This window comes from Erwinia sp. MYb416 (genome assembly GCF_037479575.1).
Taxonomy (GTDB): domain Bacteria; phylum Pseudomonadota; class Gammaproteobacteria; order Enterobacterales; family Enterobacteriaceae; genus Erwinia; species Erwinia rhapontici.
The window spans coordinates 1-461373 of sequence record NZ_JBBGYT010000439.1 but is presented as its reverse complement, the minus strand read 5'-3'; the positions used below and the strand labels follow the sequence as shown (position 1 = coordinate 461373).

At 52.9% G+C, this 461373-nt stretch carries 407 protein-coding genes, 5 tRNA genes, 11 pseudogenes, 1 riboswitch and 1 other annotated feature (1 of these 425 only partly in view); of the genes and pseudogenes, 220 read left to right on the top strand and 203 right to left on the bottom strand.

Annotated features, from left to right (window positions below):
- Window positions 1-327, top strand: the end of a protein-coding gene (gene fruA, locus WH277_RS20920; RefSeq protein WP_339506759.1) for a PTS fructose transporter subunit IIBC. 1362 nt of this gene lie to the left of the window's left edge; the window shows 327 of its 1689 coding nt (coding positions 1363-1689); the start codon falls outside the window, past its left edge; the stop codon is at window positions 325-327.
- Between the two features lie 71 nt (window positions 328-398).
- Here the strand turns inward: fruA and nfo are convergent, their stop codons facing one another.
- A complete protein-coding gene (gene nfo / locus WH277_RS20915; protein ID WP_339506757.1) occupies window positions 399-1241 on the bottom strand; it encodes a deoxyribonuclease IV in 843 nt (280 codons plus the stop codon).
- A 65-nt stretch (window positions 1242-1306) separates the two neighbouring features.
- Window positions 1307-2368: a YeiH family putative sulfate export transporter gene (locus WH277_RS20910; protein WP_339506756.1), complete on the bottom strand. Its 1062-nt coding sequence runs from the start codon at window positions 2366-2368 to the stop codon at window positions 1307-1309.
- A gap of 139 nt (window positions 2369-2507) precedes the next feature.
- Between WH277_RS20910 and yieE the strand changes: the two genes are divergently transcribed.
- The 4 genes from yieE (at window position 2508) to WH277_RS20890 (ending at window position 7051) form a co-directional block, all read left to right on the top strand.
- Complete coding sequence (gene yieE, locus WH277_RS20905) at window positions 2508-3374, top strand: DNA-binding transcriptional regulator YeiE (protein ID WP_133841470.1); 867 nt, start codon at window positions 2508-2510, stop codon at window positions 3372-3374.
- 190 nt (window positions 3375-3564) lie between these two features.
- Window positions 3565-5031 carry an amino acid permease gene (locus tag WH277_RS20900; protein WP_133841471.1) on the top strand — a complete coding sequence of 489 codons (1467 nt, stop codon included), beginning with the start codon at window positions 3565-3567 and terminating at the stop codon, window positions 5029-5031.
- A 152-nt stretch (window positions 5032-5183) separates the two neighbouring features.
- Window positions 5184-6266: a FecCD family ABC transporter permease gene (locus tag WH277_RS20895; RefSeq protein ID WP_133841472.1), complete on the top strand. Its 1083-nt coding sequence runs from the start codon at window positions 5184-5186 to the stop codon at window positions 6264-6266.
- Complete coding sequence (locus WH277_RS20890) at window positions 6266-7051, top strand: ABC transporter ATP-binding protein (RefSeq protein WP_166653681.1); 786 nt, start codon at window positions 6266-6268, stop codon at window positions 7049-7051. The genes WH277_RS20895 and WH277_RS20890 overlap by 1 nt, the downstream gene beginning before the upstream one ends.
- Before the next feature lie 172 nt (window positions 7052-7223).
- Here WH277_RS20890 and fghA read toward each other — a convergent pair whose 3' ends face one another.
- The 3 genes from fghA to ptrR all read right to left on the bottom strand — a co-directional run bounded on the left by fghA (window position 7224) and on the right by ptrR (window position 10149).
- Window positions 7224-8066 carry an S-formylglutathione hydrolase gene (gene fghA, locus WH277_RS20885; protein WP_133841474.1) on the bottom strand — a complete coding sequence of 281 codons (843 nt, stop codon included), beginning with the start codon at window positions 8064-8066 and terminating at the stop codon, window positions 7224-7226.
- Window positions 8067-8077: 11 nt separating this feature from the next.
- On the bottom strand, window positions 8078-9205 hold the full coding sequence (locus WH277_RS20880) for an S-(hydroxymethyl)glutathione dehydrogenase/class III alcohol dehydrogenase (RefSeq protein ID WP_133841475.1): 1128 nt from the start codon (window positions 9203-9205) through the stop codon (window positions 8078-8080).
- Window positions 9206-9270: 65 nt separating this feature from the next.
- Entirely contained in the window at window positions 9271-10149 is an 879-nt protein-coding gene (gene ptrR / locus WH277_RS20875) for a putrescine utilization regulator PtrR (RefSeq protein WP_133841476.1), read from the bottom strand.
- Between the two features lie 102 nt (window positions 10150-10251).
- Here ptrR and WH277_RS20870 point away from each other — a divergent pair, with 102 nt between their 5' ends.
- The 7 genes from WH277_RS20870 (at window position 10252) to mglC (ending at window position 18615) form a co-directional block, all read left to right on the top strand.
- Window positions 10252-11385, top strand: a complete 1134-nt coding sequence (locus WH277_RS20870) for a YbfB/YjiJ family MFS transporter (protein WP_133841477.1) — start codon at window positions 10252-10254, stop codon at window positions 11383-11385.
- A gap of 233 nt (window positions 11386-11618) precedes the next feature.
- Window positions 11619-12284, top strand: a complete 666-nt coding sequence (folE, locus tag WH277_RS20865) for a GTP cyclohydrolase I FolE (RefSeq protein WP_133841478.1) — start codon at window positions 11619-11621, stop codon at window positions 12282-12284.
- 42 nt (window positions 12285-12326) lie between these two features.
- On the top strand, window positions 12327-13496 hold the full coding sequence (gene yeiB, locus WH277_RS20860; protein ID WP_171149116.1) for a DUF418 domain-containing protein YeiB: 1170 nt from the start codon (window positions 12327-12329) through the stop codon (window positions 13494-13496).
- A 135-nt stretch (window positions 13497-13631) separates the two neighbouring features.
- Window positions 13632-14672 (top strand): HTH-type transcriptional regulator GalS, encoded by a 1041-nt coding sequence (galS, locus tag WH277_RS20855; protein WP_133841480.1) that lies wholly within the window; start codon window positions 13632-13634, stop codon window positions 14670-14672.
- Between the two features lie 319 nt (window positions 14673-14991).
- Window positions 14992-15987 (top strand): galactose/glucose ABC transporter substrate-binding protein MglB, encoded by a 996-nt coding sequence (gene mglB, locus WH277_RS20850; RefSeq protein ID WP_133841481.1) that lies wholly within the window; start codon window positions 14992-14994, stop codon window positions 15985-15987.
- A 77-nt stretch (window positions 15988-16064) separates the two neighbouring features.
- Entirely contained in the window at window positions 16065-17585 is a 1521-nt protein-coding gene (gene mglA, locus WH277_RS20845; protein ID WP_133841482.1) for a galactose/methyl galactoside ABC transporter ATP-binding protein MglA, read from the top strand.
- A 19-nt stretch (window positions 17586-17604) separates the two neighbouring features.
- Window positions 17605-18615, top strand: a complete 1011-nt coding sequence (gene mglC, locus WH277_RS20840; RefSeq protein WP_133841483.1) for a galactose/methyl galactoside ABC transporter permease MglC — start codon at window positions 17605-17607, stop codon at window positions 18613-18615.
- 128 nt (window positions 18616-18743) lie between these two features.
- Here mglC and sanA read toward each other — a convergent pair whose 3' ends face one another.
- From sanA to metG, 6 genes and pseudogenes are all read right to left on the bottom strand, one after another.
- On the bottom strand, window positions 18744-19457 hold the full coding sequence (gene sanA / locus WH277_RS20835; RefSeq protein WP_159336312.1) for an outer membrane permeability protein SanA: 714 nt from the start codon (window positions 19455-19457) through the stop codon (window positions 18744-18746).
- Window positions 19458-19610: 153 nt separating this feature from the next.
- A complete protein-coding gene (locus WH277_RS20830) occupies window positions 19611-21308 on the bottom strand; it encodes an NAD-dependent malic enzyme (RefSeq protein ID WP_159336313.1) in 1698 nt (565 codons plus the stop codon).
- A gap of 126 nt (window positions 21309-21434) precedes the next feature.
- Window positions 21435-22325, bottom strand: coding sequence for a cytidine deaminase (gene cdd / locus WH277_RS20825; RefSeq protein ID WP_133841486.1), 891 nt, complete (start codon window positions 22323-22325; stop codon window positions 21435-21437).
- A 126-nt stretch (window positions 22326-22451) separates the two neighbouring features.
- Entirely contained in the window at window positions 22452-23144 is a 693-nt protein-coding gene (locus WH277_RS20820; RefSeq protein ID WP_339506750.1) for a CidB/LrgB family autolysis modulator, read from the bottom strand.
- Window positions 23137-23532 (bottom strand): annotated as a pseudogene (locus WH277_RS20815) (CidA/LrgA family protein). Before WH277_RS20815 ends, WH277_RS20820 begins: the two are co-directional and overlap by 8 nt.
- A 71-nt stretch (window positions 23533-23603) precedes the next feature.
- Complete coding sequence (gene metG, locus WH277_RS20810; RefSeq protein ID WP_259151745.1) at window positions 23604-25685, bottom strand: methionine--tRNA ligase; 2082 nt, start codon at window positions 25683-25685, stop codon at window positions 23604-23606.
- Between the two features lie 133 nt (window positions 25686-25818).
- Between metG and apbC the strand changes: the two genes are divergently transcribed.
- Window positions 25819-26931, top strand: coding sequence for an iron-sulfur cluster carrier protein ApbC (apbC, locus tag WH277_RS20805; protein ID WP_339506748.1), 1113 nt, complete (start codon window positions 25819-25821; stop codon window positions 26929-26931).
- A 43-nt stretch (window positions 26932-26974) separates the two neighbouring features.
- Here apbC and WH277_RS20800 read toward each other — a convergent pair whose 3' ends face one another.
- The 5 genes from WH277_RS20800 to WH277_RS20780 all read right to left on the bottom strand — a co-directional run bounded on the left by WH277_RS20800 (window position 26975) and on the right by WH277_RS20780 (window position 30165).
- Window positions 26975-27223, bottom strand: coding sequence for a hypothetical protein (locus tag WH277_RS20800; protein ID WP_133841491.1), 249 nt, complete (start codon window positions 27221-27223; stop codon window positions 26975-26977).
- A 32-nt stretch (window positions 27224-27255) separates the two neighbouring features.
- Window positions 27256-27873, bottom strand: coding sequence for a trimeric intracellular cation channel family protein (locus WH277_RS20795; RefSeq protein WP_133841492.1), 618 nt, complete (start codon window positions 27871-27873; stop codon window positions 27256-27258).
- Window positions 27874-27984: 111 nt separating this feature from the next.
- The gene (locus tag WH277_RS20790) at window positions 27985-28407 is read right to left on the bottom strand and encodes a GNAT family N-acetyltransferase (protein ID WP_133841493.1); all 423 of its coding nucleotides are present in this window, start codon (window positions 28405-28407) and stop codon (window positions 27985-27987) included.
- A gap of 162 nt (window positions 28408-28569) precedes the next feature.
- Window positions 28570-29166, bottom strand: a complete 597-nt coding sequence (gene wrbA / locus WH277_RS20785) for an NAD(P)H:quinone oxidoreductase (protein ID WP_159336315.1) — start codon at window positions 29164-29166, stop codon at window positions 28570-28572.
- A gap of 114 nt (window positions 29167-29280) precedes the next feature.
- Window positions 29281-30165 carry a pirin family protein gene (locus tag WH277_RS20780; RefSeq protein ID WP_339506745.1) on the bottom strand — a complete coding sequence of 295 codons (885 nt, stop codon included), beginning with the start codon at window positions 30163-30165 and terminating at the stop codon, window positions 29281-29283.
- A gap of 106 nt (window positions 30166-30271) precedes the next feature.
- Here WH277_RS20780 and WH277_RS20775 point away from each other — a divergent pair, with 106 nt between their 5' ends.
- Entirely contained in the window at window positions 30272-31213 is a 942-nt protein-coding gene (locus WH277_RS20775) for a LysR family transcriptional regulator (RefSeq protein ID WP_339506743.1), read from the top strand.
- Window positions 31214-31232: 19 nt separating this feature from the next.
- Here WH277_RS20775 and WH277_RS20770 read toward each other — a convergent pair whose 3' ends face one another.
- Window positions 31233-31556, bottom strand: coding sequence for an AzlD domain-containing protein (locus WH277_RS20770; protein WP_133841496.1), 324 nt, complete (start codon window positions 31554-31556; stop codon window positions 31233-31235).
- On the bottom strand, window positions 31556-32218 hold the full coding sequence (locus WH277_RS20765) for an AzlC family ABC transporter permease (RefSeq protein ID WP_133841497.1): 663 nt from the start codon (window positions 32216-32218) through the stop codon (window positions 31556-31558). The genes WH277_RS20770 and WH277_RS20765 overlap by 1 nt, the downstream gene beginning before the upstream one ends.
- Window positions 32219-32321: 103 nt before the next feature.
- Between WH277_RS20765 and WH277_RS20760 the strand changes: the two genes are divergently transcribed.
- The 5 genes from WH277_RS20760 to fbaB all read left to right on the top strand — a co-directional run bounded on the left by WH277_RS20760 (window position 32322) and on the right by fbaB (window position 36966).
- A complete protein-coding gene (locus WH277_RS20760; protein ID WP_133841498.1) occupies window positions 32322-32870 on the top strand; it encodes a helix-turn-helix domain-containing protein in 549 nt (182 codons plus the stop codon).
- Between the two features lie 277 nt (window positions 32871-33147).
- Window positions 33148-33930 carry a hypothetical protein gene (locus WH277_RS20755; RefSeq protein WP_167863627.1) on the top strand — a complete coding sequence of 261 codons (783 nt, stop codon included), beginning with the start codon at window positions 33148-33150 and terminating at the stop codon, window positions 33928-33930.
- Between the two features lie 111 nt (window positions 33931-34041).
- A riboswitch (TPP riboswitch) is annotated at window positions 34042-34138 on the top strand.
- A gap of 34 nt (window positions 34139-34172) precedes the next feature.
- On the top strand, window positions 34173-34964 hold the full coding sequence (thiM, locus tag WH277_RS20750; RefSeq protein ID WP_339506739.1) for a hydroxyethylthiazole kinase: 792 nt from the start codon (window positions 34173-34175) through the stop codon (window positions 34962-34964).
- The gene (gene thiD / locus WH277_RS20745; RefSeq protein WP_339506737.1) at window positions 34961-35761 is read left to right on the top strand and encodes a bifunctional hydroxymethylpyrimidine kinase/phosphomethylpyrimidine kinase; all 801 of its coding nucleotides are present in this window, start codon (window positions 34961-34963) and stop codon (window positions 35759-35761) included. The genes thiM and thiD overlap by 4 nt, the downstream gene beginning before the upstream one ends.
- A 152-nt stretch (window positions 35762-35913) precedes the next feature.
- Complete coding sequence (gene fbaB, locus WH277_RS20740; protein ID WP_133841502.1) at window positions 35914-36966, top strand: class I fructose-bisphosphate aldolase; 1053 nt, start codon at window positions 35914-35916, stop codon at window positions 36964-36966.
- 59 nt (window positions 36967-37025) lie between these two features.
- On the opposite strand, the gene WH277_RS20735 is transcribed toward fbaB, so the two are convergent.
- The 15 genes from WH277_RS20735 to WH277_RS20665 form a co-directional block, all read right to left on the bottom strand.
- A complete protein-coding gene (locus tag WH277_RS20735) occupies window positions 37026-37712 on the bottom strand; it encodes a GntR family transcriptional regulator (protein WP_133841503.1) in 687 nt (228 codons plus the stop codon).
- Between the two features lie 92 nt (window positions 37713-37804).
- Complete coding sequence (locus WH277_RS20730; protein WP_339506734.1) at window positions 37805-39268, bottom strand: mannitol dehydrogenase family protein; 1464 nt, start codon at window positions 39266-39268, stop codon at window positions 37805-37807.
- Window positions 39269-39315: 47 nt separating this feature from the next.
- On the bottom strand, window positions 39316-40599 hold the full coding sequence (locus WH277_RS20725) for an MFS transporter (RefSeq protein ID WP_339506732.1): 1284 nt from the start codon (window positions 40597-40599) through the stop codon (window positions 39316-39318).
- 71 nt (window positions 40600-40670) lie between these two features.
- Window positions 40671-41681: a Zn-dependent oxidoreductase gene (locus tag WH277_RS20720; protein WP_133841506.1), complete on the bottom strand. Its 1011-nt coding sequence runs from the start codon at window positions 41679-41681 to the stop codon at window positions 40671-40673.
- A gap of 10 nt (window positions 41682-41691) precedes the next feature.
- Window positions 41692-42906, bottom strand: coding sequence for a D-mannonate dehydratase ManD (gene manD, locus WH277_RS20715; protein WP_133841507.1), 1215 nt, complete (start codon window positions 42904-42906; stop codon window positions 41692-41694).
- 156 nt (window positions 42907-43062) lie between these two features.
- The gene (locus WH277_RS20710) at window positions 43063-43236 is read right to left on the bottom strand and encodes a hypothetical protein (RefSeq protein ID WP_159336322.1); all 174 of its coding nucleotides are present in this window, start codon (window positions 43234-43236) and stop codon (window positions 43063-43065) included.
- A complete protein-coding gene (locus tag WH277_RS20705; protein ID WP_167863631.1) occupies window positions 43205-43660 on the bottom strand; it encodes a hypothetical protein in 456 nt (151 codons plus the stop codon). Before WH277_RS20705 ends, WH277_RS20710 begins: the two co-directional genes overlap by 32 nt.
- A gap of 184 nt (window positions 43661-43844) precedes the next feature.
- Window positions 43845-44744: a lipid kinase YegS gene (gene yegS, locus WH277_RS20700; RefSeq protein ID WP_339506729.1), complete on the bottom strand. Its 900-nt coding sequence runs from the start codon at window positions 44742-44744 to the stop codon at window positions 43845-43847.
- A gap of 273 nt (window positions 44745-45017) precedes the next feature.
- Window positions 45018-46400, bottom strand: a complete 1383-nt coding sequence (gene trhP / locus WH277_RS20695; RefSeq protein WP_339506727.1) for a prephenate-dependent tRNA uridine(34) hydroxylase TrhP — start codon at window positions 46398-46400, stop codon at window positions 45018-45020.
- 190 nt (window positions 46401-46590) lie between these two features.
- Window positions 46591-47298 carry a two-component system response regulator BaeR gene (gene baeR / locus WH277_RS20690; RefSeq protein ID WP_159336325.1) on the bottom strand — a complete coding sequence of 236 codons (708 nt, stop codon included), beginning with the start codon at window positions 47296-47298 and terminating at the stop codon, window positions 46591-46593.
- 16 nt (window positions 47299-47314) lie between these two features.
- Window positions 47315-48700 carry a two-component system sensor histidine kinase BaeS gene (gene baeS, locus WH277_RS20685; RefSeq protein WP_133841512.1) on the bottom strand — a complete coding sequence of 462 codons (1386 nt, stop codon included), beginning with the start codon at window positions 48698-48700 and terminating at the stop codon, window positions 47315-47317.
- Window positions 48700-50106, bottom strand: a complete 1407-nt coding sequence (mdtD, locus tag WH277_RS20680) for a multidrug transporter subunit MdtD (RefSeq protein ID WP_339506725.1) — start codon at window positions 50104-50106, stop codon at window positions 48700-48702. Before mdtD ends, baeS begins: the two co-directional genes overlap by 1 nt.
- A gap of 4 nt (window positions 50107-50110) precedes the next feature.
- Window positions 50111-53185 carry a multidrug efflux RND transporter permease subunit MdtC gene (gene mdtC, locus WH277_RS20675; protein ID WP_339506724.1) on the bottom strand — a complete coding sequence of 1025 codons (3075 nt, stop codon included), beginning with the start codon at window positions 53183-53185 and terminating at the stop codon, window positions 50111-50113.
- A complete protein-coding gene (locus tag WH277_RS20670; RefSeq protein WP_133841515.1) occupies window positions 53182-56298 on the bottom strand; it encodes an MdtB/MuxB family multidrug efflux RND transporter permease subunit in 3117 nt (1038 codons plus the stop codon). Before WH277_RS20670 ends, mdtC begins: the two co-directional genes overlap by 4 nt.
- Window positions 56298-57545 carry an MdtA/MuxA family multidrug efflux RND transporter periplasmic adaptor subunit gene (locus WH277_RS20665; protein WP_133841516.1) on the bottom strand — a complete coding sequence of 416 codons (1248 nt, stop codon included), beginning with the start codon at window positions 57543-57545 and terminating at the stop codon, window positions 56298-56300. Before WH277_RS20665 ends, WH277_RS20670 begins: the two co-directional genes overlap by 1 nt.
- Window positions 57546-57800: 255 nt before the next feature.
- Between WH277_RS20665 and WH277_RS20660 the strand changes: the two genes are divergently transcribed.
- The gene (locus tag WH277_RS20660; protein ID WP_339507053.1) at window positions 57801-58763 is read left to right on the top strand and encodes an aldo/keto reductase; all 963 of its coding nucleotides are present in this window, start codon (window positions 57801-57803) and stop codon (window positions 58761-58763) included.
- A 128-nt stretch (window positions 58764-58891) separates the two neighbouring features.
- On the opposite strand, the gene yegD is transcribed toward WH277_RS20660, so the two are convergent.
- The gene (gene yegD, locus WH277_RS20655; RefSeq protein WP_133841517.1) at window positions 58892-60244 is read right to left on the bottom strand and encodes a molecular chaperone; all 1353 of its coding nucleotides are present in this window, start codon (window positions 60242-60244) and stop codon (window positions 58892-58894) included.
- A 188-nt stretch (window positions 60245-60432) separates the two neighbouring features.
- On the opposite strand from yegD, the gene WH277_RS20650 reads away from it, so the two are divergent.
- On the top strand, window positions 60433-61848 hold the full coding sequence (locus tag WH277_RS20650; protein WP_339506721.1) for a hypothetical protein: 1416 nt from the start codon (window positions 60433-60435) through the stop codon (window positions 61846-61848).
- Between the two features lie 22 nt (window positions 61849-61870).
- On the opposite strand, the gene WH277_RS20645 is transcribed toward WH277_RS20650, so the two are convergent.
- A complete protein-coding gene (locus WH277_RS20645) occupies window positions 61871-65209 on the bottom strand; it encodes a diguanylate cyclase (RefSeq protein WP_159336328.1) in 3339 nt (1112 codons plus the stop codon).
- A 160-nt stretch (window positions 65210-65369) separates the two neighbouring features.
- Window positions 65370-65999, bottom strand: a complete 630-nt coding sequence (locus tag WH277_RS20640) for a phosphatase PAP2 family protein (protein WP_227534793.1) — start codon at window positions 65997-65999, stop codon at window positions 65370-65372.
- Between the two features lie 272 nt (window positions 66000-66271).
- Between WH277_RS20640 and udk the strand changes: the two genes are divergently transcribed.
- The 3 genes from udk to asmA all read left to right on the top strand — a co-directional run bounded on the left by udk (window position 66272) and on the right by asmA (window position 69597).
- On the top strand, window positions 66272-66913 hold the full coding sequence (gene udk, locus WH277_RS20635; protein ID WP_133841520.1) for a uridine kinase: 642 nt from the start codon (window positions 66272-66274) through the stop codon (window positions 66911-66913).
- 24 nt (window positions 66914-66937) lie between these two features.
- Window positions 66938-67519: a dCTP deaminase gene (gene dcd / locus WH277_RS20630; RefSeq protein ID WP_133841521.1), complete on the top strand. Its 582-nt coding sequence runs from the start codon at window positions 66938-66940 to the stop codon at window positions 67517-67519.
- 230 nt (window positions 67520-67749) lie between these two features.
- Entirely contained in the window at window positions 67750-69597 is a 1848-nt protein-coding gene (asmA, locus tag WH277_RS20625; protein ID WP_339506720.1) for an outer membrane assembly protein AsmA, read from the top strand.
- Window positions 69598-69645: 48 nt separating this feature from the next.
- On the opposite strand, the pseudogene WH277_RS20620 reads toward asmA, so the two are convergent.
- A pseudogene (locus WH277_RS20620) lies at window positions 69646-71211 on the bottom strand (TerC family protein).
- 813 nt (window positions 71212-72024) lie between these two features.
- Between WH277_RS20620 and wbaP (WH277_RS20615) the strand changes: the two are divergent.
- From wbaP (WH277_RS20615) to WH277_RS20515, 21 genes are all read left to right on the top strand, one after another.
- Window positions 72025-73458, top strand: coding sequence for an undecaprenyl-phosphate galactose phosphotransferase WbaP (gene wbaP / locus WH277_RS20615; protein WP_133841524.1), 1434 nt, complete (start codon window positions 72025-72027; stop codon window positions 73456-73458).
- Between the two features lie 115 nt (window positions 73459-73573).
- The gene (locus tag WH277_RS20610; protein ID WP_133841525.1) at window positions 73574-74707 is read left to right on the top strand and encodes a polysaccharide export protein; all 1134 of its coding nucleotides are present in this window, start codon (window positions 73574-73576) and stop codon (window positions 74705-74707) included.
- Between the two features lie 15 nt (window positions 74708-74722).
- Window positions 74723-75157, top strand: coding sequence for an arsenate reductase/protein-tyrosine-phosphatase family protein (locus tag WH277_RS20605; RefSeq protein WP_133841526.1), 435 nt, complete (start codon window positions 74723-74725; stop codon window positions 75155-75157).
- An 11-nt stretch (window positions 75158-75168) separates the two neighbouring features.
- Window positions 75169-77349, top strand: coding sequence for a tyrosine-protein kinase Wzc (wzc, locus tag WH277_RS20600; RefSeq protein ID WP_133841527.1), 2181 nt, complete (start codon window positions 75169-75171; stop codon window positions 77347-77349).
- A gap of 89 nt (window positions 77350-77438) precedes the next feature.
- The gene (locus tag WH277_RS20595) at window positions 77439-78344 is read left to right on the top strand and encodes a glycosyltransferase family 2 protein (protein WP_339506717.1); all 906 of its coding nucleotides are present in this window, start codon (window positions 77439-77441) and stop codon (window positions 78342-78344) included.
- A 36-nt stretch (window positions 78345-78380) separates the two neighbouring features.
- A complete protein-coding gene (locus tag WH277_RS20590) occupies window positions 78381-79505 on the top strand; it encodes an EpsG family protein (protein ID WP_133841529.1) in 1125 nt (374 codons plus the stop codon).
- Window positions 79506-79788: 283 nt separating this feature from the next.
- Complete coding sequence (locus tag WH277_RS20585) at window positions 79789-80541, top strand: glycosyltransferase family 2 protein (RefSeq protein ID WP_133841530.1); 753 nt, start codon at window positions 79789-79791, stop codon at window positions 80539-80541.
- 18 nt (window positions 80542-80559) lie between these two features.
- Complete coding sequence (locus WH277_RS20580; RefSeq protein WP_339506714.1) at window positions 80560-81594, top strand: glycosyltransferase family 4 protein; 1035 nt, start codon at window positions 80560-80562, stop codon at window positions 81592-81594.
- Window positions 81595-81683: 89 nt separating this feature from the next.
- Entirely contained in the window at window positions 81684-83900 is a 2217-nt protein-coding gene (locus tag WH277_RS20575) for a phage tailspike protein (protein ID WP_339506712.1), read from the top strand.
- Between the two features lie 144 nt (window positions 83901-84044).
- Complete coding sequence (gene wcaK / locus WH277_RS20570; RefSeq protein WP_159336331.1) at window positions 84045-85295, top strand: colanic acid biosynthesis pyruvyl transferase WcaK; 1251 nt, start codon at window positions 84045-84047, stop codon at window positions 85293-85295.
- A 4-nt stretch (window positions 85296-85299) separates the two neighbouring features.
- The gene (locus tag WH277_RS20565; protein WP_159336332.1) at window positions 85300-86523 is read left to right on the top strand and encodes a glycosyltransferase; all 1224 of its coding nucleotides are present in this window, start codon (window positions 85300-85302) and stop codon (window positions 86521-86523) included.
- A complete protein-coding gene (locus WH277_RS20560; protein ID WP_339506710.1) occupies window positions 86520-87860 on the top strand; it encodes a lipopolysaccharide biosynthesis protein in 1341 nt (446 codons plus the stop codon). The genes WH277_RS20565 and WH277_RS20560 overlap by 4 nt, the downstream gene beginning before the upstream one ends.
- A 148-nt stretch (window positions 87861-88008) precedes the next feature.
- Window positions 88009-88905 carry a UTP--glucose-1-phosphate uridylyltransferase GalF gene (gene galF / locus WH277_RS20555; RefSeq protein ID WP_339506708.1) on the top strand — a complete coding sequence of 299 codons (897 nt, stop codon included), beginning with the start codon at window positions 88009-88011 and terminating at the stop codon, window positions 88903-88905.
- A 46-nt stretch (window positions 88906-88951) separates the two neighbouring features.
- Window positions 88952-89965: a UDP-glucose 4-epimerase GalE gene (gene galE, locus WH277_RS20550; RefSeq protein ID WP_339506707.1), complete on the top strand. Its 1014-nt coding sequence runs from the start codon at window positions 88952-88954 to the stop codon at window positions 89963-89965.
- A gap of 590 nt (window positions 89966-90555) precedes the next feature.
- The gene (gene rfbB, locus WH277_RS20545; RefSeq protein ID WP_167863637.1) at window positions 90556-91647 is read left to right on the top strand and encodes a dTDP-glucose 4,6-dehydratase; all 1092 of its coding nucleotides are present in this window, start codon (window positions 90556-90558) and stop codon (window positions 91645-91647) included.
- Window positions 91644-92543 (top strand): dTDP-4-dehydrorhamnose reductase, encoded by a 900-nt coding sequence (gene rfbD, locus WH277_RS20540; protein ID WP_339506705.1) that lies wholly within the window; start codon window positions 91644-91646, stop codon window positions 92541-92543. Before rfbB (WH277_RS20545) ends, rfbD (WH277_RS20540) begins: the two co-directional genes overlap by 4 nt.
- A 33-nt stretch (window positions 92544-92576) precedes the next feature.
- The gene (rfbA, locus tag WH277_RS20535) at window positions 92577-93449 is read left to right on the top strand and encodes a glucose-1-phosphate thymidylyltransferase RfbA (protein WP_133841540.1); all 873 of its coding nucleotides are present in this window, start codon (window positions 92577-92579) and stop codon (window positions 93447-93449) included.
- A gap of 4 nt (window positions 93450-93453) precedes the next feature.
- Entirely contained in the window at window positions 93454-93993 is a 540-nt protein-coding gene (gene rfbC, locus WH277_RS20530) for a dTDP-4-dehydrorhamnose 3,5-epimerase (RefSeq protein WP_133841541.1), read from the top strand.
- Between the two features lie 127 nt (window positions 93994-94120).
- Complete coding sequence (locus tag WH277_RS20525) at window positions 94121-95005, top strand: glycosyltransferase family 2 protein (RefSeq protein ID WP_133841542.1); 885 nt, start codon at window positions 94121-94123, stop codon at window positions 95003-95005.
- Between the two features lie 159 nt (window positions 95006-95164).
- A complete protein-coding gene (locus WH277_RS20520) occupies window positions 95165-95989 on the top strand; it encodes a glycosyltransferase (protein ID WP_212815516.1) in 825 nt (274 codons plus the stop codon).
- Window positions 95986-96777, top strand: a complete 792-nt coding sequence (locus WH277_RS20515; protein ID WP_339506701.1) for a glycosyltransferase domain-containing protein — start codon at window positions 95986-95988, stop codon at window positions 96775-96777. The genes WH277_RS20520 and WH277_RS20515 overlap by 4 nt, the downstream gene beginning before the upstream one ends.
- A gap of 386 nt (window positions 96778-97163) precedes the next feature.
- On the opposite strand, the gene WH277_RS20510 is transcribed toward WH277_RS20515, so the two are convergent.
- Complete coding sequence (locus WH277_RS20510) at window positions 97164-98147, bottom strand: glycosyltransferase family 2 protein (protein ID WP_133841545.1); 984 nt, start codon at window positions 98145-98147, stop codon at window positions 97164-97166.
- On the bottom strand, window positions 98147-99379 hold the full coding sequence (locus WH277_RS20505; protein WP_133841546.1) for an oligosaccharide flippase family protein: 1233 nt from the start codon (window positions 99377-99379) through the stop codon (window positions 98147-98149). The genes WH277_RS20510 and WH277_RS20505 overlap by 1 nt, the downstream gene beginning before the upstream one ends.
- 601 nt (window positions 99380-99980) lie before the next feature.
- On the opposite strand from WH277_RS20505, the gene WH277_RS20500 reads away from it, so the two are divergent.
- The 3 genes from WH277_RS20500 to WH277_RS20490 all read left to right on the top strand — a co-directional run bounded on the left by WH277_RS20500 (window position 99981) and on the right by WH277_RS20490 (window position 103821).
- Window positions 99981-100679, top strand: a complete 699-nt coding sequence (locus WH277_RS20500) for an EpsG family protein (RefSeq protein WP_339506698.1) — start codon at window positions 99981-99983, stop codon at window positions 100677-100679.
- A 575-nt stretch (window positions 100680-101254) separates the two neighbouring features.
- The gene (gene gndA / locus WH277_RS20495) at window positions 101255-102661 is read left to right on the top strand and encodes an NADP-dependent phosphogluconate dehydrogenase (protein WP_339506696.1); all 1407 of its coding nucleotides are present in this window, start codon (window positions 101255-101257) and stop codon (window positions 102659-102661) included.
- 149 nt (window positions 102662-102810) lie between these two features.
- The gene (locus WH277_RS20490) at window positions 102811-103821 is read left to right on the top strand and encodes a Wzz/FepE/Etk N-terminal domain-containing protein (protein ID WP_339506694.1); all 1011 of its coding nucleotides are present in this window, start codon (window positions 102811-102813) and stop codon (window positions 103819-103821) included.
- A 41-nt stretch (window positions 103822-103862) separates the two neighbouring features.
- On the opposite strand, the gene hisIE is transcribed toward WH277_RS20490, so the two are convergent.
- The 9 genes from hisIE to hisL form a co-directional block, all read right to left on the bottom strand.
- Window positions 103863-104474 carry a bifunctional phosphoribosyl-AMP cyclohydrolase/phosphoribosyl-ATP diphosphatase HisIE gene (hisIE, locus tag WH277_RS20485; RefSeq protein WP_339506692.1) on the bottom strand — a complete coding sequence of 204 codons (612 nt, stop codon included), beginning with the start codon at window positions 104472-104474 and terminating at the stop codon, window positions 103863-103865.
- The gene (hisF, locus tag WH277_RS20480; protein ID WP_133841551.1) at window positions 104468-105244 is read right to left on the bottom strand and encodes an imidazole glycerol phosphate synthase subunit HisF; all 777 of its coding nucleotides are present in this window, start codon (window positions 105242-105244) and stop codon (window positions 104468-104470) included. Before hisF ends, hisIE begins: the two co-directional genes overlap by 7 nt.
- On the bottom strand, window positions 105226-105963 hold the full coding sequence (gene hisA / locus WH277_RS20475) for a 1-(5-phosphoribosyl)-5-[(5-phosphoribosylamino)methylideneamino]imidazole-4-carboxamide isomerase (protein WP_159336341.1): 738 nt from the start codon (window positions 105961-105963) through the stop codon (window positions 105226-105228). Before hisA ends, hisF begins: the two co-directional genes overlap by 19 nt.
- 5 nt (window positions 105964-105968) lie before the next feature.
- Window positions 105969-106559 (bottom strand): imidazole glycerol phosphate synthase subunit HisH, encoded by a 591-nt coding sequence (hisH, locus tag WH277_RS20470; protein ID WP_339506689.1) that lies wholly within the window; start codon window positions 106557-106559, stop codon window positions 105969-105971.
- Window positions 106559-107623 carry a bifunctional histidinol-phosphatase/imidazoleglycerol-phosphate dehydratase HisB gene (gene hisB / locus WH277_RS20465; protein ID WP_133841554.1) on the bottom strand — a complete coding sequence of 355 codons (1065 nt, stop codon included), beginning with the start codon at window positions 107621-107623 and terminating at the stop codon, window positions 106559-106561. Before hisB ends, hisH begins: the two co-directional genes overlap by 1 nt.
- Window positions 107620-108711: a histidinol-phosphate transaminase gene (hisC, locus tag WH277_RS20460; protein WP_167863649.1), complete on the bottom strand. Its 1092-nt coding sequence runs from the start codon at window positions 108709-108711 to the stop codon at window positions 107620-107622. Before hisC ends, hisB begins: the two co-directional genes overlap by 4 nt.
- Window positions 108708-110015 (bottom strand): histidinol dehydrogenase, encoded by a 1308-nt coding sequence (gene hisD / locus WH277_RS20455; RefSeq protein ID WP_339506687.1) that lies wholly within the window; start codon window positions 110013-110015, stop codon window positions 108708-108710. Before hisD ends, hisC begins: the two co-directional genes overlap by 4 nt.
- A 4-nt stretch (window positions 110016-110019) precedes the next feature.
- A complete protein-coding gene (hisG, locus tag WH277_RS20450) occupies window positions 110020-110919 on the bottom strand; it encodes an ATP phosphoribosyltransferase (RefSeq protein WP_133841557.1) in 900 nt (299 codons plus the stop codon).
- Window positions 110920-110977: 58 nt separating this feature from the next.
- Window positions 110978-111100: a sequence feature (His leader region), on the bottom strand.
- Complete coding sequence (gene hisL, locus WH277_RS20445; protein WP_100396937.1) at window positions 111076-111123, bottom strand: his operon leader peptide; 48 nt, start codon at window positions 111121-111123, stop codon at window positions 111076-111078. (Overlaps the previous feature by 25 nt.)
- 190 nt (window positions 111124-111313) lie before the next feature.
- On the opposite strand from hisL, the gene WH277_RS20440 reads away from it, so the two are divergent.
- Window positions 111314-112141, top strand: a complete 828-nt coding sequence (locus WH277_RS20440; RefSeq protein WP_133841558.1) for an SDR family oxidoreductase — start codon at window positions 111314-111316, stop codon at window positions 112139-112141.
- Between the two features lie 65 nt (window positions 112142-112206).
- Here the strand turns inward: WH277_RS20440 and WH277_RS20435 are convergent, their stop codons facing one another.
- From WH277_RS20435 to puuD, 3 genes are read right to left on the bottom strand one after another with little or no spacing between them, the layout of a single operon-like run.
- Entirely contained in the window at window positions 112207-113484 is a 1278-nt protein-coding gene (locus WH277_RS20435; RefSeq protein ID WP_259151470.1) for an NAD(P)/FAD-dependent oxidoreductase, read from the bottom strand.
- Between the two features lie 57 nt (window positions 113485-113541).
- Entirely contained in the window at window positions 113542-114099 is a 558-nt protein-coding gene (gene puuR, locus WH277_RS20430) for an HTH-type transcriptional regulator PuuR (protein ID WP_133841560.1), read from the bottom strand.
- The gene (puuD, locus tag WH277_RS20425) at window positions 114096-114860 is read right to left on the bottom strand and encodes a gamma-glutamyl-gamma-aminobutyrate hydrolase (RefSeq protein ID WP_227534777.1); all 765 of its coding nucleotides are present in this window, start codon (window positions 114858-114860) and stop codon (window positions 114096-114098) included. Before puuD ends, puuR begins: the two co-directional genes overlap by 4 nt.
- A 221-nt stretch (window positions 114861-115081) precedes the next feature.
- Between puuD and WH277_RS20420 the strand changes: the two genes are divergently transcribed.
- Together WH277_RS20420 and WH277_RS20415 are read left to right on the top strand one after the other, a co-directional pair.
- On the top strand, window positions 115082-116497 hold the full coding sequence (locus tag WH277_RS20420; RefSeq protein WP_339506683.1) for a glutamine synthetase family protein: 1416 nt from the start codon (window positions 115082-115084) through the stop codon (window positions 116495-116497).
- A gap of 470 nt (window positions 116498-116967) precedes the next feature.
- Window positions 116968-118335: an APC family permease gene (locus tag WH277_RS20415; RefSeq protein WP_339506681.1), complete on the top strand. Its 1368-nt coding sequence runs from the start codon at window positions 116968-116970 to the stop codon at window positions 118333-118335.
- Window positions 118336-118396: 61 nt separating this feature from the next.
- Here WH277_RS20415 and sbcB read toward each other — a convergent pair whose 3' ends face one another.
- Window positions 118397-119824: an exodeoxyribonuclease I gene (gene sbcB, locus WH277_RS20410; protein WP_339507051.1), complete on the bottom strand. Its 1428-nt coding sequence runs from the start codon at window positions 119822-119824 to the stop codon at window positions 118397-118399.
- A gap of 315 nt (window positions 119825-120139) precedes the next feature.
- On the opposite strand from sbcB, the gene dacD reads away from it, so the two are divergent.
- From dacD to WH277_RS20390, 4 genes are all read left to right on the top strand, one after another.
- The gene (gene dacD / locus WH277_RS20405) at window positions 120140-121285 is read left to right on the top strand and encodes a serine-type D-Ala-D-Ala carboxypeptidase DacD (protein ID WP_159336695.1); all 1146 of its coding nucleotides are present in this window, start codon (window positions 120140-120142) and stop codon (window positions 121283-121285) included.
- Between the two features lie 155 nt (window positions 121286-121440).
- Window positions 121441-121911: a DNA gyrase inhibitor SbmC gene (gene sbmC / locus WH277_RS20400; protein WP_339506679.1), complete on the top strand. Its 471-nt coding sequence runs from the start codon at window positions 121441-121443 to the stop codon at window positions 121909-121911.
- Between the two features lie 213 nt (window positions 121912-122124).
- Window positions 122125-123183, top strand: a complete 1059-nt coding sequence (locus WH277_RS20395) for an FUSC family protein (protein WP_159336346.1) — start codon at window positions 122125-122127, stop codon at window positions 123181-123183.
- 161 nt (window positions 123184-123344) lie between these two features.
- Entirely contained in the window at window positions 123345-123662 is a 318-nt protein-coding gene (locus tag WH277_RS20390; protein WP_133841570.1) for a DUF496 family protein, read from the top strand.
- A gap of 56 nt (window positions 123663-123718) precedes the next feature.
- On the opposite strand, the gene WH277_RS20385 is transcribed toward WH277_RS20390, so the two are convergent.
- Entirely contained in the window at window positions 123719-124792 is a 1074-nt protein-coding gene (locus WH277_RS20385) for a LacI family DNA-binding transcriptional regulator (protein WP_133841571.1), read from the bottom strand.
- Between the two features lie 175 nt (window positions 124793-124967).
- On the opposite strand from WH277_RS20385, the gene WH277_RS20380 reads away from it, so the two are divergent.
- From WH277_RS20380 to WH277_RS20360, 5 genes are all read left to right on the top strand, one after another.
- The gene (locus WH277_RS20380) at window positions 124968-125864 is read left to right on the top strand and encodes a Kdo hydroxylase family protein (protein ID WP_133841572.1); all 897 of its coding nucleotides are present in this window, start codon (window positions 124968-124970) and stop codon (window positions 125862-125864) included.
- A gap of 135 nt (window positions 125865-125999) precedes the next feature.
- On the top strand, window positions 126000-127427 hold the full coding sequence (locus WH277_RS20375) for an EmmdR/YeeO family multidrug/toxin efflux MATE transporter (RefSeq protein WP_159336349.1): 1428 nt from the start codon (window positions 126000-126002) through the stop codon (window positions 127425-127427).
- A 115-nt stretch (window positions 127428-127542) separates the two neighbouring features.
- The gene (locus tag WH277_RS20370) at window positions 127543-128346 is read left to right on the top strand and encodes a siderophore-interacting protein (RefSeq protein WP_171149142.1); all 804 of its coding nucleotides are present in this window, start codon (window positions 127543-127545) and stop codon (window positions 128344-128346) included.
- A 1-nt stretch (window position 128347) separates the two neighbouring features.
- Window positions 128348-128875: a PadR family transcriptional regulator gene (locus WH277_RS20365; RefSeq protein ID WP_242462119.1), complete on the top strand. Its 528-nt coding sequence runs from the start codon at window positions 128348-128350 to the stop codon at window positions 128873-128875.
- A 272-nt stretch (window positions 128876-129147) separates the two neighbouring features.
- Window positions 129148-131499, top strand: a complete 2352-nt coding sequence (locus WH277_RS20360) for a TonB-dependent receptor domain-containing protein (RefSeq protein WP_167863659.1) — start codon at window positions 129148-129150, stop codon at window positions 131497-131499.
- Between the two features lie 64 nt (window positions 131500-131563).
- On the opposite strand, the gene WH277_RS20355 is transcribed toward WH277_RS20360, so the two are convergent.
- Entirely contained in the window at window positions 131564-132664 is a 1101-nt protein-coding gene (locus tag WH277_RS20355; protein WP_133841575.1) for an NADH:flavin oxidoreductase/NADH oxidase, read from the bottom strand.
- 87 nt (window positions 132665-132751) lie between these two features.
- Window positions 132752-133651 carry a LysR family transcriptional regulator gene (locus WH277_RS20350; RefSeq protein WP_339506674.1) on the bottom strand — a complete coding sequence of 300 codons (900 nt, stop codon included), beginning with the start codon at window positions 133649-133651 and terminating at the stop codon, window positions 132752-132754.
- 123 nt (window positions 133652-133774) lie between these two features.
- Here WH277_RS20350 and WH277_RS20345 point away from each other — a divergent pair, with 123 nt between their 5' ends.
- Complete coding sequence (locus WH277_RS20345; protein ID WP_133841577.1) at window positions 133775-134287, top strand: SRPBCC domain-containing protein; 513 nt, start codon at window positions 133775-133777, stop codon at window positions 134285-134287.
- A gap of 111 nt (window positions 134288-134398) precedes the next feature.
- Complete coding sequence (locus WH277_RS20340) at window positions 134399-135337, top strand: 2-hydroxyacid dehydrogenase (RefSeq protein ID WP_133841578.1); 939 nt, start codon at window positions 134399-134401, stop codon at window positions 135335-135337.
- Window positions 135338-136025: 688 nt separating this feature from the next.
- Here the strand turns inward: WH277_RS20340 and WH277_RS20335 are convergent.
- Window positions 136026-136718 (bottom strand): RraA family protein, encoded by a 693-nt coding sequence (locus WH277_RS20335; RefSeq protein WP_133841579.1) that lies wholly within the window; start codon window positions 136716-136718, stop codon window positions 136026-136028.
- A gap of 12 nt (window positions 136719-136730) precedes the next feature.
- Window positions 136731-137939, bottom strand: a complete 1209-nt coding sequence (locus WH277_RS20330; protein WP_167863662.1) for an aspartate transaminase — start codon at window positions 137937-137939, stop codon at window positions 136731-136733.
- 320 nt (window positions 137940-138259) lie between these two features.
- Between WH277_RS20330 and nac the strand changes: the two genes are divergently transcribed.
- From nac to licT, 13 genes are all read left to right on the top strand, one after another.
- The gene (gene nac / locus WH277_RS20325; RefSeq protein ID WP_171149156.1) at window positions 138260-139183 is read left to right on the top strand and encodes a nitrogen assimilation transcriptional regulator NAC; all 924 of its coding nucleotides are present in this window, start codon (window positions 138260-138262) and stop codon (window positions 139181-139183) included.
- Window positions 139184-139403: 220 nt separating this feature from the next.
- Complete coding sequence (gene pxpB, locus WH277_RS20320) at window positions 139404-140075, top strand: 5-oxoprolinase subunit PxpB (protein ID WP_133841582.1); 672 nt, start codon at window positions 139404-139406, stop codon at window positions 140073-140075.
- On the top strand, window positions 140072-141040 hold the full coding sequence (locus WH277_RS20315; protein WP_171149158.1) for a 5-oxoprolinase subunit C family protein: 969 nt from the start codon (window positions 140072-140074) through the stop codon (window positions 141038-141040). Before pxpB ends, WH277_RS20315 begins: the two co-directional genes overlap by 4 nt.
- A gap of 19 nt (window positions 141041-141059) precedes the next feature.
- Window positions 141060-141515 (top strand): acetyl-CoA carboxylase biotin carboxyl carrier protein, encoded by a 456-nt coding sequence (locus WH277_RS20310; RefSeq protein WP_339506669.1) that lies wholly within the window; start codon window positions 141060-141062, stop codon window positions 141513-141515.
- On the top strand, window positions 141496-142269 hold the full coding sequence (locus WH277_RS20305; RefSeq protein WP_133841585.1) for a LamB/YcsF family protein: 774 nt from the start codon (window positions 141496-141498) through the stop codon (window positions 142267-142269). Before WH277_RS20310 ends, WH277_RS20305 begins: the two co-directional genes overlap by 20 nt.
- A gap of 105 nt (window positions 142270-142374) precedes the next feature.
- Window positions 142375-143127, top strand: coding sequence for an SDR family oxidoreductase (locus WH277_RS20300; RefSeq protein ID WP_133841586.1), 753 nt, complete (start codon window positions 142375-142377; stop codon window positions 143125-143127).
- 28 nt (window positions 143128-143155) lie between these two features.
- Window positions 143156-143857 carry an amino acid ABC transporter permease gene (locus tag WH277_RS20295; RefSeq protein ID WP_133841587.1) on the top strand — a complete coding sequence of 234 codons (702 nt, stop codon included), beginning with the start codon at window positions 143156-143158 and terminating at the stop codon, window positions 143855-143857.
- A gap of 6 nt (window positions 143858-143863) precedes the next feature.
- Window positions 143864-144622, top strand: coding sequence for an amino acid ABC transporter permease (locus WH277_RS20290; protein WP_133841588.1), 759 nt, complete (start codon window positions 143864-143866; stop codon window positions 144620-144622).
- A 3-nt stretch (window positions 144623-144625) separates the two neighbouring features.
- On the top strand, window positions 144626-145363 hold the full coding sequence (locus WH277_RS20285; RefSeq protein WP_133841589.1) for an amino acid ABC transporter ATP-binding protein: 738 nt from the start codon (window positions 144626-144628) through the stop codon (window positions 145361-145363).
- Between the two features lie 32 nt (window positions 145364-145395).
- Window positions 145396-146238: an ABC transporter substrate-binding protein gene (locus WH277_RS20280; RefSeq protein ID WP_200643493.1), complete on the top strand. Its 843-nt coding sequence runs from the start codon at window positions 145396-145398 to the stop codon at window positions 146236-146238.
- An 802-nt stretch (window positions 146239-147040) separates the two neighbouring features.
- Window positions 147041-148930, top strand: coding sequence for a beta-glucoside-specific PTS transporter subunit IIABC (locus WH277_RS20275; RefSeq protein WP_339506667.1), 1890 nt, complete (start codon window positions 147041-147043; stop codon window positions 148928-148930).
- Window positions 148927-150339, top strand: coding sequence for a glycoside hydrolase family 1 protein (locus WH277_RS20270; RefSeq protein WP_133841592.1), 1413 nt, complete (start codon window positions 148927-148929; stop codon window positions 150337-150339). The genes WH277_RS20275 and WH277_RS20270 overlap by 4 nt, the downstream gene beginning before the upstream one ends.
- Before the next feature lie 53 nt (window positions 150340-150392).
- Window positions 150393-151250, top strand: coding sequence for a BglG family transcription antiterminator LicT (gene licT / locus WH277_RS20265; protein ID WP_171149208.1), 858 nt, complete (start codon window positions 150393-150395; stop codon window positions 151248-151250).
- 18 nt (window positions 151251-151268) lie between these two features.
- Here the strand turns inward: licT and WH277_RS20260 are convergent, their stop codons facing one another.
- The 6 genes from WH277_RS20260 to WH277_RS20235 all read right to left on the bottom strand — a co-directional run bounded on the left by WH277_RS20260 (window position 151269) and on the right by WH277_RS20235 (window position 158210).
- The gene (locus WH277_RS20260; RefSeq protein ID WP_133841593.1) at window positions 151269-152129 is read right to left on the bottom strand and encodes a MurR/RpiR family transcriptional regulator; all 861 of its coding nucleotides are present in this window, start codon (window positions 152127-152129) and stop codon (window positions 151269-151271) included.
- 135 nt (window positions 152130-152264) lie between these two features.
- Complete coding sequence (locus WH277_RS20255) at window positions 152265-153305, bottom strand: ABC transporter permease (RefSeq protein ID WP_339506664.1); 1041 nt, start codon at window positions 153303-153305, stop codon at window positions 152265-152267.
- Window positions 153302-154303 carry an ABC transporter permease gene (locus tag WH277_RS20250; protein WP_167863670.1) on the bottom strand — a complete coding sequence of 334 codons (1002 nt, stop codon included), beginning with the start codon at window positions 154301-154303 and terminating at the stop codon, window positions 153302-153304. The genes WH277_RS20255 and WH277_RS20250 overlap by 4 nt, the downstream gene beginning before the upstream one ends.
- Window positions 154296-155780: a sugar ABC transporter ATP-binding protein gene (locus WH277_RS20245; RefSeq protein ID WP_339506662.1), complete on the bottom strand. Its 1485-nt coding sequence runs from the start codon at window positions 155778-155780 to the stop codon at window positions 154296-154298. Before WH277_RS20245 ends, WH277_RS20250 begins: the two co-directional genes overlap by 8 nt.
- Before the next feature lie 88 nt (window positions 155781-155868).
- Window positions 155869-156852 (bottom strand): substrate-binding domain-containing protein, encoded by a 984-nt coding sequence (locus tag WH277_RS20240; RefSeq protein WP_234472508.1) that lies wholly within the window; start codon window positions 156850-156852, stop codon window positions 155869-155871.
- Between the two features lie 272 nt (window positions 156853-157124).
- Window positions 157125-158210, bottom strand: a complete 1086-nt coding sequence (locus tag WH277_RS20235) for an aldose 1-epimerase family protein (RefSeq protein WP_339506659.1) — start codon at window positions 158208-158210, stop codon at window positions 157125-157127.
- A gap of 319 nt (window positions 158211-158529) precedes the next feature.
- Between WH277_RS20235 and WH277_RS20230 the strand changes: the two genes are divergently transcribed.
- Genes WH277_RS20230 through WH277_RS20205 form a run of 6 tightly spaced genes read left to right on the top strand, consistent with a single transcriptional unit; the run spans window position 158530 to window position 164824 of the window.
- Window positions 158530-159510, top strand: coding sequence for a TIM barrel protein (locus tag WH277_RS20230; RefSeq protein WP_133841599.1), 981 nt, complete (start codon window positions 158530-158532; stop codon window positions 159508-159510).
- 47 nt (window positions 159511-159557) lie between these two features.
- Window positions 159558-160598, top strand: a complete 1041-nt coding sequence (locus WH277_RS20225) for a sugar ABC transporter substrate-binding protein (RefSeq protein ID WP_133841600.1) — start codon at window positions 159558-159560, stop codon at window positions 160596-160598.
- Window positions 160599-160615: 17 nt separating this feature from the next.
- Window positions 160616-162109 (top strand): sugar ABC transporter ATP-binding protein, encoded by a 1494-nt coding sequence (locus WH277_RS20220; RefSeq protein ID WP_133841601.1) that lies wholly within the window; start codon window positions 160616-160618, stop codon window positions 162107-162109.
- A 21-nt stretch (window positions 162110-162130) separates the two neighbouring features.
- Entirely contained in the window at window positions 162131-163102 is a 972-nt protein-coding gene (locus WH277_RS20215; RefSeq protein ID WP_339506657.1) for an ABC transporter permease, read from the top strand.
- The gene (locus WH277_RS20210; RefSeq protein ID WP_133841603.1) at window positions 163102-163959 is read left to right on the top strand and encodes a MurR/RpiR family transcriptional regulator; all 858 of its coding nucleotides are present in this window, start codon (window positions 163102-163104) and stop codon (window positions 163957-163959) included. Before WH277_RS20215 ends, WH277_RS20210 begins: the two co-directional genes overlap by 1 nt.
- A gap of 1 nt (window position 163960) precedes the next feature.
- Window positions 163961-164824, top strand: coding sequence for a ribokinase (locus WH277_RS20205; RefSeq protein WP_339506655.1), 864 nt, complete (start codon window positions 163961-163963; stop codon window positions 164822-164824).
- A gap of 60 nt (window positions 164825-164884) precedes the next feature.
- Here the strand turns inward: WH277_RS20205 and WH277_RS20200 are convergent, their stop codons facing one another.
- Together WH277_RS20200 and WH277_RS20195 are read right to left on the bottom strand one after the other, a co-directional pair.
- Window positions 164885-165493, bottom strand: coding sequence for a glutathione S-transferase (locus tag WH277_RS20200; RefSeq protein WP_171149165.1), 609 nt, complete (start codon window positions 165491-165493; stop codon window positions 164885-164887).
- 20 nt (window positions 165494-165513) lie between these two features.
- Window positions 165514-167019, bottom strand: a complete 1506-nt coding sequence (locus WH277_RS20195; RefSeq protein WP_339506652.1) for a hypothetical protein — start codon at window positions 167017-167019, stop codon at window positions 165514-165516.
- A gap of 163 nt (window positions 167020-167182) precedes the next feature.
- On the opposite strand from WH277_RS20195, the gene WH277_RS20190 reads away from it, so the two are divergent.
- A complete protein-coding gene (locus WH277_RS20190) occupies window positions 167183-167617 on the top strand; it encodes a putative T6SS immunity periplasmic lipoprotein (RefSeq protein ID WP_339506650.1) in 435 nt (144 codons plus the stop codon).
- 328 nt (window positions 167618-167945) lie between these two features.
- On the opposite strand, the gene WH277_RS20185 is transcribed toward WH277_RS20190, so the two are convergent.
- Entirely contained in the window at window positions 167946-168614 is a 669-nt protein-coding gene (locus WH277_RS20185; RefSeq protein ID WP_339506648.1) for a hypothetical protein, read from the bottom strand.
- The gene (locus WH277_RS20180; protein ID WP_339506646.1) at window positions 168584-169678 is read right to left on the bottom strand and encodes an SgrR family transcriptional regulator; all 1095 of its coding nucleotides are present in this window, start codon (window positions 169676-169678) and stop codon (window positions 168584-168586) included. The genes WH277_RS20185 and WH277_RS20180 overlap by 31 nt, the downstream gene beginning before the upstream one ends.
- Window positions 169679-169957: 279 nt before the next feature.
- On the opposite strand from WH277_RS20180, the gene WH277_RS20175 reads away from it, so the two are divergent.
- Together WH277_RS20175 and WH277_RS20170 are read left to right on the top strand one after the other, a co-directional pair.
- Window positions 169958-170920, top strand: coding sequence for a Gfo/Idh/MocA family protein (locus WH277_RS20175; RefSeq protein ID WP_133841609.1), 963 nt, complete (start codon window positions 169958-169960; stop codon window positions 170918-170920).
- A 122-nt stretch (window positions 170921-171042) separates the two neighbouring features.
- Window positions 171043-171252, top strand: coding sequence for a DUF6434 domain-containing protein (locus tag WH277_RS20170; protein WP_339507049.1), 210 nt, complete (start codon window positions 171043-171045; stop codon window positions 171250-171252).
- Between the two features lie 257 nt (window positions 171253-171509).
- Here WH277_RS20170 and WH277_RS20165 read toward each other — a convergent pair whose 3' ends face one another.
- The 3 genes from WH277_RS20165 to WH277_RS20155 are packed head-to-tail and all read right to left on the bottom strand — an operon-like array spanning window position 171510 to window position 174313.
- The gene (locus WH277_RS20165) at window positions 171510-172370 is read right to left on the bottom strand and encodes an SMP-30/gluconolactonase/LRE family protein (protein WP_339506644.1); all 861 of its coding nucleotides are present in this window, start codon (window positions 172368-172370) and stop codon (window positions 171510-171512) included.
- 57 nt (window positions 172371-172427) lie between these two features.
- Complete coding sequence (locus tag WH277_RS20160) at window positions 172428-172901, bottom strand: DMT family transporter (RefSeq protein ID WP_167863682.1); 474 nt, start codon at window positions 172899-172901, stop codon at window positions 172428-172430.
- Between the two features lie 14 nt (window positions 172902-172915).
- Window positions 172916-174313, bottom strand: coding sequence for an amidohydrolase family protein (locus WH277_RS20155; protein ID WP_339506642.1), 1398 nt, complete (start codon window positions 174311-174313; stop codon window positions 172916-172918).
- A 130-nt stretch (window positions 174314-174443) separates the two neighbouring features.
- On the opposite strand from WH277_RS20155, the gene WH277_RS20150 reads away from it, so the two are divergent.
- Entirely contained in the window at window positions 174444-175361 is a 918-nt protein-coding gene (locus WH277_RS20150; protein ID WP_167863843.1) for a LysR family transcriptional regulator, read from the top strand.
- 94 nt (window positions 175362-175455) lie between these two features.
- Here WH277_RS20150 and WH277_RS20145 read toward each other — a convergent pair whose 3' ends face one another.
- Window positions 175456-176646, bottom strand: coding sequence for an MFS transporter (locus WH277_RS20145; protein ID WP_339506640.1), 1191 nt, complete (start codon window positions 176644-176646; stop codon window positions 175456-175458).
- Window positions 176647-176733: 87 nt separating this feature from the next.
- Between WH277_RS20145 and WH277_RS20140 the strand changes: the two genes are divergently transcribed.
- The 3 genes from WH277_RS20140 to WH277_RS20130 all read left to right on the top strand — a co-directional run bounded on the left by WH277_RS20140 (window position 176734) and on the right by WH277_RS20130 (window position 179581).
- Window positions 176734-177531, top strand: a complete 798-nt coding sequence (locus WH277_RS20140; protein WP_339506638.1) for an AraC family transcriptional regulator — start codon at window positions 176734-176736, stop codon at window positions 177529-177531.
- A gap of 336 nt (window positions 177532-177867) precedes the next feature.
- Entirely contained in the window at window positions 177868-179088 is a 1221-nt protein-coding gene (locus WH277_RS20135; protein WP_159336385.1) for an MFS transporter, read from the top strand.
- 10 nt (window positions 179089-179098) lie between these two features.
- Window positions 179099-179581, top strand: coding sequence for a glutathione peroxidase (locus tag WH277_RS20130; protein WP_171149175.1), 483 nt, complete (start codon window positions 179099-179101; stop codon window positions 179579-179581).
- An 82-nt stretch (window positions 179582-179663) separates the two neighbouring features.
- On the opposite strand, the gene WH277_RS20125 is transcribed toward WH277_RS20130, so the two are convergent.
- The gene (locus tag WH277_RS20125; RefSeq protein WP_133841614.1) at window positions 179664-180497 is read right to left on the bottom strand and encodes a hypothetical protein; all 834 of its coding nucleotides are present in this window, start codon (window positions 180495-180497) and stop codon (window positions 179664-179666) included.
- Window positions 180498-180720: 223 nt separating this feature from the next.
- Here WH277_RS20125 and WH277_RS20120 point away from each other — a divergent pair, with 223 nt between their 5' ends.
- The 3 genes from WH277_RS20120 (at window position 180721) to WH277_RS20110 (ending at window position 182352) form a co-directional block, all read left to right on the top strand.
- Entirely contained in the window at window positions 180721-181191 is a 471-nt protein-coding gene (locus WH277_RS20120; RefSeq protein ID WP_339507047.1) for a DUF1203 domain-containing protein, read from the top strand.
- Window positions 181192-181434: 243 nt separating this feature from the next.
- Window positions 181435-181971: a hypothetical protein gene (locus WH277_RS20115; RefSeq protein ID WP_212813000.1), complete on the top strand. Its 537-nt coding sequence runs from the start codon at window positions 181435-181437 to the stop codon at window positions 181969-181971.
- Window positions 181972-182019: 48 nt separating this feature from the next.
- Complete coding sequence (locus WH277_RS20110) at window positions 182020-182352, top strand: hypothetical protein (RefSeq protein WP_171149178.1); 333 nt, start codon at window positions 182020-182022, stop codon at window positions 182350-182352.
- A gap of 297 nt (window positions 182353-182649) precedes the next feature.
- Here the strand turns inward: WH277_RS20110 and WH277_RS20105 are convergent, their stop codons facing one another.
- A complete protein-coding gene (locus tag WH277_RS20105; protein ID WP_133841617.1) occupies window positions 182650-183516 on the bottom strand; it encodes a LysR family transcriptional regulator in 867 nt (288 codons plus the stop codon).
- Window positions 183517-183625: 109 nt separating this feature from the next.
- Between WH277_RS20105 and WH277_RS20100 the strand changes: the two genes are divergently transcribed.
- Window positions 183626-184600, top strand: coding sequence for a quinone oxidoreductase family protein (locus WH277_RS20100; RefSeq protein ID WP_339506631.1), 975 nt, complete (start codon window positions 183626-183628; stop codon window positions 184598-184600).
- A 149-nt stretch (window positions 184601-184749) separates the two neighbouring features.
- Here the strand turns inward: WH277_RS20100 and WH277_RS20095 are convergent, their stop codons facing one another.
- Complete coding sequence (locus WH277_RS20095; protein WP_339506629.1) at window positions 184750-185985, bottom strand: MFS transporter; 1236 nt, start codon at window positions 185983-185985, stop codon at window positions 184750-184752.
- Window positions 185986-186092: 107 nt separating this feature from the next.
- Between WH277_RS20095 and WH277_RS20090 the strand changes: the two genes are divergently transcribed.
- Window positions 186093-187043, top strand: a complete 951-nt coding sequence (locus tag WH277_RS20090) for an AraC family transcriptional regulator (RefSeq protein WP_339506627.1) — start codon at window positions 186093-186095, stop codon at window positions 187041-187043.
- Between the two features lie 7 nt (window positions 187044-187050).
- Here WH277_RS20090 and WH277_RS20085 read toward each other — a convergent pair whose 3' ends face one another.
- The 4 genes from WH277_RS20085 to WH277_RS20070 all read right to left on the bottom strand — a co-directional run bounded on the left by WH277_RS20085 (window position 187051) and on the right by WH277_RS20070 (window position 190155).
- Window positions 187051-187488, bottom strand: coding sequence for a GNAT family N-acetyltransferase (locus WH277_RS20085; protein WP_133841621.1), 438 nt, complete (start codon window positions 187486-187488; stop codon window positions 187051-187053).
- 92 nt (window positions 187489-187580) lie between these two features.
- Window positions 187581-187928, bottom strand: coding sequence for an HNH nuclease YajD (gene yajD / locus WH277_RS20080; RefSeq protein ID WP_133841622.1), 348 nt, complete (start codon window positions 187926-187928; stop codon window positions 187581-187583).
- Between the two features lie 187 nt (window positions 187929-188115).
- The gene (locus tag WH277_RS20075) at window positions 188116-189147 is read right to left on the bottom strand and encodes a methionine synthase (protein ID WP_133841623.1); all 1032 of its coding nucleotides are present in this window, start codon (window positions 189145-189147) and stop codon (window positions 188116-188118) included.
- Window positions 189148-189171: 24 nt separating this feature from the next.
- Window positions 189172-190155 carry a DUF1852 domain-containing protein gene (locus tag WH277_RS20070; RefSeq protein WP_133841624.1) on the bottom strand — a complete coding sequence of 328 codons (984 nt, stop codon included), beginning with the start codon at window positions 190153-190155 and terminating at the stop codon, window positions 189172-189174.
- Window positions 190156-190577: 422 nt separating this feature from the next.
- Between WH277_RS20070 and WH277_RS20065 the strand changes: the two genes are divergently transcribed.
- Window positions 190578-191060, top strand: coding sequence for a cold-shock protein (locus WH277_RS20065; RefSeq protein WP_339506624.1), 483 nt, complete (start codon window positions 190578-190580; stop codon window positions 191058-191060).
- 180 nt (window positions 191061-191240) lie between these two features.
- Here the strand turns inward: WH277_RS20065 and WH277_RS20060 are convergent.
- Window positions 191241-191316, bottom strand: a tRNA-Asn gene (locus WH277_RS20060).
- Between the two features lie 306 nt (window positions 191317-191622).
- On the opposite strand from WH277_RS20060, the gene WH277_RS20055 reads away from it, so the two are divergent.
- The gene (locus WH277_RS20055) at window positions 191623-192744 is read left to right on the top strand and encodes a Gfo/Idh/MocA family protein (RefSeq protein WP_133841626.1); all 1122 of its coding nucleotides are present in this window, start codon (window positions 191623-191625) and stop codon (window positions 192742-192744) included.
- 139 nt (window positions 192745-192883) lie between these two features.
- Window positions 192884-193930 (top strand): Fe2+-enterobactin ABC transporter substrate-binding protein, encoded by a 1047-nt coding sequence (gene fepB, locus WH277_RS20050; RefSeq protein WP_133841627.1) that lies wholly within the window; start codon window positions 192884-192886, stop codon window positions 193928-193930.
- A gap of 247 nt (window positions 193931-194177) precedes the next feature.
- On the opposite strand, the gene WH277_RS20045 is transcribed toward fepB, so the two are convergent.
- The 3 genes from WH277_RS20045 to WH277_RS20035 all read right to left on the bottom strand — a co-directional run bounded on the left by WH277_RS20045 (window position 194178) and on the right by WH277_RS20035 (window position 195781).
- Window positions 194178-194633: a putative T6SS immunity periplasmic lipoprotein gene (locus WH277_RS20045; protein WP_339506622.1), complete on the bottom strand. Its 456-nt coding sequence runs from the start codon at window positions 194631-194633 to the stop codon at window positions 194178-194180.
- Window positions 194634-194792: 159 nt separating this feature from the next.
- Window positions 194793-195248 (bottom strand): putative T6SS immunity periplasmic lipoprotein, encoded by a 456-nt coding sequence (locus tag WH277_RS20040; RefSeq protein WP_212812992.1) that lies wholly within the window; start codon window positions 195246-195248, stop codon window positions 194793-194795.
- Window positions 195248-195781, bottom strand: coding sequence for a type IV secretion protein Rhs (locus WH277_RS20035; protein WP_339506620.1), 534 nt, complete (start codon window positions 195779-195781; stop codon window positions 195248-195250). The genes WH277_RS20040 and WH277_RS20035 overlap by 1 nt, the downstream gene beginning before the upstream one ends.
- Window positions 195782-195983: 202 nt before the next feature.
- Between WH277_RS20035 and WH277_RS20030 the strand changes: the two genes are divergently transcribed.
- The 4 genes from WH277_RS20030 to WH277_RS20015 all read left to right on the top strand — a co-directional run bounded on the left by WH277_RS20030 (window position 195984) and on the right by WH277_RS20015 (window position 200419).
- Window positions 195984-197195 (top strand): multidrug effflux MFS transporter, encoded by a 1212-nt coding sequence (locus WH277_RS20030; RefSeq protein WP_339506618.1) that lies wholly within the window; start codon window positions 195984-195986, stop codon window positions 197193-197195.
- A gap of 118 nt (window positions 197196-197313) precedes the next feature.
- Complete coding sequence (locus WH277_RS20025) at window positions 197314-198924, top strand: FAD-NAD(P)-binding protein (RefSeq protein WP_339506616.1); 1611 nt, start codon at window positions 197314-197316, stop codon at window positions 198922-198924.
- 82 nt (window positions 198925-199006) lie between these two features.
- On the top strand, window positions 199007-199765 hold the full coding sequence (locus tag WH277_RS20020; protein WP_339506615.1) for a hypothetical protein: 759 nt from the start codon (window positions 199007-199009) through the stop codon (window positions 199763-199765).
- Window positions 199766-199882: 117 nt separating this feature from the next.
- Window positions 199883-200419, top strand: a complete 537-nt coding sequence (locus WH277_RS20015) for a DUF2058 domain-containing protein (RefSeq protein ID WP_133841633.1) — start codon at window positions 199883-199885, stop codon at window positions 200417-200419.
- 1 nt (window position 200420) lies between these two features.
- Here WH277_RS20015 and WH277_RS20010 read toward each other — a convergent pair whose 3' ends face one another.
- Window positions 200421-201119 (bottom strand): RluA family pseudouridine synthase, encoded by a 699-nt coding sequence (locus tag WH277_RS20010; protein WP_133841634.1) that lies wholly within the window; start codon window positions 201117-201119, stop codon window positions 200421-200423.
- Window positions 201120-201358: 239 nt separating this feature from the next.
- On the opposite strand from WH277_RS20010, the gene WH277_RS20005 reads away from it, so the two are divergent.
- The 7 genes from WH277_RS20005 to WH277_RS19975 all read left to right on the top strand — a co-directional run bounded on the left by WH277_RS20005 (window position 201359) and on the right by WH277_RS19975 (window position 210589).
- Window positions 201359-202978, top strand: a complete 1620-nt coding sequence (locus WH277_RS20005; RefSeq protein WP_241008277.1) for an ABC transporter substrate-binding protein — start codon at window positions 201359-201361, stop codon at window positions 202976-202978.
- Between the two features lie 72 nt (window positions 202979-203050).
- On the top strand, window positions 203051-204016 hold the full coding sequence (locus WH277_RS20000) for an ABC transporter permease (RefSeq protein ID WP_133841635.1): 966 nt from the start codon (window positions 203051-203053) through the stop codon (window positions 204014-204016).
- Window positions 204013-204939: an oligopeptide ABC transporter permease gene (gene opp4C / locus WH277_RS19995; protein ID WP_205945486.1), complete on the top strand. Its 927-nt coding sequence runs from the start codon at window positions 204013-204015 to the stop codon at window positions 204937-204939. The genes WH277_RS20000 and opp4C overlap by 4 nt, the downstream gene beginning before the upstream one ends.
- On the top strand, window positions 204936-206477 hold the full coding sequence (locus WH277_RS19990; protein ID WP_339506610.1) for a Sapep family Mn(2+)-dependent dipeptidase: 1542 nt from the start codon (window positions 204936-204938) through the stop codon (window positions 206475-206477). The genes opp4C and WH277_RS19990 overlap by 4 nt, the downstream gene beginning before the upstream one ends.
- Complete coding sequence (locus tag WH277_RS19985) at window positions 206467-208131, top strand: ABC transporter ATP-binding protein (RefSeq protein WP_339506608.1); 1665 nt, start codon at window positions 206467-206469, stop codon at window positions 208129-208131. Before WH277_RS19990 ends, WH277_RS19985 begins: the two co-directional genes overlap by 11 nt.
- Window positions 208132-208244: 113 nt before the next feature.
- On the top strand, window positions 208245-208376 hold the full coding sequence (locus WH277_RS19980) for a hypothetical protein (RefSeq protein WP_339506606.1): 132 nt from the start codon (window positions 208245-208247) through the stop codon (window positions 208374-208376).
- 530 nt (window positions 208377-208906) lie between these two features.
- Complete coding sequence (locus WH277_RS19975; protein ID WP_374760142.1) at window positions 208907-210589, top strand: Hsp70 family protein; 1683 nt, start codon at window positions 208907-208909, stop codon at window positions 210587-210589.
- A 52-nt stretch (window positions 210590-210641) separates the two neighbouring features.
- On the opposite strand, the gene WH277_RS19970 is transcribed toward WH277_RS19975, so the two are convergent.
- The 4 genes from WH277_RS19970 to WH277_RS19955 all read right to left on the bottom strand — a co-directional run bounded on the left by WH277_RS19970 (window position 210642) and on the right by WH277_RS19955 (window position 215716).
- Window positions 210642-213305, bottom strand: a complete 2664-nt coding sequence (locus WH277_RS19970) for a hypothetical protein (RefSeq protein ID WP_339506604.1) — start codon at window positions 213303-213305, stop codon at window positions 210642-210644.
- Window positions 213302-214009 (bottom strand): DUF1266 domain-containing protein, encoded by a 708-nt coding sequence (locus tag WH277_RS19965; protein WP_244290440.1) that lies wholly within the window; start codon window positions 214007-214009, stop codon window positions 213302-213304. The genes WH277_RS19970 and WH277_RS19965 overlap by 4 nt, the downstream gene beginning before the upstream one ends.
- 142 nt (window positions 214010-214151) lie before the next feature.
- The gene (locus tag WH277_RS19960) at window positions 214152-214955 is read right to left on the bottom strand and encodes a carboxymuconolactone decarboxylase family protein (protein ID WP_159336405.1); all 804 of its coding nucleotides are present in this window, start codon (window positions 214953-214955) and stop codon (window positions 214152-214154) included.
- A 41-nt stretch (window positions 214956-214996) separates the two neighbouring features.
- Window positions 214997-215716: a putative quinol monooxygenase gene (locus tag WH277_RS19955; RefSeq protein ID WP_339506602.1), complete on the bottom strand. Its 720-nt coding sequence runs from the start codon at window positions 215714-215716 to the stop codon at window positions 214997-214999.
- A 401-nt stretch (window positions 215717-216117) separates the two neighbouring features.
- Between WH277_RS19955 and WH277_RS19950 the strand changes: the two genes are divergently transcribed.
- Window positions 216118-217017, top strand: a complete 900-nt coding sequence (locus WH277_RS19950) for a LysR substrate-binding domain-containing protein (protein ID WP_339506601.1) — start codon at window positions 216118-216120, stop codon at window positions 217015-217017.
- Window positions 217018-217167: 150 nt separating this feature from the next.
- Here WH277_RS19950 and WH277_RS19945 read toward each other — a convergent pair whose 3' ends face one another.
- The gene (locus tag WH277_RS19945) at window positions 217168-218625 is read right to left on the bottom strand and encodes an efflux transporter outer membrane subunit (protein ID WP_339506599.1); all 1458 of its coding nucleotides are present in this window, start codon (window positions 218623-218625) and stop codon (window positions 217168-217170) included.
- An 89-nt stretch (window positions 218626-218714) separates the two neighbouring features.
- Between WH277_RS19945 and WH277_RS19940 the strand changes: the two genes are divergently transcribed.
- The 3 genes and pseudogenes from WH277_RS19940 (at window position 218715) to WH277_RS19930 (ending at window position 223596) form a co-directional block, all read left to right on the top strand.
- Window positions 218715-219329, top strand: coding sequence for a TetR/AcrR family transcriptional regulator (locus WH277_RS19940; RefSeq protein ID WP_133841643.1), 615 nt, complete (start codon window positions 218715-218717; stop codon window positions 219327-219329).
- A 76-nt stretch (window positions 219330-219405) separates the two neighbouring features.
- A complete protein-coding gene (locus WH277_RS19935) occupies window positions 219406-220515 on the top strand; it encodes an efflux RND transporter periplasmic adaptor subunit (protein WP_339506597.1) in 1110 nt (369 codons plus the stop codon).
- Window positions 220512-223596, top strand: a pseudogene (locus WH277_RS19930) (efflux RND transporter permease subunit). Before WH277_RS19935 ends, WH277_RS19930 begins: the two are co-directional and overlap by 4 nt.
- A gap of 228 nt (window positions 223597-223824) precedes the next feature.
- Here WH277_RS19930 and WH277_RS19925 read toward each other — a convergent pair.
- The 4 genes from WH277_RS19925 to WH277_RS19910 form a co-directional block, all read right to left on the bottom strand.
- On the bottom strand, window positions 223825-224736 hold the full coding sequence (locus tag WH277_RS19925) for an alpha/beta fold hydrolase (RefSeq protein WP_133841646.1): 912 nt from the start codon (window positions 224734-224736) through the stop codon (window positions 223825-223827).
- A 251-nt stretch (window positions 224737-224987) separates the two neighbouring features.
- Window positions 224988-225638, bottom strand: coding sequence for a LysE family translocator (locus WH277_RS19920; RefSeq protein ID WP_339507045.1), 651 nt, complete (start codon window positions 225636-225638; stop codon window positions 224988-224990).
- An 82-nt stretch (window positions 225639-225720) separates the two neighbouring features.
- Window positions 225721-226599 carry an AraC family transcriptional regulator gene (locus WH277_RS19915; protein WP_339506594.1) on the bottom strand — a complete coding sequence of 293 codons (879 nt, stop codon included), beginning with the start codon at window positions 226597-226599 and terminating at the stop codon, window positions 225721-225723.
- A 126-nt stretch (window positions 226600-226725) separates the two neighbouring features.
- Window positions 226726-227823, bottom strand: a complete 1098-nt coding sequence (locus tag WH277_RS19910) for an alkene reductase (RefSeq protein ID WP_133841647.1) — start codon at window positions 227821-227823, stop codon at window positions 226726-226728.
- Between the two features lie 119 nt (window positions 227824-227942).
- On the opposite strand from WH277_RS19910, the gene WH277_RS19905 reads away from it, so the two are divergent.
- Window positions 227943-228878: a LysR family transcriptional regulator gene (locus WH277_RS19905; protein WP_133841648.1), complete on the top strand. Its 936-nt coding sequence runs from the start codon at window positions 227943-227945 to the stop codon at window positions 228876-228878.
- Here the strand turns inward: WH277_RS19905 and WH277_RS19900 are convergent.
- The gene (locus tag WH277_RS19900) at window positions 228875-229825 is read right to left on the bottom strand and encodes an alpha/beta hydrolase (protein WP_133841649.1); all 951 of its coding nucleotides are present in this window, start codon (window positions 229823-229825) and stop codon (window positions 228875-228877) included. The genes WH277_RS19905 and WH277_RS19900 overlap by 4 nt on opposite strands.
- A gap of 121 nt (window positions 229826-229946) precedes the next feature.
- Here WH277_RS19900 and WH277_RS19895 point away from each other — a divergent pair, with 121 nt between their 5' ends.
- Window positions 229947-230855, top strand: a complete 909-nt coding sequence (locus tag WH277_RS19895) for a LysR family transcriptional regulator (RefSeq protein ID WP_133841650.1) — start codon at window positions 229947-229949, stop codon at window positions 230853-230855.
- Here WH277_RS19895 and WH277_RS19890 read toward each other — a convergent pair.
- Entirely contained in the window at window positions 230806-231378 is a 573-nt protein-coding gene (locus WH277_RS19890; RefSeq protein WP_167863708.1) for a TetR/AcrR family transcriptional regulator, read from the bottom strand. The genes WH277_RS19895 and WH277_RS19890 overlap by 50 nt on opposite strands.
- Before the next feature lie 133 nt (window positions 231379-231511).
- On the opposite strand from WH277_RS19890, the gene WH277_RS19885 reads away from it, so the two are divergent.
- From WH277_RS19885 to WH277_RS19870, 4 genes are all read left to right on the top strand, one after another.
- Window positions 231512-232603: an alkene reductase gene (locus WH277_RS19885; protein WP_227534697.1), complete on the top strand. Its 1092-nt coding sequence runs from the start codon at window positions 231512-231514 to the stop codon at window positions 232601-232603.
- Window positions 232604-232677: 74 nt separating this feature from the next.
- Window positions 232678-233460: an SDR family NAD(P)-dependent oxidoreductase gene (locus tag WH277_RS19880; protein WP_133841653.1), complete on the top strand. Its 783-nt coding sequence runs from the start codon at window positions 232678-232680 to the stop codon at window positions 233458-233460.
- Between the two features lie 19 nt (window positions 233461-233479).
- Entirely contained in the window at window positions 233480-234298 is an 819-nt protein-coding gene (locus tag WH277_RS19875) for an oxidoreductase (protein ID WP_133841654.1), read from the top strand.
- Between the two features lie 412 nt (window positions 234299-234710).
- Window positions 234711-235625, top strand: coding sequence for a GGDEF domain-containing protein (locus WH277_RS19870; RefSeq protein WP_171149197.1), 915 nt, complete (start codon window positions 234711-234713; stop codon window positions 235623-235625).
- A 67-nt stretch (window positions 235626-235692) separates the two neighbouring features.
- On the opposite strand, the gene WH277_RS19865 is transcribed toward WH277_RS19870, so the two are convergent.
- Window positions 235693-237495 carry a glycoside hydrolase family 13 protein gene (locus WH277_RS19865; protein ID WP_339506587.1) on the bottom strand — a complete coding sequence of 601 codons (1803 nt, stop codon included), beginning with the start codon at window positions 237493-237495 and terminating at the stop codon, window positions 235693-235695.
- Between the two features lie 442 nt (window positions 237496-237937).
- On the opposite strand from WH277_RS19865, the gene WH277_RS19860 reads away from it, so the two are divergent.
- Complete coding sequence (locus WH277_RS19860; RefSeq protein WP_200643320.1) at window positions 237938-238210, top strand: PTS transporter subunit EIIB; 273 nt, start codon at window positions 237938-237940, stop codon at window positions 238208-238210.
- Here the strand turns inward: WH277_RS19860 and WH277_RS19855 are convergent.
- The gene (locus tag WH277_RS19855) at window positions 238207-239142 is read right to left on the bottom strand and encodes a LysR family transcriptional regulator (RefSeq protein WP_133841658.1); all 936 of its coding nucleotides are present in this window, start codon (window positions 239140-239142) and stop codon (window positions 238207-238209) included. The two genes, WH277_RS19860 and WH277_RS19855, sit on opposite strands and share 4 nt — an antisense overlap.
- Window positions 239143-239265: 123 nt before the next feature.
- On the opposite strand from WH277_RS19855, the gene WH277_RS19850 reads away from it, so the two are divergent.
- The 7 genes from WH277_RS19850 (at window position 239266) to WH277_RS19820 (ending at window position 248288) form a co-directional block, all read left to right on the top strand.
- Window positions 239266-240531: an ABC transporter substrate-binding protein gene (locus WH277_RS19850; protein WP_259151346.1), complete on the top strand. Its 1266-nt coding sequence runs from the start codon at window positions 239266-239268 to the stop codon at window positions 240529-240531.
- Window positions 240532-240566: 35 nt separating this feature from the next.
- Window positions 240567-241544: a carbohydrate ABC transporter permease gene (locus WH277_RS19845; protein WP_133841660.1), complete on the top strand. Its 978-nt coding sequence runs from the start codon at window positions 240567-240569 to the stop codon at window positions 241542-241544.
- Window positions 241541-242386: a carbohydrate ABC transporter permease gene (locus tag WH277_RS19840; protein ID WP_133841661.1), complete on the top strand. Its 846-nt coding sequence runs from the start codon at window positions 241541-241543 to the stop codon at window positions 242384-242386. Before WH277_RS19845 ends, WH277_RS19840 begins: the two co-directional genes overlap by 4 nt.
- Before the next feature lie 32 nt (window positions 242387-242418).
- On the top strand, window positions 242419-243780 hold the full coding sequence (locus tag WH277_RS19835) for a family 4 glycosyl hydrolase (RefSeq protein ID WP_133841662.1): 1362 nt from the start codon (window positions 242419-242421) through the stop codon (window positions 243778-243780).
- A 61-nt stretch (window positions 243781-243841) separates the two neighbouring features.
- Entirely contained in the window at window positions 243842-244951 is a 1110-nt protein-coding gene (locus WH277_RS19830) for an ABC transporter ATP-binding protein (RefSeq protein WP_133841663.1), read from the top strand.
- Window positions 244952-244983: 32 nt separating this feature from the next.
- Window positions 244984-246630: a glycoside hydrolase family 13 protein gene (locus WH277_RS19825; protein WP_339507043.1), complete on the top strand. Its 1647-nt coding sequence runs from the start codon at window positions 244984-244986 to the stop codon at window positions 246628-246630.
- Window positions 246630-248288, top strand: coding sequence for a glycoside hydrolase family 13 protein (locus WH277_RS19820; RefSeq protein ID WP_339506582.1), 1659 nt, complete (start codon window positions 246630-246632; stop codon window positions 248286-248288). Before WH277_RS19825 ends, WH277_RS19820 begins: the two co-directional genes overlap by 1 nt.
- Before the next feature lie 32 nt (window positions 248289-248320).
- On the opposite strand, the gene WH277_RS19815 is transcribed toward WH277_RS19820, so the two are convergent.
- Window positions 248321-249391, bottom strand: a complete 1071-nt coding sequence (locus WH277_RS19815; protein WP_339506580.1) for a LacI family DNA-binding transcriptional regulator — start codon at window positions 249389-249391, stop codon at window positions 248321-248323.
- A gap of 205 nt (window positions 249392-249596) precedes the next feature.
- Between WH277_RS19815 and WH277_RS19810 the strand changes: the two genes are divergently transcribed.
- A complete protein-coding gene (locus WH277_RS19810) occupies window positions 249597-252704 on the top strand; it encodes a beta-galactosidase (RefSeq protein ID WP_339506578.1) in 3108 nt (1035 codons plus the stop codon).
- A 53-nt stretch (window positions 252705-252757) separates the two neighbouring features.
- Complete coding sequence (locus tag WH277_RS19805; RefSeq protein ID WP_339506576.1) at window positions 252758-254023, top strand: MFS transporter; 1266 nt, start codon at window positions 252758-252760, stop codon at window positions 254021-254023.
- Between the two features lie 140 nt (window positions 254024-254163).
- Here the strand turns inward: WH277_RS19805 and WH277_RS19800 are convergent, their stop codons facing one another.
- Window positions 254164-255000 (bottom strand): MipA/OmpV family protein, encoded by an 837-nt coding sequence (locus WH277_RS19800; RefSeq protein ID WP_339506574.1) that lies wholly within the window; start codon window positions 254998-255000, stop codon window positions 254164-254166.
- 204 nt (window positions 255001-255204) lie between these two features.
- Between WH277_RS19800 and WH277_RS19795 the strand changes: the two genes are divergently transcribed.
- From WH277_RS19795 to WH277_RS19785, 3 genes are read left to right on the top strand one after another with little or no spacing between them, the layout of a single operon-like run.
- Entirely contained in the window at window positions 255205-255882 is a 678-nt protein-coding gene (locus tag WH277_RS19795; protein ID WP_339506572.1) for a response regulator transcription factor, read from the top strand.
- The gene (locus WH277_RS19790; protein ID WP_339506570.1) at window positions 255882-257270 is read left to right on the top strand and encodes a sensor histidine kinase; all 1389 of its coding nucleotides are present in this window, start codon (window positions 255882-255884) and stop codon (window positions 257268-257270) included. Before WH277_RS19795 ends, WH277_RS19790 begins: the two co-directional genes overlap by 1 nt.
- A gap of 50 nt (window positions 257271-257320) precedes the next feature.
- Window positions 257321-257758, top strand: a complete 438-nt coding sequence (locus tag WH277_RS19785) for a hypothetical protein (RefSeq protein WP_212812957.1) — start codon at window positions 257321-257323, stop codon at window positions 257756-257758.
- Window positions 257759-257914: 156 nt separating this feature from the next.
- Here the strand turns inward: WH277_RS19785 and ccdB are convergent, their stop codons facing one another.
- The gene (gene ccdB / locus WH277_RS19780; RefSeq protein WP_133841673.1) at window positions 257915-258220 is read right to left on the bottom strand and encodes a type II toxin-antitoxin system toxin CcdB; all 306 of its coding nucleotides are present in this window, start codon (window positions 258218-258220) and stop codon (window positions 257915-257917) included.
- Window positions 258221-258222: 2 nt separating this feature from the next.
- A complete protein-coding gene (ccdA, locus tag WH277_RS19775; protein WP_339506566.1) occupies window positions 258223-258441 on the bottom strand; it encodes a type II toxin-antitoxin system antitoxin CcdA in 219 nt (72 codons plus the stop codon).
- A gap of 137 nt (window positions 258442-258578) precedes the next feature.
- On the opposite strand from ccdA, the gene WH277_RS19770 reads away from it, so the two are divergent.
- Window positions 258579-258830, top strand: a complete 252-nt coding sequence (locus WH277_RS19770) for a hypothetical protein (RefSeq protein WP_159336428.1) — start codon at window positions 258579-258581, stop codon at window positions 258828-258830.
- Window positions 258831-259092: 262 nt separating this feature from the next.
- Here WH277_RS19770 and WH277_RS19765 read toward each other — a convergent pair.
- The 5 genes and pseudogenes from WH277_RS19765 to WH277_RS19745 form a co-directional block, all read right to left on the bottom strand.
- Window positions 259093-259278, bottom strand: a pseudogene (locus tag WH277_RS19765) (hypothetical protein).
- A gap of 40 nt (window positions 259279-259318) precedes the next feature.
- Window positions 259319-259744 carry a hypothetical protein gene (locus WH277_RS19760; protein WP_339506564.1) on the bottom strand — a complete coding sequence of 142 codons (426 nt, stop codon included), beginning with the start codon at window positions 259742-259744 and terminating at the stop codon, window positions 259319-259321.
- Window positions 259745-259799: 55 nt separating this feature from the next.
- Window positions 259800-260171 carry a hypothetical protein gene (locus tag WH277_RS19755; protein WP_339506562.1) on the bottom strand — a complete coding sequence of 124 codons (372 nt, stop codon included), beginning with the start codon at window positions 260169-260171 and terminating at the stop codon, window positions 259800-259802.
- Between the two features lie 225 nt (window positions 260172-260396).
- A pseudogene (locus WH277_RS19750) lies at window positions 260397-260756 on the bottom strand (integrase core domain-containing protein); the annotation flags it as partial.
- Window positions 260732-260875: pseudogene (locus WH277_RS19745) on the bottom strand (transposase); the annotation flags it as partial. The pseudogenes WH277_RS19750 and WH277_RS19745, both read right to left, overlap by 25 nt.
- A gap of 391 nt (window positions 260876-261266) precedes the next feature.
- Between WH277_RS19745 and WH277_RS19740 the strand changes: the two are divergent.
- Genes WH277_RS19740 through WH277_RS19720 form a run of 5 tightly spaced genes read left to right on the top strand, consistent with a single transcriptional unit; the run spans window position 261267 to window position 265170 of the window.
- On the top strand, window positions 261267-261995 hold the full coding sequence (locus tag WH277_RS19740) for a hypothetical protein (protein WP_167863723.1): 729 nt from the start codon (window positions 261267-261269) through the stop codon (window positions 261993-261995).
- Window positions 261995-262606: a TIR domain-containing protein gene (locus WH277_RS19735; RefSeq protein WP_167863724.1), complete on the top strand. Its 612-nt coding sequence runs from the start codon at window positions 261995-261997 to the stop codon at window positions 262604-262606. The genes WH277_RS19740 and WH277_RS19735 overlap by 1 nt, the downstream gene beginning before the upstream one ends.
- A gap of 41 nt (window positions 262607-262647) precedes the next feature.
- On the top strand, window positions 262648-263160 hold the full coding sequence (locus WH277_RS19730) for a TIR domain-containing protein (protein WP_339506559.1): 513 nt from the start codon (window positions 262648-262650) through the stop codon (window positions 263158-263160).
- 1 nt (window position 263161) lies between these two features.
- Window positions 263162-264355 carry a toll/interleukin-1 receptor domain-containing protein gene (locus tag WH277_RS19725; protein WP_167863726.1) on the top strand — a complete coding sequence of 398 codons (1194 nt, stop codon included), beginning with the start codon at window positions 263162-263164 and terminating at the stop codon, window positions 264353-264355.
- The gene (locus WH277_RS19720; RefSeq protein WP_167863727.1) at window positions 264352-265170 is read left to right on the top strand and encodes a hypothetical protein; all 819 of its coding nucleotides are present in this window, start codon (window positions 264352-264354) and stop codon (window positions 265168-265170) included. Before WH277_RS19725 ends, WH277_RS19720 begins: the two co-directional genes overlap by 4 nt.
- A gap of 249 nt (window positions 265171-265419) precedes the next feature.
- Here the strand turns inward: WH277_RS19720 and WH277_RS19715 are convergent, their stop codons facing one another.
- From WH277_RS19715 to WH277_RS19690, 6 genes are all read right to left on the bottom strand, one after another.
- Window positions 265420-267207, bottom strand: coding sequence for an ATP-binding protein (locus WH277_RS19715; RefSeq protein ID WP_339506552.1), 1788 nt, complete (start codon window positions 267205-267207; stop codon window positions 265420-265422).
- A gap of 352 nt (window positions 267208-267559) precedes the next feature.
- The gene (locus tag WH277_RS19710) at window positions 267560-268222 is read right to left on the bottom strand and encodes an Nmad2 family putative nucleotide modification protein (protein ID WP_339506550.1); all 663 of its coding nucleotides are present in this window, start codon (window positions 268220-268222) and stop codon (window positions 267560-267562) included.
- Window positions 268216-268707: a TIR domain-containing protein gene (locus WH277_RS19705; RefSeq protein ID WP_167863730.1), complete on the bottom strand. Its 492-nt coding sequence runs from the start codon at window positions 268705-268707 to the stop codon at window positions 268216-268218. Before WH277_RS19705 ends, WH277_RS19710 begins: the two co-directional genes overlap by 7 nt.
- A gap of 21 nt (window positions 268708-268728) precedes the next feature.
- Window positions 268729-269760, bottom strand: a complete 1032-nt coding sequence (locus tag WH277_RS19700; RefSeq protein ID WP_339506548.1) for a nucleotide kinase domain-containing protein — start codon at window positions 269758-269760, stop codon at window positions 268729-268731.
- Window positions 269753-270307 carry an adenylate kinase gene (locus WH277_RS19695; protein ID WP_339506547.1) on the bottom strand — a complete coding sequence of 185 codons (555 nt, stop codon included), beginning with the start codon at window positions 270305-270307 and terminating at the stop codon, window positions 269753-269755. Before WH277_RS19695 ends, WH277_RS19700 begins: the two co-directional genes overlap by 8 nt.
- Window positions 270304-271350, bottom strand: a complete 1047-nt coding sequence (locus tag WH277_RS19690) for a thymidylate synthase (protein ID WP_197931262.1) — start codon at window positions 271348-271350, stop codon at window positions 270304-270306. The genes WH277_RS19695 and WH277_RS19690 overlap by 4 nt, the downstream gene beginning before the upstream one ends.
- Before the next feature lie 953 nt (window positions 271351-272303).
- Between WH277_RS19690 and WH277_RS19685 the strand changes: the two genes are divergently transcribed.
- On the top strand, window positions 272304-273236 hold the full coding sequence (locus tag WH277_RS19685; RefSeq protein ID WP_167863734.1) for an ArdC family protein: 933 nt from the start codon (window positions 272304-272306) through the stop codon (window positions 273234-273236).
- 85 nt (window positions 273237-273321) lie between these two features.
- On the opposite strand, the gene WH277_RS19680 is transcribed toward WH277_RS19685, so the two are convergent.
- Window positions 273322-273397: transfer RNA gene (locus WH277_RS19680), tRNA-Asn, on the bottom strand.
- A gap of 362 nt (window positions 273398-273759) precedes the next feature.
- On the opposite strand from WH277_RS19680, the gene WH277_RS19675 reads away from it, so the two are divergent.
- Entirely contained in the window at window positions 273760-275196 is a 1437-nt protein-coding gene (locus WH277_RS19675) for a glycoside hydrolase family 1 protein (protein WP_339506544.1), read from the top strand.
- Window positions 275197-275240: 44 nt separating this feature from the next.
- Here WH277_RS19675 and WH277_RS19670 read toward each other — a convergent pair whose 3' ends face one another.
- From WH277_RS19670 to WH277_RS19655, 4 genes are read right to left on the bottom strand one after another with little or no spacing between them, the layout of a single operon-like run.
- On the bottom strand, window positions 275241-276032 hold the full coding sequence (locus tag WH277_RS19670; protein ID WP_339506542.1) for a metal ABC transporter permease: 792 nt from the start codon (window positions 276030-276032) through the stop codon (window positions 275241-275243).
- A gap of 44 nt (window positions 276033-276076) precedes the next feature.
- Window positions 276077-276931, bottom strand: coding sequence for an iron/manganese ABC transporter permease subunit SitC (gene sitC, locus WH277_RS19665; protein WP_133841677.1), 855 nt, complete (start codon window positions 276929-276931; stop codon window positions 276077-276079).
- Window positions 276931-277734: a manganese/iron ABC transporter ATP-binding protein gene (locus WH277_RS19660; protein WP_212812947.1), complete on the bottom strand. Its 804-nt coding sequence runs from the start codon at window positions 277732-277734 to the stop codon at window positions 276931-276933. The genes sitC and WH277_RS19660 overlap by 1 nt, the downstream gene beginning before the upstream one ends.
- The gene (locus WH277_RS19655; protein ID WP_339506540.1) at window positions 277731-278642 is read right to left on the bottom strand and encodes a metal ABC transporter substrate-binding protein; all 912 of its coding nucleotides are present in this window, start codon (window positions 278640-278642) and stop codon (window positions 277731-277733) included. The genes WH277_RS19660 and WH277_RS19655 overlap by 4 nt, the downstream gene beginning before the upstream one ends.
- 947 nt (window positions 278643-279589) lie before the next feature.
- Between WH277_RS19655 and WH277_RS19650 the strand changes: the two genes are divergently transcribed.
- The gene (locus WH277_RS19650; protein ID WP_339506538.1) at window positions 279590-281050 is read left to right on the top strand and encodes a methyl-accepting chemotaxis protein; all 1461 of its coding nucleotides are present in this window, start codon (window positions 279590-279592) and stop codon (window positions 281048-281050) included.
- 127 nt (window positions 281051-281177) lie between these two features.
- Here WH277_RS19650 and WH277_RS19645 read toward each other — a convergent pair whose 3' ends face one another.
- Together WH277_RS19645 and WH277_RS19640 are read right to left on the bottom strand one after the other, a co-directional pair.
- Window positions 281178-281444, bottom strand: a complete 267-nt coding sequence (locus tag WH277_RS19645; RefSeq protein WP_171149797.1) for a hypothetical protein — start codon at window positions 281442-281444, stop codon at window positions 281178-281180.
- Window positions 281445-281467: 23 nt separating this feature from the next.
- Window positions 281468-281869, bottom strand: a complete 402-nt coding sequence (locus WH277_RS19640) for a hypothetical protein (RefSeq protein ID WP_339506536.1) — start codon at window positions 281867-281869, stop codon at window positions 281468-281470.
- A gap of 272 nt (window positions 281870-282141) precedes the next feature.
- Here WH277_RS19640 and WH277_RS19635 point away from each other — a divergent pair, with 272 nt between their 5' ends.
- The 4 genes from WH277_RS19635 (at window position 282142) to WH277_RS19620 (ending at window position 285935) form a co-directional block, all read left to right on the top strand.
- Window positions 282142-283764 carry a hypothetical protein gene (locus tag WH277_RS19635; protein ID WP_171149799.1) on the top strand — a complete coding sequence of 541 codons (1623 nt, stop codon included), beginning with the start codon at window positions 282142-282144 and terminating at the stop codon, window positions 283762-283764.
- A gap of 286 nt (window positions 283765-284050) precedes the next feature.
- Window positions 284051-284821, top strand: a complete 771-nt coding sequence (locus WH277_RS19630; RefSeq protein ID WP_133841687.1) for a VOC family protein — start codon at window positions 284051-284053, stop codon at window positions 284819-284821.
- A gap of 125 nt (window positions 284822-284946) precedes the next feature.
- Window positions 284947-285543: a hypothetical protein gene (locus WH277_RS19625; protein ID WP_171149800.1), complete on the top strand. Its 597-nt coding sequence runs from the start codon at window positions 284947-284949 to the stop codon at window positions 285541-285543.
- Between the two features lie 146 nt (window positions 285544-285689).
- Entirely contained in the window at window positions 285690-285935 is a 246-nt protein-coding gene (locus tag WH277_RS19620) for a YmjA family protein (protein WP_133841689.1), read from the top strand.
- Window positions 285936-286007: 72 nt separating this feature from the next.
- Here the strand turns inward: WH277_RS19620 and WH277_RS19615 are convergent.
- Window positions 286008-286115, bottom strand: a pseudogene (locus WH277_RS19615) (SDR family oxidoreductase); the annotation flags it as partial.
- A 148-nt stretch (window positions 286116-286263) separates the two neighbouring features.
- Here WH277_RS19615 and WH277_RS19610 point away from each other — a divergent pair.
- Entirely contained in the window at window positions 286264-287154 is an 891-nt protein-coding gene (locus tag WH277_RS19610) for a LysR family transcriptional regulator (protein ID WP_339506533.1), read from the top strand.
- 37 nt (window positions 287155-287191) lie between these two features.
- Here the strand turns inward: WH277_RS19610 and WH277_RS19605 are convergent, their stop codons facing one another.
- From WH277_RS19605 to WH277_RS19565, 9 genes are all read right to left on the bottom strand, one after another.
- Window positions 287192-288181, bottom strand: a complete 990-nt coding sequence (locus tag WH277_RS19605) for an aldo/keto reductase (RefSeq protein ID WP_133841691.1) — start codon at window positions 288179-288181, stop codon at window positions 287192-287194.
- Window positions 288182-288207: 26 nt separating this feature from the next.
- Window positions 288208-289059 carry an aldo/keto reductase gene (locus WH277_RS19600; protein WP_133841692.1) on the bottom strand — a complete coding sequence of 284 codons (852 nt, stop codon included), beginning with the start codon at window positions 289057-289059 and terminating at the stop codon, window positions 288208-288210.
- 238 nt (window positions 289060-289297) lie between these two features.
- A complete protein-coding gene (locus tag WH277_RS19595) occupies window positions 289298-290362 on the bottom strand; it encodes an alpha/beta hydrolase (protein ID WP_171149803.1) in 1065 nt (354 codons plus the stop codon).
- A 108-nt stretch (window positions 290363-290470) separates the two neighbouring features.
- A complete protein-coding gene (locus WH277_RS19590) occupies window positions 290471-291055 on the bottom strand; it encodes a flavodoxin (protein WP_133841694.1) in 585 nt (194 codons plus the stop codon).
- A gap of 9 nt (window positions 291056-291064) precedes the next feature.
- The gene (locus WH277_RS19585) at window positions 291065-291826 is read right to left on the bottom strand and encodes a carboxymuconolactone decarboxylase family protein (protein ID WP_171149804.1); all 762 of its coding nucleotides are present in this window, start codon (window positions 291824-291826) and stop codon (window positions 291065-291067) included.
- Window positions 291804-292283 carry a (R)-mandelonitrile lyase gene (locus WH277_RS19580; protein ID WP_339506528.1) on the bottom strand — a complete coding sequence of 160 codons (480 nt, stop codon included), beginning with the start codon at window positions 292281-292283 and terminating at the stop codon, window positions 291804-291806. Before WH277_RS19580 ends, WH277_RS19585 begins: the two co-directional genes overlap by 23 nt.
- 64 nt (window positions 292284-292347) lie before the next feature.
- Window positions 292348-293805: a heavy metal sensor histidine kinase gene (locus WH277_RS19575; protein ID WP_171149805.1), complete on the bottom strand. Its 1458-nt coding sequence runs from the start codon at window positions 293803-293805 to the stop codon at window positions 292348-292350.
- A gap of 13 nt (window positions 293806-293818) precedes the next feature.
- Window positions 293819-294499, bottom strand: coding sequence for a heavy metal response regulator transcription factor (locus WH277_RS19570; protein ID WP_133841698.1), 681 nt, complete (start codon window positions 294497-294499; stop codon window positions 293819-293821).
- Window positions 294500-294514: 15 nt separating this feature from the next.
- Window positions 294515-295681: an aldo/keto reductase gene (locus WH277_RS19565; protein WP_171149806.1), complete on the bottom strand. Its 1167-nt coding sequence runs from the start codon at window positions 295679-295681 to the stop codon at window positions 294515-294517.
- Between the two features lie 248 nt (window positions 295682-295929).
- Here WH277_RS19565 and WH277_RS19560 point away from each other — a divergent pair, with 248 nt between their 5' ends.
- Window positions 295930-296979, top strand: coding sequence for an alpha/beta hydrolase (locus tag WH277_RS19560; RefSeq protein ID WP_212812927.1), 1050 nt, complete (start codon window positions 295930-295932; stop codon window positions 296977-296979).
- A 425-nt stretch (window positions 296980-297404) separates the two neighbouring features.
- On the opposite strand, the gene WH277_RS19555 is transcribed toward WH277_RS19560, so the two are convergent.
- From WH277_RS19555 to WH277_RS19545, 3 genes are all read right to left on the bottom strand, one after another.
- A tRNA-Asn gene (locus WH277_RS19555) sits at window positions 297405-297480 on the bottom strand.
- Between the two features lie 99 nt (window positions 297481-297579).
- Window positions 297580-298374 carry a DgsA anti-repressor MtfA gene (gene mtfA / locus WH277_RS19550; protein WP_133841700.1) on the bottom strand — a complete coding sequence of 265 codons (795 nt, stop codon included), beginning with the start codon at window positions 298372-298374 and terminating at the stop codon, window positions 297580-297582.
- Between the two features lie 136 nt (window positions 298375-298510).
- Window positions 298511-299167 (bottom strand): hypothetical protein, encoded by a 657-nt coding sequence (locus WH277_RS19545; RefSeq protein ID WP_133841701.1) that lies wholly within the window; start codon window positions 299165-299167, stop codon window positions 298511-298513.
- Between the two features lie 593 nt (window positions 299168-299760).
- On the opposite strand from WH277_RS19545, the gene WH277_RS19540 reads away from it, so the two are divergent.
- Complete coding sequence (locus tag WH277_RS19540) at window positions 299761-300474, top strand: phosphohydrolase (protein ID WP_133841702.1); 714 nt, start codon at window positions 299761-299763, stop codon at window positions 300472-300474.
- Between the two features lie 63 nt (window positions 300475-300537).
- Window positions 300538-300786: a hypothetical protein gene (locus WH277_RS19535; protein WP_133841703.1), complete on the top strand. Its 249-nt coding sequence runs from the start codon at window positions 300538-300540 to the stop codon at window positions 300784-300786.
- A gap of 49 nt (window positions 300787-300835) precedes the next feature.
- Here the strand turns inward: WH277_RS19535 and WH277_RS19530 are convergent, their stop codons facing one another.
- A complete protein-coding gene (locus tag WH277_RS19530) occupies window positions 300836-302437 on the bottom strand; it encodes a methyl-accepting chemotaxis protein (RefSeq protein ID WP_339506523.1) in 1602 nt (533 codons plus the stop codon).
- A 126-nt stretch (window positions 302438-302563) separates the two neighbouring features.
- Window positions 302564-303220 (bottom strand): epoxyqueuosine reductase QueH, encoded by a 657-nt coding sequence (locus WH277_RS19525; RefSeq protein WP_339506521.1) that lies wholly within the window; start codon window positions 303218-303220, stop codon window positions 302564-302566.
- 156 nt (window positions 303221-303376) lie between these two features.
- Between WH277_RS19525 and WH277_RS19520 the strand changes: the two genes are divergently transcribed.
- Together WH277_RS19520 and WH277_RS19515 are read left to right on the top strand one after the other, a co-directional pair.
- Window positions 303377-304786 carry a DNA cytosine methyltransferase gene (locus WH277_RS19520; protein ID WP_339506519.1) on the top strand — a complete coding sequence of 470 codons (1410 nt, stop codon included), beginning with the start codon at window positions 303377-303379 and terminating at the stop codon, window positions 304784-304786.
- 72 nt (window positions 304787-304858) lie between these two features.
- On the top strand, window positions 304859-305329 hold the full coding sequence (locus WH277_RS19515; RefSeq protein WP_133841707.1) for a very short patch repair endonuclease: 471 nt from the start codon (window positions 304859-304861) through the stop codon (window positions 305327-305329).
- Between the two features lie 191 nt (window positions 305330-305520).
- On the opposite strand, the gene yedA is transcribed toward WH277_RS19515, so the two are convergent.
- Entirely contained in the window at window positions 305521-306441 is a 921-nt protein-coding gene (yedA, locus tag WH277_RS19510; RefSeq protein WP_133841708.1) for a drug/metabolite exporter YedA, read from the bottom strand.
- A gap of 166 nt (window positions 306442-306607) precedes the next feature.
- Between yedA and WH277_RS19505 the strand changes: the two genes are divergently transcribed.
- From WH277_RS19505 to WH277_RS19490, 4 genes are all read left to right on the top strand, one after another.
- A complete protein-coding gene (locus tag WH277_RS19505) occupies window positions 306608-306883 on the top strand; it encodes a hypothetical protein (protein WP_133841709.1) in 276 nt (91 codons plus the stop codon).
- A gap of 11 nt (window positions 306884-306894) precedes the next feature.
- Window positions 306895-307806, top strand: a complete 912-nt coding sequence (locus WH277_RS19500) for a DUF808 family protein (RefSeq protein ID WP_339506517.1) — start codon at window positions 306895-306897, stop codon at window positions 307804-307806.
- 34 nt (window positions 307807-307840) lie between these two features.
- Entirely contained in the window at window positions 307841-307975 is a 135-nt protein-coding gene (locus WH277_RS19495) for a hypothetical protein (RefSeq protein WP_259151748.1), read from the top strand.
- A 192-nt stretch (window positions 307976-308167) separates the two neighbouring features.
- Window positions 308168-308347: a YodC family protein gene (locus WH277_RS19490; RefSeq protein ID WP_133841711.1), complete on the top strand. Its 180-nt coding sequence runs from the start codon at window positions 308168-308170 to the stop codon at window positions 308345-308347.
- A gap of 92 nt (window positions 308348-308439) precedes the next feature.
- On the opposite strand, the gene WH277_RS19485 is transcribed toward WH277_RS19490, so the two are convergent.
- The 3 genes from WH277_RS19485 to WH277_RS19475 all read right to left on the bottom strand — a co-directional run bounded on the left by WH277_RS19485 (window position 308440) and on the right by WH277_RS19475 (window position 311744).
- Window positions 308440-308763 (bottom strand): DUF6388 family protein, encoded by a 324-nt coding sequence (locus WH277_RS19485; protein WP_133841712.1) that lies wholly within the window; start codon window positions 308761-308763, stop codon window positions 308440-308442.
- A gap of 100 nt (window positions 308764-308863) precedes the next feature.
- The gene (locus tag WH277_RS19480; RefSeq protein WP_339506515.1) at window positions 308864-310165 is read right to left on the bottom strand and encodes an ABC transporter substrate-binding protein; all 1302 of its coding nucleotides are present in this window, start codon (window positions 310163-310165) and stop codon (window positions 308864-308866) included.
- A 13-nt stretch (window positions 310166-310178) separates the two neighbouring features.
- Window positions 310179-311744, bottom strand: coding sequence for a methyl-accepting chemotaxis protein (locus tag WH277_RS19475; RefSeq protein ID WP_227534645.1), 1566 nt, complete (start codon window positions 311742-311744; stop codon window positions 310179-310181).
- A gap of 254 nt (window positions 311745-311998) precedes the next feature.
- On the opposite strand from WH277_RS19475, the gene yedD reads away from it, so the two are divergent.
- On the top strand, window positions 311999-312484 hold the full coding sequence (yedD, locus tag WH277_RS19470) for a lipoprotein YedD (RefSeq protein ID WP_133841714.1): 486 nt from the start codon (window positions 311999-312001) through the stop codon (window positions 312482-312484).
- A gap of 35 nt (window positions 312485-312519) precedes the next feature.
- On the opposite strand, the gene amyA is transcribed toward yedD, so the two are convergent.
- The 4 genes from amyA to fliD form a co-directional block, all read right to left on the bottom strand.
- Window positions 312520-313998, bottom strand: a complete 1479-nt coding sequence (amyA, locus tag WH277_RS19465) for an alpha-amylase (RefSeq protein WP_339506513.1) — start codon at window positions 313996-313998, stop codon at window positions 312520-312522.
- A 139-nt stretch (window positions 313999-314137) separates the two neighbouring features.
- Window positions 314138-314503 (bottom strand): flagella biosynthesis regulatory protein FliT, encoded by a 366-nt coding sequence (fliT, locus tag WH277_RS19460; protein ID WP_133841717.1) that lies wholly within the window; start codon window positions 314501-314503, stop codon window positions 314138-314140.
- Between the two features lie 13 nt (window positions 314504-314516).
- Window positions 314517-314915 carry a flagellar export chaperone FliS gene (gene fliS, locus WH277_RS19455; protein WP_133841718.1) on the bottom strand — a complete coding sequence of 133 codons (399 nt, stop codon included), beginning with the start codon at window positions 314913-314915 and terminating at the stop codon, window positions 314517-314519.
- Between the two features lie 9 nt (window positions 314916-314924).
- Complete coding sequence (gene fliD, locus WH277_RS19450; RefSeq protein ID WP_159336458.1) at window positions 314925-316331, bottom strand: flagellar filament capping protein FliD; 1407 nt, start codon at window positions 316329-316331, stop codon at window positions 314925-314927.
- A gap of 279 nt (window positions 316332-316610) precedes the next feature.
- Between fliD and WH277_RS19445 the strand changes: the two genes are divergently transcribed.
- From WH277_RS19445 to WH277_RS19415, 7 genes are all read left to right on the top strand, one after another.
- Window positions 316611-317909: a FliC/FljB family flagellin gene (locus WH277_RS19445; RefSeq protein WP_133841720.1), complete on the top strand. Its 1299-nt coding sequence runs from the start codon at window positions 316611-316613 to the stop codon at window positions 317907-317909.
- Window positions 317910-317981: 72 nt separating this feature from the next.
- Window positions 317982-318950 (top strand): HNH endonuclease signature motif containing protein, encoded by a 969-nt coding sequence (locus WH277_RS19440; protein WP_159336459.1) that lies wholly within the window; start codon window positions 317982-317984, stop codon window positions 318948-318950.
- Window positions 318951-319117: 167 nt separating this feature from the next.
- The gene (locus tag WH277_RS19435) at window positions 319118-319840 is read left to right on the top strand and encodes an RNA polymerase sigma factor FliA (protein WP_062742546.1); all 723 of its coding nucleotides are present in this window, start codon (window positions 319118-319120) and stop codon (window positions 319838-319840) included.
- A 43-nt stretch (window positions 319841-319883) separates the two neighbouring features.
- Complete coding sequence (gene fliZ, locus WH277_RS19430) at window positions 319884-320387, top strand: flagella biosynthesis regulatory protein FliZ (RefSeq protein WP_062742545.1); 504 nt, start codon at window positions 319884-319886, stop codon at window positions 320385-320387.
- Between the two features lie 84 nt (window positions 320388-320471).
- Entirely contained in the window at window positions 320472-321452 is a 981-nt protein-coding gene (locus tag WH277_RS19425; protein ID WP_167863748.1) for a D-cysteine desulfhydrase, read from the top strand.
- A gap of 186 nt (window positions 321453-321638) precedes the next feature.
- Window positions 321639-322733: an acyltransferase family protein gene (locus WH277_RS19420; protein ID WP_212814475.1), complete on the top strand. Its 1095-nt coding sequence runs from the start codon at window positions 321639-321641 to the stop codon at window positions 322731-322733.
- 163 nt (window positions 322734-322896) lie between these two features.
- The gene (locus WH277_RS19415) at window positions 322897-323970 is read left to right on the top strand and encodes an acyltransferase family protein (protein ID WP_159336460.1); all 1074 of its coding nucleotides are present in this window, start codon (window positions 322897-322899) and stop codon (window positions 323968-323970) included.
- A gap of 52 nt (window positions 323971-324022) precedes the next feature.
- Here WH277_RS19415 and putA read toward each other — a convergent pair whose 3' ends face one another.
- A complete protein-coding gene (gene putA / locus WH277_RS19410) occupies window positions 324023-327970 on the bottom strand; it encodes a trifunctional transcriptional regulator/proline dehydrogenase/L-glutamate gamma-semialdehyde dehydrogenase (protein WP_339506507.1) in 3948 nt (1315 codons plus the stop codon).
- Between the two features lie 442 nt (window positions 327971-328412).
- Here putA and putP point away from each other — a divergent pair, with 442 nt between their 5' ends.
- From putP to phoH, 5 genes are all read left to right on the top strand, one after another.
- Window positions 328413-329897, top strand: a complete 1485-nt coding sequence (gene putP / locus WH277_RS19405) for a sodium/proline symporter PutP (protein ID WP_133841725.1) — start codon at window positions 328413-328415, stop codon at window positions 329895-329897.
- Between the two features lie 283 nt (window positions 329898-330180).
- The gene (efeU, locus tag WH277_RS19400) at window positions 330181-331014 is read left to right on the top strand and encodes an iron uptake transporter permease EfeU (RefSeq protein ID WP_133841726.1); all 834 of its coding nucleotides are present in this window, start codon (window positions 330181-330183) and stop codon (window positions 331012-331014) included.
- A 56-nt stretch (window positions 331015-331070) separates the two neighbouring features.
- Window positions 331071-332198 (top strand): iron uptake system protein EfeO, encoded by a 1128-nt coding sequence (efeO, locus tag WH277_RS19395; RefSeq protein ID WP_339506504.1) that lies wholly within the window; start codon window positions 331071-331073, stop codon window positions 332196-332198.
- 6 nt (window positions 332199-332204) lie between these two features.
- Complete coding sequence (gene efeB / locus WH277_RS19390) at window positions 332205-333488, top strand: iron uptake transporter deferrochelatase/peroxidase subunit (protein WP_339506502.1); 1284 nt, start codon at window positions 332205-332207, stop codon at window positions 333486-333488.
- A 548-nt stretch (window positions 333489-334036) separates the two neighbouring features.
- The gene (phoH, locus tag WH277_RS19385; RefSeq protein ID WP_133841729.1) at window positions 334037-334825 is read left to right on the top strand and encodes a phosphate starvation-inducible protein PhoH; all 789 of its coding nucleotides are present in this window, start codon (window positions 334037-334039) and stop codon (window positions 334823-334825) included.
- A gap of 73 nt (window positions 334826-334898) precedes the next feature.
- On the opposite strand, the gene WH277_RS19380 is transcribed toward phoH, so the two are convergent.
- Together WH277_RS19380 and WH277_RS19375 are read right to left on the bottom strand one after the other, a co-directional pair.
- Window positions 334899-335639: an NADPH-dependent oxidoreductase gene (locus tag WH277_RS19380; RefSeq protein ID WP_133841730.1), complete on the bottom strand. Its 741-nt coding sequence runs from the start codon at window positions 335637-335639 to the stop codon at window positions 334899-334901.
- Between the two features lie 488 nt (window positions 335640-336127).
- Window positions 336128-336215: transfer RNA gene (locus tag WH277_RS19375), tRNA-Ser, on the bottom strand.
- A gap of 247 nt (window positions 336216-336462) precedes the next feature.
- Here WH277_RS19375 and phoA point away from each other — a divergent pair.
- Entirely contained in the window at window positions 336463-337866 is a 1404-nt protein-coding gene (gene phoA / locus WH277_RS19370; protein ID WP_133841731.1) for an alkaline phosphatase, read from the top strand.
- A 48-nt stretch (window positions 337867-337914) separates the two neighbouring features.
- On the opposite strand, the gene WH277_RS19365 is transcribed toward phoA, so the two are convergent.
- Entirely contained in the window at window positions 337915-338907 is a 993-nt protein-coding gene (locus WH277_RS19365) for a phospholipase D-like domain-containing protein (protein WP_159336464.1), read from the bottom strand.
- A gap of 113 nt (window positions 338908-339020) precedes the next feature.
- Here WH277_RS19365 and WH277_RS19360 point away from each other — a divergent pair, with 113 nt between their 5' ends.
- Window positions 339021-340175 (top strand): low temperature requirement protein A, encoded by a 1155-nt coding sequence (locus tag WH277_RS19360; RefSeq protein WP_167863753.1) that lies wholly within the window; start codon window positions 339021-339023, stop codon window positions 340173-340175.
- 338 nt (window positions 340176-340513) lie between these two features.
- On the opposite strand, the gene WH277_RS19355 is transcribed toward WH277_RS19360, so the two are convergent.
- Window positions 340514-340601 (bottom strand) — tRNA-Ser (locus WH277_RS19355).
- A gap of 282 nt (window positions 340602-340883) precedes the next feature.
- Between WH277_RS19355 and ghrA the strand changes: the two genes are divergently transcribed.
- The 3 genes from ghrA to WH277_RS19340 are packed head-to-tail and all read left to right on the top strand — an operon-like array spanning window position 340884 to window position 343165.
- On the top strand, window positions 340884-341822 hold the full coding sequence (ghrA, locus tag WH277_RS19350; RefSeq protein ID WP_339506498.1) for a glyoxylate/hydroxypyruvate reductase GhrA: 939 nt from the start codon (window positions 340884-340886) through the stop codon (window positions 341820-341822).
- 17 nt (window positions 341823-341839) lie between these two features.
- On the top strand, window positions 341840-342577 hold the full coding sequence (locus tag WH277_RS19345) for a phosphatase (protein WP_133841735.1): 738 nt from the start codon (window positions 341840-341842) through the stop codon (window positions 342575-342577).
- A 36-nt stretch (window positions 342578-342613) separates the two neighbouring features.
- Window positions 342614-343165: a TorD/DmsD family molecular chaperone gene (locus tag WH277_RS19340; RefSeq protein ID WP_133841736.1), complete on the top strand. Its 552-nt coding sequence runs from the start codon at window positions 342614-342616 to the stop codon at window positions 343163-343165.
- 193 nt (window positions 343166-343358) lie between these two features.
- On the opposite strand, the gene WH277_RS19335 is transcribed toward WH277_RS19340, so the two are convergent.
- Both WH277_RS19335 and WH277_RS19330 read right to left on the bottom strand, forming a co-directional pair.
- Entirely contained in the window at window positions 343359-344759 is a 1401-nt protein-coding gene (locus WH277_RS19335; RefSeq protein ID WP_339506495.1) for a CoA transferase, read from the bottom strand.
- Between the two features lie 20 nt (window positions 344760-344779).
- Complete coding sequence (locus WH277_RS19330) at window positions 344780-345691, bottom strand: DMT family transporter (RefSeq protein ID WP_339506493.1); 912 nt, start codon at window positions 345689-345691, stop codon at window positions 344780-344782.
- Between the two features lie 238 nt (window positions 345692-345929).
- Here WH277_RS19330 and WH277_RS19325 point away from each other — a divergent pair, with 238 nt between their 5' ends.
- Together WH277_RS19325 and exaC are read left to right on the top strand one after the other, a co-directional pair.
- Window positions 345930-346652: a glutamine amidotransferase gene (locus WH277_RS19325; protein WP_133841739.1), complete on the top strand. Its 723-nt coding sequence runs from the start codon at window positions 345930-345932 to the stop codon at window positions 346650-346652.
- Between the two features lie 238 nt (window positions 346653-346890).
- Complete coding sequence (gene exaC, locus WH277_RS19320; protein WP_167863853.1) at window positions 346891-348411, top strand: acetaldehyde dehydrogenase ExaC; 1521 nt, start codon at window positions 346891-346893, stop codon at window positions 348409-348411.
- A gap of 57 nt (window positions 348412-348468) precedes the next feature.
- On the opposite strand, the gene WH277_RS19315 is transcribed toward exaC, so the two are convergent.
- A complete protein-coding gene (locus WH277_RS19315; protein ID WP_242462125.1) occupies window positions 348469-350649 on the bottom strand; it encodes a putative bifunctional diguanylate cyclase/phosphodiesterase in 2181 nt (726 codons plus the stop codon).
- Between the two features lie 940 nt (window positions 350650-351589).
- Here WH277_RS19315 and WH277_RS19310 point away from each other — a divergent pair.
- Both WH277_RS19310 and WH277_RS19305 read left to right on the top strand, forming a co-directional pair.
- Window positions 351590-352561, top strand: coding sequence for a glycosyltransferase family 2 protein (locus WH277_RS19310; RefSeq protein WP_159336709.1), 972 nt, complete (start codon window positions 351590-351592; stop codon window positions 352559-352561).
- Between the two features lie 28 nt (window positions 352562-352589).
- Complete coding sequence (locus WH277_RS19305; RefSeq protein ID WP_133841741.1) at window positions 352590-353888, top strand: flippase; 1299 nt, start codon at window positions 352590-352592, stop codon at window positions 353886-353888.
- A gap of 8 nt (window positions 353889-353896) precedes the next feature.
- On the opposite strand, the gene WH277_RS19300 is transcribed toward WH277_RS19305, so the two are convergent.
- On the bottom strand, window positions 353897-355231 hold the full coding sequence (locus WH277_RS19300; protein ID WP_339506490.1) for a cation:proton antiporter: 1335 nt from the start codon (window positions 355229-355231) through the stop codon (window positions 353897-353899).
- 109 nt (window positions 355232-355340) lie between these two features.
- A complete protein-coding gene (locus WH277_RS19295; RefSeq protein ID WP_133842135.1) occupies window positions 355341-355901 on the bottom strand; it encodes an NADPH-dependent FMN reductase in 561 nt (186 codons plus the stop codon).
- Window positions 355902-356126: 225 nt separating this feature from the next.
- On the opposite strand from WH277_RS19295, the gene hemB reads away from it, so the two are divergent.
- Window positions 356127-357107: a porphobilinogen synthase gene (gene hemB / locus WH277_RS19290; protein WP_159336470.1), complete on the top strand. Its 981-nt coding sequence runs from the start codon at window positions 356127-356129 to the stop codon at window positions 357105-357107.
- A 40-nt stretch (window positions 357108-357147) separates the two neighbouring features.
- Here the strand turns inward: hemB and WH277_RS19285 are convergent, their stop codons facing one another.
- The gene (locus tag WH277_RS19285; RefSeq protein WP_133841744.1) at window positions 357148-357450 is read right to left on the bottom strand and encodes an EthD family reductase; all 303 of its coding nucleotides are present in this window, start codon (window positions 357448-357450) and stop codon (window positions 357148-357150) included.
- 73 nt (window positions 357451-357523) lie between these two features.
- Window positions 357524-358348 carry a helix-turn-helix domain-containing protein gene (locus WH277_RS19280; RefSeq protein ID WP_133841745.1) on the bottom strand — a complete coding sequence of 275 codons (825 nt, stop codon included), beginning with the start codon at window positions 358346-358348 and terminating at the stop codon, window positions 357524-357526.
- Window positions 358349-358554: 206 nt separating this feature from the next.
- Here WH277_RS19280 and WH277_RS19275 point away from each other — a divergent pair, with 206 nt between their 5' ends.
- From WH277_RS19275 to WH277_RS19265, 3 genes are read left to right on the top strand one after another with little or no spacing between them, the layout of a single operon-like run.
- Entirely contained in the window at window positions 358555-360129 is a 1575-nt protein-coding gene (locus WH277_RS19275) for an alpha-L-rhamnosidase-related protein (RefSeq protein WP_445235340.1), read from the top strand.
- 34 nt (window positions 360130-360163) lie between these two features.
- Window positions 360164-361558: an MFS transporter gene (locus WH277_RS19270; RefSeq protein WP_339506488.1), complete on the top strand. Its 1395-nt coding sequence runs from the start codon at window positions 360164-360166 to the stop codon at window positions 361556-361558.
- A 23-nt stretch (window positions 361559-361581) separates the two neighbouring features.
- Entirely contained in the window at window positions 361582-363168 is a 1587-nt protein-coding gene (locus WH277_RS19265; protein WP_339506486.1) for a carbohydrate porin, read from the top strand.
- Between the two features lie 40 nt (window positions 363169-363208).
- Here WH277_RS19265 and WH277_RS19260 read toward each other — a convergent pair whose 3' ends face one another.
- From WH277_RS19260 to WH277_RS19245, 4 genes are all read right to left on the bottom strand, one after another.
- On the bottom strand, window positions 363209-364684 hold the full coding sequence (locus tag WH277_RS19260) for a sugar porter family MFS transporter (protein WP_133841748.1): 1476 nt from the start codon (window positions 364682-364684) through the stop codon (window positions 363209-363211).
- Window positions 364685-365212: 528 nt separating this feature from the next.
- Window positions 365213-366229 carry a Mal regulon transcriptional regulator MalI gene (malI, locus tag WH277_RS19255; protein ID WP_133841749.1) on the bottom strand — a complete coding sequence of 339 codons (1017 nt, stop codon included), beginning with the start codon at window positions 366227-366229 and terminating at the stop codon, window positions 365213-365215.
- Between the two features lie 59 nt (window positions 366230-366288).
- Complete coding sequence (locus WH277_RS19250; protein ID WP_133841750.1) at window positions 366289-367788, bottom strand: PTS transporter subunit EIIC; 1500 nt, start codon at window positions 367786-367788, stop codon at window positions 366289-366291.
- A gap of 218 nt (window positions 367789-368006) precedes the next feature.
- On the bottom strand, window positions 368007-368738 hold the full coding sequence (locus WH277_RS19245) for a YoaK family protein (protein ID WP_133841751.1): 732 nt from the start codon (window positions 368736-368738) through the stop codon (window positions 368007-368009).
- Window positions 368739-369108: 370 nt separating this feature from the next.
- Between WH277_RS19245 and WH277_RS19240 the strand changes: the two genes are divergently transcribed.
- From WH277_RS19240 to WH277_RS19195, 10 genes are all read left to right on the top strand, one after another.
- Window positions 369109-370332, top strand: coding sequence for an HD-GYP domain-containing protein (locus WH277_RS19240; RefSeq protein ID WP_133841752.1), 1224 nt, complete (start codon window positions 369109-369111; stop codon window positions 370330-370332).
- A gap of 185 nt (window positions 370333-370517) precedes the next feature.
- Window positions 370518-371297, top strand: coding sequence for a trehalose-phosphatase (otsB, locus tag WH277_RS19235; protein WP_167863758.1), 780 nt, complete (start codon window positions 370518-370520; stop codon window positions 371295-371297).
- Between the two features lie 4 nt (window positions 371298-371301).
- The gene (gene otsA / locus WH277_RS19230; RefSeq protein WP_133841754.1) at window positions 371302-372732 is read left to right on the top strand and encodes an alpha,alpha-trehalose-phosphate synthase; all 1431 of its coding nucleotides are present in this window, start codon (window positions 371302-371304) and stop codon (window positions 372730-372732) included.
- Between the two features lie 964 nt (window positions 372733-373696).
- Entirely contained in the window at window positions 373697-374050 is a 354-nt protein-coding gene (gene flhD, locus WH277_RS19225; RefSeq protein WP_133841755.1) for a flagellar transcriptional regulator FlhD, read from the top strand.
- Entirely contained in the window at window positions 374050-374628 is a 579-nt protein-coding gene (flhC, locus tag WH277_RS19220) for a flagellar transcriptional regulator FlhC (RefSeq protein ID WP_133841756.1), read from the top strand. Before flhD ends, flhC begins: the two co-directional genes overlap by 1 nt.
- 130 nt (window positions 374629-374758) lie before the next feature.
- A complete protein-coding gene (gene motA, locus WH277_RS19215; RefSeq protein ID WP_133841757.1) occupies window positions 374759-375643 on the top strand; it encodes a flagellar motor stator protein MotA in 885 nt (294 codons plus the stop codon).
- Window positions 375640-376671 carry a flagellar motor protein MotB gene (motB, locus tag WH277_RS19210; RefSeq protein ID WP_133841758.1) on the top strand — a complete coding sequence of 344 codons (1032 nt, stop codon included), beginning with the start codon at window positions 375640-375642 and terminating at the stop codon, window positions 376669-376671. The genes motA and motB overlap by 4 nt, the downstream gene beginning before the upstream one ends.
- A 10-nt stretch (window positions 376672-376681) precedes the next feature.
- On the top strand, window positions 376682-378688 hold the full coding sequence (gene cheA / locus WH277_RS19205; protein ID WP_133842137.1) for a chemotaxis protein CheA: 2007 nt from the start codon (window positions 376682-376684) through the stop codon (window positions 378686-378688).
- 24 nt (window positions 378689-378712) lie between these two features.
- Window positions 378713-379210 (top strand): chemotaxis protein CheW, encoded by a 498-nt coding sequence (gene cheW / locus WH277_RS19200; protein WP_133841759.1) that lies wholly within the window; start codon window positions 378713-378715, stop codon window positions 379208-379210.
- Window positions 379211-379353: 143 nt separating this feature from the next.
- Window positions 379354-381024 carry a methyl-accepting chemotaxis protein gene (locus tag WH277_RS19195; protein WP_133841760.1) on the top strand — a complete coding sequence of 557 codons (1671 nt, stop codon included), beginning with the start codon at window positions 379354-379356 and terminating at the stop codon, window positions 381022-381024.
- Window positions 381025-381094: 70 nt separating this feature from the next.
- Here WH277_RS19195 and WH277_RS19190 read toward each other — a convergent pair.
- From WH277_RS19190 to WH277_RS19115, 16 genes and pseudogenes are all read right to left on the bottom strand, one after another.
- A pseudogene (locus WH277_RS19190) lies at window positions 381095-381244 on the bottom strand (IS5/IS1182 family transposase); the annotation flags it as partial.
- Between the two features lie 39 nt (window positions 381245-381283).
- A complete protein-coding gene (locus tag WH277_RS19185) occupies window positions 381284-381799 on the bottom strand; it encodes a hypothetical protein (protein WP_159336473.1) in 516 nt (171 codons plus the stop codon).
- A gap of 83 nt (window positions 381800-381882) precedes the next feature.
- The gene (wbaP, locus tag WH277_RS19180) at window positions 381883-383340 is read right to left on the bottom strand and encodes an undecaprenyl-phosphate galactose phosphotransferase WbaP (RefSeq protein WP_339506478.1); all 1458 of its coding nucleotides are present in this window, start codon (window positions 383338-383340) and stop codon (window positions 381883-381885) included.
- A gap of 65 nt (window positions 383341-383405) precedes the next feature.
- The gene (locus tag WH277_RS19175; RefSeq protein ID WP_339506477.1) at window positions 383406-384887 is read right to left on the bottom strand and encodes a lipopolysaccharide biosynthesis protein; all 1482 of its coding nucleotides are present in this window, start codon (window positions 384885-384887) and stop codon (window positions 383406-383408) included.
- Complete coding sequence (rfbD, locus tag WH277_RS19170) at window positions 384884-385732, bottom strand: dTDP-4-dehydrorhamnose reductase (RefSeq protein WP_339506475.1); 849 nt, start codon at window positions 385730-385732, stop codon at window positions 384884-384886. The genes WH277_RS19175 and rfbD (WH277_RS19170) overlap by 4 nt, the downstream gene beginning before the upstream one ends.
- Window positions 385729-386265, bottom strand: coding sequence for a dTDP-4-dehydrorhamnose 3,5-epimerase (gene rfbC, locus WH277_RS19165; protein WP_159336477.1), 537 nt, complete (start codon window positions 386263-386265; stop codon window positions 385729-385731). The genes rfbD (WH277_RS19170) and rfbC (WH277_RS19165) overlap by 4 nt, the downstream gene beginning before the upstream one ends.
- On the bottom strand, window positions 386252-387133 hold the full coding sequence (gene rfbA / locus WH277_RS19160) for a glucose-1-phosphate thymidylyltransferase RfbA (RefSeq protein WP_167863762.1): 882 nt from the start codon (window positions 387131-387133) through the stop codon (window positions 386252-386254). The genes rfbC (WH277_RS19165) and rfbA (WH277_RS19160) overlap by 14 nt, the downstream gene beginning before the upstream one ends.
- Window positions 387134-387171: 38 nt before the next feature.
- Complete coding sequence (rfbB, locus tag WH277_RS19155) at window positions 387172-388206, bottom strand: dTDP-glucose 4,6-dehydratase (RefSeq protein WP_159336711.1); 1035 nt, start codon at window positions 388204-388206, stop codon at window positions 387172-387174.
- Window positions 388207-388250: 44 nt separating this feature from the next.
- Window positions 388251-389108 (bottom strand): hypothetical protein, encoded by an 858-nt coding sequence (locus WH277_RS19150; RefSeq protein ID WP_339506472.1) that lies wholly within the window; start codon window positions 389106-389108, stop codon window positions 388251-388253.
- A 19-nt stretch (window positions 389109-389127) separates the two neighbouring features.
- Window positions 389128-390111, bottom strand: a complete 984-nt coding sequence (locus tag WH277_RS19145; RefSeq protein WP_339506470.1) for a cellulase family glycosylhydrolase — start codon at window positions 390109-390111, stop codon at window positions 389128-389130.
- Between the two features lie 32 nt (window positions 390112-390143).
- Window positions 390144-391019, bottom strand: coding sequence for a glycosyltransferase (locus tag WH277_RS19140; RefSeq protein ID WP_339506468.1), 876 nt, complete (start codon window positions 391017-391019; stop codon window positions 390144-390146).
- Between the two features lie 3 nt (window positions 391020-391022).
- Complete coding sequence (locus WH277_RS19135) at window positions 391023-392129, bottom strand: glycosyltransferase (protein WP_339506466.1); 1107 nt, start codon at window positions 392127-392129, stop codon at window positions 391023-391025.
- 74 nt (window positions 392130-392203) lie between these two features.
- Complete coding sequence (locus WH277_RS19130) at window positions 392204-393250, bottom strand: EpsG family protein (protein WP_339506464.1); 1047 nt, start codon at window positions 393248-393250, stop codon at window positions 392204-392206.
- Window positions 393251-393360: 110 nt separating this feature from the next.
- Window positions 393361-395517: a polysaccharide biosynthesis tyrosine autokinase gene (locus WH277_RS19125; protein ID WP_159336483.1), complete on the bottom strand. Its 2157-nt coding sequence runs from the start codon at window positions 395515-395517 to the stop codon at window positions 393361-393363.
- 108 nt (window positions 395518-395625) lie between these two features.
- Entirely contained in the window at window positions 395626-396756 is a 1131-nt protein-coding gene (locus WH277_RS19120; RefSeq protein WP_339507036.1) for a polysaccharide export protein, read from the bottom strand.
- A 91-nt stretch (window positions 396757-396847) separates the two neighbouring features.
- On the bottom strand, window positions 396848-397339 hold the full coding sequence (locus WH277_RS19115; RefSeq protein ID WP_159336484.1) for a LuxR C-terminal-related transcriptional regulator: 492 nt from the start codon (window positions 397337-397339) through the stop codon (window positions 396848-396850).
- A gap of 1829 nt (window positions 397340-399168) precedes the next feature.
- Between WH277_RS19115 and WH277_RS28790 the strand changes: the two are divergent.
- The 11 genes and pseudogenes from WH277_RS28790 to flhE all read left to right on the top strand — a co-directional run.
- Window positions 399169-399330: pseudogene (locus tag WH277_RS28790) on the top strand (IS5/IS1182 family transposase); the annotation flags it as partial.
- Between the two features lie 293 nt (window positions 399331-399623).
- Window positions 399624-401291, top strand: a complete 1668-nt coding sequence (locus WH277_RS19105) for a methyl-accepting chemotaxis protein (RefSeq protein WP_159336486.1) — start codon at window positions 399624-399626, stop codon at window positions 401289-401291.
- Window positions 401292-401496: 205 nt separating this feature from the next.
- Window positions 401497-403176 carry a methyl-accepting chemotaxis protein gene (locus WH277_RS19100; RefSeq protein WP_133841761.1) on the top strand — a complete coding sequence of 560 codons (1680 nt, stop codon included), beginning with the start codon at window positions 401497-401499 and terminating at the stop codon, window positions 403174-403176.
- A 107-nt stretch (window positions 403177-403283) separates the two neighbouring features.
- The gene (locus tag WH277_RS19095; protein WP_133841762.1) at window positions 403284-404840 is read left to right on the top strand and encodes a methyl-accepting chemotaxis protein; all 1557 of its coding nucleotides are present in this window, start codon (window positions 403284-403286) and stop codon (window positions 404838-404840) included.
- An 80-nt stretch (window positions 404841-404920) separates the two neighbouring features.
- Window positions 404921-405793: a protein-glutamate O-methyltransferase CheR gene (cheR, locus tag WH277_RS19090; protein ID WP_133841763.1), complete on the top strand. Its 873-nt coding sequence runs from the start codon at window positions 404921-404923 to the stop codon at window positions 405791-405793.
- Entirely contained in the window at window positions 405793-406842 is a 1050-nt protein-coding gene (locus WH277_RS19085; protein WP_062746328.1) for a protein-glutamate methylesterase/protein-glutamine glutaminase, read from the top strand. The genes cheR and WH277_RS19085 overlap by 1 nt, the downstream gene beginning before the upstream one ends.
- 36 nt (window positions 406843-406878) lie before the next feature.
- Entirely contained in the window at window positions 406879-407268 is a 390-nt protein-coding gene (gene cheY / locus WH277_RS19080) for a chemotaxis response regulator CheY (RefSeq protein WP_133841764.1), read from the top strand.
- A gap of 9 nt (window positions 407269-407277) precedes the next feature.
- Entirely contained in the window at window positions 407278-407922 is a 645-nt protein-coding gene (cheZ, locus tag WH277_RS19075) for a protein phosphatase CheZ (protein WP_133841765.1), read from the top strand.
- Window positions 407923-408098: 176 nt separating this feature from the next.
- Window positions 408099-409250, top strand: a complete 1152-nt coding sequence (flhB, locus tag WH277_RS19070) for a flagellar biosynthesis protein FlhB (RefSeq protein ID WP_133841766.1) — start codon at window positions 408099-408101, stop codon at window positions 409248-409250.
- Window positions 409243-411333: a flagellar biosynthesis protein FlhA gene (flhA, locus tag WH277_RS19065; protein WP_339506460.1), complete on the top strand. Its 2091-nt coding sequence runs from the start codon at window positions 409243-409245 to the stop codon at window positions 411331-411333. Before flhB ends, flhA begins: the two co-directional genes overlap by 8 nt.
- Window positions 411333-411725, top strand: coding sequence for a flagellar protein FlhE (gene flhE, locus WH277_RS19060; protein ID WP_133841768.1), 393 nt, complete (start codon window positions 411333-411335; stop codon window positions 411723-411725). The genes flhA and flhE overlap by 1 nt, the downstream gene beginning before the upstream one ends.
- A gap of 106 nt (window positions 411726-411831) precedes the next feature.
- Here flhE and argS read toward each other — a convergent pair whose 3' ends face one another.
- Window positions 411832-413562, bottom strand: a complete 1731-nt coding sequence (gene argS / locus WH277_RS19055) for an arginine--tRNA ligase (protein WP_133841769.1) — start codon at window positions 413560-413562, stop codon at window positions 411832-411834.
- Between the two features lie 662 nt (window positions 413563-414224).
- On the opposite strand from argS, the gene WH277_RS19050 reads away from it, so the two are divergent.
- On the top strand, window positions 414225-414791 hold the full coding sequence (locus tag WH277_RS19050; protein WP_133841770.1) for a VOC family protein: 567 nt from the start codon (window positions 414225-414227) through the stop codon (window positions 414789-414791).
- Between the two features lie 2 nt (window positions 414792-414793).
- Here the strand turns inward: WH277_RS19050 and WH277_RS19045 are convergent, their stop codons facing one another.
- The gene (locus tag WH277_RS19045) at window positions 414794-415939 is read right to left on the bottom strand and encodes a MalY/PatB family protein (protein ID WP_133841771.1); all 1146 of its coding nucleotides are present in this window, start codon (window positions 415937-415939) and stop codon (window positions 414794-414796) included.
- 99 nt (window positions 415940-416038) lie between these two features.
- Between WH277_RS19045 and cutC the strand changes: the two genes are divergently transcribed.
- Together cutC and WH277_RS19035 are read left to right on the top strand one after the other, a co-directional pair.
- On the top strand, window positions 416039-416794 hold the full coding sequence (cutC, locus tag WH277_RS19040; protein WP_133841772.1) for a copper homeostasis protein CutC: 756 nt from the start codon (window positions 416039-416041) through the stop codon (window positions 416792-416794).
- A 192-nt stretch (window positions 416795-416986) separates the two neighbouring features.
- Window positions 416987-417823 (top strand): hypothetical protein, encoded by an 837-nt coding sequence (locus tag WH277_RS19035; RefSeq protein ID WP_133841773.1) that lies wholly within the window; start codon window positions 416987-416989, stop codon window positions 417821-417823.
- Window positions 417824-417877: 54 nt separating this feature from the next.
- On the opposite strand, the gene WH277_RS19030 is transcribed toward WH277_RS19035, so the two are convergent.
- From WH277_RS19030 to WH277_RS19005, 6 genes are all read right to left on the bottom strand, one after another.
- Window positions 417878-418975, bottom strand: coding sequence for a glycerol dehydrogenase (locus tag WH277_RS19030; RefSeq protein WP_339506456.1), 1098 nt, complete (start codon window positions 418973-418975; stop codon window positions 417878-417880).
- A 205-nt stretch (window positions 418976-419180) separates the two neighbouring features.
- Window positions 419181-420149 (bottom strand): tRNA 5-methoxyuridine(34)/uridine 5-oxyacetic acid(34) synthase CmoB, encoded by a 969-nt coding sequence (gene cmoB, locus WH277_RS19025; protein ID WP_339507033.1) that lies wholly within the window; start codon window positions 420147-420149, stop codon window positions 419181-419183.
- Window positions 420146-420886, bottom strand: a complete 741-nt coding sequence (gene cmoA, locus WH277_RS19020; protein ID WP_133841776.1) for a carboxy-S-adenosyl-L-methionine synthase CmoA — start codon at window positions 420884-420886, stop codon at window positions 420146-420148. Before cmoA ends, cmoB begins: the two co-directional genes overlap by 4 nt.
- A gap of 84 nt (window positions 420887-420970) precedes the next feature.
- Complete coding sequence (locus WH277_RS19015) at window positions 420971-421366, bottom strand: MAPEG family protein (protein ID WP_133841777.1); 396 nt, start codon at window positions 421364-421366, stop codon at window positions 420971-420973.
- Between the two features lie 86 nt (window positions 421367-421452).
- Window positions 421453-422277, bottom strand: coding sequence for a DUF72 domain-containing protein (locus WH277_RS19010; RefSeq protein ID WP_133841778.1), 825 nt, complete (start codon window positions 422275-422277; stop codon window positions 421453-421455).
- Between the two features lie 106 nt (window positions 422278-422383).
- Entirely contained in the window at window positions 422384-422953 is a 570-nt protein-coding gene (locus tag WH277_RS19005) for a hydrolase (RefSeq protein WP_133841779.1), read from the bottom strand.
- A 311-nt stretch (window positions 422954-423264) separates the two neighbouring features.
- Here WH277_RS19005 and aspS point away from each other — a divergent pair, with 311 nt between their 5' ends.
- The 6 genes from aspS to ruvB all read left to right on the top strand — a co-directional run bounded on the left by aspS (window position 423265) and on the right by ruvB (window position 428704).
- A complete protein-coding gene (gene aspS, locus WH277_RS19000; RefSeq protein WP_167863767.1) occupies window positions 423265-425052 on the top strand; it encodes an aspartate--tRNA ligase in 1788 nt (595 codons plus the stop codon).
- Window positions 425052-425486, top strand: a complete 435-nt coding sequence (gene nudB, locus WH277_RS18995) for a dihydroneopterin triphosphate diphosphatase (protein WP_133841781.1) — start codon at window positions 425052-425054, stop codon at window positions 425484-425486. The genes aspS and nudB overlap by 1 nt, the downstream gene beginning before the upstream one ends.
- A gap of 186 nt (window positions 425487-425672) precedes the next feature.
- Window positions 425673-426416 carry a YebC/PmpR family DNA-binding transcriptional regulator gene (locus WH277_RS18990; protein ID WP_133841782.1) on the top strand — a complete coding sequence of 248 codons (744 nt, stop codon included), beginning with the start codon at window positions 425673-425675 and terminating at the stop codon, window positions 426414-426416.
- A 31-nt stretch (window positions 426417-426447) separates the two neighbouring features.
- Window positions 426448-426969 carry a crossover junction endodeoxyribonuclease RuvC gene (gene ruvC, locus WH277_RS18985; protein WP_133841783.1) on the top strand — a complete coding sequence of 174 codons (522 nt, stop codon included), beginning with the start codon at window positions 426448-426450 and terminating at the stop codon, window positions 426967-426969.
- A gap of 96 nt (window positions 426970-427065) precedes the next feature.
- Window positions 427066-427680 carry a Holliday junction branch migration protein RuvA gene (gene ruvA, locus WH277_RS18980; RefSeq protein WP_133841784.1) on the top strand — a complete coding sequence of 205 codons (615 nt, stop codon included), beginning with the start codon at window positions 427066-427068 and terminating at the stop codon, window positions 427678-427680.
- 13 nt (window positions 427681-427693) lie between these two features.
- Complete coding sequence (gene ruvB / locus WH277_RS18975; protein ID WP_133841785.1) at window positions 427694-428704, top strand: Holliday junction branch migration DNA helicase RuvB; 1011 nt, start codon at window positions 427694-427696, stop codon at window positions 428702-428704.
- 43 nt (window positions 428705-428747) lie between these two features.
- On the opposite strand, the gene znuB is transcribed toward ruvB, so the two are convergent.
- Window positions 428748-429491 carry a zinc ABC transporter permease subunit ZnuB gene (znuB, locus tag WH277_RS18970; protein WP_339507031.1) on the bottom strand — a complete coding sequence of 248 codons (744 nt, stop codon included), beginning with the start codon at window positions 429489-429491 and terminating at the stop codon, window positions 428748-428750.
- A 40-nt stretch (window positions 429492-429531) separates the two neighbouring features.
- Window positions 429532-430284, bottom strand: a pseudogene (znuC, locus tag WH277_RS18965) (zinc ABC transporter ATP-binding protein ZnuC); the annotation flags it as partial.
- 77 nt (window positions 430285-430361) lie between these two features.
- On the opposite strand from znuC, the gene znuA reads away from it, so the two are divergent.
- From znuA to lpxM, 3 genes are all read left to right on the top strand, one after another.
- Window positions 430362-431321: a zinc ABC transporter substrate-binding protein ZnuA gene (znuA, locus tag WH277_RS18960; RefSeq protein ID WP_133841788.1), complete on the top strand. Its 960-nt coding sequence runs from the start codon at window positions 430362-430364 to the stop codon at window positions 431319-431321.
- 12 nt (window positions 431322-431333) lie between these two features.
- Window positions 431334-432659 (top strand): murein DD-endopeptidase MepM, encoded by a 1326-nt coding sequence (mepM, locus tag WH277_RS18955; protein WP_133841789.1) that lies wholly within the window; start codon window positions 431334-431336, stop codon window positions 432657-432659.
- Between the two features lie 135 nt (window positions 432660-432794).
- Window positions 432795-433766 carry a lauroyl-Kdo(2)-lipid IV(A) myristoyltransferase gene (lpxM, locus tag WH277_RS18950; protein ID WP_133841790.1) on the top strand — a complete coding sequence of 324 codons (972 nt, stop codon included), beginning with the start codon at window positions 432795-432797 and terminating at the stop codon, window positions 433764-433766.
- A gap of 43 nt (window positions 433767-433809) precedes the next feature.
- Here the strand turns inward: lpxM and WH277_RS18945 are convergent, their stop codons facing one another.
- The 4 genes from WH277_RS18945 to WH277_RS18930 all read right to left on the bottom strand — a co-directional run bounded on the left by WH277_RS18945 (window position 433810) and on the right by WH277_RS18930 (window position 440452).
- A complete protein-coding gene (locus tag WH277_RS18945) occupies window positions 433810-435036 on the bottom strand; it encodes an MFS transporter (RefSeq protein ID WP_133841791.1) in 1227 nt (408 codons plus the stop codon).
- A 238-nt stretch (window positions 435037-435274) separates the two neighbouring features.
- Window positions 435275-436717, bottom strand: coding sequence for a pyruvate kinase (gene pyk / locus WH277_RS18940; RefSeq protein WP_133841792.1), 1443 nt, complete (start codon window positions 436715-436717; stop codon window positions 435275-435277).
- 302 nt (window positions 436718-437019) lie between these two features.
- Window positions 437020-438963, bottom strand: a complete 1944-nt coding sequence (locus WH277_RS18935; RefSeq protein WP_133841793.1) for a methyl-accepting chemotaxis protein — start codon at window positions 438961-438963, stop codon at window positions 437020-437022.
- A 616-nt stretch (window positions 438964-439579) separates the two neighbouring features.
- The gene (locus tag WH277_RS18930) at window positions 439580-440452 is read right to left on the bottom strand and encodes a MurR/RpiR family transcriptional regulator (RefSeq protein WP_159336495.1); all 873 of its coding nucleotides are present in this window, start codon (window positions 440450-440452) and stop codon (window positions 439580-439582) included.
- Between the two features lie 386 nt (window positions 440453-440838).
- Between WH277_RS18930 and zwf the strand changes: the two genes are divergently transcribed.
- Both zwf and WH277_RS18920 read left to right on the top strand, forming a co-directional pair.
- Window positions 440839-442314, top strand: coding sequence for a glucose-6-phosphate dehydrogenase (zwf, locus tag WH277_RS18925; protein ID WP_133841795.1), 1476 nt, complete (start codon window positions 440839-440841; stop codon window positions 442312-442314).
- 223 nt (window positions 442315-442537) lie between these two features.
- Window positions 442538-443176 (top strand): bifunctional 4-hydroxy-2-oxoglutarate aldolase/2-dehydro-3-deoxy-phosphogluconate aldolase, encoded by a 639-nt coding sequence (locus WH277_RS18920; RefSeq protein WP_133841796.1) that lies wholly within the window; start codon window positions 442538-442540, stop codon window positions 443174-443176.
- Between the two features lie 46 nt (window positions 443177-443222).
- Here WH277_RS18920 and purT read toward each other — a convergent pair whose 3' ends face one another.
- Entirely contained in the window at window positions 443223-444401 is a 1179-nt protein-coding gene (gene purT / locus WH277_RS18915) for a formate-dependent phosphoribosylglycinamide formyltransferase (RefSeq protein WP_133841797.1), read from the bottom strand.
- Between the two features lie 138 nt (window positions 444402-444539).
- Between purT and WH277_RS18910 the strand changes: the two genes are divergently transcribed.
- Window positions 444540-444836 carry a YebG family protein gene (locus WH277_RS18910; protein ID WP_133841798.1) on the top strand — a complete coding sequence of 99 codons (297 nt, stop codon included), beginning with the start codon at window positions 444540-444542 and terminating at the stop codon, window positions 444834-444836.
- A 48-nt stretch (window positions 444837-444884) separates the two neighbouring features.
- Here WH277_RS18910 and WH277_RS18905 read toward each other — a convergent pair whose 3' ends face one another.
- Complete coding sequence (locus tag WH277_RS18905) at window positions 444885-445703, bottom strand: sugar phosphate isomerase/epimerase family protein (protein ID WP_339506448.1); 819 nt, start codon at window positions 445701-445703, stop codon at window positions 444885-444887.
- Between the two features lie 200 nt (window positions 445704-445903).
- On the opposite strand from WH277_RS18905, the gene WH277_RS18900 reads away from it, so the two are divergent.
- Together WH277_RS18900 and WH277_RS18895 are read left to right on the top strand one after the other, a co-directional pair.
- Window positions 445904-446557 (top strand): tellurite resistance TerB family protein, encoded by a 654-nt coding sequence (locus tag WH277_RS18900; RefSeq protein ID WP_159336498.1) that lies wholly within the window; start codon window positions 445904-445906, stop codon window positions 446555-446557.
- A 144-nt stretch (window positions 446558-446701) separates the two neighbouring features.
- Window positions 446702-448762, top strand: coding sequence for a S9 family peptidase (locus WH277_RS18895; RefSeq protein ID WP_339506446.1), 2061 nt, complete (start codon window positions 446702-446704; stop codon window positions 448760-448762).
- Here WH277_RS18895 and exoX read toward each other — a convergent pair.
- The 3 genes from exoX to WH277_RS18880 form a co-directional block, all read right to left on the bottom strand.
- Window positions 448759-449424, bottom strand: a complete 666-nt coding sequence (gene exoX / locus WH277_RS18890; RefSeq protein ID WP_133841802.1) for an exodeoxyribonuclease X — start codon at window positions 449422-449424, stop codon at window positions 448759-448761. The two genes, WH277_RS18895 and exoX, sit on opposite strands and share 4 nt — an antisense overlap.
- A gap of 12 nt (window positions 449425-449436) precedes the next feature.
- The gene (locus WH277_RS18885; protein WP_159336500.1) at window positions 449437-450195 is read right to left on the bottom strand and encodes a carbon-nitrogen hydrolase family protein; all 759 of its coding nucleotides are present in this window, start codon (window positions 450193-450195) and stop codon (window positions 449437-449439) included.
- A 68-nt stretch (window positions 450196-450263) separates the two neighbouring features.
- Window positions 450264-450494: a DNA polymerase III subunit theta gene (locus tag WH277_RS18880; RefSeq protein WP_133841804.1), complete on the bottom strand. Its 231-nt coding sequence runs from the start codon at window positions 450492-450494 to the stop codon at window positions 450264-450266.
- A 166-nt stretch (window positions 450495-450660) separates the two neighbouring features.
- Here WH277_RS18880 and copC point away from each other — a divergent pair, with 166 nt between their 5' ends.
- From copC to WH277_RS18865, 3 genes are all read left to right on the top strand, one after another.
- A complete protein-coding gene (gene copC / locus WH277_RS18875; protein ID WP_227534612.1) occupies window positions 450661-451023 on the top strand; it encodes a copper homeostasis periplasmic binding protein CopC in 363 nt (120 codons plus the stop codon).
- A 1-nt stretch (window position 451024) separates the two neighbouring features.
- Window positions 451025-451915 carry a copper homeostasis membrane protein CopD gene (gene copD, locus WH277_RS18870; protein WP_227534611.1) on the top strand — a complete coding sequence of 297 codons (891 nt, stop codon included), beginning with the start codon at window positions 451025-451027 and terminating at the stop codon, window positions 451913-451915.
- A 62-nt stretch (window positions 451916-451977) separates the two neighbouring features.
- Window positions 451978-452316, top strand: a complete 339-nt coding sequence (locus WH277_RS18865; protein ID WP_133841807.1) for a YebY family protein — start codon at window positions 451978-451980, stop codon at window positions 452314-452316.
- 327 nt (window positions 452317-452643) lie between these two features.
- Here WH277_RS18865 and WH277_RS18860 read toward each other — a convergent pair whose 3' ends face one another.
- The 11 genes and pseudogenes from WH277_RS18860 to WH277_RS18810 form a co-directional block, all read right to left on the bottom strand.
- Complete coding sequence (locus WH277_RS18860) at window positions 452644-453720, bottom strand: phage integrase (RefSeq protein WP_339506443.1); 1077 nt, start codon at window positions 453718-453720, stop codon at window positions 452644-452646.
- A 103-nt stretch (window positions 453721-453823) separates the two neighbouring features.
- Window positions 453824-454042, bottom strand: coding sequence for an ogr/Delta-like zinc finger family protein (locus WH277_RS18855; RefSeq protein ID WP_159336713.1), 219 nt, complete (start codon window positions 454040-454042; stop codon window positions 453824-453826).
- Window positions 454043-454144: 102 nt separating this feature from the next.
- A pseudogene (locus WH277_RS18850) lies at window positions 454145-455296 on the bottom strand (phage late control D family protein).
- A complete protein-coding gene (locus tag WH277_RS18845) occupies window positions 455293-455820 on the bottom strand; it encodes a phage tail protein (protein ID WP_339506441.1) in 528 nt (175 codons plus the stop codon). The pseudogene WH277_RS18850 and the gene WH277_RS18845 overlap by 4 nt, the downstream one beginning before the upstream one ends.
- Before the next feature lie 7 nt (window positions 455821-455827).
- Window positions 455828-458287: a phage tail tape measure protein gene (locus WH277_RS18840; RefSeq protein WP_339506440.1), complete on the bottom strand. Its 2460-nt coding sequence runs from the start codon at window positions 458285-458287 to the stop codon at window positions 455828-455830.
- A complete protein-coding gene (locus WH277_RS18835; RefSeq protein WP_339506439.1) occupies window positions 458280-458402 on the bottom strand; it encodes a GpE family phage tail protein in 123 nt (40 codons plus the stop codon). Before WH277_RS18835 ends, WH277_RS18840 begins: the two co-directional genes overlap by 8 nt.
- 32 nt (window positions 458403-458434) lie before the next feature.
- Window positions 458435-458713, bottom strand: a complete 279-nt coding sequence (locus WH277_RS18830; protein WP_339506438.1) for a phage tail assembly protein — start codon at window positions 458711-458713, stop codon at window positions 458435-458437.
- A gap of 55 nt (window positions 458714-458768) precedes the next feature.
- The gene (locus tag WH277_RS18825) at window positions 458769-459278 is read right to left on the bottom strand and encodes a phage major tail tube protein (RefSeq protein WP_339506437.1); all 510 of its coding nucleotides are present in this window, start codon (window positions 459276-459278) and stop codon (window positions 458769-458771) included.
- Between the two features lie 12 nt (window positions 459279-459290).
- Window positions 459291-460460: a phage tail sheath protein gene (locus WH277_RS18820; protein ID WP_339506436.1), complete on the bottom strand. Its 1170-nt coding sequence runs from the start codon at window positions 460458-460460 to the stop codon at window positions 459291-459293.
- 107 nt (window positions 460461-460567) lie between these two features.
- On the bottom strand, window positions 460568-461125 hold the full coding sequence (locus WH277_RS18815) for a recombinase family protein (protein ID WP_339506435.1): 558 nt from the start codon (window positions 461123-461125) through the stop codon (window positions 460568-460570).
- A 54-nt stretch (window positions 461126-461179) separates the two neighbouring features.
- Window positions 461180-461373 (bottom strand): hypothetical protein (locus tag WH277_RS18810; RefSeq protein ID WP_339506434.1); only part of this gene is annotated, 194 nt, incomplete at its 5' end.

Below are 461373 nucleotides of genomic sequence, written 5' to 3'. Positions count from 1 at the left end.
AAGTTCAACAAAGGTCAGCAGGAAGGGGGCAAAGCGGCGCTGGTACTGGGTCTGTGCTTTATCTCTGAAGGTGCGATTCCGTTTGCTGCCCGTGACCCGATGCGCGTTCTGCCTTGCTGCATCATCGGCGGTGCCGTAACCGGCGCAATGTCGATGGCGATTGGTGCCAAACTGATGGCGCCACACGGCGGTCTGTTTGTCCTGTTAATCCCTGGCGCAATCACTCCGGTCGTCGGTTACCTGGCGGCGATTATCGTGGGTACGCTGGTGGCAGGTCTCTCTTACGCGGTGTTGAAACGCCCGGAAGCAGAAGCGCTGAAAGTATAATCTTATCCCCGTAGGGGCGAGGCACGCCTCGCCCGTTTCACAGGGTCAGGCATGCCTGACCCCTACGGGTTTTATTTCTGATCTGACTTCAACCACGCAATTTCATCTTTCCAGATATCCGGATTGACCGTTTCAAGAATCATCGGGATCCCATCAAAGCGTTTATCCTTCATCAACCAGCTAAATACCGTCTTACCGATATTCCCCTCACCCAGGCTGTGGTGACGATCGACACGGCTGTTAAACTCGCTTTTCGCATCATTGAGGTGCATACCGCGCAGATACTGAAAGCCCACGATGCGTTCGAAATCGGCAAACGTCTTCACGCACTCTTCTTCACTGCGCAGGTCGTAACCCCCGGCAAAGGCATGGCAGGTATCAATGCAGACACCGACGCGGGATTTATCTTCCACGCCATCAATGATCGCCGCCAGATGTTCAAAGCGGAACCCCAGGTTACTGCCCTGACCGGCGGTATTCTCGATCACCGCCGTCACGCCTTCCGTTTTATCCAGCACGATGTTGATCGACTCAGCAATGCGCTGAAGGCAGTCGTCTTCGCTGATTTGATGCAGGTGGCTACCGGGGTGGAAATTCAACAACGTCAGCCCCAATTGCTGGCAGCGTGTCACTTCATCGAGGAAAGCTTCGCGTGATTTTTCCAGGGCCTCCTCTACCGGGTGGCCGAGGTTGATCAGATAGCTGTCGTGGGGCAGGATTTGCCCGGGAGTGTAGTGATACTTTTCACAGGCAGTGCGAAAGGCCGAAATCACTTCATCAGTCAGCGGAGCCGCGCGCCACTGACGCTGATTTTTCGTAAAGAGCGCGAAAGCAGTGGCTTCCAGTTCGTATGCGCGTTCAACCGCTTTATCCACACCGCCAGCTGCGCTGACGTGGGCACCGATATATTTCATGCCGTTCTCCTGTTAATGGCCTGCCTAATGGCAGTCAGGGCATCATAACCGGAAAAGTGCGGAAACTATGCCATCAAATGTTGAACCAACAGGTTGATAGCACCACCGCCCACTATCAGCCAGATAAACAGCGTCAGGCCCAGAAGAATCGGGCGCATCCCGGCGCGCTTCAGTTGGCTGACCTGCGTCGTGACGCCGAGCGCTGCCATGGCCATCGCCAGAAAGACATTATCCAGCTGGTTAATGGCGTTGACGACGGACTGTGGGAACAGATGCAGAGAGTTAAACAGCGCGACAACAATAAACAGCAGAGCGAACCATGGGAAAGAGAGTGCGCTTTTGCTCTGGGTTTCAGTGGCTGGCCGCATGCGCTTCATCTGCCAGTTGAGGATCACCAGGAAGGGGGCCAGCATCATCACGCGCAGCATTTTACTGATCACCGCCGCGTTCTCTGTTTCCGGGGCGATAGCATGTCCTGCCGCGACCACTTGCGCGACTTCATGCATCGTAGAGCCCGTGTAAATACCATAGCTTTCAGGTGTCACCGACGGAAACATCTGTAAGACATGCGGATATAACAGCGGATAAAGGAAAATCGCGATAGTGCCAAAGATCACAACCGTAGCCACGGCCACCGCGACTTTTGAGGCTTCGGCTTTCAGCACGGGTTCTGTTGCCAGCACGGCCGCGGCACCACAGATACTGCTGCCGGCGCCAATCAACCAGGCCGTGTCGCGATCCAGCCCGAAGACTTTACTCCCCAGCCAGCAGGCAATAAAGAACGTGGAGCTCAGGGTCATGATATCGATGATCACGCCACTGATGCCGACGTTGGCTATTTGCTGGAAGGTTAACCGAAAGCCATAGAGAATAATGCCCAGCCGTAGCAGCTTCTGCTTTGCCAGCAGAATACCGCTATCGCAAGACGGATAAATAAGGGGATACAGCGTATTGCCAGCGACGATGCCAAATACAATCGCCAGGGTCAGTGCGCCCAGCCCCAGTCCGGCAACCCAGGGGATATTGCCCGCCCAGATAGCCAGCGCGGCAATCCCGCCTGCCAGCGCGAGGCCTGGAATAAAGTGCTGTATCGAGTGATGATGATTTTTGAGAGCGATGTCAGCCAAAATATCTTCCTCCATAAGATGATGGCGATATGATGATGGCAACTTACTTAAAAGAGAAATTGATTATATACTTATAATCAACCACTCTAAGTGTTAAGCAGTCTACTTGTAAGCCACTTTTTTTGTGAAAGGAATGACGATGCATATCACCCTGCGCCAACTGGAAGTCTTCACCGAAGTCCTGAAAAGCGGTTCAACCACTCAGGCCTCTCAGGTGCTGGCACTTTCCCAGTCAGCGGTCAGTGCCGCATTGGCCGATCTTGAAGGCCAACTGAGTGTCCAGTTGTTTGACCGGGTCGGCAAACGCCTGGTCATTAACGAACATGGCCGCCTGTTATATCCACGTGCCGTTGGGCTGCTTGAGCAGGCGCAGGATATTGAGCAGCTATTCCGTGAAGACAACGGGGCGTTGCGCGTCTCGGCCAGCAGCACCATCGGCAACTATCTGTTACCCGGTATGATCGCCCACTACCGCCGCGATTTCCCGATGCTGCCTTTAGAGCTGAGTGTCGGTAACAGCCAGGATGTGATTACCGATGTGGCAGATTTTCGCGTGGATATAGGTCTGATTGAAGGGCCATGTCATATGGCCGAGTTGATCACGGAGCCCTGGCTGGAAGATGAGCTGGTGGTTTTTGCGGCCCCGAATGCCGATATTCTCAACCAGCCAGTGACGTTACAGAGCCTGGCCGCTGCGCCCTGGATCCTGCGCGAACATGGCTCCGGCACGCGTGAAATCGTCGACTATCTGCTGTTGTCACATCTGCCGCAGTTCGATCTGGCGCTGGAGCTGGGTAACTCTGAGGCGATTAAAAATGCGGTGCGTCACGGCATGGGGATCAGTTGCCTGTCGCGGAGGGTGATTGCCGAGCAACTGGAGATGGGGACGCTGGTCGAAGTGACCATTCCGTTGCCAAAACTCAAACGCACGCTGTACCGGATTCATCATCGGCAGAAACACCTCTCGAAGGCGCTGAACCGTTTTCTGAGCTATTGCACGGAATAAAACCCGGGTCGGGCATGCCCGACCCCTGCGAAATCATGCGCTCTGACAGGGGAGAGCACGCCTCTCCCGTGTTACGCTAATAATTTCCCGCCGATCATGAAGCTAACTTATAACGTGGCGTAATCGCTATACGACCCCCGCCAGGTTGCTATAATCGCGCCTTATTTTTTGCAAGGCGCAGCGTTAAAACATGGATCATGACACAACAACAACACAACCCACTGGATTAAGACGTGAACTGAAAGCACGTCACTTAACCATGATCGCCATTGGCGGTTCGATTGGCACAGGCTTATTTGTCGCCTCAGGTGCCACTATTTCTCAGGCGGGTCCAGGCGGGGCATTACTGTCCTATATGCTGATTGGCCTGATGGTTTACTTCCTGATGACCAGCCTCGGTGAGCTGGCGGCCTTTATGCCGGTTTCAGGCTCATTTTCTACCTACGGCGCCAAATACGTCGAAGAAGGCTTCGGTTTCGCGCTGGGCTGGAACTATTGGTACAACTGGGCGGTCACCATCGCCGTTGACCTCGTTGCTTCACAGCTGGTGATGACCTGGTGGTTCCCGGACACCCCGGGCTGGATCTGGAGCGCACTGTTCCTCTGCCTGATCTTCCTGCTGAACTACATCTCCGTAAAAGGCTTTGGTGAAGCGGAATACTGGTTCTCGCTGATCAAAGTGGTCACCGTCATCATCTTTATTATCGTGGGTGTAGCGATGATCGTGGGCATTCTGCGCGGCGGTGAAAGTGCAGGCTGGCATAACTGGCAGATTGGTGATGCGCCGTTTTCCGGTGGCTTTGCCGCGATGATTGGCGTGGCGATGATCGTTGGCTTCTCGTTCCAGGGCACCGAATTAATTGGTATTGCCGCCGGTGAGTCGGAAGACCCGGCGAAGAACATTCCGCGTGCCGTTCGTCAGGTATTCTGGCGCATCCTGCTGTTCTATGTGTTTGCGATTCTGGTGATCAGCCTGATTATCCCTTACACCGACCCGAGCCTGCTGCGTAACAATGTGACCGATATCAGCGTCAGCCCGTTCACGCTGGTATTCCAGCATGCCGGCCTGCTGTCGGCAGCGGCAGTCATGAATGCGGTGATCCTGACGGCGGTGCTGTCAGCGGGGAACTCCGGGATGTATGCCTCCACGCGTATGCTCTATACCCTGGCTTCAGAGGGTAAAGCACCGCGTATCTTCGCCAAACTGTCCAAAGGCGGTGTGCCGCGTAATGCGCTGTATGCCACAACAGTGGTGGCGGGGTTGTGCTTCCTGACCTCGATGTTTGGCAATCAGACGGTGTACCTGTGGCTGCTGAACACCTCCGGGATGACGGGCTTTATTGCCTGGCTGGGTATTGCTATCAGTCATTATCGTTTCCGTAAAGGGTATGTGGCTCAGGGCCGGGATCTGGCCGATCTGCCGTACCGTTCTGGTTTCTTCCCGCTGGGGCCGATCTTTGCGTTTGTGCTGTGTCTGATTATTACCCTGGGCCAGAACTATCAGGCGTTCCTGTCGGATACCATTGACTGGGGCGGCGTAGCGGCCACCTATATTGGCATCCCGCTGTTCCTGATTATCTGGTTTGGCTTCAAGCTGACGCGCAAAACGCGTTTTGTGAAGTACAGTGAGATGGAATTCCCTAAGTTCGAAAAGTAATGGCGATGGGATAACAGAAGAAGGCGCGGATCCCGCGCCTTTTTTTATCTGAATCATTTATGTCAATAAAACAGACTAAAAATATTACTGATTAGTATTCGCATTTGCTTTATTTTAAGCGGCATTAAATACATTTCTAGCAGGTATTGAGAATGAGTCTGACCCAGGAACCCGTGCAGCACGCGGGCAACATCCCGCCTGAAGGTGTCATGGGGCGTTACCACCAGCTGCTGCGCCACCGACTGTTAATTATGGCCGTACTGGTGCTGGCGATCGCCGCTTCGCTGGTGCTGGACTTCACGCTTGGCCCGTCCGGCCTGTCGTTACAGGTATTATGGCAAACGCTGCTGTCACCGGAGACGGTTGATGCCGGTACCCGGGTGATCGTCTGGGACATACGCCTGCCGTATGCGTTGATGGCTGTGGTGGTGGGCTTAGGACTGGGCCTTGCCGGGGCTGAGATGCAGACCATCCTGAATAACCCGCTGGCCAGCCCGTTTACCCTTGGGGTGTCGTCTGCCGCCGCCTTTGGTGCTGCACTGGCCATTGTGCTGGGCATTGGTATCCCGGGCATCCCGGACCAGTGGTTTATCTCCGCCAATGCATTTGTCTTTGCGCTGCTGGCTGCACTGATGCTGGACGCGGTTACGCGCTGGACGCAGGTGTCCACCTCCGGTGTGGTGCTGTTTGGTATCGCGCTGGTGTTTACCTTCAATGCACTGGTCTCGATGATGCAGTTTATTGCCAGCGAAGATACTTTGCAGGGGCTGGTATTCTGGACGATGGGCAGCCTGGCGCGCGCCTCGTGGGAAAAGCTGGCGGTGCTCTGCGTGGCGCTGCTGATCCTGGTGCCGTTCTCGATGTTAAGCGCGTGGAAACTGACGGCGCTGCGTCTGGGTGAAGATAGGGCCGTGAGTTTCGGTATTGATGTGCGCCGCCTGCGTCTGGTTACGCTGCTGCGCATCAGCGTGATCTCGGCACTGGCGGTGGCGTTTGTCGGCCCGATTGGCTTTATCGGCCTGGTAGCACCGCATATTGCCCGCATGATTTTTGGTGAGGATCACCGCTTCTATTTGCCCGCCAGTGCGCTGACGGGGGCACTGGTGCTGTCGATGGCATCGGTAGTATCGAAGAACCTGATCTCTGGCGTCATCATTCCTGTAGGGATTGTCACCTCACTGGTGGGCGTGCCGTTCTTCCTGAGTATTATTCTGCGCCATCGGGGGAGTGTCTGATGCAGGGGCTGAAAATTAGCGGTTTCCATGCCGGTTATCCAAAACGTCAGGTGATCAGCAATCTCAATGTTCCGCTGCTGCCACGTGGCAAAATTACCGTGCTGTTGGGGCCTAACGGCTGCGGCAAGTCAACGCTCCTGCGCTCGCTGGCCGGGCTGAACCGCGCCAAAGGTGAACTGTGGCTGAACGGTGAAGACCTGATGGCACTGCCGTTTGCCCGCCGTGCCTCACGCGTGGTGTATCTGCCGCAGTCGCTGCCGGCTGGGGTGCATCTGCATGTGCTGGAGTCGATTATTGTGGCGCAGCGAGCCAGCGGCGGGCGCAGTAATGCCAGCAGCGAAGCCGAAGTGATGGCGCTGCTGGAGCAACTGGGTATCGCGCATCTGGCGCTGAGTTATCTTGACCAGCTGTCCGGCGGTCAGAAACAGTTAGTCGGGCTGGCGCAGTCGCTAATCCGCCGCCCGGAGCTGTTGCTGCTGGACGAGCCGTTAAGTGCACTCGACCTCAATTACCAGTTCCACGTGATGGATTTAGTGCGGCGGGAAACCCGCCTGCGCAACATCGTGACCGTCGTGGTGGTGCATGATATTAATATCGCGCTGCGTCACAGCGAGCACGTATTGATGCTGCAAAACGGTGAGTTGATTGCCGATGGTTTACCGGAAGCGGTGATTACGCCGGAAAGTCTGGCACGGGTGTATGGTGTAAAAGGGCGCATTGAGCGCTGCTCGCAGGGTGTGCCGCAGGTGTTGATTGATGGTTTAGTGGCAGAGGCCATCAGCTAGCGCGGGCCTGCCGCAGAAGGGTCGGGCATGCCCGACCCCTACGTTCAGGGTGGCTACGGTGATATTGGGCAGGGTCGGGCCTGCCCGACCCCTACGTTCAGGAGGGGGGAGTGATCTTGGGTAGGGGCGAGGCATGCCTCGCCCTGGATAAGAGATGCCAACCGTGCGCGATTTACACCAGCAGATGCTGCGCATGGAAGCGCAGGTGATCTTCCACAAAGCTGGCGATAAAGAAGTAGCTATGGTCGTAACCGGGCTGTTCCCGCACGGTTAACGGATAGTTCAGCTCCAGCGCGATGGCCTCCAGCCGTTGCGGCCTCAGCTGATCGGCGAGGAACTGATCGTTATCGCCCTGATCGACCAGCATCGGCAGCACGGCACCACCGTTACGCATCAGCCAGCAGCTGTCGTACTGCTTCCACGTGTTGATATCATCCCCCAGATAGGTGCGGAAGGCCTTCTGCCCCCATGCCACTTCCAGCGGGTTCACAATCGGTGCGAACGCCGACGCCGAACTGAATTTACCCGGGTTACGCAGTGCAATCATCAGTGCACCGTGGCCGCCCATCGAATGCCCCATAATCGCCTGACGATCGCTGACATTGAAATTACCGGCAATCAATGCAGGTAATTCAGTGTTGATGTAATCGTACATGTGAAAATGGTCTGCCCAGGGCGCTTCGGTGGCATTGAGGTAGAAACCGGCACCCTGACCGAGGTCGTAACCGTCGTCGTTGGCAACGCCTTCGCCGCGCGGGCTGGTATCCGGCATCACCAGCACCAGGCCCAGTTCGGCCGCCACGCGCTGCGCACCGGATTTCACGCTAAAGTTCTCGTCGCTACAGGTCAGTCCCGCCAGAAAGTAGACCACGGGTGGCGGTGAACTGCTTTTCGGTCCCGGTAAAAAGACGCTGAAGGTCATCGCGCAGTTCAGCGTCTCAGACTGATGCTGGTAGCGCTGCTGCCAGCCGCCAAACAGGCGATGTTCTTCCAGAAGTTCCAGAGTCGATGGCATCCTTTCCTCTCTTATTTTTTGGCGAAATGCACCACAGAACGAATCGATTTCCCTTCGTGCATCAGGTCGAATGCGTCGTTGATCTCTTCCAGCGGCATGGTGTGGGTAATAAAGTCATTCAGCTGGAAGTCACCCGCCATATAACGATCCACGATGCCCGGCAGCTGCGAGCGGCCTTTTACGCCACCGAAGGCAGAACCGCGCCAAACGCGCCCGGTCACCAGCTGGAAGGGACGGGTAGAAATCTCTTCACCGGCACCGGCTACACCGATGATCACGGACTCGCCCCAGCCTTTATGACAACACTCAAGAGCTGAACGCATCACGTTGACGTTACCAATACACTCGAAGGAGTAGTCAACCCCGCCGTCGGTCATTTCAACGATCACATCCTGAATCGGCTTGTCGAAATCTTTCGGGTTGATCAGATCGGTCGCGCCCAGTTTGCGTGCCAGATCGTATTTGCTGGTATTGATATCAATCCCGATGATGCGTCCGGCCTTCGCCATTTTCGCGCCAATAATCGCCGACAGGCCAATGCCGCCGAGGCCGAAAATCGCCACGGTATCGCCTTCTTTCACTTTCGCGGTATTGGTCACGGCACCCATGCCGGTGGTGACGCCGCAGCCCAGCAGGCACACTTCTTCCAGCGGCGCTTCTTTACTGATTTTCGCCAGGGAGATTTCCGGAATCACGGTGTATTCAGAGAACGTTGAGGTGCCCATATAATGGAAAATCGGCTGACCGTCTTTGAAGAAGCGAGTGGTGCCGTCTGGCATCAGGCCTTTGCCCTGGGTGGAGCGGATCGCCTGACACAGGTTGGTTTTACCGGACAGACAGAATTTACATTTGCCACACTCCGGGGTGTACAGCGGGATCACATGGTCGCCCACGGCCACGCTGGTAACGCCTTCACCCACGGCTTCCACCACGCCGCCGCCCTCATGGCCCAGCACCGCCGGGAACACACCCTCCGGATCTTTACCGGACAGCGTGTAAGCATCGGTGTGGCAGACGCCAGTGGCAACGATACGGACCAGCACTTCGCCTTTTTGCGGTGGCATCAGATCCAGTTCTTCAATTTTCAGTGGTTCACCGGCGGCCCATGCTACGGCGGCACGCGTTTTAATCATCTGCATATGTTGCTCCTGTCTTTCTTTCAAAGGGGTGTAATAAGCGTAACCAGAGTTGAAGGAAACAGCGGTTAATCGCTGGACTTCTCATCAAATTGTTCAATAATCAGATACTTCAGCGCCTCAACGTTGGGCGTGAAGGCATCACGGCGCCACACCAGTCGGGTCTCGGTTTCGCGCATTTCAGGTGGCAGCGGGTGCTGGCGCACGCGTTCGTGGCCCGGCATCTGCGCCAGCACGGCGGCAGGCAGCAATGCCAGCCCGCCGCCGCTGGCAACGCAGGCCAGCATCGCGTGATACGACTGAATCTCCATCACATTGCCTGGCTGGACGCCAGCATCGCGGAACCAGTTCTCTAAGCGAATGCGATAGGAGCAGCCCGGACGAAAGGCAAACAGCGTGCTGCCTGCGGCATCGGCGGGCGTTATGATCCCGGCATGATCCAGACTGGAAATCAGCACCATCTGCTCGGGAAATGCCACACAGCTGTTGAGTTCATCCGCATTGACCGGGCCATCCGCCAGCGCGGCGGCCAGAGTGCCAACGCGCACTTTTTCGATAATCTCAGAAGAGGTACCGGTACTCAGCGCCAGGTTTACGGCGGGATAACGCTGATGAAACTCTGCCAGCAGTGAGGGCAGCCGCGTCGCGGCCGTGCTCTCCATCGATCCGAGGGCAAAATTGCCCGCCGGTTTGCCACCGTGAGCCATGTTCAGCGCCTCTTCGCTCAGCGCAAGGATACGCTGAGCATAACAGAGGAAGTTATGGCCCATCGGCGACAGGCGCAGGCGCTGCTTCTCGCGGATAAACAGGTCGGTGCCCAGCTCTTCTTCCAGCTGGCGCAGGCGCGTAGTGAGGTTTGACGGCACCCGATGTAACTGCTCCGCTGCCCGCACGACGGAACCGCTGTCAGCCACCGCGCAGAACATTTTAAGTTGGGTCAGGTCCATTCGTTCTCTTATCGTCAGCAACTTAGTTAGTATTATTCACTTTTCGTGATTTTAACCATCACTCATGCTGATGGCAACTGAAAATCGGCTCGGGAGTCAAAAATGGCAGTACGTGTTGCGCTATGTGCTTTTCTGACGTTGGTGGTGGCGATGGGGATAGGGCGCTTTGCCTTTACCCCACAGGTGCCTTTAATGATAGGCGAAAATCAGCTATCGCTGACGAGTGCGGCGGTGGTGGCGGCGCTGAACTATCTGGGGTATCTGTGCGGTTCGTTTGATGCCATGCGTGCTACGCGGCGCGTGGAATGGCGCTTACAGGCGGGGGTCTGGGGAGCCGTCGTGCTGACGCTGATTTCCGCCCTGGTTTCCGGCCCGTGGCAGCACGGCGTGGTGCGCTTCCTGATTGGCTGGGCCAGCGGCTGGGCCATGGTGCTGATTGCAGCCTGGAGCAATGAGCAGTTGCACCGTTATCAGCGTCCGGGGCTGAGTGCCGCCGTGTTCGCCGGGCCGGGAACCGGGATTTTGATCAGCGGACTGCTGGCGGTGTGGCTGCACAGCCAGCAGGTCAGCGCGGCCTGGGCCTGGGGCGCTTATGGCGTGCTGGCGCTGGCCCTGGTGGCGCTGATTGCCCGCACCTTACCGCGTACCGGTCAGTTGCATCGCCCGGAAACCGCCCCGGAGCCGCTGCGCCTGACACCTGGGCTGAAGCGGCTGGTATGGAGCTACAGTCTGGCCGGATTTGGCTATATTCTGCCCGCAACCTTTCTGTCACAGATGGCGACCACACGTTTTCCCGGCCTGATCAGCCAGTTTGTCTGGCCGGTGTTTGGTGGGGCTGCCGTGGTGGGGATCGCTATCGGTATTCTGACCCGTCACCTGGGTGACAGTAACCGTCGCCTGGCGCTGGTGCTGTGGGTGCAGGCGCTGGGGGTTTTTGCAGCGGATCTGATCCCCGGATTGGGCGGATTGGCGCTGGGATCGGCGCTGATTGGTGGCGGCTTTCTTTGTGTAGTACAGCTTTCTCTGCAATATGCCCGTGAACTGGCCCCGCTGCACACGCGCTATCTCGCCGGATTACTGACCACCGGTTACGCAGTCGGGCAACTGGTGGGGCCGATGTTATCGGCCATCTCTACGGCGCTGACGCACCGTCTTGAACCCGCGTTGTATGTGGCCGGGGCGGCGCTGCTGGTGGCGGGAGTGCTGGTGTGGCATCGCGAGGCGGCAGCTGAATGAAACTGTTTCATCGACAATTAAATTGATTCACTGGATCAGACTCCAAATGTGTTCCAAAATAGCGCCTCAGAAATCCTCTTCATCTTTCACGCTGCAGGTGCGTTGTCTGCCCTTACTCACCCCGGTCACTTACTTGTTGTAAGCTCCCGGGGATGCGTTCGGTTGCTGCCTTCCTGCATCATGAAATCTATTGAGGATTGGATTTTGTCAGACCTGCTGGAGAAAAGAGACAAATGGCGACGTTAAGTCAGGAAGCCACACTGGTTCATGAGGCGCTGGTTGCCCGCGGCCTGGAAACCCCGCTGCGTTCACCTGTGCGTGAAATGGATGACGATACGCGTAAGCAGCTGATCGCCGGTCATATGACCGAAATTATGCAGTTGCTCAATCTTGATCTGGAAGATGACAGCCTGGCTGAAACACCGCAGCGTATTGCCAAAATGTACGTTAATGAAGTGTTCTCCGGCCTGGACTATGCCAACTTCCCGAAAATCACCGTTATCGAAAACAAGATGAAAGTGGATGAAATGGTGACCGTGCGTGATATTACGCTGACCAGCACCTGTGAACATCACTTTGTGATTATCGATGGTCAGGCGACCGTGGCCTATATCCCGAAAGAGAAGGTGATTGGTCTGTCGAAAATCAACCGTATCGTGCAGTTCTTCTCCTCGCGGCCGCAGGTGCAGGAACGGTTGACGCAGCAGATTCTGGTCGCACTGCAAACACTGCTGGGCACCAGCAACGTCGCGGTGTCCATTGATGCCGTGCACTATTGTGTGAAAGCGCGCGGTATTCGCGATGCCACCAGCGCCACCACAACGACCTCGTTGGGTGGGCTGTTCAAGTCCAGCCAGAACACGCGCCAGGAGTTCCTGCGCTCGGTACGCCATCGCTAATGTTCAGGGCCAGGCATGCCTGGCCCCTACAGGATTGCCTCCATGTCCCGTATTCTTCCTCTCGATTTTATTCGTGGACTGGCCATTCTTGGCATTCTTCTGCTGAATATCACCGCCTTTGGTTTGCCGAAGGCGGCTTATCTGAATCCAGCCTGGCAAGGATTGCCATCGACCCGCGATTTTCTGGTATGGGCTGCGATGGATCTGTTTGCCCAGGCAAAATTCCTCACGCTATTTGCCATCCTGTTCGGTGCCGGGCTGCAACTGCTGTTGCCGCGCGGTAAGCGCTGGATACAGTCACGCCTCTCCTGGCTGGTGATCTTCGGTTTCCTGCACGCCTTACTGCTATGGGAGGGCGATATCCTGCTGGCTTACGGGCTGACCGGGCTGGTGACCTGGCGCATGATCCGCGATGTGCCCGGTACAAAGCAGCTGTTCAATACCGGGTTAATGCTTTACCTGATTGGCAGTGCGGTGCTGGTGGTGCTCGGCATGGCATCCGGGCCAAATCCGAACAGTTCATGGCTGGCAGGCGCGGCCGACGTGCAGTATGAAACCTTCTGGCGCACGCAGGGTGGCTGGGAGGCGATGGTCAATCGCCTGGATATGCTGGGGTCGGCGCTGATGGCGCTGGCGGCGCAGTATGGCTGGCAGCTGGCGGGCCTGATGATGGTGGGTGCCGCATTGATGCGCAGCGGCTGGCTGCGCGGCACCTGGAGCCTGAAACATTATCGCCGTACGGGCGCGATGCTGGTGCTGGCCGGCATGCTGATTGAAGCACTGTCGATTGCGTTACAATGGCACGTCAAATGGGAGTTTCGCTGGGCGGGCTTCTTCCTGCAGGTGCCGCGTGAAATCAGTGCCCCCTTGCAGTCGCTGGGCTACGCCGCGCTGTGCTTTGGCTGGTGGCCGCAGCTCCAACGTTTTCGCCTGACGCTGATGGTGAGTGCGGTGGGCAGAATGGCACTCTCCAATTATCTGTTACAGACGCTGATTTGTACCACGCTGTTTAACCACTTTGCATTGTTCAATCACTTCGATCGCCTGCAATTGCTGCTGATTGTTCCGCTGGTCTGGGTCGTTAACCTGTTGTTTTCCCACTTTTGGCTGCGGATATTCCGTCAGGGCCCCGTCGAGTGGTTATGGCGCCAGCTGACCGGGGTGGGGGTAGAGAAAAAACCGTTGGAAGATGATGTTCATCACAAAGGTTAAAAAATTGTATGTAACCGTTTTCAAGCCTGTGACGGATTTCACGTAGCCCGGGTCTTTCACCTGACAGAATAGACGTCAGAATGCGTCTGGGTCAGGAAGAACTATGCAAATAACAGGCTTCAGTGGTAATCGCTCATGATTACCATACGTGATGTTGCCCGCGAGGCGGGCGTTTCGGTCGCTACGGTCTCCCGGGTGCTGAATAACAGTGCGGCGGTGACCGGAGACACCCGCGAGGTGGTGCTGAAAACGGTTGCACGCCTCGGTTATCGTCCCAATGCGAACGCCCAGGCGCTGGCCACGCAGGTCAGCGACACCATTGGTGTGGTGGTGATGGACGTGTCCGATCCCTTCTTTGGCGCGCTGGTGAAAGCGGTTGATACCGTGGCCCAGCGTCTGCACAAACATGTATTAATCAACAACTCCTATCATCAGGCGGATAAAGAGCGTCACGCGATTGAAGTATTGATTCGCCAGCGCTGTAACGCCTTGATCGTCCATGCGAAAGCCTTACCAGACGCCGAGCTTGCCTCTCTGATGCAGCAGGTGCCGGGTATGGTACTGGTTAACCGCATTGTGCCTGGTTTTGCCCATCGCTGTGTTTGCCTCGACAACGTCAGCGGGGCGCTGATGGCGATGCGTATGTTGCAACAGCACGGTCACCAGCGCATTGGCTACTTAGGTTCCGTACATCCGATTGAAGACAACGATCAGCGCCGTGAGGGCTGGTCTCAGGCGCTGAGCGAGCAGGGCGTGACGCCCGTTGAAAGCTGGTGTGCCAGCGGTGAGCCTGATTTACAGGGCGGTGAGGCGGCGATGGTGGAGCTGCTGGGGCGTAACCTGCAGCTGACGGCAGTGTTTGCCTACAACGACAGTATGGCTGCCGGGGCGCTGGCCGCCCTGAAAGATAATGGTATTGCGGTGCCGCAGCAGCTTTCTGTCGTTGGGTTTGATGATATTCCCATTTCGCGTTACACCGACCCGCAGCTCAGTACCGTGCGCTACCCGATTGTTTCTATGGCAAAACTGGCCACTGAGCTGGCGCTCAAAGGCGCCGCCGGGGAGCTGGACAGCAGCGCCCAGCACTGCTTTATGCCGACCCTGGTGCGACGCCATTCAGTGGCAACACGACAAAATGTGGCGGCCGTCACTAACTCAGGCGAATCTACGATGTAACCGTTTCCAATCTGTGAGTAAATTCACAGTTAATTAACAAGGCCTTCTCTATGATGGCAGCGTCCTGCAGGGTTTGAAACATTATGTAACGGCAGAACGTCCCATTGTGACGCTCATTTGCCCTCCCTGCGAAACAGTTTCACACACAGCATTCAGGAAGCATTCCGTACAGGGAAGTCGGGTTTGATGTTAGCAATATGTCGGTGCCGCAGATCGTAGATGTAACATTTCGCGCCGCCGCCAACAAACTGATCGCCCCGTGCCTCATCATTGACTGGCACGTGGCGTTGAGTACTACCCTACAAAAACCGGAGATACCATGAATAAGAAGGTTTTCACTCTCAGCGCCCTGGTGGCCACCATGCTGTTTGGCGCAACTGCTCAGGCAGCAGATACCCGTATTGGCGTCACCATTTATAAATACGACGACAACTTTATGTCCGTCGTGCGCAAGGATATTGAGAAAGAAGCCAAGCTCAACCCGGGCGTGCAGCTGCTGATGAATGACTCGCAGAACAGCCAGTCTACTCAGAACGATCAGGTTGACGTACTGGTTGCTAAGGGCGTAAAAGCGCTGGCCATTAACCTGGTTGACCCGGCTGCTGCTGCCGTTGTGATCAGCAAAGCAAAAGCTAACGATATCCCGGTTGTGTTCTTCAATAAAGAACCGACCGCGAAAGCACTGGCCAGCTATGACAAAGCTTACTACGTCGGTACTGACTCTAAAGAGTCTGGCGTGAAGCAGGGTGAGCTGATTGAGAAACACTGGAAAGCGAATGCCAACTGGGATCTGAACAAAGATGGTCAGATTCAGTTCGTGCTGTTAAAAGGCGAGCCAGGTCACCCGGATGCGGAAGCCCGTACCAAATACGTGATCGATACGCTGAACAAAGATGGCGTGAAAACGCAGCAGCTGCATCTGGACACCGCGATGTGGGATACCGCACAGGCGAAAGATAAGATGGATGCGTGGTTGTCTGGCCCGAACGGCAACAAAATTGAAGTGGTTATCGCCAATAACGATGCGATGGCAATGGGTGCAGTAGAAGCACTGAAAGCACACAACAAGTCCTCTGTACCGGTCTTTGGTGTGGATGCGCTGCCAGAAGCTCTGGCGATGGTGAAATCTGGCGCAATGGCCGGCACCGTGCTGAATGATGCGAAAAACCAGGCGAAAGCGACCATTGATATGGCGATTAACCTGGCGGCGGGTAAACCTGCCACCGAAGGTACTGATTACAAACTGGATGGCAAAGTGGTTCGTGTTGCCTATGTCCCGGTCGACAAAGACAACCTGGCCGACCTGCCTAAATAAGTACAATCTGATACGGATGCTGGTTCCAGCATCCGTTTTTCAGGCGTTGAATAAAAAACCTTCAGCCGGGTAGAAATATGGGCAGCGATAACGTGCAAACACAGCGCGAGTTTTTACTGGAGATGACTGACGTCAGTAAGTCATTCCCCGGTGTTAAAGCGCTCGATAATGTTAATTTAAAAGTCCGTCCACATTCGATTCACGCCTTGATGGGGGAGAATGGTGCCGGTAAGTCAACACTCTTAAAATGCCTTTTTGGTATTTACAGTAAAGATACGGGGAGCATTCTTTTTCAGGGCGAGGAAATTAATTACAAAAGCTCCAAAGAGGCGCTGGAAAATGGCGTGTCGATGGTGCATCAGGAATTAAACCTGGTTCTGCAACGTACGGTTATGGATAACATGTGGCTGGGTCGTTATCCAAAAAAAGGCTTTTTCGTCGATCAGGATAAAATGTATCGCGATACCAAAGCGATTTTCGACGAGCTGGATATTGATATTGACCCGCGTGACAAAGTGGTTTCACTGTCTGTTTCTCAAATGCAGATGATTGAGATTGCGAAAGCATTTTCCTATAACGCAAAAATCGTCATTATGGATGAGCCCACCTCATCGTTGACGGAAAAAGAAGTTAATCACCTGTTTACGATTATTCGTAAGCTGAAAGATCGTGGCTGCGGCATTATCTATATCTCTCACAAGATGGAAGAGATCTTTCAGCTGTGTGATGAAATTACCATCCTGCGCGACGGACAGTGGATTGCTACTCAGCCGCTGGAAGGGCTGGATATGGATAAGATTATTGCCATGATGGTTGGGCGGTCGCTGAATCAGCGCTTCCCGGATAAGACCAACGTGCCGGGTGAAACCATCCTGGAAGTGCGTAATCTGACCTCACTGCGTCAGCCGTCGATTCGCGACATCTCCTTTGATTTGCGCAAAGGGGAGATCCTCGGGATTGCCGGTCTGGTCGGCGCGAAACGTACTGACATTGTTGAAACACTGTTTGGTATTCGCGAAAAATCAGGCGGTACGATTAAGCTGCATGGTAAGGCCATTAATAACAACAGCGCCAATGAAGCCATTAATCATGGTTTTGCTTTGGTGACTGAAGAACGTCGTTCTACCGGGATTTACGCTTACCTTGATATTGGTTTTAATTCACTGATTTCAAATATCGGTAAATATAAAAACAGTATTGGTTTGCTGGATAACACCCGAATGAAGAGTGATACCCAATGGGTGATTGACTCTATGCGGGTGAAAACGCCCGGACATCATACCTCGATTGGTTCATTGTCCGGTGGTAACCAGCAGAAGGTGATTATTGGTCGTTGGTTATTAACGCAACCAGAAATACTGATGCTCGATGAACCCACACGTGGTATTGACGTTGGGGCGAAATTCGAAATCTATCAGCTGATTTCTGAACTGGCGAAAAAAGGAAAGGGGATTATTATCATCTCTTCCGAAATGCCAGAGTTGTTGGGCGTTACCGATCGTATTCTGGTAATGAGTAATGGCCTGGCCGCAGGCATTGTCGAAACGAAGACTACCACGCAAAACGAAATATTGCGTTTGGCATCGTTGCACCTTTAATGATGTAAGGGCTGTTACTATGAAAGCAGTGAATAAGAAAAGTTTGCTCACCTGGCTGAAAGAAGGTGGGATTTATGTGGTGCTGCTGGTATTACTGGCCATCATTATTATCCAGGATCCAACGTTCTTAAGTTTAATGAACCTGAGTAATATCCTGACCCAGTCTTCGGTGCGTGTGATTATCGCACTGGGTGTGGCGGGTCTGATTGTTACCCAGGGGACCGACCTGTCAGCAGGACGTCAGGTGGGTCTGGCTGCGGTTGTGGCCGCAACGCTGTTACAGGCAATGGATAACGCCAATAAGGTGTTCCCGCATCTGGAAACCCTGCCGATTGCTGTTGTTATCGGGATTGTCTGTGCGATTGGCGCCGTAATTGGTCTGATTAATGGTCTGATCATTGCTTACCTGAAAGTGACGCCATTTATCACCACGCTGGGCACCATGATTATTGTTTACGGTGTTAACTCACTGTATTACGACTTCGTTGGGGCATCTCCGGTCGCGGGCTTTGACGAGAAATTCTCTACCTTTGCTCAGGGATTCCTGCGTTTCGGTGATTTCAAACTGTCATACATTACCTTCTACGCGATTATCGCCATCTTTGTGGTGTGGATCCTGTGGAACAAAACCCGCTTCGGTAAAAACATTTTCGCCATCGGTGGTAACCCGGAAGCGGCACGCGTCTCTGGTGTTAACGTTCCCTTCAACCTGATTCTGGTCTATGCACTGTCCGGTGTGTTCTATGCCTTTGGCGGGATGCTGGAAGCGGGTCGTATCGGTTCTGCTACCAACAACCTCGGCTTTATGTATGAGCTGGATGCGATCGCTGCCTGTGTGGTCGGTGGGGTGTCATTTGCAGGGGGCGTGGGTACGGTTGCGGGTGTTGTGACCGGGGTGATTATCTTTACGGTGATCAACTACGGTCTGACCTATATCGGGGTTAACCCTTACTGGCAGTACATCATCAAGGGCGGCATTATTATCTTCGCCGTTGCGCTGGACTCCCTGAAGTACGCACGTAAGAAATAGCGGCGAGGCGAGCTCGACGGGTTTCGGGACGGGCATGCCCGTCCCCTACGATAAGCGCTCACTCGACGATACGTAGAGGCGAGGCACGCCTCGCCTGAAGGGCTGACCTTTTCTGGTCAGCCCTTTTGTTATTTCTTCTTCTGTATCTCCAGTAACTGCTCCGGGGTCACCGCTGGATAACTCTGGGCGTCTTCCGGTACTTCATGCCGCGCCGGGATGGGCACCAGCGGCCCGAGGAAGCGCGGCTCACGCTTCATCAGATACAGATCGGCCAGCGCACCCAAACGTGCACCGACTTCACGCGTTCTCACGCTCCACATATTTTTCGGCGAGGGAACGGCATAACACTGAGCCTGAATCCCCATATGCAGGGCGATAAACAGCGCACGCTCACAGTGGAAACGCTGAGTGATAATAATAAAATCGTTGGTATCGAACACTTTACGGGTGCGCACAATCGAATCGAGGGTGCGGAAACCGGCATAATCCAGCACGATATCTGAGGGGGCCACGCCTGCGGCAATCAGGTCGCGGCGCATGGTCATCGGTTCGTTATAGCTTTGCTGCGCATTGTCGCCACTCAGCAGCAGATAACTGACTTTGCCACTGTTATACGCGTTAATCGCTCCCTGTATGCGGTACAGATAATACTGGTTGATAACCCCGGTCCGGTAATATTTGGCGGTACCCAGAACCACGCCAACCTGCCGGTGCGGCAGTGCTTTCAGATCGTCATAGACGTAAGGTGCGGTTTTCCAGCTCATCCAGCGATCGAGGCCAAGCGCGGTCAGTACCACCAAGGCAATGATGATAATCAGACCATAAATCAGGCGTTTCAACATGCGGAACGGCGCTCAGGTTGGCGGTGGAATATGGATTCAAGGCTACTTGAGGCGGAGAGGTGAAGCAAGTCACACCGTATCGGATGGGGCTTTTTCGCGCAATAACCCCTCCCAGGCGGAGAGTATGACCCGCCTGGAAGGGAAATCGCGCTATCAGATTGAGGTGCGGCGATAATTACGGTACTGCGGCAGCCAGAAGTTGGCCGCGATAGCCTTCGACAGCACATCTTCGGAGGTCACCACCGCCACGCCTGATAGCTGTGCGGCTTTCCCCACTGCCATGGCGATCAGTTTTGACACGCCCTGAATATCTTTCACTTCAGGCAGGACCGGGCCAGAACCCTCGTTGACCAGCGGAGAACACTCTGCCAGCGCCCGGCTTGCCGCCATCAGCATGCCGTCCGTGACGCGCGTTGCACCCGACGCAATCACGCCAAGGCCAATCCCCGGGAAGATATACGAGTTATTACACTGGGCAATTGGGTAGATCTTATCCTTCCAGGTGACCGGGGAGAACGGACTGCCCGTCGCCACTAAAGCATTACCGTCGGTCCACGCCATAATATCCTGCGGTGTCGCTTCTACACGAGAGGTCGGGTTAGACAGCGGCATGATGATGGGACGCGCACAGTGTTTGTGCATTTCGCGCACAATCTCTTCGCTGAACAGGCCTGGCTGGCCGGACACGCCAATCATAATGTTTGGCTGCGCGTTACGCACCACATCGAGCAGTGACAGCGAGTCGCTGCTGCTGTCCCAGGCGGTCAGGTTTTCGCTTTTCTGCACCAGTTTGCTCTGGAAGTTAAGCAGGTTGGGCAGCTTATCGGTCAACAAACCGAAACGATCGACCATAAAGACGCGCCCACGGGCCTCTTCATCGCTGAGGCCTTCAGACTTCATCTGCGCGATGATCTGCTCGGCAATACCACAACCGGCTGAGCCCGCCCCCAGGAACACCACTTTCTGTTCACATAGCTTGCTGCCTGCTGCACGGCTGGCGGCAATCAGCGTACCCAGCGTCACTGCCGCGGTGCCCTGAATATCATCATTGAAGCAGCAGACTTCATCACGATAGCGCTCAAGCAGCGGCATCGCATTTTTCTGTGCGAAATCTTCGAACTGCAACAGCACGTTAGGCCAGCGGCTTTTCACGGCATGAATAAAGTCGTTCACGAAGCTTTCGTACTCTTCACCCGTAATACGCGGATGACGCCAGCCCATATACAGCGGGTCATTCAGCAACTGCTGGTTGTTGGTCCCCACATCCAGCACCACCGGGAGGGTATAGGCCGGGCTGATCCCGCCACAGGCGGTGTAGAGGGAGAGTTTACCGATAGGAATACCCATCCCGCCAATGCCCTGGTCACCCAGGCCGAGGATACGCTCACCGTCGGTGACCACAATCACCTTCACATTCTGCTTGGTGGCGTTTTGCAGCATATCTTCAATGTTGGCACGGTTCGGGTAAGAGATGAACAAACCGCGTGCACGACGATAAATCTCAGAGAAGTGCTCGCAGGCAGCGCCCACCGTTGGGGTGTAAATGATCGGCATCATCTCTTCCAGATGATTATCGAGCAGGCGGTAGAACAACGTTTCGTTGGTGTCCTGGATATTGCGCAGATAGACGTGTTTATCGTTATTGTTCTTAAAGTCCTGGAACTGACGCCATGCGCGCTCTGCCTGCTCCTCAATGCTTTCCACTGTTTCTGGCAGCAGGCCATTCAGGTTGAAGTCATTACGCTCTTCAATTGAGAACGCACTGCCTTTGTTCAGAAGGGGGAATTCCAGCAAGATAGGGCCAGCATAAGGGATGTATAGCGGTCGTTTACTTTCGTATTCGAGTTCCATGCAATTCATACTCTATTAGGATCGGGATGTTGTGGCGCCAATCCTAAAATAATTCATCTGAAAGTACAGCTTTTGTTAACATGCAATAACAAAAGCTGCGATCTTTCTCGAATTATAAAGACTCTTTTACGATTTTTTCAGCACAACCGTAGTCAAACGCATGCAACCCAGCGCGGCCAGCGTGGCTGCTGTGGCGCTCTGTTGGCTTAATGCGGCATCCGGGGCTTCGGCCAGAACGGCCTGGTGAATATCGCTCAGGCTATGTCCGCTAAGGCTGAGTAAATTCAGTGCGCCCTGCAACGGAGGCAGGCTGGGATTAAACGCCGCGTTTTCTGCATAACGCCCGGCAAAGATCGCGCCGCTGACGGTTTGTAAGGCGACACCGCTCCAGGCCTTGCTGTAAGGCGCATGACTGTGGCTGGCGGCGTTAATGGCGGCTTGCGTCAGTGCATCGCCCGCCGCGATAAAGCCGTGGTCAATATCGTCCATCAGCAGGGTGGTGATGGCCAGGTCGTGCGGGCCAAAGGAATCCGGCAGATAGTCCCCCAGCGTGGCCGCAGCACGGCCAGGCAGTTCAATCGTCAGCCCGCTGCCGCTGTTCAGCTCATTCATAAACTGTCGGCAGTGGCCGCATGGCGTGTAGTTGACGGTGATGCACGCCAGTGCACTTTCTCCCCGCAGCCAGGCATGCGTCACCGCACTCTGCTCGGCATGAACGGTCTGCTGCATCGTGGTACCGGCAAACTCCATATTGGCACCAAAGAACAGCGTGCCGCTTTTACCACGTGCAATGGCACCCACTTTAAAATCAGACAAGGTGGCTACCGCGCAGGCGGCCGCCAGCGGCAGCAGGGCAAAGGCCAGTTCACTGTCGTTAAATCCGCAGTGCTTTTTCAGTTCACCCGCCTGGCTGGCCGTGATAAATCCGGCGAAGTCATCCGCGGCCAGGATCGGCTGAAGTGCGCTTTGTAACAGGGTAGGAAGCGTGGCAAATGCCTGCTGGTAACGTGGGTGCATAGTGGGGCCTCTTTCGCTGAATGCAGCCCATGTTAGCGGGCCGGCAGCCAGTTATATGTGATCTAAGTCTCTCTATCAATGTAATAAATGAAATTGATCAACAAAATGCGAGACTTATCGCAAGTTTTAACCCCACAGCATCATTAATAGCGGAAAAATAAACGGTGCCAGAAGCGAAGTGATAATGCCGCACAGCACCAGTGCCAGTGAGCTGAACGCCCCCTCCTGGTAATCGATCTCGGCAGCCCGTGCTGTCCCCAGTGCGTGCGAAGCATTTCCGATAGCCAGACCGCGTGAGGATTTACTGCGCACCTGCAGCATGTTGAGCAGCATATGGCCGAAGACAGCCCCCAGCACGCCCGCCAGCAGCACGCAGATAGCACTAATAGCCGGGATGCCACCCAGCGTGCCGGAGATGGCCATCGCAATCGGCGTGGTGACCGATTTGGGTAACAGCGTGGCGGCAATCTGTGGCGTCGCGCCTAACCACAGCGCAATCGCCGTACCGGACACCATTGCCGTGATGCTTCCGACAAAGCAGACGCTTATAATCGACTTCCAGCGCGAACGGATTTGATGCATCTGCTCATACAGCGGCAGCGCCAGCGCCACGACGGCCGGTTGCAGCAGGTCATTGAGTAGGGCGCTGCCCTGGAAATAGCGCGTGTAGGGCAGTTGCAGCAGCAGCAGCAGCGGAATAATCACCGCAATCGCAATCAGCAGCGGGTTAACGATCGACATTTTGACTTTTGCCGCCAGCTTGCGTGCGGCAAGAAAGACCAGCACGGTCAGCGGCAGCGACCACCAGATATCACTCATCGCTTGCTCCCGTGCGTCGCTGATGGCGGTCATTAAGGCGCTGTGACATCAACCCAATGGTGACCAGCACAATCAGCGTACTCACCACGCAGGAGATCACAATCGGGCCGAACTGAGCGGTCAGAATATCCATATCGTTCATGACGCCAACGCTGATGGGGACGAACAACAGGGCCATATAACGGATCAGCAGATGGCAGCCGGGTTTTACCCAGTGGATCGGAAGCAGTTGCGAAGCCAGCAGCTAAAACAGCACCAGCATACCGATAATACTGCCAGGAATGACAACAGGCAGCAGGGCTGAAAGACCGCGACCGGCATAGAGGCAGAGGTAGATAATGATGAAAGCGCGAAGATATTGCCATAAAACCAGGAGAGCGCTGCGCATGGTCAGATCCCAGAGTGCATAGGGGCGGGGCAGGCCCCGCCTGGGTCAGGCAGGCCTGACCCCCTACGAATTTACTTAACTTGTTGGCCTGGCTGAGCGCCGCTATCCGGGCTGAGCAGGAAGATATCTTTCCCGCCAGGACCCGCCGCCATCACCATACCTTCTGAGATGCCGAAACGCATTTTGCGCGGCGCGAGGTTTGCCACCATCACCGTTAGACGGCCAACCAGTACCGCCGGGTCCGGGTAGGCCGCACGGATGCCGGAGAACACGTTGCGCTTCTCTCCACCCACATCCAGTGACAGACGCAGCAGCTTATCGGAGCCTTCAACAAATTCCGCGTTTTCGATTAGCGCAATACGCATATCGACTTTGGCAAAATCATCGAAGCTGATGGTGTCCTGAATCGGATCCTCCGCCAGCGGACCGGTCACAGGTGCCTTCGCTGCGGCGGCATCTTCTTTTGATGCCTCAATCAAACCGTTCACTTTGTCCATCTCAATGCGGCCATAAAGAGCTTTAAATGGCGCAATGCTGTGGCTCAGAAGAGGTTGCTGAATACCATCCCAGCTCAGCTCCTGATTCAGGAACGCTTCGGTGCGGGCGGTCAGCGATGGCAGCACAGGCTTCAGCCAGGTCATCAGCACGCGGAACAGGTTGATACCCATAGAGCAGATAGCCTGCAGGTCGGCATCACGTCCTTCCTGTTTCGCCACCACCCACGGAGCCTGCTCGTCAACATAGCGGTTAGCCACGTCGGCCAACGCCATAATTTCGCGCACAGCACGGCTGAATTCACGGCTGGCCCAGGCTTCACCAATGCTGGCTGACGCATCCGTGAAGGTTTTGTACAGCGCCGGATCTGCCAGTTCAGCAGAAAGCTGCCCGTCAAAACGTTTGGCGATAAAGCCGGCATTACGTGATGCCAGGTTAACCACCTTGTTGACGATATCGGCATTCACACGCTGCACGAAATCTTCCAGATTGAGGTCGATATCGTCGATGCGTGATGAAAGCTTCGCTGCGTAGTAGTAACGCAGGCTGTCGGCATCCAGATGTTGCAGCCAGGTGCTGGCTTTAATAAATGTGCCGCGTGATTTAGACATTTTCGCGCCGTTAACCGTGACATAGCCATGCACAAACAGGTTGGTCGGTTTACGGAAGTTGCTGCCTTCCAGCATGGCTGGCCAGAACAGGCTGTGGAAGTAGACGATATCTTTACCGATAAAGTGGTAGAGATCGGCATCCGAATCTTTTTGCCAGAACGCATCGAAGTCGATATCACCGCGCTTATCGCACAGGTTTTTGAAGGAACCCATGTAACCGATAGGTGCATCCAGCCAGACGTAGAAGTATTTGCCTGGGGCATCAGGAATTTCGAAGCCGAAGTACGGCGCATCGCGGGAGATATCCCACTGCTGCAAGCCGGAGTCGAACCACTCCTGCATTTTGTTCGCCACCTGCTCCTGCAACGCACCGGAACGGGTCCAGGCCTGTAACATGGCGCTGAATTCCGGCAGATCGAAGAAGAAATGCTCAGAATCACGCATCACAGGTGTTGCGCCAGAGACGACGGATTTCGGATCAATCAGTTCAGTCGGGCTATAGGTGGCCGAACAGACTTCGCAGTTGTCGCCATACTGATCCGGCGCCTTACATTTCGGGCAGGTGCCTTTCACAAAACGATCGGGCAGGAACATGCCTTTTTCCGGATCGTAAAGCTGAGAAATGGTACGGTTCTTAATAAAACCGTTCTCTTTCAGTCGGGTATAGATCAGTGCAGACAGCTCACGGTTCTCTTCGCTGTGCGTAGAGTGGTAGTTGTCGTAGCTGATATCAAAACCGGCAAAGTCGGTCTGATGTTCCTGACTCATCTCGGCAATCATCTGCTCCGGCGCGATGCCCATCTGCTGAGCTTTCAGCATAATTGGCGTGCCATGTGCGTCATCGGCACAGATGAAGTAAACCTGATTGCCGCGCATTCGCTGGTAACGGACCCAAATATCTGCCTGGATATGCTCGAGCATGTGGCCGAGATGAATGGAACCATTTGCGTACGGCAGTGCGCACGTTACCAAAATTTTTTTCGCGACTTGAGTCATATTAAGACTTAGCTCATACCTGTTGAAAAAGGGGTTTAGATGGTAACCGATTGCCTGACCCTGCGTAAACAAGGGGTTCAACTCCCTGCGGTTTTTTCCGGCTGGTTACGTCAGTTCGGGCCAGATCTGATATGCTTAATGACATAAATGCAGGCAGAACAACCAGCAATATCAAGGAACACAGATGACTTCACAATCCCAGGGGCATCATTCCCCCGAAGCGCTACGCGCGATCGTGATGGGCGTGCTGACCACGTTTGAACACCCCACGTTGAACCGTAATCTCACCGTACTGAAGGCGCTGCGCCACTGTGCGCTGCTCGATAACACTCTGCATATTGAACTGAATATGCCGTTTGTCTGGCAGGGGCCGTTTGAAAGCCTGAAAGCGACGGTCAGTGCTGACCTGCTGCGTCTGACTGGCGCGGTAGCGATTTCATGGCGCTTAACGCTGAATGTGGCGACGTTACAACGGGTCAAAAATCGCCCTGGCGTCAACGGCGTAAAAAACATTATTGCCATCAGCTCTGGTAAAGGGGGCGTCGGCAAATCGACCACGGCGGTCAACCTCGCGCTGGCGCTGGCCGCAGAGGGAGCGAAAGTCGGACTGCTGGATGCCGATATTTACGGACCGTCGATCCCGGATATGCTCGGTGTTGAAGATCAGCGGCCAACCTCACCGGACGGCACACATATGGCACCGATTATGGCCCATGGCCTGGCCACCAACTCAATTGGTTATCTGGTGACCGAGGATAACGCCATGGTGTGGCGTGGTCCGATGGCCAGCAAAGCGCTGATGCAGTTGCTTAACGAAACGTTATGGCCGGAACTGGATTACCTGGTGCTGGATATGCCGCCTGGCACAGGGGACATTCAGTTAACCCTCGCACAGAACGTGCCGGTGACCGGTGCCGTGGTCGTGACCACGCCGCAGGATATTGCGCTGATCGATGCGCGCAAAGGCATTGTGATGTTTGAAAAAGTGAATGTCCCGGTGCTGGGCGTAGTGGAAAACATGAGTATGCATGTTTGCAGCCAGTGTGGTCATCATGAAGCGATATTTGGTACGGGGGGGGCCGAAAAGCTGGCGGAACAGTATCACACTCGTCTGCTGAGCCAGCTTCCGCTGCATATCAGCTTGCGCGAAGACCTGGATAATGGCGAGCCCACCGTTGTGCGTCGTCCCGACAGCGAGTTCACCGCACTGTACCGTCAGCTGGCGACACAGGTGGCCGCGCAACTTTACTGGCAGGGTGAGGTTATCCCGGAAGATATCGCGTTCCGCGCGGTGTAGTGAGACGGGCCGGCCTTTTTCCGGTCGGCCCGTGATGAATCCGTTACACCAGTCTGACGTGCCGCTGCTGAAATCCATCCACCATTGAATAATCGAAATCAATTTTCCCACCGTCGAAAAGCTGAGTAATCAACGTGAAATCATTGTCCGGTGTGACATTGCAACGATGGTTAAGCAGGGTGTCCTGAATAGTAAACGAACGGTCACCGCGCGCGATACGCTTCAGATATTGCAGCATGTCGTATGCACGTACACTTACGCCTGCCTGTTCATGAGGGGGTCTGCTTGTCATTTGCTACGGCCATTTTCAGTGCTAAAACGTCATTATAATCCGTTGTGTTTAATCGACGGCAAGCCGATTTTGTATTTTAGTGAAATCAGACGGAGCAACGTACAGCTAATAATCGCGAACCAGGCGCTGTAGATCTGCGGGATCAGCCCGGCTGAGCCGGTCAGCTCAATCGCGGCGCCAATGAGCGCCGCGCTGGCATAAATATCCTGGCTGAAAATCGCCGGAGTTTTTCCAGTTAACACGTCGCGCAGGCAGCCGCCACCGACGGCGCTGATGCAGCCCAGTATCAGGGAAAGCTCAATATTGTGGCTGTGCTCCCAGGTTTTATTGGCACCGAAGGCAGCAAAGAAACCCAAACCCAGCGCATCAAAAAACAGGGTGGCTTTTTCAAAAGAGAGGATGAGTTTTTGAAAAAAGGCAACGCAGATGACGGCTGTCATGATTACCACCAGATAGGCTGAACTGACCAGCCCGGCGGGGGGAAGGCTGGCAATACAGATATCTCTGATCACGCCACCGCCAATCGCGGTGGTCGCCGTCAGTACAAACACCCCGAAGAGATCAAAATCCTCGCGTACTCCGGCGGTCGCGCCACTTAACGCAAAGGCCAGCGTGCCAGCTAAATCAAGCAGATGAAAAACATTCAACATGTCACACATCCCTGATGAGCGTGAAAAATGATTTTCCAACGCCTGTAAAGAGAGTGACAGATAACCCTGCCTCTGCGCTGTCGTCGTGAGCAGAGGGTGCGGTAGGGGGGGTTACAGCACGTAGTGCATCAGCAGGTACTCGCCCTGATCGCTTTCCCCTTCGGCCACCACCCGCCAGCCGTGCTTTTTATAAAACAGCTGAGCCTGCAGGTTTTCCGCCAGACATTTGAGCGCGCCAGTGGAGGTAAAGCTTTTTTGCACGGCCTGCAATAATGCACTGCCCGCGCCGCTGCCCTGCCAGGCCGGGTCGATAAACAGGCTGTGCAGAAAATTATCGTTATCCAGTACGGCGGCAAATCCGATGCGGTGGCCGTCTTCTTCGGCCACCAGCACCCGCTCGCCCCGCGTCACCCGATCGAAATCCTCTAACTGCCATTGACTGTCATCCAGCCAGGTCCAGTTGGTTTTACGCGAGGCAAGAAACAGTGTGCGTAGGAATGGCCGATCCGCTTCGGTGAAAGGACGTATATTCATGTAAAAACTCCTGCAACATAAACGCCGGGTGGCAACGGCGCAGAGTGTAGCGTAAAAGCGCGTCGGTAGCAGCGAAAGGCATCAGGCAGGAGGAACGCATGAGAGAAGGGCGCAAAAAAAAGAGATGATGGGCTCATCTCTTTGCAGGGGACAGTGCGTTTTTTACTTCAATTTTGCCGCGATCGCCGCCACGTGTTGCCCCTGGTGTTTTGCTATAGCCAGTTCACGTTCGCTGGGTTGTCGCGACCCATCGCCACCCGCCAGTGTGGACGCGCCATAGGGTGTGCCGCCACGCACTTCTGAAATATCAAACAGTTCGGGGGTGCTGTATCCGATGGGGACAATAATCATCCCGTGATGCGCGAGGGTGGTCCAGGTCGAGGTAATGGTCATTTCCTGCCCACCGCCGGTGCCGGTAGAGGTAAACACACTGGCCACTTTGCCTACCAGAGCCCCCTTGGCCCACAGGCCGCCGGTCTGATCGAGGAAATTACGCATCTGCGCTGACATGTTGCCAAAGCGGGTGGGCGTGCCAAAAATAATCGCATCATAGTCAGCCAGTTCTGTCGGGCTGGCAATCTCGGCGGTCTGATCGGCTTTACCGCCGTACGCTTTGAACGCCTCGCTATCCATGGTCTCCGGCACGCGTTTGACGGTGACCTCGGTGCCCGGCACGCTGGCTGCCCCTTCCGCAACGTGCTGCGCCATGGTTTCAATATGCCCATACATTGAATGGTAAAGAACTAAAATCTTTGACATTTTACTTTCCTTATTGGGATGGATGGCATTTTCTTTTGGTGCTAATAAACGTGAAATAAAACGACGTAATACAGACACTGATATCACCCCTGGTGAAGGCGTTGATAAGCCACATTATTTAAAAATAGGCATGGAGGTGGGCTGAGGTTGGCCCTCCATTTCCTCACGCAGGCGACGACCGATGTCGTTAATTCTAGCTTCGCCTGCGCGTAATGCCGCATCACTGGTGTGCACAGAATAATTCCCCAGTGAGAGGGACCACGGATGAGCAACAGCGGAACCGATCACGAAGCGCGTTTCGGCATCTCCGGCGTGAAGGGTGACGGGTTGAGAACCGGCTGCGAAGATGACCATTTCACCTGTAGCGATCTTTTCAGGTGAAACCAGCGTGCCGCGACTGATACTGAGCCACAGGCTGGAATGATTTTCCGGCGGAATATACTGCCAGGATGAGTGTGCGGGCAGGGTCACCAGCAGATAATTGATGCCGTCATGCGAGCGAACCGGGCTTTTTACGCCCTGATATTCACCCAGAATGACGTATGCCGGGCCGGTTTGCGGCATCGACCGCGCTTCAAGATACTGACTGTCAACGGGGCCATTTTCCAGTTCAGGTGGCAACGCCAGCCAGAGCTGAAATCCCTCAACATACTCAGAATCACCTGCCGACATTTCTTTGCCGTGCCAGACGCCGCCGCCTGCGCGCATCCATTCCACCCCGCCATAGCCAATCATGCCTTTACCCGAATCCGGATCGTCAAAGCGCAGATTGCCTTCCGTGATTACGGTGACAGTGGCAATACCAGAGTGCGGATGAAGCGGCATACGATCAATCATCGTGCGATCGCCGGTGAAGCGATCGAGGAAAACGAAAGGTCTGACGATCGTGCCATAGTCTGACGGGCTCATCAGACGGATAATGGGCCCCGTTCCTCTGCCGCGTGTCCGGTGTTCGATGTGGCGGGAAACGGGGTGTTCCTCGGGCGCTAACGGTGACATTTGACTTCCTCTGGTAAGCGGTGAACGCAAGGTTATTCCGCTGGAGTACATGATAGTGTTGTATCTTAACCATTCGAACACTGCTTGATTAGAGGGCGTAATATCATTGGACTCATCCATTTTTGGACGTAATAAGATGCTCGATCTGAACGACGTCGCGATCTTTATCCATATCGTTGAAACGGGAAGTTTCGCCGCTGCTGCGCGACGGCTGGGAGTGCCACCGAATACACTGAGTCGACGGATTAAGCTGCTGGAAGCGAGTCTGGCGGTGCGGTTATTTCATCGTTCCACCCGCAAACTGACCCTGACCGGTGCCGGTGAGCAGCTGTATGACCACAGTGCACAAAAAATCAGTGAGTTAAACGCCATCAGTACGCAGCTGGTCAGTGAGAATCAGGTGCCGATGGGACGGATAAAAGTCGCCGCGCCTGCTGACTTCTTCGATCTGTTTTTAATGGAGTGGGTGGCCGATTTTCTGGCGTTATATCCGCAGCTGCAGCTGGATTTTATTCTCAGTGATACACATGCGGATATGATCGGCGAGGGCATTGATGTCGCGTTTCGTGGTGGACGCTTAAAGGATTCCAGTCTGGTTGCCCGAAAAATCAGTACTGGCCGCCGTCTGATGGCCGCCAGCCAGCATTATCTGGATACCTTTGGTGTGCCTGACAGCATCGACGCGCTGCAGCATCATGCCTGCATCGGCCAGTCTGCATCCTCTTCACCGGCTATCTGGCATCTGGTGGGGCCACAAGGTGCGGTGCAGGTTGAGGTGACTGGCCGTTTCTCGGCCAATACCGCGCAGGCCCAGCTTAAAGCGGCTCTCAGCGGGCTGGGCATCTGTTTTTTACCTGAATCCCTGTTATACGACAGCCTGACCCGCCAACAGCTGGTCGCTGTGTTGCCTGATTATGGCCAGCTGAATAACGATTTGTCGATTGTCTATCCCAGCCGTCATTACATTCCGTTGGCGGTATCGACTTTTGTCGAACACACGGTGGCGCTGCTCAAGAAAACCATCGCTGATAAGCACAGCCGTTCATGATGTGATGCGGCTGCGAAGGCTATTGAACACCGGCGAGGCGCAGCAGGGCGGTGACTGCCGCTGCCGCCAGGATCACCCCAATCAGCGGCACTTTGCGCCAGGCCAGCAGCACGGCCACCGCCACCCCGGCGACACGTGCCGTCCCGGCAAAGTGGTCACCTGCATAAAATGTGCTGCCCAGCGCCACCGCAAACAGCAGCGTAGTGGCCGCATCAGACAGCAACTTACGCGCGTTTTCAGACAGGGTCATGCGGTTACCCAGCGTGGCACCGGCAAAGCGCATCAGCCAGGTTCCCACGGCCAGAATCACGATCCCGCAGATAATCAGTGCGTTGTCTGCCATTATTTCCTCCTCGCCAGCAGTCCGGCCATTGAGAGCAATACCGGCAGCCCGATAGGCGTAAAGGGCACGGCCAGCAGTGAGATTACCGCCCCGCAGGCGGCGCGGATCAGCGTGGTGCGGGATTTCAGGGCGGGGATCACCAGCGCCAGTAAAATGGCCGGAAATACCGCATCCAGCCCAATCACCTGGGTATCAGGCAGCAGTGTGCCAATCACACTGCCCAGCATGGCCCCCAACGGCCAGACCACGGCGACGCCGAGGCCACACAGCCAGAAGGCGGCTTTACGCTGCGCGTGCGTGGGCTGCGACAGGCCAAACACCACGCTTTCGTCATTCATAATATGGCAACCGAGCACGGCAGAGAGACGCGAACCTACCAGGTCACGTACGGCAATGCCAAAGGGGAAGTGGCGCGCATTGACCAGCAGCCCGGCCAGCGCAGCGGCCAGCGGATTGCCCCCGCCAGCGACGATGGCAATAAACATAAACTCTGAGGCACCGGCCAGCACAAACAGGCTGGAGAACAGCGGAACCCATAGCGGGAATCCATAAGCGGTGGCCAGCGAACCGTAGGAGATGCCCACAACGCCGACCGCCAGGCAGATCAGATAAATCGCTTTACGCGTGTCCGGGCTGAGTGATGAAAAATGCCGACTGAACATTATTTGTTTTCCATAACGAACGAAGTTGTCATTATAATGAACGCAGGTGCTTCTAAGATCAACACGAACGTTTCGTTCATTTTGGCGAACGATAAGGCGAAAGATGACACAGCCCATAGCGGTAATTGCGGAAAGTTTGATTCGGGAACGCACACAGGCCGGGCTTTCACTCGCCGAAGTGGCCCGAAGGGCGGGAATTGCAAAGTCGACGCTGTCGCAGCTGGAGGCGGGCAACGGTAACCCCAGCCTGGAGACGTTGTGGGCGCTGTGTGTGGCACTGAATATTCCCTTTGCCAAACTGCTGGAACCTGAAGGCAACAAAACCCAGATCATCCGGCGTGGCGAAGGGGCGAAAGTGGTGGCCGGAGAAGCGAACTATCAGGCCATTTTGCTGGCCAGCTGCCCACCGGGTGCGCGGCGCGATATCTATCTGTTAATGACCCAGCCGGGTGCTGACCGTCTGTCACAGCCGCATCCTGTTGGATCGGTTGAGCACATTATCGTCACCCAGGGGCGGGCGCTGGTCGGGCTTAAGGATGCCCCGGAAGAGCTAGCGCCAGGCGATTACATCTGCTATCCCGCCGATCGTGAGCATATCTTTAAAGCGCTGGAACCCGACACCCTGGCACTGCTGGTGGCAGAGCAGGGATAAAGGGAGGATGGGGACGGAAAACCGTCCCGTAATCGGGTTTTTATACCGTGTCGCTGAATAGCGGTTGACGGGGAGTTATGATTCTATCGAACCGATTTTTTGTTGAGACTATTCTTATCGTTAGCTAGAATGCGGCCTGAAAAAGTGAAGGTGTATTATCATTTCTACATAAAATGTGTATTTGCTTTTAATAAAGCAATCTGGGATTTAAATCAAAATCGGTCAGGCTGACGTTCAGAATGTTCTGGCCGAAATAAATTATAAAATGGAGTTAAGAATGAAAGGCATCAGTAAACTGGTCTGGGCAGGTCTCGCGCTGAATATCTGCTATCTCGGCGCGGTAGTCTATCTCACTACCCAGATAGAGGATGGTGAGTTAACTATTTTTGCACGCAATGCGATTGCTTTTTTACAGTACTTCTCCATCCCATTTTTAGTTTCTATTTTATTGCAGATCATCAGTTTGCCCCTGTTATTCAAAAGCCCAAAGTGGGGGCTGGCGCTGGCTATCATTGGCTCGCTTATTATCCTGCCATTAAGTATGATTTTCCTCGCCGGTTATATGTTTAGCTATGAAAAGCATTGCAACAAGGGCCTGGAAGTATTTTCGCCAGGTGATAAAAACACACTTTCACAGGCTTTAACATTTAAAACATCGATGTTCTATGTGCAGGGCGGGATTTCCCTTGCTATCGGATTGTTTATTCTGGCCGATGGTGTGAGCGTTGGCGGATTATTAGTCTGTACCGGGATCATTTTTATCTCAAATGCGATGCGTTTAAAGCAACGCGTGATGATTGGGGTGTCAGGCGATAAATTGATCCTGACCCCGGCGCTGTATGCTGAAACCTGTCTGATCCCGCTAACCGATGTCACGTTAATCAAAGAAAATAAAAATGTATTCAAACTGCATATCCACTCTGCTGGTGTTGACAGGAAATGTAGCTTTAGTAAAAAAATGATCGCCGGAGAGAATGCTCAGGCAGACCTTGCGGAGATTTTGTCAACATTGCCGAAAGCGGACAGCGAGGCTGTGGCGGTGAGTGACAAGCCTGAATAACCTCCAGCCCGGGCGGCGGGAGACGTAAAAGCTTGTTTCTCTGCCATCTAACTGGCATGATTCTGAAGGGTGATTATCGCAATGGTAATTACAACACATTGATTTTACTATTTAAATGACTCGGGGTGCCCTTCTTCGTGAAGGCTGAGAAATACCCGTACCACCTGATCTGGATAATGCCAGCGTAGGGAAGTCAGATGCCCGACCGGCATCGCCTTCTTGATCGCCGGTTGGGAGCATATATGATCCAACCTGAACGCCTGAGCCACGCCGATGTGGCCCATTCCCTGACGCTGTTTCAACAGCAATCTCCCCTGATTCACTGTATGACCAATGATGTGGTGCAAACCTTTACCGCCAACGTGCTGCTGGCGCTGAGGGCTTCCCCGGCGATGGTGATCGATCAGGACGAAGCCGCGCAGTTCAGCGCCATTGCTGATGCCCTGCTGGTAAACGTTGGTACGCTGACCCATTCCCGCAGTGAAGCGATGCGGGCAGCGATCCATGCGGCCAGCGCTGCCGGACGACACTGGACATTAGATCCGGTGGCGGTAGGGGCGCTGGATTTCCGTACCACTTTCTGTCACCAACTCCTGTTACTCAAGCCCGCTGCGATCCGCGGCAATGCTTCGGAAATTATGGCACTGGCAAAACAGGCGGTCAGCGGACGGGGCGTAGACACTCAGCATGCGTCAACGGCGGCATTACAGGCAGCCGTTGCGTTGGCGACGGAAACGGGGGCGGTGGTGGCGGTTACCGGAGAAGTGGATTTTGTCACCGACGGTGTGCGCACCCTCAGCGTCAGCGGCGGTTCCCCACTGATGACGCGCGTGGTTGGCACCGGCTGTGCGTTGTCCGCCGTGGTCGCCGGATTTACCGCGCTGCCCGGCGATCGTCTGGTGCATGTCGCCAGCGCCTGCCACGTGGGGGCGCTGGCGGGAGAGCGAGCAGCGGCAGCGGCGCAGGGGCCGGGCAGCTTTATCCCCGCGTTCCTCGATGCACTGTATCAACTGAACCCGGAGGCACTGGTATGAAACGGATTAACGCCATGACCATTGCCGGAACTGACCCGAGCGGTGGCGCCGGGATCCAGGCCGATCTGAAAGCTTTCTCTGCACTGGGCGCCTATGGCACCAGCGTGATCACCGCGCTGGTGGCGCAGAACACCACGGGCGTGCAGTCGGTCTATCGCATTGACCCGGCATTCGTGGGCGCGCAGCTGGATTCGGTCCTGTCGGATGTGCGTATCGACACGATAAAGATTGGCATGCTGGCAGAAAGCGCCATCGTTGAGGTGGTTGCCGAACGGCTGAAAGAGACCCCGGTGCCCTGGGTGGTACTGGATACGGTGATGCTGGCAAAAAGCGGCGATCCGCTGCTCTCTGCTGAGGCGGTTGCCACCTTACGCGAGCGTCTGTTACCGCAGGTCTCCCTGATTACGCCCAATCTGCCAGAAGCCGCCGCGCTGCTGGCCTGCGATCCGGCACGCGATGAGGCCGAGATGCGTGAACAGGGCAGGGCGCTGCTGGCGCTGGGCTGTCAGGCGGTACTGATGAAGGGCGGCCATCTTAGCGAATCGGAAAGCCCGGACTGGCTGTTTACCCACCAACTTGAACAGCGGTTTACCGCGCCTCGCATTATGACGCGCAATACGCACGGTACGGGCTGTTCGCTGTCGGCGGCGCTGGCGGCACTCCGTCCGCGACACGATGATTGGGTTGCCACCGTACAAGCGGCTAAATACTGGTTGCAGGGGGCGCTTGAGCAGGCAGACTCGCTGGAGGTCGGCCACGGGCATGGTCCGGTGCATCATTTTCATCAGTGGTGGTGACCACGATGGTCCGCGTTTTTTTGTGCGGATCGTTCTGAAAAATGGAGTCAGCAATTTGCCTTAATAACAGTTTTGGGTCCACCCTGTTGGGGTCAGGAAAACTGACCCGCGGGCCATCAAAATGGCCCTCACACATTTTAACAGGAGTTATCATGACGGACATCGTACAGTTATTGGGCAAAGAAGCGGATTCTCTTTTGCAACATCGCTGCATGACTATTCCAGCGGACAACCTCTATCTTCCAGGGGCGGATTATGTGGATCGGGTGATGGTCGATAACAATCGTCCCCCGGCAGTTTTACGCAATATGCAAACACTGTACAACACCGGACGTTTAGCCGGGACAGGTTACCTCTCTATCCTCCCCGTAGACCAGGGCGTCGAGCATTCGGCGGGCGCCTCTTTTGCTGCGAACCCGCTCTACTTCGATCCGAAAAATATTGTGGAGCTGGCGATTGAAGCGGGCTGTAACTGTGTGGCTTCCACGTATGGCGTACTGGCTTCTGTCTCACGGCGTTACGCACACCGCATCCCGTTTATGGTTAAGCTCAACCATAACGAGACGCTGAGCTATCCCACCCAGTATGACCAGACGCTGTATGCCAGCGTTGAGCAGGCGTTTAACCTCGGTGCTGTCGCCGTCGGGGCCACCATCTATTTCGGTTCAGAGCAGTCACGGCGTCAGATTGAAGAGATCTCTGCAGCCTTTGAACGCGCCCATGAACTGGGGATGGTCACCGTACTGTGGGCGTATCTGCGCAATAATGATTTTAAAAAAGACGGGGTGGATTACCATGCCAGCGCTGATTTGACAGGCCAGGCAAACCATCTGGCGGCCACCATTGGCGCGGATATTGTGAAACAGAAAATGGCGGAGAATAACGGCGGTTATAAAGCAGTGAAATTCGGCCATACCGATGAGCGCGTCTACAGCACACTGACTACAGATAACCCTATCGACCTGGTACGTTATCAACTGGCGAACTGCTATATGGGGCGCGCCGGGATGATCAACTCCGGCGGTGCGGCAGCAGGGGATACGGATATTGCTGAATCCGTACGTACGGCGGTGATCAATAAACGTGCAGGCGGCATGGGGCTGATTTTAGGGCGCAAGGCCTTTAAGAAATCGATGAAGGACGGCGTGGCGCTGATTAATTCAGTGCAGGATGTCTACCTCGCGAAAAACGTCACCATCGCCTGATTTATCGTAGGGGTCAGGCATGCCTGACCCTGTATCAACCGTGCCTTGTCCCGCCGGTTTCAGAATGGCTCAAACCACTCGCTGTTCTGCTCGGCAATCGGGGTAATAGAGAAAATCATCTCCTGCAAATGGCGGCGCAGCGCCTGTTCAGCGGCATCGGCATCTTTCGCACACAAGGCCAGGTAAATCTGGTGGTGCTGCTCGATCAGGCTCTCTGGCGGTGACACTTTACTTAACGTCAGAAAACGCACGCGGTCCATGGTGGCTTTAATATTTTCCACCGTCTCCCACGCCAGTTCACAGGCAATACTTTGCGCGATCAATCGGTGAAACTCATCGTCCAGCAAGAGAAACGATTGGCTGTCGTGGCGATCGGCGGCCAGCTTTTGTAATTGCAGATTATGCTCCAGCGCCGCCAGCCCGACAGGTGTGGCTTCTGCAGCTGCACGGCGTACCACTGCAACTTCAACAGCTTCACGTATAAAGCGACCATCGGCAACGCGCTGTGCGGAGATTTTACGCACGAAGGTGCCGCGCTGCGGAAGGACCTGCACCAGGCCCGCTTCTGCCAGTTTGATAAAGGCTTCACGAACCGGCTGACGCGATACGTTAAAGCGCGTGGACACCTCTTTTTCCGACAGCAGTGAGCCGGGATGGATCGCACAGGTGACGATATCCTGACGCAGGAATCGATAAATCTGCTGGTTGACCGGCTCACTGGCGGTGATGGTATAAACTGTCGACATTCGGCAACGTCCCTTTAGCGGCGGGTCAACAGCCTGCCCGCCTATGGCGTGAAAGCCTTCAGTCTAATCAGGCAGGCGCATCAGCGCCAGAGTTAAACGCGGGCAACCAGTTGATGCACCGTTTGTTTCGCTCCCTGGCTCAACAGCAGACGGTAAAAATGGTTAACCTGGTGGACAAACTGCGGGTTACCGGACAAATCCTCACCAAAGACATGTTTCAGACCCAGCAAGGCGGCCACGCGGGGTTCTCCTTCGGCACTTTCCGCGACCCTTTTTGCCAGCTCGGCACTAAGGGGATCGTTGATCACCATCGGCTGACCCTGCTCATCGTAACCGCTGACATAGCGGATCCATCCTGCCACGCCAAGTGCCAGTAAATCGAAATTGCTGTCATGCGCGAGGTGCCAGCGGATGCTGTCCAGCCAGCGCTGGGGCAGTTTCTGGCTGCCATCATTGGCGATCTGCGCGGTGCGGTGCCTGATAGCACGGTTGCTGTAACGCGCAATCAGCGAGTCGGCGTAGGCCGTCAGATCAACGTCCGTTGTGCGTAGCGTCGGAGCCTGCTGTTCGAGCATCAGCTGGCGCGCCGCCTGTTTGAAATGAACATCTGTCATACAGTCGCTGATGTGCTGATACCCGGCGAGGTTACCCAGGTAGGCAAGGAACGAGTGGCTGCCATTCAGCATACGCAGCTTCATCTCTTCAAAGGGCAGCACGTCAGCCACCAGTTCCGCTCCGGCCAGTTCCCACGCCGGACGGCCGCTGACAAAGTTATCTTCGATAACCCACTGGAAGAACGGCTCACAGGCCACCGCCACCGGATCCTCACAGCCCAGTTTTTCACGCAAGGCGCGGTGGGTTTCATCGGTCATCGCCGGAACAATACGGTCTACCATGGTGGAAGGGAAGGTCAGCGTTTTTGCGATCCAGTCGGCCAGTTCCGGCGCCTGCTGGCGTGCCAGCGCGGTGATTACGTTGCGGGTGACATGGCCGTTTTCCGGCATATTATAGCAGGACATCACGCTGAAAGGTGCCAGCCCTCGCTCACGGCGTCGACGAATGGCCGCGAGAATAATGCCCGGCAGCGACTGTGGCACATCGGGATGTTCGAGATCATGACGGATCGCCGGATGGTCAAGATTTAATTCACCACTGGCGGGATAGTGGCAGTAGCCTTTTTCCGTGACCGTCATGGAGACAATCGCGACGTCGGGCTGGCTCAGCGCGTCCAGCACCGCCTCAATACCGTCGGACTGGCCGTGCAGGGCGGCAGTCACCACGCCTACTACGCGCAGATTGAGCTGGTCATCGGCCATTTCGGCCACGGTGTAGCAGAGTTGCTGCTGGCGCAGGGCGGTAATCAGTTCGCCGCTGTTAAGATTGATTTCGCAATATCCCCAGTCGCTGCCCTGTTCAGCGGCGAGCCGATCGCTACAGACGGCCTGGTGAGCACGATGGAAAGCACCAAAGCCAATATGGACCATGCGGGTCCGTAGCGCGTGACGGTTGTACTGGGGGCGTTCTACATCGGGCGGGAGGGTATCAAGAGACAACATAACGCATCCTTACAGATAAACGGGTGGGGCAAGCCCACCCGCGCTAATCAAATGGACACCGGAGTATCCAGTTTCTTCGGTGGTTTAATCACAAACAGCACCAGGGACGCGCCCAGCGCGGCCACCACGCCCGCCAGCACAAAGGCGCTGTCGAACTTACCGGTGTGCTGCACGATATAGCCGGTGACAATCGGCCCGACAATCCCGGAAAGGCTGCCGATCAGGTGAATAAATCCGCTGATACTGCCGACGCGGCTTTTATGCACCACATCCTGAATAATCGCCCAGTAAATTGCCCCGGTGATGTAGAGGAAGAAGATAGAGACAGACATCAGACCGACGGCGGATGTGACTTCTTTTACCGTACCTGCAAAGCCGACACAAATTGCAGCAGCCATTAACGAGACCACCAGCACGATTTTGCGTGAAAGCAGCAGCTTGCCGGTCACTTTGAAAATTTTGTCCGAAATAATCCCCCCGAGCGCCAGACCGACGAAGCCGACGATCCATGGGATCATGGTGGTAATGCTCATCGCTTTAATATCCAGCCCGTGCGCCTGGACCAGATAGGCCGGGAACCAGCTGAGGAAAAAGAACAAGATGTAGTTGTAGCAGAAGAAAGCGAATGCCGTGACCAGAATAATCGGCTGACGCAGATAGTAGCCTAAGCCGTGCTGTGACTGTGACAGTTCCTCTTCAGGACTGAGCTGCTCGTCTTTCATCTGCGCAATCAGTGCACGTTCACGTTCGCTGATTAATTTGCTTTTCAGTGGATTGTCAGCGGCAATAAAGAACCACACGACCATCCAGATGATGCCAATCGAGCAGATAATGGCGAAGGCCGGACGCCAGCCGAAGGCAAGGGCCAGGTAGCCGATGATCGGCCCGGCGACTGCGCCGCCAAGGGGCGAACCGGCGCTTAGCAAGCCCATCGCCGTGGCGGCCTGTTTTTTCGGGAACCAGCCGTTAATCGCTTTATTCGCCGAGGCACAGATCGGCCCCTCTGCCATGCCGAACAGCACGCGCAGGATTAACATTGACCAGAAACCGGTGGCCAGGGCGGTAAAGCCGCAGAACAGTGACCACATCCCGACGGCAACGCCGAGGGTGATCGTCGGGCCGAACTTATCGGTCGCGAGGCCACCGACAAAGTTGAAGATGGCATAGCCGAAGAAGAAGCTGCCGAAAATCAGGCCAAACTCTTCCGCATTCAGCATCAGATCTTTTTCAATCATTGGCACGGTCAGGGACAGCGCCACCCGGTCAAGGTAGTTAATCATGTAAACAAGGAACAGCAGTAATACGATGGTCCAGCGCAGGTTCTTAAACATGGTAATAACTCCGCGTTCTATTTGTCATTGTAGGGTAGAGGTGATGGCCGGGCGTCACCCCGGCTTTAGGGTTAATGCATGCTGATGATCACCTTGCAGCAGCTGCGCGGGTCCTTCTCGAACAGTGTCATGGCCTGTTCAATCTGGCTCAGGGGCAAGGTATGGGTCACCAGTTTTTCTGGCTGAATCAGCCCCTGCTCCATCCACGCGATAACCTGGGGGAAGCGGTGACTGTTCAGCCGTGATGTAAACAACGACAGCTCTTTGCTGGTCAGGCTTTGCTGCGTCAGGGTGCAGGGGTCGCCAGAGAAGCCCAGCAGGCCAATGCGCCCGGCCGGAGAGGCCAGTGCGGCGGCTTCGGACAGAATTGTCGGATGGCAGGCCGCATCAATAATCAGCGTGGGCTGTACGCCGTTAAGCTGTTCTGCCAGCGGCGTGGTGCTGTTGTTCAGTGCCTGGTCCGCACCATTTTCCCGTGCCATCGTCAGGCGCTCTTCCAGACGGTCAGCAACAATCACCGTCTTGACCTTGTAGACGCCTTTCAGCACCTGAATCGCGGTCAGCCCCATTGGCCCGGCGCCGTAAATCAGTGCCACATCATCGGGAACCGGCTTGAGGAACGCGCTGATATTGGCCGCAATGGTAAACGGCTCGACCAGGCTGGCCAGCGTGTCCGGTATCGCCTCCGGCAGCACATAAGCATTCGCCGCTGGCGCAATCGCATACTCACTGAAACCGCCATCGCGATGCACGCCGATGACCTGCAATTCGCTACAGACATTCGGTCGACCGATTGAGCAGGGATAGCAGTGGCCACAGCTGACAACCGGATCGACCGCCACGCGCTCACCGACGCGCGCACTGTCCACACCGCTGCCAGTGGCATCAATCAGACCGAAAAACTCATGACCGATCACACGCGGATAGCGAGCGAACGGGTTGTGGCCGTGCCAGATATGCACATCCGACCCACAGATACTGGCGTACTTCACTTTAACCCGTACTTCACCGGCAGCCGGTTCCGGCAGGGGACGATCCTGCAACTGCAACTCGCCCGGACGTTCAATCACCACGCTTTTCATGTTGTGCTCCTTACCAGTTCCACAAGGTGCCGTCTTCCAGGCGGGCCACAGGCAGATAGGCGGGTTCATAGGGGTATTTCGCGGCCAGTTTTTCGTCGAACTCAATACCCAGTCCTGGTTTATCGCCCGGATGCATATAACCGTTATCGAAGCGCCAGCTGTTCGGGAAGACTTCCAGCATTTGCTCGGAGTAGCCCATGTATTCCTGCACGCCGAAGTTCGGCACCCACAGGTCAAAGTGCAGCGCTGCCGCCATGCAAATCGGTGACAGATCGGACGGCCCGTGCGATCCGGTTCGTACCTGATACAGCGAGGCGAAATCTGCGATGCGGCGCATACCGGTAATGCCACCTGCGTGGGTGATGGTGGTGCGGATATAATCGATAAGCTGCTCTTCGATCAGCTGTTTGCAGTCCCAGATACTGTTGAACACTTCGCCCACGGCAATCGGCGTTACGGTGTGCTGACGGATCAGGCGGAAGCTTTCCTGATTTTCAGCCGGTGTTGGGTCTTCCATCCAGAACAGGCGATAGTCTTCGATGCTTTTGCCGAAGCGGGCCGCTTCGATAGGGGTCAGGCGGTGGTGCATGTCGTGCAGCAGGTGCTCATCAAAGCCGAATTTATCGCGAATGGCCTCAAACAGTTTCGGGGTGAAATCGAGGTACTTCTCGGTTGACCACAGCTGCTCTTCCGGGCGTGCGCCTTTGGTCGCGGGTTCGTAAGCTTCACCTTTGCCTTTAGCCATTCCGTAGGTGGTTTTCATTCCCGGTACGCCGCACTGAGCGCGAATGGCTTTGAAGCCCAGCTCTTTATGCTTCGCATAGTCGTCCATCACTTCGTCAATGCTGTGCCCGGTGGTGTGACAGTAGACCATCACGCCCGTGCGCGAAGCGCCACCCAGCAGTTGATAGACCGGCATATTGGCCGCTTTGCCTTTAATGTCCCATAGCGCCTGGTCTACGGCGGAGATGGCCGACATGGTAACCGGGCCACGACGCCAGTAGGCACCCTTGTAGAAGAACTGCCAGATATCTTCGATCTGATGGGCATCGCGGCCAATCAGCTGCGGGCAAACGTGATCTTTCAGGTAAGACGCCACCGGCAGCTCGCGGCCGTTCAGCGTGGCATCACCAATACCGGTCAGTCCCTGGTCGGTGGTGATTTTTACGGTGACAAAGTTTCTGCCCGGGCAGGTGACAAACACTTCTGCGTTAACAATTTTCATTCTGAACCGCCTTGTACGTCAACAATGGTGAAAAAATACGCTTATAACGTACTACCATACAAGTTATGCGTGTGGGATTCGCGAGAGGGATCACATTTCGTCGGTGGAGCAGGAGGGGGGAAAAAGCGCCCAGGGGCGCTTTTAGTGAGTGTGGTATTAACGCACAGGCGACGATTCAGCCTGAGTGGTGGCCTGTTTTCTCTCAACAGCTTTTATCGCATCTACCGCCTCTCCGACTTCGCGCATTCTCTGACCCAGTTTATCCACTGCTTTTTGTAGAGCGATTTGCTGTTCTTGTTCATAGATAGCATCGCGGCGTTCGTATGACATATCCCCTCCTGTTGGGTTGAAAACCTGACTCAAGTGTATTTCCTGATACAAAATGCTTTTTGACGATACGCTGATATATTTTGCATAGCTTGTCATTAACAGCAAGAAAGAGATACATACCAGCATGGTACTGAATATAGTGTTCAATAAGTGCTCTTTCGACATGGCGGATAACATGTATAGACGAAATATTTCCACGCGGAGGATGAAAGCATGTTGAGTTTTTTACGCGATTATCACGAGTATCAAAAGAAACTTCATAAGCGCCATTGTGGCTCAAGGTAAAGCCTGCTTGTAAGTGGATACCTGAATCACTTTGTTGAGTAATCTGCTGAATAACCAACTCATATTCTACATCTTTTGATGTAAAATCATTAAAGTAGGTAACTCTGTTGGTGTAAAGATAGAATGGCCTGAATTCCATTTCCGTCATCTCCTTATTTATCCGCAACAAAAATAAAGACATCTGTTATTACAGGGGATAATAACGATAACGTTTAATGGTTTCCTCTAATCAGGTCTGCTTATTCATTATTCTGGAGCTGCGCCGCAAAAATTCACCCTGACGTTAATAACGACAGGGTGAGCAGAACATTGCGCAGAGAATATTACATCAGTAATTCACAGGAGGGTGGCAGGCGGCATTCCAGTGCATCCGGCATCACCTCAATGCGAAATTCTGTCCCGCTCAGGGGTTCGCCATCGAGATTAAAGGTCATCTCATTCGGCGCACGAATGGTCAGCCATGGCAGTGAGGCGGTGATCAGATTAGGATTTTCTTCGTTACTGGTTAACTTATGCACCAGCGTGGGCAACAGCTCCTGCGAGGTGGCGATACTCAACTCCAGTTTGCCATCGTTAATCAGCGCCGTTGGGCACAGACGCTGACCGCCACCCGCCTGACGACCATTCCCAATACCAATCACCAGCGCATCGCCCTGCCAGTGAAAATCCGGGCCTTCCAGCGTACAACTGTCGGCTTTCAGGGTATCCATGCGCATCAGCCCATGAATAAAGTAGGACACGCCCCCCAGGGCAGATTTCAGTTTTTCCGGGGTTTCGGTGGTAATCCGCGTTCCGAACCCGCCAGTGGCCATATTGATGAAGTAGTGATCATCATTCACCCGCGCGAGGTCAATGGCCGTGGCTTTCCCGAGAATCGCCAGACGCAGTGCGTTTTCCATCTCCAGCGAGATACCTGCGCTGGTGGCAAAGTCATTGGCGGTGCCCAGCGGCACCAGGCCCAGCACCGGACGGCGCTCAGGCGATAATCCGGCGAGCGCAGTCGCCACTTCATTAATGGTGCCATCGCCGCCAGCGGCAATGACGGTTTCAGCCTGCAATGCTACCGCTTCGCGCACGTAGCGCTCGCCGTCACCGTGCTCCCAGGTCACCCGCACTTCCAGCGGGAATCCCTCATTGCGCAGTGTCGCTATGGCCTCACGCAGCGCTTCATTGCCTGCGCTTTTACCATTTAAGATTGCCAGCGTAAGTGAATGTTTTTCCATTTTTAATCCCTGAAGGCATTTGCGGTTTGCATCAACATATAGCATACCCTGCCACAGAGGGTTACCTCAGTTCGAAAAAGCGCGGAGTTTTCTGAAAAAACGCGGGGGCTGAAAAAAGAAATGGCCCGCACGGGGGAGCCGTGTGGGCCGAATAAGGTGGTTCTGGACACCAGGGTCCAGATAACATGCTATTTGGATTTGTTCGTTAGGAGCGGGAGCATCATAACGATGATTGCCATGCGGTAATGTGATCGCATTCTAAGATCAGTAACATCATGTAACTTCTTTCGCAGTTTCCACCGCATGAGGATTGCGGGTGGTGGTGCCTGCGAGATTACGCATCAGCAGGGCATACTGAAGATCCATTTCCTCCGGCAGCGGCAGCCACACCAGATGGCCGTTGCCCGGTGCCACATCAATCGGCTGTGCTTTGCCATTTTCCATCTGCGTCAGGGTGAAGTTGATATTTCCCGCCGGGGACATCAGTTCCAGACTGTCGCCCACGCTAAATTTGTTCTTCACATCCACTTGCGCCAGGGCGCCACGGCGCTCTCCTGTGAATTCACCGACAAACTGCTGACGGTCTGAGACCGAGTAGCCAGCATCATAGCTCTGATAGCTGTCATGCGTATGGCGGCGCAGGAAGCCTTCGGTATAACCACGATGTGCCAGCCCTTCCAGGGTTTCCAGCAGAGCAGGGTCAAAGGGCTTCCCGGCGGCAGCATCGTCAATAGCGCGCCGATATACCTGAGCGGTGCGTGCGCAGTAATAAAAGGATTTGGTGCGTCCTTCGATTTTCAGCGAGTGGATGCCCATCTGCGTCAGACGCTCAACGTGTGCCACGGCGCGCAGATCTTTCGAATTCATAATGTAGGTGCCGTGTTCATCTTCGAAGGCGGTCATATACTCACCCGGGCGCATGGCCTCTTCGATCATAAACACTTTATCCGTTGGCTGCCCGGTGCCCAGCGTGGGCTCGACATTCTGTACGGCAATCGGCTCCTGGCGATGCACGATATTGCCAATCGCATCCTCTTTGCCTTCCTGGACGTTATATTCCCAGCGGCAGGCATTGGTGCAGGTGCCCTGATTCGGGTCGCGGTTGTTGATGTTGCCGGAAAGCAGGCAGCGACCGGAGTAGGCCATGCAGAGTGCGCCGTGGACGAAAATTTCCAGCTCCATCTCTGGCACCTGCTGACGAATCTCACCGATCTCTTCCAGAGACAGCTCGCGTGACAGAATCACCCTTGTCAGCCCCATCTGTTGCCAGAATTTCACCGTCGCCCAGTTGACGGCGTTCGCCTGCACTGACAGATGAATATCCATCTGTGGAAACGCTTCGCGCACCAGCATGATCAGCCCGGGATCGGACATGATCAGCGCATCTGGCTGCATATCAATCACCGGTTTCAGGTCACGAATAAAGGTTTTCAGCTTGGCGTTATGCGGGGCAATATTCACCACCACGTAGAATTTTTTGCCAAGCGCATGGGCTTCATTAATGCCCGTGGCCAGATTCTCATGGTTGAATTCGTTATTGCGCACGCGCAGGCTGTAACGAGGCTGACCGGCATACACGGCATCTGCGCCATACGCAAAAGCGTAACGCATATTTTTCAGTGTCCCGGCCGGAGAAAGCAGTTCCGGTTTTTTCATAATGTCTCAGTCTGATGTCAGGTCAGATATTGCGATGATGATATTTAGGTGCGGCGCGGGTCAGGCATGCCTGGCCCCTGGGGAGGAGCGAGACGGTCAAACCCGGAGATCAACGTAGGGGCGCGGCATGCCTCGCCCGGTGTTTTGCCCGGCGGGGATTGTAAGGCGGTGATTGTTTGGGGAAATTGATCTACATCAAACGACAGATATCTGCTTCCCAGCGATATCCCATGCCATAGACTGCACGGATAAATGGCTGGTCGGCATCCAGCAATTCCAGTTTGCGGCGCAGGTTCTTAATATGGCTGTCGATAGTACGGTCAGTGACCACGCGATAGTCGTCATAGAGATGATTCAGCAACTGCTCGCGTGAGAACACTTTGCCCGGCTCCTGAGCCAGGGTTTTCAACAGACGGAACTCCGCGGGCGTCAGATCGAGGGGTTTATCGTCCCAGCTTGCCTGGAAACGGTTTTCATCCACCTTCAGCAGCGACACCTGACGGGCTTCTTCCGGGGTGCGCTGACAGCGTTTAAGAATGGTTTTGACACGCGCCACCACTTCACGCGGGCTGAAAGGCTTACAGATGTAGTCATCGGCGCCAATTTCCAGACCGAGCAGGCGGTCAATCTCTTCAATCTTTGCCGTCACCATCACCACGGGCAGGTCGGAGAAACCGCGCAGTTCGCGGCACACCGATAAACCGTCCAGCCCCGGCAGCATCAGATCCAGCAGTACCAGGTCCGGTGAATGCTGTTTTACCCATCCCAGCACTTCATCACCGCGCAGCAGATGATGGGTACGAAAGTTAGCGGCCTGCAGGTAATCGATCATCAGTTGGCCGAGTTTGGGTTCGTCTTCAACGATTAAAATCAGCGGAGCGGGCGTGTCGAGCGTCATAGTATGGTCGCCATGGTCAGTGAGTCTTATACGGCAAGTGTACCGTAATTCGCACGCCACCGGCATCGGAGTGCTCCGCAACAATGGTGCCGTCATGCGCTTCGACAATATTATGGCAGATAGCCAGCCCCAATCCTGAGCCCCCGCTGGCCCGGTTACGTGAACCTTCAGCACGGAAGAAACGCTCAAAAATCTGCGTCCGCTGTTCATCGCTGATACCGGGGGCGCTGTCATCGAAGTGCAGCACATTGGCATTGGCACGTTGTTGCAGCGTGATATGAAGACTGCCGCCGGGATCGGTATAGCGCAGGCTGTTTTCCATCAGGTTGGTGAACAGTTGCATCAGACGATCCGGGTCGCCAAACTGAGGTGCCTGGTCGGGTAACGTCAGCGTCAGATTCAGCGGATGCTGTTCAAAACGATGGCGGAAATTGCCGGAGACCAGTTCGAGCAGCGGGACGAGATCGGTCTGGCTTTTACGATAGGCCAGAGCCCCTTCATCTGACAGTGATAACTGATGAACATCGTCCACCAGCTTGGTCAGCGTGGCGACCTCGCCCTGTAAGGACACAATCGATTCCGGGGTCAGTTTCCGCACCCCGTCCTGAATCGCTTCCAGTTCACCGCGCAGGATAGCCAGCGGCGTGCGCAGCTCGTGGGAGATATCGGCCATAAACGCACGGCGCATTTTTTCGTTTTTCTCCAGCGTGTTGGCGAGGCGGTTAAAGTCCTGCGCCAGCCTGCCCAGCTCATCGCGGCTGGAGGCCTGCACCCGGCTGGTAAAATTCCCTGTCGCGAGGTGATGGGTGCCTTCCACCAGACGTTTTACCGGCGCCAGCAGCCCCCGTGACAGCAGCCAGGTAACGGCTGCGGCCAGCAGCATCGTCAGGCCGACGATCATCCAACTGGTACGATTCTGCTGCCGATCGAAATTAATGTCGGCGCTGCGCGTCAGGCGTTCAGAGGGGGAGCCAATCACCCAGCCGACCACTTTACCATTGCTGGTGGTAATACTGCGGCGGGAGCCTTCCTGCGGTACCGGTGCGCGTGGGCCAATCATCACATGATACTGCTGGTCGATAATCCAGAACTGTGTACGCCAGCCGTGAGGCGGAAGCTGATTGTTGGCATCCGGGTTCTGCTCCAGCGAGCGCAGAATATTGAACACCAGCTTGTTGTTATTACGCAGGAAATCCCAGTTGCCATGCTGCTCATACTGGTCTGCCAGCGCATCGCTGAGCAGCGTGAGCCGCTGCTCATTGCCACGTTTGATATAGTCGATAAAACCGTGTTCGAAGCTCAGACGAACGCCCCAGTGCATGGTGATCAACACCAGCATGCAGGTGGAGAAGATTGCCGCGAAAAGCTTGGCAGTGATGCCGATACGTAATTTTGCCAGCATTAAGGCTTTCTCCTGCGCGCCGGAAGCGTATTAGGGGACGTCTCTTTGGGGACACGCCAGAAAACAAAGACCGGCAGGGCAATGATCAGTGCCATACACAGCCAGGTATAGATAAACGTCTCTGCGATTTGCGGGCTGCCGCTCGCGGCCTCGTGGCCGAAGGTGCCCAACAGCAGCCCGGCCACGGTCACGCCGATACTCATCGACAGCTGCATCACCATCGACAGCAGGCTGTTACCGCTGCTGGCAAGCTCGTCAGGCAGCTCTTTCAGCGTCAGTGTATTCATGGCAGAGAAGCGAATGGCGTTGACCATCCCTTGTAAAAACAGCACCACGGGCAGCAGGGCATGCCAGCCCATCAGCGCCACGGCAGGGAACAAGAGCACCACCAGCGCCAGTGCCAGCGTTGACCCCATCAGCACATGGCGGTAGCCAAAGCGGTTAACGATTTGCACCACAATGCGCTTCATTCCCATATTGCCCAGCACCATCGGGATCATCATTAATCCGGCGTGCAGCGGACTGTAACCCATGCCGATTTGCAGAAAAATGGGCGTCATAAACGGCAGCATGCCACTGCCGATACGTCCGGTCAGGCTGCCAATCAGGCCAATAGAATAGATGCGATTGTCGAACAGTTTCAGGCTGAACAGCGCGCCATCGTTGTGACGGGCATGCAGCAGATAAAACAGCAGGCTGAAGACGCCGCAGAGGATCAGCAGACACAGCAGCAGGGGGGAGAGACCGGAGCCGCGCTGGCCGTCCAGCGCCAGCGTGAGCGTGGCCATACCGGCTGCCAGCAGCAGATAGCCGGTAAAATCGAAGCGTCGGGTTTGCAGGGTAAAGTTTGACATCAATGTCAGCGTGGCAATCGCCCCGATAATCCCCACCGGGATGTTGATCAGGAAAATCCAGTGCCAGCTGACGTACTCGACCAGCACACCGCCCAACGCCGGGCCGAGCAGCGGGCCAATTTGTCCCGGCAGGGTGACGAAGGTCATTGCGGCCATATAGTCGGCACGCGGCACCAGCTTCATCACCGTTAAGCGGCCCACCGGTACCATCATTGCCCCTCCGATGCCCTGTAACACGCGTGAGAGAATCAGCTGGTCCAGCGTGGTGGAGAGCGCACAGCACAGCGAGCCGGCACTGAACAGCACAATGGCGCTGAAGAACACATTTCGCACCCCGAAGCGGTCTGCCAGCCAGCCGCTGATCGGCAGCATCACCGCCACCGTCAGCACGTAGGAGACAATCACCGAATGCATATTCAGCGGGCTTTGATGCAGGCTGGCCGCCATCGAGGGCAGCGCCGTATTGACGATGGTGGTATCCAGCGTCTGCATAAAGAAGCCGAAGGCCACTATCCACAATTGCCAGCGTACGGAGGCAGGAGGTGCGTTCATGGCATCAGCTTTCCCCGGTGACGGCATCAAAGCGCGGTTTACGCCGCAGTTTGTCCATATACAGATAGACTACCGGCGTTGTGTACAACGTCAGTAGCTGGCTCATCACCAGCCCGCCGACGATGGTGATCCCCAGCGGCTGGCGCAGTTCGGCACCGTCACCGCTGGTCAGCACCAGAGGTAGCGCACCAAACAGCGCGGCCAGGGTGGTCATCATAATTGGGCGGAAGCGCAGCAGACTGGCCTGGAATATTGCGTCACGCGCCGTCATTCCGCCGTTGCGCTGGGCGTCCAGCGCGAAGTCGACCATCATAATGGCGTTTTTCTTCACGATGCCGATCAGCAACAGGATGCCGATCAGCGCGATCAGGCTGAACGGAGCACTAAACAGCTCCAGTGCCAGCAGGGCGCCGACCCCCGCTGACGGCAGGGTGGAGAGGATAGTCAGGGGGTGAACGTAGCTCTCATACAGGATCCCCAGCACGATATACACGGTGGCAATCGCCGCTACAATCAGCCACAGCTGGCTGCTTTGGGTTTGCTCAAACACCGCCGCCGTGCCGGAAAAACTGCCGCGCACGCTGGATGGCACGCCCAGCGAGGTGACGCTGCGGTCGATGGCCGCTGAGGCCTGCGACAGCGATACCCCTTCGGGCAGGTTAAACGAGACGGTGGAGGCGGCAGACAGCCCCTGATGATTCACCGACAGCGGTGAGTTCGCCGGCTGCCATTTTGCAAACCAGGAGAGCGGGATGGATTTCCCCTCGCTGTTAATCACATACATCTGGTTAAGGGCGCTGATATCCTGGGTGTAGCGCGGATCGACCTCCATCACCACTTTGTACTGATTCAGCGGTTGATAAATGGTGGAGATCTGCCGCTGACCAAAGGCGTTATTGAGCAGGTTATTGACATCGGCGACATCAATGCCGAGCCGGGCCATGCTGGCGCGATCGTAAGTCAGTGCCATCTCAGCGCCTTTGTCTTCCTGATCGGAGTTCACATCGGCCAGCTCGGGCAGGGCAGCAAAGGCGCGGCGGATTTTAGGCTCCCACTCACGTAAATCATCCAGGCTGTCTGAGAGCAGCGTGTACTGATATCCGGCGTTGGACTCGCGCCCGCCGACGCGAATATCCTGCACCGCCATCAGAAACAGGTTGGCGCCCGGTTCTTTTGCCAGCTTGCCGCGCAGTCGGGCGATCACCTGTTGGGCGTTTTCGCTGCGCTCACTGAGCGGCTTCAGTGAGATAAACATCGAGCCGCTATTGGTGCGAGAACCTCCGGTAAAGCCCACCACACTTTCGACGGCCGGATCGGCGTGGACGATACGCATAAAGTCTTCCAGCTTGCCGCGCATCGACTGGAACGAGATGCTCTGGTCGGCCTGAATAAAGCCCATCAGCCGCCCGGTGTCCTGCTCCGGCATAAAGGTTTTCGGGATGGAAACGTACAGATAGAGGGTCAGCCCGATGGTGGCGAGAAACACCAGCAGCGTCCAGCGCGCATGGTCCATCACCCGGTGCAGGGTGCGGCCATAGCCCTGTTGTACCGCCAGCAGCACGCGGCCAAAACCGCGAATGCGCGACTGCTCATGTTGGGGTTTATTACGCAGCAGCCACGCACACATCATCGGCGTCAGGGTAATGGATATCACCAGCGAGATGGCGATGGCCACCGAGAGTGTGACGGCAAACTCTCTGAAAAAGCGACCAATAATGCCGCCGAGCATCAGCAGCGGAATAAACACCGCCACCAGCGAGATACTCATCGACACCACGGTGAATCCGACCTCGCGTACCCCCTGCAATGATGCCTGCAGCGGCTTCATGCCAGCCTCAACATGGCGTGAGATATTCTCCAGCACCACAATGGCATCGTCGACGACAAAACCGGTCGCCACCGTCAGCGCCATTAGCGACAGGTTGTTCAGACTGAAGCCACAGAGATACATCGCGGCAAAGGTGCCGATCAGCGACACCGGTACGGCCACGGCCGGGATCAGCGTGGCGCGGCCGGAGCGCAGGAAGGCAAACACCACCAGGATCACCAGGCCGACAGAGATCGCCAGCGACTGTTCCACCTCGTGCAGTGAAGCACGAATGGTCGGAGAACGGTCCTGCGCCACTTCCAGCTGAATCGAGGCGGGAATAATCTGGCTCAGCTCAGGGATTTTTCCCCGGATCCGATCGACGGTATCAATGATATTGGCTTCCGGCGCTTTACGGATTAGCACCAGGATCGCCGGGCGGGCGTTTGACATCCCTGCGTTGCGCACATCCTCGACCGAGTCAGTCACCGTGGCAACGTCCTGCAAACGTACCGCCGCCCCATTGTTGTAATGCACCACTAACGGCTGGTATTCGGCGGCGGTTTGCAATTCATCGTTGGTTTTCAGCCACCAGCGCTGGTGATGATCTTCAACGGCACCCTGAGGCTTACGCACGTTGGCGCTGGCGATGGCCGTGCGTACCGCGTCGAGCGACACGCCCTGATGGAACAGAGCTTGTGGATTGAGTGCAACACGCACCGCAGGCAGTGAACTGCCGCCGATGGTGACATCTCCCACCCCGTCGATTTGCGACAGCTTCTGCGCCAGCTGTGTCGAGGCGTAGTCATACAACTGACCCGGAGACCAACTGTCTGAGGTGAGCGTCATGATCATAATCGGCGCGTCAGACGGGTTCGCTTTGCGGTAGGTCGGTCGGCTGGGCATCCCGGTCGGCAGCAGGCTCTGCGCGGCGTTGATTGCCCCCTGTACATCGCGCGCCGCGCCGTTGATATCGCGTTCGAAATCAAATACCAGGATAATCCGCGTGCTGCCAAGCGAACTGGTGGAGGTCATTTCAGTGATGCCGGCCACCCGGCCCAGCGCGCGTTCCAGCGGCGTGGCAACGGAGGACGCCATGGTTTCCGGCGAGGCGCCAGGCAGCGATGCGCTGACCATGATCACCGGGAAATCCACCTGTGGCAGCGGGGAGACCGGTAGCAGACGGAAACCGAGGATCCCGGCCAGCAGGATCGCCACGGTCAGCAGGCTGGTGGCGATCGGACGATGAATAAACAGGGCGAAAAATTTCACTCTGCCTCCCGGCGTGCCAGGCGGCGGGTCGCGCGCGACAGACGATCAAACAGCAGGTAGATCACCGGCGTGGTAAACAGCGTCAGTACCTGGCTGACAATCAGTCCACCCACCATCGCGGTTCCCAACGGACGACGCAGTTCCGCACCGACACCAGTACTCAGCATCAGCGGCAGCGCACCAAACAGGGCGGCCAGGGTGGTCATCAGGATCGGACGGAAACGCAGCAGACAGGCCTGGTAGATGGCCTCATACGGCGTCATACCCTGTTCACGTTCTGCCGCCAGTGCGAAATCGATCATCATGATGGCGTTCTTCTTGACGATGCCAATCAGCAAAATAATGCCAATGATGGCAATCACATCCAGCTCGCTACCGCTCAGCAACAGTGCCAGCAGCGCACCGACTCCCGCCGTTGGCAGGGTGGAAAGAATGGTTACCGGGTGGATCAGGCTCTCATACAGCACGCCAAGCACGATATACATTGCGACAACCGCCGCCACAATCAGCCATACGGTACTGGATAGCGCGGCCTGGAAGGCGAGGGTACTGCCCTGGAACTGCGTCATGATTTCTGACGGCATCGAGAGATCTTTTTCCGCCTGGGTAATGGCATTCACCGCCTGCTCCAGCGAATAGCCATCGCTGACGTTAAACGAGAAGGTGGTGGACGGGAACTGGTCGAGGTGATTGATGCTCAACGCACCATGACGCTGCTCTACGCTGGCAATCGCGCTGAGTGGCACGCTGCCGCCATCGGTACTGTTCAGGCGAATGGATTGCAGCGCTGCCAGGCCTGGCGTGGCCGCCGTGTCATGCTCCAGCACCACGCGGTACTGATTAGCCTGGGTATAAATGGTCGATATCAGTCGCTGACCAAAGGCGTTATACAGCGCGTTATCCACATCGGCCAGGGAGATGCCCAGGCGGCTGGCGCTGTCACGGTCAACGCGGATATACGCTTCCAGCCCCTGGTCCTGCCAGTCACTGCTCACCTCTTTGAGTTCAGGCAGTGTGGCCAGCCTGGCCTGTAACTTCGGTACCCAAAGGCTCAGTGAGTCCAGCGATCCGGCCTGCAGGGTAAACTGATACTGCGTGCGGCTGGCCTGGGTATCAATGGTCAGGTCTTGCACCGGTTGCAGCCAGAGGTTAATGCCAGGGATTTTCGCGATCTGCTGTTGCAGACGGGCCATCACCACCGGGATACGATCGTCACGTTCATCCAGCGGTTTCAGGTTGATTTGCAACCTGCCGCTGTTGAGTGCGGCGTTGGTGCCGTCCACCCCCACGAAGGACGTCAGGCTTTGTACCGCCGGGTCCTTCATGATCACCGAAGCCACTTCCTGCTGGCGCTGCGCCATATTGCTGTAGGAGACCGACTGCGGAGCCTGAAGGGTTCCCTGAATAATGCCGTTATCCTGCAGCGGGAAGAAGCCTTTGGGGATCACCATCCACAGCAGCACGGTCAGCGCCATGGTGCCGAAGGCGACACCGAGTGTCAGCCACTGATGTTTCAGTACCTTCTGCAACAGGCGGCCATAGCGGGCAATAATCCGTTCGAACAGGGCTTCACTGGCACGCGAAAAACGGTTCTGTTTGCGCAAAGACTCAACGCTTAACATGCGTGCGCACATCATCGGCGTCAGCGTGAGCGACACAATGGCCGAGATGAGGATCGCTACCGCCAGGGTAATGGCAAATTCGCGGAACAGGCGGCCAACGATATCCCCCATAAACAGCAGCGGGATCAGCACCGCAATCAGCGAGAAGGTCAGGGAAATAATGGTAAAGCCAATTTCACCCGCCCCTTTCAGCGCTGCCGTCAGCGGTTTTTCCCCTTTCTCGATATAGCGTGAAATGTTTTCGATCACCACAATGGCATCATCGACCACGAAGCCGGTGGCGATCGTCAGCGCCATCAGCGTCAGGTTGTTGACCGAAAAACCGAAGAAATACATCACCGCAAAGGTGCCCACCAGAGAGAGTGGCACCGCCACGGCGGGAATAATGGTCGCCGCGACGTTACGCAGGAACAGATAAATAATCATCACCACCAGCGCCAGCGCCAGTAGCAGTTCAAACTGCACGTCGTGGACCGAGGCACGGATATTGGTGGTTCGGTCAGTCAGCAGCTTCACGTCTACGGACTTGGGCAGTGAGGCGGTGAGGGCGGGCAGCATTTGACGAATATTGTCGGCGGTGGCGATGATATTGGCCCCCGGCTGACGCTGGATATTCAGCACAATCGCGGGCTGGCGGTTAGCCCAGGCCCCGAGCCAGCTATTTTCGGCCCCTTGCTCTACGGTAGCCACATCCCCGAGCCGCACCGGCGCCCCGTTCTGGAAACTGACAATCAGCTGGCGATAGCCTTCAGCCGTTTTGATCTGGTCGTTGGCCGAGAGCGTAATCGAGCGTTCCGGGCCATCCAGGCTGCCTTTCGCTGAGTTGACATTGGCATTGCTGATGGCGGTACGCACCGTCTCACTGGTGATATTCATCGCCGCCAGCGCCTGAGCGTTCAGTTTCACTCGTACAGCCGGACGCTGACCGCCGGCGATCGTCACCAGCCCCACACCGGAAACCTGCGATATCTTCTGTGCCACACGGGTTTCCACCATGTCGGCAACCTGGGTCATTGGCAGGCTGGTGGTGGTGACGGCAAGGGTCATGATCGGGGGATCGGCCGGATTGACCTTGCTGTAAACCGGCGGGTTAGGCAGGTCGGAGGGCAGCAGGTTGGTGGCGGCGTTGACCGCGGCCTGCACTTCCTGCTCGGCCACATCCAGCGGCAGCGTCAGTTGGAACTGAAGGGTGACAACCGAAGCCCCGCCGGAACTTTGTGACGCCATCTGTTTCAGACCGGACATCTGGCCAAACTGGCGTTCCAGCGGTGCGGTAATGGCTGAGGTCACCACGTCCGGGCTGGCACCGGGATACAGCGTGACCACCTGAATTGTCGGATAGTCGACCTCTGGCAGCGCCGAAACCGGCAGGGCGCGATAGCCGATAATCCCCGCCAGCAAAATAGCGATCATCAGCAGCGTGGTGGCGACCGGGCGCAGAATAAACTGGCGGGATGGACCACCGCCTGGCGTTGGGGGCATAACTTGCATCAGTCGCTGGCTCCCTTCGCCGGTTGGGCGGTTTTACCGGATGTCAGCGGTGTGGCCTGCGGGGCGACCACTTCCACCGTTGCCCCGTCTGTCAGACGATCGATACCGTCTGTCACCACTTTTTCACCGGCTTCCAGCCCGGCCTTGATCACCACTTTTTCGCTGTCCTGGAATTCAATGGTGACGATTTTCTTACTCACTTTGTTGTCGCTGTTGACCACCCAGACAAAGCTGCCCTCATTACCCATTTGTAATGCGGCTGCCGGGATGACAATCGCATCCTGCAAGGTGCTGACCTTCAGACGGGCGTTAACAAACTGATTGGGGAACAGGCGGTCGTCCTGATTCTCGAAACGCGCTTTCAGCTTGACGGTGCCGGTCGTGGTATCAATCTGGTTATCCAGGCTCAGCAGCGCCCCGGTGGTCAGCAGCGTTTTATTGCTGCGATCCCAGGCTTCTACCGGCACTGCACCCTGTTTTTGCGCACTGAGGATGGCGGAAATATCATTTTCCGGCAGGCTGAAAATCAGGTCGATGGGATGCGTTTGCGTGATCACCACAATGCCAGTGGTGTCGCCGCTGCTGACATAGTTACCAATATCGACCTGCTTCAGGCCCACGCGTCCGTCGATCGGTGACGTCACGCGGCTGTAGGTGAGGTTGAGCCGGGCGCTGGCCACGCTGCCTTCATCGGCTTTGATGGTGCCCTGGGTTTCACTGACCAGCGAACGCTGGGTATCCAGCTCCTGCTGTGAGACCAGGCTGGTTTTCGCCAGCTTTTCATAGCGTGCCAGGTCGCGCTTTGCATTGGCCAGCGTGGCGTTGCTTTTTGCCAGCTGCCCTTCGGCCTGGATCAGCGCCACCTGATAGGGACGCGGGTCGATCTCCGCCAGCAGTTGCCCGGCTTTCACTTCCTGGCCTTCGTTAAAATGGAGGGCGATAAGGTCGCCGTCGACGCGGCTGCGCAGCGTAACGGTGTTTGCCGCCGTTACGGTCCCCAGCCCGGTAAGGTATTGAGGCACGCTCTGACGTATGGCGTCGGCAGCCTGCACCGGGGCCATCGCCGCACCCATTGCACCCCCGTTCCGCCCACCGCCGCGATGACCTTTGCCACGGGATTGCTCTGCGCCTTCGGCAGGCTGTGCCTGGGAAGCGCTACTGTGGCTGTACCACCAATAGCCGCCGCCTGCGATCAGCGCAACAGCGATAACCAGGGGGATGACAGGGAAACGACGCGGTGTTTTCATGTTTTTTGCTCTCAGTAAATCTGGTGAATACCCAGACGGGACAAAAAGGTGCCCCGAATCTTAAAAGAATAGCGAACTTCAACCGCTGAAAAATGAAGGAATTAAGAATAACGGGTTAGCGATACGCTGTCGCGTGAGCATGAAATGATTTTAATCACTTCTCGCAAATTCATTACCATTATTGAACCAAGCGTGCTCCAGGTTCTTTGTTAGACTTAGGGACTGCTTTATTGACATCCAATCAGGAGAATCATGATGAGTACTTTAGAACATCGCCAGCTGGGCCGTTCCGGCATTCAGGTTCCGGTGCTGACGTTTGGCGGCAATGTGTTTGGCTGGACCATTGACGAAAAGACCTCGTTTTCTCTGCTCGACGCACTGGTGGAGAAAGGGCTGTATTTTATTGATACCGCTGATGTGTATTCTCGCTGGGCACCGGGTAACAAAGGTGGCGAATCGGAAGTCATTATCGGTAACTGGCTGAAAAAAAGCGGTAAGCGCGATAAGGTCGTGCTGGCGACCAAAGTGGGGATGGATCTGGGTGACGGGAAAACCGGCCTGGCACCGAACTATATTCGTCAGGCGGTAGACGCCTCGCTGGCGCGTCTGCAAACGGATTATATTGACCTGTATCAGGCGCATCGCGACGATGCGGATACGCCATTGCAGGAGACGCTGGCGACATTTGACGCGTTGATTAAAGAAGGTAAGGTCCGTGCCATCGGTGCCTCTAATTATTCTGATGACCGCCTGAACGAGGCGCTGAAAATCAGTGCTGAAAATGGGCTGGCGCGTTATGAAACCCTGCAACCCGAGTACAACCTCTACGATCGTCAGGGTTATGAGAGCGGTCTTGAGCCGGTCGCCAAAGAGCACGGTCTGGGGGTGATTAACTACTATTCTCTGGCCAGCGGCTTCCTCAGCGGTAAATACCGCAGTAAAGCGGATGCCGCCAAAAGCGCGCGCGGTCAGGGTGTGGTCGAGAAGTATCTGAACGATCGGGGTCTGAAGATTGTGGATGCGCTGGTGCAGGTGGCAGAAGCACACCATGCTTCGCCTGCGCAGGTTGCGCTGGCGTGGCAGATTGCCCGTCCGTCGATCACCGCGCCGATTGTTAGCGCCACCTCACTGGCACAGATTGATGAGCTGGCGAAAGCGGCGGTATTGAGGCTGAAGGACGACGATCTGCGTCTGCTGTCGGAAGTGAGTAGTTATTAATTATTGCCAACGGTGAACAGGGGTCGGGCATGCCCGACCCCTACAGCACGACCGCGCAGGGGTGAGCCAGGCTCAATCCCTGCGACAGTATCTCGTAGGGGCCAAGCATGCCTGGCCGGGTTGTTTCGTTACCGGAACATCACCTGCGCCCAGCGCGCCAGGCCCGCCGTTACGGAACCGAAGTCATCTCCGCTTGCCAGCGGAATATCCGGTAATTGCTGTTGCAGTGCCGCACGCAGTACTGGCGAGCGGGCGCTGCCACCCGTCAGATAAATCACGTCAGGACGTGTGCCACTGGTGTTCAGCGCCAGCGTCACCTGCTCCTGGATACGTTCCAGCGGCTGACTGATCGCCGCCTGAAGGCCCGCCACACTGATTTCGGTTTCCAGCCCATTATCAATAAAGTGCATGGCCGTCATCACCTCATCACGATCTGACAGCGCAATTTTGCTCTCTTCCGCTGCCCGCACCAGACGATAGCTCAGACGTTGTTGCCACACTTTCAGCAGGCGCTGCACTTTTTCTGGTTCGGCCGCGTCACGGATCAGATCCTGCAACTGCTTACGCGATGCTGTGGCATAGAAGTCGCTCTGTGCCGGAACGTCGTTGATGGCAACGGCATTCCACCACGGCAGGGCCGGAAGTCCGGTACCTTTCACGGTTTCGCCACCCAGACCGAGCAGTGGCATCAGTTCTTTAAAGGCCAGCATGATATCCAGATCGTTCCCGCCGACGCGGCAGCCACTGTGGCCCAGCAGGCTGTCGCCACGATCGGCTTTATCGTGCCACTGCGGCCCCATCAGCAGCATAGAGCAGTCGGTGGTTCCCCCGCCGATATCCACGACCAGCACACGCGTTTCTTTTGTCAGCGTGGCTTCAAAGTCCAGACCCGCGGCGACTGGTTCAAACTGGAAGATCACATCCTGGAAGCCGGCACGGCTGGCCGCGCGCGCCAGGATGCCTTCAGCCTGTTGGTTGGCCTCATCGCCGCCCAGTCCCTGGAAGTTAACCGGACGGCCAATCACCGCCTGGGTGACGCTGTCATTCAGGGTGCTTTCTGCTGTTTGACGGATATGCAGCATGGTGGCGCACACCAGGTCTTCAAAGAAGGCGACCTGCTGTGGTTTTAGTCCACTGGCTCCGAGGAAAGATTTGGGTGATTTCACAAACCACACGTCTTCCGGGTCATCCATATACTGTGCCAGTGAGGCAAGGCCAAATTTGACGCTGGCAGGCAGAACCTCAATATCTTCTTCGCGGTTAAAAGCCAGCGCGCGACGTAACAGCGCCTGGTTTTCTGCCTGCGGGGTCGGTACCTGGTGATGACGGAACAGCCATTCGCTGACCGCATCACGGGTTGGCGCACACAGCATTGAGGGTAAATAAGGCGAGCTCTGCTCTAACGGCAGCAGCTTAGGTGCGCCGTTTTCCATGATGGCAATAGAGCAGTTTGCCGTACCGTAGTCGAAACCGATAAACATCGTTTCCTCCGCTGAGTGTGAAAAAAGGGGGCGACTTTAGCTTGAGAGCGTTGGCGGTGCAAGCGACAAGATGAGGCCGCACGCGGGGACTCGAATTATTTTGGGTATATTTGCCTGCTTTGTATAGAATCACGCCCTTCACATGGAATCACCGCCTTGCCGTTTGGCCGGGGGGCAGGGAGAAATAAATGGACTGGTCTGTACTGATATTATTACTGGCATTGATGCTTGCACCACTGATGCTTGCCGTTACGGCCATCTTTACCGTGGTGTTATCACAGCGAGCCCAGTCACGATGGGTATTACTGGGCGCGTTGTTGCCTCAATCCCTGATGATTGCCTTGATACTCTGGCCGGGTGGCCTGAAGGTGGTGGAGTTCTCCAGCGAAATTCTCATGTGGCTGGTCACGCTGATAACCTGGCTGACGCTATTTCTGGCACGCTGGCAGCGCCGGGGCACACCGCCCATCCCTGCGCTGGTGACCAGCTGGCTGCTGTTTATTGTCCTGGCTGCCGCCTTCTATTTTAATCCCTCCAATCAAAGCACGATGGCCTGGAAACGCCACGAACAGCAGATGCAGCATAATTTGGTACTTCTGGAGCAGGGGGCTCGTTCGCAGCTGGACAGGCTTTCGGATGAGAGTGCGCGCGAGCTGTTCTATCGGGCTGCGGCAAAAGAGTATCCTGAACAGACGCTGCGCTATTTTATCCGTCGTGGCCTCTCACCGCTGGATAAAGGTGAAAATGGCTATAGCGCGTTAAGCAATGCCATCGAAAGCCATAATACGGTGGCGCTGAAGCTGTTCCTGTCGGTGCTCACCCCGGCGCAGATTCAGTCATTATCCTTCGATTACGACCCGCTGCGCGATCTGCGCCAGGACCCGCCAGCGGGTGACGCAGAACAGCAGCAGTTTTATGACAGCATGGCGCTGTTACTGGCGGCACGCCCGGACTGGATTCACCCGCGTGACAAGCGCGCCGCCTCTTACCTGACCCGTGCGATTTTTAACGGCAACGGTCAGAGCGCAAATTTCTTACTGAAGTATCTGCCCGCGCCGGAAGGGCTCTGGCGGCTGGCACTGCTGGCGCTCAATGAGGACACGCAAACGCTGATGGCCGCACTGCGTGAGCAGCCGACACAGCTGGAACAAACATTGTCTGATGGGGAAGGGCGTCACCTGAACCTGATGGCGTGGATGATCAAATATGCCCCGCCAGCCACCCGCACCGCGCTGCTGAACAGCAAATTAATCGTCTGGGATCATTACCAGGAACCCTCTCCCCGTGACGGGAAGGGCGCAATGACCAATACGTTGATTGATGAATCCCGTGGCAACTGGCGTTTCCGTGAAGAGTCACCCAGCGTGTTACAGCAGGTGCTGGCCAGTGCGATCGCCCAGGGGGTGACCTTATCGCCTCAACAGATGCTGGCGGTTTTTCGTTATGAAGATGGGCCCGAGACGCTGGCCGTTATGCGCAAGGCAGGATTGCCCTGTGGCCCGTTGATGTCGGCCAGCGCAGAGCTGTTAACTGATTCGGTGCAGGACAGCCTGGTCCGGCGCTGGGTCAGTGAGTCCTGCCTGCGTCAGCCCGGCGGTCAATAACACCTGCATGGTGGTGAGGGGGTTATTTTATCGCGAAGTAGCTGTTGAGCAGCAGTGTCGACAGCGGCTGGCGTGGCGCAATCACCTCACCCCAGACGACATCAATCCCAATGTTCGACAGCGTATTCAGTGCCACCGGCAGTTCTACTGGCCCGGCGAGGGTGCTGATCCCCAGACGCTGGGCGTGGCCGTGAATGATCGACACCATCATTTCGTCCATCAGGTTGCAGTGAACGTTGGCGACCAGCTCACTGGCGAGGATCAGATAGTCGATCTCCTCGGCCGGTAGCTGGTTAAACGCATCAAGATTACGGCCAAAATTGCGCAGTACAATACGGCTTCCCGTGGCGCGCAGACGGGCAATATTCTGGTGCAGTACGACATCATGCTGGCTCAGTACATCGGCGTTGATCGCGAACCAGATAAGGTTGGCCGGAACGTCGTAGCGTGCAAACTGTGCGAGTGTCTCGTTGATAAAGTGCGGATCACGTAAACCAAAACCTGAAACCGGTAGCGCCAGCGTTAACCCTTTGCTCAGCGCACCCTGCGCATAATGCTGGAAAAACTCTCTAATCAGTTTACGGTCAAGGGCCACAAACAGATCACCATCCTGTAACCCGGCGCGGAAGCTGGCCTCATCAATCTCTTGTCCCTCCGGTGTAAACAATTGCATCTCCGCCAGATAGAAGCTGGTGGCATGAATTTTCCCAGGCGGTGCGGCGGCCCAGACGTGCAGCCGCATCGGCTGCTGAGCGATGATTTGTTCGTTTTCAATGCGACTCATTACGGGTTTCAGGCGCTTCAGCAGGTGGCTTTCATACACGGAAAGCTGGCCGCGTCCGTTATTTTTGGCGTGATAGCAGGCGAGATCGGCCTGTGCCATCAGTTCACTGGCGCTGGCATTCTCCGGGCTGATAAGCGTCAGACCTGCGCTGGCACCAACATGATGCAAACGGCCCTCCCACAGGAAACCATAATCGTTCACGGCGTGAACAATACGGTCGATTACCTCACTGGCCTGTTCCAGTGAGCAATCTGGCAATAATGCACCGAATTCGTCACCCCCCAGGCGGGCCAGGAAATCGCTAGCGCGCAGATGCTGCTGCATCACGCCAGAGACTTCACGTAACAATGCGTCACCCGCTGCATGGCCCGCGGTATCGTTGACCGCTTTAAAACGGTCGAGGTCAATAAAGACCAGCACATGTTGCTGCTGTTCTGTGCAAGAGAGGATAAGACGTTTTAACTGATGTTCGAAACTGACGCGATTGGGAAGGCGGGTCAGCATATCGTGAGAGGCGCTGTAGCTCAGACGCTTAAGCATCGCACGTGATTCGCTGACGTCCTGAATGACCATCACGCTACCGATATTTTCTCCGGTCAGCGTTTTCAGTGGCGACAGACTGTAATGTATGGCGAACTGTTCGCCGGAACGGTTATGCAGCACCAGTTCGGCATCAAGATCGCCCGGTATTTTTTGCTGGGGTAAGTCGCACAGCAGCAGATTTTCACGCTCGGGACCCTGGCTGCCGTGAGTGATATGCAGAATATTGCTGATATGTTGACCCGATGCCTGATGTTGCAGCCATCCGCTCATTTTTTCCGCCACCGGGTTCATAAAGATAACGCGCATCTCTTCATCGGTGCTGATCACGGCTTCACCGATAGCATCGAGAGTAATATGCATGCGTTCTTTCTCTTCATAGAGCGCATCGGTTAACTGGCGCAGCGGGGTCATATCCTGATTGATGCCCAGCATACGTTCGACGTTGCCTTTTTCATCCAGCACGATACTGCACTGCGCGCGGATATGGCGGATGCCGATGTCGGTCTCAATGCGAAATTCAATATCGACGGGCGTGGCATTCTTAATCGCGTTGTCGAAAGTGGTGATGGCCTCATCGCGGTCGGCAGGGTGCAGGCTGTTTGCCCAGGTCAGATAGGTCGCCTGCGCATGGGTGGGGAGTTGGTAAATCTGGAACATGCGCTTATCCCAGTTCATGGTTCCGCTTTGCAGGTCCCACTCCCACACGCCGATACCGCCAGCTTCATTCGCCAGGGTGATGCGTTCCATCAACTGCTGATTGACCTTCGCGGTTTTCTTCAACTCGGTAATATCTTCAATTTGCGCAATAAAGTAGAGCGGCTGCTGCTCATTATCACGAACCAGCGAGACGGCCAGCAGTGCCCAAAGGGTTTGCCCGTTCTTACTGAAATAGCGCTTCTCCATGCTGTAACTTTGAATATCACCTGCCAACAGGGTATGTAACTGAACCAGGTCTGCATCAAGATCGTCAGGATGCGTCAACTGCTGGAAGGTCATCGCATAGAGTTCCTCGGGCGTATACCCCAGCAGTTGGCACAGGGCTTTATTGGCCTGCATCCACTGACCACGGGTAGAGACCAGTGCCATACCGATAGCTGAATATTCCATCGCGTGACGGAAACGGGTCTCGCTCTCAGAAATATGTTTGCGCTCCTCGCGAAACGAATGCATCACCAGCGTCATCATATGGCTGGGGATCAGCGCCAGCAGAAAAGGCACCCATGGCATGGAGGAGAGCAGCTGTGCACTGGTGTTGTCCGTTGGGATGAGGTGAAGCGCCAGCATCAGCGACATCATGGAAATGGTCGCGAGATAGATAACAAAGGCTTCAAAGCGGGGCAGTCGCACCGCACTGTAGAACAGGATCACAATCACAAAAGTGAACGGCCAGGGGGCATAGCGCAGCGTTACCCAGCACAGGAACAATGTGATGACCAGAGTCAGCAGCGTTTCGAACAAGACATTCTGGCGTAAGTGACGGCGAACATAATCAGGCTGCCACAGCAGACAAACCGGCCCCAGAGCCAGCATGCCGATCACCTCGGAAATCGTCCACGTGGTAAAAAAACGAAATGAGGCATGGCCGTTGATATCCAATATCCAGGTGGCTAACAACCCGCCTGCCAGTGGCGTAAATATGCCGATGGAAACGACCATCTTGCACCAGCTGTACAGGGAGTTGAGCGGCGCACGTCGGTCAAGCAGCTGGCGAAGCAGTATTCCCCCCATCAATGCCTGTAGCAGGTTAACCAGGGGGAATTTTAGATTGGAGAACGACAGACCCAGCACCGTGGCATTAGCGCAGGTGACCCCCAACACGCAACCGAACAGAAGCACAGGCAGATCGCGCGAAGGATTGCGGAAAACCACCATGGTCATCAGGGCGGTGGAAAACCACAGCGGGGAAATTTGCCCGCTGACTTTAATCAGCTCAAGGCAGAAAAAGGTGACGACAAAACTCAATAATCCCAATAGCAGCCCGTTGACCCAACGTGGGCGGGAGAGGGCTATTCGTTGTAACGTTTCTGTCGTCATTACATATCCAGCGCAGCGCCGATATAGGCGTAATCTCAATAACTAATGCCATGCTAGCATAAGGAATAGACGATGCAGCGGCAAATGCACAATCAAAAGATCGTCTTATTCGGACGATTGAAAGGGGGGCAATATCGCGTCAGGGGGAGGTTTTGCGCCATTACTGGCGCAATTTGAGCAATTCTTCACGGGTCCAGGCATGGTCGATACCGGCGATCTGTACGGACAGGCGTTGCAGGAACTGCTGGGTGGTGGCGATGCGGCCATGCCCAATCAGCAGCAGCGGCACCAGAAGGGCAATGCTCAGTTGCCACAGGGAAAATCCGCGCGGGCGGGTGTGACGCTGGCCGATCAGGAATGCGCTGCTCAGTGTAAAGCCGAGGATTAATCCACAGACCACTTCACTGACGGAGTGATAATGTAGTACCAGGCGTGAGATGCCGACCATCAGCGGGATCAGATAGCCGATAGCGATGGCTGAAATACGCCAGATTGCCGGCAGACGCGCACTCAACAGCCAGAGCATCACCGGCCAGAGGGTGGCAGACATCGCGCTGTGGCCGCTGAAGCCGGTGAAATTGAAACGTGCGCTGCCAATACCAAACCCCAGGAAGGCGATTTTTGACAGGCTGACCACCGCGCCTGCGGTGCAGAAGGCCAGCAGCCAGTACCAGGCCGTGCGTTTATTGTCACTTTTCCGGTGGAGTAATAACGCCATAATGGCAGCGGTGGGGATCAGCAACATGCTGTCGCCAAAATAGGTCAAAATATGGACGATATGCCAGGACACACGGTTTCCTTTTTACTGTTTTTCTGTCCATCAGTTTAACGATGAAACTGATTGTCGCCTAACGGGAAAGTCTGAAAAAGTTGCAGGCGCTTTTTACTGGCATCAACAGGGGTAACTCCCTATAATTGCGCCCGCTATGCCCTTCATTTTTCAAGCCGCAGGCGTTTTTATTGGCGTTTTTTGTCTGCGCTAACATCAGACCCTAAGAGGGGGCTCGAAATCTGCCGGGTTATGCTTACCCTTATATTGTCTCAGAACCAGGTCTTTAATATATGACTGACAAGTCGCATCAGTGCGTCATCGTAGGTATCGCAGGCGCTTCAGCCTCGGGAAAAAGTCTTATTGCCAGTACGTTGTATCGTGAAGTACGCGATCGCGTGGGCGATGAAAATATTGGTGTCATCCCCGAGGATGCCTACTACAAAGACCAGAGCCACCTCACTATGGAGGAGCGGGTCAAGACGAACTACGACCACCCCAGCGCTATGGACCACAATCTGCTGCTACAACATCTGCAGATGCTGAAAGCCGGGCAGGCGATTGAGCTCCCCGTCTACAGTTATGTGGAACATACTCGCACCCAGCAAACCATCTGCCTTAAGCCGAAGAAAGTGATCATCCTTGAAGGGATTTTGCTGCTGACGGATGCGCGACTGCGTCAGGAGATGAACTTCTCTATCTTCGTTGATACCCCGCTGGACATCTGTTTGATGCGTCGTATGAAACGTGATGTGAACGAGCGCGGGCGCTCAATGGACTCGGTGATGGCACAGTATCAGAAGACGGTGCGCCCGATGTTCCTGCAATTTATCGAACCTTCAAAACAATACGCTGACATTATTGTGCCGCGTGGCGGCAAAAACCGTATTGCCATTGATATCCTGAAAGCGAAAATTAATCAGTTCTTCGAGTAATCGAAGCGTCTGTTGGAGTGCACCATGAGATTATGTGACCGCGATATAGAAGCCTGGCTTGATAATGGCAAACTGGGCATTGATCCCCGCCCGCCGGTTGAACGTATCAATGGTGCCACCGTTGATGTCCGCCTGGGCAATCAGTTCCGCACTTTTCGCGGTCATACTGCTCCTTTTATTGATTTAAGTGGACCGAAAGACGAAGTCAGCGCGGCGCTGGAACGCGTGATGAGCGATGAAATTGTGCTGCCGGAAGGCGATGCCTTCTATCTGCACCCTGGTGAACTGGCGCTGGCGGTGACGCTGGAGTCGGTGACGATCCCCGACGATCTGGTGGGCTGGCTGGACGGTCGCTCTTCACTGGCGCGTCTTGGGCTGATGGTTCACGTGACCGCTCATCGTATTGACCCGGGCTGGCAGGGCCGGATTGTGCTGGAGTTCTATAATTCAGGTAAACTGCCATTAGCGCTGCGCCCTGGCATGCTGATTGGCGCACTCAGCTTTGAGCCGCTGTCGGGGCCGGCAGCGCGTCCTTATAACAGCCGCCAGGATGCCAAGTACAAAGGGCAGCAGGGGGCGGATGCCAGCCGCATCGATAAAGACTGATTACCCGGCATCATTCAAGCTGAGCTTACACTATCAGTCAGTGACTGGGATGAGGGACGGCAGCCAACACCGCTGTGAGCGGAAAGAAGAGTGATGAAACCCTTTAGATTTCAGCTTGCAGCAAGGCGGCAACTGAGCGAATCCCCAGGAGCTTACATCAGTCAGTGACTGGGGTGAGGGAAGGCAGCCAACACCGCTGTGAGCGGAAAGATGAAGGGTTAAGGAGAGGCATGAAAAGATTTATAACGACCCTCGCCATTCTACTGGTGGTGATGGTGGCGGGTATGACCGCGCTGGTCGTGCTGGTTAATCCTAATGATTTTCGCGCCTATATGATTCGCCAGGTGGAGCAGCGTAACGGCTACCAACTGGCGCTCAATGGCGATTTGCGCTGGCATGTCTGGCCGCAGCTCAGCATCCTTTCCGGGCCGGTGACCCTGACCGCGCCGGGTGCCGCACAGCCCGTTGTCAGTGCGCAAAATATGCGGCTTGACGTCGATCTGTTGCCGCTACTTTCCCATCAGCTTTCCGTCAAGCAGGTGATGCTGAAAGGTGCCGTTGTGCGCCTGACGCAGGACAGCGAAAGCCAGCGTCCTGCCGATGCACCTATCGGTCCCGTCGATAAAGGTAACACTGCTTCCGTCAGTGACGTAACGCATGGCTGGAAGTTCGATATTTCCCATCTGCGCATTGCTGACAGCCTGCTGGTTTGGCAGCAAGCTAATGGTGAACAACTGAACGTGCGTGATTTTAATCTGGCGCTGGATCAGACGCAGCCTCGCCGTGCACACATCACGCTGAGCAGCCGGATAAACCGTGACCAGCGCGAGTTGCAGGTGAGCATGGACAGCGATCTGGATATTACCGATTATCCACGACACATCGGCGCGGTCATCAATCAGTTCGATTACCAACTCAAAGGGGCTAATCTTCCTCAGGACGGCGTGAAAGGCAGCGCCCGGATGAAAGCCCAATGGACGTCACCAACCCGTCAGTTCAGTCTTGAAGGTATCAGCCTCAGTGCCAATGACAGTCAGCTCACTGGCAAGGTGTCAGGTTCCCTGGGGACGCGCCCCCAGGTGGTTGCCAGTCTGCACGCGGCCAGTCTCGATCTGGATGCCTTACTGGGCCTGAACCCCGTTTCTGCGGGGGGCGCCTCTGGGGCTGAACAGCGTACCGGCCCTGCACCGGTGATTGCTGCGTTACCAGAGTATGATAATGCCGATTCCCCTCTCAATGCGATGGATGGTCAGCTCTCCCTGGTGGCCGACAAACTCAACTGGCGCGGGCTGCAGATGAACAATGTGCAGCTGGACGCTGCCAGTGAAGAAGGCTTACTGACGGTGAACACCTTCACTGGCCAGGCTGCTGACGGCAGTTTCTCTCTGCCGGGTACGATTGATGTGCGTAGCGCACAGACCAAAGTGGCACTCCAGCCAGACCTGAAGCATTTTGCACTGACGCCGTTGTTGAAAGGGTTTGAATTGCCAAACAACGTCAGTGGTGCACTTTCGCTCAAAGGGGACTTTCACGGTGAGGGGCTGACTGTCGACGCTGTTAAGCGACAGTGGCAGGGCAGTGCGGACCTGAGTATTCGGGACGCGCAGTTTGCCGGTCTTAACTTCCAGCAATTGATCCAGCGAGCGGTGGAGAATAACAGCACCAAAGTACGCGGCCAGAATGAGGAGAACCAACCCAACCTGCAACAAATCCAGGGGCGGCTGGCACTCAATAATGGCGTGTTTAATTTTGGTCGCCTGGATGCCCGTTCCGATCAGTTGAACTATACCGGCGCTGGCATCATTGATGTGGTGAAAAGAACGCTGGATATTCGCTTTGGCGTGACGGTGACGCAAGGGTGGGTTGGTGACAGTACGCTGGTGCAACGTCTGCAACAAACGCCAGTGCCGTTACACATCTTTGGTCCGTGGTCGGCGATTAACTACAATCTGAGAGTGGATCAGGTTCTGCGTGACCAGTTACGTGACGAAGCCCGTCAGCGTCTGAAGCAGTGGATTGAACGTAACCCGGATAGCAACAACAAAGACGATATGAATAGATTGCTGAAAGGTTTGTAATGTTGTCGGGGTCGATGGGAACAGGATCGACCCCGACATTGGCTGACATTATCCGGCCTCATTCTGCGGGATAATCAGCACCTTCTGTACCCGATGACTCTCAACCTGTAACGTCCGGAACAGATAATCTCCCACCTGAACCTCTTCCCCTTCCTGCGGTATGCGCTGCAAATGTTCCATCAGTAATCCTGCCAGCGTGAGGTATTCGCGCTTCTCATCCAGTACCAGCGGCAGATGCATGGCCAGATCGTCGAGTGGCATATGGCCATTTGCCGTCCAGCTGCCGTCAGCATTCTGTTGAATGTCGTAGCGCGGATCAATCTTCTCCCCTTCATTTGGCAGGTTGCCGGCGATGGTTTCCATCACATCACTCAGCGTCACAATGCCTTCAACCGATCCAAACTCGTCGACGACAAACGCAAAATGGGTACGGGCGGTACGGAATTGTTCTAGCGCGGGCAGCAGGGCAAGTTGCTCAGGGAAAACCAATGGCTGGCGGATTAGCGCGCGCAGATCAAGGTCATTGCCATGCAGGGCCTGCTTCAACAGATCAATAACGTGTACCACACCGAGCGGTTCATCGCTGTTTTCGGTAATGATCAGTCGTGTGTGCTGATTATTGTCCAGCAGCGCCATGATTTTTTACGGCGACTCGGCCAGGTCAATATGCTCAATATAATGACGTGAGGTCATGATGCTGCGAACGCTGCGCTGGCCCATGGCCAGCACGCGAGCAATCATCATGCGCTCCTGCTTGTTGAAGATGGCTTTGCGCCCGGCATTATCGGCAATCAGTGATGAGGTTTCCGCATCCAGTTCAGCCTGCTCGTGGTGGCCGCGCAGTAGTCTCAGTACCGCTTCTGCGGTGCGTTTACGCAGCGGCGATTTTGCAGAGAGGAAACGACGGCGATTAAACTGCGCCAGCTGGTTCAGGGCTTCAATAATCACTGAGAAACCGATGGCAGCGTACAGGTACCCTTTAGGAATATGGTAGCCAAAACCATCGGCTATCAGGCTGAAGCCGATCATCAGCAGGAAGCTGAGGCAGAGAATGATAATGGTCGGGTGACCGTTAACGAAACGGGTTAGAGGCTTACTGGCCAGCAGCATCAGGAAGATGGCAATAATCACCGCTGCCATCATCACAGCGAGGTGGTCAACCATACCTACCGCGGTGATCACTGAATCCAGCGAGAACACCGCATCCAGCACCACAATCTGTGCCACCACAGGCCAAAAGCGTGCGCCACGTTTTTGCGGGCCTTCTTCTCCATCCTTACCTTCCAGACGCTCGTTCAACTCCATTGTGGCTTTAAACAGCAGGAAGACGCCGCCGACCAGCATGATCAGATCGCGTGCACTAAAACCGTGACCGTTGACGCTAAACAGGGCATCGGTCAGTGATGACAGCCAGGAGATCGAAGCCAACAGGCCAAGGCGCATCAGCAGAGCCAGCATCAGGCCGGTGACGCGAGCACGGTCGCGCAGTGCGGGGGGAAGCTTTTCAGCCAGGATGGCTATAAACACCAGGTTATCAATACCCAGGACCAGTTCCAGCAGGACTAGCGTGACCAGGCCGGCCCAGATTGACGGGTCGGCGATCCATTCGAACATTGTTTTCACCTGAACAGCATATGAGATCATCAATGATGAGTCGGAATCGCCACCATTTCAACCTGTAATCCGGGCGTATTGTCTTTATGGCTTCGGGGATGGACCATAAATCAACCTTATCGGCGGATTAATAACCATCGGTTACCGAAATTCTTAAACTGTTTCTTTTCAGGATTAATCGTATAGGGCCAGATTGATTAAAGAGTAATACTTATAACCTGAATACACGGAAGTAGGATTATTCTTAGTTTTCGACAGGGAATTAATCTTAATTTTACTGTGAGAGGAGTAGGGCAATGAGTGGTACTGACGCAGCAGCAACGTAGTCTTATTCCTAAAAGAAGGTACGGGCGAGGGGAGCCTCTTGTAAACAGGCCAGTTATAACTAGTATAGCAACGTGTTACTGAATGTCTGCGTGGATGTTGTATTTAGCGCAGTACTGACGGATTAAATGTTGATTTATGTGAATGATGACGCATTTCCGTCGATAAAAACGCTAAAACCTGACGCTTAAAATGGCAGGTGAACAACATGAAATGGCAACATTACAGCGCATTGGCAGCTACAAGCCAGGGGCGGTAGCGTGTCCTGACGAGTCTTGAGACTGTTCAGGAAGCGCCGCGGAACAGTAAACGTTCATGTTGATTTTCTTGCCAAAATCTCTAGCCGCTATGCCAGCTACGATGACCTTTTTGTCAGACTCCCTAAATAAGTTTCCTGTGTAATAACTGATGTGTTGATTAAATACTCATCTCACCAGGTCAGAGACCAATAAAACACAGGCTTCCTAAGATAAAAATTACGAGTTAACTATGCGCGATATTGAATTTACCTTTAAAGGGTTGTTAATAAAACTGTCATTGGCTCTCTCAGATCTCATCTGTTTTAATGCGGCACTGGCTGTGGCCATTCTGCTCATTAATAGTTTTCCAGGTGATATTCTGTCGGATATACCTGCCATCGATTTCAAATTGACTATTGTTACACATATTCTCCTTTCTGTTGTTTGTGTGGGATGGTTCTGGGTGAGATTACGCCATTACACTTACCGCAAACCCTTCTGGTTTGAGTTAAAAGAAGTCTTCAGAACCGTCTTAGTATTTTCGATTATTGCACTTTCAATCAGCGCATTATCTAAATGGGAATTGTCCCGTTGGATTTGGGTATTAACCTGGTTGCTGGCGATGGTGATGATCCCGGTGGGTCGTGCCGTTGTGAAACGCGTGCTTAATCGAAACAATCTGTGGAAAAAGCAGTCGATTATTTTAGGCAGTGGTAAAAATGCCGAAGAAGCGTATCAGGCGCTGCAAAGCGAAGAAGTGATGGGCTTTGATGTGGTGGCTTTCTTTGATGTCGATGGCAGCCAGCCCGCTCATGAACTCTTCGGTATCCCGGTTGTGAAAGACGAGCAGACGCTGTGGGCAATGGTGAACAGCGAAACGCAGTTTATCGTGGCAGTGGAATATGAGCAGAGCCAGTCACGCGATCTGTGGCTGAAGAATCTGGCCAAACATAACTGCCGTTCAGTATCCGTCATCCCTTCACTGCGTGGTGTGCCACTTTATGGCACAGATATGGCATACATCTTTAGCCATGAAGTGATGATTCTGCGCGTGAACAACAATCTCGCCAAGCGCACCTCGCGCTTCCTGAAACGCACCTTCGATATCGTTGGCGCGCTGGGGATTATCACTATGCTGTTGCCTGCATTAGCGGCGCTGATATTTATGGTTTCCCGCGACGGTGGTGCCCCTATTTATGGTCATGAACGCGTTGGCTTCAAAGGCCGCAAATTTAAATGTCTGAAGTTCCGCTCCATGGTGGTGAATTCGAAAGAGGTGCTCGAAGAGGTGCTGCGCACTGACCCGGCAGCGCGTGAAGAGTGGGATAAAGACTTTAAGCTGAAAAATGACCCGCGCATTACCCGCGTTGGACATTTTATCCGTAAAACCAGCCTTGATGAATTACCGCAGTTATGGAATGTCGTGCGCGGTGAAATGAGTCTGGTGGGGCCACGTCCGGTGATTGAAGCCGAACTGGAACGCTATGCGGGTGATGTGGATTACTACTATATGGCTAAACCAGGCATGACCGGATTGTGGCAGGTGAGCGGACGTAATGATGTTGATTACGAAACGCGCGTCTACTTCGACTCCTGGTACGTGAAAAACTGGTCACTGTGGAACGATATCGCCATCTTGTTCAAAACCGTCGGTGTGGTTCTGAAACGGGATGGGGCTTATTAAAACAAAGCAGGGGGCCTTACAAATAAGTACCTGATTTGCAGTATTAGCAACTTTTAGACGCTACACAGCGGCGGTCTCGCCATTCACATTCAAATTACTGATAGCGATAAACCAGATGATTAAAATCAAAACTAAATTGATACCCCTGCTGGTCTCAGCAGCGTTCCTTTCCGGCTGTACCATCGAGCCGGGCAGCCACCTTTCCACCACGGGTAAAGATGTTGTCAAGCAACAGGACAGTGATTTTGACATCGACAAATACGTTAATGTCTTCCCGCTGACGCCGGGCCTGGTTGAACGCATGCGACCAAAACCGGTTGTGGCACAGGCGAATGAAGCGCTGCAGCGCGAGTTGCAGGCTTATGAGTATCGTATCGGGGTCGGTGATGTTCTGACGGTGACCGTCTGGGATCACCCGGAACTGACAACCCCATCTGGTCAGTATCGTAGCGCCAGCGACACCGGTAACTGGGTCCATTCCGATGGCACGATCTTCTATCCGTATATCGGAAAAGTGCGTGTAGCGGGTCGCACGGTGCAGGAAATCCGTGATGAGATCGCCCGCCGCCTGTCCCAGTACATTGAAAGCCCGCAGGTCGATGTCAGCATTGCCTCATTTAAATCACAGAAAACCTATGTGACCGGTGAAGTGACGACGTCTGGCCAGCAGCCGATCACCAACGTGCCGTTGACCATTCTTGATGCCGTCAACGCCGCGGGCGGGTTAACCGCCAACGCCGACTGGCGAAACGTAGTGCTGACGCACAACGGCCGCGAGCAGCCTATTTCATTACAGGCGCTGATGAAGAACGGTGACCTGTCGCAAAACCATTTGTTGTACCCTGGCGACATTCTTTATGTGCCGCGTAATGACGACCTCAAAGTGTTCGTTATGGGTGAAGTGAAACAGCAGGCCACACTGAAAATGGACCGCAGCGGCATGACGCTGTCGGAAGCGCTGGGTAATGCTCAGGGCATGGATCAGGCCGCTGCTGATGCAACGGGTGTCTTCGTGATTCGTCCAACTAAAGGACCTAACCGCAGCAAAATCGCCAACATCTATCAGCTCAATACTAAAGATGCCGCCGCGATGGTAATGGGTACCGAGTTCCAGTTAGAACCTTATGACATCGTTTATGTCACTTCTACGCCGCTCACCCGTTGGAACCGCGTGATTTCACAGCTCGTTCCGACCATCAGCGGTGTTTACGATGCGACACGTACCGTGCAGACGCTTCATAACTGGTAACCGCCGGGAAACATTATGATTAATTCAATCTTAGTTGTTTGTATCGGAAATATCTGCCGTTCCCCCACCGGGGAACGACTGCTGAAATCCGCACTACCTGAGAAGAATATCGCATCCGCGGGATTGGGGGCCATGGTCGGCCACGCTGCTGACGACACTGCCAGCAGCGTGGCCGGTGAAAATGGTGTGTCACTGCAAGGGCATGTGGCACAGCAACTCACGTCGGGCATGTGCCGGGATTACGATTTGATCCTGGTGATGGAAAAAAAACATGTCGACCAGGTCTGCCGCATCAACCCTTCCGTACGTGGCAAAACCATGCTGTTTGGACACTGGATCAATCAGCAGGAAATCGCCGACCCGTATAAGAAAAGCCGCGATGCCTTTGAGGCCGTGTACGGAATCCTTGAAAACGCTGCCCAGAAATGGGTCAACGCATTAAGCCGATAGTTGGGACTTCCATGAAAATAAAAAGTAAGGCACCGTCAGCGCCTCAAGACGATTCAAACGGGTTCGATCTGGCGCATCTTGTGGGACAGTTCATTGACCATCGCTGGATAATCGTTGCGGTTACGGCGTTATTTATGTTGATGGGCACGCTTTACAGCCTGTTCGCCACGCCGATTTACAGCGCGGATGCCATGGTGCAGGTTGAGCAGAAAAATGCCAACACCGTGTTGAATGACCTGTCGCAGATGATGCCCAATGCACAACCTGCGTCAGCGACTGAAGTGCAAATTGTTACCTCACGTATGGTGCTGGGGAAAACGGTGGCAGATCTCGGCCTTGATGTGCTGGTGCAGGAGGATTATTTCCCGGTGATCGGTAAAGGCCTGTCACGCATGATGGGCAATAAGCCGCAGCAGATAGCCATTTCTCGCTTGAAAGTGCCGGCTATCTGGGATAAACGCCAGCTAACGGTCGAAGTCGATGGGCCGGACAGCTACACCGTCAGCAAAGACGGCGATGAGCTGTTTAAAGGTAAAGTCGGCCAGTTTGAACAGCACGGCGATGTCACCATGCTGGTCAGCGACATTCAGGCAGAAGAAGGCACCAGCTTCACCGTGTCTAAACTGAGTGACCTGCAGGCCATCAAACTGATCTACAACAACCTGACCGTTGCGGATATGGGCAAGGACACCGGCGTGCTGGGCCTGACCTATACCGGTGAAGATCCAGTATTGATCAGCCAGGTGCTGAACCAGGTGATTAATAACTATCTGTATCAGAACGTTGAGCGCAAATCTGAAGAAGCCGAGAAGAGTCTGGCCTTCCTGAAGAACCAGCTGCCTGATGTTCGCAGCAAACTGGATGTCGCAGAAGACAAGCTGAATACCTTCCGTCGCCAGAATGACTCCGTCGATGTGTCGCTGGAAGCGAAGTCTGCGCTCGACTCTTCTGTCAGCATTCAGACACAGCTGAACGAACTGACTTTCCGTGAAGCGGAAGTGTCACAGTTGTTCAAGAAAGATCACCCGACCTACCGCGCCCTGCTGGAAAAACGCGCCACGCTGGAAGGTGAGCAGAAAAAGCTGAACGGCAAAATCAGCCAGATGCCGCAGACTCAGCAGGAAATTGTGCGTTTAACGCGTGATGTGCAGGCAGGGCAGGAAATCTACATGCAACTGCTGAATCGTCAGCAGGAACTGAGCATCAGTAAGGCCAGCACCGTAGGTGATGTTCGCATCATCGACCATGCGGAAACCGCTGGTACGCCGGTCGCACCGAAAAAACTGTTACTGATTCTGGCCAGTCTGGTGGCAGGCCTGGTGGTATCGGTGGGTCTGGTGCTGCTGAAAGCCCTGTTCCATCATGGCATTGATAACCCTGAACAGCTGGAAGAGCTGGGCCTGAGCGTGTATGCCAGCGTACCGCTTTCCGAATGGCAGCGTAAGAAAGATGCCGAAGCACTGGCGAAACGTAACCTGAAAGGTAAAACAGACCCGCACAACACGCTGCTGGCACTGGGCAATCCAACGGATCTCTCCATCGAAGCAATCCGCAGCCTGCGCACCAGCCTGCACTTCGCCATGATGGAAGCGAAAAACAACATTCTGATGATTACCGGTGCCAGCCCGGGAATAGGTAAAACCTTTATCTGTTCTAACCTGGCAACGCTGGTGGCGAAAGCCGGTCAGAAAGTGTTGTTTATCGATGGCGATATGCGTCGCGGTTACACCCATGATTTGCTGGGTGCTGACAGTAAAACGGGTCTGTCGAACATTCTGTCCGGTAAGACACCCTTTACCCCGGATCTGATCCAGCGCGGTGATTACGGTTTTGATTTTATTGCGCGTGGTCAGGTGCCGCCTAACCCGTCTGAGCTACTGATGCACAGCCGCATGAATGAGCTGCTTGACTGGGCCAGTCAGCACTATGACCTGGTGTTAATTGATACCCCACCGATTCTGGCTGTGACCGATGCGTCTATTATCGGCAAGCTGGCGGGAACCTCCCTGATGGTGGCGCGTTTCGAAACCAACACCCTTAAGGAAGTGGAAATCAGCTACAAACGTTTCGCCCAGAACGGTATCGATATTAAAGGGGTGATCCTCAACGCCGTAGTACGTAAGTCAGCTAATGCCTATGGTTACGGCTATGACTATTACGACTACAGCTATAAGCAGGATGCAAAGAGCTAATATCCCTGAGGAACCTTTATACCGAAAGGGTAAAGGTTCCTTTTTTTCTGGTGAGTGTTTGTTTGTAACCGTTTAAAAGGTGCCTGGTAATGAAGGATATTTTCTTTTCGATCGTCATTCCTGCATATAATGCATCCGAATCTATTGTAACCACGCTGGATTGTGTGGCGGCGCAGAGTTACCAGAATTTCGAAGTGATCATCGTTTATTATAAATCGGCTGACGCCTATAAGCTGGCCGAACTGGTGCAGTCAGAGCGTTACCGCCAGCTTAAGATTAATCTGGTGCTGTCGCAGGAAAAACTGAACGGCTCCGGTGCGCGTAACAAAGGTATCGAACTGGCAACGGGCGATTACATCAGCTTCCTTGATGCGGATGATGAGTGGCACAAAGACAAGCTGACTGAGACCCTGAAGCTGATTCATCAGTTGGAAGGGCAGGGCAAGCAGAAGTTCGTGATTTACAGCCAGGTCAATATTATTCAGGATGGGCAGTTCCTGAAGGTGTTGCCATTGCAGCAGGTGGGGCGCCATGAAACCGTGGCCGAGTATCTGTTTGGCTGCTATGGCTTTATCCAGACCAGCACCATTGTGCTGAAACGTGAATACGCGCAGGATATCCGCTTTGATCAGAAGTATATCCGTCACCAGGACTACGACTTCTGCATCCGTGCTGACAAACTCGGCTACGAGTTTGTGATGATTGACCAGCCGCTAGCCAACTACCATCTGGTCACCAAATTTGGTTCTAAACATAAAGGCGAGTCGGTGAAGTATTCCTTCTTCTGGCTCGACAACATGAAGCCGTATCTCACCCGGCGTGATGTTCACACCTATAAAGCGTACAAACTGCCGCTGCGTTATAAGATGGACGGTAAGTCGTTCCAGGCCAGCCTCAGCTTTGCCCGCTACTTTTTCTTAACCAATAAAGATAACCGCACTTACTTCCTCAATCGTGTGAAAGACAAACTTCGGGCAAAACTCGGAGGGAAGTAACGTGAGCAGAAGAATAATAATTGGGTGGGAAACACTATGGCAATATATTGGATAGTCAGTTACAGCATTCTGATTTTATGTTTCTTTGAACTGGCGACGATTAACCAGGCGAATGAGCCAAAAATGAAGCGCGTGACCACCTACTTCTTCTTTATCGCGGTGGTGGCGTTGATTATGTTTGCGGGCTTCAGGGGCCCCAACTCCGGTATTGATGACTGGCAGTATCTGGGTTTCTTCTACGATTTTTCCCGTCAGTCGAGTATCAGTGGTTATGAAACCGTGGCGGATATTTACCGTTACGAAAACCTGTTTATGTTACTGGCATGGATATTGTCGTGGTTCACCCATGAAAGCTACTTTTTCCTGCTGTTCATCAGTTTTATTGCCGTATCAACCAATGCCTGGATTTTTAAGAAGTATTCACCGTTGATCCTCTGTTCGCTGTGCCTTTACTCAGCGCACCTGTTCATCAACAAGGATATGAACCAGATTCGTTTCGGGCTTTCCAGCGCCTTCGCAGTGGCCTGCATCTGTTCGGCCGCCGGGCGTAAATATTTTCTGGCGTTCGTTTTTCTCGCGTTCAGCACCCAGTCACACTCAACCGGTTATGCGGTACTGATGGTGTTACCGTTCCTGTTCCTGCGTGAGCGTAAATACTTTGGTATTGCGATGGTACTGGCGGCGATCCCGCTGGGGCTGATCGGCGGGAAAAAGCTGTTCCTGGACTCACTGGGGATTGTTCCGGTGATCGGGGACCGAGCGATGGGCTACAGCGGGACGGTATTTGATGCCGCCTCACCGGTCTTTGGTCTGGCGAACTTAAAAAACATCGCCTTTATTGCCTTCTTTACCGTGGTTTATTTTAACCGTCCGATTAAAGAAGAAGACCGTATTGCCTACATTCTGTTTATCGCTTACTCGGCCGGTGCCGCCGTGCGTATCATTTTCTCGGACTTCTCCATTATCGGTGGACGAGTCGGGAACCTGTTCCTGCACTGTGAACCGTTATTGCTGGCGTTTTTGATGATGCGTATCCGTCACACGCTGCTTAACTTTGGGCTGCTGTTTGCCATGACCTCTTATTATCTGGCGTACAACACCATTCTGTCAGTGCAGTCCATCAATGGTTACAGCATTGCACCGTTATTCCGTCTTTTTTAACGCCAGCGGGCGAGGCGTGCCTCGCCCCTACGTTTCCCCAGATATATTTCGTAGGGGTCAGGCATGCCTGACCCGTAATCTTCGACAGATGTATTTCGTAGGGGGCAGGCCTGCCTGGTCCGTAATCTTCGACAGATGTATTTCGTAGGGGGCAGGCCTGCCTGGTCCGTAATCTTCGACAGATATATTTCGTAGGGGTCAGGCCTGCCTGGTCCGTAATCTTCGACAGATATATTTCGTAGGGGTCAGGCATGCCTGACCCGTAATAAAAATAGGGTATCAGATGAATAATCAAATCGGCACGGTAGGGATTATTATCCCGATGTACAATGCGCGCGCGACCGTTTTGCGTGCGGTGCAGTCGGTGATTGATCAAACGTATACCGACTGGCGGATCTATCTGATTAATGATAAATCCACCGATGACTCACTGGAATTTGTGCAGCAGCATTGTACTGACCCGCGGATTACTCTTCTCAGCAATGACGTCAACCTCGGTGCAGCAGAAACACGCAACGTGGGATTAAAAGCCGCGACGGAGCCGTTTATTGCCTTCCTCGACAGTGACGATGAGTGGGCCAGCGATAAGCTGATGTTGCAAACCGCCTGCCTGGCGGCCGGTGATGACCTGGTGATCAGTCATTATCACTATCAGTCACGCACGAAATCCTACGAGGTCCGTTACGGTAACCCTGTGTTGCTGAAGGATAACTTCGTTAAAAAGCAGTTCCGTATCTGCTTCTCTTCTGTCTGCTATCGTCGCCCGGCGCGTCAGGTGCTGTTTAAGAAGAAAGGGCATGAAGACTTTCTCTTCCTCTATGAGCTGTTCGAGCAGTACAAGCAGGCGCGGGTGATTGATAAAAATCTGGTGACCTATTATGAAATGGGGGACTCCCTGTCGCGTAATAAAAATAAAGCAGCGAAATGGCACCTCGATTTACTCAAGTACATTTATAAAAATAACCCGCTGAAGGTTTATTACTACTACGTCTGGTACATGGTTAATGGCGTGTTGTTTACCTTAAAACATCGCTGATCTGAGGTGGCTGAAATAATGAAAAGAATCGTACTGGTCATCAAGGATGCGTATTCCTATGCCGGAACTGAGAATATCTGTAACTTCATGTCAGAGTGCTTCGGTGAGCAGCATGAGGTGACCATCTATTCACTGGAAGGGTCGGGAGAACCGTTTTATCCTTTCAGCCAGGTACAGCAGATCGTCAGCTTCGCTGGCGAAAAAAATCCGCTTAAGGCCGCCGTGAAGCAGATTCAGCAGCAGCAGTTTGACGCGGTGTTTCTGATCAGCATGGGGCGCCTGAGCGTGATGTTTGCGCTCTACAGCATGATGACCCTCAAAAACAAAACCGCCCGCGTCTATGCCTGTGAACATGTGGCGATTAACTCCTTCAGTAAACCGATCAAACTCCTCAAGTACCTGATGCTGCGTTATTACGACCGCGTGATCGTACTGACCGATAAAGATCATCAGGTGTTCAACGGCTGGAATATCGCCAGCAAAACCATCCCCAATCCTGTGGTGTACAAAAATCTTCAGCGCACAACGCGGCACTATCAGGCGCTGGCGGTCGGACGTCTGGATCATCAAAAAGGTTTCGACCTGTTGCTGGATGTCTGGCAGGGCTTTGTTGCCAGCAATCCTGACTGGACGCTGGTGATTGCCGGTGACGGTGAGCTGAAAGATGAACTGATCGCGCAGGCAGCAAAGCTGAACATCAGCGACAGCGTTAATTTCGTTGGCCGGGTGAGTAATATCAACGACTACTACCGCGACAGCGATATGGCGCTGATGACGTCGCGCTATGAAGGTCTGCCATTGGTGTTGCTGGAAGCCAAGTCCTGGTCACTGCCTGTTGTCGCGTACGATTGCCCGACCGGGCCGCAGGAAATTATTAATCATCAGCAGGATGGTTTCCTGGTGGCGATGAACGACAAAGCCCATTTCATTGCCAGTATGAACCAGCTCGCTCATGACGATGACCTGTTCTATGCGATGAGCGCCAGTACCCAAACCACGGCCCTTAAATTTGACGGCCGCGTGATTAAAGAGAGCTGGCTGTCCCTGGTGTAAGGGCGCTTCAGGTTCCAATTGAGTATCTCTGGACATCCGTTTCCTGCCTGCTTTGCAGGCTCCAAAAAATTGACCATGGGATAACACCAATGAAAAGAAGAGAATTACTCACGGCGTTCTCGTCGATTCTTGCCGGACTCTCTGTCAGCTCTATTTCCAGTGCGGCGGCGGCGAAAAGCGATCCTTCTCTGGCGTTAAAAGGGATTACACCCGGTGAGCTGCCGAAAGGCGATGTGCCGATTCTGACGCCAGAGAATGTCTACACCATGCCAGACCAGTTCTGGAAGAATTTCAACGGTAAACTGTTTATCGGTAAAGCGGGTACGGACCCGACCCAATCCGGCAATCTGATTAATCTCTATCTGCGCGATGCCTCGGGCAAACTGTCACAGGTACAGCAGCCCGTTGCCTTGAATAAGGGCAACTTTGAGCAGTTTATCGCTGACAATGCAGCACTGATTGCCGATCCTTCGCACTCTATGGCGGTGGTCGATGATGCCGGAAACACGCTGTTTAATATTCCGGATGTAACCCGTGGCGCGAATAATTTTAGCCAGCGTCTGGCGCAACCTGCCGGGTATCAGCTGATTGGTGAAATTCCTTCGGTTGACGATCTGCGTAAAACGCGCCCGCTGTTTAGTGGTGCAAAAATTAAGCTGAAAAGCTGGCATGAGGGGCTGGAAGTGGGCGGCGGTGAGTTCGTTGGCACACTGGAAGCCGCCAAAGACGACGGAGGGGTAACGATCTCCTCCGGTGCGGATTACCACTGGCGCCGCGTGGTGGAGGACTTCAACCGTCTGACCTTGTTTGACTTCGGTGCGATTGCCGATGGTAAAACGGACAGTGCTCCGGCGATCAAAGCGATGTATCAGTGGGCGCAGGATGCGAACCAGCAGATCTGCCTGCAATTCCCGGCGGGCACCTTCTTCGTCAGCGCCTGTGATTTCTCGCAGCAGCAGACGCGTTTCTTCCGCGTCTCCGGTGCGATGGTGAACTTTGGCTATTTCCCGGCCACCACCATCGTCTCCAACGGCGATTCTGACTTCATTTTCAAGGTCAACACCCGCTGGGTGGAAGTCAGCAACCTGCAATTTAACGGTCGCACCGACACCCAGCCGAACAAGCAGGGCTTCTTCGATAACCAATGCGAAGGCGGCCAGTATTTCCGTGGCGCCTGCCTGCGGTTTGTTCGCGTTGGCGGCACGGCGATTAGCCTGATGGATACCCTCGACTGCAAAATTGATCAGTGGTATGCGCTGCGCTGTAGCGGCGACGTGATCAAGTCTGTCTGGTCCAATGCACCTAAGGGTAAGTGGGATCACAGCACGGCCATCGAGCTGTCTAACTTTAATGCACAATACTGCACCGACGGTAAGGTGCTGAACCTGCAACGCTGCGGTCAGTCGCTGATCCACAACGGCTGGATTGAACACACCGAATTCCCCGGTGATATCTCGAACGGGCAGTGGATCATTGATGCGCTGAGCCTGGAAACCTGTAAAAACCCGCTGATTGCGCACAACTCGCGTCTCAATATGCGTCAGACCAATCTTCAGGCCGGTAGCTGGATTGATAATTCGCTGGCGGAAGGCGAGTGGCTGGGCGCCTGGGAACGCGGTTCCACGCGCGTGGAGTCTTACGGCGTGGCGGTTGATGGCAGTATGAAATACAACTATCTGACCTCACGGTTCCGCATCGAAAACAACAGCGACCAGCAGAAGTGGGTGGAGCTGGGCAATATCTATACCCCGGATGTCGGCGATGCCTGGGAGATTGAAATCTTCGGCCAGTCCTCCTTCAGCAACGGCAGCGGCAATGCGCCGCTCAACAAAGTAGTGGGTGACAAAACTACCGGCGGTAGGGCGATTGTCAGCCTGCAACGTAAAACCCACAAGTTTGAAGCGTCCTGGCATGCCGAAGGGGCCAGCCCGGTGCTTGATGTGATGATTGTGACGCCGCACGACACCGATGTGCGGGTGTTTGTCAAAATCGATGGCTGGGTCGCGTCGGCCGGTGTGTTGATCAAAACCACCGCAAAAGACCGCTTTAAGACCGGCCGCTGCGCACGTTTCGACAGCAAAATGGCATTTGGCAACGCCCCCTCGGGCAAGGATGTCAGCCGCGCAAGTCAGCGTTTCAGCTTGCATAACGGCAAGGCCGGAATCGGCGCGAATGAGGCGGGGGATTTGCTGATGGCTTCCCGTCCACTCACCGCCGACCAGGTCAATACGGATCACCCGGAAGGCTTTGTTTCTATCGTGCTGAATGGCCGCCAGGTCGCCATCCCGTACTTTTCACTGAAATAAGTGTCGGTTTTCCGTTAAGACCAGGCAATTTCAGAGTTATCAGGCTGTTTTTCCTCGGGCAGGACAGGCAGCCTGTTTTAAACGATTCAGCTGCATTGATGGGCGTTAGCCTGTAAAAATTACAAAAATTTTTCTGGAGTAGTTATGAAGATTTTATTAGTTGGCAATCATACATGTGGAAATCGTGGTGATGGCGCTATTTTACGCGGGATTATTGATTCGTTGAACCTGGCAAGGAACGATATTGATATCGACATTATTAGCCGTTATCCAACCAGTTCTGGTTACCTGCTCCAGCAAGACATTCTGCCTGATGCGCTCTTTTTGCAGACCAAAAAGGGCAAAAACAAGATCGTCGATAAGATCAAACGCCGCCTGATGCCAAAAATTATGATGGCGCATATCGCGAATAAGGGCGTGTTCAAGCTGTTTCCGGTGCCGCAGTATTTACAGGAATTCAGCGACAACCTGAAGCAGTACGATGCGATTATCCAGGTTGGCGGTTCGTTCTTTGTGGATCTGTACGGTCCGTTGCAGTTTGAGCATTCACTGTGTGCGCTGCTGGCGAAGAAACCGATCCATATGATCGGCCACAGCGTGGGCCCGTTCCAGAAGCCGCGTTTCAATGAAATTGCGAACTTCGTGTTCGACCGCGTCGATAGTCTGGTGCTGCGCGAAAGCGTCAGCCTGGAGATGATGAAGCAGGGCGGTATCACCACCGGGAAAGTGGTAAAAGGTGCTGATACCGCCTTCCTGGTCCGTGCACGTGAGGTGGAAGAACCGGGTCATAACCTGGTGCACTGGCAGCAGGTCATTGGCCAGCAAAAAACGATCGCCATTACCGTGCGTGAACTGGCACCTTTCGATAAGCGCCTTGGGGTGACCCAGCAGCAGTACGAAGCGGCGTTTGGACGTGTGATCAACGCGATGATTGCACGTGGTTATCAGGTGGTCGCCTTCTCCACCTGTACCGGCATCGACAGCTACAACAAAGATGACCGTATGGTGGCAATGACACTGAGCGATCATATTGAGCAGAAAGATAAGTACCACGTGATCATGGATGAATTTAACGACCTTGAGCTGGGTATCCTGCTGGGTCAGTGCCATCTCACGATTGGCACCCGTTTACACTCCGCAATTATCTCAATGAACTTTGGGACACCAGCGGTGGCGATTAACTACGAGCACAAATCTCTGGGCGTGATGAACCAACTTGGGCTGCCAGACATGGCCAGCGATGTGAAGAGTCTGATGGACGGCAGCATTATCACGCGGGTGAATAATGTGCTGGATAACTATGAGGCGGTGAAGCAGCAGGTTGATACGGCTGTGGAACAGGAACGGATCCTGGGTAACCGTATCACTGACGACGTGGTCAAACGCTTAGGGTGAACCAATGAAACTGACATTTTTCACGATGCGATTTCCGGTTTCCTCGGAAACCTTCGTACTGAACCAGGTGACGCATTTTATTGATATCGGCTACGACGTTGAGATCATTTCGGTTTTTCCGGGCGACCTGGTGAATCGACACGGTGCGTTTGACCGTTATCATCTGGCAGAGAAGACCCACTATCTGCTGCCAGAAGAGAAGGTCAGTAATGCGGATAAATTGAAACAGCGTCTGCAAATTGTGCTGCCAAAAATCCTCAATACCGCCACGTTAAAATCCTTCAATATCGGGCGCTATGGCGCCCAATCCAGCAAGCTGCTGCTGCCGGCAATTGTGGCCGCCAACAAAACCCCGTTCGTTGCCGATGTGTTTTTAGTGCACTTCGGTTATGCCGGGGCGCTCGCCAATAAACTGCGTGAACTGAATGTTCTGCAGGGCAAGCAGGCGACCGTCTTCCACGGTGCCGATATTTCACGCCGCCATATCCTCGACGAGCATAAAGATGACTATGCACGCCTGTTTACCCAGACCGATTTGCTGCTGCCTATCAGCCACCTGTGGGAGAACAAGCTGATTAGCATGGGCTGCCCGGCAGAGAAGATTCATGTAACGCGCATGGGCATCGAGCCGGAGAAATTTAATCTCAAAATCAGGGATTCTCTCCATCAGCCGCTGCGCATTCTTTCCGTGGCGCGCCTTACCGAGAAGAAAGGGCTGGGCGTGGCAATTGATGCCTGCAAAATCCTTAAAGCGCAGGGCGGACAGTTTGAATACACCATTGTCGGCAACGGTGACCTCGAAGAGGAACTGCGTGCCACCATTGCGGCGGCCGATCTGGCTGACTGCGTGAAAATGGTCGGCTTTAAGCCGCAGGAAGAGATCAAACGCTATCTCGATGAAGCCGATATCTTCCTGCTTCCGTCGCTGACCGCAGCGGATGGAGACATGGAAGGGATACCGGTGGCGTTGATGGAAGCGATGGCCGTCGGGCTGCCGGTGGTGTCCAGCGAGCACAGTGGTATTCCTGAACTGATTGAACACAATGTGTCCGGCTGGCTGGCACCGGAAGGCGATGCGAGCGCTCTCGCCGCCATTCTGCTGAAACTGTCACAGGGTGAGGCCGATATCGCACCGGTGGTGGTGGCCGCACGGCACAAGGTAGAAACCGAATTTAACCAGCATATCGCCTACCGCGAACTGGCAGAGATTCTGGAGCAATTAGCGTGAGTAGTTTAAAAAATCAGGCCGTATGGCTGTTTGGTGGTACCTGTTTCGCCGCCGTGTTACAGGTGATACAGCTTGGGGTGCTGGCGCGTAAGCTGGAGACCCACGAGCTGGGTATTCTGGCGATTATTAACGCCATTCTGGCCGTGGCGATGGTGTTGCAGGATATGGGGATGAGCAGCTACATCGTCCATCGCCAGAACATCACCCGCAAGGAGCAGAGCACCATCTACTGGGTGAACGTTTTACTCAGTCTGATGACCGGATTGCTGTTGATCGCCATTGCCTGGCCGATCGCGCATTTCTACCACATTCCGGAACTCACCGGGCTGATCATGCTAACCAGCATTAACTTCCTGGTACTGGGATCGCTGTCGCAGTATCAGGCCCATTTCGTTAAAGCCAAACGCATGGTGCTGCTGGCGAAGATCGAAATGGTCACCAAGTTTCTTGCCTTTGCACTGACGGTGGGGCTGCTTTACTACTCGCCGCTCAATGTCTCTGCGGTGATCCTCGGCCTGTTTGCCAATGCCGCGATGCGCATTCTGTGCATGATCTGGTTTGGTGAGAAGTCCTGGCGGCCGACCTTCGAGTTTGATAAGTCGACGTTCTTCAGTTCGATGAAGTACGGTGTGTATCAGCTGGGCTCACAGACGATTAACCAGTTACGTACCCAGGCCGACTCCCTGATCGTCGGTAAAGTGATGGGCGCTGAAATGCTCGGGGTGTACTCACTGGCGAAAGAGCTGGTGCTGCAACCGCTGAAACTGGTAACGCCGGTGATTAATCGCCTGGCTCTGCCACGCTTTGCTGAGAAACAGCACGAACCTGCGCAGTTGCAGAAGTTATTCCTGAAAGGCACCTTCGTGATCATGCTGTTCAGCAGCCTGATGTATCTGGCGATAGGTATCCTCTCCCCGGTGATAGTGCGTGTCCTTTACGGCCCGGCGCATGAGGCGGTTGCGCCGCTGATCCCTCTGATGCTGCTGTTCGGTATGCTGCGTCCGATGGGCGGGCTGACCGGTGCGATATCTCAGGCTAACGGCCGTACCAACGTCGAGTTCTGGTGGAATGTGGTGGCAAGCATCATCGTGGTGCTGGTACTGGCAACCACCTGGATCTGGCCGAACGTCTGGTATGTGGCGCTGACGCTGTCGATTTCTCAGGTGCTCATCTCTGCCTTTGCCCATCCGTTCTTTATCAAACCGGTGATTGGCATTCCGTTTATCCCCTATGCTCGTCAGTGGATGTCGGTGGCGGTGGTGTTTGTCGGGATCATGGCGCTGGTGAGTTATTTCAATCTGTTTATCAGGCCGGAATGGTTCACTCACTGGCTGTAACCCGGTAATAAATATAAGGTCACCGTGATGGTGGCCTTTTTTATTGCTGGCCCTGGCTGCTTATTTTTCAGATTAAGATTATACTTGTGAATCATCTCTTTAATGCATAATCAATGGACGTTTTTTACTTCATTTATATGGAAACACTATGACCAAGCTTAAAGCAGTTATCCCGGTTGCGGGTCTCGGTATGCATATGCTCCCTGCTACAAAAGCCATTCCTAAAGAGATGTTGCCTGTTGTCGACAAGCCGATGATTCAGTACATCATCGATGAGTGTGTGGCAGCGGGTATCAAGGAAATTGTCCTGGTCACTCATGCATCCAAGAATGCGGTTGAAAACCACTTTGATACGTCCTATGAGCTTGAAGCCCTGCTTGAAGCGCGTGTGAAACGTCAGCTCCTGAGTGAAGTGCAGTCTATCTGCCCGCCGGGTGTGACGATCATGAACGTGCGTCAGCCGCAGCCACTGGGCCTGGCAAACTCCCTGTTATGTGCCCGCCCGATGCTGCATGATGATGCCTTCGTGGTGGTCCTGCCGGACGTATTGCTGGATAACGCCAGTGCCGATCCGCTGCGTTACAACCTTGCCGCGATGGTGGCACGCTTTGAAGAGACAGGTCGTAGCCAGGTACTCGCCCACCATATGCCTGACGCGGATCTGTCTGAATACTCCGTGATCACCACCGAGGAGCCGCTGGACTTCCCTGGCAAGGTCAGTTCTATTGTCGAGTTCGTGGAAAAACCAGAGCAACCACAGACCCTGAATTCTGATCTGGCTGCGGTTGGCCGCTATGTATTGTCTGCGGATATCTGGCCAGAACTGGAAAACCTTGAGCCGGGTGCCTGGGGCCGCTATCAACTGACCGATGCGATTGCCAACCTTAACAAAAAACAGCCGGTTGATGCACACCTGCTGAGTGGCGACAGCTTCGACTGCGGTCGTAAACTGGGCTATATGAAAGCGTTTGTGACCTGGGGCCTGCGTAACCACGCTCAGGGCCGCGAGTTCCGTGAAGAAATTCAAAAAATTCTGGCTAAGTAATCTTATTTGATTATGGCCGCGCCGGGCGTGGTCTGAAGGAGTCAACATGGCAATTTTAGTAACGGGCGGGGCGGGCTATATCGGTTCCCATACCGTGTTATCGCTGCTGCAACGTGGTGATGATGTTGTCGTACTGGATAACCTGAGCAATGCCTCACGCGAATCGATTAACCGCGTAGAGAAGCTGACGGGTAAAACGGCCACCTTCTGCGAAGGGGATATCCTCGACCGTGCGTGCCTGCGCGATATTTTTACCAGTAACCGCATCGATGCCGTGATTCACTTTGCCGGCCTGAAAGCCGTGGGCGAATCCACCCGCAAACCGCTGGAGTATTACCAGAATAACGTTACTGGTACGCTGGTGCTGCTGGAAGAGATGCGTGCTGCGGGTGTGAATCAGTTTATCTTCAGCTCTTCAGCAACCGTCTACGGTGCCGATGCGCCGGTTCCTTATGTGGAAACCACGCCAATTGGCGGCACAACCAGCCCGTATGGTACCTCAAAGCTGATGGTTGAGCAGATTCTGCGTGACTATGCCAAAGCGAACCCGGAATTCAAAACCATCGCGCTGCGTTATTTCAACCCGGTGGGGGCGCATGAGTCTGGCCAGATCGGCGAAGACCCGAACGGCATCCCGAACAACCTGCTGCCGTACATTGCTCAGGTGGCCATTGGCCGTCTGGAGAAACTGGGCATCTTTGGCGGAGATTACCCAACGAAAGATGGCACCGGCGAACGCGACTACATTCACGTGATGGATCTGGCTGAAGGCCATCTTAAAGCGCTGGACCATATTGCTGCGGTTGATGGCTACAAAGCTTACAACCTCGGTGCCGGGGTAGGGTACTCGGTGCTGGAGATGGTGAAAGCCTTTGAGAAAGCCGCAGGTAAGCCTGTGCCTTACCAGATCTCACCGCGCCGTGATGGCGATCTTCCTGCGTTCTGGGCGGATGCCTCGCTGGCGGACAAAGAGCTGGACTGGCGTGTGTCACGCGGTATCGATGAGATGATGCGTGATACGTGGAACTGGCAGTCGAAGAATCCTAATGGGTATCGTTGAATAAAACGTGAAATCCCTTGTGTATAAAACTCCCTGATCTGGGAGTTTTTTTGTTTGTGGGCTGTGGCAATGGTATATTTTAACCCTCTATATTTCCAATAGTTACTGTAGGTAGAGCGTGCGTAAGAGAGCACTTGCTAAGGTGAGTTAGAAAATAACCTATCAGTGTTGCTTAATTGTCCATTAAATGTCGAAAGCGTCAAACCCACAAAAAAATAGAGATTAGGCTTGTATGGTCCAGTACTTAGTATAAAAATTGGCGCTGGATTTTGTGAGGCTTTATGTCTGATTATTTCCAGGACTAATCTGGTTATGAAAAGCACGTCGAGTGACAGGGTCAGGCTATGCTTGTGTAACGAGGTAAGAGACAGCTATCTGGTGGCTACAGCCAGTGGCGGTAGCGTGGCCAGGCGAAACAGTATGCACATTTGATAACAACAATTCTGGTCATCACCGTATACCTGTTGATGTTATACGCCATAAAAGTACGGCAAAAAATGACTGTGACTTCACCACGCTGTTTGACGGCCCAATGACCATCAGCGAGCATTCTTAGCATTATTGATATTAGCCAAAGAGAGAACGACGGCGTGAAAATTCTAGTGACCGGCGGCGCCGGATTTATTGGTTCAGCAGTAGTTCGCCATATTATTACGCAGACTACAGACAGTGTCGTGAACGTTGATAAACTCACGTATGCGGGCAATCCTGAGTCCGTAGTTGGTGTCAGCAATGATGCGCGTTATGCTTTTGTACAGGCCGACATCTGTGACAAAGATGCCATTAGTGCGATTTTCAATGAACATCAACCTGATGTGGTAATGCATCTGGCGGCTGAAAGCCACGTAGACCGCTCCATCAGCGGCCCGGCTGATTTTATTGAAACCAACATTGTCGGCACTTATATCATGCTGGAGGCAGCGCGCAGTTACTGGAGCGGGCTGGATTCTACGCGCAAAACGGCTTTCCGTTTCCACCATATTTCCACCGACGAAGTCTACGGAGATTTACCTCATCCGGACGAGATGAATGATGACTCAGCTGCGCTGCCATTATTTACCGAAACCACCGCCTATGCACCCAGCAGCCCGTATTCGGCATCAAAAGCCTCCAGTGACCATTTAGTCCGTGCCTGGCTTCGTACCTACGGTTTGCCAACGATAATTACCAACTGCTCAAACAATTACGGCCCTTATCACTTCCCGGAAAAACTGATCCCTTTAGTGATCCTGAATGCACTCGACGGTAAGCCTTTGCCGGTTTACGGACGTGGCGATCAGATCCGCGACTGGTTGTATGTGGAAGACCATGCGCGCGCACTTTATACGGTGGTAACAAAGGGTAAGATAGGTGAAACCTACAATATCGGCGGCCATAACGAAAAGCAGAATTTAGAGGTGGTAGAAACCATCTGTGATCTGTTGGATGAGATGGTGCCGAAAGCCACTCGCTACCGTGAGCAGATTACCTATGTTGCCGACCGCCCGGGGCACGACCGTCGCTATGCGATTGATGCCTCTAAAATCAGTCAAGAACTTAACTGGCAACCACAGGAAACATTTGATAGCGGGATCCGCAAGACGGTGCAGTGGTATCTGGACAATACCGAGTGGGTGAGTAACGTCAAAAGCGGCGCCTATCAGTCATGGATTGAACAGAACTACAGTGAACGTCAGCCATGAATATTCTGCTGTTCGGTAAAAATGGCCAGGTCGGCTGGGAATTGCAGCGTGCGCTGGCTCCACTGGGGAACGTTACCGCGCTGGCTACATCATCAACAGAATATTGCGGTGACTTTGCTGATACCAAGGGAATTATCGCTACGATCCGCAGCATCCGCCCTGATGTGATTGTGAATGCTGCGGCATACACTGCCGTTGATAAAGCCGAGAGTGAGCCTGAGCAGGCGCTTCGTGTCAATGCATTGACCGTAGAAGCTATTGCTAAAGAGGCCGAATCGCTGAGTGCCTGGCTGGTTCACTATTCGACTGACTACGTGTTTCCGGGACAGGGTGCGCAGGCCTGGCAAGAAGACGATTCCACTGGGCCGCTTAATGTGTATGGTGCCAGCAAACTGGCCGGTGAGTTGGCCATTCAGCAGTATTGTTCCCGGCATCTGATTTTCCGCACCAGTTGGGTGTATGCCACCAAAGGTAATAATTTTGCCAAAACGATGCTTCGTCTGGCGAAGCAGCGTGATGAACTGTCAGTGATTAACGATCAGCATGGCGCACCAACCGGGGCTGATCTGATCGCGGATTGTACGGCTCATGCTATTACTGCTGCGATGCGCGATCCGTCGGTGGCGGGGTTATATCACCTTGCCGCAGCGGGCACTACGACCTGGTATGATTACGCTAACGTCGTGTTTGCCGAAGCAAAAGACGCAGGTGTTGAGTTAGTCTTGAAGACGGTACATCCGTTGAACACCAGCCACTATCCAACGCCCGCGCAGCGTCCGCTTAACTCCCGGCTGGATACACGTAAATTTCAAAACACGTTTGGTCTGACCTTGCCCGACTGGCAACGCGGGGTTCAGCGGATGATGGCTGAGTTAGCCGCGTTTAATGCGCTCTGACCTCATTAACCCGATATAAATTAGAGATATCTCATGCGTAAAGGAATTATTTTGGCAGGGGGGTCTGGAACCCGCCTGTATCCGGTCACTATGGCCGTCAGCAAGCAACTGCTGCCCATCTACGATAAACCCATGATCTACTACCCTCTCAGCACGCTGATGCTGGCAGGCATTCGCGATATTCTGATTATCAGTACCCCGCAAGATACGCCGCGTTTTGAACAGCTGCTGGGCGATGGCAGCCAGTGGGGGCTTAACCTGCAATACATTGTACAGGAGAGCCCCGATGGCCTGGCACAGGCCTTTATTCTGGGTGAAGAGTTCATTGGTGAAGATAGCTGTGCACTGGTGTTAGGCGACAATATCTTCTACGGCCACGACCTGCCGAAAGAGCTGCAAGCGGCAGTAAGCCAGACCTCCGGCGCGACGGTATTTGCTTACCATGTTAATGATCCTGAGCGTTATGGCGTGGTGGAGTTTGATAAAGACGGCATTGCGGTCTCTCTGGAAGAGAAACCGCTGGAGCCCAAGAGTAACTATGCGGTTACCGGGCTCTATTTCTACGACAATAGCGTAGTGGAAATGGCGAAAAGCCTGAAACCGTCACATCGCGGCGAGTTGGAAATTACCGACATCAACCGCCTGTATATGGATCAGGGCAACCTGTCGGTGGCGATGATGGGGCGTGGCTATGCGTGGCTGGATACCGGTACGCACCACAGTCTGATTGAGGCGAGCAACTTTATTCAGACCATTGAGCAACGTCAGGGCCTGAAAGTCTCATGTCCGGAAGAGATTGCCTATCGCAAAGGGTTTATCGACGCTGAGCAGGTGAAGAAACTGGCTGCCCCATTAGCCAAGAATGAATACGGGCAGTATCTGCTCAAGATGGTGAAAGGTTACTGATGTCATGAAAGTGATTAAAACAGATATTCCGGATGTGTTGATTTTTGAGCCTAAAGTTTTCGGCGATGAGCGCGGTTTCTTTTTTGAGAGTTTCAGCCAGAAAGTGTTTGAAGAAGCAGTAGGCCGCAAAGTCGAATTTGTACAAGACAACCATTCGAAGTCCTCTAAAGGTGTTCTTCGCGGTTTGCACTATCAGGTTGCGCCGCATGCGCAGGGGAAGCTGGTACGCTGTGTTGTTGGTGATATTTTCGATGTTGCGGTAGATATACGTTCTGATTCTCCAACTTATGGGCAATGGGTGGGTGTTAAGTTATCCGCAGAGAATAAAAAACAGCTTTGGATACCAGAAGGTTTTGCCCATGGCTTTATTGCACTTACAGAAGGTGTGGAAATTCTATATAAAACCAACAACCTTTATAACAAAGAATCTGAACGTTCAATTAAATGGGATGATCCCGATTTAAATATTGGATGGCCAGTTAACGCCTCTTGCATTTCTGAGAAAGATCAACAAGCTTCAGCGTTCAAAGATATATTAATGTAAAAATAAAACACCATCCAGTATTGAAAGTAAACTTAGACTTTATGATTGTTATGCTGTTACAGTGAATTAGTTAAGTTGATGTTCATTTAATGACAAGTAGAACATTGTTGTAACCGGGATTTTAGTAATGAATAAGATTATCACTATTTTAGTAACTTATAATCCAGATGTTGAACTTCTTGTTGAAAGCGTGAATAATTTATTATCTCAGACTGATGGTGTTATTATTTGTAATAACTCATTAGAGCCGCTTACTACAGATCTGTTTGAGAATTCGGATTGTATTTTTATCGAAAATTTTGGTGAAAATATTGGTATTGCCGCAGCACAATCTATTGGAATGGATTTGGCATTTAATAGTCATCATGCTGATTTTATTCTTCAGATGGACCAGGATAGTCTTGCGAATACTGATATGGTCGAGAGATTGTTGAGTTGCTATATTGAATTAAAAAATACAGGCTTGAATGTTGGTTTGGTTGGCGCTCAAGATTATGATCGATATACAAATGAAGTGAATGTTGCAAAGGTTATGAAAGGAACCCCTTTACTTCATAACCATTTCATGAAAGTGAGTTGTATATTAAGTTCAGGTAGTTTAATTCCCAAAATAGCTTACGAGAAAGTAGGTGGTATGGCCAATGAGCTATTCATTGATGCAGTTGATCATGAATACTGCTGGCGCCTGCAACGTTCCGGATTTATTGTGGTTCGTAATGCTGAAGCATTGCTGGGACATCGCCTCGGTGATGGTAAATTCAAAATATTGAATATACTCAGTGTTGGAATGCCATCTCCTTTCAGACATTACTATGCAGTGCGAAATGCTTTCATCCTAATGCGGCGGGATTATGTTCCTGTTTATTGGAAATTGAGTAGCTTAGCAAAAATTTCCTTTAAGTTTATATTCTATCCAGTCTTTCTCCCTGAAGGAAAAAAAAGGTTATTTTTCATTAGTCAGGGAATTTTGGATGGATTAAAAAACCGCACTGGAAAGTACAAAACAAAATAATAGTATAGAGAATATTGTTGTTTTTTCTTTTCACATAAAAAGTACTTGTTGTTTTTCGATGTGATCATAGTGATTATTACATTAACTGGTTACAGTTTTGTGATTAATAACCTATAAAAATGTCTAAGCATTCCTTTGAATTTCGTTTTTTTAAGGTTAATGATGAGTAATGAAGCAGTCGCTGTCGTGATGAGCGTCTATAAAAATGATATATCATCTCAACTCAAAAGTGCAATAGAGAGTATACTCAATCAGACGCTAGAATCGATAAGCTTATATATTATGATAGATGGTGTCATTGATAATGAATTGAGTAAGTTGCTTGACTATTATGCTGTCGATGAAAGAGTGTTCATCATATCATCACCTACAAACAGAGGGCTTGCAGTTTCATTAAATCATCTTGTCGATATAGTTATCGCAGAAGGTAAATTTGAGTATATTGCACGCATGGATAGTGATGATATTTCGCTTCCTGAACGCTTGATGGTACAGGTTGAATATTTAAAACAAAATCCGGATGTTGATGTTCTCGGAGGATATTGCCATGAATTCGGTGCCAGTTTTGCATTAAATGTTAAAAAAGTGCCACTCACGCATGATGAATTGGTAAAATATAGTCTTTATAAATGTCCATTCATACATCCAACGGTTATGTTCAGAAAACGTGTTTTTCAAGATGGAAATCGTTACCCACTAGATACCTGCTTTAGTGAGGATCTTGCATTGTGGTTTTTGCTTTTGGTGCGTGGTTACAAATTTTCAAATGTAGACAAAGTCCTCATAAATTACAGAATAAATTCTGATACATTACATCGTCGTTCAGGGTTGAATAAAGCATTAAGCGAAGTAAAACTCAGGATTAAATATTCACTCTTGTTAAAAAACAGGTCATTAAAAATATATTCTCTAATCGTAGCGAGAGGTTTTTTCTCGCTAATGCCTCATCCAATTAAAAAAATGATGTATTCAAAATTACGATGAATAAAAGAGTTGTTTATACCGCAATATTTGGTGATTACGATGATCTTCTCGAACCTGATTACGTGGATTCGAGCATAGATTATATTTGTTTCACAAATAATAAATCCTTAAAGTCCAGTCATTGGATTGTGAAATACGTAGATAATTTCAATGGTGTAACAGATAATGCAAGATTGAATAGAATTTATAAGTTTATGCCACATAGATTTTTATCAGATTATGATGAAAGTCTTTATATTGATGGGAATATAAAAATAGCAGGTAAAAACCTGTCAAACGCTTTTGATTTTGCATTAAAGAATAAAATGATATCGATACCTCCGCATGCTGAAAGAGAATGTATCTATGAAGAGTCTTTAGCATGTCTAAGGCTAGGAAAGGGAGAGCCTGACCGGATAAAGAAACAAATGCAGTTCTACAAGAACGAAGGTTTTCCTGAAAAGTATGGCCTTTATGAAAATAATATAATTTTTAGAAAGCATGGCTGCGAAAAAATAAAAACCATCATGGAAGAATGGTTGGAGATGATAACTAAATTTTCATCAAGGGACCAGTTAAGTTTGTGCTACTTGTTTTGGAAAAGTAATATTCCTTGTGAAGCCTTTTTATGGGGGCCAAAGTTTAGCGGTAAATTTTTTAAAATAAAATTCCATAATACTGAGAAAAAGTTACCTTTATTAAAGAAAATAATATTATATTTACTAATTAATGAAAAGAGAAATATTTTCTACAGTTCATTATGTTCTGTGTTGATTTTTATGATCAAGATTAAGAAACATTTTCAGTAATCAAAGGATCTGTTAAAAATAGACATGCATATGTTTTAATTATTATTTAATGCGTCGAGCAACATTTTTAATCGGGTTCTGGATGATAATTTAATTATTTATTGATATTACAACCCCTTTAATATTAATTAAACACACAGTGATTTTAATGACCACATTGCTGCGCTATAATATGTTATAAATGTTTAGTTTAAAACCTTTGATAAATTTAAATTTTAACTAAATTAATAATATAACCCTTTATTTTCCCTGTTGGTAATTATCCTATTAAGGCTGTTCTTAATTGAATCGCAATGCAAGAAAATATGTTTTAAATATCAATATTTTCAGTGACATAGAGGGTGTTTATGTTACGCGAGGATTCATAATAGGTCCTCGCAATGTATCTATTTAAATTTCCAACCCTCAATGATGGATTCTACGATCATGGGTATTTTTTTAATATTTCCGGATAAGATGGCTTTAATAAACAATATAAAGATAAATCCGGAGATGTTCATTAAATATACAGTGTCAGAGTTGTTGTTATATTTTCTCTCAAAAAAAACTCTATTTCTGAATGTATTTTTAACTTTATATTCTGGAGCTTCAAAAAGAGGTAGTGAAAACCTTGCTGGTTTGACTTCTGTCCATGACTGGTCAATATCTATTAGTTCACAAGTTGGTAATATCCATAGTCTGCAACCTGAGCGACCTAGTCTCATTGTAAACTCTGTATCGTCAAAATATAAAAACATTTCAACCTTCGGTCTGATTCCTTTTTTTAAAACACTTACATTTATAAGCATGCCGCCATAAGGTCCACATGGTGTCTCTACTCTCTCTATATCTGAAAGGTTCAAATGAAAGTGTGGATCTTTATTTTTTGAGAATATTTTAAGAGTCTTTGATAGATATCCTAAAATAGTGAATTGCATGAAGGAATTTTTCTTTCCTAATAACGTTTCCGGTTTTCTTGTTCTGATGTAATCAACATAGTGTTGTCTGTCTTTCCTATAAAGAAAGTAAACAGAATTATTTTCATTTGATGTGGCGATATTATATGACCGTTTAATTGAATCATTTACAGAAACATTATCATCGTCTAAGAATAGCACCCACGAATCACTTGCCGCTATATCGCATGAGAGGTCCATTGCCTGGTTAAAAGCAAATGCTGATCCCATGTTAGCTTCATTGTTAATCATAAATAATTCTATTTCAGCATGCCGAGAGTGCATCTCCTTTATCAATGTAAGACTTTGAGAAGAACTTCCATTATCTACAATAATGAATTTTTTTGCGCCTGACATAATTGCGCTTTCAATAGTTTTTACGACTAATTCTCCTCTATTAGCATAAGTGACTGTGGCAATATACAACTCATCCATTATAAAACCCCTGTTTTTTTTGCTCTGGATGAAACCAGTATTAGCAATATAAGTTCACTCAACACCAGTGAAGCTGAAGCTCCGATAAAACCTAGCCATATACTCATTAGTGTCGCAATGAATACATTTATAACCCCTGTCATTACAACACATTTTGCGAAATCCTTTGAATAACCTGATGAGGCTAATCCAAGTATTGCGATAATGTAGTTTAATCCACCAAAAAGAAAAACCAAACTCATTATTCTCAAACATTCGTTAACAATTTCCCATGATTCTTTTGCCATCAACTTTGATATAGAAGGTGACATAAAGAAAATGGCGGATGCCCCTAAGCTATATGATATAACAATCGCAGGTAAATATTTATAAAAATTGTATTTGAAGAAGTCAGTTGAGGTGTGCTTTCTTTTCGAAAAAATCGGATACAAAACATCGCCTGCAACGTTCTGTATTGTTTGTACACTGCGAACTATTCTCTCAGCGATAGAGTATGCACCTACATAGACTGTAGTAGTAAATACACCCAAAATAATAACGTTGAAATTTTTATAAAGACCTGAAGCCAATCTTGCACAGAATATTTCAAATCCATCCTTTAATTCTCTTTTTATATTTGGCAAAGATATTTTGAATTTAAAATTGAATTTTGTTATTAAAAAAAACATGCTAATGCATAGAGATAAAAATGTTCCCACGAAAGCCAGGGCCTGAACTTTCCATGTATCTTCAGGAGACTTAACAATCAGAAAAATAAGAGTGAATGCTAAAAGTTTTGGAAATGCATTAGACAATGTGATGAAATGCATTTTCTCCGCAGCTTGAAAATGCCATGAAGGAAAAAGCGACTGTGATATTATAATTAAAAAAGTGAAAAGTATAATAAGTGAATTGTTTTGAACGTAATCATTGAAATAATAAATTATCAAAATAGGAAGGGAGAATAGTAATGAAAATAATAACTTTATAATTAAAACTGAACTTGTTATCTCAGAAGCATCATTATGCTCATAGCCGTTGTGACAAATATTTCTGGTTGCTGTTAACGAGAAACCATAGTCAATAACTAATTGTACATACGCAAATACAGCTGAAATAGTTGCGATGACCCCAACATTAGACAGGCCAATCTTAGAGACAAGAAAAGGAATCATTAGTATTGGCAGTAAGTAGTTAAGACCTTGCATGATACCTAATGATAAGAAGTTACCAAAAAATTTTCTTTTAATCATAATAATTACTCAGTGGCCAGTAAAATATAGTCACAAAAGATTAAAGAACTACAGTGTGTTTTTTTATTAACTATTTTCATTGCGCGGCATCCTTTTTGGGATGGAGAGCTGATGATTACTAATGATATAGAATGAATATTTAGACTGCGGTTTCGATGTATCATAATTGACATGTGTTTAACAAGTAAATAAAGAGGCTGTGAGTGATATGTGATTGTCGCGATGAATAACTTAGCGCAATTGTACTGTTTTTATTTTTATTTATCAACATACATTACACCCTCATTAATTATAATTATATTGTAACATGTTTAGGTTGATTTATGAAGCTTCACATCTTTTATGATTTGGAATGTAGTGTTTTTATCGGTTTATCATTCAGGTGTTTGATGTCGATTCAATAAAACTGTTGTAGTTTTAATTTTCGGTTCTGATATTATGATTGTTAGTTATGATATAACTGTAGGTTAATTATTAATTGTTGTAAGGAAAGTTTGACTCGCATTCAGTAAACCTCCAAAGGCCTGCTGTATTGAACTGCTATTTATGCGGTCAAATGCGGTTGTGTTAACAGATGTTGTGAAAATTTTTTAGGAAAAACATGGCAATATATTTAACCGGGTATCTGACAATATGTTTTTTTTCTTGGTTATCTCTTGATGTATCAGTTTCAAGCAATGTTAAGAAATGGATGTTCTTTTTTGTAGCCACTTTATTGCTTTTTTTCTGTGCTGCCCGGGGTGTTATTGATAGGGATCATCAGAGTTATTTGAATATTTATAAACATATTATCGATGGTGTCGATTTACTTATAGAACCAACCTTTTATTTTTTTAGTTATATTTCATCGTGGTTGACCGATGGCCCTCAGTTGATTTTTATTATTTATGCATTGCTAGGGTTGAGTTTAAAGTTCTATTCTATTAGAAAGTTTAGTGTTTTCCCGCTGGTATCTGTTCTTATATATTTCAGTAATTACTATTTCTTGCATGAAATGACTCAGATAAGAGTTGGGGTATCGGTTTCTTTAGCTTTAATCGCCATCACTAACTGGTTTGGTGGTAACAAAAAAAACTTTTTTATAATAATCTTCCTTTCGCTCTTGTTCCACTACTCAGCTCTCATTTTTCTTATGGTGCCTCTTGTTTCTAAGGAGAGAGTTCATAAGAAGGAAATGTTTTTTTATACCTGTCTCATTGTTTTTTTATATGCCCTGTATGTCGTTAATTTTGGTTTTGCACGTGTTTTTTCATATATTCCAATAGGATATGTTCAGGAGAAGTTTAGCATTTATTACTAAAAAACAAGGCTGGGGGAAGTCGATGCTGTAAATGCTTTTAGTGTTATGCAGTTAATCAGATTAATTGTTATCTATCTCGTATGCTTTTTTTGTCCCAAAGAATGTTATGCAGATAAATTTTTCAACGTAATGCTGAGGTTTTATATTTTCTCGGCAATATGTTGGGTGATGTTTTTCGATATACCGGTGTTCGCAGTGCGTCTTTCAGAGATTTTGGGTGTGGCCGAGATATTTGTAATTCCCTACATTATTTATGTCTCACGTAAAAAATACATAGGGTTGATTGTTATTTCACTGATAACAGCAATGATGTTCTTTGTTAATATATATTATAGTAAGTTGATGCTTCCTTATGTTCCTTTTTGGGCGGAATCATTTTATTACTCATGAGAGGTTTGAGGCGCCTTTAACTATGAAGTTATTGGGGATGTTATCCACAATTTTAGACTGCTTATTTGCGTTGTTAAGAACTATCGCACCAATCACTACCATCCCTCCCTAATCCTGAGTTAACATGTCTGGAACATTGACCGCAGTCACAGAACTGCGGGTTTTCCACCCAGACAGGAGTAGGTATGTCCAAGCAACAGATCGGCGTTGTAGGTATGGCTGTAATGGGCCGTAATCTGGCACTCAACATCGAGAGCCGTGGCTACACAGTTTCTATCTTCAACCGCTCGCGTGAAAAAACCGATGAAGTCGTGGCAGAGAATCCAGGCAAGAAACTGGTTCCACACTACAGCATCGAAGAGTTTGTTGACTCTCTGGAAAAACCTCGTCGTATTCTTTTGATGGTGCAGGCCGGTGAAGCGACCGACAAAACCAACGCCTCCCAGACGCCGCACCTCGATAAAGGCGATATCCTGATCGATGGCGGTAACACCTTCTATAAAGACACCATTCGCCGTAACCGCGAACTGTCTGAGCAGGGCTTCAACTTCATCGGTACCGGTGTTTCCGGTGGTGAAGAGGGCGCACTGAAAGGCCCATCCATCATGCCTGGCGGCCAGAAAGAAGCCTATGAGCTGGTTGCGCCAATCCTGACCGAGATCGCGGCTGTCGCTGAAGGCGAAGCCTGTGTGGCCTATATGGGTCCGGACGGTGCGGGTCACTATGTGAAGATGGTTCACAACGGCATTGAATACGGCGACATGCAGTTAATCGCTGAAGCCTATTCCCTGCTGAAAGGTGCGCTGAATCTGAGCAACGACGATCTGGCTAAGACCTTTAGCGAGTGGAACGAAGGCGAGCTGAGCAGCTACCTGATCGACATCACCAAAGATATCTTCACCAAGAAAGATCCCGAGGGTAACTACCTGGTTGATGTGATTCTGGATGAAGCCGCGAACAAAGGTACAGGTAAGTGGACCAGCCAGAGTTCTCTGGACCTCGGTGAGCCACTGTCACTGATCACTGAATCGGTGTTTGCCCGCTACCTGTCCTCACTGAAAACCCAGCGTGTTGCAGCCTCTAAAGTACTGAGCGGTCCTAAAGTTCAGACAGTGAGCGGTGATAAAGCTGAGTTCATTGAGAAAGTGCGCCGTGCATTGTACCTGGGTAAGATTGTCTCTTACGCACAGGGCTTCTCTCAGCTGAAAGCCGCGTCTACAGAGAACAACTGGGACTTGCACTACGGTGAAATCGCTAAGATTTTCCGTGCAGGCTGCATCATCCGCGCTCAGTTCCTGCAGAAAATTACCGATGCTTATGCTGTTGATGCCGACATCGCTAACCTGCTGCTGGCTCCATACTTCAAGAACATCGCTGACGAGTACCAGCAGGCGCTGCGTGACGTTGTTGCTTATGCTGTGCAGAACGGTATTCCAACGCCAACCTTCTCTGCGGCTATCGCATACTACGACAGCTACCGTTCAGCGGTACTGCCTGCGAACCTGATTCAGGCGCAGCGTGACTACTTTGGTGCGCATACTTACAAACGTACTGATAAAGACGGTGTGTTCCACACCGAATGGCTGGACTAAGTCACCTCTTAACCCCCCGTTTTCGGGGGGTTATTTCGCTTTCTCCCCCCGCTTTTAAGACTATCCTTCTGGCGCCCTGCCAACCGCTCGACTATCTTTGACTCACATAACCATAAAAACCGTACCAGTTTTTCTTTATAAGTTGAGTCATGATGAGCCAAACAAATAAAACGAATATTGAGCAGTTTGAGTCACGAAAGGATGATGAACTCGATCTGCTGGATGTTTTTTTTCAGTTATGGAAGGGCAAATGGATCGTCATTGCAATGATTGCTATCACCCTGGCTGGCGCAGGAATATATCTTGTTTCGGTTAAATCTAAATGGACGTCAACCGCCATCCTGACGCAACCGGACGCCGGACAGATGGTCTATTACAGTGGTATTTTGAATCAACTTTATGCATTAAATGACAATGAGAATAATGCTAACAGTAATCAAAGCAAACCCGGGCAGTTCTCTTCGGGCATTCTTCAGCAAAGCCTCTTTAGTCGCTTTAGTGCTTCACTGGCCGCTTCAAGTTCGTTCGATATAAAAGTTAAAGACAAAACGCTCAACTATCCCCTGAGCATCTCAGCTACGGCTGATTCTGCCAGCCACGCGCAGGCGCAACTCTCAAACTATATTGAGAAGGTGAATGCCTCTTTGATAAATGATTATGTTTCTGAAATCAATACGAACCTGATTGCGAAACAACGCGAACTGATCGCCTCTCTTGAGGCGCAGAAAAATATCGCATTACAGCGTCATGAACATCGCGTTGAAGTTTTTCGCTATGCGTTGAAAATTGCAGAGGCATCCGATATTTCCAACTCGCAGCTTAATCAGGCAGATAACCTTTCGGATGATACCTTATATCTGTTGGGCACCCATGCGCTTAGCGCCATGATTGCCAATGAAGCTAATAAACCCCCGGTACTCAATAAACAGTATTACGATACACAAACTCAGCTTTTGGCACTCTCACAGTTGAAACCGGATGCGGAAAAGTTACAGCCATTCACGTATATCACGCAACCCGATTTACCTGCGGCGCCCGCCAGCCCGAAAAAATCGCTGGTATTACTGCTGGCCGCCATTTTGGGCGCAGTTGCGGGTTCCGCTATTGTTATCGGGCGCAATGCAGTCGCAAGTTATCGTCAGAGACAGAGAGAAGAATAAAGGATGCAGGCCGGGTTAATCCGGCCTGATTAAGGGTGGACTTACTTATGACGCTGACGCAGGTTCTCAATTACCGTTGACAGGTTCAGCTCCTGATCCTGCAACAGGACCAGCAGGTGATAGATCAGGTCAGAGGCTTCATTGGTCAGCTCGTAGCGGTCGTTGACGGTCGCTGCCAGTGCCACTTCCACGCCTTCCTCACCGACTTTTTGTGCAATGCGCTTCGTACCGCTGGCATAGAGACTGGCGGTATAGGAACTTTTCGGGTCAGCGTGTTTACGCTCGGCCAGGATCTGCTCCAGCTGATAGAGGAAGGTCCAGTCTGTTGCCGCCGGTGAGAAGCAGCTTGTGGTGCCACGATGGCAGGTTGGGCCGACCGGGTGGACCAGCACCAGCAGCGTATCGTTATCGCAGTCTGGCGTGATGCTGACCACATTCAGAAAGTGCTCAGAGGATTCACCTTTGGTCCACAGGCGCTGTTTGGTGCGTGACCAGAAGGTCACTTTGCCAATCTCCAGCGTCTTCGCCAGTGCTTCCTGATTCATATACCCATGCATCAGCACTTCACCAGACACCGCGTGCTGGACGATAGCGGGCATCATGCCGTCGGTTTTCACCCAGTCAAGCTGGGACAGTTGTTGTTCTGTTAACACGCGCGAATCTCCACACCTTTTTCAATCAGGTAGCTTTTCAGCTCACCGATATTAATAATCTGTTTATGGAACACTGAAGCTGCCAGTGCGCCGTCAACGTCAGCATCGCGGAAGGCCTCATGGAAATGCTCCATGGTGCCCGCGCCGCCGGAAGCAATCAGCGGTACTTTACAGCGTGCACGTACTTTTTGCAGTTGTACCAGGTCGTAACCATTGCGCACGCCATCCTGGTTCATCATGTTCAGCACAATCTCACCCGCACCACGCTTCTGCACTTCTTCCACCCAGTCGAGGGTTTCCCACGTGGTGACTTTGGTCCGGCTTTCATCGCCGGTGTACTGATTCACATGGTACTTGCCGCTTTCGCTGTCAAACCAGGTATCGATGCCCACCACAATGCACTGCACGCCAAAGCGATCGGCCAGGCGGGTGATAAGGGAAGGATCGGCAAGCGCCGGGGAATTAATCGAAATCTTATCCGCGCCGAACGAGAGCAGCAGGGCGGCATCTTCAACCGACTTAATGCCCCCAGCCACGCAGAAAGGAATATCAATCACTTCTGCCACGCGTGAGATCCAGCTTTTATCCACCACACGGCCATCACTGGATGCGGTGATATCATAAAACACCAGTTCGTCGGCCCCTTCCTGCGCATAGCGCTGCGCCAGCGGCACGATATCGCCGATGATTTCGTGGTTGCGGAACTGCACGCCTTTCACGACCTGGCCGTCACGTACGTCCAGGCAAGGGATTATCCGTTTTGCCAGCATGAAATAGCCTCCGATGCGGTGAATTTATCTTCCAGCAGAGCGCGACCCACGATCACGCCCCGAGCGCCACAGCCGCGCAGGGCGGCAATATCGTCCAGAGAGCCGATGCCGCCGGAGGACTGGAAAGCAATGCTCGGGTAGCGGGCAGACACTTCGCGATACAGTTCAACGTTAGAGCCACTGAGTGTGCCATCGCGTGAAATATCCGTGCACAGCACGTGTTTCAGGCCGAAAGGCAAAAACTGCTCAATCACTTCTTCCAGCGTGATGCCGCTGGCTTCCTGCCAGCCGCTGATCGCCACTTCTTTACGGTTACTGGCATCAATGCGTACGTCCAGCGCCAGCACAATCGCTTCCGCGCCGTATTGTTTAAACCACTGCTGCACTTCTTCCGGCTGTTTCACCGCCGTAGACCCCACCACTACGCGTGTGGCACCCGCCTTTAACAGTGCGTCCACATCCTCTTTAGTGCGGATACCACCGCCCACCTGGACCGGAACGGTGACGCCTGCCAGCAGTTTGGTCAGCAGGGGGATCTGACGTGCGGCCGGATCTTTTGCGCCGGTCAGATCGACCAGATGCAGCACCTGCGCACCCTGTGCTTCATAATCCTGTAAGCGCGGCAGCGGGTCGCTGCCGTAGTCGCGTTGCTGGCCGTAATCGCCCTGATGCAGACGCACCACCTTGCCATCAATTAAATCTAATGCCGGGATAATCATGCCGGTTACATCTCCAGGAAGTTTTTCAGCAGCTGCGCGCCAGCGGCACCGGAACGCTCCGGGTGGAACTGCACGCCAAAGAAATTATCTTTCTGCACGGCGGCGGTAAAGGCTTCGCCATAATTGCACTGGGCAATGGTGTATTCATTGACCGGCATGGCGTAGCCGTGCACGAAGTAGAAATAGGCACCGTCTTCAATACCGCGAAACAGGTGGTTACCCGCTTGCGAGGTGATCTGATTCCATCCCATATGTGGCAGCGGCAGGCCGTGATCTTTCATGCGCTGCACAGGCTGGTCGATGATATTCAGCGTGGGTACGCCGCCGCTCTCGTCGCTACCGCTGCCCAGCAGTTGCATACCGAGGCAGATACCCAGTACCGGTTGGGTACAGGCTTTAATCAGCGCGATCAGTTCGCGTTCACGCAGCTGATCCATCGCGGCCTGGGCGGTGCCCACGCCGGGCAGAAACAGTTTGTCGGCGTTCAGCACGATATCCGCTTCTTTACTGACTACCGGACCATAGCCAAGACGCTGTACCGCCCACTTAACGGAGGACAGGTTGGCGCAGCCGGTATCGAGGATCACCACATCCATCACAGCACTCCTTTCGAACTTGGCAGGGTATTTCCCTCCACGCGGATCGCCTGACGCAGCGTGCGGCCGAAGGCTTTAAACAAGCTTTCAACGCGGTGATGGTCATTTTTGCCTTTGGTGCGCAGGTGCAGGGTGCTGGCCATAGTGTAAGAGAGTGAGCTGAAGAAGTGTTCCACCATCTCGGTGCTCAGATCGCCAACGCGCTGATAGCTGAACTCCGCTTTATATTCGAGGTGCGGACGACCGGAGATATCCAGTGCGCAGCGTGCCAGGCATTCGTCCATTGGCAGCACGAAACCGAAACGACCGATGCCACGTTTGTCACCCAGCGCTTTCAGCAGGGCTTCACCCAGCGCCAGCCCGGTATCTTCCACGGTGTGGTGATCGTCAATATAGAGATCGCCTTTCACGTCGATGTTCATGCGGAAGCCGCCGTGGGTAGAGATCTGATCGAGCATATGGTCAAAGAAACCCACGCCGGTATTAATTTTGCTGTCGCCTTCGCGATCCAGCCACACTTCGACTTTAATCTGCGTCTCTTTGGTGTTGCGTTGCACCAGCGCATAACGGTCACGCTTCGTCAGCTGCTGTTCAATCGCGTTCCAGTTCAGGTCTTTGCTGTACAGCAGACCGGTGATGCCCATGTTCTGCGCCAGCTGCACGTCAGTTGCACGGTCACCAATCACATAGCTGTTGGCGATATCCAGTGCGCCTTCCGCCAGCCAGGCTTCCACCATTTTTGTTTTTGGCTTACGGCAGTCGCAGTGATCTTCCGGCTTATGTGGGCAAATCAGAATGTCGCTAAAGTTCACGCCCTGCGAACGGAGGATTTGCATCATCAGATTATGCGGACCGTCGAAATCGTCCTGCGGGAAGCTGCTGGTCCCCAGGCCATCCTGATTGGTGATCATCACCAGCTGATAGCCCGCTTTCTGTAACGACAGCAGGGCAGGGATGACGTCAGGCTCGAAGGCCAGTTTATCCATGCGGTCTACCTGAAAATCTTCTGGCGGCTCAGAAATGAGGGTGCCATCGCGATCGATAAAAAGGACTTTCTGACTCATGCTTGCTCCTGAGATACGGATGAACCGGGTAATAATGTTAGTGCGGCCACTGCGCGTTCACACTCTTCGCGGGTGCCAATAGAGATGCGCAGACAGCCCGCCAGACCAGGCTGTTTGTTCTGATCGCGCAAAATAATGCCCTGATCCCACAAGGTCTTAAATACCTGACTTGAGGCGGAGAAGCGCGCCAGAATATAGTTGGTATCGCTCTCAAACACCTGCTCAACGCAGTCTAACGTACGCAGATCGGCAATCAGCTTTTCCCGGGTGGCGACCAGCTCGCTCACATGCTGGCGCATCAGTGCAATGCCCTGCTCGCTCAGTGCCTGACCCGCAATATCCGCCACAGGCGTAGAGAGCGGGTAAGGGGCGATCACTTTCATCAGCAGCGCAATGACATCGGCGTTGGCGAGAGTGAAACCACAGCGCAGCCCTGCCAGCGCAAACGCTTTAGACAGCGTACGCAGCACCACCAGGTGCGGGTAATCCTTCAGCCAGCCAGCGAGTGAGGCTGAAGGGCAGAACTCAATATAGGCTTCGTCGGCGACGACCAGCGCTTTGCCACGCGTCATCTCCAGCAGCTGGCGAATATCATCCGGGTTAATCAGATTTCCGGTCGGGTTGTTCGGGCTGCACACATACACCAGTTTCACATTGTCTAACTGGTCAGCGATGGCGGGCAAGTTCAGCTGCCAGTCTTCGCGTGCTTCTACCGTGCGGTATTCAATGCCGATGGTTTCAGCGCTGACGCTGTACATGCCGTAGGTTGGCGGGCAGAACAACACCGCGTCTTTACCCGGTTCACAAAAGGCGCGCATTAACAGTTCGATGCCTTCATCAGCACCGCGGCTCACCAGCACCTGCTCCGGCGTCAGTCCCGCATAGGCCGCGTAACGCTCAATTACTAACTTAGGCTGACATTCCGGGTAGCGATTCAGGGTCTGCTGGCTGAGCTCAAACGGCACCGCCAGCGGGTATTCATTGGCGTTCAGCCAGACATCACCGTTGCCCCCCAGACGGCGTGCCGACTGGTAGGGCGTCAGGGCGCGCACATTAGCACGGGCCAGATCTTCAATCTTGCTGCTCATGGCTTCTCCTTCAGTGCGGCTACGCGCAGGGTCACGGCATTTTTGTGGGCAGTCAGTTGCTCGGCAGCGGCGAGAGTTTCAATGGTGGCCGCCAGCCCCATAAAGCCCTGCTTTGTCAGTTCCTGCACGGTCATACGCTTCTGGAAATCCGCCAGCCCCAGGCTGGAGCAGGTGGCGGTATAACCGTAGGTTGGCAGGACGTGGTTGGTTCCCGAGGCATAGTCACCGGCGGATTCCGGTGACCAGTCACCGAGAAACACGGAGCCGGCACTGGTGATGCTGTCGACCAGGTCGCGTGCCTGGCGTGTCTGAATGATCAGGTGCTCAGGCCCGTAACGGTTGCTGACTTCAACGCACTGTTGCAGATCGCGCATCACAATCAGGCGACTGCTTTCCAGGGCTTTTGCGGCCGGGGCCGCACGAGGCAGTTCAGCGAGCTGGCGTTCAACGGCTTCGGCGACCGCCACGGCCATGGTTTGCGAAGGCGTCAGCAGGATCACCTGCGAATCCGGGCCGTGTTCCGCCTGTGACAGCAGATCAGAGGCCACGAAGTCCGGCGTGGCCCCTTCATCGGCAATCACCAGCACTTCAGACGGGCCAGCAGGCATATCAATCGCCGCGCCGTCCATGCGCTGGCTCACCTGACGTTTGGCCTCGGTGACATACGCATTGCCTGGACCAAAAATTTTATCCACCTTAGGCACGGATTCTGTCCCGAAGGCGAGGGCGGCAATCGCCTGCGCCCCGCCAACCTGGAACACTTCCTGCACGCCACACAGCCTTGCAGCATAAAGGATTTCATCGGCAATCGGGGGTGGAGAGCAGAGCGCCACTCGGCCACAGCCTGCGATACGCGCCGGGGTAGCCAGCATCAGTACCGTGGAGAACAGCGGAGCCGTGCCACCCGGAATATAGAGGCCGACTGACGCTATCGGGCGCGTGACCTGCTGGCAGCGCACGCCGGGTTGTGTTTCGATATCCACCGGCGGCAGCTGCTGCGCCTGATGGAAGGTATCAATATTGGCGACCGCAACAGCCATCGCCTGCTTGATCTCATCACCCAATCGCGCACAGGCATCGGTGATCTGCTGTTCGCTGACGCGCAGTGCATCAACCTGAGTTTTATCGAAGGTGGCGCTGTAATAACGCAACGCATCGTCACCTTCACTCGAAACCTTGTCGAGAATGCCGCGCACGGTGGCACTGATGCTGTCAGAGGCGCCAAGCGCCGGGCGAAGCAGCAGGGCCTGCTGCTGTTTGGCACTGCAATCCTGCCAGGCAATGGGGGTCATCAGGGTCGCCATCGAATTACTCCATCATCTTCTCAATGGGCAGTACCAGAATGGAACTGGCACCCAGGGCTTTCAGTTTTTCCATCGTTTCCCAGAACAGGGTTTCAGTGCTGACCATGTGCATCGCTACGCGGCTCTTATCACCGGCCAGCGGCAGCAGGGTTGGGCGCTCAGCACCCGGTAGCAGGGCGATGATATCGTCCAGGCGTTCGCTCGGTGCGTGCAGCATGATGTATTTGGATTCACGCGCCTGAATCACACCCTGGATACGGGTCATCAGTTTGTCGATCAGCTCCTGTTTGGCGGCAGGCATCTCGCCATCGCGCTGGATCAGGCAGGCTTTAGAGCGGTAGATCACTTCCACTTCACGCAGGCCGTTGGCTTCCAGCGTGGCGCCGGTCGAGACCAGGTCGCAGATCGCATCGGCCAGGCCGGCGCGCGGGGCGACTTCGACGGAACCGTTCAGCAGGCAGGATTTGAAGTTGACGCCCTGCTTGTCCAGGTACTTTTTCAGCAAGTGCGGATAAGAGGTGGCAATGCGGGTGTTTTGTAAACACTGTGGACCGGTATATTCGTCATCAACGGACATCGCCAGTGACAGGCGACAGCCACCGAAGTCGAGGCGGCGCAGCGTGAAGTAACGGGGATCTTCGCCCTGAGCACGGCGGGTCAGCAGCTCTTCCTCCAGCACGTTCTCACCGATAATCCCCAGATCGACCACGCCATCCATCACCAGGCCCGGAATATCGTCATCGCGCACCCGCAGAATATCAATCGGCATGTTTTCGGCGAAGGCGATCAGGCGCTGCTGCTGGAGGTTGATTTTAATACCGCAGCGCGCGAGCAATTCGCGTGATTCATCGCTTAAACGGCCAGATTTCTGCATAGCTATGCGTAAACGGGTGTTATCTAACATGGGTTCTTATCCTTTTCCTGTCTGTATGGTGTATCCGCGTTCTTCTGATCTCAGGGCATAAAAAAAGCCCCCGGAAGGCGATCTTCCGGGGGCTGAGTTTGCGTTCTGCACCACTGGAAGATCCTGATCGTCTTCCAGCACACATCGCCTGAAAGACTAGTCAGGGTGATGGTGATGATGGTGATTGAACTGAACGCGTGTCATAAAATTCTCTTGGATGAATGGATATTCATTACGTGACAAATAACCTAACGAGAATGGACGCGTGGCGCAACACTTTTTTGTAAATGTTGAAAAATTCTCTTATCAACTGTCGGTTGTCACTGACTGAGCGCTGGCGTAGCCTGATAAGATAGCGGTCTGCACGATCGGCATTAACAACAGGAGTTGAGGGATGAAACGAGTCGCAATTGTCGGCCTGGGATGGTTAGGTATGCCACTGGCCATGTCGCTGGCGGGCGCGGGCTGGCAGGTCACCGGCACCAAAACCACGCCTGATGGCGTTAATGCTGCGCGAGGAAGCGGCATTGACTGTTATCTTCTTGAATTGACACCGGAACTGAACTGCGATGCAGACGATCTTGAGGCGCTACTCAGCGTGGATGCGCTGGTGGTGACACTACCGGCCAGCCGGACGGCGGCCGGGGGCGAAAATTATCTGCTGTCTGTACAGCAACTGGTAGACAGTGCGCTGGCGTTTAACGTGCCACGGATTATCTTTACCAGTTCAACCTCGGTTTACGGCGATCATAGCGGTATCACTAAAGAGAGCAGCGAGCTGGACCCGGTCAGCGTGGCCGGACAGACGCTACAGACGCTGGAGAACTGGCTGCATAATCTGCCGAACACCTCAGTGGATATCTTACGTCTTGCCGGACTGGTTGGCCCACATCGCCATCCCGGACGTTTTCTCGCCGGAAAAACCGATATCGCCAATGGTAACCAGGGGGTCAACCTTGTGCACCTGGACGATGTGATTGCGGCGATTAGCCTGCTGTTGCAGACGCCGAAAGGCGGGCATATCTATAATCTCAGTGCCCCGCAGCACCCGGCGCGTAATCAGTTTTACCCGCAGGTTGCGCGGCAGTTAGGGCTGACGCCGCCAACCTTCCTGGCGGACCATGATAAAAACAGTGGCAAGCTGATCGATGGCAGTAAAATCTGTCGCGAGCTGGGGTTCGAGTACCGTTATCCCGATCCTGCCAGGATGCCATTGTCATAATCAACAAGGGGTTGTCGCAGTGGGGGACCCTTTTTCCGGTCGCCCCGTGCTGATGCCGGGCCCGGTTACACGCCCAGTCGGTCTCGTAATGCATACCACGCCGCACCAATGGCGGTTAACGGCACGCGAAGGCGACGACCGCCAGGGAAGGGCAGGTGCGGTAGTCGGGCAAACGCATCGAAGCGCTCGGCATCTCCGCGCATTGCCTCAGCAATTAACTTTCCAGCCAGATGGGTGCAGGTCACCCCGTGTCCGCTGTCACCCTGCATGTAGTAAACGCCGTTCTCCAGGCGCCCAAACTGTGGCATCCGTGACAGGGTCAGCAGGAAATTACCGCTCCACGCATAGTCAAACTTCACGCCAGCCAGCTGCGGGAAGGTCTTCAGTAGTTTCGGGCGGATAAGAGCATCGATATCACCTGGATCGCGCGCCCCGTAGATCACGCCGCCCCCGTACAACAGGCGGTTATCCGCTGTCAGGCGGAAGTAATCCAGCAGATAGTTACAGTCCTCCACGCAGCGATGGTTGGGCAGCAGCGACAGGGCCTGATCCGCGGACAGGGGTTCGGTGGCAATAATTTGCGAACCACAGGGCAGGCTTTTTTTCGCCAGCCGCGGTTCAAGATGCGGCGCGAGATAGGCATTACCGGCAAAGATGACAAAACGTGCGCTGACCTCACCGCGCCCGGTACGCACCCGATGCGGGGTGCCATATTGTACGGCGGTCACGGCAGAGTTTTCATAAATACGCCCGCCGTGGCGGCGGATGGCCTCGGCCTCACCCAACGCCAGATTCAGCGGGTGAATATGGCCGCCACGTTTATCCAGCAGCCCGCCGATATAGCGTTCAGTGCCCACTTCTCGTCGGATGCCACTCTGGTCCAGCAGTTCGACGTCGTGATTGCCATAGCGCTGCCATAGCTGGTGTTGCGATGTCAGATGCTGCATCTGGCGGTTATTCAACGCGGCGAAAATACTGCCCGGACGATAATCACAGCGAATCGCATAGCGATCGATGCGATCGCGAATGATCGTTGCTCCTTCAAACATCATGCTGCCGAGCAGACGTGCCGTCTCTTTGCCGTAACGTTGTTCAATAACATCAACATCACGGCTGTAAGAGTTAACCACCTGGCCGCCATTGCGCCCGCTGGCACCGAAGCCCACCCGGGCCGCCTCCAGCAGTACGACATCGTAGCCCGCCTCGGTAAGGAACAGAGCAGACGACAGCCCGGTAAAGCCCCCGCCAATGATGCAGACATCGCACTGGATATCCCCTTCCAGCACTGGCCAGGGATCATGTGGGTTTGTGGTGGCGGCATAATAGCTGTTGATATGTTCCATACCTTCTCCCTTAATCACTGGCTCAGAGGCGACCGGAAACAGCATCGCCTCTGGCCGTCAGAATGTGGCCGGAGTATGTGCACTGATAATACGGCAGGGCCGCGTGGATGAATTGGTAAAGCTGTGCGGTTTGCCGGTATCGATCACATAGCTCTGCCCGGCGTGAAGTGCGTAGTGCTGGCCGCTGATCGTCAGGATGATTTCGCCTTCCAGCAGCGTGCCGGTCTCTTCTCCCTGATGGCGGATTTTTTCGCCGGTGGTGGCACCGGGTTCGTAGGTTTCCAGCAGCATTGCCAGCGTACGCTGAGGATTGCCGTTGTGGATCAGACGCAGCGATACGCCCTGACTGCCGATATCGATCAGCTCATGGGCATCGATCACCACCTTTGGCGGTTCATCCTGCACTTTTTCGGCAAAAAACTCGGACAGCGACAGGCCGTATACCTTGAGAAGTTTTTGCAGCGTGCTGACGGCCGGGCTGACTTTATCCTGTTCAATCGTACTGATGGCGCTGTGCGTCAGCCCGGAAAGCTCCGCCACGCGACGCTGGGACAATCCCATCTGTTGCCGGATTTCGGATAAACGCCGTCCGGGCGCCAGCGTGGTTTCACTCATTGCTGTGCGTCCTTTTTTGATGCCACGCAGGCGGCGAGGAAGCCCTCAAACAGCTGACGTGAAAGCGCCGAGCTGTCGCTGTGCCATTCAGGATGCCACTGGACCGCCAGGGCAAACGGGTGCTGGCGATGGCTGACAGCCTCGATCAGCCCGTCTCCGGCACGCGCCTCAATGCGCAAGGCATCACCCGGCGAACGAATACCCTGCTGGTGCAGGGAGTTGACCCAAAATTTTTCACAATGATTCACCAGCGGTGCCAGCAAGCCTCCCGGTTCCACCCAGACTTCATGCGCCGGGGCATATTGCTGGTCCAGTGACAGTTCCTCGTCCTCACGATGCTCCTGAAGGCCCTCAACCTGATGTAACCGACGGTGCAGCGTACCGCCGGTGGCCACCACCAGCTCCTGTAAGCCGCGACAAATCGCCAGCAACGGCATCTGGTGGTCCAGTGCATAGCGGATCAGGGCAAAGGAGAGCGTATCGCGGCCGGGATCGGCGAGAACTTCTTTGCCGCTCTCGCCGTAGTGGTGGGGTTCAATATTGCTGGGGCTGCCGGTCAGCAGAATGCCATCCAGAACGGCCATTGCATTCTCTAACCGCTGAGGAGCGGCCATCAGTCCGTGGGGCAGGGCGAGCGGGATACCGCCTTGAGAGAAGATGGCATCGAGGTATTTGTTATGCACCATCTGCGTCGGGTGGCCGCCAATATCGGTTTGGCACATCACCACGCCAATCAACGGCTTGTCAAAAATAATGCCCATCAATCCCTCCTCATGCTGGTCAATATATCAACCATTCGAGCCAGAAATGGCCGAAATCTGTGCAATATATTTTCAATCTAGCAATCAGGTGCTTAATATTCAAACGCAATAAGCGCAAATATAAAGCGGATAGTTACATTTGCACACTTTTTGTGTTGGCGCTATGTTAAGAGGGTGGCTGTTATTTTGAGCAGTATTCAACAACCTGAAAAGGTGATGCGATGACCAATATTGTCGAAGTTGAAGACTTCACGCGGCACAGTGAAGAAAAACGAACCAGCGCGTTCCAGAATGAAGTGAAAGCTTATCTGGAACGCCATCCTGAAACGCAGTATGCCGATATTCTTCTTAATGATTTAAATGGGGTGTTTCGCGGTAAACGTATCCCCATCGCCAGTCTGACAAAACTTGATAAGGGTTGCTACTTCCCGGCATCGGTCTTCGCCATGGATATTCTGGGCAATACCGTTGAAGAGGCTGGACTCGGCCAGGCGCTGGGCGAACCCGATAACCTTTGCATGCCGGTTGAAGGCACCTTAACCCCCTCTGCGGCGGACCCGCACCATCTGGCACAGGTTCTGCTGACTATGTGTAATCAAGATGGCACTCCCTTTGACGTTGAACCCCGAAACGTACTCAATCACCTCTGGCAGCGACTGCGCAATCGAGGTTTGTTTCCGGTGGTAGCGGTAGAGCTGGAGTTCTATCTGGTCGACAAGCAGCGTGACGCGGAAGGCGATATTCAGCCACCGTGTGCGCCGGGCAGCGACGAACGCAGCATGCAGAGCCAGGTCTATTCTGTCGATAATCTTGACCGTTTCTCAGCGGTACTGGGTGATATCGATTCCCTGGCGCATTTACAAGGGATACCGGCTGACGGTGCGCTGGCGGAAGCATCGCCGGGGCAGTTTGAAATCAACTTGCATCACACCCGCCATGTGCTCAATGCCTGCGATCATGCTGTACAGCTAAAACGCCTGGTGCGCCAGGTTGCCGAGCAGCACGGGATGAATGCCACCTTTATGGCAAAACCTTACGAGGCCTATGCGGGCAGTGGCATGCACGTGCATATCAGCATGCTGGATGCGGCCGATCATAATGCTTTTGCCAATGACGATGGCAGCGATTCGCCGCTGCTGAAGCGCGCGCTGGCGGGCATGATTGACCTGATGCCTGCATCAATGGCGCTGCTGGCCCCAAATGTGAACGCTTATCGCCGTTTTCTGCCGGAGGCGTTCGTTCCGCTTCAGGCATCGTGGGGCCATAACAACCGCACCGTGGCCCTGCGCATCCCCTGTGGCGATCAGCAAAACCATCGCGTGGAATATCGTGTCGCCGGGGCGGACGCTAATCCTTATCTGGTGATGGCGGCCATTCTGGCAGGCATATTACATGGGCTGGACAATCAATTACCTTTACCTCCTGCGGTCAAAGGTAACGGACACGAAGCGGAAGGGAACCCGCTGCCGATCCGCCAAAGCGATGCGCTGAATGCCTTTGAGCAAAGCCATCAGATACAGGCATTATTGGGCACGCGTTTTGGTTTTGTCTGGCATCAGTGTAAGCACCATGAACTGATGCAGTTTGAACGGTTGATCACCACCACGGAGATTGACTGGATGCTGAAAAATGCCTGAAAATCCCTGTACCGGGTGTGACTGTCACGCCCGGCTTACTCTCTTTGTTTCAATAAATTGTAACTGAAACTCTTAGGGGCTTGTCATTGCGCCTTACTTTGGTGCAGAATGTGCGCCCTGCAAAATGATACCTGTAAACCGACGCTTAATTTCCTGGCGGCGGTATTTTTTTATCTGTCGGTCAGCAGGCAACACTACTTTCGCATTTTAAAGAGGCCGGTCCAGAACCGGATAGATATTCGCTTTTAAATACACTTTGACGTGTTTTATCGAGGAAACAAACATGGGGCTTCACCATCTTACTCCAGCGTCTGCTGGGATCCGCCAGCGCGATGACTACGGCGCCACAGCAGGTGATACCTTCACGCCTGCCTGTTCTTCCCAGTATCCTCTTTCGAAAAGCTATCGCACGACGCATAGCTCCCCTGTGGTTCAACCCAGAACGGTTGATTCTGTGGGGAGGCTAAATCATGTCGTTTGATACGCACACTCCAGCCGCCCAGCCGCGTGCAAAACTGAAAAAAACGCTGACGTTACTGCCTGTTGTGATGATGGGTCTGGCTTATATGCAGCCAATGACTTTATTTGATACGTTTGGCATTGTTTCTGGCCTGACAGATGGCCACGTCGCGACCGCGTACGCCTTTGCGCTGATTGCTATTCTGTTTACCGCACTGAGCTACGGCCAGTTGGTTCGTCGTTTCCCGTCTGCGGGATCGGCCTATACCTATGCGCAGAAAGCGATCAGCCCGCACGTCGGCTTTATGGTCGGCTGGTCTTCGCTACTTGATTATCTGTTTATGCCGATGATCAATATCCTGCTGGCGAAAATATACTGGGAAGCACTGGTCCCTGGCATTCCATCGTGGATCTTTGTGATCCTGCTGGTGGGCTTTATGACCCTCTCCAACCTCAAAGGTATTAAAACCGTTGCCAACTTTAACAGCGTGATTGTCGTGCTGCAGGTGGTGGTGATGGTGGCGATCATGGCGATGGTTGTCTGGGGTGTGGCGCACGGTGAAGGCGCAGGCACGCTGGTCAGCAGCAAACCGTTCTGGTCAGAAAACGCCAATGTGGTGCCGATGATCACTGGCGCGACGATACTCTGTTTCTCCTTCCTTGGCTTTGACGGTATTAGTTCACTGTCGGAAGAGACCAAAGATGCAGAGCGTGTTATCCCGAAAGCGATCTTCCTCACCGCGCTGATCGGCGGCGTCATCTTTATTGTGGTGTCGTATTTCCTGCAGCTGTACTTCCCGGATATCTCGCGCTTTAAAGATCCGGACGCGTCGCAGCCGGAAATTATGCTGTATGTGGCAGGTAAAGCCTTCCAGTTCGGTATCCTGATCTTCTCCTGCGTGACGGTACTGGCTTCTGGTATGGCGGCGCATGCGGGCGTGTCACGTCTGATGTATGTGATGGGCCGTGATGGGGTATTCCCGGTGCGTTTCTTCGGTTATATCCATCCGAAATGGCGTACGCCGGCACTGAACGTGCTGCTGGTGGGGGTGATCGCACTCTCTTCAATCACCTTCGATCTGGTGACGGCAACGGCGCTGATTAACTTTGGGGCGCTGGTGGCGTTTACCTTCGTTAACCTGTCGGTGATTTCTCAGTTCTGGATCCGTGAGAAGCGTAACAAGACCTTGAAAGATAACTTCAAGTTCCTTGTATTGCCGCTGATGGGGGCACTGACCGTGGGGGCTCTGTGGGTGAATCTGGAAGAGAGCTCCATGGTGCTGGGCCTGGTCTGGGCCGCGATTGGTCTGCTGTATCTGGCCTTTGTCACCCGCAGCTTCCGTAATCCGGTGCCGCAGTGCAGTGAAGATTTGATGTAAACCCTCGTGGGTGCATCATTATCTGTGAGGGCGGACCGCTGTTGGGTCCGCCCTTTTCATATCAGGACACCAGTTCCCGCGCGTACTCAAACAGCGCTTTCAGCTGATCCAGCTTCGCCTGCTCCCCTTCATACTGATTAAACAGCATTTCCAGTTCCTGAACATAGTTCTGCACTCGCTCAGGATGCAGCACCTCGCGACGATGCTGCAGCCAGCGTTTCTGCTCGGCGTCATCCAGCGTGCCAGGGAAGTTACGTGCGCGATAGCGGAACAGCAGTTTCTCAATGCGTGCATCATTGAACGCTAAATCCAGCGCCGGAAGATTCTCCGGCACGGTCTGACGAATGATATTCATCGCATTGCGGTCAGCATCGCTAAAGAAACCGTTATAAATCTGGGCATCCACATCTTCGGAGGCTTTGAACGGTTCGGCATCGGCATACAGCGCTACTACTTTCTCGCGTACCTCAGGGTGTTGACGCAGCAGGGTGAGGTTATCCAGGCAGCGCTGACGGTCAATCCCAATGCGTTCCGCATCTTCCGGACGAAGGGTATTCGCCGGGGCAACTACCGGGCACTTGTTAATATGTACCAGTTTCAGCGGTACCGGGGCAACATCACCCAGCTCACTGCGCGGGGTATACAACCGCTCACGCAGTTCATCGGCGCTCAGGGTGAGTAGGGGGGTCATATCACCACCCAGATCGCAGGTGATTAGGGCATTGCGATTATCGGGATGCCAGGCCAGCGGGGCAATCCAGCTGGTGTTACCGCGAGCCGCGCCAAACATGCCGGAAATATGCACCAGCGGTTTCATCTGCGGAATATCAACCAGCGCGCTGATTTTTTGCTTATTACGGTGGCTGAACAGGAAGTCATACAGGCGTGGCTGCTTCTCCTTGACCAGTTTTGCCATCGCAATGGTGGCATAAACATCCGACATCGCATCGTGGGCGTTTTCATGGGCAACACCGTTGGCTTTGGTCAGGTGTTCAAGGCGGAAGCTGGGGAAGCCGTCCTCGTTTTCAGGCCATTCGATACCTTCCGGGCGCAGGGCATAGCAGGCACGCATCACATCCAGCAGGTCCCAGCGGCTGTTGCCGTACTGCCAGCTCCAGGCGTAGGGATCGTAAAAGTTACGATAGAACAGATTGCGGCTGACTTCATCGTCAAAGCGCACATTGTTATAGCCCACCACACAGGTGTTGGGTTCGCTGAACAACTGATGAATACGGCGGGTAAATTCCGCTTCACTGACACCGCGAGCACGCGCAATTTGCGGCGTGATGCCGGTGATCATCACGGCTTCCGGCTGTGGCAGATAGTCATCCGCAGGCTGACAGTAAAATACCTCGGGCTCGCCCAGGATGTTGAAATCCATATCGGTACGGATGCCCGCGAACTGCGCAGGGCGGTCCAGCGAGGGGCTTTTACCGAAGGTTTCGTAATCGTGGAAAAGGAAGGTGGGTTGGTTGGCTTTGTCTTTCACTGTTTCGCTGTCCACTTCTGTTTGTTAACTTTCTAAAAACGCAGTGCCTGATCCTTGATGTGAACCTTCCCGCATTGGCTTATGTCCCATAGTAAACCATATCCAGACAGGCATGAAGTGGCAGGGCGTCCATTGCCGCTGTGCAAATCGGCTTTTCACAGAGTATATTTTTAATTCCCTGATTTATTCATATTTTCTTGCAATTTAGTCACGCAAAGACATCACGGATCCCGTACAATATGCGCAGTTTTTTATTGTGTCTATGTTGAGGATTGAGCGTTGAAAAAGCATCAGCTTGCAAGTTTCTGTGTGGTTATGGCCCTGAGTACCGCCGTCTGTGCCGAAGGCCAGCCTGCCGGGGATGCACTGGCATTCCCGATGACCGCTCCGGCGATTGATGCCGCCTCCTGGGTGCTGATGGATGCCACCACCGGACAAATCCTCACTTCCGGGAATCCGGACGAACGCCGCAACCCGGCCAGCCTCACCAAGCTGATGACCGGCTATGTGGTGGATCGCGCCATTGATAAAAAGCGCATCACCCGTGACGACATGGTGACCGTGGGTAACGATGCCTGGGGAGCCGGTAACCCGGTATTTAAAGGATCGTCACTAATGTTCATTAAACCGGGAGAGAAAATCTCAGTACGCGACCTCAGCCGGGGTGTGATTATTGATTCCGGTAACGATGCCTGTGTTGCACTGGCTGACTATGTGGCCGGCAGTCAGGCGAATTTCGTCACCATGATGAATCAGTACGTGGATAAACTGGGGCTGAGCAATACCCACTTTGAAACTGTGCATGGACTGGATGCACCAGGGCAGTTCACCACGGCACGCGATCTGGCCACGCTATCGCGCGCCATCATTAGCGGTGAGCAGGACTTCTACCAGATGTACAGTGAGAAATCGCTCACCTGGAATGGCATTACTCAGCAGAACCGCAACGGCCTGCTGTGGGATAAAACACTGCATGTTGATGGGCTGAAAACCGGTCATACCGAAAGCGCGGGTTTCAATATTATCGCCTCCAGTGTTGACGGGCAGCGCCGCCTGATTGCCGTGATCATGGGCGGAAAAAGTTCTAAAGGGCGGGAAGAGCAGGCGCGTAAACTGCTGACCTGGGGCCAGAGCCAGTTCGATACCATCCAGCTGTTCCACGCCGGCAAAGAGATTGGCCATGAAAACGTCTGGTACGGTAACCCGCACCGCGTTTCTCTGGGCAGCGAGAAAGATGTATTCCTGGCACTGCCGCGTGATCAAGTGCAGAAAGTGAAAGCCCGGTATGTGATTGACCGCAAAGACCTGGAAGCCCCGATTAAACTGCATGAACAGGTGGGCACTATCCAACTGGTCGAAGGGGACAAAACGCTGGCCAGCTACCCGCTGGTGGCGTTGCAACCGATTGAGCAGGCGGGGCTTATCACCCGCATCAGCGACTACATCAAACAGAAGTTATAATCTCACTCTGTGCGGGCCGGGCATAAAGATATGACCCGGCCATCCCTCCACTCTGTGCAGCGCCTCACAAATCATTTCTCTTCAACGAAAGATGCCTGGTAAAAATCGCTTTTAATGGTTATTTATACAGTAGTTAATTCATTGAGGAGAGAACCATGCAGGTCGATATTAAGCATCTTGAGGCGAAAAATGTAGCCGCCTTTCGTCTGGTCGGTCCCTGGCAGGACACCGCGCCGCAAGGCTTTGCCCGTTTGAGCGAATGGGTGGAACGTCATCAGTTGGCAGGAGACTGGCTGGCGATCTATTACGATAACCCCGAGATCGTCCCCCCCGAACAGTTGCGTATTGATACCGGTATCAGTGTGCCTGATGGCTACGTTTTGCCGCTGGGCAGTGAAGGGGTTGAACTGCGTTCTCTTCCCGGTGGCACCTATGGCGTGGCGAAAGTCACCGTCAACGACGGCGATTTTTCAACCCCCTGGCTGGCCTTTTACGACGAGTGGTTGCCGAACAGTGGCTATCAGCGTGCAGAAGGGCCCTGTTTTGATCACTATCTGAATGACGGATCGCAAAGCGGTATTTGGGAGTTCCTGATCTGCGTTCCGCTGGTTAAACGCAGCCTTTAGCACACTCTGTTTTGTTGTCGAAATGTGAATGACATCCGCAAGAAGAAAATGGCCGATTAACGGGTTGTATCAGTGCGGTAATCTCAGTGTTTTCTGCTGCTTAATGCAGTGAAATGAGCGAGAAAACGGGGGAAAACATCCCTCGTTCGCCTGTTACCTGAGCCTGCTTCAGGTATGATGTCCCGCTGATTCTTTCTTCTTTCGGAGCTACCTTTGCGACCGGACAAGCCGCTGTCGGCCTTTGAGTTCAGCCTGTACCGTAATTACCGCATCGTCCACGGTGTGCGTATCGCTCTGGCATTTATCCTGACGTTCCTGCTGGTGCGCATAATGGAGATCCCGGAAGGCAGCTGGCCGCTTATCACGCTGGTGGTGGTGATGGGGCCGATCTCCTCGTGGGGCAACGTCTTCCCCCGTGCGGTTCAGCGTATTGGCGGTACCATCTTTGGTTCAATCTCCGGGCTGATTGCGCTCAAACTGGAACTGATCTCTATGCCGGTCATGCTGGTGTGGTGTGCGGCGGTGATGTTTATCAGTGGTTTTCTGACGCTGGGTAAGCACCCTTATATGGCGTTGCTGATCGGCATCACTCTGGCCGTGATCTGTGGCGGCATTCCGGGCGATATGACCACCGCGCTGTGGCGTGGGGGAGATGTGATCCTCGGTTCGCTGCTGGCGCTACTGTTTACCAGTATCTATCCGCAGAAAGCCTATACTCACTGGCGCATTCAGCTTTCCGATTTGCTGCTGGAGACCGCGCGGGTGTATCACGCTGGCTTTTCCTCCAACCTCGTCGAGAAGCCGCGTCTGTCACGCCCGTTACAGCGTCTGTTAACTAACGTGATTAAAATGCGTGCGTTGATCGAACCCTCCAGCAAGGAAACACGTACGCCGCGTTCGGTGTTTGAAGGTATCCAGACGCTGAACCGTAATCTGGTTTGCACGCTGGAACTCCAGCTCAATGCCTGGTGGGCTTCCCGTCAGAGTCATCTGATTATGCTCAACGCGCCGGCGCTGCGGCGTACCCAGCAAATGACCGAAAATACCCTGCGAGCACTGTCAAAGGTGATTGTCGAAGGGGATACCGGGAAAATTGCCGCCAACAGCGAAGAGCTGGCGGAAATCACCCGGGAACTGCGGCAGCTGATTGCCGAGTCAGACAGCGACGAACTGGTGGAAACGCCTATTCACGGTTATGTCTGGCTCAGTCTGGAAATGGCCAGTCAGTTGGAAAGACTGACCGAACTTATCCGACTCGCGTTGCGAAAATAGAATGATTCAGCAACAACTTACTGCGAGCTGACTCGGTTCAGGGTAAGATGGGGACAGCGCAGTTCTGTAAGTTTAAAATTGCCATCGGCAGCGGCCCGCCGTTAAGCTGATAGCCACGACAATGATGCCTGTTTGCACAGGCCCAAATGAAAGGTGTCTTCATGGAAAATGCAAAGCAATCATTTCAGGACGTACTGGAGTTCGTGCGTATGTTCCGTCGTAAGAACAAGCTGCAACGTGAAATTCACGATAATGAAAAGAAAATCCGTGATAACCAGAAGCGTGTGCTGTTGCTCGATAACCTCGGTGAGTACATCAAGCCAGGGATGAGCGTCGAAGCCATTCAGGAAATTATCGCCAGCATGCGTAGCGACTACGAAGATCGCGTTGATGACTACATCATCAAAAATGCCGACCTGTCGAAAGAACGTCGCGATCTGTCGAAAAAATTGAAATCACTGGGCGAACCAAAAGCGTAATAGCCTGTGGTGACATCAGTGAATAGAGTGAGCCGGGCAGAGATGCCCGGCTTTTTTTATGGTACGTCATTATCCAACTGTTGTGCCAGACGGCGTAACTCCTCTGCCACCGGATGAGGCGTACGCTGCGCGTAACGGGGGGCAGCAGTGCTGGCTCGCACCACGAGGGACGTTGCAAACGGGGGTAATCCTGTTTCACTGCCGGGCTGCTCCAGTTGGCGGGTCAGCCACTGTACGCTGTGTTCGCCCAACTGACGCATATCCTGACGCACCGTGGTTAACGGTGGCTGATACCAGGCACTGTCTGCCGTATCATCATAACCGACCACCGACATCTCTGCGGGCACAGCTACGCCCATCTGATGCAGTGCCTGCATTGCGCCCAGTGCCATCTGATCGTTAGCGACCAACAGAGCAGAGGGCATCTCCTGCCCGGCCAGTTGCATCACAGCCTTAAATCCTGATTGAGCACTCCAGTCGCCCTCTAACTGGTTGCAGGGTGCCAGCTGATGCTCTTGCAAGACCTCAATCCAGACCGCGCGGCGTGCGCGTGCCGCGACCGAATCTGCCGGGCCGTTAAGCAGGGCAATATGGCGGTGCCCCAGTTGCAGCAGATGTTCTGCACCCTGACGTGCACCGGTATGCGCGCTGAAGGTGCAGGCGGCAACATCGGCATCTTCCGCCACATCTAAGAACAGGCAGGGCAGGGAGGCTGCCATGCGTTCAATCTGTTGCGCGGCCTGCGCCTCAAGCGGCACATTGATAAGCAGCGCATCGACTCGCTGGGATAACAGATCGCTGACCGCCTGCTGCGCGCCGCCGCTGCCCGCCATCGCGATCACCAGATGATAACCCAGCTGGCTGGTACGCTGCTGGATCGCCGAGGCAATCTGTGCCGGTGCCAGCAGCGCGAGATCGCTGGTGGCAAGGCCGAGTGTACGGGTATTTTTCCCCGCCAGCTGCTGCGCCACCCGGTTAGGCACATAATTCAGCGCCTGCATCGCCGCTTCCACCCGCATACGGGTCTGCTCTGCCACCTGGCTCGAATGATTCAGCACCCGGGAGACGGTCTGATAAGACACACCGGCAGCACTGGCGACGTCTTCCAGCGTTACGGAACGGGCTCTCATAGTTCACTCCTGTTTTTGAATCCGCAGTGTAGCAATAAAACGCAGCCGCATCTTTCGCTCTGCACCCTCCTTTCACACTGCCTTATGGTTTAGCCCGTGTTTAATTAAAATTGATGTCGCAGAATATAATGGTCGCCGAACTGACCTCATTTTTGACAGACAATAAGGATATAACATGTCTGAACACACGTTATCCCGGGATCGGGTGATCCACACACTTCCGCTGACCGGCTGGAATCAACCACAGCACGATAGCAATGCTCTCGAGTCACTTGAGCAGGGCAATGTCCTGTTTATGCCTCACCTGACCTTTACGCTGCTGCCGGAAGAGCTGGCTTTATTGACGCCAGCGCTGGTGGACCCCAAACGTAAAAATATCAGCTTTAATCCGCAAAAAAGTCAGGTGCGGGGCATTGCGCAGCAGGATAAAGCTCCTGAGGTGACCGCGTTACTGTCGCGCTATTATCAGCATTGCCTGCAACTGCTCGACGCGCTGCTGCCGGAGTACCGCCACGCGGTGCACTCCCCGTCAAATACTCTGCGCCTGCATCCGGTCACCGCCTGGCGTGATGCCAGTTCCTGGCGTAAAGATGACAGTCGCCTGCATGTGGATGCGTTCCCTTCACGTCCCATCCAGGGCGAGCGTATTCTGCGTATTTTCACCAATATTAATCCGCATGGTGAAAGCCGTGAGTGGCGTGTGGGCGAACCTTTTCCGGTGCTGGCACAGCGATTTATGTCACATTTGAAAGGGTATTCCCCGCTGGGAAGCTGGCTACAGCATCGCCTGGGCATGACCAAATCCCGACGCACCGGATACGACCATATGATGCTCAGACTGCATGATGCGATGAAAGCGGACAGGCATTATCAGGAGCAGGGGCCACAGGTAGCGCTGACGCTGCCGCCGGGCAGCAGTTGGGTCTGTTTTGCTGACCAGACGCCCCACGCGGCAATGAGCGGCCAGTTTATGCTGGAGCAGACCTTTTTACTGCCGATTTCCGGAATGAAAAACCCGCAAAATGCGCCGCTGTCGGTGCTGGAAAAACTGTTGCAGCAACCGCTGTTGTAACGTTAAAGAGATGCCTCATGCAGGCATCTCTTTGTTTCTGCAATTTGAAACATAAAAAGACTTTGCATAATGTCATGTCTTTTACCATCATCTGGTTAGCGTATATTTCTTTCCCAGAGAAAAGCGGAAACAATCTTGCAAAACCTTCGTGTTTCATTGCAGCAAGCGATACAACGTACGGACTGGTATCCTAAAAGACGTTCCTTCCGCGTACTCTTCTGGCGTGAAATCACCCCGTTAGCGGTGCCGATCTTTTTTGAGAATTTATGCGTCTTGCTGATGGGGGTGCTGAGTACTTTCCTGGTCAGCTGGCTGGGCAAAGAGGCGATGGCCGGGGTCGGGCTGGCCGACAGTTTTAATATTGTCGTGATCTCCTTTTTCGCCGCTATCGACCTCGGCACAACGGTGGTGGTGGCGTTCAGCCTCGGTAAGCTGAACCGGGAACGAGCGGTGGCCGCCGCGCGTCAGTCGCTGATCATCATGACGATTTTTGCCGTTCTGCTGGCGCTGGCGATCGAGTTTGTTGGCCCGCAGATCATCGATCTGATTGCGGGTAAAGCAGAGCCGGAAGTCAAAGCGTTGGCGCTCTCCTACCTGCAAGTCACCGCCTGGAGTTACCCGGCGGCAGCCATCGCCCTGATTGGCTGCGGGGCGTTACGTGGTGCCGGAAACACCAAAATCCCGATGTTGATCAACGGCGGGATGAACATCCTCAATATCATCATCAGTAGTGTACTGATCTACGGCTGTTTCTCCTGGCATGGGCTGGGGTTTGTCGGGGCCGGTCTGGGACTGACGATCTCGCGCTATATCGGTGCGGCAGCGGTGATTTACGTGCTGGTGATAGGTTTTGTTCCGGCGTTGAAAATTTCACTAAGAAGCTATTTCACCCGTCTGAATATGAGTATTCTGCGCGAAGTGCTCGGCATTGGCGTTCCGGCCAGCATTGAATCGGTTCTGTTTAACGGCGGCAAGCTGTTAACCCAGATTTTTGTCGCCGGAATGGGGACCGATGTCATCGCCGGTAACTTTATCGCCTTCTCCATTGTGTCACTGATTAACCTGCCAGGTAATGCGCTTGGCTCCGCGTCGACCATCATTGTCGGTACCCGTCTGGGGCGCGGTCAACTGGGCCAGCCGGAGCGCCTGCTGCGCTTTATTTTCGGGCTGTCGAGTATTGGTCTGTGCCTGCTGGCGCTGCTGACGGTGCCTTTTGCCGGGCTGCTGGCACAGTTTTACACCCAGGACCCGGAAGTTATCCATGTGGTGAAAATGCTGGTCTGGCTCAATGCGGCGTTTATGCCGTTCTGGGCGGCATCATGGGTGCTGCCCGCGGGATTGAAAGGGGCACGCGATGCGCGTTACACCATGTGGGTGTCTCTGTTGAGCATGTGGGGCGGACGTATCGTGGCTGGATACCTGCTGGGCATTGTGCTGGGCTTCGGCGTCGTGGGGATCTGGCTGGGCATGGTGCTGGACTGGATGATCCGTGGGGGGTTCTTCTACCATCGAATGAACAGCGGCCGCTGGTTGTGGAAGTATCGCCCACAGCCAGAGCAATAATAGCGCACAAATTGCCTCTTTTTTTACGCATTATGAGGTCAGTCTATGTTGCGCTTAAGATATATCATAGATATATTTTACCTCGAATGAGAATGATTCCTGATTTCATATCCTAATGAGGACAAGCACGTTGACTGACTCTCCTAAAGCAAACCGTGCGCCACAGCGCGTACGTAATGAACTGCGTTTCCGCCAGCTGACGGTCACCGCGAAAACCAACGTGGCCGACAGTTTCTGGCGTATCGAATTTAGCGGTGAAGATCTCGCGGGCTTTATCTCTCCGGGCTTCGATGACCACATCAAAGTTTTTTTCCCCGATGCCAGCAGCGGTACGCTACATCTACCGGAAGTGACCGAAGACGGCGTGGTGTGGAAAGAGGGCGCACGGCCCGTTTCCCGCGACTACACACCGCTGTTCTTTGATGGCGTAGCCAAAACGCTGACCCTCGATTTCTATATTCATGACGGCGGCGTGGCCAGTGACTGGGCCGCCCAGGCACAGCCCGGTGATGCCTTAGCGATTGGCGGGCCGCGTGGTTCTCTGGTGGTGCCGGAAGACTATGCCTTCCAGCTGTATGTCTGCGATGAAAGCGGGTTGCCAGCATTTAAACGCCGTAAGGAAACCCTTCGCGGTCAGCGGCTCAGTCTGTTCGCCTATGTGGATGAGGTCGTCGGGCAGACCTATCTGGACGGTCTGAACGGCGTGGATGCAACCTGGGTCGGCAGCGGTGCCATGAAAACAGAGAATCTGGCTGCACTGATTGAGACATTCAACGGCATTCAGCTTCCGACAGAGGATTACTTTATCTGGCTGACCGGCGAAGCGGAGTTTGTGAAAAAGCTGAGTGATTACTTTATCGAACAGCGTGGCTGTGACGCGACCTTCGTGCGCGCCGTTGCTTACTGGCATCAGAAGTAACGTGAAAACGGAGCCGCCCGTGTGGCATCCCGATGGCGCAGCACGTGCCGGCCACCGCAGAAAACGTCGGGAAAAAATACTCGATGCCAGCGATATCCGGCTGCTTCTGCTGCATTTCCTCAGCCACAACGCCGCGCATGGTTATGAGTTAATCAAAGCCGTTGAGGAGCTGTCGAAAGGGGAGTACAGCCCCAGTCCGGGCATTATTTACCCCAATCTCCAGCTGCTGGAGGAGATGGAGTGCATCGCGGTAGTGGATGGTCAGGCGACACGTAAAGCCTATCGTCTGGAAGAGAAAGGGACCGAGCAGTTGCAGCAGCACGCTGCGGCACTGGTCAGCATCATTCAGCGACTGTCCACGCTGGCAGTGCTGGTGAACAACCGCAGTCTGCCGGATGTGGAACGTGCCATCCATAATATGAAAACGGCGCTCAATGTTCGCCTGTCGCAGGACGGGATCTCGCAGCAGTCGCTGTTCGCGATTATTGATGCGCTGGATGATGCAGCGAAAAAGATTGAACGTAGTTAGAATAATTGTGAGTGAATTGTGTAGAGAGTGAAAGTATTGCGCAAAGACTTCTTTATTTAATTTCGTGTCTTAACACTATTCTGCGTTAATATTTAACGCAGAATATAAACGTCTTATTCACCCCGATAACTTCTTGATTAAATATTTTATCCAACCTACTATCTCTCGCTTTTAAAATAATAACAATTAGCGGAGCCTGGTGAACAAGGCCTGCATTTTTTCTATTGAAGCAACCCGTGAGCAAATACTAATAACATAGTAAGGGTTATCTAATGCTCACATATTCAACATTCCAGGGGATCACCGCGCCCGCGATGAAATGGGCCGTGCTGGCTACGGCCATCCATTGTGCCTGTAGCTTCGCACAGACCACCACGGCACCTTCAGACAATAGCACGGATACTCAGGGTGAAATGACCGTCATTTCACCACGGGTGCCATTGCAGGCGGGCAGTAAAACCAGCGTCACGGTTGAGCAGATGCAGAGAAATGGGACCACCGATTTTGGTTCGGTGATGCGCTATCAGCCATTGATCAGCGCCACCGGCGTCAGTGGAGGGTCCAGCGCCGGTAAAAGCGGTTTTGACCGCAGCGGTTATACCGGTTTCAATATTCGCGGGCTGGAAAGTAACCGTGTCGGTCTTGATGTTGACGGTAGTCCGTTGCCAGATGCCACAGGTCGCAGTTACGTCAGCCGTGCCGGATTAAATACCTTCGGTATTGGTCGCGACTATATTGATCCTTATATGTATGGCCGTGTTGATATTCAGGCAGGTGCCTCTGCCGTTGAGCAGTCAAATACCAGTATTGGCGGTACGGTTTCTTTCCGTAATAAAAGTGCGGATGATTATCTGCGTCCGGATAAAGAGAGCTACTTTGGTTACCAGAGTGATTACGACTCCTCTAACCGTGGCTGGCACAATGGCATCACCGCTGCGGCAGGAGACAGTACCCTGCGCGGTGTGGTGGTGATCAGCCGCCGTGATGGGCAGGAAACCCGCAATAACAGCGGGACAGTCGATGCTTACCCGGCAAACTGGCATTCGACGGCGGTGATGATGTCGGGGATCTGGCAGCCAAACGATGAACACAAGTTCACCGCCACGCTGGATGACTATCATAAAACCAACCATACCCATTACGATACCTGGTCAAACGACAGCATCATTGGCGACACCCAACAGCAGAGCGATACGCGCCGCTGGGGGATTGCTCTGGGTGACGAGTACACGCCGGATAATGGGTGGGTCGACAGCCTGACCACGCGCCTGGATTATCAGCATACGGAAGCGCATGACACCAGCCTGATACCGTCAACCAGCAGCCAGAGCATTGTCTATTCCGACTACAACGTTGAAACATGGGGACTGGATACCCGCGTCACGAAAACGCTGGGCCGTCATGATCTCAGCGCCGGGCTGAATGCACGTATGACTGACAGCGAACGTCCGTTCCGTCAGTCTCCGGCCCCCAGTGTCTACAGCGTGATCATGCAGCCGCAGGCCGACAGCCGTACCTATATTCTCGGCGGATATCTCCAGGACAAAATCAATTTCGACGTGGAGGGCAGCAAGTTCGCCGTGATCCCGGCGGTGCGTCTGGCTTATCAAAACACCAGGCCGCAGAACCTCAGTAGCCTGACCACGGGCAGTACGGTGCTGACGGAGTCAGAGCTGGAAACGCTGTACGGCAAAGCCAACAGCGATAGCCAGGTTCTGCCCTCGCTGACCTTACAGTATGAGTTAACGCCGTCACTGCTGACTTACGTGCAGTACAAGCGCGGCGCGCAGTTCCCGAACGCCAGTCAGCTTTATGGTTCGTGGAACCTCGGATCGTCCTATGCCGGTACGGCGCAGTATGCGCTGATCGGCAATACCGATCTGGAAACCGAAACCAGTAACAACGTCGAGTGGGGCCTGAAGGGCAACGTGACTGAAGGCGTCAACTTCAGCGCGGCGATGTTCTATAACTCTTATAAGAACTTTATCGCCAATACCCGCTACACCCGATCGGGTAATCCGGAAAAATTCACCAACGTACCGTCAAATATTTACACCGTTTATCAGGCTGAGAACCGTGATAAAGCCTATATCTGGGGCGGTGAGATGAGTACCAAAGTGAACGTCGGCACCTGGTTTAACGCGCTCAATGGCCTGAGTACAACTCTGGCTGTGGGCTACAGCGAAGGGAAATCGAAGTCCAGCTACAGCGGCGATAGCTATGTTGATCTCGACAGCGTGGCACCGATGAAAGCGGTAGTGGGTATGGCCTGGGATGATCCTGCACAGCGTTATGGTGCGGCGGTCACCGCGACCTTTGTGAAAGGCAAAAAAGCCGAGTCCACCAGCCGTGAAAGCTATAGCAACACCGGGACCGCGCTGGCCAGTGGCAGCGATGACTACACCCGCATCCCGGGTTACGGCATGGTGGATATGACGGCGTACTGGCGTGTGGCGAAAAACATGAAGTTAAGCGGGGGCATCTATAACCTGACTGACCGCAAATACTGGGATTACCTCAGCAGCCGTCAGCTGACAAGCACCAGCACACAGGATGCGTATGAGCAGGCGCTGGCCGTCATGCCGGGCCGTACCTTCCAGTTGGGTGTCAATGTTGATTTCTGATAAAGCGATTGAGGCATAAAAAAACGGCGCAGCCTCATCAGGCTGCGCCGTTTTTATTGAGCGGTTACTCGCCTAAACGATAGCGTTCCAGCCAGTGCGCGTAAGGCGCAGGCAGTACCCAGGATGGGCGCTCAACGTTTAGTTTCTTCGCCAGATAGTACGGATAATGCGGGTTGGCGAGGTGTGCGCGACCAATCATCACCAGATCCATCTGCTGTTCGGCAATCACCCGCTCAGCCACGTCCGGCGCTTCAATGCCCCAGGATGATGCCACCGGTAAACCGGCTTCACGGCGCACGCGTTCTGCCACCGGTGCCAGGAAGGCCGATCCCCACGGGATCTCGGTTTCAGCAATCGTGAAGCCCACGCTGACATTCAGCAAATCCAGACCGCCATCACGCATCAGTCGCGTCAGTTCGATCGATTCCGCCAGCGTCTGCTCATCACGTCCGTCATATTCGATTACGCCAAAACGTGCCGTCAGCGGCAGATTTTCTGGCCATACTTCGCGAACAGCGGCCAGGGTTTCCAGCAGGAAGCGGCTGCGCCCGGCGAAGTCTCCGCCGTACTGGTCGTTACGCTGGTTAGCGTGGACTGAGAAGAAGCTCTGGGCCAGATAGCCGTGCGCGAAGTGCAGCTCCAGCCATTCAAAACCGGCATCCCGTGCACGACGTGCGGCCGCGACAAAATCGCTTTTCACCCGGGTAATATCATCCAGCGTCATGGCCTTCGGCACCTGTGGGAGATGGTGCCCAAAGGCGACTGCAGACGGAGCGAGGGTTGCCCAGCCACGACTGTCCCCGGCGGCGATATGATCATCACCTTCCCACGGACGGTTGGCGCTGGCTTTACGTCCTGCATGGCCGATCTGAATACCCGGCACGGCCCCGGCGGCTTTAATCGATGCGGCAATTTTTGCCATTCCTTCAGCCTGCTGATCATTCCACAGCCCGGTACATGCCGGAGTGATACGGCCTTCCGGTGACACCGCCGTGGCTTCGACAATGACCAGCCCGGCACCACCGCGCGCCAGCGCCGGGTAGTGCACCTGATGCCAGTCAGTGGTCAGGCCCTCTTCGGCGCTGTACTGACACATGGGTGGGATGGCGATGCGGTTACGTAACGTGACGTCTTTCAGTGTGAAAGGAGTAAACAGTGCAGACATAATCAACCTGTAAAGTGAGAAAATACGGGAAACAGTGCGCCACACTAAGGCACGTGATACGGCGGACGATAAGCTGTGAGTGCTGTATCAGTGGGTTAGCATCTTTAACAACAGTGTACGCAGCCAGCGATGCCCGGGATCGCGATGGCTGCGTTCATGCCAGACCACGCTTTTACTGAACCCGACGATCGTCAAAGGCGGCGCGAGCTGGATCAAACCGTGGGTATGAAGCGCCAGTCGCTGCGGTACAACGGCGATCAGATCGCTGCTGCGCAGGATCTCAGGCAGTACCAGAAAACTGTTCACTGCCAGCGTCACCCGACGCTCGCGACCCAATGTGGCCAGAGCCTCGTCAGTCACACCACGAAACTGTGTGCCGCTGTGTGACACCAGCGCATGGTCGAGTGCGCAGAAGCGGTCAAGTGAGAGCGCACCCGATGCTGCATCCGGATGCCCGGTGCGCAACAGGCAAACATACTGCTCCTCAAACAGCGGGTGGGCATGCAGGTCAGGTGGCGTGGTCTCCGGCGTGACCAGCGCCATATCCACCTCTCCTTGTGCCATCTGTGCGGCCAGCTGTTCGTTGACCACCGGCTGCACGCTGACCCGCACTCCCGGTGCCTGCTGGCGCAGCGCCGTAATAAACGGCACCACTACGGCACTGAGCGCGTAATCGGTGGCGGCAATCCGCAGCGACATCTGCGCACGGGCAGCATCGAAGACCTTCGGTTGCAGGAGCAGGCTGACTTCAGCCAGGATTTGCTTCACCGGAGCGGCCAGCTCCAGCGCACGCAGAGTCGGCGTAATGCCGTGACGGTTACGGATAAACAGCGGGTCGTTAAAACATTCGCGCAGCCGGGTCAGCATGCCACTGACGGCGGGTTGCGTCAGGGCCAGACGCTGAGCAGCACGTGTCACACTGCATTCATCCAGCAGGGCATCCAGGGTTTTCAGCAGGTTAAGATCAAGGGTTCGGAGATCGGCCATGGTGCAGACTCACTGATTAAGATATTAGAATATAGAATATCTTAAATAAAAAATGACGATTGGTTTTATGTCTCAGGCCGGTGCAGCATAGCGGTGAATTCAATCTTAATGAAGGCACTCCCGATGAACAGCATTAACTGGCCACAAGGCTATATTCCCGGTTTTAGCGATAACTTTGCCTCCAATGAAATGGTCATCACCGGGGTCAGCGTCGCCGCCCTGTGGGACAAGCTGACCGATACGGCGGCATGGCCGGATTACTACAGCAATGCCAGTGATATACATTTCCACGATGGCACTGGCCCACGACTGACGGATGGCGCACGCTTCCGCTTTACCACTTTTGGTTTCCTGGTCGAGGCCGAAGTGAACGAATTTGAGCCACCGCTGGCGGGCAGCGCAGGACGCATTGCCTGGCATGGCTGGTGCGGTGACGACAGCGAAAGCCGCCTGGATGTGCATCATGCCTGGCTGATTGAAGCGCTGCCGGGCGGCCGCGTCCGCTTGCTGACGCAGGAAACACAGAACGGTAAACCTGCCCGCGATCTGGCGTCTGCCCGCCCCAATCCGATGATCAATGGTCATCAGGCGTGGCTGGACGGCATGATTGCAGCAGCCCGCACCGCGCAGCAATAAGTTCACCTTATCAGGTAATAAGTAGAATGTTGCTGGAGGGAGAGTGAAAGTCTGCCAGGTTATTAACGTGTTTTTCCTCTTACCCTGACGTTAATAATAAAGGTACCCGCAATGAAACAGGACATTCTGATTATTCAGCCACTGATGCCGGAACTGAGCGAGGTTCTGCACCAGCACTATCACTGTCATCGTCTGTATGAACAGACGGACATGGCTGCCTTTCTTGAGGAACATGCAGGCAAGATCAAAGCGGTTGCCACCCGGGGAGATGTCGGATTGGCGGCTGATTTGATGGCTGCGCTGCCTGCGTTGGAACTGATCGCTGTTTTTGGTGTTGGCACCGATGGTATCGATCTGTCGGCTGCCCGCGATCGCGATATCACGGTGACCATCACCTCCGGCATTCTGACGGATGACGTGGCGGATCTGGCACTGGCGCTGATGCTTGGTGTGTCACGACAGATCGTGGCGCAGGATGCGTTTCTGCGCAGCGGGGCCTGGCAGGAACGCCCGCCGCAGTTGGGTTATAAGCTGTGCGGTAAACGCGTGGGGATTATGGGGCTGGGTAAGATTGGTGCCGCTATTGCCCGGCGCTGTGCGGGCTTTGATATGCAGGTCGGTTACTGCAACAGTCGCCAGAGCAGTGAGCCAGGATGGCAGCGTTTTGGCGATTTGCATCAGCTGGCGCAGTTCAGTGATTTCCTGGTGCTGGCCGTGCCGGGAGATGAACGTAATCGCAAGATGGTGGATGCGGATATCCTCAGCGCGCTGGGGAAAGAGGGCATTTTGATTAACGTTGCCCGTGGGGCGGTAGTGAATGAGGATGATCTGATCGAAGCACTACAAAATCATGCCATTCGCGGGGCAGGACTGGATGTGTTTGACAATGAACCGACGATTGATACACGTTTTGCGGCGCTGACCAACACGGTTCTGATGCCGCATATTGCCAGTGCAACGGTCGAGACGCGTCAGGCGATGGCACAAAATGTGGTGGATAATCTGGCGGGATGGTTTGCAGGGAAGGGGGCGGTCACGCCCGTGGAGTAGAAATATCCCCACAAAATAAGTCAGCGATTATTTGTAGTGGTCGACCTCTGAGGGATCCCCAGGCATTTTTTATCGCGGATAGTTTGGCTTCCGGTCTGAGGCCAGTTTGAGCACGCCGGATCGGCAACTGCCGCATCCCTGCGGGCCTCGGCACGCGGCGTCCCTGCCGCGTGACGTCCGGCTTACCTCAATCTGGCCCCATCCCCGCAAGAGAATGCTCGCTGTGGGTTTTAAAACAGCGACGACGTAACTGACTCTGCTGATTGATTTGGTTTTTTGACCTGGGTTTGGATTTTGACGTTGAGGCGGCATTCAGCAGCGCTGAGGAAGCACAGTGAACCAGGACGAACCGCCAGGACGGCGGTGAGAGGGAGAGCCGGCACAGGGATGTGCCGTCACGACCGCTCCGTCGGTGAACGACGCTTGCGAAGGCACCCGCTGAAAGCGGGCGATGCGCCTGCCGCAAGCCCGGATTCCAAAGGGCGGGGCGACTGCCGCCCTTTGGTCGCTCAGCCCGCGCAGCGGGAAAGCGAAACGCCCTTGACGTTGACGTTGACGTTGACGTTGACGTTGACGTTGACGTTGACGTTGACGTTGACGTTGACGTTGACGTTGACGTTGACGTTGACGTTGACGTTGACCTGGACAATCGTGCAGATCAGCAGAGCCTGCGACAGATCGCAAAAGCTTAATACTGCCCGTCAATCACTTCTACGCCCTTACCAGCCAGCCAGGGGTCGATCCACTCCCGCTCCAGCTCCCCGCGCTTCGCCAGTTCAAAATTGCGCTCATCAACAATCAGATAAGCCTGCGCGGCTTCCAGAATCTGCGCGGCATCTGCTTTGGGGATCACTATCACGCCATCGTGATCGCCGAGAATGATATCGCCCGGCGAGACATGAATATTCCCACAGGCAATCGGCACATTGATCTCACCAGGGCCATCTTTGAACGGCCCGCCGGGCGTGACGCCGGCAGCGTACAGGTGATAATCCATCTTGCTGATGCCCTCAATATCACGGATCGCGCCGTCCAGTACCAGTCCTTCAATATTGCGCTGGCGTGCCCAGGTGGTCATCACTTCCCCCATCAGCGCCTGGCTGCGATCGCCCTCGTTCGACACCACGATGACATCACCCGCACCTGCCATATCCATCGCTTTATGCAGCATCAGATTACAACCGGAACGGGCTTTGACCGTGACCGCCAGACCGCACATGGTGGAATGGGACGGATTGCTCATCAGCCGAATATCGCAGGCCAGTGCAGGCAGACGGCTCATGCAGTCTGCAACTACAGCCGCAGGCAGGGTGCGGAACGCCTCAACCCAGGGCGCGGCCTGTAAATCACGTTGTAAGAAAATACGGTTACCAACAGTCATAACAATCCTCGTTTAGTTCAGGCTGGCAACGGCAGCGGCAATCAGATCCGCGCCCTGTTGCAAGGCAGGTAAATCGGTAGCAATCGACAGGCGAAAATAAGGCGACAGGCCGTAAGCAGCCCCGGCCACCACCGCAACGCCAGCGGTATCCAGCAACCACAGCACCACGTCGTTATCCGTGGACAGACGTTGCCCTTCCGCCGTGGTTTTCCCCAGCAGCCCCCCGCAGTTGACGTAAAGATAAAAGGCGCCTTCCGGCAGACGGCAGCTCAGCCCGGGAATAGCATTCAGACGTGCGGCCATATCGTCACGGCGCTGGCGGTAAACCTCCAGGCTGTGGGTGATAAATTCGGTACCGCTGTTCAGCGCCGCCAGTGCCGCAGCCTGGCTGACGGAGCTGGCGTTGCTGGTGGACTGCGATTGCAGCGTGCCCATCGCCGCGATCAATGCTTTAGGCCCGGTGGCATAACCGATACGCCAGCCGGTCATAGCGTAGGTTTTCGACACGCCGTTGACGATTAGGGTACGGTCAGCAAGGCGCGGCTCCACCTCCAGCAGATGCACATTCGGCGCATTGTCATAGCGGATATGCTCGTAGATATCGTCGGTCATGATCGCCAGATGCGGGTAATCCAGCAGCACATCGGCCAGCGCGCGCAGCTCGGCACGCGTATAGCTGGCACCGCTCGGGTTGGAAGGGGAGTTAATCAGCAGCCAGCGGCAGCGGCTGGTAATCGACGCACGCAGATTTTCCGGCGTCAGTTTGAACCCGTCCTGCTCGCTACAGGTGACAATCACCGGGCGGCCGTCGCAGGCCAGCACCATATCCGGATAGGAAACCCAGAAAGGTGCCGGGATCAGCACTTCATCGCCGGTTTCCAGCGTAGCGGCAAAGGCGTTAAAAATGGCGCTCTTGGCCCCGTTGGTGACAATCACATCATCGGCATTTACCGTCAGGCGGTTCTCACGCAGGAACTTCTCTGCGATCGCCGCACGCAGTGCCGGGGTACCGTTATTCTGTGTATAGCGCGTTTCACCGCGCTCAATCGCGGCGCTGGCGGCCTGGCGGATCACCGCGGGCGTGTCAAAGTCCGGCTCACCCACCACCAGATTAACAATCGATTTTCCGGCACGTTTTAGCGCATTAGCGCGGTCGGAAGCGGTACTGCTCGGCGAGGGTTTAATGCGGGTAACGCGATTAGCAATATGGATGGCACTCATGGCAACACTCCGGTCGGTGGCGTAATAGCCTTAAGTTACGAACACCGGCGCGCTTCGGCTAAGAGGAGTTTGTTCTGATTCAAGAGCGAAAGCTTATGGATGGGGCAGAGCCATAAGCAAAAGCCATTTATTGGTGCAGCGCTGCATCACAGAACGGAGAAAAAGGATGTTAAAAAACGGTTAAAATAGCGATCTATCTCACTGTTTTACATATTAACTTTCTTGATGTGTCGGCGCTCACCCTTAGAGTGGTCTGGATCTTGCTATATTCCCCTTCACCCGATTGTTACCGCAGCGCAGTGCAGAAGAGGAAGGTCACGATGAATCTCAGGCGGCTCAAATACTTTATCAAAATTGTCGATGTCGGCAGTTTGACTCAGGCAGCTGATATTCTGCACATCGCGCAGCCTGCACTCAGCCAGCAGCTCGCATCGCTGGAAGGCGAAGTCAAACAGCAACTGCTGATCCGCACCAAACGCGGCGTCACGCCCACCGAGGCGGGCAATATTCTTTATGCGCACGCCCAGGCGATCCTGCGCCAGTGCGAACAGGCACAGAGTGCCATTGATGGTGCCGGGCAGGCACTGAGTGGGCAGGTGTCGGTCGGGCTGGCGCCCGGTACGGCGGCCTCGCTGCTGGCCCTGCCGCTGATGGAAGAAGTGCGTAAACAGCACCCGGGCATTTTGCTCTATTTTAATGAAAGCTTCGGCACCACCCTCAGTGAACTGATCATGAGCGGGCGTATGGATATGGCGGTGCTGTATGGCAACCGTCAGGTGCACGGGCTGGCGTTTATCCCGCTGATGAAAGAGGACCTGTATCTGGTGACGCCGCAGGCCACCGCCAGCTTTGGTAAAACCGTTACCCTGCAAGAGATTGCACATCTGGAGCTGTTCCTGCCGCGTCCTTACAACATTATGCGCAAACTGGTCGATGAAGCCTTCGTGCAGAAAAACCTCTCTTACAGCGTAAAATGTGAAATTGAGTCAGCTTCTACGCTGGCACTGGCGCTGGATAATAACCTCGGTGCCACTATTCTGCCGGAGTCCATTGCGCGCAACATGGTGGCACAGGCCCATGCACGCATGGCGAAGATTGTCGACCCGGGCATTCAGGCGCCACTCTCATTTTGTACCTCAGATCACCTGCCGCTTTCACAGCCTGCCGAGGCGGTGAAAAAAATCCTGCTGGCGCTGATGGCCGAACGCACCCAGGACAATCGCCCACTGACGCTGGTAGGGTAAGGTCATCTTCTGAAGGAGGCGGCGATACTCTGTAGGGGTCGATCATCTTTTTCGATCGACCCGTGCTGATGGTATGCACCTCATGCACGCAAAATCTTAAGAGTAATAAGTCTGTCTTATCCCCCTAAAGCGAAACCCTCTTACAGACTGGCAGAACGACCGGGCTACAGTGGCCTTATGTCGGGCTTTCCGTTGACGGATATGATGTTGAGGATGAGGAATGGATCCAGCAGGTCAGTTACAGGCACCGCAAATCAGCTGGCTGGGCACCCACGCGCTGCTGTTTGAAGCGCCGGGGGCACTTTCACTAGTGAACCAGCAGCGCATCTGGGCGCTGGCAGACTACAGCGCCAGGCTGAACAGTATTCGCGGCGTGGTTCCGGGGATGAACAACCTGATGCTGGTGTTCGGGCCACAGTGGTGCGGGGCCGAATCGCTGCCGGAACAGCTGCTGCGCCAGTGGGAGCGGGGGGAGAGTAAAACCTTCTCCGGGCGCATCATCGAACTGAACGTCATCTACGGTGGCGAACCGGGGCCGCATATCTGCGATGTGGCGGAACACACCGGTATGACGATTCAGGAAATCGTTCAGCGTCACAGCGAACCCCTCTATCCGGTTTATGCCCTCGGTAGCCATCCGGGTTACTGCTATCTCGGCAATATGGACCCGCAGATCGCCACGCCACGTCGCAGTACCCCGGTGCAGAGCATTCCCGGTGGTTCAGTGTCGATTGGCGGTGTGCAGACGGGCGTTTCCGCCTCCGCCGGACCGAGCGGCTGGAACACCATCGGCCGCACGGATTTTATCTTCTTTGATGCCCACGCTGAACCGCCGGTGCGTTTGCAGCCCGGTGACAGCATTCGTTTTCGCGTGGAAAAGGTGCTGGCATGATCGAAATTGAACGCACCACACCGCTCACCAGCGTGCAGGATAATGGTCGCTTCGGCGCGCTGCATTACGGCGTCGGTACGGCGGGGGTGATGGACCCTCTGGCGCTGCGCCTCGGTAATGCGCTGCTGGGTAATCACCCGGACGACGCAGTGATTGAAGTCCCGCTGTTTCCTTTCCGTGTCCGTTTTCATAGCGATGGCCTGTTTGCGCTCAGCGGCGGTGACAGCCAGGCCTCGCTGGACGGCAAGCCGGTTCCCGCATGGTGGGTGGCACACGCCCGCGCAGGCCAAGTGCTGACGCTCAATGCCTCGCGTTTTTCCGCCCGCAGCTATCTGCACCTGCCGGGTGGGGTGGATGTTCCCCGGGTGCTCGGTTCGCGCAGCACGCAGTTACGCGGTGAATTTGGCGGCTGGCAGGGACGCGGCCTCAGCGCAGGCGACCGGCTGAACGCCCGCACCCCTGACTATCGTGGTGCCTCTGACTTCGGTATTCCCTCACCACGACTGACGTTGCAAGCAGGCTCATTGCAGGTGCCGCACATCCGCGTGCTGCCCGCGGCCGAATACACCCGCTTCACGGCGGAATCTGTCCAGCGCTTTTGGCAGCAGTCGTGGCGTATCACACCGCAAAGCAACCGCTACGGCTACCGGTTGGAAGGCGAAGGGCTGGTGGCAAAAGTGCCGCTGGAGATGCGTTCTCACGGCATCATCCCTGGCGTTATCCAGGTCACCCATAGCGGCCAGCCGATTATTCAGATGCGTGATGCGCAACCCAGCGGAGGCTATCCGAAACTGGGGACGGTGATAGACGCCGACATGTGGCTGTTGGGACAGGTGCCGGTGGGCAGCCAGGTACGTTTTGTGGAAGTGGATCTGCTTCAGGCTCAGCAGGCACAGCAGGAGCAGGACCGCTGGCTGGATAACCTGTGTCATCAGATTGAACGTTACCGCCGCAGCGCGGGCTGACCCGATAAAAGGAGAACGAATGTTAGCATTTCGAGAGTTACAGGGCCTGGTCAATCAGATGCAGCGTAGCGGCCTGACCAGCCTGCAAATTAACAGCGCGGACTATGCCATTCGCATGACCTGTCAGCCGGGAAGTCAGCGGCCCGTCGCTGCCCCCGAACCGGTTGCTGCCATAACGGTGCCCGTCATGCCGGTTGGCGTCACGGCACCGATGCCGGGCCGCCTCTGGTTACAGGACCCGTTGAGCGGTAAAAACGTCGGCCCCGTTTCCGGGCCGGTGGAAGCAGGCTGTCTGTTGGCGCTGGTTCAGGCCGGGCCGCTTTGCCTGCCGGTCCGTGCGCCGCAGGACGGCATCCTGACTAGCATTGAGGCGACACAAGGTCAGGCAGTGGAGTACGCCCAGGCGCTGATGCAATTGCTGCCGCAGGAAAAACCACAGACAGAGGAACAGAGCCATGCGCAGCATCGATCTTAACGCCGATCTCGGCGAAGGCTTTGGCGACTACACCCTCGGGGATGATGCCGGACTGATGGCACTGATCAGCTCGGCGAACGTGGCCTGCGGATTTCATGCGGGCGACGCCACCATTATGGCTCGCAGCGTTGCGCTGGCGAAACAGCACGGTGTTGACCTGGGTGCCCACGTTGGTTTCCCGGATTTACAGGGGTTTGGTCGCCGCCGGATGCAGATCGATCCGGCCCGGCTTGCGCACGATGTCACCTATCAACTGGGGGCGTTATCCGGCTTTGCCCGTGCTGCCCACTATCCGCTGACGCACATGAGTTTTCACGGCGCACTGGGCAATATGGCGGCAGAAGAGGAGGCGCTGGCACGGCCGCTGTTACAGGCGGTACGGGCTTTTGATCCCGCGCTGATTATCAGCACCACGCCGGGCAATGCCGTTGAACGCTGCGCACGCGAGCTGGGGCTGCATGTCGCCTGCACCTTCCTTGCCGACCGGGCTTTTCAGGCCAATGGCCTGCTGGTGCCACGGGGGTCTCCGGGGGCCGTTATTCATGATGTGGAAGAGGTGAGCCGCCGGGTGATCGACCTGCTGACCTCCGGATCCATCACGGCCATCGACGGCACACGGCTGCCGATGAATGTGTCCTCCATTTTGTTGCACGGTGACACGCCGGGGGCGCTGGCACTGATTGCGCGTCTGCGCCGGGATATCCAGGCAAATGGCGGAGAAATCAGATCGCTGTCACAACAAAAAGCCCGTTAAGCCCGGTTATAAGAGTGGCTTATTGCCACAAAGGCTTTACCTCTTACCCCCTGGTAAGCCCAGGGGGATAGAGTCAAAACACCAGAAGAATAACAGGAGTGCATTATGCCTTTTTCAGATTACAAAACGGCCCTGGTCACCGGCGCATCCGCCGGCATGGGGGAAGCCATCGTCGAGCGCCTGTGCAAAGAGGGCATTGTGGTGCATGCGCTGGCACGCCGCAGTGATGAGCTGGAGCGCCTGGCCGCCCGGACCGGTTGTATTCCCCACGTAGTGGATGTTGCGGATGTTAACGCACTGACCGAGGTCTGCCGCGACCTGCCGATCGATATTCTGGTCAACAACGCCGGTGTTTCACATCCTGGCTCCATTCTTAGTGCCGAAGAACAGCATGTAGACACCCAGGTGGATGTGAACCTGCGTGCGGTGCTGCATCTCTGCCGCCTGCTGGTGCCGGGCATGATGGAGCGCGACTGCGGGCATGTGATCAACATTACGTCGATTGCGGCGATCTACAACTTCGGTGGCAACTCGATTTACCACGCCACCAAAGCGGGTGTGCATGCGCTCTCGCGTCAGCTGCGCGTCGACTGTTATGGCAAACGTGTGCGTATCACCGAAATCTGTCCTGGCCGGGTGGCGACCGATATCTTCGGTAACGTGTCCGGTGATAAAGAGGGGGCGCGCCGTCAGTTTATCGACGGCTTCGAACTGCCGCAGGCCAAAGATATCGCCGATACCGTTGCCTTCGCGCTGGCCGCCCCGGTGGCGGTGAATATCGGTCATATCGAGATCACGCCGACGCTCCAGGTGCCGGGTGGGTTGTCAACCATGCGTCCTGGTGATGCCATCCGCTGACAAGCCGATTAACTGAGGGCAAGCGACAATGAACGGTTCACTTGATTTTAGCGTCATTCTGCATGGCCAGTACGGGCAGATGATCATCGACGGCATGCTGCTGACGCTGCAACTGGCGCTGGGTTCCTGGCTGCTGGCGATGGTACTGGCGATGCTGCTGGTGGTGATCCGCCTCAGTAACCTGCGCGTATTGCAGTGGCTGGTGGCCGCTTATGTCTCGTATCACCGCAATGTGCCCACGCTGATCCAGCTGATGATGTGGTATTTCGCCATTCCCACGCTGCTGCCGGAATCGGTGCAGATGTGGCTGAATGATTTCAACGCCGAATTTGTCTTCTCACTGGTGGCGCTGGGGTTGTGCCAGGCGGCGTATTTTTCCGAGGACATCCGCAGCGGCCTGCGTGCCACGCCGGAGGGGCAGACGGAAGCCGCCCGCGCCCTCGGCATGGGATATATGCAGTCGATGCATCTGATCATTCTGCCGCAGGGCATTCGTAATGCGTTACCTGCGCTGATTAACCACACGGTACTGCTGTTTAAAAACACCAGTCTGGCGATGGTGATTGGCGTGGCAGACCTGACCTACGTGACGCGGGAAATCGAAAACTACACCTTCCGTACCTTTGAAGCATACCTGGTGTCGACGCTCTGTTACCTGTTCTTCTCTCTGTTGTTGATGGGCGCGGGTGCGCTGCTGGCGCAACGTTTCCAACGTGTCTATGCGAGGTAACGTCTGATGACGGAAATGCTGACGATTTTACAGCAGAACGGCATGTTGTTCCTGATGGGACAGTATCCGAACGGCCCGCTGGGCGGGGTGCTCTGTACCTTACTGGTGTCAGTACTGGCGATTGTGTTTGCGCTGCCGCTCGGCGTACTGCTGAGCGTGGCACGTGTTTCACCTTACCGCTGGCTGCGCTGGCCAGCGACCGCCTGGGTGTACGTGCTGCGCGGCATCCCGCTGCTGATGGTGGTGTTCTGGACCTACTTTTGTCTGCCGCTGTTACTGGGGCACACCCTGAGCGGCTTCGGCACCATGCTGATCACCCTGGTGATCTATGAAAGTGCCTATATCGCGGAGATCGTCCGTGCCGGTATCCAGGCACTGCCGCCGGGGCAGTACGAGGCATCACGTGCGCTGGGCATGAGCTACACCCGCACCTTCCGTCTGGTGATCCTGCCGCAGGCGCTCTACAACATGTTACCAAGCCTGGTCAGCCAGCTGGTCTCGATTATTAAAGACAGCACGCTGGGCTATGTGATCAACGTTCCTGAGCTGACCTTTGCGGCCAACCAGGTCAACAACCAGCTGCTGACTAAACCTTTCCAGGTGTTTGCCATTGTGGCACTGAGCTATTACATCATCTGTTTCAGTCTGACGTGGCTGGCGAACTGGCTGGAGCGGCGCATTGCGCAGAAACGTAATCGCAGCCATCCGGTGGCCTCTTCACAGTCCGGCACGTTGCTGGTGACCAAACCCGTTATTGAGGAGTAAGGCATGCATCCGATTATCCGGTTTAATCAGGTTAATAAGTGGTATGGCGCGTATCACGCTCTGGCCGACCTCAACGCGGAAGTGAACAGCGGTGAGGTGGTGGTGGTGTGTGGCCCGTCCGGTTCTGGCAAATCTACCCTGATCCGCACCGTCAACCGCCTGGAGCCGATCCAGGAGGGGCAGATCGTGTTCGATGGTCATGATATTCACGGCAGCGGCATGCAGCAGAACAAGCTGCGGGCGCGCATTGGCTTTGTGTTCCAGAGTTTTAACCTGTTCCCGCATCTGTCGGTGGTCGACAACGTGATGCTTTCACCCGTGAAAGTGCTGGGGATGAAGCGCAGTGAAGCGAAGCAACAGGCGCTGGCTTTACTCGACCGCGTGGGTCTTGCACACAAAGCCAATGCCTGGCCCGCTCAGCTCTCCGGTGGGCAACAGCAGCGCGTGGCGATTGCCCGGGCGCTGGCAATGAAGCCCCCGGTGATGCTGTTTGATGAACCGACATCGGCGCTTGACCCGGAAATGGTCGGGGAAGTGCTGAACGTGATGCGCGGTCTGGCACGGGATGGCATGACCATGATGTGCGTGACACACGAAATGAATTTTGCCCGCGAAGTGGCGGACACGGTCTGGTTTATGGATGAAGGAAAGATCCTCGAAAAAGCCCGACCTGAAGACTTTTTTACCCGGCCCGCACATGAGCGCGCCCAGCGTTTCCTGACCGATCTGCGTCAGCACTGATCTCACCTGCACATTAACGGAGTCTGTCGATGATGAATAAGAAACTTCCGCTGTCGTGGGCGATCTGCCTGCCCTTACTGCTGAGTGCCACCCTGTCTGCGCAGGCTGATACGCTGTCTGATATTGCCAGCCGTGGTCAGCTTAACTGTGGCGTTTACGCTGATGTCCCGCCGTTCTCCTCACCGGATCCGAAAACCCGTCAGCTGGTGGGGATGGATGTTGACCTGTGTCAGGCGCTGGCGGGTCAACTGGGAGTCAAGGTGAACCTGATGCCGGTTTCCGTTGAAGCCCGTATCGCGGTGCTGACGACCGGGCGCGTGGATGTGCTGATCGCCAACCTCGCTTACACCAAAAGCCGTGCTGCGCAGATCCAGTTCAGCGATCCGTACTACATTGCGAAAGAGGTGCTGGTGGTGAAAAGCCCCAATGCCGATAAAACCCCGGCAGACTTCAAAGGCAAGCGCCTGAGTTCAACGAAAGGTTCCACCTCAGAACAATCCATTCGCATGGCGCAGGCTAAGCCGGTGACGTTCCAGGATACCGCATCGGCCTACTTAGCACTGCAACAGAATAAATCCGTGGGTTTTGTCACCAACGGTATGACCGCCACCCAGCTGGTTAACCGCGCTGCGGCTGACAATATCAAGCTGGCGATGATCAAAGAGCCGATGGCGCTGGAACCGGTCGCCGTTGGGATGAAAAAAGGCGATGAGGCGCTGCTGACCAAAGTGAATGCCGGATTGATGGCGATGGAGCAGGGGGGGGAAATTGACCGCATCTGGAACCGCTGGCTGGGGCCGGACACCGAATACAAAATGGTGCGTGAAGAGAAAGTGCAGCCGCTGAGTGAGCTGAAGTTCGTGCCGCTGGAGTAGCCCGGGAGGGACTTTCCCTGACCCGGGGGGATGGTCTGCACGACGGTCAACGTCAAGGTCAAGATCAACGTTAAGGTCAACGTCAAGGGCGTTTCGCTTTCCCGCTGCGCGGGCTGAGCGACCCAAGGCGGCCAGTCGCCGCCGCCCTGGGGACCCGGGCTTGCGGCAGGCGCATCGCCCGCTTTCAGCGGGTGCCATCGTCAGCTCCGCTCACCGACGGACTGGTCGTGACGGCACATCCCTGTGCCGGCTCTCCCTTTCACCGCCGTCCTGGCGGTTCGTCCTGGTTCACATCGCTTCCTCAGCGCTGCTTAATTGCCGCCTCAACGTCAAAACCCAGGTCAACATCCAAACCAATGCACAGAGAGCGCCATGTTGTTGCGGTTTTAAAACCCACAGCGAGCAACGGTTCTGCGGGGATGGGGCCAGATTGAGGTAAGCCGGACGTCACGCGACAGGACGTCGCGTGCCGAGGCCCGCAGGGAGGCGGATTTTGCCGATCCGGCGTGCTCAAACTGGCCCCGAACCTGAAGCCAGACTGCCCGCGACGACGTATATTCAGTAGCGACCGGATTTATCCGCATAAAGATGAGAGCCAGATCCCATTTTGTTATGGGAGTCATTGCCAGTTAATGCCGGAAATGATGATAATCGCGGCGCAACGGCTTTACAGGTTGCCCCCATTTTTTATTGCGGCATGTCACTGGTAAAGCAGGCAAGACCAAAATAAAAATGCATGACCTCTTTATTGAGGCGCATTTTTATTTTGGTCTTTTTTTTTGGTTTTTTTTGAGGGAATACCGTGGATTATAAAAAACTCGGCCATGAGATTTTAGCTCTCAGCGGCGGCAAAAATAACATCAGCAGGCTCACTCACTGTGCGACACGTCTGCGTCTTGAGTTCAGCGACCGCAGCCGGGTACAGGAGACGGAAATTGAAAAACTTCCGGGTGTGATCGGCGTGGTGGAAAGCGGCGGCCAGTTCCAGATTGTTGTGGGAAACCAGGTGCAGCAGACCTACCGTACGATGCTGGATGCTATTGGCAATGCCGCGCCAGGCGGCAAACCTGCGGCGGCAAAAGGCGGAATTTTCAGCCAGATTATCAGCGTGATTTCCACCACGTTCACCCCGGTCATCCCGGCAATCACCGGTGCCGGGATGATCAAAGCCCTGCTGGCGATTCTGAAACTGTGCGGGCTGATCAGCGTCAGCAGCACCACCTATCAGCTACTGGATACCATTGCTGATGCCGCCTTCTTCTTCCTGCCAGTGCTGCTGGCATACGGTGCGGCGATTAAGTTTTCCTGCAACCCCATCCTTGCCATGACGATTGCCGGGGCGATGCTGCACCCCAACCTGGCGCAAATGCTGGCGAAAGGCGGGGAGATCACCTTTATCGGGATCGACGTTCGTCTGGCCGATTATGCCGGCTCCGTGCTGCCCATCATCTTTACCGTGTGGATCATGTCGTGGGTGGAACGTTTCGCTGAACGCGTGTCGCCGTCGATGATCACTTTCTTTATCAAACCGATGATTGTGCTGCTGGTGACGGCACCGCTGGCGCTGGTGGCGATAGGTCCGTTTGGGATTTTACTCAATGACCTGGTGGCGAGCGGCGCGGCGGCGATTAACGGCAAGGCCAGCTGGCTGATTCCAATGCTGATGGGCGGGCTGCAACCCTTCCTGGTGATCACAGGCACCGCCTGGGCGATGACCCCCATCGCCACCATGCAGCTGACCCGCCAGGGATTTGAGACGATTAACGGCCCCGGTATGCTGGCCTCCAATATTGCCCAGGGGGCGGCGACGCTCTGTGTTGCACTGAAAACCAAAAATAAAGATCTGAAACAGCTGGCATCGTCCTCCGGTTTTACCGCGCTGCTGGGGATTACTGAACCGTCGTTATACGGGGTGACGCTGAAGTTAAAACGCCCGCTGATTGCCGCGATGATCGGCGGCGGCTGTGCCGGAATCTATGCCGGGTTAAGTGGGCTGGTGCGCTACGCCTTCGTCTCACCGGGCCTGGCGGCGTTGCCAGCGTTTATTGGTGAAAACCCGATGAATATTGTGCATGCGCTGGTGACCTGCCTGATCGCGGTGGTCGTCGCCTTTGCGCTGACCTGGATACTGGGTTTTGATGATCCCAAAGCCGCGGATGAAGCGACTGCCGAACCTGTGCCGGTGCAGGCAGCAGGTGCCTCGCCATCGACTCAGGTGAGTGAAACCCTGCACAGCCCTCTGAGCGGGCGTGTGCTGCCGCTGTCGGCAGTACCGGACGACGGTTTTTCTCAGGGGCTGTTAGGCCAGGGCGTGGCCATTGTGCCGGATCGCGGTGAACTGCTCTCGCCGGTTAATGGGGTGGTCGTGACCTTTCTGCCGTCGAAGCATGCCGTGGGAATTTTGTCGGACAGTGGCGCAGAGGTGTTGATCCACGTCGGAATCGATACCGTCAATCTGAACGGCACGTATTTCACCTCTTCATTACAGGTGGGCGATCGTGTCCAGACGGGGGATGTGCTGGTGACCTTTGATTGCGCAGCCATTACCGCCGCGGGATATGAACTGATTACGCCGGTGCTGGTGGTCAACAGTGATGACTATCAGATCGTGCAGAATCTGGCTACAGACCAGGTCAATGGCGGCTCAGCGTTGCTGGCCCTGACCCCAAAACAACAAGCGAGCGTATCATGATTTATCAACAATCCCAGCCTTTCCCGGACGGCTTCTTGTGGGGGGCATCCACCTCTGCCTATCAGGTGGAAGGGGCATGGAATGAAGACGGCAAAAGCCCGTCGATTATCGATATGTGCCAGCACCCGCAGGAGACGGCAGATTTTACCGTTGCCAGCGACCACTATCATCGCTGCATCGAAGATGTACAGCTTTTCGCCGAACTCGGACTGAAAGCCTATCGCTTCTCCATCGCCTGGACGCGCATCATTCCCGGCGGCGTCGGTGAGGTGAATGCGCCGGGGCTGGCGTTCTATGAGCGACTGATTGATGAACTAAACCGTCACGGCATTGAGCCGATTGCCACGCTTTATCACTTTGACCTGCCCTGGTGCCTGGAGGAACAGGGCGGGTGGGAGAACCGCGCAACGATAGCGGCATTTGTTGAGTATGCGCGTACGCTGTTCAGTCATTTTGGCGGCAAAGTGAAACACTGGCTGACTATCAATGAACAGAACACCATGATCCTGCATCCGGGTGCCATTGGCCTGCCACCCGGTGGTGAGCTGCCGTCGCCAGCGTCCCTCTGGCAGCAAAATCATCATATGATGCTGGCCCAGGCACAGGTGATGGCGCTGTGTCATCAGATGTTGCCCGACAGCAAAATTGGCCCGGCGATCAATACCACGTCAATGTATCAGGCCACATGCCGCCCGGAAGATGCTATCGCCGCGCATAACTGGGAAACCCTGCGCTGCTGGAGTTTTCTTGATGTGGCGGTGCACGGGCGCTATAACGCGCTGGCCTGGTGTTATCTGCAGGATCGCGGTCTTGCCCCACAGATGGCCGCCGGGGATGCTGAGATTTTACGCCAGGGTAAACCGGATTTTATTGCGATTAACTACTACTCGACCGCCACCATCGCCGCCAGTCAGGGTGATGCGTCGGATATCAGCGCACGTGCCGGTGACCAGCAAATCATGCTGGGCGAACCGGGTGTATATCGGGCAGCCGAAAATCCCTGGGTGGAGAAAACACCGTATGGCTGGGTGGTTGATCCGGTCGGGCTGCGTCTGACGTTGCGTAAAACCTGGGAACGCTATCATTTGCCGATTCTGATCACAGAAAACGGGATGGGCGCGCCGGATGTGCTGGAGGAAGGCGATATCATTGCCGATGATTATCGTATCGATTTTTTGCGTCAGCACATCGCGCAAATGCAGCTGGCGATAGCGGATGGCGTGCCGCTGATGGGGTATTGCCCGTGGTCAGCCATTGATGTGGTCAGTACGCATCAGGGCTATGGTAAACGCTACGGCTTTATATATGTGGATCGCGGCGAGCATGACGTGAAAGATCTACGGCGTATCCGCAAGGCCAGCTTCGGCTGGTATCAGCGGGTGATTGCCAGCAACGGCGCGACCCGGTAAAACAGAGCGCACAATCAGCAGCACAGGGGCCGGATGGCAGCACGATGGATAAAATGACCGTAGCAAAGGTGCTGAATAACAGTCTGGTGCTCTCCAGCACCGCTGACCATGACGAAGTCATCGTGATGGGGAAGGGCATCGGCTTTAACAGTAAGGTGGGTGATACGCTGGATGCGTCACAGATTGAGAAGATCTTTATCGTGCAGGGAAGCCAGACCCGCCGCGACTATCTGCGGGTGATTGAAAACGCGCCGGAGTCTTTGCTGCCGCTGGTGCAGGAGCTGCTCGATCGTGCCAGCGCCCAGTTAAACAGCCGGCTGAGTGAGCAGCTGTTTTTTACGCTGGTGGACCATATCAGCTTTGCTGTTGAGCGTTTTACAAAAGGGATTGCCATCCAGAACCGGCTGTTGTTTGAGGTAAAACGTTTTTATCCGCGTGAATTTGCCGTGGCGCAACAGGCGGTGCGGCAGCTTAACCAGCAGTTGAACATTGACCTGCCGGAAGAGGAGGCCGGGAATATTGCCTTCCATCTGGTTAACGGGCAAACCGATGTGCAAAACATGGAAACCACGCTGCTGTCGGTGAAGATGCTGAAAGATATTTTCAATATCATCAAGTATCACTTTCGCGTGGAGATCAACCGGGACTCCCTGAACTACCAGCGCTTCCTGACCCACCTGCAATTTTTTATTCAACGGATGGTGGAGGGGCGGCAGATCGCCAATAAAGACGATTTTATTTTCACCCAGGTCAAGGCTGAATATCCCGATCACTATCGCGCCAGTCAGCTGATTGGCGAGTATGTGTTTAACCTGTTGCAGGTGTCATTAACCAACGATGAGTTGCTGTATCTGATTATTCATCTGGTGCGCATTGTGACGCCGGATGAGGATCTGCCGCACACAGAATAAGTCCGGCTAGCGGCCGGATTATTTTCTTTTGTGGGCGACGGACATCATCGTGCGGTTGAGCTGTTGCTCGGCATGAGCATAATCGCTTTGCGCCACCACCACGAACAGGGCATCCAGAATGTTGAGCTGGGCGACGCGTGCGGCGGCGTTTTCACCGGTGAGCGGAGATCCCCGTGCCGTGGAGCACAATACCGTATCGGCCAGATTGGCCAGCGGCGAGCCGGAATAATTAGTAATAGCGATCACCGGCACCTGGTTGGCCTGTGCGGCTTTAACGGCTTCGAGAATATCTTTGGTCTGGCCGGAATGCGAAATCGCCAGCACCACATCATTTTTACCCAGTAATGAGGCTGACATCAGCATCATATGGGGATCATCCCAGGCGGTGGCGCGCGCACCAATACGCAGAAATTTATGCACCGCATCGCGGGCGATTTGTGCTGACCCTCCGAAGCCATAAAAATCACGCTGTTGCGCTTTCGCCAGCAGTTCGGCAGCACGTTCAAAGGCTTTCATATCGAGGATCGCCAGGGTTTCTTCCAGCGCCTGCGCCGAAGTGCGAAACACCTTGGTGACAATTTCCGCTGCCGTATCCGTTGGGGAGACTTCCTGATGCATTTCGGTGATCGGCAGGCGATTATATTCCGCCGCTTTACTGCGCAATTCTCTGAAGCCACTGAAGCCCAGTTTTTTTGCTGTTTTGACCACCATGGCTTCAGACATGTCGCACTGGCTGGCCACGTCTTTCAGGGCAACCCGTTCATGAAAGTCGTTTGAGAGCACCGCGTTGACCAGTTTCGTTTCCAGCGGGGTCAGCAGCGACACCATCATGCGTAACCGGGGGCCAATCGAACTTGCATCATCGGCAGAGTTGACCATGAGACACCTTATTTCCTTACTCAGTGTGTTAACGCGTAAACATATCATGACCCATAGAGTGGGGCTAATGTAATGATTTCCCACATTGATCGGGTGACGATCAATGTGGGTCATCTGTACGTCCATGAGGGGGCGTCAGACCTTATAAGCCCGTGTCGCCGTCTTCGCTTTCGCGCGTTCAGACATCCACTCTTTCAGCACCAGACCGCCGGAGGCCAGCAGCAGGATCGCCCCCCACAGCGCCAGCGTAATAAACTGGCTGAGATCGAGCAGTATGGATGCTGTCGACATCAGTTGCAGGATCAGCAGCGACAGGATCACGCCGCTCACTCTGCCAAATCCCCCTAAGGGATCTACACCACCCAGCACCACTGCGAGGATCGCCACCAGCAGGTAGCTTTCACCATAGGCCGCATTAGCCGAATCGAAGCGTGCCATCATGATGATCCCTGCGATACCGGCTAACAGGGAAGCGATCAGATAGACCCAGACCAGACTGCGTCGTGTATTGATGCCGGAATACTGTGCTGCCCGCTCGTTGGAACCTATCATCGCAATAGCATTACCCAGCGGGGTTTTATTGACGAATATGCTTAACGGGACGATGACGGCGGCAAAGATAAGCAGCGCCACAGGAATGCCGAGCAGCGTGCCATTACCGATAAAGACAATCGGCTCAGGGAAACCGGAAATCACATTGCCATGGCTGATACCAATCGCCAGCCCTTTTGCCGCGGTCATGGTGCCGAGGGTGGCCAGCATCGGTGGCACTCGCACGTACGCCACCAGTATGCCGTTGAGCAAACCTACCAGCGCGGCGACCACCAGCCCGGCACCGATCGCCGCAAACTGGACCATGCCCCAGGCCACACCCTGAGTTTCAGGGATCAGAGCGGCCAGCATATAGGCCACCGTCAGCGCGCACAGGTTAGCCGTGGCGATAATCGACAGGTCGATACCGCCAGACAGCATCGGGATCATCATAGCCAGCGCCAGGAATCCCAGCTCGGGGAGCTGAAAGCCCATCGACTGCAGCCCGGCGATGCCAAACAGTTTGTTGCCTTCCAGCAGGCCAAGGCCGATGACCATCAGGGCCAGCATCACCAGCAGGCGGGCATTGGTCGCCCCCACGCGGTGATGCAGGTTATCTAACAGGCCGTTGTTATGATTTTTCATGATGCCACTCCGGGTTCTGCCTGCTTGTGACGTTTGCGCGTTTCTCTCGCCATCATGATCATCGCGGTGATGATCACCAGACCGGTACTGAACAGCGACCAGTACGACGACACGCCGAGCAGGATTAGCCCATTTTGCAGAATCGCGATCAGCGCCAGCCCGAGTACGGTACCCAGCACCGTACCGGAACCGCCGGTCAGACTGGCACCGCCAATGACCACGGCCGCCACCACATCCAGTTCGCGCCCGACCAGCGCGGTAGGCGATACGGATTGCACCAGCTGCGCCTGCACCAGTGATGCAATACCTGCCAGCGCCCCCATATAGCCGTAGACCAGCATATTCAATCGGTAAACGTTAAACCCCACGCGCTGCGCCGCATCAGGATTGCCGCCCATGGCGTAGATTTGACGGCCTACATTGCTGCGGTTAAGCAGCAGCCACGTCAGCAGGAAGGCCAGGAACATGGCGATAATCTGGAAGTTCACGGCGTAAGGAATGCCGTCAGCATCGGTATGAAAAACAAATTCAAAGCCCGCCGTAAACCAGTCCGGCAGGGCGAAGATGTCAGCACCGCCGGTGACGGTCAGTAAAATGCCAAAGAACACGTTCAGCGTGGCGATGGTGATAATCAGCGCCGAGGTTCTGAGCGAATTCACCAGCAGGCCGTTAATCAGCCCAAGTGCGACCCCGAGCCCGACAGCGATGGCGAAAACCCCCACCCAGCCGATGCCGTAGTGGTTGGCCACCGTCAGTGCGGCAAACTGAGTAATCGAGGCCGTGGCCGCAAAGGAGATATCAATGCCTCCCGTGATGATCACCACCAGCAGGCCGACGGCGAGGATACCGATAAATGACGTTGCCCCAAGGACATCCACCAGATTTTGCAGCGAGGCAAACTCCGGGGTGAACAGGGTGAGGAAGATCACCATCAGCGTGATAACAATCAGCAACCGGCACTCGTGGGTATGGATGAAACGCTGGAAAAAATCACGCATTGACCGCCTCCTTCAATTCTTCTTCCGAGCAGCGACCTGGAATATATTCGCCGTTAAGCCGCCCGGCACGCATTACCAGCACGCGATCGCTGTGATAGTAAATTTCCGGGATTTCATCCGAAATCATGATGATGGCAATGCCCTGTGCGGCAAGGTTTCTGATTACGGCGTAAATTCCGTCTTTGGCGTGGATGTCCACGCCGACGGTCGGGCTGTCGAGGATCAGCAGGCTGGGATTTGTCGCCAGCCATTTGGCGAGCACCACGCGCTGCTGGTTTCCGCCGGAAAGCGTTTTCACTTTGTTCTCAGGATTGCCTGCTTTGATGGTCAGGGCGTCGATGCCGTGACGCACGGTGTCTGCATAGAGATCATCACGAATAAAACCGATTTTGTTGACCAGTTTTTCAATCACCGACAGGGTGATATTGGTGCTGATGGACTGTTCCAGCACCAGCCCGAGTGCCAGGCGATCTTCTGACAGATAAGCGATGCCGCGTTGAATGGCATCCCTGTTGGATCGCATTACTGCGACTTCACCATTCACGATAATCTCACCCTGTTCAGGGCGGGTGAGGCCAAACAGCGACAGCGCCAGCTCAGTGCGCCCGGAGCCGAGTAACCCGGTCAGACCAAGGATTTCGCCCCGGCGGACATCAAGGGTAATGTCGTGATATTCATCTTTGCGAGACAGCCCGCGAACCTCCAGCACGGTGTCGGTTTCCGGGCGATCTTTGGCAGCACACTGGTAGCTGAACTCTTTACCGGTCATCAGGGTGGCCAGCTTGCGGTCGGACATGTCTCTGGCATCATAAGTGCCGAGCATTTTGCCATCGCGCATCACGGTAACCCGGTCGGCAATTTCCAGCACTTCATCCAGACGGTGACTGACGAAAACGATGGTGATACCGCGTTCTTTCAGTTGCAGTGTCAGCTTCAGCAGGGCATCCACTTCGTGACGCGTCAGCGAGGAGGTGGGTTCATCCATAATCACCAGCCGCGCATCGGCAGCCATTGCCCGGCAGATAGCGACCAGCTGGCGTTGCGCGATAGAAATATCGGCCACTTTGTCGCCGAGTGGCAGCGAAACGCCGATGCGCTGCATGGCATCGCGGGCGAGCTGATGAACCTGTTTCCAGTTCACCTGGCGCAGGCCCCCCGCGTGCAGACCAATGGCAATGTTCTCGGCCACGGTCAGGTTGGGAAACAGTGACAGATCCTGATAAATCACCTGAACGCCAAGGCGGGTGCTTTCTACCGGCGTCAGGTGACTGATGCGATCCCCGGCAATGGTAATGTGCCCGCCGGGTTCAGGTTGATGCACCCCGGACATGATTTTAATGAGCGTGGATTTACCGCAGCCATTCTGCCCGCACAGGCAGTGTACCTCGCCTTTTTCTAGCGTGAGATTGACGTTCGACAGGGCATGAACCCCGCCAAATATTTTTGATATTCCATTCAGCTGTAAAAAAACGGACATCAGGCTACCCCTTTCATTAATTTAGGGTACAAGGAATCGGCAAAGGGGGCCCTGGCGCCCGATGCCTGTCAATAATTAACGGTGTGTTTTAGAGTCCGAGCTTGATCAGGTCCGCGATGTTATCTTTGGTGATCATCAGAATTCGATCCACCATCACCACGTTGTTTTCGGTATCGACCGTGGCTTTACCCAGGCCCGGGATAGTCATACCGGTTTCAAATTTTGTATTATCCAGCGCCAGTCGTGCCACGGATGTCATCGCCAGCCCGGCTTCTTTCGGGTTCCAGAGGAAGCCTTCGCGGATCACGCCCGACAGAATGTAGGCCCGTGCCTGGGAAGGGATAGTGGTTCCCACCAGCGCGATTTTCTTCTCTAAATGGCGTTTTTTCAGCACGTTACCTGCACCGATCGGCCCGTTGGACCCCATCGACATAATGCCGGTGACTTTAGGATAGGCTTTCAAAATATCCTGGGTGACGCGCTCAGACTCATCGATAAAGTCAGCCCCCGGGAAACGGTCGGCGGCCAGACGCATATCAGGGTAGTGCGCTTTCTGATAAGCGATGGCGGCATCAGCCCACTGGTTATGGCCGGTGGTGGTCAGCGTGCCGACCAGCACGACATAATCCCCTTTTTCACCCATTTCACGTGCCAGCGCTTTCATCTGTGCTTCACCATAGGCCTGGGCGCTCATCAGCTCCACATCCCAGGTTTTCCCCGGCTGGTTTGGCCCTTCCTGGGTGATCACCATGATCCCGGCATCTCGTGCGCGTTTTACCACCTGCGCGGTCACTTTCGTATCCAGCGGGACCAGCCCTATTACGTCCACTTTCTTGGCGATCAGGTCCTCAATCAGTTTGACCTGCTGTGCCGGGTCGGCACGGGTCGGGCCGACCATGGAGGTTTTGAGGTTGAACTGTTTGCCGCCTTCCTCCAGCCCCTGGTTGAGGATGTTGAACCACGGAACGCCCACGGTCTTCACGACGGTAACCATGGTTTTTGTCTCGGCAGCGGCAGCGATGCCTGACCAGCCAATCCCTGCGGTCATGGATATCAGGACAGATAAACTCATTAATTTAACAAGGATGCGACGATTCATTTTTAACCCACTTATTTATTGTTGATATCGGCAAAAATTAACCTTTCAGGACGAGTTGTGCGCGTCGTTAGCGTGTAGGGCAAAAACGAACACGTCTTCTCTTTGTGCCAGGAACAAACCGCATTAAATGTCCGTCTGACGACATCGACTTTACTGAAAAAACTTTCAAAGTAAATTTATTGCTCTACCAAAGTGTCCTTATTTGATTCAGCTCACACCTCCGTTTTGCAATTTCGGCAAAAACGCTAACGCGAAGTGCGGATGATCGCGTCTTTCATCTTCGCCTCAGCGACATTCAGATAGCCCAGCTGTACGTGGAAACGGGCGTGCTCACCCCCGGCCAGCGATCGGACATTACCCTGCTGTTGTTCTGCGAAGTGACCTTCAACGCCGCAGGTGGCCGGCATGGCAAAGGCGCACACTTTTTGCTTGTTGTTAGCCAGAATCCAGCGCACCAGATGCGAGAATTCATCCGGGGAGTAACTCACGGTGAATGCATCACCTGCTGGTCTGCGCAGCATTACGTGCACCTTTCCGTCCTGCGCTGTCTTCAGGTTTTTCAGATAAAAAACCAGCTCAGGGTCCACGCCGAGAGCCGTGCTGATCACCGCTGTCTCAGAGGGGTCTTCCTGCATTTTTGCTAACTGCTGAAGGTAGTTGTCATCAGACTTGACGATGGCGGGCACCGAGGTGCGCACCACCAGATCCTCACGACTGAATCCGGTGGGTTGCACGATCTGGCCTCCTTCAACAAAGGCAAAGTTGGCGTGGCACATGTACATCAAATCCATCGTATCCTGACCGAGATTTTCCACCGCCATATGAATCCCAAAGGTGGCATCGTCAGGCCGGATCACCACACGCGGACGTGCCATATAGTGGTCGCCAAAGCCCATCAGGTATTCACGCTCACCGGCCAGCGCCATCCACGGGCCGTCTTGATCTTCGCCGGTTTCAATACTGGCGCTATCCATCGGGGCCAGCGGCATCTCGCCGTGCAGGGCGTGGCTGTCATGCTCGCCGGGGTTGCCGTTACGGAGCAGGCCTGAGTGATACATAAAACACCCGTAGGTGCCAACGACATCCGTTGCCGGGCGTGGCTCGCGAAAGCGACTCTCCATCGTGAGGTCGACGCCATCGAACACCGCCTGCCAGATCATCTGCCCGTACCAGGGCAGGATAATCAGGTGCCCGCGCCGGTTGCTGAGGCGCACGGCTTCAATAGCGGAAGGGAAGGTGAACAGTTCGGCACGGCAGCCATCGGTGCTGACGATGTCCACCGGAGTGGTGCTGAAAAAGGATTTCCTGAGGGTGATTTTGGATTGCTGCATTGACGTCTCCATCCTGTGCGGGTGCGCTGATAATTTACTGTCATTAACTGAACAGTAAATCTTTCGTTTGCATCACACAACGGGAAGGGGGCCGCTCACTCTGTGTTAATTGCGCAAAATGCGACCTGTCACACAGTTGCGAGACTTTTTTGTTCTCCCTGCCGCGCCAGTCAAAATTTCGTGAATTGCGTCTCAAATTGCTGATTAAAACCGCACGCTGTGTTGCGGCAAATTATCGTTAATGATAGAAGTGCACTTATTCACAAATAAATGTGAAGTTGTAAAGTAATTTACGAGCCAACGACCAGGGACATCAACTATGTCAGAACTTAAATTTGCCACACGCCTTAACTCCTTTGCTTCCGGCGCTTTTCGCTACTGGCCTGAACTGAAAGGCAAGCCTTCCGTGCTGCAAATGATCGAGCGCGCTGCCACAGCGAAAGGCCTGACCCATCTGGATCTGAACTACCCTCAGCACATCACCGACGACGTGAAAACCATGCGTCAGAAAATTGAAGATGTCGGCCTGGCGGTAAACGGCATGCAGATGCGCTGGGATGCACCGGAATTCAAAATCGGTGCTTACACCAACCCGGATGCCAAAATCCGCCGCCAGGCGATTGAGCTGACCAAACGCGGCATTGATGCCGGTCGTGAATTTGGTGCCAGCATCATGACGCTGTGGATGGGGCAGGACGGGTTTGATTACAGCTTCCAGGCTGACTACAAAAAAATCTGGGAAGATGCGGTAAGCGCAGTGCGTGAAGTGGCGGAATACGCCGGGGATATGGATGTCAGCATCGAATACAAACCCAATGAGCCGCGTGCATTTGCCATTTTCCCAAACGTGACCACCTGTCTGCTGGCGGTGGAAGAAGCGGATTGCCCGAACCTGGGGATTACCCTCGACTTCGCACATGTGCTCTACGCCAATGAAATCCCGGCTTACGCTGCCGCGATGGTTGCCCGCCGTTCCCGCCTGCTGGGCCTGGACCTGAATGATGGCTGGGGCAAGCGCGATGACGGCCTGATGGTCGCTGCGGTGAATCCGCGTGCCACGCTGGAGTTCCTCTGGCAGATGAAGCGTGACGGCTACAACGGCGCCTATTACTTCGACACCTTCCCGGATGCCAGCGGCCTTGACCCGGTACGTGAAGCCGAAACCAACATCGCCACTGTGACCCGTTTACTGAAACTGTGCGACAAGCTCGACAATAATCCTGCTTTGCTGGACGCCATCAGCCGTCAGGATGCCGTCACCTCCCAGCAGATTGTTAACGACATTATGCTGGCGCAATAAACGTCTCTCCCCGGGTGTTAAACCCTATAAAAATAACAGGATAGATTATGAAAAAACACTTGCTCTCTGTACTCACCGCTACGCTGTTCTGCTCAACCGTTTATGCCGCTGATCTGCCGCCGTTGCAGTCGGATACTGAACCCGACCGCACCGACTGGACGCAGCTCACGGCAAAGTACGGCCCACTGCCGGCACCGGACAAAGCCCTGAAAATTGGCGGCGTATCAAAAACGCTGACCAACGAATACTGGCGTTCGCTGGGTGAGGGCTACAAAACCGCCGCGGCGAAATACGGTTTCACCGTGGAGTATCAGGCGGCCGCTAACGAGGACGATCAACTGGGGCAACTGTCAATCGCGGAAACCCTGATCTCTCAGGGCTTCAATGGCCTGCTGGTATCCCCGCAAACGGACGCCAACATGCAACCCGCCTATGAAGTGGCGAAAAGCAAAGGCATTCCGGTGGTCAACGTTAATGATGCCGTGATGCCAAACGTGGCGAACTACGTCGGTAACGTGCAGAAAGACAACGGCGTACGCGTGGCGAACTGGTTTATCCAGCACTATCCGAAGGGCGGCAAAGTGGCGGTGATTGAAGGCCAGCCTGGGGTTTACGCCGCCGCGCAGCGTACCAAAGGATTCCGTGAAACCATCGCGAAAAACAGCAAATTCAGCCTGGTAGCCAGCGTTCCGGCCAACTGGAGCCGCGAAAATGCCTACAACGCAGCCTCAACCATTCTGCAACAGCACCCGGACCTGATTGGCTTCTACGCTAACAATGACGGCATGGCGCTGGGCGTGGTGGAAGCCGTGCGTTCACAGGGCAAATCGGCGCAGACTGCGGTGTTTGGCACCGACGGGATTTCAGATGCCTATGCCTCTATCAAACGCGGCGAGCTGACCGGCACCGTCGACAGCTTCCCGGTTCTGACGGGGGAAGTGGCGATGGAAGTGATGCTGCGTCTGATTAATGGTCAGAAGCTGTCACGCGTGGTCTCCACTCCGCAGGCGCTGATCACCAAAGATAATGCCGATGCCTTCTCGACAAAAGATAACGACAAGCTGCGCCAGCTGTTAGCTCAGCAGTAATCAAGGCAGGAGGGTGTATGGAACAGTTTTGCCTGACGATGCGCGGCATCAATAAAACCTACGGCAGTGCGGCCGCTCTACAGGGTGTGGATTTTTCCGTCAGACCCGGAGAAGTTCACGCATTAATCGGTGAGAACGGCGCGGGGAAATCCACGCTGCTGAATATCCTCTCCGGCGTGCGCTCCGCTGATTCCGGGGAGATCAGCGTCAACGGCGTGGTGGTGCAGATGAAGAATCCACTGTCCGCGCGGCAGGCCGGGATTGCCATGATCCACCAGGAGTTGCAGCATGTTCCTGAGCTCTCCGTTGCCCAAAATATGTTTCTCGGCAGGCCGCTGACGCGTTTCAAAGGCTGCTTTGTTGACCGTAAGGCGCAGCGTAAGCGGGCGATCGCCATTCTGCGCCGCCTTGATCCGAGCATCGACCCGGACGAGCCGATTAAGAATCTGAAGGTATCGCAGCAGCAGATTGTCGAGATCGCCCGTGCCTTACTGGATGAAGCCAAAATCATTGCGATGGATGAGCCGACGTCCAGCCTGACACCGCGTGAGTTTGACCGGCTGGCCGAACTGATTTCTGATTTGAAGTCGATGAACGTGGCGCTGATTTACGTTTCACACAAGATGAACGAGATTTTTAAGGTTTGCGACCGCGCCACCATTCTGCGTGACGGCAGGCAGGTCGGCGTGGTGAACATCTCTGATGAAACGGAAGAGACCATTGTTACCAAGATGGTCGGCCGCAAAATTGAGAAGGTGCATCATCAGTCGCATATCACCGATAAAGAGGTGCTGCGGGTGGAGGGGCTGGGGCGCGACCGTGCGGTTCAGCCTGCCAGCTTCAGCGTAAATGCCGGTGAAGTGCTGGGGATTGCCGGGTTGGTCGGGGCAGGGCGAACCGAACTGCTGAAGCTGATTGCCGGGATTGATACCCGTACCAGCGGCAGTGTGCTGGTTGACGGTGTGGCAGTGAAAAATCTCAATGTCAGTAGCGCCATTAAGGCCGGCATCGGTCTGGTGCCGGAAGATCGTAAAAAAGAGGGCATCATTAAGCAGCGCGCAGTGAAAATGAATATGGCGCTGCCATCGATGATGAAATTTACCCGCGCGGGAATATTGCGACAGCGTCAACTCGATAAAGTCGCGCTGGAGGTGATGACCGACCTCAACCTGCGCCCCCTGAATATTGAAAAGCCTATTGGCACATTGAGCGGCGGTAATCAGCAGAAAGTGATTATCGGACGCTGGGTGGCCGCAGATAATAAAGTGTTTCTTTTTGATGAGCCAACACGGGGAATTGATATAGGTGCCAAATCAGAAATTTATAATCTGATTGAAAAATTAGCCCGCCAGGGAAAAGCCATTGTGGTGGTGTCTTCTGAAATGCCAGAAATTATGCGTATTTCGGATCGGGTACTGGTTATGCGTGAAGGGAAAATCACCAGAGAACTGAGCGGTGAGGCTATCACCGAAGAAAACATCGCCCGTTATGCGATTAACGATCTGGCTTAAGAACGAATGAAGGTAATCAAGATGATGACGCAAGATAAAACGCAACCTAACGTGCCGTCAGCGGCGCTGTTTAAATTTAATCTGCGCGATGCGGGAACACTGATTGGTTTATTTATTATTGTGGTGACGTTTTCACTGCTGTCACCGGTATTCTGGACGCTGCCTAACCTGCTTAATATTCTTCAGCAGTCTTCCATCAATGCCATTATTGCCCTTGGTATGACGCTGGTGATTATTTCCGGCGGGATTGACCTCTCCGTGGGGCCGACGGCGGCACTTTCAGCCGTACTGGGTGCCACGCTGATGGTGGCCGGGGTGCCGGTTCCGCTGGCGGTGATGGCCACGCTGGGCGTTGGTGCACTGTGCGGTGTGTTCAGCGGTACGCTGGTGGCCTATGCCGGATTACAGCCGTTTATCGTGACGCTGGGCGGGCTGTCCCTGTTCCGTGCTTTAGCCCTGATCTTCACCAACGGCAACCCGATCTTTGGGATTCCGATGGAGTTCCGTAATCTGATCAACAGTACTGTATTTGGCGTGCCCACGCCGATTGTGGTGGTGGTGGTGATTGCCGTTTTCCTGTGGGTGATGATGAACAAAACCCCGCTGGGTGAATATATTCTGGCGGTGGGCGGCAATGAAGAAGCGGCGCGTGTGGCCGGGGTGCCCGTTAAACGCACCAAAGTGACTGTGTTTGTGATTTCTGGCGTGCTGGCCTCGCTGGCTGCACTGATCCTGATTGCCCGCCTGGGGGCCGCAGAACCGACCATCGGAAACCTGTGGGAACTGGATGCGATTGCCGCTGCGGCCATTGGCGGGGCGTCGCTGATGGGCGGAAAGGGCAGTATTATCGGTACGTTGATCGGGGCGGTCATTCTCGGTGCATTACGTAACGGTCTGACGCTTCTCAATATTCAGGCGTTTTATCAATTGCTTGCTACAGGCCTTATTATTATCATAGCCATGTTGATTGACAGAGCGACACGAGGCAAGTAATGAAGCAAGACCCGCGAGCCATAGGCGCTCAAATACGCATGCGTTTACCCAGCCTGACGCCACTGGAAAGGAAAGTCGTGGATTCCGTTACGTCGAAAACAGATTTAACTGAGCAAACATCGATTAAAGAAATTGCCCAGATAAATAATGTTTCCGAAGCCATGGTGGTGAAAATAGCCAAGAAATTAAACTTCTCGGGGTTCAGAGATTTCAGAAGTAGTCTGATTTATTATAACTATTCTGAAGTCGCCGGGATGCATGCGGAAATTGAAGCGGATGACTCGTCGGAGCAATTACTGGCAAAAGTTTTCAGAACCTCCATTCAGGCAATAGAAGAAACACGCTCTATTCTTGATGTGTCTGAATTCAACCGGGCGGCTGATATTATTTTTAAGGCGCGACATATCGATTTATATGCCGTCGGCGGCTCTGCCGCCGTTGCACGGGATTTATCCCATAAGATGTTGAAGATTGGGATTAAAACCACAGTGTACGATGATGCGCATATTATGCTGATGTCAGCGGCAGTGTTATCGGATGACGACGTAGTGATCGCCATCAGTCATTCCGGCGCCACGCGTGCGGTGAATGACCCGATAAAACTGGCCGCACGTAACGGAGCCAAAGTGATTGCGATTACGAACTATGCCGAGTCGCCCATTGCGCGCAGCGCGCATGTGGTGCTCAATTCAACCTCTCAGGGCTCGCATTTGTTGGGGGAAAACGCCGCGTCACGCATTGCCCAGTTAAATATTCTGGATGCACTGTTTGTGGCGATAGCGCAGAAGGATCTGAAGACGGCGGAGAAGAACCTGAAGAAAACCCAGCAGGCAGTCCAGGATCTCAGAGAATACTAATATGAGTCACATCTTAGTCATCGGCAGTCTCCATTACGACATTATGCTGGCGGCACACCATCGCCCGGAAAAAGGTGAAACGGTGATTGGCAGCAGTTGTGCCTATAAATTTGGCGGCAAAGGCGGTAATCAGGCCGTGTCGGCGGCGCTGGCAGGCGCGAAGGTGCGTTTTGCCGGGGCCGTGGGGGATGATGCGCAAGGGCAGTTTTTGCTGACGTATCTCCAGCAACATGGCGTGAACACGGCGGATGTGGCGGTGAAAGCGGGTGTGCCGTCCGGGATGAGCGTGGCGATTCAGGATGCAGAGGGCGACTATGGCGCGGTGGTAGTGTCTAACGCTAATAACCTGATTGCTCCCAATGCCCTCAGCGATGACCGTTTGTGGCAACAGGTGAGTATGTTGCTGCTGCAAAATGAAGTGCCGGACGCCGTTAATCATCAGGCCGCTGCCGAAGCGAAGAAGCGCGGCATTCTGGTGTGCTATAACGCTGCCCCGGCGCGCGAGGTCAGCGAACAGATGCTTGCAAGCGTTGATCTGCTGGTGGTGAACGCGGTTGAAGCGCGCGACCTGAGCCAGATTGCGGTGCCGAATCTGTCTGCGGCGTGCCTTGCTGCCGAAAGCCTGGGGCAGAGCTTCCCAGCCGTGGTGGTAACCGCTGGCGAACATGGCGTGGCGTTCTGCGAGAAAGGCGGTGCCAGCCAGTCCTTGCCGGCAGAGAAAGTGACGCTGGTCAGTACCCACGGTGCAGGAGACTGTTTTATGGGCATGCTGTGCACCACGTTATTACAGGGCGCGACGCTGGCGACTGCCGTCAGCAAGGCTAACCGTGCGGCGGCCGAGCACGTCTCACGCCCTGCGTTGTAAAGGTAGTGCCCCGCAGAATGAGTGCTCGCTGTTGGTTTTAACACCACCACGACGATGGCATCATTTCTGCGGGTATTGTCTGAACGCGTCCAGCGCTTCCCACTTCTCTGCATAGGCGGCAATCGCCTTGAACGCATCTGCTTTCACCACATCAGGTATCATCAGCTGAATAAAGCTCCATACGACGGCGCTGGTGATCGCCACCTGGTCGGGTTTTTCCTGCGCTGTGGAGCGGGTGCTCAGCGCGGCTTCCCACTTGCGACAGGCCGCCAGCAACTGCCCGGTAACACGATCGGTCCAGGGCTGATGTTGTTTCTCCGCCGGGCGCAGGTTGTGCTCATAGACGTGCTGCACGGCTTTCTCACTGGCAGCCAGGATCACACCCAGCAGCGCTAAATCGGTTGCCAGCGCGGCAGGTGCTGAGGGAAGTAGCTGATGTTGTGCGTCAGCCTGTGCCTCGAAATAGCTGAGGATCAGTGACGAATCCATCAACTGCGTGCCATCGTCGAGAATCAACGTGGGGGCTTTCACCACCGGATTAAGCTGGGCAAACGCGTCAAACGTGCTGAAAACCGACAGCTGCTGGTTTTCAAACACCACGCCGTAATACGCCAGTGAAACCGCTACACGCCGCACATACGGCGAATCCAGCATACCGATCAGCTTCATTTCAACTCCTCATCGTCAGGTTAAAAATCACGTAACTCATCGAACAAATTCATCATCGGGTCTTTATCAAACGGTTCTGACGCCCCTGCGGTTTGCTGCTCAATCAGGGATAACAGACCATAAAGCACCTCACCAATTTCTTCACGCTCTATCGTTTCAATGATGTTGCTGCGGCGATCCATGGCATTAAACGCCTCGGTGTAACTGCGCACCATGGCTTCAGCGAGGGCGGTAACACTGGCCGCTTCGCTGGAGGCATCAATAGTGCGCAGCGAGGCCAGCATTTTTTTATACAGCGTGGCGGCCTTTTTCGCGTTGGCGGCACTGATATGTTCACGGCCATCCCAGTCCCGGAACGGGTTATTCAGGTTTTCTGCCAGCCATGCCGGTTTACGCGCCTGTTTGATCGCCAGATCCACACCCGATAACGCGGCTTTCTTCCAGGCTTTTTTAATGGCACTCGCCGCGTCAGCAGGCAAACTGTTCATCCACAGTAGCGACAGATGCGGTAACTGCGGCGGCGAGGGAAACGCCTCCGGGCCGAAGCCAAACAGATCAACGGTGGTGAACATTTGCAAATCCGCGAGGCGTGACAGGCTGTCCATATTGCTCACCATGCCCGGCTTACCCCACAGGCGCAGGGTGTTTAACGTCGGGTAACGATCGGCAATTATCGCGATATCGACGTCTGCCACCTCGGTTAAATGCAACCCGCCCAGCGCTTCCAGCCCCTGGAGTTCAGCCAGCGTTTGCCTGTGCTGAACGGTCAGGTCACGGCCAAGATAGCGGCTGTTGATTTGCAATTCCGCAGCCGGGGGGCGGGTGAAAGAGAGCAGCTTAAGATTGTCGTTGAGCGACAGGGATACCAGCCCCGTAGGGTCAACGATCAGGCGTTGCAGCTTGCTGCCGCTGAGATCGAGCGTTGTCACGCTGGAGGATGACCAGTGGAGTTCATAGATAAAGGCATGCTGATTAACGTACTCCGCCAGCCTGGCGTTGCCCTCCGTCGTGTCGAGTGAGGTGAGGCAAGGCAGCCGGTCCAGTTCAGCATAATCCGTGATGCCCTGCAGGAAATTATCGCTGATTTTCGTCGCATTCTCAGGCAGCACGCCGCCGGGCAGGGTGACCTGACGCTCGCGGGACGCGGCTTTAAAACGTGCGCGCTTTTCCGCGTCAATCCGATCCCAGCAGCGCTGCTGATACAGGCTGCTGCCGACATTCCAGCCGCCGCCGTAGCTGTTCACCTCTTCATTCACCAGAGGCGGAATATTCCCGACCCGAGTGTAATGGGATGGGACACTGTCGGAGAGAAAGGTGTGATCGTAGCGGCCCCGCCAGAAAAAGAAATCACAGACCAGCGGCTGCATCGCGGCCAGCGCAGCCTCATCGGGTAAGGCATCGCCTGACCAGTCGAGATCCAGCACCGCGACCAGGTTGCCCTCTTTTAGCGCAGTGATCTGGCAGGCTACGTACTGCTGAAGCTTGGGATAAAAAACACAATAGATATCGCCTGGCGTGGGTTTCATTCCCTGTCTTTCCCTGAGGTTAGGTGGTTGTTGCTGTGAAGGGGGTGTGATTTCAGTATGCCGGGGAGGGGCGTGACAGACAATACGTTTTCCCACTACTATCCGCTGAGGATCAACGACACCAGCGGTCAGGATAAATAGGGATCATTCCCAGGGAGTTTTCATGATAATCAGAAAAATGCTGCTTTTGACTCTTTTTAGCTCACTTCTCACCAGTTGCGGATTGATGGGCGACTATATTCCCTCGGATGAAATGGCACCGGTTTCCAGGACTGATGATGGATTTTGTTTCCCGATTAAAAAACCTGGTGATTATTACGCTTATTACCTCTCGATCAGAGATCGTAATGCGCCCGAGAGGTCTGGATTCAACAAGTTGCACCCTGCGATAAAGATTGACGACAGCCAGTTCTGTATCCCTGAGACTTATTATTCATTCCCGGACTCCGGTGAGGTACGCGTCGATATTGCTTTACGTTCACCAACGCAAAAGATGAAACGCCGCGATATTGTGTCTGAATTCAGAATGGTGAAGGGCGTGCCGCAGCCCTTCACTGCGGATGAGTATACAGTGCCGACTTACGATTCTGAGGATTAGCGATCGGGATAAGAGGGGGGTTGACGTTGATGCTGAAACCACTCAGGTGTCTTAACGATAGCCAGCTCTGTCGTAGCAGACTGAAATCATCCAGGAGAGAGTCTTCGTTGTGAGGCGAGGCTTATCAGAACTGCTGGCTGGTCACGCAGCAGATGGTTGCGGGCAATCTTATCCGATGGCATGAAAGATTCATCACCCGGGATGAAAAGATAAGCGCAGTGTTTCCCGGAAAACCAAAAATTACCTCCGTAAGAATTTTAACGGTTTTTTACAGGCTAAGAAATGCAGGCATTCCGGGGCAGTTGCCATTCAGGCGCGTCCTTTCCCGTCAGGAGCTGTCTTCTGCGGGAGAAACCCATGCTTCACAGAAGTCGAACCAGCCGTAGGCCGTCATGCGAATATTGTTAACCTGACTGACCGAACTTAACTGATAGCGGTAATTGAACAGCGGTGTCAGGTATGCCCTCTGCATCAGCCATGAAAAGAGCTGTCGGATAATGGCATTGCGCGATTCCGGTTCCTGCTCAGCCCTGGCATCGCACAGGCGGGCTTCCGCACATTCCATATCACGTGGCGTCAGAAAAGCCGGCCAGCACGGATCCCGGTGCAGCCACATTTCGAGCGTTGCTTCCGCCGCATCGCCAATCAGACAGTCACCCAGCAGGATATCAGCGTCTTCCAGCTGCGCATGCCCCGTACCCGGACCGGCCTCCCTGATCAGCAACTCACATCCGCAGGAACGGAGTTCTTCCGCCAGCCGCTCAGCCATCAGAACCAGCTCGGGCTGTTTCCTGTAAAGCAGTTTCAGGCGTGTCGGAAGTGGGGCCTCTCGCTCGGGGTTCATAAAGTCGGGCCAGCCTGGGAGCAGCGCGCTGGTTTCCGTTATCAGATCATCCTCAACCGGCAGACGCTCAATGATTCCAGAACGGTGAACATATCCTTTAAGCCATTGCGCCTGCTCTCTTGTCAGCCACTTTCTTTTAAGATTAACCGCCATGAAGCAAAGCCTGCGCTGTTTTGTTTTTCGACCGGCATGGCTGGCAGCTGCTGCTGGGGTTTCCCGATCAGTACGTGAGATACCAGCCCCCTCTTCTCTGCCGCAGGGCTCCGCCCCAACGGGTCTGCCCAGCATTCAATCTGCTCGATGTAGGGATGGCGAAGATGATAAAAACGGTGCTTCTCCAGGCGGATAAATTGCTGGTTAAAAAAATCCATCCTGAAGGGGCCGGCCCCCACATCGGCGTTCTCAGGATGTGGCAACAGGCACTGCAACGTGGCCAGCCGGTAAGGCAGCCAGAAGTCCGCGTCGTTCAGCGTAAAGCGGATACAGAGGGCATGCGGTGCCGTTATGGACGTGACATTCCTGAAGTGGAATGCGCTGACCGGATGTGCCCGGAGTTTCAGAAGCTGGGTGAGGATTTGCTTTGTTGTCACCGCTCTCCCGTCATGCCAGTGCAGCCCGGCGTGCAGCATGAAATCCCACTGGCGTCCCATCCGCGTATGGAACCAGTGATGTGCCATATCCGGCTGGGGAAAGGCATTACCGGTTTCAAACCGGGTAAGGCCGGCGTGAATATTGCGACAGAAGTGCTCTTCCGTGCGCCCCGTAATTCTGAGCGGCTGCAGCGTTGAAAGCGCCCGGTAAAAAGGAATACGCAGCACTGGCTTACTGGCCTGCCACTGGCCACCGGCGTAGGGTGCCAGCAACGCATTAAGCTGGTCTTCCTTCGGAAAAGCCAGCCGCAGCGCCGTTAGTGAAATGCCGGCTTCAAGCATTTCACGAATGACGTCTTTTTTTATCTCTGCCGGGGCGTGTAAACACTGTAAAAGCGATTTATTACCGCGACCTGGAGAAGGTTCCCATCTGATCCAGCCTCTTTCACGGAAGTGATTAATAAGCGTCCGGACGTGCCTCTCGCTGCAGCTGAACACCGTGGCCAGCTTCTCGGCATTGATGTAGCAGGGCTCTGCGAGAAAGCGCGCATAAAGTTTTTCATACTGCTTCAAACGGTGAACAATCCGCATATTAAAAACCTGAACAGTTTTTTTTAAATTGTTCATGTATTCCTGCCCGTCTGCAAGCAGATACTGCGTCCGATCCTCTTCGTAACCTGTACAGTCGGAAAACAGCATGTCTGAGCGTCGCGTGGCTGTTATCGGCGTCGGAATTGAGGGTACGAATAACCGACTTTATGGACTGCCTGATCAACAACAGACCTTTCATCGCCACCGCGCGGGATGGGCTTGAAGCTGAACTCATTGCGGATGCAATGCACCGCAGCATTGCACTCAGTCAGGCAGTAAAAATTAAACAGCAGTAAAGCAGGAGAAGATGAACTGATGAAAAAGAACTATGGCATTCTGAGCACGGCTTCAATTGTCCCGCGTTTTGTCAACGCGGTCCGCGCCAGCGGTGACGGTACGGTGCTGGCAATAGCCTCACGCTCTGCGGACAAGGCAAGGGAGAAAGCTGATGCGCTCGGTATTGAACGCGCATATGGATCTTATCAGGCGCTCATGGACGATAAGGACGTTAATATCGTTTATATCGCCACCATTAACAGCGAACATTACGCTAACTGTCTGATGGCGCTGGAACACGGTAAGCATGTCATTTGCGAAAAACCTTTTGTGCTGAAAAAGCAGGAAGCAGAGCACCTCTTCGCACTGGCCGCTGAGCGCGGTCTCTTCATCATGGAAGCCCAGAAGGTGGTGTTCCTTCCCGTAATGGAAGCGATAAAAAACATCCTGCAAAGTGGCCACCTCGGCCAGGTACGGCTCGTCGACATGACCAGCTCCTGCGAGGCAACCTATAACAACTGGCTGGGCCTGCCTGAAGCCGGCGGGGGCTGCCTGTACGGAAACGCCAGCTATACCATTCAGATGCTCACCTGTCTGTTTGATGAAATGCCGGAGTATATTGCGGGCGCAGCTATCCGTTCGCCGTCAGGTACTGACGCGCAGTGCGTCATTAATCTCACCACCCAGGCCGGTGTCCTTATCGTCAGCAAAATCTCCCAGCAGGTTAATGCCATTAACAAGGCGTTTATCTATGGGGAGAAAGGTTACATTGAAATAGCCGATTACTGGAAAGCCAGAAAGGCAACCGTCCATTACGCCAGCGGTGATAAAGAGGAGTTAAATTTCCCCTGCGATCACGAGCTTGTCTATGAAGTCCGGCATATCCACGATTGCCTGAATAAGCATGCGATAACCAGTCCAGTGATGAGTCCTGAGATGACCATCAATACGATTTCCATGCTGGAATTGATTCACCAGCGCTGGGCTGAGCAGGAACAGTAGTCCGTGAAATCTCTGTTTTGCGTCATCGTCCGCTTCACGGTTGTGAGTTCAACCGATGAAGTCGACATTCAGACCATTCCGGGTAAGAACAAATGCAAAAAAAATCATTACAGGGGGGTAAATTGAAAATAGATTGGCATAGCTCATTGCTTACACGCGCTACGAATGTGGATAAAAACTATAAAAACACTCAAAACGTCCGTCGTTTCATGATTAAGGAGTGTGGAGACGACTTTCGATTTAATCGAGAATTTATGGCCTGGATACGTAATGATGTTCCAAAAACTTTAGGTGATGTCGTCGATGAGTGGAAACGCAGACAGTCATTGTAGGTCTGCTCCCCGCTCAAAGCTGCCTGTCATGCCTGCCCTGGAAATAGGCTTATAGTAGGATGTTTCCATTTTTCCTAGGAAAGTCAGCCCCGTATTGTCGACTCAGTGATCATCCTTACGGACGTCAATCAGACTTCCTTTCGCCACACAAACAATGCGACGACGGTTCCATCCTTTATAGCTGTGATGGGCAGTCAGCCCACGCTGAACAATCAGCTGGATCGCAAATTCTCACAGTGCTGCTAGTATCCAAATCGTTACACTGTATTTGCTGCAAACCGGCTTTCTGATAAGCCGGCATTCACTTCGGACTCAGCCTTCAGCAAGGCCCCATCATAAATTGATGGCGAAGAAAGACCCACAGAAGCCGTGGTGCAATAGAGGCGGGTGAAACCCTCACCGGCCAGTGTCGGGCAGGTGCTCTGAATTCCATTGGATGACAGGATAGCGTCTGTGGTTCCATCCGGACGGTAACGGACAACACGACTCCCTCCCCATTCAGCATTCCATAGATAGCCCATGCCATCCACGCAGGAGCCGTCGGGCGCCCCGTTGCCTTCGATTTCGGTGAACACGCGCCGGTTTTGCAGTGAGGGGTAATCGCAGCAGAAGATTTTGCCCTGCATTGAGTCGCTGTAGTAGATCGTGCCACCATCGGGGCTGAAACACAGGCTGTTCGGGATAGCGACATCGGGCAGTGCAAGCGTCTCAACAGTCAGTGTTGCTGCATTAAGTCGATGAAATTTGCCGATAACTTTTACGGGATAACCGTCATCCATTGTCCCAAAGACAAAATTACCGGCACGGTCGCACCGTCCATCACCTATGCGGGTGCCTGATTCTCCCGGTGAGGTGGCCACCTGGGTAAGTAACCCGGTATTGAGATCATAAAAAGCCAGCCTGGATGCGAGCCCCATCAGCAGAATGTGGCTTTGTCCGCTCAGAGCAAAGGAGCCAAGGCGTTCTGGTAGCGACCAGCGCATAACCGCGTCATTGTCTTCTCCTAAGGCGAGCAGCTCACTGCCTTCGATGTCAGTCCAGTAGAGCCTGCGGGTTCTTTCACACCACAGCGGGCACTCTCCCAGTGTATTCCTGACCTCAGCTGCAATTGAAAACATGATAATCCTCCGGATATAAAAGGTCGTAATGCACGATGGCAAAAGTGGATAACGCCGTTACTGCAGAAAACGAGCAGAGAGCCGATCGCCAAAAAGCATGACGGCAAGTCCGATCAGCATGACAACCATTCCCCCCAGCCGAAGTAACGAAACCGGCCGTCGCACGGCACCCAGCAAGCCAAAATGGTCAATCATCTGAGACGAGAGTAGCTGTCCGACAATCGCCAGCCCGAGCAGGGCTGAAAACCCGATTTTAGGCGCGAGCACCACATAGCTGAACAGTGCACATGCGCCTATCATTCCGCCCGCCAGACTCCAGGCGGGTTGGGATGGTATTGCCGCCAGCGATGTCATCAATCCACCCCGCAACAGCGCGTAAATCGCCAGGCTGAACGCACCCGCCGTAAAGGAAAACAGGGCAGCGGTGACCGGGTCGCCGCCCAGTCCGCGTGCCAGCTGGCTGTTCAGTGTCGTCTGCAGGGTGATCCCAAGACCTGCGGCAAAAGCGATTACGTAATAGATCATGCCCATGCTTTTCATCCTGGTCAGTCCGCCTGCATCAGCGGCAGGAAGGTGTCAGCAAAAATGTCAGGCTGGTAGCCAGAGGCTGCAAAAAGGTGCTCACGCGACTCATCAATCGCCGCACGTAGTCGCGCGCTGTCTACGCCCAGCACTTTACCGTTCTGTTTAACGATGCGTCCGCCGATCATGACGGTGTCGATGTTGCTGCGCTCGGCGGCATGAACCACCGTGCCAAAGGCATTTCCCGATGGGTAAAGATTGAGATCACTGGCATTAATCAGCACCAGGTCTGCCTGTTTGCCCGGCGTCAGGCTGCCGACTTTATCCTGCAGCCCTGCACAGGCAGCGCCATCAAGGGTCGCTGCTTTAAGGAGCTGCGCCGCCGGAAGCGTTTTCAGCGCATGTTCAGAGTCGCAGCACTGCTGCTGATGCATACCCATCACGCGCTGCAGGTAAAAGGCCACGCGCATCTCCATAAACATGTCAGTGCTGTATGACGTTTCATTATCAACGCTCAGGCCAGGGTTGATGCCATGACGCTGCGCGGCCTCTATGGCGAACATTCCGCTTTCGATGCCATAGTGCGAATCTGAGCGCGGGCAGACGTTCACCCGGACACCGGCTTCCCGCAGAATTTCCCATCCCCGGTCAGGCAGCGCCGTACAGTGATTGAAAATATTGTCCGGACCCAGCAGCCCCTGCTGATGCAGCGACTCAAGTTCGGCCCCCATCTCAGCGCCAAAGAACTCAGTGACAATCGACAGTCCCAGCCTGCGGGCCTCGGCCCACAACTCTGGCTCCAGCTGGGCCATGACCGCGAGAGAGACCAGGCTTTCAGGATTGTCGGTGAAATACTTATCCTGCAGACGCTGCCAGTTTCCCGGCCAGTGCGCCTTATCCCATTCGCCGGCTACCGGTGCGCCGGAAGCATGAATAGCGCGAATGCCGGTATCAAGCAGGGCCTCGACGGCGGCATCGGAATGCGCTGCGGTTCGGCTGTTGTGCGAGTTATCGATCATCGTAGTGATACCTGCGTCAATAGCGCCCAACGCCGTCAGCAGGTTACCGACATAGATATCGGCAGGCCGGTAATATTTAGCGAACGAGAAGTGCGTGGCGTTGCTGTAGTCGTCCAGGCAGGTGGCGTTAGGGTTAATGCGGCGTAGCTGTCCTTCCCATGCATGGCGATGAGAATCGACCATTCCCGGCATGGCGATCATGTTGCTGGCATCAATGACATGTGCACCCGGCAAATCAAGGTTCTGGCCGACGGCGGTAATCGTTGAGCCGTTGATGAGAATATCGCCGCGCTCAATGTTACCGACGTTCTCGTCCATGCTCAGTATCGTTGCGCCACGAATCAACGTAGCCCGTGAAGTGACATTCTGATTGTTAACAATATTTCGGATGTAGTCGGTCATTAAACCTGCCTCTTTCCTGATTAATGAGGAAACGATACTCCACGCCATTATCCTGAAAAAGATGCTTAAACCGTTTTCATAATTCATAATTCGCGAATAATCAGACTCACTTTTACCCAGGAGCAGGATGATGGATCGGATTCAGGCTATGCAGGTTTTTATAAGGGTTGCTGAAGCTGGAAGCTTTGTGCGCGCGGCAGAGACGCTGTCACTGCCAGCTTCCACCGTCACCAGCACGATTAAAAATCTGGAGAAATACCTGCAGGTGCGTCTGCTTAACCGGACGACGAGGCGGGTCAGACTCACTCCTGAAGGCCTGCAGTATCTTGCGCAGTGCCGGGAAATCCTTTCACTGATTGAACACACGGAATCCAGCCTGACCGATTCCGTCAGGCGGCCCCAGGGGCGACTGCGGATAGATATGCCCGGTGGGATCGCCCATTTTATCGTCATGCCGAATCTGAAAGATTTTTACCGGCTCTATCCGGATATTTATCTGATGATTGGCGTCAGCGACCGGCAGGTTGATCTTGTTCAGGAAGGTGTGGATTGCGTCATCAGAACCGGGGAATTAACCGACTCCACGCTGGTTGCTCGTCCCCTTGGCCGGTTTCGCTGGGTGACCTGTGCCTCGCCGGACTATCTCAGGGAGTACGGTATCCCTGAGACGCCGGAAGCGTTGTCGCAGCATCGGGCAATCCATTACTTTTCCGGTTCGGGAAGACGGACCAATGAACTGCGTTTTACGCGTGGCACTGAGATGCTTTCCGTTCCGGTAGAAGGAGATGCAGCCGTTAACGAAACGGGACTCTATATCAGACTGTGTCTTGAGGGTTTTGGGCTGGCGCAGCTTGCTGAGAATGTGATTTCGGAGAATCTGCAGCAAGGCAAGCTGGTCGAGGTTCTGGCAGACTGGCAGCCACCTTCAGTGCCGGTGACGATGCTCTATCCGCATCAGCGTTTTCTCTCTCCCGCAGTGCGTGCTTTTGCTGACTGGGTCGCCGGGCTTTTCAACGATGGCACAGGTCAAAAACGGTCTTCTCTGTAAAAGGTCAGCTTAAGTAGCAGGGATATTTATCGGAACGATAATGGAGAGTATCCGCAGCAGGAGAACAGAGCGCTCTCCTGTTGTATCGGCAAATTCAGCCCGGCTGCTGTACCGGTTCCAGGTGTGCATTTCGTCCGGCAGCCATTCCTGTGCAGGCACCAGCGACCGCGATTGCTGCGGTCATCAGTAATGGCAATGTCCAGCCTCCGGACAACTCCTGTACTTTGCCCAGCAGCAGCGGACCCATCGCCGCCATCAGATAACCGACGCTCTGCGCCATGCCTGACAGCGCGGCGGCGTCACCGGCATTTTTGGTACGCAGCCCGATGAAGGTCAGGCCCAGCATCATACTGGCACCCGAGCCGAAGCCGAGAAGAGCGGCCCACAGCATCGCCAGATTCGGCAGGTACAGGATGCCGATAAAGGACGCAGCGGTTAACAGGCTGACGCCGGCAGCGGCTGCTTTCTGATCGTTGAGGCGACGCAGCGTGGCCGCCAGAATCAGGCCGGGAATGGCGGTGGTCAGCTGAAGAATGCCGTGTACTTCACCGGCCTGGGCTGAGGAGAGTCCACTGTCCGTTAGAATGGCTGGCAGCCAGCCGACAGCAACATAAAACGGCATCGCATTCAGGCCCATAAATAAGGTGACCTGCCATGCCAGAGGCGAGCGCCAGACCGCGACGGGCGCCGTTTTTTTCTCACCCGATGCTGGCAGCTGATGCTTTTTCTTTAACTGGGGCAGCCATAAAAGCAGCGCAAGCAGAGGCGAAATTACCAGCATCGCCAGTGCGATGTTCCAGCCCCAGCTCAGCGCAAGAGGAATGACAATGACAGAGCCAACTGCGCCAGCGGCGCCCATCGTGATGGAATACGCCCCCGTCACGGAGGCCATATTGCCGGAAAAATCACGTTTGATAAGGCCAGGCAGCAGGACATTGCCCAGGGCAATCCCGATACCGATGAAAATTGTTCCGCCATAAAGCGCCCAGATACTGCCTGTGGAGCGAAGCAGGATGCCTGCAGAAATCACTGCCAGGGCACCAAAAAGGGTGCGTTCCAGACCGAACTTCCGGGAGATAGATGCGCTCAGAGGAGAAAAGGCGGCAAAGGCCAGTAAGGGCAGCGAGTTAAGCAACCCAACGGCAGTCATACTCAGCCCAAAATCATGGCGAATGTGTTCTAAAACGGGAGCGATAGCGGTAAAGGGAACGCGCAGGTTAATGGCAATAAAAAGGATACCGGTTACAAGTATGATTGAAGGCCACTTGTTCGAAGTGTGAGGCATAAATTTGACTTTCTCTGGAAAAAAGAAAGACTTTAAAGTACGCATGAGTTACAGAATATAGATAACCTGACAACATATAGCTAAATCATGCCACTTAATAAGAAAAAACCGGTGACTTCACCTGAAGATTTTGATGCTGATGCTTTCAGTCAGGCTGCTATCGCCCTCCATGTATCATCATCAGGCGAGTATGCCGGGCAGAGTCCGCATGCTCACCGTAAGGGACAACTTATTATCTCTTTGCGTGGTGCAGTGAGTTGTGAGGTTCAGGATGCGCTGTGGCTTGTTCCACCGGGACATGCTGTCTGGGTGCCGGGTGAAACCCCACACAACTGCCGGGTCACGCAGAATGCGGATACCTGCTTTCTGTTTATCGAACCCGGCGCGGCAGCGATGCCGGAAATCTGCTGTACCCTGGCGATTACTTCTCTGGTCCGCGAGCTTGTTCTGTATCTGGCCGGGCAGGAACATGATTATTCTCCTGACAGTAAAACGGCCAGGCTCGCAGCGGTGCTGCTGGAGCATATTCCGGATGTGCCGGTTGAAGCGCTCCATCTTCCCGTATCCGATCATCCTAAAATCCGGAATATGGCGGAGGCACTTTTTAATGAGCCTGATGATCGGCGAACGTTAAAGCAGTGGGCTGCACATCTGGTCACCAGCGAAAGATCGCTGGCCAGGCTGATAAAAGAGGCGACAGGAATGAGCTTTGGGCGCTGGCGTCAGCAACTGCATTTGATGATTGCCCTGAGCCATCTGGCTGAAGGTCAGTCCGTGCAGCGCGTAGCCGGGACTCTGGGGTATGATTCGGTCAGCGCGTTTATTACGATGTTCAGAAAAGCGCTGGGTAAATCACCGACGCAATATTTTTCGTCTCTAAACTAGTGCAAAACAACACAAACTGGATTTTTACAAAGAACGCCAAGGTCCGCTCTTCACTCAAAGCTGGCCTTTAGTTCTCCTCTCCATCGGCGGAATGCACCCTGTTCCGATGACATTCCCCATGCCCCCTTGACCCTTAACGCCATTTCCCCCATCTTCTCGTCGTCCCATGGTGGCAATGACGTTGACGGGGCCGGAGATGAGCACTATTTTTGAGCCGGGTTCACGCGTATAAACAGCAAGGTTCTTCAAGTACTGAACAATCAAAAGCCAGGCAAATTAACCCGGACCATCGTGCCGGTGTTTTCGTGATGACGATTCTTTCTGGGGCGAATGTTGATGAGATTACGTTCACTGCAAGTTCTCTGTTTGCTCAACTTTTTTATCGCGGATGTCCGCGATGGGCTGGGGCCGTTTTTAGGTATATTTCTGGTGTCCCATCACTGGCGGGCAGAAGAAATTGGTCTGGTGATGACGGTGGGGGGCCTGGCCGGATTGTTAGCCACGTTCCCCTCAGGGATGATCGTCGATGCCACGCGTTACAAACGTCTGTTAATTATCACTTCATCCCTGCTCATTACCTTGAGCGCGCTTGCCCTCTGGTATTTTCCGACTTCCGTCGTGGTGATTTTATCGCAAATCATTACCGGTATCGCGGCCGCTATCGTCGCGCCAGCCATTGCCGGCATCACCTTAGGCATCGCCGGTCAGAAAGGTTTTTTGTCGCAGATGGGCCGAAATGAAGCCTTCAACCATAGCGGGAATATGGCGGTGGCGGTGCTGGCAGCGATAACCTGCTGGGTCTGGGGCACGGGTTCCGTGTTTTTACTGATGACCACGATGGCGGTATGCGCCGTGATGTGTACATTAGCGATTAATAAAAACGATATTGACCATGATGTCGCGAGAGGGGTGGAAAAACACGAAGGTCCGACGGTTTCGGTCTCTGTTCTGGCGTTACTAAAGCGACCTGAACTGGCGGTAACGGGGGTGACACTGCTCCTCTTCCACCTGGCCAATGCGGCACAACTGCCGATGTTAAGCATGCAGGTCGCCTCCTCTCCCTCGGGTTCCCTGTTTACGCCTGGCACCTATGCCGCCCTGACGGTCGCGATTTCTCAGGCGGTGATGATTCCCGTTGCATTGCTCACGGCAAGATATGCCGCACAGTATGGCTACGCGAGGCTTATCGTCATTGCGTTGATCGTATTACCTGTTCGTGCCGCGATTGCGTCTTTCTGGGGCAATGAATTTGTTATATTTCCAGTCCAGGCGTTAGACGGTGTCGGTGCGGGAATTTTGGGCGTGGCCGTACCCGGACTTATCGCCTCATTGTTTAATGGCTCAGGACATATCAACGCAGCGCTTGGGCTGGTTATGTTGCTCCAGGGGCTGGGTGCCTCATTCAGTCCGGCGTTGGCTGGCGTCATCGTAAGCCATACGTCATGGAGCTTCGCCTATATGATTTTGGCAGGCATTGCGCTCTGTGCTCTTTTCATCTGGCTGATGTTTAGCCGGTACGTTTTTAATTCACGTCAGCCTGAACAAGAGACGATCTGAGGATCCCGATATGACCGCCTTTCACCAACTTACCGCCACCAGTCTGGGTGGCGAGCTCATCCCGATGGCCGACTACGCTGGCAAGCTGGTTGTGGTGGTGAATACCGCCAGCCATTGCGGCTTCACGCCACAATACGCAGGCCTTGAGGCGCTCTACAAGAAGTATGCTGCACAGGGGCTGGTGGTGCTGGGTTTCCCCTGCAACCAGTTCGGTAAGCAGGAACCCGGCGGTGCCGACGACATCGCGCAGACCTGTCATATCAACTACGGCGTGAGCTTTCCGATGTTCGGGAAAGTGGAGGTCAACGGAAACGCTACGCACCCGCTGTTTCGTTATCTGAAAGACGCCTTGCCCGGCGTGCTGGGTGGGCGGATCAAGTGGAACTTCACTAAGTTTCTGATCGGATGCGACGGCAAACCGCTAAAGCGTTTTGCCCCGTTCACCCCCCCCGAGAAAATGGAAGCCGCTATCCTGGCTGCACTTGAAAGCTAAGGGCTCCTGTTATCTGCTGGTCGTCTAAAACGCCGACGACCCCGATTTTCATCGTTCATCCGTTAACGCGACAGAGCCTGAATCAGCGATACAACCATTCCCCAAAGTAGAGGCGAACAGCCTCCCTGTCATATTTGTCCTCGCCGCGCCATGCTGCGGCCGCCGCTGACCAGTCGCTCTTGCCGTGAATCGGGCGTTCAAAGGATGCAGGCCTGAGCACGTCCAGGTGGGCAAGGATGTCGATGATTGTACGTCGCTCGTCCTTCGACGATTTAACGGCGGCAGCCAGTCGCTTTTCTAGCGCACCCGCATGGTCGGTCGGTTGGCTTGATTCGATGGTCGAGAGGATGCTCTGGAGGATCACGATGTCCTCCTCCGTCGGCTCTGGAATATCGGCGCGTTCCAACTCTTGCAGATCAAACCACGTATAGATCAGCTGGCCGTGACGGACGCCGCCCCACTTAATGCGTTCGAAATTGAGGACGTTGAGATCCTCATTCTCATAGCGCTCAGCGCCAATCGTGAGGCCGGGTACGACATCCCGGCAAACGCTGCAGGTATGGCTCGTGCTCTCTATGGAACCGTCCGGCCGAAAACTTTGCCCGCTGATAACCGGCGCGTATTGATGTGGAACCATTTGACGGGCGAGGTTGTATGAGGCGATGCCTGACCGCCAGTCGAGCCTTTTTGCCGACAGGCTGGCCAGAAAGGCGTGTGCCGCTTTGGTTGGCGACATCCGTTTCGCCATCGCCAGGACTTTCTCCAGACATTCGTCGTGGGTCACGTTGACCGGATCGAACATCATCCCCTGGGATTTGGCATAAGCGAAGTCGTCGGGGGCGGTCTTTTGTTCAGAGAGCCAGCCGCTGCTGCTCCAATATGTTTTGAACAGTATGTTCTTTGCTTTCTTGTCCATGATGGCTTCCGAAAAGTCTGTCGTTGGGCCTGTGCCAGTCGCTCACAATGATGTCATCCAAAAATTTGAGTACATCATTGATGAGTGAAAGCGTAGGGCAGGGACGGTAAGAAGGGGATGTCCGCGCCTCGGTTAAAGCTAAGTGATAATTTCCCTGACCGATAACAGCGAGTTCCTCCTGCAAATAACCGCTAATGTCATGCTGAAAACCACAGGAGACATGATGAAATACAGAATTTCTGGCCTGAGAGCCGAGCAGTTTACCCATCTTTTTGGACAGAGCGATACCTATCTAAAAAGATACGGTGCCATCAGAAAAACGGTAGTGAGCTACCCCGGCTATCCCGACAGAATCTCGTTGTGCGATATCCCTGCTGGCGAAACCGCGCTTCTGATCAACCACATCTACCAGCCTGCAGATACCCCTTATTTCGGCTCTCATGCCATCTATATATGGGAGGGATGTACCCAACAAGGCATTTACCTCAATGAATTACCTGAGGTGATGAAAACCAGAGTGCTGTCATTGCGGGCCTATGATGAAAATCACTTTTTAAGACGGGCAGATATCTGTGAGGGACAATTTTCTGAAAATCTTATTGGCCTTTTTTTTTCCGATCCGCTGATTAGTTATATCCAGATACACAATGCGAAACAGGGATGCTATGCCTGTTGCGCTGAGCGTTCTGAATGAACCTTCAGACCTCTGCCACCAGATTGAAACGCCGCATCTGTCGGTTCAGTGAAGCTTACGAGTCTGACGGTAAGTGTCAGAAACCCACAAATTCTAACCACGACGTCCAGAACTCCTGCTTAAAACCAGTTTAATGGCTTGCTCCAAGATACTTTCACATGCATTTATATACTTTTTATTGCATTATGTTGACTATCTATTTTTATGTATATAGTTGACTAATACTTTACTAAGGAGATGTATATGAGCGATTCAGCTCTGGTTGTATTCACTGCCCGTGGTCTTGATCGTCTGATAAGTGATGGAGGATCTAGCGCCTGGGTTCTCAGTGAAAAACGTGCATCGCGTTGTAAATACGTGGTTTGTGTACAGAACAGAGACCCTGCTGATAATCATAATGACGACTGGGGAACCGTAACCGCCCCGCACAAATACGCCTTTTTTATTGGCATGATATCGGACGTCCTACTTTCCCCTGAATGGGATGGAAAGCATCCTAAAAGATGGCTAGTCAAAGTCAGCCAGTACGCTGAAGTAGCATACCCGGACATGTGGGATGGCGCTCGAAACCCCGTTGCTTACTCATCACTTTTTGAATTGGGTATTGAGGAAAATAAACTAAAATTCAAAAAGATGCCTGAAGTGACGATTGAGCCACCTAAGGCTGTACTTGAGGAAGATCCTTTCCCAGAAGGGATAACAATTCAGCAAGCGAAGATACTGTTATCTAAAAAGTATGAGGTTTCAGTCGATAGTATTGAAGTTATCATTCGCGCCTGACGACATTGCTGCAAATGCGGCGCATTAATCTGAGTTTTAGGAGGCTGTATGGATAAGTCATGGGACGGTAATTTTAAGGATATCCCTTTAGATCATTTCGAAAAGATGAAGTCGGCTGCACGCGATCTTGCGGAACGACGCAGAAAATCTGAAGATCCGAAAGTAAATGACAAGAATATCTGTATACGTATCGGTATGTCAGGAACAGGCGTCAGGCCTAACTATCAGGTTGAACTTCCTAATGGTCGAATTATTGCCATAAATGGTATTAATCATGAAGAATTCGGCGTTGAGCAGTTCGACAGTGACTGGATTTCCCGGCCTTATAGCATCGATCAGCTCAATACTATGCGCATGTTCGGAGGCACTCTTGAGTCATAACCTGAGAGAGTTAACAGAGCTGCGCATCTAAGCTCTGTGCCCTTGCCATAAGACCCCTCCGCAGAGGCCCGAAACGCCTCTTCTGATGGTTCGGCGATGCTGGTTAAAGAAGTTGGGCTGATGGCCCGTCCGGGCAGGGAGTTGGGAGGATATTGTTATTAATGTCTCAAATGTTATGTGAGTTCAACGGTTTATTGTGTTGGATCCATCGGTTGAATTCACAGCCAACATCGCGATACGTTAATAACCCGGGGGCTGGTCAATATACTCCATGGAAGAAGTCACCCACATCACGGTTCAGGGCGTTCTGTCAGGCGGACATGCCTTGCCAATAACATCAGCCAGAAATTCCATGACCATCACCGCGAAGGGATCGCGTCTGTACTCTGGATAGGCAACCAGCCACATGCTCCTGCCTGGGGGGCGCGAACTGACAGGCAGTTTTATCAGCGAGCTGTCATTGTCCCCCATAAAGCAGGGTAACGTCACCACGCCCAGCCCACTCCTTGCAGCCTGCTGCTGTGCCATCAGATCGCTGGCCCTGAATATAATCCGCCTTCCGTCCAGCAGGGATTCCAGCCATTGCTGCTGCGTCACATGATCCAGCGAGTTCTCGTAGGCAATGAATACCCAACTGTCGGGCGGCTTATCCAGCCAGCAAGGTGAAGCATACAGACCGAAACGCATCGTCCCGATACGGCGCGTCAGCAAATCGGGATCATCCGGTCTTGTCAGACGGACCGCGATATCAGCCTCGCCTTTGTTCAGTTGAACATGATGGGATACGCCTGATAATGAGAGTGAGATAGTCGGGTGACGCTGCGTAAACTCAGCCACGGCCGGTGCAATCAGCTGTGCAGCCACCGCGGGGGATGCGCTGATCCTGACAGCCGCCGCTGGCGCAGCAGACAGCGACTTCGCCTGTATACCCACCCGGTCGGCAATCCTGTTCATTTCATCAGCCAAAGAGGCGATGACTTTGCCTTGTTCCGTCAGCGCGGTACGCCGGGGCAATCGTTCAGTAAGACGAAGGCCGAGCGAAGTTTCGAGGGCGGCGATGCGGCGGCTTACGGTGGCATGGTCAACGTGAAGCTCTTTTGCCGCAGCGGACATGGAACCCCAGCGGGCCAGAGCAAGAAAGTAATGTAAATCCTGCCAGTCCATTCACTCTTTCCTTGTGCATTTTTACACATACATGGTTCTTTTATACCCGTATTTTTCCTGACATAAACGACTTTATAATTTTTCTCACGTAAACAGTGAGGACAGCAATATGTCAGTAGCCATCGTTATCAGTCAGCCGGGCGGTCCCGACGTCCTTAAAGCCATTGAAATGACGCAGAATGAACCGGGCCCCGATGAAGTTCAGATTCAGCATGAGGTGATCGGCGTCAACTTTGTGGATATTTACTTCCGTTCAGGGCTTTACCCTTTGTCCTCTTCCCCGACAGTGCCCGGCTTTGAAGGGGGCGGAGTGGTAACGGCCGTGGGGCATAACGTTCGCGCATTTATCCCCGGGGACCGCGTTGCTTATACCGGGAACCCGATGGGAGCCTATACAGCACTCAGGAATATCCCTGCCAGTCGGCTCATTAAAATACCCGATGGGGTAACGATTCGGACCGCCGGAAGCTCGATGCTGAGGGGGCTTACCGCACATATGTTGCTTCACAAGGTACGGGAGGTTAAAGCGGGTGACTGGCTGCTGGTTCATTCTGCCGCGGGCGGTCTGGGCCAGATTGTCACCCGCTGGGCAACCATGAAAGGTGCCAGGGTGATTGGGACAACGGGGTCCGCTGCTAAAGTGAACATTGTGCAGAATGCAGGGGCCGCTGAAGTGCTGCTTCATACCGATGCGGCATGGGCGGAAACCGTGCGCGAAATTACGGAGGGTCGCGGGGTGCATCTTGCCATTGATGGGATTGGAGGAAACATGCTTGCTGCAACGCTCGGCGTGGTGCGTCCTTTTGGCATCGTCGCAAGCCTGGGTCAGCCTGCCGGGCCTATTCCACCGGTGCGTGTAGAGGATCTTGGCTTCGCCCGCTCAATCGCACTGATGCGGCCAAGTTCCATTGCCTATGCTGACGACGCCGATCTCTACAGACAGGGGGCCAGCGACCTCATGGCGGCCCTGCAGAATGGACTGGAAAATCCCGTCGGAGCGGAATATTCCCTGACGCAGGCGGCGAAAGCACATGCTGACCTCGAAGCCGGACGCACAACAGGAAGTGTGATACTGACCGTGTAGATTCCGTTGTTACAAGGGTAAAAGCAGAACCCGCCTCTTCTGCTTTTACCCATTACATTAAAAGATGTCTGTGATTTTCCGCATTGATAACGGCTTGTGGGCTGCTCCGCTAGCTGAACGGAGGCGATGTCCCCGGCGTGGTTAACGTGTCAGTGAAATGTCCTGCTTTGTGTTTCTGTCGGTGATGAAGAGACTCTGACCCGGAAGGCAATAATCAGCGCGGCACTGAACATGATGCATGCCGCTGTGATAAATACCCCCGTCACGCCGTTGATGCCATATATCAGGCCACCGATGGCCGCACCGGCAGCAATGGAGGATTGAACGGCGGCGACCACCATACCTCCCGCACTCTCTGCTTCATCTGGAAGCGTCCGTGCGACCCAGTTTGACCACGCCACCGGTACGCCGCCAAATGCCAGGCCCCACAGCATCACCAGCATCGTGAGCCCCACTATCGATAGTGGCATGATGATCATGCCCAGTGCGGCTGCACCCACCAGAGCGGGCATCATGATGAGCGTCAAACGCAAGCTGCGTTCCATCAGCCATCCCGCCGACAGCGTCCCGCAAAAGTTAGCCAGTCCAAATCCGAGCAACAGTAACGCCAGCCCTTCGGCATTCACCTGTGCGAGACCTTCCAGCGCAGGCCGTATATAGGTAAAAAGCGCGTACTGGCCGGTGTGTGCCAGCACGCACCCCATCATACCGATGCTAACACCAGGCCGTCGCAGCAGAGAAAAGACCGATGCCGTTTTACTCCGAATCAGCGGTGGCATTCCGGGCAGCGTGAAATACTGGAAAAGCAAAGTGACGACACCCACCGCGGCAGCGGCAATAAAGGCGCTACGCCAGCCCCAAATCCCCCCCAGATAGCTTCCCAGCGGCACGGCAACCACCGTACCTACCGCGATACCACTAAAAATGATCGACAGGGCGCGCGGCACCAGCCTTTCTGGCACCAGGCGCATCGCCACCGCCGCAGCCATGCTCCAGAATCCACCCAGTGCGATACCCAGCAAGACGCGCATTGCCAGCAGCATGACAATGCCTGAAGAGAGCGCCACGAGCAGGTTTGAAAAGACCATCAACGCAGTGAAGCTCAACAGTACGGCGCGCTTGTCAAACGCACGCGTAAATCGCGGGACCAGTAATCCGGCAAATAACGCAATGACCGCCGTCGCCGTGACGGCCTGTCCGGCAAGAGATTCGGACACACCAAAATCCTGAGCCATCGGGGTTAATAAACTGGCCGGCAGGTATTCAGCGGTGAGTAGGCCAAAAACGCCCATGGTTAACGAAAACACCGCCCGCCAGGCGGGCCGGATTGGCTCATCGGTGGTTAATACGGCTTTGTGCTGCCTGATAGAGGCTTCATTGGTCATGACTGAGTTTCCAGGTAAAGGGGTTAAAGGATGAAGTCTATTCAGGTGTCGCTGGATGAGCTATGCTCTAAAAGCCTCCTTTATTACCCGAAAACCCGAATATGGTTATGACTTCACCTTTTGCCCTCTCATCTGAACTGATCAGTGAACTGCTTTCTGGACTGCGACTTAACGGTGTGCGGTATCAGCGTATTCAAACGGGCAATACGTTTGGATTGAATTTCCCCTGCCGCCCCGGCCATGCTTACCTGCACTATGTCGCGGTGGGGGATGCGGTGCTTCAGACTGCAAACGGCGATTGTTTCTCGCTTTCAGCCGGGGAAGCCCTGTTTATTCCCCACGGCGGAGAGCACCAGCTAATGTCGGCAACAGCCGCTGACGTGATGGATATCGATGATTTTGAAACGGTACCCCTGGATGAAAACGTGAGTGGCATTGATACCTGTCCCAGCACCCAGGAAACGCCAGGTGCCGTGCTGTTCTTTGGCTGCATGGAAATTGATTTGGGAAGCATGCAACGACTGGCAGGCGTGATGCCTGAGGTTATGCGTGCTGATGCGAAGGGGGCTAACTGGCCGGGACTGATGCATATCCTGGATGCGATGAAGCGTGAGATATGCTCCGGACGCGTGGGCTATGCCGGGATTCTTGCCAGGCTGGCCGATGTGGTTGCGGCGATGTTTATCAGAGGGTGGGTCGAAGGCGGTTGCGGCACCAGCCAGGGGCTCGCTGCAGCACTGCGCGATCCGCGTCTGGCTCGGGCCATCCTGGCGATTCACCGCGAACCGGGCCGCGACTGGAGCGTGGCAGAACTCGCCGCTGAATCGCATATATCCCGATCCGCCTTCGCCGAAAGGTTTCAGACCACGATCGGAATCCCACCGTTGCGGTATGCCACGGAAGTGCGGATGCACCTTGCTGTCCGCTGGTTATCGTCAGAAAAAATCACCGTCGACCTGGTATCCCAGCGGCTGGGCTACTCCTCACAGGCCGCTTTCAGCCGGGCTTTTAAGCGTGTAACAGGCAAGTCTCCCGGCGCAATGCGTATCCTTAACTGACAGAGCGTTATCCTCTGGCCTTTTCTAAACGGATATCAGTGTCATTAATATCCGTTTTATTACCCCAGCCGAGATGCAGATAAACGTTCGCAGCACGGCTGTTCTTATCGGTTTCCAGCCAGGCGATACCATGGTGTTTGAATAATTCCTGCTCAGCGGCCATCACCAGTCTGCGTCCCGCTCCCTTGCCTTCATATTCCGGGAGAACAAATGCCGCAAACAGGCAGCCTTCATCCGGCAAAATCATGGAGAAACCGATGATTTTTTCGCTTTCAACCGCAACCCAGGCGCAAGGGCTGTTCTGAATCATATCGGCCACCAGGCTTTCAGTGATCCCCATCTGGCGCATTTCTTCACGACTCAGATGATTTTCAATAACCGAGGTTCTGACGTCGAAAATACGCTCTACATCAGAAACTCGCGCTGATCGGATAGTGATATTCATTATCATTATTCATCCGGTGAAATGATCGGACTGCTCGCTCACATTGAATATGCTGGCAGTCCGTAGGGTTCCAAAAGCTAACGGGTCAGCTGTTACTTCTTCTTATTCAGCATCGACTGTAAATCCGCAAAAGGATTATAGGTGGCAGCACCCACGTCTTTTTGCGCATCTTCTCCCGCCACAACGGTGGTGCCGTACTGGTCAGCTTCGGTGTACTTCGAGTGTTCGTGGTCATGGCAATACAGGCACAACAACTCCCAGTTACTGCCATCTTCCGGGTTATTGGTGTGATCATGATCCATATGGTGAACCGTTAATTCGCGCAGGTTGGAATAAACGAACTCGCGCGCGCAGCGCCCGCAGACCCACGGATAGATTTTGAGTGCTTTCTCACGGTAGCCGCTTTCCAGCCGTGCGTAGTTTTTGGGGATCAGAGCCATTGCCGATATTACCTGTTCTAAAGGGAGCATTTAACGAGAATGCCTTCAATATATCCCATAATCGAACATAAGGAGAAATCAAACAGGGAAGTGCAGGGAGGCGCTGGGGGGGGGAGGGCACAGTCCGGATTGATCAGATCGCCCAATCCGGACTGCGTTGTTTCAAATGATCGACGGCCTGACGCCGTTATTTCGCCAGCAGTTCTTTACGCACGATTTCTGCGCCTGCACTTAATGCATCCAGCTTGCCGCGTGCAACGCCACGCGGTAACGGGATCATGCCGCAGTTGGTGCAAGGATAGAGCTTGTCGGCATCAACATACTGCAGGGCTTTGCGCAGCGTCGCGGCGACTTCTTCAGGCGTCTCAATGTTATTGGTTGCCACATCAATGGCACCAACCATCACTTTCTTACCGCGAATGAGTTCCATCAGCTCCATAGGAACATGCGAGTTCATACATTCGAGTGAGATAATATCGATATTAGATTTTTGCAATTTCGGGAAAATCTGTTCGTATTGTCTCCACTCGGTGCCCAGCGTCTTTTTCCAGTCGGTATTGGCTTTGATGCCGTAGCCGTAGCAAATATGGACAGCGGTTTCGCATTTAAGCCCTTCGATAGCGCGTTCCAGGGTGGCAATACCCCAGTCATTCACTTCATCGAAGAAAACATTAAATGCAGGCTCATCAAACTGGATAATATCAACGCCGACAGCCTCTAACTCTTTGGCTTCTTCGTTGAGAATTTTGGCAAATTCCCAGGCGAGTTTTTCGCGGCTTTTATAGTGGTTATCATATAGCGTATCGATCATGGTCATCGGGCCCGGCAAGGCCCATTTGATCGGCTTATCGGTTTGCTGACGTAAAAACTTAGCGTCTTCCACAAACACCGACTTCTTGCGGCTGACAGGGCCGACAACGGTTGGCACACTTGCATCATAGCGATCGCGAATTTTAACGATCTCACGTTTCTCAAAATCAACACCCTCAAGGTGCTCAATAAACGTGGTAACAAAATGCTGGCGTGTTTGCTCACCGTCGCTGACGATATCAATACCGGCCTGCTGTTGATCGTCCAGGCACAAACGCAGCGCATCTTTTTTGCCGTCGGCTAATTCCTGATCCTGCAATTTCCACGGGGACCAGAGTTGCTCAGGTTGTGCAATCCATGAAGGCTTAGGTAAGCTGCCAGCCGTGGACGTGGGCAATAACTTTTTCATAATAGAAACCTTGTATTTGTTTAATCAAAGAACGGGATCAGCAGACCATTGTTCAAGAAGAGTTTGATATGGTTTGATGAACTTCTCTTCAGTGAACTTTCCTTGTTCAACAGCCAGCTGGCTACGTTCTTCGCGATCGTAAGTAATGAGCGTTAATGAATGGTCCCGCTGCGTCAGGTTGGGTTGATAATGCTTTCCTGCTGCAGAATTGGCATTGTAAATCTCTGGTCGGTAGATCTTCTGGAACGTCTCCATCGTACTGATGGTGGCGATAAGCTCCAGATCGGTGTAATCATTCACCAGATCCCCTACGAAATAAAAAGCTAACGGCGCAACACTGTTTGCAGGCATGAAATAGCGCGCCTGTAAGCCCATTTTATTGAAATAGTGATCGGTCAGGGACAGTTCATTCTGCTGGTATTCGATGCCCAGAGCAGGATGCTGATAACCCGTCTGATGATAGGTGTTTTTGCTTGAGACGCTCAGGCAAATCACCGGCGCTTTGGAGAAGTTTTCTTTGTAGATATCTGAATCCACAAAGCGTTTAAAGATATTGCCATGCAGGTCGCCAAAGTTAGCGGGGATGCTAAATTCGGGTTGGTTTTTATTATGCTCTGGCAATACCACACTGAAATCATAATCCCGCACGTAAGAGGAAAAGTTATTTCCTACGATACCTTCAATGCGTTCATCTGTTTTCTTATCAATAATATTGGTTTTTAAAATCTCAATCACCGGGAAGCTATCGTTATTGCCTTCGACAGCAATATTCATCTCAACGGAGATGATTTCCAGTTCGACAGCGTAACGATCCCCTTTGGGATTATCCCCATGCGCCAGGGAATTAAAGCGATTGTTCATCATCACTAAGGCGTTGCGCAGGTTTTCCTGGCGTTTTGAACCTCTGGCCAGATTAGCAAAGTTGGTTGTGATACGCGTATTTTCGGATGGATTATAATTCTCATCGAAACAGATTTTTTTTATGGTAAACGCAAAGTTATTATTCATCGTAATCTGGTATCCTAATTTCCGCTACAAACCTGAGCTTACTTCTTGCACTTTTCATGAAGCTGCAATTTTCTTTTCAGGTTCCAACATTCAGCCGTCTGCACACATTCTATAGTGCATATTTTATGCCAGAGTCACTGGGTGAGGGGAAGTGATATAATTTCACAGCAACATGAGCGATTTTCATGATCGCGGGTAGAAGAAGGAAAGAGGTGAGCGGAAGTTCATCATACTCTCCAACCGCTCCGGGTTCACTCACATTCCACGTCCCACTTTGCCTCTTATCCGCCGTCACCTGCCTGCCGTTCCTCGCGTACCCGTAATTTATCGTCCAGACTTACCGCAAAGGCATAGTCTGCGCAGGCATTGTGTTTTACACTGCGCGCTGAAAATTGAGTAGATTAACGATTAAGTAGGCGACAATGGCGATGAACGGCACGATCACAACCTGGTTTAAAGATAAAGGCTTTGTATTTATCAAAGATGAAAACGGCGATAACCGTTATGTCCATGTGATTAAAATCGCCAATCCTGAGCTGATTAAGAAAGATGCGGCGGTGACTTTCGAGCCCACCACCAACAGCAAAGGGCTGTCAGCTTATGATGTGAAAGTGATACCCGAAAGTTCCTACATCTATATCGCGGGGGAGCGCCTGAAGCTCACCTCGATCAAGTCTTACCTGGTGTACAGCGAAGAAGTCCCTGCGGAAACCCGCATTGATAAAGAAAATACGGTGCTATCTGTGGGCATACTGATGAACAGCATCCGGCCAAAATCAGCCACTCAGCCGGGTGAAATGCGTACGGTAAAAAAACTGGCGATCACCACTTTCCAGGGAACAACCCTGATCTTCTCGGAAGATGAGATCGACATCGACAGCACGGTGAAGTTGCTTAAGGTCTGACACCATCCGGACTGATCCCTGTGCCGAAATCCTGCGCCATTGAGCGGAAGGATTTCGGCATCGCTGACGGCCTTTGAGAACGTCCCCTTCACACATTTCCCCACTGCCTGTCATCCGGCGGCACGAAATCATTAACAACAAAAAGCCCGCTCAGGTTTCCCTGAGCGGGCTTCTTAAATTTGGCTCCTCTGACTGGACTCGAACCAGTGACATACGGATTAACAGTCCGCCGTTCTACCGACTGAACTACAGAGGAATTGTTGGAACGGGGCGCATGATATCCAGCAGGGCAGGGGATGTCAAAGGCTGTTTTCACGCTTTAGGTTCAACTGCTGAATAAAGCAGCATACTGAACAAGCCTATGTGATTTTTACCACAAAAATCGTGCTTTTGCGTATTGCGTTGCAGGATGCGGTGGGACTTGCAGCGGCGTTACATTCATTTTCGCCAGGGCGATCACGTTTGTTTCATTTTGACGTTGAATCACAGTGTTGCGAAATATACATTTCATCAATATTGAATTTTTGTTCCATTTCCTGTTCCCTACATCTAAGGATTTATCATGAAAAAAGTCAGAATTGGCCTGATCGGTACCGGTTATATCGGACGCTGCCACGCGATTGCCTACTCTCAGGCGCCGACCGTGTTCAACCTGAAAGGGGAATTGGTTCGTGAGATGCTGGCGGAAGTGAACCCGGAACTGGCCAGCGCGCAGGCGGCCACACTCGGCTTCAATCGTTCAACCGGAGACTGGCGTGAACTGGTTGCGGATGAAAATATCGACGTTGTTGATATCTGTGCCCCTAACTTCCTGCATAAAGAGATGGCGCTGGAAGCCATTCGCCACGGCAAACACGTCTACTCCGAAAAACCCCTTGCGCTGGATGTCGCCGATGCTGAAGAGATGGTGCGTGCAGCCGAAAAAGCCGGGGTGAAAACGCTGGTGGGTTTCAACTATATGAAAAACCCGACCAGCCAGCTGGCGAAAGAGATTATTGCCCGTGGCGAAATCGGCGAGGTGGTGCACTTCTACGGCACGCACAATGAAGATTACCTGGCGAATCCGAACACCCCGCTGGACTGGCATTGTCAGAAAGCGCTGGCGGGCCTCGGCGCACTGGGCGACCTGGCCGCGCATATTGTCAACATGGCGCACTATCTGGTGGGCAACATTGATGAGGTTAGCGGCGATATGATGACGGTCATCAAGCAGCGCCCGGACCCGAAAAATCTGTCCCAGCTGCGTGATGTGGAAAACGAAGATCAGGCCAGCGCACTGCTGCGTTTTGCTAACGGCGCACACGGCGTGATTGAAACCTCGCGTATCGCCTGCGGCAGCAAAATGGGCCTGACCTACGTGGTGACCGGCACCAAAGGCAGCATCCGTTACACCCAGGAGCGCATGGCGGAGCTGGAGCTGTATATCCATGATGACCCGGCCGGTCGCCAGGGCTTTAAAACCATTCTGACTGGCCCGGCGCACCCGGATTATGCGGCGTTCTGTATTTCTGCCGGGCACGGTATTGGCTTTAACGATCAGAAAACGGTGGAAGTGCGCGATTTGATTAACGGGATTGCCGCCGATGACCGTATGTGGCCAGACTTTGCTGAAGGTTTGCAGGTATCGAAAGTGCTGGAGGCGATTGCCCTCTCTGCCGCCGAAGGGCGTTGGATGAAAGTGTAAATTTTTACTCAGGCCGGGCTTGCCCGGCCTTTTTAGCGTAAGCCATTTTTTCCCGCCTCTTCTCCGTTGTCATAAGCGATTTAAATTCCCCGCCATTAAATGTATGATAATAAGACTCATTTTCAATGAAATGGCTAAGATGAAAAAACTGTTCTCCTTCCCGGTGCTGTGTGCACTGCTGGTGGCTGCCGCACTGATCTTTGTTGTATCCGTCCGCAGCTGTTCAACTCAGTATTCAGAGTCGCAACCCGCCTCGCCACCGGCTGCGGCCGCAGCTGTTGCGCCAACAGGCGCACAGCAGGGCTGGCCGCGTACGCTGCAAACCCCTAAAGGGCCACTGACTCTGACTAAGGCCCCGGAACGTATTGTCTCCACCAGCGTGACCATTACCGGAACGCTGCTGGCAATCAATGCGCCGCTGGTCGGTTCCGGCGGCACCAGTCGTAACAGCACGGTGTCGGATGACCAGGGTTTTTTTAAACAATGGAGTGCAGTGGCGAAGCAAGTCAATCTGCAACCCCTCTACATTTCTGAACCGAACGCCGAGGCGATTGCCGCTGCGGCGCCGGACCTGATTGTGATTGCCGCCACGGGCGGTGATTCAGCGTTAAAGCTCTACGATCAGCTGTCGGCTATCGCCCCGACGCTGGTGATCGACTACGGTGATAAAAGCTGGCAACAGCTGGCTGTGCAGTTAGGGGAGATCACCGGGCATGAGAAAGACGCCAGCACCGTGATTGACCGTTTCGAGCAACGGGTGCAGGCGGTGAAGCAGGCGATCACGCTGCCACCCCAGCCGGTTTCCGCGCTGGTTTATTATGAAGATGGCCGCGGTGTGAATTTGTGGACCCTGGCATCAGCGCAGGGCAAGCTGCTGTCGGAACTGGGCTTTACGCTGGCGATGCCACCCGCGGAAGTGCAGGGCGGCACCAGCATGGGTAAGCGTAACGATATTATTCAGCTGTCAGGTGAGAATATGGCGGCCGGTCTCACCGGGAAGAGTATGTTGCTGTTCTCAGCAGATGACGAGACGGTGGGGCGCGTACGGGCCAATCCCTTCCTTGAGCATCTGGAGCCGGTAACGGCTGAGCGGGTCTATGCAATGGGCCCGGATACGTTCCGTCTGGATTATTACAGTGCCAGCAATATGCTGGACAGTATTGAGCGGCATTTTAAGTCCCACTAAGGTGGGATGTCCTCACCCAAATAAACCGCAGAGATCGCCATATTGTGGCAGTTTTAAAACTAACAGCGAGCAACGGTGCTGCGGGGATGGGGCCAGTTTGAGGTAAGCCGGACGTCACGCGACAGGACGTCGCGTGCCGAGGCCCGCAGGGATGCGGCAGTTGCCGATCCGGCGTGCTCAAACTGGCCTCAGACCTGAAGCCGAATGATCAGCCACTCATTTTTGTGGGGATTCATCAGGGGCCTGGTCAGCCGTCGTTGTTTTCACTCTCCCGGCAATAATCCTCTGTTATCACTGAATAATCCCGCGGCGCGAAGGGATGCGGTACACCTTTTATCATCATGAACTCAGAAACAATAATGCGGCGCATCATCCTTCTCTCGGTGGGTGAACGTAATGAGATCTCCACGTTTAACTCACCGGACTCCGGAAATTGATAGTAAGTGTCTGGGATGCATAGCTGATTATTAGCAATTTTTAAAGCAGGGAAATCCCTGTTGAAACCCGACCTCGGCGGTGCATCTCTGTCTCTGATAGAAAGGTAATGTGCGTAATAGTCGCCGGCATTGTTAATCTGGAAACAGAATCCGGCATCCGTTCTGGAAACCTGTCCGATCTCAAGCGAGGGGAAGTGATCTCCCAACCAGCAGCCAGTCAGTAACAAAGAGAGAAGAGCGGGCAGGAGGGGATTATTGATTTTCATATGGCATACATATCCCTGAGTTCATCCATAAGTCATCACTGATGACCGACCGTAACGGCAGGTCGGCCACTACGGTCGGTGGCCGGGCACCAGGATACGTTGCAGGGTTCGACCTTCAGTTCCTGTGGAAACGGTCCGACGGCTTGCACAACGGTGTGGTCAGTCGCTGTTTTTTTCCCTCTCCCGGATATAATCAACCGTTAGCACGGAATAATCCCTCGGTGCGAAGGGATGCGGTACACCCTTTATCGTCCTGAACTCAGATATAATGATGCGGCGTATCATTCTTCTTTCGGTGGGAGAACGTAATGATATATCCACGTTAATTTCACCGTAGTCCGGAAATTGATAGTAAGTGTCTGGGATGCATAGCTGATTATTAGCAACTTTTAAAGCAGGTAACTTGCGGTTGAAACCTGATCTTTCAGGTGCATGTCTGTCTCTGATGGAAAGATAATGTACGTAATAGTCGCCGGCATTGTTAATCTGGAAACAGAATCCGGCGTCCGTTCTGGAAACCTGCCCGACTTCATACGGCGGGAAGTGATCCCCCAACCAGCAGCCAGTCAGCAATAAAGAGAGAAGGGTGGGCAGGAGGGGATTATTGATTTTCATTACAGACTCCATGGGAATGATCGAAGCGTGTATTTATACTGGCTCAATAATTCTTCATCGGATAAATCATCACAGTTAGTACATAAGGTATTTGACTCCCAGTCACCACGTCGGTCAGGCTGTGTAAGGATATAATAATCCGCGATAATCTGGGCTTGTTGCTCCATACCATAAGTGCTAAGCGGCCAGCTGTCTAAAGCATATTCATACTTTGCAGCCCAGCTAGCGAGCCCCCTTAACTTCACTTTCATGCCGTTCTGATATTGCCATACGTGCGAACGCTCATGAATAAAAGTTTGTTGGCGAGTTATATCCGCTCTTGAGAAGTCAGGTCTATAATCCTCCCGAAAATACATTTCTCCATTGGGTGACATCGAGACCCGTTGCAGTTGTAAGCCTAAAGGCAAGTAACTTCCTTTATGGACCCACACTTTGCCGTAGTTTATGGTGTCGCGAAAAATATCTTTCGCCATCTTAATCTCACCCAATGTCATCAGGCGCAGACTTCCATCCTTAGTTTCCTTAAATGGCATACATATCCTTAATTTCATCCATAAGTCATCACTGATGCTCAAGCATAACAACGGCGTATTTTATTGGAAATTCGTTGATGTGCGATTTTCCGCTATCGCCATTTATGAATTCAGCTCATAACGACGGCCTGATTACCGGACATTATCTTCTGATGGCAAACCGCTACTCTACCGTTCTCCCTTTCTGTCCCGATGGATTGTCATGACTGACTCTCAGGCGCATACGCCGTTAGCCACCCCAAAAACCACCGGCTTTACCTTTGTACTGATCCTCAGTGCACTAATGGCCATTACCTCGTTATCGACCGATATTTATCTGCCCGCCATGCCCGTGATGGCGAAGGATTTACAGGGCGATGCGGAGCTGACCATCACCGGCTTTTTAATCGGTTTTTGCATAGCTCAACTGGTCTGGGGACCGATCAGTGACCACTTCGGTCGGCGTTTGCCGATGTGCATCGGTATGGTGCTGTTTGTAATGGGGTCGGTGGGCTGTGCCTTATCCACTGATATCGTGCATATCGTCTTCTGGCGGGTATTTCAGGCGCTGGGTGCCTGTACCGGGCCGATGCTGGCCAGGACGATGATCCGCGATCTCTATAGCCGCAGCCGTGCGGCGCAGATGATGTCCACGCTGATGATCGTCATGGCCATTGCCCCGATAGCCGGGCCGCTGCTGGGGGGGCAGATGATTCACATCGCCTCCTGGCATGCCATTTTCTGGCTGCTGGCGATAATCGGTGCCGTGATGCTGCTGGCAATCGCCTGGCTGCCTGAAACTCTGCCTGAATCAAAACGGGTGAAAGCCTCCCTGTCCGGTGCCTTTCGCAATTATTACCGCTTACTGACGCATGCCACCTTTATGCGCTTCACGCTTTGCGTGACGTTTTATTATGTCGCGGCCTATGCGTTTATTACCGGCTCACCCTTTGTTTACATCTCGTATTTTGGTGTTGAACCCGCGCATTACGGCTGGCTGTTTGCCGTGAATATTGTCGGATTAATGGCGGTCAGCATGGTGAACCGACGGCTGGTACATCGCTATCCGCTGGAAACCCTGCTTAAGTGTGCCGCCTCCGTTGCTGCACTTGCCGCACTGCTATTAGCGGTGGCGACCGGGTCTGGCATGGGCGGGATAGGCCTGATTATCGCGGCGGTATTCGTTTTCTTCTCCATGAACGGCATTATCGCGGCAACATCGACCGCAGCTGCGCTGGATGCTGCGCCGGAGATGGCGGGTTCGGCATCGGCACTGGTGGGATCGTTGCAGTACGGCAGCGGCATTATCTCATCGCTGCTACTGGCGCTGTTTAGCGATGGCACGCCCTGGACCATGGGCTGGATTATCGCACTCTTTACCCTGGCCAGTGCCGTAATGGCACTGACCACGCGCACAACGAAAATAGTCATATAGACTTGATCTACCGGCTGATGAGCGTTGTTCAGGAAAGGGGGGGAATGGCGTTCATTCAGAAAAGAGGTATTCCCGGAAAATAGCTGGATTTAACAACAATAATAAGGCGGGAGCAGCAATGAAAAAGATAGCCATCATCGGGGCGGGACCAACAGGCATTTATACGTTTTACGCACTGCTGGGCAATCCGCAACCGCTGTCTGTCTCTGTCTATGAGCAGGCCGCCGAGGCGGGCGTCGGCATGCCCTACAGCGATGAAGATAACTCGCGGATGATGCTGGCCAATATCGCCAGTATTGAAATTCCGCCTGTTTTTATCACCTATATTGCGTGGCTGCGCACCCTGAGTGACAGCCATCTGGCCCGCTATGGCGTCGAGGCTTCTTCCCTGCATGTGCGGCAGTTCCTGCCGCGGATCCTGCTGGGTGAATATTTCCGCCACCAGTTTCTGGAAATCGTCGCTCAGGCTAAACGTCAGGGTTTTGAAGTCAATATCCACGAAGCGTGCCAGGTGACCGATCTGGAAGCCACCTCCCAGGGCGTGCATATCTGGGCGCAGGGTGAACGCATCCCGGCGCTGTTTGATCTTGCGGTGATTGCCACAGGGCATGTCTGGCCTGATGACAGCAAGGCGACCCGCACCTTTTTCCCCAGCCCCTGGTCCGGGCTTATGGACGCCCGTATTCCCCCCTGTGAAGTCGGCATTATGGGCACGTCGCTGAGTGGCATTGATGCGGCAATGGCAGTGGTGGCTCAGCATGGGACATTTAAAGAAGGCGATGACGAACAGATAACCTTCAGACTGAATAAGGGAAGTGAGCGGCTGAACATCACGCTGATGTCGCGCACAGGCATCCTGCCGGAGGCCGATTTTTATTGCCCGATCCCTTATGAACCGTTGAGCATCGTCACGCCAGAGGCCATCGAAAACGCCATTGCGGAGGGAGCGGACGGCCTGCTTGACCGGGTGTTCGGGCTGATGGTTGAGGAGATGGCACAAAGCGATCCGGCCTGGAGCCAACATATCTCGCTGCGGACGCTGGACGTCGACGGTTTTTCCGCAGCCTGGTTCGCCGATCGGCATCAGCATGACCCTTTTCACTGGGCCTGCGCCAATCTTAATGAAGTCGAGCGCAATAAGCGCGAAAAACACACGGTGGCCTGGCGTTATACCGTGCTGCGTTTACACGAAGCCGTTGAAGAAATCGTCCCTTTTCTCAATGACAAAGACGCGAAAAGATTCAACGGTGGTCTGGCCCGTGTGTTTATCGATAATTATGCCGCTATTCCATCACAGTCGATCCGTCGACTGCTGGCGCTGCGCGAGGCCGGGATCATCAGCATCCAGGCCCTCGGGCAGGATTATCATCTGCACGAAGATGACAACCAGACCGTGATTTCCGCTGAAGGGCAAACGCGGGTGTTTGATGTCTTTATTGATGCCCGCGGGCAAAAACCGCTGAAGACCCGTGACCTGCCATTTCCGACGTTGCGCGCCCAGTTGCAGTCCTGTGGCGATGATATTCCTGACGTCGGTAACGATTACACATTGCTGTCACCGGAGAATGCTCGGGGGCGCATTGCATTCGGTGCCTTGCCTTATTTAATGCACGATCGGCCGTTTGTGCAGGGTATTACTGTCAGTGCGGACATTGGTGCGGCGATAGCGAAGGCGGCCCTGGAGCCGCCCTCACGCACGCGCAGGCGACTGCGTTATATCGACATCTGACGCGCCTGCGTTGATTACTGCTTTGCATTGCCTGGCGTATTCTTCATAATCCCTTGATACGCCATCATTATTTGAGAGCACTATGATCAGGTTTTGGGTTCCGTTTCTGGCCGTGGCATCGGCATCCGTCCTGGCGGCTGAGGTGCCACCTTCCATCAGGCCGCTGGCATTGACGGCGGTGAAAAGCGGCAGCGATCAGTACAACAGTTTGTGTGCCGCTTTAAAAGATCGCTGTAACGCCGGGAAAGAAACCACCTTATGGAAGAGCAAGGCCGATGCGAACACCGTCTATTTAATCAATTCCTCCCCCGAGTTGATGAAGATTGAGAAAACGGGCAGCACCTGGCGCGTGAAAGGAACGTGGGATTTTAGCCCGTATCATCACAGTCACAGTGATAAGAACGAGGGTGATGATGAGCTGTCTGCAAACGGTGTCACACTCTACCCCGCGTTATATCCCCTGAGTAAAAGCCAGCAGGCGGTGGCCCTGGTGTCGCAATGGTCGACGGGGTATTCGGGCGGCGGGCGTGAAGAAAATTACGCCGACTTTATGCAGTTGAATGATGACGGAAGTTACAACGCCGCCTTCAAAGATATTCTGTTTTCCTCCCGTGAAATGATCCGGGCCTGTTTCTCTGAACAGGATTATGCCCGCAAGTCCCATTGTCACGATGAGAGCTGGCGTGTTTTGCAGTTGAAAATACTGGACCAGGGGAAGGCGTACTATGCCTGGGAGTTCATCAACAAATCTTCCGACTGGCCGTCGTTTACCGATAAGTCTGAGATAATCACCACCGTCAGTCGGGAAGTGAAAGTGCCGTTTGCAGAGAGTGCGCAGTAGCAGAGTAAACAGCCTGTGGGGCCATCCGGCAAGGCTGGCTATTTTGGCGCAACCTGGTACAGCCCTAAAAATTAAAGGTATAATCCCCCGCATTATTCAACGGATTTAGAAGCGAACATGACAAAACTCACCTTGCAAGAGCAGATGCTGAAAGCGGGATTAGTCAGCAGCAAAAAAATGGCCAAAGTTCAGAGAACGGTCAAAAAATCTAAGGCTCAGGCCCGTGAGGCCAGAGAAGCGGTAGAAGAGAATAAAAAAGCGCAGATCGAGCGGGATAAGCTGCTCAGTGAACAGCAGAAGCAGGCGGCGTTATCGAAAGAGTATAAAGCGCAGGTGAAGCAGCTGATTGAGATGAACAAAGTCGACATTGCCAAAGGCAACATTGATTTTAATTTCACCGATAACAACCTGATTAAGAAAATCGCCGTCGATAAGGCCACGCAAGCTCAGCTTATCAGCGGTCGCCTCGCCATTGCACGTTTGCTCGGCAACAGCGGCGAAAGCGAATACGTCATCATTCCCGCCGTGGTCGCCGATAAGATTGCGCAGCGCGATGCAGGCAGCATTGTGTTAAATAGCGCCCTGAGCCTGGAAGAGCAAAACGAAGACGATCCGTATGCTGATTTCAAAGTACCTGATGATTTGATGTGGTAAATCAGAACGGCGAGGCATTGCAGGCGTTGATCGGCACTTCGCTGATCGGATGAACAAAATGTAATTCACTGGCGTGCAGCATCATCCGCGGCGTCAGTTCGGTGCCTGGCAACAGGCGACCGCCATACAGATCGCAGCCCAGAATCGGGTGGCCCAGCTGCTGGCAGTGAATGCGTAGCTGGTGGGTGCGCCCGGTCTCCGGGGTGAGCTGTACCCGCGTCACAGGCAGTAACGTCCCGTCTTCCTGCTCCTGAACAATGCGCTCAACGACCCGATAGCGGGAGCGGGCGGGTTTACCGTGGATGGCACAAATCGACATCAGCGGGAACAGCGCCGGATCGCGGGCAATCGCCGCATCAATGATCCCTTCATCATTATCCAGATGCCCGCACAACAGTGCACTGTACACCTTGGTTACCGTACGCTGGCTGAACTGCTGGCAAAGGGCGGCATTGATCGCCTTATTGCGCGCAATCACCATCAGCCCGGAAGTGCCGAAATCAAGCCGGTGGATCAGGGTGCAGCCGGGGAAAAGCTGTACCAGCCGGTGATGCACTGAATCGAGATTGAGCGGATTTTTCCCCGAGAGGCTGAGCAGCCCGGCGGGTTTATTGATCAGCACCAGGTGATCGTCCTGATACAGGACTTCAATCTTGTCATGGCAGGGTGGGGCAATAAAGGTATCGAAAATCACAGACATCAGACTGCCCCGGTAGCGAGTGGGGGCGGATAATAACGAATTTTCAGCCAGCTGGCGAATCTGGCTGTGCGCCCGTGGGCGTCAGCGTGCCGTCACCTCACTTGCAACATAATCAGATAACCATTACCAATCATTCTATTTGCTTGTGTTTGTTTCAAACAGTAACGTTGTTAAAAATAGCGTATTAACGATGGGCTTATTATTAATTTACCTCTGGAAGTAAAATGACGGGGTGAATTATGACAACTTTATCTGGGGTGGGAATGAAGGGATTTTCAAAAGCCATTGCTTTTGCGGCAATGAGCCTGACGGCGTTTAACGTTGCAGCGGCAGAGAATAACAACAGTAATAATATTATTCGCTACGCAATATGGAGCAATCCCAGCGGTAACTTCCATCCCACGCTTTATTTTACTGACTACGATCGCGCGGTTATATTCACTCTGTTTGGCCGCTTGTTTACCCTCGATGAACAGCAAAACCCAAAACCGTCTCTCGCTGAAAAATATGACTACTCGGCTGACGGAAAAACACTGACGCTGCATTTAAAACCGGGCGTGAAATGGCATGATGGCACCGCGTTTACCGCGGAAGATGTCTATTTTACCTATGCCACCGAAGCCGATGCGGGCTTCCCGAAAGACACCCCTGGCTTTGTCAAACACCTGGTGGGTTACGAGGATTACCATATGGGTAAAACGGACCGTTTAGCGGGCATCAAGGTGATTGACGCGCAAACCCTGAGCTTCACCTTTGTAGCCCCGTATGCTGCGGCCTTCTCTCACTTTGCCGACCGTCCGGTGCTGGCCCAACATATCTGGAGCAAAGTCCCGGTTAAAGAGTGGAATAAAGCGACTGACCTGCTGCGCAACCCGGTCGGCACCGGCCCTTACAAGTTTGTCGAGTTTCTCCCGGATCAGTACGTCAAGCTGGAACGCAACGACGACTATTACGGCGGAAAACCGAAAACCAAAACGCTGATATTTAAAGTCTCTAACGCACAGACGGTACAGAATGAGCTGATCAATGGCGACGTTGATATTGCTGAACTCTCATCATGGAATGGCCGCGATTTACAGACGTATAAAAATGCCGGCATTCAGATTATTGAGCAGCCGGGCGTAGGTGCACAGTATTTATCACTGGATACGCGCAATAAAAATCTGTCCGATCGCCGGGTCAGACAGGCGCTGGTCTATGGCATTGACCGACAGGCGATTATCGATAAATTACTCTACGGTCACGCTCAGATATTCAATACCAAAGATAATCCGCACAGCCCTTACTACCCTAAAGCGTTAAATAATTATGCCTATAACCCTGAAAAGGCGAAGGCGTTATTAAAAGAAGCCGGTTGGGCAGACACCAACGGTGATGGCGTTGTCGATAAAGACGGCAAAGATTTCACCCTAACCATTAACTACCCGACAGGGAACCGCACCCGCGAACTCACCGCACCCGTTATTCAGCAAAACCTGAAAAAAATCGGCATCAACGTGGTGCTTAACGTCGCCGACTTCAACGCCACGCTCTCTATTTTGCAGGACAAAGCGCAAGTCTACGATGGCGTGTTGATGGGAGGGACTTTCAGGCCTGGCGAATATGATAACAACTTCTGGTGGGAACGATTCTCCACCCCACAGCTGGACGCTTTCGCCAGTCAGTTTAATGCCACCATCGACCGTGACGCCCTCAAGACCAGCGTTGGCGGGTGGTTAACCGGGATTAATGAAGAAGTGCCGCACGTCTGGCTCTACATCCCCAATATCGGCTACGCCCTGAGTAAGCGAATAACAAGCTATCACTCTTACCCTTATGAACCTTTCGCCGATGTCGCTGGCTGGAGCGTAAAACAGTAACGCATTGCACGGTACAGGGTTTTACAGAGCACCTCTTCTGTAAAACCCGTTCACTTCAGCACGGGATTTTTTATGTTCAGGGTTATTTTTCACAGGTTACTGATCGCTGTTCCGGTGCTTATCGGCATCTCGCTGCTGGTCTTCTTCTTAATACAGTTACAGCCCGGCGATCCGCTGGTCGGCATGATCTCGCCCGAAACAACGCCAGAGCAGAAACAGGAAATGCTGCGTCAGGCTGGCTACCTGGACCCGATATGGCTGCAATACTTGCGCTGGGCTTCGCGAGCGATGGTGGGTGACTTCGGTTACTCCTTACAGAGTGGGGCACCGGTACTCACGCTTATCGGTGAACGGGTCTTCAACACGCTATTGCTGGCGGGCAGTTCGCTGTTGATCACCTTAATCGTGGCGCTGCCGCTGGGGATTTATCTCGGTCTGCGCCGTGGTGCTACGGCGGATATCGCGGTCTCGCTGTTGTCTTTTGTCATCCTCTCCATTCCGGTATTTTTTATTGCCATTTTACTGGTGAAAGTCTTTGCCATGAATCTGCGCTGGTTTCCCGTTTCGGGCGTCTCTACGCTGGGCAGTCACCTTACCGGTTTTGATCATATTGTCGATGTGGCTAAACACCTTGTTTTGCCCGCAGTCACGCTGGCGTTAGGCAACATCGCTATTTTTAGCCGTTACCTGCGTTCCAGCATCAGCGAGTTAATTAACCAGAACTTTATCAAGGCGCTGTTCGCCAGGGGAATGAGGCGATCGGGCGTGATCTATCCGCATTTGCTGAAAAATGCCGCCAAACCGCTGATTACCGTGGTGGGGATGGAGATCCCGGCGCTGCTCTCGGCAACGCTGCTGACCGAGATTATCTTTAACTGGCCGGGCATCGGACGTCTGAGTTTTGATGCTATCCAGTCACGCGATTTTCCCCTGTTGATGGGCATTGTGCTCTTTCTGGCGGTGATCACTTTAGCCATCAATATCCTCGCGGATATTCTCTATGCACTCGCCGACCCGCGAGTAAGGCTGACCCGATGATGCTGAACCATGATGACGCGGCTCTGCGGCCGCGAACCCGGCTGCATCCCCTGCTGAAGGATCACTATTTCGTCAGTGGATTGATTCTACTGACGCTGCTTGCTGCTTTTTCCCTCTTCGCGCCCTGGCTGACACCCTACAACCCCGATGATATGGATCTCTACAATATTGAGGCACCGCCCGGCAGCGAACACTGGCTGGGTACCGATGAGATTGGCCGCGATGTATTCTCGCGGCTGCTCTACGGCGGCCGCGTATCCATCATGGTCGCGCTGGCCGCGGTGCTCTTTCAGGCGGCGATCGGCATCGTACTCGGCAGCATCGCGGGCTATAAAAGCGGTGTGGCCGATATGATCATTATGCGCATCACCGACATCATCATGTGTTTTCCCTTTTACGCGATGGCGATAACTCTCGCCGCCCTGCTGGGTGCCAGCGTCTGGAACGTGATTCTGATCATCGGCGTGCTTCACTGGACGGGCATCGCCCGGCTGGTGCGCGCTGAACTGCTGTCGCTGCGCGAAAGCGGCTATGTTCAGGCCGCAAAATCCATGGGCGTGAGCAGCTTCACGATTGTCTGGCGGCATTTGCTGAGGAATGCCTGCGCGCCCATCGTCGTAAATCTTACCCTCGCGGTGGCGAATGCGATTCTTGCCGAAGCCGCGCTGAGCTTTATTGGGCTGGGCGTCAAACAGCCGCAGCCGTCATGGGGCAACATGCTGTCGGCGGCGCAAAGTATCAGAGTCATTGATGACGAATGGTGGCTGTGGATCCCCCCCGGCTTAACCATTGTGTTGATGGTATTGGCGATCAACTTTATCGGCGAGGGGCTTGCCCGGGTGTTAAATCCACGGCCTGCGGTCCCGGTGAAAGATATCCACCTTCACTCGCTGAAACTCTCCCAAAAAAGGAAAAGCGCATGAGTCAGTCACTGCAGGAAAAAGGCTTTACCGGAAATCTCTCCGCAGAGGAGACCGCTTTTTCGGAAAAAATTGAACAGTGGTTTGAGCAACACCGTGAAGAATTCATTCAGGACCTGCTGCAATGGGTGGCTTATCCGAGCATTGCCGATGAGAAATTAGCGCAGGACGGCAAACCCTATGGTAACGAGGTGGAAGCGATTTTCCAGCACGTTAAAGCGCAGGCGGAGAAGCTGGGCTTTGCCACCGAAGCGCATCAGGGGCACGCGCTGTCTGTGCTGGCGGATAACCGCAACGCGACCCAGGATTTGGGGCTGATCTCGCATCTTGATGTTGTGCCACCTGGCGATAACTGGACCTTTGCGCCGTTCGAACCGTTCCACAAACAGGGTTTCGTTATTGGCCGCGGGGCATCGGATAACAAAGGCCCGGCGCTGCTGGACCTCTACCTGCTGCGTGCCTTCCGCGATCTCGGCGTCTCCCTGCATCACAAGCTGCGCGTGATCTACGGGGGCGCAGAAGAAATTGGTATGGGCGACATGAAATACTTCGCGAAAAACGGGCCGGTTCCGCGCTTTTCCGTGATCACCGATGGCGCATTCCCCGTCAACTATGCGCAAAAAGGCGGTCTGAACCTGATTTTACAGATCCCGACCGGCCCGGTGTTATCCCGTCTGTCGGCGGGCGTGGCGGAAAATGCCGTTCCGGCCAGTGCGACACTGCGTTTGACCGCGACGGACATTGCCACCGTTGACAGCGCGCTTGCCCGATTACCGGCCGGGCTGCGCGAATCGCTGTCGATTACGCCTGACGGCAGCGATGTGCTGCTGGTATCGCATGGCAAATCCGGGCACGCCGCCTTTCCTGAAAACACGCAAAATGCCATCCCGCTGCTGCTGAATGCCGCCGTGGGTGCCGGGCTGCTGGTTGATGCAGATCTCAATGCGGCAACGCTGATTGCGCAGCTGCTGGCCGATCCCTGGGGGCACGGAGCGGGTATTGCCTTTGAAGATGAGCAGACCGGTAAGCTGACGTTGAACGGGGGATTAGCGATCCCGAATGCGCACGGTGTGGCGATCTATCTGGATATTCGCTATCCGATTTTTACCGATAAAGACGGTTTGCTGGCGACGCTGAAACAGACCATTGCGCCGCTGAACGGCAGCTTAACGATCCTGCGTGACGACGTGCCGATGCATGTGTATAAAGACAGCCTGCTGGTGCAGCGCTTGCAGCAAACCTATGACGCGATAGCGGACGCCAAAACCGACCCTTACACCATGGGCGGCGGCACCCATGCGCGGGTATTGCCGAACGCCATCACCTTTGGCCCGGGATTTGGCCGGGGTGCATCGGCGTTGTTTAACGGTGAAAACGTCAGCGAGCGCCCTGACTTTATCCCTGACGGGCATGGCTCTCCGCACGGCCCTGACGAGTTTGTGTCGATTGAAAACCTGAAGCGCGCGTTTAAAGTCTATGCGATCGCCATTCCGCGGTTAGACAGCTGGCTGGCGCAGGGATTAATCGACAATGCCGGATAACACACCGTTACTCCGCATTGAAGGGCTGTCCGTGTGCTATCCGGGGCAGGACGCAGGCGTGACCGCAGTGGATCAGGTCAGCCTGAGTCTCGCTGCCGGAGAAATACTGGCCGTCATCGGCGAGTCGGGGGCTGGAAAATCGGCCATTGCGCAGGCGATCCCGGGATTATTACCGGCGAATGCCATCGTTTCCGGCAAGATCCTGTTTCAGGGTATCGATCTGCTGAGGTTAAATCGTACTGAACTTTCCACCCTCAGAGGGCGGGAGATCGCGATGGTATTTCAGGACCCGACGTCATCGCTCGACCCGGTTTTCTCCGTCGGCACCCAGCTGGATGAGTCGATTGCCCTGTGCGATCCGTCACTCAAGGCTGCACAGCGCAAGGCGCGTGCCATTGAGCTGCTGTCGCAGGTGGGCATTCCGCAGGCGGATAAACGCCTGAAGAACTACCCTCATCAATTCTCAGGTGGCCAGATCCAGCGCATCATGATCGCGATGGCGCTGGCCGGACGCCCGAAGATGCTGATTGCCGATGAGCCGACCACTGCGCTGGACGTGACCACTCAGCAGGAAATACTCGACCTGCTGTTCAGCCTGAACCAGCAGTCCGGTATGGCGCTGCTGCTGATCACCCACGACATGGGCGTGGTCGCTGATATTGCACAGCGGGTGATTGTAATGCGGCACGGAAAAATAGAGGAAAACAGTGCGGCAAAAACCCTGTTCCGCGCGCCTGAAAGTGCCTATACCCGCCAGCTGCTGGCGGCGATCCCATCATCCACATCAACACCGGTCGCCGTTGAGGAAACGTTTGAGGCACTGGTGCGGGTGGATGACGTGCACATCAGTTATCCGGCAGGGTTTGGCAAGCGCCATAATATTGTTAATGGCGTCTCTTTTAACATCGGCAAAGGCGAGTTCCTCGGCCTGCTGGGGGAGTCCGGATCGGGGAAGACCACCCTGGGTCGCAGCCTGCTGGGCATCATTAAACCGCACCAGGGAACGCTGACGCTGGCGGGCGAGGCGATTTATCATCCCAGCCGCACGCGCAGCAAAGCGATTAAATCGCAGGTTGGGGCTATTTTCCAGAACCCGCTTAGCTCGCTGAATCCCCGCATGACGCTCGGCCAGTCGATTGCTGAACCCTTGCGCACGCACACCACGTTAAAAGAGGCGGCGATCCTCAAGCGGGTGACGTCATTAATCACGGAGGTTGGGCTTCCCGCCGAATGGCAGCAGAAATATCCGTATGAGATTTCAGGCGGGCAGTGCCAGCGCATTGCGATTGCCCGTGCGCTGGCGCTGAACCCGCAGCTATTAATTGCTGACGAACCCACCTCGGCACTGGATGTCTCTATCCAGGAAAGCATCCTCACACTGCTGCGCAATCTGCAAAAGGAGTATCAGTTTGCCTGCTTGTTTATCAGCCACGACCTGGCGGTGGTGCGCAGCCTGTGCCAGTCGGTGCTGGTATTGAAAGACGGTCATGTGGTTGAGCAGGGGCGGGTCAGTGAGTTGTTCTCCCGGCCTGCCAGTGACTATACGCGATCGCTGATCGACAGCATTCCTTTTGCCGATCCGCAGCATCAGAAAAAAAAACGCCGCCAGCGAGCGCCGTGGCTTTTTGCTCACCCCTGGGAACTTGTGACCTGACAGTGCCGTGTCAGTGTTTTTATGAAAAAGAGGATGGCGCACAGGATAATATTTACCGCGTCCTCCCACTTATTTACCCTCAGCCCTGGATTGTTTAATAACAGGGAAATGTGATGGAAAACGGTTTTTGTATTGCCATGACCCCGGTGCAACTGGCCGCAGTCATGGAGAATGAATCGGTAATGAAGAAACAACGATATAATAATAAACACTACTACATAGCAACAGCTTACCCGGTGCTTTAAAAATTAAAAAAATTCACAACTATCAGTACCTTTTTTATCTTTTTTTTTGGACAGGATAGCGATGAATATGGCGAAACTTATCAAGAGATTGTCGATTCTGCTTTTAAGATTTATGTTGAAGATGGTGGTCATTATCTCGATAACCTGATTACCAATATTGACGACTTCCGCCAATGTTACCCGGATAATGAATCCGCAGTTGTTGCCCTGAATGAACTTACCGACGGCTCTGTGGGGGATACGAGATATCACACACCAACACTTCTTGGCTTCCTGGAATGGCTTTCCTCTACTCTGAAACAAAAGCGTGATGAGCATAACGCCAGATAAACTTCAACGGTCCACGTTCTTGTGGGCCACTGTTACCCTGTCCCCCCTGAACCTGGCAGCAGTCTGTCAGCAGGCGCCTGCAATTTCACTCGGCTTGATACAGTATGGTGACTCTGCTGTGTGACAAAGGCTTCTATAATTCAATATGATTGAATAAAATCGATGGAACACATCATTGATGAGAAAGAATCATGACGGAACTGAAGATGGCTGTCCCGGCGATCGGTATTGATTTAGGCACCACCAACAGTTTGATCAGCGTCTGGCAGGACGGCCAGGCACGGCTGATCCCCAATGCGCTGAATGAATATTTAACACCGTCGGTGGTGAGCCTGGATGACGATGGACAAATGCTGATTGGCCGCCCGGCACTGTCGCGTCTGACCACCCATCCGCAGCGCTCAGCGGCGCTGTTTAAGCGCTTTATGGGCAGTAAGAAACAGTTTCGGCTTGAGACACAAACCTTTGATGCGCCCGAGTTATCGGCGCTGGTGCTGAAATCCCTGAAAGCGGATGCTCAGGCTTACCTTGGTCATGACATTTCCGACGTGGTGATCTCGGTGCCTGCCTATTTCAGCGACGAACAACGCAAACAGACCCGCTTTGCCGCAGAACTGGCAGGGCTCAATGCTGTCAGGCTGATTAACGAACCGACCGCCGCCTCCATGGCCTACGGGTTGCATACCCAAAATACCGGCCGCACGCTGGTCTTTGATCTCGGCGGGGGAACCTTTGACGTCACGGTGCTGGAATACGATCTGCCGCTGATCGAGGTGCATGGTTCGGCTGGCGACAATTATCTGGGCGGTGAAGATTTTACCCAGGCGATGATTGATGCCTGTCTCCGTGAGTGGAAGCTCAACGCGGAGACAATCCCCGCGACCGAACTGGCGCGCCTCTCCGATTGTGCTGAACAGCTAAAATGCCAGCTCGGTCAGCATAATGCCCCGAATCAGTTGAGCTGGCAGTGGCAGGATAAGGCGTGGACGCTCTTGTTTGATGAAGAGAAACTTGAACAGATCTGGTTGCCGCTGATGACGCGTCTGCGAGCCCCGATAGAACAGGCGCTGCACGATGCCCGTCTGCGGCCGGAGCAGCTTGATCATCTGGTCCTGGTCGGCGGTGCATCGCGTATGCCGGTGATTCAGAAGCTGGTGGTGAAACTGTTCGGGAAGTTGCCTCACCAGCATCTGGACCCTGCCACCATTGTTGCGCTCGGTGCCGCCGCACAGGCCGCCTGTCGCTTGCGTAATGAAGATATTGAAGAGGTGATCCTCACCGATGTCTGCCCTTATACGCTCGGTATTGCCACCGCCAGCGAGCAAAGGAGCGGGATATTTTCCCCGATCCTTGAGCGTAATACCGTTGTACCGGCGTCACGGGTGGAGACGTTCACGACCCGTCACGTCGAACAGACGTTTATCCGCATTGCTATCTATCAGGGTGAGAATCCCCTGGTCGCCAACAACATTTTTATCGATGAATTACAGGTGCCGGTCAAACCCAACGGCGCGTTACAGAATATCGACGTGCGCTTCAGTTATGACATTAACGGATTGCTGGAAGTGGATGTGCATTTGCCCGAAAGCGGTGAGTCACTAAGTAAAGTGATCGACCACAGCCCGATTGGCCTCAGCCCGGAACAGCAGCAGCGCAGCCGTGAACGGTTAACAGCGGTGAAAATTCATCCCCGCGACACGCTGGTGAACCGCAACTTGCTGGCGCGTCTGGAGAAATCCTGGGCGCAATCGCTGGGCGATACCCGTGGACAGATTGGCCTGTGGTTAGAAGAGTTTGAAATGGCGTTAGCCAGCCAACAGGAAAGCCGTATCGCGCCATTGCGTCAGCAACTGGAAGGCATGCTCAAGGACATGACGCTGTAAAACCAAAAAAATATGCCGCCCGTGAACCAGGGCGGCATACACATCTTTCCGACTATTTCTTTCGCCGCCAGCCGGGCGGAGGGCCAAAGCGGTTTGGCTCAGGCATCCCGCGTTTGAACAGATACATCCCCAGCAGTTTCAGCACCGGAATTTTAATCTCTTTCAGTTTATCCGCAGAGGCCAGGCCCAAATCCCGTCCACGGCGCACGATCGCGCTGTAAACGTTCATCACCACCAGCAGCGCTGACAGCGCGGTATTCGCCAGCTGCCCTTCAGCGACAATCGCGTTTACCAGCAGGATAGCGAGCTCGCTCCCCAGCACAATCTGCAATATCAACCCCACCCGACCCAGGCGTGAATTAACCCGCCAGAACTGCCAGAAATAACTGCGGCGCTGCGGGTACTGCTCGAACGCATTCTGACGGCGGGTATTGACTTGCAGCATCGTCGCTGCCGCTAAGCGCAACGCAATATCCATTGCGGGATCGTCAGCACAGTGCCCGGCAGCGGCACTCAGTTTGGCGTCCAGCAAATATTCCGGATTGCTGCCAAGCTGATGGATCCCCAGGGCGATCGCCGACGCGTTGCTTGCCCCGCTGGCAACCGTGTCGTCTGTCGGGAATACCGGCAACTGGCGTAACAGCAATTGCTGCTTAAACGCGGCTTCTTCTGGCGAGCTGGCGGTGAGGGCCTCCAGAGCATCCAGATTTTCCTGTGCATACTGCGCATTGTCATGCGACAGGAAAACCGCGTGGTACAGGGCCTGATATGCGAAGGGGGATTGCGCCAGCCGTGGTTGCCACTCGGCTTGATACCGATAGAAGTAGTGGGCCGAGTTGGAGGAGATCTCTTCACGCCGCGCAATATACTCTTCGATACTGACGGGTAGCCGGGTCCAGCAGTTGAAATGCAGCGAGTTGTTCAGGTCCAGATGGCTTTTGAGCTGGCCAACTTCATCACCCTGAGCCGGGTCAATTTGGGTAAATACCTGATACATCGACCAGAAGGGGTGCTGTTCATCCAGCGGGAAATTCTTCAGCTGGCTGAGCAGGGAAATGTTGCCGATATCCAGTTCGAGCATTGTCTCCAGCAGCATCACCTGACGCAGCGCATCGTGCGGCGGCGTCTGGTCCTCTTCCGGCAAGGCAATATTGGCATGACCGAGGAGATAGCACAGCCAGCTGGTATGCGCTGGCAACACGCTCTCGCCATACGCCGGATGTTGCGCCATCCTGGACAGGCTGTGAGGGGGAAGCGGGCGCCAGTGCCACAACCAGGCGATGCTCTGTTTCCAGGCGGCACCCTCGCTGTCGGCGAAAATCTCAGGCAGCGGCGTCTCTTCTGGCGCAGATAACCACGCGCTGAAAGCCGCCAGCACCGGTGAATCCTGAAGCCACGCCAGGCGCAGTGCGGCCTGGCGCTGCAGACCGCGTAAGATCAGCGCTTCCAGCGGTGCCGTGGGAAGCGGCTGGTCAAGGATCGCCTGTAATAAGGCTTCATTGCCCATCGTTAACATGCTGGCCTGCCAGTAGAGGTGCAGCAGTGTATCCGAGCCATCGACCTGCAAAAGATGCGGGAACATCACCTGCGCGCGATAGCGGCCTGATTTCCAGCTGATGAAGTCAGTGGTGACAGGGGACACATCCACAGGTATCGTTTCGGCCCAGCGCACCAGCGTTTGAGGTGATTGTGCCTGCGGCCGATAAGCAGTTTCCTCCTCGTCGGTGGCGGAGGCCGCCGGTGGAACATCCGGGCGGTCAAAGGCCTGAATCAGCAGGGGCAGGTAATCCGGAGAATGGCTGGCACACCACGCCAGCAGCCATTGTTCGGCTTCGGCATGCTGGTACTGTTCATGCAGGATGAGCCACAGCGGGAAGGCTGTGTCATGATCCCCCATCATACTGCAGTGGCTGGCGCTCAGATAAAGCCACTCAGGGTCATCCGGATGGCGTTCCTGTTGCCGCAGGCAGTAGTCACGCACCTCCGCGTTAGAATCTGCCGCGACATTAAACCAGCGTGCTACCTGTTTCATCAGGCGTGGACACGATGGCCAGTAAATCACACGCGGTTCTCTCAGCAGATGCCGCAACCAGCCCGTCGGTTGTTCCCAGTAAAAGTGCCGAATCTGATGGAAATAACCCAGCGTTTCGTCCTGTGCTGCCAGACTGAGAGGGGCCAGCGTCGAAAGATCGAAAATGTCGCCGCCCTCGGCAAAGTTCAGTAAGTCGTCCGCCCGTGCGCCCATGTCCTGATCAAGTTCCTGCAGACGCATGCGCCATTGCAGGCGGTTAGCCAGCAGTAGCAGGCAGTCGGCCGAGACAAAATTCACCTGCAAAACGGCCTCCAGTAACGGCCAGCGGAGCTGGTCGATGGTGGCGACGGGGTGAGCGTCGAGCTGGCTGATAAACCGCAGCCAGTTGATCGGCAGATAACGCTCAGCGGGGGAGGCGATCAGTTGGCTGAAGGCATCAAGCAGGCCCGTGGGATCGGCTGAGGGGGTTTCTGGCGGGGGGGCTGGTGGCGCAAACGGCATCAGGGTGGCGGGTTCATCCACGCCTTTACGCGCCTGTTCATAGGCATCACGCAGACGCTTAAACCCTTCCGGATTGCTTTCCGGGTGGCAGGTGGGCAGCAGGTCGCGGTAGGCCTGGCGAATCACCTGCTGATCCTGCGTCGGTTCAATGCCCAGGGTTTCCCAACATGACGGGTTACTCATAGATCCATCTCCGGCAATGATGCGGGTTTCTCAATTTCATTCATCGCGATGTGCCACGGCAGTTGGGATACCGGGCTATCCGGATGCGTGTAAAGCTGGCGCATTAATTCAATATTGGTGGTGCTACCGGCATCGGCACTGAAGGCATAACGCCGGGCATCGGCGTCGGAGGCATTGAGTGACTGCCAGTAGAGCCTTCCGATGATAAAACCGGCGTTATAGCGCTGCCAGCTGGTGTAGTAGTAACGAGCTCGCGCTGCCAGACGGCTGTGCAGCCACAGGTTTTCATGCGGCGTAATCCAGCCGTTAAGCAGCGCGATACGGCAAAGAAAGCCCATTCTTGCCAAATCCCAGGCGCGGATCCCGCCGTCACCGCACATCACCGCGCTGTCAGCCACCAGTGCCAGCAGGGGCTGTACGTCCGGCGCCTGATGTGCCGCATAATCCTGCCACTCTGTCAGGGGCAGACGGTGCCAGAGCCTGAAGTAATGGGCCAGATCGTCCGCGTGGCCGTTGTCGCTCATCCTGACAATCATCTCAAACAGCTCTTCACGGGAATCAATGCCCCAGCTGTCACTCAGGTCCACGCCGGTATCAAACGGATAAAACTGATCGCAGTCGTAGGCGGCACCCGCTCCGGCATTTATCGCCACCATCGGGGCTGAAAGCGCGAGCAACCAGCGCCGTGCAGAATCATCAATCACTGAGCATTTCTCCGGTAGGGGGGTATCCGCTATCCATTTGAAAAAAGTGCGCTTAGGTTACATGAAATGTTTCTGACGGTTAATTTTTAGTTGAGTCAATTCATTGTTGTACTAAAACCCTCCACCCCTCATGTAAGGCGTATTAATCCTCTTTGGGCAGCCGCGTACGTAATACTTCACCCACCACCGGCGCCGCAGAAAAAGCATTTGGCCAGCCCGCATAGAAAGCTGCCTGAGTGATAATTTCACCGGCTTCTGCAGCCGTCAGACCATTATCCATCGCCCGATGAAGGTGATAGCTAATTTGCGCACTCTGTCCCGAAGCGATTAACGCGCTGACCGTCACCAGACTTCTGTCACGGGGCTTCAGCGCAGGTCTCTGCCAGAGATCGAGGAAGAGAGGGGTGGCGGTGAATTTGACCAGCCCCGGAGAAAGGGGACCCACATTTTTTTCCACCGTTTCCGAACGCTGGTTTTCTGCCTGCTGATTGAGCGGTAACAGTTCCGGTGAGGCGTCAGGCAGATCTTCAGCCTTGACCCCACGCTCCTGAAAAACAGTTTTCGTGACACTAATCGCCGACATGGCATTTGGCCAGCCGGAATAGAAGGCAAGGTGAGTGATCATTTCCGAAACTTCGGCCGCTGTGACGCCGCTGTCTAGCGCGACCTCGAGGTAATACTTCAACTCAGTGGGGTGGTTTCTGGCAATGAGGATGGCGACGGTAATCATGCTGCGGTCCCGTGGAGAAAGCGCATTGCGCTGCCAGAGATCCTCTGTAATGGCTTCGCGACCATACCGGGCAAGTGCCGGAGAGACAGACAGAATATCGGCCTCGGAAAGGCCTGATGGTTCAGTTTTCAACATAGCTTCACCTCTTTTTTCATTTGCATTCGTCACATCTGCAAGCACAAGCGACATTGCCGCTGCCGCAATGACCTTTTTCATGTTAGCGCCTCACCTGTTGTCTGAACGGCTAAGCTGAAGCCTCACTCAACAAACCGTATTTCGCCTTTATTTCGCAGAGAGAGCGGGGCGACAGGGAGGGATTCTTTGCTGACGGCCATGTGTGCTGTCTGCGCGATGTAGTCCCGAAAGTGCGGCGTCTGCCTGTGTTGCTGATAAGCCGCCTCGCTGGCGTAAATTTCATAAAAATACCAGCGGTACTTATTGTTCACATCCGTTGCGGCATACATAGCAAGAACGCCTTGCTCAATTCTGATGGACTCCGCCATTTCAGGAAGAACAATACGTTTAAATGCCTCCTGAAATTCAGGTTTCACATCGACAACCACCAGATTATTGATCGTTCCTGAATTTTGTATCACGGGCTTATCGCTGAGAAATTGTGGTGTTAACTTTATCTGATGCTTCTGGTTGATTATTTCAGGGGCATGGGCAATAAATTTCTTATATTGCGCAGAATTAAGGTGATGGTGATAAGCCTCTTTGTTTTTATATATTTCAACCATGTAAGCCTGTTGCGGATGATCCTTATGCTTGAGGGCGTACATCGCCAGCGTCCCCGCTTCCTCGTCGAGTGACGTGGAAATCGTATCCCTTGCCATTTCATCATATTGCGGGTTTTTATCGGGTTTCACGCTGAGCTCAAAAATGCTCATTACCGGGCTGTGCGGAGAATTCGTTGCTTTCGCGATGACGGAACTGCTCATCATCAGACTGAGGGTCATTACGCCAATGTTTTTCACAGATAACCTTTATCATCGAGGGTTAATATTCATATAACGGAAAATCACTTTTTCAGTCGTGCGATAAACTGCCTACCTGGCAGCAGCCACTTCTCGCAGAATGGTTGCATTACCGATGGATGAACTCAGGTCAGGATGGCTGGAAATGATCAGAATATTATTCATTCGCTTTTGTACACCTCACCGATAATGCGTTGCGCATCCTGGTTGTCACGATAATCCCACATATCAGCCCCCAATTATCCAAACATAGAACTTGCATTTCAGTCTCCCGAACTGACTCTCAGATTGAACAGATGAGAAGTATAAGTTCACTTTTTCGGGAAGATTAGGCCATCATTGACTTAAGGATATTTAGTCTGTATCTAACAATCAGGTGGCTATTGTTTGAGGATGACGCTATGAATAACGCCATTTATAACCAGATACGTATTTTTCAAAGTATTGCCCGGGAAGGCAGTATCTCAGCGGCCGCTCGTAAGCATGAAATTACCCCTCCCTCAGTGAGCCATGCCCTGAAGTTGCTGGAGCAACACATTGGGCATCCGCTTTTTGTACGAACCACGCGGCGCATTGAGCTGACCGATATCGGGCAGCAGTTGCTTGAGCGAACCGCAGTAGCGATGGATTCGCTTGAGCAATCGTTGCAAAGCATCCGCGATCAGAATCAGGAACCGTCAGGTCTGGTGAGGATTACCCTCTCTCGCTTCGCGTATTTGCTGATACTCAAACCCGTGATGGCCGCGTTTTGTCAGCAGTATCCGGGTATCCAGCTAGAGATTTCAGTTTACGACGGCACTGTGAATATCATTGACGATCGCTTCGACCTGGGGATCCGCTTTGGCGATATTTTGGATGGCGGCGTAGTGGCACGCCCGTTAATGAAGCCCTTCAGGGAAGGGCTGTATGCCTCATCTGCCTATCTTGCCGAGTACGGTACGCCTGAGGCACCCGCCGATCTCTATCAGCACAAGCTTATCGGGTATCGCTTTATCACCAACAACCGAATTCTGCCCCTGATCCTGGATGACCACGGGGAGCTGTTGACCGTTGAGATGCCCGGCCAGTTAATCAGCAATGATATTGAGGTGATGGCTGACGGAATACGTAACGGGCTGGGGATTGGAAGGTTATTTGAACCCATTCACCGCTTACAACCGGATCGGGAAAAACTGATCCCCGTGATGGAGCGCTACTGGAAAACATACCCACCGGTTTATGTCTATTACCCGAAAAGCGCGGGTAAAACGAAACGAGTAAAGACATTGATTGATTTCCTCATCACAACCACCGGCGGGTAAACGTGCTCAGATCCGTTCTTCGGTTAACGTATTAACGCCAGGAGTACCTGTTTTTTTCATCCATACCACCGGTTATCAGTACGGTTACCTGATGCTATCCGCGGTAGAAGGTTCGTCATGTCTTTGCCCGTGTGTCCCCGGACACGCGATTTATGAACGCTTTGGGGCCGCTTCCGGGGGCTGCCAACCCCCTCCGAGCGCCCTGAACGTAGCGACAGCGGCGCGTGCGGATTCTGTCTGGACCTGTACTCTGGCATCGGAAGCCTGCAACAGGGTTTCATCGTTATGCAGGACGTCAATCAGGCTGGCTGTTCCCTGCTGGAAGGCAATGAATGACGATTCGCGCGCGCTGGCCAGCGCGGTTTCACCTCGTGTCAGCGTGGCTGCCTGTGTTTCGCGATTGATCAGAGCGGAGAAGGCATTTTCGACGTCTTCAGTAGCGCGTAATACCGACAGACGATAAGCGGCGAGCGCCTCCTGTTCCTGGCCCTTTGCCTGGTTTATCTGGGCGTTGATACGACCGAAATCGAAGATCCGCCAGCGCAGTCCCAGCACGCCTGCCGACTGGCTGGCTCCGCCGGAGAACAGGTTATTCCCCGACACGGCGGTTGCGCTGCCGAGTAGTGCACTGAGTGAAAACTTCGGATAATACTCACTGATGGCCACGCCGATGCGTGCACTTGAGGCGGCGAGACGACGTTCCGCCACGATAATGTCAGGCCTGCGGCGCAGCAGGTCGGCAGGTGTGCCCGTTGAGACGATTTGCGGAGCCTGCGGAATGGTCCCCGGCAACGCTAACTCAGCGCGATGGGTGCCGGGCGGCGTGCCAAGCATAACGTCTAATGCATTTATGGCCGCATCAAGCCCCGTACGGAGAACCGGTACGGTTGCCTGAACCTGCGCCAGTTCCCCTTCGGTCTGGCGAACCTGATACCCGGGCGCCAGTCCTTTAGCGTTCAGGAGTTGTACCTTTTCCAGCAGTTCCTGCTGCGTACTGACCTGTTTCTCCGCAATGGACAGCCGTGTCTGTAATCCGCGCAGGGTAATATAGATATCGGCAGTCTGCGCCGCGACGGCAAGACGGGTTGCGGCAACGCCCGCTTCGGAAGCCTGATAGTCTGCGAGTGCAGCCTGTCGCCCACGTCGCAGCCCCCCAAATACGTCAATCTCCCAGCTTGCGTTGAGATTGGTTTCATCGCTACTGCCGTAGCGATTATAATCCTGCGTGGCGCTGAGAACCTGACCCAGCGGGGTTTCGGCCGACTGATACGCGCGTGCCGCTTGCCCGCTGATGTTACCAGAGGGCAACAGCGCTGCTGTGGCTGCGCCCAGTCCGGCACGGGCCTGGGCCATGCGGGCAGTGGCCTGGGCGAGGTCGAGATTTTGCGCGAGGGCATCCGCAACGAACTGACTTAACAGGGGATCGTCGAAGCCGTCCCACCACTCAGCAAAAGTGGCGGGCCGGGATGCGCTTCTCTGCTGGACGGCCGACTGCGCCTGATAGCGTTCCGCAAGTGGCGCATCCGGGCGATGATAATCCGGCCCGACGGCGCAACCCGCCAGTAAGCCGGCGCTCACCACCAGTGCAAGAGTACGGAGGGGGAACATTGATATTCCTTGAGTCAATTTTGAGGAGTGACTACATTACCAAATGGTCACTCGTTGTCAATCAGGGCTCATTGAGCTAAGCTGGAAAAATGACTAAACATATAAATGTACATGCCCCAAGGGGGCCATCGGATCACGGTGTTCGCGATCAGGTTGTGGACGCGGCCACAGAGCATTTCGGGCATTTTGGCTATGAAAAAACCACCGTCTCCGATTTGGCAAAAGCGATAGGTTTTTCAAAAGCTTATATCTATAAATTTTTTGATTCCAAGCAGGCGATCGGCGAGGTGATCTGCACCAACCGGCTGGCGATGATCATGGCGATTGTCAATTCAGCGATTGCTGATGCGCCGTCAGCTTCCGAAAAATTGCGGCGTTTATTCAGAGCACTGACTGAAGCCGGCAGTGATCTGTTTTTTCACGATCGCAAGCTTTACGACATTGCTGCCGTCGCGGCGCGGGACAAGTGGCCGTCAGCAGAGGCTCATGAAGAACGGTTGCGAAAACTGATTGAGCAAATCATTGTTGAAGGGCGGCAGGCGGGAGAATTTGAACGTAAAACCCCGCTGGACGAGGCGGCTCATGCGATATATCTGGTCATGCGGCCTTACATCAGTCCTGTCCAGTTACAATACAATCTGGAAACAGCACCGGCTGCGGCTACGCTCCTGTCCTCACTGATCCTGAGAAGTTTGTCACCCTGAAAAGGTGACTATTGACATTATTGGTCACTGGTCTGAGAATGCGGTTACTCTCCTGTTAACGTAATGAAGGGAACCCATGCTCAGGCTTAATCCTGCCACCTTTGCCGTTTGCCTGTTGCCACTTGCCCTTGTGGCCTGCGGTGACACTTCCGTCACCGACGACCCTCGTACTCAGCCTCCTCTGGTCAGGTCTGCGACCGTGGTGAGTGCTGCCGATGTCTCCCGATCATTTACCGGCGTTGTTGTCGCCCGGATTCAAAGCGATCTCGGTTTCAGAGTGCAAGGCAAAATCCTTGAACGTCTGGTCGATACCGGCCAGACCGTTAAACGCGGCCAGCCATTGATGCGTCTGGATCCGGTTGACCTGAGCCTGCAGGCGCAGGCTCAGCAACAGGCCGTCGCGGCGGCACGGGCTCGTGCAAAACAAACGTCTGCTGACGAGGCGCGTTACCGCGGGCTGGTTGCGGGCGGTGCCGTATCGGCATCGGCCTACGATCAGATCAAGGCCGTTGCCGATACGGCGAAAGCCGAACTCAGTGCGGCCCAGGCACAGGCGAATGTGGCGCAAAACGCGACGGGCTACGCCGTGCTGCTGGCGGATGCCGACGGCGTGGTCATGGATACGCTGGCTGAACCCGGTCAGGTTGTCAGTGCCGGTCAGCCGGTGGTTCGTCTGGCCAGAGCAGGGCAGCGCGAGGCCATCGTGCAGTTGCCCGAGACGCTACGCCCGGCTGCCGGAAGCGAGGCAGGGGCAACGTTGTACGGTACCGGTAAACAGTCCGTCCCTGCGAAACTGCGGCTCCTTTCCGATGCGGCAGATCCACTCACACGTACCTTCGAGGCAAGATATGTGCTTGAGGGGGCACTGGCGAGCGCGCCTCTGGGATCCACCGTTACCCTTCATATTGCAGACGATAAATTACCGGGCCAGGTGATGCAGGTGCCTTTAGCGGCCATCTATGATCCGGGCAAAGGGCCGGGGGTCTGGGAGATTTCGGGTAAGCCCGCCAAAGTGTCATGGCGGCCTGTACAGGTGCAGGGATTGGGTGACGATGCGGCGAGGGTGACCGGTTCCCTTAAGCCGGGAGAGCAGGTGGTCGCCCTGGGAGCGCATCTGCTGCATGACGGTGATGCCGTACGCATGGCCGAACAAAGCGATGCCCGCGTCGCCGGGAGCCAGCCATGAGCGGGGGGCGATTCAATCTTTCAGCGCTCGCCGTGCGTGAGCGCTCAATCACGCTGTTCCTGATTATCCTGATTACTGTGGCCGGTATTCTTTCATTTTTTGAACTGGGACGGGCTGAAGACCCGCCGTTTACGGTCAAGCAGATGACCATTATTTCTGCCTGGCCGGGCGCCACCGCGCAGGAGATGCAGGATCAGGTGGCTGAACCGCTGGAAAAGCGGATGCAGGAGCTGAAGTGGTATGACCGCAGCGAAACGTATACGCGTCCCGGTCTGGCTTTTACCATGCTTTCGCTGAAGGACAGCACACCGCCTTCACAGGTGCAGGAAGCGTTTTATCAGGCACGTAAGAAGCTGGGGGATGAGACCAAAAACCTGCCGGCAGGCGTCATCGGGCCGATGGTCAATGATGAATTCTCCGACGTGACCTTTGCGCTCTTTGCGCTGAAGGCCAAAGGCGAGCCACAGCGGCTGCTGGTGCGCGATGCGGAAGCGTTGCGCCAGCAAATTCTGCATGTGCCGGGGGTCAAGAAGGTCAATATCATTGGCGAACAGGCCGAACGCATCTTTGTCTCGTTCTCACATGACCGGCTGGCCACGCTGGGCGTTTCTCCTCAGGATATTTTTTCCGCCCTCAACAGCCAGAACGTCCTGACGCCCGCGGGTTCGATTGATACCAAAGGGCCGCAGGTCTTTATCCGCCTGGATGGTGCCTTCGACACACTGGAAAAAATCCGCAAAACGCCCGTCGTTGTGCAGGGCAGGACCCTGCAGCTTTCTGACGTAGCCACCGTTGAGCGTGGCTATGAAGACCCTGCAACCTTTAAGATCCGCAATCAGGGTGAACCGGCGCTGCTGCTGGGCGTCATCATGCGCGACGGCTGGAACGGTCTGGAGTTGGGTAAGGCGCTGGATACGGAAATGGTCAACATCAATGAGGGCATGCCGCTGGGCATGACCCTGACCAAGGTCACGGATCAGTCAGTCAACATCAGCTCCGCCGTTGACGAGTTTATGATTAAATTCTTTGTCGCGCTGCTGGTGGTGATGGTGGTGTGCTTCGTCAGTATGGGATGGCGCGTGGGCGTGGTGGTGGCCGCAGCGGTGCCGTTAACGCTGGCGATCGTCTTCGTGGTGATGGAGGCTTCCGGCAAAAACTTTGACCGCATTACCCTGGGCTCGTTGATCCTGGCTCTCGGGTTACTGGTCGATGATGCCATTATCGCCATCGAGATGATGGTGGTGAAAATGGAAGAGGGCTACGACCGCGTCAAAGCGTCGGCCTATGCCTGGAGCCACACGGCGGCCCCGATGCTGGCGGGCACGCTGGTCACTGCCGTCGGTTTCATGCCCAATGGTTTTGCCCAGTCCACCGCCGGCGAATACACCAGCAACATGTTCTGGATTGTCGGTATCGCCCTGATTGCCTCCTGGGTCGTGGCGGTCGTGGTTTAGGCCTTATCTGGGCGTGAAAATGCTGCCCGACATCAAAAAGGTTGAAGGGGGACACGCTGCTATCTACAACACCCGCCATTACAACCGTTTTCGCCGTGTACTGACCCGCGTGATCGCGCGCAAGTGGATAGTGGCTGGCACCGTTATTGCCGTCTTTACGGTAGCGATTCTCGGTATGGGACTGGTGAAAAAACAGTTTTTCCCTACCTCCGATCGTCCGGAGGTGCTGGTCGAAGTGCAGATGCCTTATGGCACTGCGATTGAACAGACCAGCGCCACGACGGCGAAAATCGAAGCCTGGCTGGAAAAGCAAAAAGAGGCAAAAATCGTCACATCTTACATCGGCCAGGGATCGCCACGTTTTTATCTGGCGATGGCACCCGAGCTGCCCGATCCGTCGTTCGCGAAAATTGTCGTGCTGACGGACAGCCAGGAAGCGCGCGAAGCGCTCAAGTTCAGACTGCGTGAGGCAGCGGCCAGCGGCCTGGCGCCTGAGGCGCACGTGCGCGTGACGCAGTTGGTGTTTGGTCCGTATTCACCGTATCCGGTGGCTTACCGTGTTATGGGGCCGGATCCGACTCAACTGCGCGAAATTGCAGGCAAAGTCGAAAAGGTGATGCAGGCCAGCCCGATGATGAGGACCGTCAACACCGACTGGGGGCCGCGTGTACCGGCGCTGCATTTCACCCTCAATCAGGACCGCCTGCAGGCGGTGGGGCTGACATCGAATGCGGTCGCGCAGCAGCTTCAGTTCCTGCTTTCTGGGGTTCCTGTTACCGCTGTGCGTGAAGATATTCGTTCGGTGCAGGTCATGGGGCGGGCGGCAGGAGATATCCGGCTCGACCCGGCCAAAATAGCGGGCTTTACCTTAGTGGGCTCTTCCGGCCAGCGCATTCCGCTGTCGCAGATCGGGGAGGTTGAGGTGCAAATGGAAGATCCTGTTCTGCGCCGTCGCGATCGTACGCCGACCATTACCGTGCGGGGGGACATTGCCGAAAACCTGCAGCCGCCGGATGTTTCGACGGCAATGATGACAGCATTGCAGCCGGTCATCGATACGCTTCCGGCCGGATACCGCATCGAGCAGGCGGGTTCTATTGAAGAATCCGGCAAAGCCACCCAGGCGATGGCACCGCTGTTCCCGGTCATGATCGCCATGACGCTGTTGATTATTATCCTGCAGGTGCGGTCGATGTCGGCGATGGTGATGGTCTTCCTCACCGCGCCACTGGGGCTGATTGGCGTAGTGCCCACGCTGCTGCTGTTCAATCAGCCGTTTGGCATCAATGCGCTGGTCGGACTCATTGCGCTATCGGGCATCCTGATGCGTAACACCCTGATCCTGATAGGGCAGATCCATCACAACGAACAGGAAGGGCTGGCACCCTTCCATGCGGTGGTGGAGGCAACGGTGCAGCGAGCCCGGCCGGTGCTGCTCACGGCAATGGCCGCCATTCTGGCGTTTATCCCACTGACGCACTCGGTGTTCTGGGGCACGCTGGCTTATACCCTGATTGGCGGAACCTTTGGCGGCACCATCATCACGCTGGTCTTCCTGCCTGCCATGTATGCCATCTGGTTCAGGATACGGCCCGATAAGGGGGAGTTTACCGAAAACAAAGCCTGACATGATGCCAGCAGACGGGCATGACACCATGATGCTTTAATCACGATGCTAAGCAGGGATCCGGTCAGCGAGTGTGACCGGTTTACCATCAAAAAAACCTCATGCCGCGATGCCTTTCACTTAAGCGGAGCGGCAAGTGGGTTCACCGGATCGCTGTTTTTGGCAGCTATATCTGCTGGCCGGACTTAGCTGCAGCTCCAACGTCAACTTGATGTGTAGCAGCATCCTTTATTGATTTAAGAATGACTCAACCGCGCTGGAAAAACGTTCTGGCTGATCAAGCATGACAAAGTGAAAACTGTCATCGATACGCGTGAAATGGATATCAGATGCAGATGCATAGGCTTTACGGTACATCGCATCCACGCTGGCTGCAGGAACCCCGAATAAGGCGTCATACGCGTACACGACCTCAATCGGCGCTCTAATGCGTCCAAGCTCGGGGCGCAAATCGGTAATCATCAATTCATACACGGTATCCGCAACGGTTTTGCGATCAGAATGGATCCCCGCAGCCACCAGAGCAGGCCTCACAGCCTCGGTCTTAGCTAAACGGGCGATAGATGTATTCTGAGACTCTTTGATTTGTTCCGGCGACTGCCCCAGTAGCCAATCCCGCGTGGCTGTGGCATGCCGGGCAGCGGTTTTGGTGGTCGCCGCAGGGTCAATCATCAACGTATAGAACGGCAAGGCATCGACGATCATCAAACGACCGACCAGGTCGGGATGACGGGCCCCCAGCATCAATGCAATCTCCCCTCCAAGAGAATGGCCAATGATCACCGGTGCTTTTATGTGCTGGGTGTGAATGTAATCAGCAATGGCGTCAACTGCCGGAGCGATGACCTTTCCCTCAGGATTGGAAATGGCAGGCGTACTTGCAAAGCCCGCAAGTTCAACAAGATGAATACGGTGGCTCCTGCGTAAAGTTGATGCTAATTCGGCCCAAACTTCGCGAGACGACGCCAGCCCCGGAATCAATATGACATCCGTTCCTGAACCTTCCGTCTGTACAGAGATACGCTGCGAGTTCGGATGTTCAGAAGGTACGGACAAAGACTGAGTTGCGGACGCTGAGACCACGACTGACATCAATAAAAGAGCCCCTCCGATCGTGGCTCGAATATTTACGGTAAGCATGCGTTTAGTCCTTGTTATTTTATCCCTGATAAACCAGGTCAAGCTGACAGAAGGGTTTATCATAGATGATAAAATCATTAAGGAATGGATACAAAGGCTTTGGAATGTGCCGGTTACAGCTCCGAACGGATAGGATAGACCTTAGTCCGCTTATCGCAGACCTGCTACCGGCCTCGATCTGCGCCGTGCCAACAGCAGACGTGGATGCTGCGAAATAATACGGATGTCGGAAGCGGGGAGTACGCTGCTTTTCAAGCCAGTGCCATGACATTGACCACGGGGACACTCAGCGCCAGCCCAATCAGCATGACTCCGGAGATACGTTCCAGCCAGGGTAATAACTGCGAAAAGGATTGTAATACCAGACGATTACCAATGAAGATGGCTATCAGTAAATCCCACAGCAGCACAATACTAAACATCCACACACCATAGAAGACCTTCAAATTTGTCTCGGTATGAGATCCCTCAATCAGCGTGGCCAGGCTGACGTAAAACAGCGCATTTTTTGGATTGAGAATACCCGATAAAAAGCCCATGCCGAATACACGCCAGTGACTCAATACATCGGCAGATGCGGTGACACGCCCGGGTGCTTTGACATGATGCTCGGCGATAGTGCTCGTGCCTGCAAAACGGATGAAAAGTATACCGATGTACAGTAAGTAGGCACAGCCTGCAAGCTGAATGGCAATAAAGCTCATGCTGCCAGGGCGAAGAAGCGTAAGACCACTGAAAGCCGCGAAGATAAAAACACCGTTAGCGATCGCGATTCCCAGACAAGCCTTCGCTGCGTGACGCCAGCCAGCTTTAATTGAGGTTCGGGCAACCAGAAAAAAATCCGGGCCTGGCGACAGCAACGCCAAAAAATGCGCTGCGGCCACGATAAGAAATTGTTGCATCACGGTATCACCCTTTTAGAAAATATTTTTTAATAGGGTGCAGCCTTGAGGCAGGATTGTATTGAATAAAATTGCATTTTACTCAGGCTCGATAGCAACCCGGCGTTACGCCAGCATAAGCCTTGAATACGCGCTGAAAATGGCTTTGATCGGCAAAACCCAGTCGATAAGCAATTTCTGTTATTTCATGGCCTGACTGTAGCCAGCGGCGTGCCTGATTAATACGCACATTGAGTTGGTAAGCATGTGGTGTCATTCCGGTGGCCGCGCGAAACTCCCTGATGAGTTGATAGCGACTCATGCCTGCAATATTTGCCAACGCGGCTAATGCCCACGGCTGCCGGTCAGTTTGCTGCAACACATCGATAACGTTTTTCAGCGCCAGCCTGACACCCGCTGATAACCCAGGAAATGTGTCTACCAGATTGATGCCACAGTCACAGTCGCCAATAAACTCTATTAACGCCGTATTTTTGTCTTCTGCACTGGCGTCTGAAAACAGGGTGGCATTCATTTCACAAAAGCGGCCATAGACCGCTTCATTATCAATGATTCGAATGTCTTTTTTACTGATGAATCCCCCTGAAATAGGGCTTATTTCAGCCATGGCTTCATTTAACCATGCAGCATCCAGATACAGCATCTGATAGCTCCAGGACTGATCGGGTAATGGATTACAGGCATGAACGCAGTTAGCGGGAATGAAAACCATCATTCCTGGCCGAAGAGCGCAAGGGCCCCCGGACGCTCCTGTAAATGTGCTACCGCCTGCATCCACTGCCCCTATTGAAAAGGTGGGGTGACTGTGTGGCTTATAACATGCACGGCTGTTACAGGCGCGACGACTTTCCACATAACCCGTAGTCGAATCACGCCAGAATTGTGCCTGGCTGGGGGGACTGACGTTATTGTAACCACAGTCGGGCAAATCCACAGAGAGTGGAGCGGGCCTGATGAGCATGTCTGATTTCATCCTGATGAACATTGACGTAAGCATGGCGTAAAGCCAGACACGTTGTCATCAATTAAAAAGAGAACCTGCGCGGGTGAGCCCTCATCTGGCACAGAGATATTACTGCGGGTTTACCTAATCCACGTGATACGAGGGATAATCTATATAACCTGCATCTCGCCCGGTGTAGAACGTATTCTTGTCAGGAACAGCCAACGGCCACTCGTTCTTCATGCGTGTAACGAGATCGGGATTGGCGATAAAAGGGCGTCCAAATGCGATCAAGTCGGCAAAACCTTCCCTGAGTGCCCGTTTTGCGCGCTCCGGTGTATAGCTGCCCGCGACGATGAGAGTTCCCTCGTAGGTCTCGCGAAACGTTGTCAGGAAGCCGGCAGGGAGGGCCTGAGCTCCCAGAGATTCCTGATCGCTCAAATGCACATAAGCAAGATGACGACGACGCAGTTCGATACCCAAGGCTAGCCAGGTCTCCTGCTCATCATCAAAGCCATGCATATCCTGCAGGCGACCAAAAGGTGCAATACGGATACCCGTCCGATGACTCCCGATGGCAGCAGAGACCGCATCCACCGTTTCCAGCGTGAATCGCAGGCGATTAGCAATATTACCGCCATAGCGGTCTGTTCTGTCGTTAAGTCCGCCATTGATAAATTGCTCAAAGAGGTAGCCGTTAGCAGCGTGGATCTCTACACCGTCAAATCCCGCCTCAATGGCATTTTTAGCCGCCTGAACGAAATCCTGCGTCACCCGCGGTACTTCATCCGTTGTTAATGCCCGAGGCTGGCTGTGAAATGCACGTACAGACTGATCGTTTTCCCCGGGAATGTGAGTTGTACAGCCTTCTGCAATACGTGAGACGGAACTGACCGGTGCCTGTCCATCAGGTTGGTGAGCAATGTGGGAAGAACGTCCCACGTGCCAAAGCTGAATGAATATTTTCCCGCCTTCCGCATGTACTGCCTCAGTGACCTTTTTCCAGCCCTCTATCTGTTCGTGAGTGTATATTCCCGGTGTGTAAGCTTGTCCACGACCTTCCATTGAAACAGGTGAACCTTCGGAAACAATCAAACCTGCTGTGGCGCGCTGACGATAGTAGGTGACCATACTGTCAGTGGGGACAAGATTGTAAGCCCGGGATCGGGTCATTGGTGCCATAACGACGCGATTACGAAGACTTATTCCATTCATTGTATAGATATTCAATAACTCGCTCATTCTGTCTCCTGAATGAATTTCATGGTAAAAAACTAGTGTCGAGGATCTTACCTTGATTTACAGGCCCTGATTACCTGGTCAAAAAAACCCTCAGTGTTGACATAAAGGAACCAATATCTGTGACGGCACAACTCAATGGCGTACAGGAATTTACTGAAGTCGTCAGAAAAGGCAGTTTCATCGCTGCAGCTGACGGTTTAGGCGTGACGCGTTCGGCACTCAGCAAAAGCATCAAGCGTCTGGAAACACGTCTGGGGGTTCGCTTACTCAACCGCAGTACGCGGAGCCTGTCGCTGACACCGGAAGGGGAGATCTATTTCAATAGCTGCAATGCTGCTCTGGAGATGATTTCAGATGCCGAAAGCAAAATCGAGGCGGGGACAGTGGAACCTTCCGGGCTGATGCGCCTGACGGTACCGGTGGCCTTTGGGCATCTTTTTATGATGCCTTTACTCAATATCATGGCGTTAAAATACCGCGCCCTGAATATCGAAGTTGATTTCAGCGATCGTGTTCGCGACCCGGCGACAGACGGCTTTGATCTGGCTCTGAGGCTTGGCCCTCTGCCTGACTCAGGCGACCTGGTAGCCACCCGACTGGGCGAGCAAAGGCTTATTATTTGCGCCTCTCCGGTCTATCTGGAACGAGCAGGCACCCCCATTGATCTTCATGGGCTTTCATCACACAACTGCATTTCAGGGTTGCCTTCAGATGGGCAAACTTACTGGTTAATCAGGGGTAAAGAGGGGCACGTTGTAAGGCATGTCGTATCCTCTGCTTATCGTTTCAATAATGGTCATGCCATGCTGGAGGCCGCCATTGCCGGATGTGGGGTGACGCAGTTGCCTGACTGGTTGTGCGGGGATGCCATTAAAAAGGGGCAGCTTCAAACAATTTTACCCGCATATCAGGCACCACCCACCCCCATTTCTGCAATGTGGCCCAGGACTCATGCGGTGCTTCCCAAAGTGAGAGTCTTACTTGAGGAACTCAAAAAAGAGTTGCCGACACGGTTAGCTAGCGCGCAGCGTTCATCTGCTGCGCCCGTTATTTAGTCAATCATCAATAATGATGACTTCGCTGCATCCCGCAAAGCCTGTTCAATAAAAGCGACTGAACTCTCAAGCGCCTGTACCGCTTCAGGCTGTAGCGTGGAGAAGAAATGCCAGGCGTGGAACATACCCGGCCAGACTTCCAGGTTTACGCGAACGCGGTTATCACCCAGATGAGTTGCAAGACGCATAGCGTCGCTCAGCATCAGTTCGTTCTCGCCAATCTGAATGAGCACCGGCGGCAGGCCCGTTACATCAGCAAATACCGGTGATGCCATTGGATGATTAGGCAATGCCTCGCCGAGGAACGTTCGCGCAAGAAAATCAAGACCCGCTTTGGTATTCAGAGGATCAAGGCCTTCTCTATTGGTCATAGAGAAGCCAGTGTGCTCAAGGTTAGCCCAGGGTGAAATAGAAACACCGCCGGCTGGGAGTGGCAGACCCTTGTTGCGAGCAGCAACCATCACGGTGATAACCATCGCGCCGCCCGCAGACTCGCCGGCCAGCACGATTTTGCTGGCGTCAAAGCCTTGTTCAATCAACCACTCATACGCACGAACTGTATCGGTAACGGGCGTCGGGAAAGGATACTCTGGTGCCAGTCGGTAATCCGGCATGAACACCCGTGCTCCCAGCATGCTGGCGTAGTTGCCACCAATACCGTGATAGCCAGCCGGTTCGCCGACAATATAGGCCCCGCCGTGGATGTACATAACGATGGCCTCTGTTTTAAGAGTATCGGGAGTCACCAGTGTTCCCGGAACGCCCCCCATGTCGATCTCAGTAAAGCTGACACCGGCAGGTGCAGGATTTTTAGCCAGCATACGGGTATAGGCTTCACGCACCTCACTCATCGGCGTTACGGTATCCTCACCCGTAATAATTGGACCCAGACCGGCCAGGCTTTCTGACCACTCTTTTACGGCTTGCCTGGTTTGTTGATTCAACATTTTTATTCCTGTTTGTATTTGCGTTAAAAAAGAACAGGAACCTATAATATATAAACATTTGGGGAATGTGTTTCCCATATCAGGGTACGTTAACGCCCGTATTGGATGAGATAAATAAAGCATGGAGATCAACAGCATTGGTGATATCGCAGCGTTTGTCGCTGCGGTAAAAGCCGGGAGTTATACCCACGCAGCGAGTTCCCTTGGGCTTACTCGTTCTGCCATTGGCAAAAGTGTTGTCAGGCTCGAAACGCGTATGGGGGTGCGTTTACTGAACCGTACTACCCGAAGTCTGAGTCTCACCGATGAAGGGAGGGTCATGTTTGATCGTTGCCGACAGATACTGGATGACCTGGAGGAGGTCGATGCCACCATGGCCATGCGCAGGGTTAAGCCAACGGGGACTCTCAGGCTGAGTGCGCCGCTCTCTTTTGGGCAGCGACATATCCTTCCTGTTCTGGATATTTATCTGAAAAAGTGGCCAGAACTTCGTGCAGAAGTCTCCTTTAGCGACAGGTTTGTTGACCTGATAGAAGAGGGTTTTGATATTGCTATTCGCATAGGTGAACCTCGCGACGACTCACGCATTCTTACCCGAACGATTGCTTCGCAACATATTGTCACTTGTGCATCACCCGAGTACTTATCCTCACGAGGCGTTCCAGAAACACCCGCAGACTTAACCGGGCATGACACTATCTTTCTTCTGAGTGCAGAAAAGAGACGCAGCTGGCGGTTTGCGACTCCGGAAGGCACGTTTGTCTATGAAGGACCCGGTCGGCTGAACCTCGACAGTTCGGAAGCCATGCGGGCATCGGCTATTGCTGGATTTGGTCTCGTTCACTTGCCCATCTACTTGCTCGGAGAAGATTTGCGTAGCGGTAAGTTAATCCCTGTGCTTGAGGAGTATCCTTTCCCCCCGGAACCCATTCGGATCATTTATCCCAGCAAACGCCATTTATCACCGCGAATCAGAGCCTTTATTGACCTGCTTGTGGAACGCTGGGAGCCAGGTTTACCCTGGGAATGAGAAGGCGAGTGCGGCATACATCCAGAATTTCATCAGCCAGAGCGGAATCATCCGGGCAGGCACGGGACAGCACCAGGGCGCCGACAAGATGCGCAATGGTGTCTATCAGCTCAGCGCGCGATCCGTTTTCATTGCCTAAAACGGCCAGCTGACGTTCAATCCCGGCCGCAAATGTCGCCTTGATGGATTCAGACTGACGGGCCGTATCGGTGCCCAGTGCCGACATCACACATCCCTTTCCCATCTCATCGCGATGTTGTCGGGAGAGGTAGTATTCAATAAATTTTTCCCGGTTCACACCTGCCGTGCTTTCTGCCGATCGCGTGAAACCGCAGCTCATTGCCTCCGCCATCAGATCAGCCTTGGAACCAAAGTGCTTGTAGAACCCTCCGTGGGTGAAGCCTGCCGCTGACATCAATTCCGCGACGCCCACGCCATCGTAACCGCGCTCACGAAAAAGTTCTGAGGCCGTTTCAACAATGCGTATTCGGTTTTCCCGAACCTGCTCTTTCGACACTTTCATGCTTTCTGCCCGTTTCAAAAATAGGAGGTAAGTATACATTGATGATGACCATAATCAAACCAGTTGACTTTATAGATTACGATCATCATCATTACATCGACACGTTGACCATCCACTGAGCAGGCGATTAAACATGACAAACCAGACATTATTTCAACCCTACGAGCTGGGGACCATCACCCTGGCCAACCATCTCGTGATGGCACCCCTGACGCGTAACCGGGCAGGAGCAGGATTGGTACCCAGCGAACTGGCAGCGACTTACTACGCCCAGCGTGCCACCGCAGGATTACTGATTACCGAAGCCACGCAGATCTCAGCACAGGCACAGGGCTATCAGGATACGCCGGGGATCTATACGCAAGCGCAAATCGAAGGCTGGCGCAAAGTGACTGACGCGGTTCATGCCAAAGGTGGGCGAATTTTTGTACAGCTATGGCACGTAGGACGCATCTCGCATGTCGATTTACAGCCGGGTGGCGCTGCGCCGGTCGCACCGTCTGCTCTTCGTGCCGAGACGAAGACCTTTGTGAACAACGGTTTTGCTGATGTCTCTGAGCCACGTGCGCTCGAGTTACCAGAAATACAGGGGATTATCGACGATTTCAGAAAAGCATCGGCCAATGCCATTGCCGCCGGGTTTGATGGCGTAGAGATCCATGGCGCAAATGGTTATCTGCTGGAACAGTTCCTGAAAGACGGCGCTAATCAGCGTACCGATGAGTACGGCGGCTCTGTCGAGAATCGTGCGCGTCTGCTGTTAGAAGTGACGGCGGCCGTGAAAGAGGAGATCGGCGCTGATCGCACCGGCGTACGCATTTCACCGGTTTCACCTGCGAATGCGATTTCATGCAGCGATCCGCAGCCGCAATATGACTACGTTGCCGATCAACTCAATGCATTAGGCATCGTGTACCTCCATGTGGTTGAAGGCGCGACGGGCGGCCCGCGTGATGTATCGCCGTTCGATTACGGCTCCCTGCGCCGCCGCTTTAAAAACACCTGGATCGGCAACAACGGCTACGACCTGGCGCTGGCGTCCGCTCAACTTACGCAAGGCAAAGCCGATCTGTTCGCGTTTGGCCGCCCATTCATTTCTAACCCCGATCTGGTCGACAGGCTGAAAACGGGCGCACCTCTGGCCTCACTTAACCCTGACACGCTGTATGGCGGTGGCGCAGCGGGATATACCGATTACCCGTCGCTTGCTGAAACCAGCAAGTAAAGCGCCGATGTCCAGGTTCTACCCGGACCGCACATTGCGGATTCTGATTACACATTAATAAAGAAGATCACCTTATGACTAAAAATTCAGTTCTTATTACAGGCGCTTCGACGGGTATTGGTGCTGTTTATGCTGAGCGGTTCGCCCGCCGGGGACACAACCTTGTTCTGGTTGCACGCGACAAAGCAAGGTTAGAGACACTTGCCGATCGCCTGCGACAGGAAAATGGCATTTCTGTCGATGTGTTACCTGCGGACCTCACGCAAACGCGTGATTTAGCCGTGGTCGAAGCCCGCCTGCGTGAAGACACGCAGATTGGCATTCTGATCAATAACGCGGGTATCGCGCAGTCCGGCAGTTTTACAGAGCAGACGCCTGATTCGATAGAACGCCTTATCGCGCTTAACGTTACCGCCCTGACGAGACTGGCCAGTGCCGTGACACCACGGTTTGTGCAAGCGGGTGAAGGATCGATCGTCAACATCAGTTCTATCGTAGGCCTGGCCCCTGAATTTTCTATGTCGGTTTACGGCGCAACCAAAGCTTTTGTTCTTTTCCTGTCTCAGGGAATGAATGTCGAGCTGTCATCTCAGGGCATTTATGTCCAGGCGGTGCTCCCTGCCGGCACTTACACGGAAATCTGGGATCGTGCGGGGATCGACATCACTAATGCGTCAAAATTCATGGAAGTGGGCGAGTTAGTGGATGCCGCACTGGTGGGCTTTGATCGCCGTGAACTCGTCACCATCCCACCACTGCATCATGCTGCACGCTGGGACACCCTCGATGCCTCGCGTCAGGCTCTGCTTTCGGACATCAAACAAGATGAAGCCGCAGAGCGATATAAAACGCTTTAGTGAATAAGGTCCTGTCAGCATGACAAAAAAACGTGTAGCACTGGTGACCGGCGCTTCCTCAGGTATCGGCGAAGCGTCGGCTCATAAACTGTTAGCCGCGGGTTATACGGTCTATGGCACGAGTCGGCGTGGCTCCCAGGCGGGAACGCATCCGTTTCCGTTATTAACGCTGGATGTGACGGACGACGCTTCTGTCGAGGCTGCCATTGAGGAATTGCTGCGTCTGGAGGGGCGGATTGATATTCTGGTGAACAATGCGGGCTTCGGGATTGCCCCGGCGGCGGCGGAAGAAAGTTCTGTCGAACAGGCCAGGCGCATTTTCGACACTAACTTTCTGGGCATCGTCAGGGTGACGCGGGCAGTGATCCCTCACATGCGCCGTCAGGGCAGTGGGCGGATCATTAACATCGGTTCAATACTGGGGATCGTTCCGTTGCCCTACGTGGCTCTGTATGCGGCCAGTAAGCATGCGGTCGAAGGGTATACGGGAGCACTGGATCATGAACTGCGCACGCAGGGTATAAGAGTGTCCGTCATCGAACCGGCCTATACGAAAACGCAGTTTGAAGCCAATAACATTGAGCCGGATGCGAAGCGTGAAGAGTATGATCTGATCCGGGCTAAACTTGCGAAAGTGGTGAGCAAAGCAATGGACGCAGCGGAAGGCCCGGAGGTTGTGGCTGACGTGGTGGTGAAGGCGGCTCAGGCGTTACGCCCGAAGGTGCGTTACACGGCGGGCGCGCTGGCAGGACAGTTGAATTTTATTCTCAGATTCGCCCCTGCGTCATTGCTGGATAAGGTCGTGCGCAAAAATCTTCAGCTCGATGCGAAAGAATAAAAATGAAATTTTCTCAACGGGCTATTCTGACCTTTTTACCGGTAAGGCCAGCGTAGGGATGTTTTTCCCGCTCACCCAGATGCATTAAAATCATACAAAGGTTCGTGCAAAGTTATGAAAAACAAAAAGCCCGCTCAGGATTTCCTGAGCGGGCTTTTCTCATTCTTCCTCCGTTCAGGAGCGTGTTTATCATGCCGGAATTCTGTTGCTGAGTGCGGCAGGATTTTGGTACAGGGTAAAATTCAGGTAGCCAGTTGTTATGTTCCGAGAAGATCAGCACAATGTTTTCACGCAAACCAAAACAAGGAGATGACATGTTGTTATAACCGCCAGGGATAGGTAAATAATGAAATATTCAGGCATAAAATTTATATGAGAATGATTTTCATTTCAATATTTATCAGGGGTTAGTATGCCATTTGTGAAATATGAAGACGGACTTTTTACAAAAAATGAATCACTAAAAAATCTTTACATACCAATGCTATCCTCTCTGGTGTTATGTTTTTTTGTGGTGATTATTAATCTGGCCAGCTTTCCGGAAAAGAAAATTGGACATTCATGGATGGAAAATTCCGGCTGGATAGTGGACATCATTCAGTGGCTAATACTTAACTTTATCTTATGGAGTTTTAACCGTTTAACGGTTAACGCCAGCCTGCGCAGAGGCATTAACCTGGGCCTGCATATCTGGATCATCTCTGCTGCGTTTGATGTGATGGATGAATTTATCCAGCAGCCACGGTGGGTGGGGTATTATATTGAAGATGTCTTCAAGCTGGCAGGGATGCTCTGTGTTTCGATTGGCATCTATTTTATTGTGAGATATGTCAATGGCAAATATGCCGATATCAGCATTGATTCTTATCGTGACGAATTGACGAGCTTGCCAAACAGACGGTATTTCAGAAACATTCTTCTGGAGTTAAAAAACACAGATAATTATGTTTTTATCATTGATATCGACTTTTTTAAAAACATCAATGATAAATATGGACACGATATGGGTGATGAAGTCCTTAGGGAGTTCGGTAATCTGTTGAGTAGCCTGCATGACGGTAATGTTACCGCGTCAAGAATCGGCGGTGAAGAATTTGCCGTTATAGTGAAATTGCCATCACAACAGGACGCCAGCGTTGTGGCGGAAAAGATATTATCCCGAACCCGGGACTTAATCATCCGGGATGAAATACGCTTTACTGTCAGTATCGGCGCCGGCCACAAAAAAGAAGACGAAACGGTAGAGAATTTACTTAAACGCGTGGATGTCGCCCTGTATGAAGCGAAAAACCGGGGCAAGAACCGAATCGAATGGGCAGCAGAGTAAACCGGGTCGCCAGGCCTTTTTTGAGCCTGGAAGGGGCTACAAACGCTTGTAGCCCCACGAGGATCTTCTACGGATTAAGTTTATAAATGCCCGACTGCCAGGGTTCAAGACGGAGTTGCCTGTCATTTTTATTCACAATAGTGTGACTGTTGTTTTCAGTAATCACCTTATTGATGGATAAATCCCCAGGCAGGGTGTAGTGCATCACTTCTTCTTTAAAATTAATGACCACAAGATATTTTTCAGCGCCGAGCGTTCGGGTGTAAGCATAGACTGAATTGTTGTCAGGATCTAAATCAATATAACTGCCGTAGGTTAAGGCAGGGATGTCGTGGCGAATGTTAATCAGCTTTCTATAATAGTTAAATACGGAATTTGGATTGTTAATCTGATCTGCGCTGTTGATTTCTTTATAATTGGGATTGATTTTTAACCAGGGGGTTCCAGTGGTAAAGCCCGCGTTTTTGCTTGCATCCCACTGGAAGGGGGTTCTGCTGTTATCACGGCTGGTTTGGCGTACGTTTTGAAGGAATTCCTCAGCTTTCACTTTGCCTGTTTCAACGTAGTCTTGCCAAAAACCTTTCACCTCTACATCATCGAAATCATCGATTTTTTTAAAGGGATAATTGGTCATGCCGAGTTCTGAACCCTGGTAGATAAAAGGCGTTGCACGCTGGGTCAGCGTCAATGTTGCCAGTGCTTTCGCCGCATGCTCGCGCCATTGTGGTCGATCATCACCAAAGTGAGAAACCGCGCGGGGATTGTCATGATTGTCTAAGAAAAAGGCATTCCACCCATACTCTCCTGCCGTTTGGTCAACCTTATCGACAATTTTTCGGAACTGAGAAAGGGTCCAGTCTTTTCGCCGCCATCTTTCATCAGCATCACGATCGAGCCTGATCAGATCAAACGTAAACGCTATATTTAATTCATTTCTACGGCGATCGAAAAACTTAATCGATTTATCCAGAGGAACCCCAAATATTTCCCCCGCAGTGGCGATATCATAGTGGGATAATACTTCTCTGTTCATTTCATTCACGTAGTCGTGAATTTTAGGACCTTTAGTATATTCCTCGGCGAAATTTTTTAACTGCTGTTGGCTAAGGTCAGGGAAGTTCGGGATTTTCGAGTAGGTGGCAACGGTATCAAAGCGTAAACCAGAAACGCCTTTATCTAACCAGAAGCGGAGCATGTCATACAGGTCTTGACGGACTTTGGGATTGTCCCAGTTGAGGTCGGGTTGCTGTTTGGCAAAGTAATGGAGGTAGTACTGGCCTGATTTATCGTCTTTTTCCCAGGCTGAGCCACCGAAGAAGGAGGGATAGTTATTGGGGGCATGGCCATCCTTACCGTCACGCCAGAAATAATAGTCCCTGTAGGGGTTGTTCTTACCCGATTTGCTCTGAACAAACCAGGCATGCTGATCGCTGGTGTGGTTGATAACAATATCAATCATCAAACGCATATTGCGTTTCTTCATTTCTGAAATAAGACGGTCAAAGTCTTCCATCGTACCGTATTCTTTCATTATCTTACGGTAATCCCGGATGTCATAACCATTATCCGTATTAGGCGAATCGTAATGTGGATTGATCCAAATCGCATCAATACCCAGTTTCTTCAGATAGTCTAAATTCTCAATAATACCGTTTAAATCCCCAATGCCATCCCCATTCGTATCTTTAAATGAGCGTGGATATACCTGATAAAAAACAGCCTGCTTCCACCATGTGGGCAGGGCATTTGATTGCTGAACGGTGAGTGAGGGGGCGGTATCTGGCACGGCACTGCAGGCCTGATAGGATGTGGCAGAAAAAGTGGTTGCAAGAAAAAGAGCGACAGCCGTTTTCAATCCTTGAGAGGACATAACATAATTCTCCTATGATTAATCCTAAAAAATAGAGAGATGATGAGTTATCACTTTAATATGCGTGGGGTAAAGTATTGAGATGGTAATGTCAAAAATAGACTCTTTGACTAATTTTTTATTAATTATTTCGGGTGTTTTTGTTTTTTTAATTATGCGACTCTTGAGTGATCAAGTAAATGTGAAATAAAATTTACGTCGCTAAAAGGAATCATGTTCTCTATTTTTATTCAGAATAAGTGATATTAAGCTGAATCGATTTAGTTTCTTTTGCTCTCTGGGGGATAGTTCTGTTTTTTTTCATTGAAAAATATCCACCGCGCTATGCTGTTGAAGCGAGTTATAGATGGACTCTATATCTCTCGGCAATAAATCAATTTCACTTCGCCTGATGCCAACCCTATGCTACAGCGGAAAATATGAAAGGCTCTCAGGAGGAAATGTGGAAAAACAACAGCTCGCGGCGGGTGTGCTGAAGGCATTAGGGGGGGCGGATAATCTCATTAAGCTGAGTTACTGCGCCAGTCGCATCAGGGTGACCATTCGTGACAACGCGTGCTTCGACAGGCACGCGTTAGAAGCGTTAGACGCGATTAAATCCGTGCTGGAAGTCGACACGGCTCAGCACAGCACTGAGTATCACCTGGTTGTCGGCCCGGGTAACTCCCGTTCGTTGTATGAGGCGCTGACGGGGTTAACCGATCACCGTCGTTAAACCAGCAGGTGGCGGATCGGCTCAAGATGCTGTTGCATCAGTTCCTGCATTTGCACCACGTGAGCCGTGTCCCTCTTCTCACGCATCAAATAAAAGCCGACGTTATAGCGTGGACTGGGTTGCGTGGTTTGCAAGGGAACAATCTTATGGCGAGAAAAGTAGTCAGCCATGCATAACGGATAGCTCAACATCACGGCGTCCGACTCGTTGATCATATCGACTGCCGCCATCATGGAGTTAGTTGACCAGATCACCCTCTCTTCTAAATGCATGCGGTTTCTTGCCTGCCTTTTCGGTTGCATATCTTCCATCATATGCTGAAAGCGACCCTCATCCGGCGTCAGCTCCACACAAGGATAGTCCTGCAGTTCAACCGGTTCGATAACTCTGTTGCTCAGCGGATGACCCTGCCGGACAAACAGGCTGTCAGTGACGCTAAACAGCGGCACAAAGCTGATCCCCGCCTTCGAATTCAGACCCTGAATTTCATGCCCGACAAACAGATCGATATCCCCCCCCAGTAACAGATCCATCAACCTGAGATGGTTTCCCTGGTCGATGTGAATATTGACGGTAGGGTGCAGCGTTCGGTAAGCGGTGAAGCTGTCGCGGATAAACAGATGCCACCAGGCATGCCCCGTGCCCATGCGCAGGCTTTGCACCTGACGTGCTTTGATAAACGCCAGTTTTGTCAGCGTATTTTCATAAATCCGCTGCATCATTTGCGCCTGCTCCAGCAAAAGGTCGCCATATTCGGTGGTCTTCACGCCCGTTGACGTGCGCTCCAGCAGCTGCACGCCCAGACTCTCTTCTAACTTCTTCATATTATGGGTAACGGTGGGCTGGCTAAGGCAAAGTTTGTTTGCAGCATGACTCACATTTTTGAACATCGCGACTTCAATAAACTGACGAAGAATTTTATCCACGATCACATATTCCCTTCATGCTATAGATTTTTTCTATAGCTTAGCGGTGAAAATCAATTTCCGTCAATGTCATGGTTTCGCTATTTTTTTTCCTATGACGATATTCTCGCCCCCACCTGAGAACAAGCTATGAGAAGAGTGATCCCGGAACTGGTGCTTGCCGTACTGACCCTGACATCGGGTCTGGCTGCTGCAGATACCCTGCGCATGGAGTGCCCGCCAAGCAAGGAAGGCCGTCAATTTTGTCACTATATTAAGCTGAAGTTTGAGGCTCAAACGGGCCATACCCTGAAATTTATCGATCTTCCTCCTGCCTCTAATGAAAAACTGTCGTTGTTTCAGCAGCTGTTTGCCGCGAAAGATTCCGATGCCATTGATCTGTTTCAGGCGGATACCGTATGGATTGGCGTGCTGGACAAACATCTTCTCGATTTGACGGACAGCGTTAGCGATATCCGCCATGACTTTTTCCCCACCGCGATGCAAAACGATGTGGTCAATGGACGCGTGAAAGCGATTCCCGCCTATATGGATGCGGGAGCGTTGTTTTACCGCAAAGACTTACTGGCTAAATACGGCGAAAAGCCCCCGGTGACCTGGACAGAACTGACCCGCATTGCCACGCGCATTCAGCAGAGTGAACGCGAATCAGGGCATAAAAATTTCTGGGGAATGGTGTTTCAGGGCAAAGCCTATGAAGGGCTGACCTGTAACGCGCTGGAGTGGGTGGAGTCACAGAACGGCGGCAGTGTGATTGATTCTCAAGGCAATATTACCATCAACAACGCGCGCGCTGCACAAGCGCTGGATAGGGCCGCAGGGTGGATCGGTAAAATCGTCCCGCCCGGGGCGCTGGGCTATATGGAAGAGGAGTCGCGTTCGGTATTCCAAAACGGTGATGCCCTGTTTATGCGCAACTGGCCTTACGCCTATACGCTGGCAGAAGACCGCAGCAGCGCCATTCGTGGCAAGGTCGGCGTTATGCCGTTACCCGCCAGCGACGATGGCACATCGGTCAGCGCCATGGGCGGCTGGCACTGGGCGATCAGTGCGTATACCAAAAATCCACAGGCAGCCATTGCCCTGCTCAACATCGTCAGCAGTGCCGAATCACAGAAGAAAACCCTGGCGCTGATGGGGTGGACTCCGTCACGCACCGCGCTGTATGACGATCCTGAGGTCCTGGCGCAGGCACCTTATCTGTCTGACTTCAAAAACATCTTCTTGCTGGCCAAACCGCGCCCCGCCACGCAGACCCGGCGGCAGTACGCGCAGGTCTCTAAAGCGATCTATAACGCCACCTACAACGTGTTGCGCGGTGACATTGATGGGGCAACCGCGGTGGCCGGATTACAGCAGCGGCTGGAGAGAATTAAAGCCAGAGGATGGCGTTGAACCCAATGCCCCATTAACGGTCCGGAGTACGATGTATGAAGCAAGAAACGCCTTCCCTGTCCCTTCCTGACAACACCGCCAGCGCACCGGTGGCGAAGCGCAGCTATCAATTGCGCCGCAGCCGTATTGCCTGGCTGCTGGTGGCGCCTGCGCTACTGTTATTGGCCGCCGTCGCTGGCTGGCCTCTCTTTCGTACGCTGTTTTACAGCTTCACTGATGCCATGCTGGATGCGCCTGACGATTACCACTTTGTCGGCTTTTCCAATTATTTTGACGTTGCTGCGGGTGGCCATCATTACGGCGTGCTGGCGGACCCGCTGTGGTGGATGGCCGTGGGTAACACGCTGCGTTTCAGCATGATGTCGGTATCGCTTGAGCTGGTCTTCGGCATGCTGCTGGCGCTGCTGATGAACGAGAAGTTTCGCGGGCAGGGGCTGGTGCGCACCGCAATCCTCGTGCCCTGGGCGATCCCGACGATTGTGTCAGCCAGAATGTGGAGCTGGATGTTCCACGATCAGTACGGCGTGGTGAACGACCTGCTGCTCAAAATGGGCGTGATCAACACGCCGCTGGCGTGGGTAGCGGACCCGGTGCTCTCAATGTGGGCGGTAGTGATCGTTGACGTGTGGAAAACCACGCCGTTTATGGCACTGATGCTGTTGGCCGCGCTGCAGCTGATCCCCCGCGACTTGTACGAAGCGGCACGTATTGATGGTGCCAACGCGTGGCAGCGTTTTCGTCGCATCACGCTGCCCTTAATTATGCCGGCGATGATCGTGGCGCTGATTTTCCGCGTCATGGATGCGCTGCGCGTCTTTGATCTGATTTATATCCTGACCTCCAACAGTGAGGCGACGGTGTCGGTGTCAGGTTACGCACGCGATCAGTTAGTGAGTTATCAGGAAATGGGGTCCGGTTCCGCTGCGTCGGTACTGGTATTCATGATGGTGGCCGGGATTGCAGCCTGCTTTGTGATGCTGGGCCGCCGCAGCAATGGAGAGGCAAAATCATGAGGCTGAACCGTCAACAACAACAGCTTGCCCGGCGTTTAATGATTCTGACCGCAGCGACACTCGCCTGTCTGATCTGCCTGTTCCCGTTTTATTACGCCATTATCACGTCCCTGCGTTCAGGGCAGAATCTCTTCAACGTGGAGTGGTTACCCAATGAAATGAACTGGGGAAATTATGTCACGGCGCTGATGGATAACGGCATCGCCCGCAGCCTTTTCAACTCGGCAGTGGTGGCAACGCTGACCGTGGGGCTGTGCCTTCTGGTGTCGATTACCGCCGCTTTTGCTTTGTCGCGCATTCAGTTTACAGGCCGCAAGTATTTGCTGTTCACCATTCTCTGCGTGTCGATGTTCCCACAGGTGGCCGTGCTCTCCGGCATGTTTGAGCTGGTGCGTTTTATGGGGTTGTATGACTCGCTTGGCGCGCTGGTGCTCTCTTACACCACCTTTTCATTACCGTTCACCATCTGGGTGCTGACCACCTTTATGAAGGCTATCCCAACGGAGCTGGAAGAGGCGGCCATCGTCGACGGTGCCAGTACCTGGACCATCATCCGTCGCATTTTCGTGCCGATCATGGGGCCGTCGCTGGTGACAACAGGACTGCTGGCATTTATCGGCGCGTGGAATGAATTCATGTTCGCCCTGACGTTTGTCATTTCCGGTGATAAACGCACCGTGCCTGTCGCGATCGGCATGATGCAGGGATCTTCTCAATTTGAACTTCCCTGGGGAGCCATCATGGCGTCCTCGGTGATCGTGACGCTTCCCATTGTGGCGCTGGTGCTGATCTTCCAGCGACGCATCGTCAGTGGATTAACCAACGGTGCAGTTAAGGGCTAATGCCCACATTATCCTCGTCAGGAGACGTAAACATGGCTACAAAAATCGTTTTAGTGGGTGCAGGCAGTGCACAGTTTGGCTACGGCACCCTGGGTGACATCTTTCAGAGCCGTGCGCTGTACGGCAGTGAAATCATCCTGCATGACATCAATCCTGTTGCACTGGCGGTGACCGAAAAGACAGCGAAAGACTTTCTGGCAAAAGAAGATTTGCCGTTCATCGTCAGTGCCACCACCGACCGTCGCACGGCACTGCGCGGGGCCGAATTTGTCATCATTTCGATTGAGGTGGGCGACCGTTTTGCCCTGTGGGACCTTGACTGGCAGATCCCGCAGCAGTACGGCATTCAGCAGGTTTATGGTGAGAATGGGGGGCCGGGGGGGTTATTCCATTCGCTGCGTATTATTCCACCGATCCTCGATATTTGTGCCGATGTGGCTGACATCTGCCCTGATGCCTGGATTTTTAACTATTCGAACCCCATGAGCCGCATTTGCACCACCGTTCATCGCCGCTTCCCGGAACTCAATTTTGTTGGCATGTGCCACGAAATTGCCTCACTGGAGCGCTATCTGCCTGAAATGCTCAACACCTCGTTCGATAACCTGAGCCTGCGTGCAGGTGGCCTTAACCACTTCAGCGTGCTGCTGGACGCGCGTTACAAAGACAGTGGCAAAGATGCCTATGCCGATGTCCGCGCCAAAGCGCCTGACTATTTCGCCAGCCTGCCGGGTTACAGCGACATCCTGGCGTATACCCGTCAGCACGGCAAACTGGTGGATACCGAGGGCAGTACTGAGCGTCATGCGCTGGGCGGCAAAGACAGTTCGTATCCGTGGGCAGACCGCACCCTGTTCAAAGAGATCCTGGAGAAGTTCCACTGCATGCCTATCACCGTGGATAGCCACTTTGGCGAATACATCAGCTGGGCGGGTGAGGTGAGTGACCATCGTGGCATTCTCGACTTTTACACCTTCTACCGTAACTACCTTGGCGGGGTGCAGCCGAAGATCGAGCTTAAATTAAAGGAAAGAGTGGTGTCGATTATGGAGGGCATCCTGACCGACTCCGGCTATGAGGAGGCCGCCGTCAACATTCCTAATCGCGGGTTTATTAAACAACTGCCCGAATTTATCGCGGTAGAAGTGCCGGCAATCATTGACCGTAAAGGCGTGCACGGCATTCAGGTAGACATCCCACCGGGTATTGGTGGGCTGCTCAGTAATCAGATTGCCATTCACGATCTTACGGCCGAGGCCATTATTGCCGGCTCGCGCGATCTGGTGATTCAGGCGCTGCTTGTGGACTCTGTGAATAACCAATGCCGTGCGATCCCCGAGCTGGTCGATGTGATGATCTCTCGTCAACAGCCCTGGCTCAACTATCTGAAATAGCGTCATTTCATTCATGCCGGTGGCTGGCCGGCATCATTTTATCGAGAACCGGGAGGGGAATATGGCGCAGTTGACGCTGGATAAGATTCAAAAACGCTATGGCGCGAAGGCGGAGGTCATCCGTTCGCTGAATTTGCAGATTAAAAGCGGAGAGTTTGTGGTGATTGTCGGGCCTTCTGGCTGCGGCAAGTCAACGCTGCTGCGTATGATTGCCGGGCTGGAGGAGATCAGCGGTGGGGGCATGTACATCGATGGTCACTACGCCAATGACGACAGCCCGGCCGAACGCGGTATCGGCATGGTCTTCCAGTCATATGCACTGTATCCGCATATGAGTGTTTATCAGAATATGGCATTCGCGCTGGAGCTTGCGCACTGTTCAAAGGCGGAGATTGATCAGCGGGTGAGGGAGTGTGCACGCATTTTACAGCTGGAGCCGTTGCTGGAACGACGGCCAAAAGATTTGTCGGGTGGCCAGCGTCAGCGCGTGGCGATCGGGCGTGCCATTGTGCGCGAACCGCGCTTGTTCCTGTTCGATGAACCGCTATCCAACCTTGATGCCTCGCTGCGGGTGCAGATGCGTATGGAAGTCTCTGCCCTGCATAAACGTCTGGGTGTCACCATTATTTATGTGACGCACGATCAGGTCGAGGCGATGACGCTGGCTGACCGGATCGTGGTGCTCAATCAGGGCAATATCGAACAGGTGGGAACGCCGCTTGAGCTGTACGACCAGCCCGCCAATGAATTTGTCGCCCAGTTTATCGGTTCACCGAAGATGAATCTGATCCCGGCCACGCTGCGCCGGTCGGGCGAACAGCAAAGCGTGGTGGAACTGGACAATGGCAAAACGCTGGTGTTATCCATCGCCACCCCGGCCGAGGCGGAGGGCCGCAGCGTGAACATCGGTATTCGTCCAGAACATATTCGCAGTGGCAATGTGGAACAGTGCGAATACCAGGGCGAGGTGATGTTTGTGGAACAGATGGGCAATGAAACCCTGCTGTATCTGGACAACGGCAATGCGGGCGAACCCTGGGTCGTGCGGCATGCCGAGCGTTCCGCCATCCATGTTGGCCAAACCGTTGGGGTACGGCTTCCGGTGGAATGCTGTTACCTGTTCGACAGTCACGGCCAGGCGTTCCAACGTCATCTGGCAAAAGTACACTAATTCGTCTGGGGGAAAATCACGTGATCAATGATATGCGCAGCACACCGCACTGGAAAGAGGCCGTGGTTTATCAGGTCTATCCGCGCAGCTTTATGGACAGTAACGGCGACGGTACCGGCGATCTCAACGGTATTATCAGCAAGCTCGATTACCTGCAACAGCTCGGCATCACGCTGTTGTGGCTGTCGCCCGTATACCGTTCGCCGATGGACGATAACGGCTATGACATCTCTGATTACGAAGAGATTGCCGACATTTTTGGTTCGATGAGCGACATGGAGCGCCTGATTGCAGAAGCTAAAGCGCGTGATATCGGGATCCTGATGGATCTGGTGGTCAACCATACCTCTGACGAACATCCCTGGTTTATCGACGCACTGAGCTCAAAAAACAGTGCTTACCGTGACTTTTATATCTGGCGAGCACCGGCGGCAGACGGCGGGCCGCCTGATGACTCTCGTTCGAACTTTGGTGGCAGTGCCTGGACGCTTGATGAGGCCAGCGGTGAATACTACCTGCATCAGTTTTCCACGCGCCAGCCCGATCTCAACTGGGAAAACCCGCGCGTTCGCGAAGCCATCCACGCCATGATGAACCGCTGGCTGGATAAGGGCATCGGGGGATTTCGAATGGACGTTATCGACCTGATCGGGAAAGAAGTGGATCAACAGATCATGGCGAATGGCCGTCATCTTCACCTGTATCTTCAGCAGATGAACCGGGCGACCTTTGGCCCGCGCGGCAGCGTAACGGTAGGGGAGACGTGGAGCGCAACGCCGGAAGACGCCCTGCTCTACAGTGCCGAAGAGCGGCAAGAACTGACGATGGTCTTTCAGTTTGAGCACATCAAACTTTTCTGGGATGAACAGTACGGGAAGTGGTGCAACCAGCCGTTTGATCTGTTGCGCTTTAAGGCCGTGATTGACAAGTGGCAGACGGCACTGGCTGACCATGGCTGGAACTCGTTGTTCTGGAGCAACCATGATTTGCCTCGCGCGGTCTCCAAATTTGGTGATGATGGTGAGTATCGCGTGGTGTCAGCAAAAATGCTCGCCACCGCGCTTCACTGCCTTAAAGGCACACCTTACATTTATCAGGGTGAAGAGATTGGCATGACCAACGTGAGTTTTGCTGATATTGGCGACTATCGGGATATTGAAAGCCTGAATCTTTATCAGGAGCGGATCGCCGAAGGGATGAGCCATGAAGCGATGATGCACGGTATCCACGCCAACGGGCGCGATAATGCGCGAACGCCGATGCAGTGGGACAGCAGTCCACATGCCGGGTTTACCACCGGTCAGCCCTGGATTGAGGCTAATCCCAACTTCAGAACAGTGAATGTTGCGGCTGCGCTTGACGATCCTGACTCTGTTTTTTACCACTACCAGAAGCTGGTGGCATTGCGTAAGCAGCTGCCGCTGCTGGTGCACGGCGACTTCAGGCAGATCGTTGTCGACCATCCGCAGGTGTTTGCCTGGCTGCGCACGCTGGGGGAGCAGACGCTGGTGGTGATCAATAACTTCACGCGAGACGCTGTGATGCTGGCGATCCCCGACAATCTGCAGAGCCAGCAGGGCCGTTGTCTCATCAACAATTACGCGCCACGGGAGCGGCTGGAGCCGATTATGGAACTGCAACCTTATGAATCCTTTGCATTACTTATTGAGAGGCTGTGATGGCAAACTGGTGGAAAGAGGCCGTGGCGTATCAGATATACCCGCGCAGCTTCAACGACAGCAATAACGATGGCATTGGTGACCTGAATGGCATCACGGAAAAACTCGATTACCTGGAAGATTTGGGCATCGATCTGATTTGGATCTGCCCCATGTATCAGTCCCCCAATGATGACAACGGCTATGACATCAGCGATTACCAGAAAATCATGGCTGAGTTTGGCACGATGGACGATTTTGACCGTCTGCTTGAACAGGTGCATGCGCGCGGTATGCGCCTGATTATTGATTTAGTGGTGAACCATACTTCTGATGAGCATCCGTGGTTTTTAGCGTCCAGCGCATCACGGGATAACCCGAAACGCGACTGGTACATCTGGCGCGACGGTAAAGCGGGCGCTGAGCCGAACAACTGGGAAAGCATCTTCAACGGTTCTGCCTGGAAATACAGCGCGGCGACCGGGCAGTATTTCCTGCATTTGTTCTCCGAAAAGCAGCCAGATTTGAACTGGGAAAACCCCGAGGTGCGTTCGGCGGTGTATGCCATGATGCGTTGGTGGCTTGACAAAGGGGTAGATGGTTTTCGCATTGATGCCATCTGCCATATGAAAAAAGAGCCGACTTTCAGCGATATGCCTAATCCCCTGGCGCTGCCTTACGTACCGTCATTCGAGCGCCACCTCAACTACGACGGCCTGCTTGATTACGTCGATGACATGTGTGAACAGGTGTTCAGTCACTATGACATTGTGACCATCGGCGAAATGAACGGTGCCTCCGCTGAACAGGGTGAAGAGTGGGTCGGCGAGCAGCGGGGCAGGCTGAATATGATCTTTCAGTTTGAGCACGTGAAGCTGTGGCAGGATGGGCAAAAGGACACCCTGGAGGCCAGTCTCGATTTACCCGGCTTAAAAGAGATTTTCACGCGCTGGCAGACACTGCTGGAAAACAAAGGCTGGAACGCGTTATACGTAGAAAATCATGATCTTCCCCGTGTGGTATCGGGCTGGGGCGACGATAAAAATTATCAACGTGAAAGCGCGACCGCCATTGCGGCGATGTTCTTCCTGATGAAAGGTACGCCGTTTATTTATCAGGGGCAGGAACTTGGCATGACCAATACGCATTTCGCCAGCCTGGAGGATTTTGACGACGTTGCCGCGAAGAAACTCGCCGTTGAAATGCGCCGACAGGGCAGGGAAGAGCCCGAGATCCTCGCCTTCCTCAGCCGCACCGGGCGCGATAACTCGCGCACCCCGATGCAGTGGGATCAGAGTACCCACGGCGGTTTCAGCAATGCCACCCCCTGGTTCCCTGCGAACAGTAATTACCCTGAGATCAACGTGGCGGACCAACGCGCTGACAGCGGTTCCGTGCTGAACTTCTATCGTGCGCTCATTCGCCTGCGGCGGAAGATGCCGGTACTGATTGAAGGGGCTTATCAACTCCTGCTGCCGACACATCCGCAGATCTATGCTTATACCCGTAGTCTGAATGAGCAGCAGGTGTTGGTGATCGTCAATTTCAGTGCCCATCAGCAGGAGATAGATCCGCAACAGCTGTTACTGGACGGCTGGCAACCGCTGCTGAGCAATTATCAGGAGCAGGGGAAACGGCAAAGCTTACGGGCTTATGAGGCACAAATTTATCAGCGGTAAACCTCGGCCTGTCGGGGAGGATTTGATAATTTTCACAGCTTTTCTACCAGTGATTTTAATTGTGCAATGACAGATTTTTTCTCATCCTCTTCTTCTCCACCGTAAGGACAGGTTGACTGGCGGATAATCAAATGTGTCGGCAGCAATTCACGGATGTGAATCTGAGGGGCGGCCATCTGCTGGATTAACAGCTCGACGGCCCGCTTACCCAGCTTGTTGAAATCCTGCGCAACGGTGGTGAGCGGTGGCTGGAAATAGAGGCTGTCCGCCGTATCATCATAACCGGTGACGGAAACCATCCTGCTGCCGGTGCGATTCAGTTGCGCGAGGGCGCTCAAAACCCCTAGCGCCATTTGATCGTTCGCGACGACGATCGCGCTAATCCGCGGATACTGATGTAACAGCTCAAGGGCCTTATTCCGGCCACTGGCGGCACTCCAGTCACCAAAGACCGTAACCGCATTACTCACTCCAAGCCGGTGCAATGTCTCACGCCAGCTACTCAATCGCATACGCGCCGAAACGGAACTCTCTGGCCCTGCAAGCAGGCCGAACTCACGATGCCCCAGTTCCCAGAGATGACGGATGCATGCTCCGCAGCCATCAAGGTGATCAAACCTTACGCAGCAGACATCCGTTTCCGGCGAAACATCTAAAAACAGACAGCAAATATCCGGGTTCTCATTCACCATTTTTTCCGCAATGTGATCCTCAAGGGGCAGATTAATCACCGCGCCCCGGATATTTTGTGCGCGAAATTCATTCAGCCGCGCCTGAAGTGAGGCATAGTCAGCCATCACCGGCATCGCGATAGCAACCTCCAGTTGATGTGTACCTGCGTGACTTTTTATCGCAGCAGCGATTTGCGAGGGCGCGTGCAGGGTCAACGACGCGGTAATCAACCCTATAGACGGTGCCGACTTCCCCGCCAGCAATTGTGCTGAGCGGTTCGGTACATAGTGCAGTGCCTGCATTGCACGAATGACGTTATCGCGGGTACGCTCAGCCACCACATCAGGTTTATTCAGCACGCGTGAGACCGTCTGCTGGGATACACCGGCTTCGCGAGCCACATCTTCTAAGGTTGCCGTACGGCGCTCCATCGTTTTCTCCTTTACCCTTTAACAATAATGTCGTTCGCTAACATTTTATGTCAGAAAGACGACAATAAATTGTTGCTTTAGCCTTGTTTCGTGATCGTCCGTGAGTTTCAACTTCAACATGATTGCCGCTTTGAACAAAATATCTGATAACTCATTCTATCTTGTCTGGCGAATGACATTTTACATTGATTCTACAGGTATACCTATGCGACATCACGATTGTCACCTCTCCGGTGGTCCTCTTTTTCATGACGTACTTGCCCGTGAAGACTGGCAAAACCAGACCATTACCCACCTGAACCGTTTACCGGCCCATCCGACCTTTGCCAGCTGGCGCGATCTTCGCTCGGCAAGGGAAAATCAGCTCTCTGCGCACCGACGCCTGCTGGATGGTCAGTGGCAATTTTCTTATGCCCGCAGCCCGTTTGCGGTGGACGCCAGCTGGCTGGAAAACGATTTGGCGGGCAGTCGCAGTACACCGGTCCCCTCGAACTGGCAAATGGAGGGGTATGACGCGCCAATCTATACCAACGTGCGTTACCCCATCGATACTACGCCGCCACGCGTACCAGACGAAAACCCGACCGGCTGCTATTCACTCTCGTTTAGCGTGGAGAAAGACTGGCTGGCTGAGGGCCAGACGCAGATTATCTTCGATGGCGTGAACTCCGCATTCCACTTGTGGTGCAACGGCGAATGGGTCGGTTACTCGCAGGACAGTCGCCTGCCCGCGGCCTTCGATCTCAGTGCGTTCCTACAGGCGGGCGAGAACCGCCTCTGCGTCATGGTGATGCGCTGGAGCGCAGGCACCTGGCTTGAAGATCAGGATATGTGGCGTATGAGCGGGATCTTCCGTTCCGTCTGGCTGCTGAATAAACCGACGCTGCACCTGAACGATGTCCACCTCACTCCGCAACTCGATGCGCTTTATCGCGATGCCGAACTGGAGGTCAATGCCACCGTCGCCGCCCCGACACCGTTGCTGGAAAAACTGACGGTGGCCGTTGAACTGTGGAATGACACGCAACGGGTCGCCAGACATCAGCAGTCGCTCGGCTCACCCGTCACGGATGAACGCGGCAATTATGCTGAACGCACCGTGATACGTTTCCCTGTGGAACGTCCGGCACTGTGGAGCGCGGAAACACCGAACTGCTACCGGGCAGTCGTCTCACTGTGGCGCGGCGATGAACTGATTGAAGCCGAAGCCTGGGATATCGGGTTTCGCCGGGTTGAAATCGATAATGGCCTGTTGAAGTTGAATGGTAAACCGCTGTTGATCCGGGGGGTAAACCGTCATGAGCACCATCATCAGCGCGGTCAGGTTGTTACCGAAGACGATATGGTGCAGGACATTCTGCTGATGAAGCAGAATAACTTTAACGCGGCTCGCTGCTCTCACTATCCTAACGCGCCACGCTGGTACGAACTCTGTAACCACTATGGCCTGTACGTGGTCGATGAGGCTAATATCGAGACCCACGGCATGGTGCCAATGAGCCGTCTTTCCGACGATCCGTCCTGGTTAGCGGCCTGGAGCGCCCGCGTCACACGGATGGTGCAAAACAATCGCAACCATCCGTCGATTATTATCTGGTCGCTGGGCAATGAGTCCGGCGTGGGTGGCAATCACGAAGCTATGTACCACTGGCTCAAGCGTAACGACCCGTCACGTCCGGTGCAGTATGAAGGCGGCGGCGCTAACAGCACGACCACCGATATTCTTTGCCCGATGTATGCCCGCGTAGACAGCGATCAGCTTATCCCTGCGGTACCGAAATGGGGGATTAAAAAGTGGATCAGCCTGCCTGGCGAGCAGCGCCCGTTAATCCTTTGCGAATACGCTCACGCCATGGGCAACAGCCTGGGAAATTTTGCCGATTACTGGCAGGCATTCCGTGATTATCCGCGCCTGCAGGGGGGCTTTATCTGGGACTGGGCCGATCAGGCCATCACTAAAACGTTCGATGATGGCAGCGTCGGCTGGGCATATGGCGGTGATTTTGGCGATAAACCCAACGATCGCCAGTTCTGTATGAACGGTCTTGTCTTCCCCGACCGTAGCCCTCATCCGTCATTAATTGAAGCCAAACATGCACAGCAATACTTCCAGTTTACCCTGCTGTCGCAAACTCCGCTTTGCATTAGCATCACCAGTGAGTACCTGTTTCGCACAACGGATAACGAGGAGTTGCACTGGCAGGTCCAGGCTGCGGGAGAAACGGTTGCCAGCGGCAGCTTAACACTTGAGCTTGGCCCTGAAGGACAGCGCGAGCTGACGCTGTCGGGGACATTAACACTGCCTGCCGGGGCCAAAGAGGTATGGCTCACGCTGGAGGTTATCCAGCCGCAGGCCACGAAATGGTCCGATGCCGGGCATCGCGTCGCCTGGCAGCAGTTTGCCCTCGCAGCACCGCTGGTGCTTCGGGCGCCTTTGTCAGCAGGAAATGCGCCTGAGCTTGAGGTCAGTGACAGTGCATGGGCGGTGCGCAGCGGCTCGCAGCAGTGGGTGATCGACCGTCAAAGCGGACTGTTGACACACTGGCAGGTGGACGGCGTGGAGCAACTGCTGACCCCGTTGCGCGACCAGTTTGTACGCGCACCACTGGATAATGATATTGGTGTGAGTGAAGTGGAGCGCATCGATCCCAACGCCTGGGTTGAACGCTGGAAAAGTGCTGGCCTGTACAACCTCACTACCCGCTGCGTGCAGTGTGACGCGCAGCGTCTGAACAGCAGCGTTGTGGTAGATAGCCGCTGGCATTACCTGAACGGGGACGAGGTTATGATCGTCAGCCACTGGCAGATGACCTTTGACGCGCAGGGCAAATTGCACCTGGCCATTGACGGCGAACGTGCTGGCACCCTGCCGCCGCTGCCACGCATCGGGCTGAATTTCCAGGTGCTGGATCAGAACAAACCGGTCTCATGGCTGGGGTTCGGCCCGCATGAGAACTACCCGGATCGTCGCACCAGCGCCTGTTTCTCCCGCTGGGAGCTGCCGCTGGACCAGATGACGACACCGTACATATTCCCCACCGAGAATGGCCTGCGTTGTGATAACAAAGCACTGGACTGGGGGCGCTGGCACGTGGCGGGCGATTTCCACTTTTCCCTACAGCCTTACGGCACCGAGCAATTAATGAAGACTGACCACTGGCACTGGATGCAGCCGGAAAGTGGCGTCTGGATAACCCTTGATGGGCAGCACATGGGCGTCGGCGGTGATGACTCCTGGACGCCCAGCGTACTGCAGCAATGGCTATTGCTTGAAACACAATGGAAATATCAGTTAACGATTCATTTCCAATAATAATCGAAGCGTGAGCCCCGGGCTTACCGGCATAACCAGATGGAACAGTCAAAATGAAACTCTCTGAACTCGCACCAAGAGAACGACATAACTTCATTTACTTTATGTTGTTCTTTTTCTTCTATTATTTCATTATGTCGGCCTACTTTCCTTTCTTTCCGGTCTGGCTGGCAGAAGTTAACCACTTAACCAAAACAGAAACAGGGATTGTGTTTTCATCTATCTCGCTGTTTGCAATTATTTTCCAGCCGGTGTTTGGTCTGCTCTCCGATAAACTGGGATTACGCAAACACTTGCTCTGGATTATCACGGTCTTACTGATTTTATTTGCGCCATTCTTTATTTTTGTTCTGTCCCCTCTACTGCAGATGAATATTTTTGCTGGTGCACTGGCTGGCGGGATCTATCTGGGCGTCGTCTTCTCCAGTGGCTCCGGAGCGGTAGAAGCCTATATTGAACGCGTAAGTCGGGCTAACCGTTTTGAGTACGGCAAGGTTCGCGTTTCCGGCTGTATTGGCTGGGCGTTATGTGCATCAATCACCGGTATTTTATTTAGCATCGACCCTAATATTACATTCTGGATTGCCTCCGGTTTTGCCCTGGCGCTTGCCGTACTGTTATGGATGTCTCGCCCGGAAGGGAGCAACAGCGAGCGGGTTATCGATGCGCTTGGTGCCAACCGCCAGGCTTTTTCTATGCGCACCGCCGCCGAGCTATTGCGGATGCCACGCTTCTGGGGATTTATTATTTACGTTGTAGGTGTCGCCAGTGTCTATGACGTATTCGACCAGCAGTTTGCTAACTTCTTCAAAGGTTTTTTCTCCAGCCCACAACGCGGGACCGAAGTGTTTGGCTTTGTCACTACCGGTGGGGAAATGCTCAATGCAACGATTATGTTTTTTGCCCCTGCCATCGTTAACCGCATTGGTGCGAAGAACGCCCTCCTGGCCGCAGGCGTCATTATGTCGGCGCGTATTTTGGGTTCTTCTTTTGCCTCTTCAGCCACAGAAGTGGTTATCTTAAAAATGCTCCATATGTTTGAACTGCCGTTCCTCCTGGTCGGCACCTTTAAATATATCTCCTCCGCATTTAACCCAAAACTTTCGGCAACCTTATTCCTGATTGGTTTTAATTTATCAAAGCAACTTTCGGGCGTCGTACTGTCGACATGGGTAGGCCGGATGTATGACACCGTAGGCTTCCATCAGGCTTATCTTGTTTTAGGCTGTATCACACTGAGCTTTACCCTTATTTCAGTATTTACCTTGAAAGGAAGTAAAACACTGCTCTCGACATCCGAATATAACAACGCAACCTGATACGAAAGGCCCGTCTCACATAACGGGCACTTAAGCGGGATATTTACAAGCGCCCCATCATCTGAAATAGGGTGGGGCGAATGTGTCTTTATTGACAGAGCATAGCCACAAGCTACCGGGAAGCACACGTCGAACAACGATCAGAAGCTATATGTCACCTTCAGGCTGCCAGTGGGCGATGTTTTTCGTTGAACAATTGGGCTGTTGCGTGCATCACCAGCCAGCTGCGTAAAACCTGCTGCGGCAACTACGCTCCAGTCTTGGTTAAGCTTGTGCGTCCAGTCCATATTCAGTGAATAGGCATAAATTCCCGATCTGGCTTCATATCGAGTAAACCCCGATGCGGCCGACTGTGATGCACTTACCCCGTAGTAAGTCTGCATGTACTTGCTGGTCCCCCAACTACTGGTCAGCGCCAGCGTCACAGCGTTTTTCGATGACGTATAGAGCGGGCTGACAATGCTGAAATGCAGGGCCTCACCATTGCTTCGCTGAGAAATCGGCACCTCAGCCTGCAATTGCAAATTAAGCCAGTCGGTCACCTTGTATCCCAGGCCAGGCACAACGATAGCTGAGCCTTTAACGTCACCCATACCTCGCAAGTCGTCGCTACCGTAGCTGAGCGAGTCGCTGTCCACGTCACGATCCTTTCTGCCTGCGCGATAACTCAGCGCAGCGCTGTAATCAAAATTACCGATGTTGTTACCGTAACCGATACCACGCGTGGAGCTGATGAAGAAACCATTTAGCATAGAGTAATCAATCACCAGGGCCGTCGTGACTCGGCTTTCATCCGAACCAGAATAACGTGGCGCAACATCCACACCTCCTCCCAGGGTCAACTCGTTGCCCTGTTTCTGTTCTGCTGCCAGTATTGGGGTTGCCAGTAACGCGAGGACAAATCCTGACAACAATTTTCCCAGGGGTTGCCCCGAGAGTGAAGGGAGGAACTTATGACTCAGTTCGATGTTTCTCATTAAGGAAGTCCTTGTGGGTTCAACTGACTACGATGCAAGCGGTTTTAAACGCCAGAACGCTCAGTTTGAATGCTGACCCTGAAGTTCTCATGAGCCCAAAATGAAGAAATACTGAAGTAAGTACCCGTTCTGCAAACCTGATAGATTTACGGATACCGTTTTTTCTTCAGACGTTCTTCATTAACTGTTGATAAAGTCACTATTGTGAAAATTCTCCTAATTGAAGACGACATCGATCTCGGCAACGGCGTACGTATTGCCCTTACAGACCAGGGATTAGATGTCATATGGGTTCGCCGAAAAGTGGATGCTTTGCATCAACTTGATGTATGCGTGCCAGAACTTGTCTTGCTCGACCTCGGCCTGCCCGACGGTGATGGCATGAGCCTGATGGCGCGTCTGCGTCAGCAATTCAAGGGGATCCCCGTCATCATCCTGACTGCCCGGGGCACTCTGCAAGATCGCTTGACGGGGCTGGATGCCGGTGCAGACGACTATCTCGTCAAACCTTTTGTTCTCGCCGAGTTATTGGCCAGGGTGAGGGCACTTGTGCGGCGCAGTTACGGTTTTCAGAATCAGGTGATAGAGATTCGAGGGCTATCGCTCCATGTGCCGACTCGTCGCGTGACCGTGAGCGAAAGGCATGTTGATTTGACGGCAAGTGAATACGCGCTGCTTGAAACATTAATGTTGCGTGCTGACCGTGTTATGACACGTAGTTTTCTGGAAGAAAAGATCTTCGGTGCAAAAGAAAATATGAGTAATGCACTCGATGTACATATGGGAAATTTACGTCGCAAAATCGGTGACGGCTATGTGCGAACGGTGAGAGGAGTGGGGTTTGTCATTGATACCGTCCCCATTCAGAAGGGGGCCGGTTGATGCGTAATTTTTGGCGCTATCTGAGAATCCCAACGCTCGTACGGCGAATGATGATCGCCCAGATGCTATTACTGACGCTGCTTTGGTGTATTTTTCTGACCTACATTTTATGGGATAACTTACGTAACCCTCCCATGCTATCAGGCAGCAAAACCTATGAAACCATTCTGACATTGGTGGATCGTATGGTGGATCGTCCGCACGATCTCACCGATGTGCTGGAAAAATTCAGCAAGGCATTGCGGGAAGGCTATGGCGGAGGTGAAGACCCCAAAATGTCAATCAGCCTAATCGTTCGGAAGAATAAAGAGATAATTTACTCATCTGATGGCGCTCCGGCAGGAGTGACAAACACCGGTTATGGGATGATTCAGAGTATTCAGAGTAACGGTCGCACCTGGACGAGCCGAACTCTGAAGTCCGGGAACTCCGACACAGAGGTAACACTGCTCACTCCTGCTGGCGGTTGGAACTTCTTCATATACCTGAACTCGCGCGGATACTACATATTACCGCTGCTGGTATGCATTCCTTTTCTTTTGTTTCCTGCGTGGCTGTCAATCCGCATTGCCATGCGTCCCTGGAACAAGGTGGCAAATGAAGTTTCCTTACGAACACCAGAAGATCTTTCTCCCTTAAAAGCAGTTCCAAAGCACAAGGAGCTGCGCCAAATAGTGGACGCGATTAATATATTCCTTGCCAGGGTACGAGAGAGCACTGAAAGGGAACGGACGTTCATTGCCGATGCCGCTCACGAGTTGCGTACTCCGCTGGCTGCAATGCGCGTCAATGTTGAGGCTTTGCAGTCCGATGTCAGCAACGTTCGTCAACAGGAATTGCTTGCAGGGATTATTCGTAGCAATAGCCGTGCTGCTCGACTCGTCAATCAGTTGCTGCTGCTGATGCACAGTGAAGCGCGTATTGATACTGTTATGGAGCCTGTGCCGCTGACGACGCTCATACAAGAGCGAATGGCTGAGTTATCACCGCTAGCGGCTGAGAGCCAAATTGAGCTTGAATTCTACTTTCATGATGAAGTCTGGATTACAGGGGTCAGGGAACGCCTGATGTCGCTAATCGACAACTTAATTGAAAATGCTGTGAAGTACAGTCCTGAGGGCGGGCGGGTTGAGGTAGAAGTACGATTGTTAGATAAATCCACTCAATTGCGTATCTCAGATGCAGGGCCCGGAATCATGGTTGAATTGAGGGAGCGGGTATTCGACAGATTTTTTCGTGATCCCAATCAGATACAAAGCGGGAGTGGATTGGGGCTGGCGATAGTCAAAGCGGTTGCGCAGCAACACAACAGCAGTGTTTTTCTAAGTACCTCAGCAGAAGGCGGGCTCATGGTTATTGTTGATATCCCAAATCACAATTCCGTCTGAAAGAGAACGCAATTTTAGTCCCCATCCTGCCCAGGACATTTACCAGAATAATGGAGCATAAATTGAAATATTTGGCCCTGGCTACAGTATTATTTTCTATATCACTGAGCGGATGTGCCATAACCGTCAGCGACTTAAAAAACAGCGAATCCTCCTTAGACGGCAGTTTCATTAGCAAGACGGGGTCCTCCGATACTTATCGAACCCTAAGGCACATTGCAAGGCAGTGTCTGGAATATGAGTCATATTCAGGAAATCCGGTCATCGTATTTAGCGAGTTTGACGGTGAGCGTAAAGAAGGTGAGATCACTCAAAAACTGGTTTCAGAGGGACTGTTGATCAACAACACACTCATTGAGATAGAAAGTCATGATGGTGACAAAGCTAAGATCAGCCTGTACACAACCAAGAATATTTTGAGTACGGGCATCAGGTCGCCAAATATAAGTGATATCAAGCGATGGACTGACGGCGATAGAGCCTGCTAGTGTGACACTTAGCCATACTGACGTTCCCCCAGGATTAGATAATCCCCATGCCAGCATCGTGATGCTGCTGCGGGTGTTAGAACCGACAGCCAGCACAGTGTTGTGGGGAGGGGCCAGTTTGGGGTGAGCCGTACGGCACGCACCGTGAATGCTTTTTCAAATACCCCAAAACATGAGGTTGATGGCATTTTTGATATCATCCTGACACCGGGTGATATCCACTACTGCATCACCGATAACCTCGACAGGGACACTAGAAAGTTCCGTGGTCATCAATCGGTGATTTTTTCCCTCGATGAGGATCAGCGGGAACAAGGTTTTATTCACTTTCTCAGAAAGATGGTGCGATTCAATGAGCGGGATAACCATGCGTCGCCCAGGGGTATCGACAATATCACTTTGCACATCGACAAAAATTTTGTAATGGCTGGTGCGTTTATATTGATAAACAATAAATTGCATAATCACCAGTTCCTGTTTTCATCGGCGAAAGAGCCATTCTTTGCGATAAAGCTGGCGACTTCCTCCATCCCTTCACGGTTCTGGTCTTTCCACTCATCTGCCTTTATACGACGAGCTTCCTTGCCGATGACATCATTCACCAGACCATAAATATTGACGCCCGCAGCATTCAGAACCAGATAGTTCTCTTTGTCTACAGTCACGCTGACTCTGTGTTTCATGGACGTGCTCCTCTTGTGTGCATACCTGAAGTATATACTTTGCGTAATTATTCATCAATCAATCCTGCAACAGGTGTAAGGATTCGTAGCCTGCTGCACAAAAACAGCGCTCTCGAGTTGGTTGGTCGAGTCTGTTAGTGATGGATACTTACAGCGACAGCTATAGTGAAATTGTCGATACAGCAACAACGCTTCTTTCTGGTTTGGTGGATGACCTTGTTGATGAACTTTCTATTTTCATTGAAGAGTATCCAGACAATGAATCTGCGGCTTGCTCTCTGAATGACATAACCAGGATGGAAGTTGGCGATCTGTCTTTTCTCCATCCATCAGCGATTGAATTTTTGCAATGGTTGTTAGGATATTTGAAACAAAAGCAGAATGGTTAAAACGTCAGGTAAACCCCCATGCCAGATCGTGATGCTGTTGCGGGTGTTAGAACCGACAGCGAGCACTATTCTTGCGGGCAGGGGGCCAGTTCGGGGTAAGCCGGACGTCACGCGACAGGACGTCGCGTGCCGAGGCCCGCAGGGAAGCGGATTTTGCCGATCCGGGGGGCCCCTCACTGGCCCCCCGGGCCTGTCACCAACCTTTCAGCCGCTTCGAGTGAAAAGTTAGCACCTGTGCCTGCGGGCTGACCGGAAAAAATGGTCAGCCCCTAGGCCAAACCTGCCGCCCAGTTTCATCCAGCAAAAAACAAAAAGCCCGCTCAGGTTTCCCTGAGCGGGCTTCTCTAAATTTGGCTCCTCTGACTGGGATCGCCTTTGCCATTAATTGGCTGAATATTAAGCTAAATCAGAAATTCAGTCTTGTCAAGACCACCAAAATGACCACCATTTAGATTGTATATCTAGAATGGTGCGAATCATCACGCCTATTATAGAGGATGTGAAATCTTGAGCTCATTTGATCTACTGGCGCTAATTTGACGCTCCATCAATTGTGCTTCATGTAAAGCTGCGGCACTAAAACTTTTACCAGTTAGAAGAGTGTCAATCGCTTTAAATAATGACGAATCAAACTGGTTATGAAGCCATTGATATCTCCCCCAACGGAGTTTTTTAAACTCAGAAAAACACTCTTTACCAAATGCAACTAAAATTAAATTTTCAATATTGGAATCGCAATGCCATGCCACTTTGGATGGCTCCTCTTTTCCTGCCTTTAATAAATAAATGGAACGCATCAGAATAGTACAGTAAGTAGAGTAGAGCGCCCACACAAACTCACCAATATGTGGCCTTACCAACTTAACGTCTTCAGAACTTGCATTGATTAAATGGGTCAGATCAAATTGCTCCAATTCATGTTAATATTTATATAATCGTGCATCAGTATAAAATTTTTTCATTTCTTCATCAGTGAGAATGTCCGTAAAAAGACACAACTCCAGGAAATTTTTTGCGAAAGTCGATTATCCCCTTCCAAAGAATATCGACTGCATCAATTTTTCTTGAAATTGTTGCTTTTTGTACCTCAGAGAAAGACGAAGCAGCGATTTTTAATATGTTTGATTGTCGCTCTAATTCTGCCTTCATATCTGTAAGATGAGCATCGCCTTCTGTTTTAAGTTCAGCTTTAAGCCTCTCTAATTTATTATCATATTCATTTTTAATGCTTAAATGAATTCGGTTTCCAATCCAGGCTCTAAAAAGCCATCCAACGCCAGCCAGAAATACTAGGCTGAAAGCGGTGGACGTAATCGTTTGTAAAAGTAAATTTCCCAACATCTCAATTTTTAATCCCCGTTTTTTGTTTATAGCTGTGAGAAAGTATCGTAATTTAATGCGGAAAATCCTACCATTTTATACTGAAAAGTACTATAACCTAATGAATTTATGGGTGTAATTTATTTTGTGAGGTATCTATTTATTCTCTTGCTTTTGTCTTGCAAGTATCCGAGTAATGTATTTGAATATTAAGAACATAAAAGTTCAAATGTAAGCATACCCGTTTTAGTTCCACACACTTTTTGAGATTTCCGGTTTCTCAGCCATCAGCTGGTATTCTTCCGGCGTCAGGTTATTCAGAGATTCATGGGGACGCTCGCTGTTGTATTCTGTCAGCTAGCGTGCCGTTATTTCCCGTGCTTCATTCAGCATTCTGAACAGGTAAAAATCTAGTACTTCTGTCCGGTATGTCCGGTATGTCCGGTTAAAACGTTCAATAAACGCATTATGAGTGGGTTTACCCGACCTGATAAATCCCAGCACCACACTGTGGACTTCGGCACATTGCGCCAGAGCCAGAGATACGAGTTCCGGCCCGTTATCCATCCGCATTTTCAGCGGATACCGCCAAACTTCTCTTTCCAATTGTAATAGCTGGCTTCTGAAATACCCGCTTCGCGGCAGACATCCTTAACGGTGCGTCCGGCTTCGACGGACTTCAAAACGGCAATGATCTGATGCTCAGTGAATCGGGTTTTGCGTATGGCGATCTCCTTCAGGGGCATAATCAGTATGTCGGAAGATCTCTAAAAGTGAACGGTTCCTTTTGCAGGGATACCTACAATTATGTTTTAGTGATCTGCTACAGTCCTGCATTGCAACAAACAGCTAGCTGATGAAGATATCCACTGCTTGTCTAGAGAAAACTCCAATGCAATCCACCAGATATATCTAAATTTTTAGTCGGGCTGTAAAAAGTGAAATTGGTATCCTAAAGGATTTCGGATAAATCCGAATCAGGGTATAGTAGTCTCTGAGTATTAATGAATAGTTGTGTTATGAAGTTGTAACTCATTGATAATAAAGAATAATATTTTTTATAAGTTTGTTGACAAAAATGCAACTTGATTGAAATTTTTTCATAAGGATTCGCTTATGGCTAGGGGATTGTTACTAGTTGGAATTATTTTAATAGCAATTATTTTAATGGGGTGCTTCTCTTTTCTACCGGCCTCACAATGGTGGTTTATCAAAAATATCATATCAAATTTTGATTTTGTAAAAGCGCTCCTTTCAATTCTAATATTAACATTGATTACTATATTTTTGTTTTTCGGTATTTTAGAGAAAAAATATTCATTAAAGTTAGAAAAACTAACTTTCGGTGGGTTAAATATTTTATTTGATAGTTCTGACTTGCTATATAAAAGATCTGTTCGAAATTTTCTTGATACTAAAAGGAGTGTATTCAAAATTGATCCACATTCTGACTCATTTGAAGAGGTTTTTAACTCTTTATATGATATCTATAATTTCATTCGTATTGAAATAAGAGTGCTGGATGTTAAGCGGAAAAGAGATATAGAGTTGTATCTTATATCTAATAAAATACTAAAAAAACTGAATCAATTGCTAACCAAACATCAGAATAATTACAGGCGTTGGCATAAGTACATCTCAACAAACGATATTGTATTGACGAGGGATAAAGATTCTAATGGTGAAAATGTTTCTTTAATTTATCATTTAACACCAATTGGAATAATCCAGACTCATTACTATCATTTCAGCCAATTGATGGCTGATTTTGAATGCATTAATAAATTTTTCTGTGAGGAAATTAGTGTTATTTTTGACATCGATATTGCTAAGTGGGAGGAGTAATGCATAAAACTTTTCTGAGTTATCATCATGCAAACGAACAAGATTTGAAGGACGGAATCATTGAAGCATTTGGTGGTGCGTCATTTATTGACAAGTCCGTAAGTGACGGGGATATCAGCACTAATGTCAGTGAAGATTACATTATGAGGAAAATTCGGGAGGACTATCTTGGTGACTCTACCGTAACAGTAGTACTCATAGGTACAGAAACTGCCAACAGACCTTTCGTTAACTCAGAAATTCAGGCATCTTTATGGGGGGCAAATCCTGCTGGATTAATCGGTGTAATTAGAGATGAAATATATTCGAGCGTATTTAGCTCTGGTGTGTGTAGTGATATTTTTTGCAATTGCGGCATTGGACTTAGAACCATTGATTGGGGTTATGAACATTATCTCCCTTGGTTAATTAAAAAAAACCATAGCTTTTCAAAAGTCGTCCCTCACTATGAGGATATGGATGTTTACTGCTCACTAGTTAACTATTCAGATTTTATAGGGAATAGTGAATTTTATATTAACCAGGCATTTGATAAAAGAAATGTTATGGAACCAGCAGCAAAGAAAAATCCCGCGGACGTCCCGGCTATAAGAACTAATTTACTATGGTGATGAGATTGTTTTTACGCTAAGATAAATTTAAGAGATCAGATATGTATAATAGCAAAGTAATTAAAAGAAAGGTTTTTTTAAGTTACCACCATGATGGTGACCAATATTACTATAATGAATTCTCAAAAAAATTTCATGATGAATATGAGGCTGTAACGGATAATTCCCTTAATCGTCGAGTTGATAGTGAGGATATTGACTATGTCAAGCGACGTATTCGTGAGTATTATATCACAGGGACTTCATGTTCTATTGTCTTGGTCGGTAATGAATCATGGGGGAGTAAATATATTGACTGGGAAATTAACGCGACGCTTGATAAACAACATGGACTTATTGGTGTCCAGTTGCCAACATTGTTATCAAATTCTTCTGGACGAGTGAATGTGCCCGCTCGACTCAGTGATAATATTGATTCTGGATATGCACTGTGGGTAAGTTGGGTTAATTTTACAGCTAATATTTCGTCGTGTAGGGGATATATCGAACAAGCCAATTGCCGTAGTAATACTCTGATAAGAAATACTCGTGAACGCCGCTTAAGGAATGCATAATATGCTTGAGACGAATTTAGCAAAACCATTTCTTGTTGTTTATATCATTTGGCACCCGGATTTCGCCGGTGGTGCTGGACTGGCTGAAATATTGCGGGGACACTTTCGTCGGGAACTCTATCAGAACGTTGCTGGAGGAACCGGTTTAAGTGTTATTTTTCGTTCTGAGCCTCTACCTGAAACGCGGAAGCCATTGCCGATCAATTTTTCAGAATCAGAGACCACCGCAGTCCTTATACTTGCAGAATCATGTATGGCAAATGATCCTGAATGGGGGACTTACCTTCGGGAGCTATCAATACAGTCGGAAATAGCTGGACTGGGTACACATCTTTTCCCCATTGCTATTGAAGGAGAAGGATTAAATCTTGGACTGGAAGAACAGGCATTGCGCTGGGACCAATGGATACAGGATGGGAGCAACAATACAGCAAATCTTCATATACGATTGATTAGTGAGCTTACATACGAATTTTGTAGGATGCTGCGCCATTACCTGGAGCATCTGAAACAACCAGAAAAAGATGAAGATGATTTGCTTAATTATCTCAAGAAGGTTCAGATATTCCTTAGCCATTCTAAACATGATGAAGATGGAGAGCGGATTGCTCGTTTGATACGTGAGAAATTACATAGTGGACATGGGTTAAGTTCATTCTTTGATGTCCATGATATCCCTGCCGGGCTTCGGTTTCATCAGGTGCTATTGAAACAGCTGGCGCAAAGCGCAGTTGTTGCCATACATACCGACTCTTATTCTTCGCGTGAATGGTGTCGCCGAGAGATTATAGAAGCTAAACGTAATAGTGTACCTTTAGTTGTTGCCAACTGTATTAGCGAATTGGATGAAAGGGGATTTCCTTATATGGGAAATGTCCCCATAGTGAGAATGGATCCCCAGCAGACTGAACGAATTAATATCATTATTGCACGCCTGCTTGATGAGGTTCTGAAAGATTTTCTGTGGCGTTGTCGTATACAATTGATTAATACTGAACAAAGTGCAGTGCAGTTTGTTCCACGTGCGCCGGAGTTAATTTCACTTGCTGGTTTAAAGTTCCCCGGTATTGGGCAGCCTACAATTGTATATCCTGACCCCCCCTTAAGTTCCGAAGAGGAGCGATTATTTGAAGAAGTTAAACCCGGTATCAGGCTTAGAAGTTTTACCGAATGGCTGGCAGAGGGAACATCATGACTTATCGTGAAATGCTTAGTCAGCATGTTATTGCAATATCTACATCAGATAGCCCAGATATGCCTGTATTGGGGTTAAGTAAACAGCATTTATATGACGCGATGACAGAAATTGCGCGTCATTTATTAGCCTTGGGAGCCCGGATTGTTTATGGCGGAGATCTACGTGCAAATGGTTTTACTGAACTGTTATTTGAGTTAGTAGCACGCCATAGAAGAGATGCCGATGAGGGGGATGAACGTTCCAGTATATTGAACTATCTTGCATGGCCGGTGCATATGCAAAAAGATGCCAGTGACTTGGAAAGGCTCAGTGCGGACCTGAAAGGAATGGCAAGACTTGTTTTGTTCAATCGGGATGGCGAGCAGTTGCCAATGGCAGAACGAGCCCATTACATAGCAACTATTCCTTCTGATGAAGATTGGGCAATAGGTTTGACAGCAATGCGACATGCTATGTTACAAGACACACATGCCCGTATTATTCTTGGCGGGCAGGTTGATAAGTATAAGGGGGCAATGCCCGGTATAGCAGAAGAGGCTGTATTATCACTTCGTGCTAAACAACCCCTTTTTATTATGGGAGGCTTTGGTGGATGTGCAAAAGATATCACGGAGTGTCTGAATATTGTGGAATCTGATGGAATGCAGCAACGCAACTGGGGAGGGCGGGAAGAATTTGTTGGTTTCTCTTTCCAGGATCTTAATAACGGCCTCACTGAGGAAGAAAATACTGTGCTAGCACAGACTCCGCATGTGGACCAAGCTATCGCTATGATTTTGAGAGGGCTTTTTCGATTAGTAAAACGTAGCTGAAAAAAGACTTTAAATTCCATTATCATTATATGTATTAGCTTAGACTTCCTTTGGCACTCTTGCGGCACGGAGCTAAACCTAATCTAATATGTAGTTCTGTGCTAGTGGCGACAAGCCAGTACACATAGTAGCCTTTTAATTTGTATAAGTAACAGAAGTGCCGAAGGATAAGCCAACATTGTGAGACGATGACGATATGCAGAGCAATCATTATAATATTAAGGAAGAGCCGCAATCGCGGCCCAAATGTTATAATCTCGTATATATAGCATTGAACCATGTTAATATCTCGCCTTTTGCATCACATGCAGTGAGCATTTGATAACTCATTTTTGCTGTAGCAAATGTATTAATCTTCTTCTTCGCTTTACTTTCATTATAACGTGTTAAAGTGGATACTGCTGTCGAGACATCTGTCGTATCATCTATGGTTATTTTTACACCAAACACCGCCTGAATAGCATCAGGGTGTAAATAATTTTCCATTTCCCTTTTTACAGTCATGAATGCGATGGAACCATCATTTCTTGCATTTACTGAATTACATTCCTTTTCATACTGAGGAGGGATGGCAACATCTCTATCATAGATGTGAACCTCTGGTTTACTTAGAATTTTTAAGTAATTATTATTAACCCAATCTTTAAGAGTATGCCCGCCCATTGGAATGAAAACTATACGTGGATCATTTATCATATCAGGAACATTTGGAACACCATGGTCGAGATAAATTTTACCGATGTTCTTTAAAAAGTTTATATCATTAGGGCCTTCAACGCATACAAGAACAGATGCCCTACTATCAGGGTATACGCCAAGATCATTCGCTATGTTCTTTAGCACATCATCATCACCATTTTTAACTTCCAAACCATTATCGAGTGTTCGGGTTATATGGCGTAGAGACTCTGTAGGTATCTTTTCCACAAGTGCAGGTACGTGGGTGGTAATTAACACCTGGCATTTATCAGCATTTGCTAATTCTTGAAATGCATCAATAAGTAGTCTTTGATTAGATGGGTGTTGAGAAGTTTCAGGTTCTTCTATTGCATAAATAACTCCTTTATCCGGGAATTCTTTTTGCAATCTTTCTGCTTCTGCTTTAAAGAAACTAATCAGAACTAAGCGTCTAACACCACTACCACGTTTATTGATAGCTATTCCTCTATCATCTTCTAATGTTAGCTTGAAAATATTTTCCCACTTAGGTTCCACTTTAAATTTTGGGATTAACCCGGCAGCAAGATTAGGAGATATATCATGTAAATGTTTAATTGTATTTTCAGCCACTTCAACTGCATGTTCTTTTATGCTTTCTTTAATTGATTCAAGTTGAATATCAATCTTCTGCAATGCTGTTTGGACCGCTGACTTCATAGGGTCCTGTACTTCTGATTCTTCATCGGTACTCGGTCTATCTGCGCGAAATAATGCAAAGTGGGGGAGTTTGTCATATATTTTTTCACAAATAACCTTGCCCTCCTCAGCATTTAATTTAACGAAGATTTCTTTAAGCTTCAAATCTCCAACTTTCCTGTAAATTTCTTGTCTTAAACTAACATTTGATCTTTTATCCGCCCCATCCACGCCAATAGATTCGGCAATTACTTTAAGTTCATCATTTTTTTTGGCAAGTAAAGATTTCGCACTTTTTACTGAGGGAGCCATACATTTAGCTTGAACGCTGCCAGATCCCTTACCTTTTGCAAAAACTCTATATATCTCCAGCTTTCCATTACTATTTAATAAATATTCTTCTCTAAGGTTAGTTATAGACGTGGCATCCAAAACTATAGGTATATCAGCCCCTGAAAAGATACAACCAATTGACACGTCTTCATTTTCCATGCTATCGACACACTTATCGGTAGCATCATATTTACATAGTTTATGTTCAAAGAAGATACCAAGTGCGTCTAGGATAGTTGTTTTACCAACATCATTACGACCAACTAATGCAGTTAATGAGTTAATGTCAATGCTATGTTGTCCATGATAGCCACGGAAGTTCCTTAAGATTAGTTTTTCAAGTTTCATTAAAATCTCCATTTTTAAACATTAAAATTATATTTTAAAAAAAATTAATGCATTCAAAAAATCGTTTAAAAATAATTGATTTTTGTTGTGGTAGAAGTAATAATCACATTTTACAAAATTAATTCAATCAAAGTATTGGATAAGACGATTTTTCTCTTTAATAAAACGGATCACTACGAATTGAGCAATAGATACTTTATGAAATACGCGGAAAAATAGTAATGTTTTGCTCATTCTAGACCTGATGCTCCTTCAGATTAGCAAGTTCGAAAGATAAGAGAAAATTGCGATAGTCTAACAAAATTATTTCACTTCTACTTTTAAAAACATGGAACAAAAATATATGTACTTATTAATAAAGTTCTCCAGTTCCCTGATCTACACGTTTATAGAAATCGGAAAAATTACATGGGTCAGATATAATTAAATTTTTATCACTACGACAATCAAATTCTATTTTATTTATAAGGTTAATGGCTGGTATAGTATAATTTAAAGAGATCTTTTTATAGTTTCTAATTCTATGATATTCAATTGAGTCTAAGTCTACTTCAATCGCTTTATTACCGAAATAATAAAAATGATCTGAAATAAGCACGTTATTAGAACTAGTGTCTCGTTCAAGATTTGTCATATTAAATGAACCATCAGCATTGCTATGATGAGAATCTTCTTGTATCCATTCATTTTTTTCATTTTGATGATAGATATTATCGCCCAGAATTTGTACATGACTACCATTTCTAGCCGGCTTTTTGATAGAGAACCTTGTGTCCTCCCAATAACCATTGAAACTAATTTTTTCTGAAACTTTCATTAATAGGATACATTTTTTTTTAGCTAATTTTAAATTAGCTCCACCAACTCCGAGTATCCAATCACCCACTTTAGCCGACTTTCTAATTCCAGGTTTGCATGTTGCCAAGGTGCAAACTCCATGAAATGGATTGGGTGCAAAACCAAAGTCTCTCGTTATTGCATAGACATAAAGGTGAGAGTTAGGCTCAATTAGCATACGACATTCCCACCTTGAGCTTTATCACGATCCGTACCATCAGGTTTTTCAAAGGAAGTTTTACCTTCAAGTGCGTTGATAATGGCGTCACTTCTCCAGGCCACTATAGAGGTTGAATACTTTTCGAGATTCTCTGGTAGTTTTACATCGCCTTTTAAACCATTTTCATATACACCTATAATTGGTTTTCCAAGTTGATGAGCTACTTGAATTTCCCAGTTTACCCAAGGTCTGGTATGTGTTTCTTTCCCGATAACAACTATAACTTGACTAGCCCACCTCATTTTCATTCTAAGTAAACGTGCAATCGTTCTATCACTAAGTTTTTTTTCCTCAACTCGTCGCTGGTTTTCAGGTTTCATTCTGATAGAACTATTACGTAAATGATAACCTTTTGCAGCAGCTAAACGAGAAACTCCATCAACACTAGCGTCATCTTTATGATGATGGCTAACAAAAACATTTTTCTTAATTTCTTTAACCATTTTAAAATCCTTTGTAATTTGCTAATTATAAAATAATTCTATATTATTACTCTGATAATGATACTTTTGTTTAGGTCTTTTATTGTTAAATTTAGTTCGGCATCTTTTATCTATTTCGCATGCACCACTATTTTCCATATCCATTAAGGTGTAAACTCTTTCTTCTTTAGGCATGAAATGGAATATTTCATCCATGTTCCAGTTTTCATTGTATTTTTCTGCTATGTTATTTTGGTTAATAGTAAACCAGAACAAACACTCTTCGCTATTCATTCCATCTCTATTAGAAAAAATCCAATTTATTCCTCTTTCACAACCAGGGCCTGAAATAACAAAATTCAACTCTGTAAACGGAAAATTGGCTATGTATGTCAGATCTATGAAAATTTGATATGCTAGAAAATCCCCAATCCCTGAAAATGATTTTAAATGTTCAAAAACTTCAAACTGATTTCTTGATGATTTTACACCATTAACGATTTTATCTTGGTTATAATAAACAAATTTTATCATTCTAATTACCATGTCATTTTCCGTTGCGCCCTCGATATTCTCTAAGTATTTCCCGAAATTAAATTTCGGACCTCCTAAAATGTAGGCTGCACTAAAAAATACATAGCCTGGTTTTTTTGTGGATATATTGAGAATCTTTTCCCTGATCTTTTCATTAATATCACGAGTCGTGATTTTTTTGAAATAAAAGGGCGCATCAATTTCATTTAACGTATCGCTTTTATTGACCACTCTAAATAAAAATGAATTGAGTATTTTATTTTCATAACTCAATTCATTATTGCTTGTTATGTTTTTTAATAACCATTTGGTTTCTTTGTCCCATGTTCTTTTAGTATTTACAAATTTATAGTTTCTCAATATTTTGTCTTCTGTCCAATATGGCGGAAGGTTAAGTATCTCTTTCTTGTAATATATAGAGGTTCTCTCTCGTTGATGATAAAACCATTCCCTGATAACATCTTCATTTAAGATGGGTTTGGCGGTTTTAATTTTCATTTCTCTGACATTACAAAAAAGTTGATCGTTTTTACTATTCACTAAATAATACCTTTTCGAAGAATTTTTTAAAACTATCAATTCCGTTCACACTATTGTTAAAATGATAGTCTGATTTTGTTTTATTTTCATTAACATACTTGTCAATTTCGTATTTTTTATAATTATTATTTTCCCGTTCTATATGTACTATTGTGAACTGATTGTTCTTACACCATAATAATTCTTCATTTGATCTTATGTCAGTAATTATTATGTTTTTATTCACCCCTTCATTTTTCTCTAAAACTTTCAACTCTTCTGATAGCATTCTAATAAATATTTTTTCTTCAATTTCCCTTAGTTTGTCTAAGCTCAGCCATATATCTCTTGGTGAATGGTTGATAAAGTCGCCGGTAGGTAAGGTTATATTGAGTGGTAACATTTTCTTTTCAGGGCTATAATCCTTTTCCATCCAAGGGTAGATATAATTGGCCAATTTTTTTAGTTGATCGCTAAATGATAATCTAACAAATTCATAGTTGGATATTAGATAATTGGCAAGAAAATCTTTTCCACTACCAGATATTCCCATGAGTGCAATTTTCATAGGCGATCCTTATTAGAGTTATTAAAGTGATTGGAAGTTACGCTTAGATTGAAATCATTGCTTAACTTAGCTGTTAACTCTATCGGTTGGTTAAACCTTTCCTGAAAAATATATGATAAAGCTGCTTCTGCATATCCCCAAAGTAAATTTCTTTCAGTTTCTACAAAATGTTCAATAAATATTTTTTTTAGTTTTTCAGTTTCCTTGTCTATTGTGTCTATTTTATGTGCATTTTCTGTTATTATTCTTTGAAGGAATAAAACTATATCACAGAACAATGATTTTATATTTTGGAGTGATGGAGGGAATGATATTTCATCACCGTTAATCAAATCTGTCATTTGCTCTTCTTTTCTTTTGTATATTTCATTGGCTTGTCCTATTCTATCATCATATATATGAAGATTAGTTACAGACTGATGTAAGTATCCCAGTTTAATCTCGCTATCAACTTCCCTCTGTAACATTGAAAGTACTATCTCTTGAAGTAAACTAAACTCGAAAATATTTATATTGCTCACTCCAAATATTAGATCGCCACTTCTTTGGACTACTTTAATGTTTAAATTTTTATCAGGAGTGATAAAAAAATGAATTAAGTTATTACAAGGTATATCGACACTATGTTCTATGTTGTATAACTTTATGAGACTTTCACTTGTATCTCTGTCAGGCATGTATAAGCTAATAACCGCTCTTCTTGTAAATATTCCTTCGTTTTTGAATTGTTGGACGACATTTTCAAGTTGCCCGTGAGCGTATAGTCTTTCTCCATAAGCTGCTCGCCAAGTGACACCATCATCTGAGTATTTAGGCGCTCTTGGTAAAAAAAAAGTTAGATATGGTTTAATTCGGTTATCGCCAGAAAATACCCATATAGCTTCAGCAAATGTGGAGAAGATGTTATTTTTTCGACCTGCTAAACTTAAATGCCTTGATCTAGGGTTTCGCAAGATCATACTAACATCATAAATAGTTATAGCATCCCCATTCCTTGTCGAAACACGAACTCCTTCATTAAGCACTTTTTCTAGGAGTTTCATTATTACATCGTTAATAGTTTCTCCGTAAATGACGTGCATAAACAAACCCTCATGCTATAAAAATATTTTTCTGGTTGATATAGTTTATTGGACCTAATCCAGAATTTGGTCCAGCCATACTTTGGACTAACCGGATAGCACGTTTCAATCTCTTGCTGCTAAGAACAGGCTCGAACGTGATAGCCAATTGGCTTCCAAAGTAGAAAGTGAGACCTCGGCCCACGCTACCGCCCTCAGCTGCATAGGCACTGCACTTGTATGAATATTTACAAATGTTACTCATGTTATGGATTTGGTCAATCTGGCAATCAGATAATTACGAAACTTTAGGCTTATTACTTAAGTGGGAGAGCGAGTCGCTAGCGAGTAAGACCGCCTCTTATATGTACCAGAATCACAACTGACGATGCTGGTTACTATCAAAACCATAGTCACACTTGCGTAGCAAGCTGGGGCCGCTTGCTAAGCCCGGTTGCCCCGGTTACGACGTTGTGGGCTGCTTAAGAAATCTCTCACCCCGGATCCGGGTGGTGGTGGACAGACTGTACGATGCGTTCAATACAGAGACAGCCCGAAACAGGTAGTAATTGATGCTGGAACGAGACTATTTAAGAACAAACCGCCCCCGGTTAGCAGGATCGCCACTTCCGGCAGGAAAGCATGCTAACACCTACATGAAGTTCCTGTCAGTGCCGGTCCTAGACTCAACACCACCAATCTACTTTTCACCACTGCGGAGTAAGGGGCGCTACGCCCGGCTATGCAGGGGCAGTTTTTTCTCCTGTGCGCTTTTCGTTCCTGTATCGGCTTTCGGTTAATCGTTTCCCAACACAACCCGTCCTGCAAGGATAAATGGCACGCATTCTGCGTCCTTGCGTGCCGGAACGATGTCGGGAAAGCGAACCGTCAGGCGATACGAAGACGAAAATCACACCACTGACGGAGAAAAAATCATGACGATTTCCCTGCATACCCAGACTAGCGCCCCTAACACCGCAGCGGCGACCAGCGTATCCCCGCTGGAGCAGTCAGGCTCCTCAAAAACGAAATTTTCTAAAACCAGGACGGATATTTATCAGACAGTTACCGAGAGCATCATCACAGCGCTTGAAGCCGGTGTAAAACCGTGGTCCTGCCCGTGGCAGCGGGTACCGGGCACGTCAGGATTACCTACAAATTACTCAACTGGAGCGGCCTACAGTGGAATGAATATCATGTTGTTGTGGAGCAGTGCGTCCGAGCAGGGATTCAGCGATTCCCGCTGGATGACTTACAAACAGGCGCAAGCGGAAGGCGGGCAGGTGCGTAAAGGGGAACACGGCACTACCGCCATTTTCTATACCACACTGGAAAAGGAAAATGACGACGGAGAAACTGACTTTATCCCGATGCTGAAGACGTTCACCGTGTTTAATGTTGAGCAAATTGATGGTTTGCCTCTGAGTGACGAAGCCGTTTTCCCGGCAGAGACCTTTGAGCCGTTACCGCAGGTGGAAGCGCTTTTCCGTAACAGTGGTGCAACCATCATTGAGAAGGGACAAAACGCCTTTTTTGCACCGTCAACTGATGAAATCCGTTTACCTGAACGTTGTCTTTTTACCGATGCGGCCAATTTCTACGCCACCGGACTGCATGAGCTGGTTCACTGGAGCGGGGCAAAAAGCCGGCTGAACCGTGAAATGAAAGGAAAGTTTGGCAGTGAGAATTATGCTTTTGAGGAGCTGATCGCCGAGCTGGGAAGCGCGTTCCTGATGGCGGATCTGGGGATTGTCGGAGAGGTCCAGCATGAAAGCTATATCGCTTCCTGGCTGAAAGCACTGAAGAACGACAAACGCTATATTTTTTCAAAGCCACCAAGCGCAGCATCGAAAGCACATCGCTTTTGATGAATGACATCTGATCCCGCCACGATTGATACGCGCCAAAAACAAAAAGCCCGCTCAGGTTTCCCTGAGCGGGCTTCTCTAAATTTGGCTCCTCTGACTGGACTCGAACCAGTGACATACGGATTAACAGTCCGCCGTTCTACCGACTGAACTACAGAGGAATCGTGTGAACGAGGCGCATATTAATGATCCCGACCCTGGGTGTCAACGGCAAAAGTTACGATGGGCAACCAACTGCTGATGTTTGCAGCAACCTGATGATTTACTCAACATTTATCGTGTTTTATCGTCAGTAACCTCAGCCACAGGGCATGCTGCGAAAGTTATTCGTGCCAAAGCGCAGTGGGCGGGAGAGGGTAAGTTTTATCGCATGGTTCATTTCTGCAATCGGTTTCATGGTGCTGTTCACTCCACCGATTTTGCTCTACTATTTCTGCCGTTCAGGCGGTGCTGACGTCGGGTCAGGGCAGTGCGTTCGCGCTGCGGCGCCGCTAACTCTCCGTATCATTTAAGGAAAAGTGGCATGAAAGACAGGTTTCCGCAGGGCTTTATGTGGGGCGGCGCAACGGCTGCTAATCAGGTTGAAGGAGCATACGACGTCGACGACAAAGGCCTGTCGATTGTCGATGCCATCCCGGGCGGCAAACAGCGCCTGAGCATTGTGGCCGCACCAGAGTTCGACTTTACGCTGGATGAAACCCGCTACACCTATCCCAACCACAAAGGCATCGACCACTATCATCGCTTCCGCGAAGATATCGCGCTGTTTGCTGAGATGGGTTTCAAATGCTATCGCTTCTCGATTGCCTGGACGCGCATCTACCCTAACGGTATTGAACAGCAGCCGAACGAGGCGGGCCTCAGCCATTACGACCAGGTAATTGATGCCTGTATTGCACACGGCATTGAGCCGGTGATTACGATCTCCCACTACGAAATGCCGCTGCACCTGGCGACCGTGTTCGGTGGCTGGAAAAACCGTGAGGTGATCGGCCACTTTGAGCGCTTTGCCCGCACGGTGCTGGAGCGATTCGGCGACAAAGTGAAGTACTGGATGACCTTTAACGAGATCAACAGCGCCGCGCACTTCCCGATGATGAGCCAGGGGCTGACGGTGAAAACCGGCGCGCTGGAAGCGCAGGCGAAATTCCAGGGCTGGCATAACCAGTTTGTCGCCAGCAGCCTGGCGGTAAAAATTGCCCACGAAACCAACGCGCAGATCCAGATGGGCTGCATGATCCTGTTTGCCACCAACTACGCGTACGACTGTAATCCGCTCAACCAGCTGGCCTCGCTGAAAGAAACCCAGGCGTTTAACTTCTACTGTGCTGATGTGCAGGCGGGCGGGAAATATCCGTACTACGCCAAAAAACTGTGGCAGTCGCTGGGCGTGACGCTGGATATCCAGCCGGGCGATCTGGAACTGATCAAGCAGCACACCGTCGACTATATCGGTTTCAGCTACTACATGTCCTCCACCACTTATGCCACCGACCCGGATGCGGCAGCCGCCAGCGGCAACCTGCTCGGCGGGGCGCGTAACCCGTTCCTCGAAGCCAGTGCCTGGGGCTGGGAGATTGATCCGGTTGGCCTGCGCATTGCGCTGAACCAGCTGTACGACCGCTATGAGAAGCCGCTGTTTATTGTTGAAAACGGCCTGGGCGCGGTGGATGAGCCAGACGCTAACTTCAACATTGCCGATGACTACCGCATTAACTACCTGCGTAAGCACATTGATGCGATGGCGGAAGCGATTGACGATGGCGTTGAGCTGATGGGTTACACCCCGTGGGGGTGCATCGATCTGGTGAGCATGTCGACGGGGGAGATGAGCAAGCGTTACGGCTTTATCTATGTTGATCTGGACGACAAGATCAGCGGCACCGGCAACCGCTACAAGAAGAAATCCTTCCACTGGTATCAGAAAGTGATCGCCACCAACGGCCAGGATATCAGCTAAACCGACAGAAACGGCGTCCTGTGCAGACGCCGTTTTTTTACCTGTCAGGAGAGTACGACCATACGCTCGCGGCGCACCGACCAGATAAAGGCCGCGATAAACAGCAGGGCGAACAGCACGACAATGGTCGGGCCGGGGGCGCTGTCGAGGAAGAAAGAAAGATAGGTTCCACTAAAGCACACCACCACCGACAACAGCACCGCGCAGATCATCACGCTGGAGAAGCGACGCATCAGCAGAATGGCAATCGCACCCGGTGCAATCAGCAGGGCAATCGACAGCACAATCCCCACCGCTTTTAACGTCGCCACAATCGTCAGGGCAATCATACTCAGCAGGCCGTAGTGCAGCAGGGTGGTGTTCAGCCCGCTGGCTTTCGCCTGATGCGGGTCAAACGCATGCAGCACCAGGTCGCGCCATTTCACCCCGATAATCACCGCAATCACGCAGGCAATGCCGCCGCTTTGCAGCAGATCGCTGGTGGAGATCCCCAGCATATCGCCAAACAGAATATGGTCGAGATGCACCTCGGACTGGATCGAGATGTAGAGGATCAACCCTGCGGCAAACATCCCGGAGAAGACAATCCCCATCACCGTATCCTGCTTGATGCGGCTGTTCTCTTTCAGATAACCGGTGGCCAGCGCACAGAACAGTCCGGCGCAAAAGGCCCCGATGGCGAGCGGAATGCCGACAATCCAGGCGATCACCACACCGGGGAACACCGCATGGCTCATGGCATCGCCCATCAGCGACCAGCCTTTGATCACCATAAAGCTGGAGAGCAGGGCGCAGGGGATGGCGACAATCACCGAGATGGTCAGCGCCGTGTTCATAAAATCAAATTAAAACGGGCTTAACAGCAGTTCTGTCAGGTTCATCATGCCTCCTGCTGCGGGGCGGCTGCGCGACGGCGGCGGGCCAGCAGTCCGTGTTTAGGGGCAAACACAAAGGCGGTGAGAAACACCAGCGTCTGTGCCACGACAATAATGCCGCCCGTGGCGCCATCCAGGTAGTAGCTGATCCACGCACCGAAGAAGCTGGTAGTGCTGCCGATAGCGACGGCAATCATCAGCAGGCGCGGGAAACGGTCGGTGAGCAGATAGGCGGTAGCACCCGGCGTGACCACCAGGCAGATGACCAGGAATGCCCCCACGGTCTGCAACGCGGCAATGGTACAGGCGGCCAGCAGGGTGAAAAACAGCAGTTTCAGCCGCGTGGGGTTGAGCCCGACGGAGCGCGCATGGTTCTCGTCAAAGAAGGTCACCATCAGATCCTTCCATTTGATCAGCAGGATCAGCAGCGAGATAAAGCCAATCAGCGCCAGCTGAATGATATCTTCCGGGGCAATCGCCAGGATGTTGCCCAGCACGATGGTCTGAATGTTCACCGACGTGGGGTTGAGCGACACCATAAACAGCCCAAGGCCAAAGAAGGAGGAGAAGATCAGCCCGATAATCGCGTCCTCTTTCAGCCGGGTGCGCTGATTTAAAAACAGCATACTGCCCGCCGCCAGCCCGCCGGAGAGAAACGCGCCCAGGGCGAAAGGCAGCCCGAGCATATACGCCCCGGCCACGCCCGGTACGATGGAGTGTGACAGCGCATCACCAATCAGGGACCAGCCCTTGAGCATCAGATAGCAGGAGAGAAACGCACACACGCCGCCCACCAGCGCCGATACCCACATGGCATTCAGCATATATTGATAGTGGAACGGTTCCGCCAGCCACGCCATTAGCGATCCCCCTGCACCATGGAAAGCGCAGGACGCGCATCGCCGTCGCCGAACACCACGTCGCGCAGTGCGCCGCTAAAGGCGTTTTCCAGATTGGCACGGGTAAAGGTGGTGGCCGTCGGGCCGCAGGCCAGCACGGTGCCTTTCACAATCACCGTGTGGTCGCAGTATTCACTGACCGAGGCCAGATTATGGGTGGAGACCAGCAGGGTGCGGCCTTCCTCGCGCAGCTCATGCAGCAGGCTGATGATCTGGCGTTCGGTGTTGACGTCGACGCCGGTAAAGGGTTCATCCAGCAGGATCACCTGGCCGCGCTGGGCGATGGCACGCGCCAGGAATACGCGTTTCTTCTGCCCGCCGGAAAGCTCGCCAATCTGACGCTGACGAAACTCCGCCATGCCGACGCGCTCCAGGGCTTCTGTCACCAGGCGTTTATCTTCCGCACGCGCAATGCGCAGCATCCCCATATGGCCGTAGCGGCCCATCATCACCACATCTTCCACCAGTACCGGGAAGGACCAGTCAACCTCTTCAGACTGCGGCACATAAGAGACCATATTCTGCTTCAGTGCCTTGTGCGCAGGCTGGCCCAACAGGGTAATTGATCCACGTGAGAGCGGCACAAAGCCCATAATGGCTTTAAACAGCGTGGACTTACCCGAACCGTTAATCCCCACCAGGGCGGCGATGCTGCTGCCGGGTACCTGTAAGGTGGCATCGCGCAGGGCGGTATGCCCGTTACGATAGGTGACCGTCAGATCGTTAACCCGAATGCCGTCGGGTGCCGCCTGGGTAGTGTTCATTTTGCCAGCCCCTGCTGAATGCCTTTAACGATGGTGTCGCTGGTGACGCGCAGTAAATCGAGATAGGTCGGCACCGGCCCATCGGCGGCGCTGAGGGAGTCAACGTACAGCACGCCGCCGTAATGACTGCCGGTTTCACGCGCCACCTGGCGGGCGGCTTTATCGGAAACCGTGCTTTCGCTGAACACCGCCGGGATCTTCTCCTGCTTCACTTTATCGATCACTTTACGCACCTGCTGTGGGGTGCCCTGCTGGTCGGCGTTGATCGGCCACAGGTACAGCTCTTTCATCCCGAAATCACGCGTCAGATAGGAGAAGGCGCCTTCACTGGTCACCAGCCAGCGCTTATCGGCCGGGATACTCGCCAGAGCCTGCTGCACCGGGGCCACCGTGGCGCTGATTTTTTGTTTGTAAGCGGCGGCATTTTTACGATAGATATCGGCATTGGCCGGATCGTGTTTCACCAGCGCATCGCGGATGTTATCAACGTAGATCAGGGCATTTTTGGGTGACATCCAGGCATGAGGATTGGGTTTACCGCTGTAAGGCCCCTCGCTGATGCCCATAGGCACAATGCCGTCAGACACCACCACTTCCGGCACGCCGGAAAGGTGTTGATAAAAACGCTGGAACCACAGCTCCAGGTTCAGACCATTGGCGAGGATCAGCTGTGCGCCCTGGGCGCGTTTGATATCCCCCGGCGTGGGTTGATATTCGTGGATTTCTGCACCGGCTTTGGTGATGGAGGCCACGTCCGCGGCGTCACCCGCCACGTTTTTGGCCATATCGGCAATCACTGTGAAGGTGGTGATGACCTTGAATTTTTCCTGTGCCAGCGCGGGTGCCAGCGGCAAGGTGGCGAGCAGAGTGGCGCAGATCCACCTTTTTAACCGGAACTGAAAACGCATAGAAATCTCCCAGAAAGCGCTTAAAAATACGACGTAATTAGCAGTTGCTATAAGGTATAGCACAGGCTATATCTCCGTGTGAATGTTTTTTGTGTGGGATTACACTCTTTGACAATTAAAGGGGGGAGCCTGGCGGCGAGCCGAAGGGGGCGACCCTTTTTCCGGTCGACCCTTGGGGGATGGTTTGCACGATGGTTCAGGGCCAGGGCCAGGGCCAGGTCAACGTCAACGTCAAGGGCGTTTCGCTTTCCCGCTGCGCGGGCTGAGCGACCCAGGGTGGGCAGTCGCCCCCACCCTGGGGACCCGGGCTTGCGGCAGGCGCTGCGTCCACTGCGTGGATGCCTTCGCAAGCGTCGTTCACCGACGGACTGGTCGTGACGGCACATCCTTGTGCCGGCTCTCCCTCTCACCGCCGTCCTGGCGGTTCGTCCTGGTTCACTGTGCTTCCTCAGCGCTGCTGAATGCCGCCTCAACGTCAAAACCCAGGTCAAAACCCAAATCAATCAGCAAAGTCAGTCACGTCGTAGCGTTTTAAAACCCACAGCGAGCGCTATCTTGCGGGGAGGGGGCCAGATTGAGGTAAGCCGGACGTCACGCGACAGGACGTCGCGTGCCGAGGCCCGCAGGGATGCGGATTTTGCCGCTCCGGCGTGCTCAAACTGGCCCCGGACCTGAATCCGGACGGGAAGCCATTAATTTTTGTGGGGATCCCTCAGGGGGCGATCATCTTTTCCGAACGAGCCGTGCTGATGGAGTGTTCCAGGGATCAGGTCAGCTTTGCTGGCTGACCGGAACAGATGGTCAGCCACTACGGGTGAATGCCTCTCTTCTTTTATATTTAACTGCCTGAAAAATAGAAACACTATAAAGATCGGCGCCAACATGCCGTAACTGATCAGGTCATCTTAAATAAAAATCCCACTCATGCTGTCTCACGGAGGATGTTGATGCTGCAACTGCTCAGGAACATGAAGGTTGGCCGAAAACTGACGGCAGGTTTCGGTGTATTACTTTTTTTTGTCGCCGCCATTTGTTACTGCGGCTTTAGTGGTTTCAGCACGGCGGAAGATTCATCGGCACGTTTATCGGTGGTCGGCGCACTGTATGATAATGCCGGTGCCGTCAAGGATGGCTTGCAGGAGAACCCTGCCGTCGCGATGACGAAGCTGGCTGCGGTCAGCACCGAACTCGACAAAATCCACTCACTGATCCGCGAAGGCGACTGGCCAGCCCAGTACGCGCCCTTAGCCGACACCATACAGCAAGATATCGACGGCCTCCGTACCGATCTGCAAAGCACCGCTGCCCGCAATGATAAGTCCACCCAGGTGCGGATCTCGGGCCTGCTGGAAGACATCAATAAAATCTACGGGGCTGAAGAGTCGCACTCCGCTGAGCTGCTGGCCTGGAATCGCTGGCTGCTGGGTGTTCTCGGTATTGTCGCGATGCTGGTCGGCGTGATCGTTGCCGTCAGTATTCACCGGCAGATCGTTCCACCGCTGAATGAAGCCCTACAGGAGGCCAACCGTATTACTCATGGTGACCTGACAGGCACGCTGAATAGCGATCGTCAGGATGAAATCGGCCAGTTATTGCAGAGCATGGCGGGCATGAAGGCGCAGCTTAACCAGATTGTTCACCGCATCCAGGTGCGCACCAGTGAAATCGTCAATGCTGCGGATGAAATCTCCTCCGGCAACAGCAACCTGTCGGCGCGAACCGAAGAGCAGTCGGCCAGCGTTGAGCAAACGGCAGCCACGCTCAGCCAGTTGACCAGCACGCTCAGCCAGACGGCCGGGCATACCGGGCAGGCACATCAGCTGGCGACCAAAGCGGGCGGGATTGTCAGGCATAACGGGGAGTTGATGCGCTCCGTCACTCACCGTATGCAGGGCATCCATGATTCGTCTTCCCGGATGGCCGATATTATTCAGGTGATCGACAGCATCGCTTTTCAGACCAACATTCTGGCGCTGAATGCCGCCGTCGAAGCAGCCCGTGCCGGAGAATCCGGGCGCGGTTTTGCGGTGGTGGCGGGCGAAGTGCGCACGCTGGCAGGGCGCAGTGCCACCGCCGCGAAGGAGATCCGTGAGCTGATTGATCGTTCTGTTGGCCAGATTGACGAAGGTCGTGAGCTGGTGGGGAAAGCCGATGTAGCGATGCAGGATATGGTGCAGAACATTACCAGTATGGCGAGCCTGATGAGTGATATTGCGGGATCAAGCCATGAGCAGAGCGATGGTCTGGCGCAGATCAACAACACCATGAATCACATTGATGATGCAACCCAGCAAAATGCCGCCTTAGTGGAGCAGTCTGCCGCTGCCGCCGCATCGATGCAGGAACAGGCGCGCGATCTGATGGTGATGGTGGATGTGTTCCGGGTTGACCCTGTTTCATCAGCTTGATCGCTGAATAAAAAAGGCCCGCTCAGAAAAGCTGAGTGGGCCTTTGAGTTAGCGTGCAGTAGGTAGTGAATTGATCCCTGAACCTATCTGCTTCGTTACTGCGGGGTAACCCGCAATATCGGCACAATTACAACACTGGGGCATTAGGGTCCGGATCATCAATCAGCGCGCGAACCTTCGGTTCTGTTATTAATGAGCGCTCGCCAGCCAGATGGGAAATTTTTTTATATGACCCAATGTCTTTTGCGGTCAACAACGGACCCGCCTCAATGTTTCGCTCTTTAAGATCGTCATTAATCGCGCTCGCAATGGTACGGTCGCTCAAACCCGCTTTTGTCAGTCGTGCGATTTTCTGGAAGTTCCATTCACGTAAACCTGCAGCAATAATACCCATGATTTGCTTCTCCAAAAAGTGAGTTAGGTGTTATAAAAAAGTGACGACATGCTGCCAGAAGTGCTGCCACCGACTAACGCTCCTACGGTAGTGACAACCACTTTACCACCCGCCATTCCTAACCCTCCTGAGGCCAGACTACCTCCGCCTAATGCAGCAAGCCCTGCAGATGAGGCTGCTGCACCGCTTAGCGTACCACCTGCCATGCCGAGCCCTGCTGCACTTGCTACCGCGCCAATCGCGGGTGCCATGACTGCAGCGGCACCACCGGTAGCCACTGTTGCAGCGGCAATTGCGAGAGATTTTATGGGGTTTTCACTAATATAATCAAAGATATAACCAAGCATAACTGTCACCATTTTCTGCAGTAAGAGGCACCATGCCTCGTTGAGATAATGATAAACACGGGCCAGTAAAAAGGTCAAATTGCCATAAATAGATATTAATTTGATTTTTATTCATGTTTTTAGTAAAAACTAACTTAAATAAAAAATAAAATGACTTTTTTATATGAGTTTGAGTTGTTTTTTATGTGAGTATTTTGTTTTAATGATTTTTAAAGTGATTTCTTGATGGGTTTGATGCAAAAGGGGCGTATAGGCTGCTCGTAATAGGCTACATGTCCAAAATGTCCGAAGGGAAAACCTTAACAAGTATTGTCAAATTATGTGATTAAGATCACAACTATGGAGTCGTTATGCCACTTTCCGAGTACCAAAAGCAGCGATTCCGGACTGTTCTGTCCGGCACAGAATCCCCTTTCCCTAACATATACGACGCAGTCAGCGAGCAACTGCTGCTGCTTATTTTTAAAGCACGACAGCTTAATCAGGTTCCTGAGTACAGTGACTGGTTCGCGGAGCAGCACGAGGTACTCGTTAGACTACGTACGCAGCACAATAAAATTAAAGAAATTTACTCACGGGATACTTATGCTGTTGGGTTTGAAGAGAAGCCGCAGAATAGCCTCAATAGTGCGCTTTTTTTTATGTACTCGCTGTATGAAGGATTTGATCAGGGTAATGTTAGCCTGAAGACTTGGGGAGAAATGAACCGCCAACCAGCAGGTTGGGATGGTCGTTTCCAACAGCAAAAAAAGCGCGAGGATGATTTTATTCGGGGCGATCTCTTCACCATTTTAACGGAGAGCAAAACACGCTGCATACCACTTCCTACGCAGGCGCGCGGAGGATATTGCCATCAGGATCTCTCCATCGCCCATTCGTGCAGCGACCTCCTGCTTGAACGGTTAGATGATTATCATAAAATCGATTCATTACAGATCATTGCTGAAACTGTATGCGATCTTATCAATGATTTTCGTCATAAACACATCGCGCTCCCTGCCTGGCTTCTTCAATTTGATGAAGCGTGCCAGGGCTCAATTTTCGGTAAAATGCGCAGCAGTCATCAATTCGGGAAAATTGTTGAGTTGCTTGAAGGAGATGGCCGGCAACAGTTTATTGAGGGAATTATCACCCAGGGCACAGAACATGATGCCCAGCGTATTTTCAATCGATACATCGGGATTTATGCGACTGATATCTATCAATGGATTGGCGATATCCAGTGTTATTTAAAAGCGCAGCAATCCACCCCCTATCGCTGGAAATTCACAACGGTTAAGCAGACGACAAACCAGGCAAAGGAAGAGGCTCAGAGCAAGGGAACGACTGCGTGGGATAGCGACTATTGTCAGGTTTCAATCAGCCGGGATAACCTGCTGGCACTTATTCAGACGAATACGCTATATGACGCCACCGCTACGCTAGCGGACCGTTTAGTGTATATCTACCAGGAAGCCGCTGCACAAGGGGCTAAAGATAAAGATATCCCGCCGGAAATTACCGAGAGAGAATGCGAAGTACACGATTCAAACAGTTGGAAATTTCCAGGATCAACCTGGCGCTCCTCTGAGGAGAAGGTGGGCATCGTTAAATCATTTGAAAACTGGTATGAAAACAACAAAGTACTGTTGATTAGCGCCAAAGATAAACGCATCGAGAAAATCAGCGTTGCGGTGCGACTGGCGGGATTGAAGTGCTACGACCTGAAAATGGGGATCCCTGATGGCAACAGAATGCGCATCAAAGATGGTGTCTACAGTAAGATGAAAAATGACAGTAGCCTGCGCTTACCTGTTCCTATCAGTGATATTTCACTTCAGCGATATCATTCAAAAGTAAAAGCCATTATCACATCCGAAATTGATTTGGTACTGCAGGACCAGCGAAATAAAAATGCGCAATTTCCTTACAGTGGATCACTGCATATGATTAAACCACTTTGGGGGAAGTGCGTATACGCTGAAGATCAATAGTGACGGGTGTATGATGCCATATTGTTGATGCGTCGCTATGAAATAATTTCTCTTTAGCAACGAAAAGCAACTTAAGTAACAATAATCAGTTATTGGTTTTATCCTTCATGAGGGAAGCGATTTTTACGACTTTGGATAGATTATTTTATTGTTTGTTTTTGCCCTCGTCGCGGCAATATAGTTGCCACCAGAACCCTGTATAGCGGTGCGATACAGGTAAAAGAGGCATTATTCGGCCAAAAGATAATGATGCCATCCATCTTTACCAACAGATTCAGGAGGCAGGATGGCAACACTAAAGTGGGATCATGCGGTTCAGTTTGTCAATCATCCCGAAGAGGCGATTCAGATTTTCGCCGCACAGCAGCTGAACGCCATACCGGGCGGGCGCCATCCGGGGTGGGGCACCCGGAATGCGCTGAGTTACTTCGGCCTGACCTATATCGAGTTTCTCGCGATTGCTGACCAGGCAGAGCTGGAGACTGCCGCACAGAGGTTCCTGCTGTCGCGCGATGCGGCGCAGTTACTGCCGGAAAACCAGGCACTGTATCGGGTGGCCCTGCGCAGCGACGATATTGTGCAGACGCACGAGGACCTGCACCGCAAAGGCTTACAGGTGTCGGCGATTGCGGACGGCCAGCGCAACGATCCGCAGGGCAACGTGATCAGCTGGCGTATTTTTACCATTGATGGCGACGTTAACGGTTTGCCTTATCCCTTTGTTCTGCAATGGGGGGAAGATGATGATGCCCGCCTGGCGCGGTTACGGGCACAGGGGCTGGACAGCCCGCATCCTGCCGGAGAGGTGGCGCTGACGCGTGCGGTGTTTGACGTGCAGGACCCGCAGGCGGTGCGCGCTCACTGGCAGGCGCTGTTTGGCTTTGCCCCATTAGCGGATGCCACGCAGGAAGGGCTGGATCTGGGTGACCAGCAGTTTATTTTCCGCCCCGGTGCGGACAACCGACTGGTGGAACTGGTGTTGACGGCCGGGGAGCCTGCGTTACACGGCAAGCGCTGGTCGGTGGGGCATGGCGAGTATGTTTTCGCGCAGGGATAACCGGCGATAACACAGGATCATGTTATCGGCGCCGGGCAGAGAGGAGAGGGCAGAACGGCAGATCTGCCCTGTCAAATTTCACATCGTGCTAGAATTATCGCTCAAGGGGTATATTTGGATAAAGTATGACGAATATCGACACAGTCAGGGGTGTAGTGGGCAAAAGAGGGTACAAGGATAACCCTGTGTATCGTGAGGCCATGATACAGATGCGTTTTGAGACCTTCACGGATGACGATGTGGCTTTTTTTGAGGCGCACTACCTCACATCAAAAGATGTTTTCAGCCGTAATCAGATATTGTATGCATTGGTCTTAACTTGTCCGGACAGGGACCTGAAAGATTTTTTCCTGGCGGCATTCAAAAAAGAACGTCATGTCGATATGCGATTAGTCGCCCTGCGCGGTTATACGCACTATGCCTCTGAAGAAGAGGTGATTCCGCTGATGACTAAACTTTCCGATATCATCAAAAAGCTCCCCGCGCATACACGCTATCCTTACCAGGAATATGAGATGTTACGATCTCAATTTGGGCTGCCTTATTTAGTGGCGCACTATGGCTATGCCTGTTTTATACAGGCATCAGAACAGCTCAATGCGCAATATGATGCGATGCCGGATGAGTGCAAAGGCTTTTTTACGCTGGATGCTCAGGGGCTGCATATTCAGTTACTGCCTCCCGCTGAGGCAAAAGAACGGCTGGGGAAACTGTTCGGTTAAACAGGGTACAGCCTGCCAAATTACAGGTATAATCCCCCGCATTATCCACTGGTTGACAAGCGGGATATATCAGGCCGATATCAGATGCTAAGCCTGATTAACCTGCACCCGCTGAAAAAACTGGCACTACCTTCAGGAAACGACTGATGAGCAATGACATCCCCCTTAAGTATTATGACTTCGTAGATGAGTATGCGACGGAAGCCGCACAGCCGGTAACCGAATCAGAGCGCAGCCCTCTGGCGCGTTATTTCGAGTTGCTGATGACGCATTTAACCAATAACGAAGAAATCAGCGAAGAACAGCAGAAAGAGATGGCCACTGAAGCTGGTATCCACGCGTTGCGTATTGATGATATCGCGACGTTTCTGAATCAATGGGGCAATGAGTAACACCCTCTGATAGGTTTTTGATGCCCGGGCACGTTTTCTACCGGGTATCCTGTCCCTCAAAAAACACGAAAATTTGCGCTTATTTCTGATCGGCACTACGGGGTGATGGCCCATTTCAATAGCGGTATTCACGACATGAAGACCAATACTTCCTGTCGCCCCTGCAACGACTATTTTCATGATAATCCTTCTGATAATTCAGCCTTATTTTCGATAGAGTCAGGATATCCATTATCATTATTGTCAGTAATGGGGCTAAAATGGTTATGTCTATGAACACCCTTCATGAGTATGTGATGAAGGGAATGCCTCCATAAGGAAATCGCCGATGCTTAAAGAAAACTTCAACGAACTGCAACTCTTTCTTGTAGTGGCAAGGGAGCGAAGTTTTACCAAAGCAGCGGGAAAACTGGGAGTTTCTCAGTCTGCACTCAGCCACGCGATCAAGGCACTAGAGAACAGGCTGAATATCCGCCTTTTGACCCGTACGACCCGAAGCGTAGCCCCTACAGAGGCCGGTGAGAGAATTATTGCCTGCCTTGAACCGCGTATTGCCGATCTTGAGCAGGAACTTGAATCGCTTGTTCAGCTGAACGGCACTGCCTCCGGCAATATCCGTTTATCTGCCGGGGAGCATGCCGCGCGAAGTCTGGTATGGCCGAAGTTAAAACCCTTCCTCAGGGAATATTCGGAAATTAATCTCGAACTGGTGGTTGATAACGGTTTTGTCGATATTGTTGAGGGGCGTTTTGATGCCGGGATCCGACTGGGCGAAAGCGTAGATAAGGACATGATTGCTGTAAGAATTGGGCCGGACATGAGAATGGCCGTAGTAGGAGCACCGTCTTATTTCGCTGCAAATCCTGCACCTGAAACGCCGCACGAGCTACAAAATCACCGGTGCATTAATATGCGCCTGCCAACAGCCGGTGGACTTTACCACTGGGAGTTTGAGAAGGATGGGAAACCGTTACGGGTCAGAGTGGAAGGGCAGGTAACGTTTAATCTGCAGGCGGAAAGGATTGATGCGGCATTATCTGGTTTTGGCATCGCCTGTATACCTGAAGACAGGGTTAAGGATTATATAAAGTCAGGAGAGCTTATTCAGGTTCTGCAGGACTGGTGCTCGTCTTTCCCCGGATATTACCTCTACTACCCAAGCCGTAAGCAGCATCCGCCCGCTTTTGCGCTGATGATCGATGCCCTTCGCTACCAGTAATAACGGGTCCGCCATTCGCTGCGGACCCGTCCGGGTATTAACGGCCCACGCGAGCCTGGTGCTCAGGAGAGTAACGTTCGCCGACGACTTTAATCGTTTCAAGCGCCTGGGTTATCTGGCGTGAGTCATCCTGCGAGAGAATGATGTCGGCAGCCCCCAGGTTTTCTTCCAGCCGGTGTAGTTTCGTGGTACCAGGGATAGGAACAATCCACGGCTTTTGTGCCAGTAACCATGCCAGCGCGATTTGTGCAGACGTCACACCTTTCTCTGCCGCCAGTTCACCCAGCAATGAGACCAGCTTTTCATTGGCTTCAATCGCCTGCCCGGCGAAACGCGGCACTGTGCTACGGTAATCATCCTTGCCAAAAGTGGTTCCTGGCTTAATCGATCCCGTCAGGAAGCCTTTGCCTAATGGGCTGAAGGGAACGAAACCAATGCCCAGCTCTTCCAGCAACGGCAGGATCTCCTGCTCAGGCTCGCGCCACCACATGGAGTATTCGCTTTGCAGGGCTGTGACAGGTTGTACGGCATGCGCACGACGAATGGTTTGTGCACCTGCTTCGGACAGACCGAAATGTTTAACTTTTCCTTCAGCTATCAGGTCTTTTACAGTACCTGCAACATCTTCAATCGGGACATCCGGGTCGACACGATGTTGATACAGTAGATCAATAGCGTCTGTTTTAAGACGGCGTAATGATCCTTCCACAGCTTCACGGATATGCTCTGGACGGCTGTTTAAAATCTGCTGCTTATTGTCCGTACCAAAGGTAAAACCAAATTTGGTGGCGATAACCACACGGTCACGAAACGGTTTTAAGGCAACGCCTACAACCTCTTCATTAAGGAAGGGGCCATACAATTCAGCTGTATCGAAAAAAGTAACTCCACGTTCAACTGCTGTACGAATAAGTTCTATAGCCTGACGGGTATCGGTCGCCGGGCCGTAGCCGTGGCTTAAGCCCATGCAACCGAGCCCAAGCGCGGAGACTTCGAGTCCAGATTGACCCAGATAACGTTTTTGCATTGAATAAATACCTCTTTTATCGCGACTTAAACATCAAGTTTGCGGCCAGTCAGCCATTCCACCATCGCTGGGTCGCGGTGAGAGAAGAAGGCGCTGGTTGCGGTGTCGAGCGCGGTAATTTGCAGCATATCTTCAGAGCTGAGTTCAAAATCGAGAATGTTGATGTTCTCTTCCATGCGTTCTTTGCGCACCGATTTCGCCAGCGAAACGATGCCTCGCTGCAAGATCCACCGCAGTACCACCTGGCCCACACTTTTGCCGTACTTCTGACCAATTGCCGTTAATACGGGATGCTGGAACAAACCATTTCTACCCTCAGCAAACGGTGCCCAGGCTTCCGGCTGAATGCCACGGCTCTGATTCCATGGAACGGCATGCAGTTGCTGGTTAAAGGGGTTAACTTCAATCTGGTTTACCGCAGGGGCAACGTTGTTGAAGGCGATAAGGTCGGCCAGTCTGTCAGGATGGAAGTTACTCACACCAATGGCGCGAATTTTGCCTGCCTGTTGCAGTTCTTCCATGGCACGCCAGGCCCCATGGACATCACCGTAAGGCTGGTGAATCAGGTACAAGTCAACGTAATCAAGTTGCAGTCGATTCAGAGAGCGCTCGAACTGTGCTTTCGCGCCTTCATAATTTGTATCCTGTAACCACAGCTTGGTGGTTACAAACAGTTCGTCACGGACGATACCGCTTTTTTTCAGTGCGTTCCCGACCTGGGTTTCATTCTGATAAGACGCAGCGGTATCGATCAGGCGGTATCCTGTATCGATAGCATCAATAACGGCTCTTTCGCATTCTGTGGCATCCGTCATCTGGAAGACACCAAAGCCCAGCAGGGGCATTTCAATACCGTTGTTCAGTTTTACAGTTTGCATGGCGTTATCCTTCAGCTTTTGTGTAGGAAAAGCATAACGCAAAGGGATTTATTTGATTAGACGGGGGAATGAGCTAGGGTTTATTAGATGTGTTCATTAATTTAGAGGGGGGGCGGCTTTGTGCGCGAAGCAGACCGTCACATTTAACGCTTTTCCGCCATGATTTAGCCACTTTATTTTTTATAAAGATGATGTTTGTATTGAGCCTTCAATAATGAAGGCTCGCTATTATCTCTTCCTACTGTAGTTTTTTTTCTTTAAGGAATTGACTCACCAAATCAGCAATCTGCACATTATTTAAATCAGAGAACGGGAAGTGGGTATTCCCTTTGATTCCCACTTCAGGCAGATGCGTGACAGTGACATCCCCGCCATGCTTGTTCACCACGTCACGCCACTCACGAGCCATCGCCAGACGTACGCGCCAGCTGTCCTGTGCGGGCATGGCGACAGGCTTATCCGGTATGTTATCGCCGTAAATAATCAGAATCGGGATTTTAGTCAGTGCCATAAACTGCTCCATCGGAACAGGCTCACCCTTAAGCGTGTCAAACGCGCTTGGCATAGGGGCAGGGAGTTCTTTCTCCGGGAAGACAAAGCTGCTGCCTGGCTCAAAGGCGACAATGGCTTTGACCTTGTCGTTTTTCATCGCCGTATACCAGCCTGGCCCGCCACCCTGAGAGTGGGTGAAGAGGATAGCCGGGCCGGATTTGTCCACCACGGCCGACATCGCATCAGAGATAACATTGATATCAAACGGCCCGGTATTCGGGGTCATCTGACGGAAATACTGATTCAGCGCTTCTTTATCGTGAGAGAACTGAACGCCCTTAAAATACTCTGGCCACACGCCAACGCGGAACTGGTTGAACCACATCTGCTCATCCGGTTTAGGCGTAACAGTCCCCTCTACAGTCGTGCGACCGGCGCTGCCCCGGCGTGGCTGATCGACAAGATAGGTTGAGAATCCACGACGCAGGAATATGTTCTGGAACCCTTCGCGACCATCCGGGGTGCTTTCCCAGGTTCGGGAGAACTGACCTGCGCCGTGCAGCATGACGATAGGGTATTTATGCGGATTCTCCGGGATTTGGTAGAACACAGACGCATGATCGCCATGCCAGGTTTGGCCAGCAGAATCCAGCGGCTTTTTCGCATCAAATGTTCCTGGGGCGGTGATGAGGGTGCCGCCAGCAGAAAAGCTTCCTTGTTCCTGAATGACCAGCGGCTCGGCATATACCGACTGAGCCATCAGACCTCCCGCCATGACGCAGCTGGCCAGCGTTTTTAAGATTGTCTTCAAGATTACATCCTCTGTTATGTTCGCCGTTCAATCATATCTGAGTTGTCAGCGTTAATTATTTAGCACCCCTGATTGCCCTTAACTTGGCAGGTTCATGAATGCGGACGATTAACTGCGTATAGTCTCTAACCAACGGGTGACCGCTTCAGTAGTTCTTCGTTCCTGGTCGCATTCAATGACCAGCGGTTTTTCCCGACGCGCAGTTGGGGCGAGACTGGCAAGAATGTCGTCGCTGTCTCCTTTACCGTAGCCACCGTGAGTAATAAAGGGGATCAGTAATTTGCCCGCAAGGTTGTGGCTGCTGAGAAATGCTTGCACTACAGGGGGCACGCTGGTCCCCCAGATGGGAAAGCCTAAATACACGGTCTCATAGCGTGAGATATCTGCGACGCTATTTTTCAATGCGGGTTTGACTCCCCGCTCACGCTCATTTTTTGCCTGTTCAACGGTCTGGAAATAGTCTTCCGGATAAGGCGTTGCCGGTTCGATTTCAAACAGATCGGTATTCAGGCTGCGGTGAATGACGCCCGCAATCACCCGTGTATTTCCGCTGCGGGAGAAGTACGCCACCAGAATTCGGCCTTTACCCTGCACGTTTGCGGTTCCGGTCGCAGCTGATGCCAGGGAGATGTTCGCCAGCGTGAGCCCGGCAAGCGCGGTAATTAACATTCTGCGGTTGGGATCATGCTCCATAACCCACTCCTAATTTTTTGCGAGCGCCTGCTGCAGCGCCTTTTCAGCTCGCGTTGCTGCATCATTTTCGCCATGTTCACGCAGAACCTGTGCCAGCTGGCGCAGCTGCGCTGCCGTCAGGCCGACCCGCATGCTGGCTCGTGTATGCGATAACAGCTGGGCTTCAACGCCTGGTGTGGCCGCTAATGCGCCAACCGTTGCCAGTTCGCGGCTTTGCCAGTCGAGGTTATCGCGGGCGAAAATGTCGCCGAAAAGATGCGTTTGCAGGAACTGGTTAATCACCGGGGCAAAATCAAACAGCGGACCCTGGACGGGAGCGCCTGAGATTTTTGTCTGGTTTGCGGTACCGACGCGGCGAAGCTCATCCCCGACAGGGAGCGGGGCAACCGGCTTTTTACCCTCAATGTCTTTGATACCACGTTGTTTACGTGCTTCGACGACCTTCATCAGTTCGCTAAGTGCATTCAGGCTACGGGGAAAGCCTGTGTAGGCATAAAGCTGGACGAGAATCTCTTTGGTTTCGTTTATCGTGAGTCCTGCGTCAAGACCCTGATTCAGAACTGCATTCAGCTTATCCATCTGACTGCTGGCCATCGATGCCGCAATCAACGGGATGGCCTGTTGACTGGCTGACAGCGTATCTGAAACCTTTTGTTTGTGGTTCATTTCTGAGGCTCCTTTATTGACGGGCGCAGCATGTGCCGCGAGACCCAAACCAAAGGTCAGCAGTACCGCTGCCGCTAATGCTTTAATGGGCGTGGTATTGTTCATCTGTCACTTTCTCCATCCATTTAACGCTTTTGCCATCTACAATCCCGGTTATCGCCAGGTGCGTCATCGCGCTGCCAGGCGCCGCTCCGTGCCAGTGTTTGACCCCCGCCGGGCAAGAAACAACGTCGCCAGCGCGGATGACCTGCACTGGCTGGCCTTCCTGTTGGGAGAGCCCAACACCCGAGGTCACAATCAGCCGTTGGCCTGCGGGATGTGTATGCCAGGCTGAACGGGCACCAGGCTCAAGGGTGACATAAGCCCCGGAAACACTGATATCATTGTCGGGTTTGAAGAGAGGATCAACCCGGACGCGACCGGTAAAATTCTCGGCTGGCCCGTACACCGCGTTCTGACTTCCTGCGGGGGCGATATGGGTAGCGGGATTGTGTTCCGCTGCCCAGGATGAAAACGTAAAGAGGGGCAGTAACAGCCCGAGGTAACGTAAATGTCCGATCATGCAAAGCGTCCTTATCAATGAAGAGGGGATTGCCTGCGATCATTTTATCGAGGGGGTGATGACGTCAGGCTGACGCCCCCCTGACAATTCTGTCAGTTAACCCTGGTCCCGGCTCAGTGCCGGATTGAGCATTGCCCGCCGCTTTATCCGTTTGCATAGCAAAGGTGAGGCCAAATGTATTGATGCCACCTTCACTACGCGCAAAGACATCTCCCCGGTGCATAATGGCGACGGCACGGACTATCGATAATCCCAGCCCATGATGGGTATCACTCCTGGCTCGTGAGGTGTCAACGCGATAGAACCGCTCGAAAAGCCGGTGTAAGTGCTCTGGTGCTATCGGATCGCCAGGGTTAGAAACTTCAACACAGGCTTGATGACCTTTTTCGCTTAAGCGCACCGTAACCGTGCTGTTGGAGGGGGAGTGTCTTGCGCTATTTTCCAGTAAATTAGCCAGTGAGCGGTGGAACAGTCGCCGGTCGATGTGCACGGTGACGTCACCTTGAACATCCAGAGAGAGGTGTTTTTCAGCAAAAGAGGGTTCAACATACTCCGCTGTTTTCAGGGATTCTTCCCGCAGGGACACCCGGGTAAGCTGGGATGCATGCTCACCCGCGTGAGCATGAGACAGGAACAGCATGTCGTTAACTATGGATGTCATGCGTTCAAGTTCTTCCAGATTAGAACCCAATAACTCTTCCCGTTCATCCTGCGAGCGTCGGCGTGATAGCCCTAACTGCGTCTGGCCAATCAGGTTAGTCAGCGGTGTACGGAGTTCATGCGCAACATCGGCGTTAAAGCTTTCGAGCTGACGCCAGGCGATTTCCTGACGCTCTAACACACCGTTAAATGATGACGCTAGTTGCTGCAGTTCTTCGGGTAAATCGCGGGTGTTCAGACGCTGTCCATGGTCACTGGGAGCGAGTTGCTGGGCCTGTTTACTGAGAGCCCTAACTGGACGCAGACCAATTCTTGAAACCATATAGCCCAGCAGAGCCACAATAAGCACACCCAGCCCGGTAATAATCAGCAGGGTGTGCGTGAATGCATCAAGTGTGCCCATGTACGGCGTGGAGTCGATGGCAACCACATAGCGCAGCTCAGGCCTTTCGCCGTTTGCGGGGAGCGATTTCACTAACAGAAAGAGCGAGCATGCACCTTCCGATGCGCCGGGCACTTTATTAAAGCCTTCCCGCAAAGCAGACCATTGAACACCCACTGGCGGCGTTCCCCCCATGCTAAAGCGTGGGTTATCGCTCACTATCCAGTAGCGGACGCGCTCACCTTCGGAATTAGTTAACACAGTGAATTTATTGGCCAGCGTCGACCAGCCGTCAGCCGAGGTTCGTGCGGTGATCCACGGACTCATTAATGATTCCCGGAACAACAGCTCATTGTGCATCTGCTTTTGCAGAGAATCATGCAAAGAGCTTCGCAGAAGAATACCGATAACGGACACAATCAGCAGCGCGGATAAGGCAAACATCAGCGCCAGGTGAACGGAAATGGAACGCTTAATCATGCTTATCCTCTTTTTATTCTGGCCGGACTTCGAGGACGTATCCCATGCCACGAACGGTATGTAACAGTTTGACGTCAAACGGGGCATCGACTTTGGCTCTCAGACGTTTAATGGCGACTTCAACCACGTTGGCATCGCTGTCAAAATTCATGTCCCATATCTGCTCAGCAATCATCATCTTTGACAGAATTCCACTTTGATGCCGGGCCAGAAGGCTCAACAGGGAAAACTCTTTTGCGGTTAGCTCCAGCCTCGTCCCCCCACGAAATACCCGGCGAGCCAGTAAGTCGAGATGCAGATCGTGAATTTGCAACTGAGTGATATCTGCGCCATCCGTAGAGCGGCGGCGCACCAGTGCTTGAATACGTGCCACCAGTTCAATAAGCGAAAAGGGCTTGGGCAGATAATCATCCGCGCCAAGACGCAGCCCTTGAACGCGCTCGTCGACCGATCCACGAGCCGAGAGCATCAGCACCGGCGTCTGTTTGGCTGCCCGCACACCCTCAAGTACCCGGTAGCCATCCATCCCTGGCAACATCACATCCAGTATTATCGCGTCGTAGTCGAACTCCAGCGCGTAATGAAGACCTTCAGCGCCATCTGCAGAGACATCTACCGTAAACCCGGATTCACCCAGCGCACGGGAGAGATAGGTTGACGTTTTTTCTTCATCTTCGACTAACAACAGGCGCATAGGGGGGACTTCCTCTTAACTTTTCAACGGTGCTTCAACATCGGAATAAACCTGCACGGCATCCGGCAGACGTTGACCCTGGATAGTGATGGCATCCAGTGAGCGGGTGAGCTCGGTCATCTCTGCCGCAGTCAGCGATACGCCGGTAGCCGCTGTGTTTTGCAGCATATGGTCTTTATTGGTGGTGCCAGGGATGGGAACTATCCAGGGTTTACGGGCCAGGAGCCATGCCAGCGCAATCTGACCCGGTGCGGCATTTTTTCTCATTGCCCAGGTTTTCAGCAGCTCTACCAGCTGTAAGTTGTGTGGAAGGTTGTCAGGCGAGAAGCGCGTTTCTGTCGCGCGGAAATCTCCGGGAGCGAACCGGGTATTTTCATCAATCCAGCCCGTTAAAAACTGCACGCCGAGTGGACTCCATGGCACAAAGCCAATGCCCAGCGCTTCACACACCGGAAGCACCTGCTTTTCAGGGCCACGCCAGAGCATGGAGTATTCACTTTGTACGGCGGAAACAGGTAATGCCGCATGGGCGCGTCTCAGCGTGTTGATGCCCATTTCAGACAGACCCCAGTGCAGGACTTTCCCTTGATCCATTAAATCTTTAACCACACCGGCGACATCTTCAATCGGGATCTGCGGATCAACCCGGTGCTGATACAGTAAATCGATACGATCGGTACGCAGGCGTTTGAGCATATTTTCGACGACCTGCCTGATGTGCTCCGGCCTGCTGTTAAGCCCCGGCAGGCGCTTGCCTGTCTGTTGATCAATGTTCCAGCCAAACTTAGTGGCGATGACGATTTTGTCCCTGAACGGGGCGACGCCTTCACCGAGAATTTTTTCGACTTCAAGGGGGCCGTAGGCTTCAGCTGCATCGAAAAATGTCACCCCTTCTTCAAATGCCTGGCGGATAACATTGACCATCTCGGGACGCCAGGGAACAGAGGTGTCGTATTTGCGACTCATGTTCTGCACGCCCAGACCAACGGCAGAGACTTCAAGCTTCCCAAGTTTACGTTTACCCGGTGCAGCAGTGCGCTGGCTGGTTTTTCTGGATGAATCGACCAGAGAGGACTGGCTTGCCGCCGATACGTGGGGAATCAGCGAGGCGGCTGCAATGCCTGCTCCGGCGACTAATAGCTTACGTCGCTCTGGCATTGTTGGGTTGTTTTGGCTTGTCATTGATCGCTCCTTTTCTCAAAAAATTGAATATAAATCTCATAAATCGAGATCATTCTGCCTCCTGATTGCCAACATAAAGCTGACGGTTACCTGACAGCGTTGTCAGAAACGCTTCCCATCTCAGTCCCTTTCCTGACAAAAATGTTATTTCTCTGTCAAGCTGCTGACAGCCTTCTTCCCCTAATCTGAGCCTGCAAATTTGATTCCGCGAGCCTGGATAACCAGGCCGACACTCATCGGGAGAGACCATGAAATTTACGCTTATCAGTGCAATGCTAATCACGGCAATGGCTGGAGTGACCTCAGTCAATGCGGCTGATTACAAAAAAAATCCGTTCACACTCGTCTATGACGGTGCCATTACTGAGAACGTCAAAGGCAAGGTCAATATTCATCCGGTGAAATACGATCTGCATGGCATCCAGATTGCGGCGAATGTTTATACCCCTGCTAACTACGATCCCGCCAAAAAATATCCTGCGGTGGTGGTTGCACATCCTAATGGTGGCGTAAAAGAGCAGGTCGCTGGGTTGTATGCCCAGCGTCTCGCCGAACAGGGCTACATCACGATTACCGCCGATGCGGCTTATCAGGGCGCTAGCGGTGGGATGCCTCGCAGCGTGGATAAACCCGCTAATCGTATTGAGGATATCCACGGCATGGCTGACTACATCAGCCAGTATCCTGGTGTAGATACCGCCCGCCTTGGTCTGCTGGGTATTTGCGGAGGCGGCGGGTATTCACTGGTTGCCGCCGAAACAGACAAACGGTTCAAATCGATTGCAACCATCAGTATGTTTAACTCCGGGCTTGTACGTCGCAATGGTATGCAGGATTCACAGCTGAATACTATCCAGCAGCGTCTTCAGCAGGCTTCTGACGCCCGCGCTCAGGAAGCATCTGGAGGCGAAGTGCTTTACTCCGGTGATGCCAATCTGACTGATGAACAGATCGCTAAGCTACCTTTTGCCTTATACCGGCAGGGCTACGAGTACTACTGGAAAACCCACGCACACCCGAACTCAACGTTTAAATACACCACTAGCAGTCTGTTAGACTTGATGAACTTTGACGTGACGGACCATATCAATCTCATCAATAAACCGCTGCTGATGATTGCCGGTACAAAAGCGGATACGCGCTATATGACTGAAGATGCGTTCGCGAAAGCCACCGGTACGAAGGACAAAGAACTCTTCCTGATCGAGGGTGCCACCCATATCGAGACGTATTGGGTGCCCAAATACGTTGACAAGGCTTTGCAAAAGTTAGACGTCTTCTTCGATAAGAATATTTAGTCATCCCCGGTGATGCCCCGGTCGGGCAGGCTGGGGCACGTCCATGAGCTGTAGCCACTTTCCGCAACATTTCACAGCGCTTACTCCTGTTATAAACCCAGATTATCGAAGTTGTGGTGAAAGATAATTACGCTACTTAAATAGGCGCTATGAATGGAATTCATAGACCTGATCTGGGACAGGGAATGATAATGATAAGCCTGACGTGAGAGAAACAGAGAGCCGGGTTAATTCTTTTCCTTGATGATAGCCATCAAGGCGATTCAACCGTTGGGGTATTCATTCAAGGGGAAGGGCGGTGTAGTGTCGGACTCTGGGAAGGTTTTTCACGCTAATTCGTTGAACCTAAATCATATAAATAATCGCAACGATGCAAGAAAAGCAAAAAGCCCGCTTAAGTTTCCTTAAGCGGGCTTTTCTCAATTTGGCTCCTCTGACTGGACTCGAACCAGTGACATACGGATTAACAGTCCGCCGTTCTACCGACTGAACTACAGAGGAATTGTGGAACGAGGCGAATAGTAGCGATACGCCCTCAGACTGTCAACAGCAAAAAACATTTTAGCTTTCAACTGGCTGCGTTTGAATCAACCCGCCCGATTAGTGAACAATTCCACCCGCATTATGGTGTAACTGCTGCTGCTCCAGGCGCTGATGGGGATCCTGGCGATAAAACTGGCGGAACCGTTGATAAAGCGCCGGAAAACGGGCGATCAGCAGCTCAGGCGCACTGAAAAAATACTCTGACAATACCGCGAAGCATTCCGCGGGTTCGCTGGCGGCGTAGGCATCAATGCTGGTGGCGTTTTCACCCACCTGGTCAATTTCATCCTGTATTGCACTCATTGCCGCACGCAGATCGCGCTCCCAGCCCACCACTTCGCGCAGGGGAATGGCCGGTACACCGTTAGCTTCACCGCTGCCGCGCGCATCAAGTTTGTGCGCGACCTCATGGATCACCAGGTTATAACCGGAGAGATCGAATGAGTCCTGCACATCCAGCCAGTTCAGGACAATCGGACCCTGCTGCCAGCTTTGCCCGGCGTGCACCATTTGTTCACGATGCACCAGGCCGAACTCATCCTGCCATTCATCATCGACCATAAACGGGGAAGGATAGATCAGCACTTCATGAAAACCGTCCAGCCAGTCGTAGCCGAGGCTGAGAACCGGCAGGCAAAACAGCAGAGCCAGTCGGCAGCTTTTCACATCGTCCAGTTCGAAGCCTTGTAAAGGCACCAGACGTTTCTGGCGCAGAAAACGGGTCGCAAGCTGACAGATCGTCTGTTGTTCAGCAGCCGTTAAGCTTGCCAGCAGCGGGATCTCCAGCGCCTGTTGCCATGGCAGCCCACTTTCCACTGCGTCATCACCGCCTTTCCACGGCCATTTGATCATGCTGTTGTCACTCCTGCCTGATGATGGCGTTAATGCCGCTGAATAAGGGGAAGATTCAATCAGTTATAATGCAGATTGTCTGTGACGAAACGCAAACGGCGCTGAAAAAAGTCAGCGCCGCGTCGATTTGCGAGGGTCAGATACGCGCGAATTCAATCACCCAGACCCAGGGGTTCACTTCCCAGCTGGTGCCACCGTATTGAATGGCCCACTGCTTGCGATAAGCATCTTTAGCGGAAACGGCTTCGCTATGCAGGGTGAAAAAGTTATTGAGAAAATGAGAGTCTACCTGCACGCCTTCAGCCAGCACGTCATCGTCACTGATATCCTGGATGCGCTCGACCCGGATAGCCGTGATGGTCAGGTCGATACGGCTCGCCCAGCGCGGCATATGAATACCGGCCTGCCAGCCAAAGTTGGTCTCTTCTTCGTCAGAGGTATAGATGCTGGAGTCGGCACGGTACTGACAGTAGTCAATATTTTTAAACTGTGCAGGAGAGGTCTGATATTTCGTCATCTCTTCTGCGGGCACCACAGGGCCGCGCCAGGTTTCGCGCACCCACAAGCGATCGCCCGGCTGGCCGTAAGGGCAGTGATAACTCAGGTTTTCCATGCCCAGAACACGGTTACCTTGCAAATTGTTGCTCAGGACATCAATGCCGTAACAACCTTCATGATTGTCCTGGCCTGGCCCAAACAGTTGGGATTTCATGATGCGCCGTGTCTGTTTTTGTTGGCCTGAGAGCAGGGCGCGCACCCGTTGATCGCTAAATAGAATCGGGCGTTCTTTCATGGTTTAACCTCTAGTATGACTTTCTTGACCAGTTCCTGGTTCATAAGCAAAGTAGAAACACAATACAGATAATTCCTAACCTTAGCTCAAAAAAACGTTTCAGCACGTTTATTTTACTAAACTTCAGAAAAACCAATAAAAAAATGACTTGGGGCAAATTTGCACATCTGCCGGACGCAATCGTCTGGTGCGTCCCGCGTCGTCATCACGGGGTCGTCATGCCGTAACCAAATTGACATTTTACCATATTACAATGTGTTAGTGTGACGAATGCTTACCGACGATGCCCTCTAACCGTGGCGATCGCCTGTTCCTCATGATCACTGACAGACCGGGCATGTACAGCACCTGTGTTGTTGTTTGAGGGGCCATTACCCGCATCTGATCATAACTATTGTTTATCATTTAGATCAAAAAACAGCCAGTTAAAAGTGAGCCGGAAAAAACTGAAAATGGGAAAAATGCTGTCACCAGCGCGTAACAGCCGCTATAAGTTTGATGTGGATCTCATTTTTAAGCAGAAATGGTTAACCCGTTGCAGTGGGTGACCACCACTGACATCTCAAAAAGTTCAAACAATTAAGGAGAAGTCTATGACTCTGACTGACTGGCAATTACGTTTTGAAAAGTGGCTGCACGACACCTGGCAACATGATGATAAAGCCCATGATGTGGCGCACCTGACGCGCGTCTGGCAGTCTGCACAGCGCATTATGGTGGGCACCGGGGCCGATGAGCTGGTGGTGCTGGCCGGGTGCTACTTCCATGACATTGTCAACCTGCCTAAAAATCACCCTGAGCGCCATCTGGCTTCCGCGCAGGCAGCTGACGAGACCCGGCGCGCGTTACAACAGGTCTTTACGGATTTCCCCAGCGATAAAATTGAAGCAGTGGCCCACGCGGTTCACGCGCACAGCTTCAGTGCTGGCGTAACGGCAGAAACCCTTGAAGCTAAGATCGTGCAGGACGCCGACCGTCTGGAATCACTGGGCGCTATTGGTCTGGCGCGGGTGTTTTATGTCTCTGGCGCATTAGGGCGTTCTCTGTTTGACAGTCGCGATCCGCTGGGGCGCGAACGCCCTCTGGATGATGCTGAATGGGCGCTGGACCATTTCCAGAAAAAGTTACTGAAATTGCCTGAAACGATGCAAACGGCAGAAGGGCGACGCCTGGCTGAATTTAATGCCCGCTTTCTCGTGACCTATATGGCGAAGCTGTGCGCTGAATTGAAGGGGGATTTTTGCGCGTTGGATCAAACCGTACTGGAAGAATTCAGCCCGGGATCGTCAAATATTAAATTTTTATGACAGTATGGTTAAATCGTACGTTACAGGTTACGTTGTTGGGACAATTCTCAGGAGAATCAGGCAATGACCGACAAAGTTAGCTTAACAATAAAGATCGATCCCGCCTTAAAAGAAACGATTAAAACACTCGCTCTGGATAGTGAGATTTCCCTTAGCGAATTGGTTACCCAGCATCTGGTAAAGAGTTTTTCTGCTCAGGCACCTGATGCGGTAGATAGTACCCATACAGAAGAAGAGACGGCCGAACAATTGAGCCAGGCAGAACTGAAACAAGTTCGCGCACTGCTGAAAAAGTCGAAGAAGAAAAAGTAAGCCCGTCTTATCCAGCGTCTCTCGTTCTGAGAGACGCTTTCAACCCCTCTTACATAACAAACTGACTCACGCTGTGCGAGAGCCGTTGCGCATGATCCACCAACGCTTCCGATGTCCCTGCGCTGCGACGTGTCAGTTGCTCGCTCTCTTTGACCTGCTGATTCAGGCGAGTAATCTCCAGCGCTATCGCATTGACCCTTTTACTCTGCGCATCCGCATTGTGTTGCAACTCGCTCAGTAGGGTAACCACGCCGGATACGGCATGCGTAATTTCCCGATACAATCCCTCCAGCGTCTGTACCTGACTAAAGCCGCTATCAATATGTTGATGAGTTGAGCCGATCAGCCCGTCAATCAACCGCGTCGAGGCACTGCTCTTCTCCGACAGCAGGCCGATCTCTTTTGCCACAATGGAGAAGCTGCGCCCATAAACGCCGGCATGGGCTGATTCGATAGCGGCATTCAGTGCCACCAGCCGTGTTTGCAGCGAAATGCCCTCCAGAAGGGTAACAATCCCGGCGATCTGACCGGAAGCGTCAACAATCTGGCGCATCTGCGCATCAACAGCGGTCACCACGGTGCCGCAGCGGCGGGTCAGTTCATCGGCGGCCTGTACCTGCTGCGTCGCATGATGGGTAAACGTCACGCTGTGGCCCACTTCCTCTGCCACCCGGTTCAGACGCTGGCTGATGTGCTCAAACGCGCTGCTTTGCTGCTGATTGTGGGCACTAAACTCATCATTTTGTTGTGCCATGCGGTCTGCGCTGCCACGCACCGCACCGGAGATGGCGTTAATCTCGCCGACGATATGCCGTAAACCTTGCTGCATCCCGTCCACATTCTGTATCAGCTGGCTGATCTCCGTTGACTGGTAACGGCTCTGATACGCCTGCTGCGAGATATCGCCCGTTGCGATCTGTGCCAGCCAGCGCGACACGCGTTCCATCGGCTGGATCACCCCCATCAGCAGTAACCCGCCGCTCAGTAACAGCAGTCCGCCCAGCAGGGCAGAGATACCCAGGGAAAGATTGCGGCTGGTGGTCAGCGATGAGAGCGTAGAGAGGTTGAGATCGTCGGCCTGGTGATTGGCCTGCGTCAGCACCTGATAGTAGGTGTCATTAAACTGCTGCTGAAAGGCCTGCATTGGCACCATAAAAAAGGCATCAATATCTTTCGCATTCAGCCCTTTTAACTGCTCCTGCAATCCGTCGGCCAGCATATCGAAGTTCTGCTTCAGCGGACTGTCCTGCGCCACCGGATACTGTCCAAACAGTTTTCGCGCATTTTGCAGTGAGGTCTGAGCCGTTTCGGCCAGGCTTTTCCAGCTGTCGACGGAGCCGGTCTGGTTATCCTGCATCAGGTAGATCCCGGCGCGGTGGCTGTTGTCGCTGGCGGTGAGCAGTTCCATACGGGCTTTATCCAACAGCGCCTGGCGGCCAGACAGGGTATGGATCTCGGAAATATTGTCACCCGTGCTGGAAACGAGGCGGGTCAGTAGCAACACGCTGGCACACTGCAGCAGCGAGAAGACCAGCAGAAACAGGATGAAGCCACCCCGCAGGCTGCGTAGCCAGCCCCAACCGGTCATCAACGAGGCAAAACGTGGACGGCGCAGCATAGTGCGTAAGGGTAAAATCGTGAGCAGTGACATAAGCTTCCCTTAAAATAAAAGGGAGTATTCGCCGCTTTTATGTCACTTGTGTTACCGCGATAAAATAGAAAAAGGAAACAGGGGATTATCCGCTGATAAGGCAAATTACCCCGCTGTTTTTCAGCGTTATTGTTCTTCATCACCGTAATAGAGGACGCCGAGCTTGATTAATGGCCGGCCCTGACTTTTGCGATGCAAATTGCTGTCGCGCAACGAATACACGCAGCCGCAATATTCCTGCTGATAGAAACGCTCACGTTTGCTGATCTCAATCATGCGCGCCGACCCGCCTTTTTTGCGCCAGTTATAATCCCAGTACTGGATGCCGGGGTAGGGCGCGGCCGCCCGATCGCCACAGTCGTTAATCTGCTGCATATTCTTCCAGCGCGAAATACCCAAAGAGCTGGAAATCACCGGAAAGTCATTTTCATAGGCATACAGTGCGGTGCGTTCAAAGCGCATATCAAAGCACATGGTGCAGCGCACGCCACGCTCTGGCTCCCACTCCATGCCCTTCGCGCGGGCAAACCAGTTATCGGTATCGTAGTCAGCATCGACAAACGGGATGCCGTGCTGTTCCGCAAAGCGGATATTCTCTTCTTTACGCAGCAGATACTCTTTCTGCGGGTGAATATTTGGATTGTAGAAGAAAATGGTGTAATCAATGCCTGATGCCTGCAAGGCTTCCATCACTTCGCCGGAGCAGGGGGCGCAGCAGGAGTGCAGCAGCAGTTTTTTAGCGCCATCGGGAAGGCTAAACAGCTCGCGTTGGGTGGCGTTCATCGGTAATAGCTCCATTGTTAACAGTAAAACCGCATCAGTGTAGAGGCAGCATGACGCGCTGTCATTAATTGCCCTCGCTGCGGCCAATTTCCTCCTGGCGCTGGGTCAACTAAGTGATAGACTGACACCCGTTTATCCCCTGTTAACTGAGTAAATATGAGCGATTTTGACCGCGTGGCCGCAGAACTGGCTGAACAGGCACGAGAAGATGCCCGGCATAAAGAACAGCAGGATCGTGAGCTGCTGCTGCGGGTGCTGGAGATTTATGACCAGAAAACGGTCGCGGCGACCCTGCGAAAGGTCAGTCAGCAGGAGTGGACGCGGGAGTCTGTTAATCGCTGGGTGAAGGGCAACAGCCGCAAAACGCTGAATGAAGCCGAAGTCAGTTTGCTGCACAGTATGCTGCCTGCGCCTCCGGCACATCATCCCGATTATGCTTTTCGTTTTATTGACCTTTTTGCGGGTATTGGCGGCATCCGCAGCGGCTTTGAAGCGATTGGCGGCCAGTGCGTGTTTACCAGTGAGTGGAACAAACATGCGGTGCGCACCTATAAAGCCAACTGGTACTGTGATGAGCAGCAGCACCGCTTTAATCAGGATATCCGCGATGTCACGCTGAGTGGCGATCCCCTAGTGGACGAAGAGCAGGCGTATCAGCATATTCGCCAGCAGGTGCCGGACCATGATGTGCTGCTGGCGGGATTCCCTTGTCAGCCTTTCTCACTGGCGGGTGTGTCGAAGAAAAATGCCCTGGGCCGTAAACATGGTTTTGAAGATGAAGCGCAGGGGACGCTGTTCTTTGATGTGGCACGCATCATCACGGCCAGAAAACCGGCGATCTTTGTCCTCGAAAACGTCAAAAACCTGAAAAGCCACGATAAGGGCAATACTTTCCGCATTATTATGTCGACACTGGACGAGCTGGGCTATGACGTGGCGGATGCGGCGGTCACCGGTTCGCCGGACCCGAAAATTATCGACGGCAAGCATTTCCTGCCGCAGCACCGTGAACGCATTGTGCTGGTAGGGTTCCGTCGCGATCTGGCGCTGCCCGCTTTCAGCCTGAGCGCGTTATCTGCGCTCTACCCGCCGCAGCGCACGCCACTCAAAGCCTTACTCGACCCGGTCGTTGATGCGAAATATATTTTGACGCCAACGCTATGGAAGTATCTCTACCTCTATGCGAAGAAGCACCAGGCTCGCGGTAACGGCTTTGGCTACGGGCTGGTTGATCCGGCGCTTGAGCAGGGAGTGGTTCGGACGTTGTCGGCACGCTATTACAAAGATGGTTCGGAGATCCTGATCGATCGCGGCTGGGACAAAGCGCTGGGTGAGGAGGACTTCGATAACGCGGACAATCAGCAGAACCGACCGCGTCGTCTGACGCCACGCGAGTGCGCCCGACTGATGGGCTTTGAACAGCCCGGCCAGGAGGCGTTCCATATTCCGGTATCGGATACCCAGGCCTATCGCCAGTTTGGTAACTCGGTGGTGGTGCCTGCCTTCGCGGCGGTTGCCAAACTCCTGCGCCCCTGGATCCTACAGGCGGTACAACAGCGCCAGTGAAATGTGGCCCGGTGCCATCACGGCAGGGCCGCTTTTAGCTACACTTAAGGTCTTCGTTAAAGGAATATCAAGATGGCCGACGTTCACTCTTCCGACGTGCGCAGTAAGAATATGCGCGCTATTCGTACCCGCGATACGGCAATCGAAAAGCGGCTGGCAGAACTGCTGGTTGAACTGGGCCTGAGTTACCGGGTGCAGGATAAATCGTTGCCCGGTCGTCCCGACTTTGTTCTGGCAGACTATCAGGCCATTATCTTTGTTCACGGCTGTTTCTGGCATCGCCATCACTGTCATCTGTTCAAGATGCCGGCGACACGCACGGCGTTCTGGCAGGGCAAAATAGACAGTAATGTGGCGCGTGATAAACGTTATGTCGAGGAGCTGACGGCCAGCGGCTGGCGTGTGTTGCTGGTATGGGAATGTGCGCTACGCGGGAAAACGCGACTGGAGGAAGAGGCATTGCGCACGCGGCTGGAGGAGTGGATTTGCGCCGCGGAAACCAACGGCGAGATCGATGAACAAGGGATTCGCGTACTACCGTAAACCCTCTGTCAGCGACGCTGGCCAGGTCAACGTCAAGGGCGTTTCGCTTTCCCGCTGCGCGTGCCGAGGCCCGCAGGGATGCGTCTTTTGCCGCTCCGGCGTGCTCAAACTGGCCCCGGACCTGACGCCAGACGGGAAGCCATTCATTTTTGTGGGTATACCTTAGAGGTCATGCTGCACACGCTGAGGATTTAATCAGTCGGCGAGCAGGGTTTCACCACCGGTTTTGCCGGGAAGAGGTATTTACCCAGCGTGACCAGCACCACCGCCAGCACAATAATGCCCAGCGCCAGCCATTCACGTCCTGACAGGCTTTCACCGGCAAAAGCGATGCCCAGCAGCACGGCAACCACCGGATTGACATAGGCGTAGCTGGTGGCGATAGCGGGTGTGACGTTGCGGATCAGGAACATATAGGCATTGATGGCAATCACCGAACCAAACAGGCTGAGATAACCCAGCGAGAAGAAGCCCGCCAGTGAGGGTTTCTGAACCAGATGTTCACCCGTCAACTGGCTGGCGGTCAGCAACACCACCCCGGCGGCCAGCATCTCGACAGCTCCGGCCATCATGCCGTGCGGTAGCGCAATACGTGACCCCCATACCGAGCCAAAGGCCCAGGTCAGCGATCCGCCCAAAATCATCAGGGCACCCCACGGATTCCCTGCCAGATGGCCGCCGCTGTTAAGTAAAATAATCCCCACCAGGCCGACGCCAATGCCCAGCCACTCAATCCAGCGCGTGGTAATGCCGAACATACGGCTAAAGCACATGGCAAACAGGGGGACGGTCGCTACCATCACGGCAGCCAGCCCGGAAGGCACATGCTGATGTTCTGCAACGGTGACTGCACCATTACCCATTGCCAGCAGCAGGACACCGATGATCGCCGCGTTACCGGCTTCACGCCAGGAAGGCAATTTTTCCCCTCGCATCAGGAGGAATGCCAGCAGCACCACGCCCGCGAGTAAGAAGCGCAACCCGGCCAGCATCATCGGCGGCCAGCTTTCCACACCAATACGGATCACCAGGTAGGTGGAACCCCAGATAAAGTAGAGAGAAAAGAGCGCGGCCAGCAGGGGCAGCAGGGCGGGGGCACGGCGTAACGTCATGTCAGAGACTCTTCCTAAAGTTATATCAGGTTGTGAAAATGTTATAAGGACCCGATTCTGCCACTAATTTTCCCCGGCGGGCGTTATTTTTTTACAAAATTTGCACTCCATGCCCATAATTGCTTAGATCTGTTCCCTCTTTAATACAGCCAGCCAGGGGTGAGCCATGGCCAGTGTCAAACTGACGGTAAGACGTCTGTATAAACTCAGCGGCGAGCGCATGGTCAATACTCAGGCGACGGCGCGTATTTTCGTGGGCGATCGCCTGATTGCCACGGAAGAGATCAGCGGGATGACCGAAAGCCCGGTGAGTAAGTATCTGCACCATGCGGAAACGCAGGGGCAGCCAGTGCGCGTTGAGTGGGACTGTGATGGCATTGCCGATATGGCGGTGACCGAAATGGAGCTGTGCCCCTGTTGTCAACATGATGGACATGAATAAGGAATCTGATTTTGGCCGGAAGTAGTTTACTGACCTTACTGGACGATATTGCCACACTGCTGGATGACGTCGCCGTGATGGGCAAAGTGGCGGCAAAGAAAACCGCCGGTGTATTGGGCGACGATTTGTCGCTGAATGCGCAGCAGGTCAGCGGGGTAAAAGCCAACCGTGAACTGCCGGTGGTGTGGAGCGTGGCGAAAGGGTCGTTCCTTAACAAACTGATTCTGGTGCCGCTGGCGCTGCTGATCAGCGCGTTTGCCCCCTGGGCGATCACCCCGCTGCTGATGGTGGGGGGTGCATACCTGTGCTTTGAGGGCGTGGAGAAAGTACTGCACAGTCTGCATAAAGATAAAAGCCAGGAAACGCCGCAGGCTCGTGAAGCGCGTTTGCTGAAAGCGGCCGAGCAGAACCCAGCGGAGTTTGAGCAGAAAAAAGTAAAAGGGGCGGTACGCACGGACTTTATTCTCTCGGCGGAGATTGTGGCGATTACCCTGGGTATCGTGTCTGAAGCACCGCTGCTGAATCAGGTGATCGTTCTGGCTGGCGTGGCGATTGCGGTCACCGTTGGTGTGTACGGGATTGTTGCGGGTATCGTGAAGATTGACGATCTCGGCCTGTGGCTGCAGCAGAAATCTTCGGCGGCAGCGAAAGCGGTGGGCGGCGTGCTGCTGGTGGCCGCACCGTGGCTGATGAAAATCCTGACGGTGGTGGGCACCCTGGCGATGTTCCTGGTCGGCGGTGGGATTATCGTGCACGGCGTGCCATTACTGCACCATCTTATTGAAGGCGTTAGCGCAGGCCTGCATGGTCTGCTGGCGATGCTGTTGAGCAATGTTGCTAACCTCATGATCGGCTTTATTGTGGGGTCGATTGTGCTGTGCGCGGTAAATTTGATTGCCAAAATGCGCCCGTCATCAGTATAAAGACGGGCTGAAATCAGTAAATATCCAGGGGTTAATGATGAACGACGATATGTTTGAATTTGATATTGATGCTCAACTTGAGCAGGCAGAAGCCAATGCCCAGAAGAAAGCGGCCGAAGTACCGGCTGACTTAGGCGATGAAGCCGACTGCGAAGGCTGCAAAATCTAATCGCAAAATGCGACGAGTTTCACATAAAAAGCGTGTAGTAAAACTACACGCTTTTTTTATATTTAGTGTTTTTAACTGCTTATTTGAATTTAACAAATACTTTACCTGGCGTTAACAGCACGGTTTATATTCAGATGCTATAACTATTTGACGTTTCATAACCAGTGATAACCAGATAGGGAGGTACTTTGTATGAGCTTTATTGTCAGTGATGAAGTGCAACATAAGGATGGTGGCCCCGCAATGATTGTGACGGGAGTGGCCAGCGGTATGGTCGAGTGTCGTTGGTACGATGGTTTCAGTGTGAAGCGCGAGGCGTTTCGCGAAGAAGAGCTGTCATCATTATCGTCCGCAGCGCGATTAGCGGGGTAGTTCCACTGTTTTATGTGACGGGGTGGGCCGATAAAGAGGTTTGCCCTGTGCCCATGGGCCGATCATTTTTCCCGATCGGCCCGTGAATACGATTACAACTCGTTTTTAATACAAAACTCTTCCCAGCTCATCCCCAGCGCTTCGGCATGGGTGTGCAGATACGCTTCAATCGCATTCACCATCACCGCTTTATCCGGCTCAGCCAGTTGAATGGCAAACAGCATGCCGTCCAGTTTCTTTTCACGTACATACGCGGCATAGGCGCGATCTTTCTGCATGGATTGCAGCTGCTCCACCGTCATTCCGAGCGTGGCGGCCTGGTCTGCCGTCAGATTTTCAATACCGGCTTTCAGCGTCGGGTGGGCCTCAAGAAACAGATCTTTGGCGATGGCGTAATATTCTTCAACGGTTTTCATAACGATAATGCCCGGATTCATGCAGGAAAATTGACTGGCGCTAGTGTACACGGCTGGATTGGTCGGGGAAAGCCGGGCAGCAGCGCTGCCCGCCACCCGTTTATGGATGGGTCTTTGTGTAAATCTCGGTCACGACCTGCTGGTTTCGCGTCAGGGTTTCGTCCAGCGTCAGTTTGCCCTGTAACAGCGCGGCGATATTCTCACCCACGGCATTGCCCATCTGGTCGAAGCCGGGAATGCTGACGTACTGCACGCCCTGATACGGCACCGGGCCGAGGGTCGGCTGTTCCACCGTGGCGCTTTCCATGGCGGCCTGTACCCGTTTTGCATAGGGTGCCAGGCGCTGATAGCTCGCCTGCTGGTAGGTTGAGTAGCGGCTGCCTGGCGGCACGGCCCCCCAGCCGACCGTTTGCGCTACCTGCTGAATGTAGGCGGGTGAGGTTGCCCAGCTTATAAATTCCTGTGCGGCCGCTTTGTTCGCCGCACTGGTGGGGACGGCCAGTGCCCAGGACCACAGCCAGTTCGAGCCATTGCGCGTCAGTTCACCGGGGGCCGGGGCAAAATCAATTTTGTCGGCCACACGGGAGATCTGCGGGTTAATCAGCAGACCGGCAGCCACGGTGCTGTCGACCCACATAGCGCACTTGCCTTCGGCAAACAGCTTAAGGATTTGACCAAAACTGTTCTCTGCACTGTCCGGCGGGCCGTAGTCGTGCACCATCTGCACATAGTCGCTGAGCACTTCCCGCCACTCCGGGCTGTCCAGCGTGGGTTTCCAGTCGAGATCGAACCACTGTGCACCGTAGCCGTTGGCCATGGTGGTGACAAACGCCACGTTATCCCCCCAGCCCGGACGGCCGCGCAGGCACAGGCCATAAACGCCGTTCGCTTTGTCCGTCAGCTTCGCCGCCAGGCGTTTAATATCACTCCAGTTGACCTCTTCAGGCATCGTCAGACCACGGGCAGCAAACAGATCTTTACGGTAATAGGTCATGCTGCTTTCGCCGTAAAACGGCAGGGCATAGAGTTTATCCTGCCAGGAGAGGGCTTTACGCACGGGCTTCAGCAGGTCATCCACCTGATAATCAGCGGGCAGGGCATCCAGCGGGGTTAACCAGCCGCGCTTGCCCCACAGCGGTGCTTCATAGGTGCCGACGGTAATCACATCAAAAGTCGGCTGGCCGCTGTTCATCGCCGCCAGCACCTGTTTACGCAGTTCTGCATCATCCATCACCTGCCAGCGCAGGTGAATGCCGGGGTGCGCCTGCTCAAAGGTGCCGGAAAGCTGCTGCATAATGGTCATGTCACCGTTGGCGATGGTGGCAATGGTCAGAGTGGTGTCAGCCCGGGCAGCGCCCGCAGCCAGCATCAGCAGCAGGGCGGCGGTCAGTTTGCTACGCATAGTCGCTCCTGATTTACAGCGAAGGGGAACGGGGGCGGTCACCGCGAAAACGGAAGAAGGCCATTTTTTCAACCAGCAACCCGGCATGCTGATTCACCGTCTGGCTGGCGCTACTCGCCTGCTGGACCAGTGCGGCATTTTGTTGGGTGGCGCTGTCCATCTGGATCACCGCCAGGTTGACCTGCTCAATGCCGCTGGATTGCTGACGGCTGGCCACGGCGATTTCACCGACGATAGCCACCACTCGCGCCACGCCACCGTTGATCTCCTGCAGCATCTCGCCAGAGCGCATCACCAGCGAGCTGCCGGTATCGACTTTACTGACGCTGGCCTGGATCAGGGTTTTAATCTGCTGGGCTGCCTGCGCCGAACGCTGGGCCAGCTGACGAACTTCTGACGCCACCACCGCAAAGCCACGGCCCATTTCGCCCGCACGCGCGGCTTCCACTGCCGCATTCAGGGCCAGCAGGTTGGTCTGGAAAGCAATCTCATCGATCACCCGGTTAATATCGCCAATCTGCTTGCTGGAACTTTCGATTTCCCGCATCGCACCGACGGCATCCTCCAGCACCTTGCTGCCGCGCAGCGCCTGTTCACGCACCGTCATCGCCAGTTCGTTCGCCTGTGCGGCGTTATCCGCGTTGTGTTTAACGGTGGCGGTCATCTGTTCCATGCTGGCGGCCGTTTGCTCCAGCGAGCTGGCCTGGGCATGGGTGCGACCGGAGAGATCCTGATTGCCTTCTGCCATCTGGTGGGCGGCATCATTCAATGCCACGGCGCTGTCGCCCACTTCACGCACGATGCCGGAGAGGCGATGGTCCATACTGGCCAGCGCACGCATCAGTTCGCCCAGTTCATCAGGGGCGAAACGTTCGATATGGTGATCGAGCTTGCCGTTGGCGATCGCTTCAGCCAGCCGACGGGCTTTACCCACCGAATGGCTGATGGAGCGCACCAGCATTATCCCCGCCACCAGTGCCAGCAGCAGGCCAACCGTCAGAATGCCGATCAGGCTGTTACGTGCCAGTTGGTAAGATTGCGCACTCTGCTGGTAGTTACGTTCTGCATGTTCGCGCATCAGGCGATCAAGCTGGTCAATGCCCTGTTGCAGTGCGAGGCTGCCGGTGCGCAGGCGGGTTTCGATGATCACCAACGCCGCAGAAGGATTGCCGGTTTTCAGCAGCGCACCCGCGTCTTTCAACGCTTGCTGCCACTGAGTGAGGTCTGCGACAAATTGTTTACTGAGGTTTTCGGTTCCGGGGATCTGTGCCAGGCTCTGGTACTGTCCGCGAACCTGTTCAATCTGGCTGGCATACTGTTGGATAATGGCAAGACGTTTATCCACTTCTCCGGCGTCGGTCCAGTAACGCAGCGCTTCAAACAGCGTGGCGGATTGCAGCTGGGCCAGGCGATAAAGGCGGGAAGAACTTTGTAACGGGAGCAATTCGGTTTGGTAGGTGGCGGCGGCGCGCTGGTCAGCAGCACGAAGCCCGATAATTCCCCATACTGCGGCGATAATCAGCAGTATGCACAGCAGGCCCACGATCCCGATTAAGCGGGCGCGAATGGTTAATCGCATAGCAGTTGTTTCCCCTGAATTGACAATTCAATAGTCCGGGAGGGTGGTTGTTCTCTGTGCGGCGGGTTCCCTCATTAAACTGCTATCGGCAGCACATAAGGCAAACTTTAACGATTTGCTTAATTATGCTGCAAAGTAACTATCAGAAAAGACATGAAAAATCAGAAAGCACAGCGGCAGGGCGCGCCGGGCTTGCGGCGGGGCAGGGAAAAATTATAACGTATCGCCTAATTGAGAAAATCAGGATGAGAAAAATGAAAAAGTGGATTGTTGCCGCCGCAGCGGTGGTGACCTTAAGTGGTTGTGCGCAGTTAACCGATTACGCCAGTGCGGTGAAAACGCCGCCACCGGCCGCGCTGGTAGGAAACTGGCAAACCTTCGGCCCACAGAAAGGCCTGATTAGTAAGGAGGCTAAAGCCAGCCTGATAATCACCGCCGAAGGCGATACGCTGGACTGCCGTCAGTGGCAGCGCGTGATTGCCAAGCCGGGTAAAGTGACGCATTTTGACGGCGAGTGGGTGAATGTAAACAACGAGGTGCGCGTGATGCCGCTGGAGCTGGAAGGCACCGAGCTGCACTACGATAAACTGACGCTGCAGAAAGTGTCGCAACCCACCGTGGAGTGCCAGAAGGCGCTGGCCGATCAGGCGAAACCCCAGGAAACGAAGGGTGAACAGCCTGCCAGCGCCGCCACAGAGCAGCCCAAAAAACACAATAAGATGATCTACACCGAGAAGTAATCAGGTTGTCGTGGCCATCGTGGCCACGATCCTCCTTAGTTCAGCACCCAGACGCTGACGCTGCCCGCCGGACAACGAAACACCGCGTTGCCCTGTTCGTCGCTCCCGACCTCTTCACTGATGTGCCCCAGCAGATCGTGCCAGCGCTTCCCGGCGTAGTTCTCCCCTAAATCCAGCGTTTTCTCACCGGCTTCACCGTTTGACATGATCACCACGCAGCCTGGCATCTCTTCCGTCCCACTGCGTGCAAAGGCAATGCAGTTAGGGTGATCAAACCACTCACGTTGTTCTCCGTGGGCGTACTGCTGGCGGGCACGTACCAGGGTTTCCAGCTCGGCGATGACCGGGATCTCAATGTCATACTGTTCGCCGTCACCGCCTTCATCTTGATAGCGCGCGCCGAACAGGTCCGGGTAGAACAGCACCGGCACGCCGTTTTCACGCAGCAGGATCAGCGCGTAGGCCAGCGGTTTGAACCAGGGTTCCACCGGGGCTTCCAGCGCTTGTAGCGGCTGTGTGTCATGGTTAGCCACAAGGGTGACCGCATGCCAGGGATCGGCAGCCACCAGGGTACCGGTGAAGATCTGGCTGAGGTCGTACCCCGCACCCTGTTTGGACGCATTGTGGAAGTTCATTTGCAGCGGGGCGTCAAACAGCAGGCTTTTGCCATCGACCTGGTGGATGTACTGTTGCAGCTTATCCACTTCGTGCGACCAGTATTCCGCCACAATAAACAGGGGTTCGGGTGCCACTTCCTGTACGTGTTCAATCCACTCTTTATAGAACCAGGCGGGAATATGCTTCACCGCATCCAGACGAAAACCGCGGCAATGCACTTCATCCATGACCCAGCGCGCCCAGTATTTCAGCTCTTCGGTCACCGCGTGGTTACGGAAATCGATATTGGCACCCATCAGATAGTCAAAATTGCCCAGCTCGTCATCCACCTGGTCGTTCCAGCCATCCCCGGTGTAGTCGTTAACGATTTTGAATACGCCGTTTTCATCGGGATTTTCGATATGGTCGACGCCGCTGAAGCATTTGTAGTCCCAGACGAACTGCGAGTACTGCCCGGCACGCACCGGGAAGGTAAAGCGCGTCCAGGCTTCTGCGGTGAGCACTTCCGGGTCGATCTCATCGCGGTTGTCCGGATTAACGCGGTTGACCTGCACCTGTTCTTTTTCGTCGGCACCCATTTTATGGTTGAGCACCACGTCGAGGATCACCCCCACGCCGTGCGATTTTAACGCTTCAACGGCGGCCAGCAGCTGCTCTTTGTCACCGTATTTAGTGGCACGCGAGCCTTTCTGGTCAAATTCACCGAGGTCAAACAGATCGTAGCTGTCGTAGCCAACCGAATAGCCGCCGGATTCTCCTTTATAAACCGGGGGCAGCCAGACGTCAGTAATGCCCGCCTCTGCCAGCCACTGCGCACGTTCTGCCGCTTCTGGCCAGAGTTTGCCGCCTGTGGGGTAATACCAGTGAAAAAACTGCAACAGTGTGGGATTGCGCATGTAGTGGGTCCATTTTCGCCAGACGGGAAAATGAAGTATGAGCGAGGCGGCAGAAAAAGTGCGGGCCAGAAGGGAATTATTTATTCCACTCTGGCCCACAGGAGAATGTGTGAGGGGTCATGCGAATTAACTGTCTGGTTTATCCGTTGGCTCCCGAGGGAAACAACACCACGCCGGATACTTTGGTATAGGCACTGTTGACTGATTTTTGACGCCCCGCCTGCTGGATCAGGCCAGAAATTTCATCCTGCCGAGCTTTCAGCAATTTTTTCAGTTCCGCCTCATTATCAAGGATGTGGCGCAGTATCGGACGCAACTGTTCCTGAGTATGTGTGGGAACCGGCTCGTTCTGGGTCACTTTCGCCAGTTTTTCCACGGCGCTGAGGTAATTAACTTCCATATCAATCAGTTCGTCCCACTGTCCTTCGCAAGCCAGACGCAGCATGGACTGACTGTGAGTCAAAATTTCCTGATAAATCGCGAGCAGATGTGGGGCAATGTTCATTGTCTACAGAGTCCTAAACCAGAGCGGTTGTGCCAGAAACCTCTTTCCAGGCATCGGCGATATTGCGCAACAGCGCTTCGACTTCTTCGATCCCATCAGGGTCGTTATCAATGTTAGCGCGCAGCAGACGATGCACCATATAACGATACAGCGAGGCCAGATTGCGCGTTAACTCGTCTTCACTGGTCTCATCCAGACCCAATTTCAGACCGTTTTCGATAATGTTAATAGCCTTGGAGAGCGACTCTCCTTTCTTGACCGTATTGCCATCCTGCAAAAACAGGCGTGCGCGAACCAGGGCACTGAGTGCCCCATCAAACAGTAAAGTGATCAGCTGATCATTGCTGGCACTCATCACTGCACTTTCCACGCCGACTTTTGCATAGGCTTGAGTACCGCTTGCGCTATACATTATGGCTCCTTACTTGGTAGTACTACTGGTTGATGTTTCAAACTGCGTCGTCAGATAGCTGCTGGTGTTATTCAGCTTACTGATCATCACGTCCAGCGCGGTAAACTGGGTTTTCAGGCGAGCGATAGTGGAATCGATGCGGTCGCTCACCTTGTTGTACTGGTCGGTCAGGCTGTTCAGGGTCTTACTGACACCGTCTTTTGCGGCCTGAATAACGCCGGTGGAGGATAACCAGCTGGTCAGGTTAGTCGCCAGCTTAGTGGTGATCCCGGTGGTTTTACCGTCACCCATAAACATCGCTTTAATGCCGTCAGGATCTTTCGCCAGTGCGGCATCCAGTGCAGTCTGATCGGTTTTCAACTGACCGGTGGTTGGGTCAGTGGTGATGCCAATCTGCGACAGACTCTTAAAGGTTGAGGTGCTGGCGGTGTTGGTCAGCATATTTTTCATCTGTGACTGAATGGAACGCAGGGTGCTGTCACCGAGCAGCGCGCCGTTGCTGCTGTCCTGGGCATCAGTATTGCTCTCCACAGCCGTGTATTTGGTCATCGCATTTAACGAATCTTGCAGGGTGTTATAGGCGGTGGCCCAGTCGGCAATAGTCTTAGATGCGCTGCTGGTATCTTTGGTAATGGTCAGCGTCTGGGTGCCGGTGGTTTCGGCGGTCAGATTCAGCGTGATCCCTTCCAGTGCATCACTGATGGTGTTGCTGCTGTTTTCAATATCAACGTTGTTCACTTTCAGCAGGGCATTCTGTGCGGTCACACTTTGAGTGACATTACCGCTACCGCTGCCGTCATAGGTCAGCAGACTCTGCATCGCGCTGTCGCCAGTCACGCTGATAGTGGCCGCATTATCTTCACCGGTCTCATTTGATGAGAGGGACAGACGATAGCTGCCGTCACCGGTTTTAATAATGCTGGCGGTCATACCGGTATCGGCTTTATTGATCGCATCACGAATACCGGTCAGTGAGGAGTCCGCTGCGCTGACGCTCACTTCTACCGCTTTGTCACTGCCGGCCAGTTTAATCGAAATCTTACTGTCGGCGGTGGCCAGTGCGGTGCTGTTACTGGTCTGCACGGCGGTGGTCAGGGTCTGCGCTGTTGCCAGCTGGGAAACCGCGATGGTGTATTTACCCGCCACGGCGCCGGTGCTGGTGGTCGCACTGAATGCCGTTGAGCTGCTGACGGTTTTCGTCGCGCTAAACAAGTCAGCGCTGTTCAATTTGGTATTCGCTGTCTGGAAGGTTTCCAGTGCGCTCTTCATGGTGCTGTAGGCACTAAGTTTGGCAGTGTAAGCCGTCTGCTGCGTAGAGATAGGTGTTAAGGCTGCCTTCTCTGCCGTCTGCATACTGTCAAGAATAGTACTTAAATCGAGGCCGGAGCCGATACCTAAGGTAGAGATACTAGCCATGATGTTTCCTTTATTTAATCAGGACGGAGTATGAATACCGAGGTTATCGGCGATTGATGCATAAAGTTTACGATTATTTGCGCAACAGCAATAAAACGAATAGCGGTAATAAAGAGGGGTATTTCGGCCAGTAGGGCAAAACGAAAAAAAATGGGGGAGAGGGTAAAAAAATTCTAAAGGTTATTGGGGGACAGACGATAACAACTTTGACGGCGATGAAGCCGGGGGGCAAACAAGCCCAACCACTTAACCCGAAATGATTTAACAGGAAACTTTATCATGGCACAAGTAATCAATACCAACAGCCTCTCGCTGATCACTCAGAACAACATCAACAAGAACCAGTCTGCTCTGTCTACTTCTATTGAGCGCCTGTCTTCTGGCCTGCGTATCAACAGCGCGAAAGACGATGCTGCTGGTCAGGCAATTGCCAACCGCTTCACCTCTAACATTAAAGGTCTGACTCAGGCTGCTCGTAACGCCAACGACGGCATCTCACTGGCGCAGACCACTGAAGGCGCACTGTCAGAAATCAACAACAACTTACAGCGTGTTCGTGAACTGACTGTACAGGCACAGAACGGAACTAACTCTGATTCAGACCTGACTTCAATCCAGGACGAAATCACTTCCCGTCTGTCTGAAATTGACCGTGTATCGGGTCAGACTCAGTTCAACGGCGTGAACGTGCTGTCCAGCAACAACTCCCTGAAAATTCAGGTTGGCGCTAACGATGGCCAGACTATCTCCATCGACCTGCAGAAAATTGACTCTTCTACTCTGGGCCTGGGCGGCTACTCAGTAGGCGGCAACGCAGTGAAAACCGGTGCTTCACTGACTGAAATCGGCGACGGCACTGCAGCTCCACAGACTGTTGACCTGACTGCTGCTGCAACTTCACTGAGCACCGCGACTGGCAAAACCATCAGCGCTGACAGCCTGACTTTGCACAACCTGCAGGACAGCACTGGTGCAGCAACCGCTAACTACGTTGTTAAATCTGGTAGCGACTACTATGCCGCTTCTGTAGATGCGACCACGGGTGACGTGACACTGAACACCGTAGACGTAACTTACGATGATGACGACAAAGGTGTTGCTGCTGCAACTCAGACGGGTTCACTGATCAAAGTGGGTACCACTGCAGCTGGCGTGAACACGGCTTACACTGTTGTTGACGGTAAAAACTACGAAGCCACTGGCGGCCTGGCAAACAGCGGTACTGCAACTGCAACTTCAGTGACTGCAACTGTAGAACTGAGCGGCGCTGCTGCAACAGCTACCTTCGCTGGCGCAGCTTCTGCTGACCCACTGGCGCTGCTGGACAAAGCGATTGCACAGGTTGATACCTTCCGTTCAAGCCTGGGTGCGGTACAGAACCGTCTGGATTCAGCGGTAACTAACCTGAACAACACCACCACCAACCTGTCTTCAGCACAGTCCCGTATCCAGGATGCTGACTACGCGGTTGAAGTGTCTAACCTGTCTAAAGCTCAGATCGTTCAGCAGGCAGGTAACTCAGTGTTGGCTAAAGCTAACCAGGTTCCACAGCAGGTTCTGTCTCTGCTGCAGGGCTAATCGGCGACTTAACGCCACGTTGAACCCTTTAAAACCCCGCTTTTGCGGGGTTTTTTTTCTCTGGAGTGTGCTATGCGCTTCAATTATGACTTGTTACCTGGGGAACTGCTGCCGTTTGAGGAGATAAACGACCGCTACAGCAGAAAGTACCCCGACGATAAATCGTTGACGACCAGAGGGTTGCTGAGCCCGTCAACCTCCAGCAAAAACTGGACTATTCGCGCCATCTTTGCCAGCAAAGACAGCCATATTCCGCTGGAAGATCTGCTGTTTATTACCAACGATAACGAACGTAAAAACTACCTGCAGCGCTTCGAGCATTATTTGCAGCGCCAGGAGAGTTTTCTCTATTTCCGTCGCCCGCTGGAACCCACACCGTGGAATACCTGGAAGGTGATGGGGGAGAGCAAAGTGCTGGCGATGCTGGATCCGGCATCGATCATGGCGCAAAGCCTGTTACAGCAGCGGGGTTACACCCTGACGCTGTTACGCAGCGATGAAGATGACGAATACTGGCAGCTGTATGACCGCCAGTCGCAGCCATGCTTTGAGTATTCGCGTCAGCTGCAGTTTATCGTGGTGCTGACCTCACCGCTGTTGCCGCCGCCAGCCGGTGTCATCCAGGGTACGCAGGTCGGGCGACGCGTGAAAGCCCGGCTGTGGCATCGGGCCAGCCATCATGAGTTCAGCCATGCGGTACGCGAGCGCTATGGTGCCTGTGTCATCACCGGTACGCTGCTTACCGACGAACATGCCTGGCCGTGGGTGGAGGCCTGCCACATCGATATACGTGAGAACGAACAGGGCTTCCTGCTGGATAACAGCGCAGATAACGGCCTGTTCCTGCGAAGCGATCTGCAACGTCTGTTTACCAGCCGCAGAATGACTATCGACCCGTTAAACGGCACGGTGCATTTTCGCCGCACGTTACAGGAAGATCAGACCCTGTTGCCGTTTTATCAGGAGCTGGAAGGGAAGGTCTGTGCGCTGTGGCAGCAGGTGCCGGAGAACACGCGGCAGCGTTTGCTGCGCAAAGTTTGACCTGTTCTATGCTGAGGGATCCCCGCGTCGAAAAATCGCGTCGCCGGGATCGTTCAGGTCCACAAAAATGAAATAACCCGCCTTTTTAACCGCTATTCCCCCAATCAATCTGCCCTACAGAAACAGATAATCGTGCCGATAACTTAATTACAGCAGGGTAGGTCAGAGTGAACGATCTATATACCGCCGATGGCGTGATGGACAAACATTCTCTGTGGCAGCGATACATACCGCTGGTTCGCCATGAAGCGTTGCGCTTGCAGGTACGTCTGCCCGCCAGCGTTGAACTGGATGACCTGTTACAAGCGGGAGGCATCGGGCTACTGAATGCAGTAGAGCGTTACGACGCGCTACAAGGCACTGCGTTCACGACATACGCCGTACAGCGTATCCGTGGGGCGATGCTCGATGAACTTCGCAGCCGCGACTGGGCACCACGCAGCGTGCGCCGCAATGCGCGCGAAGTAGCGGGGGCCATGCATCAGGTGGAGCAGGCGTTGGGGCGCTCAGCCACCGAGCAGGAAGTGGCTTCGCAGTTGGATGTCTCGCTGGAGGAGTACCGGCAGATCCTGCTGGATACCAATAATAGCCAGTTGTTCTCCTACGATGAGTATCGTGAAGAGCACGGTGACAGCGCAGAGCTGGTGACGGACGGCCATGAAGAAGCCAATCCGCTGCACCAGTTAATGGAAGGCAGTCTGCGCGAGCGTGTCATTGAAGCAATTGAGGCTTTGCCCGATCGCGAAAAAATGGTGCTGACATTGTATTACCAGGAAGAGCTGAATTTGAAAGAGATTGGCGCAGTGCTTGAGGTGGGCGAGTCCCGTGTCAGCCAACTGCACAGTCAGGCGATAAAACGCCTGCGCGCCCGGTTAACGGGGGCGCGCTGACGAAGTCAGTTTTGCACTCTCAACACCAACCGGGGAATCTCGAATGGGATCCAAAACTAAAATGAGGCCGTTGAGCCGTTATTTGAAAGACTACAAACACAGCCAGAGCAACTGCTCACATTGCGGAAAAGTATTAGACCGCATGGCACTGGTTTTTCGTGGTCAGATCATTAACAAAGAGGCCATCGCCCGGATGGATCAGCTGATCGACGATCAGGTCTGGTTAAAATTACAGAATGAGCTTACGGCGTTGTGCCGTTTTTGTAGCGACATTTATTGCAACACACATCCGACTTACTTTGACATCATGGCGTTCAAACAGTACCTGTTCGAGCAGACTGAAATGAGCCACAGTACCATTCGCGAATATGTTGTTCGCCTGCGTCGTCTTGACGATATGCTCTCAGCACGAGGCTTCCCGGCAGAGCGCCTGAGTGGCCCAAGCTGGCATGAATGCCTCGAAAATGATTTACCGGATGCGGGAAATAACAATTACCGCATTGCGTTGCGTAAGTATGATCAGTTCCTCGGCTGGCAACGTAATTAATGGTACCGATGATAAGAAGATGACCATCAGGTCATCTTCTGCAACACTGTAAGGATAACCTGAACGCCTGCTATGGAGGCCGCGTTGTCCTTACACAATATTGCTAATTTTCCCCGTCTTGAACTGCTGGGTTCGCCCACGCCTTTAGAGCATCTCCCCCGTCTGTCTGATTATCTCGGCCGCGATATTTTTATCAAACGTGACGATGTCACGCCGGTGGCCCTGGGGGGTAACAAACTCAGAAAGCTGGAGTTTCTCGCCGCTGATGCGCTGCGTGCCGGGGCTGACGTTCTGCTGACAGCGGGGGCGATTCAGTCCAATCATGTACGCCAGACGGCGGCGGTCGCCGCGAAGCTGGGCCTGAAGTGTGTGGCACTGCTGGAGAATCCAATTGGCACCACCGCTGAAAACTACCTGAGCAACGGTAACCGCCTGCTGCTGGAGCTGATGAGCACCGAGATTGTGATGGTCGATGCGCTGCACGCCCCGGATGCACAGCTTGAAGAGCAGGCCACGCTGCTGGAGGCGCAGGGTTTTCGCCCTTATATCGTCCCGGTGGGCGGCTCCAATGCGCTGGGTGCGCTGGGCTACGTTGACTGCGCGCAGGAAATTGCCCACCAGAGTGAAGGCGTGGTCGACTTTGCTGCGGTGGTGGTGGCTTCGGGCAGTGCGGGTACACATGCCGGGCTGGCAGTGGGCCTGGAACATCTGCTGCCGGAGACGGAGCTGGTGGGGGTCACCGTTTCACGTAAGGTGGCCGATCAATTACCCAAGGTCGAGAAAATCCGTCAGGAACTGGCCCGGTCGCTGGAGATGGTGAGTACAGCCCCCATCACGTTATGGGATGACTACTTTGCTCCGCGCTACGGCGAGCCGAATGAAGAGGGCATGGAAGCGGTTAAACTGCTGGCACGACTGGAAGGGATCTTCCTCGATCCGGTGTATACCGGCAAGGCGATGGCGGGCCTGATCGACGGGATTACCCGGCAGCGTTTTCGTCGTGAAGGGCCGATTGTGTTTATTCACACCGGGGGTTCACCCGCGCTGTTTGCCTATCACCCCTAAACTTTAATAAGGTTATTCTTAAAGTAAAATGTTACCTGCCTGAAATCAGAGCATATTGCGGATGAGGGCAGGAAAAACATTAAGGATTTGAAAGCATTCGGAACGCTTTCAGACGATCCTCATAGTGATCCGTAGAGTATCAAGGGATACTTTCGGGATATTATGATGAGATTGGGTTTTATTATTATGTCTGTCGCTGGCAAGCAAGAAGTCCTGTGGATTAATACCCTCAAGGGCGGGTGCATATTACTGGTGGTCCTGCATCACACCATTATTACCACCTTCATTCCCTCTTTGCAGTATCTCACGGCCGGAATGATACCGGCTGACATGTGGGTTGTGTTTAATAAATACCTCTCGCCGCTGCGTATGCCGGCCTTCTTTTTCGTCTCAGGTCTGCTGGCAGCCAGTGCCATCAGTAAAAAGAGCTGGAGCGAGGTATTTACTAAGAAATTCACCAATATTCTCTACCTCTATATTCTCTGGGGGGTGATTCAGTGGGCAAGTATCTACAATATTTCCGCCAATTTGATTGGACAGAAACTCTCCACCGCCGTCAATGCCGCTTATGCCAGTTCGCCGCTGGAGTTCGTTAAGCTGCTAACGCTGTCGATGACCAGCCTGTGGTATTTGTATGCGCTGGCGGGCTATTTTATCGCGGCGAAATTGTTCCATCGTCAAAAAGTTGCGCTGCTGGTGGGCGCGGTGCTGCTGAACTATGCCACGCAGTTTCATCTGGTGCCTGGCTGGGGCCCGAATGGCGTGGTGCAGAACTTCGTCTACTTTGTCCTGGGGGCCTTCTTCAGCCACACGCTGGTGGAGATCAGCCAGCTGTCGCGCCGTCATCTGGCTCTGTTAGGGGCGATGGTGCTGGTTGGGGTGGCGCATCATGCTGCCGGGATGATGAAAAACCCGTTCTACTGCATCGTCGCGATTGTCGCGGGTATTGTGCTGTGCCGGGCGCTGAATAACCGCTTCAATATGGGATGGCTGAACTGGATTGGCCGCAACACGCTGCAAATCTACGTACTGCACCGCATCTTTATCGAACTGCTGGGCCTGACCATGCTGACGCTGGCGGTGAAATACAGCCTGTTCGACAATCAGGGATTCTCGCTGGCCTGGGCGCTGCTGCTGCCGATTTTCGCGGTAAGCATCACCACCTGTATCTCGTTGATCGCCTGGAATCTGCTGAATCGCGGGCCGGGCAAAGCACTCTTTATGTACCCAAGGCTGCTGCGTAAACCGCGGCCTGTGGAGAATGTCGCTAACAACGGCTAATTTTTTCATACCTGGCCGATAAACTCGGCCATTTTTATACCCGCCATGCAGATCAGTATGACGGGTATATTTTTATCGATACCCATAAAAAATATAAAAAGACCGTGACGGAGGATGCCTTTCCCTTTTATCAACATCAGATGCTCACAGCAGGAGTATTGTCATGAATATGACGACCAAAAAAGATATCGCCTGGGTTAATACCCTGAAAGGCGGCTGTATTTTACTTGTGGTGCTTTATCACGTGGTTCTTCCTGGTTATGCCGATATTGCCCCTTTACTGACCGCCGGGCAGTTACCGGCCAAACTCTGGCTGGCGTTTAATAACCAACTTTCCCCGTTACGTATGCCGGCATTTTTCTTTGTTTCAGGCCTGCTGGCGGCCAATGCTATTCTGAATCGTCCCTGGAAACAGGTATTCACCAGTCGCGTAACGAACCTGTTCTACCTCTATTTTCTCTGGGGTTTGATACAGTGGCTGATGATTAATGGCGTGTCGGTCGGCATGATGGGTGAGCATCTCTCCGGTAATATTAATGCCGCCTGGGCCGACTCGCCGTGGCAGTTTCTCAAGCTGATGTTGCTGGCGATGAGTTCCTCCTGGTATCTCTACGCACTGGCGCTGTTCTTCGTGTTTGCCCGGCTGTGTCGTCAACAGAAACCGCTGATCATGCTGCTGGCGGTGGGGCTGAACTATGCGGCGGTGACCGGCATCATCCCCGGCTGGGGGCCGGAAAGCCTGTCGCAATACTTTGTCTTCTTCCTGTTTGGCGCATTTTACAGCGAGATACTGATCCGTTGGAGCGAATGGCGACGCGATAACCTGCTGCCCTGGACGCTGCTGTTGCTGCTGACAATCGCGCACAGCCTGCTTGGCCTGGAACAGAGCCTGTTCCTGTGCGTGATGGCCATCCTCGGCAGTATTGCGTTCTGCCGCGCACTGAACCGAATGTTTTCGATGCACTGGCTCAACTGGGTGGGGAAGAACACATTGCAGATCTACGTGCTGCACCGCATCTTTATTGAGTTCTTCGGTCTGTCTGCGATCCTGTATGCCGTGGGTCATCAGCTGTTTGCCAGCCAGGCATTTTCGCTGCTGTGGGCCGTGGGTTTCCCGCCGCTGATGGTGTTGCTGTGCGTAGGGTGTTCGGTCGGCGTGTGGACGCTGCTGAATCGCGGCTGGGGTCAGTCGCTGTTTATCTACCCGAAGCTACTGCGGATGAAGTTTGAGGGGTGAGAAGAGAGGGGCGGCCATTTTTTCCGGTCGCCCCGTGTCATGAGATGAGGCGTTAACCGATGGTCATCAGGCTGGCATTCCCCCCGGCCGCTGCCGTATTCACACTCAGCGAACGCTCCAGCAGCAGGCGCTCCAGCAGCAGATTGGTTTCCCCACGGGCAAAGCCCTGTACGGTAATAATCGCACCGTCGCGGGCTGCCACGGCCTGGCACAGGTCACGTAACTGGTCGGCATCACCGTGGTAAATCACCGCATCAATGGTTTTGCTCTCCAGTGGCTGTGCCGCAAAATCAATGCGTTGCTGTACCGTGGGTGGCAGCTGCTGCCACAGGCTACGATGGAGGTCATCTTCCGTCCACAGCGCACGGCTGCCCACGGCTGTCACGGCCGCCAGTTGCACCAGCGCATCTTGCTCGTTGTCTGCCAGACACAGCACCTGCTCACGCGGCAGTAACGCAAAGGTATTGCGTTCACCCGTAGGTCCTGGCAGCAGGCGGATCGTTCCGCCCTGGCCCAGCTCGGCAAAGCGTGCGCAGCAGGCCGCCAGAGGGGGGCGGTCGGCTGCCCATTTACTCAGTGCGTCATGGGCCGCCAGCAGTGCCGGACGCAGTGCGGCATCCACCGGGCGCTCTTTGTCCTGACGATTGAGGGTGACGGACAGCGCATCATCCGGGCGGGAGGAGAGCAGACGATAAAGGTAGAGCGGACCACCGGCTTTCGGCCCGGTGCCGGACAGGCCTTCGCCACCAAAGGGTTGCACACCCACCACCGCACCGACCATATTACGGTTAACGTAGAGGTTGCCCACATGCGCCTTCTGCACCACCTGATGGATCGTCTCATCGATGCGCGTATGTACACCCAGCGTCAGCCCGTAACCCGAGGCATTGATCTGCTCAATCACCTGCGGCAGGGTGCTGCGCGCATAACGCACCACGTGCAGTACCGGACCGAAGATCTCGCGGGTCAGGTCTTCTACCTTGTTTAATTCAATCAGCGTAGGCATCACGAAGGTGCCGGTCTGCCACTCGCGGCGGCCCGGTGCCTGCGGTTGTGCCGCCTGGAACACGGTAAAACCTTTGCTGCGCATTGCCTCAATATGTTGCTCAATGCCCGCTTTTGCATCGGCATCAATCACCGGACCAATGTCGGTGGAGAAACGTTCCGGGTTGCCCATACGGCATTCAGCCATCGCGCCCCGGAGCATGGTTAACGTATGTTCTGCTACATCGTCCTGCACGCACAGCAGGCGCAGGGCGGAGCAACGCTGTCCTGCGCTGTCGAAGGCAGAAGCGACGATATCGGTCACTACCTGCTCGGTCAGGGCTGAGGAGTCGACGATCATCGCATTCATCCCACCGGTTTCCGCCACCAGCGGCGTCGGGCGGCCCTGCTGATCCAGACGTCCGGCCAGATTACGCTGTAGCAGAGTGGCAACGGCGGTCGAGCCGGTAAACATCACGCCGCGTACACGGTCGTCCTGCACCAGCTGCGCCCCCACGGTTTCACCGCTGCCGGGCAGCAGTTGTAATGCACCCGGTGGTACGCCAGCTTCATGCAGAATGGCAACGGCCTGAGCTGCAATCAGAGGCGTCTGCTCTGCCGGTTTGGCCAGCACGCTGTTACCGGCGGCCAGTGCGGCGGCAATCTGGCCGCTGAAGATCGCCAGCGGGAAGTTCCACGGGCTGATGCAGACCACCGGGCCAAGCGGGCGGTGGGTTTCATTATCGAAATCGTCGCGCACCTGACCTGCGTAATAGTGCAGGAAGTCCACGGCTTCACGCACTTCGGCAATGGCATTATTGAAGGTTTTACCCGCTTCACGCACCAGAATGCCGATCAGGCGCTGCATCTGGCCCTCCATCATGACGGCGGCGCGTTCCAGAATGGCGGCGCGTTCCTGCGGCGGAGTGGCGAACCAGATAGGCCCAACGCGGGTGGCGGCATCCAGCGCGGCGGAAACGTCTTCCGGGGTCGCACTGCGCACATAGCCCACCACATCCAGCGGTTCTGCCGGGTTGATCACCGGAATACTGTCGCCAGCGGCCAGCGGGCCATCAATCAGCGGTTGCACCTGCCAGGTCTGGCTGGCGCTGTTCAGCAGTGCGCTCGACAGTGACGCCAGACGATGTTCGTTGGCGAGGTCCAGCCCGGATGAGTTTTGACGGTGTTCGCCATACAGCTCGCGCGGTAACGGGATTTTCGGGTGGGGCAGACCGACCGCACCTTCGCTACGTGCCAGAGTTTCCACGGCAGACACCGGGTCGGCCACCAGTTCGTCCAGCGGCAGGGTGGCATCGGCAATACGGTTAACGAAGGAGGTATTCGCGCCGTTTTCCAGCAGGCGGCGCACCAGGTAGGCGAGCAGCGTTTCGTGTGTCCCGACCGGGGCATAAATGCGGCAAGGGCGGTTGAGTTTGCCATCGGCAACTTTCCCCACGACCTGCTCGTACAGCGGTTCTCCCATGCCATGCAGACACTGGAATTCATACTGGCCGGGATAGTAGTTGTTGCCTGCCAGCTGATAGATTGCCGCCAGCGTATGGGCGTTGTGGGTGGCGAACTGCGGGTAAATCAGGTTCGGCACCGCCAGCAGTTTGCGGGCACAGGCAAGGTAGGAGATATCGGTATACACCTTGCGCGTGTAGACCGGGTAGCCTTCCAGTCCGTCCGTCTGGGCGCGTTTGATTTCGCTGTCCCAGTAGGCCCCTTTTACCAGACGGATCATCAGACGGCGACGGCTGCGTTGCGCCAGGTCGGTCAGATAGTCGATCACCATCGGACAGCGTTTCATATAGGCCTGGATCACAAAACCAATGCCGTTCCAGCCCTCCAGCTCCGGTTCAAAGCAGAGTTTTTCCAACAGATCGAGCGACAGCTCAAGGCGGTCGGCTTCTTCAGCATCGATATTGATACCGATATCGTAGCTGCGTGCCAGCAGCGTCAGTGATTTCAGGATCGGGTACAGCTCTTCCATCACGCGTTCATATTGCGCGCGGCTGTAACGTGGGTGCAGCGCAGAAAGCTTGATGGAGATCCCCGGGCCTTCATAAATGCCACGACCATTGGACGCTTTGCCGATGGCATGGATCGCCTGCTGATAGGAGAGCAGATAAGCTTTGGCGTCCTGCGCCGTCAGCGCTGCTTCACCCAGCATATCGTAGGAGTAGCGGAAACCGGTCTCTTCCAGCTTACGGGCATTGGCCAGCGCTTCGGCGATGGTTTCCCCGGTGACGAACTGTTCGCCCATCAGGCGCATCGCCATATCAACCCCTTTACGAATCAAGGGCTCACCGCTTTTACCAATAATCCGGTTGAGCGAACGCGAGAGATTGGCTTCGTTATGAGTCGAGACCAGGCGGCCCGTAAACAGCAGCCCCCAGGTGGCGGCATTGACGAACATCGACGGGCTGCGCCCCAGGTGAGAATGCCAGTTACCGTTGCTGATTTTATCGCGGATGAGGGCATCACGGGTCGGCTTGTCAGGAATACGCAGTAAGGCTTCGGCCAGGCACATCAACGCCACACCTTCCTGGGAGGAAAGTGAGAACTCCTGGAGCAGACTTTGCACCATTCCGGCGCGTCCGCCTGCCCCTTTTTGGTGCCGGAGCTTGTCCGCCAGCTGATAAGCCAGGCGATGGGTGGACTCTGCCAGAGGCTGCGGTAAACGTGCCTGTTCCAGCAGCATGGGCACTGCTTCGGTTTCCGGGCGGCGCCAGGCAGAAGTGATGGCGGCACGGGCGACCGACTGCGGCAGGATCTGCTCGGCAAAATCCAGGAAGGGCTGGTGCGTTTCTTCCGACGGGCGTACATCACTCTCTACAGCGAGGGTGCTGGTGGGGAGCTCGGCCAGCGTGGTGCCTTGTTCGATCTGTTGCAGATAGTTGAAAATGGCCTGCTTGATCAGCCAGTGCGGCGTACGGTCAATCTGCAGCGCGGCCTGTTTAATCCGGTCGCGTGTTGCATCGTCCAGTTTCACACCCATGGTAGTTGTGCCCATGCCTTACAGCTCCTGAATCAGTAGATAACAAATGATAGGGTGCAATATCACTGATGTTGCAACTTTGTGCAACCTCGTTAAATGTGACCCTCTCCTCAAACTTAAAAATGGGCTTTTTGTTAACGTACAAAAAGCGGCATGGATATTGCTGCAAGAAACTCGCCAGGTTGGTAAAAGCGCCGTTAAGCCTGGTTTTTATGGGGTTGCTGTGCGGGTGAAACCCGGTGAAGTGTGATGGAGTGCAACCTGCTGGCATTTAATAGTAACAACCTGGTGAAATGGATGTACGAGCTGTGTTAAATCGTTTGTGCCACACAGCCGTTTACGGCAGGATACCGCCCCCCGGCTGGATGCCCCCCCCGTGCGCCGGTCTGCTTCGTTCCGGCAGATGACGCATATGCAGCCTCCCGCTGTGGAAACGAATAATAAGTGGAGAACTTAAATGACTGTAAGTACACCCATGATGGTGACATTTTGTGTTTATATTCTTGGCATGGTGCTGATTGGTTTCATCGCATACCGTTCAACGAAAAACTTTGATGACTATATTCTCGGTGGTCGTAGTTTAGGTGCTGTTGTGACGGCACTCTCTGCCGGTGCGTCCGATATGAGCGGCTGGCTGCTGATGGGCCTGCCGGGCGCTATCTTCCTTGCCGGGATTTCAAAAAGCTGGATCGCCATTGGCCTGACCCTGGGGGCGTATCTGAACTGGAAAATTGTCGCGGGCCGTTTGCGCGTGCAGACTGAGCATCACGGCAATGCCCTGACGCTGCCGGACTACTTCTCCAGCCGTTTTGAAGACACCAGCAAGCTGTTGCGCGTGATCTCCGCCGTGGTCATCCTGATCTTCTTCACCATCTACTGCGCTTCTGGCGTGGTGGCGGGTGCGCGACTGTTCGAAAGCACCTTCGGCATGAGTTACCAGACAGCCCTGTGGGCCGGTGCCGCTGCCACTATCGTTTATACGTTCGTTGGCGGTTTCCTCGCAGTCAGCTGGACCGACACGGTGCAGGCCAGCCTGATGATTTTTGCCCTGATCCTGACGCCGGTGATGGTCATTCTTGCGGTCGGTGGTCTGGACGATGCGATGGTCGTGATCAAAGCCAAGAGCCTTGCCAATGTCGATATGCTGAAAAATCTCAACTTTGTGGCGATTATCTCCCTGCTGGGCTGGGGGCTGGGCTACTTCGGCCAGCCGCATATTCTGGCGCGTTTTATGGCGGCGGATTCTCACCGTTCTATTCGTACCGCACGTCGTATCGGGATGATCTGGATGATTCTGTGCCTGGCGGGTGCTGTCGCCGTGGGCTTCTTTGGTATCGCCTACTTCCAGAACAACCCTGCACTGGCGGGCGAGGTTTCGCAGAATAGTGAGCGTATCTTTATTGAACTGGCGCGCATTTTGTTTAACCCATGGATTGCCGGGATCCTGCTGTCCGCGATTCTGGCGGCGGTGATGTCAACGCTCAGTTGCCAGCTGCTGGTGTGCTCCAGCGCACTGACGGAAGATCTGTATAAGAACTTCCTGCGTAAAGGGGCCAGCCAGCGTGAGCTGGTGTGGGTGGGGCGCTTGATGGTGCTGCTGGTGGCGGCAATTGCTATTGCGCTGGCCGCGAATCCGGACAACCGTGTACTGGGTCTGGTGAGCTATGCCTGGGCTGGCTTCGGTGCGGCATTTGGTCCGGTGGTTCTGCTCTCTCTTGTCTGGAGACGTATGACGCGTAACGGTGCACTGGCCGGGATGATCGTCGGTGCGGCGACCGTGCTGGTATGGAAACAATACGAATGGTTTGACCTCTATGAGATTATTCCAGGCTTCCTGTTCGGCAGTATCGCGATTGTGGTCTTCAGCCTGCTGGGCAAAGGGCCATCTGCCGCTGCTGAGCAGCGTTTTGATGCCGCTGAAGCCGAATATCAGGCCGACTAAGCTCTCCTCTTCGCTGGTGCCGCCCGGTACCAGCGAATCTTCCCCCTCTGCAATTCAGCCCGCTTTCCCGTTTTATGCCCTCGCTCCTGTCTGTCCGTCGGGAACGAGCGGGAGAAAGCCCTGTCGTCATCGTTACATTTGCTTAATTTTTCCCATCTCGCAAAACACGAAAATATAGTTCCGCCATCTTGTAATTAGTCGCCCGATAATGATAATCAATATCGTTTTTATTTTACTTATCTTTACTGGTTTTGACCTAATTTCACGCTTTGAGGTGTATGGCATGTTTGTCCCGTTTCTTATTATGTTACGCGAAGGATTGGAAGCGGCGCTGATTGTCAGCCTGATCGCCAGTTACCTGAAACGCACCCAGCGCAGTCAGTGGTTTGGTGCCATGTGGATTGGGGTGTTTGTTGCTGCCGCACTGTGCCTTGCACTCGGCTGGTTTATCAATGAAACCACGGGCGAGTTCCCGCAGAAAGAGCAGGAGCTGTTTGAAGGCCTGGTTGCCGCCGTTGCCGTGGTGATCCTCACCTGGATGGTGTTCTGGATGCGTAAAGTCTCACGTAACGTAAAGGCACAGCTGGAAGAGGCTGTTGATAGCGCGTTACAGAAGGGCAACAGCAGCGGCTGGGCGCTGATCATGATGGTGTTCCTTGCCGTGGCGCGTGAAGGGCTGGAATCCGTCTTTTTCCTGCTGGCCGCGTTCCAGCAGGATGTGGGCTATGCGCCACCGCTGGGTGCGATGCTCGGCCTTGGCACTGCGGTAGTGCTGGGTATGCTGATTTACTGGGGTGGGGTGCGCCTTAACCTGGCCAGCTTCTTTAAATGGACCAGCCTGTTCATTATTTTCGTCGCTGCCGGACTGGCCGCAGGGGCGATCCGCGCCTTTCATGAAGCCGGGTTATGGAATCACTTCCAGGACGTGGCGTTTGATTTGAGTAACACCCTGACCACCCACAGCGTTGTTGGCACCTTACTGGAGGGCCTGCTGGGCTATCAGGAAGCGCCAAGCGTCAGTGAAGTCGCGGTGTGGTTTATCTATCTGATTCCTGCGTTGCTGCTGTTTGCACTGCCTGCGCGCTCTGTATCGACCTCTGCGCGTACCACGCGCTGAATCTGTCTGGCAGGCTGATGGTCTGCCGTTAACAACACTTTGACTGGGATGACTCAATGACCACACACTTTCGCCGCCACGCACTGAATGCTGCCCTGCTGGCCGCCCTGACTTCATCCGGCGCAGCGCTGGCTGCCGATATCCCACAGGTTAACGTCAGCGTGACCGATAAACAGTGTGAACCGATGACACTGACCGTGGATGCAGGCAAAACGCAGTTCATCATTAAGAACAACAGCCAGAAAGCGCTGGAGTGGGAGATTCTGAAAGGCGTAATGGTGGTGGAAGAGCGTGAAAATATCGCGCCATCCTTCACCCAGAAGCTGACCGCGAATCTGGAAGCGGGTGAGTACGATATTACCTGCGGCCTGCTGAGCAACCCGAAAGGCAAGCTGATCGTGAAAGCGAACGGCAGTAAAGTGAACGACGGCAAGCCGGATGTACTGCAACTGGTTGGGCCGATTGCTGATTATAAGCTGTATGTCACTCAGGAAGTGGCCCAGCTGGTCACCGGCACCAAAGCTTTCACTGATGCCGTGAAAGCGGGCGATCTGGCGAAAGCGAAAGCCCTGTTTGCGCCAACCCGTCAGCACTACGAGCGTATTGAGCCGATTGCTGAGCTGTTCTCCGATCTTGATGGCCGGATTGATGCCCGCGAAGATGATTTCGAGAAGAAAGCAGAGGACCCTAATTTCACCGGCTTCCACCGTCTGGAAAAAGTGTTATTTGCCGATAACACCACCAAAGGTATGGATAAATTCGCCGACCAGCTGTACAAAGATGTGCTGGATCTGCAGACCCGTATCAGTGAACTGGCTTTCCCTCCGGGCAAAGTGGTTGGCGGTGCTGCGGGTCTGATTGAGGAAGTCGCTTCCAGCAAAATTTCGGGTGAAGAAGACCGCTACAGCCGTACTGACCTGTGGGATTTCCAGGCCAACGTTGATGGCGCGCAGAAGATCGTCAACCTGCTGCGTCCGCTGGTGCAGAAATCTGACCCTGAACTGCTGGCGAAAGTGGACGGTAACTTCAAAAAAGTCGATGCCATTCTGGCGAAGTACCGTACCAAAGACGGCTATGAATCTTACGAGAAATTGACTGATGCCGATCGCACGGCACTGAAAGGTCCTATTACGGCGCTGGCCGAAGACCTTTCCCTGCTGCGTGGTACGCTCGGTCTGGATTAATCAGAAATGGCAAAACCTGTTGACGGTGTGGCGTTAGCGTCACGTCGTCGTTTACTGAAAGGAATGGGCATCCTCAGTGGTGCCCTGGTAGTGGCGGGCGGTTGTCCGGTTCATGCGGCCACTGACGAGAAAACCTCATCACCCGGAACGCTGTCACCTGGCGCCCGCCAGGAACATCAGCCGTTCTATGGTGCGCATCAGGCGGGGATCACCACGCCACAGCAGGCGGCCATGATGCTGGTGGCGTTTGATGTGCTGGCCACGGACAAAGCCGATCTGGTGCGTCTGTTCAGGCTGTTAACCGACCGTATTGCGTTTCTGACCACCGGCGGTAAAGCCCCGCTGGTGACCAACCCGCAGCTGCCACCGATGGACTCCGGCATTCTGGGGGAGGATATCTACCCGGATAACCTCACCATTACCGTTTCTGTTGGCACATCCCTGTTTGACGAGCGTTTTGGCCTGCAAGCGTTAAAACCGCTGAAATTACAGCGGATGACGCGCTTCCCTAACGATTCGCTTGATGCCAGCCTGTGCCACGGCGATGTGCTGTTGCAGATTTGCGCCAATACCAATGATACGGTCATCCACGCGCTGCGCGATATTATCAAGCATTCGCCGGATCTGCTGAGCGTACGCTGGCGGCGTGAAGGGTTTATCTCCGACCACGCAGCGCGCAGCAAAGGCAAAGAGACGCCGATTAATCTGCTGGGCTTCAAAGACGGTACGGCGAATCCGGACAGCACCGATAACAGTCTGATGGATAATATTCTGTGGGTCAGCAAAGCGCAGGGCGAACCGGCGTGGACGCTGGGCGGCAGCTATCAGGCGGCACGTATTATTCAGTTCCATGTGGAGTTCTGGGACCGTACGCCGTTACGTGAACAGCAAACCATCTTTGGTCGCGAGAAGCACAGCGGTGCGCCACTGGGGATGCACAAAGAGCACGATGTGCCGGACTACGTCAGCGATCCTAACGGAGATGTTATCCCAATGGATGCCCATATCCGTCTGGCGAACCCGCGTACGCCGGAAACGCAAAGCAGCCTGATGCTGCGCCGTGGTTACAGCTATTCTCTGGGTGTCTCTAACGCCGGACAGTTGGAAATGGGGCTGTTATTTGTTTGTTATCAGCACGATTTAGAAAAAGGTTTTCTGTCCGTGCAAAAACGACTTAATGGCGAAGCGCTGGAAGAATATATAAAACCGATCGGCGGGGGGTATTTCTTCGTTCTTCCCGGCGTTGCCGATGCCCAGCACTATCTGGCACAGGGATTGCTGGAGGCTTAATCTTAATTAGTGGATTAATCTTAATCCGCTAATTCTAAGCTCGTTATGCTGGGATGATTCTTAGCATCAATAAAATCAAACTGATTAAAAATCACACAACCCATCTTCGCCACCTCGCCATTGTTAATAAACATATAATTATAACTTCATGATTTTAAATGCATTCATCTGAATGTCATAATAACGTTAAAAAAAGTGTTGCATTTCTTCGCTAATATGAAGAATATGAAATTGCTGTTGATTTTCGCATATAGTTTTCCACTCTGGAGATAGCGAATGCAGAAGTCCTTTACCGGGCCAGTCGTCAAAAAGTCTCATATCGCGAATATTTGCGAGGAAAACATTTCCTCTTCAGCTTTCTCTTCTTTCACAACTCAACGGCTACTCAATTCCTTTAACCCTTACCGGTGCATGGCGGGCATGATTTCTGCTGTGCATTTGTTTCAACGGCCAGACAAGGCTTAAAAGGAAGCCACGACCTCTAAAGCGTTCACGTAATCGCATCGATATACCGATGCGGGAAATGAAACCAACTGTAAGGTGCCACTATGGGAAGACAGAAAGCAGTGATCAAAGCGCGTCGTGAAGCAAAACGTGTGCTTCGTAGCGATTCACGCAGTCATCGTCAGCGTGAAGAAGAATCGGTCACCTCGCTGGTGCAGATGGGTGGGCTGGATTCCATTGGTATGGCTCGCGATACCCGCGACCATTCACCGATTGAAGCCAGAAATGAAGCTCAGGCGCACTATCTCCACGCCATAGAAAACAAAAAGCTGATCTTTGCCACCGGTGAAGCCGGATGCGGTAAAACCTGGATCAGCGCTGCGAAAGCAGCCGAGGCCCTGATACATAAGGATGTCGACAGGATCATAGTGACTCGTCCGGTCCTTCAGGCAGATGAGGATTTGGGATTCCTGCCCGGAGATATCTCCGAGAAATTTGCCCCGTACTTCCGGCCAGTATATGACGTTCTGGTTAAACGTCTGGGATCGTCCTTTATGCAGTACTGCCTGCGCCCCGAAATAGGCAAAGTGGAAATTGCGCCTTTTGCCTATATGCGCGGTCGTACCTTCGAGAACGCGGTGGTTATTTTGGATGAGGCGCAGAATGTCACCGCAGCCCAAATGAAAATGTTCTTAACTCGCCTTGGAGAAAACGTCACGGTCATCGTTAACGGTGATATCACCCAGTGTGACTTGCCGGCTCATGTGAAGTCTGGCCTCAGCGACGCGATGGCGCGCTTCGAGGAAGACGAGATGATTGGCGTGGTACGTTTTGATAAAGAGGACTGTGTGCGTTCAGAGCTTTGCCAACGAGCACTGCTTGCTTACAGTTAATCAGAGATGAAAGCGGGGCGGTCTGCGATCGCCCTGTACGAATCAAAGCCCGGCAGTGCCGGGCTTTTTTTGTTTATTTATTGATGCCGAAACCCTGTTTCAGGATAGCCGGCTGAACGTTCGGGAAATAGATATTCTGATAATAGCTGGCGGTGTTGTTGCCCCAGTTATCACCATCGGTACGCCCGGTACTGTTCCAGTGTGCCACCAGAACTTCGTTGTAAGCTTTAATCACGTCTGGCAATGAGGTGCTGTCATAACGTTCTTCGTGACGGAAGCCTGCCAGCGACATGCGGGGCTTCTGCACGGCGGGTTCATCGACATAGCCCAGCACCACGCCCGCCACCGGGAAGGTCAGTTCAGGCAGATTCAGCAGCTCAATCATGGCTTCTGGTTCACGGCGGATCCCGCCAATCGGCACGACGCCCAGCCCGTGTGAACGGGCCGCCGTCATCACCGCACCCAGCGCGATACCAATATCAGTCGATCCAGAGATCAGGCTTTCCAGGCTTTCATGCGCAATCTGCGTTTTACCTTCTGCGGCAATACCCTGCTGGCTTTTGTACATATCCAGCACGAAGGTGATAAATACCGGTGCTTTTGCGATCCACGGTTGGCCACCGGCGATTTCGGCAATGCGGGCGCGGGTAGCGGCATCGCGTACAACAACCAGTGATACCTGCTGCGAGTTGACGGAGGTCGGTGCAAGCCACGCTGCTTCAACAATGTCATCAATAATGCTGTCGGCGACAGGTTTATCAAGGTAGCTACGATCGCTGCGATGGCTTTTCAGCAGTTGGGTAATATCATTCATGGGATACCTGGCTGTTATAAGAGGTGAGAATAAAGGGGGTCAAGATAATAAATGTGGAGGATATTCGAGTAGTCCGTTTGTGCGGCAGATCACATTTATTGTTTTGACGGGGTCATCCCTGATACCTCGTCCCGGGTCGGGCATGCCCGACCCCTACGTACAGGCATTATTCTTGAATAGGGCGAGACTCGTACCTTCCCTGATGTAGGGGCGAGGCATGCCTCGTCCAGGTCGGGCATGCCCGACCCCTACGTACAGGCAAAAAAAATGCCTGAACTTTCGTTCAGGCATTCTCTCAGAATATGGTGGTGAGAGAGGGGGATCACTCGCGCCATCCCTGGCGCTCGCCCTGCGGGCAGCCTGCGGCTGTGCAAAACGGCTATCCTGCCGTTTTGTCGAACCCTGGCGAGGGTTCTTCACTCCCTCTCTCCACGGAATGACAGGCAAAAAAAATGCCTGAACTTTCGTTCAGGCATTCTCTTAGAATATGGTGGTGAGAGAGGGGTTCGAACCCTCGATACGTTGCCGTATACACACTTTCCAGGCGTGCTCCTTCAGCCACTCGGACACCTCACCATATTTTACTGCCGTCACCCACAGGGGGTAACGGGGCGGTACTATAGGCAGTCGCCGTTAATGGGTCAAGTAGTATTTTTCCCTATGGTTCTATTCGCTTAACTCATGAGCAGTCGCAAAATTCTCTCATCAGCACACCCGGCGATGAAATCTCCCTGTCACGTGGCTGACACGAAAATGAAATAGTTGTATCGCAGACTGTGGCGCAGAAACATTAAGTTAAATTTATTCATGGAGATCGCCAACAATGAAACACAAAGCCTTTGCTCTTTCCCTGCTGACCTCGCTGATTTGCTCCTCTGCCGTGGCGGATATTGCCACCTGGAATCGTGCCGCACAGGGGGATATCACCCAGCCCGGTGGTGCACGCCGCCTGACCGGTGATCAGACCGAGGCAATTAAAGCCTCGTTAAACAATACCACGGCGAAAAATGTCATTTTGCTGATCGGCGATGGCATGGGTGACTCTGAAATCACGGCAGCGCGTAACTATGCAGAAGGTGCGGGCGGTTTCTTTAAAGGTATTGATGCACTGCCGCTGACCGGTCAGTACACCCATTACTCGCTGGATAAAAAAAGCCATAAACCCGACTACGTCACCGATTCTGCGGCTTCTGCCACCGCCTGGGCCACCGGGGTAAAATCCTATAATGGCGCCATCGGCGTGGATGTGAACGGTAAAGATTATCCTTCACTGCTGGAACTGGCTAAAGCCGCCGGTAAAGCCACGGGTAACGTATCTACCGCCGAACTGGAAGATGCCACCCCGGCCGCGCAGATTGCCCATGTTACCTCACGTAAATGCTATGGCCCGGTGAAAACCAGCGAACTCTGTGCCACCAACGCGCTGGAAAAGGGCGGTAAAGGTTCCATCGCTGAGCAATTGCTGAATGCCCGCGCGGACGTCACTTTCGGCGGCGGTGGGAAAACCTTCAGTGAGACGGCGAAAGCGGGCGAATGGCAGGGCAAAACTCTGCAAGAGCAGGCGAAGCTGCGCGGCTATCAGCTGGTGAGCGATCTCGAGGGGATGAACGGCCTGAGCGAAGCGGGCGACGATAAGCCGGTACTGGGGCTGTTTGCTGACGGCAATATGCCGGTGCGCTGGAAAGGGCCGAAAGCCACTTATCACGGTAACCTGGACGGGAAACCGATCACCTGTGAAGTGAATGCGGAACGTCCGGCATCAACGCCAACCCTGGCCCAGATGACCGATAAAGCCATCTCACTGCTAAGCAGCAAGCCGCAGGGCTTCTTCCTTCAGGTGGAAGGGGCATCTATTGATAAGCAGGATCATGCGGCTAATCCGTGCGGCCAGATTGGTGAAACGGTCGATCTGGATGAAGCGGTACAAAAGGCGCTGGAATTTGCGCGTAAGGACGGCAACACACTGGTGATTGTCACCGCTGACCATGCGCACTCCAGCCAGATCATTGCCAATGACAGCAAGGCACCGGGCCTGACGCAGACGCTGATCACTAAAGATGGCAGCCCGATGACCATCAGCTACGGCAATTCGGAAGAAGATTCTCAGGGCCACACCGGCACGCAACTGCGCATTGCGGCATATGGTCCTCATGCGGCGAATGTGGTCGGTCTGACCGATCAAACCGATCTGTTCTATACCATCAAGGCTGCTCTGGCGATCAAGTAACGATAAGGTGGGGCGACGAACTGTGCGTCGTCCCCATCCTGATGCTGGTTAACGTGACTGCTGGCAGATGTGGAGTACCTCTGAAAAAGGGATGCACACAGAGCGACTCTTCTCTGAACCTGTAGCGTGTTGCAGGATTTTCTTTATAAAAGGCCGGATTTGCTTCACGAACAATCTGGCCTCTTTATCATCAAACAGATAACCCATGACCTTGTCTTCCTGAACGCACAACGCCAGATGGCCCGCACTGCCATCGGAATAGGTGAAATTGATATCCTGCAGGGTACGCGTAAAAATGCCCGCGCACTCCATCTTCCTCCCTTCCTCGTAATACAGGTCTATCAGCAAGGCATTCGTTGGCAAATCTGGCCAGCCTTCATACAGGGGCGGTAACACAGTGATATCCGTTTGTGGCTGACAGGTCCGTTTTTTCTGCTCTTCCTGGAAGGCCTTTTCACCGTCCTGCGACATCGCCTCATTATAAATCACCAGGTAGATTTCCCTGTCTTCAGCATCGGTGGGGCGCAGGCGTTCAAATGCGTGAATCGGTGCCGATGCGGTTCGGCTGGCTCGCCGCTGTGACCATCGCAGCTGGGCCAGTTGCAGGTCTTTATCGCTAATGTCGCGTGATGCTTCCCACTGCGCGGCAAACCATTGATGGATAGCTGCGATCTGCCCGGGGTCCTCGGTTAACAGTCCGGCTTCATCCCACCAGGACTGCTCGCTGCCTTCAAGATTTAATCCGTTAGCGGAAAAATTGGCCGAACCGACCAGCGCCTGTTTCGCCCCGGCGATGACTTTGGCATGCAGTTTGTCCGACTGGCGTATTGTCACGCCCGGCTTATCACGCAGCGCTTTGATCACCTGGGGATTGGTGGCGCCGCTGTCTACATTACAAATCAGCCTGGCGCGCTGACCGACGCGTGGGCAGATCATCGTGTCTGCCCCTTTTCCCCAAAATGCCACTGCCGCAAGCAGTTCTTCTTCGTCTGCTGCCAGCGATGTAACCGCCTGTTGATAATCTGAAGATGTTAAAAACATCGTATTCCCTCTTTATCATGCCAATAAGGCGCTGCCCGACATCAATAAAACATGTTCCTGTTTCGGGCGTCTCGCTATTATCAATGTAATGCCCCCTTTTCAGGAACATTTCCATGGCGCTAACTCTGCTTCGCGTACGTGATGGCCACGGCGCAACGGTGTCATTTTCTGAACTTCTTTTCGACCTGATTTACGTTTTCGCGGTCACTCAACTTTCCCATTATCTTCTGCATCATTTGACGCTCACTGGCGCACTGGAAACCCTGCTGCTGTGGTTTGCCGTCTGGCTCGCCTGGCAGTATACCGCGTGGGTCACCAACTGGTTCGATCCTGAAACCCGACAAATTCGCCTGCTGCTGTTTGGTGTGATGCTGTTGGGCCTGTTTGCCTCTTCAGCACTGCCGCAGGCATTCGGTGAACGCGGCTGGATATTTGCACTGTTTTACGTTGCGATGCAGGTTGGGCGCAGCGCTGTCACATTATGGTTACTGCCCGCGGGGCATTTGCTGCGGCGTAATTTCCAGCGCATCCTCGGCTGGATGTGTATTTCTGGGGTGTTCTGGCTGTGGGGTGGCATTGCAGAAGGGCCGGAACGCCTGATCCTGTGGGGGATAGCGGTGGCCTGCACCTACTTCTCACCGATGTTCGGTTTCCCGCTGCCGGGCCTGGGCCGTTCAGACAGCAGCAGTGAATGGACCATAGAAGGGCACCATCTGGCGGAGCGTTGCCAGCTGTTTGTTATTGTCGCACTGGGTGAAACCATTCTGATTACCGGTGCAACGCTGAGTGAAACCGACGTGTGGGATGCGCCGATTATTATTGCCTCGCTGGTGGCTTTTATCGGCAGCCTGGCAATGTGGTGGGTCTATTTCGATACCAGCAGCAAGGCAGGCAGTCATGCTATACAACATGCGGATAATCCGGGACAGATGGGTGCCTGCTTCCATTATGTTCATGTGGTGCTGGTCGGCGCGATTATTGTCTGCGCCGTAGCCAATGAGCTGGTGATCGCCCATCCTGATGGACATATCGACATGGCCGCCGCCGCCGTTTTGCTGCTCGGCCCGGCGGTCTATCTGCTGGCCAATGCGATTTATAAACTGATGGTCTACGGCCGGTTTCCGCTGTCGCATATTGTCGGGCTGGTGGCGCTGGCCGGATTAATTCCTGTGGTGTTTATCACCGACAGGTTGATGGTGAATGGTCTCACCACGGTGATTATGATCGTGGTCGCCGGATGGGAGAGCGTTTCACGGCGGTCGGGTTAGTGGCATGGGCGTGGTCTGCAAATCATGTCGCTCGTTTGCATGGAAGAGCACATTTATTGTTTTGACGGGATCATTCCTGATGCCTTGTTGCGGGTCGGGCATGCCCGCCCCCTACGTACAGGCATTATTCTTGAATAGGGTGAGACTCGTACCCTCTCTGATGCAGGGGCGAGGCATGCTTCGTCCCGGGTCGGGCATGCCCGACCCCTACGTACAGGCATTATTCTTGAATAGGGTGAGACTCGTATCCTCCCTGATGTAGGGGCGAGGCATGCCTCGCCCGGGTCGGACAGGCAAAAAAAATGCCTGAACTTTCGCTCAGGCATTCTCTTAGAATATGGTGGTGAGAGAGGGGTTCGAACCCTCGATACGTTGCCGTATACACACTTTCCAGGCGTGCTCCTTCAGCCACTCGGACACCTCACCATATTGTTGTCACAACCGGGTTGCTGACGGGCGCTAATGTAGGGAAAACTGCGGTTGCGGTCAACACTGATTCCCGAAATATGCGTGCGTTTAGTCAGTTTTAAATCACTTTGCTGCTTAAAACGGCAGTGGGAAGACTTCATCCGCTGTTAAGCGGGTTACGCGCGGATCATGGCCTGATAATTTCACACTGTGCAGGCCACCGGACGGACGCCCGGCTAAAGTTTCACTTGCCAGCCGTCGCATTTTCCACGAGCTTAAGCAAAAAACAGGAGAAAAAACGTGGATATCATTTTTTATCACCCCTTTTTCAAGGCAGAGACCTGGATCAACGGTTTGCAGCAACGTCTGCCTCATGCCCGCATTCGTCAATGGCAGGTGGGAGACAACGGCCCGGCCGACTATGCGCTGGTGCGCCAGCCACCCGTTGAAATGCTTCAGGGGCGCGAGCTGAAGGGGGCGTTTGCGCTGGGCGCGGGCGTTGACGATATCCTGGGGCAGCTGCGTGAGCACCCTGAGATGCTGGCCCCGGGCGTGCCGCTGTTCCGCCTGGAAGATACCGGAATGGGGCGTCAGATGCAGGAGTACGCGGTGTATCACGTGCTCGGCTGGTTCCGCCGTTTTCCTGAATATCAGAAACAGAAAACCGAAACGCTCTGGCATCACCTGCGTAACCGTAAGCGCGATGAGTTCTCTGTCGGCATCCTCGGTGCTGGCGTATTGGGCCGCAGCGTCGCGCAAAGCCTGCTGGCATGGGATTTTCCGGTCAGTTGCTGGAGCCGCTCACCGAAACAGATCGACGGGGTTAGCAGTTTCCATGGCGAGCAGCAGTTAGGCGACTTCCTCTCTTCTACGCAGGTACTGATCAATCTGCTGCCCAATACGCCACAGACCGAAGGGATCCTCAATCGCCAGTTGCTCAGCCAGCTCAAACCCGGCGCGTTTTTGCTGAATCTTGCACGCGGTCCGCATCTGGTGGAAGCCGATCTGCTCGCCGCAATGGAAGCGGGCGAGGTGAGCGCTGCCGCACTGGACGTGTTTAATCACGAACCGCTGCCGGCCGAACATGCTTTCTGGTCGCATCCTGATATTGCGATTACGCCCCATAATGCGGCTGTAACCTTACCAGACGAAGCTATGGACTACATTGCACAGGCTATACTGCGACGTGAGAATGGCGAGATGCCAGAAGGGCGCGTTGATATCAGCCGCGGCTATTAATATAAAGGAGAAAACCGATGTATCCAGTTGACCTGCATATGCACACTGTGGCCAGCACTCATGCCTACAGTACGCTGCGTGACTACGTGTTACAGGCACAAACCTGTGGCGTCAAACTGCTGGCGATCACCGACCACGGCCCGGATATGGCCGATGCGCCGCACTACTGGCACTTCGTAAATATGAAGGTCTGGCCACGGGTGATTGATGGCGTGGGCATACTGCGCGGGATAGAAGCGAACATCAAAAATAATCAGGGTGAGATTGATTGCAGCGGGCCGATGCTCGACTCGATTGATATTATCGTAGCCGGTTTTCACGAACCGGTGCTGGCCCCGCAGGATAAAGCGAGCAATACCGAAGCGATGATCGCCACGATGGCGAACGGACTGGTGCATATCATCAGTCATCCGGGCAACCCGAAATATCCCATCGATATTCGGGCCGTTGCCGAAGCGGCAGCGAAGTATGATGTTGCACTGGAGCTGAATAACTCCTCGTTTACCACCTCCCGCGTGGGCAGTGAACCTAACTGTCGTGCCGTAGCCGCCGCTGTGCGTGATGCCGGTGGCCGTCTGGCGCTGGGGTCGGATTCGCATACCGCGTTTACCCTTGGTCACTTCGACCACTGCCTGCGCATTATGCGCGAGGTGGATTTTCCAGAGGATCGCGTGTTAAATGTCACGCCACGCCGCCTGCTGGACTTTTTACAACAGCGCACCGGCAGGGAAATTGCTGAATTCGCTGATTTGTGACGGTGTCACATATTACCTTTAACGGAACTGAAACACATGAATGAGTTTTCCATCATCTGCCGCATCCTGGGCTCGCTGTATAATCGTCAGCCTCAGGACCCGCTGCTGGTCCCTCTGTTTACCCTGCTGCGCGAAGGCAAACTGCAGCAGCACTGGCCGCTGGAGCAGGACGAACTGTTAACCCGCTTACAGCAGAACTGCGATCCCGCGCTGCTGGCGTCTGACTATAATGCGCTGTTTGTAGGCCCGGAATGCAAGGTGTCACCGTACGGTTCTCAGTGGGAAAATGGCCCGCAGGAAGCCGAAGTGCGGGCGTTTCTCAGCCAGCGTGGGATGCCGCTAACTGATGCGCCTGCCGATCATATTGGTGCCTTGCTGCTGGCATCGTCCTGGCTGGAAGATCAGTCTGAGGTCGATGAGTACCAGGCGCAGATCCAGCTGTTTGATGAGTTCCTGATGCCGTGGGTCGGTGCTTTCCTCGGAAAAGTGGAGGCACATGCGGGCAGCGCATTTTACCGCACGCTGGCGGCCATCAGCCGCGAAGCGTTGCAGGCGATGCGTGATGAACTGGAAGACGAGCAGGCGTAAGCGTCGGGCATCGTGATCCCGGTCGAGGCGTGCCTCGACCCTACGGTGATAGTGATAATCAGGCATTCATGCCCCGACCCTACGGCGAGGGTAATAACCATGCAGGGGTCAGGCATTCATGCCCCGACCCTACGGTGAGGGTGATAACCCTGTAGGGGTCAGGCATGCCCCGACCCTACGGCGAGGGTAATAATCATGTAGGGGTCAGGCATGCCTGACCCGTGCTGGCCCACTCCGCCGCTGCCGAACCGAACGGTGAAGGGGTTTTTGACCAGTTCAGCGGCATCCCCGGCAGCCAGAAGGGTGAACGCAGACGGTAAGCTACCCCCCAATGAGAAATAACGGCTTCGGCATCGTCGTCCTGAACCTGTCGCGGTCCAAGCCCTGCGGGCTGCGCATCCTGTGGATAGGGCGCATCCGTCAGCAGGCAGGCGGTGCGCGCCAGTGACAGACGGGCAGTAAACCCGGTGTTATGCAGCAGGCGCTGGCGTAATCCTTCCAGTACGGCGGCTGCCATCATATAGCCGGTGGCGTGGTCCAGTGCCTGCACGGGTAACGGCACCGGCGCATCGCTGCCCTGCCACAGGCGGCCGCGCTCGGCGATGCCGCAGGCCATCTGTACCAGACTGTCAAATCCACGGCGATTGCGCCACGGCCCGGTCCAGCCCCAGGCATTCAGGCTGACATCGACCAGCCCCGGCCTGATACGTTGCAGCGTTTCCGTGTCATAGCCCAGATTGCTGAGCGCATCGGCGCGGTAACCGTGCACCAGTACATCGCTCTGGCTGAGCAATTTTTCAAACTGCTGTCGCTCTTCGCTGGATTTCAGGTCAAGCCGTGCGCAGCGTTTTCCCAGGCTGATCTCTTCTTCCAGCGACGGCTCCTGCCAGCCGGGTGGGTCAATGCGCAGGACCTCTGCGCCCAGCCCGGCGAGAAAGCGAGTGGCCACCGGCCCGGCAATGATGCGCGTCAGGTCGAGTACGCGTACGCCGAGCAGCGGACGGGCGGGAAGCAGACGCCAGGTTGGTGCCGGGCCACAGGCCTGAAGGGTTTGTTCGATAAGCGCTTCCCGGCTGACGCTCTGGCCCTGAGCATGCTGCTGCCATTCGCTGAAACTGCGCAGGGCAGCGGCGCAGCCTCCGGCATCCACCACGGCCTGCTCAAGATCGCTGCCTGTCCATTGCGCGACGGCTGCCGCCAGCGTCTGACGTTCGGCGTGTTTCCCCAGCACCTTTTCCATCGCGGCCCGGTGATGCGGGGCGTTGGTGTGCAGGCGGATCCAGCCGTTCTCTGTGGCGTAATCCCCGGCGAAGGGATCCCACAGTGGCGGCATCTGACGATTGACCGGGCGAAGGGCATGCTGGAACCAGCGTGAAGCCAGCATCCCGTCCACCTCCAGCGAAGACGGGTTTCCCGTCAGGCTTGCTGCGGCCTGAGCGGCCAGCCCGATACTGGTGGCGGCGAGCTCGCTGACCGGATAAGCCGATACCAGCGCCCGATCGCCGCGGATCGTGAGTGAGGGCAGCGGTGAACTGTTGTTACGCAGTCCGTGCCACAGCTGTTGCCATAGCGCATCGCTCAGGCGGTTATCCATCTGACTCTCCTTACAGGGTTTCAGGGCCGGGTACGGTTTTTCCTGTGGCGGTCATAACGAAAGCGCGGCAAGCGTGCATGCATTTTCAGGTTACGCAGGTTAATCACCGCAATCGCCGTGCCGACAATCACCAGCACGCCACCCATCGCCTTAAAACTGTTCATGCTGTCGCCCAGTACCACCACGCCCATAATCACCGCCAGCACCGGCGTCAGCAGTGAGTACGGCATAATCAGGTTGACGTTGTAATGCTTCAGCAGGCTGTACCACAGCGAGTAGGCCACAATGGAGGAGCCAATCGCACTGAAAAGAGTGCCAAACCAACCCCGCCATGAAGAGTGTAGCAGCAGATTGAGTTGGTCAGATTCGACCACCCAGGAGGCACATCCCACCAGCGGGATGGCAAAAAAGGAGAGCCAGCCGGTCAGCGTCAGCGGGCTGATGGCCGGGGATTTTTTCACGATCATATTGCTGATGGCCCAGCCGAAGGCGCTAAGTAACAGCAGCAGCAGCACCCACCCGTTGGGGATGGTCGGGCTGCCGGCCAGCACCACAACGCCGCTGAGTGACAGAGCAATGCCCAACAGTTGCACCAACCGCAGTTTTTCTTTCAGCAACACCATCGCCAGCAACATGGCGATCGGCGTACCCAACTGCACGATCACCGCCGCCGTTCCGGCATCGGTATAGCTCAGGCTGACAAACAGCAGGGCGAAATGCATAAAGCCGAACGTAAAGCCGAGCGGCACAAGATAAAGCAGCTGCTGACGGGTGACGCGGGTAAAAGGCACCAGGATTAATGCCACCACCACAAAGCGCATGGTAATCATCAACAGAGGCGGCAGGTCGAGCAGCCCCCATTTAATGGCGATGTTATTAAATGCCCAAATGGACACCACCAGCAAAATCAGCAAAAAATGACGCAGAGCCACTGCACAGTCCTTAGCAAACGAAGTAGTCACGATAATCATGGCATGAAATGCACCAAATGAGGCGCTGAACTCCGTAGTTTTTTTAGCAGCCTGTGGCGCAAACCAGGCGAAAATCGAAGGGCTTAACCCGATGCTTTGTTTAAAGAATGCCAGAAAATGTTATGAGACAGTTTCGTGACAAGCTGCCATGATAATCACCGGGGTGAGCGACTCCGCCGAGATTCGAGGATTGAGCAAGATGACAGTGAGACTTCCGTTAGCCATTATCCAGCTTGAAACACCGCCGCAGGCGGTCAGCACCCTTGTCGGGGAGCAGAAGCAATGGTTCGTTGATGCGCTGAATCTGTCCGTGGAGGACTATATTGTGGTGCGCCCGGACCTGGGCGAACCTTTACCGGCGCTGGAGACGATTTCTGCGGCCATTCTCAGTGGCTCCTGGGCGATGGTCACCGATCATGCTGAATGGAGTGAGCGTACCGCCGCCTGGGTACGCCATGCGGTGGCAGAACAGTTACCGCTGCTGGGTGTCTGTTACGGACATCAGCTGATGTCTTATGCGCTGGGCGGTGAAGTCGGCGATAACCCTAATGGTTGGGAACGCGGCCTGACGGCACTGGAAGCGCGCGCGGAGAGCCATCACGATCCGCTTCTGGCATCGTTGCCAACGCAGTTCTCGGCCTGGCTGTCGCACCGTCAGTCGGTGCTGACGCCGCCGCCGGGTGCCCAGGTGCTGGCGGCATCCGCGCAGGACGGTTGCCAGATTATTCGCTACTCGGCGCAGGCATTATCGGTGCAGTTTCACCCGGAATTCACCGCCGAGATCATGACGGCCTGCCTGAAAAACAGCCTGAAAGATGCCGAGATCGACCACCTGGTGCCTGCGCGAGCGGAGCCGGAGTGGCCGCGTCAGTTACTGCGCGATTTTTGGCAGCAGGGTCTGCCGGTGGCAAAACGCGCCTGACCCGCTAAAGCCGCCGGGATAGCCTCATCCCGGCGGCAGTCGTGCTCTTTCGGCTATGATGAACACCCTGTGCGCTACCTCACACCGCCTCGCTAAAATCCTGATTTCCTCTCGATGCCGTCACAGTTTATTGCCGTGCAATCTGACAAGCTCACTTTTGTCGATAATGTTAATAATGAGTTATTTTATTGTTAACGGCGAAGTCGCTACGGCGATATCTTTCTACAGGAGAGCGATGATGCGCTATGCATATCCGGGCAGTAAAGAGTCACTGATTACCCTGAAGCCGCAGTATGGCAATTACATCAACGGGGAATTCTCCGCGCCCGTGAACGGTGCTTACTTCACGAATACCTCCCCAGTCAATGGATCGGTGATTGGCGAGTTTCCCCGGTCTGACAAAGACGACGTTGAAAAAGCTCTGGATGCGGCGCACGCCGCTGCCGATGCCTGGGGAAAAACATCGGTGCAGTCGCGCTCTCTGACGTTGTTGAAAATTGCCGATCGTCTGGAACAGCATCTGGAAACCCTGGCCGTGAATGAAACCTGGGATAACGGCAAACCAGTCCGTGAGACGCTGGCCGCTGACCTGCCGCTGGCGGTGGATCATTTCCGTTATTTCGCCGGATGCCTGCGCGCTCAGGAGGGCACCGCGGCAGAGATTGATGAATTTACTGCGGCCTACCATTTCCATGAACCGCTGGGCGTGGTGGCGCAAATCATCCCGTGGAATTTCCCCTTGCTGATGGCGGCGTGGAAACTGGCACCCGCGCTGGCGGCGGGCAACTGCGTGGTGCTGAAACCGGCTGAGCAGACGCCATTGTCGATCACCTTGTTTGTTGAACTGATAGGCGACCTGCTGCCCAAAGGCGTGCTGAATGTGATCCACGGATTTGGCCGCGAAGCGGGTGAAGCGCTGGCGTCCAACCCGCGTATCGCCAAAGTCGCTTTTACCGGTTCAACCGCCACAGGCGGACATATTCTTGAACTGGCGGCGAAAAACCTGATCCCGTCCACCGTGGAGTTGGGTGGTAAATCGCCGAACATCTTCTTTGAAGACATTATGCAGGCCGAACCGTCCTTTATTGAGAAAGCCGCAGAAGGGGTGGTGCTGGGCTTTCTCAACCAGGGCGAGGTCTGTACCTGTCCGTCACGTGCGCTGGTACAGGAGTCGATTTACGAACCCTTTATGGCCGCGGTGATGAAACGGGTGAAAACCATCAAACGCGGTGACCCGATGGATACCGATACCATGGTCGGTGCGCAGGCTTCACAGCAGCAGTTCGATAAAATCCTCTCTTACCTGGAGATTGCTCAGAAAGAGGGCGCTGAAATTTTGGCGGGCGGCGGGGTGGAAAAACTGGAGGGCGATCTCGCCACCGGTTACTACATTCAGCCAACCTTACTCAAGGGGGACAACAGCATGCGTGTCTTCCAGGAGGAGATCTTCGGACCGGTGGTCGGGATTACCACCTTTAAAGATGAGGCTGAGGCGATTGCGATTGCCAATGATTCTATTTATGGCCTTGGCGCGGGGGTCTGGACGCGTGATATCAACCGTGCTTACCGCGTAGGGCGGGCGATTAAGGCCGGGCGCGTGTGGACCAACTGTTACCACCTCTATCCGGCACATGCTGCGTTTGGCGGGTATAAGAAATCGGGTATTGGCCGCGAGACGCATAAAATGATGCTCGATCACTACCAGCAGACCAAAAACCTGCTGATCAGTTACAGCATTCAACCGCTGGGTTTCTTCTGAGTGTCCTGGCCGGGGTTCCCCCGGCCATCTCCGTTTGCTTCCTTCCTTCATCAACCACTAGCTGGCGTGACGCTGATTAATTAACTGTGGGATCTGCTCTTTGGGCACCGCTTCAGAGAACAGAAAACCCTGCAGCTGGTTACAGCCCGCGCGGGCCAGCGCATTCATCTGCCCGGACGTTTCCACGCCTTCAGCGGTTACGATCAATCCCATCGCATGGCCCAACTTCACCACGGATTCGATGATGGCGCTGGAATTACTGGTCACGCCGAGCGACTGGGTGAACGAGCGGTCAATTTTGATTTTGTCCACGGCAAAATGACTGAGGTAGTTGAGGCTGGAATAACCCGTGCCGAAGTCATCAAGGGCAATGCGGAACCCGGCTTCGCGCAGCTCATCGATAATCGCCTTCGCCATTTTTTCATCGTCAATCAGCACGCCTTCGGTGATCTCCAGCTCGATGTTTGACGGGGAAATCTGCTCTTTCCTGACGATAGCCTTGATGCGGTCGACAAAGCCCAGCGATCGAAACTGCAACGGGGACACATTGACAGCAAGGGTTAAATCCGGCCACAGGCGGGCAACGCGGCAGGCTTCACGCAGCACCCACTCTCCGAGCTGGGTGATCAGCCCAATATCTTCCGCTATCGGGATAAACTCCGTCGGCGAGATCATACCGTGAACCGGATGTTGCCAGCGCATCAGTGCCTCCAGCCCCACGACTTTTTCCCCACTGATATCCATCAGAGGCTGGTAATAGACGTTCAGACCGTCTTTGGTCTTCAACGCATGCCGCAGGTCAGCGCCGATCTGTTGGCGAGTTTTGAGGGACTCATCCATCGACCTTTCAAACAGGCGGTACTGTCCGCGTCCCTGATTTTTCGCTTCATACAGCGCGATATCCGCTTTGCGCATTATCTCCATCCGTTCCGTAGCATCGTCAGGCGCCAGTACCACGCCAATGCTGATACCCACCCAGGTTTCATTTCCCAGTAGAGTAAAGGGATGTCTCATCACGTCGAGAATTCGCTGGCATAGTGCAGTGGCCTCCTGCGTTGAGGTGATGTCTTTTTGAATAATGACAAATTCATCACCCCCCAGGCGACCCACGGTGTCGATATGACGCACCAGTCCGTTCAGACGATGGGCGACCTCAATAATCAGTTCATCACCGGCCTGATGCCCATAGGTGTCATTGATGATTTTAAAACGATCGAGATCGAGCAGCAGCACCGCCACCTTATCCTTCTGCCGGGAGACGCGCACCAGAGCCTGGGTCATGCGTTCTTCCACCAGTGCCCGATTAGGCAGACCGGTCAGCACATCATGAAATGCCAGATGCTGTGCCTGCGCTTCGCTGGCACCCAACTGGAGGAGGGAATCTGAGAGGCGCATCGATGACACCCACAGCCGACGTATCATCAGAATACAAATCAGGGTGATCACCAGCGATACCAGCAGCACCAGCGGTGTAATCACCTTCAGCATACGTGATCCGGGGCGGTCAGCCTGCCATTGCAGGTTGCCAATCGGGACCCCGTCGAGAGAGGTCAGCGCATAATGGCCGCTCTCGGTGACGGGCGTAAGACCGTCGGTAAAATGCAGGCCGTGCAACAGGCTCCGCTGGGCCAGTGTCTCCAGCCAGGCGCTGTCGAGACGGCGAATACTCAGCATGGAATATTGACCGCTGTCGGCGGCATCTCCGCTGATCTGCCCGATAGCGACAATCGCCGGGGCATTATCGATCAGCGCGAAGCCCACCCGATCACGGCGTCCGCTGTTTGGGCTGTTCGCATGCAGCAGACTTTGCTGAAACGGACGCACGGGCCAGGCAATATGGCCGAACTGCTCCACCGGCGCATTACGTCCATTCTCCCACAGATAAACCGGATTGCCCGAAGCATCCAGCAGGGAGATGACTTGATGATCAAACATGGTGGAGAGCCAGGCACCGACATTCTCATTGAGCCATTGCAGGTTGTGCGTACCCTGCGCCAGGCGATCGGCCAACGGCTGCCACTGCGTCAGACTGCGTTGTTGTTTGAGCATATCGCTCAGGCTTTGCGACATCGTGGTCTGAATAATTTGCTGCTGCTGAATGGCTGCGTCGTTATTGGTGCGTGTGCTCGCCCAGTTCAAGGTAAAAATGCCAGCACTAAAGGTGATAAGTAAAACGACAATCAAAGGGATCAGCACATCTTTAATGAAATGCTGACGAAAATTGTCAGAGATCTTCATGATTTTAACCATCCAGGTTGCTCTTGGGTGTGGCCGAAAGCGCTTAATTGAGGCTAGCATAAATGACAACGTGCGCGGCTTCAGTGCCTCGGGGATTTGACGCGAGATTGATTTTTCAAACGATTATTTGTTCAGTTTGTGTTAAGTAATAAAACAAATTTATCAGTTTTGCGTTAATGCGGGCGTTGGCGCGAGGCTGATGCCTCACTGACAGGGCATTTGAAGGATGAGAGGTGTGGCGAAAAGCTTATCCGGAAGCGTCTCTTTACCGATAATAATGTCAGTATGAGCCTTAACACAAATTAGCCTCCTCGCTATGGAGGGTTTAGTTAATGGGGTTTAAGGGTGTTTCAATCAGATTTGTCTGCTTTGCGTAGTGTTGCGATCGGTTTTGTTATCTTTCTGCCTGAGCGTTTTTGACGTCCCCTGACGGTAGAAAGTGTAAACAACCCTTTCATCAGTTTGGTCTGGTGCCCGACGACGTCATGGCCTTTATAGGGCTAACATGACGATTTTAATAGGAAACAGGGTAAGAAAAACACGGTGTATTGATTCGTTGCTAAGATAATCCTCATTTCAGCGTTACTCCATGAAACAGTGAGTGCCTGAGATTTATCCTGAAGAGCATCAAGGTTTACAGGAGGTTGATACTGTTGCAATGGCATTTTTTTACGGAATGGACCCATGAGTAATTCATTAATTATGTATTAATGAATATTTTAATATGTGACTTAATTGATTAGCTGTTTATGAATCGTTTATAAATAGATTAATTAATGATTCCCCGTATCTTGTTTACGTTTTGTTTGGGTTTTTCTTATGTGATTCTAATAATGTTCCAGGTATTTTCCTAAACCCTTGTCCCGCACTGAAGGTGCGTTGATCTTTATCGTTTTCTGGTGTTAATTAAACAGGTTCCCAAAACGGTGAGACAAATGTGATGACACAAAAAAATCTGTCGGTGATTATCCCTGCGTATAACGTGGCGAATTATATTGTCGAGTGCATTGATTCTTTACTGGCGCAAATCCCTGCGCCGAATGAATTAATTATCATTAATGACGGTTCGACGGATGACACCCTGGAACGAATAGAACAACACTATGCCCGCGAAGAGCAGGTCCGTATCTTCACCATCCCTAATGGCGGATTGGGTCAGGCGCGCGACTACGGCATTGCGCTGGCACAGGGTAAATACATCTTCTGCTGTGATCCTGATGATGTCGTTTGTGAGGGGTTTTATGAGGAATTAAGCCAGATTACTACGCTTTATCCAGAGCTGGAACTCTTCTGTTTTAATTCACTCATGTTTGAAGACAATGATCCGGAACGTATCTACCCCAAAGTACAGCACCACCAATTTGGCTTGTTGCGTGCGCAGGATATTTTCCAGGGTCTGCTTAATAGTGGCGCGTATACATCGGCTACCTGGAATTACGTTCTTAAAAAAGAGATCATAGACCGGTTTCATTTGAAATACATTACCCGGCTGCATGAAGATCATAGTTTTACCGTAGAGGCATTTATGCGCTGTCGTATTGCCTGGGTGAGTCGGCACCTTTACTATCGGCAACGTATTCGCAGTGGCTCACTGACCAACAGTCATAAAAGTGACAGTTTTTTTCGCCAACGTTATGACGCCTTTCTCGGCTCGTATGAAAAATTAGTTAAACTGACCGATGGTGTGAGTGAAAAGGCCGAGCTTCGTCGTCTTTATCTTATTCACTCCTTCAGATTAATGATCCATCTCTCCCTGGCCAGTGGACAGCGGGTGCCCGATTATGTCATGAATGCGATTTATTATTTCGGGAAAACACTAAAGCCGGAAGGTGCGGTCAACTGGCTGCTGTTAAGACAACCCGAATTATATTCTCATCTGATCAGGATAAAGCGGAGTCTGCGTAAAGCATGAATGGAATCTCACATAAGGTCAGAGACTGATGGCTAAAGTAATCGATAAAAGTCTGTTAATTAACGTGCTGTCATTGCTGGCCTATCGCGGGACGTCCTTTATCTTCCCGCTGGTTACCCTGCCGTATCTGGCGCGCATTCTTGGCGTTGAGCATATGGGGCTGCTGGCGCTGGGTCTGGCGTGCGTGATGTACTGCAGCACGATTTCCGACTGGGGGTTCAATGTCTACACCACCAAGGACATTGCTCAACATCGCGACGATAAGCAGCGAGTGACGCAGCTATTCTGGTCGACGTTTAATGCTAAGTTGATCCTGGGCTGCTCAACGCTGGCGATCCTGCTGCTGCTGACCTGGTTTAACCCGGCGTGGCACGCGCTGTTCTATATCGTGCTGGCGAACTCTACGGTGTTGTTTGGCCAGTTGCTCTCTTTTGGCTGGCTGATGCAGGGGTTTGAAAAACTGGGTAAAACCTCGATTATTTCCACCGTCGGGCAGTTCTGTTCCATCCCCCTGACGTTTCTGCTGGTGAAGACGCCAGAAGACACCTGGCTGGCGGCGTTGATCCCGGGTGTAGTGGCCTTTATTACTGCCATCATCACCCTGAGTCTGGTAGTGCAGATGCGGGTTATTGGTTTCTACCGCTTTGAACCACGCGAAATAATGCAACGCATCAAAGACAGCCTGCATGTGTTTTTGGCGATCTTTGGTGCCAATTTATTCAATAACATTAACGTGCTGATCCTCGCCAGTATGACCAGCACCTATATGGTGGGGCTGTATAACGGTGCCGACCGCCTGAAGAAAGCCGCTAACTCAGTGCCGGAACAGATAGGCAATGCGTTTTTTCCGCGCGTCAGTCACCTGTTTCATAAAGATCGTGCTGCCGCGATTGCCGCAACGCGGAAAAGCATCACTCTGTCGTTTCTGATCAGTCTGTTTATCGTGGTGTTCACCTTCTTTTTTGCGGATTATGTGGTGCGGATCCTGTTGGGGGCGGCGTTTCATGACTCAGCCAATGTGCTGCGCGTGGTGGTGTGCGGCTTTATTTTTGGCAATATCAGTTACCCGGCCGGACTGCAAATCCTTATCCCGTACGGCCTGGCGAAACAGCGTATGCATGTGATGTTTATTGTCGGGCTGATTAACATCCCGATCTGCTGCCTGCTGGCATGGCAATATGGTGCCATCGGCGCGGCCAGTTCACTGGTGCTCTCAGAGTTCCTGGTGTTTGTTGGTATCCTGCGCATTATGGTCAAGCACGATATTCTGAAGGTCTATCTTGCCCGGCCAGCGGCATTTAAGCAGCCAGGCAATGAACAGGCCTGAATCAGGCGTTAGTCGCGGCGAAGGCGTGACTGACGCCAGTTCAGTAACGGTGTGACGGAAATGCCATGCACCACCACGCTGGCAACGATAAGCGTGAATGCCATATCCGCCATGCGTGCGGCCTCCGGGCCATCAAGCCCATGCGTATAGGCCCAGGCAATATAGTTGATACTGCCAATGCCGCGTATGCCCAGCCAGCCGATGGTGGCGCGTTGTAACGGCGGAGTATCAACACCCAGCGTGGCAATCCAGACCGAGAGCGGGCGGATGGCGAAAAACAGCAGGGCGGCCAGCAGGATGCCGGTGACGTTCCAGTGCTGCGCCAGTGTGACACCCAGAACAATAATAATGGCCGCGGCAAACAGGCGTTCAATCGTATCGCCAAACGACAGCGCATCGCTGACCACCAGTCCGGCTGAACCGACCGGGTTGGTCTGTTCCCCCTGGTGGCGAGCATTAGGATTGACCAGCTCCTCCGCAGGCGGATGGTAATCACTCTCCTGAAACGCTTCCGTTGGAAAGTGCCGCACCACGCGCATCTCGGCGCGGCGTAAACCGACCCCGGCAGCAAAGGCTGACAGAAAGCCGGAGGCATCCAGCGACTGTGCAATCGCATAGCTGAGCGCAATCAGCGCCAGCGCGAGAAAATCATTGGGGGCGACATCCTGATGGGTATGGCGCAGGTGCGAGGCATACTGCCCAATCAGCCGACCGAGCACAAAGCCGATCAGGCTTCCCCCCACCACCGCCCAGAGAACATCCACCAGCGCCCAGTGGCTGAATAACGTCCAGGATAGCTCGCCGCTGCCGGTGAGCAGCAATACTGCCAGCATCAGCAATGGCAGGGCTGTGCCATCATTCAGCCCGGCTTCACTGGAGAGCGAGACGCGCAGATTATCGTCATCGCGCGCATCATTCACGGAGATCAGGCTGGCGAGCACCGGATCGGTGGGGGCCACGATAGCACCAAACGCCAGCGCCAGCGGCCATGAGAATCCGGCCAGCCAGTGTGCTGCCAGCGTGACGCCTGCCACCGTGAGTAACATCCCGGGGAAAGCCAGTCGCAGCCCCATCCGCCATCCGGGACTGTTCAGCGGCAGACGCAGTTTCAGTCCGGTGATAAACAGTGAGGCGGCCATCGCGATTTCAGTCAGATTTTTTGCGAGGTGGGCGTGGGCAGCAATATCAATCTGTAGCAGATTCAGTACCCAGGGGCCACACAGGACCCCGGCGATTAAATAGATAGCAAAAGCCGTCACCGGGCCCCGGCTTATCCAGCCAGAGGCGAGCGACATCAATAATAACAACCCGCCTGTGGCCGCGGTCCATCCAATAAATCCCATCTTTTCTCCGCTTGCGATACTTCATTGTGCCAATGTGCTCTATACAGGATAGAGCTTTTCCTGGTTTTGCCAGGAAAAGCGTGTGCGTAACGAAAAGAGGGGACAGCGATTAGCGACGTGCTGCCTGCGCCAGCGCTGCCAGCTGTGCGGTCAGATGCTGGCGGGTGCTTTCATCGGTGATGGTATCGCTCGCGGCATCAATACGGCTGGTGGCCTGGCCGATCATAATTTCCGGTTTATTCAGCACCTGGGCGTTAAGAAAGACCATGCTCTGACGCAGATGATACTGCGCACGTGCGCCGCCAATCATCCCCGGCGAGGCACTCTGGATCGCCACCGGTTTGTTGGCAAACGGATTCTCCGGAAGGCGGGACAGCCAGTCGATGGCGTTTTTTAGCGCGCCCGGCACCGAATAGTTATATTCCGGCGTCACGATCACCACGCCATCGGCGGCGGCAATCGCTTTACCCATTTCCAGTACTGCTGCCGGGATGCCTTCATCCTGAATATCGGCGTCATAGTGCGGTAAGTCGGCAATCGAACCGAGTGCGTGAATCTCAACCCCAACCGGAGCCAGCGCAGGCAGGTTGCGTGCCACAACGGCATTCAGTGAGGCTTTACGCAGGCTGCCCAGCAGGGTGACAAACGTCAGTTTGGCGTCTTCAGACATCATATTTTCCTTTAGTCAGTGTAAGAACCGTGAATCACACAGCGCCATCGTGCCCGATCTTTTCGGGTTTACGGCGATGCGGGGTCAATAAAATGAATCATTCTGTGCCGGGTAACGGCGCAAGGATTGTCATCACGCGCCCGGAGGTATAGTGTTAGCACACTATTCATGTTTATCACCATCGGTGAATATTACCGTTGCGTGACCCGCTAAACCGAGGTTGTTTTGTCCAGCTATTCTCCAGTCCAGCGCCCAAGACGCTTGCGTCAGTCTGCTTCTCTTCGCACTTTGTTCCAGGAAAATACCCTCAGTCTGAATGATCTGGCTCTGCCGATCTTCGTTGAGGAAGGTCTTGATGACTACAAACCCATTGCCGCCATGCCAGGCGTGATGCGTATTCCTGAAAAACGTCTGGCGTATGAAATTGAACGCATTGCGAAAGCGGGAGTGCGGTCGATCATGACCTTTGGGATTTCGCATCATACGGATGCGGACGGCAGTGATACCTGGAATGAGAACGGACTGGTGGCGCGTATGTCACGTATCTGCAAGCAGACCGTGCCGGAAATGATCGTGATGTCCGATACCTGCTTCTGTGAATATACCAGCCACGGCCACTGCGGCGTGCTGCACGACCACGGCGTGGATAATGATGCCACGCTGATTAACCTCGGCAAGCAGGCCGTGGTTGCCGCGGCGGCGGGTGCGGATTTTATCGCGCCTTCGGCGGCAATGGACGGGCAGGTGGCAGCGATTCGCCACGCGCTGGATGCTGCAGGCTTTACTGACACTGCCATCATGTCTTACTCCACCAAGTTTGCTTCTTCTTTCTACGGCCCGTTCCGTGAAGCGGCAGGTACATCGCTGAAAGGCGATCGTAAAACCTACCAGATGAACCCGATGAATCGCCGTGAAGCGATTCGTGAGTCACTGCTTGACGAAAGTGAAGGTGCTGATGCGCTGATGGTGAAACCGGCAGGCGCCTATCTGGATATCCTGCGCGACGTGCGTGAGCGTACGCAATTGCCGCTGGCGGCTTATCAGGTCAGCGGTGAGTACGCGATGATTAAATTTGGTGCGCAGGCGGGGGCGATCAATGAGCTTGACGTGACGCTCGAAAGCCTGGGTGCCATCAAACGCGCCGGTGCCGATATTATCTTCAGCTACTTCGCGCTGGATCTGGCCGAGAAGAAAATCCTCTCCTGATTTAACGGGGCCAGCGATCTGCTGGCCCCCTTATTATCGCTTATTCGACGCGCAAAACGTCGGAAACCAGCTTCACTGACTCAATGTTAGAAAAATTCGCCACATCAGCGACAAACTCCTCGCCATGTTCAGCAATCACCTGTTCAAACGTCTCGATATCCGCACAGTAAATATGGCAGGCCGCAATAAACGGCGCGTTGTTATCCAGCGGCGTATCAATTTCATAGCTCAGACAACGTTCACCCATCCGTGATTTGATCAGCGGCAGGTGCACATCGCGGTAATAATCATGGTCGAAATGGGCATCGGCCTGACGTGGGTAAAGTACGCTGAATTTGATCACAGGTTTCTCCTCTGGTTAAGCAGCCACATAGGATGCTAAGAAAAAGATTATAACCAGTGATGGGCGAAGCGGGTTAGCGCATTGAGCGCTGCTGGCTGGGTGTTTGCCCAAACACCTGCTTATAGCAGGTGGAGAAGTGATTGCTGTTGGCAAAGCCACACAGATAGGCAATATAGGTAATGCTCTCCTCCGTATTGATGATCTTTTCCCGCGCCGAAACCAGCCGCAAACGTTTAATGTAATTGTCGGGCGTGAGTCCGGTGGTCTCTTTAATCTGGCGTTGCAGTGTGCGCTTACTCAGATAGAACCGATCGCTTAACGCCTCCCAGTCAATCTCTTCAAAACAGTGTTGTTGCAGGAAACCCAGCAGTTTGTGCAACTTGTATTTGGTCTGGCTTTTGGTGTGTTCATCCTGCTGGCAGGCCATATTCATCAGCAACTGAAAGAAGCAGGCTTCCCGCCAGCCGCTGTTCGTCTCCTCGTGGCGGGTTTGTTGACCGCTAAAAAGCTGCCCGATCATCTGTTTACACTGCGCTTTGGTTTGCGGCAGCAGCCAGTGATAACTGCCCGGCTGGGTTGCATCAAAACGCGCCAGTAACGCCCCGACATTGTTCAGCCACTGAAACGGCTGCTGGCGGTTGATCAGCACATTGATCAGGCGCAGTGTGCCCAGCTCATCATAGAAATGGCAGTCACCATCCTTAACAAAGAAAACGTCGCCCTCCTGGATAAAATGAGGTTTGCCGTTAATCACATGCAGACCATGCCCGCTCTCAACGATCACCAGCTCATTAAACTCATGGCGGTGCTCACAATTGTTATCTTCCGGGTCACTGGTATAGAGGGAAAACTGGTCACGCGCCGAGCTGAAATACTGGTCAAGCCGCAGGTTATTCATCTTTCACACATCTCACTCACTGATATCCGTTCAACTTAAGGGATTTCTCAACGGTGGGCGAGTCGGGTTTATCATTTTGTGATCGCTATCGGGGGCACCTTTCCCGCAGCGCCAGTCCCGCGTTTTACCTGGCGGTTTCAGAATAGATCGCCCGCCAACCGTGGCTCTACACTCGCTGACTCTTGAACCGGTTAAAGGAGTCTTTTGTGGTCGCAGCCATGCAAAAACATAGCGAATTACGCACCCGCACTCATGCGGCGTTTCTTACCCAGGCCGATGCCATGCGGCCGGCGCTTTATCGTCAGCGGGTCATGCCGATTTCTGTCGTCACCATGATACCCGATGCGCTGACTCTTCACGGCTGGCGCAGTGAAGCGCGCTTTACACCAGAGCAATTGAGCCAACAAACGTTTGCCAGCGGTGATGAATTTATTGTGGATTTTGGTCAGCATTGCGTGGGGTATCTCTCGCTGCGCTGTGAGTCGGCAGGCAGTCCGCCGGATGCCCCCGCGCACCTGCAATTTATCTTCGGCGAAATCAGTGCGGAGGTCGCAGAGCCGTTCTCCCAATACGATGGCTGGCTCAGTCGCAGCTGGCTGCAACAGGAGGACAGTTATCTGGATGTTCTGCCCGTGGAGATGACCCTGCCGCGCCGCTACTGCTGTCGCTATGTCAAAGTGCGGGTGGTTTCGACGTCACCGAAATACGGTCTGCGTTTCCCCACTTTCCATCTCGACACCGTCAGCTCCGCCAGTGACAGTACCCTGCAACAGGTACAGATTGCCGATCCCTTATTGCGGGAGATCGATGAGATCAGCGTGCGTACGCTCAAAAACTGTATGCAGGATGTCTTCGAAGATGGCCCGAAGCGCGATCGACGGCTGTGGCTGGGCGACCTGCGCTTACAGGCGCTGGTCAACTATCCCACCTATGCGCACAACGACCTGGTTAAACGCTGCCTCTACCTGTTCGCCGGGGTAACGCGCGAAGACGGTATGGTCTCCTCCAATCTGTTTATGCAGCCGCAGGTGATCGCCGACGATACTTTCCTGTTCGATTATGCGCTGCTGTTTGTCGCCACGCTGGAAGACTACGTGGCTGCAACGGGTGACCGGGCAACGCTGGACGATCTGTGGCCGACGGCGCGGCGCCAGATTGAGCTGTCGCTGCAACGTCTGGACGATCGCCATATTCTGCGTGATAGCGAAGACTGGTGGGCGTTTATCGACTGGCATGAACAGCTCAACAAACAGGCTGCCGCACAGGGCGTGCTGATCTATGCCCTGCGTAAAGGGATACAGCTGGCCCGGCGCTGTGATAACGCCAACATCGCCTGGCTGGAAACCACGCTTGAACGCGTCAGCCAGGCGGCACTGACCCATCTGTGGGATGACGAGCAGGGCTTTTTTGTCAGCGGGGAAGCGCGGCAGGTTTCCTGGGCTGCGCAAGTCTGGTTGATCCTCGGCGAAGTGGGTGACGTGGCATTTCGTCGCCAGCTGTTAGCCCGCTTACAGCGCCATCCCCCGGTGATAAAAATGCACACGCCTTATATGATGCACCACTTTATTGAAGCGCTGCTCACTCACGGTGAACGTGAGCAGGCTGTTGTTGAAATTAAACGCTATTGGGGCGGCATGGTGCAGGCCGGGGCGGAGACCTTCTGGGAGTTATATGACCCGGATAATCCCGACTATTCACCCTACGGCAGCAAATTAATTAACAGCTACTGCCATGCCTGGAGTTGTACCCCGGCATGGCTGATTCGTCACTTTGAACTCTGAACAACAAATAACCTATAAATTCTGAGAGATGATTATGCCAACTTCACTTTTTGCTCTATGGCGTCAGCGGCTGGGATACGGGGTAGCCGATCTATCCTGTAACCTGGTCTGGCAGTTAATTTCGTTGTACCTGATGTTTTTCTATACCGATATTATGGGGTTGCCTGCTTATTACGCCGGGCTGATGTTCCTGGTGACGCGGCTGGTGGATGGCGTCGCCGATGTGCTGATGGGGCTGGTGATTGATAATACGACGACCCGCTGGGGACGTTGTCGCCCCTATTTATTGCTGGGGGCGATCCCGTTCGGGCTGCTGTGTATGCTGGCCTTTTATTCGCCGGAGCTCTCCACGACCGGGCGTTTATTCTATGCCTTCGTCACCTATCTGTGTCTGTCATTCCTTTATACGTTCGTGAATATTCCCTACAGCGCAATGCTGCCGTTTATCACCAGTGATTCCCGGGAGCGCACCACGCTGTCGGCGGTGCGCATTGTGATGGGATCGCTGGGATCCACGCTGGTCGCGGTGCTGACGTTGCCGCTGGTGAAAAGCCTCGGGCAGGGGGATCAGGCGCAGGGTTTTCTGTATACGGCGATGATTTTTGGCGGCATTGCGGCCTTTTTCCTGCTGCTCAGTTTTCGCAGCGTGGAGGAGCGAATTCAGGTTCAACAGGAGCGTATGACGCTACCGCGTGCCTGGCTGGGGCTTAAAAGTAACCGACCGTGGGCGGTATTTGCCGTGAATATCTTCCTGATGTGGGGGGCGTTCTTCTTCCAGACCGGGGCGCTGGTCTATTTCTTTAACTACTACGTGGGGGACGTCAATATCACGGCAGTGGCTGCCGGGATCTCCACGTTTGTACCGTTGCTGGGGACGTTGACCGTGCCGTTACTCGCTGCGCGGATGAAAAAATGTCACGTCTATCTGCTGTCCAGTGCCATCAATGTACTGGGAATGCTGGTGATGATCGTGGCAGATACGTATGTCACGGGTCTGCTGATGGGGGCCACCATCCTCTCCATTGGCGCCGGGCAGCGAACCGCTATCTACTTCTCCATGCAGGCCGATCCGGTGGATTACGGTGAATGGAAAACCGGGATTAATACCGCCGGGATACTCACCTCCGTGAACGGCTTCCTCGGCAAAGTGGCGATGGCGGGCGCCGGAGCGATAACGGGTATCCTGTTGTCACTGGGTGGCTACCATGCCAACCATGCGCAGAGCACAGAGGCGCTGCTGGCGATTAAAACCTGCTATCTGTATATCCCGCTGGTGCTGATTATTCTGTCGATGATCTGGATGGGGAAATATTACCGACTGGACAACGACTACGAGAATATCCGCGCGGAATTAGCGCGCCGTAAAGCCTCGTCTGCCACTGAGACCTCACCTTCAGACCCGGATTCGCTGCCAACCCCGCAGCACTGATCACCTTCAAACAGGAACGGATAATGCGTAAAAGTCCTCTTTACGTGGCGCTCTGCTGCGCGCTATTGAGCTGCCCGATGGCTCAAGCCGCCACAGGATTGACCATAGAACAACGCCTGGCACTGCTGGAGCAGCGGCTGGAAAAAACGGAAGCAGAGGCCAGCAGTGCACGCCTCAGCGCGCAGCAGGCGAGTGAAAAAATGGCCCAGGCTGAGGCGCGCGCCGTGCGTGCAGAGCGTCAGCTGGCAGCGGCACAGCCGGCAGCATCGCCTGCTGCCCCAGCGGTAGCGGCCACTGAGAAAGACAATGGGTTTGAGTTTTCCGGCTATGCCCGTTCCGGCGCATTGCTGAGCGGCAGCGGACGCGGTGCTCACGGCGGGCCGGGAGTTTCTCCCGCCAGTTCTATCGGCGGCGACGCGCATATTGGCCGTCTGGGCAACGAGAAAGACAACTATGTTGAGCTGAGTTTCATTAAGAACATGACGTTTAACGATGGCTCCTGGGCCAGATTTAAAACTATGCTGGCCGACGGCGCGAATAATCCCGATCCGTGGGTACAGGATAATGACAGCCACCATCTGAATATTCGTCAGCTGTATGTGGAAATGGGTAGCCTTGCCGATTTCGGTGGCCCGCTAAAAAATGCCACGCTGTGGGCCGGTAAACGCTTCGATCGCGATAATTTCGATATCCACTTTACCGACAGCGATATTGTCTTTCTGGGGGGCACGGGCGGTGGGATAAATGACGTGCAGTGGACGCCGGGCTTCCACAGTAATTTCTCACTGTATGCGCGTAATTTTGGCGATCTCGGCAGCGACCGTTACAACGACAACGATGTGCAGAACGTGATGCTGACGGCCAACAACTACTGGGGCAATCTGCAATGGATGCTGACGGGAATGAGTGCGCAAGGCAACGATGACCTGCAAGACAACACCTCGACCACCGGCAGCTATGCCACCCGCAGCGATAACACGGCCAAAAATGGTGCCTATACCATGCTGGCCTGGCATGATAAACAGCGTTTTTATGGTCTGCTGCCCGGCACATCAGAGAGTGCGTTGCAATATGGTCGCGGCCTGGGGGCTGAAGCACGGCAACCGGGAAGTGATGGAGATTTGACGCGTAATGCACAGTCTCTGCGCTTCGCCTCTTACGGTATTGTGCCGCTGAGTGAACGCTGGGAACTGGCACCGTCAGTGATTGCCCAGCACAGTGAAGACCGTTATCGCGAGGGGGATCGCTATGACTGGGCAACGTTCAATCTGCGTGCTTCACAGGCTATCAGCCGCAACGTTGCGCTGCTGTATGAAGCGTCCTGGCAGTATATGGATCTCGACCCTAATGGCAGAAGCTATCGCAGTGATGGCGCGCTGAATCAATACCAGGCTGTGAAAGGGGACTTTTACAAGCTGACGTTTGCCCCGACCTTTAAGGTGGGGGAGGTGTTTGATATTAAGGCGCGGCCGGAAATCCGTTTCTTCGTGACGTATATGAACTGGTCGAAGGATCTGGATCGGTATGCAGTGAATGATGATTTTGGCAGCGCCGGATTTAGTGCAGGAGGGAACTGGAGTTTTGGCGTGCAGAGTGAAATCTGGTTCTGAGTGAGGCTGGCGGTCCGCAGAATGCGGACCGCCAGGGTAATCAGTGCCCCATCGGGACATTAAACGACTCGGTGTTTTTATCACCTGCCTTAGTGCCCAGCAGTTCTGATTCATCCACGTTGACATTGAACTGTTTCAGGACCAGACCGTGAATTTTCTCCAGCGACACGCCAGCCGTCTCTGGCAGATAGCGGAAGGTAAAGAAGTACATACCCAGCGAGAAAATCGCGAACAGCAGCAGCGGGAAGCCACCGTGGAACACGTCCAGCAAGAAGGCGTTACTGTTTAAAATCGGGAAGGTGGTGCTGATGATAAAGTTAGCCATCGACATCATGCAGATGGAGATACCGACGCACACCGAACGGATTTCCGTCGGGAAAATCTCACCCAGCACGGTCCAGACGATCTGGCCCCATGAAATACCGAAGAACACCATGTAAGCGAACAGGCCGACCACGGCCAGCAGGCCAGGCAACTGATAATAGAAGGCGACAAACGAGTAGGTCAGAAACACGCTGGAGGCGATGGCACCCATCAGCAGCAGCTTGCGGCGTCCCACCCGGTCAATCAATGACATCCCGATCAACACCCCGACCAGTTGACAAACGGACAGCCAGAAGGTCACCAGCAGCGCACTGTCGGTGCTGGACGAGACGTTTTTCAGCAGGGACGGGCCAAAGTACTGGATCACGTTAATACCGCTAATCTGATTACCAATGGCCAGACCGATACCGATCACCAGTAAAGGCACCGTGGTTTTATCAAGACGGAATTTGGTTTTATGCTGATTCGCTGCCTGGTGGCTGAAGGAGCGTTTGATCTCACTAAACACGGTTTCAGCATGTTCTTTATTCGAGATTTTAGTCAGTGTGTCCAGGGCGGCTTTATCGCGTCCTTTCAGCACGTTCCAGCGCGGTGACTCAGGAATAAACAGAATGCAGAACAGGAACAGCGCGCAGGGGATCAGCGCCGTGGCGAGGATGTAGCGCCAGCCCATATCGATCATCGCTTCCGGCGCCATGGATTTATTAATAAAGAAGTTGGTTAACAGCACGACGGACTGGCCGCCAACACAGCAGACAGCGTAGAGCGCTGAGGTGCGTCCGCGAAACTTTGACGGTGACAGCTCGGCCAGATAGATAGGGGAGATCACCGATGCCAGCCCAATCGCCAGCCCGCCCAGCATGCGCATAATCACGAAGGTAGTGAAGTTGTGCGCCACCACGGTGCCTGCCACCGACACGGTGAAGATAAAGGCGGTGATCGCCAGTGAGTTTTTGCGGCCCAGCTTATCGCTGAGTTTAGGGGCGATGAAACAACCGATCAGGCTGCCGAGCAGAATGTTTGACACCGCCCAGCCGGTTTCGCTGGGGGAGAGTTGGAAATAGTCACTCAGTGGTTCGATAGCACCGGAGATCACCGAGGAGTCATACCCCAAAAGCAGCCCACCAAATGCCGCCACCGTGCAACAGAGCATTACGTACTTCATATTATAACGCGTTTGCCTGGTATCCATTTTTTAACCCTTTTCAAAGCTGGCCACAGAGCGGCCTGTCACGATGGGACTGCGATTCCCATCTCGTTTTATTTGTTAACTCAGTGGAATGTATGTTCTATTCGGTACGTATTGAATTGAATATTTCGAAATCTGTGAGCGGGTTAAAACTATTTAAGCGATTGTTGCACTGAGCGGTGATTTTGGTGTGAGATAAACAGGTTTCATTACCCCTGGTTATGAAATGGTGGCGGGTGAAAAGTAAAAACTGAATTTAATCAGTGATATGAAAAATGGCGTTGGATGGGTATTATGACAAAATCGGCGCGTTGGGGAGGGGGTAAACCGTTTTTTTTCAGTGGAAATACGATCAAAACGGCCCATTTAACGGATTGAATTTTTCAAATAAGGGTTTTTTTCGTACTGCATGGAATTTACATTCTAATTGTTGATCTAAGCCGGTATGGATCCCGAGGGCGGTTAGTGTGCTCTCAATGACCATGGAAAAATATCGGCAAGCGGGTGAATACAGGACAGGGGTAGGCGCGATCAGCCGGATTCTCTGAGCACCAGTTCGCCCGAAACGACAATACGCTGAGGCGGCAGGTCGCTTTGCTGGATTTTACGCAGGATCAGCGCAGCGGCCTGTCGGCCTGTTTCATCACTGGCAGAAGAGACGTAAGTAAAGGAGGGGGAGCTGAGGTTAATCTGCAACATATCTTCAAAGCCTAGCAGCGACACCTGCTGAGTCAGAAATACATCTTTCCCGACGGTACGACCCACCTGATGGATGCCGTTCAGGCAGCCAATAATGGCATGTGATGAGTGGCACAGCAGGGCGGTGATCTTATTATTGCTTTCCAGCAAGCGCCGGGTGGCCAGGCGGGCCGCATTCGTCTCTTCCAGGCAGGAAGGCGTCAATTCTTCTTTATAAGGTAAGCCGTAATGCTGCAACGCCATGCGGTAACCGGCCAGACGCTGAGCGCGGATCTGACAGCGCTCTTCCCCGCCAATATACGCAATATTACGATGCCCACGCTCAATCAGATAGCGTGTGGCCTGGGCCGCGGCCTGGCGGTTGTCCCGCATCACCAGATCGTACTGACCTTCGATCATTGCCTGAGAAACGGTGACCAGCGGCAGTGAGCAGTGGCGAATGGGACCCGGTAAGGTGAGCCGCGTGGCATCATTCGTGAGATAAATAACACCTGCCACCCCCTGGCGGCTGAAGGACAACAGACACTGGACCAGGCGATCTTCATCATCCTGAGGATGAGCAAGAAACACCATATAACCCTGCTGCTCCAGCGCCTGTACAATGCTGGTGATCACCTTAAGGTTAAAGGTATCACTAAAGTCACGCACGATCAGACCAATCAGATTTGAGGTATTAGAGCGCAGGTTAGCGGCGGCAACGTTATGTACGTAGCCCAGTTCAGTGATGGCCTCTTTTACCTTTTCAATGGTTTGCGCTGAAATCTTCCCTTTTTGACGGAGTACCAGCGACACCGTGGAGACGGAAACTCCCGCCAGTTTTGCCACATCAATGATGCTGACCTTCTTCATTGCAATCCTTGTAAAAAACGCGTCTCCCGTAGCATACAGGAGACGACGATTTGTGCCAGTTACCGCCCGGTCAGCTGCGTCATTTGCTGAGCGATAAACTGCGCCCGGGCACCAAAGATAACCTGAATGCCGTTATCCCCGACGAACACCACGCCGCGTGCGCCCAGATGATACAGCCCGTCTTTATCAACCAGTTCGCTGTCTTCAACTTCCAGTCGCAGTCGTGTGATACAGGCACCCACGCTGCCAATATTTTTGTTGCCTCCCAGCAGACCGACGATCTCTGTCGCCAGCTCGATATCGCTTTTATCTCCGGCGTTAGCGGTGATATCGGCGCGGCCCGGTGTTTTAACGTCCAGACGGCGGATAACAAAACGGAACACCACGTAGTAGATCACTGCCATCGGCACACCGACGATCACGGCGCTGAGGAAGTTGGTCTGGAAGCCATTAAAGGAAGGCAGAATACCGAATGAGATATAGTCAATCAGCCCGGCCGAGAACGATTTGGCGATATGTGCGTGCAGCAGGTACATACACATATAAGAAAGGCCCGCCATAACGGCGTTAAACACATAGAGGATCGGGGCGACGAAGATAAAGGTAAATTCTACCGGTTCGGTAATGCCGGTCAGGAAGCAGGTCAGGGCGGCAGAGAACAGAATACCGGCGGCAATTTTTTTGTTTTTGGTATTAGCTTCATGGTACATCGCCAGACAGGCGGCGGGCAGAGCGAACAGCATCAGCGGGAATTCCCCCTGCATAAACTTACCGGCGTTCTGATAGCTGTCGCTGCTAAAGGACTTGGTGCCTTCTTCCAGCATCTTGAACCAGATGGTCTGATCGCCGTGGATAAGCTGCCCGGCCTGGGTGGTGTAGTCCCCAAAGGAGTACCAGAAAGACGGATACCAGATATGGTGCAGTCCCAGTGGGATCAGCGCACGCTCAACCAGACCAAAGATAAAGGTCGACAGCGCCTGATTATCCCCATTGACCACAATCGACAGGGCATCAATGCCCGCCTGGATATGTTGCCAGATATACGGCAAGACCAGGCCGAGCAGGAAAGAGAGGAACGCTGTGGCGATAGCGACAAAACGCTTGCCGGAGAAGAAACCGAGAAATTCAGGCAGTTGTAAGGTGTGAAAACGGTTGAAGCACCATGCCGCGAGGACGCCGCATATCAGGCCGCCGAACACCCCCATCTGTAATGTCGGGATGCCGATCACCATCGCGTACTTACCGCCACTGGCGGCCATTTCCGGTGTAATGTGCATCACGGTACCAATCGTCATATTGGTAATCAGCACGGAAACGGTGGCGGCCAGCGCCGCGATACCGGATTCAGAAGCCAGACCGACAGCCGAACCGACCGCAAACAGTAGCGGTAAGTTATCGAAGATGACCCCACCGGCATTCATCATCAGCGGCAGATGGAATTTATCCCCGAAGGCCAGTAACAACCCTGCTGCGGGCAGCAGTGAAATGGGCAGCATCAGCGCGCGGCCTATCATCGACAGTTTTGAAAGCGATTTAACGAACCCGGTAAAAAAACGCATGGTGTCTCCTGCTGGGACAGAGTTTTAAGTATGAGTGTGCGTAATTAAAATCAGTAGAACGTTTTAGTAGAACGTTCTACCTATAGTTATGTAGTGTGTTTATTTCCGCAACGAAAATGTCACACCGGGTCAGATCAAATTGTTATTTTATGACGCAGCTCTGAAAGCTGCTGCGTCAGGCAGGAGGCAAAAGGACATTATCAGGAAAGGAAACGGCGTTAGCGTCGGGCCATCTGTACAGCGATGGCAATCGAACTGAGGGCGATCACCACCAGAAAGCCCCCCACCGCAATCATTGAACTAAAGCCAAACTGGTTAAATAGCAGCAAGCCGGCGATGCCGCCCGACAGGAATGAGAGGATGGTGATCAGGTGGGTAATAAACTGTTTGCGCTGAACGTTGACCTCTTTTGACGGGTCGCGACGAAACAGGGTTGCCAGCAAAGAACCCAGCGCAATGCCAGCGTCCGTCAGCGTGCCGGTGATATGCGTTGAGCGCACACGGCCATTTGATAGCTGCGTAGAGGTGGCGTTGTGGATCCCCATTAAAAAGCCGAGAAACACCAGCACCTCACGGTTATTGCCGGAAGAGTAGAACAACAGTTCAAACGCCGACATCATCATCAACAATACCCCTTCAGTCAGCAGGATAAGGCTGAAGATGGTGCGGATATTATTTCTGATACCGACGATCACCATCATGCGGGCGGTGACGCAGCCGGTCACAAAAGCAGTAATGATGGCGAGGAGAAAGGTCAGGTCGCGGATATCAACGCGGGAGATTTCAGTCGAGAGCTGGGAGGTGTTACCGGACATGTGCGAAGGGAAGACGCCGAACGCGCCCAGTGCCATGGCATTGAGTAGCCCGGCGCTGGTGGCCAGCACCAGGGCCAGATAGCGGTCTTCCGTGTGACGGCGTTCACGCTTTCGTTTGATCATCATGTTTAACATTATCGCCCCTTATTCTGCATGCTGGCGCTTCAGTCTGACTGATGGCCGGGTAATTAAGGCAATGTAGCGCATTGGTGTGGAATGTGTTGGCAGGATGAACCCGCTGCCTGATATTCCAGACAGGTCTGATGCTGATTCTGTGGTTACCCATACTTAGTTCAATTTCTGTCAATAAAACCCCGGTATTTTGGTGGAAGAATCCTATTCTTAATTCTGCACTCTCGCACAGGGCGATCGGCTGTGAGCAGGGACACATCTGGCGTAATTTCCGGTAAAATTCCCGCTGATTTGTCCGCCAGCCCTGCAGATTTTTTGTTGATCTGCCGATAGTAATGAAGGAATGGAATTCACATTGTCAGGGGGAGGCCGGATGATCATCAGTATTGCGGTGAATGAACTGCAAACGGGGATGTATTTATACAAGCTGGATGTGTTCTGGCTTAAGCACCCGTTGGTACATAATGAGATGCTGCTGTCTGACGCCGTACACATCCATGCCATCCAGCAAAGCGATGTTCGTGAGGTGTGGATCGATCTGTCCCGTGGCCGAGGCCCTGAGGTGAAAATCCGCGAAGGGGCACCGTTGACACAACCGATTGCAGAGGTTCCCGCTGTTTACGAACCGCAGTCTGTTGCTGAAGATGCCGTCGTGACGATGCAGAGTGAAATGGCACAGGCAAATAAAATCTGCCTCGCGGCAAAAGGCCCGGTGATGGCGATGTTCAGCGATGCGCGGTTGGGTAAAACCATTGATGCTGAGAGTACCGTCCCGCTGGTGAATGATATCGCCGGATCGCTCAACCGCCATCCGGCGGCATTGCTCAGCGTGGTGCGTCTGAAATCCCATGATGATTACACGTATCTTCACTCCGTGGCTGTCTGTGCACTGATGCTGTCGCTGGCATCACAGCTGGAGCTGGACGAGGCGCAGGCGAAACGCGCCGGGATGGCGGGGCTGCTGCATGATGTGGGCAAAGCGGCGATACCGCTGGCGATCCTCAACAAACCTGGCAAGCTGACGGATGAAGAGTTCGATATCATGAAATTCCATCCGGTGGCGGGGGCGGAGATCCTGCGTCTGAGCGGAGCCGATGACGATTTGCAGGATGTGGCATTACACCATCACGAGAAAGTGAATGGCAGCGGTTATCCGCACGGGCTGCGCGCCAATGGCATCTCGTTGTTATCGCGTATGGCGGCCATCTGTGATGTCTACGATGCCGTCACTTCCGAACGTCCTTATAAAGCAGGCTGGAACCCGGCCAGTGCGATGCACCAGATGGCGAACTGGCCTGGGCACTTCGACCGCAAACTGCTGTATGCCTTTGTCAAAGCGGTGGGCATCTATCCCGTTGGCTCACTGGTGCGCCTGTCGTCAGGCCGTCTTGGGGTGGTGATTGAACCCGGAGACCATTCGCTGCTGCAACCCAAAGTCTGCGTTTTCTTCTCACTGAATAGCGGAAAACGACTGACGCCGCACGTCATTGACCTGGCCAGTCTGCACTGTGAAGACAACATCGTGGGACCCGAAGAGGTAAACCGCTGGCCGGAGTTAGATGTGAATTCTCTGTGGCAGCAGCCTGTTAGCGCCTGATTTCTGGCGGGATCTGGAAACCCCGCTATACTTTAGTCTGATGTTGTCTGCACTGAGGGCCGACGCATGAGATTTCCTGCCCTCGACCACGTCTGACGACAGGTCCCGTTTACCCCGTTCGTCAGGCTACGCTGTCCCCCTCATTGTCAGCAGCATCTTCTGAAACCCTAACTCAGGAGGAATGTGTGACAACGCAAACAGATTTCGTTCCCCCACTCCAGGCAGATACCCGCTACGCCTTTTTCTTTGATGTGGACGGCACCCTGGCAGCGATTAAGCCGCGGCCCGATGAGGTTTCTATTCCGGCGCAGGCGCTGGACGATCTCAAACGGCTGGCACATCGCTGCGAGGGGGCCGTGGCACTGATCTCCGGTCGGCCAATTGATCAACTGGATGCGCTGGCGTCTCCGCTCGTGTTGCCGATGGCTGGCGTACACGGCGCGGAACGACGTGACAGCGAAGGGCATATCACGCGCATCTCTCTCGACCCCGACACCGTCAGGACGCTCAATCGTGAACTGACCTCGGCGCTCGCCGCACTGCCAGGCACCACGCTGGAAAGTAAAGGCATGGCGTTTGCCCTGCACTATCGTCAGGCAGCAGAGCATCAGCATGCGGTGGAACAGTTGGCGGAAGCCTGTGTTGCGCGCTTCCCGGAACTGGTGCAGCAACCCGGCAAGTGTGTGGTGGAGCTGAAACCCCGGGGCGTAAACAAAGGCGCCGCCATTGATGATTTTATGCAGCAGCCTCCGTTCGCCGGGCGTGTCCCGGTGTTTCTCGGAGATGATTTGACCGATGAGGCAGGGTTTACCACGGTCAATGCCCTGGACGGCATTTCCATTAAAGTCGGTGCCGGCCCCAGCAACGCGCGGGGACATCTCAGTGATGTTGCTGCCGTTTATGTCTGGCTGGAACAGGCACGATTAAAACTAGATGAAGACGTTTTAACGTCAGAAAGGAGTTAAGGTTATGAGTCGCTTAGTTGTTGTATCTAACCGTATTGCCATCCCGGATGGCAGTAAGGCCAGTGCAGGGGGGCTCACCGTCGGGATTGTCGATGCGCTGAAATCCACAGGAGGCGTCTGGTATGGCTGGAATGGAGACATTAATGAAATCGGTGAGGATGATGACGAACTCAACATGCTTGAGCAGGATGGCATCACTTACGCCTCCTTTGGTCTGAACCAGAACGATTATGACCTTTATTACCTTCAGTTCTCGAATGCCGTACTGTGGCCTGCCTTTCATTACCGCCTTGACCTGGTGAATTTCCAGCGCGAAGCGTGGGAGGGTTATCGTCGCGTGAACACTCAGCTGGCGCAGCGTTTAAAGCCGCTATTGAAAGAAGACGATGTGCTGTGGATCCATGATTACCATCTGCTGCCGTTTGCCGCTGAGCTGCGTAAGCTGGGCATTAATAATCGCATTGGTTTCTTCCTGCATATCCCGTTCCCAACGCCGGAAATCTTCAACGCGCTGCCCCCTCATGCCGATTTGCTGGAGATGATGTGCGATTACGATCTGCTGGGCTTCCAGACAGAAAGCGACCGCATCGCGTTTCTGGAGTGTGTGTCACTGCTGACTCCGCTGTCCACCCAGGGGAAATCGCATCGTGCGTTTGGTAACCGGTTCTCCACCGAAGTTTATCCGATAGGGATTGAGCCAGACAGTATCAAAGAGATGGCTGAAGGCCCGCTACCACCGAAAATGGTGGCCATGAAAAAAGATTTAGGTGATGCGCAGAACATCATTGCCTGTGAGCGGCTCGACTATTCGAAAGGATTGCCGGAGCGTTTTCTCGCCTATGAGGCGCTGCTGGAAAACTACCCACAGCATCATGGGAAAATCCGCTACTCACAGATTGCGCCGACTTCGCGCGGTGATGTGCAGGCCTATCAGGACATTCGCCACCAGCTGGAAACGGAAGCAGGGCGCATCAATGGTAAGTATGGCACGCTGGGCTGGACGCCTCTCTACTACCTGAACCAGCATTTTGACCGCCGACTGCTGATGAAGATATTCCGTCTGACGGATATCGGCCTCGTGACGCCGTTGCGTGATGGCATGAACCTGGTGGCGAAAGAATATGTGGCGGCACAGGACCCGGATGATCCCGGCGTGCTGGTGCTGTCACGCTTCGCCGGGGCGGCCAATGAACTCACATCAGCCCTGATCGTCAATCCTTACGATCGGGATGAGGTTGCTGCCGCACTGAATCAGGCGATGACCATGTCGCGGACGGAGCGAATATCGCGCTACAACGACATGATGACTGTACTGCGCCAAAACGACATCACCCACTGGCGTGAGAGCTACCTGAAAGATCTGCGGGCGTTGCCGCAGGAAGGGCGGGTGCAGGAAAAGGAGAGTAATGTGGCCGCCTTTCCCAAACTCGCCTGATAAGACGGTCCAGCCTAAATAAGAACGGTTCGTAACAGGGGGCGATGCCCCCTGATTTTATGGCCCCCGCTTAACCATTCCCGATCACCACATCGCTATTTATGCGGTTAATTGTGGAAAAAACACCCATCCGGCCCATAGAAACTAAAAAAAATCCACTTTTCACTAAAGAAAGTTGGTCTTTTGTCGATACTCATAGGGTAATTCCTAAAACTCCCGCCAAAACATTCATATCACTTATGTAACGCTTGTTTACATCTGCTGTCACAGGCTGAACGTAAGGGGTTGACTGCTTACAAAGCATTATCACTTCCTGTAAAAAACCTGCGCTATGTCACATTTTTGACTTCATGTAGCGGTCAGATATTCACCGTGAGTAACTAACCATACTCGTCTGCTTCACTGTCTTTTCTGGCATTAAATCCTGTTTATTTTATTTATTGCGAGATTAATACTCGGTGTTTGCCGCTTCGTCTCAGCCGGTTCGCTTTAATATACCAATTAGTCCGCTTTTGGACTGGTGATGGTTACTCACGGTGTGAAATTTACAAAAAATGACCGAAATGGTTAGTTAGTGAGCTAATCAACAGTATTGCTGATGGGTTTTTGGGAAGTATTTGCCTTAAAAATGTGATCTACGTCACACTTTATCTAAAATTCGGCTGGCTTCTCGTTGTATCCCACGAATAGAGGGGATAGAGTTGCCTTGTTTTCGGAATAGTCTTAAAAGAATGTAACAAGAAGTCACGGACGGGGTCAGGGAAGAGAGGGCTCAGGAAAGGCCACTGGCAAAATGAATTCATGATTATTTCCTGGCTTGGTTTGCCGAAAAACAAGACAGCTTATTTATACGTTTGGCGTTTGCCACTAAATTTTTTGCCATCTTTAGATTTACCAACCAGCAACCATGGTAGCGGCCTCAGCCGCACACGTTAAAAGTAGTGTCAGTCAGGATGGAAAAAAAATGGGTACATCAGAATTACTCAAACATATTTACGACATCAACTTGTCATATTTATTGCTCGCACAACGTTTAATTAACCAGGAAAAAGCTTCAGCAATGTTCCGTCTGGGCATCGATGAGCCAATGGCCGATGCGCTTGCAGGATTAACATTGCCCGAAATGGTTAAGCTGGCCGAAACCAATCAATTGGTGTGTCAGTTCCGTTTCAACGATCACAAGTCAATCAGCCGTCTCACTCAGGAATCTCGCGTGGACGACTTACAACAGATCCATACAGGCATCTTGTTATCTAGTCGTTTATTACGTGATGTCTCGAAAGATGATGAGACACCGAAAAAGAGAGTGGCGAGCTAATGGCTGAGAAAAGTATTGTTCAGGAAGCGCGCGATATTCAGCTGGCGATGGAACTCATCACTCTGGGTGCACGCTTACAAATGTTAGAAAGCGAAACGCAGCTGAGTCGCGGTCGCTTAATTAAGTTGTATAAAGAGTTGCGCGGTAGCCCACCGCCAAAAGGCATGCTGCCGTTTTCTACCGATTGGTTCATGACCTGGGAGCAGAATATCCATGCTTCCATGTTTTGTAATGCCTGGCAGTTTATGGTGAAAAGCGGGTTGTGTACGGGTGTGGAAGCGGTGATCAAAGCTTACCGTCTCTATCTCGAACAGTGCCCGCAACAGGACGAGGGCCCGCTGTTGGCGCTGACACGCGCCTGGACCCTGGTCCGGTTTGTTGAAAGTGGCATGCTGGAATTAACCGGTTGCAAATGCTGCGGCGGAAGCTTTATTAACCATGCGCATCAGCCCGTGGGTAGCTTCACTTGCAGCCTGTGCCAACCGCCATCTCGAGCGGTAAAAAGACGTAAACTTATCGCAGAAGTTGCCGATAACAATTCACAACTGCTGGATGAACAGGTTAAACAAGCCGTTTAATAGTGTTCGCCACGTGGAGTGAATCCAGCAGCGGTCTTTGACCGCTGCTTTTTTTTTGCCCCACGTCTGGTGTTCCCCCTGTTTATTCTGGCTCCCTTCCACCCACACGTTTGCAGCGTAAGGATTATTTGTGCTGATTATATTGGGTTACATCCTTGTCCTCGGGTCGGTGTTAGGCGGCTTCGCAATGGTTGGCGGCCATCTTGGCGCATTATACCAACCCTCAGAAGTGCTGATTATTGTCGGTTCCGGTGTCGGTGCGTTTATCGTTGGTAACAACGGTAAGGCGATTAAAGCGACATTGAAATCGCTACCGTTGCTGATGCGTGGCGCGAAATACAATAAAGCCGTTTATATGGATTTGATGGCGCTGCTGTATCGCCTGATGGCTAAATCGCGCCAGCAGGGGATGCTGTCGCTGGAGCGCGATATCGAAAATCCGCAGGAAAGTGAGATTTTTGCTAATTACCCGCGCATTCTTGCCGATAAAAGATTAGTGGATTTTATTACCGACTATTTACGCCTGATGGTCAGCGGCAATATGAATGCCTTTGAGATCGAAGCGTTGATGGACGAAGAGATTGAAACCTACGAACACGAGTGTGATGTCCCGGCAACGGCACTGGCGACGATGGGTGACTCACTTCCGGCATTCGGTATCGTTGCAGCGGTAATGGGGGTTATTCATACCCTGGCTTCTGCAGACCGACCTGCGGCGGAACTGGGTGCGCTGATCGCCAACGCGATGGTGGGAACCTTCCTCGGTATTTTGTTAGCGTACGGTTTTATCTCTCCACTGGCGGGTGTATTACGCCAGAAGTGTGCAGAGAACACCAAAATGATGCAGTGCATTAAAGTCACGCTGCTTTCCAGCCTCAACGGTTATGCCCCGCAGATTGCGGTGGAGTTTGGTCGTAAGACGTTGTACTCAACCGACCGACCGTCGTTTACCGAGCTGGAAGAGCATGTGCGTAATGCTAAATCCAATAAGCAGACTTCGGACCAAGACGCATGAAGCATAACAATCACCCCATTGTGCTGGTAAAGCGGAAAAAGTCGAATAAGCATGCCGGCTCGCACGGTTCATGGAAAATCGCCTACGCCGACTTTATGACGGCAATGATGGCCTTTTTTATGGTGATGTGGCTGATTTCAATCTCGAGTCCTCAACAATTGATTCAGATTGCCGATTACTTTAAAACGCCGCTGAAAGTGGCGTTAACCGGCGGGCAGCGCAGCAGCGATAGCTCAAGCCCGATTCCTGGCGGTGGCCAGGACCCGACGGAAAAAATCGGTGAAGTCCATAAAGTGGTGGATATGGATGCGCAGAAACGCAAGCTGGAAGAGATTCGTCTGAACCGCCTGCGGGAGAAGCTGGACCAGCTGATTGAAGCTGACCCGCGACTGCGTGCTCTGCGTCCGCACCTGATTATTAACATGGTGGAAGAGGGGCTGCGTATTCAGATCATCGACAGCCAGAATCGACCCATGTTTAAAACCGGTAGCGCTGAGGTTGAACCTTATATGCGCGATATTTTGCGCGCTATTGCCCCGATTCTGAATGATATTCCGAACCGGATCAGCCTGGCGGGCCATACCGATGATTTCCAGTATGCCGGGGGCGACCGTGGCTACAGTAACTGGGAACTCTCTGCCGACCGCGCCAATGCATCACGGCGTGAGCTGGTACTGGGAGGACTGGACGGTGGCAAGATGCTGCGCGTGGTGGGCATGTCTGACACCATGAAACTAAAGAATCGCGGCGGAAACGATTCGGTGAATCGACGTATCAGTCTGCTGGTGTTAAATCATGACACCGAAACGCAGATCGAGCGTGAAAACGCCGAAAGTGATGCGGTGCAGATTAACGATGCAAGTAGCCTTAAAGAGATAGCGGCGCCGGAAGTTCCTTCCACAGCCACCAAAAACCAAGACCCTCAACACCCACAGGCTGAGTCTGTCAGTACCCAGGCGCCGGTAACTTCGTTACCTGCTGCTCCGGCACCGACGACCCAGACCGATCGCGACTCACAGCCGAGGTGATACCGTGAGCATGGATATCAGCGACTTTTACCAGACGTTCTTTGATGAAGCCGACGAATTGTTGGCGGACATGGAACAACACCTGTTGGGTCTTGACCCGCAGGAACCAGATTCGGAACAGCTTAATGCTATCTTCCGGGCTGCCCATTCGATTAAAGGCGGGGCGGGTACTTTTGGTTTCACTGTGTTACAGGAAACCACGCATATTCTGGAAAATATTCTCGACGGTGCGCGCCGCGGCGAAATGCAGCTCAGTACCGATATCATCAACCTGTTTTTGGAAACCAAAGATATTATGCAGGAACAGCTAGATGCGTATAAAACCGCCTCGGAACCCGACGCCGCGACGTTTGCATACATTTGTCAGGCCTTACGTCAGCTCGCGCTGGAAGCCAAAGGCGAAGCACCGGTCACCGACATCGCACCTGTTGCAGCGGGCGGTACGCCTTCCGTAGTGGCCAGCGGTCTGCGCATTAAACTGACCGGGTTGAAAACCAACGAAGCCGATCTGATGCTGGAAGAGCTGGGTAACCTGGGCACGGTTTCCGATGCGGTAAAAGGTGATGATTCACTGGAAGCCACACTCGACTCCTCTGTTGGTAAAGACGATATCGTTGCCGTGTTGTGCTTCGTTATCGACGAGTCGCAGATCCACTTCCCGCAGGCTGATGTGGTGGATATTGCCAGCGCCATGACGGAAGCGCCTGTGGTTGAGGCCGTGGCGGATGCTGAAGCTGACGTCGCTGCAGAGCCTGAACTGGCCAGTGTCAGCGACATTGTGCAGTTGAAGCGTGAGCCGGCGAAAAAAGTCGCTAATCCAAAAGTTAACGAATCCACCAGTATCCGTGTGGCGGTAGAGAAGGTCGATCAGTTGATCAACCTGGTTGGCGAACTGGTGATTACCCAGTCAATGCTGGCCCAGCGCTCCGGTGAACTTGACCCGGTTAACCACGGCGACCTGCTCAACAGCATGGGGCAGTTGGAACGTAACGCCCGTGACTTGCAAGAGTCGGTGATGTCGATTCGTATGATGCCGATGGAATACGTCTTCAGCCGCTTCCCACGCCTGGTGCGTGACCTGGCCAGTAAGCTGGGTAAAGAAGTTGAACTGACCCTGATGGGCAGCTCGACCGAACTGGATAAGAGCCTGATCGAACGTATCATTGACCCGTTAACGCACCTGGTGCGTAACAGCCTTGACCACGGTATCGAAACCCCTGACAAACGCCAGGCGGTAGGCAAACATGCGATCGGTAACCTGACGCTGTCTGCGGAACATCAGGGCGGCAACATCTGCATCGAAGTCACCGATGATGGTGCCGGTCTCAACCGTGAACGTATTCTGGCGAAAGCCTTGTCTTCTGGCCTGCCGGTCAGCGAATCCATGAGCGACGAAGAGGTCGGCATGCTGATCTTCGCCCCAGGCTTCTCAACCGCTGAGCAGGTGACGGATGTTTCCGGCCGTGGCGTTGGTATGGACGTGGTGAAACGTAATATCCAGGAAATGGGTGGACACGTTGAAATTTCGTCTAAACAGGGCAAGGGCACCACAATCCGTATCCTGCTGCCACTGACGCTGGCTATCCTCGATGGGATGTCAGTGCGCGTGGCGAACGAAGTGTTTATCCTGCCGCTGAATGCGGTCATGGAATCACTGCAACCGCTGGCAGACGACCTGAAAGCACTGGCAGGCGGCGAACGCGTGCTGGAAGTGCGTGGCGAGTATCTGCCACTGGTTGAGCTGTGGAACGTCTTTGAGGTCCAGGGGGCCAAAACCGAAGCCACGCAGGGGATTGTTGTCATCCTGCAAAGCGCCGGAAAACGTTACGCGCTGCTGGTTGATCAACTGATTGGTCAGCACCAGGTGGTAGTGAAAAACCTGGAAAGCAACTATCGCAAAGTGCCGGGCATCTCTGCTGCCACCATCCTTGGCGATGGCAGTGTAGCGCTGATCGTCGATGTCTCAGCACTGCAGTCTCTGAACCGTGAAAAGCGTGTGGCGGGAGCCGCAGCCTGACAATAACTGATTAAGGGTAGAATTATGACTGGAATGGCCACTGTCACTAAACTCGCCGGCGAAACCGTGGGTCAGGAGTTCCTGGTGTTTACGCTGGGTGACGAAGAGTACGGAATTGATATCCTGAAAGTTCAGGAAATCCGTGGGTACGACCAGGTGACGCGTATCGCCAACACCCCGGCGTTTATTAAAGGTGTGACTAACCTGCGTGGCGTTATTGTTCCGATTATCGATCTGCGCATCAAGTTCGCGCAGCCCGATGTCGAGTACAACGACAATACCGTGGTGATCGTTCTGAATCTGGAACAGCGCGTGGTGGGTATCGTCGTTGACGGCGTGTCTGACGTGCTGTCTCTGACGCAGGACCAAATTCGTCCTTCCCCGGAATTCGCGGTCACCATGTCGACAGAGTATCTGACAGGTCTGGGTGCACTGGGTGAGCGTATGCTGATTCTGGTCGACATCGAGAAGCTGTTAAGCAGTGAAGAGATGGCGCTGATGGATACGCTGCGTAGCGCGTAATAGCGTGTTTTTCCGCGTGTTATAAAAAGAGGCGAATCGGTGATTCGCCTCTTTTAGTTACTAAACTCCCAGCAACATAAAGATCCCCGCCTGGTAACCGATACATCCACTGTTATTCCATTTATTTCACCAAGGGTTCACTTATGTTCACGCGTATTAAAGTCGTCACCAGCCTGATTCTGGTGCTATTTATCTTCGGATTTTTACAACTGGCGGCGGGCGGCTTGTTTATAAACGCGCTCACACACGACAAAAATAGTTTTGCGGTTTCTCAAACGGCGAATGATAACGTCTCATTATTTACCGATGCGTGGGTCACGCTAAACCAGACACGTATCACCCTGAACCGCGGGATGTTGCGCATTCAGAGTGAAGCGGCGAACAGCGGCAGCAGCGCCTCTCTGTCTACGCTCAGTGCGCAGGCAAAACAGCAGCTGGTTACCGCACAACAATCTTATGATGCCTTCCTGGCGACGCCCGCAACACCAGGTGTGGATGTTGATCTGACCGAACGTCTTAAGCAGCGCTACAGCGATTACGTCACTGCGCTTGTCGCGATGACGCAGCAGATGGAAAACAAACAGCTGGATGCGATGTTCAAACAGAACATTGAAAAGAAGCAGATTGCCATGCAGGCGGTATATACCGAATGGCGTAAGGTGCAGAACCAGCTGAGCGCACAGGGTGCCGTGCAGAACCAGGAAGCCTATGAGCATATGCTGTGGACCATCGCCGCCGTGATGGCGCTGGTGATCGCACTGATTGTGCTGTGCTGGTTTGGTCTGCGTAATATTTTGATTCGTCCGTTGCAGGCGACGATTGCCCACATCCGCAGTATCGCATCGGGCGATCTGACGCAGAAAATTGTGTCAGAAGGGCGCAATGAGATGGCCCAGCTGGCGTCCAGTCTGCATGATATGCAGCAGTCGCTGGTGAAAACGGTCAGCGTGGTGCGTGACGGTTCTGATGCTATTTACACCGGTGCCAGCGAAATCGCTGCCGGAAACAATGACCTGTCATCGCGCACTGAGCAGCAGGCCTCCGCGTTGCAGGAAACGGCGGCCAGCATGGAGCAGTTGACGGCGACCGTGAAACAGAATGCCGAGAACGCCCGTCAGGCCTCTCAGCTGGCGCTCAGCGCATCAGAAACCGCGCAGAAGGGCGGTAAAGTGGTGGACGGCGTGGTGAAAACCATGAATGACATCGCCGGCAGTTCGAAGAAGATTGCCGACATTATTAGCGTGATTGACGGTATTGCCTTCCAGACCAATATCCTTGCACTGAACGCGGCAGTGGAAGCGGCACGTGCCGGTGAACAGGGCCGTGGTTTTGCCGTGGTGGCAGGAGAAGTGCGTAATCTGGCCCAGCGCAGTGCGCAGGCAGCGAAAGAAATTAAAGGGCTGATTGAAGATTCTGTTTCTCGGGTGGACAGCGGCTCTGCGCTGGTGGGTACCGCCGGGGAAACCATGACGGATATCGTCAATGCAGTGAGCCGTGTGACTGACATTATGGGTGAGATTGCCTCAGCCAGTGATGAACAGAGTCGCGGGATTGATCAGGTCGGCACGGCAGTGACAGAGATGGATCGTGTGACGCAGCAGAACGCCGCACTGGTGGAAGAGTCTGCTTCGGCGGCGGCCTCACTGGAAGATCAGGCCAGCCGTCTGACGCAGGCTGTTGCCGTGTTCCGTATTGCCCGTCAGGGCAGTGTGGCACCGGCACCGTTGAAGCGACCGGCATTGAAGGGCACTCCAGCGCGCAAGGCACCTGCCGTAGCCGCACCCGTGTCTGATTCAAACTGGGAAACGTTCTGATTTTACCGGGGTGATTTTTCGATTGCCCCGTGCTGGCCGACCGAAACAGCGGGGCGGCCACTCCCCGTCAGACGCGACGCTTTTCCTTACGGTGTTTTTTCACCTTCCACTCACCCTCACCGAAAAGTGTTAAGCCAGTGGAGTCGATAACCCGATGTGCAATTTCACCGTGCGTGGTTTTTTTGCACTGTATGCTGACGGAGCTGGCCCGCCTGATTACGCTCAACAGTTAGATTTATTCAACCCAGACTCCGGTTGTTCATGCAGCCAGTCTGTGATGGTTGATTAATACATTCAAGGTAAGATAGAACAGGTTTCTTCTTTTCTCGAAGAAAATCCAGGTCAGTTGCGACTTAATCTCTTTCAATCTTTTCATGCTGATGAATAGTGACTGGCAAATAGCTTCATCATCAAAATGGCGAAGAATAAGAAGAAAAACACGCATTCTGATGCTGTCATTATTTTTTTTCAATGGTTTAATTTTTTTAAATAATTTGTTTTTTTTGAAGAAGGTAAATACATCCTGGCTGCGAACATCCAGCGCAAAAAATGGCACATTACAGATTGATTGAAAAATAAAAACCTCCAATTCATTATTGAAAATAAGAACGATATTTTTCATGCTTAAATGGTTATTTTTTTTGGTTAATGCCAGTAAGAAATACTGAGCATCGCAAATAAAATAGCTGCTATTTTTAATAAGGTTTTCATGAGATAAGTTTTTTATCGCATGCATAATAAATTTATTTTGCAGTTGGGTGACAATTCTGGTCATTTGCTATCACATAAACCTCATAGATTGAGTGGAAATGTCGATTGGGTAATAAAGATGAGCGTTTTTTTAGCGCTGTCTGGTTATTAATAAGCACCGTCACGTTTTAGCACCACAGCGACCGTCTTAAACAAAATCACGATGTCATGCCACAGTGACCAGTTTTTGACATACCACGAATCTAAATAAACACGTATTTCGTAGTCAACGTCATTGCGACCGCTGACCTGCCATAATCCCGTCATCCCGGGTTTTGCCATCAGGTAATAGTCAACATCACCGGCATAACGACTGAGTTCATCTTCAACCACCGGGCGCGGGCCTACGAGGCTCATCTCGCCCCGCACCACGTTCCACAACTGTGGCAGCTCATCCAGGCTGGTTCTGCGGATGAATTGACCCACTTTAGTAATACGAGGATCGTTCTTGATTTTGAAATCCTTATCCCATTCGGCGCGGGCTACCGGGTCAGTGCGCAGCACTTCTGCCAGCACCTCTTTAGAATTAATCACCATAGACCGGAATTTCAGACACTTAAACTTGCGCCCATTAATGCCCACACGCTCGTGACCGTAAATTGGCAGGCCGCCGTCGCGTGCGACCATAAAGCCTAGCAACAGCAATACCGGTAACAGCAAAATGATGATTCCGAGGGCACCAACGATATCGAAGGTACGTTTCAGACAGCGTGATGTCCGCTTCGCCAGGTTGTTTTTAACCCGCAGAATCATCACCTCATGGCTGAAAATATAAGCCATGTTGGTACCATAAAGTGGGACGCCGCGTAAGGAAGGAATAACCGATACGGATTGGCAGTTTTGCGTTGCCAGCATTTTCAGCCAGAGATCACGGTGCTGGCTCTGCTCAAACTCCACCGCCACGATGAACTGGGTCTCGCTGTCCGTCAGCCGCCACAGCTCCTGCTCATAATGCAGTACCGGTATGCCGTTGATACTGGCTTGTGGGCTGCTGCCGTCGACATCGTAGAAGGCGATGATATCCAGCCCCAGTACATTTTCACTCTGTAATGCCTGCGAGGCTTCCTTGGCATTTTTGTTACTACCAATGATAATTGTCTGCTTTTTCCACAGTCCAAAATGGTTCAGTAAACGTCGGGAAATCGCACGACCTAAAGGGACCATGACCAGGGTAAGTAGCCAAGTTAAGAGCCAGACAGAATGGGACATTTGCCACTGTGAGAGTGCGGTAATGGACAGATCGATCACTGAAAAAATAAGAATGGTGCGGAAAATCTCTTTCAACTCAAACCAGAAGGGTTTTCTGTAGGTGAAATGATTCAAGCGCATCCAGAACCAACCAATACAAGCCACGGATAAAACAATATGTGTGGCGATATGTATCTGAAAATTGGTTGTGGAAATAGCAGAAAGACTGAGCAGTGAATATGAACTAATTAATTGCAGAGTGATAAATAATGCCGCATTGAAAAAAACAAGATCCGAAAATATGAGTGTGAATTTATTAATTGTGTTTTTATAAGAAATGTTGGCGCTAATATTTACGTGATGCGGTAGTGTATTCATGAGAATAAACCTAATTAATGAAGAAGTTGATATTTATAAGGGTGATTTTTTTAATGGCTGTGTGTCTATTTATCAATAGATCGCTTGTGTCGATTAGTGGATAAAAATCCGTCTGCTCGTGTGACTACTTTTCCATATATGAATTTTCTCGAACCTTTTGATATGGCAAGAAGACAAAGAAAATAAAATAAAAGGTTGCTGAAAAAAATCAATATCAGAGGTGATATCTCTTTTATCTCCCTATTAGGAAATTGGTGGTCGATAAGCAACATAAAGAAAATCATGCTCATCACAGAGATTGCAATTGGATATGTTTTAAAAAACAAGGTGGATATATCACCGCCAATGATTTTCATCAGACAGTACATGACAGGGGCGAAATTAAGCACGTTTGCAATTAAGTAAAACTTAGCAAATGTGTTAATGTCAAACTGAACGCCAAGGATAAAAGCAGTCAACTGGAGAAATGCCCCTAATATACCCAGGCGCATCAATATGTCGGTTCTTCCTTTTGCCATAAATACCGAACCTGTGGTGCTCAAAACCGACTGTATAATGGCTGTGGGTGCCAGCCATTTGAGAATTTCAGCCGTTTTTAGCCATTGTTCACCAAAAAAAGTAGCGATCAATGGGAAACTGTAAAATCCTATAATTGTCATTAGCGGTGAAGTTAACGCAAGAATAACAAAAACAGTATTGATATAAGTGTTAAGAATTTTCCCATTTTCATCCTGATATTTGCTTAAAATAGGATAAAGCGAACGAGTGGCGACAAAGGTCAGGCTCTGTAAGGGGAAAAGCATGATGCGGTAGGCCAGATTATATTGGCCCAAAATTGCTGCTGACATAAATTTCCCTATAATGAAACTGTCAGCATTACGCGAAAAATAGTTGATCAGGTTGAATAAAGAGAGATGTGTGCTGAACGAAAAAATCTCTTTAATATCACGCAATTGGATGAGCCGTTTGACGGAAGGTCTCCAGTGGGAAACCACCCAGAACTGCACGGCAGACATCAGATTCAACGTAATGGCCTGAGCAACCAGGCTAAACACGCCATAACCAAGGTTGGCCATTGTAACCGCGACAACCACTGACACCAGCGCCGATGTCACTTCGATCCTGGCGATGCTTTTGAAGCGCGAATCCCTTTCCAGTAAGGCGAGATGCGTCGCGGCACAACTGGATAACGGGAACGTCACGGCAAGCATCATCAGTATCGTAGTCAGTTCAGGATGCCCGTACAGCATAGCCAATGGCTTAGCCAGTAGCGTGATAACCCCGCATAAGACAACACCGAGTGTCACATTAAGCCAGAAAATGGAGTTGATCAAATCGTGGCTGAGTGATTTCTTTTGAATAATTGCCGCTGATGTTCCGAGATCCCTGAGCAGAATCCCGAGGTTGATCACCACCACTGCCATGACCATGATGCCGTATTGATCCGGTGGAATGATTTTGGCCAGATAAATAAGATTGACCGCCTGGACAAATATCTTAAAAAATTGTGACAGGGCATTCCACTTTGCATTAGACAAAAGGCTCATCTAAAAATCACCCTTCTCAATGATTCATCAAAGGTCGACGGATGATAAAAAGGGGCTATCTTATGAGTGTCTAAAACGGAATAGAGTGGCCTGACCGCTTGAAATGGATATTCAGATGTGGCGATAGGCACCAACTCCGGACAGGTGTTCAGGAGTTCATTCTTGGCGGCCATGTCAATAATCTGCCTGGCAAAATCGTACCAGCTCATCATCGTACTTCCCGAAAAATGATATATCCCGCCGGGAGCCTGTGCTTTGAGCAGCATGATGATGGCCATGGCAATATCGCGTGCATCGGTTGGACAACCAAGCTGATCACCGACTACTCGCAGAATTTTCCTTGTGGCGGCTAACCGCAGCATGGTTTTGACGAAATTATTACCATACTCACTGAAAACCCAAGAGGTGCGTAACACAATGGCTTCAGGCTGACGCAACAACACGGCAGCTTCTCCCTCTAGTTTCGTCTTGCCATAGACGTTGAGCGGGGCGGTCTTGTCGTCTTCAAGATAAGGACGCTGTGACTTGCCATCAAAAACATAGTCGGTAGAGACATGGACTAATCTTGCACCAATACTATTGGCACCACGCGCGAGATTCTCTGGTCCTGTACGATTCACGGCATTGGCTAAAAACTGCTGTGACTCAGCTTGATCAACCTGGGTATAACCTGCCGCATTGACAACGAAATTGGGTTTTAATGCACGGATGATAGCTTCGACTTTTCTGCCATTAGTAATATCCAGCTCAGCAGAACTCAGACTATAAATTTTCCAGCTCTCAGGGGCGCAGTCTGAAAAACACCGCCCCAGTTGTCCTTTGGCACCTGTTAGCATAACTTTCATTTTCTGTACCCCTTTAGCGACTGACCATTTTGATCTTTAAGAGAGAGCAACGGAGTGTCTTCTGGCCAGGTAATATTGATCTCAGGGTCATTCCATAGCAGGCACTCTTCATGCTCCGGGAAATAATAGTCGGTGCATTTATATTCAAAATCTGCAATGTCAGATAACACCAGAAAGCCGTGTGCAAAGCCTGGTGGGATCCAAAACTGCGTATGATTATCTTCTGACAGTAGCACCCCATGCCAACCACCATAAGTGGCTGAGCCCTGTCGGAGGTCAACAGCAACATCAAAAACCGCCCCACGAACTACGCGAACCAATTTACCCTGTGGTCGCTGGGACTGAATATGTAAGCCACGCAGCACCGACTTTGATGAACGGGAATGGTTGTCCTGGACAAAATCAAGGTCAATTTCCAGCATTTTTTGGTAACGATCCCTCTCAAAGGTTTCAAGAAAAAATCCTCGCGGATCGCCAAACACACTCGGTTGGATTATTTTCAGGCCGGGAAGGTCAGTGTTAGTAACTTTCATCAATCGCCTCCGTCAATAAGGATAGATATCGGCCGTATTGGGTTTTTTGCAGTTTTCTTGCCTGTTCTGCAACCTGCTCCTTATTGAGCCATCCTTTGCGATAACCTATCTCTTCCAGACAGGCGACTTTGAAGCGTTGGCGTTGTTCAATGGTATGAATGAACTGTGATGCTTCAAGCAGGCTTTCATGTGTTCCGGTATCAAGCCAGGCAAAACCACGGCCAAGTAATTCCACCGTCAGATTCCCCTGATCCAGGTACATTTGGTTGAGGGTGGTAATTTCTAATTCTCCCCGAACGGACGGGCGTACCCGTTTTGCCATCTCGACAACCTGATGGTCATAGAAATAGAGTCCGGTTATTGCCCAATTTGATTTTGGGTTTTCTGGTTTCTCTTCAATTGATATTGCACGCTGATTTTTATCAAACTCGACGACACCAAAACGTTGAGGATCCATTACTTCATAACCGAACACGGTCGCTCCTTGTTCCCGAGCCACCACGTGTTCCAGTTTACGGCCGAAACTTTCGCCAAAATAGATGTTATCACCCAGAACCAAAGCACAGCGCTCACCTGCAATAAACTCCTCACCAATAATAAATGCCTGGGCAAGGCCATCTGGGCTGGGCTGGATGGCATAGGTAAACGACACGCCAAACTGACTCCCCGTTCCTAATAAACGTTTAAAACCAGGCATGTCTTCAGGGGTGGAAATAATAAGAATGTCTCTGATGCCTGCAAGCATCAATACCGAGATAGGATAATAAACCATAGGCTTATCGTAAATTGGCATCAGTTGTTTTGATGCTCCTTGGGTTAATGGATATAAACGCGTCCCTGAACCACCTGCCAGTACAATACCTTTCATGATGTCACCCTGATATTTAATGTGAAGTAATGGAGAAATTATTTATGCTGCGTATTTCGCCACCAGCTCTCATTATCTAAGAACCAGGAAACGGTTTTTCGCAGTCCAGTTTCAAACGTTTCTTGTGGATACCAGCCAAGTTCCTGGCCGATTTTTTTCGCATCAATGGCATAACGCAGGTCATGTCCCTGGCGATCTTTCACGAAGGTGATTAACTCGGCATAGCTGCTAAAAGTTTCATGGTTTATCGGTGCTAATTCATCCAGTAAGTGACAAATCGTAATGATGACGTCGATATTTTTTCTCTCGTTATAGCCACCAATATTGTAGGTTTCCCCGGGTACGCCAGCGGTAACTACCCGGTATAGTGCTCTTGCATGATCGTCAACATATAACCAGTCGCGAACTTGTTTGCCATCACCATAGACCGGTAGAGGTTTGCCGCACAGGGCGTTGGAAATAACTAAAGGGATCAGCTTTTCCGGGCAATGGTAGGCGCCATAGTTGTTGGAACAGTTTGTCACGATGGTCGGCATACCGTAGGTACGCAGCCAGGCGCGTACTAAATGGTCACTGGCCGCTTTTGATGCAGAGTACGGGCTGCTGGGAGCATAAGAGGTGGTTTCAGTAAACAGCGCATCGGTGCCATCGAGATCGCCGTAAACCTCATCAGTTGAAATATGGTGGAAACGAAAAGCATTGCTGCGCGATGGGCTCAGGCCAGACCAGTAAGCCCTTGCACTTTCCAGCAATGTATAGGTGCCAACAATATTGGTCTGGATAAATGTGCCTGGCCCATCTATTGAACGATCAACATGGCTTTCCGCCGCAAGATGCATCACGGCATCGGGCTGGTAGCGGTTAAAAATCTCAGCGACGAGGTTGTCATCACAGATATCAGCGAGTTCAAAGGTAAACCTTTTACTATCAATGACCGGCGACAGCGAGGCCATATTCCCGGCATAGGTCAGGCTATCAACCACCACCACCTCGTCTTGAGTATGCTCAATAATATATCTGACTACTGCAGAACCAATAAATCCTGCGCCACCCGTAACGATGATTTTCATAATAAACCTTAGATGCTGTGAAAATAAATGTAAAACAGGATGAGCACTTAGCAGCGTGGATGCTTACCCTTGATGAATGTCTTTATGATTAAGACGAGATAGGATGGTCTTAATTTAATTAGCTGCTTGCAGAATAGTTTAATCATTCGCATTAAAATGATGACTTTGCTGCCAGAATAATATTTTACTGATAACACGCTATCGTAAAGTCGCTCAGTGGTCCGCCATTGATTGTAGGGCTCGTCGACTCTTGATAGCGAATGGTCAAGCGTTCCGACGACCTGAATAGTGACATCAAAATTGTGCTTTTTTAATAATTCAATACGGTTAAAAAAAATATAATCGACGCCATAAAGTGCGAACCGGCTATCAAAAACTTCCATATTCATTTCTGAAAATTTATCAACGAGTGAACGATGAATCACCAGTCCAGATCCAATCGACAGTACGCTGCTCTGAGGGGGTATGTTGTCACCATCTCTGAATTTTTTTACCTTTTTATTGATCAGCGGGTAGTAAATCATACCGTTAGTTCGCTCCCTGATGTTCGGTATTTGTAGGTCAATGCCACTGGGATCGTATTGATCAAGTTTTTTGATGTACTCTTTCGTTAAAATACTGTCATCATCTAAAAAAATAAAACGGTCATAGTCATGATACTCATTGATTACACCGTTATATATCCAACTCAATGGCCTGTTATCAAGGAACTCTTTGTTTTTAATGCTGTTAACGAAAAAGCCAAGCGTATGAATAAATCTTTTATCAAATTCAAGAGGTTTAGGTCCATTGTTAATAATTAACAGGTCGATATCAACATACGTTTTATTCATGAGGCAGTTGAGTGTAAGCGACTCTTTGAATGTTTTGTCGTATAGGATTACAGTCAATATTGTTTTGCGCATAAATAAACCCTTGAGGTTATTATTTACTGTTCAACCATGAGAGATAGCCATGGATGATGTCTTTTTCAATCCCGTTATTATCCAATAAGCCAAAATTTGACTCATAGGTATCGGTACTTTTCTCATCCGTCAGTGAATACCACCAAAGCCCTTTGATATAATCTCTTTCGCTCGCCATTTTGAAGTATTGCTGTGTATAGTTTTCCTGTTGGCTGGGTGATAGCTTGCCACGCAAAGAATTTGAATATCCCATTTCAGTAATAAATATATTGACCTGCTTACCGTCATTCATTGCTGTCAAATGTTGAGAGAATAGATCAATGGCTGAAAAATCCATAATCGGAAAATTCGTTGAATAAGGATGTATTGATATTCCATCAATAGCCGTCAGAATACCATCCTTAATCATGGAATCCAGCCACTTTACCTGCCGTAGCGCTAATGGGTTGAGGCTTCCCGCAATAATGGTAGCTCTAGGGTTGTTTTTTCTGATGACGGCTGAGACTTCTTTTATTAGCCGTGCGTATTTTTTTGCTGATAGGGCATCGTTACTTTCTGGGTGACTTTTAAAATCATCGTGCCACCATTCATTGTATATTTCATAAATAATATTCTCATGGGGGTATTGATTGACCACCCACTCGACATAACGAGTAAAAGCATGTACCTGCTCATCAGTGACGGGTTTGCTATCGCCATACAGCGGGTTTGCACTGCCCAGGATAACGATAGGTATAATACCCACTTTGAGTGAGCCATCAATAATAAATTTCAAATTCTCGTAGGGCAGTTTATAAACACCTTCTTTTTTTTCAATCTCTCGCCATCGTAAATCTGTTCTGTAGGAGGAAAATTGATATTTATGCAATTTCTGGAGTGTTTCACTGGCAGATATCTTCATCCGGTCTGGATGGAAGCACACACCGGTCAGGAAAGCGGCGGTTGCATTTCCAGAACTTGTGGCTATAAGTAAAAACAACGCGAAAGCTCTAAAGTTAACCATATGAACTCCATAATTATTATCGGTAGTGGTTCTTAGAGTTTGTTATTATTGTTTTTTATAAAAAGAAAGATATCGACAATATAAAAGTATAGCCTTGTGTGTGACTTGAGACGGGTGAAAAATATAGAGCAATTAACTTTTAATCCATAGCTAACGAGCTGTGCCTCAAGTATTTTTTTGTATTTTCCAGTTATGTTATTTTTTTGGCAAAATAAATTATAAGCATTGAGAATCTTATTTTTGTTGCCTAATGTGATGCGGTTTAGGTCGTGAGAAGTATCTTGTACATAAAGTGATTTGCTCAATAGCTTTGCATGGTTATGACTGGTTCTTGTTAATAGCCTATAAAAAAGATCTATATCTTGCCATGCTGGCATATCGGCAGTGAACTTCCCTGCATCTTTCATTCTCTTTGTATAGGTAAAGCATTGGTTACCAATGATGTTTTTAAATAAAATATCTTTGGATGTGATTTCTCGTGGTAATAACATATTAAGGTGTCTGGTTTTATTATATTTACCCTTCTTGTTTAATGTCAGATAGTTAGTGTACAGAAAACTATATTTTTCCAATAGTTGCCTATTTTCAATAAAATAAGATATCCTACCATCTAAAAAATAATCGTCGTCGTCAAGCCCAGTGATATATACACCCATGGCTTTATCAATAGCCAGATTTCGACTGGCACAAGCACCAGAATTAACTTCTTTCAAAATGTATTTTACACGCTGGTCAATTAACGCGACTTCAGCCAGGTAATCCTGTGTGCCATCGGAAGAGTGATCGTCAACAACAATAACTTCAATATTTTTGTAACTCTGATTACGAACAGAATCCAGTGCACGTGTGAGTAACTGAAGTCGGTTAAAAGTGGGAATATAGATAGAAACTAACGGCGTATCATTCATTTCTTATTTACCTTGTAAAGAATAAGAATATAGTTTCATCGTCATGTCATTCATCTTTTCTCTGGTGTAGGACTCGGTCACCTTTGTCATCAACTTTTCCTTTATACTGTCGAGGTCGTAGGTATTAATACCGGAAAGAAGGCTGGCAAGAGATGAACTGTTACCGCAGTTGAAAAATAATTTGCTGACTTTGTTTAGTTCCTTAAATGCAGTGATGTCGCTGGTGATAACTGGCAGGTTATAGCTTATTGCTTCCAGAGGAACCATGGCAAAACCCTCCCAGCGTGAAGGAATGATTAAACAGTTTGCTTTGCGATAATACTTACCGATATCTTCTTTTTTTAGCCAACCAGTATATTCTATATTAATATTTTTCAGATGTATTTTTTCTGCCGAATGGGTCTTGTTAATGGCAGAGCCAATCATAATCACTTTTATTGAAAATTCTAACGTTTTATCGTCTAAGGTTCTAAGAGCATCAAGTAACGTATCCGTGCCTTTCTGGCGGTCAAATCGGCCAACATAAAGCAGGGTGTATTCATTTAATTTATTGTGTGTATTTGTGTTTTTTTTCTCAGGAAGATCAACACCATTACTGATCAGACAGAGTTTTTCTTCGGAGAATCCCTTTTCGAGTGATTTAAGATACTCATACTCACCTACACAAATGATACTTTGTGTAAATCGTGATAGCAGACGTTCACAGGCCGTGAAAAGAGTGAGCTTAATGAATGAGGTTTTCACAAGGAATGAAAAACCATGAGGACAGTAGATGACCTGCGGTTTTTGACGCCAAAAAAAGATTATTAATATCAATCGACCAATGAAACCAGCAAAAGTGCTGTGTAAATGAATTATATCAGGTCTGAAGGTGTGAACCTGATAATGAAAACAGCGAGCAAAAGCATAAAGAGCCACTATCCCTCTGTTCTTTCTGCTGAACGTAACGATATTCGGCAACAGATTTTTTTCTAACTCTGCGCTCTGCTGCTCAGGGGCTATAATTTTAATTTCCGAGATCTCACGGCTCTCTAGTTGATGCTGTACCAAACTATCAAGTACAGTAGCGACACCGCCTTTAATCGTCTCAGCTGCGTGCAATACTCTCATGTCTTATTCCTTCGTTTAATTTATTTTATATTTCTATTATTTCTTTAATTAGATCTCACTCTTTGTGTTAAAAATTAAAATACATTAAAAACACCATTAATTTTGAATGGATAAATTCCACCCAAGTTACTGTAAATCATCAATATAAAATAAGTGAATGCAAAAAAACAAAACATAATCGTGACCATTTTATTGTTAATCTTATCAAGTATTAATGGGATGATTAACATCAGGTAATAAACAAAATACTGAGCAACTCGCTGCGGTCCTGCTGGGTCGGTCCCTAGCATTGTCACCGGAAGTAGTGCTGCTATGCCACAAAGATAGATACACTCGATACAACTGTATTCACGATTCTCTTTTCTGATTTTTTTTCCTAGCACATAGACCGCCATGGCAATCAGTACATAGAGTGTAACCGTCATCAGTCCATTTTTTCCATTTGCCGATCCCTCAGTGTAATGTTCATATCGAACGTTATTCGCTGCCATATGCGCAATAATCAAGGGAGTGGCAATCAATCCTGTCAGGAAAGTTGAGATGACTTTATATTCGATGCGAACTGTCCAGTGACAAAGGAAGTAAAATGCCAGCATCAGAACTGCACTGATATGAAACTGACTGGCAAATAAAATTAATAATGCATAAGTCAGAAAACGTTTTTCTACCAGAAACCGCATTGACAGGAAACAGATCCCCATAGCGATGGTTTGGCGCACCTGATTATAAAGAGCAAAGTACAGGCCAAACGTCACGTAAATATAGAGGGATAACGAATAGTTAACCGAACGCATCTTTAACGTCAAAAGCACAGGAATTATGCAGACCAGTGCCATAATAATAAAATAGAAAAAATATTCACTATAAATATCACGGGTAATCATAACCAGTAACTGATAACCCCGCTCAATATCAGGGTCAAATGTTAACGGGTAATGGCTAAATGGAAACCTGAAGTATCGCGTGTAGACATATGAGTCAGTCCCGATGGTGTAATCCCGTATGGATGCCATTAACGCCAAAAGAAAGAGTGGCAGGATCACTCCTCTTGATTTAAGTGACTCCTCCTGGATGTAAACAAAGAAAACACTAAGCAGGGCTACAATTAAGTATGGCAACATGGTTTATCTCTTTAATTGTTACCGTTCAGGGGTATAATGTCTGTTATATCTAATATCCTGCTTGGCATCGATTACATGATGTGAGGCAGGTCATTTTTAGGATTTAGGGATTATTTAATTTTTTTGTCATCGTAGGCGTATGTATTATGACGGTAACCGTAGGTGTAATAACTTCTGAAGCTGTTTTCTACCATATTCAAAATGCACGCCTGAACGTGTATATCACATTGGGTGAAGCGATTGATGCTTGTCTCAATTTCCCTCACCGTATTGGTCTGATAACGTGCTACCAGCAACAACGTTCCAGCATACTTGCCAATCAGCACCGCATCCGACACTGCCAAAACCGGAGGTGTATCGATAATCACCAGGTCATATCTGGCTTTCGCCCAGTCCAGCAGCGAGAGTAAATTTTCACCCATCAGCAATTCAGCCGGGTTATCAGGCGCTTTTCCTCGTGACATAAAGTCAAAATTATATTTTCCCTGCTGCACTTTTTTAATCGCATCTGCCACCCCCACTTTATGGGTGAGCACGTCCGCCAGCCCTACATCATTGCTGATATGGAATATTTCATGTGCCTTGCCTCTGCGCATATCCGCATCGATAAACAGAATCTTTTTCCCTGCTATCGAGATAATGGCGGCCAGATTCGTGCTAATGAAGGTTTTTCCTGCTTCAGACGTCGCGCCTGAAATCATCAGCACATTTTTTTTCGCATTCAGCATGTTGAAGTGCAGGCTTGTACGTAAATTGCGTATTGCCTCTATGGCTAAATCTGCTGGATTTTCGACTGCGAGTAAATGCGCTTTAGACGTTTTACTGCGGGTGTGCCGGACCATCCAGTCTGATTTGGGGATACTGGCGTAAACACTGAGTCCTGCCTGTTCCAGCTGCTCGGTTGAATCGATGCCACGATGGAAAAATACCCTGATGAGGATCAGGCTGGCGGAAAAAATCAAACCAGCAATGATGCTTGCAAGAATCAGGATCACTTTTTGTGGTCGTACTGCTTTTGGCACGGTGACTGCGTTATCGACGATGCGCACATTACCAATCGCACTTGATTTTGCGATGCTAAGTTCCTGTTGGCGATTGAGCAACTGCATATACACTGCGCGCCCGGCTTCAACGTCCCGGCTGAGCCGAAGAACTTCCTGCTGGGTTGACGGCATCGAGGAGACCTGCTTGTTTAATTTCTCCCGCTCCTGCTGTAGCGTTCCTCTTTTGGCTAATAAAGCTTTATAGGTGGGATGTTCCTTCGTAAACAGTTGCGAGACTTCAGCTTCCCGGAACGTCAACTCGTTGAGCTGGTTGTCGACGTTCACCACTTGCTCAAGAACTGACTTGGCTTCAAGTGACAGATCTACCGAGTCTTTTTGTCTACGATAGGTATTTAATTTATTTTCCGAGCTATCGAGTTCGCTTCTGACCTTTGGCAGTTGCTGGTTTAAAAACTCCAAACTCTTGGCGTCTTGTGCCGCCTGACGGTCAATATTCTGTGTAACGTAGTGATAGCTGATGTTATCCAGGATCGCGGTTATCTGTTTTTTGTCTTCGCCAGTCTGTTTAAGCTCCAGCATACCGGTATCTTTACCCTGATCTGCGACCACCAGGTTTTGTAACAGTCGGTCAATCGCAGCTAGCCGGGTGTATTGTAGTATCTCGAATTCTTCACCCGGTTTGGCATGGCTCTCGCTAACCAATAGCGTTAACCGATCTTTCTGTAATAACTTACCCACTTCACCCAGCGCACTGGTGTTGCCATAATCGATGCTAAAACGTTTATCATCGATGATTTTTAACGTTATCTTTCCGGGTTTCTCATCCCTTGTGGTAGGGATATTCAGTCTTGTCACTGATATGGAACCAGCATCATTGCCTAGCAGCCTCGCAAGACCTTTACCAATAATGGGGAAGTTTATTTTCTGTACGCTGATTTGCAGATTTAAGTCATCGACTGTTTTCCCTACCACCATTCTTGACTGCAATAGTGCGATTTCTGGGGCTGAAATAGGCTGTGAATCAGGCAGGATTTGATTGAGACTATCCAGTACCGCATTACCCTGTTTCTGTTCAACCTGGATCAATGCATCGGCCTGATAAACTGGCGTTGCAAGAAAGGAATACAGTATGGCAATAATTAGAAAGCTGGTTGTGATGATGATGATCAGTTTTCTATTATCCATAATCTCAGCAATATAACGGCCCGCTCCTTCATCATCTGGTCCGGCAGATTTCTGTTTATTGGCTATTAATTTCGTCATCGTTTTTCCCTGAAAGGTTACCACTACGTTTTTTGCCCCATGGAGAGCGAGTCATGTTGATAGAATTGAACACATCCTCAAAGGCCGGTTCACTTTCCCGTATCACCATTACCGAATGTAATTCGTGGCTTCAATAATGTCGTGCACTCCGCCGATGGTGGGAACGAGCTGCGAGATAACACGGTTCCAGCGCACCACTGGGGCGGTGGTAACATAGACGATGTCATAGGGTTGTAACTGGAAGACGGTGCTCATGACCATTGCGGCGGCATCTTTTGCATTCAGCTGATAGATGTTGGCCAGCTTGCTGTTGCCTTCACCACCACGCAATGCGCGAATAACAAAAATGCCTGATGCATCGGCCATTTCCTGGCTGAGTCCTTCAGCATTACCAAGAGCTTCAGCAAGGGTCATACCGCTACGGTCCATCTTCAGAGTAGACTGTTTATTTACCTCACCCATGACGAAGACTTTTAGAGCATCGTTGCGTGGAACAAACAAAATATCGCCGGGTGTTAGCAATCTGTTTTGTCTTAAGTCACCCTGCTGCATCAGTGCCTGCAATGAGATCAGGCTGTCCTTCCCTTTATGTGTCAGCACCACATTGCGCCAGTCTGCATCAGGCGCTAAGCCACCTGCGGCGTTAATAGCGTCCATTATTGTCAGCGGAATATTGCTAATTGCCTGCTGCCCCGAACGCATCACTTCACCAGTGACATAAGCTTTTTGCGAACGAAAGGCCGCGATACTGACATCAACCTGTGGGCTTTCGATATAGGTCTTCAAACGAGCGGTAATTTCCGTACGGACTTCTTCTATCGTGCGGCCTGCTACTTGCACTTTGCCAATATAAGGGTAGAAGATACTGCCGTCAGTGTTCACCCAGTTACCTGTATCGCTGGCGCTGCGGTACTGTCCGGCAGGTGTGGTTAACTCAGGATGGTCCCACACTGTCACCATCAGAACATCGCCAATACCAACATGGTATTGGTACTTTTTAATTTCTTCTTCCAGCAATGTATTCTGGCTGGAGATAATCGACTTCGGCTGAAGTATTTCGACCAGTTTTGGCGTCAAAGGATAAACGGTGACAAATTTATCGATATCTGTATTTGAGTCCGATTCTTCTATGATGTTTTTATTCCCAGTCGTCAGTGACTGACCTGGTGCTAAAACGCAAGCTGAAAGTAAAAAAGAGAGTGTAATGACGACGGATGTTTTTAATGTTGGCTTCATCATCATAGTGAGGATTATAACCCTGTTAAATTGTAGAAAATAAAGCCCTTTGAAAATAACAAAGAGATGTGTTGAGTGAATTGTTATTCATCTCTCACGAATCATTCCATGATTTATTTTGCTCTCTATAAAAAAGCTCTCTGAATGACGATATGTCTTTATGTAATACCTGTAGGTTTTTTACTTCAAGTTTCTTCAATGCCGAGTTTTTTTGGGCGCTGATTGTTTTAGGACTTAGTCCGGAGGTTCGTGATAATCCGGTTAGCGACTCACCTTTTAATAACCCACCTAAAACACTAATCTCTCGTGGTGTTAAAAAAACCGATTTCCTTTCGGCGATTAACTTATAGATGCTATATCGCAGCGGAGTTAAACCATTGCGAAGCTGACAGCTCAGAACAAAGGTGTTGAGACAGTCTCCAAAAAAGAGTCGCTCATTAGAATTAATACTAATTCCTTTATATAACCGGATGGTTTGCATATCATAACTTGTTGCAATGGTTATATCATTGAGATCATCTCCGTGAATTTTCAAAACATCTTTTAATCCAAACTTAAAATAGTAATCATCGGATATTATCCTCATCGTTATTTGACACCAGTTGGTGTCCCCCATGGTTGTAAAATAACTATTTTTTTTCGTGAGTACTTGTTGTATCCGGCGATGCTGTCGAGGTTTTCCCTCCGTCTGGTAATGATGTGTCTAGGGCTACCCCAGCTAATGCTGTTGCCGATAAGTCATCTGTAGCCAGACTGTTGCCCGTCGCATAACTTGTCGCAGTATCGCCTGCAGCAACACCTGTATGCGGAGTCGTGGCGGGCAGGGGCTTTTGATTTATTTCATTTTCCGCTGTTGCATTACCGCTGAGCATGCCAGCGAATAGAAGTATTATTACCCTGTTTATCTTCATGTCTTACCTGTGTTATCAAATGTTGCGATTATAAAAATATTTATTTAAATCTAACATTGAAACTCTTCTTGCCTTCTGCCACGCTACCGCCATTAGCTTCCTGGCGCCAAATTCCGGGTCCATTAATGATAAAAAATAAAAAGAAAATACCAAGGAGTATTCTAAAAATTTATATCTAGAATATTTTTAATTGTGTTTTCTTTAACGGGTTGCAGTGCCCATATTCGTCGTGATGTAAAGCTTGATTGAATCTACCTCCGTAAGTGGAATCGCTTTTGAGTAATCTATTTTCAATGTGTTTATTTTTTAGTTAAGCTATTTTTTTATAAATAAAAATCATTTCCTCAAGGATAATGAAATCACAGAAGTGCATAACGTTCTTAAGAACGCTTAACCACATTTCAGTGTTTTTACATATACGCTGAAGATTATTATCAATTTTCACGCTCTCAAAAAGGTTATCTTGTAACGCCTTGAGGTTAGCCTCACCTGAACCAAGATCTCCCAGCCACAACGTATAACTTTCCGACAAAGATTTTAACAACGGATTTTTATTCCATCAGAAATATTCGGAAATCTTTCTGATAATATCAATCTTAAAAAAGGTTTCAGCCGTGCCAATTCAACAATATCGTCGTCATGGATAAGCATAGATGCCATATCGAAATCGATATCAATGGAGCAAAGAATAGTGTTCTGTATAAAGAAAGATTTTTTGTTTTCTCTTGATTAATCTGTTCTTCAAGCAACCTTTTTTTCTGTTTTTTTAAGTTTGGTGATATCAGAAGATAGAAGCTTCCCTGGTGAGACCCCTTCTGTGCCAATTTTTACGGCCAGTACCTTTCCCGACATTTCGACGATGGGAGCTGCTGTCAAGCCACTCCTCATCCTTTTTTTACAATCTCACATAGCTTCATGGACCATACCATCGACTTCCTGCATCAGACTGGTCCTATTTTATGATCAATTTAACCAATTAATAAACAAGTTATGATTGGGTATACCTATGTTTTAACCTATTAAACAAAATAATTTGATCGTTAAAATCTTACTCAAATCAAATAAAAAGCATAAAATTCTAAAAATATTCATCATTGCAGTGTATGTGTGTGGAATTAAGTTAAAAAAATCATAAATATAACCATCCAATGTAGTAATGTGATTAAAATCAATATTTTATTGTAAAAAAATTGGTATTGATCAGATTTGCGTTATAACAATACCGCTCTAAACCTGCAGAGATGTTCCATGGATAAATAGAAATTTGGCAGGCTAAGCCTCCGTGAAACGGAAACGATGCCGAGGCTTTGATGAATAAATCGAGCCCTTAGATGCAATCAGGATCCGATCACTATGTACCTGGCCCTGTAACGATATCGCGTAGCAAAAAAGTTCAACATCACCAACCGGGCTATCTTCAGTAAGGTTCTTGTCAATCGGGGTTCACTGAATTGTGGCTGGATGAGCAGGCCATTCAGGATTGGTACGACGACCCCAAACCCTCTTCCCGGGACTTATCCGTCAGACGCACAGGAAAATCAGGGCACTGATCCTGCCGTGAGAATGCGCCGGTTATTGACCGGTGGAGTATGCCAACAGAAATCAGGCGGTGGCGAGGCAACTCCTTACCGGGAGCAATGCTTACTGGAAATGGCATTCAGTTTATTTATTCAACAAAACCTCTGGCCGACCGAAATAAAGAGTCGGCCACTACCCGCCACAACCATACCTTCCACTCTCAGCATGATTACCCTCTGTAGGGAGGCTTTTTTTCGATCAACCCGTCATGCAAATCGCCAAACATGTTAATAGTTTATCTCCGCAACGATAATAAAACGTTTCATCGTGATGATTAACTCGACAGCCATATGACTGACTGGTTTTCTGATGTCTTTGCAACATAAAGATCTGAATGCCCCTGCCGATAACAGCGGCGTCAACTGGCTAATAAGGAACATTATGTTTAAGCGTATGAAGGTCGTCACCAGCCTGATTCTGGTTCTGGTGTTTTTTGGTTCATTGCAGTTAATCACTGGCGGTTTGTTCTTCCAGGCTCTCAAAGGCGATAAGGATAACTTCGCCGTCTCCCAACAGCTTCGTCTGCAACAGTCTGCCCTCAACCAGTCCTGGATCGCGCTGATTCAGGCGCGTAACACCCTCAATCGTTCGGGTATCCGTTACACGCTGGATGCTAACCGTGAAGGCATCAGCGATGGCGTTAAACAGCTGCTGGCCGATGCGCAGGGGCAGTTAACCCTTGCTGAACAGAACTATGCGCTGTGGAACTCCCGCCTGTCAGAAGAAGGGAAAACCGCCGAGAACGTGCAGGCCATTCAGCAGAATTATCAGATTTTGCATGACGCACTGAGCGAACTCATCCAGTTGATGAATGCCGGAAAAATTAACGAATTCTTCGACCAGCCAACCCAGGGTTATCAGGACGGATTCGCTCATGCCTATAACACGTGGCTGACGAAAAATGATGCACAGGCGGCAGCCGGGGCAGATGAAAATCTGCGCGCATACGGTCAGGCGGTGTGGGTCCTCGGCAGTGTGCTGATCCTCTCCCTGCTGATCATTTTCAGCGTCTGGACCGGTATCCGCCATATTTTGTTGCGTCCGCTACAGACCAGCATTGACCATATTCGTCGTATCGCCAGTGGTGATTTGACACGTCCGATCGCGGTGGAAGGGCGTAACGAAATGGCGCAGCTGGCTTCCAGCCTGCAACATATGCAGGACGAGCTGGTCAAAACCGTCAGCGTGGTGCGCGACGGATCGGATGCCATCTACACCGGGGCCAGCGAAATCGCTGCCGGTAACAACGATCTCTCATCCCGTACTGAGCAGCAGGCTTCGGCATTGCAGGAAACCGCGGCCAGTATGGAGCAGTTAACGTCAACGGTGAAACAGAACGCCGAAAACGCCCGTCAGGCCTCTCAGCTGGCACTCAGCGCGTCAGAAACCGCGCAGAAGGGTGGCAAAGTGGTGGATGGCGTGGTGAAAACCATGAATGACATCGCCGGCAGTTCGAAGAAGATTGCCGACATTATCAGCGTGATTGACGGTATTGCCTTCCAGACCAATATTCTGGCACTGAATGCGGCAGTGGAAGCGGCGCGTGCTGGTGAACAGGGGCGTGGTTTTGCCGTGGTGGCCGGGGAAGTGCGTAACCTGGCGCAGCGCAGTGCGCAGGCAGCGAAAGAAATTAAAGGGCTGATTGAGGATTCGGTGTCCCGTGTGGATACCGGCTCTGTGCTGGTAGAAAGCGCCGGGGAAACCATGAATGACATCGTCAGCGCGGTGACCCGCGTGACCGATATCATGGGTGAAATCGCCTCCGCGAGCGACGAGCAGAGCCGGGGCATTGACCAGGTCGGCACCGCCGTGAACGAAATGGACCGCGTTACCCAGCAGAACGCGGCGCTGGTGGAGCAGTCTGCATCGGCGGCTGCGTCACTGGAGGATCAGGCAAGCCGTCTGACGCAGGCGGTGGCGGTGTTCCGCATCAGCCGTCAGAGCAGTGCACCCTCCGTGGTGCTGAAACGGCCGACGCTGACCGCTACAGCAAAACAGCCTAAGCTGACCGCGCCTTCTTCCGGCGACAGTCACTGGGAAACCTTCTGATAATCTGATCAACCTGAACAGCAGGTCGGGCATACCCGATTGATGACCGTTGTTAATACGGGTCGGGCATGCCCGACCCGTACATTTTGTAGGGGCGGGTCATGACCCGCCCGCTTCTTTCCCCGTTTATCTGCATTCGCTGATAAAGATCCCCGTGTAATTGCCGATAAATCTCTCAGCAGTAGCTATCCAATTGGGGAAAGGTATGTTTAAGCGTATGAAAGTCGTGACCAGCCTGGTGTTGGTCCTGGTCATTTTTGGTTCATTGCAGTTGATTTCTGGTGGCTTATTTTTCCAGTCTCTGAAAGGGGATAAAGAAAACTTCAGCCTGACACAACAGATTCGCCGGGAACAGGCCAATCTCACCTCTGCATGGATAGCGCTGGTACAAACACGTAATACACTCAATCGCGCAGCAACGCGCTATTTGCTGGACGATAAAGGGCAGGGCAGCGGTTCCACCGTCACTGACCTCGTCGCGCTGGCAAAAACGCAGCTGGCGACCGCAGAACAGCAGTTCAGTGAATATAACAAAGAGCTGCCACCGGATGTGCTCAACCTGCCGCATGTGCAAGGTGTGAACGAGAACTACAAGATCCTGCACGGCGCGTTAGTCGAGCTGATCCAGATGCTGACCAGCGGAGACTTTAAAGGTTTCGTTGACCAGCCCACCACCGGTTTCCAGAACGGTTTCGAAAAAGCCTATGACGTCTGGTTAGCCCATACCGACTCAATGCTCGCAGCGGGTTCGGCACAGAATGAGAGTGCCTATCAGCGCGCTATCTGGGTGTTGCTGGCGATTTTGCTCATCTCTGTGGTGATCATCGCGACCGTCTGGACAGGTATTCATCAGATCCTGTTACGTCCGCTGAAGTCCAGCATCGACCATATTCGTCATATTGCCAGCGGCGATCTGACGCAGCAAATCGATGTGGAAGGGCGTAATGAAATGGCACAACTGGCGATCAGCCTCCAGCATATGCAGCAGGAACTGATCAAGACCGTGAGCGTTGTGCGTGACGGCTCAGATGCTATCTACACCGGGGCCAGCGAAATCGCGGCGGGGAATAATGACCTCTCCTCGCGTACCGAAGAGCAGGCCTCCGCGTTGCAGGAAACCGCGGCCAGTATGGAGCAGTTAACGTCAACGGTGAAACAGAACGCCGAGAATGCCCGTCAGGCATCGCAACTGGCGCTCAGCGCGTCAGAAACCGCGCAGAAGGGCGGCAAGGTGGTGGATGGCGTGGTGAAAACCATGAATGACATCGCCGGCAGTTCGAAGAAGATTGCCGACATTATCAGCGTGATTGACGGTATTGCCTTCCAGACCAATATCCTGGCACTGAACGCCGCCGTGGAAGCCGCACGCGCCGGTGAACAGGGGCGTGGTTTTGCCGTGGTAGCGGGTGAAGTGCGTAACCTGGCCCAGCGCAGTGCGCAGGCAGCGAAAGAAATTAAAGGGTTGATTGAGGACTCTGTCGCCCGTGTGGATACCGGCTCTGTGCTGGTAGAAAGCGCCGGGGAAACCATGAATGACATCGTCAGCGCGGTGACCCGCGTGACCGATATTATGGGTGAAATAGCCTCCGCGAGCGACGAGCAGAGCCGTGGCATTGACCAGGTGGGCACCGCCGTGAACGAAATGGACCGTGTCACCCAGCAGAACGCTGCACTGGTAGAACAGTCTGCTTCTGCCGCTGCATCGCTCGAAGATCAGGCAAGTCGTCTGACTCAGGCCGTTGCTGTGTTCCGAATCCGTAAAGAAAATGTCATCGCGGCCGTTAATAACAACAGGGGCAAGGTTTCTCCTCTGCTGACACCGCCGCCAGCCGCGCGTAAAGCGCTGCCGCCGGGCAACTCAGACGATAACTGGGAAACCTTTTAAGCCGTTTACATGAAGTGATGTGATAAAGGGCCAGCCCGTTAAACGGGCGGCCCGATAAAAAGATTTTTTTGTTGCCTGTATCAGGTGACCTTCCCGGGGAGTGTGCAATGTTAAGTCGTTTACGTATTTCTGGCACGATTATCGCTCTGCTCGGACTTTTTTGCCTGATGCAGATTATTGCCAGTGGGTTGTCCTTCAACTCGTTTCGTCTGGATGCAAACAACATTCATCAGGTCGAGATTAGCGGTGACCAGCGTGATGCGCTGGGTGAAAGCTGGGCGGCACTGCTCAGTGCCCGGGTGACATTAAGCCGTGCAGGAACGCGTGCAGCACTTAATCTGCCCCGCGAACAGGTCGTCAGCCTGATGACCAAAGCGCAAAGCGACCTCGATCTGGCCGACAAAGCGTTTAAAACATTCAAAGCCATCCCCGCCGTGACATCAGAAGGGCAGGCGTTAGAAAAAGAGATCGTTGCCACCTATGACGTTTATTACAGCGAGCTGGCGCAGCTGATCGCTTACCTGCAAAACAATCAATTGCAGGCGTTTCTCGATTCACCCACTCAGGGTAAACAGGATAAATTCCAGGTGCAGTACAGCCTCTGGATGAAACATATTGATGCGTTGCGTGACCATGCAGGGGACGCCAGTAAAGGCTTCTACTCACAGTCGAAGGTGATTTTCGTGGTCGCGGTCGCGCTGTCACTGCTGGTGACGCTGGCCGGACTGTGGTGGGCGAAGCAGGGGCTGATTGCCCCCCTGGCCCGCATGCGTAGCCATTTTGAACGTATCGCTTCAGGCGATCTGAACGGAAAAGTGGAGACCGGCGGTAGCAATGAGCTGGGCCAGCTCTTTACCAGCCTCCAGCATATGCAGCAGGCGCTGGCGTCCACCGTGCGTGATGTGCGCGATGGTAGTCGTGCCATGCAGACCGGCATTCAAGAAATTGCGGCCGGAAACGATGATCTGTCAGCCCGCACTGAACAGCAGGCGGCATCGCTGGCGCAGACGGCGGCCAGTATGGAACAGCTGACGGCGACGGTCTCGGCTAACGCCGATAACGCGCGTCAGGCGTCAGATCTTGCCCGTGAAGCCTCAGGCACCGCCCATAAAGGCGGTTCGCTGACGGGCAATGTAGTCACGACGATGAACGCGATTGCGGGCAGTTCGAAGAAAATTGCTGATATCACCAGCGTGATTGATGGCATCGCTTTCCAGACCAACATCCTGGCCCTGAACGCCGCGGTAGAAGCCGCCCGAGCCGGGGAACAGGGACGTGGTTTTGCCGTGGTAGCGGGGGAAGTGCGTAACCTGGCTCAACGCAGTGCACAGGCTGCAAAAGAGATTAAGTCCTTGATTGAAGAGTCGGTAAGCCGGGTCGATCAGGGGGCGAAGCAGGTGGCCTCCGCCGGGGAAACGATGGATGAGATTGTCCAGTCGGTGAACCGGGTCAACGGGATTATGGGCGAAATCGCCGCCGCCAGCGATGAGCAGCGACGCGGTATTGAACAGGTTGCACTGGCTGTCAGCCAGATGGACCAGGTGACCCAGCAGAACGCCGCGCTGGTCGAAGAGGGCGCAGCGGCAACAGGCGCACTGGAATCACAGGCAGAATATCTGACGGCGGCAGTCAGCCGTTTCGCGCTGGATGAGCGTACAGAGTAAAGAGCGATCCTCAGGCCTTCAGGCTGGCGGGAACGAGACACCCTATTAATATCTTTATCCGCGCTTTGCAGGATGGCTACATGAAGAAATCGACGTTGTTAGCTCCACCGGAAAACGCAACGCTGCTGTCGCAGATGGTACAGCGCTTGCCGTTATCCGATACGCATTTTAAGCGTATCAGTCAGCTGATTTATCAGCGAGCTGGCATAGTGCTCGCCGATCATAAGCGGGAAATGGTTTATAACCGCCTGGTCCGCAGGCTGCGCACGCTGAATATCGATGATTTTGGTCGTTATATGGCGTTGCTGGAAAATGATCCTAACAGCGCTGAATGGCAGGCGTTTGTGAATGCCCTGACCACTAACCTGACCGCCTTTTTCCGCGAGGCGCATCACTTTCCGATCCTGGCAGAGCATGCGAAACGCCGTACTGGAAATTACAGCGTATGGTGTGCGGCAGCCTCGACAGGGGAAGAGCCTTACTCAATCGCCATGACGCTGGCCGAAACGCTGGGTACCGGTCCGGGTAAATTCCAGATCCACGCCAGCGACATTGATACGCAGGTGCTGGAAAAAGCGCTGGCGGGTGTGTACCGCCAGGAAGAGCTGCGTACGCTTTCGCCTCAGCAGCTGCAACGCTATTTCCTGCGTGGCACCGGTCCTCATGAGGGCATGGTGCGTGCGCGCCCGGAGCTGGCCAATATGGTCACCTTTGCCCAGCTTAATCTGCTGGCCAACGACTGGGCGTTACCGGGACAGTTTGATGTGATTTTTTGCCGTAACGTGATGATCTACTTCGATAAAGAAACACAGGAGAAGATTTTACGACGCTTTGTTCCGTTACTGAAACCTGGCGGCTTACTGTTTGCCGGTCACTCAGAAAACTTCAGCCAGATTAGCAAAGAATTTTATCTGCGTGGCCAGACGGTCTATGGACTGACTAAGGAAAGATAATGAGTAAAATCAGAGTTTTATGCGTTGATGATTCAGCGTTAATGCGCCAGTTGATGACCGAAATTATCAACAGTCATTCCGATATGGAGATGGTGGCCTCGGCGCCGGACCCATTGGTCGCGCGGGATTTAATTAAACAGTTTAACCCGGATGTGTTGACGCTGGATGTCGAGATGCCGCGCATGGATGGCCTCGATTTTCTGGAAAAGCTGATGCGTCTGCGCCCGATGCCGGTGGTGATGGTTTCCTCACTGACCGGGAAAGGCTCTGAAATTACGCTACGGGCGCTGGAACTGGGGGCTGTCGACTTTGTGACTAAACCCTCGTTGGGTATTCGCGAAGGGATGCTGGCCTACAGTCAGATGATTGCTGACAAGGTACGCGCCGCTTCCCGTGCTCGTCTGCATACGCGTGGGCCACAGCCGGCCCCGGTGATGCTGAAAGCCGGACCGTTGCTGAGCAGTGAAAAACTGATTGCCATTGGTGCCTCTACCGGCGGAACCGAAGCGATTCGACATGTGCTGCAACCGTTGCCGGCGACCAGCCCGGCGCTGTTGATTACGCAGCATATGCCACCGGGATTCACCAAATCGTTTGCCGAACGTCTGAACAAGCTGTGCCAGATTACGGTGAAAGAAGCGGAAGACGGTGAGCGCATCCTGCCCGGACATGCTTACATCGCACCGGGAGCGATGCATATGGAACTGACGCGCAGCGGTGCGAACTATCAGGTCAAACTGAATGATGGACCGCCGGTTAATCGTCACAAACCGTCGGTCGATGTGTTGTTTAACTCAGTGGCGCAGTTTGCCGGTCGTAACGCCGTCGGCGTTATCCTGACCGGCATGGGTAACGATGGTGCTGCCGGACTGCTGGCGATGAATAAAGCCGGTGCCTGGACCATTGCCCAGAACGAAGCGAGCTGTGTCGTATTTGGCATGCCACGAGAGGCTATTGCCCTCGGGGGAGCCAGTGAGGTGGTGGATCTTCACCAAATCAGCCAGCACATGCTGGCAAAAATTAGCGCCGGACAGGCGTTGCGTATCTAACGCGGTCCTCGCGGGCTACACATTACGGGAGTAAGTATGGTAGATAAAAATATGCGGTTTCTGGTGGTCGACGACTTCAACACAATGCGTCGTATCGTCCGTAACCTGCTGAAAGAGTTGGGTTTCAACAACGTTGAAGAAGCAGAGGATGGTGTGGACGCGCTGAACAAGCTGCGTGCAGGCGGTTTCGACTTCGTGGTGTCTGACTGGAACATGCCGAATATGGATGGTTTGCAACTGTTGCAAACCATCCGTGCAGACGGTGCGCTGAGTAAGTTACCCGTACTGATGGTGACGGCAGAAGCCAAGAAAGAGAACATTATTGCGGCTGCGCAGGCGGGTGCCAGCGGCTATGTGGTTAAACCATTCACAGCGGCTACCCTGGAAGAGAAGTTAGGTAAGATCTTCGAAAAACTGGGTATGTAAGGAGCTGAGATGAACGCTATTCCGAAACCAAATGTTGATGCAGCTTCAGCGCAGGACATTATCTCTAAAATTGGTTCACTGACGCGCATGCTGCGCGACAGTCTGCGTGAGTTAGGTCTTGATCAGGCCATCGCAGAAGCGGCAGAGGCGATCCCAGATGCCCGCGATCGCCTTGATTATGTGATTCAAATGACCGGCCAGGCGGCAGAACGTGCCTTAAACTGCGTCGAGGCTGCACAGCCTCGTCAGACAGTGATGGAGAATGGGGCGAAGGCGTTGAAAGTTCGCTGGGACGAATGGTTCGAGAATCCTATCGAACTGTCAGATGCCCGCTCTCTGGTTTCGGATACGCGTGGTTATCTCGACGCGGTACCGGAACATACAGGCTTCACCAATGCTCAGCTGATGGAAATCATGATGGCTCAGGATTTCCAGGACCTGACCGGGCAGGTGATTAAACGTATGATGGATGTGATCCAGGAAATTGAGCGACAGCTGTTGTCGGTCCTCATGGAAAACATTCCAGACCAGAGCATGCGTGTGAAGAAAGATGCTGACAGCCTGTTGAACGGCCCGCAGATTAATGCGGCGGCCCCCAATGTGGTGGCAAGCCAGGATCAGGTTGACGATCTGTTGGACAGCCTCGGCTTCTGATAACAGGGGCAGAGCCTTTCTGCCCCTGCTTTAAAACGGTGTCCCGCCATCCTGTGCGGGCACTGTCTTTTCTCCATTCCGTAAATAACCCCCTATTTACACGTTTACTCGTGGCATTACCCCTGCGCGAATTTGGCATTCTACCCTCAGTCATTCCGTATTGAAGGTTTGCTACCGTGTCTCAGGATAGCGATGAGGAAAAAACAGAGTCCCCCACGGCCCATCGACTCGAAAAAGCACGAGAAGAAGGGCAAATCCCGCGTTCGCGCGAACTGACGTCTATTTTGATGCTGGTGACTGGCCTGAGTATTTTATGGGCGGGTGGTGAATGGATGGGACGCAAGCTGGGTGCACTGGTCGCGGATGGGCTGGTCTTCAATCATTCCGTGGTCAGTGATACCAGTCAGATGCTGCGTCAGATCAGCGATCTGCTGATGCAGGCGGTGATGGCTATTCTGCCGATGATGTTTGGTCTGGTGGTGATGGCGATTGCGGCACCGATGTTGCTGGGTGGCCTGGTCATCAGCGGGAAAGCCATCAAGTTTGACGTCGGCAAAATGAACCCGATTAAAGGGTTGGGAAAGATGATTTCTGCCCAGTCAGCCGCTGAACTGTTGAAAGCCGTGCTGAAAGCGGTGCTGGTTGGCGTGGTCGCCTGGATATATATCCATAACCACTGGGCTGAGATGCTGCATTTGATCAGCGAATCACCCGTGACAGCCCTGGCGGGCTCGCTGAATATGATTGCCATGTGCAGCATCCTCATTGTATTGGGGTTGTCGCCGATGGTGGGCTTTGACGTCTTCTTCCAGCTCTTCAGCTATTTTAAAAATTTACGCATGTCGCGTCAGGATATTACCGACGAACATAAGCAGCAGGAGGGTGACCCGCATGTTAAAGGGCGCATCCGCCAGCAAATGCGCGCTGCCGCACGCCGCCGCATGATGTCTGATGTTCCGAAGGCTGACGTGATTGTGACCAACCCGACCCACTATGCGGTCGCGTTGCAGTACGACGAGAAAAAAATGAGTGCACCGAAAGTGCTGGCAAAAGGCGCAGGGGAGATTGCCCTGCGTATTCGTGAAATGGGGAAAGAGCACCGTATCCCGATTTTAGAAGCGCCACCGCTGGCACGTGCGCTCTATCGCCACAGTGAAATTGGTCAGCATATTCCCGGGACATTGTACGCAGCGGTTGCTGAAGTGCTGGCCTGGGTCTGGCAACTCCGCCGCTGGAAAGTGGAAGGGGGGCTGATCCCGAAGAGACCTGTTAAATTGCCAGTGCCGGACGCGCTGGACTTTGCTGGAGAACAAAAATCTGATGGCTAATCTGGCCGCTAAACTGCGCTTACCGGGCAACTTGAAAGATACACAGTGGAAAGTCCTTGCCGGACCGATACTGATCTTGCTGATCCTGTCGATGATGGTGCTGCCGTTACCACCGTTTATCCTCGATCTGTTGTTTACCTTTAACATTGCCCTGTCGATTATGGTGCTGTTGGTGGCGATGTTTACCCAGCGCACGCTGGATTTCGCCGCCTTCCCGACTATTCTGCTGTTCTCCACGTTACTACGCCTGGCCCTGAACGTGGCCTCGACGCGTGTTATTTTGATGGACGGTCATACCGGTGCGGCTGCTGCGGGTCAGGTTGTTGAAGCCTTTGGCCACTTCCTCGTCGGTGGTAACTTCGCCATCGGTATCGTGGTGTTTGTCATCCTCGTGATTATCAACTTTATGGTTATCACCAAGGGTGCCGGGCGTATTGCGGAAGTGGGGGCGCGCTTTGTCCTCGACGGGATGCCGGGTAAACAGATGGCGATCGATGCCGACCTGAATGCCGGGCTGATTGGTGAAGAGGAAGCGAAAAAACGCCGTTCTGATGTGACCCAGGAAGCCGACTTCTACGGGTCGATGGACGGTGCCAGTAAGTTTGTTCGTGGTGATGCCGTCGCCGGTATCATGATCATGATTATCAACGTGATCGGCGGCCTGCTGGTGGGGATTCTCCAGCACGGTATGGATGCCGGTCATGCAGCCGAAACCTATACGCTGCTGACCATCGGTGACGGTCTGGTTGCCCAGATCCCCGCGTTGGTGATCTCCACCGCGGCGGGTGTTATCGTCACCCGCGTCGGCACCGATCAGGACGTCGGCGAGCAGATGGTCAGCCAGCTGTTTAATAATCCGCGCGTGATGATGCTGAGTGCCGGTGTTCTCGGCCTGCTGGGACTGGTACCGGGCATGCCCAATCTGGTGTTCCTGCTGTTTACTGCTGCGCTGCTAGGCCTGGCCTGGTGGATACGCGGTAAAGAGATGAAGCCGAAAAGCGCTGCGGCCCCGCAGATGTCCATGACCAAACAGCCGGAAAGTGCGGCCAGCGTCGAAGCCACCTGGGGTGATGTGCAGCTGGAAGATTCGCTGGGGATGGAAGTGGGCTATCGCCTGATCCCAATGGTGGACAGTGCACAGGATGGCGAGTTGCTCGGCCGCATCCGCAGTATCCGTAAGAAATTCGCCCAGGAAATGGGCTTCCTGCCACCGGTGGTTCATATTCGTGACAACATGGATCTGACCCCGGCACGCTACCGTATTCTGATGAAAGGGGTAGAGATCGGCAGTGGTGATGCTTATCCGGGCCGCTGGATGGCGATCAACCCGGGGACGGCCGCGGGTTCGCTGCCGGGGGAAGTGACCGTTGACCCGGCCTTCGGGCTGGAAGCGATCTGGATTGACAGTGCGCTGAAAGAGCAGGCGCAGATTCAGGGCTTCACCGTGGTGGAAGCCAGTACCGTGGTGGCCACCCACCTTAACCATCTGATTGGTCAGTACGCCAGTGAGTTGTTCGGTCGCCAGGAAGCGCAGCAGTTGCTGGATCGCGTGACCCAGGAGATGCCGAAGCTCACTGAAGATCTGATCCCTGGCGTGATTACCTTGACCACCCTGCATAAAGTGTTGCAGAACCTGCTGGCTGAACGTGTCTCTATCCGCGATATGCGGACGATTATTGAGACGCTGGCGGAGCATGCGGCGGTGCAGACCGATCCGCAGGAGCTGACCTCAGTGGTCCGTGTGGCGTTAGGCCGTGCCATTACGCAGCAATGGTTCCCGGGCAATGGCGAAGTGCAGGTTATCGGGCTGGATACCACGCTGGAACGTCTGCTGTTGCAGGCCTTGCAGGGCGGTGGCGGTCTGGAGCCGGGTCTGGCTGACCGTCTGCTGGCGCAGGCGCAGACGGCATTGCAGCATCAGGAAGGGTTGGGTGCACCGCCGGTGCTGCTGGTGAACCATCCGCTGCGTGCACTGCTGGCGCGCTTCCTGCGTCGTTCGCTGCCGCAGCTCATGGTGATTTCCAATATGGAACTGACGGACAACCGCAATATTCGTATGACGTCAACGATTGGTGGCCATTGATGAAAGTGATGCTGTGGTTGCTGCTGACGTTGCCCGGTCTGTCGATGGCGGCTGAGGGCGGCTGGCATGCCAGCGCCACAGGTCCGTCACTCTCTAATCGTGGAGTGCAGGCGTCATCACGCCCGCTCACGCCATCAGAACCGGTGACCGGCGTCATGAGTACGGTAATATGGCGCTATACGCTGACGGCTCCCGCACCCGCCGGGCTGCAGGTTCGTCTGTGTTCAGAAAGTCGTTGCGTGCCTGTGGAAGGGGGCAGCGGCAGTACTCAGGGCCTGACCAATGTGGCCGCTGGAGAGACATTACGCTTTATTTATCAGGTAGAAGGTAAAGGGCGGGTGTTTCCGGTGCTGCATGTGCTGAGTAATGAAGTGATGGTGAATTACCAGTAATCATCAGAGCAGAAGGGTCGGGCATGCCCGACCCCTACGAGGATTTATGTCGGGGCCAGGCTCCACCGATCCCCGTAGGGGCGTGGCACGCCTCGCCCGAAAAGACTTACATCCGCTCTACGGTTTCAATCCCCAGCGTATCCAGCCCCTGCTTCAGAGTTTTCGCCGTTAACAGCGCCAGACGCAGACGGCTCTGTTTTGTTGCGTCATCGTCGGCGGTCAGGATAGGGCAGTGTTCGTAGAAGCCTGAGAACAGACCCGCCAGATCGTAAAGATACGCACACATCACGTGTGGCATCCCGTCGCGCGCAACCTGAGTAATGGTTTCTTCAAACTGCAACAGGCGTACTGCCAGCGCGGCTTCACGATCTTCAGCGATCGCGGTCGCGCCGCTGATGCCGTGCTCATCGATGCCTGCTTTGCGGAAGACGGACAGCACACGCGTGTAGGCATACTGCATATACGGTGCGGTGTTACCTTCAAACGCCAGCATGTTGTCCCAGTCGAAGATGTAGTCGGTGGTGCGGCTTTTCGACAGGTCGGCGTATTTGACGGCACCGATACCGACGATGTTGGCCAGTGCTTTCAGCTCATCGGCAGGCATATCCGGGTTTTTACCGGCAACCAGCGCCGTTGCGCGTTCAATGGCTTCATCCAGCAGGTCGGACAGCTTGATGGTGCCACCAGCACGGGTTTTAAACGGCTTACCGTCTTTACCCAGCATCATGCCGAACATGTGGTGTTCCAGTGGCAGGGACGCCGGTACATAGCCCGCTTTGCGCACGATAGTCCAGGCCTGCATCAGGTGCTGATGCTGACGTGAATCGATGTAATACAGCACACGGTCCGCTTTCAGCGTCTCGTAGCGATATTTCGCGCAGGCAATATCCGTTGTGGTGTAAAGGTAGCCGCCATCCTTTTTCTGGATGATCACGCCCATCGGTTCGCCTTCCTTGTTTTTATACTCATCAAGGAACACAACGGTGGCGCCTTCGCTCTCTACCGCCAGACCTTTGGCTTTCAGGTCAGCAACGATGCCCGGCAGCATATCGTTATACAGGCTTTCACCCATCACATCGTCGCGCGTCAGGGTGACGTTCATACGGTCATAAATCAGCTGATTCTGTGCCATGGTGATGTCGACCAGTCGCTTCCACATCTTGCGGCAGTATTCATCGCCGCCCTGCAGCTTAACGACATAACCGCGTGCGCGCTCGGCAAAGGCCGGGTCTTCATCGTAGGTACGTTTGGCTTCACGGTAGAAGACTTCCAGGTCTGCCAGCGCGATCTCTTCGTGATTCTCGTTCTGCTGTTTCTCAAGGAACGCAATCAACATACCGAACTGGGTGCCCCAGTCGCCAACGTGGTTGGCACGGATAACGTTATGGCCGAGGAACTCCAGCGTACGCACTGCCGCATCCCCGATGATGGTGGAGCGCACGTGACCCACGTGCATCTCTTTCGCCACGTTCGGTGCAGAGTAGTCAACTACCACGGTCTGCGGCTCCACAGCGGCCACACCCAGTTTCGGGGCGGCCAGCACGCTGTCGATCTGTGCAGACAGCCATTCAGGAGCCAGGAAGATATTGATAAAGCCCGGCCCGGCGATCTCAACTTTTTTGGCAATCCCCGTGAGATCCAGCTGCTCCAGCACTTTTTCGGCCAGTTGTCGTGGCGGCATACCCAGGGTTTTGGCCACGGCCATCATGCCGTTGGCCTGATAATCACCAAACTGCACTTTTGCCGACTGACGCACCTGAGGTTCGCAATCTGCGGGTGCACCCACTGCGATCATCGCCTGACTGACTTTTTCTGAGAGAAGGGCCTGAATATTCACCGAGTTACCTTAATTTTTTTAAACCCACACGCAGAGGTGCAGGCCATGGTCTCGACGCCGCCGCATTCCGGGGGACATTCACCCAGGGTGGCAGCGCCTAAAAAAGAAGGGGAAAAGTATACTGCATTTAGGAACAAGTTATCCAGGAACCTGAGCCCCTGGATAACTTGTGTTTTGCGCGCGGGAAAACAGTGCTGTGAGGCTGTCTTCCACGGAAAGTCAGATTAGCGGCGACGTTGCGGGCGGTGGGGACTTGCCACCGTCGTTTTTACGTTCCGTACCTTCCAGTGGCGTACAATCGCCAATCCCATCATCGCGATCAGCACGGCGACAAGTAATAACATAAGCATTAAGCTTTTCCTTGTGTTGATGGTCGGGATAAATCTATAAGAAAGCAGAATAGCCTACAATGCACCCCTGATGATTTAGGAATTGTCGCATTGTATAAATTTAACTAAACTAAAACATAAAGTTAAAGGCCATTTTCTAAAAAAATCACTGGTACTGAACCACCAGATGCTGGATGAAATGTTTTCTAAGCGGGCAATTTATATGAATAATTCCGATGAAATGCTAAGTTTCTATTCCATTATCTGGTCTGTAAAATCATATGCTTTAAGTGAAAATGATAAGTGAAATTACTGTAAATGAAGGGTTTTGAGATGTTATCCATAAATAATGCAGAAGAATTAAGCGATTTAGCTAATGATTTACCGCGTTTTTTACAATCCCTTTACCAATTGGCTGAGCGATTAAGCCTTGATCTTGATGTTCTTGAGGTTGATCACATTGCGGTCAGATGTCACCAGAACACCACCGCAGCGCGGTGGAAACAGGGGTTTCTGCGTTGCGGTTCGCTGTTTTCGGAAAAAGAGATTGCCGGACGTCCCGTCGCCCTGTTTGAGCTGGCTACACCGCTGGACGTGGGCCCGTGGAAGATCGGCGTGGTGGAACTCCCCTGGCCAGGGCAGCGGCTTTATCGCCATGAAGGCTGGGAACATGTCGAAGTGGTTCTGCGCGGCGACGAAGAGACGCTCGGCGCACGTGCTCTGGCGTTGATGGGTGACGAAGGCCTGACACAGCAGGGAATTTCGATTAAAACCAGTGCACCAAAGGGTGACGGCGAACGCCTGCCTAACCCAACGCTGGCGGTAACTGACGGGCAGGTGACCATCAAGTTCCATCCGTGGAGCTTGAAAGAGATCGTCGCCAGTGAAGTGGACCGTTAAATCTAGCGGCCGATAGCCAGCGCCAGCGTCATGCGGCGCAAGGCTTCGTCTAACATCGCACGCTGGCAGCCGAAGTTGAAACGGATAAACTTATCGTCACCGAAGTCACGCCCCGGTGAAAAGCCCAGCCCATGTTTTTCAAAGAACAGGGCCGGGCTGGCGACTTTCAGTTTGCTGGCATCAATCCAGCCCAGATAGCTGCCCTCTGGTGCCACCATGCTCAGTCCCGGTAGCGCATTCACGTGCTGTGTCAGTGCGTCACGGTTGCTGCGCAGGTACTCCACCTGCGCATCCAGCCACGGTTGCCCGTCCTGCCAGGCGGCCGTCGCGGCGACATAGGACAGAACATCGACATCCGGCACCATCCCTTTACGTTCCCGATTAAAACGGTCACGCAGTTCGCGGTCAGGAATGATGGCCACAGACGCACCGAGGCCAGCAATGTTGAAGCTTTTCGACGGAGACAGCAGGGTAATGGAGCGCTGGGCGGCATCTTCACTCAGGCTGGCAAACGGGATATGTTCAGCGCCCGGCTCCAGCAGCAGGTCGCAGTGAATTTCATCAGAACACACTATCAGGTCATGTCGCTGGGCAAAGCGCAGTTGTGCCTCCAGTTCCTCACGGCGATAAACGGTACCGCCCGGGTTCTGCGGGTTACACAACAGCAGCAGTTTTTCGTTGCCCTTAAGCTCAGGTTCCAGAGCATCCAGATCCAGCACCCAGCGCTGATTCTGAAGCTGTAACGGGGCGCTGACCTGCGCGCGTCCGGCCAGCTTTGCTGCCAGGCGGAAAGGGGGATAAATTGGTATGGGCGCAATGGTGCCCTGATGTGGCTCGGTAAACGCGCGTACGCACAGATTCAGCCCGGTAACGACGCCCGGTAGAAAGACCAGCCACTCGGGTTGAATTTTCCAGCCAAAACGTGTGTTCATGCGCTCAATGACGACCTCAATAAAGGCCTGCGGCGGGACACCATAGCCGAAGATGCCGTGTGAGATACGAGTCTGTAATGCTTCAGTAATACAATCAGCTACGCGAAAATCCGTGTCTGCGATCCACAACGGAAGGATATCCCGATCACCATATTTTTGCCATTTCAAGCTATCGCTGTGACGGCGGTCTATCCGTTGGTCAAAATTGAATGCCATGCTGATGATTCCCGTTAAGATAAATACCAGTAATGCCGATCAGACTAATCATCGGCATGAAAATAAACAACCAGACAGCAGTGATAACCGGAGGATGGGATGCGAAAACTGGAAATATGCTGCTACGGAGTGGAATGTGCCGTGACGGCGGAACGAGCGGGAGCCGATCGCGTGGAGTTATGTGCTGCGCCAACGGAAGGGGGATTAACACCATCGGCGGGGACATTGATGTCAGCTCGTCGTCGCGTTGCGATCCCGGTCCATCCGATTGTGCGCCCCAGAGGGGGAGATTTTTGTTACAGCGATATCGAATTTGAGCAGATGAAGTCAGATATTGCGTTTATCCGGGAACAGGGCTTTCCGGGGCTGGTGATCGGGTTGCTGGATGTGGACGGGCATATTGATCTGCCGCGCATGCAGCACGTCATGCAGCTGTGTCAGGGTATGGAGGTGACCTTTCATCGTGCCTTCGATTTGTGCCACAGCCCGGTCATGGCACTTAAGCAACTGACTGATTTAGGCGTGTCGCGCATCCTCACTTCCGGACAGCAGCAGAGTGCAGAAAGCGGCTTACCCCTCTTGAGGGAGCTTACCCGCATGGCGAAGGGCGTAAAAGTGATGGCCGGTGCGGGTGTGCGCCTGAGCAATGTGCAAAAGTTTATCGATGCTGGCCTGCTTGAGTTGCACAGCTCCGCCAGCCAACGTATTGCCTCATCGATGCGTTACCGTAAAGCCGGTGTGTCTATGTGTTCGGATGCTGAAAATGACGAATTTACCCGCACCTGCGTTGATGGTGATGTGGTCGCCGCGATGAAAAGCGTGATGTCGCTCGGCGCACCGCTTCACGTTGCCTAAATCCGTTGCCGCCTGGCGGTAACGTGCCGATTTTGCCGCGCAGCACGCCGTTCTCAGACGTGGTGTTTGCAAGTACCAGACCCCAGCGCCTTTTGTTGGGGTTTTTTTTGCTCCTGGTGCGGGTTTGTAATGCGTGTTGTACCCAAAAAAAACTACACTGAGTCATCTCCTTAATCTGCCATAAGAGCTGTGATGAAGATTCCGTTTTCGGGTTGTACGCTGATGATGACGCTGGCCTTTTTGCTGACTCCGGCTGCACAGGCGGCAACAGACTGCACGCCGGGCTTTCAGCAGGTGGCCAGTAATAACAGCATTGTGATGTTGGGGGGAACGGCCAGAGGCCCGGTTAAACAGTTTGTCCTCGGCGAATTTGGTAAGGATGTTAATCAGCAAAAACGCATGATTGGCGAGTTTGATCGCTGCGGAACGCTGAAACGTGCCGATTTGCGCTTCGATAAACAGGAAGGCAAGCTCCAGATCTCACTGGTGCAGAGTATTGAACATGTCAGGGATGGTTGGCTTTCAAGCTATGAAATGACCGTTGCTGAATTACGTAACGGCCAGCCGGTGGTGATCAATGATAAACGTGGCACCACACATTATCGGACGGGAAGCCGCGGTAATATCATTAGCTCGGCGGATACGTTCGTCCTCAATGGTGAAAAAGGCTTCACGGAAACCACCCACCATTTCGACCGCCAGTCGCGGCTGATTAGCAGTATTGCGCGGGGATCGGATAGCAACAGTAACGGTAAATTCACCTACCGCTGGAACAAACAGAACCTGCTGGTGGCTTTGGCGTCTGATCGAGAAAAAATGACGCTGGACTACGACCGGGATCAGCGTGAGTTACGTCTGAGCAGCCGCTCGGATACAGCGATGAGCAGTATGACAACGCTGGAGGAGTGCCAGCTGTGGGATGACCAGGGGAACTGTACGTTGAGCTATACGCGTGAAATGGAAGTGTTCCCCTCCGGGATTATCCGGCGCAATATTACTGCCGCTTACCGCTACGAATATTGGGAATAAACCGCGGCAGAAAAATAAGGCCGATCGCCCGGATCGGCCTTCACTACAATACGGTTATTTCACTGACAGACTAAAGGCATCTACGGCCAGAATGGCGTTCGCCACATCCTCAGCGCTCAGTCCCGGGTTCAGGTTTTTCAACGTGTCCCCTTCGTTATTGGCCAGCGCGCCGATTTTCACCAGATCGTCCCAGCTTACGTTGTCCAGATGCAGCTCCTTCAGCGTGGTCGGCATCTTGATGGCTCGGTAGAAACGCACGTAACGTGCGATCTCCTCATCAGGCCGCTGCTCCAGCACCATCTGGGTCAGGGTGCCGTAAGCCACTTTTTCACCGTGCGTCAGGTGGTGAATATCGCCCTCAATCGCAGTAAAACCGTTGTGGATAGCGTGGGCACCGGCCAGACCGGCGTTTTCGAACCCCAGCCCTGAAAGCAGCGTATTGGCTTCCACCACGGCTTCCACCGCGGGTGTCACCAGCTGTTTCTCCACGGCCTGATAGGCACTCAGCCCCCAGGTCAGGAGTGTTTTTTCACAGGCTTCGGCGATCGCCATTCCGGCAATGGTCGGGTCACCGTTGACCATCGATTTGCTGTGTGAACGTTTCACCGCCTGCGCTTCAACGTAGGTCGCCAGGCCATCCGCAATACCGGAGGCAAACAGACGCCCCGGCGCGCGCGCGCAGACCTGCGTATCCACCAGCACCAGATCCGGGTTTTTACTGTAGAAACGGTAGCTTTCGAACACGCCGGTATCCGAGTAGATCACTGACAGCGCACTGCAGGGGGCATCGGTAGAGGCGATAGTGGGCACGACGGCAACGGGGTGTTTCAACTCATCGGCAACCGCTTTTACAGTGTCCAGGGTTTTACCGCCACCGAGGCCGACCACAATACTTGTCCCGTTGGCTTTCGCCAGTTTAGCCAGGCGGGTGATCTCATTGCTGGAGGCTTCACCGTTAAACTCTTCGTAGTGGAATTCGACCTTGTTCGCGATCAGGGAGGCTTTAACGTCTTTTCCGATCAGCCCCCAGACAATCTTGTCAGCAACGAGGAACGCATTGCTGCCCAGTTCGGCCAGATGCTCGCCCAGGTGGGCTAGCTGACCCGCGCCCTGAATGTATTTCCGTGGTGATGAAAAAACAAATTTACTCATACCAGATACTCCTTTCAGGTGAATTTAACGCACAACTGATCCCACACTAACCCGTAAGTATTAGGCCATTTGATCAAAAAGAGTGATTTAATAAGAATTATCATTCTCATTGACACAGATCAGGATTTCACTCAGAGCGGTGAGGAGGCAGGGCAACGACGAGGGGGAGGCAGGGTCAGCCGTAAGACGGCCAACCCTGTCGGGATTATGGTTTGGTCGCTACCAACACGGCACGCAGGGGGGCAGGATAACCTTCGACGGTTTTCGTTGGGTCGTTCGGGTCGAGGAACTCGGCCAGGGACTCGCTGGTCATCCAGCTGGTACGACGCTGTTCATCCGTGCTGGTGACCGAGTAATCAGCAATACGGACGTCAACAAATCCACACTTCTCGAGCCAGTTTTTCAGCGCCCCGGTTGACGGGATGAAGTAGACGTTACGCATCTGCGCATAGCGTTCACCCGGCACCAGTACCTGCAGGTCATCGCCTTCGACCACCAGGGTTTCCAGCACCAGTTCGCCGCCGCTGACCAGCTGATTTTTCAACTGGAAAAGGTGGTCGAGCGGGGAGCGGCGATGATACAGCACGCCCATTGAAAATACGGTGTCGAACGCCTTCAGCTCGGGCAGTTGCTCGATGCCCAGCGGCAGCAGGTGCGCACGCTGATCGTTGCCCAGCAGTTTACGCACGGCTTCAAACTGGCACAGGAACAGCTGCATCGGGTCGATGCCGACCACGAGGTTGGCACCCGCGCCCAGCATGCGCCACATGTGGTAGCCGCTGCCACAACCGACATCCAGCACCGTACGTCCGGCCAGTGAGGAAATATGCGGCAGCACCCGCTCCCACTTCCAGTCAGAACGCCATTCTGTATCGATAGTCACGCCGTACAGTGAGAACGGCCCTTTACGCCATGGCATCAGATTACGCAGCAGTTTTTCAATGCCGTCACGCTGGCGTGCGGAGAGATGGCTGCTGTCGGCGGTGACGCTGTGCAGTAAATCCAGCGTCTCCGGGGTCAGTGCGGGAAGGTGTTCAACGGAACGGTCCCAGTTTTTAAAGTGACCGTGCAGTGACTCGCGTTGCCAGGCCGCGATCTGCGCAGGCAGGGTTTCCAGCCAGTGAGACAGCGGGTTTTTGGCAATGAGTTGATAAAAATTTCCGAAATCCATCAGGGATGACCTGCTTTTAAGGCCACCAGAGAGCCAAAGTTAAAACACTGGAACCACAGTTCTGCATGCTGGAAACCGGCATTGTGCAGACGCTGTTTATGGGTTTCCACGCTGTCGGTCAGCATGACATTTTCCAGCATGCTGCGCTTCTGGCTGATCTCCAGTTCGCTGTAACCGTTCGCGCGTTTAAAGTCGTGATGCATGTTGAACAACAGTTCACCCACGTCAGAGTCAGCAAAGCTGAACTTTTCAGACAGCACCAGCGCACCGCCGGGTTTCAGTCCCTGATAAATAGTATTCAGCAACTGCTGACGCTCTTCCGGTGCCAGAAACTGTAACGTGAAGTTCAGTACCACCAGGGAGGCATTCTCAATCGGGATCTGGCGGATGTCCGCTTCAATCACCTCAACCGGCGTATCGGCACGGAAGGCGTCAATGTGGCGGCGGCAGCGCTCAACCATGGCGGGTGAGTTATCAACGGCAATAATCTTGCAACCAGCGGCAGTAATATTGCGGCGCACTGACAGCGTGGCCGCGCCCAGCGAACAGCCGAGATCGTAAACACGGGAGTCGGGCTGGACAAAGCGCTCGGCTAACATGCCAATCATGGAAATAATGTTGGAATAGCCGGGCACAGAACGCTGAATCATGTCGGGGAAGACTTCAGCCACGCGCTCATCAAACGTCCAGTCGCCCAGCTTGGCAATTGGCGCGGAGAACAGCGTATCGCGGTTAGACATAGTGGTAAGTCCGGGGAAGCTAACGGAAAGGGCATATTCTGGCAGAAAGCGCGGCGGGCTGCACCTTTTCTGCCAGTAGAACGGTCAGGAAGTGCCGAGAACCAGGTCCCAGGGCAGGAACAGCAGATTGACGACCACCATGCCGAAGAGCGAAAGCAGCGTCAGGAGCATGCCGTTACGGCGCCACAGCACGGTGCGGCTGCGTAAACCATACGCATGCATCAGACGGCCGAAAAAGAAAAACAGCCCGAGCAGATGCAGCATCCAGATATCGGCACCGTTCATCTCCATCATTACCAGCAGAAAGAGTGCGATGGGGATATTTTCGACCGCATTACCGTGGATGCGAATGGCCAGCTGTAAATCAGACACCCCACCATCACCGATCGAGACCCGGTACTGACGACGTAAGCGCACCACGTCGAGTAAAAACTTCAGGATAAAAAGCGTACCAAGTACCACGTAAAGCGCACTGACCATGACTCACTCCATGATGTAATAATGATCTTATTGAGTAGGGTATCGAACAATGCTGACACTGTCGCCAGGCATCAGCATGAACCGGTTCAGAATAACATCTCCTGCTGCGGCCATTCAGGGGCATCACCGATATGCGGGAGCACCTGCTGTAATCCGGGCCACAGCGCGCGCACCAAATCCGGTGCGAAGCCGACATCCGGGGTATGTATAAACAGCCACGGCTGGGCCGTTTCGCACCACTGCGGTAACCGATCTCGCCAGGCGTTGAACCAGCTCAGGTTAGCCTCGACGTTGTCGCCGCCGATAAAACGGATCATCGGGGCGTCTGCGGTCATCACCGCATGGACTGGCAGTTTAGGTTTTTTGCGTTGTGCCTCAATAATCGCGGCCGTTGAAGGATGGGCACTGTGCACGCCGCGGGTATCGAGGATCACCCGGTTGACGCGGCGCTGATGCAATCCGCGATTCAGCGCCTGCTCGGCCTCGCCTTTGGCAAAAAACTCCGGATGCCGCACTTCCACACCGTAGCGGAATTCCGTGGGCAGGTTATCGAGAAACTGCCAGAGAGCAGGCAGGTCAGCAGGCGAAAAAGCCGCGGGAAGCTGTAACCAGAACTGTCCGATGCGATCGGCCAGCGGAGAGAGCAGATCAAAAAACTCTGCGCTGAGATCGCCGCACTGGCGCAGCGCGGCCTGATGGCTGATGGTCGCCGGAAATTTAAAACAGAAGCGGAAGTCATCGTGCGTCATTGCCCGCCAGCGCTGTACCACTTCCGGGCGCGGCAGTGCATACAGCGTGGTATTGCCTTCGACACAGTTAAAGTGACGGGCATAATCTTCCAGGGTGGTCATCCCCAGTTTTTTCCATTGCGGGTGCTGCCACTGTGGCAGGCCAAGATACAACGGCTTCATTGTTTATCCACATTCAGTCAGTTGCGGGCAACTTTACCGTGTGGATACAGGGGAGTGCAAGGCAGGCAGTGGGGAGAAAGACCGGTTCCCTCCGGTCATGCGCAGGTTAAGACAGCGCGGCGATGACGTCATCTGACTGACGCACGCGGGCAATACGTGGGAAGATCCACTCGACGCTGGCCTGATGCTGCTCAGTGCTGGCGGTGCTACAGATATCTTCGGCAATCACCAGATTGAAACCCAGTTCCCAGGCGTTACGTGCGGTGGACTCAACGCCAATGTTGGTGGCGATGCCACCCAGCACAAGGGTGTCAATGCCACGACGGCGCAGTTGCAGTTCCAGATCGGTACCGTGGAATGCCCCCCACTGGCGTTTGATGACGTGCAGATCGCTCTCCTGAACACCCAGTGCGTCAGGGTAGACCCACCAGTTATCCGGCAGTGCGCCTCCGGCATGGGCGGCATCAACCGGTTGCTTTGGCGCATCGGCAAAATCCGCTGACCAGCCTACACGTACCAGCACGACCGGGGCGTTGTGTGCACGAAAGTGGTCGGCCAGTTTCGCGGCACGTGGCACGACATCACTGGCCGCGTGTGGTGCCTTGCCAAACGGCAGAATGCCTTCCTGTAAGTCGATCAGCACCAGTGCGGTGGTCTGGGGATTGAGATTGAGCATGCGTTTCTCCGGGATAAGGGGGAAAACCATTGAGAATACAAAGGAACAGTTAAACGAGGCGATGAAAATAATGTGGGTAAAGCGCTGAGATTTGTTAGCGGTTATGTCGTGGTGATGATGTTTTGTTAACCACAGCGTCCGGTGGCAGCACATCGCAGCGTTTTTCTGCCACTTTCCCCTGATGACAGCACTTATCCTGTGAGCCATTTTCCATTATAATGGCAGCCATTTTTCGCGGCAGCAGCGCTCCTCAGAGCAGGATAGTGATTATAAAGCTGCGGCAGCAGCGCTGAAGTTAAAAGGATATCGTTATGCGTACTGAGTATTGTGGGCAGATCAATCTGTCTCATGTAGGCCAGCAAGTGACACTGTGCGGTTGGGTTAATCGCCGTCGCGATCTGGGCAGCCTGATCTTTATTGATATGCGTGACCGTGAAGGCATCGTGCAGGTGTTCTTCGACCCGGACCGTCAGGCGGCTTTCGATCTGGCGTCTGAACTGCGTAACGAGTTCTGCATCCAGATCACCGGCACCGTGCGTCCGCGTGATGAGAAGAACAAAAACAAAGATATGGCCACCGGTGAGATCGAAGTGTTCGCCACCGACCTGACCATCATCAACCGCTCAGAACCGCTGCCGTTAGACTCCAATATGGCGAACAGCGAAGAAGCGCGTCTGAAGTATCGCTATCTTGACCTGCGTCGCCCTGATATGGCGAACCGCCTGAAAGCTCGTGCGAAAATTACCAGCTTTGTGCGCCGCTTTATGGATGAGCACGGTTTCCTCGATATCGAAACCCCGATGCTGACCAAAGCCACGCCGGAAGGTGCCCGTGACTATCTGGTGCCAAGCCGCGTGCATAAAGGCAAATTCTACGCCTTGCCACAGTCGCCACAGCTGTTCAAACAGTTGCTGATGATGTCCGGTTTTGACCGTTACTATCAGATCGTCAAATGTTTCCGTGACGAGGATCTGCGTGCTGACCGTCAGCCTGAATTTACCCAGATCGACGTTGAAACCTCGTTCATGACCGCCGCTCAGGTGCGTGAAATCATGGAACGTCTGGTCCGCAATCTGTGGGTTGATGTGAAGTCTGTTGAACTGGGTGACTTCCCAACCATGACCTTCGCCGAAGCGATGCGTCGTTTTGGTTCCGATAAGCCAGACCTGCGTAACCCAATGGAGCTGGTTGACGTCGCGGATCTGTTGAAAAACATTGAGTTCAGCGTCTTTGCTGGCCCGGCTAACGATGCCAAAGGCCGTGTTGCAACACTGCGTGTGCCGGGTGGCGCGACGCTGAGCCGTAAGCAGATTGACGACTACGGCAAATTTATCGAAATCTACGGCGCGAAGGGCCTGGCTTACATCAAGGTCAACGAGCGTGCTAAAGGCCTGGAAGGGATCACCAGCCCGGTAGCGAAATTCCTTAATGCAGAAATCGTTGAAGAGATTCTGGCACGTAACGGCGCCGCCGATGGCGATATGATCTTCTTCGGTGCGGGCAGCGCGAAAGTCGTGGCCGATGCCCTGGGTGCTTTGCGTCTGAAACTGGGTCGTGACCTTAAGATCACCAACGAGGCCTCCTGGGCGCCGCTGTGGGTCGTGGACTTCCCGATGTTTGAAGACGATGGCGAAGGCGGTCTGACCGCGATGCACCATCCGTTTACCGCGCCGAAAGAGATGACGCCGGAAGAACTGAAGAACGCACCGGAAACCGCGATTGCTAACGCCTACGATATGGTCATCAATGGCTATGAAGTGGGTGGCGGTTCCGTGCGTATTCACAACGGTCAGATGCAGCAGACGGTGTTCGGCATTCTGGGTATTGAAGAGCACGAACAGCGTGAGAAGTTTGGCTTCCTGCTGGATGCGCTGAAATACGGTACGCCACCGCATGCGGGTCTGGCCTTTGGTCTTGATCGCCTTGTCATGCTGCTGACCGGCACGGATAACATTCGTGACGTGATTGCCTTCCCGAAAACCACCGCTGCGGCCTGTCTGATGACCGAAGCGCCAAACTTTGCTAACCCGGCCTCACTGGCCGAGCTGGGCATTGAAGTGGTCAAGAAAGTGAAAGATCAGCCGTCAGAGAATAACTGATGGCGTATAAGCATCCGGTGTCGGTTCTGGTGGTGATTTATGCCCAGGATACCCGGCGGGTGCTGATGTTGCAGCGACGCGATGATGTGGATTTCTGGCAGTCGGTGACCGGCAGCCAGGAGCCGGGCGAAAGCCTGGCGCAGACCGCGCAGCGGGAAGTGATGGAAGAGATTGGCATTGATATAAACGCCGGGCAGCTCACATTAGTGGACTGCCAGCGTCATATAGAATTCGAAATCTTTACGCACTTTCTTCATCGTTACGCACCGGGCACCACCCATAATCGGGAACACTGGTTTAGCCTCATGCTCCCTGCGGAGTGCAGCATCACATTGAGCGAGCATCTGGCCTTTCAGTGGCTGGATGCCCCGGCCGCCGCCGCGCTCACCAAGTCCTGGAGTAACCGCCAGGCAATTGAAGAATTCGTACTGTAATTTTGTTTAATTTTTATCTTTTGAACTTAGCTTGATGTCCAGGCGTTATCGGCGCAGATAGTTTGCGCACGGCCAGCGCGGAGCAACCGCAGCATACTTATGTATGTGAGGATTGCGAGCACTGCCCGGGTGCAAAATAGCAAGCAAGATAGCCTGTGCAATAGGCAATCTGGAGACTCAGTGTAAATGGCGGGACATAGTAAATGGGCGAATACCAAGCACCGCAAGGCTGCTCAGGATTCCAAACGCGGTAAAATCTTCACCAAAATCATTCGTGAGCTGGTGACTGCTGCCAAACTGGGCGGTGGTGATGCTAACTCCAACCCGCGTCTGCGTGCGGCGATGGACAAAGCACTGTCAAACAACATGACCCGTGACACCATGAACCGTGCGATTGCACGCGGCGTGGGCGGTGATGATGACAGCAATATGGAAACCATCATTTATGAAGGTTACGGCCCAGGTGGCACCGCTGTGATGGTGGAGTGCCTGAGTGATAACCGTAACCGTACCGTGTCAGAAGTGCGTCATGCCTTCACCAAAACCGGTGGTAACCTTGGGACGGATGGTTCTGTGGCCTACCTGTTCACCAAAAAAGGCGTGATCACCTTCGCACCGGGCCTGGAAGAAGACCAGGTGATGGATGCGGCGCTGGAAGCCGGTGCTGACGATGTGATGACCTGGGACGATGGCACCATCGACGTATTCACCGCATGGGAAAGCCTGGGGGCCGTTAAAGACGCGCTGGACGCGGCGGGTCTGAAGGCAGAAAGTGCCGAAGTCACCATGATCCCATCGACCAAAGCCGATATGGATGTGGAGACCGCACCAAAACTGCTGCGTTTGATCGATATGCTGGAAGACTGCGACGACGTGCAGGAGGTTTACCATAACGGTGAAATTTCTGACGAGGTGGCGGAAACCCTGTGACACTCCGTCCATCACATCGGGTGAGCGCGTAATGGCTATTATTTTGGGGATCGACCCCGGTTCGCGCATCACCGGTTACGGTGTGATTCGGCAGGTGGGGCGGCAGTTAACGTATCTGGGCAGTGGATGTATCCGCACCAGTGTGGCTGACCTGCCGTCGCGCCTGAAGCTGATTTATGCGGGTGTTAGCGAGATTATTACTCAGTTTCAGCCTGAGTTTTTCGCGATTGAGCAGGTCTTTATGGCGAAGAACGCCGACTCAGCCCTGAAACTGGGCCAGGCGCGCGGTGCGGCCATTGTTGCTGCCGTGAACCAGGATCTGCCAGTGTTTGAGTATGCGGCGCGGCAGGTGAAGCAGACCGTTGTGGGCATCGGTAGTGCAGAGAAAAGCCAGGTACAGCATATGGTGCGTACCTTGCTCAAACTGCCAGCGAACCCCCAGGCGGATGCCGCCGATGCGCTGGCGATTGCCATCACGCATTGTCACCTGAGCCAGAACGTCAATCGTATCGGTGAGGGCAAGCTTAACCTCGCTCGTGGTCGTCTGAGTTAATGGACAATGGCCCGCTAATCTCAACAGGCTGGATATTCATCCAGCCTTTTTTATGCTATAAACTCCCCTCTAAATTGTTATCAGAAGGAAGCGAATGTGATAGGTCGTCTGAGAGGCATTATCCTGGAAAAACAGCCGCCCGTGGTGTTACTGGAAGCCAGCGGCGTGGGTTATGAGGTGCAAATGCCAATGACCTGTTTTTATGAGCTTCCCGACATCAACCATGAAGCGATTATCTTTACTCACTTTGTGGTGCGCGAAGATGCGCAGTTGCTGTTTGGTTTTAACAGCAAGCCGGAGCGGGCGCTGTTCCGTGAACTGATCAAGGTTAACGGCATCGGGCCTAAGCTGGCACTGGCCATTTTGTCCGGTATGTCAGCGCAGCAGTTCGTCACCGCCGTTGAACGTGAAGAGATTGCTGTGCTGGTGAAACTGCCAGGCGTGGGTAAGAAAACCGCTGAGCGCTTAGTGGTGGAAATGAAAGACCGCTTCAAAGGGATGCACGGCGATCTGTTTGCCACCGATGCACCGTTTGCACTGACCAGTGAAATGCCGACAGAAGCCGCCAACGATGCCGAAAGCGAAGCCGTTTCTGCCCTGGTGGCGCTGGGGTATAAACCTCAGGAAGCCAGCCGCATGGTCAGCAAAGTGGGTAAACCGAACGCCGACTGCGAAACATTGATTCGCGAAGCCCTGCGCGCCGCTATTTGATTTGAGGTAGAGCATGATTGAAGCCGACCGCCTGGTCTCCGCCGGGGTCATCACCGAAGAAGAAGTTATCGACCGCGCTATCCGCCCGAAAATGCTGGCAGAGTACGTTGGTCAGCCGGTGGTGCGTGAACAGATGGAAATCTTCATCGAAGCCGCTAAGAATCGCGGTGATGCGCTCGACCATCTGTTGATCTTTGGCCCGCCGGGCCTGGGAAAAACCACGCTGGCAAATATTGTTGCTAACGAGATGGGCGTTAACCTGCGTACCACATCCGGCCCGGTGCTGGAGAAAGCAGGCGATCTGGCGGCGATGCTGACCAACCTCGAACCTCATGATGTCCTGTTTATTGATGAGATCCACCGACTGTCGCCCGTGGTGGAAGAAGTGCTGTACCCGGCGATGGAAGACTATCAGCTGGATATTATGATCGGGGAAGGCCCGGGCGCGCGTTCGATTAAACTCGACCTGCCGCCGTTTACCCTGATTGGCGCTACCACGCGCGCGGGCTCACTGACGTCACCGTTGCGTGACCGTTTCGGCATTGTGCAGCGTCTGGAGTTTTACCGGGTAGAAGACTTGCAGCACATCGTTGCCCGTAGTGCGTCCTGCCTCGGTTTGCCATTGAGTGAGGATGGCGCGCTGGAAATCGCCCGCCGTGCTCGCGGTACGCCGCGTATCGCTAACCGACTGCTGCGCCGCGTGCGTGACTTTGCCGAGGTGCGTGCGAACGGCAGTATGAGCGGTGACGTGACCTCAAAAGCACTGGATATGCTGAGTGTGGATACCGAAGGTTTCGACTATATGGACCGCAAACTACTGCTGGCGATTATCGATAAATTTATGGGTGGCCCGGTCGGGCTGGATAACCTGGCGGCGGCAATCGGTGAAGAGCGCGAAACCATCGAGGACGTGCTGGAACCGTATCTGATCCAGCAGGGCTTTATTCAACGCACGCCGCGTGGCCGTATGGCCACCCAGCATGCTTACAAGCACTTCGGCATCGACCGACCAGAATCACAGTAAGTAGGGGCGAGGGATGCTTCCTTGCCCGTGCAAAAACGGCGGGTTACACCGCCGGTTTCTTCACCATACTCAGCATGAACATCACCGCTGCCCCCAGCACCACAGAAGGGCCGGCTGGCGTATCGTAGAAGGCAGAGAAGGTCAGACCGATGGTCACGGCCAGAATGCCAATGACCACCGCCAGTGCCGCCATCTGCTCCGGTGAGCGGGCAAAACGACGGGCGGTGGCGGCAGGGATAATCAGCAGTGAGGTGATGATCAACGCCCCGACAAATTTCATCGCTACCCCAATCGTCAGCGCCGTGATCAGCATCAGAATCATTTTGGTCCGCTGAATATTGACGCCATCCACCTGCGCCAGCTCAGGGCTGATGGTGATTGACAGCAGGGCACGCCATTGCCACGCCAGCAGAAGCAGAACCACCGCCACACCCGCGACAATCGTCCACAGATCGGTTGGTGTCACGGCCAGCAGGTCACCAAACAGATAGGCCATCAGATCCACACGCACGTCAGACATCAGGCTGACCACCACCATGCCCAGCGACAGCGCACTGTGCGCCATAATGCCCAGCAGGGTATCAATCGCCAGATGCGGACGACGCTCCAGCCACACCAGCACCAGCGACAACAGCAGAGTGACTACGATCACTGCATAAAACGGACTGACATTAAGCAGCAGGCCAAAAGCTACGCCCAGCAAGGAGGCATGTGCCAGCGTGTCGCCAAAATAGGACATGCGACGCCACACCACAAAGGAACCCAGCGGCCCGGCTGCCAGCGCCAGTAATACGCCTGCTAACCAGCCGGGTAATAATAATTAAATCATCACGGCCGGTCCCTTTGCGCAAAATAATTCGTCCCTGGAGATCGTGACGATGGTTGTGATGGTGGCGATAAATCGCCAGCTGTTCAGCACCGCGTTGGCCGAACATCGAGATAAATTCAGGGTGTTTGGACACCGCTTCTGGCGTACCCGAACAGCAGATATGGTGATTGAGGCACAAGACCTCGTCGGTTTTCGCCATCACCAGATGCAGGTCGTGGGAGACCATCAGCACGCCGCAGTTGAGTTCGCGGCGCAGCTGGTCGATCAGGTCATACAGCGCCACCTGACCGTTGACGTCAACGCCCTGCGTGGGTTCATCAAGCACCAGTAGCTGCGGCTGGTTGAGCAGTGCTCGTGCCAGCAGCACACGCTGCATTTCGCCACCGGAGAGTTTTTGTAGCGGGTATTCCAGCAGATGAGCCGCCTGCACGCGTTTCAGCGCGGGCAGAATATCGTCTGACTTTACCCCAGGTCGCAGACGCATAAAGCGCGCAACCGTGAGGGGCAGGGTGACATCAAGATGGATTTTTTGCGGCACGTAACCAATACGCAGTTGCGCCGGGCGCAGCAGGGTACCGGCGGTGGGGGCAATCAGCCCGAGCACCACGCGCACCAGCGTTGATTTACCGGCCCCGTTCGGCCCGAGCAGGGTCAGAATTCGGCCAGGTTGCAGCGAAAGTGACACATCGGACAGGACACGGCGCTGTCCAAAGCTCACAGAAATTTTTTCAAGGGTGATCAAAGATGACATGTCGATTACTGGTTGCAGAAAATTACGAATGTTATAATATCACAATCCATCAGCTCTTCACGATGGATTGAATCATTATGTTACACAAAAAAACACGTGCCTTATCAATGCTCGCAGGCATGAGCATTGCCGCTTCGCTTGTGCTTCCTGCCCATGCAGACGTTGTTGCCTCCGTTAAACCTGTTGGATTTATCGCTGCCGCGATTGCGGATGGCGTCACACCGGTGAATGTTTTGCTGCCCGATGGTGCCTCAGAGCATGATTATGCCTTGCGTCCTTCCGACATTAAACGCTTAAAAAGCGCGGATTTAGTGGTCTGGGTTGGCCCGGAAATGGAAGCGTTTATGACCAAATCTGCCGCCAGTTTGCCCGCACAAAAGAACGTCGAAATGAGTGCCCTCCCGGGTGTGAAAGGCTTGCTGCTGAAGGGCGGCGAAGACGAAGAAGAAGAAGAGCATGAAGCACATGCGGGGCATTCGCATGAGGCTGCTGACAGCCACGATCACCACCATCATGGTGAGTATAATATGCATCTGTGGATGTCTCCGGAGATCTCAAAGCAAACGGCGATTGCAATCCATGGAAAATTGTTGGAACTTATGCCGCAAAGCAAGGACAAACTAGACGCAAACCTGCAGCACTTTGAGGCAGAATTGGCGTCAGCCGATGCGAAAATCAGTAAACAGTTGGCCCCGGTTAAAGGCAAAGGGTATTTCGTTTTTCATGATGCTTACACTTACTTTGAAAAACACTTCGGTCTGACCCCATTAGGTCATTTTACCGTCAACCCTGAGATCCAACCCGGTGCGCAGCGTTTACATCAAATACGAACACAGTTGGTTGAGCAAAAAGCAGCCTGCGTTTTTGCTGAACCACAATTCAGGCCAGCCGTGATAGAGGCCGTTGCCAGAGGGACCACCGTGCGTTCGGGCACACTGGATCCACTCGGGACGGACATCACCCCAGGTAAAGACAGCTATGTGACATTCCTCTCACAGTTGTCCAGCCAGTATGAGAGCTGCCTGAAAGGAGAATAGAGGAACATTTAAGTGCAGCAGATATCCCGCGCTGTCGCCATGGCGTTTAATAATTTACCCCGGCCCCACCGCATTATGTTGGGGTCGCTTACTGTTGTTACGCTGGCCGTCACGCTGTGGCGGCCTTACGTGTATCATCCGGGTAACGAAAGCCCGATTGTTAAAACCGTCGAGCTCGATAAAAATCAACTACGTACCTTGCTTCCTGAAGCCAGTGAGCCGATAGATCAGGATACCCCGTCCCCGGCTGACGATGCCCCGAAAGATGAAATCGATGAAGACGTTCCGGATGAAAGCGGCACGCACGATTACGTTGTTTCAACAGGTGATACCCTCAGCAGCGTGTTAAACCAGTACGGCATTGATATGTCGGAAATCAACATGCTGGTGAAAAGCGATAAAGATTTGCGCAACCTGCAAGTCGGGCAGCAACTCTCATGGTCGCTGAACGACAATGGTGATTTACAGCGCATTACCTGGGAAGTGTCCCGCCGTGAAACGCGCACTTACGACCGCTCCGGTGACGGCTTCAAACCCTCTTCTGCCATTCAGAAGGGAGAGTGGCAAAACAGCGTATTAAGCGGTGTGGTCAACGGCAGTTTTGTCAGCAGTGCCAGGAAAGCGGGGCTGTCCAGCAGTGAAATCAGCGCGGTGATTAAATCCCTGCAATGGCAGATGGATTTCCGCAAGCTGCGTAACGGCGACAAGTTCTCCGTACTGATGTCGCGCGAAATGCTGAATGGTAAAAGCGAGCAGAGTGAACTGGCTGGCGTGCGCCTGAACAGTGGTGACAAAGATTATTACGCGATCCGTGGGGCAGACGGTAAGTTCTATGACCGTAACGGTTCCGGCCTGGCGCGTGGTTTTATGCGTTTCCCAACCGTGAAACAGTATCGCGTGTCATCGAACTTTAACCCGCGTCGTTTAAATCCGGTAACCGGGCGTGTTGCGCCACACAAAGGCGTGGACTTTGCTCTGCCAGTGGGGACGCCAGTGCTGGCTGTCGGTGATGGTGAGGTTATCGTTGCTAAACGCAGCGGTGGGGCGGGTAACTACGTTGCCGTTCGCCATGGACGTCAGTATATGACGCGCTATATGCATCTGAAGAAGCTGCTGGTGAAACCCGGTCAGAAAGTGAAGCGTGGCGATCGCATCGCGCTTTCCGGTAATACGGGGCGTTCTACGGGGCCACACCTGCACTTTGAAATCTGGATTAACAATCAGGCAGTGAACCCGTTGACGGCCAAACTTCCGCGTATGGAAGGGTTGACCGGTAAAGACCGTCGCGATTACCTGGCGAAAGTGCGCGAAGTCGTGCCTCAACTTCGCTTCAAGTAAGATTGCTGCACATAAAAAAGCCGATGGTGGATGCCATCGGCTTTTTTTTAGCCTAAACAGGCGCATTCACGGCAATAACTTTGCAAAATCTTCCGTCAGCACTATCATAAGCCCGTTATTGTTCGAGGCCAGTGCATGGAAAACAGAAAAAATAATCAAATTGAGTTCATTCCCACGTTTAACAAAAGTTTCTTATTGCCACGCTATTGGGGAAGCTGGCTGGGTGTTGGCGCATTTGCCAGTCTGACGCTGGTGACCCCACGTCTGCGTGACCCGTTATTGGGTGCATTAGGTCGTCTGGCAGGGAAATTTGCCCGCAGTGCGCGCCGTCGTGCACAGATTAACCTGTTGTACTGCATGACGGATAAGTCAGAGCAAGAACGCGAAGCGATCATCGACGAGATGTTTGCCGTTGCCCCGCAGTCGATGGCGATGATGGCCGAACTCGCCCTGCGGCCGAAGAACGCAAAGAAGCGTATTCGCTGGCACGGACGTGAGATTATCGATGATTTGCAGAATAACGGGCAGAATGTCATTTTCCTGGTACCCCACGCCTGGGCCGTCGACCTGCCGGCGATGGTGCTGGCGTCTGAAGGGCAGCCGATGGCGGCGATGTTCCATAACCAGAGCAATCCGGTAATGGATTACGTCTGGAACCGGGTAAGACGCCGTTTTGGCGGTCGTATGCATGCGCGTAACGACGGCATCAAACCGTTTGTCCTGTCTATCCGTCAGGGATACTGGGGCTATTATCTGCCGGATCAGGATCACGGTGCAGAGCAGAGTGAATTCGTTGATTTCTTCGATACTTACAAAGCTACGCTACCCGCGGTAGGGCGTATGATGAAAGTCTGCCGGGCGAAAGTGGTACCGCTCTTCCCGGTGTATGACAGCAAACGCCATTGTCTGGATATTTATCTACGTCCGCCGATGGACGATCTGCCGGATTCTGATGATGCTTCACAGGCTCGCCGGTTGAATAAAGAAGTGGAAGATTTTGTGCGTCCGCATCCGGAGCAGTACACCTGGATACTCAAGTTGCTGAAAACACGCAAACCCGGTGAGAAAGAACCTTACGATCGCAAAGAACTTTATCCAAAGAAGTAATACTGGCAGGGGACAACGCGCTATGTTGTTGTCCCCTGGCCGATCAGTTCAGTGAGGAACGACGCTTCCATTCCCGCAGAAATGCCCGTACTAACACGCACCACACCAGACCGCAGGCCAGATTCGCCAGGCTGAAAGCGCGGGCACCGTCGCTAAAGTAAGCAAACTTCGCCAGCTCAATCCCCAACGCAAACACCAGAATACTCACCATGCCGAGCATTGCGGCGACACTGCCTTTGCCTGCCTGGCTGGAAAACAACGTCAAACGGTACAGACCCGCGTTCACCAGTCCGGTGCCAAAACCGTAGAGACTGAGCCCGGCAGTCAGCCACAGGTAGCTGTGCTTGTCGATAACGGAGGCCAGTGCGGCGATCCCAAGGCCCAGTAAAATCGGCCAGGCGCCCAGGCGCAGCGGTTGATCGATAGGCACGCGAGAGGCAAGCTTGCCCAGGGTCAGGTTCCCGGCAATCATGGCGACGAATACGGGAAGCTGCAACAGCGCGTAATCCAGCCGTGTCAGCCCCTCATCGTGGATCAGGATCACGGGCGACAGCGCCACCCAGGCCAGGCACGGGATGGTCACCAGACCTATTGCCAGTGAACCACTCATCACCTGACGGTCTTTCAGCAGGGCCAGATACCCTTTGCCCAGAGAGGGAAGTGACAGCGACATCTGCGGGTCACCGGCCGTTTCCGGCATGGTACGCCACAGGCCCAGAAGGGCAATGGCCGTGACGGCACCAAACAGCCAGAACATGGTACGCCAGTCACTGATTTCCAGAAATGCAGCCCCGGCCAGCGGACCCGCGAGCGGAGCCAGCAGCGCAACGTTGGCCATTAACGCCATGATACGCACGCTAAGGGCTTCATCGAAGGCTTCCTGTATCGCGGCATACCCCACGGCGCCAATGAAGCACAGGCTGATTCCCTGCAGGAAACGCAGCAGGATAAATTGCTCGATGCTCTGCACCCAATGGGTCGCCATACAGGTCAGCATGAAGAAGGTAACTCCGGCGAGCATCACCGGGCGCCGACCCAGCTTGTCCGACAGGGGGCCCAGCAACCACTGCAACACAATGCCGCCAATCAGATAGGCCGTCAGAGAGGCTGATACCCATTCTGGCCCAACGTTAAATTCCTGAGTGACCAGCAACATACCGGGCTGAATCATATCGTGGGCGATATAGGTCGCAAACTCGAAGAGGACTAATGACAATGGGAATATCAGGTGTCGACGGGTCAGGTTCGACAGTGGAACAAATGACGCCATTCTGGCTCCCTCCAGGGGGTGGTGTAATGCAGCAGCGTGTCAGCTTTCGGAACCGCGCTAACATAACGCATTCTCGCCCGATCACAATGCATAAATATGAAGGTGAGGTAGGTGGCCATTTAACGGCATCACATGATGGAGAGTTGAGGGGTAATACGCTTTGCAGAGTGAGTCTAAAGCGAGCACGAAGTGGGAGTGGAATATATTGGGCCTTGCGGCCCAATATATTCAGGCGGAATTACTCAACGCGCAGCACACGGCTGGTATTGGTGGTTCCGGTGGTGCTCATCACATCGCCCTGGGTAACGATAACCAGGTCACCTGACATCAGGAAGCCTTTTTCACGCAGCAGATTGATAGCGTCATGCGCAGCGACAACGCCATCATTATTGCTGTCGAAGAAGACCGGGGTGACACCACGATACAGCGCGGTCAGATTCAGCGTGCGCTCATGGCGCGACATCGCGAAAATTGGCAGACCTGAGGTGATACGTGAGGTCATCAGCGCAGTACGGCCTGACTCGGTCATGGTGATAATGGCCGTGACGCCCTGCAGATGGTTCGCTGCATACATCGCCGACATCGCAATGGCTTCTTCGATGTTATCGAACTGCACATCAAGACGGTGTTTGGAGACGTTAATGCTTGGGATTTTTTCTGCGCCCAGGCAGACTTTCGCCATCGCTGAAACGGTTTCTGCCGGGTACTGGCCTGCTGCCGTTTCTGCAGACAGCATGACGGCATCGGTGCCGTCGAGCACGGCGTTAGCCACGTCCATGACCTCTGCACGCGTCGGCATCGGGTTAGTGATCATCGATTCCATCATCTGGGTGGCAGTGATCACAGAACGGTTTAACTGGCGAGCACGACGGATCAGGGCCTTCTGAATACCGACCAGCTCCGGATCACCAATCTCAACGCCCAGATCGCCCCTGGCCACCATCACGACATCCGAGGCAAGAATGATGTCATCCATCGCTTCCTGGCTGGCAACGGCTTCAGCACGTTCCACTTTGGAGACGATTTTTGCATCACAGCCGGCTTCACGTGCCAGACGACGTGCATAGTTGAGATCTTCACCACAGCGCGGGAAGGACACGGCCAGATAGTCGACGCCAATTTTGGCGGCGGTCAGGATATCGGCTTTGTCTTTTTCCGTGAGCGCTTCAGCTGACAGGCCCCCACCGAGTTTGTTGATGCCTTTATTGTTCGACAGTGGCCCACCAACGGTCACTTCGGTGAAGACTTTCATGCCCTGGACTTCCAGTACCTTCAACTGTACACGGCCATCATCCAGCAGCAGGATATCGCCCGGTACCACATCGGCAGGCAGACCTTTATAATCGATCCCCACTTTCTCTCTGTCGCCTTCGCCTTTGCCCATGCTGGCATCCAGCAGGAATTTTTCCCCAATATTCAGGAAAACCTTGCCTTCTTTAAAGGTAGACACGCGGATTTTCGGCCCCTGAAGGTCACCCAGAATCGCGACATGCCGTCCCAGTTTAGCGGCAATCTCGCGCACTTTGTCGGCGCGCATTTGGTGATCTTCTGGCGTGCCATGTGAGAAGTTAAGACGAACGACGTTGGCGCCGGCAGCGATGACTTTTTCGAGGTTATTATCGCGATCGGTAGCGGGGCCCAAGGTGGTTACAATCTTGGTTCTTCTGAGACGACGAGACATAGAGTTTCCTTAGCTAGGGAGACCTAAAGTGATGTGTAGAGTATTCACTTAAGAGGTCTAAAGATGATTATCTATTCAGATGTACGGTTTAGTTATTCATTCTCGTACGCCAGCCTTCTTCTGCATTCGAATAAGGCTGGCGTAGTGTGAAGGCCTCGACTGATACAATACTGACACAACCCGCCAAAGTCACTCCTATCGTAAGACATTCCCTTAAGAATGACCTTGGTGGTGCAGGAACCTGCTATAACCTTGACGCCGCGCGAGGATAAAGAAGAGCGCGCCTAAAGGTGTTGATGTGACTAAAGCCGATTCTCCTCCGTGCGGAACACCGCCACCAGCTCGCGTAATTGATTCGCACGCGCGGCAAGCTCGTCTGCCGACGACGCTGATTGTTCAACCAGAACGGCGTTCTGCTGGGTGACCTGATCCATCTGATTGACCGCAATATTGATCTGCGCAACACCCGCACTCTGTTCCTGTGAGGAGGAGGCAATGTCGTTAACCAACTGGGCCGTCTGCTCAATCGCTGAGACACTTTGCTTCACTTTGTCCCCTGCATCCTGCGCCATAGAAATACCCTGACGAGCATTTTCAACCGAGTGGGTGATCAACTGCTTGACCTCTTTAGCTGCACTGGCGGAGCGCTGAGCCAGCGCTCTGACTTCGGCCGCCACAACCGCGAACCCTTTTCCATGTTCACCCGCACGTGCGGCCTCAACGGCAGCGTTCAGTGCCAGAATGTTGGTCTGAAACGCGATACTGTCGATCACACGGATAATTTCTTCAATCTGACCGGCACTGGAGCTGATCTTTTGCATTGACTCCAGAACGGACTCCATGGCTTCCCCGCCCAGCAGCGCAGCATCGGTTGCTGAACTGGCCATGCCGGCAGCGTGGCGGGTGTTATCCGCATTCTGCAAAATAATCGATGAAAGTTGTTCCATGCTGGCAGCAGTTTGAGCGAGAGAGGCGGCCTGTTCTTCTGTGCGTGCTGAGAGATCGCCATTTCCCTGTGCTATCTCTTCAGAGGAGGTGGCGATGGTTGTCGCATTATTTTTTATATCGGCAACCAGTTCCGAGAGGCGGTGACGCATTTGCATTAAGGAGTGAATTAGCGCCGCCATTTCATTGGTGCCGTTAACCTGAACCTGAGACGTCAAATTACCCGAGGCAACCTCTCTGGCAACGTGTGCCACATCACGCAGCGGATCAGTGATGGAACGGATGATATAAATCGCCAGTGTCACAACGATAAGCATAATCGTTGCCAGCACGCCTAACAGTTCATATTGATTATATCTATGTTCACTTATCTGCGCCGACAGCATGTTATCTAATTCATCCGCTGCTTCATTGGCGAAGGTAGAGTACTGATTGATAGCATTGGTGAAAACAGCAACAAATTCGGTCGGTTTGAGATTATTCAGACTACGATTCACAAAGACAGCTTCTGCCATTTTCAATGCTTCATCGGTTTGTTTAAAAGCATTGCTCGTGCGAGTACTGAATTTTGTGCGCAAAGAATGATCGGTCTCGAATGATTTCAGCAGATTGTCATTATAAAGACGCAGGGCATTTCTGCCATTCAGTATCTGAAACTCCATGCGGGCATAGTCGCTGTCGTTAATACCTTCCTTACTTGCCAGTAATGAGGTACCCCGGGCACGGATCTGCCCGAGTGTTTCAGTCAATTCCGGCAACCGGTTAAAGGTGCTGATGATAAACTGATAAGTATTTAAATCAGGATCCAGTGATAATCCGTAGAAATCGACGACCTGCATATTGGTATCGAGCAATGTACGTATCAGCTGGGCATGGTGCGTTAAACTGGTTGCCAGGGTTAAATTTCGGTTATCTATATCAGTTTGTAGTTGACGCCAAAGGCCGGTCAGCCTGCTAAAACTTTGCAGGGCAGCACTTTCACTGGCCGAGGAGCGCAATGTGCCCTGAATGGCATCGCTTAATACGTTGATCTGTTCTTTCAATGCCAGCCTTGCCGGTGCATCGGGCGTGTTTTGAGCGATAGCGATGGCGGCTTCTGCACGATGGCGCTGCATAAGATTCAGCAGTACCAGCATCTGTTTTTCAACGGGGATGCCCTGTAGTTCTAACTCTTTTGCACTGATCTGCTGATTTCCCTCATCAATAAATAAGGCGGTAGGTACAGCAAAAAGTATCAGTGCAAAGAAAGCAAGGAGCATGAATTTTGCAGGCAGGTTGATATTATTCAGTATCTTTTTCATTTTGTATTTATTTCCACAGGTGAAATTTTAGTACTAAAAATGTGCTGTTAATGCATTGTGCTCAGTTTGTATTTTTTGTCAGAGCCAAAATGTAGTGATTAACGAAAATGAATAAACTGATTTTTTTTAAAAGCATTTTCATGCCATGACGGGTAATAAGTTGTTTTTACCAATTGGTCGATTAATTTTTATGAATTATAGGTAGGGATTCGCGATTGTCCACGAGGTAAATAGATGATATTTATTAACGTGACTTTTGAATCCAATTCATTATCAGTAAGTTGATTTTTATCGTTATTTTTAGATTTAGCTGTTTATATGGTCACGATGGTTTTAATCGAACATACGTATTTCTTATGGTTTGAAAAAAAGATTTAAGTTTTGCTCAATAATGCCGATAAGCGGTTTTTTGAGATACGTATCTTATTATTAGGTGAAATGAGTAAATTATTACCTGTTCTTATCGCTGTGGGGGGAGCGGATACATCGACACAGTGGCAGTATCAATCTGCTCTGTTGATTACATTCTGAGGGTAGGACATTTTTTTGTTTCATAGCAGCCAGCGTGGGGCCAGATGAATGTCCCCCACGCGATGACGCGATAAAAATGGCTCACTCAATGCGCTTTCAGCACAGAATCAGGGCTGTCTTTGTCGAATCGGGATTCTCTGAGCGCCTCTTTAACCCGCTTAAGATTATCGCGGAATTTTGCTCCGCGCCGCAGGGTGAAGCCGGTGGCCAGCACATCAATCAGCGTTAATTGCGCCAGGCGCGACACCATCGGCATATAAATATCGGTATCTTCAGGAACATCCAGCGTCAGGGCCAGCGTGGCCTCGCGCGCCAGTGGCGACCCGGGAGAGGTGATGGCCAGTACCGTGGCATCGTTTTCCCGCGCCATCATCGCCAGCTCAACCATATTTTTGGTGCGACCGGTATGGGAGATCAGCACCATCACATCGCCTTCACCGCTGTTCATGCAGCTCATGCGCTGCATCACAATGTCATCGGAATAGATCACCGGCACATTGAAGCGGAAAAATTTATTCATTGCATCGTGTGCCACGGCAGCAGAAGCCCCCAGACCGAAGAAGGCAATTTTCTTTGACTGGGTCAGCAGATCGACGGCACGGTTAACGGCACCGACATCCAGACTTTGTTTCACCCGATCCAGCCCGGCCATCGCGGACTCGAAAATTTTCCCCGAATAAGACTCGACGCTGTCGTCCTGTTCAACGTTACGGCTGACATAGGGCGTTCCGCTGGCCAGGCTTTGTGCCAGCTGCAATTTGAAATCAGGGAAACCTTTGGTTTTCAGCCGGTGGCAAAAGCGATTCACCGTCGGTTCGCTTACGCCCGCCGCGCGAGCCAGCAGGGCAATGCTCGAATGCATGGCAGTGGTGGGAGAATCGAGAATGACTTCGGCAACTTTGCGCTCTGATTTGCTCAGATTTTCCAGCTGTGATTGAATTTTTTCCAGCATATTCATAGTGCTACCCGTTCATACATTCTGACGATTTCAATCAAAGGAGAAATCGATGTCATTTTGTAGAGAATATACAATGCGCTACAGCCTCGGTGGCAGTAGCATAACGACATTAATTTACATTTTTTGCCAGAGTTTGAGCTGTGTCTGATTTTCAGAATGGTAAGAACAGTAACAAAAATGACGAAAAATTACGCACAATCTGATGGTAGGCCTCCGAAGGTTGCCACTAAATTAAGCATTGATTGAATACATTGTGCCGCAGTGGCCTCCCCTGGTTTACGAGGAGCAGGCAAAAGCAGTACATTGTATTGAAACAAAATTACAATAAGAGTCTGTCCGACTACGGAATCTCAGGGACAGGCTAATCCTGCAACGAGGAGAATGAAATGGCGGTTACACAAACAGCCCAGGCATGCGATCTGGTAATTTTCGGTGCCAAAGGCGATCTTGCGCGCCGGAAACTGTTGCCCTCTCTGTATCAATTGGAAAAAGCTGGTCAGATCCATGAAGATTCACGCATTATCGGCGTTGGCCGTGCGGAATGGGATAAGGCTGCTTATACCAAGGTGGTGCGTGAGGCACTGGAAACCTTTATGAAGGAGAAGATCGACGAAGCGCTGTGGGATAAACTCAGCAGCCGTCTCGATTTCTGCAACCTGGATGTGGATGACCGCAGCCATTTCCCTCGTCTGGGAAAAATGCTCGACCAGAAAAAACGCGTCACCATTAACTACTTCGCGATGCCGCCAAGCACCTTCGGAGCCATCTGTAAGGGCCTGGGTGAAGCGAAGCTGAATGCGCAACCTGCACGCGTTGTGATGGAAAAACCACTGGGTACGTCTCTGGCAACATCGCGCGAGATTAACGACCAGGTGGGTGAATACTTCGAAGAGAACCAGGTGTTCCGCATTGACCACTATCTCGGTAAAGAGACGGTACTCAACCTGCTGGCGCTGCGTTTTGCTAACTCCCTGTTTGCCTCTAACTGGGATAACCGTACCATCGATCACGTGCAGATCACCGTGGCGGAAGAAGTGGGGATCGAGGGCCGCTGGGGTTACTTCGATAAAGCGGGCCAGATGCGCGATATGATCCAGAACCATCTGTTACAGGTGCTGACCATGGTGGCCATGTCGCCGCCAGCCGATCTCTCTGCGGATCGCATTCGCGACGAAAAAGTGAAAGTTCTGCGCTCCCTTCGTCGTATCGATCACACCAACGTGCGTGAAAAAACCGTACGCGGTCAGTACACCTCCGGTTTTGTACAGGGCAAAAAAGTCCCTGGCTATCTGGAAGAAGAGGGGGCGAACAAATCCAGCACCACCGAAAGCTTTGTTTCCATCCGCGTGGACATCGACGACTGGCGCTGGGCTGGTGTTCCGTTCTATCTGCGTACCGGCAAGCGTCTGCCAACAAAGTGTTCAGAAGTGGTGGTGTATTTCAAAAACCCGGCACTGAACCTGTTTAAAGACACCTGGCAGGAACTGCCACAGAACAAACTGACCATTCGTCTGCAGCCGGATGAAGGCATGGATATTCAGATCCTGAACAAAGTGCCAGGGCTGGATCACAAACATAACCTGCAAACCACCAAGCTGGATCTGAGCTTCTCAGAAACCTTCAATCAGTCGCATCTGGCGGATGCCTATGAGCGCCTGCTGCTGGAAACCATGCGCGGTATCCAGGCCCTGTTCGTGCGTCGTGACGAAGTTGAGGAAGCCTGGAAATGGGTTGACTCCATTATGGATGCCTGGTCTTCCGATAAAGAAGCACCTAAGCCTTATCAGGCGGGAACATGGGGGCCTGTGGCTTCCGTGGCCATGATTACCCGTGATGGTCGCTCGTGGAATGAATTCGAGTAATCTGTCCTGACAGGTTAAGCCCGCTTCGGCGGGCTTTTTTGTGGGCAAAATACGGCTTCATAAAAAATGAACCTGCATTTTAAAAACACAACGATCGCGTAGACGCTCGCGGTGCTTCTCCTGTATGGTAGATCGCATAATCACTTCCTGACGCCGCGAGCGTCACTTTTGCCTGCTACGATCCACCAGGACGGAAGGCAGGCCAGACAGGAGAACGTCGTTGATGAGTAACTGGAAAACAAGCGCTGAACAGATTCTGAAAACAGGCCCGGTTGTGCCGGTGATCGTGGTGAACAAGCTTGAGCATGCTGTTCCGATGGCGAAAGCATTGGTAGCGGGTGGTGTGCGTGTGCTGGAAGTGACGCTGCGCACGCCCTGCGCGATGGATGCCCTGAAGGCCATGGTGAGAGAAGTGCCTGAAGCGATTGTTGGGGCAGGCACCGTGTTGAACGCGCAGCAGTTGAAAGAAGTCACCGATGCGGGCGCGCAGTTTATCATCAGCCCGGGCCTGACCGAGCCGTTGCTCAGAGCCGCTGTAGACGGCTCAGTGCCGTTGATCCCGGGAATCAGCACCGTGTCTGAATTGATGACCGGTCTTGATTATGGTCTGCGTGAGTTTAAATTCTTCCCGGCGGAAGCTAACGGCGGCGTGAAAGCCTTACAGGCGATTGGCGGGCCTTTCCCACAGGTACGTTTTTGCCCGACGGGCGGCATCTCGCCGGCTAACTACCGCGACTACCTGGCGCTGAAAAGTGTGCTGTGTATTGGTGGGTCGTGGCTGGTGCCAGCGGATGCGCTGGAAGCGGGGGATTATGACCGTATTACCCGCCTGGCGCAGGAAGCCGTTGCCGGGGCGCGATAAAACCACAAGGGGCGGAATTCCGCCCCTTGAATAATCCGCAGGTCTGTCAGCCGCTGACTTTTACGCTGGCAGCGGCACTGATGGCACGCTGCACCGCCTCTTCCACGTCATTGCCCGTTGCCAGTGCCACACCAAGACGGCGTTTGCCCTGAATTTCTGGCTTGCCAAACAGGCGCAGTTGCAGCCCGGCGCCCAGTGCAGCAGACAGGTTGGCGAACTGCACATTATTGCTGTCCAGCTCTGGCAGGATCACCGCTGATGCCGCCGGACCGTACTGACGGATGCCGCCAATGGGCAGGCCGAGGAACGCGCGCACATGCAGCGCGAACTCGGAGACGTCCTGAGAAATCAGCGTGACCATGCCGGTATCATGCGGGCGTGGCGACACTTCACTGAACACCACCTCATCACCGCAGACAAACAGCTCAACGCCAAACAGGCCGCGCCCACCCAGTGCATTCACCACTTTTTCAGCAATCTCCTGCGCACGTTTCAGTGCGAGCTCGCTCATCTGCTGCGGCTGCCAGGATTCGCGATAGTCGCCATCTTCCTGACGATGTCCGATAGGCGCGCAGAAGTGAATGCCGTCGACAGCATTGATGGTCAGCAGGGTAATTTCGAAATCAAACTTCACCACGCCTTCAACGATCACCCGACCGGCACCGGCACGGCCACCCTGTTGTGCATATTCCCATGCAGCATCCAGCTGTGCGGCTTCACGGATAAAACTCTGCCCTTTACCGGAAGAACTCATCACGGGTTTTACGATGCACGGGAAACCGATCTCATCAGCGGCGGCCAGGAAAGCCTCGCGGCTGTCGGCAAAGCGGTAGGATGACGTCGGCAACGCCAGATCTTCCGCAGCAAGGCGGCGAATACCTTCACGGTTCATGGTCAGTTTCGCGGCGCGTGCTGTCGGCACTACGTGCTGTCCCTGTTTTTCCAGTTCGATCAGCATATCGGTGGCGATCGCTTCAATTTCCGGCACCACGAAGTCCGGCTTTTCCTGCGCGACCAGTGCGGCCAGGGCCGCGCCATCCAGCATATTGATCACATGGCTGCGGTGGGCAACGTGCATCGCAGGGGCATCGGCATAGCGATCCACGGCGATCACTTCCACACCCAGACGCTGGCACTCCAGCGCTACTTCTTTGCCCAGTTCACCGGATCCCAGCAGCATTACACGGGTTGCATTAGGGCGCAGCGCAGTTCCAAGAGTTGTCATAATCTCTACCTGAATGGATTGAAAAAAACGCGCGAAGTATAAACGAAAACGTTTGCGTAATCATCCGCACTTTACGCTTGAGTGAAAAAAGCGACGCTGCTACACTGTATAAAAATACAGTTAAACAGGACGGAAATCATGGCTGTTGAAATCAAATACGTTGTCGTCAGAAAAGGTGAGGAAAAGATGACATTTGCCAGCAAGAAAGAAGCCGATGCTTACGACAAAATGCTCGACCTGGCGGAAGTCTTTGCCGACTGGCTGACCGCCAGCCCGTTGGAAATGGAAGAACAGCAGGGTGAAGCGCTGGGGCTGTTTATGGCGGAAAATAAAGACGCGCTGCAACAGATCCTCCGCACCGGTAAACTGCCTGAAGAGAGCAGTGCGGCTGATAACAGCGACGCATCTGATGAAGGCAAACTGCGCGCGGTGTAACCCGCCCCTGCTGTGGCTGATCTTTTTTCTGATCAGCCGTTCAGATCATTATGTGCTCAGCACACTGCGCAATGACGCCATCGCTGCCTGTGCCGTTTCCAGCGGGTCAGCAGCGTGGCGTTGATCGTTAAATACTTCCAGGCCTATTGGCCCCTCGTAACCGATCTGCTGCAAATGCGCTAACAGCGCCTTCAGTGGGTATTGGCCCTCACCGGGTAACAATCGGTGATGCCGGGCAGTATCGACCAGATGCTTTGCATCCGGCTGCTCATTCAGATCGGACAACTGCACCAGAAAAATCTTCTCTGCCGGAATACCGGCCAGGTCTGCCAGCGTTCTCTGGCGTACAAAAATATGAAAAGCATCCACCACCAGCCCCAGATTGGGTGCGTCAATCTGCTGGATAAGCTGCCATGCCTCGGCGGTGTTATTAATATGCTGGCTCCAGGCCATCGCCTCATACGCTACGCGCAGGCCATGATCTGCCGCCTGCTGCACCAGCCAGCGTAAATCCGCTTCGATACGTTCTGTGCAACAGTGCGGATGAGTGGAAGCCGGCACCAACAGCGTTGATGCGCCAAGGCGTTGCGCCGTTGCCATCATCTGTAAGGCTTCATGCTGTTTATCTTCTCGCAGGCTCTCTGGCGCCCCATCAAAATCCAGCAACACCTGGTAATCCGTCAGCCCGAGGGAAAGCTGCTGGCAGAGATCGGCCAGCGCGGCGGCATCGCCCACGGCTTCACTCACATCCTGCTGCCACAATTCCACCTGACTGAAACCCGCCGCTGCAGCTGCACGCAGTTTCTCTTCACTGCTGCCACCGAGCAGGATGGTATTGATAAACAATGGGTTCGCCGAAAATGCCATTTGTATCGATTCTCCTCTGCGTAATTTCCTTTTCAGGGTAGAGGCAATGCAACCATCCAACAACTTATCCACGACTGACTGCAGGATATCTGTCCATCTGCCGCTGGAAACAACGGGAAATTTTACAGCCTTTTCATCGTTTGACGTTTCCTGACGTGGGCTGCTTTATTGTGGTGTTTTCGGGTAATGAAGGATTGACTATGAGCAACTGGCTGCAACAGATTCAGACGGTATTAGGCAAGGCAGGCAAATCCTCCTCTGGCGGAGAAGGGCTGAGCAAAATGCTGGCCCCCGGTGCACTCGGTGGCCTGGCGGGATTGCTGATTGCCAGTAAATCTTCCCGCAACCTGTTGATGAAGTACGGGAAGAACGCCGTAATCATCGGCGGCGGTGCTGCTGCGGGTGCCCTGTTGTGGAATAAGTACAAACAGCGTGTCAGTGAAACCCATCAGGATCAGCCTGAGTTTGGTCAGCAGAGCTCCCCGGTCGACCGTCGCGCCGAGCGTCTGATTGAAGCGCTGGTCTTTGCGGCCAAAAGTGACGGCCATATCGACAACGATGAGCGTAAAGCCATTGATGAACATATTCGCCAGTCTGGTTTAGGTGCGCAGGGCGAGCAGCTGGTGCAGCGTGCCATTGACTCTCCGCTTGATCCGCAGAAGCTGGCGGCCGATGTGAAAAACGAAGAAGAAGCGCTGGAGGTCTATTTCCTCAGCAACCTTGTCATCGATGTTGACCACTTTATGGAGCGCAGCTATTTGCAGGCGCTGGGCGATGCCTTGAAAATCCCACAGGACGTGCGTCAGTCGATTGAAACCGACATTCGTGCCGAGAAGCAGAAGCTCCCTGCCTGATAGATCAGTTAATCCTTCGCGGGTGAACACTGTCACCCGCGCAAAAAAATCCCCTGAAAAGCACGTTGTTGCACTGATAACGGCTTGTTAATCAGTCTGGTTGCTGCCAACCTTACACACAGGCACAGCAACTGCGAAGAGACTATGACACCTCCTAAAGCGAATAAAATTCCCCATCAGATGACCCTGCACGGTGATACCCGTATCGATAATTATTACTGGCTGCGCGACGACGAGCGCGAAGCGCCAGAGGTGCTTGCGTATCTGCGGGCTGAGAACGACTACTGTCAGCAACAGTTGCTGCCGCAGCAGGCCTTACAGGCGGAGCTGTTGCAGGAGATCATCGACCGCATTCCTGCCCGTGACCATTCGGTGCCTTATGTGAAGCGGGGATATCGTTATCAGAGCCGCTATGAAGAGGGGAATGAATACACGATTTACGCCCGTCAGCCCGCCGACACGAAGACGCCGGAGCACTGGGATACGCTGCTGGATGGCAATCAGCGTGCTGCTGACCATGAGTTTTATACCCTCGGCGGCGTGGCGATCAGCCCGGATAACCAGAAAATGGCCGTGGCAGAAGATGTCCTGTCACGCCGGGTATACGGCATTCGTCTGTGCAACCTTGAGAACGGCGAGTGGTACCCGGAAGTGCTGGAAGGCGTCTCCTCCGCGATGACGTGGGCCAGTGATTCAAACACCCTCTACTATGTGCTGAAAGATAAAAAGACGCTGCTGCCGTATCAGGTGTGGCGGCACACGCTGGGCACACCGCAGCAGCAGGATCAGTTGGTGTATGAAGAGAAAGATGACACCTTCTACGTCAGCGTTTACAAAACCACGTCCGAAGAGTTTGTGGCGATTGCTCTCGGCAGCAGCACCACCAGTGAGATCCTGTTGCTGGATGCCGCTGATGCCGATGCTCAGCCCCAGCTGTTCTCTGCGCGGCGTAAAGATCATGAGTACAGCGTGGACCATTATCAGGGGCAGTTCTATGTGCGTTCCAACCGGGATGGCAAGAACTTCGGGTTGTACCGCAGCGACAGTGCAGATGAGCAGCAGTGGCAGCCGCTGATTGCGCCACGGGATACGACTGTGCTGGAAGGCTATACGCTGTTCCGCGACTGGCTGGTGGTGGAAGAGCGTCAGCAGGGGCTGACCAGCCTGCGTCAGATAAACTGGAAAAGCGGGGAGAGCACCAGCATTGCCTTCGACGATCCGGCCTATGTGACCTGGATTGGTCATAATCCGACGCCGGACAGCAGCAAAGTCCGTTACGGCTACTCATCCATGACCACGCCGGATACGCTGTTTGAACTGGACCTGGACACAGGTGAGCGTGAAGTCCTTAAGCAGACGGAAGTGAAAGGGTTTGATGCGGCTCGCTATCGCAGCGAACGCCACTGGATCACCATGCGTGATGGCGTCGAGGTCCCCGTTTCACTGGTGTACCGTAAAGACAGCTACCAGCCGGGAACCAACCCGTTGCTGGTTTACGGTTATGGTTCTTACGGCAGCAGCATGGATGCTGATTTCAGTGCCAGTCGTCTCAGCCTGTTGGATCGCGGGTTTGTCTTTGCCCTGACGCATATTCGTGGTGGCGGAGAGATGGGTCAGCAGTGGTACGACGATGGACGTCTGCTGAATAAAATGAACACCTTCCATGACTTTATCGATATCACCGATGCGCTGGTGGAGAAAAAGTACGGCGATGCGGAAAAACTCTATGCGATGGGCGGGAGTGCCGGTGGGTTGCTGATGGGCACCGTCATTAATATGGCCCCGGAGCGTTTCAAGGGGGTCGTCGCGCAGGTGCCGTTCGTTGATGTGGTGACGACGATGCTGGATGAAACCATTCCGCTTACCACTGGCGAATATGACGAGTGGGGCAATCCGGCTGAGGAGCAGTATTATCACTACATCAAACAGTACAGCCCGTATGACAACATTAAGGCGCAGGATTATCCGCATCTGTTGATCACCACCGGTCTGCATGACTCCCAGGTTCAGTACTGGGAGCCGGCAAAATGGGTGGCTAAGCTACGTGAGCTGAAGACCGATAATCATTTGCTGCTGCTGCAAACGGATATGGACTCCGGTCATGGCGGCAAGTCAGGCCGCTTTAAAGCCTATGAAGGGGTGGCGCTGGAGTATGCATTTCTTATCGGGCTGGCCAGCGGCCTGCTGACCACACCCGCGGCTTAATCCGTCGCACTCAACGCCCGCTGCATGGCACTGCGTAAGTCGGGCTTCAGATCCGTGATATTTTTTAGCATCCACTTTAAATATCCCGGATCTTTCTTCGCCACATCATCCACTTTCTGCCCGCGATACTTACCGAACGGGAAGGTATTAAACGATCCCTGCACCTGCATCCGACGGATCATCTCTGGCGCATCCCAGCCGCTGAACGACATAATACGGATCAGCAGCGCCGCAGTGATGTAGCAGTCATATAGCGCACGGTGGGCATGTAAATTTTCCGGCGGCGTCACCTCCAGCTGTAAGGATTCGCGCAGCGCCAGATTACTGTATTTCAGGCCCGGCCACAGGCGGCGCGAAAGCGCCATTGTGCAGATCCATTCACCGGGCATCTCTGGCAGCATACGGCGGTCAAAGCTGGCATTGTGCGCCACATAATAAGGGCTGCCGTGATAGCGGCCGATCGCCTGCTCAATGGTGGGTTTCCCCCGCACCATGGCCTCGGTAATTTTATGGATGGCCATGGCTTGATGGCTGATAGGGCGGTCGGGTGAGATCAGGTCGCTCATTGGATTGACGATTTGTCCGTCAATCACATCCACCGATGCCACTTCGACAATACCACCCTGCAGGCCGCAGGTTTCCGTGTCTATCACGCGTAACATAGCTTCTCCCGTTTACAGAACTGACGGGCAGGGTAACGAATGCGCCTCTCCTTGCCAATGATTACCGCTACGACGGGCAATAATCAGTTGCTCGCCTTCGCCCCCGCGTATGACCTGGCGTCCGGTCGCGTCCCAGAAAGCACTTTTACCCGCACACTGGTAGCCGCCCGTGGGCCAGGCGTGATTCGCCATCACCACGGCCATTTGATAATCACGCGACCAGCGGGCGAGGTAGCTGCAGTCGGTTTCATATCCCTGCTCGGAAACCAGCACGCTGGTGGCATAGAGATCGGCACCGCGAACGGAGGCATCACGGGCAAAGGCTTCCACGCTGATATCGGCACAAATGGCCAGCGCCACCTGATGACGCTGATATCCAAATAACGGCACCGTATTACCTGCCGCGAAAATCTCTTTTTCCTGACCGTACAAATTGCGCTTACTGTAGGCGATGCGCGTACCGTCCGGCAGGAATGTCAGTGCGGAGAGGCGAACATTATTGTCCGCCTTTAATGGCAGACCGATGCTGATGCCCATCTGATGCTGCTGCGCCGCGTGCGCAAAGGGTTGCAGCCGTTCGTCGTCCAGCGAGAGCGCCAGTTCAGCCATCAGCGGAAGCTCATAACCGGTCAGCGAAAGTTCAGGGAACATCAGCAGGTCAACGCGCAGCGACGCGGCCTGCTGGATGAATTCGAGGTGGTGTTGAATATTCCAGGCGATATCGCCCGGACGGGAACCTGACTGTGCTGCCGCGATAGTCCAGCTGGACATAAAAAAACCACCCTGAAGAGTAAAGTAAGGCCTTCATCTCAACCGAAGCGGGAGCAAAAAACAAGCCACTATTTTTGTTTAGGTTCGTACGGCAGACGCGAGAGTGACAGGGAGGCCTGGCGGTAGTGAGTCAGACGCTCACGGAACCACTCCTGTAGCGCTGGCGGTTGCTCACGCAGCACCATTTCGGCAATAACCGGCATGTTATAGCGTTCTTTAAACGCCACCCCGGCAGCGGCCAGATCAACGTTGATTTTGTCTTTATCTGTCTGCGGCAATGTGGCCAGATTGTAGCTCATGGTGTTCCCCCCTTAGTGTGTGGCAGAAAATAATGCAGAAGGCACGGATTAGCAAGTCTGACGGCCCATTGATAGTCGCTATCACCTCGACACCCGTTTTTAAGCGGAGTATTCTTTCGCCCTCAGGCAGCAAGGCGCTGCGATTTGCTAAGGATCATTGCGACATATGCGACATTTCTTCAGGGTTTCCGGCTTCTTACTCGCCGCACTGTTTACCCAACAGGTTTCCGCTCATGCCCACCTTAAAAGCCAGTATACCGCGGTTAATCCCGCCGGTAGCGAATGGCCTGAGTCACTGACCATCTCCTTCAGCGAAGATATCGAGCCAGCATTTAGCGGCGTGGTTGTCAGCCGTACCGACAACAAGCCGGTCGATCAGATCAAAGCCGCCCTTGACCCGAAACAGCGCAATACCCTGCGGGTACAGTTTAAACAGCCGCTGAGCAGTGGTGAGTACAAGGTGACATGGCATGTGCTGTCAGTAGACGGGCATAAGACCAAAGGGAACTACACCTTCAGCGTGAAGTGATATGTCACTCACCGGCTTCTATATTCTGTGCCGCTGGCTGCATTTCTGCGCACTGATGTCGCTGGTCGGGGCCGGAGTCACCACGACGTTGCTGGCTCCGGCACGTTATCGCGCCGATCTTACCCGGCGGCTGATGCCGTTAATCCGGGTGAGTACCTGGCTGACGCTGCTGAGTGCGCTACTGCTGCTGGCGGCACAGACAGGACAGATGGGGGACGGCTGGCAGGATACGCTTGAAGGCGATATCTGGCTGGCGGTGCTACAGACGCAGTTTGGCCGCGCATGGCAGTGGCAACTGGCGCTGGCCGTATTGTGTTGTCTGGTGCTGTTGTTTCGCAGACGACTGAGTGGGCAAGGGTGCCAGCAGACGGTGCTGCTGTTAGCCATATTGCAGCTCAGCGGGCTGGCCTTTACCGGACATGCTGCGATGCTGGATGGCTGGAGCGGTGTATTCCAGCGCGCCAATCAGACAGTGCATCTGCTGAGCGCGGCATTCTGGGCGGGTGGCCTGCTTCCGGTCGTTTACCTGATGCGCGCAGCGCGGAGCCCCGAGCATCGTTACGATGCCATTAGCACCATGATGCGTTTTTCACGCTACGGTCATCTGGCCGTCATGCTGGTGGTCATCAGCGGAGTGATCAATGCGTTGCTGCTGCTCGGCTGGCCGCCTGCCAGTTTCCGCCTCTACAGCCAGCTGCTGGTGCTGAAATCCCTGCTGGTTGGCGTAATGATGGGCATTGCTCTGTTTAACCGCTACTGGCTGGTACCGCGTTTTCAGCATAGCGGGGCAGGGGCACAGCAGTCGTTTATCACCAGCACGCTGGTGGAGATCGCTCTGGCGGCGGCGGTACTGCTGGTGGTGGGCATCTTTGCCACACTCGAACCTGCCTGATCAACACCTGTTTTCGCTTATCCCGATTCAGTTTATGTTTTATCGTTTGAGGTACTAACAAGATGAAAAAGTTGGCATTATTTTGCGTCGCACTGGGCATCAGCAGCAGTGCAATGGCTGGCATCGAAACCGTGAGCCGTTTCGATATGGGCAAAGAGAACTGGCCGTTTGTGCGTGAAGAGATGATGTTAAGCTGTGAAAAAGGCAACGTGCTGCTCGCCATTAACGATGGCACGCTGGTGCAATATCCGCTGAATGATGCCGCGGAAGCCAAAGTCAAAGCGGGCCAGATAAAGGCCGGATTCCCAATCAGTAAGATTCTGGCTGACGACCCGGCCAACCCGGGCCAGAAGAAGAGCCTGGCCCCGATTATCGCGCGTGCCGAAAAGCTGTGTAACTGATTGCAAGACGCTGGCGCATACCTTTCGGTGCGCCAGTTATTTCCCATTCCACTCTCGCTGAAAAGCGCAGCCTGCCCGTTTCTGCCGCCGTGATCACAATACTAACAATCAGTTATTACGTTGTTTACAACTGGCTGGTAAACCCCCACAACTGGTCTATCTTTTAAAGTGCAAGGCGAATCGCCTGCAATAATGCCAACTTTTAGCGCACGGCTCTGAAAAGAGCCCTTTCCCTGGACCAAAGACAGGAATCGTCTTTGGTCTTTTTTTGGATAGTACGTTAAAACAATCACTTAGATTGTAATCAATGAGTTACATCCCACCCTGCTACACCCCATTGCACCCTGTAGGAATCTCTGCCGCCATTTTGCCGCCACTGTTACGGGTCATCAGCGCCAGCGGATTATTGTTCACTGCCTCTTCTAAATGGTCTGGTGCAAAGTGCGCATAGCGCATGGTAACGCGAATATCTGAATGCCCGAGGATACGTTGCAGGACGATGATGTTACCCCCGGCCATCATAAAATGGCTGGCGAAGCTATGGCGCAAAACGTGGCTCATTTGACCTTCCGGCAGTGTGATCTCCGCAAGGCGTATTACGCGATAGAACTGGCGGTAGCATTCTGAAAAGAACGGGCCTTCTTTATCCTTCAGGTCGTTATACAGTTCATCACCAATCGGCACGGTACGATTGCGTTTGCCCTTCGTGTTGATAAAGGTAATTTTGTTCGGGAATATCTGGCTGGATTTCAGTCCGGCCGCTTCACTCCAACGCGAACCGGTGGAGAGGCATATACGCACTATTAAGGTCAGTTCTGGATTACCGTGCAGGTCGCACGCAGCTAGTAAACGCTTAATCTGCACCTCGGTTAGCCAGGCCATTTCTTTTTCCGGCTCTTCGAATTCGCGAATATTTTTGAGGGGGTTGGGGTAGGTAATTTCGCCCAGGCGATCCAACTCGTTAAAAACCGCCCTTAAGAAACAGTGCTCACGGTTGACTGTTCCAACGCTAACCTTGAGAGATTTCTCACTGGTTTTATAACCATTTTCAATCAGGCCGCTTAAGCGACGTTCGCGGTAGTGTGCCCAGTCTTTTGCAGTGATTGCCGAGGCTATCGGATCGTTTAAGCCACGGCAGATGATGTGCAGCTTACCAAGTCGTCCCTTTTTGTCACCCAGTGAGCAGCCGTGAAGTTTATACCAGAGGGTAATAATTTCACTGAGTTTGCGGCGGTCCTGCTTTTCACCTAACCAGGGCTTAGTCTTCGCCTCTTCCATCTGGAAACTTTCATAGGCGATTGCTTCGGCACGCGTTTTGAACTGTTTTCTGATGCGCTTCCCGTCGCGGCCGGTGGGGTAACACTCACACAGCCATTTCCCATCAGACTGTTTTCTGATCGCCATTTCATCGCCTCAAGAAAAAGCGATAAAATACTGTATATAAAAACAGCATTCAATGTTTGTTTATTTTTGAACATACATAAAAAACCCGCATTCGCGGGCTTCATCAATGGAGTAGGGAGGGCTGGCTTTCATGGCTGGTATAAAGCGGTACCTTGTTAACAACGCCAGGCGAAACAATCACACCCGCTATGGATTCATGGGTTTTAAAAGTACAACTGCAATTGATGTTTTGACACTGGTGATAACGTTCTTTTGTCTCACGTGAAAGATAACGGCTGCTCTTAGCGTGGGCCGCTGTCTGGCAAAGAGGGCAATGCATCATGATAAAACCTACCGTAAGCATGGGTGGGGGAGGGGATGTATGGATATTGCATAATCAAACATTAATTTGCAAATACAAGTTATGCTTAATTTTGCAAACATCTTATTCACCTCCTTTCCCTGCCACCTCATAACCCACATCAGACAGCAACACTTCAAACTCAAGCGCCGTAGTAAAACCGCTGCCGCTCAGGCTGTGAGTGACTTTACTGATAATCCACGGCTGCTCGTCGATCACCGACTTAAACCCGCTTACTTTCACCGGCGTCTCAGGGAACAGATCGGCGCGCCCCATTGCCAGGGTCATTGAGAATTCAGCAACCCCGCGCTGCAGCTTCGACCACTTCGCCTGAGCCGCACGCATTGCCGCTGCCTGCGTGGCATAGACCGTGGTGATCGCGAAGACGTTATCCTGACTGCCAGCCATATACTCCCCCTCTTTCGCCTCAACTGGCTTTGTTGTTTTCGCTGCCGGATGCGCCGCTTTCTGTGCGGTCTGCGTCTTCGGCTTGCGCTTCACCTGGATCTTTTTCGGCTTCGGGTCTTTCGTGTGCAGCCAGCTCGCAGTAACCCCGGTGTAAGCGCCACGGTCAGCAATACTGAAACTGTGCCGGTCACCGTCCTGCCGGGTGATGGTCACTTGCGGGATAGGCTTGCCGCCAGCGGTAACGCCGCCGCCTGGCTTGATAAACAGCAGCTTCCCGGCTTTAATCGCAGCCACTGCACCGTTAAGCGTGGCGATACGCGTCAGGAAAGCGGCGTCAGTCTCCTGCGTCTGGTCGATGTGGCTGACCTTTACCGGCGCCAGCCCCTCCCCAATCATCGGCTTGAGGTCATTGCGCCCGGCGATCTGGGTGATCACCTCCCCCAGGGTAGTGTCGTGGTATGACGCTTAGCGCCGCGAGTTAAGCGAACCGCGAAAATCCGCACTGCGCGCCCTGATGGTCATGGCATCCGGCGCGCCGTGGTGTTCAATCTCATCAACCGTGAAATCGCCCTTGCTGCTAAGAGGTTGCCCCTTCCAGCCGAGGAACAGTGAGATCACCGCACCGCGTGGCGGCATGGATAATTGCCCGTCGGCATCATCCAGTTCGATATCCAGCTGATCCGCATCAAAGCCCCGGTTATCTGTCATCGTCAAGGATATGAGCCTGGGGCTGATATCTGCCGTAATATCCTTTGAGTTTATCCTGACCATAAATGCCGGACTGCGTGACGCTCCGGCAGACATGGCAAGGCTGCTGATCCCTGTCATCCCAGCAATCCTCCTGCCTGAGTAATAAGACTCCCTGCCGCCGTCTTCACGCCTTCAATGGCTGACGTCACCTGGCCCGGTAAAGAGCTGATGCCACCTATCAGCCCGTCGGCCTGTTTTTTCATGTCGCCGAACATCGATGTCAGTGACTCGTCAACGCGCAACAGGCTCAGTGAAAACATGATTTTGCTGGCAGAGCCATCAGAATAAAAATCGCTGCTTGTCGATGAAAAACTTTCAATCACATACATCCCGTAAATCGTGCCGTTCCCGCCAATCAGCGGCCATGCGCGCCCCTCATCGGCCAGTAACTTAATCGTCAGCAATGAGACTGCACCGCCGGTGATTTCCGGGCGCAGCTCGCCCGACATTGTGATTTTTTCGTCACCGACGCCAACAAACTGCGCAATGGGGCGCTTGCCGACGCGGCTATTGGTCGGCCAGCGGTAATCAACATTCTGCTGCATTTCGCTGTACGGCAGGGTCTGCCGCATGAACGGGATCAGGCCGTAAATCATCATCATCGGTTAATCACTCCCACCCCATTTTAGTGTTCTGCGCTGCGCGCTGGTTACGTGCATCGCGCTGCTTTTGCTCCGCAATCAGTGCCAGCGCATCGTCTTTGCTGATGCCCGGCGGCATGTTGATGTTGTAGGTATCGTTGCTGGTGACATTATTTGTATTACCACCGCCAGCAGGGGCGGTGACAGGGCGATATCCCGCACCGCCAGTCGCCACGTTGTACTGCACACCCGGTCGCTGCGCGCCCACAGGGACATCGGTCGGCAGGTTGTCTTTGAGCTTCTTCGACTTGTCGTCAACCATGCCGAGCTTTTTCAGCACCCAGTCGATGCCGTTCTGCAGCTCCGTCAGCGGCGACAGCACGAACTTAATCCCGGCGGCGAGGAGTTCACCGAACTGCTTACCCATATCACCGGCGGCTTGCAGTTCAGCCTGGGTGGATTTAACCGGCTCAAGCAGCCCCTTAAACTGATCCCACACCCATCCCAGCTTCTCGCCCAGCCAGTCAAACACAGGCTTGAGCGGTGAGAATGCGTCTGCAATGGGTCCCATCGCCGCCGTAAACCCCTGCGCCATCCCTGAGAGAAAAGCGCTGATTGGCTCCCAGTATTTGCGGATAAGCAGCGCGCCCGCCACGATGGCCGCTGCCACAAGAGCTACGGGCAGGGTGATTGCCCCCAGGGCTGTGACTATCGCGCTGCCGACCACGCTAAACCCGGTTCCCAGTAACCCCGCGCCTGCCACCAGCATATTAATCCCGGTCATAACGGGCCAGATAACCAGACCGACTCCACCCAGCACGGCAATCAGCGCCGCCGCCGCCCCGGCAACAAGAACAATCTGTTGCGTCAGCTTCGGATTAGCTTTCACCCACTCCGTCACGCGATTCAGCCAGCCCGTTGCCTCCTGCGTCAGTTTTCTCAGCACGCCGTCGTCATCGTTGAACAGATTGAAGCGCAGACCATCCATTGCGCCCTGGAGCTTGCCGATATCGCCCTGCAGATTATCGCGCAGCGTGGCGCCCATTCGGTCAGCGGCACCGGACACATCACCCAGCTTGTTTTTCGTCCCGGCCAGCGCCGCCAGGAATGCAGGTATCTGGTCAACGGACAGGTCTTCAATCGGCGTGCCAAACAGTGCAATCGCCTGGTTCGCCCGCGTCGCCGGGTCTTTGATTTTCATCAGCCCCTGCGCGGTTTTCTGCATCGCAAGGCGCGCTTTGTCTCCCCCGCTGGCGATATCGCTGGACATTTTTTTTGCATTCAGACCGATAGCCTGATACGCCGCCACGCTGTTTTTTGACATATCCGAACCACGAATGCTGAATTCTTTAACAGCATCCCCGGTTTTATCCAGCGCGAACTTGCCCTGCTGCGCCATATCCACTAACAGCGACATGGCCTCTGAGCCACTGAATCCCATATTGCGGAAATGGGTTGAATACTCGTGCAGAATTTCCGGCAGCTCACCGCGCATCTGCGTTGAGACTTTCTGCATCCCGGTAACCATGAGATCAAACGCCTCGTCGCTGTTTTTAGCGAGGCCGTTTTTCATCATGATCGCAGCAATCTGGATACTCTCCGTCGTGTCGCCGCCAAGCGTCGTCTGAATGTCCAGCGCTTTACGCGATATGCGGTTAAGCTCACTCTCCCCGACATCACCCAGTGCGCCCAGGGTGCTGCGTACCGCCGCCACCGCTTCAGAAATCTGACTGATATCATTGCCGGTTCCGCTGCCGCTGATATCCCTGATGACGCGGGTGTACTGCTCACCCTTACCGCTACCTTCGCCATTTTGCGCGGCAATGCGATCCCCCTGGCCGTCGGTCTGTACCGCAGGGGCAATCAGCCGACTCCCGGCATACATTGCCGCCGTCCCGACGCCCAGCGCCGCGGCACTGGTATTGCGTACGCCCGCGATAGCCGCTTTGCCTTTCTCATAGCGTTCACTGACGCGGTTCAGTTGCGCCTGCTTCTCACTGAGTTGCTGCAGCGCCTGCCTTTGGCGACTCAGGCCGAGCGTCGCCTGTGCCGAGCTGCTTTTCAGACGCTGCTGCTCACTGCTCAGACTTTTTGTTGAGATGCCTGCGGCGGTCAGCACGTCACGCTGCTGCTGCACTGAGAGGCGCAGCGCGTTGCTTTTGGCCTGCAGATCGGACGCAGCCTTGCGGGCCTGCTCCAGCGCGCGCGCCTGCTGGGTGGTTGGTTTTTCGGTGTTACGAAACTGTACGGCCAGCGCCGCCGCCTCTTCCTTTGCCTTTTTCAGTGACTTTTGTGTGACGGCCAGCTGGCCGCTTGTCTTGCGAAATCCGTCAATCTTCGCCGCCTGCGCATCTATCGCTTTAATACTGGCCTGCGTGTCGCGAATATCGCCTGAGAGTTTTTTGGTTTCTGTCTGAATGGCTTTAAAGGGGCGGGATGCCTGATCGACGGCTTTCAGCAGCACCTGCAGCCTGAGGTTATTACTCATTGGGGTTTACTCCGCTGCGGATCATCGCCTGGTGCCGCCAGTCGAGCAGGTCGGCCAGAGGCATGAGGTACATCTCAGAAGGAGGCCAGTGAAAAATAGTGGCAACGTCGGCCATCAGGTCATTGACGGTCAGTTGCCGGGGCCAGTCTACTCGTCCGACTTCGGCGACAAAAAACCAATCACCGTCCCTGCCATTGAGATCAGGTCTTCGGGGGCCAGATTCAGGCACTCCGCTTTTGTCAGCGCGGGCTGGCTGATGCGCGGCAGCACCGTCAGCAGCGCATCAACGTCAGAACCCGCAAGGTCAGAAAGACGGACGCCGCGCAGTGCGCCCGCGTTCGGTTTAATCAGCTCAATCTGGCTGATTTCGGTTTCACCGCGTTTAACCGGGGATGCCAGCAAAATTACATTTTCTTTGTGTTCCATTTGCTTATCTCTTTTCAAAAGGGGAAAAGGCCAGCGCCGGGCGCTGGCACTGTGATTAAATCAGGCCGAGGTTTTTGCGGCGCTGCTCAAGGCGGTCAACGCCGTCAACCACTTCAATCATGTTCACCGTGTCGATCTCGATCAGCGCTTTGCCATTCCAGGTGAGTTTGAAATAGGTGTTTTTGGTGGTGATTTTGGTTTCGGTATCTTCACCCTGTTTGGCTTCACCGAAGTCAAACGCCTGGTGACGGCCGCGCACCTCGATCTCTACCGCAATTTCTTCGCCGGTGTCGTCGCGCTGGTATGAACCGGTAAAGCGCAGCAGCACGGCGCTGCCGCCCCACTGTTTCAGCACCAGGTCATCCATGCCACCGATAGTCCATTCCATATCCAGCGCGTCATCGTCCAGACCGTTATCAATAAACCCGGCCCCGCTCATGCCGCCGCCGCGATACGCATCAAGCTTGCGCGACAGCTTCGGCAGGGTGACGGCACTGACGACGCCCTGATAGCTGTTGGAATCATTGAAGAGGTTCAGCCCCTTCAGCTTGCGAGGTAATGCCATTTATCCGGCTCCTTAGCTGTTGACGGATGCGGCGAAGTTCGCCAGATAGCTGTCGGTGATGCGCTGACGCAGGGTTAAATCTTCCAGCGGCGGCACCGGCGTGTAGTCGTAATCAATAAAGAGCTTGCCCGCTTTCAGGGTGTCCTTATCGTTCGCCGCGTCGTCATACCAGGCTGTTGCACCCAGCAGATAACCGGCATTGACCAGTTCACGGAATTTGGCATTGATGCCCGCAATGATGTCCTTCACCAGCACCGGCGTCAGGGGCTTGTCATTGGCCCACATGTGCGCCTCTGCCATCGTATCGGCCAGCACCTGCGCCGTGCGGGTGTAGTTCTCAAAGGCAAACAGCGGATCGTCACTGCAGGTGCGGTTACCCCAGAAGCGGAAACCGTCTTTGCGGATAAGCGTGGTGACACACGCCTGATTCAGCAGATCAGCATCGGTGCCGACCTGCTGCAGATCCCAGAACACCGACGCGGAAACCCCGGTCACGCCGTTTACGCCAACGTTCGACAGGGTTTTATGCCAGCCTGTGTCATTGTCGATTTTGGCGCGCAGGCCCAGCGCACGCGCCGTGGCATAAGCAATATCAGAGGCATTGGCGGTGGTGTTCCAGGCGATAAAATCAGGCCAGATAACCATCAGCTCACGCTGGCTGAAATTCTCGCGATAGAGCATCGCCTCTGAGATGGTTTTGCAGCCGTGCGCAGACACGTAGCCAAAGGCCCGGAGCTGCTGACAGATGCTGGCGAGGGCGGTTGCCACCTCCAGCGAGTCGAGGCCCGGCACGCCCAGGATGCGCGGCTTAACATCAAGCTGCGTCTGCGCACTCAGTAGCGCTTTCATCCCGGTGTATTTGCCGTTTTCGTCGGTGCCGCCGATGATGTTTGAAATGGTTTCGGCTTCCGTTGCACCGGCGGCCACGCGCACAACCACCGTCACAGGTTTTGACTGATCGGCAATCGCCTGCAGTGACGCCGCGAGGGTGCCTTTTTTACCTGCTTTTGCGATGGTGCCCTGGACGTTGGTCAGCAGGACGGGCGTATTGAGGGGGAAGGTGGCGGCATCGGCATCTTCTGCAGTGCAGACCATGCCGACAATCGCGGTGGAAACGGTGGAGATGGTGCGCGTGCCGTCGTTGTTTTCGACGACACGGACACCGTGATGATAATCTGCCATCTGTAGCACTCCGAATTAAGGGTGCGCTCAGGTTGTCAGTTAGTGTGAAACATCGCATGCGTTCGCCGCTTGCTGACTGTTGAGCAAGCAAGATACCGCACCAGCCCTTACACCGTCGAACTGGCCGGGAACTTTTTGTAAAGTGTTGAAACCCCTACATCGTAGATCATAGCCACGCGCTGCCGTGATTCACCGCCCACAATCAGGCGTCCGGCCTGCGCCCATAGTTCTGCGCTGAGTTTTGGCCGACGTCCGCCGATTCGTCCTTCTGCACGCGCAGCCGCAAGCCCGGCATGAGTACGTTCGACTATCAGCTCTCGTTCCATCTCTGCCAGCGCGCCCATCACATGGAAAAAGAATCTACCCATCGGCGTGCTGGTATCGATGCTGTCTGTCAGGCTGCGAAAGTTAATATCACGCTCACGCAGCTCTTCGACCAAAATGACAAGATTCCGCATGCTGCGCCCGAGGCGGTCCAGTTTCCAAACGACAAGCGTATCGCCAGCCGACAGCGCTTTAAGAAGCTTTTTTAACCCCGGTCTGTCTGCTGTTTTCCCACTGATTTTATCTTCGAAAATCAGCTCACATCCTGCGCTATCCAGCGCATTACGTTGCAATGCGGTGTTCTGGTCATTTGTTGATACGCGAATATAGCCAATAAACATGCTGCCTCACTATAAATAAAGGCAGCATATTGCGATTTAATTTCACAAAATTCATCAAAGACTAAAAATTTCATTAAGCCATTCAGATGAATCCCGCTCTCTTGTGAAGGGCCCGTGAACGCTTGCATAGCATCCTTTAGAAGCTACATCACGGTTTACATGAGTGTTAACCCATTCTACAGAGCAAATAACTCGCTCATCATCTTCAACAACACCTTTAACAATACCTATATGCTTGATTGCTATAA

What these genes read in the sequence shown, in the direction of transcription:
- nfo (WP_339506757.1), bottom strand. Translation starts at nt 1,241, where the DNA reads ATGAAATATATCGGTGCCCACGTCAGCGCAGCTGGCGGTGTGGATAAA.
- yieE (WP_133841470.1), top strand. Translation starts at nt 2,508, where the DNA reads ATGCATATCACCCTGCGCCAACTGGAAGTCTTCACCGAAGTCCTGAAA.
- WH277_RS20900 (WP_133841471.1), top strand. Translation starts at nt 3,565, where the DNA reads ATGGATCATGACACAACAACAACACAACCCACTGGATTAAGACGTGAA.
- WH277_RS20895 (WP_133841472.1), top strand. Translation starts at nt 5,184, where the DNA reads ATGAGTCTGACCCAGGAACCCGTGCAGCACGCGGGCAACATCCCGCCT.
- WH277_RS20890 (WP_166653681.1), top strand. Translation starts at nt 6,266, where the DNA reads ATGCAGGGGCTGAAAATTAGCGGTTTCCATGCCGGTTATCCAAAACGT.
- fghA (WP_133841474.1), bottom strand. Translation starts at nt 8,066, where the DNA reads ATGCCATCGACTCTGGAACTTCTGGAAGAACATCGCCTGTTTGGCGGC.
- WH277_RS20880 (WP_133841475.1), bottom strand. Translation starts at nt 9,205, where the DNA reads ATGCAGATGATTAAAACGCGTGCCGCCGTAGCATGGGCCGCCGGTGAA.
- ptrR (WP_133841476.1), bottom strand. Translation starts at nt 10,149, where the DNA reads ATGGACCTGACCCAACTTAAAATGTTCTGCGCGGTGGCTGACAGCGGT.
- WH277_RS20870 (WP_133841477.1), top strand. Translation starts at nt 10,252, where the DNA reads ATGGCAGTACGTGTTGCGCTATGTGCTTTTCTGACGTTGGTGGTGGCG.
- folE (WP_133841478.1), top strand. Translation starts at nt 11,619, where the DNA reads ATGGCGACGTTAAGTCAGGAAGCCACACTGGTTCATGAGGCGCTGGTT.
- yeiB (WP_171149116.1), top strand. Translation starts at nt 12,327, where the DNA reads ATGTCCCGTATTCTTCCTCTCGATTTTATTCGTGGACTGGCCATTCTT.
- galS (WP_133841480.1), top strand. Translation starts at nt 13,632, where the DNA reads ATGATTACCATACGTGATGTTGCCCGCGAGGCGGGCGTTTCGGTCGCT.
- mglB (WP_133841481.1), top strand. Translation starts at nt 14,992, where the DNA reads ATGAATAAGAAGGTTTTCACTCTCAGCGCCCTGGTGGCCACCATGCTG.
- mglA (WP_133841482.1), top strand. Translation starts at nt 16,065, where the DNA reads ATGGGCAGCGATAACGTGCAAACACAGCGCGAGTTTTTACTGGAGATG.
- mglC (WP_133841483.1), top strand. Translation starts at nt 17,605, where the DNA reads ATGAAAGCAGTGAATAAGAAAAGTTTGCTCACCTGGCTGAAAGAAGGT.
- sanA (WP_159336312.1), bottom strand. Translation starts at nt 19,457, where the DNA reads ATGTTGAAACGCCTGATTTATGGTCTGATTATCATCATTGCCTTGGTG.
- WH277_RS20830 (WP_159336313.1), bottom strand. Translation starts at nt 21,308, where the DNA reads ATGGAACTCGAATACGAAAGTAAACGACCGCTATACATCCCTTATGCT.
- cdd (WP_133841486.1), bottom strand. Translation starts at nt 22,325, where the DNA reads ATGCACCCACGTTACCAGCAGGCATTTGCCACGCTTCCTACCCTGTTA.
- WH277_RS20820 (WP_339506750.1), bottom strand. Translation starts at nt 23,144, where the DNA reads ATGAGTGATATCTGGTGGTCGCTGCCGCTGACCGTGCTGGTCTTTCTT.
- apbC (WP_339506748.1), top strand. Translation starts at nt 25,819, where the DNA reads ATGACTTCACAATCCCAGGGGCATCATTCCCCCGAAGCGCTACGCGCG.
- WH277_RS20800 (WP_133841491.1), bottom strand. Translation starts at nt 27,223, where the DNA reads ATGACAAGCAGACCCCCTCATGAACAGGCAGGCGTAAGTGTACGTGCA.
- WH277_RS20795 (WP_133841492.1), bottom strand. Translation starts at nt 27,873, where the DNA reads ATGTTGAATGTTTTTCATCTGCTTGATTTAGCTGGCACGCTGGCCTTT.
- WH277_RS20790 (WP_133841493.1), bottom strand. Translation starts at nt 28,407, where the DNA reads ATGAATATACGTCCTTTCACCGAAGCGGATCGGCCATTCCTACGCACA.
- wrbA (WP_159336315.1), bottom strand. Translation starts at nt 29,166, where the DNA reads ATGTCAAAGATTTTAGTTCTTTACCATTCAATGTATGGGCATATTGAA.
- WH277_RS20780 (WP_339506745.1), bottom strand. Translation starts at nt 30,165, where the DNA reads ATGTCACCGTTAGCGCCCGAGGAACACCCCGTTTCCCGCCACATCGAA.
- WH277_RS20770 (WP_133841496.1), bottom strand. Translation starts at nt 31,556, where the DNA reads ATGGCAGACAACGCACTGATTATCTGCGGGATCGTGATTCTGGCCGTG.
- WH277_RS20765 (WP_133841497.1), bottom strand. Translation starts at nt 32,218, where the DNA reads ATGTTCAGTCGGCATTTTTCATCACTCAGCCCGGACACGCGTAAAGCG.
- WH277_RS20760 (WP_133841498.1), top strand. Translation starts at nt 32,322, where the DNA reads ATGACACAGCCCATAGCGGTAATTGCGGAAAGTTTGATTCGGGAACGC.
- WH277_RS20755 (WP_167863627.1), top strand. Translation starts at nt 33,148, where the DNA reads ATGAAAGGCATCAGTAAACTGGTCTGGGCAGGTCTCGCGCTGAATATC.
- thiM (WP_339506739.1), top strand. Translation starts at nt 34,173, where the DNA reads ATGATCCAACCTGAACGCCTGAGCCACGCCGATGTGGCCCATTCCCTG.
- thiD (WP_339506737.1), top strand. Translation starts at nt 34,961, where the DNA reads ATGAAACGGATTAACGCCATGACCATTGCCGGAACTGACCCGAGCGGT.
- fbaB (WP_133841502.1), top strand. Translation starts at nt 35,914, where the DNA reads ATGACGGACATCGTACAGTTATTGGGCAAAGAAGCGGATTCTCTTTTG.
- WH277_RS20735 (WP_133841503.1), bottom strand. Translation starts at nt 37,712, where the DNA reads ATGTCGACAGTTTATACCATCACCGCCAGTGAGCCGGTCAACCAGCAG.
- WH277_RS20730 (WP_339506734.1), bottom strand. Translation starts at nt 39,268, where the DNA reads ATGTTGTCTCTTGATACCCTCCCGCCCGATGTAGAACGCCCCCAGTAC.
- WH277_RS20725 (WP_339506732.1), bottom strand. Translation starts at nt 40,599, where the DNA reads ATGTTTAAGAACCTGCGCTGGACCATCGTATTACTGCTGTTCCTTGTT.
- WH277_RS20720 (WP_133841506.1), bottom strand. Translation starts at nt 41,681, where the DNA reads ATGAAAAGCGTGGTGATTGAACGTCCGGGCGAGTTGCAGTTGCAGGAT.
- manD (WP_133841507.1), bottom strand. Translation starts at nt 42,906, where the DNA reads ATGAAAATTGTTAACGCAGAAGTGTTTGTCACCTGCCCGGGCAGAAAC.
- WH277_RS20710 (WP_159336322.1), bottom strand. Translation starts at nt 43,236, where the DNA reads ATGTCATACGAACGCCGCGATGCTATCTATGAACAAGAACAGCAAATC.
- WH277_RS20705 (WP_167863631.1), bottom strand. Translation starts at nt 43,660, where the DNA reads ATGGAATTCAGGCCATTCTATCTTTACACCAACAGAGTTACCTACTTT.
- yegS (WP_339506729.1), bottom strand. Translation starts at nt 44,744, where the DNA reads ATGGAAAAACATTCACTTACGCTGGCAATCTTAAATGGTAAAAGCGCA.
- trhP (WP_339506727.1), bottom strand. Translation starts at nt 46,400, where the DNA reads ATGAAAAAACCGGAACTGCTTTCTCCGGCCGGGACACTGAAAAATATG.
- baeR (WP_159336325.1), bottom strand. Translation starts at nt 47,298, where the DNA reads ATGACGCTCGACACGCCCGCTCCGCTGATTTTAATCGTTGAAGACGAA.
- baeS (WP_133841512.1), bottom strand. Translation starts at nt 48,700, where the DNA reads ATGCTGGCAAAATTACGTATCGGCATCACTGCCAAGCTTTTCGCGGCA.
- mdtD (WP_339506725.1), bottom strand. Translation starts at nt 50,106, where the DNA reads ATGAACGCACCTCCTGCCTCCGTACGCTGGCAATTGTGGATAGTGGCC.
- WH277_RS20670 (WP_133841515.1), bottom strand. Translation starts at nt 56,298, where the DNA reads ATGCAAGTTATGCCCCCAACGCCAGGCGGTGGTCCATCCCGCCAGTTT.
- WH277_RS20665 (WP_133841516.1), bottom strand. Translation starts at nt 57,545, where the DNA reads ATGAAAACACCGCGTCGTTTCCCTGTCATCCCCCTGGTTATCGCTGTT.
- WH277_RS20660 (WP_339507053.1), top strand. Translation starts at nt 57,801, where the DNA reads ATGAGTACTTTAGAACATCGCCAGCTGGGCCGTTCCGGCATTCAGGTT.
- yegD (WP_133841517.1), bottom strand. Translation starts at nt 60,244, where the DNA reads ATGTTTATCGGTTTCGACTACGGTACGGCAAACTGCTCTATTGCCATC.
- WH277_RS20650 (WP_339506721.1), top strand. Translation starts at nt 60,433, where the DNA reads ATGGACTGGTCTGTACTGATATTATTACTGGCATTGATGCTTGCACCA.
- WH277_RS20645 (WP_159336328.1), bottom strand. Translation starts at nt 65,209, where the DNA reads ATGACGACAGAAACGTTACAACGAATAGCCCTCTCCCGCCCACGTTGG.
- udk (WP_133841520.1), top strand. Translation starts at nt 66,272, where the DNA reads ATGACTGACAAGTCGCATCAGTGCGTCATCGTAGGTATCGCAGGCGCT.
- dcd (WP_133841521.1), top strand. Translation starts at nt 66,938, where the DNA reads ATGAGATTATGTGACCGCGATATAGAAGCCTGGCTTGATAATGGCAAA.
- asmA (WP_339506720.1), top strand. Translation starts at nt 67,750, where the DNA reads ATGAAAAGATTTATAACGACCCTCGCCATTCTACTGGTGGTGATGGTG.
- wbaP (WP_133841524.1), top strand. Translation starts at nt 72,025, where the DNA reads ATGCGCGATATTGAATTTACCTTTAAAGGGTTGTTAATAAAACTGTCA.
- WH277_RS20610 (WP_133841525.1), top strand. Translation starts at nt 73,574, where the DNA reads ATGATTAAAATCAAAACTAAATTGATACCCCTGCTGGTCTCAGCAGCG.
- WH277_RS20605 (WP_133841526.1), top strand. Translation starts at nt 74,723, where the DNA reads ATGATTAATTCAATCTTAGTTGTTTGTATCGGAAATATCTGCCGTTCC.
- wzc (WP_133841527.1), top strand. Translation starts at nt 75,169, where the DNA reads ATGAAAATAAAAAGTAAGGCACCGTCAGCGCCTCAAGACGATTCAAAC.
- WH277_RS20595 (WP_339506717.1), top strand. Translation starts at nt 77,439, where the DNA reads ATGAAGGATATTTTCTTTTCGATCGTCATTCCTGCATATAATGCATCC.
- WH277_RS20590 (WP_133841529.1), top strand. Translation starts at nt 78,381, where the DNA reads ATGGCAATATATTGGATAGTCAGTTACAGCATTCTGATTTTATGTTTC.
- WH277_RS20585 (WP_133841530.1), top strand. Translation starts at nt 79,789, where the DNA reads ATGAATAATCAAATCGGCACGGTAGGGATTATTATCCCGATGTACAAT.
- WH277_RS20580 (WP_339506714.1), top strand. Translation starts at nt 80,560, where the DNA reads ATGAAAAGAATCGTACTGGTCATCAAGGATGCGTATTCCTATGCCGGA.
- WH277_RS20575 (WP_339506712.1), top strand. Translation starts at nt 81,684, where the DNA reads ATGAAAAGAAGAGAATTACTCACGGCGTTCTCGTCGATTCTTGCCGGA.
- wcaK (WP_159336331.1), top strand. Translation starts at nt 84,045, where the DNA reads ATGAAGATTTTATTAGTTGGCAATCATACATGTGGAAATCGTGGTGAT.
- WH277_RS20565 (WP_159336332.1), top strand. Translation starts at nt 85,300, where the DNA reads ATGAAACTGACATTTTTCACGATGCGATTTCCGGTTTCCTCGGAAACC.
- galF (WP_339506708.1), top strand. Translation starts at nt 88,009, where the DNA reads ATGACCAAGCTTAAAGCAGTTATCCCGGTTGCGGGTCTCGGTATGCAT.
- galE (WP_339506707.1), top strand. Translation starts at nt 88,952, where the DNA reads ATGGCAATTTTAGTAACGGGCGGGGCGGGCTATATCGGTTCCCATACC.
- rfbD (WP_339506705.1), top strand. Translation starts at nt 91,644, where the DNA reads ATGAATATTCTGCTGTTCGGTAAAAATGGCCAGGTCGGCTGGGAATTG.
- rfbA (WP_133841540.1), top strand. Translation starts at nt 92,577, where the DNA reads ATGCGTAAAGGAATTATTTTGGCAGGGGGGTCTGGAACCCGCCTGTAT.
- rfbC (WP_133841541.1), top strand. Translation starts at nt 93,454, where the DNA reads ATGAAAGTGATTAAAACAGATATTCCGGATGTGTTGATTTTTGAGCCT.
- WH277_RS20525 (WP_133841542.1), top strand. Translation starts at nt 94,121, where the DNA reads ATGAATAAGATTATCACTATTTTAGTAACTTATAATCCAGATGTTGAA.
- WH277_RS20520 (WP_212815516.1), top strand. Translation starts at nt 95,165, where the DNA reads ATGATGAGTAATGAAGCAGTCGCTGTCGTGATGAGCGTCTATAAAAAT.
- WH277_RS20515 (WP_339506701.1), top strand. Translation starts at nt 95,986, where the DNA reads ATGAATAAAAGAGTTGTTTATACCGCAATATTTGGTGATTACGATGAT.
- WH277_RS20510 (WP_133841545.1), bottom strand. Translation starts at nt 98,147, where the DNA reads ATGGATGAGTTGTATATTGCCACAGTCACTTATGCTAATAGAGGAGAA.
- WH277_RS20505 (WP_133841546.1), bottom strand. Translation starts at nt 99,379, where the DNA reads ATGATTAAAAGAAAATTTTTTGGTAACTTCTTATCATTAGGTATCATG.
- WH277_RS20500 (WP_339506698.1), top strand. Translation starts at nt 99,981, where the DNA reads ATGGCAATATATTTAACCGGGTATCTGACAATATGTTTTTTTTCTTGG.
- gndA (WP_339506696.1), top strand. Translation starts at nt 101,255, where the DNA reads ATGTCCAAGCAACAGATCGGCGTTGTAGGTATGGCTGTAATGGGCCGT.
- WH277_RS20490 (WP_339506694.1), top strand. Translation starts at nt 102,811, where the DNA reads ATGATGAGCCAAACAAATAAAACGAATATTGAGCAGTTTGAGTCACGA.
- hisF (WP_133841551.1), bottom strand. Translation starts at nt 105,244, where the DNA reads ATGCTGGCAAAACGGATAATCCCTTGCCTGGACGTACGTGACGGCCAG.
- hisA (WP_159336341.1), bottom strand. Translation starts at nt 105,963, where the DNA reads ATGATTATCCCGGCATTAGATTTAATTGATGGCAAGGTGGTGCGTCTG.
- hisH (WP_339506689.1), bottom strand. Translation starts at nt 106,559, where the DNA reads ATGGATGTGGTGATCCTCGATACCGGCTGCGCCAACCTGTCCTCCGTT.
- hisB (WP_133841554.1), bottom strand. Translation starts at nt 107,623, where the DNA reads ATGAGTCAGAAAGTCCTTTTTATCGATCGCGATGGCACCCTCATTTCT.
- hisC (WP_167863649.1), bottom strand. Translation starts at nt 108,711, where the DNA reads ATGAGCAGCAAGATTGAAGATCTGGCCCGTGCTAATGTGCGCGCCCTG.
- hisD (WP_339506687.1), bottom strand. Translation starts at nt 110,015, where the DNA reads ATGGCGACCCTGATGACCCCCATTGCCTGGCAGGATTGCAGTGCCAAA.
- hisG (WP_133841557.1), bottom strand. Translation starts at nt 110,919, where the DNA reads ATGTTAGATAACACCCGTTTACGCATAGCTATGCAGAAATCTGGCCGT.
- WH277_RS20440 (WP_133841558.1), top strand. Translation starts at nt 111,314, where the DNA reads ATGAAACGAGTCGCAATTGTCGGCCTGGGATGGTTAGGTATGCCACTG.
- WH277_RS20435 (WP_259151470.1), bottom strand. Translation starts at nt 113,484, where the DNA reads ATGGAACATATCAACAGCTATTATGCCGCCACCACAAACCCACATGAT.
- puuR (WP_133841560.1), bottom strand. Translation starts at nt 114,099, where the DNA reads ATGAGTGAAACCACGCTGGCGCCCGGACGGCGTTTATCCGAAATCCGG.
- puuD (WP_227534777.1), bottom strand. Translation starts at nt 114,860, where the DNA reads ATGGGCATTATTTTTGACAAGCCGTTGATTGGCGTGGTGATGTGCCAA.
- WH277_RS20420 (WP_339506683.1), top strand. Translation starts at nt 115,082, where the DNA reads ATGACCAATATTGTCGAAGTTGAAGACTTCACGCGGCACAGTGAAGAA.
- WH277_RS20415 (WP_339506681.1), top strand. Translation starts at nt 116,968, where the DNA reads ATGTCGTTTGATACGCACACTCCAGCCGCCCAGCCGCGTGCAAAACTG.
- dacD (WP_159336695.1), top strand. Translation starts at nt 120,140, where the DNA reads ATGGCCCTGAGTACCGCCGTCTGTGCCGAAGGCCAGCCTGCCGGGGAT.
- sbmC (WP_339506679.1), top strand. Translation starts at nt 121,441, where the DNA reads ATGCAGGTCGATATTAAGCATCTTGAGGCGAAAAATGTAGCCGCCTTT.
- WH277_RS20390 (WP_133841570.1), top strand. Translation starts at nt 123,345, where the DNA reads ATGGAAAATGCAAAGCAATCATTTCAGGACGTACTGGAGTTCGTGCGT.
- WH277_RS20385 (WP_133841571.1), bottom strand. Translation starts at nt 124,792, where the DNA reads ATGAGAGCCCGTTCCGTAACGCTGGAAGACGTCGCCAGTGCTGCCGGT.
- WH277_RS20380 (WP_133841572.1), top strand. Translation starts at nt 124,968, where the DNA reads ATGTCTGAACACACGTTATCCCGGGATCGGGTGATCCACACACTTCCG.
- WH277_RS20370 (WP_171149142.1), top strand. Translation starts at nt 127,543, where the DNA reads ATGAGGACAAGCACGTTGACTGACTCTCCTAAAGCAAACCGTGCGCCA.
- WH277_RS20360 (WP_167863659.1), top strand. Translation starts at nt 129,148, where the DNA reads ATGCTCACATATTCAACATTCCAGGGGATCACCGCGCCCGCGATGAAA.
- WH277_RS20355 (WP_133841575.1), bottom strand. Translation starts at nt 132,664, where the DNA reads ATGTCTGCACTGTTTACTCCTTTCACACTGAAAGACGTCACGTTACGT.
- WH277_RS20350 (WP_339506674.1), bottom strand. Translation starts at nt 133,651, where the DNA reads ATGGCCGATCTCCGAACCCTTGATCTTAACCTGCTGAAAACCCTGGAT.
- WH277_RS20345 (WP_133841577.1), top strand. Translation starts at nt 133,775, where the DNA reads ATGAACAGCATTAACTGGCCACAAGGCTATATTCCCGGTTTTAGCGAT.
- WH277_RS20340 (WP_133841578.1), top strand. Translation starts at nt 134,399, where the DNA reads ATGAAACAGGACATTCTGATTATTCAGCCACTGATGCCGGAACTGAGC.
- WH277_RS20335 (WP_133841579.1), bottom strand. Translation starts at nt 136,718, where the DNA reads ATGACTGTTGGTAACCGTATTTTCTTACAACGTGATTTACAGGCCGCG.
- WH277_RS20330 (WP_167863662.1), bottom strand. Translation starts at nt 137,939, where the DNA reads ATGAGTGCCATCCATATTGCTAATCGCGTTACCCGCATTAAACCCTCG.
- nac (WP_171149156.1), top strand. Translation starts at nt 138,260, where the DNA reads ATGAATCTCAGGCGGCTCAAATACTTTATCAAAATTGTCGATGTCGGC.
- pxpB (WP_133841582.1), top strand. Translation starts at nt 139,404, where the DNA reads ATGGATCCAGCAGGTCAGTTACAGGCACCGCAAATCAGCTGGCTGGGC.
- WH277_RS20315 (WP_171149158.1), top strand. Translation starts at nt 140,072, where the DNA reads ATGATCGAAATTGAACGCACCACACCGCTCACCAGCGTGCAGGATAAT.
- WH277_RS20310 (WP_339506669.1), top strand. Translation starts at nt 141,060, where the DNA reads ATGTTAGCATTTCGAGAGTTACAGGGCCTGGTCAATCAGATGCAGCGT.
- WH277_RS20305 (WP_133841585.1), top strand. Translation starts at nt 141,496, where the DNA reads ATGCGCAGCATCGATCTTAACGCCGATCTCGGCGAAGGCTTTGGCGAC.
- WH277_RS20300 (WP_133841586.1), top strand. Translation starts at nt 142,375, where the DNA reads ATGCCTTTTTCAGATTACAAAACGGCCCTGGTCACCGGCGCATCCGCC.
- WH277_RS20295 (WP_133841587.1), top strand. Translation starts at nt 143,156, where the DNA reads ATGAACGGTTCACTTGATTTTAGCGTCATTCTGCATGGCCAGTACGGG.
- WH277_RS20290 (WP_133841588.1), top strand. Translation starts at nt 143,864, where the DNA reads ATGACGGAAATGCTGACGATTTTACAGCAGAACGGCATGTTGTTCCTG.
- WH277_RS20285 (WP_133841589.1), top strand. Translation starts at nt 144,626, where the DNA reads ATGCATCCGATTATCCGGTTTAATCAGGTTAATAAGTGGTATGGCGCG.
- WH277_RS20280 (WP_200643493.1), top strand. Translation starts at nt 145,396, where the DNA reads ATGAATAAGAAACTTCCGCTGTCGTGGGCGATCTGCCTGCCCTTACTG.
- WH277_RS20270 (WP_133841592.1), top strand. Translation starts at nt 148,927, where the DNA reads ATGATTTATCAACAATCCCAGCCTTTCCCGGACGGCTTCTTGTGGGGG.
- licT (WP_171149208.1), top strand. Translation starts at nt 150,393, where the DNA reads ATGACCGTAGCAAAGGTGCTGAATAACAGTCTGGTGCTCTCCAGCACC.
- WH277_RS20260 (WP_133841593.1), bottom strand. Translation starts at nt 152,129, where the DNA reads ATGGTCAACTCTGCCGATGATGCAAGTTCGATTGGCCCCCGGTTACGC.
- WH277_RS20255 (WP_339506664.1), bottom strand. Translation starts at nt 153,305, where the DNA reads ATGAAAAATCATAACAACGGCCTGTTAGATAACCTGCATCACCGCGTG.
- WH277_RS20250 (WP_167863670.1), bottom strand. Translation starts at nt 154,303, where the DNA reads ATGCGTGATTTTTTCCAGCGTTTCATCCATACCCACGAGTGCCGGTTG.
- WH277_RS20245 (WP_339506662.1), bottom strand. Translation starts at nt 155,780, where the DNA reads ATGTCCGTTTTTTTACAGCTGAATGGAATATCAAAAATATTTGGCGGG.
- WH277_RS20240 (WP_234472508.1), bottom strand. Translation starts at nt 156,852, where the DNA reads ATGAGTTTATCTGTCCTGATATCCATGACCGCAGGGATTGGCTGGTCA.
- WH277_RS20235 (WP_339506659.1), bottom strand. Translation starts at nt 158,210, where the DNA reads ATGCAGCAATCCAAAATCACCCTCAGGAAATCCTTTTTCAGCACCACT.
- WH277_RS20230 (WP_133841599.1), top strand. Translation starts at nt 158,530, where the DNA reads ATGTCAGAACTTAAATTTGCCACACGCCTTAACTCCTTTGCTTCCGGC.
- WH277_RS20225 (WP_133841600.1), top strand. Translation starts at nt 159,558, where the DNA reads ATGAAAAAACACTTGCTCTCTGTACTCACCGCTACGCTGTTCTGCTCA.
- WH277_RS20220 (WP_133841601.1), top strand. Translation starts at nt 160,616, where the DNA reads ATGGAACAGTTTTGCCTGACGATGCGCGGCATCAATAAAACCTACGGC.
- WH277_RS20215 (WP_339506657.1), top strand. Translation starts at nt 162,131, where the DNA reads ATGATGACGCAAGATAAAACGCAACCTAACGTGCCGTCAGCGGCGCTG.
- WH277_RS20210 (WP_133841603.1), top strand. Translation starts at nt 163,102, where the DNA reads ATGAAGCAAGACCCGCGAGCCATAGGCGCTCAAATACGCATGCGTTTA.
- WH277_RS20205 (WP_339506655.1), top strand. Translation starts at nt 163,961, where the DNA reads ATGAGTCACATCTTAGTCATCGGCAGTCTCCATTACGACATTATGCTG.
- WH277_RS20200 (WP_171149165.1), bottom strand. Translation starts at nt 165,493, where the DNA reads ATGAAGCTGATCGGTATGCTGGATTCGCCGTATGTGCGGCGTGTAGCG.
- WH277_RS20195 (WP_339506652.1), bottom strand. Translation starts at nt 167,019, where the DNA reads ATGAAACCCACGCCAGGCGATATCTATTGTGTTTTTTATCCCAAGCTT.
- WH277_RS20190 (WP_339506650.1), top strand. Translation starts at nt 167,183, where the DNA reads ATGATAATCAGAAAAATGCTGCTTTTGACTCTTTTTAGCTCACTTCTC.
- WH277_RS20185 (WP_339506648.1), bottom strand. Translation starts at nt 168,614, where the DNA reads ATGGCGGTTAATCTTAAAAGAAAGTGGCTGACAAGAGAGCAGGCGCAA.
- WH277_RS20180 (WP_339506646.1), bottom strand. Translation starts at nt 169,678, where the DNA reads ATGAACAATTTAAAAAAAACTGTTCAGGTTTTTAATATGCGGATTGTT.
- WH277_RS20175 (WP_133841609.1), top strand. Translation starts at nt 169,958, where the DNA reads ATGAAAAAGAACTATGGCATTCTGAGCACGGCTTCAATTGTCCCGCGT.
- WH277_RS20165 (WP_339506644.1), bottom strand. Translation starts at nt 172,370, where the DNA reads ATGTTTTCAATTGCAGCTGAGGTCAGGAATACACTGGGAGAGTGCCCG.
- WH277_RS20160 (WP_167863682.1), bottom strand. Translation starts at nt 172,901, where the DNA reads ATGGGCATGATCTATTACGTAATCGCTTTTGCCGCAGGTCTTGGGATC.
- WH277_RS20155 (WP_339506642.1), bottom strand. Translation starts at nt 174,313, where the DNA reads ATGACCGACTACATCCGAAATATTGTTAACAATCAGAATGTCACTTCA.
- WH277_RS20150 (WP_167863843.1), top strand. Translation starts at nt 174,444, where the DNA reads ATGGATCGGATTCAGGCTATGCAGGTTTTTATAAGGGTTGCTGAAGCT.
- WH277_RS20145 (WP_339506640.1), bottom strand. Translation starts at nt 176,646, where the DNA reads ATGCCTCACACTTCGAACAAGTGGCCTTCAATCATACTTGTAACCGGT.
- WH277_RS20140 (WP_339506638.1), top strand. Translation starts at nt 176,734, where the DNA reads ATGCCACTTAATAAGAAAAAACCGGTGACTTCACCTGAAGATTTTGAT.
- WH277_RS20135 (WP_159336385.1), top strand. Translation starts at nt 177,868, where the DNA reads ATGAGATTACGTTCACTGCAAGTTCTCTGTTTGCTCAACTTTTTTATC.
- WH277_RS20130 (WP_171149175.1), top strand. Translation starts at nt 179,099, where the DNA reads ATGACCGCCTTTCACCAACTTACCGCCACCAGTCTGGGTGGCGAGCTC.
- WH277_RS20125 (WP_133841614.1), bottom strand. Translation starts at nt 180,497, where the DNA reads ATGGACAAGAAAGCAAAGAACATACTGTTCAAAACATATTGGAGCAGC.
- WH277_RS20120 (WP_339507047.1), top strand. Translation starts at nt 180,721, where the DNA reads ATGAAATACAGAATTTCTGGCCTGAGAGCCGAGCAGTTTACCCATCTT.
- WH277_RS20115 (WP_212813000.1), top strand. Translation starts at nt 181,435, where the DNA reads ATGAGCGATTCAGCTCTGGTTGTATTCACTGCCCGTGGTCTTGATCGT.
- WH277_RS20110 (WP_171149178.1), top strand. Translation starts at nt 182,020, where the DNA reads ATGGATAAGTCATGGGACGGTAATTTTAAGGATATCCCTTTAGATCAT.
- WH277_RS20105 (WP_133841617.1), bottom strand. Translation starts at nt 183,516, where the DNA reads ATGGACTGGCAGGATTTACATTACTTTCTTGCTCTGGCCCGCTGGGGT.
- WH277_RS20100 (WP_339506631.1), top strand. Translation starts at nt 183,626, where the DNA reads ATGTCAGTAGCCATCGTTATCAGTCAGCCGGGCGGTCCCGACGTCCTT.
- WH277_RS20095 (WP_339506629.1), bottom strand. Translation starts at nt 185,985, where the DNA reads ATGACCAATGAAGCCTCTATCAGGCAGCACAAAGCCGTATTAACCACC.
- WH277_RS20090 (WP_339506627.1), top strand. Translation starts at nt 186,093, where the DNA reads ATGACTTCACCTTTTGCCCTCTCATCTGAACTGATCAGTGAACTGCTT.
- WH277_RS20085 (WP_133841621.1), bottom strand. Translation starts at nt 187,488, where the DNA reads ATGAATATCACTATCCGATCAGCGCGAGTTTCTGATGTAGAGCGTATT.
- yajD (WP_133841622.1), bottom strand. Translation starts at nt 187,928, where the DNA reads ATGGCTCTGATCCCCAAAAACTACGCACGGCTGGAAAGCGGCTACCGT.
- WH277_RS20075 (WP_133841623.1), bottom strand. Translation starts at nt 189,147, where the DNA reads ATGAAAAAGTTATTGCCCACGTCCACGGCTGGCAGCTTACCTAAGCCT.
- WH277_RS20070 (WP_133841624.1), bottom strand. Translation starts at nt 190,155, where the DNA reads ATGAATAATAACTTTGCGTTTACCATAAAAAAAATCTGTTTCGATGAG.
- WH277_RS20065 (WP_339506624.1), top strand. Translation starts at nt 190,578, where the DNA reads ATGGCGATGAACGGCACGATCACAACCTGGTTTAAAGATAAAGGCTTT.
- WH277_RS20055 (WP_133841626.1), top strand. Translation starts at nt 191,623, where the DNA reads ATGAAAAAAGTCAGAATTGGCCTGATCGGTACCGGTTATATCGGACGC.
- fepB (WP_133841627.1), top strand. Translation starts at nt 192,884, where the DNA reads ATGAAAAAACTGTTCTCCTTCCCGGTGCTGTGTGCACTGCTGGTGGCT.
- WH277_RS20045 (WP_339506622.1), bottom strand. Translation starts at nt 194,633, where the DNA reads ATGAAAATCAATAATCCCCTCCTGCCCGCTCTTCTCTCTTTGTTACTG.
- WH277_RS20040 (WP_212812992.1), bottom strand. Translation starts at nt 195,248, where the DNA reads ATGAAAATCAATAATCCCCTCCTGCCCACCCTTCTCTCTTTATTGCTG.
- WH277_RS20035 (WP_339506620.1), bottom strand. Translation starts at nt 195,781, where the DNA reads ATGCCATTTAAGGAAACTAAGGATGGAAGTCTGCGCCTGATGACATTG.
- WH277_RS20030 (WP_339506618.1), top strand. Translation starts at nt 195,984, where the DNA reads ATGACTGACTCTCAGGCGCATACGCCGTTAGCCACCCCAAAAACCACC.
- WH277_RS20025 (WP_339506616.1), top strand. Translation starts at nt 197,314, where the DNA reads ATGAAAAAGATAGCCATCATCGGGGCGGGACCAACAGGCATTTATACG.
- WH277_RS20020 (WP_339506615.1), top strand. Translation starts at nt 199,007, where the DNA reads ATGATCAGGTTTTGGGTTCCGTTTCTGGCCGTGGCATCGGCATCCGTC.
- WH277_RS20015 (WP_133841633.1), top strand. Translation starts at nt 199,883, where the DNA reads ATGACAAAACTCACCTTGCAAGAGCAGATGCTGAAAGCGGGATTAGTC.
- WH277_RS20010 (WP_133841634.1), bottom strand. Translation starts at nt 201,119, where the DNA reads ATGTCTGTGATTTTCGATACCTTTATTGCCCCACCCTGCCATGACAAG.
- WH277_RS20005 (WP_241008277.1), top strand. Translation starts at nt 201,359, where the DNA reads ATGACAACTTTATCTGGGGTGGGAATGAAGGGATTTTCAAAAGCCATT.
- WH277_RS20000 (WP_133841635.1), top strand. Translation starts at nt 203,051, where the DNA reads ATGTTCAGGGTTATTTTTCACAGGTTACTGATCGCTGTTCCGGTGCTT.
- opp4C (WP_205945486.1), top strand. Translation starts at nt 204,013, where the DNA reads ATGATGCTGAACCATGATGACGCGGCTCTGCGGCCGCGAACCCGGCTG.
- WH277_RS19990 (WP_339506610.1), top strand. Translation starts at nt 204,936, where the DNA reads ATGAGTCAGTCACTGCAGGAAAAAGGCTTTACCGGAAATCTCTCCGCA.
- WH277_RS19985 (WP_339506608.1), top strand. Translation starts at nt 206,467, where the DNA reads ATGCCGGATAACACACCGTTACTCCGCATTGAAGGGCTGTCCGTGTGC.
- WH277_RS19980 (WP_339506606.1), top strand. Translation starts at nt 208,245, where the DNA reads ATGGAAAACGGTTTTTGTATTGCCATGACCCCGGTGCAACTGGCCGCA.
- WH277_RS19970 (WP_339506604.1), bottom strand. Translation starts at nt 213,305, where the DNA reads ATGAGTAACCCGTCATGTTGGGAAACCCTGGGCATTGAACCGACGCAG.
- WH277_RS19960 (WP_159336405.1), bottom strand. Translation starts at nt 214,955, where the DNA reads ATGAAAAAGGTCATTGCGGCAGCGGCAATGTCGCTTGTGCTTGCAGAT.
- WH277_RS19950 (WP_339506601.1), top strand. Translation starts at nt 216,118, where the DNA reads ATGAATAACGCCATTTATAACCAGATACGTATTTTTCAAAGTATTGCC.
- WH277_RS19945 (WP_339506599.1), bottom strand. Translation starts at nt 218,625, where the DNA reads ATGTTCCCCCTCCGTACTCTTGCACTGGTGGTGAGCGCCGGCTTACTG.
- WH277_RS19940 (WP_133841643.1), top strand. Translation starts at nt 218,715, where the DNA reads ATGACTAAACATATAAATGTACATGCCCCAAGGGGGCCATCGGATCAC.
- WH277_RS19935 (WP_339506597.1), top strand. Translation starts at nt 219,406, where the DNA reads ATGCTCAGGCTTAATCCTGCCACCTTTGCCGTTTGCCTGTTGCCACTT.
- WH277_RS19925 (WP_133841646.1), bottom strand. Translation starts at nt 224,736, where the DNA reads ATGCTTACCGTAAATATTCGAGCCACGATCGGAGGGGCTCTTTTATTG.
- WH277_RS19920 (WP_339507045.1), bottom strand. Translation starts at nt 225,638, where the DNA reads ATGCAACAATTTCTTATCGTGGCCGCAGCGCATTTTTTGGCGTTGCTG.
- WH277_RS19915 (WP_339506594.1), bottom strand. Translation starts at nt 226,599, where the DNA reads ATGCTCATCAGGCCCGCTCCACTCTCTGTGGATTTGCCCGACTGTGGT.
- WH277_RS19910 (WP_133841647.1), bottom strand. Translation starts at nt 227,823, where the DNA reads ATGAGCGAGTTATTGAATATCTATACAATGAATGGAATAAGTCTTCGT.
- WH277_RS19900 (WP_133841649.1), bottom strand. Translation starts at nt 229,825, where the DNA reads ATGTTGAATCAACAAACCAGGCAAGCCGTAAAAGAGTGGTCAGAAAGC.
- WH277_RS19895 (WP_133841650.1), top strand. Translation starts at nt 229,947, where the DNA reads ATGGAGATCAACAGCATTGGTGATATCGCAGCGTTTGTCGCTGCGGTA.
- WH277_RS19890 (WP_167863708.1), bottom strand. Translation starts at nt 231,378, where the DNA reads ATGAAAGTGTCGAAAGAGCAGGTTCGGGAAAACCGAATACGCATTGTT.
- WH277_RS19885 (WP_227534697.1), top strand. Translation starts at nt 231,512, where the DNA reads ATGACAAACCAGACATTATTTCAACCCTACGAGCTGGGGACCATCACC.
- WH277_RS19880 (WP_133841653.1), top strand. Translation starts at nt 232,678, where the DNA reads ATGACTAAAAATTCAGTTCTTATTACAGGCGCTTCGACGGGTATTGGT.
- WH277_RS19875 (WP_133841654.1), top strand. Translation starts at nt 233,480, where the DNA reads ATGACAAAAAAACGTGTAGCACTGGTGACCGGCGCTTCCTCAGGTATC.
- WH277_RS19870 (WP_171149197.1), top strand. Translation starts at nt 234,711, where the DNA reads ATGCCATTTGTGAAATATGAAGACGGACTTTTTACAAAAAATGAATCA.
- WH277_RS19865 (WP_339506587.1), bottom strand. Translation starts at nt 237,495, where the DNA reads ATGTCCTCTCAAGGATTGAAAACGGCTGTCGCTCTTTTTCTTGCAACC.
- WH277_RS19850 (WP_259151346.1), top strand. Translation starts at nt 239,266, where the DNA reads ATGAGAAGAGTGATCCCGGAACTGGTGCTTGCCGTACTGACCCTGACA.
- WH277_RS19845 (WP_133841660.1), top strand. Translation starts at nt 240,567, where the DNA reads ATGAAGCAAGAAACGCCTTCCCTGTCCCTTCCTGACAACACCGCCAGC.
- WH277_RS19840 (WP_133841661.1), top strand. Translation starts at nt 241,541, where the DNA reads ATGAGGCTGAACCGTCAACAACAACAGCTTGCCCGGCGTTTAATGATT.
- WH277_RS19835 (WP_133841662.1), top strand. Translation starts at nt 242,419, where the DNA reads ATGGCTACAAAAATCGTTTTAGTGGGTGCAGGCAGTGCACAGTTTGGC.
- WH277_RS19830 (WP_133841663.1), top strand. Translation starts at nt 243,842, where the DNA reads ATGGCGCAGTTGACGCTGGATAAGATTCAAAAACGCTATGGCGCGAAG.
- WH277_RS19825 (WP_339507043.1), top strand. Translation starts at nt 244,984, where the DNA reads ATGCGCAGCACACCGCACTGGAAAGAGGCCGTGGTTTATCAGGTCTAT.
- WH277_RS19820 (WP_339506582.1), top strand. Translation starts at nt 246,630, where the DNA reads ATGGCAAACTGGTGGAAAGAGGCCGTGGCGTATCAGATATACCCGCGC.
- WH277_RS19815 (WP_339506580.1), bottom strand. Translation starts at nt 249,391, where the DNA reads ATGGAGCGCCGTACGGCAACCTTAGAAGATGTGGCTCGCGAAGCCGGT.
- WH277_RS19810 (WP_339506578.1), top strand. Translation starts at nt 249,597, where the DNA reads ATGCGACATCACGATTGTCACCTCTCCGGTGGTCCTCTTTTTCATGAC.
- WH277_RS19805 (WP_339506576.1), top strand. Translation starts at nt 252,758, where the DNA reads ATGAAACTCTCTGAACTCGCACCAAGAGAACGACATAACTTCATTTAC.
- WH277_RS19800 (WP_339506574.1), bottom strand. Translation starts at nt 255,000, where the DNA reads ATGAGAAACATCGAACTGAGTCATAAGTTCCTCCCTTCACTCTCGGGG.
- WH277_RS19790 (WP_339506570.1), top strand. Translation starts at nt 255,882, where the DNA reads ATGCGTAATTTTTGGCGCTATCTGAGAATCCCAACGCTCGTACGGCGA.
- WH277_RS19785 (WP_212812957.1), top strand. Translation starts at nt 257,321, where the DNA reads ATGGAGCATAAATTGAAATATTTGGCCCTGGCTACAGTATTATTTTCT.
- ccdB (WP_133841673.1), bottom strand. Translation starts at nt 258,220, where the DNA reads ATGCAATTTATTGTTTATCAATATAAACGCACCAGCCATTACAAAATT.
- ccdA (WP_339506566.1), bottom strand. Translation starts at nt 258,441, where the DNA reads ATGAAACACAGAGTCAGCGTGACTGTAGACAAAGAGAACTATCTGGTT.
- WH277_RS19755 (WP_339506562.1), bottom strand. Translation starts at nt 260,171, where the DNA reads ATGTTGGGAAATTTACTTTTACAAACGATTACGTCCACCGCTTTCAGC.
- WH277_RS19740 (WP_167863723.1), top strand. Translation starts at nt 261,267, where the DNA reads ATGGCTAGGGGATTGTTACTAGTTGGAATTATTTTAATAGCAATTATT.
- WH277_RS19735 (WP_167863724.1), top strand. Translation starts at nt 261,995, where the DNA reads ATGCATAAAACTTTTCTGAGTTATCATCATGCAAACGAACAAGATTTG.
- WH277_RS19730 (WP_339506559.1), top strand. Translation starts at nt 262,648, where the DNA reads ATGTATAATAGCAAAGTAATTAAAAGAAAGGTTTTTTTAAGTTACCAC.
- WH277_RS19725 (WP_167863726.1), top strand. Translation starts at nt 263,162, where the DNA reads ATGCTTGAGACGAATTTAGCAAAACCATTTCTTGTTGTTTATATCATT.
- WH277_RS19720 (WP_167863727.1), top strand. Translation starts at nt 264,352, where the DNA reads ATGACTTATCGTGAAATGCTTAGTCAGCATGTTATTGCAATATCTACA.
- WH277_RS19715 (WP_339506552.1), bottom strand. Translation starts at nt 267,207, where the DNA reads ATGAAACTTGAAAAACTAATCTTAAGGAACTTCCGTGGCTATCATGGA.
- WH277_RS19710 (WP_339506550.1), bottom strand. Translation starts at nt 268,222, where the DNA reads ATGCTAATTGAGCCTAACTCTCACCTTTATGTCTATGCAATAACGAGA.
- WH277_RS19705 (WP_167863730.1), bottom strand. Translation starts at nt 268,707, where the DNA reads ATGGTTAAAGAAATTAAGAAAAATGTTTTTGTTAGCCATCATCATAAA.
- WH277_RS19695 (WP_339506547.1), bottom strand. Translation starts at nt 270,307, where the DNA reads ATGAAAATTGCACTCATGGGAATATCTGGTAGTGGAAAAGATTTTCTT.
- WH277_RS19690 (WP_197931262.1), bottom strand. Translation starts at nt 271,350, where the DNA reads ATGAAACTCCTAGAAAAAGTGCTTAATGAAGGAGTTCGTGTTTCGACA.
- WH277_RS19685 (WP_167863734.1), top strand. Translation starts at nt 272,304, where the DNA reads ATGACGATTTCCCTGCATACCCAGACTAGCGCCCCTAACACCGCAGCG.
- WH277_RS19675 (WP_339506544.1), top strand. Translation starts at nt 273,760, where the DNA reads ATGAAAGACAGGTTTCCGCAGGGCTTTATGTGGGGCGGCGCAACGGCT.
- WH277_RS19670 (WP_339506542.1), bottom strand. Translation starts at nt 276,032, where the DNA reads ATGAACACGGCGCTGACCATCTCGGTGATTGTCGCCATCCCCTGCGCC.
- sitC (WP_133841677.1), bottom strand. Translation starts at nt 276,931, where the DNA reads ATGGCGTGGCTGGCGGAACCGTTCCACTATCAATATATGCTGAATGCC.
- WH277_RS19660 (WP_212812947.1), bottom strand. Translation starts at nt 277,734, where the DNA reads ATGAACACTACCCAGGCGGCACCCGACGGCATTCGGGTTAACGATCTG.
- WH277_RS19655 (WP_339506540.1), bottom strand. Translation starts at nt 278,642, where the DNA reads ATGCGTTTTCAGTTCCGGTTAAAAAGGTGGATCTGCGCCACTCTGCTC.
- WH277_RS19650 (WP_339506538.1), top strand. Translation starts at nt 279,590, where the DNA reads ATGCTGCAACTGCTCAGGAACATGAAGGTTGGCCGAAAACTGACGGCA.
- WH277_RS19645 (WP_171149797.1), bottom strand. Translation starts at nt 281,444, where the DNA reads ATGGGTATTATTGCTGCAGGTTTACGTGAATGGAACTTCCAGAAAATC.
- WH277_RS19635 (WP_171149799.1), top strand. Translation starts at nt 282,142, where the DNA reads ATGCCACTTTCCGAGTACCAAAAGCAGCGATTCCGGACTGTTCTGTCC.
- WH277_RS19630 (WP_133841687.1), top strand. Translation starts at nt 284,051, where the DNA reads ATGGCAACACTAAAGTGGGATCATGCGGTTCAGTTTGTCAATCATCCC.
- WH277_RS19625 (WP_171149800.1), top strand. Translation starts at nt 284,947, where the DNA reads ATGACGAATATCGACACAGTCAGGGGTGTAGTGGGCAAAAGAGGGTAC.
- WH277_RS19620 (WP_133841689.1), top strand. Translation starts at nt 285,690, where the DNA reads ATGAGCAATGACATCCCCCTTAAGTATTATGACTTCGTAGATGAGTAT.
- WH277_RS19610 (WP_339506533.1), top strand. Translation starts at nt 286,264, where the DNA reads ATGCTTAAAGAAAACTTCAACGAACTGCAACTCTTTCTTGTAGTGGCA.
- WH277_RS19605 (WP_133841691.1), bottom strand. Translation starts at nt 288,181, where the DNA reads ATGCAAAAACGTTATCTGGGTCAATCTGGACTCGAAGTCTCCGCGCTT.
- WH277_RS19600 (WP_133841692.1), bottom strand. Translation starts at nt 289,059, where the DNA reads ATGCAAACTGTAAAACTGAACAACGGTATTGAAATGCCCCTGCTGGGC.
- WH277_RS19590 (WP_133841694.1), bottom strand. Translation starts at nt 291,055, where the DNA reads ATGGAGCATGATCCCAACCGCAGAATGTTAATTACCGCGCTTGCCGGG.
- WH277_RS19585 (WP_171149804.1), bottom strand. Translation starts at nt 291,826, where the DNA reads ATGAACAATACCACGCCCATTAAAGCATTAGCGGCAGCGGTACTGCTG.
- WH277_RS19580 (WP_339506528.1), bottom strand. Translation starts at nt 292,283, where the DNA reads ATGATCGGACATTTACGTTACCTCGGGCTGTTACTGCCCCTCTTTACG.
- WH277_RS19575 (WP_171149805.1), bottom strand. Translation starts at nt 293,805, where the DNA reads ATGATTAAGCGTTCCATTTCCGTTCACCTGGCGCTGATGTTTGCCTTA.
- WH277_RS19570 (WP_133841698.1), bottom strand. Translation starts at nt 294,499, where the DNA reads ATGCGCCTGTTGTTAGTCGAAGATGAAGAAAAAACGTCAACCTATCTC.
- WH277_RS19565 (WP_171149806.1), bottom strand. Translation starts at nt 295,681, where the DNA reads ATGACAAGCCAAAACAACCCAACAATGCCAGAGCGACGTAAGCTATTA.
- WH277_RS19560 (WP_212812927.1), top strand. Translation starts at nt 295,930, where the DNA reads ATGAAATTTACGCTTATCAGTGCAATGCTAATCACGGCAATGGCTGGA.
- mtfA (WP_133841700.1), bottom strand. Translation starts at nt 298,374, where the DNA reads ATGATCAAATGGCCGTGGAAAGGCGGTGATGACGCAGTGGAAAGTGGG.
- WH277_RS19545 (WP_133841701.1), bottom strand. Translation starts at nt 299,167, where the DNA reads ATGAAAGAACGCCCGATTCTATTTAGCGATCAACGGGTGCGCGCCCTG.
- WH277_RS19540 (WP_133841702.1), top strand. Translation starts at nt 299,761, where the DNA reads ATGACTCTGACTGACTGGCAATTACGTTTTGAAAAGTGGCTGCACGAC.
- WH277_RS19535 (WP_133841703.1), top strand. Translation starts at nt 300,538, where the DNA reads ATGACCGACAAAGTTAGCTTAACAATAAAGATCGATCCCGCCTTAAAA.
- WH277_RS19530 (WP_339506523.1), bottom strand. Translation starts at nt 302,437, where the DNA reads ATGTCACTGCTCACGATTTTACCCTTACGCACTATGCTGCGCCGTCCA.
- WH277_RS19525 (WP_339506521.1), bottom strand. Translation starts at nt 303,220, where the DNA reads ATGAACGCCACCCAACGCGAGCTGTTTAGCCTTCCCGATGGCGCTAAA.
- WH277_RS19520 (WP_339506519.1), top strand. Translation starts at nt 303,377, where the DNA reads ATGAGCGATTTTGACCGCGTGGCCGCAGAACTGGCTGAACAGGCACGA.
- WH277_RS19515 (WP_133841707.1), top strand. Translation starts at nt 304,859, where the DNA reads ATGGCCGACGTTCACTCTTCCGACGTGCGCAGTAAGAATATGCGCGCT.
- yedA (WP_133841708.1), bottom strand. Translation starts at nt 306,441, where the DNA reads ATGACGTTACGCCGTGCCCCCGCCCTGCTGCCCCTGCTGGCCGCGCTC.
- WH277_RS19505 (WP_133841709.1), top strand. Translation starts at nt 306,608, where the DNA reads ATGGCCAGTGTCAAACTGACGGTAAGACGTCTGTATAAACTCAGCGGC.
- WH277_RS19495 (WP_259151748.1), top strand. Translation starts at nt 307,841, where the DNA reads ATGATGAACGACGATATGTTTGAATTTGATATTGATGCTCAACTTGAG.
- WH277_RS19490 (WP_133841711.1), top strand. Translation starts at nt 308,168, where the DNA reads ATGAGCTTTATTGTCAGTGATGAAGTGCAACATAAGGATGGTGGCCCC.
- WH277_RS19485 (WP_133841712.1), bottom strand. Translation starts at nt 308,763, where the DNA reads ATGAAAACCGTTGAAGAATATTACGCCATCGCCAAAGATCTGTTTCTT.
- WH277_RS19480 (WP_339506515.1), bottom strand. Translation starts at nt 310,165, where the DNA reads ATGCGTAGCAAACTGACCGCCGCCCTGCTGCTGATGCTGGCTGCGGGC.
- WH277_RS19475 (WP_227534645.1), bottom strand. Translation starts at nt 311,744, where the DNA reads ATGCGATTAACCATTCGCGCCCGCTTAATCGGGATCGTGGGCCTGCTG.
- yedD (WP_133841714.1), top strand. Translation starts at nt 311,999, where the DNA reads ATGAAAAAGTGGATTGTTGCCGCCGCAGCGGTGGTGACCTTAAGTGGT.
- amyA (WP_339506513.1), bottom strand. Translation starts at nt 313,998, where the DNA reads ATGCGCAATCCCACACTGTTGCAGTTTTTTCACTGGTATTACCCCACA.
- fliT (WP_133841717.1), bottom strand. Translation starts at nt 314,503, where the DNA reads ATGAACATTGCCCCACATCTGCTCGCGATTTATCAGGAAATTTTGACT.
- fliS (WP_133841718.1), bottom strand. Translation starts at nt 314,915, where the DNA reads ATGTATAGCGCAAGCGGTACTCAAGCCTATGCAAAAGTCGGCGTGGAA.
- fliD (WP_159336458.1), bottom strand. Translation starts at nt 316,331, where the DNA reads ATGGCTAGTATCTCTACCTTAGGTATCGGCTCCGGCCTCGATTTAAGT.
- WH277_RS19445 (WP_133841720.1), top strand. Translation starts at nt 316,611, where the DNA reads ATGGCACAAGTAATCAATACCAACAGCCTCTCGCTGATCACTCAGAAC.
- WH277_RS19440 (WP_159336459.1), top strand. Translation starts at nt 317,982, where the DNA reads ATGCGCTTCAATTATGACTTGTTACCTGGGGAACTGCTGCCGTTTGAG.
- fliZ (WP_062742545.1), top strand. Translation starts at nt 319,884, where the DNA reads ATGGGATCCAAAACTAAAATGAGGCCGTTGAGCCGTTATTTGAAAGAC.
- WH277_RS19420 (WP_212814475.1), top strand. Translation starts at nt 321,639, where the DNA reads ATGTCTGTCGCTGGCAAGCAAGAAGTCCTGTGGATTAATACCCTCAAG.
- WH277_RS19415 (WP_159336460.1), top strand. Translation starts at nt 322,897, where the DNA reads ATGAATATGACGACCAAAAAAGATATCGCCTGGGTTAATACCCTGAAA.
- putA (WP_339506507.1), bottom strand. Translation starts at nt 327,970, where the DNA reads ATGGGCACAACTACCATGGGTGTGAAACTGGACGATGCAACACGCGAC.
- putP (WP_133841725.1), top strand. Translation starts at nt 328,413, where the DNA reads ATGACTGTAAGTACACCCATGATGGTGACATTTTGTGTTTATATTCTT.
- efeU (WP_133841726.1), top strand. Translation starts at nt 330,181, where the DNA reads ATGTTTGTCCCGTTTCTTATTATGTTACGCGAAGGATTGGAAGCGGCG.
- efeO (WP_339506504.1), top strand. Translation starts at nt 331,071, where the DNA reads ATGACCACACACTTTCGCCGCCACGCACTGAATGCTGCCCTGCTGGCC.
- efeB (WP_339506502.1), top strand. Translation starts at nt 332,205, where the DNA reads ATGGCAAAACCTGTTGACGGTGTGGCGTTAGCGTCACGTCGTCGTTTA.
- phoH (WP_133841729.1), top strand. Translation starts at nt 334,037, where the DNA reads ATGGGAAGACAGAAAGCAGTGATCAAAGCGCGTCGTGAAGCAAAACGT.
- WH277_RS19380 (WP_133841730.1), bottom strand. Translation starts at nt 335,639, where the DNA reads ATGAATGATATTACCCAACTGCTGAAAAGCCATCGCAGCGATCGTAGC.
- phoA (WP_133841731.1), top strand. Translation starts at nt 336,463, where the DNA reads ATGAAACACAAAGCCTTTGCTCTTTCCCTGCTGACCTCGCTGATTTGC.
- WH277_RS19365 (WP_159336464.1), bottom strand. Translation starts at nt 338,907, where the DNA reads ATGTTTTTAACATCTTCAGATTATCAACAGGCGGTTACATCGCTGGCA.
- WH277_RS19360 (WP_167863753.1), top strand. Translation starts at nt 339,021, where the DNA reads ATGGCGCTAACTCTGCTTCGCGTACGTGATGGCCACGGCGCAACGGTG.
- WH277_RS19345 (WP_133841735.1), top strand. Translation starts at nt 341,840, where the DNA reads ATGTATCCAGTTGACCTGCATATGCACACTGTGGCCAGCACTCATGCC.
- WH277_RS19340 (WP_133841736.1), top strand. Translation starts at nt 342,614, where the DNA reads ATGAATGAGTTTTCCATCATCTGCCGCATCCTGGGCTCGCTGTATAAT.
- WH277_RS19335 (WP_339506495.1), bottom strand. Translation starts at nt 344,759, where the DNA reads ATGGATAACCGCCTGAGCGATGCGCTATGGCAACAGCTGTGGCACGGA.
- WH277_RS19325 (WP_133841739.1), top strand. Translation starts at nt 345,930, where the DNA reads ATGACAGTGAGACTTCCGTTAGCCATTATCCAGCTTGAAACACCGCCG.
- exaC (WP_167863853.1), top strand. Translation starts at nt 346,891, where the DNA reads ATGCGCTATGCATATCCGGGCAGTAAAGAGTCACTGATTACCCTGAAG.
- WH277_RS19315 (WP_242462125.1), bottom strand. Translation starts at nt 350,649, where the DNA reads ATGAAGATCTCTGACAATTTTCGTCAGCATTTCATTAAAGATGTGCTG.
- WH277_RS19310 (WP_159336709.1), top strand. Translation starts at nt 351,590, where the DNA reads ATGACACAAAAAAATCTGTCGGTGATTATCCCTGCGTATAACGTGGCG.
- WH277_RS19305 (WP_133841741.1), top strand. Translation starts at nt 352,590, where the DNA reads ATGGCTAAAGTAATCGATAAAAGTCTGTTAATTAACGTGCTGTCATTG.
- WH277_RS19300 (WP_339506490.1), bottom strand. Translation starts at nt 355,231, where the DNA reads ATGGGATTTATTGGATGGACCGCGGCCACAGGCGGGTTGTTATTATTG.
- WH277_RS19295 (WP_133842135.1), bottom strand. Translation starts at nt 355,901, where the DNA reads ATGTCTGAAGACGCCAAACTGACGTTTGTCACCCTGCTGGGCAGCCTG.
- WH277_RS19280 (WP_133841745.1), bottom strand. Translation starts at nt 358,348, where the DNA reads ATGAATAACCTGCGGCTTGACCAGTATTTCAGCTCGGCGCGTGACCAG.
- WH277_RS19270 (WP_339506488.1), top strand. Translation starts at nt 360,164, where the DNA reads ATGCCAACTTCACTTTTTGCTCTATGGCGTCAGCGGCTGGGATACGGG.
- WH277_RS19265 (WP_339506486.1), top strand. Translation starts at nt 361,582, where the DNA reads ATGCGTAAAAGTCCTCTTTACGTGGCGCTCTGCTGCGCGCTATTGAGC.
- WH277_RS19260 (WP_133841748.1), bottom strand. Translation starts at nt 364,684, where the DNA reads ATGGATACCAGGCAAACGCGTTATAATATGAAGTACGTAATGCTCTGT.
- malI (WP_133841749.1), bottom strand. Translation starts at nt 366,229, where the DNA reads ATGAAGAAGGTCAGCATCATTGATGTGGCAAAACTGGCGGGAGTTTCC.
- WH277_RS19250 (WP_133841750.1), bottom strand. Translation starts at nt 367,788, where the DNA reads ATGCGTTTTTTTACCGGGTTCGTTAAATCGCTTTCAAAACTGTCGATG.
- WH277_RS19245 (WP_133841751.1), bottom strand. Translation starts at nt 368,738, where the DNA reads ATGTTAAACATGATGATCAAACGAAAGCGTGAACGCCGTCACACGGAA.
- WH277_RS19240 (WP_133841752.1), top strand. Translation starts at nt 369,109, where the DNA reads ATGATCATCAGTATTGCGGTGAATGAACTGCAAACGGGGATGTATTTA.
- otsA (WP_133841754.1), top strand. Translation starts at nt 371,302, where the DNA reads ATGAGTCGCTTAGTTGTTGTATCTAACCGTATTGCCATCCCGGATGGC.
- flhD (WP_133841755.1), top strand. Translation starts at nt 373,697, where the DNA reads ATGGGTACATCAGAATTACTCAAACATATTTACGACATCAACTTGTCA.
- flhC (WP_133841756.1), top strand. Translation starts at nt 374,050, where the DNA reads ATGGCTGAGAAAAGTATTGTTCAGGAAGCGCGCGATATTCAGCTGGCG.
- motB (WP_133841758.1), top strand. Translation starts at nt 375,640, where the DNA reads ATGAAGCATAACAATCACCCCATTGTGCTGGTAAAGCGGAAAAAGTCG.
- cheA (WP_133842137.1), top strand. Translation starts at nt 376,682, where the DNA reads ATGGATATCAGCGACTTTTACCAGACGTTCTTTGATGAAGCCGACGAA.
- cheW (WP_133841759.1), top strand. Translation starts at nt 378,713, where the DNA reads ATGACTGGAATGGCCACTGTCACTAAACTCGCCGGCGAAACCGTGGGT.
- WH277_RS19195 (WP_133841760.1), top strand. Translation starts at nt 379,354, where the DNA reads ATGTTCACGCGTATTAAAGTCGTCACCAGCCTGATTCTGGTGCTATTT.
- WH277_RS19185 (WP_159336473.1), bottom strand. Translation starts at nt 381,799, where the DNA reads ATGACCAGAATTGTCACCCAACTGCAAAATAAATTTATTATGCATGCG.
- wbaP (WP_339506478.1), bottom strand. Translation starts at nt 383,340, where the DNA reads ATGAATACACTACCGCATCACGTAAATATTAGCGCCAACATTTCTTAT.
- WH277_RS19175 (WP_339506477.1), bottom strand. Translation starts at nt 384,887, where the DNA reads ATGAGCCTTTTGTCTAATGCAAAGTGGAATGCCCTGTCACAATTTTTT.
- rfbD (WP_339506475.1), bottom strand. Translation starts at nt 385,732, where the DNA reads ATGAAAGTTATGCTAACAGGTGCCAAAGGACAACTGGGGCGGTGTTTT.
- rfbC (WP_159336477.1), bottom strand. Translation starts at nt 386,265, where the DNA reads ATGAAAGTTACTAACACTGACCTTCCCGGCCTGAAAATAATCCAACCG.
- rfbA (WP_167863762.1), bottom strand. Translation starts at nt 387,133, where the DNA reads ATGAAAGGTATTGTACTGGCAGGTGGTTCAGGGACGCGTTTATATCCA.
- WH277_RS19150 (WP_339506472.1), bottom strand. Translation starts at nt 389,108, where the DNA reads ATGCGCAAAACAATATTGACTGTAATCCTATACGACAAAACATTCAAA.
- WH277_RS19145 (WP_339506470.1), bottom strand. Translation starts at nt 390,111, where the DNA reads ATGGTTAACTTTAGAGCTTTCGCGTTGTTTTTACTTATAGCCACAAGT.
- WH277_RS19140 (WP_339506468.1), bottom strand. Translation starts at nt 391,019, where the DNA reads ATGAATGATACGCCGTTAGTTTCTATCTATATTCCCACTTTTAACCGA.
- WH277_RS19135 (WP_339506466.1), bottom strand. Translation starts at nt 392,129, where the DNA reads ATGAGAGTATTGCACGCAGCTGAGACGATTAAAGGCGGTGTCGCTACT.
- WH277_RS19130 (WP_339506464.1), bottom strand. Translation starts at nt 393,250, where the DNA reads ATGTTGCCATACTTAATTGTAGCCCTGCTTAGTGTTTTCTTTGTTTAC.
- WH277_RS19125 (WP_159336483.1), bottom strand. Translation starts at nt 395,517, where the DNA reads ATGACGAAATTAATAGCCAATAAACAGAAATCTGCCGGACCAGATGAT.
- WH277_RS19120 (WP_339507036.1), bottom strand. Translation starts at nt 396,756, where the DNA reads ATGATGAAGCCAACATTAAAAACATCCGTCGTCATTACACTCTCTTTT.
- WH277_RS19115 (WP_159336484.1), bottom strand. Translation starts at nt 397,339, where the DNA reads ATGAGGATAATATCCGATGATTACTATTTTAAGTTTGGATTAAAAGAT.
- WH277_RS19105 (WP_159336486.1), top strand. Translation starts at nt 399,624, where the DNA reads ATGTTTAAGCGTATGAAGGTCGTCACCAGCCTGATTCTGGTTCTGGTG.
- WH277_RS19100 (WP_133841761.1), top strand. Translation starts at nt 401,497, where the DNA reads ATGTTTAAGCGTATGAAAGTCGTGACCAGCCTGGTGTTGGTCCTGGTC.
- WH277_RS19095 (WP_133841762.1), top strand. Translation starts at nt 403,284, where the DNA reads ATGTTAAGTCGTTTACGTATTTCTGGCACGATTATCGCTCTGCTCGGA.
- cheR (WP_133841763.1), top strand. Translation starts at nt 404,921, where the DNA reads ATGAAGAAATCGACGTTGTTAGCTCCACCGGAAAACGCAACGCTGCTG.
- WH277_RS19085 (WP_062746328.1), top strand. Translation starts at nt 405,793, where the DNA reads ATGAGTAAAATCAGAGTTTTATGCGTTGATGATTCAGCGTTAATGCGC.
- cheY (WP_133841764.1), top strand. Translation starts at nt 406,879, where the DNA reads ATGGTAGATAAAAATATGCGGTTTCTGGTGGTCGACGACTTCAACACA.
- cheZ (WP_133841765.1), top strand. Translation starts at nt 407,278, where the DNA reads ATGAACGCTATTCCGAAACCAAATGTTGATGCAGCTTCAGCGCAGGAC.
- flhA (WP_339506460.1), top strand. Translation starts at nt 409,243, where the DNA reads ATGGCTAATCTGGCCGCTAAACTGCGCTTACCGGGCAACTTGAAAGAT.
- flhE (WP_133841768.1), top strand. Translation starts at nt 411,333, where the DNA reads ATGAAAGTGATGCTGTGGTTGCTGCTGACGTTGCCCGGTCTGTCGATG.
- WH277_RS19050 (WP_133841770.1), top strand. Translation starts at nt 414,225, where the DNA reads ATGTTATCCATAAATAATGCAGAAGAATTAAGCGATTTAGCTAATGAT.
- WH277_RS19045 (WP_133841771.1), bottom strand. Translation starts at nt 415,939, where the DNA reads ATGGCATTCAATTTTGACCAACGGATAGACCGCCGTCACAGCGATAGC.
- cutC (WP_133841772.1), top strand. Translation starts at nt 416,039, where the DNA reads ATGCGAAAACTGGAAATATGCTGCTACGGAGTGGAATGTGCCGTGACG.
- WH277_RS19035 (WP_133841773.1), top strand. Translation starts at nt 416,987, where the DNA reads ATGAAGATTCCGTTTTCGGGTTGTACGCTGATGATGACGCTGGCCTTT.
- WH277_RS19030 (WP_339506456.1), bottom strand. Translation starts at nt 418,975, where the DNA reads ATGAGTAAATTTGTTTTTTCATCACCACGGAAATACATTCAGGGCGCG.
- cmoA (WP_133841776.1), bottom strand. Translation starts at nt 420,886, where the DNA reads ATGTCTAACCGCGATACGCTGTTCTCCGCGCCAATTGCCAAGCTGGGC.
- WH277_RS19015 (WP_133841777.1), bottom strand. Translation starts at nt 421,366, where the DNA reads ATGGTCAGTGCGCTTTACGTGGTACTTGGTACGCTTTTTATCCTGAAG.
- WH277_RS19010 (WP_133841778.1), bottom strand. Translation starts at nt 422,277, where the DNA reads ATGAAGCCGTTGTATCTTGGCCTGCCACAGTGGCAGCACCCGCAATGG.
- WH277_RS19005 (WP_133841779.1), bottom strand. Translation starts at nt 422,953, where the DNA reads ATGCTCAATCTCAATCCCCAGACCACCGCACTGGTGCTGATCGACTTA.
- aspS (WP_167863767.1), top strand. Translation starts at nt 423,265, where the DNA reads ATGCGTACTGAGTATTGTGGGCAGATCAATCTGTCTCATGTAGGCCAG.
- nudB (WP_133841781.1), top strand. Translation starts at nt 425,052, where the DNA reads ATGGCGTATAAGCATCCGGTGTCGGTTCTGGTGGTGATTTATGCCCAG.
- WH277_RS18990 (WP_133841782.1), top strand. Translation starts at nt 425,673, where the DNA reads ATGGCGGGACATAGTAAATGGGCGAATACCAAGCACCGCAAGGCTGCT.
- ruvC (WP_133841783.1), top strand. Translation starts at nt 426,448, where the DNA reads ATGGCTATTATTTTGGGGATCGACCCCGGTTCGCGCATCACCGGTTAC.
- ruvB (WP_133841785.1), top strand. Translation starts at nt 427,694, where the DNA reads ATGATTGAAGCCGACCGCCTGGTCTCCGCCGGGGTCATCACCGAAGAA.
- znuA (WP_133841788.1), top strand. Translation starts at nt 430,362, where the DNA reads ATGTTACACAAAAAAACACGTGCCTTATCAATGCTCGCAGGCATGAGC.
- lpxM (WP_133841790.1), top strand. Translation starts at nt 432,795, where the DNA reads ATGGAAAACAGAAAAAATAATCAAATTGAGTTCATTCCCACGTTTAAC.
- WH277_RS18945 (WP_133841791.1), bottom strand. Translation starts at nt 435,036, where the DNA reads ATGGCGTCATTTGTTCCACTGTCGAACCTGACCCGTCGACACCTGATA.
- pyk (WP_133841792.1), bottom strand. Translation starts at nt 436,717, where the DNA reads ATGTCTCGTCGTCTCAGAAGAACCAAGATTGTAACCACCTTGGGCCCC.
- WH277_RS18935 (WP_133841793.1), bottom strand. Translation starts at nt 438,963, where the DNA reads ATGAAAAAGATACTGAATAATATCAACCTGCCTGCAAAATTCATGCTC.
- WH277_RS18930 (WP_159336495.1), bottom strand. Translation starts at nt 440,452, where the DNA reads ATGAATATGCTGGAAAAAATTCAATCACAGCTGGAAAATCTGAGCAAA.
- zwf (WP_133841795.1), top strand. Translation starts at nt 440,839, where the DNA reads ATGGCGGTTACACAAACAGCCCAGGCATGCGATCTGGTAATTTTCGGT.
- WH277_RS18920 (WP_133841796.1), top strand. Translation starts at nt 442,538, where the DNA reads ATGAGTAACTGGAAAACAAGCGCTGAACAGATTCTGAAAACAGGCCCG.
- purT (WP_133841797.1), bottom strand. Translation starts at nt 444,401, where the DNA reads ATGACAACTCTTGGAACTGCGCTGCGCCCTAATGCAACCCGTGTAATG.
- WH277_RS18910 (WP_133841798.1), top strand. Translation starts at nt 444,540, where the DNA reads ATGGCTGTTGAAATCAAATACGTTGTCGTCAGAAAAGGTGAGGAAAAG.
- WH277_RS18905 (WP_339506448.1), bottom strand. Translation starts at nt 445,703, where the DNA reads ATGGCATTTTCGGCGAACCCATTGTTTATCAATACCATCCTGCTCGGT.
- WH277_RS18900 (WP_159336498.1), top strand. Translation starts at nt 445,904, where the DNA reads ATGAGCAACTGGCTGCAACAGATTCAGACGGTATTAGGCAAGGCAGGC.
- WH277_RS18895 (WP_339506446.1), top strand. Translation starts at nt 446,702, where the DNA reads ATGACACCTCCTAAAGCGAATAAAATTCCCCATCAGATGACCCTGCAC.
- exoX (WP_133841802.1), bottom strand. Translation starts at nt 449,424, where the DNA reads ATGTTACGCGTGATAGACACGGAAACCTGCGGCCTGCAGGGTGGTATT.
- WH277_RS18885 (WP_159336500.1), bottom strand. Translation starts at nt 450,195, where the DNA reads ATGTCCAGCTGGACTATCGCGGCAGCACAGTCAGGTTCCCGTCCGGGC.
- WH277_RS18880 (WP_133841804.1), bottom strand. Translation starts at nt 450,494, where the DNA reads ATGAGCTACAATCTGGCCACATTGCCGCAGACAGATAAAGACAAAATC.
- copC (WP_227534612.1), top strand. Translation starts at nt 450,661, where the DNA reads ATGCGACATTTCTTCAGGGTTTCCGGCTTCTTACTCGCCGCACTGTTT.
- copD (WP_227534611.1), top strand. Translation starts at nt 451,025, where the DNA reads ATGTCACTCACCGGCTTCTATATTCTGTGCCGCTGGCTGCATTTCTGC.
- WH277_RS18865 (WP_133841807.1), top strand. Translation starts at nt 451,978, where the DNA reads ATGAAAAAGTTGGCATTATTTTGCGTCGCACTGGGCATCAGCAGCAGT.
- WH277_RS18860 (WP_339506443.1), bottom strand. Translation starts at nt 453,720, where the DNA reads ATGGCGATCAGAAAACAGTCTGATGGGAAATGGCTGTGTGAGTGTTAC.
- WH277_RS18855 (WP_159336713.1), bottom strand. Translation starts at nt 454,042, where the DNA reads ATGATGCATTGCCCTCTTTGCCAGACAGCGGCCCACGCTAAGAGCAGC.
- WH277_RS18845 (WP_339506441.1), bottom strand. Translation starts at nt 455,820, where the DNA reads ATGATGATGATTTACGGCCTGATCCCGTTCATGCGGCAGACCCTGCCG.
- WH277_RS18840 (WP_339506440.1), bottom strand. Translation starts at nt 458,287, where the DNA reads ATGAGTAATAACCTCAGGCTGCAGGTGCTGCTGAAAGCCGTCGATCAG.
- WH277_RS18835 (WP_339506439.1), bottom strand. Translation starts at nt 458,402, where the DNA reads ATGGCCGACGTTGCCACTATTTTTCACTGGCCTCCTTCTGAGATGTAC.
- WH277_RS18830 (WP_339506438.1), bottom strand. Translation starts at nt 458,713, where the DNA reads ATGGAACACAAAGAAAATGTAATTTTGCTGGCATCCCCGGTTAAACGC.
- WH277_RS18825 (WP_339506437.1), bottom strand. Translation starts at nt 459,278, where the DNA reads ATGGCATTACCTCGCAAGCTGAAGGGGCTGAACCTCTTCAATGATTCC.
- WH277_RS18820 (WP_339506436.1), bottom strand. Translation starts at nt 460,460, where the DNA reads ATGGCAGATTATCATCACGGTGTCCGTGTCGTCGAAAACAACGACGGC.
- WH277_RS18815 (WP_339506435.1), bottom strand. Translation starts at nt 461,125, where the DNA reads ATGTTTATTGGCTATATTCGCGTATCAACAAATGACCAGAACACCGCA.